At 61.6% G+C, this 459,354-nt stretch carries 415 protein-coding genes, 10 pseudogenes and 1 riboswitch (2 of these 426 only partly in view); of the genes and pseudogenes, 245 read left to right on the top strand and 180 right to left on the bottom strand.

Features of this window, described 5'->3' with window-relative positions:
* On the top strand, positions 1-1,192 hold the 3' portion of the coding sequence (locus tag ABIE49_RS09040; RefSeq protein ID WP_192738667.1) for a CaiB/BaiF CoA transferase family protein. Its footprint begins 71 nt before the window's first position; the window shows 1,192 of its 1,263 coding nt (coding positions 72-1,263); its start codon lies off the left edge, out of view; it ends in the stop codon at positions 1,190-1,192.
* A gap of 120 nt (positions 1,193-1,312) precedes the next feature.
* On the opposite strand, the gene ABIE49_RS09035 is transcribed toward ABIE49_RS09040, so the two are convergent.
* The gene (locus ABIE49_RS09035; protein ID WP_192738666.1) at positions 1,313-1,498 is read right to left on the bottom strand and encodes a hypothetical protein; all 186 of its coding nucleotides are present in this window, start codon (positions 1,496-1,498) and stop codon (positions 1,313-1,315) included.
* A gap of 25 nt (positions 1,499-1,523) precedes the next feature.
* Here ABIE49_RS09035 and ABIE49_RS09030 point away from each other — a divergent pair, with 25 nt between their 5' ends.
* A complete protein-coding gene (locus ABIE49_RS09030) occupies positions 1,524-1,709 on the top strand; it encodes a hypothetical protein (protein ID WP_192738665.1) in 186 nt (61 codons plus the stop codon).
* A 22-nt stretch (positions 1,710-1,731) separates the two neighbouring features.
* On the opposite strand, the gene ABIE49_RS09025 is transcribed toward ABIE49_RS09030, so the two are convergent.
* The 4 genes from ABIE49_RS09025 to ABIE49_RS09010 form a co-directional block, all read right to left on the bottom strand.
* Positions 1,732-2,052, bottom strand: coding sequence for a cupin domain-containing protein (locus ABIE49_RS09025; RefSeq protein WP_192738664.1), 321 nt, complete (start codon positions 2,050-2,052; stop codon positions 1,732-1,734).
* On the bottom strand, positions 2,049-2,735 hold the full coding sequence (locus ABIE49_RS09020; protein WP_354066690.1) for a YqcI/YcgG family protein: 687 nt from the start codon (positions 2,733-2,735) through the stop codon (positions 2,049-2,051). Before ABIE49_RS09020 ends, ABIE49_RS09025 begins: the two co-directional genes overlap by 4 nt.
* 94 nt (positions 2,736-2,829) lie before the next feature.
* Positions 2,830-4,125, bottom strand: coding sequence for an MFS transporter (locus ABIE49_RS09015; RefSeq protein WP_354066688.1), 1,296 nt, complete (start codon positions 4,123-4,125; stop codon positions 2,830-2,832).
* Positions 4,122-4,832 carry a hypothetical protein gene (locus ABIE49_RS09010; RefSeq protein WP_192738662.1) on the bottom strand — a complete coding sequence of 237 codons (711 nt, stop codon included), beginning with the start codon at positions 4,830-4,832 and terminating at the stop codon, positions 4,122-4,124. Before ABIE49_RS09010 ends, ABIE49_RS09015 begins: the two co-directional genes overlap by 4 nt.
* 62 nt (positions 4,833-4,894) lie before the next feature.
* On the opposite strand from ABIE49_RS09010, the gene ABIE49_RS09005 reads away from it, so the two are divergent.
* The 6 genes from ABIE49_RS09005 to ABIE49_RS08980 all read left to right on the top strand — a co-directional run bounded on the left by ABIE49_RS09005 (position 4,895) and on the right by ABIE49_RS08980 (position 8,660).
* Positions 4,895-5,914 (top strand): GlxA family transcriptional regulator, encoded by a 1,020-nt coding sequence (locus ABIE49_RS09005; RefSeq protein ID WP_192738661.1) that lies wholly within the window; start codon positions 4,895-4,897, stop codon positions 5,912-5,914.
* A 37-nt stretch (positions 5,915-5,951) separates the two neighbouring features.
* Positions 5,952-6,128 (top strand): hypothetical protein, encoded by a 177-nt coding sequence (locus ABIE49_RS09000; protein WP_192738815.1) that lies wholly within the window; start codon positions 5,952-5,954, stop codon positions 6,126-6,128.
* Between the two features lie 33 nt (positions 6,129-6,161).
* The gene (locus tag ABIE49_RS08995) at positions 6,162-6,290 is read left to right on the top strand and encodes a hypothetical protein (protein ID WP_354066686.1); all 129 of its coding nucleotides are present in this window, start codon (positions 6,162-6,164) and stop codon (positions 6,288-6,290) included.
* Positions 6,291-6,386: 96 nt separating this feature from the next.
* A complete protein-coding gene (locus tag ABIE49_RS08990) occupies positions 6,387-7,520 on the top strand; it encodes an alpha-hydroxy acid oxidase (RefSeq protein ID WP_192738660.1) in 1,134 nt (377 codons plus the stop codon).
* A gap of 145 nt (positions 7,521-7,665) precedes the next feature.
* The gene (locus tag ABIE49_RS08985) at positions 7,666-7,863 is read left to right on the top strand and encodes a hypothetical protein (RefSeq protein WP_192738659.1); all 198 of its coding nucleotides are present in this window, start codon (positions 7,666-7,668) and stop codon (positions 7,861-7,863) included.
* Positions 7,864-8,306: 443 nt separating this feature from the next.
* On the top strand, positions 8,307-8,660 hold the full coding sequence (locus ABIE49_RS08980) for a phasin (protein WP_192738658.1): 354 nt from the start codon (positions 8,307-8,309) through the stop codon (positions 8,658-8,660).
* 10 nt (positions 8,661-8,670) lie between these two features.
* On the opposite strand, the gene ABIE49_RS08975 is transcribed toward ABIE49_RS08980, so the two are convergent.
* On the bottom strand, positions 8,671-8,928 hold the full coding sequence (locus ABIE49_RS08975) for a hypothetical protein (protein ID WP_192738657.1): 258 nt from the start codon (positions 8,926-8,928) through the stop codon (positions 8,671-8,673).
* Positions 8,929-9,087: 159 nt separating this feature from the next.
* On the opposite strand from ABIE49_RS08975, the gene ABIE49_RS08970 reads away from it, so the two are divergent.
* A complete protein-coding gene (locus tag ABIE49_RS08970) occupies positions 9,088-9,384 on the top strand; it encodes a hypothetical protein (RefSeq protein WP_192738656.1) in 297 nt (98 codons plus the stop codon).
* Here ABIE49_RS08970 and ABIE49_RS08965 read toward each other — a convergent pair.
* A complete protein-coding gene (locus ABIE49_RS08965; RefSeq protein WP_192738655.1) occupies positions 9,381-9,578 on the bottom strand; it encodes a hypothetical protein in 198 nt (65 codons plus the stop codon). The genes ABIE49_RS08970 and ABIE49_RS08965 overlap by 4 nt on opposite strands.
* Positions 9,579-9,902: 324 nt before the next feature.
* A complete protein-coding gene (locus tag ABIE49_RS08960; protein WP_192738654.1) occupies positions 9,903-10,088 on the bottom strand; it encodes a hypothetical protein in 186 nt (61 codons plus the stop codon).
* Positions 10,089-10,772: 684 nt separating this feature from the next.
* Here ABIE49_RS08960 and ABIE49_RS08955 point away from each other — a divergent pair.
* The 9 genes from ABIE49_RS08955 (at position 10,773) to ABIE49_RS08915 (ending at position 17,562) form a co-directional block, all read left to right on the top strand.
* Positions 10,773-12,026, top strand: a complete 1,254-nt coding sequence (locus ABIE49_RS08955) for a hypothetical protein (protein ID WP_192738653.1) — start codon at positions 10,773-10,775, stop codon at positions 12,024-12,026.
* A gap of 387 nt (positions 12,027-12,413) precedes the next feature.
* Positions 12,414-13,013, top strand: coding sequence for a hypothetical protein (locus ABIE49_RS08950; protein WP_192738652.1), 600 nt, complete (start codon positions 12,414-12,416; stop codon positions 13,011-13,013).
* A 514-nt stretch (positions 13,014-13,527) separates the two neighbouring features.
* Positions 13,528-13,692 carry a hypothetical protein gene (locus tag ABIE49_RS08945; protein WP_192738651.1) on the top strand — a complete coding sequence of 55 codons (165 nt, stop codon included), beginning with the start codon at positions 13,528-13,530 and terminating at the stop codon, positions 13,690-13,692.
* Between the two features lie 8 nt (positions 13,693-13,700).
* Positions 13,701-13,946 carry a hypothetical protein gene (locus tag ABIE49_RS08940; protein WP_210337457.1) on the top strand — a complete coding sequence of 82 codons (246 nt, stop codon included), beginning with the start codon at positions 13,701-13,703 and terminating at the stop codon, positions 13,944-13,946.
* Positions 13,947-13,950: 4 nt separating this feature from the next.
* Positions 13,951-14,310, top strand: a complete 360-nt coding sequence (locus ABIE49_RS08935) for a phage terminase large subunit (RefSeq protein WP_354066684.1) — start codon at positions 13,951-13,953, stop codon at positions 14,308-14,310.
* 135 nt (positions 14,311-14,445) lie between these two features.
* Positions 14,446-14,874 carry a GNAT family N-acetyltransferase gene (locus ABIE49_RS08930; protein ID WP_192738648.1) on the top strand — a complete coding sequence of 143 codons (429 nt, stop codon included), beginning with the start codon at positions 14,446-14,448 and terminating at the stop codon, positions 14,872-14,874.
* A 213-nt stretch (positions 14,875-15,087) separates the two neighbouring features.
* Positions 15,088-16,314: an acyl-CoA dehydrogenase family protein gene (locus tag ABIE49_RS08925; RefSeq protein ID WP_192738647.1), complete on the top strand. Its 1,227-nt coding sequence runs from the start codon at positions 15,088-15,090 to the stop codon at positions 16,312-16,314.
* A gap of 10 nt (positions 16,315-16,324) precedes the next feature.
* Entirely contained in the window at positions 16,325-16,876 is a 552-nt protein-coding gene (locus ABIE49_RS08920) for a flavin reductase family protein (RefSeq protein WP_192738646.1), read from the top strand.
* Positions 16,876-17,562 (top strand): TetR/AcrR family transcriptional regulator, encoded by a 687-nt coding sequence (locus ABIE49_RS08915; protein ID WP_192738645.1) that lies wholly within the window; start codon positions 16,876-16,878, stop codon positions 17,560-17,562. Before ABIE49_RS08920 ends, ABIE49_RS08915 begins: the two co-directional genes overlap by 1 nt.
* Before the next feature lie 8 nt (positions 17,563-17,570).
* Here the strand turns inward: ABIE49_RS08915 and ABIE49_RS08910 are convergent, their stop codons facing one another.
* Together ABIE49_RS08910 and ABIE49_RS08905 are read right to left on the bottom strand one after the other, a co-directional pair.
* On the bottom strand, positions 17,571-18,446 hold the full coding sequence (locus ABIE49_RS08910; RefSeq protein ID WP_192738644.1) for a polysaccharide deacetylase family protein: 876 nt from the start codon (positions 18,444-18,446) through the stop codon (positions 17,571-17,573).
* A gap of 25 nt (positions 18,447-18,471) precedes the next feature.
* A complete protein-coding gene (locus tag ABIE49_RS08905; protein WP_192738643.1) occupies positions 18,472-19,572 on the bottom strand; it encodes an LLM class flavin-dependent oxidoreductase in 1,101 nt (366 codons plus the stop codon).
* A 186-nt stretch (positions 19,573-19,758) separates the two neighbouring features.
* Between ABIE49_RS08905 and ABIE49_RS08900 the strand changes: the two genes are divergently transcribed.
* From ABIE49_RS08900 to ABIE49_RS08890, 3 genes are read left to right on the top strand one after another with little or no spacing between them, the layout of a single operon-like run.
* Entirely contained in the window at positions 19,759-20,643 is an 885-nt protein-coding gene (locus ABIE49_RS08900) for an FAD binding domain-containing protein (RefSeq protein ID WP_192738642.1), read from the top strand.
* Positions 20,640-21,122 (top strand): (2Fe-2S)-binding protein, encoded by a 483-nt coding sequence (locus tag ABIE49_RS08895; protein WP_192738641.1) that lies wholly within the window; start codon positions 20,640-20,642, stop codon positions 21,120-21,122. Before ABIE49_RS08900 ends, ABIE49_RS08895 begins: the two co-directional genes overlap by 4 nt.
* Positions 21,119-23,512 carry a xanthine dehydrogenase family protein molybdopterin-binding subunit gene (locus ABIE49_RS08890; RefSeq protein ID WP_192738640.1) on the top strand — a complete coding sequence of 798 codons (2,394 nt, stop codon included), beginning with the start codon at positions 21,119-21,121 and terminating at the stop codon, positions 23,510-23,512. Before ABIE49_RS08895 ends, ABIE49_RS08890 begins: the two co-directional genes overlap by 4 nt.
* A 23-nt stretch (positions 23,513-23,535) precedes the next feature.
* Here ABIE49_RS08890 and ABIE49_RS08885 read toward each other — a convergent pair whose 3' ends face one another.
* A complete protein-coding gene (locus ABIE49_RS08885) occupies positions 23,536-24,507 on the bottom strand; it encodes a zinc-dependent alcohol dehydrogenase (protein WP_354067427.1) in 972 nt (323 codons plus the stop codon).
* Here ABIE49_RS08885 and ABIE49_RS08880 point away from each other — a divergent pair.
* The 8 genes from ABIE49_RS08880 to ABIE49_RS08845 all read left to right on the top strand — a co-directional run bounded on the left by ABIE49_RS08880 (position 24,502) and on the right by ABIE49_RS08845 (position 31,735).
* Positions 24,502-24,663 carry a hypothetical protein gene (locus tag ABIE49_RS08880; RefSeq protein ID WP_354067736.1) on the top strand — a complete coding sequence of 54 codons (162 nt, stop codon included), beginning with the start codon at positions 24,502-24,504 and terminating at the stop codon, positions 24,661-24,663. The two genes, ABIE49_RS08885 and ABIE49_RS08880, sit on opposite strands and share 6 nt — an antisense overlap.
* 217 nt (positions 24,664-24,880) lie before the next feature.
* On the top strand, positions 24,881-25,888 hold the full coding sequence (locus ABIE49_RS08875; RefSeq protein WP_192738638.1) for an ABC transporter substrate-binding protein: 1,008 nt from the start codon (positions 24,881-24,883) through the stop codon (positions 25,886-25,888).
* A 129-nt stretch (positions 25,889-26,017) separates the two neighbouring features.
* Positions 26,018-26,833: an ABC transporter permease gene (locus ABIE49_RS08870; RefSeq protein WP_192738637.1), complete on the top strand. Its 816-nt coding sequence runs from the start codon at positions 26,018-26,020 to the stop codon at positions 26,831-26,833.
* A 3-nt stretch (positions 26,834-26,836) separates the two neighbouring features.
* A complete protein-coding gene (locus ABIE49_RS08865; protein WP_192738636.1) occupies positions 26,837-27,622 on the top strand; it encodes an ABC transporter permease in 786 nt (261 codons plus the stop codon).
* Positions 27,619-28,680, top strand: coding sequence for an ABC transporter ATP-binding protein (locus ABIE49_RS08860; protein ID WP_192738635.1), 1,062 nt, complete (start codon positions 27,619-27,621; stop codon positions 28,678-28,680). The genes ABIE49_RS08865 and ABIE49_RS08860 overlap by 4 nt, the downstream gene beginning before the upstream one ends.
* A gap of 8 nt (positions 28,681-28,688) precedes the next feature.
* Entirely contained in the window at positions 28,689-29,528 is an 840-nt protein-coding gene (locus ABIE49_RS08855) for a phosphodiesterase (protein WP_192738634.1), read from the top strand.
* Between the two features lie 227 nt (positions 29,529-29,755).
* Complete coding sequence (locus tag ABIE49_RS08850) at positions 29,756-30,724, top strand: Bug family tripartite tricarboxylate transporter substrate binding protein (protein WP_192738633.1); 969 nt, start codon at positions 29,756-29,758, stop codon at positions 30,722-30,724.
* Positions 30,725-31,000: 276 nt separating this feature from the next.
* Positions 31,001-31,735, top strand: a complete 735-nt coding sequence (locus ABIE49_RS08845) for a Crp/Fnr family transcriptional regulator (protein WP_192738632.1) — start codon at positions 31,001-31,003, stop codon at positions 31,733-31,735.
* 46 nt (positions 31,736-31,781) lie between these two features.
* Here ABIE49_RS08845 and ABIE49_RS08840 read toward each other — a convergent pair whose 3' ends face one another.
* From ABIE49_RS08840 to ABIE49_RS08820, 5 genes are read right to left on the bottom strand one after another with little or no spacing between them, the layout of a single operon-like run.
* A complete protein-coding gene (locus ABIE49_RS08840; protein WP_192738631.1) occupies positions 31,782-32,468 on the bottom strand; it encodes a cyclase family protein in 687 nt (228 codons plus the stop codon).
* 24 nt (positions 32,469-32,492) lie between these two features.
* Positions 32,493-33,200: a molybdate ABC transporter substrate-binding protein gene (locus tag ABIE49_RS08835; RefSeq protein ID WP_192738630.1), complete on the bottom strand. Its 708-nt coding sequence runs from the start codon at positions 33,198-33,200 to the stop codon at positions 32,493-32,495.
* Positions 33,197-35,338: a xanthine dehydrogenase family protein molybdopterin-binding subunit gene (locus tag ABIE49_RS08830; protein WP_192738629.1), complete on the bottom strand. Its 2,142-nt coding sequence runs from the start codon at positions 35,336-35,338 to the stop codon at positions 33,197-33,199. Before ABIE49_RS08830 ends, ABIE49_RS08835 begins: the two co-directional genes overlap by 4 nt.
* The gene (locus ABIE49_RS08825; RefSeq protein ID WP_192738628.1) at positions 35,335-35,805 is read right to left on the bottom strand and encodes a (2Fe-2S)-binding protein; all 471 of its coding nucleotides are present in this window, start codon (positions 35,803-35,805) and stop codon (positions 35,335-35,337) included. The genes ABIE49_RS08830 and ABIE49_RS08825 overlap by 4 nt, the downstream gene beginning before the upstream one ends.
* A 26-nt stretch (positions 35,806-35,831) precedes the next feature.
* Positions 35,832-36,806: a tripartite tricarboxylate transporter substrate binding protein gene (locus ABIE49_RS08820; protein WP_502915989.1), complete on the bottom strand. Its 975-nt coding sequence runs from the start codon at positions 36,804-36,806 to the stop codon at positions 35,832-35,834.
* Between the two features lie 313 nt (positions 36,807-37,119).
* Between ABIE49_RS08820 and ABIE49_RS08815 the strand changes: the two genes are divergently transcribed.
* The 9 genes from ABIE49_RS08815 (at position 37,120) to ABIE49_RS08775 (ending at position 48,578) form a co-directional block, all read left to right on the top strand.
* Positions 37,120-38,211 carry a hypothetical protein gene (locus tag ABIE49_RS08815; RefSeq protein ID WP_192738626.1) on the top strand — a complete coding sequence of 364 codons (1,092 nt, stop codon included), beginning with the start codon at positions 37,120-37,122 and terminating at the stop codon, positions 38,209-38,211.
* Between the two features lie 30 nt (positions 38,212-38,241).
* Positions 38,242-41,016, top strand: coding sequence for a xanthine dehydrogenase family protein molybdopterin-binding subunit (locus tag ABIE49_RS08810; RefSeq protein WP_192738625.1), 2,775 nt, complete (start codon positions 38,242-38,244; stop codon positions 41,014-41,016).
* The gene (locus ABIE49_RS08805; protein WP_192738624.1) at positions 41,013-41,537 is read left to right on the top strand and encodes a (2Fe-2S)-binding protein; all 525 of its coding nucleotides are present in this window, start codon (positions 41,013-41,015) and stop codon (positions 41,535-41,537) included. The genes ABIE49_RS08810 and ABIE49_RS08805 overlap by 4 nt, the downstream gene beginning before the upstream one ends.
* 22 nt (positions 41,538-41,559) lie before the next feature.
* Positions 41,560-42,177, top strand: a complete 618-nt coding sequence (locus tag ABIE49_RS08800; RefSeq protein WP_192738623.1) for an Isoquinoline 1-oxidoreductase subunit — start codon at positions 41,560-41,562, stop codon at positions 42,175-42,177.
* A 153-nt stretch (positions 42,178-42,330) separates the two neighbouring features.
* Positions 42,331-44,133 carry an adenylate/guanylate cyclase domain-containing protein gene (locus ABIE49_RS08795; protein WP_192738622.1) on the top strand — a complete coding sequence of 601 codons (1,803 nt, stop codon included), beginning with the start codon at positions 42,331-42,333 and terminating at the stop codon, positions 44,131-44,133.
* 495 nt (positions 44,134-44,628) lie between these two features.
* Entirely contained in the window at positions 44,629-46,722 is a 2,094-nt protein-coding gene (locus tag ABIE49_RS08790) for a molybdopterin oxidoreductase family protein (RefSeq protein ID WP_192738621.1), read from the top strand.
* A gap of 71 nt (positions 46,723-46,793) precedes the next feature.
* A complete protein-coding gene (locus tag ABIE49_RS08785) occupies positions 46,794-47,576 on the top strand; it encodes an enoyl-CoA hydratase/isomerase family protein (RefSeq protein WP_192738620.1) in 783 nt (260 codons plus the stop codon).
* 93 nt (positions 47,577-47,669) lie between these two features.
* Positions 47,670-48,185, top strand: coding sequence for a hypothetical protein (locus ABIE49_RS08780; RefSeq protein ID WP_192738619.1), 516 nt, complete (start codon positions 47,670-47,672; stop codon positions 48,183-48,185).
* Between the two features lie 135 nt (positions 48,186-48,320).
* Positions 48,321-48,578, top strand: coding sequence for a hypothetical protein (locus ABIE49_RS08775; protein WP_192738618.1), 258 nt, complete (start codon positions 48,321-48,323; stop codon positions 48,576-48,578).
* Between the two features lie 85 nt (positions 48,579-48,663).
* On the opposite strand, the gene ABIE49_RS08770 is transcribed toward ABIE49_RS08775, so the two are convergent.
* Positions 48,664-49,047, bottom strand: a complete 384-nt coding sequence (locus tag ABIE49_RS08770) for a hypothetical protein (RefSeq protein WP_192738617.1) — start codon at positions 49,045-49,047, stop codon at positions 48,664-48,666.
* 992 nt (positions 49,048-50,039) lie between these two features.
* Between ABIE49_RS08770 and ABIE49_RS08765 the strand changes: the two genes are divergently transcribed.
* The 3 genes from ABIE49_RS08765 to ABIE49_RS08755 all read left to right on the top strand — a co-directional run bounded on the left by ABIE49_RS08765 (position 50,040) and on the right by ABIE49_RS08755 (position 58,489).
* Positions 50,040-56,813 (top strand): VCBS domain-containing protein, encoded by a 6,774-nt coding sequence (locus ABIE49_RS08765; RefSeq protein ID WP_354066680.1) that lies wholly within the window; start codon positions 50,040-50,042, stop codon positions 56,811-56,813.
* Between the two features lie 252 nt (positions 56,814-57,065).
* Positions 57,066-57,698, top strand: coding sequence for a hypothetical protein (locus ABIE49_RS08760; RefSeq protein ID WP_192737909.1), 633 nt, complete (start codon positions 57,066-57,068; stop codon positions 57,696-57,698).
* 257 nt (positions 57,699-57,955) lie between these two features.
* Positions 57,956-58,489, top strand: a complete 534-nt coding sequence (locus ABIE49_RS08755) for a DUF3617 domain-containing protein (protein WP_354066679.1) — start codon at positions 57,956-57,958, stop codon at positions 58,487-58,489.
* A gap of 494 nt (positions 58,490-58,983) precedes the next feature.
* On the opposite strand, the gene ABIE49_RS08750 is transcribed toward ABIE49_RS08755, so the two are convergent.
* Complete coding sequence (locus ABIE49_RS08750) at positions 58,984-59,409, bottom strand: hypothetical protein (protein ID WP_354066678.1); 426 nt, start codon at positions 59,407-59,409, stop codon at positions 58,984-58,986.
* 253 nt (positions 59,410-59,662) lie between these two features.
* Between ABIE49_RS08750 and ABIE49_RS08745 the strand changes: the two genes are divergently transcribed.
* Positions 59,663-68,281: a DUF5801 repeats-in-toxin domain-containing protein gene (locus ABIE49_RS08745; RefSeq protein WP_354066677.1), complete on the top strand. Its 8,619-nt coding sequence runs from the start codon at positions 59,663-59,665 to the stop codon at positions 68,279-68,281.
* Between the two features lie 98 nt (positions 68,282-68,379).
* On the opposite strand, the gene ABIE49_RS08740 is transcribed toward ABIE49_RS08745, so the two are convergent.
* The 5 genes from ABIE49_RS08740 to ABIE49_RS08720 all read right to left on the bottom strand — a co-directional run bounded on the left by ABIE49_RS08740 (position 68,380) and on the right by ABIE49_RS08720 (position 76,014).
* Positions 68,380-69,468, bottom strand: coding sequence for a transglutaminase-like cysteine peptidase (locus ABIE49_RS08740; RefSeq protein WP_354066676.1), 1,089 nt, complete (start codon positions 69,466-69,468; stop codon positions 68,380-68,382).
* A gap of 158 nt (positions 69,469-69,626) precedes the next feature.
* Positions 69,627-70,877: an HlyD family type I secretion periplasmic adaptor subunit gene (locus tag ABIE49_RS08735; RefSeq protein ID WP_192737907.1), complete on the bottom strand. Its 1,251-nt coding sequence runs from the start codon at positions 70,875-70,877 to the stop codon at positions 69,627-69,629.
* Between the two features lie 25 nt (positions 70,878-70,902).
* The gene (locus ABIE49_RS08730; protein WP_192737922.1) at positions 70,903-73,074 is read right to left on the bottom strand and encodes a type I secretion system permease/ATPase; all 2,172 of its coding nucleotides are present in this window, start codon (positions 73,072-73,074) and stop codon (positions 70,903-70,905) included.
* 272 nt (positions 73,075-73,346) lie between these two features.
* On the bottom strand, positions 73,347-75,092 hold the full coding sequence (locus tag ABIE49_RS08725; protein ID WP_192737906.1) for a TolC family outer membrane protein: 1,746 nt from the start codon (positions 75,090-75,092) through the stop codon (positions 73,347-73,349).
* A gap of 451 nt (positions 75,093-75,543) precedes the next feature.
* A complete protein-coding gene (locus ABIE49_RS08720) occupies positions 75,544-76,014 on the bottom strand; it encodes a hypothetical protein (RefSeq protein WP_192737905.1) in 471 nt (156 codons plus the stop codon).
* 208 nt (positions 76,015-76,222) lie between these two features.
* Here ABIE49_RS08720 and ABIE49_RS08715 point away from each other — a divergent pair.
* Positions 76,223-76,516, top strand: a pseudogene (locus ABIE49_RS08715) (transposase); the annotation flags it as partial.
* Between the two features lie 145 nt (positions 76,517-76,661).
* Here the strand turns inward: ABIE49_RS08715 and ABIE49_RS08710 are convergent.
* Complete coding sequence (locus ABIE49_RS08710; protein WP_354066674.1) at positions 76,662-76,994, bottom strand: hypothetical protein; 333 nt, start codon at positions 76,992-76,994, stop codon at positions 76,662-76,664.
* A gap of 380 nt (positions 76,995-77,374) precedes the next feature.
* Here ABIE49_RS08710 and ABIE49_RS08705 point away from each other — a divergent pair, with 380 nt between their 5' ends.
* Positions 77,375-77,584, top strand: coding sequence for a hypothetical protein (locus ABIE49_RS08705; RefSeq protein WP_192737904.1), 210 nt, complete (start codon positions 77,375-77,377; stop codon positions 77,582-77,584).
* Positions 77,585-78,767: 1,183 nt separating this feature from the next.
* Here ABIE49_RS08705 and ABIE49_RS40025 read toward each other — a convergent pair.
* Positions 78,768-79,025 carry a hypothetical protein gene (locus ABIE49_RS40025; protein ID WP_502915872.1) on the bottom strand — a complete coding sequence of 86 codons (258 nt, stop codon included), beginning with the start codon at positions 79,023-79,025 and terminating at the stop codon, positions 78,768-78,770.
* A gap of 115 nt (positions 79,026-79,140) precedes the next feature.
* On the opposite strand from ABIE49_RS40025, the pseudogene ABIE49_RS08695 reads away from it, so the two are divergent.
* Positions 79,141-79,902: pseudogene (locus ABIE49_RS08695) on the top strand (IS5 family transposase).
* Between the two features lie 50 nt (positions 79,903-79,952).
* On the opposite strand, the gene ABIE49_RS08690 reads toward ABIE49_RS08695, so the two are convergent.
* The 4 genes from ABIE49_RS08690 to ABIE49_RS08675 form a co-directional block, all read right to left on the bottom strand.
* Positions 79,953-80,099, bottom strand: a complete 147-nt coding sequence (locus ABIE49_RS08690) for a hypothetical protein (RefSeq protein ID WP_192737902.1) — start codon at positions 80,097-80,099, stop codon at positions 79,953-79,955.
* 274 nt (positions 80,100-80,373) lie between these two features.
* Complete coding sequence (locus tag ABIE49_RS08685; RefSeq protein WP_192737901.1) at positions 80,374-80,934, bottom strand: hypothetical protein; 561 nt, start codon at positions 80,932-80,934, stop codon at positions 80,374-80,376.
* Positions 80,935-80,990: 56 nt separating this feature from the next.
* Positions 80,991-82,286: an ERF family protein gene (locus ABIE49_RS08680; RefSeq protein WP_192737900.1), complete on the bottom strand. Its 1,296-nt coding sequence runs from the start codon at positions 82,284-82,286 to the stop codon at positions 80,991-80,993.
* A complete protein-coding gene (locus tag ABIE49_RS08675; protein ID WP_354066673.1) occupies positions 82,267-83,094 on the bottom strand; it encodes a YqaJ viral recombinase family nuclease in 828 nt (275 codons plus the stop codon). Before ABIE49_RS08675 ends, ABIE49_RS08680 begins: the two co-directional genes overlap by 20 nt.
* 121 nt (positions 83,095-83,215) lie before the next feature.
* On the opposite strand from ABIE49_RS08675, the gene ABIE49_RS08670 reads away from it, so the two are divergent.
* A complete protein-coding gene (locus ABIE49_RS08670) occupies positions 83,216-83,464 on the top strand; it encodes a helix-turn-helix domain-containing protein (RefSeq protein WP_192737898.1) in 249 nt (82 codons plus the stop codon).
* Between the two features lie 478 nt (positions 83,465-83,942).
* Positions 83,943-84,650, top strand: coding sequence for a hypothetical protein (locus tag ABIE49_RS08665; protein WP_192737897.1), 708 nt, complete (start codon positions 83,943-83,945; stop codon positions 84,648-84,650).
* A 53-nt stretch (positions 84,651-84,703) separates the two neighbouring features.
* Here the strand turns inward: ABIE49_RS08665 and ABIE49_RS08660 are convergent, their stop codons facing one another.
* Positions 84,704-85,078, bottom strand: coding sequence for a hypothetical protein (locus tag ABIE49_RS08660; RefSeq protein ID WP_192737896.1), 375 nt, complete (start codon positions 85,076-85,078; stop codon positions 84,704-84,706).
* A gap of 263 nt (positions 85,079-85,341) precedes the next feature.
* Between ABIE49_RS08660 and ABIE49_RS08655 the strand changes: the two genes are divergently transcribed.
* The 3 genes from ABIE49_RS08655 to ABIE49_RS08645 are packed head-to-tail and all read left to right on the top strand — an operon-like array spanning position 85,342 to position 86,776.
* Entirely contained in the window at positions 85,342-85,629 is a 288-nt protein-coding gene (locus tag ABIE49_RS08655) for a hypothetical protein (protein WP_192737895.1), read from the top strand.
* Positions 85,626-86,207: a hypothetical protein gene (locus ABIE49_RS08650; protein ID WP_192737894.1), complete on the top strand. Its 582-nt coding sequence runs from the start codon at positions 85,626-85,628 to the stop codon at positions 86,205-86,207. Before ABIE49_RS08655 ends, ABIE49_RS08650 begins: the two co-directional genes overlap by 4 nt.
* 2 nt (positions 86,208-86,209) lie before the next feature.
* On the top strand, positions 86,210-86,776 hold the full coding sequence (locus ABIE49_RS08645) for a hypothetical protein (RefSeq protein ID WP_192737893.1): 567 nt from the start codon (positions 86,210-86,212) through the stop codon (positions 86,774-86,776).
* Between the two features lie 474 nt (positions 86,777-87,250).
* Here ABIE49_RS08645 and ABIE49_RS08640 read toward each other — a convergent pair whose 3' ends face one another.
* From ABIE49_RS08640 to ABIE49_RS08630, 3 genes and pseudogenes are all read right to left on the bottom strand, one after another.
* Positions 87,251-88,051: a metal-dependent phosphohydrolase gene (locus tag ABIE49_RS08640; RefSeq protein WP_192737921.1), complete on the bottom strand. Its 801-nt coding sequence runs from the start codon at positions 88,049-88,051 to the stop codon at positions 87,251-87,253.
* A gap of 589 nt (positions 88,052-88,640) precedes the next feature.
* The gene (locus ABIE49_RS08635; RefSeq protein WP_192737892.1) at positions 88,641-89,069 is read right to left on the bottom strand and encodes a GlcG/HbpS family heme-binding protein; all 429 of its coding nucleotides are present in this window, start codon (positions 89,067-89,069) and stop codon (positions 88,641-88,643) included.
* A pseudogene (locus tag ABIE49_RS08630) lies at positions 89,062-92,074 on the bottom strand (FAD-binding and (Fe-S)-binding domain-containing protein). The gene ABIE49_RS08635 and the pseudogene ABIE49_RS08630 overlap by 8 nt, the downstream one beginning before the upstream one ends.
* Positions 92,075-92,261: 187 nt before the next feature.
* On the opposite strand from ABIE49_RS08630, the gene ABIE49_RS08625 reads away from it, so the two are divergent.
* The 3 genes from ABIE49_RS08625 to ABIE49_RS08615 all read left to right on the top strand — a co-directional run bounded on the left by ABIE49_RS08625 (position 92,262) and on the right by ABIE49_RS08615 (position 95,474).
* Entirely contained in the window at positions 92,262-93,461 is a 1,200-nt protein-coding gene (locus ABIE49_RS08625) for a pyridoxal-phosphate-dependent aminotransferase family protein (RefSeq protein WP_192737891.1), read from the top strand.
* A gap of 42 nt (positions 93,462-93,503) precedes the next feature.
* A complete protein-coding gene (locus tag ABIE49_RS08620) occupies positions 93,504-94,301 on the top strand; it encodes an enoyl-CoA hydratase/isomerase family protein (protein ID WP_192737890.1) in 798 nt (265 codons plus the stop codon).
* Between the two features lie 225 nt (positions 94,302-94,526).
* Complete coding sequence (locus ABIE49_RS08615) at positions 94,527-95,474, top strand: Bug family tripartite tricarboxylate transporter substrate binding protein (RefSeq protein ID WP_192737919.1); 948 nt, start codon at positions 94,527-94,529, stop codon at positions 95,472-95,474.
* 17 nt (positions 95,475-95,491) lie between these two features.
* Here the strand turns inward: ABIE49_RS08615 and ABIE49_RS08610 are convergent, their stop codons facing one another.
* A complete protein-coding gene (locus tag ABIE49_RS08610; RefSeq protein WP_192737889.1) occupies positions 95,492-96,142 on the bottom strand; it encodes a class II aldolase/adducin family protein in 651 nt (216 codons plus the stop codon).
* A 169-nt stretch (positions 96,143-96,311) separates the two neighbouring features.
* On the opposite strand from ABIE49_RS08610, the gene ABIE49_RS08605 reads away from it, so the two are divergent.
* The 5 genes from ABIE49_RS08605 (at position 96,312) to ABIE49_RS08585 (ending at position 101,458) form a co-directional block, all read left to right on the top strand.
* Positions 96,312-97,187 carry an S-methyl-5'-thioadenosine phosphorylase gene (locus tag ABIE49_RS08605; RefSeq protein WP_192737888.1) on the top strand — a complete coding sequence of 292 codons (876 nt, stop codon included), beginning with the start codon at positions 96,312-96,314 and terminating at the stop codon, positions 97,185-97,187.
* The gene (mtnA, locus tag ABIE49_RS08600; protein ID WP_192737887.1) at positions 97,184-98,278 is read left to right on the top strand and encodes an S-methyl-5-thioribose-1-phosphate isomerase; all 1,095 of its coding nucleotides are present in this window, start codon (positions 97,184-97,186) and stop codon (positions 98,276-98,278) included. The genes ABIE49_RS08605 and mtnA overlap by 4 nt, the downstream gene beginning before the upstream one ends.
* A gap of 122 nt (positions 98,279-98,400) precedes the next feature.
* Positions 98,401-98,943: a tripartite tricarboxylate transporter TctB family protein gene (locus ABIE49_RS08595; protein ID WP_192737886.1), complete on the top strand. Its 543-nt coding sequence runs from the start codon at positions 98,401-98,403 to the stop codon at positions 98,941-98,943.
* Positions 98,944-98,961: 18 nt separating this feature from the next.
* On the top strand, positions 98,962-100,479 hold the full coding sequence (locus tag ABIE49_RS08590; protein ID WP_192737885.1) for a tripartite tricarboxylate transporter permease: 1,518 nt from the start codon (positions 98,962-98,964) through the stop codon (positions 100,477-100,479).
* Between the two features lie 157 nt (positions 100,480-100,636).
* Entirely contained in the window at positions 100,637-101,458 is an 822-nt protein-coding gene (locus ABIE49_RS08585) for an outer membrane protein (protein WP_192737884.1), read from the top strand.
* An 80-nt stretch (positions 101,459-101,538) separates the two neighbouring features.
* Here ABIE49_RS08585 and ABIE49_RS08580 read toward each other — a convergent pair whose 3' ends face one another.
* From ABIE49_RS08580 to ABIE49_RS08540, 9 genes are all read right to left on the bottom strand, one after another.
* Positions 101,539-102,732, bottom strand: coding sequence for a CaiB/BaiF CoA transferase family protein (locus tag ABIE49_RS08580; protein ID WP_192737883.1), 1,194 nt, complete (start codon positions 102,730-102,732; stop codon positions 101,539-101,541).
* Between the two features lie 353 nt (positions 102,733-103,085).
* Positions 103,086-103,298, bottom strand: a complete 213-nt coding sequence (locus ABIE49_RS08575; RefSeq protein ID WP_192737882.1) for a hypothetical protein — start codon at positions 103,296-103,298, stop codon at positions 103,086-103,088.
* A 141-nt stretch (positions 103,299-103,439) separates the two neighbouring features.
* The gene (locus tag ABIE49_RS08570; protein WP_192737881.1) at positions 103,440-104,666 is read right to left on the bottom strand and encodes a phenylacetate--CoA ligase family protein; all 1,227 of its coding nucleotides are present in this window, start codon (positions 104,664-104,666) and stop codon (positions 103,440-103,442) included.
* A gap of 128 nt (positions 104,667-104,794) precedes the next feature.
* Positions 104,795-105,634 (bottom strand): ABC transporter ATP-binding protein, encoded by an 840-nt coding sequence (locus ABIE49_RS08565; RefSeq protein WP_192737880.1) that lies wholly within the window; start codon positions 105,632-105,634, stop codon positions 104,795-104,797.
* A 138-nt stretch (positions 105,635-105,772) separates the two neighbouring features.
* On the bottom strand, positions 105,773-107,053 hold the full coding sequence (locus ABIE49_RS08560) for an ABC transporter substrate-binding protein (RefSeq protein WP_192737879.1): 1,281 nt from the start codon (positions 107,051-107,053) through the stop codon (positions 105,773-105,775).
* A 54-nt stretch (positions 107,054-107,107) separates the two neighbouring features.
* Positions 107,108-108,181, bottom strand: coding sequence for a branched-chain amino acid ABC transporter permease (locus tag ABIE49_RS08555; protein ID WP_192737878.1), 1,074 nt, complete (start codon positions 108,179-108,181; stop codon positions 107,108-107,110).
* Between the two features lie 6 nt (positions 108,182-108,187).
* The gene (locus tag ABIE49_RS08550; protein ID WP_192737877.1) at positions 108,188-109,081 is read right to left on the bottom strand and encodes a branched-chain amino acid ABC transporter permease; all 894 of its coding nucleotides are present in this window, start codon (positions 109,079-109,081) and stop codon (positions 108,188-108,190) included.
* The gene (locus ABIE49_RS08545) at positions 109,078-111,009 is read right to left on the bottom strand and encodes a long-chain fatty acid--CoA ligase (protein ID WP_192737876.1); all 1,932 of its coding nucleotides are present in this window, start codon (positions 111,007-111,009) and stop codon (positions 109,078-109,080) included. Before ABIE49_RS08545 ends, ABIE49_RS08550 begins: the two co-directional genes overlap by 4 nt.
* The gene (locus ABIE49_RS08540) at positions 111,006-111,821 is read right to left on the bottom strand and encodes an ABC transporter ATP-binding protein (protein ID WP_192737875.1); all 816 of its coding nucleotides are present in this window, start codon (positions 111,819-111,821) and stop codon (positions 111,006-111,008) included. Before ABIE49_RS08540 ends, ABIE49_RS08545 begins: the two co-directional genes overlap by 4 nt.
* Positions 111,822-112,234: 413 nt before the next feature.
* Here ABIE49_RS08540 and ABIE49_RS08535 point away from each other — a divergent pair, with 413 nt between their 5' ends.
* The 3 genes from ABIE49_RS08535 to fcl all read left to right on the top strand — a co-directional run bounded on the left by ABIE49_RS08535 (position 112,235) and on the right by fcl (position 115,239).
* Positions 112,235-112,909: a Crp/Fnr family transcriptional regulator gene (locus ABIE49_RS08535; protein ID WP_192737874.1), complete on the top strand. Its 675-nt coding sequence runs from the start codon at positions 112,235-112,237 to the stop codon at positions 112,907-112,909.
* Positions 112,910-113,216: 307 nt separating this feature from the next.
* A complete protein-coding gene (gmd, locus tag ABIE49_RS08530; RefSeq protein ID WP_192737873.1) occupies positions 113,217-114,302 on the top strand; it encodes a GDP-mannose 4,6-dehydratase in 1,086 nt (361 codons plus the stop codon).
* Entirely contained in the window at positions 114,283-115,239 is a 957-nt protein-coding gene (fcl, locus tag ABIE49_RS08525) for a GDP-L-fucose synthase (protein WP_192737872.1), read from the top strand. The genes gmd and fcl overlap by 20 nt, the downstream gene beginning before the upstream one ends.
* Before the next feature lie 16 nt (positions 115,240-115,255).
* On the opposite strand, the gene ABIE49_RS08520 is transcribed toward fcl, so the two are convergent.
* On the bottom strand, positions 115,256-116,107 hold the full coding sequence (locus ABIE49_RS08520) for a uroporphyrinogen-III synthase (protein WP_192737871.1): 852 nt from the start codon (positions 116,105-116,107) through the stop codon (positions 115,256-115,258).
* 140 nt (positions 116,108-116,247) lie between these two features.
* Here ABIE49_RS08520 and purU point away from each other — a divergent pair, with 140 nt between their 5' ends.
* A complete protein-coding gene (purU, locus tag ABIE49_RS08515; RefSeq protein ID WP_192737870.1) occupies positions 116,248-117,111 on the top strand; it encodes a formyltetrahydrofolate deformylase in 864 nt (287 codons plus the stop codon).
* Between the two features lie 13 nt (positions 117,112-117,124).
* Here purU and ABIE49_RS08510 read toward each other — a convergent pair whose 3' ends face one another.
* Complete coding sequence (locus tag ABIE49_RS08510) at positions 117,125-117,997, bottom strand: SDR family oxidoreductase (RefSeq protein WP_192737869.1); 873 nt, start codon at positions 117,995-117,997, stop codon at positions 117,125-117,127.
* Between the two features lie 514 nt (positions 117,998-118,511).
* On the opposite strand from ABIE49_RS08510, the gene ABIE49_RS08505 reads away from it, so the two are divergent.
* The 6 genes from ABIE49_RS08505 (at position 118,512) to ABIE49_RS08480 (ending at position 126,100) form a co-directional block, all read left to right on the top strand.
* Positions 118,512-119,573 (top strand): Gfo/Idh/MocA family protein, encoded by a 1,062-nt coding sequence (locus tag ABIE49_RS08505; protein WP_192737868.1) that lies wholly within the window; start codon positions 118,512-118,514, stop codon positions 119,571-119,573.
* Complete coding sequence (locus ABIE49_RS08500) at positions 119,570-120,034, top strand: acyltransferase (RefSeq protein ID WP_192737867.1); 465 nt, start codon at positions 119,570-119,572, stop codon at positions 120,032-120,034. Before ABIE49_RS08505 ends, ABIE49_RS08500 begins: the two co-directional genes overlap by 4 nt.
* Positions 120,035-120,065: 31 nt before the next feature.
* Positions 120,066-121,166, top strand: a complete 1,101-nt coding sequence (locus ABIE49_RS08495) for a DegT/DnrJ/EryC1/StrS family aminotransferase (protein ID WP_192737866.1) — start codon at positions 120,066-120,068, stop codon at positions 121,164-121,166.
* A gap of 52 nt (positions 121,167-121,218) precedes the next feature.
* Entirely contained in the window at positions 121,219-122,763 is a 1,545-nt protein-coding gene (locus ABIE49_RS08490; RefSeq protein WP_192737865.1) for a lipopolysaccharide biosynthesis protein, read from the top strand.
* Between the two features lie 3 nt (positions 122,764-122,766).
* Positions 122,767-124,605, top strand: a complete 1,839-nt coding sequence (gene asnB / locus ABIE49_RS08485) for an asparagine synthase (glutamine-hydrolyzing) (protein ID WP_192737864.1) — start codon at positions 122,767-122,769, stop codon at positions 124,603-124,605.
* A gap of 97 nt (positions 124,606-124,702) precedes the next feature.
* Entirely contained in the window at positions 124,703-126,100 is a 1,398-nt protein-coding gene (locus ABIE49_RS08480; protein WP_192737863.1) for a hypothetical protein, read from the top strand.
* Positions 126,101-126,102: 2 nt separating this feature from the next.
* Here the strand turns inward: ABIE49_RS08480 and ABIE49_RS08475 are convergent, their stop codons facing one another.
* On the bottom strand, positions 126,103-126,828 hold the full coding sequence (locus ABIE49_RS08475) for a class I SAM-dependent methyltransferase (RefSeq protein WP_192737862.1): 726 nt from the start codon (positions 126,826-126,828) through the stop codon (positions 126,103-126,105).
* A 182-nt stretch (positions 126,829-127,010) separates the two neighbouring features.
* Here ABIE49_RS08475 and ABIE49_RS08470 point away from each other — a divergent pair, with 182 nt between their 5' ends.
* The 3 genes from ABIE49_RS08470 to ABIE49_RS08460 are packed head-to-tail and all read left to right on the top strand — an operon-like array spanning position 127,011 to position 129,553.
* Complete coding sequence (locus ABIE49_RS08470) at positions 127,011-128,099, top strand: glycosyltransferase family protein (protein ID WP_192737861.1); 1,089 nt, start codon at positions 127,011-127,013, stop codon at positions 128,097-128,099.
* A 40-nt stretch (positions 128,100-128,139) separates the two neighbouring features.
* Entirely contained in the window at positions 128,140-128,709 is a 570-nt protein-coding gene (locus ABIE49_RS08465; RefSeq protein WP_192737918.1) for an acyltransferase, read from the top strand.
* The gene (locus ABIE49_RS08460) at positions 128,699-129,553 is read left to right on the top strand and encodes a class I SAM-dependent methyltransferase (protein WP_192737860.1); all 855 of its coding nucleotides are present in this window, start codon (positions 128,699-128,701) and stop codon (positions 129,551-129,553) included. Before ABIE49_RS08465 ends, ABIE49_RS08460 begins: the two co-directional genes overlap by 11 nt.
* A gap of 29 nt (positions 129,554-129,582) precedes the next feature.
* Here the strand turns inward: ABIE49_RS08460 and ABIE49_RS08455 are convergent, their stop codons facing one another.
* The 4 genes from ABIE49_RS08455 to ABIE49_RS08435 form a co-directional block, all read right to left on the bottom strand.
* Positions 129,583-130,806: a glycosyltransferase family 4 protein gene (locus ABIE49_RS08455; RefSeq protein WP_192737859.1), complete on the bottom strand. Its 1,224-nt coding sequence runs from the start codon at positions 130,804-130,806 to the stop codon at positions 129,583-129,585.
* Complete coding sequence (locus ABIE49_RS08450; RefSeq protein WP_354066669.1) at positions 130,803-131,753, bottom strand: NAD-dependent epimerase/dehydratase family protein; 951 nt, start codon at positions 131,751-131,753, stop codon at positions 130,803-130,805. The genes ABIE49_RS08455 and ABIE49_RS08450 overlap by 4 nt, the downstream gene beginning before the upstream one ends.
* Positions 131,754-131,907: 154 nt before the next feature.
* On the bottom strand, positions 131,908-134,319 hold the full coding sequence (locus ABIE49_RS40020) for a glycosyltransferase (RefSeq protein WP_502915871.1): 2,412 nt from the start codon (positions 134,317-134,319) through the stop codon (positions 131,908-131,910).
* 244 nt (positions 134,320-134,563) lie between these two features.
* Positions 134,564-134,842 (bottom strand): hypothetical protein, encoded by a 279-nt coding sequence (locus ABIE49_RS08435; RefSeq protein ID WP_192737857.1) that lies wholly within the window; start codon positions 134,840-134,842, stop codon positions 134,564-134,566.
* Between the two features lie 368 nt (positions 134,843-135,210).
* Here ABIE49_RS08435 and ABIE49_RS08430 point away from each other — a divergent pair, with 368 nt between their 5' ends.
* The 6 genes from ABIE49_RS08430 to ABIE49_RS08405 all read left to right on the top strand — a co-directional run bounded on the left by ABIE49_RS08430 (position 135,211) and on the right by ABIE49_RS08405 (position 141,090).
* Positions 135,211-136,383, top strand: coding sequence for an ABC transporter substrate-binding protein (locus tag ABIE49_RS08430; protein WP_192737856.1), 1,173 nt, complete (start codon positions 135,211-135,213; stop codon positions 136,381-136,383).
* Between the two features lie 201 nt (positions 136,384-136,584).
* Positions 136,585-137,454 carry a branched-chain amino acid ABC transporter permease gene (locus ABIE49_RS08425; RefSeq protein ID WP_192737855.1) on the top strand — a complete coding sequence of 290 codons (870 nt, stop codon included), beginning with the start codon at positions 136,585-136,587 and terminating at the stop codon, positions 137,452-137,454.
* A gap of 6 nt (positions 137,455-137,460) precedes the next feature.
* Complete coding sequence (locus tag ABIE49_RS08420) at positions 137,461-138,492, top strand: branched-chain amino acid ABC transporter permease (RefSeq protein ID WP_192737854.1); 1,032 nt, start codon at positions 137,461-137,463, stop codon at positions 138,490-138,492.
* Positions 138,489-139,241 carry an ABC transporter ATP-binding protein gene (locus ABIE49_RS08415; protein WP_192737853.1) on the top strand — a complete coding sequence of 251 codons (753 nt, stop codon included), beginning with the start codon at positions 138,489-138,491 and terminating at the stop codon, positions 139,239-139,241. The genes ABIE49_RS08420 and ABIE49_RS08415 overlap by 4 nt, the downstream gene beginning before the upstream one ends.
* Positions 139,234-139,950, top strand: a complete 717-nt coding sequence (locus tag ABIE49_RS08410) for an ABC transporter ATP-binding protein (RefSeq protein WP_192737852.1) — start codon at positions 139,234-139,236, stop codon at positions 139,948-139,950. The genes ABIE49_RS08415 and ABIE49_RS08410 overlap by 8 nt, the downstream gene beginning before the upstream one ends.
* Positions 139,951-139,971: 21 nt before the next feature.
* Complete coding sequence (locus ABIE49_RS08405; protein WP_192737851.1) at positions 139,972-141,090, top strand: cobalamin-independent methionine synthase II family protein; 1,119 nt, start codon at positions 139,972-139,974, stop codon at positions 141,088-141,090.
* Between the two features lie 747 nt (positions 141,091-141,837).
* On the opposite strand, the gene ABIE49_RS08400 is transcribed toward ABIE49_RS08405, so the two are convergent.
* The 3 genes from ABIE49_RS08400 to ABIE49_RS08390 form a co-directional block, all read right to left on the bottom strand.
* Complete coding sequence (locus ABIE49_RS08400) at positions 141,838-142,710, bottom strand: DMT family transporter (protein WP_192737850.1); 873 nt, start codon at positions 142,708-142,710, stop codon at positions 141,838-141,840.
* A gap of 71 nt (positions 142,711-142,781) precedes the next feature.
* Positions 142,782-143,318, bottom strand: a complete 537-nt coding sequence (locus tag ABIE49_RS08395; RefSeq protein ID WP_502915870.1) for a TetR/AcrR family transcriptional regulator — start codon at positions 143,316-143,318, stop codon at positions 142,782-142,784.
* Positions 143,319-143,502: 184 nt separating this feature from the next.
* On the bottom strand, positions 143,503-144,009 hold the full coding sequence (locus ABIE49_RS08390) for a hypothetical protein (RefSeq protein WP_192737848.1): 507 nt from the start codon (positions 144,007-144,009) through the stop codon (positions 143,503-143,505).
* Between the two features lie 786 nt (positions 144,010-144,795).
* Between ABIE49_RS08390 and ABIE49_RS08385 the strand changes: the two genes are divergently transcribed.
* A complete protein-coding gene (locus ABIE49_RS08385) occupies positions 144,796-148,128 on the top strand; it encodes an adenylate/guanylate cyclase domain-containing protein (RefSeq protein WP_192737847.1) in 3,333 nt (1,110 codons plus the stop codon).
* A 184-nt stretch (positions 148,129-148,312) separates the two neighbouring features.
* Positions 148,313-150,061 (top strand): serine hydrolase, encoded by a 1,749-nt coding sequence (locus tag ABIE49_RS08380; protein ID WP_192737846.1) that lies wholly within the window; start codon positions 148,313-148,315, stop codon positions 150,059-150,061.
* Between the two features lie 139 nt (positions 150,062-150,200).
* Here the strand turns inward: ABIE49_RS08380 and ABIE49_RS08375 are convergent.
* A pseudogene (locus ABIE49_RS08375) lies at positions 150,201-151,924 on the bottom strand (caspase family protein).
* 170 nt (positions 151,925-152,094) lie between these two features.
* Between ABIE49_RS08375 and ABIE49_RS08370 the strand changes: the two are divergent.
* The 6 genes from ABIE49_RS08370 to ABIE49_RS08345 all read left to right on the top strand — a co-directional run bounded on the left by ABIE49_RS08370 (position 152,095) and on the right by ABIE49_RS08345 (position 158,727).
* Complete coding sequence (locus tag ABIE49_RS08370) at positions 152,095-153,450, top strand: hypothetical protein (RefSeq protein ID WP_192737916.1); 1,356 nt, start codon at positions 152,095-152,097, stop codon at positions 153,448-153,450.
* A 60-nt stretch (positions 153,451-153,510) separates the two neighbouring features.
* A complete protein-coding gene (gene metK, locus ABIE49_RS08365; RefSeq protein ID WP_192737845.1) occupies positions 153,511-154,773 on the top strand; it encodes a methionine adenosyltransferase in 1,263 nt (420 codons plus the stop codon).
* A 77-nt stretch (positions 154,774-154,850) separates the two neighbouring features.
* Entirely contained in the window at positions 154,851-156,296 is a 1,446-nt protein-coding gene (gene ahcY / locus ABIE49_RS08360; protein WP_192737844.1) for an adenosylhomocysteinase, read from the top strand.
* 173 nt (positions 156,297-156,469) lie between these two features.
* Positions 156,470-156,886 carry a nuclear transport factor 2 family protein gene (locus tag ABIE49_RS08355; RefSeq protein WP_192737843.1) on the top strand — a complete coding sequence of 139 codons (417 nt, stop codon included), beginning with the start codon at positions 156,470-156,472 and terminating at the stop codon, positions 156,884-156,886.
* A 53-nt stretch (positions 156,887-156,939) separates the two neighbouring features.
* Positions 156,940-158,406, top strand: coding sequence for a flavin-containing monooxygenase (locus tag ABIE49_RS08350; protein WP_192737842.1), 1,467 nt, complete (start codon positions 156,940-156,942; stop codon positions 158,404-158,406).
* Between the two features lie 168 nt (positions 158,407-158,574).
* Positions 158,575-158,727 (top strand): hypothetical protein, encoded by a 153-nt coding sequence (locus ABIE49_RS08345; RefSeq protein ID WP_192737841.1) that lies wholly within the window; start codon positions 158,575-158,577, stop codon positions 158,725-158,727.
* A gap of 79 nt (positions 158,728-158,806) precedes the next feature.
* Here the strand turns inward: ABIE49_RS08345 and ABIE49_RS08340 are convergent, their stop codons facing one another.
* The 3 genes from ABIE49_RS08340 to galE form a co-directional block, all read right to left on the bottom strand.
* The gene (locus ABIE49_RS08340) at positions 158,807-159,508 is read right to left on the bottom strand and encodes a fumarylacetoacetate hydrolase family protein (protein WP_192737840.1); all 702 of its coding nucleotides are present in this window, start codon (positions 159,506-159,508) and stop codon (positions 158,807-158,809) included.
* 47 nt (positions 159,509-159,555) lie between these two features.
* The gene (locus ABIE49_RS08335) at positions 159,556-161,376 is read right to left on the bottom strand and encodes an ABC transporter ATP-binding protein (protein WP_192737839.1); all 1,821 of its coding nucleotides are present in this window, start codon (positions 161,374-161,376) and stop codon (positions 159,556-159,558) included.
* Positions 161,377-161,484: 108 nt separating this feature from the next.
* A complete protein-coding gene (gene galE / locus ABIE49_RS08330) occupies positions 161,485-162,498 on the bottom strand; it encodes a UDP-glucose 4-epimerase GalE (protein WP_192737838.1) in 1,014 nt (337 codons plus the stop codon).
* Between the two features lie 130 nt (positions 162,499-162,628).
* On the opposite strand from galE, the gene ABIE49_RS08325 reads away from it, so the two are divergent.
* A complete protein-coding gene (locus ABIE49_RS08325; protein ID WP_192737837.1) occupies positions 162,629-163,693 on the top strand; it encodes a glycosyltransferase family 4 protein in 1,065 nt (354 codons plus the stop codon).
* Here the strand turns inward: ABIE49_RS08325 and ABIE49_RS08320 are convergent.
* The 4 genes from ABIE49_RS08320 to waaF form a co-directional block, all read right to left on the bottom strand.
* A complete protein-coding gene (locus ABIE49_RS08320; protein ID WP_192737836.1) occupies positions 163,671-164,051 on the bottom strand; it encodes a cupin domain-containing protein in 381 nt (126 codons plus the stop codon). The two genes, ABIE49_RS08325 and ABIE49_RS08320, sit on opposite strands and share 23 nt — an antisense overlap.
* Positions 164,052-164,124: 73 nt before the next feature.
* Positions 164,125-164,667 (bottom strand): D-glycero-alpha-D-manno-heptose-1,7-bisphosphate 7-phosphatase, encoded by a 543-nt coding sequence (locus tag ABIE49_RS08315; protein ID WP_192737835.1) that lies wholly within the window; start codon positions 164,665-164,667, stop codon positions 164,125-164,127.
* On the bottom strand, positions 164,664-165,266 hold the full coding sequence (locus ABIE49_RS08310) for a D-sedoheptulose 7-phosphate isomerase (RefSeq protein ID WP_192737834.1): 603 nt from the start codon (positions 165,264-165,266) through the stop codon (positions 164,664-164,666). Before ABIE49_RS08310 ends, ABIE49_RS08315 begins: the two co-directional genes overlap by 4 nt.
* A 77-nt stretch (positions 165,267-165,343) precedes the next feature.
* Complete coding sequence (gene waaF / locus ABIE49_RS08305) at positions 165,344-166,423, bottom strand: lipopolysaccharide heptosyltransferase II (protein ID WP_192737833.1); 1,080 nt, start codon at positions 166,421-166,423, stop codon at positions 165,344-165,346.
* A 162-nt stretch (positions 166,424-166,585) separates the two neighbouring features.
* On the opposite strand from waaF, the gene rfaD reads away from it, so the two are divergent.
* The 4 genes and pseudogenes from rfaD to ABIE49_RS08285 all read left to right on the top strand — a co-directional run bounded on the left by rfaD (position 166,586) and on the right by ABIE49_RS08285 (position 172,406).
* Positions 166,586-167,566 (top strand): ADP-glyceromanno-heptose 6-epimerase, encoded by a 981-nt coding sequence (rfaD, locus tag ABIE49_RS08300; RefSeq protein ID WP_192737832.1) that lies wholly within the window; start codon positions 166,586-166,588, stop codon positions 167,564-167,566.
* 20 nt (positions 167,567-167,586) lie between these two features.
* Positions 167,587-169,059, top strand: coding sequence for a D-glycero-beta-D-manno-heptose-7-phosphate kinase (gene rfaE1 / locus ABIE49_RS08295; protein WP_192737831.1), 1,473 nt, complete (start codon positions 167,587-167,589; stop codon positions 169,057-169,059).
* On the top strand, positions 169,056-170,324 hold the full coding sequence (locus tag ABIE49_RS08290) for an O-antigen ligase family protein (protein WP_192737830.1): 1,269 nt from the start codon (positions 169,056-169,058) through the stop codon (positions 170,322-170,324). Before rfaE1 ends, ABIE49_RS08290 begins: the two co-directional genes overlap by 4 nt.
* Positions 170,325-170,470: 146 nt before the next feature.
* A pseudogene (locus ABIE49_RS08285) lies at positions 170,471-172,406 on the top strand (SDR family NAD(P)-dependent oxidoreductase).
* Between the two features lie 34 nt (positions 172,407-172,440).
* Here ABIE49_RS08285 and ABIE49_RS08280 read toward each other — a convergent pair.
* The 3 genes from ABIE49_RS08280 to ABIE49_RS08270 all read right to left on the bottom strand — a co-directional run bounded on the left by ABIE49_RS08280 (position 172,441) and on the right by ABIE49_RS08270 (position 175,460).
* Positions 172,441-173,472 (bottom strand): MraY family glycosyltransferase, encoded by a 1,032-nt coding sequence (locus tag ABIE49_RS08280; protein WP_192737828.1) that lies wholly within the window; start codon positions 173,470-173,472, stop codon positions 172,441-172,443.
* A 231-nt stretch (positions 173,473-173,703) separates the two neighbouring features.
* On the bottom strand, positions 173,704-174,162 hold the full coding sequence (locus tag ABIE49_RS08275; RefSeq protein WP_192737827.1) for a hypothetical protein: 459 nt from the start codon (positions 174,160-174,162) through the stop codon (positions 173,704-173,706).
* The gene (locus ABIE49_RS08270) at positions 174,159-175,460 is read right to left on the bottom strand and encodes an O-antigen ligase family protein (RefSeq protein WP_192737826.1); all 1,302 of its coding nucleotides are present in this window, start codon (positions 175,458-175,460) and stop codon (positions 174,159-174,161) included. Before ABIE49_RS08270 ends, ABIE49_RS08275 begins: the two co-directional genes overlap by 4 nt.
* Positions 175,461-176,059: 599 nt before the next feature.
* Between ABIE49_RS08270 and ABIE49_RS08265 the strand changes: the two genes are divergently transcribed.
* The 32 genes from ABIE49_RS08265 to asnB (ABIE49_RS08110) all read left to right on the top strand — a co-directional run bounded on the left by ABIE49_RS08265 (position 176,060) and on the right by asnB (ABIE49_RS08110) (position 213,490).
* Positions 176,060-176,698: a winged helix-turn-helix transcriptional regulator gene (locus ABIE49_RS08265; RefSeq protein WP_192737825.1), complete on the top strand. Its 639-nt coding sequence runs from the start codon at positions 176,060-176,062 to the stop codon at positions 176,696-176,698.
* A complete protein-coding gene (gene nusG / locus ABIE49_RS08260; protein WP_192737824.1) occupies positions 176,695-177,210 on the top strand; it encodes a transcription termination/antitermination protein NusG in 516 nt (171 codons plus the stop codon). The genes ABIE49_RS08265 and nusG overlap by 4 nt, the downstream gene beginning before the upstream one ends.
* A 135-nt stretch (positions 177,211-177,345) precedes the next feature.
* Positions 177,346-178,287: a Gfo/Idh/MocA family oxidoreductase gene (locus ABIE49_RS08255; protein WP_192737823.1), complete on the top strand. Its 942-nt coding sequence runs from the start codon at positions 177,346-177,348 to the stop codon at positions 178,285-178,287.
* On the top strand, positions 178,284-178,874 hold the full coding sequence (locus ABIE49_RS08250) for an acyltransferase (RefSeq protein ID WP_210337394.1): 591 nt from the start codon (positions 178,284-178,286) through the stop codon (positions 178,872-178,874). Before ABIE49_RS08255 ends, ABIE49_RS08250 begins: the two co-directional genes overlap by 4 nt.
* Positions 178,875-178,899: 25 nt before the next feature.
* Positions 178,900-179,829: a class I SAM-dependent methyltransferase gene (locus ABIE49_RS08245; protein WP_192737822.1), complete on the top strand. Its 930-nt coding sequence runs from the start codon at positions 178,900-178,902 to the stop codon at positions 179,827-179,829.
* Positions 179,830-179,922: 93 nt separating this feature from the next.
* Positions 179,923-180,750 (top strand): ABC transporter permease, encoded by an 828-nt coding sequence (locus ABIE49_RS08240; RefSeq protein ID WP_192737821.1) that lies wholly within the window; start codon positions 179,923-179,925, stop codon positions 180,748-180,750.
* Between the two features lie 21 nt (positions 180,751-180,771).
* Entirely contained in the window at positions 180,772-182,088 is a 1,317-nt protein-coding gene (locus ABIE49_RS08235) for an ABC transporter ATP-binding protein (protein WP_192737820.1), read from the top strand.
* Positions 182,089-182,152: 64 nt separating this feature from the next.
* Positions 182,153-183,634, top strand: coding sequence for an ABC transporter ATP-binding protein (locus ABIE49_RS08230; RefSeq protein WP_192737819.1), 1,482 nt, complete (start codon positions 182,153-182,155; stop codon positions 183,632-183,634).
* A 27-nt stretch (positions 183,635-183,661) separates the two neighbouring features.
* The gene (gene asnB / locus ABIE49_RS08225) at positions 183,662-185,584 is read left to right on the top strand and encodes an asparagine synthase (glutamine-hydrolyzing) (RefSeq protein ID WP_192737818.1); all 1,923 of its coding nucleotides are present in this window, start codon (positions 183,662-183,664) and stop codon (positions 185,582-185,584) included.
* Positions 185,521-186,411: a class I SAM-dependent methyltransferase gene (locus ABIE49_RS08220; protein ID WP_192737817.1), complete on the top strand. Its 891-nt coding sequence runs from the start codon at positions 185,521-185,523 to the stop codon at positions 186,409-186,411. Before asnB (ABIE49_RS08225) ends, ABIE49_RS08220 begins: the two co-directional genes overlap by 64 nt.
* Positions 186,412-186,438: 27 nt before the next feature.
* Positions 186,439-187,551, top strand: coding sequence for a CDP-glycerol glycerophosphotransferase family protein (locus tag ABIE49_RS08215; protein ID WP_192737816.1), 1,113 nt, complete (start codon positions 186,439-186,441; stop codon positions 187,549-187,551).
* The gene (locus tag ABIE49_RS08210; RefSeq protein ID WP_192737815.1) at positions 187,548-188,336 is read left to right on the top strand and encodes a phosphocholine cytidylyltransferase family protein; all 789 of its coding nucleotides are present in this window, start codon (positions 187,548-187,550) and stop codon (positions 188,334-188,336) included. Before ABIE49_RS08215 ends, ABIE49_RS08210 begins: the two co-directional genes overlap by 4 nt.
* A 5-nt stretch (positions 188,337-188,341) precedes the next feature.
* Positions 188,342-188,743 carry a hypothetical protein gene (locus ABIE49_RS08205; RefSeq protein ID WP_192737814.1) on the top strand — a complete coding sequence of 134 codons (402 nt, stop codon included), beginning with the start codon at positions 188,342-188,344 and terminating at the stop codon, positions 188,741-188,743.
* Complete coding sequence (locus ABIE49_RS08200; RefSeq protein WP_192737813.1) at positions 188,736-189,608, top strand: formyl transferase; 873 nt, start codon at positions 188,736-188,738, stop codon at positions 189,606-189,608. The genes ABIE49_RS08205 and ABIE49_RS08200 overlap by 8 nt, the downstream gene beginning before the upstream one ends.
* 26 nt (positions 189,609-189,634) lie before the next feature.
* On the top strand, positions 189,635-192,646 hold the full coding sequence (locus ABIE49_RS08195; protein WP_192737812.1) for a PEP/pyruvate-binding domain-containing protein: 3,012 nt from the start codon (positions 189,635-189,637) through the stop codon (positions 192,644-192,646).
* Positions 192,643-193,287: a gamma-glutamyl-gamma-aminobutyrate hydrolase family protein gene (locus tag ABIE49_RS08190; RefSeq protein WP_192737811.1), complete on the top strand. Its 645-nt coding sequence runs from the start codon at positions 192,643-192,645 to the stop codon at positions 193,285-193,287. Before ABIE49_RS08195 ends, ABIE49_RS08190 begins: the two co-directional genes overlap by 4 nt.
* A 1-nt stretch (position 193,288) precedes the next feature.
* The gene (locus ABIE49_RS08185) at positions 193,289-194,698 is read left to right on the top strand and encodes a glycosyltransferase (RefSeq protein ID WP_192737810.1); all 1,410 of its coding nucleotides are present in this window, start codon (positions 193,289-193,291) and stop codon (positions 194,696-194,698) included.
* Positions 194,695-196,062 carry a hypothetical protein gene (locus tag ABIE49_RS08180; RefSeq protein ID WP_192737809.1) on the top strand — a complete coding sequence of 456 codons (1,368 nt, stop codon included), beginning with the start codon at positions 194,695-194,697 and terminating at the stop codon, positions 196,060-196,062. The genes ABIE49_RS08185 and ABIE49_RS08180 overlap by 4 nt, the downstream gene beginning before the upstream one ends.
* 3 nt (positions 196,063-196,065) lie before the next feature.
* Positions 196,066-196,710, top strand: a complete 645-nt coding sequence (hisH, locus tag ABIE49_RS08175; RefSeq protein ID WP_192737808.1) for an imidazole glycerol phosphate synthase subunit HisH — start codon at positions 196,066-196,068, stop codon at positions 196,708-196,710.
* Entirely contained in the window at positions 196,707-197,465 is a 759-nt protein-coding gene (locus tag ABIE49_RS08170; protein WP_192737807.1) for an AglZ/HisF2 family acetamidino modification protein, read from the top strand. Before hisH ends, ABIE49_RS08170 begins: the two co-directional genes overlap by 4 nt.
* Before the next feature lie 99 nt (positions 197,466-197,564).
* The gene (locus ABIE49_RS08165; protein WP_354066666.1) at positions 197,565-198,716 is read left to right on the top strand and encodes an N-acetyl sugar amidotransferase; all 1,152 of its coding nucleotides are present in this window, start codon (positions 197,565-197,567) and stop codon (positions 198,714-198,716) included.
* 169 nt (positions 198,717-198,885) lie between these two features.
* Positions 198,886-200,370 (top strand): hypothetical protein, encoded by a 1,485-nt coding sequence (locus ABIE49_RS08160; protein ID WP_192737806.1) that lies wholly within the window; start codon positions 198,886-198,888, stop codon positions 200,368-200,370.
* Positions 200,371-200,495: 125 nt separating this feature from the next.
* Entirely contained in the window at positions 200,496-201,920 is a 1,425-nt protein-coding gene (locus ABIE49_RS08155; protein ID WP_192737805.1) for a hypothetical protein, read from the top strand.
* A 312-nt stretch (positions 201,921-202,232) separates the two neighbouring features.
* Entirely contained in the window at positions 202,233-203,450 is a 1,218-nt protein-coding gene (locus ABIE49_RS08150) for a hypothetical protein (RefSeq protein ID WP_192737804.1), read from the top strand.
* Positions 203,451-203,490: 40 nt separating this feature from the next.
* Complete coding sequence (asnB, locus tag ABIE49_RS08145; protein ID WP_192737803.1) at positions 203,491-205,449, top strand: asparagine synthase (glutamine-hydrolyzing); 1,959 nt, start codon at positions 203,491-203,493, stop codon at positions 205,447-205,449.
* Positions 205,446-206,381 (top strand): NAD-dependent epimerase/dehydratase family protein, encoded by a 936-nt coding sequence (locus ABIE49_RS08140; protein WP_192737802.1) that lies wholly within the window; start codon positions 205,446-205,448, stop codon positions 206,379-206,381. Before asnB (ABIE49_RS08145) ends, ABIE49_RS08140 begins: the two co-directional genes overlap by 4 nt.
* A gap of 14 nt (positions 206,382-206,395) precedes the next feature.
* On the top strand, positions 206,396-207,325 hold the full coding sequence (locus tag ABIE49_RS08135) for an NAD-dependent epimerase/dehydratase family protein (protein WP_192737801.1): 930 nt from the start codon (positions 206,396-206,398) through the stop codon (positions 207,323-207,325).
* Between the two features lie 17 nt (positions 207,326-207,342).
* The gene (locus ABIE49_RS08130; protein WP_192737800.1) at positions 207,343-208,191 is read left to right on the top strand and encodes a class I SAM-dependent methyltransferase; all 849 of its coding nucleotides are present in this window, start codon (positions 207,343-207,345) and stop codon (positions 208,189-208,191) included.
* Entirely contained in the window at positions 208,191-209,255 is a 1,065-nt protein-coding gene (locus ABIE49_RS08125; RefSeq protein ID WP_192737799.1) for an NAD-dependent epimerase/dehydratase family protein, read from the top strand. Before ABIE49_RS08130 ends, ABIE49_RS08125 begins: the two co-directional genes overlap by 1 nt.
* Positions 209,252-210,289, top strand: coding sequence for a non-hydrolyzing UDP-N-acetylglucosamine 2-epimerase (gene wecB / locus ABIE49_RS08120; RefSeq protein WP_192737798.1), 1,038 nt, complete (start codon positions 209,252-209,254; stop codon positions 210,287-210,289). The genes ABIE49_RS08125 and wecB overlap by 4 nt, the downstream gene beginning before the upstream one ends.
* Before the next feature lie 26 nt (positions 210,290-210,315).
* Complete coding sequence (locus ABIE49_RS08115; protein WP_192737797.1) at positions 210,316-211,512, top strand: glycosyltransferase family protein; 1,197 nt, start codon at positions 210,316-210,318, stop codon at positions 211,510-211,512.
* Between the two features lie 13 nt (positions 211,513-211,525).
* A complete protein-coding gene (gene asnB, locus ABIE49_RS08110; RefSeq protein ID WP_192737796.1) occupies positions 211,526-213,490 on the top strand; it encodes an asparagine synthase (glutamine-hydrolyzing) in 1,965 nt (654 codons plus the stop codon).
* Between the two features lie 11 nt (positions 213,491-213,501).
* Here the strand turns inward: asnB (ABIE49_RS08110) and ABIE49_RS08105 are convergent, their stop codons facing one another.
* Positions 213,502-214,476, bottom strand: a complete 975-nt coding sequence (locus tag ABIE49_RS08105) for a lysylphosphatidylglycerol synthase transmembrane domain-containing protein (protein WP_192737795.1) — start codon at positions 214,474-214,476, stop codon at positions 213,502-213,504.
* A 159-nt stretch (positions 214,477-214,635) separates the two neighbouring features.
* On the opposite strand from ABIE49_RS08105, the gene ABIE49_RS08100 reads away from it, so the two are divergent.
* The 3 genes from ABIE49_RS08100 to ABIE49_RS08090 are packed head-to-tail and all read left to right on the top strand — an operon-like array spanning position 214,636 to position 217,267.
* Positions 214,636-215,919, top strand: a complete 1,284-nt coding sequence (locus ABIE49_RS08100) for a nucleotide sugar dehydrogenase (RefSeq protein ID WP_192737794.1) — start codon at positions 214,636-214,638, stop codon at positions 215,917-215,919.
* Between the two features lie 13 nt (positions 215,920-215,932).
* Entirely contained in the window at positions 215,933-216,949 is a 1,017-nt protein-coding gene (locus tag ABIE49_RS08095) for an NAD-dependent epimerase (protein ID WP_192737793.1), read from the top strand.
* A gap of 42 nt (positions 216,950-216,991) precedes the next feature.
* Positions 216,992-217,267 (top strand): sugar phosphate nucleotidyltransferase, encoded by a 276-nt coding sequence (locus ABIE49_RS08090; RefSeq protein ID WP_502915868.1) that lies wholly within the window; start codon positions 216,992-216,994, stop codon positions 217,265-217,267.
* Positions 217,268-217,369: 102 nt separating this feature from the next.
* Here ABIE49_RS08090 and ABIE49_RS08085 read toward each other — a convergent pair whose 3' ends face one another.
* Positions 217,370-218,467, bottom strand: a complete 1,098-nt coding sequence (locus ABIE49_RS08085) for a DegT/DnrJ/EryC1/StrS family aminotransferase (protein ID WP_192737792.1) — start codon at positions 218,465-218,467, stop codon at positions 217,370-217,372.
* Between the two features lie 142 nt (positions 218,468-218,609).
* A complete protein-coding gene (locus ABIE49_RS08080; RefSeq protein ID WP_192737791.1) occupies positions 218,610-219,671 on the bottom strand; it encodes a Gfo/Idh/MocA family protein in 1,062 nt (353 codons plus the stop codon).
* 832 nt (positions 219,672-220,503) lie between these two features.
* Here ABIE49_RS08080 and ABIE49_RS08075 point away from each other — a divergent pair.
* On the top strand, positions 220,504-221,964 hold the full coding sequence (locus ABIE49_RS08075) for a glycosyltransferase (protein ID WP_192737790.1): 1,461 nt from the start codon (positions 220,504-220,506) through the stop codon (positions 221,962-221,964).
* Between the two features lie 6 nt (positions 221,965-221,970).
* A complete protein-coding gene (locus ABIE49_RS08070) occupies positions 221,971-222,708 on the top strand; it encodes a class I SAM-dependent methyltransferase (RefSeq protein ID WP_192737789.1) in 738 nt (245 codons plus the stop codon).
* A 34-nt stretch (positions 222,709-222,742) separates the two neighbouring features.
* Here the strand turns inward: ABIE49_RS08070 and ABIE49_RS08065 are convergent, their stop codons facing one another.
* Together ABIE49_RS08065 and ABIE49_RS08060 are read right to left on the bottom strand one after the other, a co-directional pair.
* Positions 222,743-223,579, bottom strand: coding sequence for an FkbM family methyltransferase (locus ABIE49_RS08065; protein ID WP_192737788.1), 837 nt, complete (start codon positions 223,577-223,579; stop codon positions 222,743-222,745).
* Between the two features lie 128 nt (positions 223,580-223,707).
* Positions 223,708-225,324, bottom strand: coding sequence for a hypothetical protein (locus ABIE49_RS08060; protein WP_192737787.1), 1,617 nt, complete (start codon positions 225,322-225,324; stop codon positions 223,708-223,710).
* Between the two features lie 207 nt (positions 225,325-225,531).
* Between ABIE49_RS08060 and ABIE49_RS08055 the strand changes: the two genes are divergently transcribed.
* Positions 225,532-227,010, top strand: a complete 1,479-nt coding sequence (locus ABIE49_RS08055; RefSeq protein WP_192737786.1) for a hypothetical protein — start codon at positions 225,532-225,534, stop codon at positions 227,008-227,010.
* Between the two features lie 223 nt (positions 227,011-227,233).
* On the opposite strand, the gene ABIE49_RS08050 is transcribed toward ABIE49_RS08055, so the two are convergent.
* The 3 genes from ABIE49_RS08050 to ABIE49_RS08040 form a co-directional block, all read right to left on the bottom strand.
* A complete protein-coding gene (locus ABIE49_RS08050) occupies positions 227,234-228,046 on the bottom strand; it encodes a class I SAM-dependent methyltransferase (RefSeq protein ID WP_192737785.1) in 813 nt (270 codons plus the stop codon).
* A 162-nt stretch (positions 228,047-228,208) separates the two neighbouring features.
* Entirely contained in the window at positions 228,209-228,967 is a 759-nt protein-coding gene (locus ABIE49_RS08045; RefSeq protein ID WP_192737784.1) for a class I SAM-dependent methyltransferase, read from the bottom strand.
* Positions 228,968-229,245: 278 nt separating this feature from the next.
* The gene (locus ABIE49_RS08040; protein ID WP_192737783.1) at positions 229,246-231,369 is read right to left on the bottom strand and encodes a M10 family metallopeptidase C-terminal domain-containing protein; all 2,124 of its coding nucleotides are present in this window, start codon (positions 231,367-231,369) and stop codon (positions 229,246-229,248) included.
* A 607-nt stretch (positions 231,370-231,976) separates the two neighbouring features.
* On the opposite strand from ABIE49_RS08040, the pseudogene ABIE49_RS08035 reads away from it, so the two are divergent.
* The 3 genes and pseudogenes from ABIE49_RS08035 to ABIE49_RS08025 form a co-directional block, all read left to right on the top strand.
* Positions 231,977-232,121 (top strand): annotated as a pseudogene (locus ABIE49_RS08035) (sugar phosphate nucleotidyltransferase); the annotation flags it as partial.
* Between the two features lie 310 nt (positions 232,122-232,431).
* Entirely contained in the window at positions 232,432-232,713 is a 282-nt protein-coding gene (locus ABIE49_RS08030; protein ID WP_192737782.1) for a Rossmann-fold NAD(P)-binding domain-containing protein, read from the top strand.
* Between the two features lie 7 nt (positions 232,714-232,720).
* Entirely contained in the window at positions 232,721-234,133 is a 1,413-nt protein-coding gene (locus tag ABIE49_RS08025; RefSeq protein WP_192737781.1) for a mannose-1-phosphate guanylyltransferase/mannose-6-phosphate isomerase, read from the top strand.
* 203 nt (positions 234,134-234,336) lie between these two features.
* Here the strand turns inward: ABIE49_RS08025 and ABIE49_RS08020 are convergent, their stop codons facing one another.
* The 7 genes and pseudogenes from ABIE49_RS08020 to ABIE49_RS07990 form a co-directional block, all read right to left on the bottom strand.
* Entirely contained in the window at positions 234,337-235,764 is a 1,428-nt protein-coding gene (locus ABIE49_RS08020) for a gamma-aminobutyraldehyde dehydrogenase (RefSeq protein WP_192737780.1), read from the bottom strand.
* Between the two features lie 24 nt (positions 235,765-235,788).
* Positions 235,789-236,604 carry an ABC transporter permease gene (locus ABIE49_RS08015; RefSeq protein WP_192737779.1) on the bottom strand — a complete coding sequence of 272 codons (816 nt, stop codon included), beginning with the start codon at positions 236,602-236,604 and terminating at the stop codon, positions 235,789-235,791.
* The gene (locus tag ABIE49_RS08010; RefSeq protein ID WP_192737778.1) at positions 236,594-237,562 is read right to left on the bottom strand and encodes an ABC transporter permease; all 969 of its coding nucleotides are present in this window, start codon (positions 237,560-237,562) and stop codon (positions 236,594-236,596) included. Before ABIE49_RS08010 ends, ABIE49_RS08015 begins: the two co-directional genes overlap by 11 nt.
* A complete protein-coding gene (locus ABIE49_RS08005) occupies positions 237,559-238,557 on the bottom strand; it encodes an ABC transporter ATP-binding protein (protein WP_192737777.1) in 999 nt (332 codons plus the stop codon). Before ABIE49_RS08005 ends, ABIE49_RS08010 begins: the two co-directional genes overlap by 4 nt.
* A 154-nt stretch (positions 238,558-238,711) precedes the next feature.
* Positions 238,712-239,867 (bottom strand): annotated as a pseudogene (locus tag ABIE49_RS08000) (ABC transporter substrate-binding protein).
* A 131-nt stretch (positions 239,868-239,998) separates the two neighbouring features.
* The gene (locus ABIE49_RS07995; protein ID WP_192737913.1) at positions 239,999-240,910 is read right to left on the bottom strand and encodes a LysR family transcriptional regulator; all 912 of its coding nucleotides are present in this window, start codon (positions 240,908-240,910) and stop codon (positions 239,999-240,001) included.
* Positions 240,911-241,167: 257 nt separating this feature from the next.
* Positions 241,168-241,959 (bottom strand): formylglycine-generating enzyme family protein, encoded by a 792-nt coding sequence (locus ABIE49_RS07990; RefSeq protein ID WP_354066660.1) that lies wholly within the window; start codon positions 241,957-241,959, stop codon positions 241,168-241,170.
* Between the two features lie 294 nt (positions 241,960-242,253).
* On the opposite strand from ABIE49_RS07990, the gene ABIE49_RS07985 reads away from it, so the two are divergent.
* From ABIE49_RS07985 to ABIE49_RS07950, 8 genes and pseudogenes are all read left to right on the top strand, one after another.
* Positions 242,254-243,180 carry a DUF4399 domain-containing protein gene (locus ABIE49_RS07985; protein WP_354066659.1) on the top strand — a complete coding sequence of 309 codons (927 nt, stop codon included), beginning with the start codon at positions 242,254-242,256 and terminating at the stop codon, positions 243,178-243,180.
* Positions 243,181-243,204: 24 nt separating this feature from the next.
* The gene (locus ABIE49_RS07980) at positions 243,205-245,319 is read left to right on the top strand and encodes a caspase family protein (protein ID WP_192737775.1); all 2,115 of its coding nucleotides are present in this window, start codon (positions 243,205-243,207) and stop codon (positions 245,317-245,319) included.
* 223 nt (positions 245,320-245,542) lie between these two features.
* Positions 245,543-246,559 (top strand): Gfo/Idh/MocA family oxidoreductase, encoded by a 1,017-nt coding sequence (locus ABIE49_RS07975; protein ID WP_192737774.1) that lies wholly within the window; start codon positions 245,543-245,545, stop codon positions 246,557-246,559.
* Between the two features lie 42 nt (positions 246,560-246,601).
* Positions 246,602-247,750 carry a DegT/DnrJ/EryC1/StrS family aminotransferase gene (locus ABIE49_RS07970; protein WP_192737773.1) on the top strand — a complete coding sequence of 383 codons (1,149 nt, stop codon included), beginning with the start codon at positions 246,602-246,604 and terminating at the stop codon, positions 247,748-247,750.
* A 131-nt stretch (positions 247,751-247,881) separates the two neighbouring features.
* Entirely contained in the window at positions 247,882-249,408 is a 1,527-nt protein-coding gene (murJ, locus tag ABIE49_RS07965) for a murein biosynthesis integral membrane protein MurJ (RefSeq protein ID WP_192737772.1), read from the top strand.
* A 66-nt stretch (positions 249,409-249,474) separates the two neighbouring features.
* Positions 249,475-251,781: a xanthine dehydrogenase family protein molybdopterin-binding subunit gene (locus ABIE49_RS07960; RefSeq protein ID WP_192737771.1), complete on the top strand. Its 2,307-nt coding sequence runs from the start codon at positions 249,475-249,477 to the stop codon at positions 251,779-251,781.
* Positions 251,782-251,888: 107 nt separating this feature from the next.
* The gene (locus tag ABIE49_RS07955; protein WP_192737770.1) at positions 251,889-252,338 is read left to right on the top strand and encodes a c-type cytochrome; all 450 of its coding nucleotides are present in this window, start codon (positions 251,889-251,891) and stop codon (positions 252,336-252,338) included.
* Positions 252,339-252,594: 256 nt separating this feature from the next.
* Positions 252,595-253,522: pseudogene (locus ABIE49_RS07950) on the top strand (c-type cytochrome).
* Between the two features lie 186 nt (positions 253,523-253,708).
* Here the strand turns inward: ABIE49_RS07950 and ABIE49_RS07945 are convergent.
* From ABIE49_RS07945 to ABIE49_RS07925, 5 genes and pseudogenes are all read right to left on the bottom strand, one after another.
* Complete coding sequence (locus tag ABIE49_RS07945; RefSeq protein ID WP_192737768.1) at positions 253,709-254,869, bottom strand: TAXI family TRAP transporter solute-binding subunit; 1,161 nt, start codon at positions 254,867-254,869, stop codon at positions 253,709-253,711.
* A 307-nt stretch (positions 254,870-255,176) separates the two neighbouring features.
* Positions 255,177-256,285 (bottom strand): annotated as a pseudogene (locus ABIE49_RS07940) (ABC transporter ATP-binding protein).
* A 25-nt stretch (positions 256,286-256,310) separates the two neighbouring features.
* Positions 256,311-258,026 carry an ABC transporter permease gene (locus ABIE49_RS07935; RefSeq protein ID WP_192737767.1) on the bottom strand — a complete coding sequence of 572 codons (1,716 nt, stop codon included), beginning with the start codon at positions 258,024-258,026 and terminating at the stop codon, positions 256,311-256,313.
* Positions 258,027-258,222: 196 nt separating this feature from the next.
* Positions 258,223-259,545, bottom strand: coding sequence for an extracellular solute-binding protein (locus tag ABIE49_RS07930; protein ID WP_192737766.1), 1,323 nt, complete (start codon positions 259,543-259,545; stop codon positions 258,223-258,225).
* 54 nt (positions 259,546-259,599) lie between these two features.
* Positions 259,600-259,845 (bottom strand): Lrp/AsnC ligand binding domain-containing protein, encoded by a 246-nt coding sequence (locus tag ABIE49_RS07925; RefSeq protein ID WP_192737765.1) that lies wholly within the window; start codon positions 259,843-259,845, stop codon positions 259,600-259,602.
* A 188-nt stretch (positions 259,846-260,033) separates the two neighbouring features.
* Here ABIE49_RS07925 and thiD point away from each other — a divergent pair, with 188 nt between their 5' ends.
* Complete coding sequence (thiD, locus tag ABIE49_RS07920) at positions 260,034-260,831, top strand: bifunctional hydroxymethylpyrimidine kinase/phosphomethylpyrimidine kinase (RefSeq protein WP_192737764.1); 798 nt, start codon at positions 260,034-260,036, stop codon at positions 260,829-260,831.
* Positions 260,832-260,912: 81 nt separating this feature from the next.
* Here the strand turns inward: thiD and ABIE49_RS07915 are convergent, their stop codons facing one another.
* A complete protein-coding gene (locus ABIE49_RS07915) occupies positions 260,913-263,171 on the bottom strand; it encodes a fused MFS/spermidine synthase (protein ID WP_192737763.1) in 2,259 nt (752 codons plus the stop codon).
* A 343-nt stretch (positions 263,172-263,514) separates the two neighbouring features.
* On the opposite strand from ABIE49_RS07915, the gene ABIE49_RS07910 reads away from it, so the two are divergent.
* Positions 263,515-264,495: a Bug family tripartite tricarboxylate transporter substrate binding protein gene (locus ABIE49_RS07910; RefSeq protein WP_192737762.1), complete on the top strand. Its 981-nt coding sequence runs from the start codon at positions 263,515-263,517 to the stop codon at positions 264,493-264,495.
* 180 nt (positions 264,496-264,675) lie between these two features.
* Positions 264,676-265,764 carry a TRAP transporter substrate-binding protein gene (locus ABIE49_RS07905; RefSeq protein ID WP_192737761.1) on the top strand — a complete coding sequence of 363 codons (1,089 nt, stop codon included), beginning with the start codon at positions 264,676-264,678 and terminating at the stop codon, positions 265,762-265,764.
* Between the two features lie 29 nt (positions 265,765-265,793).
* Here the strand turns inward: ABIE49_RS07905 and ABIE49_RS07900 are convergent, their stop codons facing one another.
* The 5 genes from ABIE49_RS07900 to ABIE49_RS07880 are packed head-to-tail and all read right to left on the bottom strand — an operon-like array spanning position 265,794 to position 270,417.
* Entirely contained in the window at positions 265,794-266,456 is a 663-nt protein-coding gene (locus ABIE49_RS07900) for an ATP-binding cassette domain-containing protein (protein WP_192737760.1), read from the bottom strand.
* Positions 266,457-266,461: 5 nt separating this feature from the next.
* A complete protein-coding gene (locus tag ABIE49_RS07895; RefSeq protein ID WP_192737759.1) occupies positions 266,462-267,205 on the bottom strand; it encodes an ABC transporter ATP-binding protein in 744 nt (247 codons plus the stop codon).
* A complete protein-coding gene (locus ABIE49_RS07890) occupies positions 267,205-268,161 on the bottom strand; it encodes a branched-chain amino acid ABC transporter permease (RefSeq protein ID WP_192737758.1) in 957 nt (318 codons plus the stop codon). The genes ABIE49_RS07895 and ABIE49_RS07890 overlap by 1 nt, the downstream gene beginning before the upstream one ends.
* Positions 268,161-269,060 (bottom strand): branched-chain amino acid ABC transporter permease, encoded by a 900-nt coding sequence (locus tag ABIE49_RS07885; protein WP_192737757.1) that lies wholly within the window; start codon positions 269,058-269,060, stop codon positions 268,161-268,163. The genes ABIE49_RS07890 and ABIE49_RS07885 overlap by 1 nt, the downstream gene beginning before the upstream one ends.
* A 55-nt stretch (positions 269,061-269,115) precedes the next feature.
* Complete coding sequence (locus ABIE49_RS07880; RefSeq protein ID WP_192737756.1) at positions 269,116-270,417, bottom strand: ABC transporter substrate-binding protein; 1,302 nt, start codon at positions 270,415-270,417, stop codon at positions 269,116-269,118.
* A gap of 467 nt (positions 270,418-270,884) precedes the next feature.
* Between ABIE49_RS07880 and ABIE49_RS07875 the strand changes: the two genes are divergently transcribed.
* Positions 270,885-271,166 carry a hypothetical protein gene (locus tag ABIE49_RS07875; RefSeq protein ID WP_192737755.1) on the top strand — a complete coding sequence of 94 codons (282 nt, stop codon included), beginning with the start codon at positions 270,885-270,887 and terminating at the stop codon, positions 271,164-271,166.
* A gap of 63 nt (positions 271,167-271,229) precedes the next feature.
* Here ABIE49_RS07875 and ABIE49_RS07870 read toward each other — a convergent pair whose 3' ends face one another.
* Positions 271,230-271,568 (bottom strand): monooxygenase, encoded by a 339-nt coding sequence (locus ABIE49_RS07870; protein WP_192737754.1) that lies wholly within the window; start codon positions 271,566-271,568, stop codon positions 271,230-271,232.
* Positions 271,569-271,638: 70 nt separating this feature from the next.
* Complete coding sequence (locus tag ABIE49_RS07865; RefSeq protein ID WP_192737753.1) at positions 271,639-272,613, bottom strand: Bug family tripartite tricarboxylate transporter substrate binding protein; 975 nt, start codon at positions 272,611-272,613, stop codon at positions 271,639-271,641.
* A gap of 1,021 nt (positions 272,614-273,634) precedes the next feature.
* Between ABIE49_RS07865 and ABIE49_RS07860 the strand changes: the two genes are divergently transcribed.
* The 4 genes from ABIE49_RS07860 to ABIE49_RS07845 all read left to right on the top strand — a co-directional run bounded on the left by ABIE49_RS07860 (position 273,635) and on the right by ABIE49_RS07845 (position 278,285).
* Positions 273,635-274,447: a UDP-2,3-diacylglucosamine diphosphatase gene (locus ABIE49_RS07860; RefSeq protein WP_192737752.1), complete on the top strand. Its 813-nt coding sequence runs from the start codon at positions 273,635-273,637 to the stop codon at positions 274,445-274,447.
* A complete protein-coding gene (locus ABIE49_RS07855) occupies positions 274,444-275,499 on the top strand; it encodes a glycosyltransferase family 4 protein (RefSeq protein ID WP_192737751.1) in 1,056 nt (351 codons plus the stop codon). Before ABIE49_RS07860 ends, ABIE49_RS07855 begins: the two co-directional genes overlap by 4 nt.
* A gap of 53 nt (positions 275,500-275,552) precedes the next feature.
* The gene (locus ABIE49_RS07850) at positions 275,553-276,542 is read left to right on the top strand and encodes a threonine ammonia-lyase (RefSeq protein ID WP_192737750.1); all 990 of its coding nucleotides are present in this window, start codon (positions 275,553-275,555) and stop codon (positions 276,540-276,542) included.
* A 228-nt stretch (positions 276,543-276,770) separates the two neighbouring features.
* A complete protein-coding gene (locus ABIE49_RS07845) occupies positions 276,771-278,285 on the top strand; it encodes an outer membrane protein (protein ID WP_192737749.1) in 1,515 nt (504 codons plus the stop codon).
* Between the two features lie 67 nt (positions 278,286-278,352).
* Here ABIE49_RS07845 and ABIE49_RS07840 read toward each other — a convergent pair whose 3' ends face one another.
* Both ABIE49_RS07840 and ABIE49_RS07835 read right to left on the bottom strand, forming a co-directional pair.
* Positions 278,353-279,921, bottom strand: coding sequence for a caspase family protein (locus ABIE49_RS07840; protein WP_192737748.1), 1,569 nt, complete (start codon positions 279,919-279,921; stop codon positions 278,353-278,355).
* 115 nt (positions 279,922-280,036) lie between these two features.
* Positions 280,037-281,245 (bottom strand): hypothetical protein, encoded by a 1,209-nt coding sequence (locus ABIE49_RS07835; RefSeq protein ID WP_354066657.1) that lies wholly within the window; start codon positions 281,243-281,245, stop codon positions 280,037-280,039.
* 235 nt (positions 281,246-281,480) lie between these two features.
* Here ABIE49_RS07835 and ABIE49_RS07830 point away from each other — a divergent pair, with 235 nt between their 5' ends.
* Positions 281,481-282,683: an MFS transporter gene (locus ABIE49_RS07830; RefSeq protein ID WP_192737746.1), complete on the top strand. Its 1,203-nt coding sequence runs from the start codon at positions 281,481-281,483 to the stop codon at positions 282,681-282,683.
* Between the two features lie 29 nt (positions 282,684-282,712).
* Here ABIE49_RS07830 and dgcA read toward each other — a convergent pair whose 3' ends face one another.
* Positions 282,713-283,720 carry an N-acetyl-D-Glu racemase DgcA gene (gene dgcA, locus ABIE49_RS07825; protein WP_192737745.1) on the bottom strand — a complete coding sequence of 336 codons (1,008 nt, stop codon included), beginning with the start codon at positions 283,718-283,720 and terminating at the stop codon, positions 282,713-282,715.
* 141 nt (positions 283,721-283,861) lie between these two features.
* On the opposite strand from dgcA, the gene ABIE49_RS07820 reads away from it, so the two are divergent.
* From ABIE49_RS07820 to ABIE49_RS07810, 3 genes are all read left to right on the top strand, one after another.
* The gene (locus ABIE49_RS07820) at positions 283,862-284,995 is read left to right on the top strand and encodes an MlaE family ABC transporter permease (protein WP_192737744.1); all 1,134 of its coding nucleotides are present in this window, start codon (positions 283,862-283,864) and stop codon (positions 284,993-284,995) included.
* 2 nt (positions 284,996-284,997) lie between these two features.
* On the top strand, positions 284,998-285,768 hold the full coding sequence (locus ABIE49_RS07815) for an ABC transporter ATP-binding protein (RefSeq protein WP_192737743.1): 771 nt from the start codon (positions 284,998-285,000) through the stop codon (positions 285,766-285,768).
* A 113-nt stretch (positions 285,769-285,881) separates the two neighbouring features.
* Positions 285,882-286,793 carry an MlaD family protein gene (locus ABIE49_RS07810; RefSeq protein WP_192737742.1) on the top strand — a complete coding sequence of 304 codons (912 nt, stop codon included), beginning with the start codon at positions 285,882-285,884 and terminating at the stop codon, positions 286,791-286,793.
* 168 nt (positions 286,794-286,961) lie between these two features.
* Here the strand turns inward: ABIE49_RS07810 and ABIE49_RS07805 are convergent, their stop codons facing one another.
* Both ABIE49_RS07805 and ABIE49_RS07800 read right to left on the bottom strand, forming a co-directional pair.
* The gene (locus tag ABIE49_RS07805; RefSeq protein WP_192737741.1) at positions 286,962-287,408 is read right to left on the bottom strand and encodes an SMI1/KNR4 family protein; all 447 of its coding nucleotides are present in this window, start codon (positions 287,406-287,408) and stop codon (positions 286,962-286,964) included.
* A gap of 120 nt (positions 287,409-287,528) precedes the next feature.
* Positions 287,529-293,480, bottom strand: a complete 5,952-nt coding sequence (locus ABIE49_RS07800; RefSeq protein WP_192737740.1) for an apolipoprotein A-IV repeat region-like domain-containing protein — start codon at positions 293,478-293,480, stop codon at positions 287,529-287,531.
* A gap of 394 nt (positions 293,481-293,874) precedes the next feature.
* Here ABIE49_RS07800 and ABIE49_RS07795 point away from each other — a divergent pair, with 394 nt between their 5' ends.
* Positions 293,875-294,252: an Hpt domain-containing protein gene (locus ABIE49_RS07795; RefSeq protein WP_192737739.1), complete on the top strand. Its 378-nt coding sequence runs from the start codon at positions 293,875-293,877 to the stop codon at positions 294,250-294,252.
* Positions 294,253-294,394: 142 nt separating this feature from the next.
* Complete coding sequence (locus tag ABIE49_RS07790; protein ID WP_192737738.1) at positions 294,395-294,715, top strand: 2Fe-2S iron-sulfur cluster-binding protein; 321 nt, start codon at positions 294,395-294,397, stop codon at positions 294,713-294,715.
* Positions 294,716-294,741: 26 nt separating this feature from the next.
* Here ABIE49_RS07790 and ABIE49_RS07785 read toward each other — a convergent pair whose 3' ends face one another.
* The gene (locus ABIE49_RS07785) at positions 294,742-295,848 is read right to left on the bottom strand and encodes an alpha/beta hydrolase family protein (protein ID WP_192737737.1); all 1,107 of its coding nucleotides are present in this window, start codon (positions 295,846-295,848) and stop codon (positions 294,742-294,744) included.
* Entirely contained in the window at positions 295,848-296,303 is a 456-nt protein-coding gene (locus ABIE49_RS07780; protein WP_192737736.1) for an acyl-CoA thioesterase, read from the bottom strand. The genes ABIE49_RS07785 and ABIE49_RS07780 overlap by 1 nt, the downstream gene beginning before the upstream one ends.
* 179 nt (positions 296,304-296,482) lie before the next feature.
* Here ABIE49_RS07780 and ABIE49_RS07775 point away from each other — a divergent pair, with 179 nt between their 5' ends.
* The 3 genes from ABIE49_RS07775 to ABIE49_RS07765 all read left to right on the top strand — a co-directional run bounded on the left by ABIE49_RS07775 (position 296,483) and on the right by ABIE49_RS07765 (position 299,700).
* Positions 296,483-297,511, top strand: a complete 1,029-nt coding sequence (locus ABIE49_RS07775; RefSeq protein ID WP_192737735.1) for an NAD(P)/FAD-dependent oxidoreductase — start codon at positions 296,483-296,485, stop codon at positions 297,509-297,511.
* Positions 297,512-297,647: 136 nt separating this feature from the next.
* Positions 297,648-298,907, top strand: a complete 1,260-nt coding sequence (urtA, locus tag ABIE49_RS07770) for an urea ABC transporter substrate-binding protein (RefSeq protein ID WP_354066655.1) — start codon at positions 297,648-297,650, stop codon at positions 298,905-298,907.
* A 181-nt stretch (positions 298,908-299,088) separates the two neighbouring features.
* A complete protein-coding gene (locus tag ABIE49_RS07765) occupies positions 299,089-299,700 on the top strand; it encodes a DUF2147 domain-containing protein (RefSeq protein WP_192737734.1) in 612 nt (203 codons plus the stop codon).
* A gap of 124 nt (positions 299,701-299,824) precedes the next feature.
* Here ABIE49_RS07765 and ABIE49_RS07760 read toward each other — a convergent pair whose 3' ends face one another.
* Positions 299,825-300,442 (bottom strand): TetR/AcrR family transcriptional regulator, encoded by a 618-nt coding sequence (locus ABIE49_RS07760; protein ID WP_354066654.1) that lies wholly within the window; start codon positions 300,440-300,442, stop codon positions 299,825-299,827.
* A gap of 218 nt (positions 300,443-300,660) precedes the next feature.
* On the opposite strand from ABIE49_RS07760, the gene ABIE49_RS07755 reads away from it, so the two are divergent.
* Positions 300,661-301,683 (top strand): alpha/beta hydrolase family protein, encoded by a 1,023-nt coding sequence (locus ABIE49_RS07755; protein WP_192737733.1) that lies wholly within the window; start codon positions 300,661-300,663, stop codon positions 301,681-301,683.
* Positions 301,680-302,561: a DUF3313 domain-containing protein gene (locus tag ABIE49_RS07750; RefSeq protein WP_192737732.1), complete on the top strand. Its 882-nt coding sequence runs from the start codon at positions 301,680-301,682 to the stop codon at positions 302,559-302,561. Before ABIE49_RS07755 ends, ABIE49_RS07750 begins: the two co-directional genes overlap by 4 nt.
* Here ABIE49_RS07750 and ABIE49_RS07745 read toward each other — a convergent pair.
* Both ABIE49_RS07745 and ABIE49_RS07740 read right to left on the bottom strand, forming a co-directional pair.
* Positions 302,558-304,510, bottom strand: coding sequence for an SGNH/GDSL hydrolase family protein (locus ABIE49_RS07745; protein ID WP_192737731.1), 1,953 nt, complete (start codon positions 304,508-304,510; stop codon positions 302,558-302,560). The genes ABIE49_RS07750 and ABIE49_RS07745 overlap by 4 nt on opposite strands.
* An 87-nt stretch (positions 304,511-304,597) precedes the next feature.
* Positions 304,598-305,677 carry a lysylphosphatidylglycerol synthase transmembrane domain-containing protein gene (locus tag ABIE49_RS07740; protein ID WP_192737730.1) on the bottom strand — a complete coding sequence of 360 codons (1,080 nt, stop codon included), beginning with the start codon at positions 305,675-305,677 and terminating at the stop codon, positions 304,598-304,600.
* Positions 305,678-306,707: 1,030 nt separating this feature from the next.
* On the opposite strand from ABIE49_RS07740, the gene ABIE49_RS07735 reads away from it, so the two are divergent.
* Entirely contained in the window at positions 306,708-309,110 is a 2,403-nt protein-coding gene (locus ABIE49_RS07735; protein ID WP_192737729.1) for a bifunctional diguanylate cyclase/phosphodiesterase, read from the top strand.
* A gap of 76 nt (positions 309,111-309,186) precedes the next feature.
* Here ABIE49_RS07735 and ABIE49_RS07730 read toward each other — a convergent pair whose 3' ends face one another.
* Positions 309,187-309,621: a hypothetical protein gene (locus ABIE49_RS07730; protein WP_192737728.1), complete on the bottom strand. Its 435-nt coding sequence runs from the start codon at positions 309,619-309,621 to the stop codon at positions 309,187-309,189.
* A 69-nt stretch (positions 309,622-309,690) separates the two neighbouring features.
* Between ABIE49_RS07730 and ABIE49_RS07725 the strand changes: the two genes are divergently transcribed.
* Both ABIE49_RS07725 and ABIE49_RS07720 read left to right on the top strand, forming a co-directional pair.
* Positions 309,691-310,299, top strand: a complete 609-nt coding sequence (locus ABIE49_RS07725) for a hypothetical protein (protein WP_192737727.1) — start codon at positions 309,691-309,693, stop codon at positions 310,297-310,299.
* Between the two features lie 105 nt (positions 310,300-310,404).
* Entirely contained in the window at positions 310,405-310,992 is a 588-nt protein-coding gene (locus tag ABIE49_RS07720; RefSeq protein ID WP_192737726.1) for a YdcF family protein, read from the top strand.
* Between the two features lie 20 nt (positions 310,993-311,012).
* On the opposite strand, the gene ABIE49_RS07715 is transcribed toward ABIE49_RS07720, so the two are convergent.
* Complete coding sequence (locus ABIE49_RS07715) at positions 311,013-312,356, bottom strand: aminotransferase-like domain-containing protein (RefSeq protein ID WP_192737725.1); 1,344 nt, start codon at positions 312,354-312,356, stop codon at positions 311,013-311,015.
* A 182-nt stretch (positions 312,357-312,538) separates the two neighbouring features.
* Here ABIE49_RS07715 and ABIE49_RS07710 point away from each other — a divergent pair, with 182 nt between their 5' ends.
* Positions 312,539-312,775 (top strand): DUF1127 domain-containing protein, encoded by a 237-nt coding sequence (locus ABIE49_RS07710; RefSeq protein ID WP_192737724.1) that lies wholly within the window; start codon positions 312,539-312,541, stop codon positions 312,773-312,775.
* A gap of 85 nt (positions 312,776-312,860) precedes the next feature.
* Here the strand turns inward: ABIE49_RS07710 and ABIE49_RS07705 are convergent, their stop codons facing one another.
* The gene (locus ABIE49_RS07705) at positions 312,861-313,286 is read right to left on the bottom strand and encodes a universal stress protein (RefSeq protein WP_192737723.1); all 426 of its coding nucleotides are present in this window, start codon (positions 313,284-313,286) and stop codon (positions 312,861-312,863) included.
* Positions 313,287-313,382: 96 nt separating this feature from the next.
* Positions 313,383-313,934 (bottom strand): SixA phosphatase family protein, encoded by a 552-nt coding sequence (locus ABIE49_RS07700; RefSeq protein ID WP_192737722.1) that lies wholly within the window; start codon positions 313,932-313,934, stop codon positions 313,383-313,385.
* A gap of 95 nt (positions 313,935-314,029) precedes the next feature.
* Here ABIE49_RS07700 and ABIE49_RS07695 point away from each other — a divergent pair, with 95 nt between their 5' ends.
* The 5 genes from ABIE49_RS07695 (at position 314,030) to ABIE49_RS07675 (ending at position 321,891) form a co-directional block, all read left to right on the top strand.
* Entirely contained in the window at positions 314,030-315,523 is a 1,494-nt protein-coding gene (locus tag ABIE49_RS07695) for an NAD(P)/FAD-dependent oxidoreductase (RefSeq protein WP_192737721.1), read from the top strand.
* 64 nt (positions 315,524-315,587) lie between these two features.
* Positions 315,588-316,085: a peptide-methionine (R)-S-oxide reductase MsrB gene (gene msrB, locus ABIE49_RS07690; RefSeq protein ID WP_192737720.1), complete on the top strand. Its 498-nt coding sequence runs from the start codon at positions 315,588-315,590 to the stop codon at positions 316,083-316,085.
* A gap of 188 nt (positions 316,086-316,273) precedes the next feature.
* Positions 316,274-318,082 (top strand): flagellar hook-basal body complex protein, encoded by a 1,809-nt coding sequence (locus tag ABIE49_RS07685; RefSeq protein ID WP_192737719.1) that lies wholly within the window; start codon positions 316,274-316,276, stop codon positions 318,080-318,082.
* A 46-nt stretch (positions 318,083-318,128) separates the two neighbouring features.
* Positions 318,129-320,012, top strand: coding sequence for a flagellar hook-associated protein FlgK (gene flgK / locus ABIE49_RS07680; protein ID WP_192737718.1), 1,884 nt, complete (start codon positions 318,129-318,131; stop codon positions 320,010-320,012).
* Between the two features lie 7 nt (positions 320,013-320,019).
* Complete coding sequence (locus tag ABIE49_RS07675) at positions 320,020-321,891, top strand: flagellin family protein (protein ID WP_192737717.1); 1,872 nt, start codon at positions 320,020-320,022, stop codon at positions 321,889-321,891.
* 71 nt (positions 321,892-321,962) lie between these two features.
* Here ABIE49_RS07675 and flbT read toward each other — a convergent pair whose 3' ends face one another.
* A complete protein-coding gene (flbT, locus tag ABIE49_RS07670; protein ID WP_192737716.1) occupies positions 321,963-322,385 on the bottom strand; it encodes a flagellar biosynthesis repressor FlbT in 423 nt (140 codons plus the stop codon).
* 313 nt (positions 322,386-322,698) lie between these two features.
* Between flbT and ABIE49_RS07665 the strand changes: the two genes are divergently transcribed.
* From ABIE49_RS07665 to ABIE49_RS07655, 3 genes are all read left to right on the top strand, one after another.
* Positions 322,699-324,693, top strand: coding sequence for a flagellin N-terminal helical domain-containing protein (locus tag ABIE49_RS07665; RefSeq protein WP_354066653.1), 1,995 nt, complete (start codon positions 322,699-322,701; stop codon positions 324,691-324,693).
* A 297-nt stretch (positions 324,694-324,990) separates the two neighbouring features.
* A complete protein-coding gene (gene flaF, locus ABIE49_RS07660) occupies positions 324,991-325,356 on the top strand; it encodes a flagellar biosynthesis regulator FlaF (protein ID WP_192740230.1) in 366 nt (121 codons plus the stop codon).
* Between the two features lie 29 nt (positions 325,357-325,385).
* A complete protein-coding gene (locus ABIE49_RS07655; RefSeq protein WP_192740231.1) occupies positions 325,386-325,751 on the top strand; it encodes a hypothetical protein in 366 nt (121 codons plus the stop codon).
* 12 nt (positions 325,752-325,763) lie between these two features.
* Here the strand turns inward: ABIE49_RS07655 and ABIE49_RS07650 are convergent, their stop codons facing one another.
* The 4 genes from ABIE49_RS07650 to ABIE49_RS07635 form a co-directional block, all read right to left on the bottom strand.
* Positions 325,764-326,141 carry a hypothetical protein gene (locus ABIE49_RS07650; RefSeq protein ID WP_192740232.1) on the bottom strand — a complete coding sequence of 126 codons (378 nt, stop codon included), beginning with the start codon at positions 326,139-326,141 and terminating at the stop codon, positions 325,764-325,766.
* A gap of 142 nt (positions 326,142-326,283) precedes the next feature.
* Positions 326,284-326,775 carry a hypothetical protein gene (locus ABIE49_RS07645; RefSeq protein WP_192740233.1) on the bottom strand — a complete coding sequence of 164 codons (492 nt, stop codon included), beginning with the start codon at positions 326,773-326,775 and terminating at the stop codon, positions 326,284-326,286.
* 16 nt (positions 326,776-326,791) lie between these two features.
* Positions 326,792-327,142: a flagellar assembly peptidoglycan hydrolase FlgJ gene (gene flgJ, locus ABIE49_RS07640; protein ID WP_192740234.1), complete on the bottom strand. Its 351-nt coding sequence runs from the start codon at positions 327,140-327,142 to the stop codon at positions 326,792-326,794.
* Entirely contained in the window at positions 327,142-328,266 is a 1,125-nt protein-coding gene (locus ABIE49_RS07635) for a flagellar basal body P-ring protein FlgI (RefSeq protein ID WP_192740235.1), read from the bottom strand. Before ABIE49_RS07635 ends, flgJ begins: the two co-directional genes overlap by 1 nt.
* 264 nt (positions 328,267-328,530) lie before the next feature.
* On the opposite strand from ABIE49_RS07635, the gene ABIE49_RS07630 reads away from it, so the two are divergent.
* A complete protein-coding gene (locus ABIE49_RS07630; RefSeq protein ID WP_192740236.1) occupies positions 328,531-328,944 on the top strand; it encodes a flagellar assembly protein FliX in 414 nt (137 codons plus the stop codon).
* A 27-nt stretch (positions 328,945-328,971) separates the two neighbouring features.
* Here ABIE49_RS07630 and ABIE49_RS07625 read toward each other — a convergent pair whose 3' ends face one another.
* Positions 328,972-329,343: a winged helix-turn-helix transcriptional regulator gene (locus ABIE49_RS07625; RefSeq protein WP_192740311.1), complete on the bottom strand. Its 372-nt coding sequence runs from the start codon at positions 329,341-329,343 to the stop codon at positions 328,972-328,974.
* Positions 329,344-329,464: 121 nt separating this feature from the next.
* Here ABIE49_RS07625 and ABIE49_RS07620 point away from each other — a divergent pair, with 121 nt between their 5' ends.
* The 4 genes from ABIE49_RS07620 (at position 329,465) to ABIE49_RS07605 (ending at position 332,338) form a co-directional block, all read left to right on the top strand.
* Positions 329,465-330,076: an NAD(P)-dependent oxidoreductase gene (locus tag ABIE49_RS07620; protein ID WP_192740237.1), complete on the top strand. Its 612-nt coding sequence runs from the start codon at positions 329,465-329,467 to the stop codon at positions 330,074-330,076.
* 210 nt (positions 330,077-330,286) lie between these two features.
* On the top strand, positions 330,287-330,652 hold the full coding sequence (gene dksA / locus ABIE49_RS07615) for an RNA polymerase-binding protein DksA (RefSeq protein ID WP_092509290.1): 366 nt from the start codon (positions 330,287-330,289) through the stop codon (positions 330,650-330,652).
* 69 nt (positions 330,653-330,721) lie between these two features.
* Positions 330,722-331,510 carry a 2-keto-4-pentenoate hydratase gene (locus tag ABIE49_RS07610; protein ID WP_192740238.1) on the top strand — a complete coding sequence of 263 codons (789 nt, stop codon included), beginning with the start codon at positions 330,722-330,724 and terminating at the stop codon, positions 331,508-331,510.
* A 9-nt stretch (positions 331,511-331,519) separates the two neighbouring features.
* The gene (locus ABIE49_RS07605) at positions 331,520-332,338 is read left to right on the top strand and encodes a hypothetical protein (protein ID WP_192740239.1); all 819 of its coding nucleotides are present in this window, start codon (positions 331,520-331,522) and stop codon (positions 332,336-332,338) included.
* A gap of 2 nt (positions 332,339-332,340) precedes the next feature.
* On the opposite strand, the gene ABIE49_RS07600 is transcribed toward ABIE49_RS07605, so the two are convergent.
* Complete coding sequence (locus tag ABIE49_RS07600; protein WP_354066651.1) at positions 332,341-332,733, bottom strand: ClpXP protease specificity-enhancing factor SspB; 393 nt, start codon at positions 332,731-332,733, stop codon at positions 332,341-332,343.
* A gap of 883 nt (positions 332,734-333,616) precedes the next feature.
* Here ABIE49_RS07600 and ABIE49_RS07595 point away from each other — a divergent pair.
* The 3 genes from ABIE49_RS07595 (at position 333,617) to ABIE49_RS07585 (ending at position 336,813) form a co-directional block, all read left to right on the top strand.
* Positions 333,617-334,618 (top strand): Bug family tripartite tricarboxylate transporter substrate binding protein, encoded by a 1,002-nt coding sequence (locus tag ABIE49_RS07595; RefSeq protein ID WP_192740240.1) that lies wholly within the window; start codon positions 333,617-333,619, stop codon positions 334,616-334,618.
* 129 nt (positions 334,619-334,747) lie between these two features.
* Positions 334,748-335,782: a putative zinc-binding metallopeptidase gene (locus tag ABIE49_RS07590; RefSeq protein WP_354066649.1), complete on the top strand. Its 1,035-nt coding sequence runs from the start codon at positions 334,748-334,750 to the stop codon at positions 335,780-335,782.
* On the top strand, positions 335,779-336,813 hold the full coding sequence (locus tag ABIE49_RS07585; protein ID WP_192740241.1) for a D-alanine--D-alanine ligase family protein: 1,035 nt from the start codon (positions 335,779-335,781) through the stop codon (positions 336,811-336,813). Before ABIE49_RS07590 ends, ABIE49_RS07585 begins: the two co-directional genes overlap by 4 nt.
* Positions 336,814-337,789: 976 nt before the next feature.
* On the opposite strand, the gene ABIE49_RS07580 is transcribed toward ABIE49_RS07585, so the two are convergent.
* From ABIE49_RS07580 to ABIE49_RS07565, 4 genes are all read right to left on the bottom strand, one after another.
* A complete protein-coding gene (locus ABIE49_RS07580) occupies positions 337,790-338,560 on the bottom strand; it encodes a carbonic anhydrase (protein ID WP_192740242.1) in 771 nt (256 codons plus the stop codon).
* A gap of 139 nt (positions 338,561-338,699) precedes the next feature.
* Positions 338,700-339,005, bottom strand: a complete 306-nt coding sequence (locus ABIE49_RS07575) for a hypothetical protein (RefSeq protein ID WP_192740243.1) — start codon at positions 339,003-339,005, stop codon at positions 338,700-338,702.
* 159 nt (positions 339,006-339,164) lie between these two features.
* Complete coding sequence (locus tag ABIE49_RS07570) at positions 339,165-340,298, bottom strand: hypothetical protein (protein ID WP_192740244.1); 1,134 nt, start codon at positions 340,296-340,298, stop codon at positions 339,165-339,167.
* A gap of 101 nt (positions 340,299-340,399) precedes the next feature.
* A complete protein-coding gene (locus ABIE49_RS07565) occupies positions 340,400-341,086 on the bottom strand; it encodes a hypothetical protein (RefSeq protein WP_354066648.1) in 687 nt (228 codons plus the stop codon).
* Between the two features lie 244 nt (positions 341,087-341,330).
* On the opposite strand from ABIE49_RS07565, the gene ABIE49_RS07560 reads away from it, so the two are divergent.
* Positions 341,331-342,386 carry a sensor domain-containing diguanylate cyclase gene (locus ABIE49_RS07560; protein WP_354066647.1) on the top strand — a complete coding sequence of 352 codons (1,056 nt, stop codon included), beginning with the start codon at positions 341,331-341,333 and terminating at the stop codon, positions 342,384-342,386.
* A gap of 273 nt (positions 342,387-342,659) precedes the next feature.
* On the opposite strand, the gene flgH is transcribed toward ABIE49_RS07560, so the two are convergent.
* The 4 genes from flgH to flgF are packed head-to-tail and all read right to left on the bottom strand — an operon-like array spanning position 342,660 to position 346,074.
* On the bottom strand, positions 342,660-343,412 hold the full coding sequence (gene flgH, locus ABIE49_RS07555) for a flagellar basal body L-ring protein FlgH (RefSeq protein ID WP_192740246.1): 753 nt from the start codon (positions 343,410-343,412) through the stop codon (positions 342,660-342,662).
* A 5-nt stretch (positions 343,413-343,417) separates the two neighbouring features.
* Positions 343,418-344,494 (bottom strand): flagellar basal body P-ring formation chaperone FlgA, encoded by a 1,077-nt coding sequence (gene flgA / locus ABIE49_RS07550; RefSeq protein ID WP_192740247.1) that lies wholly within the window; start codon positions 344,492-344,494, stop codon positions 343,418-343,420.
* Positions 344,495-344,503: 9 nt separating this feature from the next.
* Positions 344,504-345,292, bottom strand: coding sequence for a flagellar basal-body rod protein FlgG (gene flgG / locus ABIE49_RS07545; RefSeq protein ID WP_192740248.1), 789 nt, complete (start codon positions 345,290-345,292; stop codon positions 344,504-344,506).
* A gap of 17 nt (positions 345,293-345,309) precedes the next feature.
* The gene (gene flgF / locus ABIE49_RS07540; RefSeq protein WP_192740249.1) at positions 345,310-346,074 is read right to left on the bottom strand and encodes a flagellar basal-body rod protein FlgF; all 765 of its coding nucleotides are present in this window, start codon (positions 346,072-346,074) and stop codon (positions 345,310-345,312) included.
* A gap of 378 nt (positions 346,075-346,452) precedes the next feature.
* On the opposite strand from flgF, the gene fliL reads away from it, so the two are divergent.
* From fliL to ABIE49_RS07505, 7 genes are all read left to right on the top strand, one after another.
* Positions 346,453-346,947 carry a flagellar basal body-associated protein FliL gene (gene fliL / locus ABIE49_RS07535; protein WP_192740250.1) on the top strand — a complete coding sequence of 165 codons (495 nt, stop codon included), beginning with the start codon at positions 346,453-346,455 and terminating at the stop codon, positions 346,945-346,947.
* A gap of 19 nt (positions 346,948-346,966) precedes the next feature.
* Entirely contained in the window at positions 346,967-348,166 is a 1,200-nt protein-coding gene (gene fliM, locus ABIE49_RS07530; protein ID WP_192740251.1) for a flagellar motor switch protein FliM, read from the top strand.
* Positions 348,163-348,603 (top strand): DUF6468 domain-containing protein, encoded by a 441-nt coding sequence (locus ABIE49_RS07525; RefSeq protein ID WP_192740252.1) that lies wholly within the window; start codon positions 348,163-348,165, stop codon positions 348,601-348,603. Before fliM ends, ABIE49_RS07525 begins: the two co-directional genes overlap by 4 nt.
* A complete protein-coding gene (locus ABIE49_RS07520) occupies positions 348,600-349,406 on the top strand; it encodes a MotE family protein (RefSeq protein WP_192740253.1) in 807 nt (268 codons plus the stop codon). Before ABIE49_RS07525 ends, ABIE49_RS07520 begins: the two co-directional genes overlap by 4 nt.
* Positions 349,407-349,507: 101 nt before the next feature.
* Complete coding sequence (locus ABIE49_RS07515) at positions 349,508-353,383, top strand: tetratricopeptide repeat protein (protein WP_192740254.1); 3,876 nt, start codon at positions 349,508-349,510, stop codon at positions 353,381-353,383.
* A 74-nt stretch (positions 353,384-353,457) separates the two neighbouring features.
* On the top strand, positions 353,458-353,751 hold the full coding sequence (locus ABIE49_RS07510) for a DUF1488 family protein (protein ID WP_312010928.1): 294 nt from the start codon (positions 353,458-353,460) through the stop codon (positions 353,749-353,751).
* A gap of 111 nt (positions 353,752-353,862) precedes the next feature.
* On the top strand, positions 353,863-354,099 hold the full coding sequence (locus tag ABIE49_RS07505; protein WP_192740256.1) for a hypothetical protein: 237 nt from the start codon (positions 353,863-353,865) through the stop codon (positions 354,097-354,099).
* A 28-nt stretch (positions 354,100-354,127) separates the two neighbouring features.
* Here the strand turns inward: ABIE49_RS07505 and ABIE49_RS07500 are convergent, their stop codons facing one another.
* Positions 354,128-354,574 carry a GNAT family N-acetyltransferase gene (locus ABIE49_RS07500; protein ID WP_192740257.1) on the bottom strand — a complete coding sequence of 149 codons (447 nt, stop codon included), beginning with the start codon at positions 354,572-354,574 and terminating at the stop codon, positions 354,128-354,130.
* 85 nt (positions 354,575-354,659) lie between these two features.
* Between ABIE49_RS07500 and ABIE49_RS07495 the strand changes: the two genes are divergently transcribed.
* A complete protein-coding gene (locus ABIE49_RS07495) occupies positions 354,660-354,881 on the top strand; it encodes a hypothetical protein (RefSeq protein WP_192740258.1) in 222 nt (73 codons plus the stop codon).
* Here ABIE49_RS07495 and fliP read toward each other — a convergent pair.
* Complete coding sequence (gene fliP / locus ABIE49_RS07490) at positions 354,869-355,621, bottom strand: flagellar type III secretion system pore protein FliP (protein WP_192740259.1); 753 nt, start codon at positions 355,619-355,621, stop codon at positions 354,869-354,871. The genes ABIE49_RS07495 and fliP overlap by 13 nt on opposite strands.
* Positions 355,618-356,538: a flagellar biosynthetic protein FliO gene (locus tag ABIE49_RS07485; protein ID WP_192740260.1), complete on the bottom strand. Its 921-nt coding sequence runs from the start codon at positions 356,536-356,538 to the stop codon at positions 355,618-355,620. Before ABIE49_RS07485 ends, fliP begins: the two co-directional genes overlap by 4 nt.
* A gap of 435 nt (positions 356,539-356,973) precedes the next feature.
* On the opposite strand from ABIE49_RS07485, the gene flgB reads away from it, so the two are divergent.
* From flgB to ABIE49_RS07425, 12 genes are all read left to right on the top strand, one after another.
* Positions 356,974-357,390 carry a flagellar basal body rod protein FlgB gene (gene flgB / locus ABIE49_RS07480; protein ID WP_192740261.1) on the top strand — a complete coding sequence of 139 codons (417 nt, stop codon included), beginning with the start codon at positions 356,974-356,976 and terminating at the stop codon, positions 357,388-357,390.
* A gap of 26 nt (positions 357,391-357,416) precedes the next feature.
* Complete coding sequence (gene flgC / locus ABIE49_RS07475; protein ID WP_192740262.1) at positions 357,417-357,845, top strand: flagellar basal body rod protein FlgC; 429 nt, start codon at positions 357,417-357,419, stop codon at positions 357,843-357,845.
* A 17-nt stretch (positions 357,846-357,862) separates the two neighbouring features.
* Entirely contained in the window at positions 357,863-358,174 is a 312-nt protein-coding gene (gene fliE / locus ABIE49_RS07470) for a flagellar hook-basal body complex protein FliE (RefSeq protein WP_192740263.1), read from the top strand.
* Between the two features lie 136 nt (positions 358,175-358,310).
* Positions 358,311-358,574 (top strand): flagellar biosynthesis protein FliQ, encoded by a 264-nt coding sequence (gene fliQ / locus ABIE49_RS07465; protein WP_192740264.1) that lies wholly within the window; start codon positions 358,311-358,313, stop codon positions 358,572-358,574.
* A gap of 17 nt (positions 358,575-358,591) precedes the next feature.
* On the top strand, positions 358,592-359,362 hold the full coding sequence (gene fliR / locus ABIE49_RS07460) for a flagellar biosynthetic protein FliR (RefSeq protein ID WP_192740265.1): 771 nt from the start codon (positions 358,592-358,594) through the stop codon (positions 359,360-359,362).
* 72 nt (positions 359,363-359,434) lie between these two features.
* Entirely contained in the window at positions 359,435-360,508 is a 1,074-nt protein-coding gene (gene flhB, locus ABIE49_RS07455; protein ID WP_192740266.1) for a flagellar biosynthesis protein FlhB, read from the top strand.
* Positions 360,509-360,725: 217 nt separating this feature from the next.
* Positions 360,726-363,290 carry a cell cycle histidine kinase CckA gene (cckA, locus tag ABIE49_RS07450; RefSeq protein ID WP_192740267.1) on the top strand — a complete coding sequence of 855 codons (2,565 nt, stop codon included), beginning with the start codon at positions 360,726-360,728 and terminating at the stop codon, positions 363,288-363,290.
* 298 nt (positions 363,291-363,588) lie between these two features.
* Entirely contained in the window at positions 363,589-364,617 is a 1,029-nt protein-coding gene (locus tag ABIE49_RS07445) for a hypothetical protein (protein WP_192740268.1), read from the top strand.
* A gap of 151 nt (positions 364,618-364,768) precedes the next feature.
* Positions 364,769-365,752, top strand: coding sequence for a Tim44 domain-containing protein (locus ABIE49_RS07440; protein ID WP_192740269.1), 984 nt, complete (start codon positions 364,769-364,771; stop codon positions 365,750-365,752).
* 198 nt (positions 365,753-365,950) lie between these two features.
* Positions 365,951-366,571 (top strand): lectin, encoded by a 621-nt coding sequence (locus ABIE49_RS07435; RefSeq protein WP_502915988.1) that lies wholly within the window; start codon positions 365,951-365,953, stop codon positions 366,569-366,571.
* A 62-nt stretch (positions 366,572-366,633) separates the two neighbouring features.
* Positions 366,634-367,467, top strand: coding sequence for an amidohydrolase family protein (locus ABIE49_RS07430; protein WP_192740271.1), 834 nt, complete (start codon positions 366,634-366,636; stop codon positions 367,465-367,467).
* A 159-nt stretch (positions 367,468-367,626) separates the two neighbouring features.
* Positions 367,627-368,004: a hypothetical protein gene (locus tag ABIE49_RS07425; RefSeq protein ID WP_192740272.1), complete on the top strand. Its 378-nt coding sequence runs from the start codon at positions 367,627-367,629 to the stop codon at positions 368,002-368,004.
* Between the two features lie 125 nt (positions 368,005-368,129).
* On the opposite strand, the gene ABIE49_RS07420 is transcribed toward ABIE49_RS07425, so the two are convergent.
* On the bottom strand, positions 368,130-368,567 hold the full coding sequence (locus ABIE49_RS07420; RefSeq protein ID WP_192740273.1) for a DUF3606 domain-containing protein: 438 nt from the start codon (positions 368,565-368,567) through the stop codon (positions 368,130-368,132).
* A 226-nt stretch (positions 368,568-368,793) separates the two neighbouring features.
* Here ABIE49_RS07420 and ABIE49_RS07415 point away from each other — a divergent pair, with 226 nt between their 5' ends.
* Positions 368,794-369,501: a glutathione S-transferase gene (locus tag ABIE49_RS07415; RefSeq protein WP_192740274.1), complete on the top strand. Its 708-nt coding sequence runs from the start codon at positions 368,794-368,796 to the stop codon at positions 369,499-369,501.
* A gap of 159 nt (positions 369,502-369,660) precedes the next feature.
* On the opposite strand, the gene ABIE49_RS07410 is transcribed toward ABIE49_RS07415, so the two are convergent.
* The 6 genes from ABIE49_RS07410 to ABIE49_RS07385 all read right to left on the bottom strand — a co-directional run bounded on the left by ABIE49_RS07410 (position 369,661) and on the right by ABIE49_RS07385 (position 372,776).
* Positions 369,661-370,020 carry a GFA family protein gene (locus tag ABIE49_RS07410; protein WP_192740275.1) on the bottom strand — a complete coding sequence of 120 codons (360 nt, stop codon included), beginning with the start codon at positions 370,018-370,020 and terminating at the stop codon, positions 369,661-369,663.
* Between the two features lie 7 nt (positions 370,021-370,027).
* Complete coding sequence (locus ABIE49_RS07405; RefSeq protein ID WP_192740276.1) at positions 370,028-370,702, bottom strand: methyltransferase family protein; 675 nt, start codon at positions 370,700-370,702, stop codon at positions 370,028-370,030.
* Between the two features lie 91 nt (positions 370,703-370,793).
* On the bottom strand, positions 370,794-370,979 hold the full coding sequence (locus ABIE49_RS07400; RefSeq protein ID WP_192740277.1) for a hypothetical protein: 186 nt from the start codon (positions 370,977-370,979) through the stop codon (positions 370,794-370,796).
* Between the two features lie 140 nt (positions 370,980-371,119).
* Entirely contained in the window at positions 371,120-371,599 is a 480-nt protein-coding gene (locus ABIE49_RS07395; RefSeq protein ID WP_192740278.1) for a hypothetical protein, read from the bottom strand.
* Between the two features lie 72 nt (positions 371,600-371,671).
* Positions 371,672-372,229, bottom strand: coding sequence for a hypothetical protein (locus tag ABIE49_RS07390; RefSeq protein ID WP_192740279.1), 558 nt, complete (start codon positions 372,227-372,229; stop codon positions 371,672-371,674).
* Positions 372,230-372,245: 16 nt separating this feature from the next.
* Entirely contained in the window at positions 372,246-372,776 is a 531-nt protein-coding gene (locus ABIE49_RS07385) for a hypothetical protein (protein ID WP_192740280.1), read from the bottom strand.
* Positions 372,777-372,900: 124 nt separating this feature from the next.
* Here ABIE49_RS07385 and ABIE49_RS07380 point away from each other — a divergent pair, with 124 nt between their 5' ends.
* Genes ABIE49_RS07380 through ABIE49_RS07370 form a run of 3 tightly spaced genes read left to right on the top strand, consistent with a single transcriptional unit; the run spans position 372,901 to position 375,710 of the window.
* On the top strand, positions 372,901-374,553 hold the full coding sequence (locus ABIE49_RS07380) for a fumarate hydratase (RefSeq protein WP_192740281.1): 1,653 nt from the start codon (positions 372,901-372,903) through the stop codon (positions 374,551-374,553).
* A gap of 30 nt (positions 374,554-374,583) precedes the next feature.
* Positions 374,584-375,027, top strand: a complete 444-nt coding sequence (locus tag ABIE49_RS07375) for a MaoC family dehydratase (protein ID WP_192740282.1) — start codon at positions 374,584-374,586, stop codon at positions 375,025-375,027.
* Positions 374,949-375,710 (top strand): DUF429 domain-containing protein, encoded by a 762-nt coding sequence (locus ABIE49_RS07370; protein WP_192740283.1) that lies wholly within the window; start codon positions 374,949-374,951, stop codon positions 375,708-375,710. The genes ABIE49_RS07375 and ABIE49_RS07370 overlap by 79 nt, the downstream gene beginning before the upstream one ends.
* A 28-nt stretch (positions 375,711-375,738) precedes the next feature.
* On the opposite strand, the gene ABIE49_RS07365 is transcribed toward ABIE49_RS07370, so the two are convergent.
* From ABIE49_RS07365 to ABIE49_RS07340, 6 genes are all read right to left on the bottom strand, one after another.
* The gene (locus tag ABIE49_RS07365; protein WP_192740284.1) at positions 375,739-376,692 is read right to left on the bottom strand and encodes an SH3 domain-containing protein; all 954 of its coding nucleotides are present in this window, start codon (positions 376,690-376,692) and stop codon (positions 375,739-375,741) included.
* A 43-nt stretch (positions 376,693-376,735) separates the two neighbouring features.
* Complete coding sequence (locus tag ABIE49_RS07360) at positions 376,736-377,032, bottom strand: hypothetical protein (RefSeq protein ID WP_192740285.1); 297 nt, start codon at positions 377,030-377,032, stop codon at positions 376,736-376,738.
* Between the two features lie 167 nt (positions 377,033-377,199).
* Entirely contained in the window at positions 377,200-377,754 is a 555-nt protein-coding gene (locus tag ABIE49_RS07355) for an inner membrane-spanning protein YciB (RefSeq protein WP_192740286.1), read from the bottom strand.
* A gap of 115 nt (positions 377,755-377,869) precedes the next feature.
* Complete coding sequence (locus ABIE49_RS07350; RefSeq protein WP_192740287.1) at positions 377,870-378,445, bottom strand: hypothetical protein; 576 nt, start codon at positions 378,443-378,445, stop codon at positions 377,870-377,872.
* 148 nt (positions 378,446-378,593) lie between these two features.
* Positions 378,594-378,998, bottom strand: a complete 405-nt coding sequence (locus tag ABIE49_RS07345; RefSeq protein WP_192740288.1) for an MAPEG family protein — start codon at positions 378,996-378,998, stop codon at positions 378,594-378,596.
* A 75-nt stretch (positions 378,999-379,073) separates the two neighbouring features.
* Positions 379,074-380,477: a carotenoid oxygenase family protein gene (locus ABIE49_RS07340; protein WP_192740289.1), complete on the bottom strand. Its 1,404-nt coding sequence runs from the start codon at positions 380,475-380,477 to the stop codon at positions 379,074-379,076.
* Between the two features lie 122 nt (positions 380,478-380,599).
* Between ABIE49_RS07340 and ABIE49_RS07335 the strand changes: the two genes are divergently transcribed.
* Positions 380,600-381,328: a TetR/AcrR family transcriptional regulator gene (locus tag ABIE49_RS07335; RefSeq protein ID WP_192740290.1), complete on the top strand. Its 729-nt coding sequence runs from the start codon at positions 380,600-380,602 to the stop codon at positions 381,326-381,328.
* 126 nt (positions 381,329-381,454) lie between these two features.
* On the top strand, positions 381,455-383,323 hold the full coding sequence (locus ABIE49_RS07330; RefSeq protein WP_192740291.1) for a dihydroxy-acid dehydratase domain-containing protein: 1,869 nt from the start codon (positions 381,455-381,457) through the stop codon (positions 383,321-383,323).
* 74 nt (positions 383,324-383,397) lie between these two features.
* On the opposite strand, the gene ABIE49_RS07325 is transcribed toward ABIE49_RS07330, so the two are convergent.
* The 7 genes from ABIE49_RS07325 to ABIE49_RS07295 all read right to left on the bottom strand — a co-directional run bounded on the left by ABIE49_RS07325 (position 383,398) and on the right by ABIE49_RS07295 (position 389,180).
* Complete coding sequence (locus ABIE49_RS07325) at positions 383,398-384,030, bottom strand: hypothetical protein (protein WP_192740292.1); 633 nt, start codon at positions 384,028-384,030, stop codon at positions 383,398-383,400.
* Positions 384,031-384,039: 9 nt separating this feature from the next.
* Positions 384,040-384,747 (bottom strand): molybdopterin cofactor-binding domain-containing protein, encoded by a 708-nt coding sequence (locus ABIE49_RS07320; protein ID WP_354066646.1) that lies wholly within the window; start codon positions 384,745-384,747, stop codon positions 384,040-384,042.
* Positions 384,686-386,296: a molybdopterin cofactor-binding domain-containing protein gene (locus ABIE49_RS07315; RefSeq protein ID WP_354066645.1), complete on the bottom strand. Its 1,611-nt coding sequence runs from the start codon at positions 386,294-386,296 to the stop codon at positions 384,686-384,688. The genes ABIE49_RS07320 and ABIE49_RS07315 overlap by 62 nt, the downstream gene beginning before the upstream one ends.
* Position 386,297: 1 nt before the next feature.
* Complete coding sequence (locus ABIE49_RS07310) at positions 386,298-386,759, bottom strand: (2Fe-2S)-binding protein (protein ID WP_192740294.1); 462 nt, start codon at positions 386,757-386,759, stop codon at positions 386,298-386,300.
* A gap of 183 nt (positions 386,760-386,942) precedes the next feature.
* Positions 386,943-387,293: a hypothetical protein gene (locus ABIE49_RS07305; RefSeq protein ID WP_354066644.1), complete on the bottom strand. Its 351-nt coding sequence runs from the start codon at positions 387,291-387,293 to the stop codon at positions 386,943-386,945.
* Between the two features lie 23 nt (positions 387,294-387,316).
* Positions 387,317-388,342, bottom strand: coding sequence for a hypothetical protein (locus tag ABIE49_RS07300; RefSeq protein ID WP_354066643.1), 1,026 nt, complete (start codon positions 388,340-388,342; stop codon positions 387,317-387,319).
* Between the two features lie 247 nt (positions 388,343-388,589).
* Positions 388,590-389,180 carry a hypothetical protein gene (locus tag ABIE49_RS07295; RefSeq protein WP_192740315.1) on the bottom strand — a complete coding sequence of 197 codons (591 nt, stop codon included), beginning with the start codon at positions 389,178-389,180 and terminating at the stop codon, positions 388,590-388,592.
* A 220-nt stretch (positions 389,181-389,400) separates the two neighbouring features.
* Here ABIE49_RS07295 and ABIE49_RS07290 point away from each other — a divergent pair, with 220 nt between their 5' ends.
* Entirely contained in the window at positions 389,401-390,135 is a 735-nt protein-coding gene (locus ABIE49_RS07290; RefSeq protein WP_192740295.1) for an SET domain-containing protein, read from the top strand.
* Here ABIE49_RS07290 and ABIE49_RS07285 read toward each other — a convergent pair.
* Both ABIE49_RS07285 and ABIE49_RS07280 read right to left on the bottom strand, forming a co-directional pair.
* On the bottom strand, positions 390,132-390,374 hold the full coding sequence (locus ABIE49_RS07285) for a DUF6522 family protein (RefSeq protein WP_354067423.1): 243 nt from the start codon (positions 390,372-390,374) through the stop codon (positions 390,132-390,134). The genes ABIE49_RS07290 and ABIE49_RS07285 overlap by 4 nt on opposite strands.
* Entirely contained in the window at positions 390,257-390,850 is a 594-nt protein-coding gene (locus tag ABIE49_RS07280; protein WP_354066642.1) for an RrF2 family transcriptional regulator, read from the bottom strand. The genes ABIE49_RS07285 and ABIE49_RS07280 overlap by 118 nt, the downstream gene beginning before the upstream one ends.
* A gap of 84 nt (positions 390,851-390,934) precedes the next feature.
* Between ABIE49_RS07280 and ABIE49_RS07275 the strand changes: the two genes are divergently transcribed.
* Positions 390,935-391,396, top strand: a complete 462-nt coding sequence (locus ABIE49_RS07275; RefSeq protein ID WP_354066641.1) for a group III truncated hemoglobin — start codon at positions 390,935-390,937, stop codon at positions 391,394-391,396.
* Entirely contained in the window at positions 391,393-391,527 is a 135-nt protein-coding gene (locus ABIE49_RS07270) for a hypothetical protein (protein WP_354066640.1), read from the top strand. The genes ABIE49_RS07275 and ABIE49_RS07270 overlap by 4 nt, the downstream gene beginning before the upstream one ends.
* 27 nt (positions 391,528-391,554) lie before the next feature.
* Here ABIE49_RS07270 and ABIE49_RS07265 read toward each other — a convergent pair whose 3' ends face one another.
* The 7 genes from ABIE49_RS07265 to ABIE49_RS07235 form a co-directional block, all read right to left on the bottom strand.
* Entirely contained in the window at positions 391,555-391,998 is a 444-nt protein-coding gene (locus tag ABIE49_RS07265) for a DUF1801 domain-containing protein (RefSeq protein WP_192740296.1), read from the bottom strand.
* Between the two features lie 73 nt (positions 391,999-392,071).
* Positions 392,072-392,548: a DUF1801 domain-containing protein gene (locus ABIE49_RS07260; protein ID WP_192740297.1), complete on the bottom strand. Its 477-nt coding sequence runs from the start codon at positions 392,546-392,548 to the stop codon at positions 392,072-392,074.
* 9 nt (positions 392,549-392,557) lie between these two features.
* A complete protein-coding gene (locus ABIE49_RS07255) occupies positions 392,558-392,776 on the bottom strand; it encodes a hypothetical protein (RefSeq protein WP_192740298.1) in 219 nt (72 codons plus the stop codon).
* A gap of 54 nt (positions 392,777-392,830) precedes the next feature.
* Positions 392,831-393,259: an SRPBCC family protein gene (locus ABIE49_RS07250; protein ID WP_192740299.1), complete on the bottom strand. Its 429-nt coding sequence runs from the start codon at positions 393,257-393,259 to the stop codon at positions 392,831-392,833.
* A complete protein-coding gene (locus ABIE49_RS07245; RefSeq protein ID WP_192740300.1) occupies positions 393,256-393,579 on the bottom strand; it encodes an ArsR/SmtB family transcription factor in 324 nt (107 codons plus the stop codon). The genes ABIE49_RS07250 and ABIE49_RS07245 overlap by 4 nt, the downstream gene beginning before the upstream one ends.
* 280 nt (positions 393,580-393,859) lie before the next feature.
* Positions 393,860-394,258 carry a hypothetical protein gene (locus ABIE49_RS07240; protein ID WP_192740301.1) on the bottom strand — a complete coding sequence of 133 codons (399 nt, stop codon included), beginning with the start codon at positions 394,256-394,258 and terminating at the stop codon, positions 393,860-393,862.
* A 39-nt stretch (positions 394,259-394,297) separates the two neighbouring features.
* Entirely contained in the window at positions 394,298-394,507 is a 210-nt protein-coding gene (locus tag ABIE49_RS07235) for a hypothetical protein (protein ID WP_354066639.1), read from the bottom strand.
* A 101-nt stretch (positions 394,508-394,608) separates the two neighbouring features.
* On the opposite strand from ABIE49_RS07235, the gene ABIE49_RS07230 reads away from it, so the two are divergent.
* Together ABIE49_RS07230 and ABIE49_RS07225 are read left to right on the top strand one after the other, a co-directional pair.
* A complete protein-coding gene (locus tag ABIE49_RS07230) occupies positions 394,609-395,430 on the top strand; it encodes a helix-turn-helix domain-containing protein (RefSeq protein WP_192740302.1) in 822 nt (273 codons plus the stop codon).
* A 131-nt stretch (positions 395,431-395,561) separates the two neighbouring features.
* Positions 395,562-396,374: a helix-turn-helix domain-containing protein gene (locus ABIE49_RS07225; protein WP_192740303.1), complete on the top strand. Its 813-nt coding sequence runs from the start codon at positions 395,562-395,564 to the stop codon at positions 396,372-396,374.
* Here ABIE49_RS07225 and ABIE49_RS07220 read toward each other — a convergent pair.
* Positions 396,371-396,808 carry a MarR family winged helix-turn-helix transcriptional regulator gene (locus ABIE49_RS07220; protein ID WP_192740304.1) on the bottom strand — a complete coding sequence of 146 codons (438 nt, stop codon included), beginning with the start codon at positions 396,806-396,808 and terminating at the stop codon, positions 396,371-396,373. The two genes, ABIE49_RS07225 and ABIE49_RS07220, sit on opposite strands and share 4 nt — an antisense overlap.
* A gap of 213 nt (positions 396,809-397,021) precedes the next feature.
* On the opposite strand from ABIE49_RS07220, the gene ABIE49_RS07215 reads away from it, so the two are divergent.
* The 8 genes from ABIE49_RS07215 to ABIE49_RS07180 all read left to right on the top strand — a co-directional run bounded on the left by ABIE49_RS07215 (position 397,022) and on the right by ABIE49_RS07180 (position 405,509).
* Positions 397,022-398,158 (top strand): substrate-binding domain-containing protein, encoded by a 1,137-nt coding sequence (locus ABIE49_RS07215; RefSeq protein WP_192740318.1) that lies wholly within the window; start codon positions 397,022-397,024, stop codon positions 398,156-398,158.
* Between the two features lie 142 nt (positions 398,159-398,300).
* On the top strand, positions 398,301-399,815 hold the full coding sequence (locus tag ABIE49_RS07210; protein WP_192740305.1) for an amidase: 1,515 nt from the start codon (positions 398,301-398,303) through the stop codon (positions 399,813-399,815).
* Positions 399,816-399,850: 35 nt separating this feature from the next.
* Positions 399,851-400,708: a branched-chain amino acid ABC transporter permease gene (locus ABIE49_RS07205; RefSeq protein WP_192740306.1), complete on the top strand. Its 858-nt coding sequence runs from the start codon at positions 399,851-399,853 to the stop codon at positions 400,706-400,708.
* A 3-nt stretch (positions 400,709-400,711) separates the two neighbouring features.
* Positions 400,712-401,932 (top strand): substrate-binding protein, encoded by a 1,221-nt coding sequence (locus ABIE49_RS07200; RefSeq protein WP_192740307.1) that lies wholly within the window; start codon positions 400,712-400,714, stop codon positions 401,930-401,932.
* Positions 401,933-401,937: 5 nt separating this feature from the next.
* The gene (locus ABIE49_RS07195; RefSeq protein ID WP_192740308.1) at positions 401,938-403,062 is read left to right on the top strand and encodes a branched-chain amino acid ABC transporter permease; all 1,125 of its coding nucleotides are present in this window, start codon (positions 401,938-401,940) and stop codon (positions 403,060-403,062) included.
* On the top strand, positions 403,049-403,783 hold the full coding sequence (locus tag ABIE49_RS07190; protein WP_192740309.1) for an ABC transporter ATP-binding protein: 735 nt from the start codon (positions 403,049-403,051) through the stop codon (positions 403,781-403,783). The genes ABIE49_RS07195 and ABIE49_RS07190 overlap by 14 nt, the downstream gene beginning before the upstream one ends.
* A gap of 73 nt (positions 403,784-403,856) precedes the next feature.
* Complete coding sequence (locus ABIE49_RS07185) at positions 403,857-404,480, top strand: ABC transporter ATP-binding protein (protein ID WP_249133370.1); 624 nt, start codon at positions 403,857-403,859, stop codon at positions 404,478-404,480.
* 89 nt (positions 404,481-404,569) lie between these two features.
* Positions 404,570-405,509, top strand: a protein-coding gene (locus tag ABIE49_RS07180) for an IS630 family transposase (protein ID WP_502915856.1) whose coding sequence is annotated in 2 segments (ribosomal slippage) — positions 404,570-404,905 and positions 404,907-405,509 — 939 coding nt in all. Because the reading frame shifts where the segments join, the coding sequence is not laid out codon by codon here.
* A gap of 239 nt (positions 405,510-405,748) precedes the next feature.
* Here ABIE49_RS07180 and ABIE49_RS07175 read toward each other — a convergent pair.
* Positions 405,749-406,549, bottom strand: coding sequence for a thioesterase family protein (locus tag ABIE49_RS07175; RefSeq protein WP_192734218.1), 801 nt, complete (start codon positions 406,547-406,549; stop codon positions 405,749-405,751).
* A 161-nt stretch (positions 406,550-406,710) separates the two neighbouring features.
* On the opposite strand from ABIE49_RS07175, the gene ABIE49_RS07170 reads away from it, so the two are divergent.
* Together ABIE49_RS07170 and ABIE49_RS07165 are read left to right on the top strand one after the other, a co-directional pair.
* The gene (locus ABIE49_RS07170) at positions 406,711-407,376 is read left to right on the top strand and encodes a DsbA family oxidoreductase (protein ID WP_192734217.1); all 666 of its coding nucleotides are present in this window, start codon (positions 406,711-406,713) and stop codon (positions 407,374-407,376) included.
* 185 nt (positions 407,377-407,561) lie between these two features.
* Entirely contained in the window at positions 407,562-408,200 is a 639-nt protein-coding gene (locus ABIE49_RS07165; RefSeq protein ID WP_354066637.1) for an NIPSNAP family protein, read from the top strand.
* A 149-nt stretch (positions 408,201-408,349) separates the two neighbouring features.
* Here ABIE49_RS07165 and ABIE49_RS07160 read toward each other — a convergent pair whose 3' ends face one another.
* From ABIE49_RS07160 to ABIE49_RS07130, 7 genes are all read right to left on the bottom strand, one after another.
* On the bottom strand, positions 408,350-409,294 hold the full coding sequence (locus ABIE49_RS07160; RefSeq protein WP_192734216.1) for a cupin-like domain-containing protein: 945 nt from the start codon (positions 409,292-409,294) through the stop codon (positions 408,350-408,352).
* Positions 409,291-410,496, bottom strand: coding sequence for a GNAT family N-acetyltransferase (locus ABIE49_RS07155; protein ID WP_192734215.1), 1,206 nt, complete (start codon positions 410,494-410,496; stop codon positions 409,291-409,293). Before ABIE49_RS07155 ends, ABIE49_RS07160 begins: the two co-directional genes overlap by 4 nt.
* Before the next feature lie 281 nt (positions 410,497-410,777).
* Positions 410,778-410,981, bottom strand: coding sequence for a cold-shock protein (locus ABIE49_RS07150; protein ID WP_192734282.1), 204 nt, complete (start codon positions 410,979-410,981; stop codon positions 410,778-410,780).
* Positions 410,982-411,468: 487 nt separating this feature from the next.
* Positions 411,469-412,392, bottom strand: coding sequence for an aminotransferase class IV (locus ABIE49_RS07145; RefSeq protein ID WP_192734214.1), 924 nt, complete (start codon positions 412,390-412,392; stop codon positions 411,469-411,471).
* A gap of 41 nt (positions 412,393-412,433) precedes the next feature.
* On the bottom strand, positions 412,434-412,964 hold the full coding sequence (locus ABIE49_RS07140) for a dihydrofolate reductase family protein (RefSeq protein WP_192734213.1): 531 nt from the start codon (positions 412,962-412,964) through the stop codon (positions 412,434-412,436).
* A 176-nt stretch (positions 412,965-413,140) separates the two neighbouring features.
* The gene (locus ABIE49_RS07135) at positions 413,141-413,770 is read right to left on the bottom strand and encodes a ferric reductase-like transmembrane domain-containing protein (RefSeq protein WP_192734212.1); all 630 of its coding nucleotides are present in this window, start codon (positions 413,768-413,770) and stop codon (positions 413,141-413,143) included.
* 19 nt (positions 413,771-413,789) lie between these two features.
* A complete protein-coding gene (locus ABIE49_RS07130; RefSeq protein WP_192734211.1) occupies positions 413,790-414,278 on the bottom strand; it encodes a peptidase associated/transthyretin-like domain-containing protein in 489 nt (162 codons plus the stop codon).
* A gap of 606 nt (positions 414,279-414,884) precedes the next feature.
* Here ABIE49_RS07130 and ABIE49_RS07125 point away from each other — a divergent pair.
* From ABIE49_RS07125 to ABIE49_RS07100, 6 genes are all read left to right on the top strand, one after another.
* Positions 414,885-415,130, top strand: a complete 246-nt coding sequence (locus tag ABIE49_RS07125; protein ID WP_192734210.1) for a hypothetical protein — start codon at positions 414,885-414,887, stop codon at positions 415,128-415,130.
* 151 nt (positions 415,131-415,281) lie between these two features.
* Positions 415,282-416,502 carry a vanadium-dependent haloperoxidase gene (locus tag ABIE49_RS07120; RefSeq protein WP_192734209.1) on the top strand — a complete coding sequence of 407 codons (1,221 nt, stop codon included), beginning with the start codon at positions 415,282-415,284 and terminating at the stop codon, positions 416,500-416,502.
* A gap of 282 nt (positions 416,503-416,784) precedes the next feature.
* Positions 416,785-417,066, top strand: a complete 282-nt coding sequence (locus ABIE49_RS07115) for a PilZ domain-containing protein (protein WP_192734208.1) — start codon at positions 416,785-416,787, stop codon at positions 417,064-417,066.
* Positions 417,067-417,434: 368 nt separating this feature from the next.
* Entirely contained in the window at positions 417,435-417,665 is a 231-nt protein-coding gene (locus ABIE49_RS07110; protein ID WP_192734207.1) for a hypothetical protein, read from the top strand.
* Between the two features lie 703 nt (positions 417,666-418,368).
* Positions 418,369-418,551, top strand: a complete 183-nt coding sequence (locus tag ABIE49_RS07105; protein WP_192734206.1) for a hypothetical protein — start codon at positions 418,369-418,371, stop codon at positions 418,549-418,551.
* A gap of 696 nt (positions 418,552-419,247) precedes the next feature.
* Positions 419,248-419,826, top strand: a complete 579-nt coding sequence (locus ABIE49_RS07100; RefSeq protein ID WP_192734205.1) for a hypothetical protein — start codon at positions 419,248-419,250, stop codon at positions 419,824-419,826.
* Positions 419,827-419,858: 32 nt separating this feature from the next.
* Here ABIE49_RS07100 and ABIE49_RS07095 read toward each other — a convergent pair whose 3' ends face one another.
* Positions 419,859-420,512, bottom strand: coding sequence for a winged helix-turn-helix transcriptional regulator (locus ABIE49_RS07095; protein WP_354067420.1), 654 nt, complete (start codon positions 420,510-420,512; stop codon positions 419,859-419,861).
* Positions 420,513-420,797: 285 nt separating this feature from the next.
* Here ABIE49_RS07095 and ABIE49_RS07090 point away from each other — a divergent pair, with 285 nt between their 5' ends.
* The 5 genes from ABIE49_RS07090 (at position 420,798) to ABIE49_RS07070 (ending at position 426,926) form a co-directional block, all read left to right on the top strand.
* The gene (locus tag ABIE49_RS07090; RefSeq protein WP_192734203.1) at positions 420,798-421,955 is read left to right on the top strand and encodes an acyl-CoA dehydrogenase family protein; all 1,158 of its coding nucleotides are present in this window, start codon (positions 420,798-420,800) and stop codon (positions 421,953-421,955) included.
* A gap of 370 nt (positions 421,956-422,325) precedes the next feature.
* On the top strand, positions 422,326-423,312 hold the full coding sequence (locus ABIE49_RS07085) for an ABC transporter substrate-binding protein (RefSeq protein WP_192734202.1): 987 nt from the start codon (positions 422,326-422,328) through the stop codon (positions 423,310-423,312).
* Positions 423,313-423,517: 205 nt separating this feature from the next.
* Positions 423,518-424,501, top strand: coding sequence for an ABC transporter substrate-binding protein (locus tag ABIE49_RS07080; RefSeq protein ID WP_192734201.1), 984 nt, complete (start codon positions 423,518-423,520; stop codon positions 424,499-424,501).
* A 125-nt stretch (positions 424,502-424,626) separates the two neighbouring features.
* Complete coding sequence (locus ABIE49_RS07075) at positions 424,627-426,378, top strand: adenylate/guanylate cyclase domain-containing protein (protein ID WP_354066635.1); 1,752 nt, start codon at positions 424,627-424,629, stop codon at positions 426,376-426,378.
* A 338-nt stretch (positions 426,379-426,716) separates the two neighbouring features.
* The gene (locus tag ABIE49_RS07070; RefSeq protein ID WP_354066634.1) at positions 426,717-426,926 is read left to right on the top strand and encodes a GDCCVxC domain-containing (seleno)protein; all 210 of its coding nucleotides are present in this window, start codon (positions 426,717-426,719) and stop codon (positions 426,924-426,926) included.
* Positions 426,927-427,072: 146 nt separating this feature from the next.
* Here the strand turns inward: ABIE49_RS07070 and ABIE49_RS07065 are convergent, their stop codons facing one another.
* Positions 427,073-427,291, bottom strand: a complete 219-nt coding sequence (locus ABIE49_RS07065; RefSeq protein ID WP_354066633.1) for a hypothetical protein — start codon at positions 427,289-427,291, stop codon at positions 427,073-427,075.
* Between the two features lie 97 nt (positions 427,292-427,388).
* Here ABIE49_RS07065 and ABIE49_RS07060 point away from each other — a divergent pair, with 97 nt between their 5' ends.
* Positions 427,389-427,652, top strand: coding sequence for a hypothetical protein (locus tag ABIE49_RS07060; protein ID WP_192734199.1), 264 nt, complete (start codon positions 427,389-427,391; stop codon positions 427,650-427,652).
* A gap of 808 nt (positions 427,653-428,460) precedes the next feature.
* On the opposite strand, the gene ABIE49_RS07055 is transcribed toward ABIE49_RS07060, so the two are convergent.
* On the bottom strand, positions 428,461-428,868 hold the full coding sequence (locus ABIE49_RS07055; RefSeq protein WP_192734198.1) for a hypothetical protein: 408 nt from the start codon (positions 428,866-428,868) through the stop codon (positions 428,461-428,463).
* Positions 428,869-429,060: 192 nt separating this feature from the next.
* Here ABIE49_RS07055 and ABIE49_RS07050 point away from each other — a divergent pair, with 192 nt between their 5' ends.
* From ABIE49_RS07050 to ABIE49_RS07040, 3 genes are all read left to right on the top strand, one after another.
* Complete coding sequence (locus ABIE49_RS07050) at positions 429,061-429,294, top strand: hypothetical protein (RefSeq protein ID WP_192734281.1); 234 nt, start codon at positions 429,061-429,063, stop codon at positions 429,292-429,294.
* A gap of 172 nt (positions 429,295-429,466) precedes the next feature.
* A complete protein-coding gene (locus ABIE49_RS07045; protein ID WP_192734197.1) occupies positions 429,467-430,897 on the top strand; it encodes a caspase family protein in 1,431 nt (476 codons plus the stop codon).
* Between the two features lie 341 nt (positions 430,898-431,238).
* The gene (locus tag ABIE49_RS07040; RefSeq protein ID WP_192734196.1) at positions 431,239-431,544 is read left to right on the top strand and encodes an HdeA/HdeB family chaperone; all 306 of its coding nucleotides are present in this window, start codon (positions 431,239-431,241) and stop codon (positions 431,542-431,544) included.
* Positions 431,545-431,549: 5 nt separating this feature from the next.
* Here the strand turns inward: ABIE49_RS07040 and ABIE49_RS07035 are convergent, their stop codons facing one another.
* Positions 431,550-432,011, bottom strand: a complete 462-nt coding sequence (locus tag ABIE49_RS07035; RefSeq protein WP_192734195.1) for a PaaI family thioesterase — start codon at positions 432,009-432,011, stop codon at positions 431,550-431,552.
* 378 nt (positions 432,012-432,389) lie between these two features.
* On the opposite strand from ABIE49_RS07035, the gene ABIE49_RS07030 reads away from it, so the two are divergent.
* Positions 432,390-432,668, top strand: a complete 279-nt coding sequence (locus tag ABIE49_RS07030; protein WP_192734194.1) for a hypothetical protein — start codon at positions 432,390-432,392, stop codon at positions 432,666-432,668.
* An 84-nt stretch (positions 432,669-432,752) separates the two neighbouring features.
* On the top strand, positions 432,753-432,983 hold the full coding sequence (locus ABIE49_RS07025; RefSeq protein WP_192734193.1) for a hypothetical protein: 231 nt from the start codon (positions 432,753-432,755) through the stop codon (positions 432,981-432,983).
* A 9-nt stretch (positions 432,984-432,992) separates the two neighbouring features.
* Here the strand turns inward: ABIE49_RS07025 and ABIE49_RS07020 are convergent, their stop codons facing one another.
* From ABIE49_RS07020 to ABIE49_RS07000, 5 genes are all read right to left on the bottom strand, one after another.
* Positions 432,993-433,172, bottom strand: coding sequence for a hypothetical protein (locus ABIE49_RS07020; RefSeq protein WP_192734192.1), 180 nt, complete (start codon positions 433,170-433,172; stop codon positions 432,993-432,995).
* 832 nt (positions 433,173-434,004) lie between these two features.
* Positions 434,005-434,244 carry a PilZ domain-containing protein gene (locus ABIE49_RS07015; RefSeq protein ID WP_192734191.1) on the bottom strand — a complete coding sequence of 80 codons (240 nt, stop codon included), beginning with the start codon at positions 434,242-434,244 and terminating at the stop codon, positions 434,005-434,007.
* A 197-nt stretch (positions 434,245-434,441) separates the two neighbouring features.
* Positions 434,442-434,615, bottom strand: a complete 174-nt coding sequence (locus ABIE49_RS07010) for a hypothetical protein (RefSeq protein WP_192734190.1) — start codon at positions 434,613-434,615, stop codon at positions 434,442-434,444.
* A 325-nt stretch (positions 434,616-434,940) separates the two neighbouring features.
* Entirely contained in the window at positions 434,941-435,120 is a 180-nt protein-coding gene (locus tag ABIE49_RS07005) for a hypothetical protein (RefSeq protein ID WP_192734189.1), read from the bottom strand.
* 696 nt (positions 435,121-435,816) lie between these two features.
* Positions 435,817-436,095: a hypothetical protein gene (locus tag ABIE49_RS07000; protein ID WP_192734188.1), complete on the bottom strand. Its 279-nt coding sequence runs from the start codon at positions 436,093-436,095 to the stop codon at positions 435,817-435,819.
* Positions 436,096-436,733: 638 nt separating this feature from the next.
* Here ABIE49_RS07000 and recA point away from each other — a divergent pair.
* A complete protein-coding gene (gene recA / locus ABIE49_RS06995; RefSeq protein ID WP_192734187.1) occupies positions 436,734-437,822 on the top strand; it encodes a recombinase RecA in 1,089 nt (362 codons plus the stop codon).
* 253 nt (positions 437,823-438,075) lie between these two features.
* Here the strand turns inward: recA and gcvP are convergent, their stop codons facing one another.
* From gcvP to gcvT, 3 genes are all read right to left on the bottom strand, one after another.
* Positions 438,076-440,949: an aminomethyl-transferring glycine dehydrogenase gene (gene gcvP / locus ABIE49_RS06990; protein WP_192734186.1), complete on the bottom strand. Its 2,874-nt coding sequence runs from the start codon at positions 440,947-440,949 to the stop codon at positions 438,076-438,078.
* A 172-nt stretch (positions 440,950-441,121) separates the two neighbouring features.
* A complete protein-coding gene (gene gcvH / locus ABIE49_RS06985; RefSeq protein WP_192734185.1) occupies positions 441,122-441,487 on the bottom strand; it encodes a glycine cleavage system protein GcvH in 366 nt (121 codons plus the stop codon).
* Between the two features lie 9 nt (positions 441,488-441,496).
* A complete protein-coding gene (gene gcvT, locus ABIE49_RS06980) occupies positions 441,497-442,642 on the bottom strand; it encodes a glycine cleavage system aminomethyltransferase GcvT (protein ID WP_192734184.1) in 1,146 nt (381 codons plus the stop codon).
* Between the two features lie 136 nt (positions 442,643-442,778).
* Positions 442,779-442,869, bottom strand: a riboswitch (glycine riboswitch).
* Positions 442,870-443,069: 200 nt separating this feature from the next.
* Between gcvT and alaS the strand changes: the two genes are divergently transcribed.
* Positions 443,070-445,745 carry an alanine--tRNA ligase gene (gene alaS / locus ABIE49_RS06975; protein WP_192734183.1) on the top strand — a complete coding sequence of 892 codons (2,676 nt, stop codon included), beginning with the start codon at positions 443,070-443,072 and terminating at the stop codon, positions 445,743-445,745.
* A gap of 50 nt (positions 445,746-445,795) precedes the next feature.
* Here the strand turns inward: alaS and ABIE49_RS06970 are convergent, their stop codons facing one another.
* The 4 genes from ABIE49_RS06970 to ABIE49_RS06955 all read right to left on the bottom strand — a co-directional run bounded on the left by ABIE49_RS06970 (position 445,796) and on the right by ABIE49_RS06955 (position 450,131).
* Positions 445,796-446,299 carry a DUF3455 domain-containing protein gene (locus ABIE49_RS06970; RefSeq protein WP_192734182.1) on the bottom strand — a complete coding sequence of 168 codons (504 nt, stop codon included), beginning with the start codon at positions 446,297-446,299 and terminating at the stop codon, positions 445,796-445,798.
* 86 nt (positions 446,300-446,385) lie between these two features.
* Positions 446,386-447,603 (bottom strand): NADP-dependent isocitrate dehydrogenase, encoded by a 1,218-nt coding sequence (locus ABIE49_RS06965; protein ID WP_192734181.1) that lies wholly within the window; start codon positions 447,601-447,603, stop codon positions 446,386-446,388.
* A 121-nt stretch (positions 447,604-447,724) separates the two neighbouring features.
* Positions 447,725-448,339 carry a hypothetical protein gene (locus ABIE49_RS06960; protein ID WP_192734180.1) on the bottom strand — a complete coding sequence of 205 codons (615 nt, stop codon included), beginning with the start codon at positions 448,337-448,339 and terminating at the stop codon, positions 447,725-447,727.
* Positions 448,340-448,403: 64 nt separating this feature from the next.
* A complete protein-coding gene (locus ABIE49_RS06955; protein ID WP_192734179.1) occupies positions 448,404-450,131 on the bottom strand; it encodes an alpha/beta hydrolase family protein in 1,728 nt (575 codons plus the stop codon).
* A gap of 311 nt (positions 450,132-450,442) precedes the next feature.
* On the opposite strand from ABIE49_RS06955, the pseudogene ABIE49_RS06950 reads away from it, so the two are divergent.
* Positions 450,443-451,655: pseudogene (locus ABIE49_RS06950) on the top strand (TrmJ/YjtD family RNA methyltransferase).
* A 127-nt stretch (positions 451,656-451,782) separates the two neighbouring features.
* On the opposite strand, the gene ABIE49_RS06945 reads toward ABIE49_RS06950, so the two are convergent.
* Complete coding sequence (locus tag ABIE49_RS06945) at positions 451,783-453,714, bottom strand: sigma 54-interacting transcriptional regulator (RefSeq protein WP_192734178.1); 1,932 nt, start codon at positions 453,712-453,714, stop codon at positions 451,783-451,785.
* A 167-nt stretch (positions 453,715-453,881) separates the two neighbouring features.
* Here ABIE49_RS06945 and ABIE49_RS06940 point away from each other — a divergent pair, with 167 nt between their 5' ends.
* The 4 genes from ABIE49_RS06940 to cynS all read left to right on the top strand — a co-directional run bounded on the left by ABIE49_RS06940 (position 453,882) and on the right by cynS (position 457,784).
* A complete protein-coding gene (locus tag ABIE49_RS06940) occupies positions 453,882-455,270 on the top strand; it encodes a CmpA/NrtA family ABC transporter substrate-binding protein (RefSeq protein WP_192734177.1) in 1,389 nt (462 codons plus the stop codon).
* A 181-nt stretch (positions 455,271-455,451) separates the two neighbouring features.
* Positions 455,452-456,291 carry a nitrate ABC transporter permease gene (gene ntrB / locus ABIE49_RS06935; protein ID WP_192734176.1) on the top strand — a complete coding sequence of 280 codons (840 nt, stop codon included), beginning with the start codon at positions 455,452-455,454 and terminating at the stop codon, positions 456,289-456,291.
* Positions 456,292-456,295: 4 nt separating this feature from the next.
* Complete coding sequence (locus tag ABIE49_RS06930) at positions 456,296-457,228, top strand: ABC transporter ATP-binding protein (RefSeq protein WP_192734175.1); 933 nt, start codon at positions 456,296-456,298, stop codon at positions 457,226-457,228.
* A 67-nt stretch (positions 457,229-457,295) separates the two neighbouring features.
* Positions 457,296-457,784, top strand: a complete 489-nt coding sequence (cynS, locus tag ABIE49_RS06925) for a cyanase (protein WP_192734174.1) — start codon at positions 457,296-457,298, stop codon at positions 457,782-457,784.
* Positions 457,785-457,922: 138 nt separating this feature from the next.
* On the opposite strand, the gene ABIE49_RS06920 is transcribed toward cynS, so the two are convergent.
* Positions 457,923-458,735 carry an isocitrate lyase/PEP mutase family protein gene (locus ABIE49_RS06920; protein ID WP_192734173.1) on the bottom strand — a complete coding sequence of 271 codons (813 nt, stop codon included), beginning with the start codon at positions 458,733-458,735 and terminating at the stop codon, positions 457,923-457,925.
* Between the two features lie 110 nt (positions 458,736-458,845).
* On the opposite strand from ABIE49_RS06920, the gene ABIE49_RS06915 reads away from it, so the two are divergent.
* A protein-coding gene (locus tag ABIE49_RS06915; protein ID WP_192734172.1) for a LysR family transcriptional regulator crosses the window boundary here: on the top strand, positions 458,846-459,354 show its 5' portion. Its footprint extends 397 nt past the window's final position; only the first 509 of its 906 coding nucleotides appear in the window; it begins with the start codon at positions 458,846-458,848; its stop codon lies beyond the right edge, outside the window.

The following is a 459,354-nucleotide window of genomic DNA, read 5'->3' as shown; positions in this document are numbered from 1 at the left end:
GCTGGTCGTCGATTTCACCCGTGTTGTCGCAGGGCCTGCCTGTACGCAAACTCTGGCCGACTTTGGCGCCGAGGTGATCAAGATCGAGAATCCGGATGGCGGCGACGATACGCGTCATTATGAACATGCGGAAATCGGCGGCGAGAGTGCGGCCTTTCTCAGTCTCAACCGCAACAAGCGCGGAATTGCGCTGGATTTCACCAACCCGGCGGCGCTGGAGGTCGCGCGCGAACTGATCGCGAAAGCGGACGTCGTGGTGGAAAATTTCTCCGGCGGCGTGATGAAGAAGTTCGGCCTCGACTATGCGTCGGTCGTTCCGACCAATCCGCGACTGGTCTATTGCTCGATCTCGGCCTATGGCCGCAAGGGAGAGCTCGCCTTGCGCCCCGGGTTCGATCCGATCACACAGGCCGAAAGCGGCTTCATGTCGCTGAACGGCTTTCCGGATGCTCAGCCGGTACGAACCGGCCCGCCGATCGTGGACATGGCGACGGGAATGTCGGCGTGCAACGCGATTTTGCTGGCTCTGATCGCGCGCGACCGGCTCGGCCGTGGCCAGCAGGTCGAGGTGGCGTTGATCGACACCGCGGTAGCGATGACCGGCTTTTATGGCATGGCCTACCTGATCAGCGGCGAGAACCCTGGTCGTTTCGGTAATTCACCGAACGGCTCACCGACGGTCGGCGTGTATCAGGCCGCCGACGGGCCGCTCTATATGGCCTGTGCCAACGACCGGCTATACCGCCGCCTTGTGACCGAAGTGCTGGAGCGGCCCGACCTCGTAACCGACCCTGAGTTCGCCCACCGGAAGAACCGAACGGCGAACAAGGAAAAGCTGCGCGCCATCATTGCCGGCGTCTTTGCCAGCGACCGGCTCGAGAACTGGATGGCAAAGATGAAAAAGGCGAACATACCGGTCGGCTATCTGCGCACCGTGGAGGAGGGCTTCAACGCGCCGGAAGTGCGCGACCGCGATCGCCTCAGTCACATCCCGCATCCGACCGCTGGTTCAGTGCCCAACATCGAAACGCCGCTCCATATGAGCCTCACGCCCACGATCGATCCGGTCGCTGCGCCGCTGCTCGGCGAGCACACCAAGGATGTGCTGCGCAAGACGCTCGGATACGATGACCGCCGTATCGCTGATTTGGCCGAGGCGGGGGCCTTCGGAAAGACTGGTAATACCGGCTGATCGGCCGTCTTTCGTTTCCAATCGTGTTTCCGGTGCGGGGGCTGATCCATTCGGACCGGTCCCGGCACCGCACATTTCCCGCCGACCCTTCGACGCGCCGAATCGGGCCGTTTCGGCCGTTCAGTTCGGCTTGCTACGCAGGTTGTTTTTCGGCATAGTTGCAACCTGTTCAAGCTCCGCGCGATCGATTTCCAGGCGAGCCATGCGAAGTATCAGGGTCGCCGTCGTCAGGCCGAGCCGTTCGGCTTCTTGCGCAGCAGTATCTACTTTCTGGGCCAAGCCCTCACGTTTACCTGGATATGCCATTCCTGTTCCTCTTCTAAGGTGCGAGATGAAAAATCCCACTCATGTTGCAGAGCTGCAGAAGAAACTCGGAGCTCCATCGAGCGAAACGATCGAAAGCCTGCGACTGTTGAAGGCTTTCGTGAAACTTCCGTCCGGTCAGCGTTCCGAAATCATCGAGCTGGTCGAACGGGTGGCGACGGACCCCTTGTCTAACGATCCCTCATTGTCTTGACCCCCATTGCACGCGCCTTGCTTCAATTGTTCGCTTGACGGGCGGGCGGACGGGTCGCGATCGCGTAGACAGCGCCGCCCTCCAGCGCTTCGGATTGGTGGAGTGTGCCGGCGGGCAGGTGGATGGTATCGCCGGCGCCGACGATGCGCTCGCCGCCATCCCACGTGAAATTCAGCCGGCCGCTAATGATCACGAGGATCTCATCTACCGGATGGGTGTGAAATCGATGCACCTTGCCCGCGGCGTCATGCTGCAATTCGATGCTGCCTTGCTCGGGGAGCAGGTCCAGGATGACGGGATCGATAGCGAATTCGGTTTTCTGACTTGCAATGATTTGGGTCATGCCGCTTGCTCCTTGTCTTCGATTTGAGACGGTTTGCTCTGCGCGAGCTTGGCGAAGGGACAGCCTCCTCCGGATTCGTTATCGTCATGCAGGAAGTATTGCTGGTACTCGCGCCCGTCGGCCGCACCGTAACGGCCGAGATGCGGTGAGGGGCTTGTATTGTCGTAGGGAATCAGCCGCTTGCGTACTTCGGCGAACGCGGCGTTGGTGGCCTTTTCGCTACCGAGGATCTTCTCGAACACCCATCGTGGCTGGAAGGTGAGCATGAAGGCGCTCGACCGGCGGCTTTGCCGCATCACGTGTGCCGGCGTCGTGCACACCACAAAAATTGGCTCTCCGGCGAATGAGAACTCCCACATCGGATGATCGATCTGTTCCGGGATCTCCGCCGGCCATGGACTCTTGTCGAGCCGCGCCAGCTGGTCGAGCGTCAGCCACATCTTGCGGTAATAGGCGTCAAGCGTCTGCACCGGGCGAGGCCGGGTGAACACGATCAACGAAGTGTTGGGACCGTAGGATCTGGACTCGGAGACGTATTGTGCGAGTTGGACCCCCAGAATCTCGACGTCGTAGGGATCGAGGAACAGATAGCGCAACTGGTCCTGCCGATGGCCGGTCACGCCGAAAACACAGGGAAAAGGCCTCGCTTCACTGCTCATCTGGGCTTCGAATTCGGAGAACATGACGCTTTGCCAACTGCTCACCGCATACTTCGAAGCGACTTCCTCTTTTCTCAAAAACAAACGCTCCATAACGCCCCCTCTACTTTCAATACGTCTAGCGAACTATCAATTTGGTCCTCATCAATAACGGCCCGGCGATACCCGGCAGCGACATGAGCAGCAGAATTCCGATGAGCATGCTGTAACCGGCGTCGCCGATCGCGGCAGCGCCTTGCATGCCGCCGCTGGCGGCAAGCGGACTGGCGGCAATCATCGCGAGCCCGATGACGGGCTGTGCCGCGCCGGCGAAAATTCCCGCGGCCGTCGTGTTCACGGACGCGCCGACGCCGATCAGGTCGGTGGTGTATAGTTTCTTGGTGCATTTCAGCACCAGGGGCACCGTCCCGCCGGCGACAAGGCCGAGCGCCGTAAACACGAAGGTCACGTAGATCAGGCCGAACGCCTGTGCGATCGGCGGCAGCAGCATTGCAATCAGCACCATCCGCAGCACGCAGATGCGGATCAGCGCGGTGTCGAGCGCGGCTGCTGCGCGGTCAGCCATGTGACCGAGAAAGATCGAGCCGACCGCGTTACCGATCATGAAGGCGAGCAGGGGAGTGGCAGCCGCCGTCGGCGAGATATTGAAGAAATGCGCCACCATCGGAATGCCCCAGACGCCCGACAGTGTCGTCACGACGGCGAAGTGGGAGGCAAAAGTCATGGCGCAGCCCCAGTTGGCGGGCCGGGTCAGGGATTGTCCGGCGGCCACAACGACGCCCTTCAAAGTCTTGTTGCTGCGCGACACCGGATCAGGCTTCAGCACGACCTTGGCGAAGGCAAGGTTGGCCAATCCGACGGCGGCGATGAACAGGAAACACGCGCGCCAGCCGAAGCCGGTTACCGCGGCCGCGAGCGGCGTCGTCGCGATGACACCGCCGACGTAGCCGGATACTTGCGAGATGCCTGACATCACGCCAAACCGCTCGTCGCTGAAGCTCTGCGCCACGAGCTTCAACAGCGCCGTGAATACCAGCGCGTCGCCGCACGCGATGACGAGGCGCGCCGCAAAAACGTCGAGCATATTCGGCGCCAGTGCAAACGCCGCGCTTCCCAGCGAGGATGCCACCATGCTGAACAGCACCACGCGCTTGACGCCGTAACGGTCGACCAGAAGGCCCGCCGGAATCTGCATCAAGGTGTAGCCCCAGAAGTAGCTGGAGGCGAGCATAGCGACGCCGGCGGCGTCGGTGCTGAAGTCGTGCATGAGGTTCAGGCTGACCGTTTGCGGCGACACGCGCTGCAGGAACGCGATGGCGTAGGCGATGGCCACCGCTGCCCAGGCCAGATAGGCGCGATCGGTGAACCGCGAGACCGGTGCGATGATGGCCTGTTGTCCGGGCATCGACATCATACCCTTGCGTATCCAACCGAGAACAGGGCGTCGGCCGTATCGGGAATCACACGGGACATCGCGGCGTCGACCAGCGACGCCGCGCCATGATAGTCCTGCCGGTGGTGCTTAATGTGGCCGTAGGCGCCCCGCATGATCATGCCGGGCAGTTCCAGCGGTTTGCCGGGGTACAGCGAGGAGCACATCTCGATGCAGGCCGCTTGCAATGCGGGATCCTGCGTGTCCCCAAGCAGCGAGGGGGTAACCTTTTCGCAGATCTTGGCATTGGCGGCCCATACGATGGGATTTCGAGTCCGCCATCCATAGAGCACGCTGTCACCCTTCTCGGCGGCACCTGAGCGCCTCAGAACTTCCGAGGTGAAAAACCCGTAGAGCCCGCGGCCCTGATGGGCGGGGAGCACTTCGGTTCCGCTGCGATAGATTGCAAGTCCATTGGCGATGTTCAGCACGCGATAGACTGAAAACGCGGCCAGTCCTGAGCTGCTAAAAACCAGAATGAGGCTGAACTTGCTGTCGAACGGGGAGGCGTCCGCCGTCCAATGCGGCTCGCTGGCTTTCCAGTTGACGGCGATGATGCCGTTCATCGCGTCCATCAGCGCTTGGCGGTCGGAGGCTGCAACGCTTGATGCATCCGGAAAGCTGTAGACTGCGTAGTCTGTCCAGGGCGATTTGATCGCCTGATACCGGTTGCCCAGATTTCGCGTCATCGCCGAACTCCAGTTACGCCCCTGAGCTATACAGGCGAGCCTCGAATGGCTTAAAGGACAATATGCCCTCGAAATCTGCCAAACCTCGACGCTCCGGACCGCGTGAAACGCCGTCGACGCGACGTATCGCGATCGTCGCCTTTCCGGGCGTGACCCTGCTGGATATCTCCGGTCCGGCGCAGGTGTTCGCAGAGTTGGCGGCGATCGAGTTGCCCGGTCCGGGTTATTCCTTGTCCTATCTGTCAGTCTCGGGCGGGTTGGTGCCGACAGACGTCGGGATGATGGTGGATACCGCCGCGATCGAAAGCGTCCGGCCGCATCAGGTCGATACGCTGGTGATCCCGGGCGGGCCCGGTATTTGGGATATCCGCGACGACGCCCGGCTGATGCACTGGATCTCGCAGACGCTGCCCAAGGCACGCCGGGTGGCATCGGTGTGTCTCGGGGCGTTCGCGCTGGCCTGGACCGGCGCGCTGGACGGAAAGCGCGCCGCGACCCATTGGCGCTATTGCCCGAGGCTGCAGGACAGCTTCCCCAACATCCGCGTCGAGCCGAACGCGATCTTCGTCAAGGACGGGCGGGTCTGGTCATCGGCTGGCGTCAGCGCCGGCATCGATCTGGCGCTCGCCATGATCGAGGAGGACTTCGGCCACACCACCGCGCTCGACGTTGCGCGAAGGCTGGTGGTGTTTCTCAAGCGGCCAGGCGGCCAGAGCCAATTCTCTACAGTGCTCGCGGCGCAAGCCTCCGACGTCGAAGGGCGGTTCAGCGCGTTGCACGCCTGGATCATCGAGAATATCGCAAGCGATCTCAGGGTCGAAACACTCGCCGCGAAGGCCGGGATGACGCCTCGGACTTTTGCTCGCACCTATGCCAGCCGCACCGGAATGACGCCGGCGAGCGGTGTCGAAGCGCTGCGGGTGGAAACCGCACGTCTGTTGCTGGAAAGCAGGCAGGTCGGCGGCGTGATCGAGGTCGCCAAACGCGCGGGGTTCGGCGATGACGAACGCATGCGCCGCGCGTTCCTGCGGCACCTCGGCGTATCGCCCACCGAGTACAGAAGCCGTTTTTCGGGCGGTTGAGCGGCGCCGCCGGGGCCAGCGGCCACGAAGTTCCCCTGTGTTAGTCCCCAAAATGCGCCAAGCTCTGACGTTTTTGGCCACAATCCAAATCGACCGTGACGACATGAAAACGCTGGCGATCATTTCGATTCTTGCGCTGCTCACGGTTTCCGGGGCGGCCCATACCGACCAGCTTTTCACGGGCGATCAGCAGACGACGCGAGGGGCGGATTGAACGCGCCTCACAAGCACCTTGGGGACGAAGAGCATGCTTTCAATTGATCAATTCTTGCGATTCATCAGCGTACCGGCCGTGATGGCGGCATTCCTGATTGCCTCCCAGGTCTCGGGCGGGGGAATTTTCCAATCCAAGCCGATGTACCTCGCCAGCGAATAGCAGCCTCCCGTTCCAGCACCGGATTAACCCGTTCAAAGCGCTAGCTTTTCCCATTTGTCTGCGGCTAATGTGCCGCCAAAACGGGAGAGAAACAGCATGAATGATGGGACCCCCATCCGGCCGGCGAGGAACGTCGAACTCGGCGCCAGCGGCGAAGAATTCCAGAATCTCCACGAATTCGTGCGCAAGGCGCGGGCCCGGCTGAACCAGAACGCCTGGGACTATATCGTCGGGGCCTCGGAGACCGAGACGACCATGCGCCGCAATCGCATGGCGCTCGACGAGATCGCATTCCGGCCGCGGGTCCTGCGCAATGTCGCCCGGGTCGACGCGTCGACCGAATTATTCGGGCGCAAGTTGCGCCTGCCGGTGATGATCGCGCCCGTCGGTGCGCTGGAGATTTTCGATCCCGATTCAGGTGCTGCGGTGGCGCGGGGAGTTGGGACGTTCGGCGCGGCCCATATGCTCAGTTCGGTCTCCGAGCCGGGGCTTGAGGCTACGGCAAAAGCAGCGCCCGATGCGCTGCGCATCTTTCAGCTTTACGTTCGCGGCGACGATGCTTTTGTCGAAGATACCGTCAGCCGCACGATCGAAAACGGCTATGCCGCGTTTTGCCTGACGGTCGACACCGCCCATTACAGCCGGCGCGAACGCGACATCGCCAAGCGCTATGTCCGCGAAAGCCGCATCCGCGCTACCGGTGGCGACTTCCAGAAGGGGCTGGAATGGCGGACCGTGAAGCTGATCAAGGACAAGTATAAAATCCCGCTGGTGCTCAAGGGCATCGCCACCGCGGAAGATGCGGCGATTGCGCTCGATCATGGGGTGGACTGGATCTATGTGTCGAACCACGGCGGACGCCAACTCGACCATGGCCGCGGCTCGATGCACGTGCTGCCCGAAATCGTGGACGCCGTTGCCGGCCGCGCCAAGATCATGGTCGACGGCTCGTTCTGCCGCGGCACCGACATTGTAAAGGCGATCGCCTCGGGTGCCGATCTCGTCGGCATCGGCCGCCTGCAATGCTGGGCGCTCGCTGCCGCGGGCGAGGCCGGCATCACCCGGATGCTGGAATTGCTGGAGGATGAAGTGATCCGGTGCCTCGGGTTGCTCGGCGTCACCAGTCTTGCGGAGCTCGACAAATCCTATCTACAGGCGGCGATGCCGACCAACCTGCCGAGCGTGTTCAGCGCATTCCCGCTGCTGGATATTGAACCTTACCGGTACTGAGCACACGGTGTTACCTCTAGTCAGGTCTTGAACGCCATTCTCAGCGAGGTCGACGCTGATTGTCGGCATGAGCTGAGTCGGTGCGCGCAAGAAGCTGCCGTGATGCAGACAAAATCTGATCGAAATCTACCAATAGTCGAAGGGAATGGTGGACAATCCTTTCGCTGAACTCAGCCTCGAAAAGGCTATTGGCCTTCGTTGGACGCTGCGGGACATTCAGGCCCGCCGGCTGAAAATGTCGCCTGTCAGCGACGAGGATCTGCACGTTCTGACCGAACTCGGCCTGATCGAGATACGAGACGAGGGGCCAGTGTTGACGGAGGCAGGGGCTGCCGTGTTGTGACCGATCTAGCGGGCCTTCAAAAAGCTCTCGCCTGAATCGCATGGGGTGCATCGATAGGTCAGCACATCGTAGCTTTGATCGCGCGGCTCGATCGTGGCCAGCCTCATCTGCGCGCCGCATTTGATGCAGGGCATTTCTATGCTGGTTTGAAAGCGCGTGCAGGTTGGCGTTGGCCGGAATGTTTGCAGCATTTGATCCCCATGTTCCCGAGAGCGACGCAACGCCACAAACCGTCGAACTCGAGCCCCCGAATCACTATGCCACACTGTTGACATGATTGGAATCGGGTACGCTAGCCCGTATCGCTACGGGTCGGGGTAGGAAGTAATTCCTTTGCGGAGGCGCCTAGATGACAACCCCGGGAAGTGCGGCGCCGGCCAATACGGCGCAGACGCCGCCCTGAACTATGCTAACCTCCCGGTGACGACATTGGAGAGGCGATCATGATTGAACCGAAACTCGAAGTTCCGGCCGAGCTGCGCGATCTGGCCGAAAAAACCATCGATCAGGCGGAAAAGGCGTTCGGCATGTTCTTCGATGCCGCCGGCAAGTCGATGACGTCGATGCCGGGGCCAGGGACGGAGATTTCGAAGCAGGCGCTATCGTTCACTGAGCAGAACATGAAGGCAGCATTCGAGCACGCCCGAAAGCTGGTTCATGCGACCGACCTCCAGGAAGCGATGCGGATTCAGTCCGAATTCCTGCGAAGCCAGTTCACCAACGCCGGCGAGCATATGAGACAGATCAGCGGTGGTGTCATGTCGGCCGCAAAGGACGCAACCAAAGGCAAGTTCTGAACGGCAGCCGCTAGCGCCGGCGCGCTATTGCTATTCCGAACAGGAACGCAACGAACAGACTTGCGAGGGGCGCTTCCCGGGTAATGGCGCTCACGGTGGCTAGCGGCTTACCCGGTTGCCGTGCCGTTGCGATCACCTCGGCCAGACGATCGACCGCGGCCTGAAGTGCGGCAGACACATCCGTGATCGTGCGCGATACATCAGTCGCGGTGTCGATCGCGCGTTCGGCCATGTTGGGCTGTAGCGGTGGAGGTGTCTCGATGCTCACTGGCGACACTCACTTTAAACTTTGAAATCCGTTCAGCAGGCTGGAAATGCGCGACCAGGCGATTTGTTCCGCCACGGTTCCGCGACGGGGCGCTCTGAAGGCGGAACAATCGTCGGCCCCGGGGTTTGATTCCAACAGCAATCAATCCGGGTTTCTAAAATGACCAACAATCATTCGAAGGAAAGCCATGCGACACGCCGTGGCGGAGCGCCTTTGGCGGTCGCGATTGCGGTCGCGTTCGTTGGCGGGTTCAGCATGTTGATCGCTGATTACGGCCCGAGGAATAAGCCCAAAGTGCAAACGGCCGCGGAGGCTCATTACAGCACCACAGGCGACGCCGCCCGGGCGGCCGGTGCGATGGTGATGCCGACCGAACCGAAACCGCAACTAGAACCCGATCCGCCGGGGCCGAAGCCCGTGCAGCCGGCAAACCCCGTGCGGTCCGGGGATAACTAGTCGGCAGGTTGATCCTCGCCGTGCGAAACCCTGAGGGCAGCGTCAATTCTCATGTGAACACGACGCTCGGCCATATGAATCAGCCGCGTCCTGGTCTTGCCGGCCACGGTCTGCCCGCCGATCTGAAATCGCCATTGCCAGACATCCGGTTCGCCGGTGGCCGTGACGCTGTATTCCACGCCCTTGTAAATCACGATCTGCCCCGTGCTGGGTCAATATCGTGAGGGACAATTCTTTGCCGCTGCGATCAATCCGGGAGATTACGGAAATTGGCCCGTGATCTGCATGCTTCCTATGCAGAATGGCGTGAAACACGAATGGCTCGATGCTGCCTTGCAGGGCCTGCGGCCGCTTCGCTCAAGAGGCACCGATAACCGATCCCGTTGACGAATAGTCCTTCGGGCGGCTTGTTAAGTAGCTGCGAGAGCTGATGCGAGGATCCTGATTTCGCGTTTGACACGTCGGGCAAATCAGGGGCAGAAAATCATCATCGCGAAATCAGGCTTGTGACCGGCGCGTCAGCGTACGCTGACGAACGCGCCCCATACAGCAGCAAGCCCCGCTCCCACTAGGACGAGAAGCGGGTTGGCACAAAACGAACTGCCGTATTGGCACATCGTGACGCCGAGCGAGCCGATCTCGTTATGGCTTGCCGCATAGAACAGGCCCGACAGGATCGCGAGCACGGTAGCGACGAAATACATCAACGGCCTCCTTGCGATCTGATTGAGCGTTGGCTGGTGCCCTGCGCCCAATATTTCCATTTGAATGTCGATGCACCGGACCAATTTTTTGCGCTTGACGCGTCGGGCAAATCAGCGGCACATCTTCATCATCGCCGACATCGTAAAGCTCGCGCCGGTAAATCGGCCGCGGGCTTTTTCATTTACTGCGATGCTATCCGCGGGAAAGTTTCAAATTATCCAACCTGTTGCATCGCATTTTCGGTAATTTGTTGACGGTCCGAAAAACATTTGACACGTCGGGCAAATCACCGGCTGATTATCACCATCGCGAAAATCGTGCAGAGCCCGGGCGGAGAAATCCGCCGCGGGCTTTTTCTATTGAAATTTTCGAATCGGACGGCGGCCGCTTGTCACGACGCCACAACTCCCAACGCCCGTCGCCTGAGGCGTCGCGGGCGCGCCGTCGTCCGAACCTTTGAGATCATCATTAGCCGCCACGCGCGAACGTGCCGGCGTGCGGCGTGGCCAAGGTCACGGCGCGCAAGCGGCCCTGTGTCAGGGATACGGTTCGCGCCCGAAATGATCGCACCCAGCGCCGCGCATTTATTTCCGGAGAGAAGCCGATGACCGCGATATCTGATATCGCTCGCGCTGGTCGGCCTGATTGCAGTCGCGGTATGGGAGTCTCCATCAGGAACTAGATTGGTCGTGTCGATCAATCAACTTGCCGACGAGGGTTCATCAGCGGCCCGGCCGAAGAAATTGAAGTTTCACCAGATAGAATCTATGCTGATCGGATTGCGCGCAGCATGGCGATCGACTCAGGGTGCACCCATGAGATGCCACCACAGGTTTCAAACAAGAGCGTTGGGGACGATTGTATCGTTTGTCGCACTTGCTTTCTCGATCGCGACTTCAGCTACGCAGCCGATCGATCTGCCTCCGCAGCCGCCCGGTAGAGTTGCTACGATCGCTGCCGGACGATCATCGCCGGCAAGTGAACAAAGCTGGCTGACCTATCACGTCGACATGCCCAAGGGAGTGTCGTTCCGCGAACAGCACGTGCATCAGGAAATCCTCGCCGTTCTGTTGAAGGATAACGCCAGCCAACTTCCCAATGTCAGTCCATGCGAACTGAGGGTTCGATTTCTCGATGGATTCGGGGACTTTGCGGTCGGGGCAGGGCATCCAAATCCGGCTCGCCGCCTCGCATGTCTCCGTGGCGCGATCGACTATCTGTTGCGCCAACCGATCGGCGAGTTCGATTTCGGCGCGGCTCCCAAGGGTAGAGCTTATGGGAGACGAATGGGGTATTCGTTGCAGACGTACGCAGAACCACTGGCCCTTCTGACTATCTACGAGAAGTACTCGCCGCTCCACGAAATCCATTCGGTCGGGAAGGAGGACTTGTCCAATGCTTCATTTGAGGAGTTCGATGCCTGGTTGCGTCGCAGTCGCGAGCAGAAGCTGATTAGCTTTGCCGGTGAACGCACGCTGCTTGATTCTCTCGATCTGCCCGTGCCCGACCCGATGCTCCTAGTGCCGGTCCCTTCCTTGAAATCTCCGCGCATGCCCGCCGGCGTACTGTTTTTCGAAAAGGAAAAGCCCGAGGTCCCCGCGCTCATCATGCTGAGCATTGATGCCAATGATCCGGATCCGGTCGATCGGGAGATAGCGGATCGTCTCGGCTGCACCGTCAACCGGCCGGTGCGCCCTGGCATTGCCAACCTCGGTCATGCGATCTCCTTTGTGAATTGTTACAAATCCAATTGGTTTGGAGACGGTTGGTTGAGTTTTGGCGTCGGCAAGTCTGATGGCGCTAACTACCTGGATTATTGCCGGCAGGTACGAGAACTGACCAGCGATCCGCTCTTCGCCGCCGCAGTACGCGGCAGCCCGGAAGGATCGAAGGGCTTGTATGTTCTCCTTCCGCCTAAGTGCGAAACGGGCGAGTAAGATTTATCCGCGGCAGCTTACGTCGGTCGCACCGAAAGGAATCCATCATGGCTAGCGAGCCGTTTGAGGTCACCGACGACAAGGGAAACACAGTAACGGGAACTGTCGATGTTTTTTCCAGACCGTTGTCGCCCGTGAAAACAGTTGGCCTGCAACTGACGTTGCTGCGCTCAAGAACTACGGTAGCGCCAACGCCCCCATCTTGTCATAACGCGCGATGGCGGCAACAGTATTGAAAACCGCGGCTCTTCTTCTGAAGGTGTCGCCCCTCAAAATCAGACGCAGCAAGCACCGCTCCCGCACGTCATTGGACTTACAGGAATCTCCGACAGCGCCAAGCCGATGCGATATCTGAGCCGGAGGGATGGCAGCACGCCGCCAGCATCCGTGTTTGACACCGACGCCCTGCCTGCGCAGTTCGTTCTTCCCGGTCAACTGAACTCTTTCGGCGGCCCCACAGACTGGGCCGCAGCTCTGGCGAGCCTTGGTCCGCTGAATCCGATGCAAGCGGTGCCGCTGCCGCAAGCGGGAGGAACGCCTGGAATCTCCAGCACCAGGCCGGTCCGATATTTGAGCCGGACGAATGCCGAGCAGCCGCAAACATCCGTATTTGACAGAAGCGCGCCGACAGTGCCGTTCGTTCCGTTCAAGGAGGTTTTTTCTCCCGCCCGCGGAAATGCCTTCGCCAGCGGAAGCGATGCCTCTTCGTCCGCAGGCAGTGCCGGCGGCTCGTCTATGCCAGGCCCCCAGGGATCGAGCGCTTCCACTCTCTTGGAATACATTCGACATCTGAACCAGCTGGACGCGACCAAACCACAACCTTCCACGGTCGGCTCGGACGCATCGCTCGCTCCCTCGGACAGTTCAATTCCGATGGGCGGTCTTACGGGCCGGATCGCGGCTCTTACGGGTTTCGATCCCGACAATCCGGATGCGCCGCCGCCCGGCGGGCTGCTCAAGCTCTTGCTCGCCGCGCAGCAGCGATAGTCTCGAAGACCAAAATTCCGTCGGCTCGCGCCTTGTCGCCAGGCGAGGCTTGTCGCATCGACGCTCCTGATTTTCTGCAATTGATTGACGGCCTGAAAAAGAATTTGACACGTCGGGCAAATCACCGGCTGATTATCATCATCGCGAAAGTCATGCAGAGCCCGGGCGGAGAAATCCGCCGCGGGCTTTTTTGTTGAAATTCTCCAATCGGACGACGGCCGCTTGTCACGACGCCACAACTCCCAACGCCCGTCGCCTGAGGCGTCGCAGGCGCGCCGTCGTCCGAACCTTTCAGATCATCATTAGCCGGCACGCGCGAACGTGCCGGTGTGCGGCGTGGCCAAGGTCACGGCCGCAAGCGGCCCCTGTAGCAGGGATACGGTTCGCGCCCGAAATGATCGCACGCCAGCGATCATGCCGCGCATTTATTTCCTTAAGAGAAGCCGATGACCGCATATCTGATATCGCTCGCGCTGATCGGCCTGATTGCAATCGCGCTATGGGAGGATCCCTCATGACTGCCGTAATCATCCAGTTCATCCCGCGCCCCAGGCATGATCAGGAACAGACCGATTTCCCGACGATCGCGTTCCGCTCCGCGGTGCACAAGTCTGCCGCCAACCCGGCCGATCCTACGCCGTGCGAATACGTCGCGGCGGATCATGACGAGACACGGTGAGGAAACCCTTGGCAGACATCCGCTCACTGGCACGGAGCCAGACCAAGACGGCCATCAACGTCCTCGTCAAAATCATGCAAAGCAAGGATGCAACGCCTGCGGCGCGCGTCTCGGCGGCCAACGCCGTCCTCGATCGCGGCTGGGGCAAAGCCGCGCAACCATCGGAGAGCGACAATGAAGTCCCGGGCGGGCCTCCCCAACGCATCGAACGGCATATCGTCAATCCTGAAAATCCCGACAGCGAAAGTATTTGAACCGTTGCTTCGGCCCAGCAGGTACCGCGGGGCTTTCGGCGGCCGGGGATCCGGAAAATCGCATTTCTTCGGCGAGCTGCTGGTTGAGACCTGCCAAGCCGAGCGCGGCACGCTTGCGGTTTGCATTCGCGAGGCGCAACGGACATTGGCGCAGTCGAGCAAGCGGTTGATCGAGAGCAAGATCGTCGCGCTCGGCGTCGGCAGCGGTTTCAAGCTGTACAGCGACAAGATCGAAACGCCCGGAGACGGAATCATCATCTTTCGGGGCATGCAGAGCTATACATTCAAAGCAGTGATCACCGTGATTGTCACCGGATTTGTCGGTGCGGTCTGGCTCGGCATCAAGGCTACGCTTGGCAAGTGATCGCGGAGCTGCGCCATGACCGGGGCGTATGTTGCGTAGCCACGCTCATCGATGTGGTGTCCAGATTCATTGCCGACGGTTTTCTGAATGCGATCCGGCGATAACTCAAATTTCAGCATCGGGTGGGTAGGGCCAATGTACCGGATTCGTGAGGTTGACGGGTACGACGAAGAGATAGCTGACACGCTCCTGGAACTTCATCGGCTGACATTCTTGGATTGTGCCCCTATACCAAAGTTCGATCATGGGCATTGGTGGCTCGCTCGTGACGAGGCGGAGCCAGTTGGCTTTGCGGGAGTTGTCCCTTCGACTCACGTGTCCAATGCCGGCTATTTCTGCCGGGTTGGAGTGCTGAAAAAGCACTGGGGACGCCGGTTGCAACTTCGTTTGATGGGCGCCGTGGAGGGGCGTGCGCGGCTCAACGGATGGTGCTCGGTCATTTCCGATACGACTGACAATCTGTCGTCTGCCAACAATTTCATTCGCGCCGGCTACCGGCTGTTTCAGCCGCCAGTCCCATGGGCTTGGCCAAATACGCTTTATTGGCGCAAGCTCATTGGATAGCCAGCGTCCAGCGTTCTTTGGAAGTACTCCTCGCCCGGTAGCCTGACGGCCGCCGGGCTCTTTTTCGTTTTTAGCGTGGGCGCAAAGGTTGCCGCAGCCCAATTTGGCGGAAGAGCCATGTTCCGCGCGCCTTGATCATTGGCGGTGAGGCGGTAGACTGACCAGGCTCAACCGCTTTAAGTTCGCAACGACGGATTGAGCAGGGAAGCGCTAATGGCAGGGGACGGCCGCAGGCCAGATGCAAGTTCGCTCGCGGGACCGGGTACGGACAGCTATGCCGCTGTAGTTGCCCGCGCCAGAGCACTGATCCCGAAACTGCGGGAGCGTGCCGCCCGGACTGAAGAACTGCGGCGTTTGCCACCGGAGACCGAGCGAGATTTGCACGATGCCGGCCTGTTCCGGATCGTACAGCCCAAACGCGTTGGCGGCGCCGAACTCGACTATGTTGCCCTGGTCGATTGCGCCGATGCGCTGGGGCAGGCGGATGCTTCCGTAGCGTGGAACTTTGCCAACCTTGCCAGCCATCACTGGATGCTGGGCATGTTTGACCGGCATGCGCAGGATGCCGTCTGGGACAGGGGTGCCGATGCGTTGATCGCCTCGTCATTCATCTTTCCAGCCGGCCGGGCCAGAAAAGTCGATGGCGGTTATGTGCTCAATGGCCACTGGCCGTTTTCCTCAGGCGTGGAATCCTGCGATTGGAACATGCTCGCCAGCGTGGTTTCGTCCGACGATGACGCCGATGGCATCGAATACCGGCTCTTCCTGCTCAACAAGAGCGACTACAAGATCAACGATACCTGGAACGCGACTGGCCTGTGCGGGACCGGATCGAACGATGTCAGGGTCACGGACGCCTTTATCGCGGAGCAGATGACGATCGCCGTCAGCGATCTTGGCGGCGGGCCAACCCCCGGGAGTGTCGTCAATCCAAACGCCCTTTACGCGCTGCCGGTATTCTCGTTGTTCCCTTATGTATTATCAGGCGTCGGTCTGGGTAATGCACAGGCCTGTTTGAATGATTATGTCGAATTCGCACGTCATCGTGCCTCGACTTATAATCGTGCCAAGCTCAGCGATATGCAGACGACCCAGATCAAGATCGCGGAAGCCTCCGCCAAGATCGATGCGGCGCGGCTGGTCATGCGCACGAATTGCATCGATGCCATGGCGGATGCTCGACGTGGCCACGTTCCGGACATAGCAGACAAGACGCGGTTGCGGCGTGACGGCGCGTTTTCTGTGAACCTCTGCACTGACGCCGTGTCGCTGCTGTTTGCTGCAAGCGGCGCACGCAGTCTGTTTACGTCAGGTGCGTTGCAGCGGCAATTTCGCGATGCCCACGCGGTGAATTCGCACCTCGCGTTCAATTTCGATGCGGCGGGAACCAATTATGGACGTGTAGCGCTTGGTCTGCCGTCCGAAAACCTGACGCTCTGAGGCGAGGTGGATGTCCGACGCACCCAAACATCCGGCCGATCCCGCTAACGAACTCGCCAGCGACAACTCGGCGATCGATCCCCGGGATTTTCGTAATGCGCTCGGTACGTTCGCTACCGGCGTCACGATTGTTACAGCGATGGCGGCGGACGGAAAGCCATATGGCGTGACCTGCAACTCCTTTGCCTCGGTCTCGCTGAATCCGCCGCTGGTCTTGTGGAGCCTCGGCATGTTCTCGCAGGGCTTGACCATCTTCCAGAACGCCAGCCATTTCGCGGTCAATGTTCTCGGTGCTTCTCAGCAGACGCTGGCCTCGCAATTCGCAAAATCCTCCGGCGACAAATTCGCCGGCGTGAGCTGGACGCCGGGGCTCGGCAACGCGCCGGTGCTTGCTGACAGCGTTGCAAATTTTCAGTGTCGTGCCGCCAATCGATACTACGGGGGTGACCACATCATCTTTCTGGGAGCCGTCGAGGCCTATACTTATAATGGGCAGGCGCCGCTGTTGTTTGCACGCGGCGGATTCGGCCGATTCCTTGCCGGCGACGACGGCAAATCCTGATGAGCAGGAAAGGTCAGCCTAAACGTGCTGGCACCAAGCAAAAGCGCCTCTCGCCCGACGATCGTCGCCGGGAAATTGTTGCGAAGGCGACCGAATTTTTCTCGGAAGAAGGATTTGGCGGTGGAACGCGGGCACTGGCGCGGCGGCTTGGCGTAACGCAGCCGCTGCTCTATCGTTACTTTCCAAGCAAGGACGACTTGATCAAGGAGGTCTATCGCACGGTCTATCTCGACCCGCTCGAAACCGGCTGGGAGAAACTGCTGACCGACCGCTCGCGGCCGCTTCGCGACCGGCTGCTGGAATTCTATAGCGCCTATACCGACGCGATCTTCACCCGGAAATGGCTTCGCATCTATCTCTATTCGGGCTTGAAAGGTCTCGACATCAATCGCTGGTATGTCGGCATGGTCAAGGACAAGATACTGACCCGGATCATCCGGGAGTGCCGTCATGAAGCGGGGCTTGTCGTGCAAAACAAGCCGAGTGCGACCGAACTCGAACTGGCCTGGGTCCTTCACGGCGGAATCTTCTACTACGGCGTCCGCAAATACATCTACGAATCGCCGGTGCTCGAAGACAAGGATCGAATCATCAGCGATGCGCTGGATGTCTTTCTGGCCGGCTTCGAGCGGGTCAATGAAACCTCGCCGGACGTCCGCCGCGCACCAATCAAGGTGGTGGGATAAGCCAGCCGTTATTTTCCGGCTGTTTCCGCGCGATACCAGTCGCCGATCTCGCTTGCGGTCATCAGTGCCACGCCGTCATGGCTGATGACGTAGTCCAGCAGCGCTTCCAGATATTTGATGCGATGTGGAACCCCCGTAATATAGGGATGGATCGAGATCGCCATGATCCGCGCGTTCGATTCGCCTTCGAGATAGAGCCGGTCGAACTGATCCATGCCACGCTTCAGGAATTGCTCGGAGGGCTGATGTTGCAGCGCATGGACCACGATGTCGTTGGTTTCGACTGAATAAGGGATCGTCGTGATGGTGCCGTGGGGCGTGGCGATATCCTGCGGCAGATCGTCGATGACCCAATCCGCCAGATATTCGATGCCGTTGAGGCGCAGGAGATCGAGCGTTTCGTCGGTCTCGGTCAGGCCCGGGCTCTCCCATGATCGCGGTGATTTGCCGGTAAATTTTGCGATTGTCTCGACGGAGCGCTTGATCGCATCGGCTTGATTGTCGAGCTTGTGCATCGGCCCCTGCAGGAATCCGTGGCCCATAAACTCGAAGCCGGCTTCGAGAGCGGCGGACGCAACGCGCGGATAGGAATTGCAGACATTGGCATTCAGGGCCAGCGTTACCGGCATCTTGCGGTCGGTCAGCGCCTTGAACTGTCGCCAGAAGCCGGCCCGCATGCCGTATTCATGCCAGGACCAGTTCGGCACGTCAGGCAGCAGCGGCTGTCCCATCGGCGGGCTCAGCACCGTCCGCGGCATCGCGTTCTCGATCCGCCATTCCTCTACATTGAGGATCACCCACACTGCGAGCTTCTTGCCGCCGGGAAGCGTCAGCTTCGGTCGGTCGATCTGGGCCTGATAGGGGATGCGATCACTGAGTGCCACGGCGGATTTCCCTGTATGAATTGATCTATCCGGACGGCTTCCCGGACATATCCGTATTGATGCGCGGCATGACTTTTTCGGCCATCAGGATCATCGACTGGCGTGCAAGCTCGCGATCCTTCCAGTCCTTGCCGGCATAGAGCAGCGTCCCGAACGGACCGGTTTCTTCCTGAAAGGCCAGCAGTTGGTCGGCCACGCTATCGGGCGTGCCGTGAATGATGAGTTTGTCGCAAATCGACTCGAGCGTCACTTCCTCGTCAGGCTGATCGCGGCGTGTTTTGAACAGTTCGATACGGCCGCCACGCTTCAACTTGGTGAATAGCGAACGGTAATAATAGACATACGGCCCGTTCGGATCCGTAGCATAGGCTTTTGCCGTGGCGGCGTCCTTGGCGACAAATATGCTTTTGGCGACCCGCCAGTTCGCCGTCTCTGCCGGGCGGCTAACACGTTCGCAGCCTTCAACGTATTTCGGCCAATGGCTTTTTACCCATGCCGGCATCAGGAAGTTCGCCGAAATCGGATCCCAGCCCCGTGCAGCGGCTTCGGTCACACCTTTGGAAAACGGCGCCACCGCCGTCACCACGATCGGTGGATGCGGCCGTTGTAGCGGGCGCGCGATGAAGCCCTGACCAATGTCCTCAATCACGGTCTTCTGTACCGATACATTCCAGTACTTGCCCTGGAGGTTATACGGTGGCTCGCTTGCCCAGATATCAAGGACCTGATTGATCGCCTCCAGGAACATCGCGTTGCGATCTGCGTCGAGATTGCCGAAGACTTCGGCGTCGGACAGTAGCCCACCGGGGCTAATTCCGAAGATCAGGCGGCCGTCGAGCATGTGATCGAGCATCGCGATCGAGGCTGCAAGCGCCGCCGGATGGGTGTTCGGCATGTTGATGGTGCCGGTTCCGAGCTTGATTTGCTTGGTCGCCGCGGCAAGCCAGGCGATGAATGCGATGCAGGATGTGATGTTCTCGGCTTTGTCGGTGACGTGCTCGCCGACATAAGCTTCGCTGTACCCGAGTTCGTCGGCCAACAGGAAGGCTTCGCGATCCTCGTTGAGAGACAGCCGCCAATCCTTGTCGACAGGATGGATGGGCATCGTGAAGAACCCGAGCTTCATGGTCTGCTCCTCCCCAAGGGCAGGCGTTTCGTTTGGTGGGAAACGTGCTTCGACCGCAACATGATAACAAGCCCCAAAGTGGCAGGCACCGAAATAATCACTCGATAAACAAACTTGACCTTTGAAAATTGTCGCCGTCTAATCCAAAGAAAATGCCGATATGCTGCCGGGGGAGGTTGCGTCGAAATGAAAGCCTCGGCTTTCGCTTACGCCCGCGCTACCAGCGTTGTGAATGCGCTGGAGTTGCTGGCTGTATATGGCGACAAGGCCAAGGTGTTATCCGGCGGCCAAAGCCTGATGCCGGCAATGAATCTGCGCCTGATCTCTCCCGAATTCATTGTCGATATCGGTGAATTGGCTGAGCTTCGCGGGATAGTTGTGAAAGGCGACGTCATAACCGTTCGTGCGCTGACGCGTCACGTGGACGTCCTGAGATCTCCCGAAATTGCGACCCATGCCCCTCTGTTGAGGGACGCTACCTCCCATGTCGCGCATCCGGCGATCCGCAACCGCGGCACGCTCGGCGGCAGCCTTGCGCACGCGGATCCGGCTTCCGAATTGCCGGCTTGCATGGTGGCACTGGGCGCAACCGTCATAGTTTGCGGGCCACAGGGCGAGCGACGAATCCCTGCTCAAAAATTCTTCACCGGCATTTACGAGACGGCACTTTCGCCACAGGAACTGCTGGTTGCCGTCGAATTGCCTGTCGCGCGGACAAATTCCGCGCACTTCTTCCATGAATTTGCCCGCCGTCACGGCGACTATGCCATGGTCGGCTTGGCGGCCCAGTCGACCATCGTAGACGGGCAGTTCACTGATCTCCGCCTCGGTTTCTTTGCCGTGGGCGACCGGCCTTTGCTTGCCCGGGCCGCCGGGAAACTTGTTAACGTCGCGGTCACGCCGGAAATCCTGGCCAAAGCCTCCGTGATACTGGGCGAAGAGCTGGATCCCCAGGAGGATCAGCAGGCTACTCCGGCCACGCGCCGGCATCTTGCGAAAGTATTACTTCAACGGTGCGTGTCCACGCTGCTTCGCCGTCCCGATTTGCAGTCGGGGTTACCCGCGCGATGACCCCTGTGCCCATTTTCCTCGAAGTCAATGGCGAGCGTATCGACACCCACGTGCTGCCGCGGCTGAACCTGGCCGACTTCCTGCGTGAGCATCTGAAATTGACCGGCACGCATGTCGGGTGTGAGCACGGGGTTTGCGGTGCCTGCACGGTGCGTTTCAATGGCGAGATCGTGCGCTCCTGCCTGATACTGGCGGTACAGGCCCACGAAGGCTCGGTCGAAACGATTGAGGGTTTATCCGACAGCGGTGAAATTGCGGATCTGCAGGTTGCGTTCCGCGATCGCAACGCTCTGCAATGCGGCTTCTGCACACCGGGAATGCTGATGGCGGCTCAGGATCTGCTGAGGCAGACGCCAGAGCCGGGTCGGGAAGAGATTCGTGAGCACCTTTCCGGCAACTATTGCCGTTGCACCGGCTATCAAGCGATTATCGATGCGATCGAGACGACGGCGCGGTTGCGCGCGGAACGCGCGCCATGACGCGTACACCTGAGAATCCCGACGCGTTTTCGGTGCTCGACCGGCCGAACTCCTATATCGGCAAGACCGTGCCGCGGCCGAACCTCGAACGGCTGATGCAAGGACGCGGGCAGTATGTCAGCGACATCGAACTGCCGCGCATGGCGCATGTTGTGTTCCAGCGGTCGCCGCACGCTCATGCAAAAATCACCGGTATCGACGCAGCAGCGGCAAAACGCATGCCGGGTGTAATTGCCGTCGTCACCGGTCAGGAAATTGCCCCGGTCATCACGCCGTGGGTTGGGGTGCTTTCGCACTTGAAGGGTCTCAAATCTGCGCCGCAAAGCGCGATCGCGGTTGACCGGGTGTGCTGGCAGGGCGAAGCCGTTGCGGCAATCGTCGCAACTAGCCGCGCCGCTGCCGAGGATGCGGCAGAACATATCTCCGTCGCGTATGAGGAGCTCGACGCTCTGACGGACATGCAAACAGCGCTCGATCCCACCACGTCTGTGATCCATCCCGCGCTCGGCGACAATCTGGCCTTCGAGCGTAATCATGAAGCAGGCACCGTCGACGCGGCCTTTGCTGCCTCCGACGAGGTGGTGGAAGCAGAATTCATTTTTGGGCGGCACACCGGCGTGACGCTGGAGCCGCGTTCGGTAGTTGCCGACTGGAACTCTGCCGAAGGGCGACTCACGATCTATCAGGGCACGCAGGCGCCGCATATGGTGCAGAATATTGCGGCGCTGCATCTCGGTCTGCAGGAGTCCCAGGTCCGCGTGGTCTGCAAGGACGTCGGCGGCTCCTTCGGTATCAAGGTCCACATCTACGCCGACGAAATGGCGACCTACGCACTGTCGAAACTGCTGCGGCGGCCGGTCAAATTCGTCGCCGACCGGGTCGAGAGTTTTAACACCGATATCCATGCGCGCGACCATCGCTGCAAGGGAAAGATTGGCGTCAAACGCGATGGTACCATCACCGCGTTCGAGATCGACGATCTCACGGGTATCGGGCCGTACTCAATGTACCCGCGAACCAGCGCCATCGAGGCCAATCAGGTCGTCAACCTGGTCGGTGGGCCCTATGCGACCAGGAACTACCGCGCCCGTGCCCGCGTCGTGTTCCAGAACAAGAACGTCATGTGTCAGTATCGCGCGGTCGGGCATCCGATCGCCTGTTCGGTAACTGAGGGTCTGGTCGATCTGGCGGCGATGAAGATCGGCATGGATCCCGTCGAAATTCGCCGCCGCAATCTGATTGCCGACGACGCTTACCCCTGTGCTTCGCCTTCGGGTTTGCGTTTCGAGCAATTGTCGCATCATGCCGCGTTGGCGAAACTCATCAAGATGATGGACTATGACGCGCTGCGCGTGGAACAAGCGACGTTGCGAGCCAGAAACATTCATCGCGGCATCGGCATCGCCAGCTTTATCGAAGTCACCAATCCCAGCGCGGCATTCTATGGCGTCGGCGGTGCCAAGATATCGTCGCAGGATGGCGTTGCGGTGCGGCTCGATGCCCAGGGAGCCGTGGTCTGCCAAACCAGCATCACGGAACAGGGGCAGGGATCGGAATCGCTCACCGCCCAGATCGTCGGCAGCGTGCTCGGTGTCTCGATGGACCGTGTGCGCGTCATCCTCGGCGATACCGACAATACACCCTATGGAGGTGGCACCTGGGCCTCGCGTGGAGCCGGCATCGGCGGTGAGGCAGCACTTCAGGCCACCAAGGTGCTGCGCAAAAACGTCCTCGAGGTCGCTGCCGCCATCCTGCAATCGTCATCCGGCGAACTCGACATCGTCAACAATAATGTCGTGAACGTCAGCGATAGCGCGCCGCGCATTGAATTGAGTGAGCTGGCCAGGATCGTTTATTTTCGCCCCGATACGCTGCCGCCCGGCATTCGGGCCGAACTGATGGCGACACGGCATTTTGTCCCGCGAGAGTATCCCTTCGCCTTTACTAACGGTGTACAGGCCTCGTGGCTGGAGGTCGATACCGACACCGGCTTCGTCAAATTGTTGAAGCACTGGGTGGTCGAGGACTGCGGCACGATTATCAATCCGCAGTTGGTCGACGAGCAGATCAGGGGTGGGGTGGTGCAGGGGCTTGGCGCCGCGCTGTTCGAAAAATGCATTTATGACGAGCGGGGCCAGCTCACCAACGCCAATTTGGCCGATTATCTGGTGCCGATGTCCGGCGAAATGCCGGATATTGATGTCGGCCACGTGGTCTCGCCGACGCTGGAGTCGGAACTAGGCGCGAAAGGCGCCGGCGAGGCCGGAACGGCGGGAGCGGCGGCCGCGGTAACCAATGCAGTCAATGACGCGCTCAGCCCTTTTGGGACGATCATTACGGAAATTCCACTGACCCCCCAAATTATCCTGACCGCACTGGGCCGAATCTGACGAACGACGAGCTAAGCCAGTGTTCACTCGGCTGCTGCGCTCGCGATCGAACTCGCTTTCGGATTGGTAACGACCACCTTGATCGCATCGTCAACACGCTCACGCGCGTATCTTAGCGCAGTCGGCAGGTCGGCCAGCGGAAATGTGTGCGTGTGGATTTTCGTTGCGTCGAAGCGTTTTTCTGCCATCAGCGCCATAGCGCGGCGGGTCGCGCTGCGACCTTCGCCGCGAATGCCGTAGGCATAGATGTTGTTCTTTACGAGATACGCGATATCCATCGTGACGGGATCATGCGGAAACGCCGCGAGGCAAATTTTTCCGCCACGATTGGTCATATGAATAGCTTGATTGATTGTGGCCTCATTCCCGGCGCATTCCACCACATAGTCGGCGCCAATACCGCCGGTGAGTTGTTTGACGACCTCGACTGCGTCTTCGTCGTTGATATTGATCACGCGGTCTGCGCCGAGCTCCTTTCCGATCGCGAGCCGCCTGTTGCGCGTTCCCGTCAGGATCACCGGGCTGGCGCCGAGTGCTTTGGCAACGGCCACCGCGAGCAACCCGATCGGTCCGGGGCCGATCACAACGACGCTCTCGCCGGCCACTAACCCTCCCAATTCAGTTAAGCCATACATCGAGGTGCCGGCGGTGACGACCAGCGTCGCCTCCGCATCGCTCATGGTGTCGGGCACGCGCGCGAGCGTGTTGATGTGATTGACAGCGTATTCGGCAAAACCGCCGTCAGTGGTAAATCCGTTGGCGCGGTGACCCTTCTCTGGCTTGCCGTAATTCAGGCATGACGTGTACATGCCTTGGCGGCAGCGCTTGCACTGGCTGCAACCGGCGTGGATCTCCACGCTGATTCTTTCTCCAATCGTGAATTCATCGACGTCAGGCCCGAGAGCTGCGACGGTGCCCATATATTCGTGGCCCGGCGTGAAATTCTTGTTGAAGGGCAGGCCGCCCTGAATGCTCGCGGGCGAACCTGTATGAATGATCTCAAGGTCGGTCGCGCAGATCGCGACTGCATCGATCCGGACCAGGACTTCAGCCCGTGCGGGAACGGGCACCGGCTTGTCCCGCAAGGCGAGTTGATCCGGGTCGCCGAGAACCCAGGCTTTCATGCGATCAGGGATGAGCAGTTTGGGTGAAGTTGTGACGCCGGTGGGCTGATACATGCAGCGGATCCTCTCACGCGCGAGCCTAGCGGAAATCGCAGTTGGGCGAAATTGCCGGATGCTTGAAGCGACGCGGCCACCATTTGCTGCATAGCAAAATGGTTTGTCGCAAATCCTTCATCTGCGGCCTGTACTTGGTCCCCGGTTGGTGCTGAAATCCTTTCACTGCCTTGCAAAATCGGAGTTTTCCATGAAGACCGTCCGCTTTGTTCTTGCCTTGCTGGCGCTATCGCTGGTCGCGCCCGGGCAATCCGCCAAAGCGGCCGACGTCATCTGCTACAATTGTCCCCCGGAATGGGCGGACTGGGCCTCGATGCTCAAGGCGATCAAGGCCGACCTCAACTATGATATTCCGCACGACAACAAGAACTCCGGTCAGGCGCTGGCGCAGATACTGGCCGAGAAGAGCAACCCCGTCGGCGATATCGGCTATTTTGGCGTTACCTTCGGCATGAAGGCCAAGGCGCAGGATGCCCTCGAGCCTTATAAGCCCGCCAACTGGGATCAGGTCCCCGCCGGCCTGAAGGATACCGATGGCTTCTGGACCACGATTCATTCGGGCACGCTTGGCCTGTTCGTGAACAAGGATGCGCTTGGTGGCAAGCCGGTGCCGGCCTGCTGGAAGGACCTCCTGAAGCCCGACTACAAGGGTATGGTCGGCTATCTCGATCCGTCTTCGGCCGCAGTCGGGTATGTCGGTGCAGTCGCGATCAACCTGGCGCTTGGCGGCTCGGCGGCCAATTTTGATCCCGCAATCAGCTTCTTCAAGGACCTGAAGAAGAATGACCCGATCGTGCCCAAGCAAACTTCCTATGCCCGTGTGGTTTCGGGCGAGATGCCGATTCTGCTGGATTACGATTTCAACGCCTATCGCGCGAAATACTCGGAGAAAGGCAGTTTCGAGTTTGTGATCCCTTGCGAAGGTTCTGTGGTGTTTCCTTACGTCGTTGGCCTCGTCAAGAACGCGGCGCACAAGGACAAGGCGAAAAAGGTTCTCGACTATCTTCTGTCCGACAAGGGGCAGGCGATCTGGACCAACGCCTATCTGCGTCCCGCGCGGCCGATCGAGCTGCCTGATGCCGTGAAGAAGAAGTTCCTGCCCGACAGCGACTACGCACGCGCGAAAAATGTCGACTGGGGTCAGATGGAAAACATGCAAAAAGGCTTCGTCGACCGCTATCTCGCCGAGGTTCGCTGAGGCAATATGGTGTCCGGTTAGAGCGTTTTCGAGCGAAGTGGGTACCGGTTCGCGTGAAGAGAACGCGTCGATAAAGTAGAGCTTCGGTTCTGATTCGTCAGAACTGAAGCTCCGGGGCGCCTTCTGCTGATGTCGCATAGATCCTTTGTCTGGTTGTGCTTGCTGCCGCTTGCGGTGGTGACGGCGGCGTTTTTCCTGCTTCCGATGGCGCGGCTGGTCGTGACCGGGGCGGAAGGTCCGCAAGGCGTCGCGGGCTATCTGGCAATCCTGACTGAGCCGCGTTACCGCGCGACCTTGATCAATACGGTGGCGCTGGCAGCCGCCACCACCGTTGTGACGCTGATCGTGGCGACGATTGCTGGAATGTTCCTGCAGAGGCATCGCTTCCCCGGCCGCGCCGTGCTGATTGCGATGCTGACCTTTCCGCTGGCGTTTCCCGGCGTGGTTATCGGCTTCCTGATCATCCTGCTCGCCGGGCGCCAGGGGCTGATCGGCGATCTTTCCAACCGCATGCTTGGCGAAAAGCTGGTCTTTGCCTATTCGATCTACGGGCTGTTCCTCGGCTATCTCTATTTCTCGATCCCGCGCGTCATCCTCACCATCATGGCTGCGGTGCAGAAGCTCGACGTCGGCCTCGAGGAGGCCGCCCGTTCGCTGGGCGCGAGTCCATGGGCGGTGCAGCGCGATGTCGTGTTGCCGGCGTTGGCGCCGGCCTTCGTCGCTTCCGGTGCGATTGCCTTTGCGACGGCGATGGGGGCGTTTGGCACGGCGTTTACGCTGGCGACCAACATCGATGTGTTGCCGATGCTGATCTATACCGAGTTCACGCTGGCTGCGAATTTTTCGACTTCGGCCGCGCTGTCGGTCGGGCTCGGCATCATTACCTGGTTCATCCTGGCGCTGGCCCGCTCCTTCAGCGGCAGCGCAGTTGCGGCGGCTGGATGAGCCATGCGTGATCGTCTGATCTTCACCGGCCAGCTAATTTTTACATTGATCGTGGCCGCATTCCTGGTGGTGCCCGCAATCCTGTCGATTTCCGCCGGCGTTACCGTGAATTATTTTCGCGGTATCCAGTCCGGCGTAACCCTGCAATGGGTTGTCCAGGTCTGGCAGCTCTATGCCGGCACTATCTTGCTGTCATTCGTGATCGCCTTTGCAACCCTCGCCGTGACGCTGGCCATAGGTGTTCCCGCAGCCTACGCCTTGCACGTGCGGGGAGGGAGGCTGTCGCGCCTCGTCGAGGAGATCATCACGCTGCCGCTGGCGATACCAGGTCTGGCAATTGCCCTGGCGTTGCTGCTCACCTACCAAGGCTTCAGCGATTTCCGCCGTTCTTGGCTCTTCATCCTGGTGGGGCACGTCATTTTCACCATGCCCTTTATGGTGCGGTCGGTGATGGCGGTATTTGCAACGGTCGATATCAAGACGCTCGACGAAGGTGCGGCGTCACTCGGCGCATCACCATGGCGGCGTTTCCGTGACGTGATCGTACCGAATGCCGTGCCGGGGATACTTGCCGGCAGCCTGATGGTGGTGACGCTTTCGCTTGGCGAATTCAACCTGACCTGGATGCTTCATACGCCCCTGACCAAGACGCTGCCCATCGGGCTTGCGGACAGCTACGCCTCGATGCGGCTCGAGGTGGCATCAGCCTATACGTTGATATTCTTCGTAATGATCATCCCGCTGCTGGTGGCCATGCAATTCTTTGCCGAGAAGGAACAGAAGAGATGAACGCGTCAGCCGGACATGGCGCCTCGGTGCGTATTGAGGCCTGCGGCAAGACGTTTATCGATGGAACGCGCGCGCTGGAGCCCGCGACGCTCGATATTGCGCGCGGTGAGACGCTGGTGTTGCTTGGTCCGTCCGGCTGCGGCAAGACCACGATGCTTCGCATCATCGCGGGCCTCGAATTGCCTGATCCCGGCGGCAAGGTACTGTTCGACGGCAAGGACATGACATCGGTACCAATTGAACGGCGCAACGTCGGTATGGTGTTCCAGTCCTATGCGTTGTTTCCCAACATGAGCGTATCTGACAACATCGGCTACGGCCTGAAGATCCGCGGTGTGCCGGCCAAGGAGCGTACGGCGCGCGTCGCCGAACTGGTCGCGCTGACCAACATTGCCGGGCTGGAGAATCGCCGCATCGACCAGCTTTCCGGAGGGCAGCGCCAACGCGTGGCACTGGCGCGTGCAGTTGCAATCCGGCCGGGTATCCTGCTGCTTGATGAACCGTTGACGGCGCTCGACGCGGCGCTGCGCGATCGGTTACGCGGCGAGCTCAACCGTCTGCTGCGCGCGCTTGGCATCACCACGATCTACGTGACGCATGACCAGGCCGAAGCGATGGAACTCGGCGATCGTGTCGTTGTCATGCAGAAGGGAACGATTGCCCAGATCGGTACGCCGCGCGAGATCTACTTCACGCCGCAAAGTCGCTTCGTGGCAGAGTTCATAGGCGCCGCTAATATTATCGAGTCCCCGATCGAGAACGGTTATCTCATCTTGCCAGGCGGGCGGCAGGCGATCGGGAGCGACGCAAATTTTCCGAACGTGGTCGCCATGATTCGTCCCGAAACGATCCGCGTAGTGGAGACGGGGCGCGCGCCACTTTCCGGCGTCATCGACAGCGTCAGCTTTATTGGCGACCGGCAACGACTGGTGATAAGTGGTGTATCCAATAGGCTATTTACTGTTGATGCGCCGAATACGGTACAAGCCAAGGCCGGCGAACGGGTCGGGCTGTTGATTTCGCCGGAAGCCGTTCGTTTGCTGCCGTCCGAAAGTTGAGAGCGTCAATGTCGCCAAAACCTGTTCGTATCGCCCAAATCTCCGATCTGCATATCAAGCCGCCGGGCTCGCTCGCCTATGGCAGGGTCGATACGGCCCGGGCCCTTGAACATTGCGTTGCGGCGTTGAACGAGTTTCAGCCGGCGCCTGATTTTGTGGTGATATCAGGTGATCTGGCGGATACGCCGACGGCTGAGGAATATCAGTACCTCAAGCGGCTACTGACGCCATTGAAACTCCCGTTCGCCGGCATTCCCGGCAATCACGATTCGCGTCAGCTGATGCGCGATGCGTTTCCGTCCGCTCCATATGCCTTGGCGTCCGGGGCGCTCAATCAGAAGATTGAGATCGGCGGGCTGGATCTGCTGCTGCTGGACTCAAGCGTACACCAGAAGCCGCATGGCGAACTCGAAGAGCCCACACTGCGCTGGCTTGACGCGACACTGGCTGCTTCCCCCGATCGGCCAGCGCTGCTGTTCCTGCATCATCCGCCGTTCAAGGCAGGAATCTGGCACATGGATCGCCAGAATCTCCTCAACGCCAGCGAACTCGCCCCCATCGTTCGGCGTCATCCGCGCATGCAACTTATCGCCACCGGTCATGTGCACCGCGCCGCTTTGACGATGTTTGCGGGTGTGCCGACCACAATCTGTCCGGCGCCGAACCACGCGGTCGATCTTGACCTTGCTGAACTCCGCGCGCCCTCGTTCAAGGTGGAGCCGCCGGCCTTCCACCTCCACACCTGGTTTCCGGGCGAGGATTTCGGCAGCATCGTCACCCATCAGGTGCCGATTGGGACGTTTGACGGTCCGCACCCGTTTTTCGGGCCAGATGGGAAATTGCTTTAGGAGGCTCCTAAGCCTACCCTTCTGCGGCGTTTTCGAAAGTTGTCGCTCCGCCATCGATAGCTTCCCTCGTGCAGGGGCATTCTCCTTGCCTCGCATGTCGATTGACGCGCTGGCTCATTCTTCATTTCGTTGCCGACCAGATTGCCAAGGCGGACGTGGAGGAGCAATCATTCTCCGGAATAAGTGGCCCATATCCCAAATGCTGACCGCCGGCGGAGAGTCATGAAATGCGCCTGCTCCATTCGTTGATTCCGGTGCTCGCGCTGCTCCTGAGCCCTAATGCGATCGCACAGACGTCCTATCCGGACCGGCCCATCAAGATGATTGTGCCGCTGGCTGCAGCGAGTGCCGTCGATGTTGCGGCGCGGATCGTGACGCAGAAAATGGCCGACAATATGGGCCAGCAATTCGTGATCCTGAATCAGCCTGGCGCCTCAGGCATGATCGGGGCGGAGCAGGTCGCGCGGGCTGAACCGGACGGCTACACGATCGGAGGCTTCAACGACAGCATCATGACCATGGTGCCCAACCTGCAGTCCAAGATGCGCTGGGACATATTGAAGGATTTCGAACCGGTATCGCTGGTTGCAACCGTGGAGTGGGGGCTGGTCGCCAGCAATCGGGCCAGCTTCAAGAGCGCGGCGGATCTGATCGCAGCCGCGAAAGCAGCACCTGGCAAGATCGATTATGGCTCGGGTGGCCCGGGCAGCCCGCAGCATTTGGCCATGGCGATGTTTGCTTCCGCGGCCGGCATATCGCTGACCCACGTGCCCTATAAGGGCGCAACGCAGGCTGCAACCGATGTCGCCGCAGGCCAGATTCCAGTCGGCTTCCAGGGGCTAGGTACGGTTGCTGCCCTGGTGCGCGGCGGCCAACTCAAACTGATCGGAGTGACTACCGAGAAAAGATTGGCGCAATTCCCCGACGTGCCGACCGTCTCTGAATCCGGCTTGCCAGGATTTTTCTTCAACTCATGGTTTGCGATACTTGCACCTGCCGGCACGCCGAGGGCGATCATCGCTCGGTTGAACGCCGAGGCGCTGAAGGCGGTCGGTGATCCCGAAGTACGCCGCAAGCTGGAGGAACTGGGATTTGCGGTGCGCGGCAGTTCGTCGGAAGAATTGCGTGTCATGACGCGTGATCAGCTTGCCAAATATGCGCGCGTGATCAAGGAAATGGGTATCGCGAACGAATGAGCCGGAGCGAAGCGGTCGGAGCTGCGTTGCGCCGCCGAAGTCTGTTAAAGGCCGAAATTGGTGCCTAAATGGCGTCCGGCTATTTCCGCGTGACGGGATAGCTCGATGTCCGTACCATCCGATGGCGGGTTCCAAGGTTATCGGAGCGTTAATGCCTGGGCTACCTTTGTGTTTTGGCCGCTAAATCGACGCAGTAGGATGCTTTCCGGTTGAAAAGCCAACCGGCGTTGATTACGGAAGAGCTACATCCCGAACAGTTTCTGGAGTTTGACTGGCGTGCCTCAGCAAAGGACGGGTGAAGCTCAGGGATTTTCGAGCAGCAAACTGTCGGTTTTGCGCAAGCATCCCTATTTTGTCGACCTCGAGTCCGATGCCTTCGATCAACTCTGCCGTTACGCCAAACACGTCACGCTGAAGCGGGGGGCGACGATCTTCGCCAAGGGAGATCCCGGCAACAGCCTGTTTGCCGTCATCTCCGGCACGGTGAAGATCAGTATTTCGTCGCCCGATGGCCGCAATGCAATCCTGAACCTGATCGGGGCGGGGGAGATTTTTGGCGAGATTGCGCTGCTTGACGGTTCTGCCCGCTCCGCAGACGCGACTGCGAACACCGCTTGCGAGCTCTTCACGATCGACCGGCGCGAGTTCATCCCCTTCGTACGCAGCCAGCCGGGCCTTGCGATGAAGTTCATCGAATTGTTGTGCACGCGGATTCGCTGGACCAGCGATCAGGTCGAACAGGTTATCCTTCAAAATTTGCCGGGTCGGCTGGCCAGCGCGTTGCTTCGCTTGACCGAGAAACACAAGCTTGAACCGCAGGGCCGGACTATTGCGATTACCCAGCAGGAAATCAGCGAGATGGTCGGTATGACGCGCGAAAGCATAAACAAGCAGTTGCGGGCCTGGGCGGCGCGCGACTGGGTGCGCCTCGAGCACGGCGCGATCGTTGTACTGAAGGCCGAGCCGCTGCAGGCTTTGGCCGAAGCCGGATCTGGCGACGAAAGCGAATAGCGGCGTGCTGCCGGCTATTTCTCCGGCGCGTTTCGCGATATCATTCTCACAGGTCGAACACGGCTACAGCCCGGATCGGGGAGGCGGTGCCCCCGCGCCACTTCATCGGCAGGCCGATGAACGTGAACTGGCCTTTCCCTAGCAGCGCTTCCAGATTGCACAAGCTCTCGATGTGGGTGATGTCGAGGTCGAGGCAGGCCTTGTGGACGAGCGCGTTCACGTCGCCTTCGGGACCAGGGCGCATCGAGTCGATACCGAAATGCACGACGCCCTGCTGTGCGAGCCATTCGGTCGCGGCGACATTCACACCGGAATTATCGGTCGCGTATTCCTTGCGCGGGAACGTGCGTTCGTGGTGGCCGGTGCAGAGCAGTACGGTGCCGCCTTTCGGGACCGGCAGGTCGGTCTTCTTCACCGCCACTTCGAGATCGGAGGGCGTAATCTCGGTGCGCGGTGGAATATGGCGCAGGTCGAGGCAGATACCCGGCACAATGCATTTCTCCAGCGGATACTGGTCGATCGGTATGCCGCTCTCGCCGAAATGCCGGGGCGCATCGATGTGGGTGCCGGCGTGATCGACCATTGAGATGAACATCGATGCAAGTCCGTGCACGTTACCGGACTCGGCAAGGGATTCTTCGTGGGTCTTCCAGACGCCGTGGATGACAGGTGGGTGGCCTGGATAGCTCGGGGTGCGATGATAGAGCTCTCGGCTCAGGTCGATGATTTTCACGATAGAATCCCTTGGAAAATGCGGCTATTTCGGAATGCCGATAAACCCTGAGCGCTCGCGTCGTTCTCGTTGCTCTGCGCCGATCAACAAGTCGATCAATTCCTGCGCCTGGGGGGCATGGGTAGCCCTGGTAGCGATGCCAGCTGTGTACATGGTCGCGAGTTCGCAGCCGGGTGGCAGCGTCCCGGACAGGCTGACGCCCTTGGTGCTGATGATCTCGGTCGATTGCGTGCAGCCGATCGGACGTCGCGCATCGGATGCCGCCATTTCGCGCATGGCGGTCGCGCCGTTCGGGAAAATCTTGAGCCGGCCAGCGACCTCGTCGGTGATGCCGAGTTGCGCCAGAACCTTTGCGACGTGAATGCCGGCGGTCGAGGCTACCGTGTCCGGCACGTAGATCGCATCCGATGCAAGCAAGCATTCGCGTAAGTCGACGGTATCCTTGACCGTAACCTGGGGATCGCCGGCGCGAACGGCGAGGGTGGTCTCTACCAGGCCGACATTTGCGATCGATGAGGTGGCCACCAGCTTCTCCTCGGCAAGCTTGGCCACGATCGCTGCGGTCAAAATGACGATGTCGGCGGGTATGCCCTTGCGCAATTTGTCGGCCATGGCGCCGACCGCGCCAAACTCTCCCGCGATATCGAAACCGGTCTGCGCCTTGAATTTCGAAGCCAGGCTGCCGACCAGTCCCTGTGCTGCGCCGCCGCTCAGGATGTTCAGGTTGCTCACGGGGCCTGCTCCACGGCAGCGATGATACTTTCGCGCGTGATTGGAAGATGGCGCACGCGCACGCCGAGTGCGTCGAACACGGCGTTGGCAATGGCCGCCGAAACCGGGCCATGGGCAGCTTCGCCGGCACCGACCGGGTCCATCTCCGGGCGCTGGATCAGTTCGACTTCTACCTCCGGCACCTCGCTGAAGCGAAGAATCGGATATTCCGTCCAATTGGTGCTGGTGATGCGTTGCCGGTCGAATCTGACGCGTTCCTTCAACACCCAGCTCGTGGCCTGGATCGCGCCGCCTTCGATCTGGTTGATGACGCCATCAGGATTGATGGCCTCACCGACATCGACCGCCAGGGTCAATTTTCGGACGCGGATATCGCCGGCCACCTCAATCTCGGCGACCACGGCACAATAGGCGCCGGTGTTCTTGTAGCGGGCAAAAGCGATGCCGTAGCCAATGCCAGGCTGCTTCTCCGGCTTCCACCGGGCGCGCTTCGCAGCCGCGCGGATCACGTCCTTTGCCCGCTCATCCGTCAAGTGACGCAGCCGGAATGCGACCGGGTCTTCGCCGCGCTCGGCGGCGATCTCATCAAGGAAGGATTCAATCGCAAATACGTTGCCCTGCGCGCCAAGTGTCCGCAGCGCGGAGGTGCGGATCGGCATCGTCGTCAGGCGATGGCTTTCGATCTGCCAGGATGGAAAGTCGTAGAGCGGTACGGCATTGCGATCGCCGCCACCGCCATTGGCCTGTGGTGGATTGGTGGAGATCATCCGGGGAAACGGGTTTTCCAGCTCGAATCCCGCCAGCAGCGCCGGCTGCGCCGCGCGCCCGGGCCGTGCCACATGGCCGTTGCCCCAGATGGAGTGGCGCCAGTCGATGATTTCACCCTCTGCGTCGAGATCGGCTTCAATCTCGATCGCCATGGCCGCGCCGAACGGCGCATCCGACATCTCGGCTTCGCGCGACCATTGCACCCGCACCGGCCGGCCGCCGGCGGCCTTGGCGAGCAACACAGCGTCGAGCGCAACGTCGTCGGCCGCATTGTGCCCGTAGCAGCCGGCGCCTTCCAGATGCTCCACTATGATATTCTCGGCCGGCAATTTGAGAACCAGCGCCAGATCGGTGCGCAGGAGATAGACGCCCTGGCTGTGGGTCCAGACGTGGACGCGGCCGCCATTCCACTGTGCCATGGCGCAGGAGGGCGCGATCGAGGCGTGAGCGATATAGGGGCGGGTATATTGCCGTTGAAGCGTCCGCTTCTTGGCACCGGGCGACGATGCTTTTCGCTTGTCGATGATCGTTGTTTCCGAGGGTTCGGCCTTCAGGAATGCACCTAAATCGTTTTCGTCGGGAAGTGGGGCGCCGTCGGCCCAGACCGCCCCCTTGCGAAGGGCTTGCAGCGCAGCTTCCGCGCCATGCTCGGTTTCGCAGACGACGCCCGCGAAACTGCCGTCGCGCACGACAGCGACGAAGCCTGCTATCGTCCGGACATTGCCGTCCTCCAGCCCGGCGAGTTTCGCGCGCGCGTTCTGCGGCCGCAACACGCGGCCGTGCAGCATTTCCGGCAACGCCCAATCGTGGATGAAGCGCACCCGCGCGAATACCTTGTCGGGGATGTCGATCCGCTGCACCGAGTTTCCGGCGAGCGCGCGGCGTGTGGCTGGTTTAGGCTTCACATCGGGCGTCGCGTCGCGATCGAGCGAGACTTCCTCCGCAAGCTCCCAATAGCTCGTCGTGACATTGCCCGGCCCTGAAATGGTGCCGTCCTCGACACCGAGCGAAGCGATGTCCACGCCCAGCCGTTCCGATGCCAGTTGAAGAAAGATCTGGCGTACCTCGGCGCAGGCATGCCGCATCGCGCGTCCTGATTGTTGCACGGAGAGGCTACCTGAAGTCACGCCCTCGTTGGGGCTGACAGCGGTCGACGCGCGGATCATCTGCACGCGGGAAATATCGATGTCGAGCTCGTCGGCGGCGATCTGGGCCAGGGCCGTTACAATGCCTTGCCCGATCTCCACCTTGCCCGGCGAGACCGTTACCTGTCCCTGCGACGAAAATTTCAACCAGGATGACAGTTTCGGGTTTGCCGCGAGATTCACCGGCAATTTGGGCGAGGACGGGCTGGGCGCTGGCTGGTTCATTCCGCCGCCATCTCGTCGGCTGCGCGCAGCACCGCCCGCACCATGCGGTTATGTGAGCCGCAACGGCAAAGGTTACCGTCGAGCGCTTCCTTCACCTCTCGGCTGGTGGGCGCGGGATTTCGTTTCAGCAGCGCGGCGGCGCTCATGAGAATGCCGGAGACGCAATAACCGCATTGCAGCGCCTGCTCGGTGATGAAGGCGCGTTGCAATGGATGCGGTCGCTCAGGGGTTCCCAAACCCTCGATGGTCGTGATGTCCTTGTCCGCCACCGACCACAGCGGCGTATCGCAGGCCGCCAGGGCGCGATCGTCGATCATAACGATGCAGGCGCCGCATTCACCCGCGCCGCAGCCGAAATGCGATCCGGTCATGTCGAGCTGCCCGCGCAAAATATCCAGCAGCGACCGATCGGGATCGGCGTCGACATCAGTCTCGACGCCATTGAGGCGAAATCGAACGCTTGGCATCGTGCGAAGACCCTGGCTGGCGGTTCTTATTGCGGCTTGTCGAATTTCTTGACGACCTCGGCCCATTTCACAATATCGCCGCGCAGGAATTTGTCGAACTCTTCCGGCGTCATCGCCATGGGAACCGCGCCCTGCTGGGTCCAGAGCTTGACGATATCCGGCCGCTTCACCGCGGCGTTCACGGCGGCATTGATCTTGTCGATGACCGCCTTTGGCGTTCCCGCCGGCGCCATCAAACCCAGCCAGATGGTCGCCTCATAGCCGGCAACGCCGGCTTCGATCGTCGTGGGCGCGTTGGGCAGCACGGTGGAGCGCGTCTTGCCGGTGGTCGCCAGCGCGCGCACTTGGTTCTCCGCGACATTGGGCGCCATCGTCGGAACCGCATCAATCATCATCTGCACCTGGCCGCCAATCACCCCGCTACGCGCCTCGCCGCTGTTGCGGTAGGGCACATGCACGAGATCAACGCCGGCCATGGTTTTGAACAGCTCGCCGGCCATGTGATACGGCGTACCCTGGCCGGAAGACGCATAATTCAGTTTGCCGGGCTGCGATTTGGCCAGCGCGATGAATTCCTGCAGCGTCTTTGCCTGAACGCTTGGGTGGATCACGATCACGAGGTCTGAATAGTTGACCGGAGCGATCGGCGCGAGATCACGCATCAGCTCATATTTGCGCTGCGGCACCAGGGATTCATTGGCGGTCTGGGTGTTCGACATCATCAGCAACGTGTAACCATCAGGCGGTGACTTGGCCGCCTCCAGCGTGCCGATGACGCCGCCGGCGCCGGTGCGGTTCTCGATCACGAAGGGCTGGCCGAAGCTTTCCTGCAGGATGCTGCCGATCTGACGGGCGGTGACGTCGGCAGGGCCTCCGGCGCCGAACGGGACGATCACCCGAACCGGCCTTGAGGGATAGTCCTGCGCCAGGCCTGTTGTCCCAAGAACGGCCTGTGCCGCGACAAGCGTTGCCGCCAGCGCAAGCGCCCATCTCAAGCGCATCATTTCAACCTCCCGAACCCAGCCTTGTTCTGCTTGGCCTGTTGCCGGCCCAATCTGGCTTCAGGGAAGTCTAGCGATCCGCGCGATGACCGCTAGTACCCTCAGGTGCGACATTCGTTGCGCTGTCGGCTTGTTGACCAGCCGATCCCCAGCCCCTTTCCGAAAATGCCATCGTCCCATTTGACGTATTGCATCAATCAAGCCGCAACCATCTGCATCATCGATGCAATGCCGGCCGTGGCCAACGCAAACAGAATCATTGAGAGTGGGAAACTGATTACTGATCTTGGACGCCCGTCGCGAGGAGTGTGACATGAAGTTCTTCCCCTGCATGGCGGTTGCTTCCCTTCTGCTCGCCGGCAGCAGCACCGTCAGCAACGCCCAGACCCTTCCGGCCTATATGGCGCCGATCTCGGGCAAATCAGCTGCAAACGTCTCGGATATCGCGACCAGGGATATGCTGGCGCTCAACACCGGCATGTTCGAGCTTTATGGCAATGCAGCAAAGGTCTTCCAGAAGAACATCCTGGACAAGCATCCGGTGATTCTCGCCCTGTTCTCGGGTGCGGGCGGTCGGATGATCCTGTACCGGCCCGGCATGGCGCCAATGGATGCGCCGCAGGTGCCGATCGTCTATCAACTCCTCAAGTCGGTCGGCCACAGCACGATGGCGCTGGCTCAGGTCGTCGGCCCCTATGTCGACAATCCCGATGACAAATCCTGGCGCGGGGCGATGCTGGCCTATCGCAGCCGCATGCAATCGGCGCTCGATGGCCTCGATGCCACACCGATGGAACCCGGTTGGCGCGACAACAATCGGACCATCCTGCAGAACAACCTCGCGTTCATGGACGAGTGCGTAGCCAAGGGCGTCGTGCCGTTCGCCACGCTCGAAGCCTTCGGCAAGAAGCAGGCGCCGTATCTGGCGAAGAACGTGGCTTGGGCGGCGCAGACACAAGTCGGGCACTGGATGACGGTGCTGGCGGACTGGAAGAAGCAACTCGGCGCCGACTGGGACAAGACCTATGCCGCGAGCAACACGATCTATGTGGCGCGCCAGAACAACGTGCTGTTCAGCGTCCTGGCGCAATTCTTCGGCCCAGACGCGATCAACAGCCGCTTGCTGCTGATCGAGACGGTTTCGTTCACGACGACACCGGCGGATATGCTGGAATCCTTGACCCGCATCATTGCGGATCGCTCGGTCGGCTCGCTGTTCTTTGGCAACTATCATCTGATGGACTACGAGCTGATGGGGGGCGACGCGCGTGCCGCGATCGTTGCGGAAACCGGCAAGCGCGGCATGACGCCGTTCCTGCCGCCTGTCGTTCCGTTCGGCTCGAAGCAATGGCCGACATTGGTGACAACAGGGCCGGGCCCCGCGACGATCGCTGATCTGAAGTAGTTCCGATAGTGTTGACCAACAGGTAGGAACATGCGGCCTTCGCGGCGCGAGTTTGTGAAGTGGGTGTCGGCAAGCGGCATCGCGCTCAGCCTGTCACGCCTGGGATCGGCGGAAGCGGCCGGGTTGCCCCCACGTGCCTCTCTCCCGGGACGCGAGGGCTGGAATCCAGCGGCCAATGGTGCTGGCCGCATTGACGGCGTCGCCAAAGTCACAGGAGCGAAACTCTACGCGTCTGATTTCCGTGCGTCCGACCTGCCGGGCTGGCCGCAAAGCACCTCGCACGCGATCCTGGTTCGCGCGCCCGATGCCACGCATGTCTATACCGGGATGGATCTGGCGCGGCTGAGCGGCGCGCTCAAGCCGTCGGTGATCGTGACCGCTGATGACCTCGACAAGATCGGCACGCGCGTTCCAGCATTCTACACCGGCGACCTGTTCTGTCCGGTCGGCAAGACGCCGATCTATATGGGGCAGCCGGTCGCGCTGCTGATCTTCGAGACGTTTGACGCCTTCGACCGGGCGCGGCTGGCGTTGCGAGACGGGACTTTCGTCAAGTTCGGCGAAGAGACCGGCCCGGTCACGATACCGAGCTACGGTGCCTATCGCTTCACGCGGGTGGCTGGCCCGACGCCCGATGCGCCCGATGTCTATTCCCCGGTCCAGGCGGGCTGGGTCAGCCCGGGACGCTCTCAGATCTCGCCACTCCCGGTGTGGTCGCCGCTCGCAAAGGACACGCCGGCGCCTTACTCCAAGGCCGCGGTCTACGGCGAACAAATTCGAAGCGAGCTCGCAGCGAAGAATTCCAATCTGCTGATGCTGGATCGCGAGTTCGAAACCCAATCCGTCGATCCGATGTTTCTCGAGCCGGAAGCCGGCATCGCCTGGTACAACAACAAAAGCGAAAGCCTGGAACTCGTCCTTGGTGTGCAGTCTCCCTACGAGGCGGCTGAATCGATTGAGCATATGCTCGGCAAGGCGAGCGCTCCATTCAAGCCGGCACGCATCAATGCCCAGTTCACCTATGTCGGCGGCGGGTTCGGCGGCCGCGACCACACCCCCTTCGTCCTCTACGTGGCGCTGGCGGCGATGTTCTTTCCCGGCCGTCCGGTCCGGCTGGCGCATGACCGCTATCAGCAGTTTCAGGCCGGCATCAAGCGCCATCCCTTCAAGATGCGATCCCGGATCGGGGTCGACCGGACCACCGGCAGGATCACCGCCTTTGCCGCCGACCATGTGCTCGATGGCGGTGGCCTTGCCAATTTTTCTGTCAACGTGGCAACCGTTGCCGCGACTGCGGCGATCGGCATCTACGACATTCCCAAAGTCGATGTGACCACGGTTGTGGTGCATTCCCGCGGCGTCACGGCCGGGTCGATGCGCGGTTACGGCACGCTGCAGAGTATGACCGCGCTGGAAGTGCTGATCGACGAGGTGGCAGCTGCCTTGCCACTCGATCCGATTGAATTCCGGCGCCGCAACGCGCTCAAGCCCGACGGCCGGACCATGAGCGGCAATCGCTACATCGTCTCGGTCCGCACCACGGAAATGCTCGACAAGCTCGAGAAGCACCCGATCTGGCAGCAGCGCGCGCAGCAGAAGTCAGCCGCGCGGCCTGGCACCCTCGTTGGCACCGGGCTCGCCTGTGTGACCAAGGACTACGGCGCCGGCGCCGATTGTTCGCTGGGGCGTGTCGAACTCTCGCCCGAAGGCCGGATTACGATCTATTGCGACCATGTCGAGATGGGCAATGGTATTGGCACCGCGCTGGCCAACCGGGTGGCGATCCACCTCGGCATCGTCGCCGACGAAGTTTCGGTGGCGCGCGTCGACAGCTATGATGTCCTCGGGCTAGTCACGTCGGGCGATCCCTACACGATCGATCAGAAGACGCAGGACCGGGCCGAGAAAGACCCGCGCTGGGTGCCCGCGATCAGTACGGCGACCAGCGCCTCGGTCGGTGCGCATGTGGGAACCCATTCGGCCGCCGAGGCGGCGCGTGTGATCTTCCGCTTCGGCCTGTGGCCGGCGGCGCTTGAATTGTGGAGCATCGCCCCGAACGACCCGCGCGCCAAGGATTGGGCGAAGGCGCAATGGAAAGATGGCCAATTGACCATGCAGGGTCTTGCGGCGCTGCCCTTGCCGGCACTGGCCGCGAAGGCGCATGCACGCAATCTGGTGACCGGCGCCATGGCGCACAGCTTCTCTCGCTGGGAGTGGTCGCGTGCGCGCTTTCCGCTTAACGGCGAACAATATCGTGCCGAGATCGATGCGCTGGCGGTACGGAAGGGTAACGGCAAGTTCGCCCGGATTGACCGGGTCAGCGTCAGATTCCCGCCAGCCGTCAACAACCAGAGCGGCAACACCTATACCTCGATGTGCGGAACGCTGGTCCGCGTCGAAATTGAGCGCGCGACCGGTGTGCTGCGTATCGCCAAGGCCTACAACGTATTTGAATGCGGCCGCGCATTGGTGCCCGAAGTGGTGCTGGGCCAGGCGCAAGGCGGCTTTGCGATGGGCGTTGGTTATGCGTTGCTGGAGAACCTGCCGCCCTACGAGGGTGGTCCCGGCAACGGTCAGTGGAATCTCGGGCAGTATCTTGTGGCCCGCGGATCGGATCTGCCGCTGCATGACCTCGAAACCGAGATATTGCCGCCGCTGACGCCGGACGAACCGCCGAAGGGCATGGCGGAAGTCGTGATGGTTCCGGTGGTGCCGGCGATCCTGAACGCCATCTTTGATGCCACCGGCCGCCGCTTCCAATCCTTGCCGGTAACCACCAGCCTGCTCAAGGGAGTGCTCGCGTGACCAAATTGAGCATCACGATCAACGGCCGCGCGCACGGACCGACGGATGTTCGCGACGATCTTTCGATGAACGATTTCCTGCGCGAGTATCTCGGGATGACCGGGACCAAGTTTGGCTGCGGCGCTGCGCAGTGCCTGAGCTGCGCCGTCATCGTCGACAATCCCGACGGGACGAGCTCTACCAGCCCGACCTGCGTCGTCTCCGCGGTGAGTTTCGACGGCAAGTTCATCCGGACCGTCGAGGGGCATGCGAAGAACGGCGAGCTTACGTCGCTGCAAAAGGCGTTCATCGAGCATTTCGCGTTCCAATGCGGCTATTGCACCGCCGGTTTCCTGAACGAGGGACAGGTGCTGCTGGAGCGCCTGGCGAAGGCGCCGGTCGCGCGCGCGGAACTCGAAAAAACCATCGCGGAAGCACTCGACGGACACATCTGCCGCTGCACCGGCTATGTCAAATATCATGAGGCTGTACGTGACGTGATCCTCGCGGATTCCAAGCGCTATCTCGTGGCGAAGCAATGACCGGGCGCGGGGACCACGCGACATGAAATCGGAACTGCGGTTAAAGCTTGTTGTCTCCATCGTCACCGTGGCGGCGAGCATGCTTGGGGGCTACGCGGTTTCCGAAACTGCGCCCCGGAATCTTGCCAGCCCTGAGAGCTTTGCATCAATCGCCGATACGGACGCACGATCGGCGGCTATGTTCACTGAACTTGGCAAGGTGCTCACTCATCCGCGTTGCACCAACTGCCATCCGGCGACTGACCGTCCGCGGCAAGGTGATGAGAGCCGGCTGCATCAGCCACCAGTCGCGCGCGGCATCGATGGCCACGGCCTTCCGGCGATGCGCTGCTCGATTTGCCATCAGAATGCGAACTTCGGGCCCGGCCGCATGCCGGGGCACCCGGAATGGCATCTCGCGCCGCGCGAAATGGCGTGGGAGGGCAAGACGGTTGCCGAAATTTGCATGCAGCTCAAGGATCCCGCGCGCAACGGCGGTCGCAAGCCCGAGGATCTGATCCATCACATCAGCGAAGACACGCTGGTCGGTTGGGCCTGGGCCCCGGGTGCCGGCCGCAGCCCCGCGCCCGGTACGCAAAAGCAGGCCGGCGCGCTGGTCGAGGCCTGGGTGAAGACCGGCGCGGCCTGTCCCGCGCAGTGATCGCGGCCGCTATGCCCTTGAAAGCGGACTCGTTTTGCTCACTTCGAGTTCTTCCTCCGTTGACCCACAGCGGACAGTTGGCCTTGTCGGACAGGGGCGTATTTTTCTGCTAAGTAGACTGGGCAATTCGATTTCCCAGAGCTGAGGTGCACCTTGAGCGACGAGCGCGTGGAACGGCGGCTCGCAGCGGTGTTGGCGGCGGATGTCGCGGGGTACAGCCGCCTGATGGGGGCTGACGAGGAAGGCACGCTGGCCCGGCTAAAAGCTGTGCGAAAGGGTTTTGTTGACTCCGCTGTAACCTCCCATCGAGGTCGCATCGTTAAAACGACCGGTGATGGCATGCTGGTCGAGTTTGCCAGTGCCGTCGATGCGGTACGCAGTGCGATCGAAATGCAGCGCAGAATGGCCGAACAGAATGCCGCCGTGCCGCAGGACAAAAGAATCGAATTCCGCGTCGGCATTCACGTCGGCGACATCATCATTGACGATAGCGATATCTTCGGCGATGGCGTCAATATCGCGGCACGCCTTGAAGGGATCGCCGAGCCGGGTGGCGTCTGCATTTCGGGTGCCGCATACGATCAAGTTCGCGACAAAGTGCCATTTTCCTTCGTCGATCTTGGCAATCAAACGCTAAAAAACATCGCACGCCCAGTAAGTGTCTACAGCATTGCGGCAAGGGAAATGACCAGGTCAGAGGAGACGATTGGACAACCGAACGCCGCCAGTCCGGAGGTCCATGATCGCTCTGACACTCCGGCTTCGGTTCATTCAGCCGGAGAACGCGGGACGCGACCAAGTCTCGCGGTGCTTCCGTTTGATAACCTGAGCCATGACACCGAAATGGAAGGTTTCTGCGATGGCTTGGTAGAGGACGCCATAACGGCCTTATCGAAGTTTCGGTGGCTGAATGTCGTCTCACGCAATTCCAGCTTTGCTCAGAAGGGACGTTCGGTTGATATCCGAAGGATCGCCCGTGACCTAGGCGTACGCTTTGTACTTGAGGGAAGCGTCCGGAAGGTTGGCACACGCATCCGCATCACTGCGCAGCTCATTGACGGAGTTTCTGGCAATCACATCTGGGCAGATCGTTACGACCGCGACTACTCAGCTGCCTTCGATCTGCAAGACGAAATTGTTCGCGATATCGTTGCATCGCTTGAATACACGCTGTGGATCACGCTCGTTCGCGGAGATGTTGGTGCGCCAAACTCTGCAAGCTCGCCGCTGCGTGCAGCAGGATGGCATATCGCAGAATGCACGCACACAGGCAATCGCATTGCTATCGCCTGCGCCACCCGCGCTTTGGAGGCCAATCCAAAGAGCGTCGCAGCTTATCAATACCTCGCAAATGCCTATATCGTCGAGTTGATGACTGGCTGGACCGAAGACCAGGCGGACGCCGGCCTCTTGTTGGAGGCGGCACGCAAGGCGACATCCCTCAGTCCCGGTGATCATCTCAGCCAAGGCCTTCACGCAGTCGGGCTCGCATTCGTGGGAAATCACGACGAGGCGTTGGCCTATGCGCGGCGTGCCTTGGCCCTCAATAGTAATTCGATCACCGTCTTAGGACCGTGCGGAAACGTTCTATCGTTTGTCGGAGAGACTCGGGAGGCGAACGAAATGCTCGAGCGGATGCTTCGACTTGCCCCCGCACATTATTTTCGAGCAGGCTTCTTGTCGCAAATGGCGCTCAATTGGCTTTGTCTGGGCGATCCCGAGCGCGGTTCGCCACTGGTGAGCGAGGCATTAAAGCTAAAGCCGGAGGCGATTTGCTGCCACATCACGCATGCTAAAATCTCGGCGTCGCTTGGCCGTCACGAAACCGCCCAAGCGGCAATTTCGGCCGTCTATCGATGTCGGCCAGATATAAACCGATCACTTATCAATGTCATGTTTCCGCATCGAGACAGGTCCATTCCTAGCCAACTAGCAGGGTTGCTTGGAATCACTTGACGATCCCCAAGGTCTGTTGTTGGCACTAAACGGCGGTTTTCCAATGTCCGCCTTTCTGCCGCTTCTGGGGGCTAAGCGGACATGGCGATTTATGAGAACACGGCCTGGCTAGTTGGCTGCTTTTGACGCAAAGCGCAATATTGCGCAGCGCCGCGGGTGCTTTTGCCGAATTTCGGGATGATGAAGAACTGCCACTGATTTGCCCGACGTGTCAAAATGTTTTTGCGGGTATGGCATCCATGCTAGCGACTCCTTTCTTTGCAGGGGGTTCCTTTCTTTGCATGGGGTTGTTTTCGCGATTTTGTGTCTCGCGCCCTGCGGGGCGCCGCCCATAGCGCGAAGGCGCGCGTGAAGGCGCTGGCGGAGGCGCTGCGCTCCACGCCAATGGAGGAGCCTATCTCGGCGCGCGATGCATGGCATGATTGTTGTTTTCGCCGGTGTGCCCGTCGATAAACCCACTCGGCGACGGCGTATTTTGATGTTACCTATCGAGGCATGAACCAGCATGCCAAGGTCGACATCCGCCACTCCACCTGTCCGCACGATTGCCCGTCGGCCTGCGCGCTCGATATCGAGGTGATCGACGGCCGCAGCATCGGCCGGGTGCGTGGCTCCAAGCAGCAGACCTACACTGCCGGCGTCGTCTGCGCCAAGGTCGCCCGCTATGCCGAGCGCATCCATCATCCCGACCGACTGTTGCACCCGATGCGCCGCACCGGACCCAAGGGCTCCGGTCAGTTCGCACGTATCTCGTGGGATGAGGCGCTCGACGAAATCGCCGCTCGGTTCGATCAGGCGGAGCAGGAGTTCGGTGCCCAATCGGTATGGCCGTATTATTACGCCGGCACGATGGGCCTGGTCATGCGGGACGGCATCAACCGTCTTGCCAATGTGAAGAAATATTCCCGGTTCTATTCGACGATCTGCGCGAACGTCGCGCGTATCGGATTTGCCATCGGCACCGGCAAGATCGCCGGCGTCGATCCGCGCGAGATGGGCGTGTCCGACCTTGTCGTGATCTGGGGCACCAACCCCGTGAACACCCAGGTCAACGTGATGACGCATGCGATGCGTGCCCGCAAGGAGCGCGGCGCCAAGATCGCGGCGATCGATGTCTACAACAACGACACCATGAAGCAGGCCGATATCAAGATCCTGCTTAAGCCTGGCACTGACGGTGCGTTCGCCTGCGGCGTCATGCACGTGTTGTTCCGGGAAGGTTACGCCGATCGCGAATATATGGATCGCTACACCGATTGCCCGAATGAACTGGAAGCACACCTAGCGAGCCGTACGCCGGAGTGGGCCTCGGCGATCTCGGGCGTGCCGGTCGAGGAGATTGAAGCGTTCGCGCGCCTCGTCGGTCAAACCCAGCGTTCGTTCTTTCGTCTCGGCTATGGCTTCACACGCAGCCGCAATGGTGCGGCGCAGATGCATGCGGCGCTGTGTATTCCGGCGGTAACCGGCGCTTGGCAACATGAGGGCGGCGGCGCGTTCTTCAACAATTTTGCGATTTGGAAGTTCGATGAATCCATCATCGAGGGCCACGATGCGCTCGATCGCAGCACCCGCTGGCTCGACCAGTCGCAGATCGGCCGCATCCTGACCGGCGACGCGGAAGCCTTGAAGGGCGGGCCGCCGGTCAAGGCGATGCTGATCCAGAACACCAACCCGATGACGGTGGCGCCGGAGCAGGCGCTGGTGCATCAGGGTTTTGCGCGCGAAGACTTGTTCATGGTGGTGCATGAGCAGTTCATGACCGAGACGGCTGTCATGGCCGACATCGTGCTGCCGGCGACCATGTTCATGGAGCACGACGATCTTTATTACGGTGGCGGCCATCAGCATATTTCGGTCGGCGCCAAGCTGATCGATCCGCCCGGCGAGTGCCGTTCGAACCACGAGGTATTGCAGGGCCTCGGCCGCCGGCTTAACGCTGTGCATCCCGGCTTTACGATGTCGCCGCGCGAATTGATCGACGCGACGCTGAAGAAGAGCGGTCATGGCGATATCGCAGCCCTGGAGGCGGATCTTTGGCGCGACCTCCAGCCGGATTTCCGTACCTCGCATTACCTCGACGGTTTTGCGCATGCGGACAAGAAGTTCCACTTCAAGGCCGACTGGGCGAACCCGCCCTTCGGCAACGCCTTGGGCCCCTGGGCGCAGATGCCGTCGCTGCCGGACCACTGGACCATTATCGAGGAAGCGGATGAGGCCCATCCGTTCCGTCTCGCCACCAGTCCCGCGCGCAGCTTCCTCAACACCAGCTTCAACGAAACGCCGTCGTCGATCGCGCGCGAGGGCAAGCCCTCGGTGATGATGCACCCCGATGATGCCGCTACGCTCGGGCTCGCCGATGGGGATGTCGTCACACTCGGCAACGTGAGAGGCGAGACGAATTTGACGGTAAAGCTGTTCGACGGGCTGCGACGCGGCGTGTTGATCGCGGAATCCATTCAGCCGAACAAGGCCCATATCGGCGGTCGCGGTATCAACATGCTGACCGGAGCCGAGGCGGTCGCCCCCGTGGGCGGTGCGGCGTTCCATGACAACAAGGTCTGGGTGAGGAAGGCCACGCCGTCGGCTTAAATCCTGCTTGCAGTCCGGCGTCATCCTGCCGCAAATGTTCGCCAACCCATGGCAAACAGGGCGAGCGGACAATGACCGACAACAGCAGCGTAATACGCGAGAAGCGCGGACAGGCGTTCTGGATTACCATCAACCGGCCGGACAAGCGCAACGCCATCAATGCCGACGTCGTCGCCGGTATCGCCAAGGGGTACCGCGACGCCCATGACGACAAGGAAGTGCGCGTCATTGTGCTGACGGGTGCGGGCGACAAGGCGTTTTGCGCCGGCGCCGACCTGCAAAACAGCGCTGCCGCCTTTGCGATGGATTTTTCCAGGCCGAATGTCGACTACGCCGATTTGTTGCGTTTGTCGCAGAACGCCACCAAGCCTGCGATCGCGCGGGTAGGGGGCGTTTGCATGGCCGGCGGCATGGGCTTGCTGTGCATGACGGATATGGCGGTGGCCGCCGATCACGTGATCTTCGGGCTGCCCGAAGTAAAGGTCGGCGTATTTCCGATGCAGGTGATGAGCCTGTTGCAATCGATGGCGCCGCCGCGCCTCGTCAACGAATGGGCGCTGACCGGCGAGCCGTTCGACGCCAAGGCAGCTCACGCCGCCGGGCTGCTGAACTACGTGGTGCCGTCGGTCGAACTCGACGCCAAGGTCGACTGGCTGATCAGCCGCATCGTGGACAAATCGCCGACTGCGATCCGGCGCGGCAAATATGCCATGCGCGCCATCGCCTCGATGTCGTTCGACGAAAGCATCGCCTACACCGAAAGCCAGATTGCCTTGCTAGCCATGACGGAAGACGCCAAGGAAGGGCTCAAGGCCTTCAGTGAAAAACGCAAGCCCTCGTGGACGGGCAAATAGTTCGGTGTGGCCTCCTGGCACGACTGCTCGAGTCGGCACCCTGTGGGTCGCGATTGCCGCGTTCGTGAAGCGCGGATTGCGAGATAGTTTCGGATGGTAGATCAGCGTCAGCTTCACAATTGCGAGGCGCTGTGTCTGCGGCGGCATCCGCGAATTCTGCTCCTTCAGCACCGGGTTCAACTTCCGCTTCGCAGCTCAAGGTCAAAAATCTTCAGTCCTCCTTCGGTGCCGATGAATTCATCGATCCTCTTCAGCGATCGCGAGGTGGACTCAGCGATCGCGAGGTGGACGTGTCGGGAGATCGATGGAGACCTTGTCGTTGATCGCCTGCAACACAGATCGGCCGGCGCTGGTGATCCGCAATCAGTCATCATCGGGTCTCACCAATCCGGATTGAAAGATGTCGATGTCGCCGAGGTCGGTGGAGGTATCTTCGTGTTGATCCGCATCGCCAGTAAGCGCCTCGACTTCGCCTTTGAGCTCGTCGAGCGTCGCGCGGCCGTCGGGTCGCGTAGCCAGTACTGTGAGGATAGCCAGCTTGACTTGCGCGCTGTCCTCCGCATTGGAGCAAGACTGTCTGATTCGGGCGTCCGGCGATTATTTGGATAACGCGATCACGGCATAATATATCGGCGGCCGCCCGAACTCGATGTATGGAAACACAGGTGTGGCGCCAAAACCCTTGATCTGTAAGCCGCCCTTTGGCACTCTTGAGCTGAACTGCGTCCGCCAATCGAGGTTACCATGCAAAAATCATTGCTTGCGATCGCCGCCGCCTTTTCCTTTTTCATTGCGACCAGCGGAAGCGCTATTAGTGGCCCGTATCCGTTCGGTGACGAGCCGCACACGCTCAATTGGGGATATTATCCTCAGATTGAAAAGGGCTGCTGGAAGTGGAATTGGCAGCAACATCAATATAACGATCAATGCCCGGTCTACGTGCACCCGAAGGCTTACATGTACCCGCGTTCTTCACGCGTGGTCCTTCGTACCAAGGGCTAGAGGCCTCTGCGGAGCCCCGTTGAGGGGCTCCGTTACGCCTGCGATCATTCTGGATCGATCGATCAATTGATTCGCGATCGAGCCATCAAGAGTGCTGGATCGTACACGCGATCTGGCTGTTCTTCCCGAAGTTCAGCAGTGCGTTCTCGCGGAAACCGTCGAGCCAGACGCCTCGGCCCGCATAGCGATAGCCGACCCCCATCGGGATCATTCTGACATGCGTTGCGCCGCGATGGCCCGTGTACAACGACGCGGTAACGACCTCACCAACGACGCTGACCGCGATCGGACAAAGCGGATAGGACCGCCCGTTCTCGCAGATAAACACGATCTCTGAGCAACGCCCGACGGCGCTCGGACCCGACGTCATAATGCCCAAGTCCGCAGCAGCGGCCGGAAGGGGATTACCGACAAACGCAAAGCCCACAAAAAGTGCCGTCACAATAGACTTGTAAAATTCGGCGCGCATGGCTGCCCCCAGTTATAACTGTTGTCAGGAGAGCAAAAAGCTTCAAGGAGGTCAATCAGATCTTGGGTCCTCGCCAAGTTTGAAACCGGGATGTGGCTATCTGGCCGCAAAACACCGCACGCTCTATCGGGTGCGGTTTGAGGTAGCTACCGTGCGATAGGTTCAATTCGGGTGAGCCGAGATTCCTTTCGACATCCAGCAACTCGGTTTTCGATTTTCAGTCGCTCGATCAACGATCAGGTTTTGGCGTGGGGTCGATGAATAAATCCAAGGTCGACCGGACCCAACGGCTTTGGGAAGGGCGTGCCCTTGGTGCCTGTCAAAATGATCGCGATGTCGCGCAATCGAGCTCGTCTGTTAGAGCCCATACGACAAAGCCCGCTGGCCGTGTTTTGTGGCCTCAATCAGGATAGGCGATATCGTCTTTGCTCAGAAAAGCGCGTTTTACTGCGAACGCTCCTCACGTTCCTGCAAAATTCGCGGCCATCGGGCGGCGTGGTATTGCGCCAATCCGGGCAACACTTGGTTGCAGCCGACGATTCCCGGCATTGACCCCCGATGGAGCATAGCGACCAGATGGAAGCGCGCCGAGAAGATGCCCACCCGCGGATGATCATCAGCTGGTAAGCGAAAGCTCAGACGTGCGCATGATGCCAAGACGCGCAGCGCGCCGCTGGGGCGACTTCTATTGTCCACACCAGCTCGCCGGCATCGTATTTTTGTTGATTAGGCGAACTTTGTTCGGGGCCGTGTACAACGCCAGAGCGTTACGGAGGGAGAACACCGCCTGTTGGCGCGCCGTCCAAGGCGAAAATGGACATGAAAATCAATGAATTGAGAAGCTCCCCCTCGGATGTTTAACCAATTTGAAGAGACACAGTGCGGAAATATTTCGAATGTTAGTGTTTTCGTTAGGCGTGGAACCCGTTTGCCCCCTATAAGGGAACTTATTGCGAGAAATTTACAGAACCTTAATCTTTTAGAGGTTGCCAGTGCTGCTGGGCTCTCCGGGCGAATTCGGCGTTGATGATCGGTTATGGCTACCTATCGGCAATACCGCAAATATTGAGGGGACGACCAAGGTCGGTGGGATTGTTATCCCCGACGCGCAGTTGTTGTTTTCCGGCGACTTCAAGCGCACCGGACTCGACCTGGTTCTTTCGCACGATGATCGTCAATTCCTAATTCGAGATTATTTCAAAGGCGAAAGCCGGGCGACACTCCTCGCTCCGGATGGGGCCAGTCTCTCTGGCCAGATCGTCAACTCGCTTACAGGTCATCTCGATGTTGCCCAGGCCGGCGCGAACGTCAGCGCCGCGATCATTATTGGGACGGTCGTCAAGCTAACAGGCAACGCGACGGCGGTACGCAATGGCGTCGTGGTTACGCTCAACATTGGCGATAAAGTCCATAAGGGCGATGTCGTTCAAGCCGGCAGCGATTCAGCGCTCGGCATATCCTTCATTGACGGCACGGCGTTCAGCCTCGGGGCCAACGCCCGTATGGTGCTGAACGATGTGGTCTACGACCCGAATGGGTCGTCGAACAGTTCGCTCCTCAGTTTGGTGCAGGGGACAATTTCGTTTGTGGCAGGGGAAACTGCCAAAAACGGAAATATGAAGATAGACACGCCAGTCGCCACAATGGGAATTCGTGGCACGGCTGTCGTGGTTGAGATGACGGCCAACAATGGGCCGGTGAAATTCTCAGTGGTGGCGGAGCCAGGTGGGCGCAGCGGCTCGTACGTTCTGCTCGACAAGTTGTCCGGCTTGCCAATTGCAACTGTCTCCCAGCCGGGCCTGATCACTTTTGTTTCGGCAACGGGCGTCAATCAGCCGCTCAGCATCGTCGAGATATCAAAAACGCCCACGGACCTTTTGAATGAACGTGACGTGGTCAAGCTGGCGTTTTCGATCGCTTTTCCACAGTTCAATTTTGATGATGCGAATCCGAAAACGAGATTCGCATTCGGCACAAGTGGCAACAATCTTGCCGACGGAAATCTTTTGCCGCATCCCTTCGGTGGGGAGTATGCGGCGTTCAAGTCGGCTACGGCTGGCAGGCTCCCAGGTTTGTTGGGCGGAAGTGATCAGCTAGATTGGACCCTGTTTATCAACCATGACGTGCCGACAAGTAGGGCGGGGACGCTTGTTGAGGATTCAGTGGCGCCCGATCAGATCCTGGTGACCTCGGGCACGATCGTCTTCTTGAATCTCAGTCCGTCCGCTATCAAGTCGACGACGTTTGCGCTGGCACAATCGACGATGAGCGCGAGTCTGCCCGGCTTTACGAATAACGTCGACCAGATCGGAACGTTTGTCGTACCCAACGGCGGCAGCGCGGTTATCACCGGTATCAATACCACGTCGACGGCGGTCAACTGGAGCTTTATGCTTAGCGGTGGCAACCCCGTCCTGCAATCGCTCGCCATGGGCCAGACATTGACGCAGGTCTACGCCGTCACCGTCACGATGAATGACGGTACGCAGCTGACCCAGGATGTCACGGTAACAATGATTGGTGTCAACGACACCCCAACGTTCCAAACCTCGACCAACGATACGCCGACGCTTATCGAGGACTCGGTGGAACAGGGTCAGAATCTCTCGACGTCAGGTACGATTGCATTCCTGGATGTCGACACGATCGACACGCATGCAGCGACGTATGTGCTGAAGTCGTCGACGTCCACCCCGCATCTTCCGGGCCATACCGATAACATCAGCCAGATTGGATCGTTTGTCCTGACCTCCGGGCCCACCGGGGTCAGCGAAATCACCACCGACACCGATAACACCGCAACGGTGGGATGGAGTTTTACCCTTTCCAACAACGACCCGGTGCTGCAGTCGCTGGCACACGGCGAGACGCTGACGCAGGTCTATAGCGTAATTATCACCGACAATAACGGCGCGCGGGTAACGCACGATATCTCGGTGACGCTGGTCGGTGCTAACGATACGCCGATAATCACCGCGCAGGATCTTATCGGTGCAGTTACCGAGCAAGTTGTGCCGGCCGCCCTCCGCGATAGCGGCGTCATCACCTTTAGCGACGTCGATCTCACTGATGTGCACCTCGTGTCTGCGACCGGCACCCCGATCGGATCAGTGCTGGGCACGCTCACCGCGGTCAAGAACACCGATACCACCGGTACAGGCATCGGCGGCCAGTTGACCTGGACTTACACGGTTGCGGATTCCGCCGTGGCGTATCTCGCCGCCGGCCAGACCAGGGTCGAGAGCTTCACCATCACGTTTAGCGATCAGAAGGGCAGCGTGATCACCAAGCAGATCGACATCACCATCAACGGCACCAACGACACGCCGGTGATCGGCGGGGTCTCCACCGGTGCGGTGACCGAGGATGTGTCGGTTGTCTCCAACAGCATCTCGACCAGCGGCGCGCTGACGCTTACGGACGTCGATCAGGGCCAGTCCAGCTTCGCTGCGCAAGCGGGTGTGGCGGGAACCTATGGCACCTTTACGCTGGCGGCCAATGGGGCCTGGACCTACACCGCCTCCAATACCCAGACGGCGGTCCAGCAGCTTCGCGCCGGCCAGTCGATCAGCGACTCGTTCACCGCGGTCTCAGCCGACGGCACCGCCAGCCAGCTCGTCACCGTCACCATCAACGGCACCAACGATAGCGCGGTGATCGGTGGGGTTTCCACCGGCGCGGTGACTGAGGATGTGTCGGTTGTCTCCAACAGCATCTCGACCAGCGGCGCGCTGACGCTTACCGACGTCGATCAGGGCCAGTCCAGCTTCGCTGCGCAAGCGGGTGTGGCGGGGACCTATGGCACCTTCACGCTGGCGGCCAATGGGGCCTGGACCTACACCGCCTCCAATACCCAGACGGCGGTCCAGCAGCTTCGCGCCGGCCAGTCGATCAGCGACTCGTTCACCGCTGTTTCTGCCGACGGCACCGCCAGCCAGCTCGTCACCATCATCATCAACGGCACCAACGATAGCGCGGTGATCGGTGGGGTTTCCACCCGCGCGGTGACTGAGGATGTGTCGGTTGTCTCCAACAGCATCTCGACCAGCGGCGCGCTGACGCTTACCGACGTCGATCAGGGCCAGTCCAGCTTCGTTGCGCAAGCGGGTGTGGCGGGGACCTATGGCACCTTCACGCTGGCGGCCAATGGGGCCTGGACCTACACCGCCTCCAATACCCAGACGGCGGTCCAGCAGCTTCGCGCCGGCCAGTCGATCACCGACTCGTTCACCGCGGTCTCAGCCGATGGCTCGGCCAGCCAGCTCGTCACCGTCACCATCAACGGCACCAACGACACGCCGGTGATCGGCGGGGTCTCCACCGGTGCGGTGGCCGAGGATGTGTCGGTTGTCTCCAACAGCATCTCGACCAGCGGCGCGCTGACGCTTACGGACGTCGATCAGGGCCAGTCCAGCTTCGCCGCGCAAGCGGGTGTGGCGGGGACCTATGGCACCTTCACGCTGGCGGCCAATGGGGCCTGGACCTACACCGCCTCCAATACCCAGACGGCGGTCCAGCAGCTTCGCGCCGGCCAGTCGATCAGCGACTCGTTCACCGCGGTTTCTGCCGACGGCACCGCCAGCCAGCTCGTCACCATCATCATCAACGGCACCAACGATAGCGCGGTGATCGGTGGGGTTTCCACCGGCGCGGTGACTGAGGATGTGTCGGTTGTCTCCAACAGCATCTCGACCAGCGGCGCGCTGACGCTTACCGACGTCGATCAGGGCCAGTCCAGCTTCGCTGCGCAAGCGGGTGTGGCGGGGACCTATGGCACCTTTACGCTGGCGGCCAATGGGGCCTGGACCTACACCGCCTCCAATACCCAGACGGCGGTCCAGCAGCTTCGCGCCGGCCAGTCGATCACCGACTCGTTCACCGCGGTCTCAGCCGATGGCTCGGCCAGCCAGCTCGTCACCGTCACCATCAACGGCACCAACGACACGCCGGTGATCGGCGGGGTCTCCACCGGTGCGGTGACCGAGGATGTGTCGGTTGTCTCCAACAGCATCTCGACCAGCGGCGCGCTGACGCTTACGGACGTCGATCAGGGCCAGTCCAGCTTCGCCGCGCAAGCGGGTGTGGCGGGGACCTATGGCACCTTCACGCTGGCGGCCAATGGGGCCTGGACCTACACCGCCTCCAATACCCAGACGGCGGTCCAGCAGCTTCGCGCCGGCCAGTCGATCAGCGACTCGTTCACCGCGGTTTCTGCCGACGGCACCGCCAGCCAGCTCGTCACCATCATCATCAACGGCACCAACGATAGCGCGGTGATCGGTGGGGTTTCCACCGGCGCGGTGACTGAGGATGTGTCGGTTGTCTCCAACAGCATCTCGACCAGCGGCGCGCTGACGCTTACCGACGTCGATCAGGGCCAGTCCAGCTTCGCTGCGCAAGCGGGTGTGGCGGGGACCTATGGCACCTTCACGCTGGCGGCCAATGGGGCCTGGACCTACACCGCCTCCAATACCCAGACGGCGGTCCAGCAGCTTCGCGCCGGCCAGTCGATCACCGACTCGTTCACCGCGGTCTCAGCCGATGGCTCGGCCAGCCAGCTCGTCACCGTCACCATCAACGGCACCAACGACACGCCGGTGATCGGCGGGGTCTCCACCGGTGCGGTGGCCGAAGACGCCACGCTGACGGCGGGTGGCGCTCTGACCATTGCCGATGCCGACAGCGGCCAGAGCCATTTTCAGGCGGTGGTTCCGGCCAGCCTGACCGGGACCTATGGCACGTTTACGTTCGATCCCAACACTGGGGTCTGGGGCTACACGCTTGACAACGTGGCGGCGGAGTCGCTTCCGACCGGCCAGGTCGCGCACGACACGCTTGCGGTGACGTCGGCGGATGGCACGGCGTCGCAACTGATCGATGTCACCATCACCAGCACCAACGACGCGCCGATCGTGCAAGGTGGGATATTCCGTGTCCCCAATATTACGCAGGACAACGGTCAGCTAGTCTTCGATGGTCAAACTTTCTTCGCCGATCCCGCATTGACGGTAACCGATCCGGACGGTCCCGTGGTTGGCATCGCGATCATTGGCCACGATGATGCCAGCGGCCAATGGCAATACCAGCTTGCGGGGACCAGCGAATGGATACCCATCACGCTGTCGAGTGGCGAAGCCTTGCTCTTATCAGCCGATGACAGAGTTCGTTATAAAGGAGATGCACACCAAGATGCTGAAGTTCTGAAATTCAAGGCGTGGGACGGGTCCGATGGGTTCGTTTCCGGCCAGGTTGTTACGATATCTGAAGTCGGGGGCTCAAGCGCGTTCAGCACCGGCACCTACACCGCCGAAGCGAAAAACGCGAACACTGCACCAGCTGGCATAGCCGGCGAGCCGATCAATCTGGGACTCGCCGATTCATCCCTGGGTCCGGATTACACCGCGACCGTGACAATCGGTGACATTCCGTCCGATTGGATCGTCAATGACGGAGTACATAATCTTGACGGTTCTTGGACGGTGCAAACCACCAACCTCGCATCCCTCAGCGTAATAACGCCGGTATCTTATTCGGGAGCCTATCTGCTCAGCGTCACCGCAACCGTTGCCTTGGCAGACGGTTCGATCAAAACGTTGATGCTGGGTGACAATGTCGAAGCCTATTCGCCCGGTTCGCCGATCTTTGCCTGGTCAGGCGACGACTACTTGACGGCATCAAGCGGAGACGATTTGATCGTGTTCGCCCAACCCATTGGTCACGATATCATCTACAGTTTCGATGTGGCCCATGATCAGATCGATTTGATTGGCTACGCCGGCTTTGCCACGTTCGCCGACGTGCAGGATCATTTGACCGAGGACGCAAACGGCAACGCAATGATCGCGCTGGCGGATGGACAGTCGATCGTTCTGGACGGTATTCACGCTGCGGCGATGGCAAAAACCAATTTTGTGTTCAATCAAACGCCGACGCTCCACAACGCCGGGACAATGACAATTTCCGATGGGGCATTCATGCCTCTCAGCGGTACCATCAGCAACACGGGCACCATTGCGCTCAGCTCGACCGGCGATGAAACGGACCTGCAGCTCATCCAGTATGGCGTGACGCTCGAGGGTGGCGGAACGGTTTTGTTGTCGGACAGCGACAACAACATTATTTCAGGCACCAGCTCGAGCGTCACCTTGAACAATGGGGATAATATAATCTCCGGGGCAGGCTCACTGGGTAACGGTGAACTAAGCCTGGCAAATGCCGGCACCATCAACGCCACCGGCACGCACGCCCTCGTTATCGATACCGGTTCAAATGTCGTGCTGAACTCTGGAACTCTCGAAGCATCCGGAAGTGGCAGCCTGACGGTTCTGAGCGCGGTCGAAAACTCGGGCCTTCTGTGGGCCAATGGGGCCAATCTGACCATTCAAGGCGCGGTCACCGGCACCGGCAACGCAACGATCGACGGCAGCGGCGTTCTTGATTTGGAGGCGTCCTCAACCGCCAGTGTCTTGTTCGGGTCGGGTACGGGCGGCACGCTGAAACTCGGCGACGCATTCCACTTCAATGGCACTATCACCGGATTCGACGGCGAAGACGTTATTGATCTTGAAGACATTGATTCCAATGCGGCCTCGATCAGCTATCAGGAAAACACTGCGGGCACGGGCGGAACGCTGACAATTTCGGATGGAGCACACGTTGTAGAACTGTCGTTGATGGGGGATTATTCTGCCGAAAGTTTCAGCCTTGTCCCACACCAATTGCAGCGGACGTCAATTACCTACGTGGCCCACGATTTGGTCGTGTAGTAAAGCAAGACCATCGGCAAATTTCTGGGTGCGTAGAATTACTGAAGCAGGACATCTAATCGACTGCAGCACGCTTAGCTGGCGCCAGGTGTTGCCTGTTTGTCGCACTGTCTCAAAAAGGAACGCCAGGGTTCAAGCTTCTAACCGGGGCTTACCTTTACTCGCCATAATTAACCTGCAAGTGGTCATCTTGTTGATTCTTTGAAGGATCGATCCGAATCCTGTTCGGATCAGAAGGCTACGGGGGCAGGGATGAACTTCCGCGTGTTTGCTTTGATTGTTGCGGTGCCGTTCCTTGCGGTCCCGGCGCATGCCCAGGATCATCAAGCCCCAATTTCTCTGGCCAAAATGTCTCCGGCCAATGTCTCTCCACCCAAAGTCTCTCCGCAAAAGGTCGCTCCCCCAAAGGTCGCTCCGGCCAAGGTCTTGCAGACTCAAGCCCCGGCGGTTCAACAAGCCGACGTCTCGCCAACCGAAGCGCCCAGTTTTCGCAAGGGACTTTGGCGTTTTATCCGGACGCTGGACGTCGTCAGAAGCGCCAACAAGAACATCAAATATCGAGTGGTCGATCGGGAAATGACGCGCTGTGTCGACCCGACGCACGCCATGAAGACGACTTTCTCTTCGGCGCCGGTTGGAAGTTGTGTTTCAGGCAAGCCTGAAAAAGTTGGCAACATATACACGTTCGGCCACAGATGCGATTACATGGGCGCGGTGAGCACGGTCATTACGGTGCACAGCGATGAGAGTTACACCGAAGTGAACGAAGTCAGCACCGGTGACAATCCGAAAACCGATCTTGTCACCGCAAAGAGAATTGGTGATTGCGACGACGAAAGAGCAGAAGGTCCGGCGAATTCTGCTGTCTCTTCCCTGCAGCACTAGGACAGGTCGTTTGCGCTGATAGAACAAACCGATCGTACCGGCCGGCGCTCACCGCTTACCCTTACCCCTTCCACTCGATGCTTTAGAGCGCTCGGCGCGTCGAGTTCAGTCGGGTTACGTTCCTGTTTACTAGGCCGGCAACGGAAGTGCGCCAGGCCTGATTTGTTAACCGGGCCTTAAGGCGACACAGCCTGGAATGACCGCGTACCGAGTTCAAAGCATTCATCGGTCAGGATCGACCGACCGGGCGCAGTCATATGGGGCATTACGCGATGATCGCAGGTAACGAACTGGCGCGGAAGAAATTGCTCACCCGCAGCCTTTCGCTGGCGGTTGCCTTGACCGTTTTGGCGCCCGTGCTGCCTTCGCATGCTTATGCGCAAGACGGATTTGGCGGGCCGACCTTTCGTAAGGGATTGTGGAAGTTTGTGCGGACGGTTGAAATCGGCACGCGGTCAAACGGCCGTCAAAAATTGCTTGAGCGTGAGACGACGCGCTGCGTCGATCCAACCCATGCCATGAAAGCCACGTTCTCGTCGGCCCCCGTCGGAGGCTGCCATTCCTCAAAGCCGGAAAAGGTCAACAACAGGTACATCTTCTCCAATCGATGCGACTATATGGGCCCCGTCAGCACCGTCATTACCGTTCAGAGCGCCGAAGCCTATACCGAGGTCAACGAAATGACCGTCGGTCTTCCAAGGAAGGATTTGGTTGTCGCGCGCCGGGTCGGTGATTGCCAAGAAGAACATGCCGCGCTCGGCGAGACGGCTGATTTGCCCAGCGAACAGTAAAGGCCAGGGGCTGGTCTTTCCGATCATCGGCCAGCCCGAAAGGCTGCCTGTGCCAGCGATCCTGGGTTCGCCGAGGGCGGCCACCCGGGGCACGCCACTGCAAGTGCTGCAACGTCAAAATCGTTTGCCTGACCTGGCGCCACAGCGCCGTCTCATAGCGGCCAAGCCGCTCGAAGATTCCGTTGCGCGCGAGCTCGTTTTCAGTCGAATCGCTTTCGGACTGGAAGATGTCGATAATTTCGCATAGTTCGCCGGGCAGCTTTGATGACGCCGGATCAGATGCGGTACCTGCCTCGCACTGTATCTGCAGCAGGCCCGGTCTTGACCGGGGTCGCCCGGCTCAACCGCCATAGCAGGCTTGCCAGGCGACGTACCAGTTCGCGCTCTACGGCGGTCTCCGCGTGATAGGCGCAGTGACCGCCAGTTCGAACCCGCGGTAGTTAGCCGGGTCCGTAGCGAATCGGAGGCGGCGCAGAATGACGGCGGCCGAGGCCTTAGATCTTTTGTTGGGCGCCTGGCCCGTTGACTTTGACCGTTATTTTCTGAATTTCAGTGCGGCCGCCCGCGAATTTGACCTCAATGGTCAGGACGTCGTCGCCCAGAAATTCGGGGGGCGATTTGTAAAACGCCACAAAAGCAGGCACTTCCAGCGCGAGGCAGGCCTTGTAGTTGGTGGCCTTCACTTTCGCGGATTTTACGACCACTTTTCCTGCCGCCGGCGGGCTGACCAACCGAATCGTCGGCATGGGCCCCGACGTGCAGTCCGGCAAAACATTCAGGAAGACGCCAATTTGCGTGTCCTTGTTCGGTAGCGCCTTGAACGAACGCTCGACGGTGGTTTCCGCCGGGACCTGGCCGCTCGCCGTATCAAATGAGCCCAAGAGCAGCGCGATCGCGCCCGCCAGATAGATGACCCGCACTCGACCTCTCCAAATTACCGGCAAAACTGAACAGAAACGGGCAGGGCAGCCACCTGTCGAAAGTTTAACATCGGCCAACCTTTTGTTCTGACAGGTCAGTCTGTCGCCTCTTTACCACATCCCCATCGAAAGTATTGATTAACCAAACACATTTCTTGACCGGGGTCGGGGTTAACAATAGCTTAAACGGAAATTTAGCGACAATTTTTCCGAAAATCTAATTCATGACCTCAGGGTCGGCGGAGTTATACTAATGAACGGTCCGTTTCAGGTTGCCCAAGCTACCGGCACCGGCACTTCCAACACCAGCAGCAGTGCAGCTCCCCGCATCTACAAACTGACGAAGCCTCTGACCGATCAGGCCGTCATCGTCAATGTCGGATACGACCAGAAAGTTCAGATCGATTTCACCGCCATTGCGAACGAAAAAATCACCCTGGTCCATGTCGGCGAAAAGCTGATCATTCTGTTCGACAACCAGTCGACGGTGACGGTCGAGCCGTTCTTCGATTCCCGCAACGATCCGCGGCAGAACATCACGATTGATATGGGGCCGGGCCGCGAGATTTCGGTCACCGAGTTCGCAAGTCTGTTTCCCATTTCCAACGACGCGTCGGTGTTGCCGGCCGCCGATAACGGCGGCACCGGGAATGGCAACGCGCAGGCGAGCGGCGCGAACTTCAGTTCGTCATTCGTCGATCCCTTGAGCATCGGCAATCCGCTGGATCTGCTTGGCAATGAAGATTTGGGTACTTTTACGCCCCAATTCCCGACCGGAACGACTATTGATCTTCCGGACAATCCGACCCCGCCGGCGGGCCCGACGATCTTCGCCGGCAATCTTGCAGGGCTACTGAACGATGAAAGCTTCCTCACCGTTGCGACCAATGGCATTCCCGGCTCGCTCGCCGGATTGGGGCCGACCGCAGCGTCTGAATTGGCACCGTTCACGGTTAATGCGCCGGCTGGTCAGAAATCGTTGACCTTTGCGCTGTCGATCAGCGGGCAGGGCGTTGATTCCACGCTAATTGATTCGCAGACCGGCAATCACGTGTTTCTGTTCCTGGAGAACGGTCAGGTCGTTGGCCGCGAGGGAACGAACGCTACCACGGCGGCGGGGGGACCCATTAATTTCACGCTAGCCGTCGACGCGACTGGTCAGGTCACTTTTACGGATCTGCGTTCGGTTCACCAAGGCACCCCCGGCGGTTCGGACAGCAACGAAGGAATATCCCTTCCCGCCGGTCTGATCACGCTGACGGCGACAGTTACGGACGTCAATGACGCGAGTGCGAGTGCGAGTGTCGATGTCGGTCCGCATTTGACGTTCCTAGATGACGGTCCGGCCATCCAGCTTATACTCCAGCGCGAGCAGGCATTTTTGACGGTTGACGAGACGGTATTGGCGGCCGACGCGTCGGCAAGCTTTGCCGCTGCGTTCACCTCGGCGTTCGGCGCCGACGGCGCCGGCACGGTCACCTACGCTCTGGGCGCCGTTGCGGGTCCGTCGGGCCTGGTGGACACGGCGACCGGTCAGAACGTTATTCTGTCGGTGGTGGCCGGGCATGTGGAAGGCCGCACGGCGATCAGCAACGACCTGGTGTTCACGGTTGTGGTGGACGCCGCCGGCAATGTGACGCTGGACCAGATCCGGGCGGTGGTGCATCCGACCAACGATCCGAACGAGCCGGTGAGCCTGTCGGCGGACACTCTGGTGACGCTGACGGCGACGATCACGGACAAGGACGGCGACAGTGCGTCGGCGGCTTTGAACATCGGCCAGAACCTGGTGTTCCTGGACGATGGCCCGAGCATCAATGCGCCGGGTGCGAGCGCGACGCTGACGGTTGACGAGACGGTATTGGTGGCCGACGCGACGGCAAGCTTTGCCGCTGCGTTCACCTCGGCGTTCGGCGCCGACGGCGCCGGCACGGTCACCTACGCTCTGGGCGCCGTTGCGGGTCCGTCGGGCCTGGTGGACACGGCGACCGGTCAGAACGTTATTCTGTCGGTGGTGGCCGGGCATGTGGAAGGCCGCACGGCGATCAGCAACGACCTGGTGTTCACGGTTGTGGTGGACGCCGCCGGCAATGTGACGCTGGACCAGATCCGGGCGGTGGTGCATCCGACCAACGATCCGAACGAGCCGGTGAGCCTGTCGGCGGACACTCTGGTGACGCTGACGGCGACGATCACGGACAAGGACGGCGACAGTGCGTCGGCGGCTTTGAACATCGGCCAGAACCTGGTGTTCCTGGACGATGGCCCGAGCATCAATGCGCCGGGTGCGAGCGCGACGCTGACGGTTGACGAGACGGTATTGGTGGCCGACGCGACGGCAAGCTTTGCCGCTGCGTTCACCTCGGCGTTCGGCGCCGACGGCGCCGGCACGGTCACCTACGCTCTGGGCGCCGTTGCGGGTCCGTCGGGCCTGGTGGACACGGCGACCGGTCAGAACGTTATTCTGTCGGTGGTGGCCGGGCATGTGGAAGGCCGCACGGCGATCAGCAACGACTTGGTGTTCACGGTTGTGGTGGACGCCGCCGGCAATGTGACGCTGGACCAGATCCGGGCGGTGGTGCATCCGACCAACGATCCGAACGAGCCGGTGAGCCTGTCGGCGGACACTCTGGTGACGCTGACGGCGACGATCACGGACAAGGACGGCGACAGCGCGACGGCGGATTTGAGCATCGGCCAGAACCTGGTGTTCCATGACGACGGCCCGAGCATCACGGTGACGACGACGGCGCCGGCGGATGCGCTGGTGGTGGACGAGACCAACCTTGCGCTCAATGCTTCGGCGAACTTTGCCGACAACTTCACGGTTAGCAGCAACTATGGTGCGGACGGCGCGGGCACGATCAGTTCGGCGTACACGCTCGGCATCAAGAGCGTGGGCGTTGCTTCCGGCCTGATCGACGTTGCGACCGGCCAGCCCATTTTATTGTACCTGAACGGCAATACCGTTGAGGGCCATGTCGGTTCGCTCGCAGGTGCGCTTGCCTTTACGGTCGCGGTGGATGCTGCCGGTGTTGTGACGCTGGACCAGGTGCGTGCGCTGACGCATCCGAATGCGGTCGATCCGGACGATGTGGTGACGCTGAATGCGGCTGATCTGATCTTGCTGACGCGGGCCGACACCATCACGGACAAGGACGGCGATACGAACACGAGTTCGGCCAGCATCAATATCGGCCAGGCGCTGTCGTTCCATGACGACGGCCCGAGCATCACGGTGACGACGACGGCGCCGGCGGATGCGCTAGTGGTGGACGAGACCAACCTTGCGCTCAATGCTTCGGCGAACTTTGCCGACAACTTCACGGTTAGCAGCAACTATGGTGCGGACGGCGCGGGCACGATCAGTTCGGCGTACACGCTCGGCATCAAGAGCGTGGGCGTTGCTTCCGGCCTGATCGACGTTGCGACCGGCCAGCCCATTTTATTGTACCTGAACGGCAATACCGTTGAGGGCCATGTCGGTTCGCTCGCAGGTGCGCTTGCCTTTACGGTCGCGGTGGATGCTGCCGGTGTTGTGACGCTGGACCAGGTGCGTGCGCTGACGCATCCGAATGCGGTCGATCCGGACGATGTGGTGACGCTGAATGCGGCTGATCTGATCTTGCTGACGCGGGCCGACACCATCACGGACAAGGACGGCGATACGAACACGAGCTCGGCCAGCATCAATATCGGCCAGGCGCTGTCGTTCCATGACGACGGCCCGAGCATCACGGTGACGACGACGGCGCCGGCGGATGCGCTGGTGGTGGACGAGACCAACCTTGCGCTCAATGCTTCGGCGAACTTTGCCGACAACTTCACGGTTAGCAGCAACTATGGTGCGGACGGCGCGGGCACGATCAGTTCGGCGTACACGCTCGGCATCAAGAGCGTGGGCGTTGCTTCCGGCCTGATCGACGTTGCGACCGGCCAGCCCATTTTATTGTACCTGAACGGCAATACCGTTGAGGGCCATGTCGGTTCGCTCGCAGGTGCGCTTGCCTTTACGGTCGCGGTGGATGCTGCCGGTGTTGTGACGCTGGACCAGGTGCGTGCGCTGACGCATCCGAATGCGGTCGATCCGGACGATGTGGTGACGCTGAATGCGACTGATCTGATCTTGCTGACGCGGGCCGACACCATCACGGACAAGGACGGCGATACGAACACGAGTTCGGCCAGCATCAATATCGGCCAGGCGCTGTCGTTCCATGACGACGGCCCGAGCATCACGGTGACGACGACGGCGCCGGCGGATGCGCTGGTGGTGGACGAGACCAACCTTGCGCTCAATGCTTCGGCGAACTTTGCCGACAACTTCACGGTTAGCAGCAACTATGGTGCGGACGGCGCGGGCACGATCAGTTCGGCGTACACGCTCGGCATCAAGAGCGTGGGCGTTGCTTCCGGCCTGATCGACGTTGCGACCGGCCAGCCCATTTTATTGTACCTGAACGGCAATACCGTTGAGGGCCATGTCGGTTCGCTCGCAGGTGCGCTTGCCTTTACGGTCGCGGTGGATGCTGCCGGTGTTGTGACGCTGGACCAGGTGCGTGCGCTGACGCATCCGAATGCGGTCGATCCGGACGATGTGGTGACGCTGAATGCGGCTGATCTGATCTTGCTGACGCGGGCCGACACCATCACGGACAAGGACGGCGATACGAACACGAGTTCGGCCAGCATCAATATCGGCCAGGCGCTGTCGTTCCATGACGACGGCCCGAGCATCACGGTGACGACGACGGCGCCGGCGGATGCGCTGGTGGTGGACGAGACCAACCTTGCGCTCAATGCTTCGGCGAACTTTGCCGACAACTTCACGGTTAGCAGCAACTATGGTGCGGACGGCGCGGGCACGATCAGTTCGGCGTACACGCTCGGCATCAAGAGCGTGGGCGTTGCTTCCGGCCTGATCGACGTTGCGACCGGCCAGCCCATTTTATTGTACCTGAACGGCAATACCGTTGAGGGCCATGTCGGTTCGCTCGCAGGTGCGCTTGCCTTTACGGTCGCGGTGGATGCTGCCGGTGTTGTGACGCTGGACCAGGTGCGTGCGCTGACGCATCCGAATGCGGTCGATCCGGACGATGTGGTGACGCTGAATGCGGCTGATCTGATCTTGCTGACGCGGGCCGACACCATCACGGACAAGGACGGCGATACGAACACGAGCTCGGCCAGCATCAATATCGGCCAGGCGCTGTCGTTCCATGACGACGGCCCGAGCATCACGGTGACGACGACGGCGCCGGCGGATGCGCTGGTGGTGGACGAGACCAACCTTGCGCTCAATGCTTCGGCGAACTTTGCCGACAACTTCACGGTTAGCAGCAACTATGGTGCGGACGGCGCGGGCACGATCAGTTCGGCGTACACGCTCGGCATCAAGAGCGTGGGCGTTGCTTCCGGCCTGATCGACGTTGCGACCGGCCAGCCCATTTTATTGTACCTGAACGGCAATACCGTTGAGGGCCATGTCGGTTCGCTCGCAGGTGCGCTTGCCTTTACGGTCGCGGTGGATGCTGCCGGTGTTGTGACGCTGGACCAGGTGCGTGCGCTGACGCATCCGAATGCGGTCGATCCGGACGATGTGGTGACGCTGAATGCGACTGATCTGATCTTGCTGACGCGGGCCGACACCATCACGGACAAGGACGGCGATACGAACACGAGTTCGGCCAGCATCAATATCGGCCAGGCGCTGTCGTTCCATGACGACGGCCCGAGCATCACGGTGACGACGACGGCGCCGGCGGATGCGCTGGTGGTGGACGAGACCAACCTTGCGCTCAATGCTTCGGCGAACTTTGCCGACAACTTCACGGTTAGCAGCAACTATGGTGCGGACGGCGCGGGCACGATCAGTTCGGCGTACACGCTCGGCATCAAGAGCGTGGGCGTTGCTTCCGGCCTGATCGACGTTGCGACCGGCCAGCCCATTTTATTGTACCTGAACGGCAATACCGTTGAGGGCCATGTCGGTTCGCTCGCAGGTGCGCTTGCCTTTACGGTCGCGGTGGATGCTGCCGGTGTTGTGACGCTGGACCAGGTGCGTGCGCTGACGCATCCGAATGCGGTCGATCCGGACGATGTGGTGACGCTGAATGCGGCTGATCTGATCTTGCTGACGCGGGCCGACACCATCACGGACAAGGACGGCGATACGAACACGAGTTCGGCCAGCATCAATATCGGCCAGGCGCTGTCGTTCCATGACGACGGCCCGAGCATCACGGTGACGACGACGGCGCCGGCGGATGCGCTAGTGGTGGACGAGACCAACCTTGCGCTCAATGCTTCGGCGAACTTTGCCGACAACTTCACGGTTAGCAGCAACTATGGTGCGGACGGCGCGGGCACGATCAGTTCGGCGTACACGCTCGGCATCAAGAGCGTGGGCGTTGCTTCCGGCCTGATCGACGTTGCGACCGGCCAGCCCATTTTATTGTACCTGAACGGCAATACCGTTGAGGGCCATGTCGGTTCGCTCGCAGGTGCGCTTGCCTTTACGGTCGCGGTGGATGCTGCCGGTGTTGTGACGCTGGACCAGGTGCGTGCGCTGACGCATCCGAATGCGGTCGATCCGGACGATGTGGTGACGCTGTCGGCAACTGATCTGATCTTGCTGACGCGGGCCGACACCATCACGGACAAGGACGGCGATACGAACACGAGCTCGGCCAGCATCAATATCGGCCAGGCGCTGTCATTCCATGACGACGGTCCGACGGCACCGACTGTGACGGTAGGTGCTGCCACAGTTGGTGTTGACGAGACGCCCGCCGTTCAGACAACGGCTGGCGCAAGCGATGTTGCGGGATCGAGCACGGTCACCTTCAACGGCGTTGCCGGTACCAGCGTTGCATCCTTGTTTGCAAGCGTTGCGAACAAGGGCGTCGACACCGATGTTGCGGCTAACGTACGTGACAATGGCGCCCTGAGTTTTGCGTCGAGCGGCGCGGCGGCTCTCGTAGCTGTAGGCGCGCTGAACTACGGCGCAGACGGCCCGGCAGCAATCGGAGCAGAGAAGTTCGCCCTGACGTTAAATAATGCAGCGTCTGGTCTGAAGTTGACGGACGGCACGGCGATCACGCTTTCGCTCGACGCAAACGGGCTCGTTATCGGAACGGTAGGCGTCGACACCATCAATCCAAGTTTGACCGGTAAGGTGGCATTTGCGATCGCGATTGATCCCCTCACAGGCCAGGTTTATGTGGCGGAATACCTTTCCCTGCAGCACAGCGTGACCAACAATCCAAATGACCTTCTGTCGTTGGCAGCGGGTACTGTTGGCGTAACGGTGACGCTCACTGACGGTGACGGCGACAAGGTGACGACGGCGTCAACCGACATCAGCACTCGTATCAACTTCCTCGACGATGGCCCGACCCTGGGCAGCTTCGTCAATGGCACCTTGCCGAACGAAGTCGGCACCGTTAACGGCACGTTCGCCATCAACGCAGGTGCCGACGGATTTGCCGGATTTACGCTCACCGGACCTGCAATTACCGGCATTGTCTACACGTCGACAGATATCGTCGTCGGCGGCCATGTTGTCGGTGAACATCTCGTCGCCAAGTCCGGCGCGATAACGGTGTTCACGTTGGACGTAAATATGGACGGCACCTATACGTTCGCGCTGAACAATCCCCAGGTGGCGACCACCGAAACCATTGACCTGACGACGCTTGCTCCCGGCAATCAGCCGAATTTTGCTGAAACAACTGACGGAAGAATCGAGTTTTCAACGACAGCCGGAACCATCAACTCGTCCAATCAAGGCTTTGGCGTCAACAACCAGTTCATCAGCAGCACTGAGCAGTTCACGATGGAATTGCATGCGACGGGGGTGATCGGAGATCAGGCGCCGAATAGCAGCCCGGAGTTTGCGACTTCCGTTTCCTTCTTCGTTGCTAACGTCAACGGAAATGGCAACCATGTGTACAAGTGGACCGCGACGAACACGGACCCCGCTCATGCCGGTACCGAGTCGGGATTCATTACACTTGCCGACAATTTCTCGGGCACGATTACCATCGATCCAGTGACGCTTGCCGAGTTCAACCAGATAAAGATTGAAGGCGTGAGCGGCGACGGGCAAGGAATTCGTCTGACGACGGCGTCATTCTCGCACACCCTGTTGCCGCAGGACCAGAGCTACAACTTTGGTATTACACTGACCGATGGCGACGGGGATACGACAGGAACGTCGACCCTTGGAATTCATGTTGTGGCCGGCGATGCGAGTGGAAACTTCACACTGACTGGCGGCTTGACGGCCGACGTAATAGCCACCAGCTCTCATATTGACACTGTAGTTGGCGGCACCGGGTTCGATATCGTCGACTATCGAGACGCTTCCGCCGGTGTGACCGTCAATCTGCTGACAGGAGCCGGTTCCGGTGGCACAGCCGCAGGTGATACCTACAGTTCCATTGAAGGAGTATTGGGCGGCACTGGCGTCGACACCCTCATCGGCGACAACAACGCTAACTTCCTCGATGGTGGAGCAGGCAATGATACGCTCACCGGCAATGGCGGAGCAGATACGTTCGTACTGAAGGTGAGTGGCGGCGGACACGACAATATTACGGACTTTAGCACGCTGGCTGACCAGATCTTCGTCAACACCGGTGATGGTCTGTCGATCGATACCGCATTCGCTGTCGATGCAGCAAACTTCCACACCGGAGACGAGAACGTCGCTGCAACCTGGAATGGCGGCACGGGCAAGGAGTTCGTCTTCAATTCAGGTACGGGCGAACTTTGGTACTCGGCCAACGGCACGGGCGGTGACAAGGTCGATCTCGCCCATGTCAGTACGGGCCTGCCCCTCACTGCTACCAATGTTCACGTCTTCTGATCGACGCGAATCATAAATGCAGATAACCCCGTTTAGCGGGGTTATTCGTTTAGGAACATTAGCGAGCTTCGCTTGTGATTTGAGGCGTCAGTTATGAGCTACATCAATAGGGGCAGCAGGCTCAATCCAGCGGCGCTGCCGTTGCTGGCGTCTTGACCAGACCATTCGCCAAATTCGGTTTCGTTCGCCGCGGCAGGTGCAGCTTCAATCTCGCGACCGAGCAAACCGCGCCTGGCATATGGTGCGGCAAAGAGCTGAACACCACGGCTGTCGATGGCGTAGAGTGGCGTAAAGCTCATGGCTTGGAAGTCGTTCATCAACTCTGAGCGCCGGCTGTCGAGAATGAGCCAATGGCCGTCCAGACGTGCGGCCAGAACGGCGTGGTCCTGGCGGACGGCGCGATCGCGAACCAGTACCAGCTGCAAATCGTCGCGCGAAAAACCGGCCTCGGTGAGGGCGACATATTTGGCGATCGCATAATCCTCGCAATCGCCTTTTCCAGTCGCAAAGGAGACAAGTGGTGCACTCCAGCGATCGGCTTCGCCGTGCTGGGCATAGTCGCTGACATAGCGGATGGCCATATTGACCGCGCGATTGGCTTCATCCAGCTGATCGCGGCCGGATTGGGCTTTCACCGCGTTGATCAACCGCAGGAACTGAGCGGCATATGACGGGCAGCTCTCGGCATTCGCGCGGCAATGATCCAGCACAGCCCGTTCTCTTGCGATGTCGGATTCAATGCCGCGCCACTTGCGCCACAATATTCCCTCTGGCGCGCGAAATGTAAAAAGCCCGAATGGCTCCTTGCCGAGGGCAGGCGTCTCCTTCACGGGAGGCTGCGCGTCTGTTGCGACATCGGAGGGTGTCAACGATGCCAGTCGCAGGGCACCGGGGCCACGTCCGCGCTGACGATCAAGCTTCGCGAGAACCGTGTTGATTGTGAAGAACGTTGCGGGAGGGCGCGGTAACGCGCGGTCGGAGCCCGGGATGAAATCGCCGCTCGGTTCTGTCGCCACCGTCTCGTCGGCAAAGGCGCCATGCGCTCCGGCGCAGAATCCGATTGAAAATGCGATTGCTGCAGCAAATACCGACGCGCCGAACCTCGGCGTCTTCCCACGCGGTGTCATTAAGACGTCCCCATTGTCAGGAACGTCAGTCAACGTCTTGTGCGTTGATCCGCGTCCCACACTGTTATCGGGACGTAGACTGGGGTCTCCACCACTTAAGCGTAGTTAAGTGGTGCTAGGCGGCGAAGCAATGTTGAAAGAGAGGGTCTACCGCCGGTTTGCGGGGTCGTTCAAAATTGAACGAACAGATTTGGTAAACCGTTAAGTAAGCTCGTTGCTCAACGCTCGCGCAGGGCGTCATCACGCAAGGTACGCGCGGGTTTCACCAAATAATCAAGGACCGACTTTTCGCCGGTAAGCACTTCTACCGTCGCAATCATGCCGGGAATGATCGGCAATGGCTTCTTTTCGGTGCCGAGATGATTTTTCTCGGTCCGTACCATGACGCGATAGAATGTCTCCTGGCGTTCGGATTTATCGGCTTTTTCGTCGACGATCGTATCGGCGCTGATACGCTCGACCTTGCCTTTTAAAGAGCCGTAGACCGACGAGTCATAGGCCGAGATCTTCACGACGGCGTCTTGATCGGGGCGAATGAAGGCGATGTCCTGAGGACGGATACGGCCCTCGACCAGTAGCGAATCGTCAAGCGGGACAATATCCATCACATTGGCCCCAGGCTGGACGACTGCGCCAACCGTACTGACATTCAGTTTGTTAATGATACCGTGGACGGGTGATCTCAAATCGGTACGTCGAACCCGGTCCTGCGCGGATTTGATGTTTTCATCAAGGACGGCGAGGTCCCCGCGGGCTTTCGCCAGGTCTTCATCGGCCTGGGAACGGAAGGAGGCGGTGATGTTCGCGATTTTGGATTGGGACTCGGCGAGCTGCCCTCTCATTTCGGTCGCCTGCCGTTCCAGCCGGAGCATTTCGATCTCGGGCACCACCTTCTGCTCGTAGAGTTTACGGGTTATCGAGAGTTCGCGCTCGAGCAATTTGAGCGATCCCAAGAGGCGAGTGACCTGTTGATTTAGAACGTCCACGTCCTGCGCGACCTTTTGGGACCGCATTTTGAAGACGCTTGTTTCGGTCGCGACCGCAGCGGGGACGACCTTGTCGAGTTGATCGGGAAAGCTAACTTCGCTGCGTCCTCTCGCTTCGGCCTCGAGCCTGGCCGCACGCGCTGCCAGGGCTGCGCGTCGCTCACGAATCTCACCGAATTCGGAAGCAAACTTGGTGTCGTCGATCCGCATCAGGGACTGACCCTGCTGAACGATGGCACCTTCCTGCACCAGGATTTCACCGACAATGCCGCCTTCAAGCGTTTGCACGACCTGCATCTGTCGCGACGGTACGACACGGCCGTTGCCGCGTTTGACCTCGTCCAGCACCGCAAAATGAGCCCATGTGAGAAACGCGACCAGAAGGGCGAGGAACGCGAACAGCAGCATGCGGGAGGTGCGGGGCGTGCGTAACGCCGCCGCTGCCCGGATATCATTGGCAAAGGCAAAGTCAGAGGAGGGCATTGAGCTTCCGCTTTATGGTTGCCGTCTATGCAGATCTGGGTTGTACAGTGTTCTCCTGCAAGGGAGCTGCGGCCGGTGCCACGGGTTTACCCTGCAGAATCGCCAGCACCTTGTCGCGAGGGCCATCTGCGACCAGACGGCCGTTGTCGAACAGGAGCAGCCGATCGACCATACTCAGGAGCGAGAGGCGGTGTGTCGAAATGATAATTGTCATCCGCTCACCGCGAATGGCTTTTAATCGCTCCAGAAATTCGGCCTCGCTACGGACGTCAAAATGCGCCGTCGGCTCATCAAGGAACAGTACCCGGGGCTTTCGAATAAGTACGCGAGCAAGGCCGATGGCCTGCTTCTGGCCTCCCGAAAGGCTGCGCCCACCCTCCGAAATCGGCATATCGTATCCCATCGGATGACCCGCGATGAAGCTTTCCACGCCGGAAAGCCTTGCAGCCTCAAGAATCTCTTCGTCGGTCGCCTCAGGCTTGCCCAAGGCGATATTGTCGCGCAATTTTCCGAAGAAGAGGTCGGTATCCTGCATTGCGAAGCCGATGCCGGTGCGCAAGTCCGAAGGATCGTATTGTCTTGAATCCACTCCATCGACGAGAATCCGGCCTTCCTTGGCGTCGTAAAACCCAAGCAGAAGTCTTCCGACCGTAGTTTTGCCCGACCCGACTCGGCCGATGATGCCTACCTTTTCGCCGCCTTCGATCTTGAACGAGACCTTTTCCAGTGCGTTGCCAGGTGCGTTCGGATAGGCAAAGCTTACGTTCTCGAAGGCGATCCGTCCTTCTTCGATCTTCCTGGTAACATACGCGCGCTCTGGCGACCGCTCGCGCTCCAGCGACATGATCCGATCGATCGATTTGAGCGACGCCAAGGTTTGAGTGCCCCGCGTGATCACGGAGGCAATGCCTGCAATAGGCGCAAGGATGCGGCCCGCCAGCATGTTGGCAGCAACGAGCGCTCCCACCGTCAGCTTGCCGTCGAGAATGAGAAAGACACCGACAATCAACAGCAAAAGGCTGGTCAGTTGCGACGCAGTGTTGGCGCTGGTCAATGATAGCGAAGACCAGAAATGCACATCCTCGCCGGATCGTGCCGTAGCAGCGACCGACCGCTCCCATGCCGTCTGCATGCGGGCTTCCGCGCCGGTTGCACGGACGGTCTCCAAGCCAGACAGGGTCTCAACGAGAACGCCGTGACGTGCCGCTGACTCGGCCTGCAGGCGCTTCATCGCGCGATCGAGCGGACGCTGTAGCGCAAAGCCGATCAGAAGCATCAAAGGCAACATGACGAGCGGTATCCACGCCAACGGCCCCGCAATTATGAAAAGAACTCCGACGAACAGCATGGCAAAGATCAAGTCTGTCGCCGAGACCACGCTGCCGGACGTGAAAAACTCCCGCACCGAATCGAAGTCGCGAAGTTGATTGGCAATGATGCCGACCGATGTCGGCCGTTGTGCCATCTTCACAGCCATTACGTGCTCAAAAATGTTGGCCGCCAGAACCACGTCCACCGTCTTGCCGGTGACGTCGATCATGCGGCTTCTCACCATGCGAAACAAAAAGTCGAACGCAATAGCCAGGCCCATCCCGATGGATAGAGCTATCAGGGAAGGGATGGCGCCGTTCGGCACAACGCGGTCATAGACGCTCATCGTGAACAGCGGGGTCGCCAGCGCCAGCATGTTGGTCAGGAACGCAGCAAGTGCGATGTGCCCATAGCTGCGCCAGTGCACCCTGACGACCGACCAAAACCAATGATTGCGCGGCAGGTCTCCTGCGGCGACGGCACGTGCATCAGCCTCCGCGGCAGCCCTGACAAGGAACGCATATCCGGTGTATTCGCTGGAAATCGCGTTGAGACCGAGTACGCGCGGCGTACTTGGATTCGGAATCGGATCCAGGACTTTCGCGCTTTGGTTGGCCTGATCAACTCCCAGGAGGATCACCGCCGTCCCGTTTTTCATGATCAGAACAGCCGGAAGAACCAGGGCAGGGATGTCTATGATGTCCCGCTTGATAGCCTCGGTCTCGAGCCCTGCGCGTCTGGCCGCACGGTCGTAGAGGGCGACAGACAGTCTCCCATCGAGGATTGGCAGGCCTCCCAGCAAAGCCTCCCGGCTTACTGCTCGGCCATGAAAGGCCGCCAGATAGGTAAGGGACGCGGCGAGGGTATCGTCACCTTGCGGGTAGATCCGCGCAGATCCATTTGTTTTTGAGTCCGGCTCGTTCTTTGTGGTGCCGGCGGGCTTGGAAGTCGCACTGGGCGTTCGAAATAACAACTTGTAAGCCTTTGGTCTGTAATGGCAATTGCGCAAAATTAGATTGGATTGACAGGCCCAAAATACCACAAATAGCTAACAGAATCATTTGGTTAATTGGAGACTTTCGTTTGACAGTTAAAAAAGGAAAAGGCCCCTTTTAGGGGCCTTTTCCGGGTCTTAGCGTAAGGTCGCAATCGAAGTTGCTATTTTTGGACCGTGGGGAACGCCGACAGCAGCCAATGCGGCTTTCGCGGATTCGTTGCCGCGAAAGAGGAAGCCTTCGCTGCGTCGGGGGCCCCGTAAATTACGGTCGGCGTATCGACGCTGCCGCCTTTTTGCTGCGCGATCCATTCCGAGGCCCCTGCGACGTTGCCTGACGCGGAGGAATTGGGCCAACGATCACCAAAGTCTTCCGTCGTCTGAGCCGCGGTCTTCTGAAGCGCAGCAGCCGGACCCCGCTGAGGTTCAATCGACGCATAGGCCGCCGCCGGGCCGGCGCCGCCCGGAGCATTGGCGACACGTAGCGGCTCAGAACCGGTCTGCGGTGCGTGGAAGCGCACCGTGGGAAGTGAATACGCTGGCAGGCCGAAGGAAAGAGTGTCAACGGGCGCCGCATCAACCGGGGGAGGCGCCTTCAGATATTCCACCAGTGAACCCATGGCCGCGAGCAATTGATAGTCGGCAAAGACCACCACGCCCCGTGCTGAAGTGAGCGAGACCGACGCATTGAAGAATTGGTTCTGCGCATTCAAAAGATCGATCAGAGAACGCTGGCCCAATTCATACTCTTTTTGGAAGGCCGCAATGGTCTTTCTGTCGGCCTGAAGCTGACGCGTTAGAGCGGCGATGCGGGTCGCCGTGACCGTACGAGCAGCCCAGGCTTTGTCGATCGACTCAAGGGCATCGCGCTGCAGACGGGCATGCCGCATTGTCGCCTCGGTAAAACGCTCGGCCTTTTCCGACCTGTTCCAGACGTCCTGCCCACCGCGGAAGATATCCCAGGACATGACGACCTTGCCCGAGTAGTCTTCGTGGGTAACCCCCGGCAAGCCAGGCGAAGTGACATAAGGGAACGCGTTATCGTAATGCGTTGCCCTTCCTTCGAGGTAAAGTTTCGGAACAAACGCCCCATCTGTCACCCGGAATGCGTGCTTTGCGGCATCGGCGTCGGATTGAGCCGCCTGGATCGTCGGGTTGAACCTGACGGCTATCGCCAACGCTTCATCGCGGCTACCCGGCATGCCAGCAAGAGGTCCCGGGAAGCGAACGTTGTAAGCCTCAAGACCAACAACCTTGCGGTACTTTGCCTTTGCATCCTCTAACGATTTGCGAAATTCCGCGAGCTGGGCCTTGGCATTTTCAACGCGTTCCCTCGACTGTTCCAGATCGCCTTCACCGGCCCGACCGCCTGAAAAGCGCGAATTCACATTTGCAAAAATCCGCTCATGGTTTGCGACGTTCTGCTCCGCAAGACCGACCAGGCGCATATAACGCGTGACATCGACGTAGGCTTCAGCGGCATCCAGCGCCAGCAATTCGGTTCGTTCCTTCACACGGGACGCGGCAGCATTGACGCGCGCCGTCTGTCGCCAAATGTCATGGATCGAAGCAAACCCATCGAAAAGGACCTGTCGGACGACAACAGAGGCCTGGCTTCCATTCCGCCAAGGGCCAGCACCGAGGGTTGGCACCTGTATATTGCCCACAACGCCCCGGCTTTGGTCGAATTTTTCAGGCCCCGTACTGGCCTCAATACGAACTTGAGGTAATAGCGTACTCTGGGTCTGTCGAAGCTCGCTTTCCGTGGCGCGCCGATTTGCCGATGCCTCGCCCACGCCCGGGTTCGTCTGGACTGTCTGACGAAGTGCGTCATTTATGGAAAAAACTTGGGCGGCAGCTGGATTCGCGGCCACACATAGGCTCGCGATTACTAAAAATGTCGATTTCATAATGCCCGCCCCACAAAAATACCATTACCTGGAATCTCAAACGGAACCTAACAAAACAGGCATTCTTCACCTATGACATTTCAGCCACACATCCGGGCCAAGTTGTAGCGGTGGGTTCGATCGTCAAAACGGCATGCATTTGAATATCTTTTATTCTCAAGTAGTTGCGTGAATTTTAGGTGTTGCAGTCAAGCGACGCCCAGGGATTGTCGCTGATCTCAAGCGATCATTGTTTGGGTTAACAACCGTCGATGGGTTCACGTTTAAAGGTTCGCGGGCGGGGGGCCAATATGCGCCGTTCTCCACTCTTGCCGTCGTCCTGACGCGGCCAGCCATCCGGAAAATACTGAGCTACCGTAACCGGCACAGTGAACGCTGCGATAAACAAGATGCCGACTTACGTAACTTTCGGCCGATAAAAGCATGATCGACGGAGACGCGCTTCGGGCTCCTACTGCTCTCGACAATTTGCAGTTTGGATCGCGGCTATCGCTGGCGCGGTAATGGCATTGGAGCTATCGCCGGAAATGCTCGCGAGGCGCAAAAGTGTCTTACTGCCAAAGTAAAACTGAAATATTTCTGCCCCCGCCCGATCTACTCGGGTTGCCAGAATGGACTGGTCGTTACGATAGGCAGATGCAAAGACATACGTCGTGGGTTTTGGAGTGGCTCCCTTGGTTTGATTTGAAACTGTGCTTCCCCAGGTAACCGTCAAGGTCTCGCCATCGATCGTCACGGCAGGACGAACGTTTTCGAGAACGTCGTCGGCCCATACGGGCTCTCCCGTGGTTTTTCCCATTCCCATGCCTGTCTGCTCGAGGCGTTTGCCTCGCGGAGGTTCGCACACAAATCTGAGAGGCTGGGCGCAGGCGTCCACGACCGGCAACAACAACAGCAAGGAGAACCCCAGAAGTCTCAGCATTGGCATCTCCAAAGATAGGTGCATGATAATAGAACCCAAACTTGCGTATCTAAACTCTCGTCCGCCATACGAAATCATGGTCCCATACGAAATCATGGTCGGACAAAGAGCGTAAGCTTGGTCAGTCAGGGATTATTTGGATAATGACCTTGCCCCTCGGGCCTAATCCAGTTTGAAGTTCGCTCTGGCCCACGACAAGGACCGGAGCATGAAGCGCAATCGATTTACGGAAGAACAGATCATCGGAATCTTGAAGGAGCATGAGGCCGGGGTTTCGGTGGCCGATCTGTGCCGCAAGCATGGCGTTAGCGACGCCAGCATCTACAAATGGAAGGCCAAATTCGGAGGGATGGACGTCTCTGAGGCCAAGCGGCTGCGGTCGCTGGAGGACGAGAATGCGAAACTGAAGCGGCTGCTGGCTGACGCCATGCTGGATAATGTGGCGCTGAAGGATCTCCTGGTGACGCCCGCGGGGAAGCGGAAAGCTGTCGCTCATCTGGTGGAAGCCGGGGATGAGCGAACGGCTTCAAACCCTGGAAAATTCCAGCGCCCGCTGGCCTAGTTTTGGGGAGCACTTCACCAAACGCCAAGAGCGAACTCGGGATTGGATAAAACTTGGGGGCAAGGTCACGAGCCCGCGCGAAACGTTAATTCACGAGCGAAAGTTGACGCTTACAGCGCGTGCCCAGCACCGACGAAACTAACTCGGTGTCAAGATCGACGATAACAGCCTCGGCAGCAGCAATCGTCTGCTGGATGCGTGCAATTTCCGCAATTTGCGAATTCTTGATCGGTCCCGTCCGTCTCAACAGCGCAACGATCATGTCTCGACGTCGCTCTTTCAGTTGGACAAGTGGCAATCCGTGATCTTCAAGATGGTCGCCGAACATCGAAGTCCCCACTTTGACTGTGGGCATCTTAGCGAAAACCTGTGCCGGTCCATTTACGTTCTTCGCTAAATTCTTATCGATTACGTTCATTGCCCAGATCCTCCCAATTGAACGGGGATCGGGCAGCCAATTAATCGGAGGATAGGTCCGCTGTCACGATTTGTAATACGTCGGCTACCACCACGCGAGGAGCGGGAGAACTCGGCGATGTTTCCATCCGAACGCCAACGCGAAAACCGCGGCGGACTATCGAGCCCGTAGAATTACGGAAGATGCGAGCAAACGCAATCGTACAGCGCCGATGCCCTTTTCGGACATCGGCCCAACCCTCAGCCTCCCGGCAAATTGCGAAGCTCCGGAAAAGGCAATTGACCCACAGTTCGAAATTTGAAATTGTTGCTAAATTAGCGCTGGTCACACCGGTGCCGCTAGATCGATTTCGAAGCTGAATTTTGCTTGAGGGCTCTTTGATGGCCAGAGATGCCGAATATTGGCACCGCGCGTTGGCCGCGTTCAAGTATGCGAAGTTGGCAACGAAGGAACAGGATAGGGCCGCCTGGCTGCGGATCGCTGAAGGCTTTTCGGCGCTCTTCCGCAAGAATCAGAACGATAACGAGGATCTCTACCACACCGGCGTTACGCATGATTTGGAGTTGCACGAAACCGTTTCGTTGAACTGATCATTACGTCGCCGGCCTCATTTTGATCCAACAATGCTGACCGCCGGGGATTTCAATTCCTCTTCAATGCAGATGGGAGGATGGAAGGTAAGACGCGTCATTGGAGGACCGACTTGCCTCACAGTCCGTATAGGTAAGGGGGCGGCCAGGCCGCTTGTCCTGAGTGTAACGCCGTTATCAGCGCGATGCACTTGCAGAGTACATGTTCTGTTGCAAGATTCATGAGTTGCCTGGCTGCTTCGGTGTTGGGCAGTTCAAGTGCAATTTCTGGGCGATGTTTGATGCGCCAGCCGCTCTTTCTTGATCTGATGAGACGACAACGACATTATCGTCTTCGCCGCCGGCCGCATTCCCCTGGATTTTCGGGCTCGCGTTTTCCATCGATCAATGGTGCGCACCCACGGCTGGAACCAGTTCGCGGCTTGGAATCCCGACGATGGGGGAGGGCCGCTAACATGGGCGCGAAAACCTCCGTTGTAGGGCGGGAAGGACAGCACCCTCCCGCCAATCAAGCTCGGCCGCGATCAAGTCACGTTCAACCTTTTCGTGCTCAGCACCCGCGGCAGATGGTCTTTAGCTTGGCGTCGAGTTTTGAGTTTTCGGCGGCAAGCATGTCGACCACCCTTGGCTTGATCGGTCGGGGCGGCAGTCGCAGCTCATCGCTATGGCTTGGCGCGCCCGTCGGCGGCGTACCTCTGTCATAACAAGCAAGGCGATCGCTGGCCTTCGGTGTCGACTGGCATGTTGTGATTTGCGCGATCGCTTGCCCGGACAATGCTAAAATCGAAACTAGCGCTGCAATAAGTCTCATTTTTTCTCCAAAAGAGTTTTCAAGATAGCACCTGCTGACCATGTGTCTAGCGGCGAACGGTCGGCCGCACGCATGCGCTCGTGATTATGGAGAATGTGGAGAGGCGCCGCTGCTTTCGCCTACGCAAATCGGTCGAGACGCCGGCCAAGCGGGGACCAGCAACGACGAGCGAATGCGCCAAGTGGCGGGTCGAATGCCTGAGATGCTCTGACGGAGTAATGGCGATGCACCGAAATATTGGGTGACGGCAGTCGGTCACGTTCCGGTTAACACGGCCTCGCTGAGCGAAAGCAACTTCGTATTCGACGTTACGCCCATCTTGGACCACGCCAGCACGATTACGATCAGCGAACGGCGAGCGGGACCGGCCATTTAAGCGAGCTGAGGGCCCATGAAGCGATGGGCGTGTTCGGCGCAGAGAACGTGGTGATGCAAGTTTGCGATCCTCTGACGAGCCGAAACCGTCAAATAGAGATACTTGATACCATCCTCGATATGCATTGAGACGCAATTCCACAAGAAGCTTGGATATTGGCCAATCAGATCCGCCGGCGAGGAATAGCCGAATTGTCTGTTCATCCCGATTTCTTCGAATTCGACGTAGAGCGTGTTGGCTTTTCGGGGATACATTGGATCGCCGAGCTGACCGATCAGATGGGCAGCCAGCTTTGGCTCTAGGTGGTGTGGACTCTAAGGATTCCCATAGGCGCAAATCAGATTCAAGGCTTCATTTTGGGAGGCAGTCTTGGGTGTGAAGGACCGTTTGATTTTGAGCGACGCTGCGTGGGAGCGGCTGGCGCCGCTGATCATAGGTCGGCCCGACCAGAAGGGCTCGACGGGACGCGACAACCGGATGTTCGTGGAAGGGGTGCTGTGGATTGTGCGCACGGGCTCCCCCTGGCGCGATCTTCCAGAGGCGTTTGGGGATTGGAACAGCGTGTTCCGACGCTTCAGTCGATGGAGCATCAAAGGTGTTTGGTGGCGGATATTCGAAGCAATGTCCGATGATCCGGACTTCGAATATCTGATCGTTGATTTCACCATCGTCCGGGCGCATCAGCACGCTGCCGGGGCGAAAAAAGGGGGTCTGAAAGATCAGGCGATCGGCCGCTCGCGCGGTGGCCTGAGCACCAAGATACACATGGCCGTTCGCGGCTTGGGATGTCCTGTGCGGTTCACCCTAACCGCAGGTCAGAAGGGCGATGCACCGCAAGCCGCCGCCTTGATCGAGGGATTGCCTGCCGATGTCGTCATGGCCGATACCGCCTACGACGCCGATCATTTGCGCCAAGCTATCGCCGCCAAGGGGGCGCTCGCAATCCCCAACAAACCCGTCACGCTCGCTTAACACCCGCTCGACAAGCACCTCTATGCCCAGCGCCATCTCGTTGAATGCTGCTTCTCAAAGCTCAAATAGATCCGACGTGTCGCAACCCGCTTCGAAAAAACGGCCCGGAATTACCGGGCCGTCGTCACTCTCGCAGCCATCGTTCTGTGGATGGGCTAGTGTCCACACCACCTAGAGCTCCTTGCGGGGAACCGAGTCAATTCGATTGCCTATGCGACGCGCGATGCGTCCACCAGCGGCGAGATGCCGAGCCGTTCCATAGCAAACATCTTGGATCGATCCACGTGATACGGCGTTAATGCTGCATCGGAGGCTCCGCGCGGCAAGCTGATCGTTGTGTTGTTGTCATCGATCACAAACTCGGTCTCCGTGTCTCCGCTAAGTTTCTGCGAACATAGCCGATGTCGTGCAACAGGTAGGCGCAGATCAAGTTACTGTAGTCACTCGGTTCGAGCCGATGCGATAGCGAAAAGCCCTGCACCGTTTGCGTGCGTCTGCGACAACCCGCGTCCGGCAATTGAGATTTTTCGGTTGCTAATACCTTTTAGCCAGATTGCGGGATCATCCGGTTATGCCGAAGGTCTCGGCAACGAACGAATGCCAAACCATCGCACGCGGGCGGGTCAAAGCTCAGCCGCCGCGCCATGGCATTCTGACGCGTGGCCTGGCGCGGTTCAGGAATTGCAGAGCAAACAGGGTCTGGCAGGCCTGACGCCATAGCGTGGCCTCGTAGCGGCTTAGGCGATCGAGCGGGAAACTTGGCAGATTGGCCAGCCGCAGGAACGATTGCGTGACACTGTTAAACTTGTCGGCGTTCGAAACCGGCTCGCCGTCACCCTCGGCAAACGACGCGGGCTCGGCCATGGCGACCGAGCCGTCATACAGGCTGTCGATTATTTTTTGCCCCTCGTGATGGGCTCGCCGGGTTCGTCGGAATTTCAGGAGATGAAGGGCTTGAATCCTGAACAGGCCGCTTTCGATTGCGGTAGCCCGACGCAGGCGCCACAGCAGGCTTGCCAGTCGCAGCACGAGTTCGCGTTCGACCGTTGACGTGGCGTCAAAGTCAGCGGTGACGGCCATTTCGAACGCGGCGTAGTCCTCGGCGTCTTCGAGCGCACCGATAACGGTCTCTGCGGTGAGCCCGTGGCGGACCGCATTGCGGCGCGAATGCTGTTTGCCTTCTTCGGTCACCGGTCCCGTGCTGAGTTTTGCGTTACGCCGATTGGCGTCAATTTGCCGAGACGACGTCATCGTGCCGCCGGTCGGAAAATTGGCTTCGTTTCGTTATTTTGAGGCCGCTCATTCAAATCAGGTTGGTCCGCGACGCTCTCGTTATTGCTGGCGTCATCAATCATTTCCTCAGGCACAGGCGTGTGGGTTTCCTCCCAGAGTGCCCTTGCAACCTGGAGGGGCTCAATGCCTTTGTGCTGCCACCAGAGGCGCTCGTTGCCCTGCCGATGAAGTTCATGGTGGTGCAGTCGGCATACTGGCACGGTGAAGCGGTCGCTGACCTTTCGCCCGACGGTCCAGTTTTCGGCAAACTTGATGTGATGCGGATCCGATGGCGTGCGGCCGCAGACCAGGCACGGTCGGCCTGCCACAAACTTCAGATGCCGGCGGTCGCGCTCTCTGGTAGGTTTGGCCAGCATCGTGACTTGCGCGGAAGTAAAGGCGACGGAGGGGGCAGGGATGGCGGCCTCACTGGCACCTGATCTTGCGCCATCGCCAGCCCTGTGGTCGGACGGCGACCTCCGTTTGGTGGCCGGGCGATCCGAGGCTCCGGTGTCTAGCTCGGCCAGCCTTGCCGCGAATGCGACCTCGACCGCTCCGGCATCTGCATTGCTAAGACCGCTCATTCGGGACAGCGCGGTGTAAGCCCAACTGGTCAAAGAGGTGACATCAACCAGTTCGCCAAGCTCGCAGATGAGAAGCTCCTTGAGGGCTGCCGAGGCATCAGCCGCCAGCGGGGTGGTCTTTGCATGATTTTTCTTGTTAGGCGCCGGCCGGCCTGAGGACCTGTCAACCGTTCTTGGAGGTGGCAGGCACGGCGGCGTACCCGAGGCTTTCGAGCGCATCGGCGGGCCTTCGGAAGGGGCTGGAGGTGCCTGCCCCGGTGCGAGGTCCGGTGCATCGAGATCGTCCTCGCCGGCGATGCCGACCAAGGTGAACAGGCCATAGCGCCGGGCATAGGTCAGCGCCGCCCCCATTCGGTGGGGAGCTGCCGTCTCAGAGGCCGGGCAAACCGGCCAGTCGGAGGACACCCATTCACCGGAGGCATGGACAAGGGTGGTTGTCAGCTTGATCAGGCCGCTGTCCCGATCGACGGCGGTCGCCTGAATCGTCGCGATCTCGTGCTGGCCAAGACATTTGCGGACGATGTCGAGGCCCTTCGACAAGGGGGCATAGTGAAAGGTCCGCTGACCCTCGCGGGGGAATGGCGACTCGATGGTTGCAGTGAGCAATTTTTCCGGGTTAGCGATTTCACGTTGCGCCTTGGCCAGCGCTGCCGCCAGCGCGCCGACTTTATCGCTGGATCGCTGCATGGCGCGGCTCCTCTGCTACGATGTCAAAACTGATGGCGCCGGATTTCGAGCGCCTGGCGCGGATGCCATGGCCCGAGGCTTCCCGGGCATCCTCCGGCACCAACGCCTTCAGTTCGGTCTTTGATCGCTCGTGGTCGAGCGCCGCCTGGCGGGTTGCCTGAAACAGGCCCGCAAGCTCTGCCCAGGCGTTTGATCCGCTCATGTCGACGGTCCGGACGGCCTCGATTTTCGGCCGTGGCGGACCGACCCCGAAGAGGTGAGGGCTTTCGCCGCTCTCGACGCAGCGCCAAAATCGCTTCTCCGCCGTGATCAGCAGATGCTGGTACAGCGGATCGGCTGGAATTGTCATCTCCACCCATTTGCCGCCACCGGTGATGATCGACAGCACCGCCGTCCTTGAGGCCGTGACCCACATATTGTGCTGCAGTTGCGCCATGTGTTTTTCGGCTGCGCCCTCCTCCGAGAACGACCACGGCAGCATGAACTTGGCCTCGAAGACGGCGCCCGTTCCCACGACCATCCCGTCCAGTGTGGCGGCCATCCACCGCTTTACCGGATGAAAAACCTGTCGCTGCACCTCGGTAACAATCTGGCCGGTATTCCGCTCGTACCAGTTTCGGTTGAGATGTTCGGTGATAGTGCCGAGCTGGACGATTAGGTTGTGGGATAGGTCTTCAGGCTCGACCTCGCCTCGTTTCTCGCGCCAAAGCTGCAGCAGGGCCGCCTCGTTGTCGCCCATGATAATCCGAGCGTCCGAGCCGCCGATGAAAGCTCCCCTATCGAGCGTCTTTCTAGAGCTAACACTCATGATAAAACCTCCCGCCATTATGTCGTTTTCAGATGCAAATGACTTTTATCATCGCTTTAACGATTGATCAATTTATTTTCGATAGAAGTGGCGGAAAAAATGCAATTACCCGAGGATTTCCATGATTTCCCCCGCCCAATGCCGAGCCGCCCGGGGCTTGCTCGACTGGAGTCAACAGGATCTCGCGAGAGAGGCCGGAGTTGGCGTTGTGACCATCCGGCAGGTGGAAGCGGGCGTGAATCAGCCCCGCCGGGCAACCCTGGTCGTGGTTCGTCACACTCTTGAACGGGCTGGAGTCGAGCTCATCGACGACAACGGAGGCGGCGTTGGTGTTCGATTTCGCGAGGTGAGACGAGAACGGCGCGCATGAGGACAGGGCGGCTCATCAAAACTGTCAGGCCGATCGTCGCGCCGCGTGATAACCGCTTCGCACGCGACGGCTCTCGGTAGTTGATTTTTATTAGAACCACGATGCCGATCCGCACCCGGATAGAATGGATATCCGCGCAAAACATCGCTCTTAAAGGGTGGATGAAGCTGTCACGTCGCGGCGGCGGCATTCCTCGTCAGGGCAACGTGAACTAACCGTGGGTCCAGATAGCACGCAAGATCCCGATATTTCCATGCGAGGGCATTGCGGTCAATTTGGTCGTAGCGTCCAAAAACTCGAATAGTTCGCCTCCCGGCGTGCTCCCAACAAAAGCAGCGATAGCGGTGCTTCTCCTGCTTAGCCAAATTGTTGCTGATAAGCCACAATTACCCATGCTTTACTCTTCGATGTTTGGCACCGGAGTCATTGTGATGTAGCTCGGGTTAGGAGCAGAGCTTTTCTATGTGAGGAGCAGGCAATGCAAACTCAAGATGCGCCATCGGCTATCGATCCGATCCCGCTTGACTATATGACGCTGCCGGAAGTGGTCGCGCTTCGGGCCGCCGCCATTTCGAACCGCCAGATTGAGATGGCGTTTCCGGAACCTTTACTCCAACAGATATTCGGCAAGTTGCACCGATTGCCAAACGCACGTGACGAAAATGAGTCGCGAAGGATGGGGTTGTCCTTCTGGCGGAAACGGGAGCTTGCAATTTTAGAAATAATAGAAGCGTTAGCGAGTGCCCGCCTCTCGGCGATCGTATGGGAACCAGCGATATTGGCCTTCGTTCGCTTATCGTCCGAGGATTGGCATCACGCGGCCTTCAACGACCAGATGATTCGGAGTGGGGTCATCCGCTCCTCAACGGGCGAACGCACCGAGCGTTACGAGGGGAGGCGTCTGCTCGTCGACAACGCTGAGGTTTTGCGATGGATGGAAAAACGAGAGCGGTCGAAACCAGCTCCGGCGGCAAAGGTTTGCGCCGACTGGTTGAAGCAGAAAATGCGCGCCAGTCCCGAAAACAAGCCTCAGCCGAAACCGGCGTTACGCCTGGAGGCTATGGAAAATTTTGGCGTTTCTGGCCGTCAATTTGACGCGATTTGGAAATCGGCTATCGCGAAAACCGGGGCTCGATGGGATCGACGAGGTCGACCTCTAATTCGCAGCACTCCATCAACGGCGTGATATAGCCTTTCGGTCCTATGCGCGTGGGCCCGACTTGGCATCAGGCCACCGCGTTAATGATGGCCCTCCTCACGAATGAGGGTTTGCCTCAATAACTGTATTGCTGCGGCCGGCATATTGCGGAGCTCTTTGTACGCCGCCTGCAGTTCCTTCAGGCTCATGTCGTCCCTGATCTCGGGTAAGGAGGGTGCGTCCCAAACCGCAACGTCCAGTGACTGCGGCGGTCTGCCATATCCCCGATCCAACAGCATGTTGATCGCCGATACCCGCAGGCTGTCGCTGTTGCTGGTTCGCATGATACGGACCAGTCCTGCGATCGCTACCGAAACGTGTTTCTGGGCTAGAAATTTTAAAGAGGCTCGGTCAGTGGCCGATTTTTTCTGACGTTTCGTTCGCGACCGGTGCGTCCGCTTCGAGAGTTGGGTCATCTGTTCGTTTCACGATTTCGATACGAGCAAAGAGAACCCCATACCGCCTTCCCAATTGGCCGAAAACCCTACACCCCCGAATGGACGCAGCGATTAGCGCGGGATTTTCGCAGGCGCCCGAGCGATGCGCTGTTGGACCGAGAATGCGGGATGAGATCCGCGAAATCGAGTCATTAATTAATGCGCGAAATTGGGTGTGCTGGATTTTAAACGAGGAGAAGCGGATTTATTAGCTAACCCATCACTCTGCGTCAGGAACCGTCATGAAGCGTCCGAAGAAACGAAAAATGGAAGTTCCCTCGCTGGCGGGACAGGCCCAGCGGTACACTGCGGAGGCGATCGTAGAACTTGTCGACATTATACACCGTACTGATAGTCACGCCGCTCGTCTGGCCGCGATCACGACGTTACTCGATCGAGGTTTTGGCAAGCCGCCCAAATCTCTTGCGATCGCAACCGCAGATCCGATCAGAAGGGTGGATTCTCTCAGCGAGGAAGATTCAGTTGCTTATTTTCGCAGGTTCCGTGCAGGTTTGGAGAGAACAAAATGACCCAAGGCGAAACCCTGGCGCTGATCTCGCGGCCGGCCTTGCTGATGACGGAGTCGGCGGACGAATTCGACCGGTTACAGGCGATGCTGGTGCAGGAGATTGCTCCCCGCGGCATCATCGAACAAATGCAGGTAGCCGAAACCGCTCAGGTCGTCTGGGAGATGGTCCGCATCAATCGCTGCAAAGCGGCCATGATCAATACCGCCTTTCGCGCGTCACTGGCGACCCTGCTGGCGCAGCTGTGGACGGAACCGGGGGAATCCGCGCCGTACGAAGAGTTGCAAGACCTGGCTTTTGCCTGGTTTACCGATCCGAAAGCCAAGGACAAAGTGGCGAAAATCCTGGGCCGATTTCATCTTGATGAAACCGCGATCGAAGCCGAAGCGATAAAAAAGCTGGCGTCCGAATTAGAAGTGCTCGACCGGATGATGATGGCGCTAGTAGTTCGTCGCAATCGGGCGATCCGAGGCATCGCGGAGAACCGCGAAAGCTTTGCCAAGCGCGTGCAGGAAAAGTCAGAGCGAATCATCGAAGCCGAGTCGTTCCATCGGTTAACCGATGATCAGGCCTCGGCCTGACCATGGCGACCGCGCGGCAGATCGCTGCCAACCGGCGCAATGCCAGCAAGAGCACTGGGCCGCGATCGCGTTCCGGCAGGAAGCGGGCAGGCGGTAACGCGACGGTCCACGGTCTGACTGCGAATTTGTTCTCCAACACCGCGCTCGCCGAGCAGGTCGAGAAATTCGCGCGTGAAATCGCCGGGAGCGCCGACGATGCCATCCTCTTGCAGTTCGCCCGGGTCGCTGCCTATGCCGAGATCGATCTAGCCCGGGTGCGGCGGGTCAAGGTCGCGCTCATCGAGCGGGCGTCAGCGGTCGGGACATTGGATGGCCCGCTATTCGACGATGTTCGTAGCGTAAGAAAAATCCTCGATTTGATCATGGGCGGCGAACTGCCGCGCCGGATTGATCCTTTGGCGACGATGCCCTCGGGAGGAATTGAACGCACCGCGGAAGCCGTTCGGCGTGCGCTGCCAGAACTCACCAAGCTCGCCCGCTACGAATCGCGCGCCGCTGCACGGCGAGATAAAGCTATTCGGCAAATCGTTATGAAAACCCATCGCAACTCGTCTCCATTCTGCGAATAACAAGGTTGTGTTCGACGAGTTGAGCGACCGAGCCATGTCAACAATTTATAGTTGCTTAGATAAACCATATCGCGCAATAAATGCGCTGCCGCTTTTTTGCCAAACGAACCCAATTTTCTTGAATGATTTCAGGGGACCGCCAGAGTGCATAGCTTCTTCCAAGGGTCCGGTCCGTGCTGCGAGGCACGTGTTTCCATGTTCGACCACGGCGTTGGCGATCGTGTACTACGCCCGCTGCCGGGACCACAGTGAGGACGGGTTCGCCACGGGGAGGGGTTGGCACAGCGGAGGCCTGCAGGATGAAGCGCGAGGTAGGTGAGGGCCTCTCGGCTTCGGTCATCTCGCTGACTGGAAGGTCGCCAGTCCCAGCCATCCACGCTTCAGACGAATGCGCCAGTATCCGACTGCGTTATTGTTGAGGCGTGGGCGGCGGCTCATGCGTATCGACAAAACTCGTGCCAATAGCCGTTTGTTTCAGCGCTGAGGGCCCATGAAGCGATGGGCGTGTTCGGCGCAGAGAACGTGGTGATGCAAGTTTGCGATCCACTGGCGACCCGAAACCGCCAAATTGAGATACTTGATACCATCCTCGATATGCATTGAGACGCAATTCCAGAAGAAGCTTGGATATTTGTCAATCAGATCCGCCGGCGAGGAATAGCCGAGTTGGCGGTTCATCCCGATTTCTTCGAATTCGACGTAGAGCGCGTTGGCTTTTCGGGGATACATTGGATCGCCGAGCTGGCCGATCAGATCGGCAGCCTGGACCAGCTTTGGCTCTAGCCCGACGGTCTCAGCCGTTTGATCAATCCTTGCAGGAAATCGGGTCAGTTCGATTGCCTGTGCCACGCGCGATGCGTCCACCAGCGGGGAGCTGCCGAGCCTTTCCATAGCAAACATCTTGGATCGATCCACGTGATACGGCGTAAGAGCGGCATCTGAGGCGCCGCGCGGCAGGCTGATCTTTGTGTTGTTGTCATCGATCACAAACTCGGTCGCCGTATCTCCGCTCAAGACACCGCGAACATAGCCGATGTCGTGCAACAGGCAGGCGCAGATCAAGTGACTGTAGTCACTCGGTTCGATTCGATGCGAAAGCGAAAAGCCCTGGAGGATGTCGCGACCAACCATGGTGACGAGGAAGGTATGTTCCATATTGTGGTAAAGCGCATCACTGCGTCCCAAACACTCGATCGTACTGCGTGCCAGCGATGATAGGCGCTCGGCCGTTTCGTCATGCGTAGACCCAAAGATTTGACGGAAATCTTTAGCCAGGAATCTACCGAGATTTTTTTGCCGCCGATGCTGTGATCGTTTTCATCGACATTCTCCGGGGTGACCGATGCGGCCAAACGATAGCACTTCGCTTTGAAACTTCTGAGCGGATTTATCCAACGGGGAGTTTCAGGCACTGGACGTCGGAAAGTGCGGTACGTGCCGGCTCGCCGGGCGCGGGATTCGGACGCTCGAATCTCAGCCGATCACCGTTTGCGTGCGCGACATCTCGCGTCCGGCAATTGAAATTTTTCGGTTGCTGATACCTTATAGCCAGATTGCGGAATGATCCGGCTATGCGAAGGTCTCGGCAATGAACGAATGCCAAACCATCGCGCGCGGGCGGGTCAAAGCTCAGCCACCGCGCCATGGCATTCTAGCCCGTGGCCTAGCGCGGTCCGGCCGGCCCAAAGGACCTCCCGGTCGTTCTTGGGGATGGGGGGTCGTAGACTGGCCCGGAGCTTTCGAGCGCCCTGAAGGGGCTGGAGGTACCTGCGCCGGCGCGAGGTATCTGGCGCGTCGACTCCAAGTTTGGGTTGTGTAGACCGCGTATTTGGCCCGGTTCACGGCACGAAACTCGCGCGTGTCGTTATCCCGCATTCGCCTTCAGCCCGGCTGCCTCGATGCCCGCGACGGCGCAGACTTCATCATTGTCAGAGGTGTCGCCGCTGACGCCGACCGCGCCAAGCAGAACGCCACCATCCTGGATCAACACCCCGCCGGGCACCGGGATGAGGCGACCTTGAGCCATCGTATTCACCGCGCTGACGAAATAAGCCTGCTCCTGCGCGCGCTGGAACAGCGCGCGTGAGCCCATGCCCAGCGCCAGCGCGCCATAGGCCTTGCCGTGTGCGATTTCGGCCCGCATCAGGCTGGTGCCGTCCTGCGCCGCCGTGACTTTGACGCAACCGCGGGCATCGAGAATGGTGATGACCAGCGGCTTCAGTTTTTTCTCGACGCCTTTGGCAAGGGCGGCATCAAGAATCTTGCGGGCGACGTCGAGGGTGAGTTCAGTCATGGGTCGGTTCCTTTGCATGGGAGGAGAGAGGTGAATTGGGCTTTGCACGGTCCAGGCTCATGGCCAGAACACGCGCGACGTGAAGGGCTGATCGCCCGCTGCCATCCTTGATCTGATGCCGGCACGAGGTGCCATCGGCGACGATTAGTGTGGTCTGGTCGGCGCCGCGGATGGCCGGCAGCAGTGAGAGCTCGGCCATTTCCATCGACGCGTGGGTAGGTGTCGGCACCATAGCCGAAGGCGCCGGCCATGCCGCAGCAACTGGACTCGATGATCTCGACGTTCAGGTCGGGCACGAGGCGAAGCGCTTTTTCGACCGGCTTGAACGCACCAAATGACTTCTGATGGCAGTGGCCGTGAACCAGCGCCTTGGCGGGCATCGAACCAAGCGGCAGCTGCAGACGGCCGGCCTCCGCCTCGCGAACCAGGAATTCCTCGAACAGCAGCGCATGCGCACCGATGCTCTTGGCGTCGTTATCGGAGCGCAAGGAAAGCAGCTCATCGCGCAGCGTCAGAAGACAACTCGGCTCCAGTCCGACGATCGGTACGCCGCGCGCGGCGAACGGCGCGTAGGTTGCGACCAGCCGGTCCAATTCGGCTCGCGCTTGATCGACCAGACCTGCAGAGAGGAACGTGCGCCCGCAGCACAGCGGCCGCGCGTGGTCTGCCGGTTTTGGAATGTGGACGCGGTATCCGCCTTCAACCAGCACGCGTAGCGCGGCGTCGAGGTTTTCCCGGTCATAGGCACGGTTGAAGGTATCGGCGAAGAGCACGACTTCGCGGCCATTCTCAGGCCCGAAGGCCTCGGCATCGGTTCGGAACACATCGCGTCGGAATGCAGGCAGGGCGCGCTGCGCGCTGATGCCGGCGAATTTTTCAAACAGCTTGCGCAGCAACGGACTGCCGTTGCGCAAGTTGGCGAGCGGGGCGACGCGGGACGCGAGGCTGGCATAGTGGGGCAGATATCCAACCAGTCGGTCGCGCAGCGATAGGCCGTGTGTTGCCGCGCGTGCCGCCATCACCTCGATCTTCATCTTGGCCATGTCCACGCCGGTCGGGCATTCGTGGCGGCAGGCCTTGCAGGAGACGCAGAGTTTCAACGTGTCCATCATCTCGTCGGAAGCCAGCGCGTTCGGTCCGAGTTGACCGGAGATCGCCAGTCGCAGCGTGTTGGCGCGGCCGCGGGTGACGTCCTTCTCGTTGCGGGTCGCACGGTAGGACGGACACATCACGCCGCCTTCGAGCTTCCGGCAGGCGCCGTTGTTGTTGCACATCTCGACGGCCCCCTGGAAGCCGCCGCCCGCGCCGGGATAGGCCGACCAATCAAGCGCCGTTTTGAGTTCGCCGATACGATAATCCGGCGGATAGCGAAACAGCGAGCGGTCGTCCATTTTGGGCGGATCGACGATCTTGCCGGGATTGAGGAGGTTGTCCGGGTCGAAGCGCTGCTTGACCTCCCGGAAATCAGCAACGATGCGCGAACCGAACATGGCTTCATGGAATTCGGAGCGGACCAGGCCGTCACCGTGCTCGCCGGAATGAGAGCCCTTGTATTCGCGCACCATCTCGAAGGTCTCTTCGGCGATGGCGCGCATCGCCTTGACGTCCTTCTCCAGCTTCAGATTGAGCACGGGGCGCACGTGCAGGCAGCCTTCGGAGGCATGCGCATACATAGTGCCGCGTGTGCCGTGCTTTTCAAAAATACCGTTGAGGCGTTCGGTATAGTCGGCAAGATGCGGCAGCGGCACCGCGCAGTCCTCGACAAAGGAGACCGGCTTGCCCTCCTGCTTCATCGACATCATGACGTTGAGGCCCGCGGCGCGGAAATCGGCGATGCCGGTCTGCAGCTCGGGTTCTGTGATTTCAACCACGCCGCCCCATTTGCGCTGCGGCTTGTCCCAACCGAAGCCGAGATCCGCCATCAGCTCGCCGAGCTGCTGCAGGCGGCGCTGGTTTTCAGCCTGATCTTCCTCGGCGAATTCCACGATCAGCACCGCATCGGGGTTGCCGCGCACGGCGGTGCTGATGATCGGCTGGAACATCGCGATCTCGCGGCCCAATGTGATCATGGTGCGATCGACCAGTTCCACCGCGATCGGGCGGAGCTTCACCAGGTGCTGGGCCGCGTCCATCGCCTCATAGAAGCTGCCGAAATGACAGACACCCAGCACCTTGTTGCGGATGATCGGCCATAGCTTGAGCTCGACCTGCGTGGTGAAGGCGAGGGTGCCTTCGGAGCCGATCAGAAGGTGCGCCATGTTATTCGCCGCGTTGCGCGGTACCAGCGCATCGAGATTGTAGCCGCCGACGCGGCGCTGCACTTGTGGAAATCGTTCGGCGATCTCGGCTGCCTCGCGCTTGCCGAGATCGAGCATGTCGCGAAACAGCGCAAGCCCGCTTGCTGGTGAATTCACGCGCGCGAGATCGCGCGGCACATCGCCAAAATGCAGCAGCGTGCCGTCAGCCAGGGCCGCATCCATCGACAACGTGTTATCGCGCATGGTGCCGTAGCGCAGCGAGCGGCCGCCGCACGAGTTGTTGCCGGCCATGCCGCCGATAGTGGCGCGCGAGGCCGTCGAAACGTCGACCGGAAACCAAAGCCCGTGCTTCTTGAGCTGGCGGTTGAGGTCGTCGAGCACAATGCCGGGTTCGACAACGCAGGTGCGGTTTTCGACATCGAGCGAGAGGACGCGATTCAGGTATTTGGAAAAATCGACGACGATCCCCTCATTGACGGTCTGGCCGCATTGCGAGGTGCCGCCGCCGCGCGGGGTGACGATTCGACCAGCGTCCCCTGCGATGGCCAGCGTCCGCAACGCCTCGTCCATGGTCCGGGGGACCACGACGCCAAGGGGCATCATCTGGTAGAACGAGGCGTCAGTCGCGTAGCGGCCACGATTGAACGCATCGAAGAAGACGTCGCCGGTAATCTCGCGAGCAAGACGCACGGCGAGGGCGCTGTTTTCAGCCGAATTTTGTGACTTTTCGGCCCCTGTTGCCGCCATTGCCTTGGTCTCGTGAGTGATCTTCAGTGTCTTGCCTGCCGGGGTCCGCCTTGGCAAGGCAAAGCCCTGCTTCTTGTGCATTGACGGGCCCCGCCGGGCGGGGGACAAGCCCGCCGAATAGTGATATTCGAGCGGCTCGTGAAGCCAAGACTTGTGAAGCCAAAGACAAGACCGGGAAGGACGCCCCATGACTGTGCACTCTGGACGGCATTTTCTGCAGATTCCGGGACCGACCAACGTCCCGGACCGGGTGCTGCGCGCCATGGACATGCCAACCATGGATCACCGGGGTCCCGAATTCGCCGAGATCGGCCACGCGGTGCTGGCGGCCATGCAGCGGGTGTTCCGCACCAAGCAGCCCGTGATCATCTACCCGTCGTCGGGCACCGGTGCCTGGGAGGCAGCCCTCGTCAATACGTTGCAGCCCGGCGACAAGGTGCTGATGGCGGAGACGGGGCAGTTTGCCGTGCTGTGGCGCGGCATCGCCGAGAAATTCAAGCTTGACGTGGATTTCATGCCCGGTGACTGGCGCCATGGCGCCGATCTTGAGCAAATCGAGGCGCGGTTGTCGGCCGACAAGGCGCACAAGATCAAGGCTGTGTGCGTCGTCCACAACGAGACATCGACCGCCTGCGTCACCTATCCGCTCGAAGTCCGCAAGATCCTCGATCGTGTCAAGCATCCGGCGCTGCTGATGGTCGACACCATCTCCGGTCTCGGCTCACTGGAATATGAGCACGACGCCTGGGGCATCGACGTGTCGGTCGCGGGATCGCAGAAGGGTCTGATGCTGCCGCCGGGTCTCGGCTTCAACGCGGTGTCGGAAAAGGCGCTCGCGGTCGCGAAGGCCAATCCGGCGATGCGTTCCTATTGGGACTGGCAGGAAGTCATCGCAATCAACAAGGCGGGCACCTGGCCCTATACGCCGGCAACCAATCTGCTGTTCGGGCTTCGCGAAGCGGTCAAGATGCTCGAAGAAGAGGGACTGGAAAACGTCTTCGCCCGCCACAAGCGCCACAGCGCCGCAACGCGCGCGGCCATCAAGACCTGGGGCCTGGAAACGCAGTGCCAGGAACAGGGTGCGCATTCGCCCGCACTGACTGGCGTGGTGATGCCGGAAGGTCATGACGCCGACAATTTCCGCAAAGTGGTGCTGGAAAACTTCGACATGTCGCTCGGCACCGGCCTCAACAAGATCAAGGGCAAGGTGTTCCGGATCGGCCATATCGGCCACTTCAACGATCTGATGCTGATGGGCACGCTGTCGGGCGTTGAAATGGGTCTCGATCTCGCCAAGGTACCGCATCGAGGCGGGGGCGTGCTGGCGGCGATGGAAGTGCTCAAGGGACGCGATGCGGTTTCCATTCCAAAGGTCGCCGTCGCCTGAACCGGTCTCGACCCAACAACGAAAAGAACAGAAAGAACTGCGATGAACGCACCGGTAGCTGCAACTGAAGACCTGCTCTATTCCGTCGAGGACGGTATCGCCCGGCTGACGTTCAACCGGCCGCAGGCGCGCAACGCCCTGACCTTTGCGATGTATGAGCAGATGGCGGCGATCTGCGAGAGCGTCAACCAGGACCGCTCGATCAAGGTCATGATCCTGACCGGCACGGGGGAAAAGGCGTTCGCATCGGGTACCGACATTTCGCAGTTCCGTGCCTTCAAGACCGCGGAGGACGCACTCGAATATGAGGAGCGGATCGATCGCGTGCTGGGCACATTGGAGAAGGTCCGGGTGCCGACGATTGCGGCCATTGCTGGTGCCTGCACCGGTGGCGGCGCCGGGATTGCCGCCTGCTGCGATATCCGGATCGGCACCGCAACGACGCGCATCGGCTTTCCCATCGCGCGCACGCTGGGCAACTGCCTGTCGATGTCCAACATCAGCCGGGTTGTTGCGTTGGTCGGGCCGGCGCGGACCAAGGACCTGATTTTTACAGCGCGCCTGATCGAGGCCCCGGAGGCGCTGTCGCTCGGTCTGCTCAACGAGGTGGTGCCTGACGTTCCGACGCTGCAGCGCCGCGCCGATGAAACCGCCAAGCTTGTTGCTGGTCATGCGCCGATCACGATGGAAACCGCCAAGGAAGCGGTGCTCCGTATTCGCCGCACGCTGTCGCGCGAGGAGGGCCGGGATCTGATCCTGCGCGCTTACATGAGCGAGGATTTTCGCGAAGGAATGGATGCCTTCCTCAACAAGAGGACGCCGAACTGGAAGGGCAAATAGGCTCGGCTCGGGTTTGATTGATCACGATCGGATTCCGCATAGCCGCGGGCGTGGTTCGCTTGGCTCATGCGAAAGTCATAGGCAGTGTGGGGCGGTTCGACTTGAACTGGCGCAGTTAAATCCGCACAATGGTACCGTGTGTGCTAGTGTTTCTAAAATTAAAACAAAGATATAGGGAAGAAAAACGTGGGACAGATTCTGAAAGCCACGGCTGCCTTGGCGGCCATGATCGTCAGCGCGCCGGCGTTCGCTGCCTGGGAGCCGACCAAACCGGTTGAAATCGTGGTCGCAGCAGGTGCCGGCGGCGCCTCCGACCAGATGGCTCGCATGATGCAGGCGGCGATCCAGAAGAATAATTTGATGAAGCAGCCGATGGTGGTGTCGCTCAAGGGCGGAGCGTCCGGTGCCGAGGCGCTGATGTACATGAAATCCAGCGACGGCGACCCCAACAAGGTGCTGATCGCCTATTCGCTGATCTACATGCTGCCATTGTCGGCGAAGATTCCCTTCAATTGGCGCGATCTCACGCCGGTGTCGGTGGTCGCGCTCGATCAGTTCGTGCTGTGGGACAATGCCGCCGGACCGAAAACCGTGAAGGAATTCGTCGCCGCCGCCAAGGCAGCGAGTTCGCCGTTCAAGATGGGCGGCACCGGCTCCAAGCGCGAGGATCACGTGCTCACCGTGTTCATGGAGCAGAGGACCGGCGCGAAGTTCTCCTATCTGCCCTACAAATCCGGTGGCGAAGCCGCGACGCAACTGGTCGGCAACCATACCGAGTCCAACGTCAACAACCCTTCCGAAAATCTCGAAGTCTGGCGCGCCGGCCAGGTCCGCGCGCTGTGCGTGTTCGACAAGGAGCGGATCGCCTACAAGACCAAGGTCACCGAGACGCAATCCTGGAACGACATCCCGACCTGCAAGGAAGAAGGGCTCGACGTTCAGTATCTGATGCTGCGTGCGATGTTCCTTCCGGGCAAGGTCACGCCGGATCAACAGGCGTTCTATGTCGACCTGTTCCAGAAGGTGACGCAGACCGCCGAGTACAAGGAATACATGGAAAAGCAGGCGCTGAAGCCGATCTTCCTGACCGGCAAGGACATGGTGAAGTTCCTCGAGGAGGATGACAAGCTTAACACCTCGCTGATGAACGAAGCCGGTTTTGTGGCGAAGTAAGCCTGCCGTAGTGCGCGTTATTTCCCGGCAGGACCGTATCCAGCGATCTTGCCGAGAACGTTCTTGATCTCTGCTTTGGGCAGCAACCTCGGTGTGCCGATTTGAAGGCAGCCGTGATATTGCCGCGCCAGCGCCTCGACCTCCACCGCAAGCCACATTGCCTTTGACAGCGAAGGTCCGACGGCGATCATGCCGTGATGCTCCAGCAGGCAGGCCAGGCGGTCCTCGAGCGCCCGCACGGCGTGTTCCGACAACTCCTGTGTGCCGAACGTCGCATAGGGCGCGCAGCGGATGGTGTCGCCGCCGGCGACTGCGATCATGTAATGGATCGGCGGGATTTCCAGACCCATGATCGCGAGGATCGTCGAATAGGGTGGATGCGCGTGCACCACCGCGTCGACCTCGGGTCGTGCCCTGAGAATGTCGAGATGAAACCGCCACTCGCTCGACGGTCGCTGCGCCGCGTCGAACGAACCGTCCAGACCCATGAACACGATCTGCTCCGGCTGCATCGATTCATAGGGCACGCTGGTCGGTGTGATCAGCAGGCCGGCGTCATGCCGCAGGCTGATATTCCCGGACGTGCCCTGATTAATGCCCAACGCATTCATGCTGCGGCAGGCGTCGATGATTGACTGGCGCTTCTTCCGCTCGCTGGTGGCCGACATCCACTTTCTCCTGATCGCTGCGGCGTGGCGCCGTCAAATCACAAGCCCTGTCAGAGGGCCTTTGCAGTAGGCGAACAATGGTTGATTATTGCGTCGCAGTATAGTCGAACATCCAAGCGTGCTGGGAACAAGCCGGAGTGGTCGCTCCGGAAAACATCTGGGAGCAATCATGACGAATGCCGTGCTTGGCATTATCGGCGGATCCGGCATTTACGATCTGCCGGGGTTGGAAAATGTCCGCGACGAGGCAATCGAAAGCCCCTGGGGTGAGGCATCTGCGCCCGTCAGGCATGGTGTCATCGCCGGGTTGCCGATCGTATTTCTGCCCCGGCATGGCAAAGGGCACGTTCTGTCGCCTTCGGACATCAACTACCGCGCCAATATCGACGTCCTGAAACGGGCAGGGGTTACCGACCTGATTTCGCTCTCGGCCTGTGGTTCGTTCCGGGAGGATCTGCCACCCGGCACATTCGTGCTCGTCGATCAGTTCGTGGACCGCACCCACAAGCGCGAAAGTTCATTCTTCGGTAGAGGCTGCGTTGCCCATGTCTCGATGGCTCATCCGGTGTCACCGCGCCTATTGGTGCATTTGGCGGAGGCCGCCAAGGCCGAGGACATCAAGGCCGTGCAAGGCGGCACCTATGTCTGTATGGAGGGCCCTCAGTTCTCCAGCCTTGCCGAGAGCCTGACCTACAAGACGCAGGGCTATTCGGTGATCGGGATGACCAACATGCCGGAAGCCAAGCTCGCCCGTGAGGCAGAGATCTGTTACGCCAGCGTGGCGATGGTTACCGATTTCGACTGCTGGCATCCCCAGCACGACGCCGTGACGGTTCAGGATATCATTCGCGTGCTGAACTCGAATGCCGAAAAGGCCAAGGGCCTGGTTGCGCGCCTTGCCAGGGATTTCCCGCGCGAGCACGAACCGTGTCCGATTGGTTCGGATCGGGCCCTCGATACCGCGCTGATCACGGCGCCGGAGGCGCGAGATCCCAAATTGCTCAGCAAGCTCGACGCGGTGGCCGGCAGGGTGCTGCGCTCATGAAGGTCGATGGCAGGCATTTTCGCAGCATCTGGCTCGAGCCCGACGGATGGTCGGTCGGGGCGATCGACCAGCGGCGGCTGCCGCATGAATTCGTCATCGCGCGGATGACGAGTGCGGCGGACGCCGGCGAAGCCATCCGTTCGATGCTGGTGCGCGGCGCGCCGCTGATCGGCGCAACCGCCGCTTATGGCATGGCGCTGGCTATGCGCGCCGATACCTCCGATGCCGCGCTTGACCTTGCCTACAAGATGCTGATCGCGACCCGGCCGACGGCCATCAACCTGAAATGGGCGCTCGATGAAATGCACGGGATGCTGCGGCCCTTGCCGCCGTCAGGACGTGTCGCGGCGGCCTACAAACGTGCCACTGAAATCGCGGAGGAGGACGTCGCGATCAATCAGGGCATAGGGCAGCATGGTCTCGCGCTGATCGAAGCGATTGCCGCGACCAAGCCGGGAGAAACGGTCAACATCCTGACTCACTGCAACGCTGGATGGCTGGCGACGGTCGATTTCGGTACCGCGACGGCGCCGATCTACCTCGCGCATGATCGTGGCCTGAAGGTCCATGTTTGGGTCGACGAAACCCGGCCCCGCAATCAAGGCGCTTCCCTCACCGCGTGGGAACTTGGGCACCATGGTGTCCCGCATACGGTGATTGCCGACAACACCGGTGGCCACCTGATGCAACACCGGATGGTCGATCTGGCCATCGTCGGAACCGACCGGGTGGCCGCCAATGGCGATGTCTGCAACAAGATCGGAACCTACTTGAAGGCGCTCGCCGCGCACGACAACGGCGTGCCGTTCTATGTTGCGCTGCCGTCGCCGACCATCGACTTTAGTATCGACGACGGAATAAAGCAGATTCCGATCGAACAGCGCGCTTCCGACGAGGTCGCGACCATGACCGGCCGCACCACCGATGGGCGTATCGAAACGGTGCGGGTGGTGCCTGCGGGATCGCCGGTCGCCAATTATGCCTTCGACGTCACGCCGGCGCGGCTGGTAACTGGATTGATCACCGAGCGTGGTGTGCTGAGAGCTGAACGTGCTGCACTTGCGAGCACGTTTCCTGATCGGTTCCGATAGCGTTGCCGGTTGGCGTTGAGGAAACGCGTCAAGCCAGAGCATTCGCTGAAGTTACATTGACGCGGGCAACGCCAGCACTGTATCCCGTATGCCACGTCAGCTAGCCGGGATAGATCTCATCCATGTCCAATACCGACATCGAAATCGTCGTTGACGATCCGACCGCGCCGGAGGTCAATTCACCCGTCGTGACGAGCGTCCGCATCGTCGACGTCGTGGTGTCATTGCTCCTTCTGGCGCTGGCGCTGACGCTCGGATGGGACAATTGGCGCACCGGCGCCGCCTGGGACTCCACCGGCCCGCAGGCCGGTTATTTTCCGTTCTATCTGTCGGTGATCCTCGGTGGCGCCAGCCTCTATGGTCTCGTCACCGCTTTCCTGTCGCGCAAGGAAGCCGCCGAGACTTTCGTCACGCGGGCCCAGCTTCGCCGTGTCATGGCCGTGTTCGTGCCGACGCTGCTGTTCTGTCTGGCCATGCAATTTCTCGGACTCTATGTCGCGAGCTTCCTGCTGATCTCGACCTTCATGCGCGTGGTCGGCAAGATCGCCTTGTGGAAATCGCTGCTGACCGCCTTCGTGTTCACCGCTGTGATGTTCGTGACCTTCGACATCGCGTTTGACGTCATCATGCCAAAGGGCCCGCTCGAAGCGGCCCTCGGCCGATAGTAGATCGCAGGTAGTTCGATGGAAGCCTTCGGTCTACTCATGCACGGCTTTGCCGTCCTGCTGACATGGAAGACGCTCGTCCTGATGATGGTCGGGCTGGTGCTCGGCATTTTCGTCGGCGTGCTGCCGGGACTTGGCGGGCCGAACGGCGTGGCGATCCTGCTGCCGTTGACCTTCACGATGGATCCGACCTCGGCCATCGTGATGCTGTCCTGCATCTATTGGGGTGCGCTGTTCGGCGGCGCCATCACGTCGATCCTGTTCAACATTCCCGGCGAGGCGTGGTCGGTCGCGACCACCTTCGATGGTTATCCAATGGCGCAGCAGGGCAGGGCTGCGGAAGCGCTCACTGCGGCGTTTACGTCCTCCTTCATCGGTTCGCTGGTGGCGGTGCTGTTGATCACGTTTCTGGCGCCGATGATCTCGTCCTTTGCGCTGAAGTTCGGCCCGCCTGAATTCTTTGCGGTCTATCTGCTCACCTTCTGTTCCTTCGTGGGGCTTGGCCGTGAGGCCAAGCACAAGACGGTCATTTCGATGTCGCTCGGTCTGCTGCTCGCCGGCGTCGGAATGGACACGGTGTCCGGCCAGCTGCGCATGACCTTTGGTTCGACCGACCTCTTGCGCGGCATTAATTTTCTGGTCGCGGTGATCGGCCTGTTCGGCATCAGCGAGATACTGCTGACGATGGAAGAGCGCCTCGCGCTGCGCGGACACGCCGCCGGGATCAGTTTACGCGTCGTGTTGTCGGTCTGGAGAGACCTGCCGAAATACTGGGTGACGCTGTTTCGTTCGTCGTTCATCGGCTGCTGGCTCGGCATTACGCCGGGTGGCGCGATTGCGGCTTCGTTCATGGGCTACAATCTCGCCAAGCGTTTTTCCAAGGACCCGGACGGTTTCGGCAAGGGCCGCATCGAAGGTGTGTTCGCGCCGGAAACGGCGGCGCATGCCTCGGGCACCGCAGCACTACTGCCAATGCTGGCGCTCGGAATTCCCGGTTCTGGCACTGCGGCAATCCTGCTCGGCGGCTTGATGGTGTGGGGCCTCAACCCCGGACCTTTGTTGTTCGTCGAACACAAGGACTTCGTCTGGGGCCTGATTGCCTCGATGTATCTCGGCAACGTGGTCGGTCTTGTGCTGGTGCTGACGACGGTGCCGATCTTTGCCTCGATCCTGCGGGTGCCGTTCGCAGCGGTCGCGCCCATGATCGTGGTGTCCTGCGCGATCGGTGCCTATGCCATCCAGAATGCGATGTTCGACATCTGGCTGATGCTTGGCTTCGGCGTCGTCGGCTACGTGTTCAAGAAGATCGGAATTCCGCTCGCACCGTTCACGTTGGCGCTGGTGCTCGGCAACCGCGCCGAGGATGCGTTCCGCCTGTCGATGATCGGATCCGGCGGCGACATGAAAGTGTTCTGGTCGAACGGCCTGGTTGGCTCGATTACAACACTGGCAATCGTTCTCCTGTTCTGGCCCATCCTCGACAAGGCATTTGGGAGCGTCACCCGGCTGATGAAAACGGCAAAAAGCCCCGCTTAGTCATACGTTTGGACCGGATTTAGCATTTGTTCACCGTGGCTGGGCCAACTCCTCAATGGAACTCGATTATGTCCCCTTGTTGCTGAAGGGTAACAGGCTACGGGCGCATCTCGCTGTATGATGGTTCCAAGTTCAATTTCAGATTTTGGGAATCCCGATGAATCGCATTCTGATTGCAGGCGCCGCGATTGTTTCGCTGCTCACGACAAGCGCATTCGCTGCCGACCTGGCCCCGCGGCCGTACACCAAGGCTCCCGTGATCGTCGATCCCGGTTACAACTGGACTGGCTTCTATCTCGGTCTCAACGGCGGCTACAGCTGGGGCCGGGCTCGTAACACTTTCGATCCGGGTGCACCGCTTGTGATCACCACGTTTGGGCAGAATGTCGATGGCGGTCTCGGCGGCGCGCAGATCGGTTATAATTGGCAGCTGGATCGCACCTGGGTGGTCGGGCTTGAAGCTGACATCCAGGGCACGGGGGAACGCGGAGGATCGCGTGATCAACTCGGAGCGATCAGAGTCGGCAACATAGGTGCGACCTTGTTCGCCGACACCACCACGAGCTTGCCCTGGTTTGCAACGTTCAGGGCCCGTGGCGGCGTCCTCGTTGACCCGAGTCTGTTGCTGTACGCGACAGGCGGTCTGGCGGTTGGTGAGGTCAAGGTGGCGACGACGCCTACCGGGATCTTCCAGCTGTTCGACGGTAACAGCAACGTCACCATCGGCGCACCGTTCACGGTCATTGGGACCACGGTGTCCGGAAGTGAGACGCGTGTGGGTTGGACAGTTGGAGCCGGCCTTGAGAAGAAATTCGCCAGGAACTGGTCGGCGAAGCTCGAATATCTCTATATGGACTTCGGCTCGAAGACCTACTTCGGCGGAACGGCCAATCAGACCACCGTCAGGTTCCATGACCATGTTGCCCGCGCCGGCATCAACTACCAGTTCACCGCGGGTCCGGTCGTCGCCAAGTACTGAGCGACAGAACGATAGGAATAAAAAAAGCCCCGGTTTTCCGGGGCTTTTTCATGTGGTGAGTTCAGGCGTTCTGATGCCGCTCAGACCACCTTGCGCTGCCTGAGATCGGCGATCTCTTCCTTGCCGAAACCGAATTCGGCAAGCACCTCTTCGGTCTGTTCACCGAACTCCGGCGGACGTGCCGCCATGCTGCTTGGCGTCCGCGACAAAGTTATCGGCTGGCCGACCAGTTGGATGTGCCTGTTTTCGTCGTTAGGCACGTGCTGCGCGATGCCGAGATGCTTGACCTGGTCGTCATCGAACATCTGATCAATCGAGTAGATTGGGCCACAGGGCACGCCGGCGGCGTTGAGCTCGCTGACCCAGGTCTCGGTGGATTTCTTCTCGGTGAGCTTCCCAATGGCGGCATTGAGCGCGTCGCGGTTCTTCGAGCGGGCGGGAGAGGTGGCGTAATCGGGATTGGTGAGGAGTTCAGGCGCGCCGATCGCCTGCGCGCAGCGCTCCCAGATCCGCCCGCCGGTGGTGGCAATATTGATATAGCCGTCGGACGTCTTGAAGACGCCGGTCGGAATGCTCGTCGGATGGTTGTTGCCAGCCTGTTTGGCCACGTCCTTTTCCATCAGCCAGCGTGCGGCCTGGAAATCCAGCATGAATATCTGGGCCTGCAGCAGCGAGGTCTGCACCCACTGGCCTTCGCCGGAAACATCGCGTTCGAGCAGCGCGGTGAGGATGCCAAGCGCACAGAATAGCCCGGCCGTGAGGTCGGCCACGGGAATGCCGACCCGCATCGGACCCTCGCCGGGGGCGCCGGTAACCGACATCAGCCCGCCCATGCCCTGGGCGATCTGATCGAAGCCTGGCCGCTTGTGATAGGGGCCATCCTGCCCGAACCCGGAGATGCTGCCATAGACGATCCGCGGGTTGATCTTGCGCAGGCTCTCGTAGTCGATGCCGAGCTTGGCCTTGACGTCGGGCCGGAAATTCTCGACCACGACGTCCGCCTTCTCGGCAAGGCGCTTGAACACCTCGAGGCCCTTCGGATCCTTCAGGTTGAGCGTCATCGCCCGCTTGTTGCGGTGCAAATTCTGGAAGTCCGAGCCCTGGCGCGGGCCACCCGGCTGTTCGCCGGCCGCGTCCTCCAGCAACGCGTCGATCTTGATGACATTGGCGCCCCAGTCGGCGAGCTGCCGCACGCAGGTTGGCCCCGAACGGACGCGGGTCAGGTCGAGGACGGTGAAACGGGAAAGGGCCTGCGAGGCGCGCGGGGAGGGCATCAAGGAGTCTCCAGCCTACAATTGGTCGAGGTCAAATTATCGGCGAAATGCATGGGCTTGTCATGCGATCATCTCGGATAGTGTCCGCGCCGGGATGCATAGCATTTGCTAGCACAGGCGGCCTCGAGCCTGGCGCAGCTTGTTCACGCGCGTCTTCGGCTCGCCATCAGCGCGTTCACGCGCGTCTTCGACGCGCTATGGGGGGCGGCGCACCGCGGGACTCGGATCTAAAATCGCAAAACAACCCCATGCAAAGTAGCAAGAGCCCCGGCCCGCAGCCCTCGTGATACATAGGGTCCGGGGCACGAGAACCCAAATGGTCCGTGGTCACGGCCCAACCCAATCATCCCACTCTAGCGCGACAGTCGTCGCAAATCGGCTCGCGCTTTCGCTGCCAGAGGATCGTCCGGATGCCTTGCGATGAAGAGCTCCAGTGACTGAACCGTGTTCAGTCGTCGCGCCAGTTGATATTCCTCCTCTACCGCCAGCTTGGGATCGCGTGCAGGGGGCGTGGTACTTTTGGTGGCAGAGCCAGGCTTTTCATCCGAAGCGACAGCTTTGGCCATGGAGAAATGCCCTTTCTGAAGCAAACGATCCGAATCCGGCGGAAGAATTGTTGCAGCCAGCAGAGAGATCGTAAACGCCCTTCGCATTGCCTTTTTGCGTAGCACTTTTCGCATTTTTCCGTTGTCGGTTGACGTATCGCGTTAGCTGCGTTCGTCGACAATTACCTTTCCGTCATTTGGCAATGACTTAGGCTCGACCCAATCCACGCTACCTCCGAGTTTTGTTACGTTCCGGAGTGTTGCGACAACCGCTTCCATGAGGCCGGCGTTCGGACTGGCTGTCTCTGCCTTGAGGGTCATTAGGTCGCTTTCGCCCGATCGCGTCACGACGAGGCGCAGCCGCCCGAGTTCGGGATGGCGCTTGCCGATCTCGGCGATCTGTTCCGGCCGCACGAACATGCCCTTGACCTTGGTGGTCTGGTCGGCCCGCCCCATCCAGCCCTTGATGCGCATGTTGGTGCGCCCGCAGGCGCTTGTCCCCGGCAGCACTGCCGTGAGATCGCCCAGCGCGAGCCGGATCCAGGGGTGGTGCGGATCGAGCGAGGTGACGACGATCTCGCCGACGTCACCGGGGGCGACGGGATCGCCAGTGCCGGGCCGCACGATTTCGAAGATCAGGTCCTCGTTCACGACCATGCCGTCATGGGCCGTGGTCTCGAAGGCGATCAGGCCGAGATCGGCGGTGCCGAACGCCTGGTAGGCATCGACGCCGCGCGCCTTGACCTCGTCCTGCAGCGATTTGGGAAAGGCCGCGCCGGACACCAGCGCGCGCTTGATCGAAGAGACGTCGCGCCCGGCGCTTGAGGCGGCATCAAGCAGGATTTTAAGGAAGTCAGGTGTGCCGCTGTAGCCGACCGGCCGATAGGCCTCGATCAGCTCGAACTGCGCTTCGGTGTTGCCGGGGCCGGCCGGGATGACGGCACAGCCGAGCGCCCGCGCCGAGGCGTCAAAAATGAAGCCGCCGGGCGTCAGATGGTAGCTGAAGGTGTTGAGCACGACATCGCCGGGCCGGAAGCCGGCCGCAAACAGCGCCCGCGCGCCGCGCCAGGGGTCGGCATGAACAGCCTCAGGCTCGAAGATCGGTCCCGGGGAGGTGAACAACCGTCCGAACGACCCCGGGAGGCCCGCCACGAGCCCGCCGAAGGGTGGTGCGGCCTTGTGCAGGGCAGGGAGCTCGGACTTGCGCAGCACCGGCAGGCGCGCCAGTGCGGCCCGGTCGGTCACGGAAGCCGGATCGATGCCCTTCAGGCGTTCGGCATAGGCAGGCGCCGCCATTGCCCTGCGCAGCACGTCCGGCAGCCGCGAGAACAACTCCGCCTCGCGCTGGATCGGCTCACGCGTTTCAAGGGCGTCGTAATGGTCGGTCATGAGTCAGTCTTTCTTTCGTCATTCCGAGGCGCGGGGAATCCATAACTACGATCGGGAGTATGGATTCCCCGATGCGCAAGTGCGCATCTGAGGCTTGCGCCAAGAGGCGCATCCCGGAATGACGGCTGTTACAGCCACCGCTTCCGTCTCTTGAAGCTCTTCAGGTTCTTGAAGCTCTTGCGCTGGTCGCCGGCGCCGCCGAGGTAAAACTCCTTCACATCCTCATTGTCGCGCAATTCGTCGGCGGAGCCGTCGAGCACCACCTTGCCCTGTTCCATGATGTAGCCATGGCTCGCGACCGAGAGCGCCGCGCGAGCGTTCTGCTCCACCAAGAGGATGGTGACGCCGAGATCGCGGTTGATTTCCTTGATGATCCCGAACACTTCCTTGACCAGCAGCGGCGACAGCCCCATCGACGGCTCGTCCATCAGGATCATCTTCGGGCGCGCCATCAGCGCGCGGCCGATCGCCAGCATCTGCTGTTCGCCGCCGGAGAGGTATCCGGCGAGCCCCGTGCGCTCCTTGAGGCGCGGGAAATAACGAAAGACCATGTCGATGTCGGCGCCGACCTCGTTGTCGGTGCGGGTAAAGGCGCCGAGCTTGAGGTTTTCCACCGACGTCATGTCTGAAATGATGCGGCGCCCCTCCATCACCTGGAAGATGCCGCGGCGGACGATCTTGTCGGGATCGATGCCGTTGATGCGCTCGCCGTCGAACACGATCTCGCCGCGGGTGACCTCGCCGTCCTCGGTCTTGAGCAGGCCGGAGATCGCTTTGAGCGTCGTCGACTTGCCGGCGCCATTGGCGCCGAGCAGCGCCACGATCGCGCCCTTCGGCACTTCGAGACTCAATCCGCGCAGCACCAGGATGACGTTGTCGTACACCACCTCGATGTTGCGCACGTCGAGCAGCGGCGCGGTTGCGGTGGCGCTGGGGATGCTGCGCGTTGTTTCGACGGTTTCAGTCATGTCCTGATCACCTTCCGCTGTCATCACCCGCGAAAGCGGGTGATCCAGTATTCCAGAGGCATCTGCGATCAATCGAGACGCTGCGGCGTACTGGATCCCCGCTTTCGCGGGGATGACAGCTGAGTGTTGCCTACGAGATTACCAGCCCAGCCATTCGGCCTTGCGCGGCAGGTCGATGACCTTCACCTTGTCGAGCTTGATCGCGCCGTTCTTGACGAGATCGTTCAGCGGCGCGTCGGTCGCACCGGCGACCTTCATCCGGTAGAGATCGACCTTGAGCGTGCCGCGGTGGTCCTTGTCGGTCCAGGTTGACGGATTGCAGACGCCGTCCATGCCGGCCGGCACCCAATCCTTCTTCTGGTAGAAGCCCTTCTTGACGTTCTCGCCGGTGGCGCCGCCGTTCTTGGCGGCCCATTCGACGGCTTCCTTCATGTAAAGCGCGGTGCAGACGCCGGCGATGTAATGGACCGGACGGTAGGCGGTTCCGCCCGCATCGGACATCTTGGAGATGTCCATCACGGTCTTCATGCCGGGAGCGTTGCCGCCCCATGCCACGGCGGTGCGCAGCGGAAACACCACGCCGTCGGCGGCGGCGCCGGCGGCCTTGGCGGCATTCTCGTCCATGCCCCAGACGTTGCCGAGAAACTGAACGTCGACGCCGGCAGCCTTGCAGGCGTTCAGGACCGAGATGTTCGAGCCTGCGGTGTTGCCGAGATAAGCGTAGTTGGCGCCGGAGCTCTTCAGGGTCAGGCACTGCGCGCTGTAGTCGCCCGGCGTCAGCGCGAACACGATCGGCGGCAGCAGCTCGAAGCCGAGTTCAGCCGCGATGGCTTCACCCGCGGCCTTGGGCGCGTTCGGATAGGGGTGGTTGGCGCCCATATGGACATATTTCGGCTTGCCCGGCTTGCCCTTGGCCTTCCAGTCCTCGGCAGCCCAGGTCAGCATGCCGCGAACGGCGTCCGAATAGCTCGGGCCATAGAAGAAATTGTAGGGGGCGGGCTTGGCCTTGCCGCCGGCGCCGGTCGGGTCCGAAAGCGCTGCGGCGTAGGACGCCGAGATGTCGGGGATCTTGTCTTCGGCGAGGAAGCCGGTGAGGGCTTCGGTGTCGGCGGTGCCCCATCCGAGAATGGCTGCAACCTTGTCGGCGCCCGACCATTTCTTGTACTGGGCGATCGCGCGCGGCACCTGATAGCCGTAGTCGACGGTATCGACCTTGACCTGGGTGCCGTTGATGCCGCCGTTCTTGTTGATCCAGGCATAGGTGTCGGCGACGCCCTGTCCAAACGGCGTTCCGACGTCGGACGTGGCGCCCGAATAATCGGCAAGGTGACCCAGCGAGATCGGGGCTTGCGCGCTGGCTGAAGTCGCGCCGAGCAGGAGCGCAAGCGAGGCAGTGCTCAATAAAATCTTCATCGTCATTATGTTTCCTCCGGTCTTTTGTTGAGGTCTTTTGTCGTCGGTCCCGTTCCTTCCTCAATGCGAGAACGGGTAGAGTTTCCAGTAAGCCTTGATGCGTCGCCAGCGGTGCGCGAGTCCGTCCGGTTCAAAGACCAGAAAGATGATGATGATGATGCCGATGGCCATCTCGCGCAGGAAAGCGATGTTGTTCTTCAGTCCGAGGAACTGGTCGATCGGGCTGTCGCGCAGCGCGACGCTGAGCCATTCCATCGATTCCGGCAGCAGCACCATGAAGGCCGTGCCCATCAGCGTGCCCATCACCGAACCGATGCCGCCGATGATGATCATAGCGAGAAAAATGATCGAGCGGTCGATGCCGAAACCTTCATTGGAAACGACCTGGTTGTAATGGGCGTAAAGCGCGCCGCCGACGCCGGCAAAGAAGGCGGCGAGGCCGAACGACAGCGTGCGGTACTTGGTAAGGTTGATGCCCATGATCTCGGCGGACAGATAGTGGTCGCGCACCGCGACCAGCGCGCGGCCGTCGCGCGAACGGATCAAATTGGTCACCAGCAGATAGCAGACGACGACGTAAGCGAGCACGACATAGAAGTATTTCTTATCGCCGCGCAGCGAGTAGCCGAAGATCGAGAACGGCTCCGCGCTCGCAGGCACGCTGCCACCGGTGAACCATTCGGCGCGTGCGAAGAAATCCAGCAGGATGTATTGCGCGGCCAGCGTTGCGATCGCGAGATAGAGTCCCTTCAAACGCGCCGCCGGCAGCCCGAAGATCAGGCCGACCGCCGCCGTAACCACGCCCGCGAGCGGGATGCAGAAGAACACGGGGATGCCGAACCGGTTCGAAAGGTAGGCGGAGGTGAAGGCGCCGAACCCGAAGAAGGCGGCGTGGCCGATCGAGATCTGGCCGGTGAACCCGACCACGATGTTGAGGCCGAGGGCGGCGATGCCGAAGATGCCGATCTGGATCAGCAGGCTGAGGGTGTATTCGTTGAGGACATGCGGCGCAAAGCAGATCAGGACGATGCCGACGATCATCGCGTTGCGGCTGGTCCTGGTCGGAAACACGGTGGTGTCAGCCGCATAGGTGGTGCGGAAATCGCCGGCGGGGATCAGGGTCTGGGTTGCCATGATGGATTACACCCGCTCGATGTCTTTGGTGCCGAACAGGCCATAGGGCTTGATCATCAGGATGATGATCAGTGCATAGAATGGCGCGATTTCGTACAGATTGCCCCAGTGCAGATACTCGCTGTCGAGGAAGTGCGCGAAGTTCTCCAATAGGCCGATGATGATGCCGCCGAGCACGGCGCCGCCGACGCTGTCGAGGCCGCCAAGGATCGCGGCCGGAAACACCTTGACGCCATAGGCCGAAAGTCCGGACGAGACGCCGTTGACGACCGCCACCACGACGCCGGCCACTGCTGACACCGTCGCCGAGATCGCCCAGGCCATCGCGAACACGCTCTTGACCGAGATACCCAGCGACTGCGCCACCTGCTGGTTGAATGCGGTGGCGCGCATCGCAAGGCCGTATTTGGACAGGCGGAAGAACCACGCCATGCCCACCATCATCGCCAGCGAAACCGCAAGGCTCATCAAATAGACGGTCTGCACCTGCAGTCCGAGGATGTTGACGTTCTGGGTGGTGAAGACGCGCGGAAACGGCTGCAGATTGACGCCGAACATCCATTTCATCAGCGCGGAGAACACGGTGGAGAGCGCAATCGTCACCATGATCACCGAGATGATGGGTTCACCGACCATCGGGCGCAGGATCACCACCTGGATGGCGATGCCGAACAGGAACATGAACACCAGCGTGATCGGCATGCCCAGATAGAACGGCACCTGGTACTTCGTCAGCAGCCACCAGCACACCCAGGCGCCGATCAGCAGCAGTTCGCCTTGCGCGAAATTCACCACCTGGGTGGCCTTGTAGATCAGCACGAACGACATCGCGACCACGCCATAGAGCGTGCCGACCACGAGGCCGTTGACCAGGAGCTGGATCAGTAGCTGGGTGTTCATTCCGCGGCCTCCGCGAGCGGCGCGTTGGCGCCTAAATCGACCACCCGCAGCGTGGTGCGGATGCGCTGGGTGGTGCCGTCCTGGAAGCGGATCACGGTGTCGACGGGAATGTCGCGCTTGCCGCCATAGATCGCGTCGATGATCCCGGCATATTTCTCGTTGATGACGCTACGGCGAACTTTTCGGGTGCGGGTGAGTTCGCCGTCGTCGGCGTCGAGTTCCTTGTAGAGCAGCAGGAAGCGCGAGATGCGCTGCGCCGGCGGCAGCGTGGCGTTGACGGATTCGACCTCCTTGCGCACCAGTTCATAGACTTCGGGGCGCGAGGAGAGGTCGGTGTAGGTCGTGAACGAGATGCGGTTCTTCTCCGCCCATTTCGAGATGATCGAGTAGCGGATGCAGATCATCGCGGCCAGCGCGTCGCGGCCGGCGCCGAGCACGACGGTCTCGGCGATGTAGGGCGAGAACTTCAGCTTGTTCTCCAGATATTGCGGCGAGAAGCGTTCGCCGCGCGAAGTTTCGGCGAGATCCTTGATGCGGTCGATCACCACGAGCTGCCGGTTGTCGTTGAAATAGCCGGCATCGCCGGAATGCATCCAGCCATCCTTCATGTCGGCGGCGGAGGCTTCCGGATTTTTGTAATAGCCGAGGTACATGTTGGGGTGACGCACCACGATTTCGCCGACGCCGTTGATGTCGGGGTTGTCGACGCGAATCTCGATGTCGGATGCCATCGGCACGCCCGTCGTATCAGGGTCGACCTTGCCGGCCGGATGCAGCGTGTAGGCCCCCAACAATTCGGTCTGGCCGTAGAGCGTGCGCAGCGGCACGCCCATGGCCTGGAAGAATTTGAACGTATCCGGCCCCAGCGCCGCGCCGCCGGTGGCGGCCGAGCGCAGCCGCGTGAAACCGAGGCGGTCGCGCAAGGCGCGGAACAGCAGCTGGTCGGCGAGCAGGGACTGCTTGCCTTCGGCTAGCGCCGCCAGGCCCGCCTTCATGCCGAGGTCATAGAGCTTTTGCTTGAGCGGCGAGGAGTCCATCACGCCGGCGCGGACGTCGGCGGCGATCGATTCCCAGACCCGCGGCGCGAACAGCACGAAGGTCGGCGCGATCTCGCGGAAATCGTGCATCATGGTTTCGGGTTCTTCGACGAAGTTGACCTTCATCCGGCAGAGCAGTCCTTTGCCGAGGGCGTAGACCTGTTCCATGATCCAGGGCAGCGGCAGCACCGAGACGTATTCGTCGTCCGGTCCCTTCGGGTCGAAGCTGAGATACGTCGCGCAATGCCGAAGCACCCGCCCGGCCGCCAGCATCGCGAGCTTGGGATTGGCCGTGGTGCCCGACGTGGTGCAGAGGATGGCGACATCCTCGCCCTTTGTTGCGTCGACCAGGCGGTCATAGAGGCCGCTGTCGCGCGCGGCGCGGTCGCGCCCCATCGCCACCAACTTGTCGGCTTCCATCAGGCGCGGGTCGTCGTATTTCCGCATCCCGCGCGGATCGGAGTAAATGATGTGCTTGAGGTGGGGCACGCGCTCAGCAAGCGCGAGCAGCTTGTCGACCTGCTCTTCGTCCTCGGCGAACACCAGTTTGGCTTCGCCATAGCTCAACAGGTAGGCGGCTTCCTCATCCAGCACGTCGCGATAGAGGCCAAGGCTCATGCCGCCGATGGCGTGCGTGGCGATCTCGGCCGCCATCCAGTCCGGCCGGTTGTCGCCGATGATACCGATGACGTCGCCGCGCCCGAGCCCGAGTTCGGCCATGCCCAGCGCGAAATCATGCACCCGGGTCTGGTAGTCGTTCCAGGTGAAGACGCGCCACAACCCGAGATCCTTTTCGCGCAGCGCGATTTCGTTGCCGTGCTCCTTCGCGTTGAGGCGGAGCAGCTTCGGATAGGTGTCGGCCTTTGCGGCGCGTCCGGCGTAATCCATCATGCCGCGCTCTCCGCCGGGGTGTCGTCCGGATCGACCAGGGCTTCGTCCTCTTCACCGAGATAAGCACGTTTGACATGGGGATCGGCCAGCACCGCGGCCGGGTCGCCTTCGGCGATCTTGCGGCCGAAATCCAGCACCATGACGCGGTGGGAGATATCCATCACCACGCCCATGTCATGTTCGATCATCATCACGGTCATGCCGAACTCTTCGTTGAGATCGACGATGTAGCGAGCCATGTCTTCCTTCTCTTCGAAGTTCATGCCGGCCATCGGCTCGTCGAGCAGGATCAGCTGCGGCTCCAGCGCCATGGCGCGCGCCAGCTCGACGCGCTTGCGCAAGCCGTAGGGCAGGGTGCCGGCGGTGGCCTTGCGCACCGACTGCAGGTCGAGGAAGTCGATGATCTCCTCGACTTTGCGGCGGTGCTCGAGTTCCTCGCGCCGCGCGCCGGTCAGCCAGTACAGCGATCCCGTGATGAAGTTGTTCTTCAGCAAATGGTGCCGCCCGACCATGATGTTGTCGAGCACGCTCATATGGTGGAACAGTGCCAGGTTCTGGAAGGTGCGGCCGATGCCGAGCCGGGGCCGCGCGTTGGGATTTAGACCCGTGATGTCCTGGCCGCGATAGAAAAGCTGGCCTTCGGTCGGCTTGTAGCGGCCCGAAATGCAATTGACGATCGAGGTTTTGCCGGCGCCGTTCGGGCCGATGATCGAAAACAATTCGCCATCGTTCACGCCGAAGCTGACTTCGGTCAGCGCACGGACGCCACCAAAGCGCAACGACACCCCGCGCACTTCCAACGTGTAAGCCACTCATTCCCTCCAGATACGGCGCTTAGGCAGCGCTCTTTATCTCGTCGTTCAATCGCTTTCGCGATCCTACATCGGCGGCTATTGCGAGACCATCCGACTAATGCCGAGCGCCCCGAGGCGTTCGACCCGCCGGTTGGCAGGAATACATGCGCGGTAACGCCGCACCCGCAATTCCCGACCGCTCCCGCGCGTCGTCCGATCGCCCGGTTGGGCCATCAGCCGGCTGATGCGAGGTGGCTCTCAATAGTGGAAAGCGTTGCGTTGAAATGTCATGTGCCTGACAATTGGTCAGCAATTTTCGATCGTGTCGTCATGCGGCAGGTTTCCGCTATGGAGCCTGGTAGGGACTTGGGGTTGTTGTTGCGGCGCAATATGATGAAGGCAAAGGTCGCAGGCGATGAGTCGATGAGATCATGATTGCCCCGGATTCCCTGAAACGCATCGCGTCCTGGTCACGCGAGCTGAACGAACGCGAGATCGACATCGCGCGCGCCGGCATCGTCGAAAAATCCTACCGCGCCAATGAATTCATCTTCATGCGCGGCGACCCCTTCGAATACTGGACCGGCGTGGTCACGGGTCTGGCCCGGATGGGGATCGTATCCCGCGGCGGCAAGGCCGCCAGCTTTGCCGGCCTGACGGCAGGCGCCTGGTTTGGCGAAGGCTCCGTGCTCAAGAACGAGCCACGGCGCTACGACGTGGTGGCGTTGCGCGACACGCGTCTGGCGATGATGAACCGCACGACCTTCATCTGGCTGTTCGAGAACAGCGTCGGATTCAATCGCTTCCTGGTCCGGCAACTCAACGAGCGTCTGGGCCAGTTCATCGGGCTGCTCGAATACGGCCGCACGCTGGACGCGACCGCGCGCCTGGCGCGTTCGATCGCCTCCTTGTTCAATCCGATTCTGTATCCCGACCTCACGCCGCATCTGGAGATCACGCAGGAGGAAATCGGGGCGCTGTCGGGCATCTCCCGTCAAAATGCCAACCAGTGCCTGAAGCGGCTCGAGAAGGAAGGTTTGCTCCGGCTGGAATATGGTGGCGTGACCATCATCGATCTCGATCGGTTGCGCCGCTATGGCGAGTGACGCCGGAAATCGGCGCGTAGCGAGTCGTGTTTTTAACTGGAATGGCTTTACCGGCGGGCTACCCCGCACTGGGCACCTAAAGGTCTGATTCCAAACGGTTTTAGGATTAGACTCCGCCGGGGCCGGATGCTATGGCCGGCGCCGCGTGGTTGAAGCCCCTTGCGCGTCCGGTTCGGCTGGGCGAATGGGGCTGCGAGGGGCTTTGCCGGCGCCGCGGACGTACCCGGAAGGGTTGGGGTGTCCGGTGGCCGGGGAACTTACTGGCGTTCGTGCTGCCTTGAGGCGGCGCCGGGGTGTTGGAGAGAATATGGCGGCTCAAGATTCGAAGCAGCGCGTCGCGCTGATTACGGGCGTCACCGGCCAGGACGGCGCCTATCTGGCCGAGTATCTACTTGGTCTCGGTTACACCGTGCACGGCATCAAGCGCCGCTCGTCCTCGTTCAATACGGCGCGGGTCGACCATCTCTATCAGGACCCGCATGCCGGCAACGTGCCGTTCCTGATGCATTACGGCGACATGACCGACTCCACCAACCTGATCCGGCTGATGCAGGAGGTCCGGCCGACCGAGATCTACAATCTCGCCGCCCAAAGCCACGTCGCCGTCAGCTTCGAGAGTCCGGAGTATACCGCCAATGCGGATGGCATCGGGGTGCTGCGGCTGCTGGAGGCGATCCGGATTCTAGGCATGGAAAAAGAGACGCGGTTCTACCAGGCCTCGACCTCGGAACTCTACGGCCTGGTTCAGGAAGTGCCGCAGAAGGAAACCACGCCGTTCTATCCGCGCTCGCCCTACGCCGTGGCCAAGCTCTATGGCTACTGGATCACGGTGAACTACCGCGAGGCCTATGGCATGTTCGCCTCCAACGGCATCCTGTTCAATCATGAAAGCCCGATCCGCGGCGAGACCTTCGTAACCCGCAAGATCACGCGCAGCGTGGCCCGGATCGAGACCGGCCTCGAGGAAACGATGTATCTCGGCAATCTCGAGGCCAAGCGCGACTGGGGTCATGCGCGCGATTACGTCGAAGGCATGCACCGGATCTTGCAGATCGATGAACCCGACGATTTCGTGCTTGCGACCGGAGAGACCCGCTCGGTGCGCGAATTCGTCGAACTGGCGTTCGCGGAAGTGGACCGCACCATTGAATGGCGCGGCGCGGGGGTCGATGAGCAAGGCATCGACAAGAAGTCCGGCAAGGTCGTCGTGCGCATCGATCCCATGTATTTCCGGCCGACCGAAGTCGATCTCCTGATCGGCGATGCCAGTAAGGCGCGGGAGAAGCTCGGCTGGAAGCCGAAGACGCCGTTCGCCCAGTTGGTCAAGGAAATGGTCGCAGGCGATCTTGCGGCCGCAAGACAAGAGGTCGCCAATGGCAAGGGTTCCGTTTGAGCTAAAGGGCAAGACGGTTTTCGTCGCCGGGCATCGCGGAATGGTCGGTGCGGCGCTGGTGCGCCGGCTCGCACAGGAGGACGTCGAACTGCTGACGATCGCGCGCGCCGAAGTCGATCTGCGCGACCAGGCCGCGGTCAACAAATGGTTTGCCGCCAAGCGCCCGCAAGCAGTGTTTCTGGCGGCGGCAAAGGTTGGCGGCATCGTCGCCAACAACACGCTGCGGGCCGAATTCCTCTACGACAATCTGGCGATCGCGACCAACGTCATTCACGCGGCCCATGTCAACGCGACCGAGAAACTGATGTTCCTCGGCTCCTCCTGCATCTATCCCAAGCTGGCGCCGCAGCCGTTGCACGAAGATTCCATGCTGACGGGACTGCTGGAGCCGACCAACGAACCCTACGCGATTGCCAAGATCGCGGGGATCAAGATGGTCGAAGCCTATCGCAGCCAGTATGGCTCCGACTTCATCAACGTGATGCCGACTAATTTGTACGGCCGCGGCGACAATTATCATCCCGAATACAGCCACGTCGTCGCTGCCTTGATCCGGCGCTTCCACGAGGCGAAGGTTTCGGGTGCCAGGAACATCGTGGTCTGGGGCACCGGCACGCCGCGGCGGGAATTCCTCTATGTCGATGATCTTGCCGACGCCTGCATCCATTTGATGAAAACCTATTCCAGCGGCGAGCTTGTCAACATCGGCCTCGGCGACGACATCACCATCGCCGAATTCGCCCGGCTCGTTGCCGCGACTGTCGGCTATACCGGCCAGATCAGCTACGATACTTCGCGGCCCGACGGCACGCCGCGCAAATTGCTCGACAGCGGCCGGCTCGCCAAGCTCGGCTGGCGCGCCAGCACCAAGCTCGAGGACGGCCTCAAGCTCGCCTATCAGGCTTACCTCAACGAATCCAAGCAGGCCGCCGAGTGATCTGCCGAGTGGTTGCTTAGGACGCCTTCGCAGCCCTCGCACGCGGCGGGTTTTTTCCCAGCGCCGCCGCCATCGCCGATATCAGCGGCCTCATGAAGTAGGCGTCCTCGGCCGGCGATATGTCGGCGCGCAGCCCGTGGGATTTCAGTTCGTCGGAAACCACGGGGCCCACCGAAGCAATCGGCGTCTGCGCCAATCCTTCTCGCAACCGTGCCTCGCATCCACGTGCTCGCGCGACTTCGACGAGGCGGCGAACCTGGCCCAGATTGGTCAGCGCGATCGCATCGATGCGACCCTGTGCCATCTCGTCGATGGCGGTGACAATGTTGGCGTCGGCGGCCTGCGCGTCATAGACATAGGGCAGTACGATATCGACCTCGGCGCCCTGCGCCTTGATAGCGTCGACCAGCACGTTGTGATCCTTGTCCGGGTAGAGCTGCAGCCCAAGACGGTGGCCGCGCAGGTCGATCCGCGACAGCATCTCGGCGATGCCTTCGGAGGTCGGCTTTTCCGTCGTCACCTGCGGCTCCAGCCCGATTTCGCGCAGCGCACGGCCCGGTTTGGGGCCGCGTGCGAATTTGCGGGACTTGCCAAGTGCGGCCACGAATTCCGGTTCGAGGCCGATGCGGCGCACGACCTTCATCAGGCGGCGGAGACCTTCGCCGGTCATCAGCACCAGATCGTCGCAAGGCGCGGCAACGAACCGCCTGATCCAGGCTTCGATCGGCGCCGGATCGGGCGCGTCGTGAATGGTGAACATCGGACATTGCACCACGTCCGCGCCTTGCTCGGTGAGCAGGCGGGAAAACTGCGCTTCCTCGCGCGTTTCCAGGATCAGGATACGGTAGCCGTTCAGTCTGTCAGCCATGGCCTCGCTCCAACGCCGATCGTTGTGCTTTGTTCATCATGACCCCGGTTTCCGGATTGGCGCAAGCCGATTGGTGGTGATAGAGCAGGGCGCTAACAAGCGTTCCCCGCCACTGCCTGAATTGTAATCAAGTCCGCGCCATGCCCGACCATCAATTCGTCCTGACCCTGTCCTGCCCCGACCGCCCCGGCATCGTCTCCGCGGTGTCGACCTTTCTCGCCCATAACGGGCAGAACATTCTGGACGCCCAGCAGTTCGACGATATCGAAACCAAAAAATTCTTCATGCGGGTGGTGTTCACCGCCGCGGACCTCGCGGTCGAACTGGCTGCGTTGCAAACCGGCTTCACCGCGATCGCCGACCGCTTTGGCATGGACTGGCAGATGCGCGATCGCGCAAGCCGCCGGCGGGTGATGTTGCTGGCTTCCAAATCGGATCATTGCCTGGTCGATATCCTCTATCGGTGGCGCACCGGCGAACTTGAGATGATCCCGACCGCGATCGTCTCCAATCATCCGCGTGAGACCTATGAAAATCTCGATTTCGGCAAGATCCCGTTCCACTATCTGCCGGTCACCAAGGAGACCAAGCGCGAGCAGGAACAGGCGGTCCTGAAGCTGGTGCAGGACAGCGGCACCGACCTCGTGGTGCTGGCGCGCTATATGCAGATCCTCTCGGATGAGATGTCAGAAGCGCTTTCGGGCCGCTGCATCAACATTCACCACTCGTTCCTGCCGGGCTTCAAAGGCGCTCGGCCCTATCATCAGGCGCATGAGCGCGGCGTCAAACTGATCGGCGCGACCGCACATTATGTGACGCGCGACCTCGATGAAGGCCCGATCATCGACCAGGATGTCGAGCGCATCAGCCACCGCGATACGCCGGAAGATCTCTCGCGCAAGGGCCGCGATATCGAGCGGCGCGTGCTGGCCCGCGCGATACGCCATCACCTCGAAGATCGCGTGATCCTCAACGGCCGGAAGACGGTGGTATTTGGCGACTGATGGAACGTCGACCCTAATCGAAGACCGGAAAGAAATTTCTCGGCTTCCATCCGAAGTCGCGTACCGCAGGCGTTGAATCGAAGGCCATATCCTTCGTCATCCGGATGCCCATTGCGGCGTTGGCGCCTGGGAACAAGGGCTTGGCGACGACAAATCCAGCCCGCCACAACAGCGGTGGTATCGAGAGTGTCCGTCGCGGCAACTTCATCCCGTCAAAAATTCGACCGATCATCTCGCGGTAGGTGAGGGTCTCGCCGCCGGGCAACGAATATATCTTGTTTGCAGCGGCTTGACTCAATGCCGCGGAGACCGCGCCGATGGCCAAGTCTTCCGCGTGCACGGGCTGCCGTAAACCCTGCGCGCCCCCGACGAGGGGCATAAAGCCAAATCTCCGGATGAGCCGCGACAACGGCGTAATATTGCGATCCCGTCCTTCGGCATAGATGAGTGTCGGCCGCAATATCGTCCATTCGATGCCGGCCTGCGAGCAGATACGTTCGATGCTGCGCTCCGCTTCAGCCAGCCTGGTCAAGGTTGCTCGTTCGGAAGCAATCTCGCTGTCAATCTTGGTAATGACGCTTGTCGAGGTGAAGACAACAATTCGCTTCAGGGAAGGATTCAACAGATAGGGAAGAGCGCTGGACAACATCGCAGCACTTGCCGTGCAGAACAGGGTCGTAAATTCCGGGAATTTGAGAGCTTCAGGTTTTTCAAGGTCACCCAAAAACCAATCGATTTCCGTCCCATCCCGCGGGGCCCTTGACAAGGCAAGGGGGCGTTGACCGCTGCGGACCAGGCGTTCAACGATGTAGCCGCCGACAAGGCCGGTAGCTCCTATAACCAGACTCTTCGTCGCAGTTTTGTTGTGTTCAGCTGATTCATCCAATCCTAGCAAATCGATACCGCTCCCAGAATTCAAGCACCCGCGACCGGTCGATGGTCGAGAGTTGTCTTCGTTGTCCCACTCTTCAGCCGGTATAGACCGGACACTTTTCGCGGCATAGGGCGGAAGAAGCGATCCAGGCTTGAAACCGCGTCAGCGATAGGATTTCGTCGGCTGTACAACTTAAGGGTGTTGGAAGGAGTCTTCGTACATCGGTGTGATGTGGTATAATGAGACCGTTTCCCATAGCGCGTCGGTAGATCGCCAAAGCTGCCTGCGTCGCAGTTCCTTCACTATTGATGTCGGTGCGGTCGCGCCTGGCTTGATCCCCCAATACTGGTAACCAGGAGCCTCAAAGCAATGCAAGCTGTTGAAAAACATAGCTGCTTCGGCTATCCGAAGAAAACGGTTCGGCGGGGTGGGCAAGTTGATTTTGCGATGCCGGTGTTGCACGGGACCGAATAGCCCCGAATTGACTTCGAGAGCTCTTGGTGGCGAACCGCAAATTGGGTGATCAGTGATCAAATTTGGCTTGCTGGGGTGCGGACGTATCGCAAAGCGTCACGCTGATCTTCTTGGCGGCGGCCATATCGCTGGAGCCAAATTGGTTGCAGTCTGCGACGTCGTGCGCGAGCGGGCCGACGCGATCGCCTCGCGGTTTGGCGTGCCGGCTTTCTACAGCATTGATGAATTTCTGAACCACAAGGATATGCAGGCGGTTTCGGTGCTGACGCCCAGCGGGATGCATCCCGCTCACGTCATTGCCGCTGCCAAGGCCGGTAAGCATGTCATCGTCGAAAAGCCGATGGCGCTCCGGCTCGAAGACGCCGATGTCATGATGAACGCCTGCGATGCTGCTGCCGTCAAGCTTTTCGTCGTGAAGCAAAACCGGTTCAATGTCCCCGTGAAAAAGGCACGCGAAGCGCTCGAGGCCGGTCGCTTCGGACGGTTGATCCTGGGAACCGTAAGGGTTCGCTGGTGTCGTGATCAGGCTTATTACGATCAGGATAAATGGCGTGGAACCTGGGCATATGATGGAGGCGTTCTGGCCAACCAGGCAAGTCATCATGTTGATATGCTCGAGTGGTTCTTCGGCGACGTGGTCAGCGTACACGCCCGGGCGGCAACCGCGCTGGTGAACATCGAAGCCGAAGACACGGCAGTGGCGACGCTCAAATTCAGGAACGGCGCGCTCGGAATCATCGAGGCGACAACGGCGGTCAGGCCAACGGATCTCGAAGGCTCGCTGTCGATACTCGGTGAAGGGGGAGCCGTTGAAATTGCAGGATTTGCCGTCAACAAGATCCGGCACTGGCAGTTCTCAAAGGAGCTTGATTCAGACAGAGAGGTTATTGAAAGGTTCTCGGTTAACCCGCCAAACGTCTATGGTTTTGGCCACCAAGCCTATTACGAACATGTCGTCAAATGCCTCAACGACCAGAGTCCCGCGCTTGTCGATGGCCTTCAGGGGCGAAAGAGCCTTGAACTGATATCTGCGTTGTATGAATCCATCGAGACCGGCAAAGAAGTCTCTTTGAAGTTTGCCCCGCAATTATGCCGTCTCGGCGAACTGCCATGAACGAGCCCGAAATCCGACAGGTGGGCGTCCGTGACGTGGTATTCGGTGCTCGCGTCATCATCGTCGAGCCGTGCAATCTTTACGGTTGCGAAATTGGCGACGATTGCTTTATCGGCCCCTTCACCGAAATCCAGAAATCAGCACGGATTGGATCGCGAACGCGCGTTCAGTCCCATGCGTTTGTTTGTGAGCTTGTCACGATCGGTGACGATTGCTTCATCGGTCATGGGGTGATGTTCATCAACGACACGTTTTCGACGGGTGGCCCGGCGCGCGGCCGCAAGGAGTTGTGGCGCCGCACGAAAATCGGAAATCGCGTATCGATCGGATCGGGGGCGTCAATTCTTCCCGTTGAAATCTGCGACGATGTCGTGATCGGGGCCGGTGCGGTCGTTACCAAGGGCATTACGTTGCCCGGATCCTACGCCGGAAATCCGGCGCGTCTAATTCGGCGCCATTGACGGCGACTGGTTCGAAATGAGGCTCCATCCCATGGCCGTGCCCTATGCCGACCTCCGTCTGCAATATGAGAGTATCAAGTCGGAAATCGATGCCGCGATCGCCGCCGTCATTCGTGACAGCTCCTTCATACGTGGTCCATACGTCGACAATTTCGAAACTGCGTTTGCGGCGGCCGTCGGCGCTCCCCATTGCGTGTCTTGCGCAAACGGCACGGACGCTCTTTACGTCGCGATGCGGGCTTTGGGAGTTTCGCCCGGCGACGAGGTGATTACGACCGCGTGGTCCTGGATCAGCACATCGGCCATGATTACGCATGCCGGCGCGAACGTCGTCTTTTGTGACACGGACGCCAGCACCTACACGATCGATCCGGCCGCGATCGAAAATGCCATTACGCCGCGGACGGTTGGAATCATTCCGGTCCATCTTTACGGTCAGCCGGCCGACATGGACGCGATCATGCAGATCGCGCGCCGACACAAGCTGTGGGTGATCGAAGACTGCGCTCAGGCTCATCTGGCCGAATACCGAGGCCGACAAGTCGGCACGTTCGGGGACGCTGCGACCTATTCGTTCTATCCCGGGAAAAATCTCGGGGCGATGGGAGACGCTGGCGCAATTGTTACCGGTCGCCCGGATCTTGCCGAACGAATGGCAGCGCTGGCGCGACACGGTGGCCTTGTCAAACATCAGCATCGTGTCGAGGGGATCAACAGTCGCCTCGACGGCATGCAGGCCGCTATCCTTTCGGCAAAGTTGCCGCATCTCACTCGTTGGACGCAGGCTCGGCAGGCGGCGGCAAAGGTTTATGATGCCGGCCTCAATCAGATCGAAGACGTTGTTGTTCCCCAGGTGGCTCCGGACCGCACCCATGTGTATCATCTTTATACCATCCAGCATCCGGAGCGCGACAAGCTCGCCGCCCACCTGAGCGCAAACAACGTGCAGACCGCCGTCAACTACCCGGTGGCCCTTCCGTTTCTGGAGGCCTATGGACGATTGGAGCATCGTCCAGAGCAGTTTCCGAATGCGCATCGGGCTCAAAGCCGGATTTTGTCATTGCCGATGTTTGCGGAAATCACGGCGCCGCAACAGAAGACCGTGGTCGATCTCATTCGCGCCTTTGGTTAGTCGTGCTGCGCAGTGCAGGCGATATCGATTATGAAATGGTTGCGAATTTCTCATGAAGAGCGGTTCCCGACTGCTGGCAAATTCGACCTGGAACGCCCTGGCTTTCCTCGTCAGCGTCGGGTTGAACTTGCTGATCTTGCCGTTTGTCGTCCGTAAATTGGGCGTTGCATCCTTCGGGATGGCGGGGCTTGTAATCGCCACCATTGCACCTGCGCTCATTTTCAGTGGCTCTCTCGCCATGATGTCGACGCGCGAATTTGCCCGGACGCTCGCAGCCGCAGCGCGCCATGAGACCCGACAGTTTTTTGCAACAGCACTGTTTCTCAGCCTGGCGGTAGGAATTCCACTTGCAGGCCTTTTTTGGCTCGTTGGGCCGGCCTTTGCTCAGCGCGTCTTTCATCTGGGCGGTGACCTGGCGGCCGATCTTTTCGCCGCGTTCGCTTTCGGTGCGCTGGGATGGCTGTTCCAGTGCATCGCCGGCGTGTGTCTGGCGCTGTTCACGGCCCATCAAGATTACGCACGGCTGGCTTTGGTGAACGTCGCAGGCAGCGTGGCGTCGACACTTTCGATGCTTCTATTGATCCCGCAGTGGCCGCAGCCGTCGACTTTCATGGCCTGTCAAATGATCGGTTTTGCAGTCAATCTGTTGCTGTCGATACTGCTGGCGCGGCTGCTATGTGCAGATGTGGTGGCGTTTCCAGCGCTGCATTCCAGATCGCTGGTAACTCTCCTGCACATCGGCAAATGGCAGGCGCTGGCGCAGGGCGGTGGATTGGTCGCCGGACAGGCGGAGCGCTATTTGCTCGGCATGTTTCTTCAGCCGCAGAACGTCGGATACTATTCGATCGCGCAGCGCCTGGAGGAGGCAATTTACATTGGCGTTCTCAAGATCGGCGAGATTCTGTTTCCTTTTTTCAGTGCAATGCAGGGCGAAAGCGACGAGCGCGTCGGCGACCTGTTTTTTCGCGCGTCATGGATTCTGAACGTACTGGCCGTAACCGTGCTCGGAGCTCTCATTCCTGTCGCTGGTAATGTGCTGTACCTATGGACCGGCCCGGAAGTTGCTGCCGAAGGCCAGCGCGTGCTGATCGTGCTGGCCTTGGCAGGCATCCTTGGCAGCGGTACCAACGTTTTCACGTTCTATCTCCTGGCGAAGGGCAGGACAGGCGCAAACGCCGCGATCGCGCTGATCACCGCGCTACTCACCCTCGGAACCAGTGCGATGGCGCTTCCCTATTTTGGATGGCCGGCGGCGGGATGGAGTTCATGTGCCGGTGCGCTGGCCCAAATGGTTGTCATGACGCTGCTGCTGCGGCGGAGTTTCGCCTTGCCTGACGTCGGGTTGCGGGTTTGGCATTTTGTCCTGATGCCCATTGTAGTAGGGGTCGTCGGTGCAATCCTGTTGCGCGTCTGGATTACGAACTATGGGATAGATCAAGGTGCCGCTTTGTGGGAGGTTGCCGGCTATTACGTTCTTTCGGCCGTGGCGATCCTGATGGCTGTCATTGCCGTTTCCAGCATCGGCCCCTACGGAGCAGTTTGCCGGCGGGATCTGTATCGCATCGTAACGCGGTTTCTTCCCGCGCGGAGCCTCTGATTCATGTGCGGTATTGCTGGCATCGTCGATCTGCGCGGCGAGGCTGTCGCTCCATCTGCTATCGAGAAAATTACCGGCCTGATCGCTCACCGCGGTCCCGATGGTGCTGGATTTTGGTTCAGCGATGACAAGCGGATCGCGTTCGGACATCGGCGTTTGGCGATTATCGACCCCGGCGCTCGTGGCGATCAGCCGATGCATTCGGGGGATGGCCGCTTTGTCATCGTCTATAATGGCGAGGTCTACAATTTCCTGGAATTGCGGGCAGAGTTGCAGGCCGCGGGCGTCCCGTTCCGCACCGAGTCCGATACGGAAGTTATCCTCGCCGCCTGGCAGGCGTGGGGACCGGACATGCTCCTGCGCTTCAACGGAATGTGGGCCCTGGCGATCGCGGACAAGGTCTCCGGCGACGTTTTCCTGGCCCGCGACCGGTTCGGCATCAAACCATTGCTTTATTCGATTTCGGATGGCCGCCTGGTGTTTGCGTCGGAAATGCGTGCCATTGTTCGATCCGGATTGGTGCCTACCGACATTGACGCAGATGCTGCGCGCCGGATCATGGTCGATGCCTTTGGCATTGAAGGAAGCGAACGGACCCTGCACCGGGAAATCAAGCGGTTGCAGGGAGGGCACCATCTTTGGATAAGGGGCGGCCGCACCAGCGTTACGCGTTGGTGGCGTACGCTGGATCATCTGCCTCAGTTACCCTCCACTGATGCCGAGCGGGTCGAACGTTTCGGCCAGATTTTTCGAGATGCCGTGGCTTTGCGGATGCGCAGTGACGTGCCGATTGGCACTTGTCTGTCCGGTGGATTCGATTCCTCTGCCATCATTTGTACGATGTCCGAGGCCGAGAAGAAGGGGATGGGGCCGCGTGGCAACCATGCCTGGCGGCACGCCTTTGTCGCGTCGTTTCCGGGATCTCCCAACGACGAGCGGCCGCAGGCCGAGGAAGCCGCGGCCTGGGCCGGTGTTGAGCCCACGATACTCCGGATCGGTGATGACGACGCCTTGCGGGATTTCGATCGCGTGCTCGAAGACATGGACGAGGTCTACATTGGCCTGCCAACGGCCGTCTGGTTGATCTATCGGGAATTGCGTCGCCAGAAGGTGCTTGTTTCGCTCGATGGCCATGGTGCTGATGAATTGATGGGGGGGTATCTGCAGGCGGGCGGGACGCGGGCGTTTTGGGTGCGTAACGTTCTTTCTGGCATCACGGAGCGCTGGCGGTTTTTGGCAAACGCGGTGGATTTCGCGCGCGCGGCACTACTCAAGCGGCGGGGCCATTTTTTTCTGCGGGGCGGGCTTTCCTCGCTGCCACGGGGCTTCGCTGTGGTTGGCGATGAGGACCGTTTGCCGACCGAGTGGGGTTCCTTCAATCGCAGGCTCTATCGTATGCTCCATGGAACCGTGCTGCCGACAATCCTGCGCAACTTCGATCGCCTGTCGATGGCGCACGGGATAGAGGTGCGGATGCCTTTTCTGGATTGGCGTCTGGTGACCTATGCGGTTGCTCTTCCGGAAGAGGCCAAGTACGCCGACGGATACTCGAAGTTGATTGCGCGTCGAGCCATGGCCGGCTGCATGCCGGAATCAATCCGGACCGCAAAGCGCAAAATCGGCTTCAATTCGCCGATGCCGGAATGGTTGAACGGTCCGCTTTCTTCCTGGACGGCATCCTTGCTGGCAAAGAAGGTTGAGGCCTTCACGGAACTGGTCGATGAGCCGGCGTTCGAGAAGGCAGTTCTGAAACTGAATGGTGATAGGTCGTGGGATTGGGAGTCGGCGGGACGGATTTGGCCCTATCTCCATATGAAGTGGGTACTGGCTCGCCTGCCGTGACGACGTCTTCCTTCACTCCCGCTCGTTTCTTCTTGGGTTGTGAGATTCTGTCGACTCCCCGGCGTCCGATACAGCGCCGACGGTGGCGGAGGTGATCATGCTCGTGGCAAGCTATGTGTTGACGGCCTTGTCGATCTGCTGCGCCGCAGTTTACCTGTGCGCCAGGCTGCGGCTCTTTCTGACTGCGACCACGATGTTGCTGGCCTCATTGCTCCTTATTTATGGACCGGCATATCTCAGCTTCGTGCTGTCATCGGGCGAGAAGGCGATGCTGATTGCTCGATTGTCCGGCTCGGAGGGGCGCAGATCGGTCATGTTCAGCATGATTGAGTCAGCCTCATCCGATTTCGGCGCAATCATTGTTTCGATGAATATCTCGATTGCGTTGATGTTCATTGGCGTCGTAGCCGGCGTCGAAATTGTTGACCGCTTGATCCCGGGGCGGGCCGCGTCTTTAAAAATCGCCTTAGCCGACTGGAACTCACAAGTCCTGAGAGACAGCGTCGGCGGGACTCGCGTGTTGCTGGTGATCGCGGCCTGTTTGACTTTGTTCCTGGCATGGATCTCTTTTAGCGAGGGTCACCTTGGAACCATTGGATCGTTTTTGTCCATTACCGGAGACGAGGCAGCAAGGGCTGCATTCCGCCTGAACAACGGGGGGAGCCCAAACTACCTTTATCGCATGGCGTTAGGTGCGGTGGCGCCGATGCTGGTCGTATGGGGACTGCTGTCGGGCTGGGTCAACCGCTCATGGGGCCTGCTATCGGTGGCGGGCTTGCTTCTTGTTGCGGTCTTGATCGGAAAATCCGAGACCCTGAGCAGGGCGCCTCCTGCATTTTTCCTTGTCCAGCTGATCGTGGCCGGCCTGGTTGTGTTTCGCAACAAGCTGACGTGGCGGAGCGCCCTTGTCGTCCTGTCTGCAGTCATTCTGATCCTGTACGTCGTCGTAAGGCTCACGATATCCGTCTACGACAGTTTCGGCGCTTTGGGATTTCTGTATTACCGGATATTTGAAGTGCCAAGCGAGTCGGCTCTCGAAACGTTTGGCGCTTTTCCGTCCAAGTATCCTCACACCTGGGGCGCGAATATCAGGCCGCTGGCAACAATGATGGGACTCGATTACGTCCCTGCGTTCACGATCATTTCGCAGCTTTGGCACAATACCAAGGACGCCACCAGCAACGCGCTCTTCATTGCCGACGCCTGGGTCGATTTTTCGTATGGCGGTGTGATCGTATTCAGTGGGCTGGCCGGCGCTGCCTGTCGGCTGATTGACTTGATCTTTCTGGTAAAGGGTAAAACCGCGATCGGCATTGCGATGATGGCTGCGGCCTTCGGCGGTGTTCTCACGCTGCTCGTGAGCGCACTCAACACCGCATTTCTATCGGGAGGATTGTTGCTTGCGCCGCTCGTCGCGGGGGCCATTGTCGGAATAATCAAAGTTATGGATAGGAACTCAGGGCTGCATGCAAAGCCGGCAGGAGTTGGCACTTAAATCTACTTGGCCAACACCATCAGCGACCAGCCTCCCAGAAAACGGGCGGCAAGATCCGGCGAGACTTTTGATAACAGCGCGCGCGGTAGCTTCATCAGGTTGGTGCGTAACCTGCTGCTGTCGAGTTCAACTGCTCGCGCGGTGAAATCGGTGTCGATTATTTCGTAGCCGCAGTACCTGATCGTCTCGATCGCAGTTTCCTTGGTGAAATAGTGCAGGTGCCCCACGCGTCGTCGCGCGTCCAGCAGCGTATCTCTCCGCGCTACCGCGAAGACCGATAGATCGAGCGGGATGTGAAAAATCTTGTAGTCAGCGTAGCTGCGGAGCGATTTGATGAACCCGATATAGTCGTCGACATGCTCGAATACATCAATGCACAGCAGGGCGTCGAAGTGGACGTTCTCGTCCAGCATGTTGGTGTTGACATAATGCAAGCCAGGACGTTCGCGCTTTCGCGCCAGCTCGAAGGCTTGCCCGGATATCTCATAGCCGACGAAAGTGCTTTCAGGCAGAAGAGTCTTGAGCTGCACCAGTATCTCGCCCGCGCCGCAGCCGATTTCTGCGATCCGGGAGGGATTGAGATCGTTTCTGCGCAGGGTGCTGCATATCTTGGCAGCCTTCCAGGCTGAATCCTCGGCATGCCAGGTAGGATTGTTCGCGAGATACTCCGCGTTGGAATAGATCGACTCTGTTTCGATCCGGTGGCCCACGGTATTCTTGCTGCTCATGCGCTATTCCGGTCTCGTACACCCGCCGCCTGAAGCGAAAACTGGCCTATTTCGCAGCAGCGCATGGGGGTGTCAACTGTGGGCGAACCAATGGTCGGTTGGCATGTCTGAGCTACAGGCGCGTTGAGTGTTGTTATTCGTGTGCAGTTTGCTATCTGATGGTATCCTTTGGCGGACCCTTGATGCGGTTATTTCAGAATAGCGCTCTTTACCCATCTTACCTGCAGCATTTTGATGGTCTTGCGGCCGGGGCCGTTAGCTTCGACGATCGATTGCGCGTGTTCCTGGACGACAGGTTCGGTGCGTTGCATTTCCTCGAGCCCGTCCTTGATCGCTCGCCCGATGCATTTTTCACCAATGCTAACGACACGACGCTGCAGACGTACTGGGCGCGCGAGCACGGAATGGCGTCGGCGAGCGCGCCGGAGGACATTCTTCTGGCGCAGATCGAACATCATCGCGCGGACGTGTTCTACAATCTGGATCCGATCCGCTACAGCAGCAGCTTCGTCCGCAAGCTGCCCGGGTGTGTGAGGAAAGCCGTATGCTGGCGTGCTGCGCCATCGGGTGGCGTCGATCTGTCGGGCTACGATGCTGTCGTCAGTAATTTCCCCTCTATCCTTGATGACTGGCGACGGAAAGGCTGCAATGTTGCGCCGTTCTTTCCGGCGATTGATCCGCTGATGGATCAGTATGGTCGCGGCGATCGGCCTATCGACGTGTTGTTCGTTGGCGGTTACTCGCGACACCATTCGCGTCGTGCGGGCATTTTGGAGCGGGTCGCTGCACTCGCCGTGAGGCGAAACGTGGTGTTCTGCCTTGACGCATCGCGTCTGACGCAGCTCGCCGAAACTGCTCTCGGGTTTTTGCCGCCCCTGAAGAAGCATCGCCGACCTCGTGCCATATCGAAAATTGCCAGACCGCCGGTCTTCGGACGGCAGCTCTATGATCTCATCGGGCGATCCAAGATTGTGCTCAACGGGGCGATCGATATGGCGGGAGAGGATCGCGGCAATATGAGATGCTTCGAGGCCATGGGGTGCGGTGCCTTGCTGGTGTCAGATGACGGCCGGTACCCAGAAGCGATGGAACCTGGCGTCACAATCGCGACCTATGGCTCGCCCGAGGAAGCGCTTACCCTCATCGAGGAGCGGCTGGCGGACGGGGACGAATCGTCGAGGATTGCCTCGCTCGGTCGCGAAAGGGTCACTGCCTCCTACAGTAAGCCGTTGCAATGGAAGAGCTTTGTTGATCTCGTCGGGCAGTTATGATCGTGCTAATTACTCCCGGCCAATAGCGCAGTTGAACTACATGAACCTTCACCGTCTAGCCCAGCAGATCCTGGGGCGTGCAACCTGCAGGGTCGGTGCCAGGTCGCGCCTCAGTCAGGCGGCGCGCATCAAGAATGCCGCCGGCGACTCCGATCGTATCCTGATTGGCTGCGATACGTTTGTGCGCGGCGAGCTGATGACGTTCGGGCACGGGGGGAGAATCGTGCTGGGCGACTGGTGCTATGTGGGAGACGGAACCCGCATTTGGTCGGCGGCCTCGATCGAAATAGGACATCGCGTCTTGATTTCCCATTCCGTCAATATATTCGATAACCTCACGCATCCGCTGCAAGCCTCGCAACGACACCAGCAGGCCAGGGAAATATTCGAGCGTGGTCATCCGCGTAAGCTGGAGTTGGGCGAGCAGCCTGTCACGATTCACGACGACGCCTGGATAGGCGCGGGCGCCTTTGTGCTGCGCGGCGTCACCGTCGGGCAGGGTGCGATCGTCGCGGCCGGGGCGGTCGTCACGAGGGATGTGCCGGCGTTCTCGATCGCCGCGGGAAATCCCGCGGTCGTTGTCAGGGAGCTGTCGCCCGATGAGCGCTGATCCCAAGCTGTCGTCCTGGGAAGAGGCGGTCGTCTGGTTTCGAAATCAACCCGAGCAGCAGCAAGTTGCGCGCGACGCATACTACGATGACCCATTGGTGGATGCCGCGGCGCGTTACCATGCATCGGAGGAGTGGCGCGCCGTTTCCAGAATATTGCATGGTCGTCGTGGCCGAGCGCTCGATATCGGAGCTGGCCGTGGTATCGCCAGCTACGCATTGGCCCGTGATGGTTTCGCAGTCACGGCCCTTGAACCGGATCCAAGCAAGATTGTTGGCGCAGCAGCGATACGCATGCTCGCGCACGATGCCGGAATTGCCATTGACATTGTCGAGGAAGTTTCCGAGCGGCTGCCGTTTGCTGATGCGAGCTTCGATGTCGTGTTTGCGCGAGCGGTGCTGCATCACACGACCAATCTGGAAGATGCATGCCGTGAAATCTATCGCGTACTGAAGCCGGGTGGCATTGCTGTTGCCGCCCGCGAACACGTTATCAGTCGTGATTCCGACCTTCAGAAGTTCCTGGACCAGCATCCGCTGCATCGGCTCTATGGCGGTGAGAACGCCTTTCGTCTTGATCGGTACGTCGGCGCGTTGCGCACTGCCGGCTTTGAGCCTCTCGAGATACTTCCGCCCCTTACAAGCCCGATCAACCTGTTTCCTTACACCATTGAGAGCCTGCGATCGGCTGTCGTCTCACGGCTTTCGGCCAAGCTTCCGGTCCCGTGCTGGCGGGCGCTCCTGAGTCATGACCGCATGTTCAGGTTCATGCTGTCGATCGCCGAACAATTCGACAACCGGCCCGGTCGACTCTATTCGTTTGTGGGATACAAGCCGCAGCAATGAAGCAAATGTCGGCCATCTCTCACTAAGAACTATTGCGGCGTCTTGTTGGAAACGACTTCCTCGTAGATGGCCACGGCCTGTTCTGCGGATCTCTCCCAGTTAAAGAGCTGAGTGACACGTGCGCGCCCGGCATCGCCCATCGCCTTGCGAAGCGGTGGGTCGGCACACAGCCGGTCCAGCGCCGAAGCGAGTGCTGTGGGATCGCCGGGCTTCATCAAGATTCCCGTGTCGGCGGAAACTTCGAATGGAATTCCGCCGATCAAGGTCGAAACCACCGGCAGGCCGCTGGCCATGGCTTCCAGAATGACAAGTGGCAGCGTATCGGCGCGTGAGGGAAAGACGAACAGGTCGACGCTCTGATAGAGGGCGCGCAATTCTTCGCGGGTGATGAAATCGGTGAATAGAATCTTTTCACTGCCAGCAGGCATGCCGTTGTCAGCAAGGAGCTGCGCATGCTCCTTCTGCGAGCGGATAGCACCGGCGACAACAGTCGCCGCCTTTTCGCGCATCAGGGGCAGGGCTCTGAGCAGCACGTCCAGGCCCTTGTTTGCCGTGTGGTTACCTACATACAGCATGAGAGGACGCTCGGTCGGAAGAGCGAAGCGTGCGACCAGTCGTTGCCGCTCGGCCTCTGAAACAGGAATCGTGAAGTAGGGGTCCACGCCATTGGATACGACGCGAAGATTGCGAGGATGGACCCCCATGCCGGATAGAACGGGTTCCTCCTGGGGAGAGAGCATCAGGACTCTCGCCGCGTTCTGCGCCACGTGTACGACCGGTCGACGCACCAGCAATTCCAGCAATGGCTTTTGCCAGGCAGGGGCGCCGAAGCCTTGTGAGAATTCATTGAATTCGATGAAGCCGTGCGTTGAAATCACGTAGGGGATTTTCAGCTCTTTGCAGGCCTGCGCCGCAGCCTTGAGCGCACCCGGTGGATGCGGATTGTGAAAATGAACGACATCGAACGTTCCCTCGCGAAGCCATGGCTTGATATTCGCCCGCCATGCGAGAGTGACGGCTTGCCGCGGCAGGAGACGCCTCAGGGGCAGAAGGGAATTTGCTGCCTTTTGACGAATGATGCGCAGACCGTTCTCGACGGTTTCGCCGTTGTCCTCCGCCATCAGCAGGAGCGCGCTGTCGATCTGCTTTGCGATTCTCTCGGTTAATTGGATCGCAGCCGATACCCCTCCGCTTGCCTTGAACGTCGGTGGCGTGATGACGACCGCGCCAACGCGCAGCTTGGTGGCCGTCACGTTAGTCCATCCTCCACCCGATTTGCCCATGCCCGATTCATGCTTTCGGCAAGTGAAACAGACGGGGCCCAGTCGGTAATTTGCTTCAGTTTCTGAGTTGACGCCTTCAGCATCGGACGATCAACAGCGCGCACACGAAGCGGGTCCTGCTGAATATCGACTGTCACGCCGGCCGCGGTCCCGATCGTCGCGACGACGTCACCCACGGAGTGCGTGTTGCCAGTGCCAAGATTCGAAATCAGCGGGCCGCCCTCGAAAGCATCGTGCTTGGCGAGCGCGCGGAATCCATAGGCAACGTCGCTGACGTCGATATAGTCCCGGTGTGGAAACAGGTTTCCCAGCGCGAGTTGGCGGTTACCGGAAGCAAGCTGGCTGATGATCGCGGGCACCAGATGCGGGTTGGTCTCGCCGGGCCCGACGACATTGAAAAGCCTGACGATGACGCCGCGGACCTTGCTTTGATTGTGGTAGTGCCTGACGAAGTGCTCGCCATGCAGTTTCGTGTAGCCGTAGACGTCGACCGGGCCCAGCTCCTCGTCGCGTTCCAGATGGGCGTCGGGCAATGGTCGGTAGACCGCAGCCGACGAGGCGAATACGAATTTTGTCCCGGCCGAGGCTCCGTTCAGCAGATTGATCGTTCCCGCCACGTTGATCGCTGCCGCATTTCCGGGTTCGGCCTCGCACGCTGGGATGAAGTGAACGGCAGCCAAATGATAAATGATCGACGGCCGTATCCTGTTGAGCAATTCGGAAACCGTATCCGCGTCGCGGATGTCCTTCCGGTGCAGTACAAAAGCTTGCCGGTCCATCTGCGCCAGGCGATGTTCACCGCTCGCCATATTGTCCAATACGTGGACTTCGCAATCTCTCTCGGCGATAAGCTGGCGCACCAACTCCCGGCCCACGTATCCGTTCCCGCCCGTTACCAAAACCGGATTTTTAGTCATAACGAGCGTGCCTTGGAGTGAAAAGTTTCGAATGGCTGATTGGAGCGCACTCTCTGGATAAGGAATAAACCTCTACGAGAGTCAACAGCTAAAAGTCATGCTTTCGGGGGCGTTGGCGTTCCCTTGTTTGTCCCGACAGTTGCGAGTGATCTCATCAGTCATCGGACACAGCAGCGTCCCTGTTCAGAAGCCGTCGCATCAGTTGCCGGTATGAATTCAACGCGGTTGGTCGTGCATAGCTACGGGCAATCTCGGTCGCCCGCCGACCCTTCTCTTGGGTATTGCCGGCAGCCGAAGCTGCAAACTCGACGGTGCGAGCAATTGCGGCTGGGTCTTCGGGTTGTACCACCCAGCCCAGGTCATGTTCCTGCACCAGAAGAGCAGCCTCCGCATCCGGCTCTGAGCAGATTATCACCGGTCGTCCCACTGCGAGCAGATTGTAGATCCGACTTGGTACAGACACGCCGGTATTGTTTTTACGATACGGGATTATCCAGATATCGGCGGCCGACAAGAATTCTTCCAGCTCCGCTTCGGGCACGCGCTCAATCAAAGTGACGTTGCGCAGGGGCGTCGCCGCCTGCCTTTTCTTCAATGTGGTCCAGCCGACGCCCTCGCCCGAAAACAGGAAGTGAATGTCCGTATTGTGTTCCAGTATTCGAGCAGCTTCGAATACGGAGTTGGGGTCGTGAGTGAATCCTGCGTTTCCAGACATGGCCACCAGAAATTTGCTTCCGCAGCGGACGCGAAAGGAATTCTCGGTGACGACTCGATGTTGAATAGGAAGCGTTGGCCAATTTGGGATAAAGACGATCTTGCTTGGCTGCATGCGTGGATAGGCCATCAACAGCACATTCATGTCGCGCCCGATGGTAACGACAGCGTCGAGCCATTTGAACAGGACAGAGTTCGCCCAACGCATGATTTTTGTCACGATGGAGCGGGGATGCAGAATGCCGGCCATGACAAGCGTGTCCGGATAGAAGTCATGAATAATAAGTGCCGCGGGGATTTTGCGGAGCCTCGCTGCTACGGTTACGGCGTACGGAACTGTGAAAGGCGTCGTAACGCAAAGGATGGCGTCCTCGCGGCGGGCGTGCTTGAGGATCGCAAAGAACACCTGTAATGCGAACAGGACTGCGGCAAGTGATCGCGAAACCAGCGCTGATTTTCCTGGCCACCAGCTCTTTATCTCAATAATTGTGGGGAAGGATGACTTCGGAGGCGCCTTCGAGTTGGAGCCGGGCGAGCCCGACAGAACGGTGACGTCGCAGTCGCGAGCCAACTCCTCGGCAATCTCGGTCATGTAGGCCGAGGTCGTACTCGGAAACGGGGCGTAGTGCTGGGAGACGAGCAGGATTTTCCCGGCGCTCTGCACCTGGGGAATCGGCAGTATCGAACTGTTTGGCGCCCGATGCTGGTGCCGATTTCGCGTCAGCCCGTCGTAGAGTTCGACGACGGAGTTCCCGATGATTTTGGCTGACAGCTTTTCGACGACGAGCTTTCTCGCAGCTTGTCCGTAACGGTCGCGAAGCTGGGACGAGTTCGCCAGGCCAAGGATCGCCGCAGCAAGTGCCAATGGATCCTCGATAGGCACGAGGACGCCGGTCTGATCATGGATGACAACTTCGCGGCAGCCCGGAGCGTCGGTGGCAATCATCGCTCTGCCGCATGCTGCTGCTTCAAGCAGACTCATGGGCAGGCCTTCTCGATGCGACGGCAACACGGCAAAATGGCAGCGCCGCCAAAGCGAGACGATATTTTCGATGTGCCCAAGCCAGGTGATTCCCGGCCGTTGGCTCCATTCCCACGCTTCTTCAATTTGGACGGAGGCAGGGTTGGCCGGATCGGGATTACCGGCAATGATCAGGTTTATGTCGTGACCTTGTTCTCGCAAAATGCCGTGGGCGGCTACCAGCGCCCGGATTCCTTTGTCGGTTAGCAAGCGCCCGGCGAAGCCCATCGTAATCGGGCCAGTCGGCTCCGGCAGTGGCTGCAACACATCAGTATCGACACCGGATCCGGGGATCAGGATAGTTCGACCGTGCTCTATCCCAAGGCTTTCGAGGGCAGACAGATCGTCGGGATTCTGGACGAGAACAACGCTTTGTTTCCTGTTGAAGAGCCAGGGAAGGAGTATAGCCATGCTTCGTTTTAGAAGCCGTGTTCGCCAGGTCACCGAAGTGAAGATGTAGCCCAGGCCGGTAATTGCGTTAACAAGCGGGATCTTTCTTCCCAAAGCTGCAATCGATCCATACACGCAGCATTGCAAGCCGGAGTGATGAACGATCTGCGGCCTGATTTTGCTTTCAAGCCGTCGTAGCGCAGCGATTGTTGGAATTGCAGCAAATGGAGATAATCCGCCTCGGCGAAATGGTATCCTATGAAGCGTGAAGCCCTCTGCTTCTATGGCGCTCGCGCCTTTATCGACGCGCGTAGCCACGTGCACTTCATATCCCGCGGCGCGCGCAGCTCGCGCCATCGGCAGCCGGTTGAGCAAAAACGCGAAGTCTTCGTTTACCACGTATAGCAAGCGCGGGCGCGCGGTAGTCGTTGCGAAAGCCATGCAACTCACATCGTTTGATCTGCTGTTAGAGCGGTCCCGCACCCGTTTGGGCTGATACCACAATGAAATGGACATCGATGCCGTGGGCGTCGAAATGCCGAGTCACCCTACGCCGTTCGGGCTTCGAACTGAAGGGATCACGTCATCATTGTTGCCAAGGTTCGCAGCGGGCATTTTGCGGTCGCCGGGGAACGGGTGGCCGATCCGGCCTGACGATGCGGACGGCCGCTCTGCTATCGTCTCGTTAGCGAACTGGGTCGTGCGACGATGAGGCAGGTTTTGCTTCCTCACCGCGTTCTGCGGCGGGCAGCAGCCGTTTCCGTTCGCGTTCCCTCATGAACTCGTCGTACTTCGCGGTGCCCGGCCGCGGTGGCGCGTCCGCCGGCACGCCGCCGGCCCAGGCCGGAATGGCGTCGCTGACCCCGGCCGAGATTTTTTCGTTGATGGTTCCGCAGCCGCTCAGCGAGCAGCCCGCGAACGCGACGGCAACGAGGACAAGGATTGGGCGGGTACGGATCGACATGTGCGGCAGGTTACAACTTAGACCTTTAAGGATGATGGATTTGAGGCCGCCTTGTGGCTGGGCACGACCTGCCGCTTATTTGTTGACAGCAACATTTTATTTGTACAAATGTACAAATGGAACGAAGGCCGGAGACGGCCGGGCCGGCCGCTGGGTCTCGTGGACGGTGTTATAATACAGCCCGCGACCTGCCGCAGGAACGCCCCGGGGAACGTGTCCGTCCAAGGAAACGCGCCCTTCGTCCGATTGACAACAAGCCGCGGTGAGACGCCATGTCGTGGCGCTACCCGGCCGAAAATTTGGGTTATGGTGAGGCAAGGGCCGGGGACTCGGCTCAAGGCACAAGATCGATCAGGGGGAGAAAATTCATGTCTATTCGTCGTCAATTGCTGCTGGCCGCAGGCGCGGTCGCCGGTGTGCTGGCGGTTATACCCGCGAAGGCGCAGGACGCCGTCAAGATCGGCCTGATCCTGCCGATGACCGGCGGGCAGGCCTCGACCGGCAAGCAGATCGACAACGCCGTCAAGCTCTACATGCAGCAGAAGGGCGACACCGTCGCCGGCAGGAAGATCGAGGTCATTCTGAAGGATGACGGCGCGGTCCCCGACAACACCAAGCGCCTCGCCCAGGAGTTGATCGTCAACGACAAGGTCAGTTTCATCGCCGGCTTCGGCGTGACGCCGGCAGCCCTTGCCGCGGCGCCGCTGGCGACCCAGGCCAAGGTCCCGGAAATCGTGATGGCGGCGGGCACCTCGATCATCACCGAGCGTTCGCCCTATATCGTCCGCACCAGTTTTACGCTGGCGCAGTCCTCCACCATCATTGGTGACTGGGCCGCCAAGAACGGCATCAAGAAGGTCGCCACCCTGACCTCCGACTACGCGCCCGGCAACGATGCGCTGAACTTCTTCAAGCAGAACTTCACCGCCGGCGGCGGCGAGATCGTCGAAGAGGTCAAGGTGCCCCTGCAGAATCCGGACTTCGCGCCGTTCCTGCAGCGCATGAAGGATGCCAAGCCGGATGCCGTGTTCGTGTTCGTGCCGGCAGGGCAGGGCGGCAACTTCATGAAGCAATATGCCGAGCGCGGCCTCGACAAGGCGGGCATCAAGGTGATCGGCCCCGGCGACGTGATGGATGACGATCTGCTCAACGGCATGGGCGACGCGGCGCTCGGCACCGTCACCGCGCATCTGTACTCCGCCGCGCACCCGTCCGCGATGAACAAGGATTTCGTCGCAGCCTACAAGAAGGCCTATAACCAGCGTCCGGGTTTCATGGCGGTGGGCGGCTATGACGGCATCCACCTGATCTACGAAGCGCTGAAGAAGACCGGCGGCAAGACCGACGGCGACGCGCTGATCGAGGCGATGAAGGGCATGAAGTGGGAGAGCCCGCGCGGCCCGATCTCGATCGATCCGGAAACCCGCGACATCGTGCAGAACATCTACATCCGCAAGGTCGAGAAGGTCGACGGTGAACTCTACAACGTCGAATTCGCGACCTTCGAGGCGGTCAAGGATTCCGGCAAGACGAAGAAGTGACGCCGGCTTCGGCGTCATCCTCCGATGCGCGATTGCGCATCGTGGGGCGCGCGTCCGCTCTCGCTCTGCGTCATGCCCGGCCTTGTGCCGGGCATCCACGTCCTTCTTCGGCGAGCGAAAGGAAGACGTGGATGGCCGGGACAAGCCCGGCCATGACGGTGTAATTACTTTCGTGTCGCTAATCTCGGCTAAGCCCATCTCATGACCACGCTCTTCACCATCCTGTTCGACGGCGTCGCCTACGGCATGCTGCTGTTCGTGCTGGCCTGCGGGCTGGCCGTGACGCTGGGGCTGATGAACTTCGTCAACCTCGCCCATGGCGCGTTCGCGATGACCGGCGGCTATGTCTGCGCCGTTCTGGTCAACAATTCCGGCTGGCCGTTCTTTGCGGCGCTGCCGCTCGCCTTTGTCGTCAGCGCCGTGATCGGCGTGGCGCTGGAGCGTACGCTCTACCGCCATCTCTACAACCGGAGCCATCTAGACCAGGTGCTGTTCACGATCGGCCTCACATTCATGTCGGTGGCGTCGGTCGATTACATCATGGGATCGTCGCGCATCTTCATCAAGCTGCCGGCGGCGCTCGAGGGCCAGTTCGATTTCTTCGGCGTCGGCATCGGCCGCTACCGGCTGATGATCATCGTGATCTGCGGCCTGCTCACGGTGGGGCTGCAACTGATCCTGGCGAAAACCCGGTTCGGCAGCCGCTTGCGCGCGGCGGTCGATGATCCCCGTGCCGCCAGCGGCCTCGGCATCAACGTGCCGCAGGTGTTTGCCTTTACCTTCGCCTTCGGTTGCGGGCTTGCCGGTCTGGGCGGCGCGCTGAGCGCAGAAATTCTCGGCCTCGATCCGTATTTTCCGCTCAAGTTCATGATCTACTTTTTGATCGTGGTCACCGTCGGCGGCTCCTCCAGCATCACCGGGCCGTTTCTGGCTTCGCTCTTGCTCGGCATCGGCGACGTCGCTGGCAAATATTACGTGCCGAAGATGGGGCCATTCGTCATCTACACCATCATGATCGTGATCCTGATCTGGCGCCCGAACGGTCTGTTCGGCCGCACCGCGGCGCGGTGAACCGATATGAGCGCGCTTCCCGAAGTCTCGTCTCATGCCATGGCTCGCTCCCGCTGGCGCGGAGGCGAAATCGCGTTCTGGGTTCTGGTGCTGGCCTGCGCATTCCTGTTTCCGTCGCGCTATCTGATCATGACGGACATCCTGCGGCTGGCACTGTTCGCGCTGTCGCTCGACCTGATCCTTGGCTATGCCGGTATCGTGTCGCTCGGCCATGCCGCCTTCTTCGGCGTCGGCGCCTACTGCGCCGGGCTGCTGGCGCTCCACGGCATCATCACCGAACCGGTGATTGCATTGGTCGCGGCGGGTCTCGTCGCCATGGTGCTCGGCTTTCTCACCAGTTTCCTGGTGATCCGCGGCGTCGACCTGACGCGGTTGATGGTGACGCTCGGGATCGCGTTGCTGCTGGAGGCGCTGGGTGAGCGGTTCTCCAACATCACCGGCGGCACCGACGGCCTGCAGGGCATCGAGATGGCGCCGATCCTCGGTACGTTCGCCTTCGACATGTTCGGCAAGACCGGCTTCTTCTACTCGTTGATCGTGCTGTTCCTGCTGTTCCTGCTCGCTCGCCGGGTGGTGAACTCGCCATTCGGCCTGTCGCTGCGCGCGATCAAGAACAATCCGCTGCGGGCGTCCGCCATCGGCGTGCCGGTCAACCGCCGCCTGATCGCGATCTATACGCTGGCCGCGTTCTACGCCGGCATTGCCGGCGCGCTGTTCACCCAGACCACGGCGCTGGCCTCGCTCGACGTGTTCGCGTTCGAAAAATCGGCCGATCTGATGCTGGTGCTGGTGCTCGGCGGCACCGGCTATCTCTATGGCGGCCTGATCGGCGCTGTTGTCTTCAAGATGCTGCAGGAATTCTTCTCCACCATCACGCCGCAGTACTGGCTGTTCTGGATCGGCCTCGTGCTGGTCGTGATCGTGCTGGTCGGCCGCGACCGCATGCATCGCTGGGCGCTGTGGCTGCCCAATCTCGTGATCCGGAAAATAGCCGGACGCAAAGCCGTCGTGGCCGTTCCCGAAAGTGACGCGCCATGACGATCGCGCTGGAAACCAAAGGACTGGAAAAATCATTCGGCGGCCTGCGCGTCACGCGTGACCTGTCGCTGCGGGTCGAGCAGGGCGCCCGCCATGCCCTGATCGGGCCGAACGGCGCCGGCAAGACCACGGTCATCAACCTGCTCACCGGCGTGCTTGCCCCCAATGCCGGGCGCATCCTGCTCGAGGGCAACGACATCACCGATCTGCCGGTTCACAAGCGGGTGCTGCGCGGGCTGTCGCGCACCTTCCAGATCAACCAGCTCTATGCCGATCTGACGCCGCTGGAGACCATCGGGCTTGCGGTGTCCGAACGGCTCGGCCGCGGCGGCGACTGGTGGCGGCGGATGGGAACGCGGGGCGACGTCAACCAGGAGGTCGCCGAGACGCTGTCGCGCTTTCACCTGCTCGACGTCATGAACGAGCTCACCGCGACGCTGCCCTACGGCAAGCAGCGCCTGCTCGAGATCGCGGTCGCGATCGCGACCAAGCCGCGCGTGCTGCTGCTCGACGAGCCCGCCGCCGGCGTGCCCGAGAGCGAGCGCCACGATATTCTGGCGGCCGTCGCAGCGCTGCCGCGCGACGTCACGGTGCTTCTGATAGAGCACGACATGGATCTGGTGTTTTCGTTCGCCGACCGGATTTCGGTGCTGGTCAACGGCGCCATGCTGGTCGAGGGTCCGCCGGACGAGGTGGCGCGCGATCCCCAGGTCAAGGCGGTCTATCTCGGCGAGGCTGCCGATGTCTGATTTACTCGCCATCAACGGCCTGCGCGCCGGTTATGGGCAAGCGGTGGTGCTGCCGGGGATGTCGCTGACGCTGGGCGAAGGGCAGGTGCTGGCGCTGCTCGGCCGCAACGGCACCGGCAAGACCACGCTGATCAATTCGATCGTCGGCATTACCCGGCGTTTTGGCGGCACGGTCACACTCGGTGGGCTGGATATCACGTCGATGCGGCCGGATCAGCGGGCGCGCGCCGGAATCGGCTGGGTGCCGCAGGAACGCAACATCTTCCGCTCGTTGACGGTGGAAGAGAACATGACCGCGGTGGCCCAGCCCGGCCCATGGACCATCGACAGGGTTTACGAAATGTTTCCGCGGCTGAAGGAGCGCCGCAGTAATTTCGGCAACCAGCTCTCCGGCGGCGAACAGCAGATGCTGGCGATCGGCCGGGCGCTGACGCTCAATCCGAAGGTGCTGCTGCTGGACGAGCCGACCGAGGGGCTGGCACCCATCATCGTCGAGGAGCTGCTGCGGGCGCTCGGCACCATCACCCGCGCCGGGGGGATCTGCTCGATTATTGTCGAGCAGAATGCCCAAAAGATTCTGGGGTTGGCCGACCGGGTTGTGATATTGGAACGCGGCGCGATCGTCCATGATGCGGCCTCCAGCGCCCTGAAGGCCGATCCTGCGGTACTCGAACGCTATCTTGGCGTCGCTGGCGCCGCAGCACACTAGATAATCCCTGGGAGTAAGACCATGCAGCGAACCAAAGCCCCGTTCCGTGCCGACGAGGTCGGCAGCCTGTTGCGGCCGCAGCGCATCAAGGAAGCGCGCGCCAAACTGGAGAAGGGTGAGATCACGGCCGAGGACCTGCGCAAGGCCGAGGACATGGAAATCGAAAAGGTCGTGCACAAGCAGGCCTCGCTCGGCCTCAAGCTCGCGACCGACGGCGAGTTCCGCCGCTCCTGGTGGCATTTCGATTTCCTCAAGGACCTGACCGGCTGCGAATTGTTTCATCCCGACCAGGGCATCCAGTTCGCCGGCGTCCAGACCCGGCATGACGCCATCCGCGTCATCGGCAAGCTCGACTTCCCCGACAATCATCCGATGCTCGATCACTTCAGGTTCCTGAAGAAGCATTGCGACACCGCGCATGTGACCGCGAAGATGACGATCCCGTCGCCCGCGGTGCTGCATTTCCGCGGCGGCCGCAAGGCGATCTCCAAGGACGTCTATCCTGATCTCGAAGCCTTCTTCGAGGATCTCGGCAAGACCTACCGCAAGGCGGTGAAGGCGTTTTATGACGCCGGCTGCCGCTATCTGCAGTTCGACGACACCGTGTGGGCCTATCTGTGCTCCCAGGACGAGTTGCAGAAGGCGCGCGAGCGCGGCGACAATCCCGACGGCCTGCAGGAGATTTATGCCCGCGTCATCAACTACGCGCTGGCCGAGCGGCCGGCCGACATGATTGTCACCACCCATGTCTGTCGCGGCAATTTCCGCTCGACCTGGATTTCCTCCGGCGGTTACGAGCCTGTCGCCGAGACCATGCTGGCCGGCACCAATTACGACGGCTACTTCCTGGAATATGATTCCGACCGCGCCGGCGGCTTCGAGCCGCTGCGTTATCTGCCGAAGGGCAACAAGGTGGTCGTGGTCGGCGTCATCACCTCGAAGTTCGGCGAGCTCGAGAACAAGGAAGACATCAAGCGCCGGCTGATGGAGGCGGCAAAATTCGCGCCGCTCGAGCAGCTCGCGGTATCGCCGCAATGCGGCTTCGCCTCGACCGAGGAAGGCAACATCCTGTCCGAGGAAGAGCAGTGGGCCAAGCTGAAGCTCGCGGTCGATGTCGCCAACGAGGTGTGGGGGAAGTAGCTTCATCTTTCCGCGTCGCGGCCCTCTTCACCCGTCGTCCCGGGCTTGACCTCAGATGCGCAATTGCGCATCGGGGGACCCATACGCCGCGGCGGTTATTGTTTGCAGAAGGTCTCTAACGCCGGCGCTCTGACCGATGGGCCGCGGCGTATGGGTCCCGGCTCAAGGCCGGGACGACGGCTGTGCGCTCACCATCGTCCAAACGCACTTTCGCGATCTCGCGACGCATTGCGCCCGAGCTTTGCCAGAAATTCCTTACCCTCTCCAATCAGAGGGCGCAGGGAATGCCGGATGCGCGCTGCACCCGCGGTCTCGTGTGCGATTGTGCATAAGAATGCTGCACACGAGCATACAGGGCAGCGGAGAACATCCGACATTCCCTGCGCAATGGCTTTACGGTTTATAACGCGCTCTCCCCGGTGAGACGGCCTCTATTGCCACCGTCGCCCCTCGGAAGCGTTAGCTCCCGCTGGACTTAACGCCGTTACGGGCGCCAGGACCACACGCTTTCGCCGTACGCTTCAGCCGCGACCGTCAATCGCAACTGTTACGTCCACCGCAACCCGCCCCTCGTCGTGACGACGGCCGACGCCCCTCTGAGTGGGACGGGATAACGCAAACTCGTAGAGATGATTTGCCCGACGGCGAAAGCGAAATATTTTTTATTTCGGGGCTTGACACGATTTCCGTAAATCAGAAGTGATTTGCCCGTCGGGTCGTTTTGCCGCACGCGTCGCATCCAGTTTGCTATTGCGCGGGGGAATCTGGTCGAGCGATCGGTCTCACTTGCGTAATGGCGACGCCCGAGATGGCGAGTAGTGCCCCGATAGCCAGCGTCGGGGTCACGCGGTCGCCAAGGAACAGCACGCTCGAAATCAAGGCGAAGACCGGAAGCAGCAGCGCGAATGGTGCCACGCGGGCCATGGTGCAACGGGCGATCAGCCAGAACCAAAGACCGAACCCGACAATTCCTCCGATGAAAATAGTGTAGGCGAGCGCCATCCAGCCACGTTCGTCCGCCGTGACGAGGGTCGTCAGTTGCCCGTGTTCGAGGAACAGCGACATCAGCATGACCTGCGGTACCGTGAAAAGTGACGACCACCCCGTCAACATCAGGGGATCGAACGGGCCGTGGCGCTTGGTCAAGACGTTGGCGACCGCGAACGCGAAGGCTGCCCCGACCACCAGCAGGATTGGTAACGCATTTGCGGACAGGCCTGGCCCGGCGGCCAGCACGAGCACGCCGCCGAAGGCAATCAACACACCGGCGGATGTCATCAGCGACGGCCGCTCCGCAAGCAGTGGCCAGGCCAACAGGACGGTGAAGGGCGTCGTGAGTTGATAGGCGACGGCAGACATGCTGCCGGAACCGAGCCCCAGGCCCACATAGAACAACCCGAAATTCAGTCCGCCAAGGAAGACCGAGATGACGGCGATTGAGCCGAACTCCTGACGTGTCGGCCTTGCAACGAAGGGGATGAGCAGCAGCGCTATGGCGAGGAAGCGCAGTCCAAGGAAGAAAAGTGGCGGAAACTGCAGCACGCCCACTTTGATGGCCACGAACTGATAGCCCCAGATGAGAGGCACCAGCACCGCGCAGGCGATCTGAATGGCAGACATGGCATCCTCATTTTAAGACCAATCGGTCCAGATATAGGCGCGTATAATGCGGCGTGCGTCCATGGATTGAGCTACTTGATGAAGCGGTCGAGAAGGGCGTCGGCAGTGGCTTGCGACGTGGTGCGCGTTGGTCCCGTTTTACCGACCACCCGAAGTCCCTCGACGAAGCAGACCAGTATCCGCGCGGCACTTGCAGGCTCAACACCAGCGGCCAGTTCGCCCGCTGCCTTTGCGCGCGAGAGTGCGCTGGCGACCCTGGCCTCCATGGCTTTGAAAAAACCGCCGATGCGAGCTTCGACATCCCCGTCGTGGCCGGCCAATTCCATGGCTGTGGCCACCAGCAGGCATCCGCGCCGACCGCTGGCGCCGCTGGTGCGCTCGACGTAACCAGCAAGGAAGGTCCGCAGGCCATCAACCGGCGCGTGGCGCGGACCGAGTTCGACGTCCATCCGCGCCAGGGCGTCGGCGATATAGCGATCGAGCGCACGCAGGAAGAGGGCGTGCTTGTCCCCGAAGGCGGCATAAAGGCTGCCGCGCGAAAGCTTCGTCGCTCGAAGCAGGTCTGGAAGCGCCGTGCCGTGATAGCCGCGTGACCAGAACACACCCATGGCGCGCTCGACGGCGGCTTCCGTGTCGAAACTACGGGGCCGGCCACGCGGCAACTGCATTGGGCTTTGGCGTGTCATAACCGTATATATAGACCGATCGGTCTTTAATTGCAAATGGCCGCCATGAGTCAAACGCGTGGGCCTGCGTCGCAGCCAGCCTGCGCATTCCAACGGCAATCGGAAATCACTTGCCGGCATTTTCGGCCGTGCCGTAGCTGCGGGCGATGATGCCGGCAGCGATTTGCAACGAAGAGCCGGTCATCCAGCTGCCTCCGATCAAGCCCAGTGATCCGTCAGACACGGTCTCATCGAGGATGATGATGCCGACAGAGGCAAACGTCGCAATCGCGGCAAGAAATATTCCGACCGCGCTCAGGATCTCAACCACAGTATCCGGGCTCCATCGTCGTTGGATCGAGGCTGATCGTCGGGCCGAACGGCGAGGCAGATCGATGCCGACATAGAAGCTGAAAGCCCCAAAGAGCATCATGAACAGGACGATCCCGACACTCAGGGGCAGTTCGTTTAGCCGGCGCAATAATGCTGCGGCGACGTACAAGCCGCAGGAGCCTCCAATCGCGGCGAGTCCTACTCGTTCAATGAGATGCGCCGATTTGATGAGAGCCGCAGGAGCGAACCCGGCCGTCTTGGTGCCGGATGACCTGTCGATGTTTGCATTGGCCATTTTCATGGGGCTGCCTTTCCTGAAAGTTGCCTGCCGGAACGACGCGATAAGTCGGCCGCGCCTCGTGCAGCAATCGTCCGGCGTGAGGTAATCTCGATCGGCCGCATCAACGCGTTTGACGACGTTATCCGCCCATATCCCCGAACACACCGTATGCCCTGCAGTTCTGTTGAATGGGTCTGGCCTGGGCTCGCGCAGGTTGCCGCCACATTGCCGGGCGCGTATTTGCGCCGCTTCCGCGCGGGCGCTATTGAGCGCCCTCGGGTCCCCGGAAAAATCTGATGTCGCTCATGACAGCAGCCGTTGGGACCAATCGAGCTTCTAGCACCGCGTAACGCGTGTCGGTGTGAACCCCTTCACATCGCCACGGCATGCTCCCGTCGTCATGTTTCGGGAAACAAGGTTCAAACAAACGTGTTCGGAGTAACGCAGTACCTGACTATCGTTGGCCGAAGGTTAATGCAGCGCAGGTTTCGGCGGGTCAGATATCGCCTATTCATCGATCGGCTCAATCTGGCGCAGAGTGCATAAGAGTTCGAATTGTTTCAACGTTGCGAGTGGGTTCGGTCTTGCCGTCGAGCGGGGCGTCCAGCAATCCTACCGTTCTGCATCCTGCCACTACTCTTTTGAGTAGCGGACATTTCGGCTGTGCGACCTATGGAGAAATCGAGAGCCGGGCGCCGCCGGGATGCCCGCAAACAGGACGTGCGAACCGGGAAAAATATGCAATAATTTTTTCGTTACCGTGGTCCGATAATGGGCTGGCCGCCAACCAGAGCGTGGGTGGTGCCAATGCAGCAGATTGCGGACTGGCTCGAGAAGCTGGGGCTTGGGCAATACGCGCTGCGTTTTGCCGAGAACGGCATTGATCTTGGTGTTCTTCCCGACCTGACGGATCAGGACTACGACAGACTGGGAGTCCTGCTCGGACATCGTCGCAAAATGCTGCGCGCGATTGCCGAACTCAATCAAGCCGAATTGGTCGCCGAGCCGGCGATCCGGCGCGATGCCGAACGACGCCACCTCACCGTCATGTTCTGCGACCTGGTCGGTTCGACGGCGCTTTCGGCGCGCCTCGATCCCGAGGACATGTGGGAGGTGATCCGCACCTATCGGGCCGCCTGCGCGAGGGTCATTGCCACTTACGACGGCGTTATCGCCAGGTTCGTGGGCGATGGAATACTTGCTTATTTCGGCTATCCCGTTGCACACGAGGATGACGCGGAGCGTGCCGTGCGGGCGGGGCTCGACATCACCGCCGCGATAGGGCCGCTCGAAACGCGTGCGATACAGCGGGTGGAGGTGCGGATCGCGATCGCGACCGGACTTGTTGTGGTAGGCGACCTCATCAGCGGAGGCACGTCAGAGCGGCAAGCGATGGTCGGCGATACACCGAACGTCGCTGCGCGGCTACAGAGCCTGGCGGAGCCGGGGGCGGTTGTCGTTGCGGCCTCGACGCGCCAACTGCTTGGCGATCTATTCACGCTGCGCAGCCTCGGCCGCCGCGAGGTCAAGGGCCTCGACGAGCCGATCGCGGTCTGGGCGGTCGAAGGCGGAGCCGCATCGGAGAGCCGCTTCGAGGCGGTGCGAACCGTGCGCTCGATCGGCTTTGTCGGCCGCAAGGCAGAGATCGAATTCGCGCGCTCGCGCCAGCAGCTGGCGTGGCAGGGTCAGGGCCAGGTGGTCCTGATTTCCGGCGAGGCCGGGATCGGCAAGTCGCGCATCGTCGCGACGCTGTTGGAGGACCCTGCCTTGGGGACCCACCGCCGGGTGCGCTATCAGTGCTCGCCCTACCATACCAACAGTGCGCTTCATCCCTTTGTCGCTCAACTCGAGCGCGCTGCCGGCATCAAGTCGCAGGACACGCCGGAGCAAAAGCTCGACAAGCTCGAGGCAATGCTTGCGCTTGGAACGCAGCAGGTGGCCAAGGCGACGCCGCTGATCGCCGCGCAGCTTTCGATCTCAACCGGCGAGCGCTATCCGCCGCTTGGCCTCAATCCGGTGCAGCAGCGGCGACAGACATTCGCAACCCTTCTCGACCAGGTCGAGGGTCTGGCACGGCAGCAGCCCGTGCTGGTCGTCTGCGAGGACATGCATTGGGCCGACGCCACGACGCTCGAGCTGTTCGATCTCACGGTCGACCGGATCAGGGGATTGCCGATACTCATGCTCCTGACCTTTCGCCCCGAGTTCGAGCCGCCCTGGGTGGGTCTTCCCAACGTCAGCCTGTTGCGGCTCGATCGGCTTGACCGGCGGGATACCCGCGCCCTGGTCGAGCAGGTGACCGTCGGTCGGCAGCTGCCAAACGAAATGATGTCGCAGATCATCGAGAGGACGGATGGTATCCCGCTGTTCGTCGAGGAACTGACCAAGATGGTGCTGGAGTCCGGACTGCTCGTGGCAGATGCCGGGCGCTATCGGCTCGATAGTCCGTTCCCGTCGCTTGCCATTCCCGCGACGCTGCAGGACTCGCTGATGGCGCGGCTCGACCGGCTGGCGCCGGTCAAGGAGGTCGCGCAGATCGGCGCTGCCATCGGCCGCGACTTCTCGTATACGCTGCTGCGATCTGTGGCGGGGCGCGATGATCTGACATTGAGCGCCGCGCTGGCGCAGCTCGAGCAGGCCGAGCTGCTGATGCGGCGCGGCACGCCGCCGGAAGCACGCTACAGCTTCAAGCATGCGCTGGTGCAGGAAGCGGCTTACGAGAGCCTGCTCAAGAGCCGGCGGCTGCAGCTCCACAAGCATATTGGCGATGTCCTGCGCGACAGCTTTCCGATCATCGCCGAAACCGAGCCGGAAGTGCTGGCCTACCACTTCACTGAAGCCGGGCTCGGCGAGGTGGCCCTCGGCTGGTGGCGCAAGGCCGGCCAGCAGGCGCTGAAACGCTCGGCCTATTCCGAGGCGGTCGCCCATCTCGGCAAGGCCGTCGCGATCGCCGATGGGGTGCCCGATGCGCCGGGCCGGATTATGAGCCGGCTCGATCTCCAGATTGCCTATAGCCGCGCGCTGCGCGGAAGCCTTGGGCACAGCGCGCCCGAAACGGTGGCCGCATGGACGCGCGCCCGGCAGTTCGCGGCTGACATCAATGATCCGGTCGAACTGGCGCCGATCCATTCGGGCCTGTTCAACGCCTGCCTCACTCACGGCGAGATCGCGCCGATGCGGGAATTGGTGGGTGCAATCGTCAGCGCCGCCGACCGGCGACCGGAATCGCCGGTGGCGGCAGTCCTCGCCCATTGCACCAGCGGGGTGACCTGTTGGTTCGGCGGCGATTACCTCGATGCGAAAGTGCATCTTGAGCAGGCCCTTGCGATCTACGGCGCCGAGCCTGACCCCGAGACCTTCAGGGCGTCGACGCTGGACCTGCCGTTCGTCATCATGAGGTTTCTCGCCCTGGTGCTCTGGCCGATCGGGAAGATCGATCGAGCGCGCCGGCTCGCCGCGGCAGCGGTGAGTGTGCCGGGAGAAAAGCGGGCGCTGTCGCAGGCCAATGCGCTGGTTCATAAGGCCGTCTTCGACGGACTATGCCGGGGCATGTTGCAGCAGACGGAGACCATCCTTGCCCTCGCTCTCGCCCGCGAACATACCATGCCGTTGTATGTGGCCGCCGGGACCTACCTGAACGGCCTTGCAAAGTGGCGCGCCGGCGAACAGGTGGAGGGCCTCGGCGAAATGCGCCGCGGCTGGACCTTGCTGCATGAAAACGATTGCTACCTGTGTGAGCCGTTCTGGGGGATGCATGTTGCCCTGGCGAATGCGGAAGCCGGGCAACTCGAGACCGGGCTGGAAATTGTGCGCGAGTTGATCGGGTGGACCGAACAATCCGGCCAGCATTGGCTCGATGCCGAACTGCATCGTGTCCAGGGAGAGCTGCTGCTGCGTTGCGACCCGCCGAACGCTTCCATGGTCGAAGATGCCTTCAACAAGGCCCTTGAAATCGCCCGCCGCCAGCAGACCAAGACTTTCGAGTTGCGCAGCGCACTTGGCCTGGCGCGCTTCCATGTCAGGAATGGTCGAACGGCGCCCGTATCCGAACTGCTCGGGCCATTCCTCGTCGATTTCGACACGGGGCAGGATCTCCCCGAAATCGAAGAGGCGCAGAAGCTGCTCCGGCGCAGCCGTTAGCCGGTGCAACTACATTCTTTCGAGGGCCGCGAGGGCGAACTGCGCCTGACGAAGCGTCTTCACTTCTCCGTCAGGCAGGCTTCGCGAGTGGCTCGCCACGAGCTATCATCCGCAACGCAACCTTGCCGCGTGGTGCAGCCTGATCCGGGATGTGCGCTAGCTGCTGTTCGAGCCGAGAAGCTGCATGTCCCACGCATCATCCGCCGAGGCGCCAACCGCGCCGGTTTCCTCTGTTGTCTCCGATCTCGATCGTCTCGCCGCCGAAGTGATGGCCGACTGGAAGGTGCCGGGGGTTGCCCTTGCCGTGGTGCAGGACGGCAAGGTGGCGCTGACGCGGGCCTATGGTCAGCGCGATGTCGAGGCAAGTCTGCCGGTGACACCGGCGACGCAGTTCGTCATTTGCTCGATCACCAAATCATTCACCGCGACCGCGATGGCGCTGTTGCACCATGAGGGGCGCCTCGACTGGACCAAGCCGGTGCGCGACTACATGCCCGAGTTTCGCCTGAGCGACCCGGTCGCGACCGAGCGCGTCACGGTGCGCGACCTGCTGAGCCATCAGTCGGGCTTGCCACGCCATGACTGGGTGCACATGCCTGGCGATCGGGCGCCCGCCGAAATGCTCGACCTGATGCGGCATCTCGAATTGAGCCGCGACATCCGCACCACCTGGCAATACAACAACCTCTGCTACCACGTCGCGGGTCTCTTGATCGAACGTCTCAGCGGACAGAGTTTCGAGGCATTCATCCGGACCCGGCTGACCGACCGGCTCGGCATGACCGTCAGCTTCAACCTCGACGACCTTGAAGCCGCAGGTGAGGCGGCGCGGCCGTACATGATGCACGAGGATACACGGCTGCCGGCGATGCGCCTGCCGATCCGCACCATTGCGGCCGGCGCGATCAACACGTCGGTTACGGGCCTTGCGAACTGGATGCGGCTGCATCTGGACAAAGGTGAACTCGACGGCGAGCGGCTGCTGCCGGCGGCGCTGATCAGTGAACTGCATGCGTCGCGTGCCTTCATCTCGGCGCCCAACCTCGCCGAGTTCGGTCAGGCGCTCTATGGCCTTGGCTTCCAGACCAACTACTATCGCGGCGACCGGATGGTGTTTCACGGCGGCGGCTGGGTCGGCTGGGGATCGCTGATGACGCTGATGCCGGATCTGGGCATCGGAATTGCCGTCCTGACCAACCGCAGCCCGAGCGAAGTGCCGTCAACGTTGACCTGGTACATCCTCGACCGGCTGCGTGGCCGCGAGCCGGTCGAATGGCGTGCACGCTTCCTCAAGCAGCGCGACGAATTCATCGCCCACATGCAGGTCGACAAGGACGCGCGGGAAAAGGCGCGTCACAAGGATACGCGACCGGCGCACGAATTGGCGGCGTATGCCGGCGGGTACGCGCATCCGGCCTATGGCGTGATGTCGATGACTGCAAAGGACGGCGCGCTGCATTGGGCGTGGCGCGGGATGTCCGCGCCCCTGACGCACCGTCATTACGAGACGTTCGAATTGTCCGAGGAGCCGCAACGCCTGCAGCCGGACCGGCTTGCCATCACCTTCCTGACCGACCGCGACGGCAACATTGTCAGCCTGTCGGCGCCGCTGGAGCCTGTGGTGAAGGATATCGTCTTTGCACGCCTTGCGGCCGGCGACTGCACCGAACCTGCGTTTCGCGCCCGATGCGTCGGCCAGTTCAAGGGCGGCTCGATCACCCATCGCGTGACGCTGGATAGCGAAAGCCGGCTGGTGTTGAAGCCCGACTACCAGCCGGCCTATCGCCTCGCGCCCGAGCAGGGCAGAAGGTTTCGTATCGTCGAGCTGGAAGGATTTGTCGTCGAATTCCGCGGCGAGGCTGTTATCGACGAGGTGGTCTTTCACCAGCCGAACGGCGTCTTCGTTGCGCAGCGGGTGGAGGAGGGGAAGTAGCTTTCCAATGTCATTGCCTGCGACAAACGCGAAGCGTTTGCGCAAGGGAGCGGAAGCGACGAAGCAATCCATCCATCCGCTATGCCGCGATATGGATTGCTTCGCTTCGCTCGCAATGACGTGGAGAGACGGCGCGCCGTCACTTCCCCGTCAAGTAAACCTCGCCGAGCAGCGACGAGTTTGACCACGGCACCTGTTTGGATTTGGTCGCGGCGACGACTTCGGCGCGCACCCGCGTCAGCATCTGCTGCACTTCGAGCCCGGGCGTGCCGATGTGGCGCGACAGGGCCGCCGAGAACGGGCTGTTGACGCCTTCGCCGTCGAGCGCCACCTTCCGGGCGCGGTCGCGTAGGCAATCAGCGTTCCCGCGCCCAGCGTCGAGCCGGCGCCAAGGCTGGCCGGTGCGGCGAGACCCGGTCCGGCCTGGATGCCGCGATTGGCGCCCGTGGAAGCCACTTGCGTCGTCGCCACCGGAGGAGTCATGGGGTTGTTGCGGCAGGCATCCATGATCAGAATGTTGGTGCGCACCTGATCGTCGAGGCCGGCCATGATCGTATCCATTTCCACCATCGCATCAGTCATGCGGCCGCCGGCCTGCAGCGCCACGTCGATCGGCACGAGATAATTGCGGCCCTCGACCTGCACGCCGTGACCGGCATAGTAAACTACCGCGACCTGCGCCCGTGCCGCATCGCGCAGGAAGTCGCGGATCGTCGATTGCATCGCCACGCGATCGAGATCGATGCCTTCGTTCACCACAAAGCCGATGTCGCGCAGGCTCCTGGCGATCGAGCGGGCGTCGTTGACCGGGTTGGGCAGCGGCGTGACGTGCGAATAGGCGCCGTTACCGATCACGAGCGCGACGCGGCGCGTGGTGCCCTGGACCGGGGCGGGAAGCGGGGCAGGGTTGGCCGCGCCGGCCGGCGCCGGCGTCGATGTCGTGTTTGATGTCGCATCTCTCGGCGCCGGCGCTGTTGCGTCCGACAACAGCGAGAGCCGAACCTTCGCGGTGGCCTGATTGGATTTGCTGCCGGCGTCCGACGCCTTGCCTTCGAGGGTTGCGGCGTAGTCCTGTTTCGCGCTGGTGAAATCGCCCTTTGCTTCATAGGCGAGGCCGCGCTGGCTGTAGGCCGAGATCAGCACGCTGCCGGGCGGCGTCATGATGTTGACCGGGGCCTTCACCTTGGCGAGGCGGATCGCCTCGGTGCCGTCGGCGATGGCGCGTTCGAAGTCGCCCTTGGCGCGCCAAAGCACAGCGCGGTGGATCAGCGGCTGCGGCAGCGCCGCGTCGAGCCGGATCGCTTCGTTGGTGTCGGCCATCGCGCCGTCGAGATCGCCGAGCGCCTGTTTCGAGATGCCGCGGTTCTGGAAGGAGAACGGAGACTTCCGTCCGGCGTTGATCGATGCGTCATAGTCGGCGATCGCCTTGGCGTAATCGCCCTTGCCGCGCCAGGCGTTGCCGCGGTTGTGAAACAGGATGCCGCTCGGTGGTCCCAGCCGCAGCGCGTCGTTGAAGTCCGATATCGCGATGTCGTATTCGCCTTTGTCGTAATAGGCCGAGCCGCGCAGATTGTAGATCGCGATGTCAGGCTTGAGCCTGAGCGCCTCGCTGGCGTCGGCGATGACCTTGACGTAGTCGCCCCTCTTGTTCCAGCCGACCGCGCGCCAGAAATAGATGCCCGCGAGCTTCTCGCCGGAAAACACCTTCAGCGCGATGATCTTGTTGCAGGCATCGATCATCTGATCGGCCGGCGTGGTGTCGGTGGTGCAGAGCGGCCCGAGTTGTTTGCGGGACTGGGCGAGGGAGGGCGCCGACCACAGGGCGGCGGCGAGCAAGGTCAGCATCAGGATCGCGCGGCGCATCAATTGGTCCTTACCATCAAGGGGTTGCGTCCTTGTCTTGGTGGCGAAATGCGGGATGGCGGTTCATGCCGGCCGGGCCGGGAAACAGGCCTTTCCCCCGGTGGGCAGATGGTGGTAGGACGTTCCGGTCACCCGCCGTTGCCCACCGCTGCGTCCCAAACCGCCACCCGATGAAAAACGACAAGATTCTCACCCAGATATCGGATTTCTGCCGCCAGGCCGATATGGCGGAGACGACGTTTGGCCGCCGGGCCGTCAATGACGGCAAGCTGGTGCATCGCCTGCGCGAGGGCAAGCGCATTACCATCGACACGCTGGACCGGATCCAGGCCTATATCGCCGCTTCCACGCCGGGCGGGCTGCCGCCGCCGCGCGGGATCGAAGTGCCGCCCGAGAAGCGTGACCCCAGGGGCAATTTCCGCTTCTTCGAGAACCGGCAGAAATACCTGTTGTTCGTCCATACCTGCAGCGAAAAGCGGGTGATCGCCGACCGGGTGGCGCTCGAGCTGTCGAGCCTGCATCCGCGGCCGCCGGCGCTGCGGGTGTTCGATGCCGGCGTCGGCGACGGCACGGTGCTGGCGCGGGTGATGCGCTCGATGCACGGCCGCTTCCCCCATATGCCGTTCTATATCGCCGGCAAGGAGCTCAGCCTGGAGGACGTCCGGCTGACGCTCGACAAGGTTCCGGACCGGCTGTTCGAGCATCCCGCGACCGTTTTTGTGCTCACCAACATGTACTACGCCGAGGCGCCCTGGCTGACGCCGGCTTCGCCCGCGGCGGCCGCTGGCATGATCTGGCACGAGGTGGCCTTGCAGGGGGCCTCGTCGGGCGAGTTCGAGACCCAGATCGCCGCACTGGGCCCATTTCTCGAGCAGAACTGGCGGGCCAATGTCAGCCCCACATCGGGCATGCCGATCTATGAACGGCCGGTGGCGCTGGTGGTTTACCGGGAGGACCACCGGTTCCTGCTTGATTCGATCATCCCCCGGGCGGGCCGAACCGAGGCCAATTTCGACCTCGTCATCGCATCCCAGCCATACCGGGCCAAATCCTCTGTGAATTTCCGCGCCAAGCGGATCATCGCGCCGCTGGCGCGGGCGCTGCGGGCCGGCGGCCGGTTGATTGGAATTCACTCCCACGGGCAGGATCCGGGGCTGGAAATCATCCAGGCGGTGTGGCCCGGAGAAAATCCTTTCGCGGTGAGCCGTCATGAGCTATTGCGCACGGTGAAATACGAGCTGGGGTCAGCCGGGCGCGACCTCAATTTTAATGCCTACGCCGATAACCGTTCCATCTTCCGTTATGATATGGAAGCGCTGCCCAACGAGGTCACCGGCTCGATCGGAACCTCGACGGCCTTTGCAGCGTGGAATGCGGCGGTGTATGTCGCCCAGATCGAAGACGAACGGTTGACGGAAATGACCGAAAACGGCCGAACCCTCGATGCCACCAGAGAGGTTCTGCGCAAGCATAATGGGCTTTGGTTTTACGACGAATCCTACGTCATTTCGCGCCGTCGCGACTGACATTCCGGGATAAATGACAAAGAGAGCCCGCCAACATCAGGCGGAAACAAGGGGTTGTTGATGCGCGCGTCTTATCTTTTCACCAGCGAGTCGGTTTCCGAAGGCCATCCGGACAAGGTTTCGGATCAAATCTCCGACGCCATTCTCGATGCCTTCCTCGAGAAGGACGTCAAGCTCGGTATTGCCGACGACAGTGCGGTCAATACCCGTCTCGGCTGCGAGACGCTCTGCACGACCAACAAGATCGTTATTGCGGGCGAGGGCCGTGGCCAGTTGTTCCGCGACATTCACGGCGTCTCGGTGGTCGATCGCGAACTGATCTCCGAGATCGCCCGCGGCGTGGTCAAGGACATCGGCTACGACCAGAACGGCTTCTCCTATCACGGCGCCGACATTGAGGTGCTGCTGCATGGCCAGTCGCCCGACATCGCGATGGGCGTCGATGCCAAGAAAAAGAAGAGCGGCGAAGAAGAAGGCGCCGGCGACCAGGGCATGATGTTCGGCTATGCCTGCAACGAGAGCGAAATCTACGAAAAGGGCAGCTTCATGCCCGCGCCGATTTTCTTCGCGCACCGCATCCTGAAAGTGCTGTCCGACAAGCGCCGCAGCGGCCAGCTGTTCGACCTGCAGCCCGACGCCAAGAGCCAGGTCACGGTGAAATATGTCGAAGGCAAAGCGGTCGGCTGCACCAAGGTCGTGGTCTCGACCCAGCACAACGAGAAGAGCCGCAACGGCAAGAAGTATTCGCCCGGCCTGATCAAGGACATGATCGCGCATGAAGTCGAGTCGGCACTGCCGAAGGGCTGGATGCCGCAGAAGTCCTCCGACTTCCTGGTCAACCCGACCGGCAATTTCGTGGTCGGCGGCCCCGACGGCGATTGCGGCCTGACCGGCCGCAAGATCATCGTCGACACCTATGGCGGCTACGCGCCGCATGGCGGCGGCGCCTTCTCCGGCAAGGATCCGACCAAGGTCGATCGTTCCGCCGCCTATGCCGCGCGCTACCTCGCCAAGAACGTTGTCGCGGCCGGCTTTGCCGATCGCTGCACCATCCAGGTCGCCTATGCGATCGGCGTCGCCGATCCGATGTCGCTGCTGGTGGATACCCACGGCACCGGCAAGGTCGACGAAAAGAAGCTCGAAAAGGTGCTGCCGCAACTGTTCCGGCTGACCCCGACCAACATCCGCCGCACGCTGAAGCTGAACCGGCCGATCTATCGCCGCACCGCGTCCTACGGCCATTTCGGCCGCGCGCCGGAAAAGGATGGCGGCTTCTCCTGGGAAAAAACCGATCTGGTGTCCGCGCTGAAGGGTGCGTTCTGATTTTCTCCGTAATCGTTCTGCTTATTCCGGAAAGCCTTTCGCGCTTTTCGGAATAAGCTTTTTCAAGGGATCAACACATGACCGCCGCCGCCAAGAAGCCTGCCTTTACCGACTACATCGTCAAGGACATCTCGCTCGCCGACTTCGGCCGCAAGGAACTCTCGCTGGCCGAGACCGAAATGCCCGGCCTGATGGCGACGCGCGAGGAATACGGCCCGAAGCAGCCACTGAAGGGCGCGCGCATCGCGGGCTCCCTGCACATGACGATCCAGACCGGCGTGCTGATCGAGACGCTGGCCGCACTCGGCGCTGACATCCGCTGGGTCTCCTGCAACATCTATTCGACGCAAGACCACGCGGCGGCGGCGATCGCAGCCGCCGGCATTCCGGTGTTTGCCGTCAAGGGCGAGAGCCTCACCGAATACTGGGATTACACCGCCAAGCTGTTCGACTGGCACGGTGCAAAGCCCGGTGAAGCCTTGCACCCGAACATGATTCTTGACGACGGCGGCGACGCCACCATGTACGTCCATCTCGGTCTGCGCGCCGAGAACGGCGACACCAAGTTCCTGGACAAGCCGGGTTCGGAAGAAGAGGAAGTCTTCTTCGCGCTGCTGAAGAAGCAGCTCAAGGAAAAGCCGAAGGGCTACTTCGCCGAGATCGCCAAGAGCATCAAGGGCGTTTCCGAAGAGACCACCACGGGCGTGCATCGTCTCTATGACATGCAGAAGGCCGGTACGCTGCTTTGGCCGGCGATCAACGTCAACGACAGCGTGACCAAATCGAAGTTCGACAACCTCTATGGCTGTCGTGAATCGCTGGTCGACGGCATCCGCCGCGGCACCGACGTCATGATGTCCGGCAAGATTGCGATGGTCGCGGGCTTCGGCGACGTCGGCAAGGGATCGGCCGCGTCATTGCGCCAGGCCGGCTGCCGCGTGATGGTGTCGGAAGTCGATCCGATCTGCGCGCTGCAGGCGGCGATGGAAGGCTACGAGGTCGTGACCATGGAAGACGCGGCACCCCGCGCCGACATCTTCGTCACCGCCACCGGCAACAAGGACATCATCACCATCGAGCACATGCGCGCGATGAAGGATCGCGCCATCGTCTGCAACATCGGCCACTTCGACAACGAGATCCAGATCGCGGGTCTGAAGAACCTGAAGTGGGACAACATCAAGCCGCAGGTCGACGAGATCACCTTCCCCGACAATCACCGCATCATCCTGCTGTCGGAAGGCCGCCTGGTGAACCTCGGCAACGCCATGGGCCATCCGAGCTTCGTGATGTCGGCCTCCTTCACCAACCAGACGCTGGCGCAGATCGAACTGTTCGCCAACAACAAGGACGGCAAGTACAAGAAGGAAGTCTACGTGCTGCCGAAGTCGCTGGACGAGAAGGTGGCCCGGCTGCATCTCGCCAAGATCGGCGTCAAGCTGACCGAACTGCGTCCCGACCAGGCCGAGTACATCGGCGTCAAGCCGGAAGGCCCGTTCAAGGCGGACCACTACCGGTATTGAGATCTATTGAGATCGCCGCATACGCGACAAAAAAGCCCCGGAGCGATCCGGGGCTTTTTTCATGGCGCGATCGCTGCTACGATCTGAGGTAGAAGCATGACAAGCTCGCCACTGAAGAAGCGAGCGGCACGATTCAGATTTCATTTTCAGAACAGCATTGCGGAGGGAGAGCCATGTCGAACGAAGCAGCCAATGTCGCGATCCTGAAGGATGCCTACCGCCAGTGGCACGAGAGCAAGGGCGGCAGCGTCGAACAATTGTTGAGCATTTGCGATCCCGGTGTCAGATGGGGTTCAGTGCCCCGCGGCGTGGCTCCGCTGGCCTTTGCAACCGAATACAGCAGCCGCGACGCCTTGCACGCCTATTTCGACGGGCTGCTGGCCGACTGGGCGATGGTGCACTACACGATCGACGAATATGTCGCGCAGGGCGACGCCGTTGTCGCGCGCGGCTCGTGTAAATGGACCTACAAGAAAACCGGGAAAACCGCCGAAACGCCGAAGGTGGATTTCTGGCGCTTCAAGGACGGCAAGGCGGTTGAATTCTACGAGTATTTCGACACGGCCTGTGCCGCTGCAGCGGCCACATAAAGCCGGTTGCTATTTCGGTTGCCCTGCTCATACCATCGGGCAGGGAGAGCGCCATGACCGAAGCTGCAGAACATTTCGACGTCCTCATCGTCGGCGCCGGGCTCTCCGGCATCGGCGCCGGCTTTCATCTGCAGCAGAAATGCCCCGGCAAGAGCTACGCCATCCTCGAGGGGCGCGACTGCATCGGCGGCACCTGGGACCTGTTTCGTTATCCCGGCGTCCGCTCCGACAGCGACATGTTCACGCTCGGCTATTCGTTCAAGCCTTGGACCGAGCCGAAGGCGATCGCCGACGGGCCGAACATTCTCAACTATGTGCGGCAGACCGCCGTCGAGAACGGCATCGACCAGAAGATACGCTTCAACCACAGCGTCAAACGCGCGTCGTGGTCGTCGCAGGATGCGCGCTGGACCGTGGAGGCCGAGCGCAAGGAGGGCGAGGGGGGCCCCGAGACCGTGCGCTTCACCTGCAATTTCCTGTTCATGTGCTCGGGCTATTACAAATACGAGGAAGGCTACACGCCGGAGTTTGCAGGATCAGCGGATTTCGCCGGCCGCATCGTGCACCCGCAGAAATGGCCAGAAGACATCGACTATGCCGGCAAGCGCGTGGTGGTGATCGGCTCGGGCGCGACAGCGGTAACGCTGGTGCCGGAGATGGCCAAGACCGCGTCCCACGTCACCATGCTGCAGCGCTCGCCGACCTATGTGGTGGCGCGGCCCGCGGAAGACGCGCTCGCCAACAAGCTGCGGCGCAATCTGTCCGCAAAGCTCGCCTATCACATGATCCGCTGGCGCAACGTGCTGTTCGGCATGTATTTCTTCCAGCTCTGCCGGCGCAAGCCCGAGCGCGTCAAGGAGTTGATCCTCGGCGGCGTCAAGATGGCGCTCGGGCCGGATTACGACGTCGCGACGCATTTCACGCCGCGTTACAATCCCTGGGACCAGCGGCTGTGCCTGGTGCCTGATGGCGACCTGTTCAAGGCGATCCGGGACAAGCGGGCCTCCGTCGTCACCAACCAGATCGACACCTTCACGAAGAACGGCATCCGGCTGAAGGACGGCGGCGAACTCGAAGCCGACATCATCGTGACCGCGACGGGGCTTGTCCTGCAGGTGCTGGGCGGCCTCGAAGTCAGCGTCGACGGCAGGAAAGTCGATTTCTCGAGAACGCTGAACTACAAGGGCATGATGTATTCGGACGTGCCGAACATGGCTTCCGCGTTCGGTTACACCAACGCGTCCTGGACGCTGAAATGCGATCTCACCTGCGAATATGTCTGCCGCCTGATCAACTACATGGACCGGCGCGGCTACAAGCAATGCGTGCCGCACAACCTCGATCCCTCGATATCGGAACTGCCTTCGCTGGATTTCTCGTCCGGCTATGTGCAGCGCGCGATCGCGCAGATGCCCAAGCAGGGCTCGAAGCGACCGTGGCGGCTCTACCAGAACTACGCCCTCGACATCGTCACGCTGCGCTACGGCAAGATCGACGACGGGGTGATGCAATATTCGTGACGGCCTCGCCGCGGGCTGTCAGTGGCGCCAGCCGGAAAGCGCCCTGCGTAATTTCGCGTATACGCGGGCCCGTGCAAATCGTTCAGTCTGCTCCAACGGTTAACACCGGATTAACCGGTGCCGCCTACGCTGTCTGGCCTGAGGCTAACTGACAGCACGAGGAAGCCCATGGACGCCCAGCGAATTGCCGTCGATGCCGTGGTTGCATTGACCGATTGCGACCGCGACGCGGTCGTTGCCTTTATCCGCAGGCTCTATCTGGCCGGCGTCACGGACCCCAAGCGGCTGACCTTCAAGGGCCTGCAGGCGATGCGGAGCTGATTGCTCCTACACCGCAGTAATGAAAAAGCCCCGGAGCTGGTCCCGGGGCTTTGCTCTTTGCATAGAAGATCGGAACCGCCTATTCCGGATTGCCGATCGCAACCTTGAGCGTGCCGACGCCATCGACGCCGCATTCGATCTTGTCGCCCGGCTTGAGCTGGGAGACGCCGGCCGGCGTTCCCGTCATGATGATGTCGCCGGCGGCGAGCGCGACCTGCTGCGAGAGCTGCCAGATGATTTCCGGCACGTTCCAGATCAGCTCGGTCAAATCGCCCTTTTGCGTTTCGGTGCCGTTGACCGTGAGCCAGATCTTGCCCTTGGCGGGATGGCCGATCTTTGATGCCGGCTGCAGCGCCGAGCAGGGCGCGGAATAGTCGAACGACTTGCCGACTTCCCACGGGCGCTCCTTCTTGCGCGAGGCGATCTGCAGGTCGCGGCGGGTCAGGTCGATGCCGACGGCATAGCCGTAGACATGGTCGAGCGCCTTGTCGGCGGGAATATTGAGGCCGCCGCTCTTCATCGCGACGATCAGCTCGACCTCGTGATGCAGGTCCTTGGTCAGCGGCGGATAGGGAATGGTGGCGCCGTCAGGCACCAGCATGTCGGCGTGCTTGGCGAAGAAGAACGGCGGCGCGCGCTCGTCATTGCCCATCTCGCGGATGTGCTCGAGATAGTTGCGCCCGACGCACCAGATGCGGCGCACGGGATAGGACTTTGTCTCTCCGACGACGGGAAGCGACGGCTGCGGGGGGACGGGAATGACGTAGGATGCGGCGTTCATGAAATGGGTCTCTGGACGGGTTTTGGGGTGGAACGGCGGCGATAGCTTTACGCGGTTGCGCTGATCGGCGCCAGACTGGGGTGACCGGCGTCGCGCTGTTGCAGGCGGAAGAACGAGGCGTAGCGCCCGCCGCGCCGCAACAGGTCGTCATGCTGGCCGCGCTCGACGATCTCGCCGCCTTCGACCACCAGGATGGCGTCGGCGTGCATGATGGTGTGCAGGCGGTGGGCGATCACGATCGTGGTCCGGTTCCGGCACAGATGCTCGATGGCTTCCTGTACGGCTTTCTCGGATTCCGAATCCAGCGCGGCGGTGGCCTCGTCCAAGAGGATGATCGGCGCGTTCTTGACCAGCGCCCGGGCCACCGCGATGCGCTGGCGCTGGCCGCCGGACAGCTGCGTGCCGTGCTCGCCGACCGGGGTGTCGTAGCCGAGCGGAAAACCCATGATGAAGTCGTGGGCACAGGCGGCCTTGGCGGCGGCCTCGATCTCGTCCCTGGTGGCGCCGACCTTGCCGAAGGCGATGTTGGCGCCGATCGTGTCGCGGAACAGATAAACGTCCTGGCCGACATAGCCGGTCTGCTGGCGCAGCGAATGCCGCGACACGCCCGAGATCGCCTGTCCATCGATCAGGATGGCGCCGTCGCCCACCTCGTAGAGCCGCAGCAGCAGCGCCAGCACGGTGGATTTGCCGCCGCCGGACGGGCCGACCAAAGCGGTGGTCTTGCCGGGTTCGGCGATGAAGCTCATGCGGCGCAGCACCGGCTCGCTTGGCCGGTAGGCGAAGGTCACGTCGCGAAACTCGACCCGCGCGTCCGAGAGCTTCAGGGCCGGCTTGTCGTCGTCGGCGGGCTCGGTGGGCGGGCTGTCGACGATCTCCAGCAGCTTGCGCGCGCCGATCAGATTGCTGTTCAACTCGATATTGAGCCGCGCCAGCCGCTTGGCCGGCTCATAGGCCAGCAGGAATGCGGTCAGGAACGAAAAGAACTGGCCGGGCGAGGCGCCCATCGCGACCACGCGATAACCGCCATACATCAGTCCCGCGGCGATCGCGAAACCGCCCAGCGTTTCCATCAGGGGGCTCGACCGGCTGGAGACCCGCGCCATCTTGTTGGCGTTGCGTTCGACGGCGGTGATGCTGGCGTCGATGCGCTCGCGCATTGCCTGCTCGAGCGTGAACGCTTTCACGGTGCGGATGCCCTGCAGCGATTCCTGCATGGTTTCCATGATGTCGGCGGTGCCGGAGAACTGGTTATGCGCAAGGCCCTTGATGCGCTTGACGAGCTTGCGCAGCACCAGCATCGCCGGCGGGGCGACGCCGAAACCCAGCAGCGCCATGTACGGGTCCGTCATCAGCATGACGACGACGAGCGCGATCAGCGACAGCAGATCGCGGCCGATGGCGTTGATCAGGAGATTGAGGACCTGTGTCACCGACGTGGCGCCGGCGGTCAGCCGCGCCAGAAATTCCGAGGAATGCCGCTCGGAAAAGAAGGCGATGTTTTCGCTCATCAGCTTGGCGAACAGCTGGCGCTGGTTGTTGGCCAGGATCGCGTTGCCGATCTGCGACAGGATCACGGTGTGGCCGTAGGTCGCCGCACCCTTGAGCGTGAAGATGACGATGGTGACCAGCGACAGGATCGCGATCCCGCGCACGTCCTTGTCGACATAGGCCTTGTTGATGACTTCGCCGAGCAAATAGGCGGAACCGGCCGTCGTCGCCGCCGCAACCCCCATCAGCGCGAACGCCAGCAGGTAGCGCCGCCAATAGGCGAGGCCCTGTTCGGCCACCAGGCGGCGAATCAGGATCGCTGCGCCATAGGGGTCGTCGGTGATTTTTCTCGGTGTTTCTTTGGGAAGTTCGGTCATCCGCGTTCCATTGACGGCGCTGGGCATGAATGACCCGCGTGTCAGGGCTGCTACGGTGACTGCTTGCCCGCTAAATGGCGGTTTTTCAAGCCAAATAACAGCTTGATTTTACGCTGATTCCGCGTGCCGGCCGAGGCCGCCGCGCTCGTGGAACAGCCGCTCTTCCCAGGCCAGCGCGTGGGTGGCGATGGTCTCGAGATCATCATATTGCGGCGTCCAGTCCAGCGTCGAGCGGATGCGGCTGGTGTCGGCGACCATGGTCATGATGTCGCCGGGCCGGCGCGGCGCGTACTGGACCGCGAAATTGCGCATGGCGACGCGGCGGACCGCTTCGATGGTCTCCAGTACCGAATAGCCGCGGCCATAGCCGCAGTTCAGCGTCACCGAATCTCCGCCGCTGCGCAGATACGACAACGCAGCGAGGTGCGCCTGCGCGAGATCGCTGACGTGAATGAAATCGCGGATGCAGCTGCCGTCCGGCGTCGGGTAATCGGTCCCGAACACGTCGATCTTGGCGCGCTGTCCGGTGGCGGCTTCGACGGCGATCTTCAAAAGATGCGTCGCGCCGACGGTGGCAAGGCCGACGCGTCCCTTCGGATCGGCGCCGGCGACGTTGAAGTAACGCAGCGCGACATATTTCAGATCATGCGCCGCGGCGACGTCGTGCAGCATCAGTTCGGTCATCAGCTTGGAAGAACCGTAGGGCGACAGCGGCCGCGTCGGCGCATGCTCGGGCACCGGCACCTGGTCCGGATTGCCATAGACGGCGGCGGTCGACGAAAAAATGAAGCGGTTGACGCCGCCCTTGACGGCTGCGTTCAGCAGGCTGCGCGTCGTCATGGTGTTGTTGCGGTAATAGGCCAGGGGATCGCGCATCGAATCCGGCACCACCACGGAGCCGGCGAAATGGATGATGCTCTCGACGCCGTGCTGGGACAGCACGCCCTCGACGAGGTTTTCGTCGCCGGCGTCGCCGATGAACAGCGGCACGCCCTCGGGCAGGAAGGCGGAGAATCCGGTGGAGAGATTGTCGATCACGACGACGCTTTCGCCGGCGTCCGCCAGCGCGTGAACCATATGACTTCCGATATAGCCGGCGCCACCGGTGACAAGCACGGTCATGGGCTTACCCTCTCTCCCAGTTGTTGCCGCCGATGCTAGCCGGGGCGCGGTGAAGAGTGGGTTTCGGCATGAGTGAACTGGCCACTATGCTTAATGTTGCGTATAGGAACCCATGTAAACGGAGCCGGACGTGCCGATCGAGAACAATTCAGCCGATGATCTGCAGCTGATCGTGCCGAATCTGCACAGGCGCTATTCCGGCGTCACGGCAACCAACCGGATGGTGGCGCCGAAGCTCGCCCAAATGTTTCGCGCGGCATGGCTCGGTTCCCACGCCCCTGACGGCATTGCGCGGATGGGGTTCGGCGATTTGCCAAAACTCTGGCGCCGCCGCACGCCGCTGATCTGGCACGCGCGGCGCAACGACGAAATGATTGCCGGCGTGTTGTTGCGCGCGCTCGGCTGGCCGCTGAAGCTCGTGTTCACGTCGGCGGCGCAGCGGCATCATAAATCGCTGACCCGCTGGCTGATCCGGCGCATGGACGCGATCATCGCCACCAGCGCGCTCTCGGCTTCCTTCCTGAAGCGCGAATCAACGGTCGTGATGCATGGCGTCGATACCATCAGTTATGCGCCGCCGGCCGATCGCGCAGCGGCGTTTGCGCAAAGCGGATTGCCGGGCCGCTATGCGATCGGCTGCTTCGGCCGCGTCCGTGCGCAAAAGGGCAGCGACGTCTTTGTGGAGGCGATGTGCCGGCTGCTGCCGCGCTATCCGGATTTCACGGCCGTCATTGTCGGTGCTGTCGTGCCCGAGCAGCAAGGCTTTGCGAACGGCCTGAAAAAGCAGATCGAGGCCGCCGGCCTGCAGTCACGAATTATCATCACCGGAGAGATCGAGATCGAGGAAGTGCAGCGCTGGTATCAGCGGCTGACGATCTACGCCTTCACCTCGCGCAACGAAGGCTTTGGACTGACGCTGATCGAGGCGATGTCATCCGGCGCGGCATTGGTGGCGTCACGGGCGGGGGCGGCCGAATTCGTGGTCGAGGACGGCGTCACCGGCGTGCTGACGCCGCCCGGCGACGCTGATGCGCTGGTCGCGGCGCTGGAGCCGCTGATGCGCGATCCTGCCTCGGCGGCGGCGATGGGAATTCGGGCGCGCGCGCGCGTGCTGGAGAAGTTCAGTCTCGATGCGGAGGCGAATGCGATCGCCAAGGTTTATCGCGGGCTTTCTATTTCGTCTCCAAACGCGTGATGTCCGATTCATCCAGATGAGCTGTTTTCTCATCAAGAAGCGGATTTGAGTGCCAATCGGCGCTATCGCCGGCCTCGCCGTGCTTGACGGTGTGAATGACCGAATTGCGATACATGTAAACGTTGTGCGAAACGTTCGGCTCGGTGGTGCATATCTCGTTCGGTCCGAATATGCGGATCTTCAAGGCCCCCTCGACCAGTTCGGCGAGAGCCATTTTGCCCCGTTGGACGATATAGGTTTCGCGAACGTTGCGGTGATAATGGCTCTTTTGCCAGCCGCCGCTGTCGATCGCCTCGGTCCGGATATAGGCAGTGCCATCGTCGTGCTTGAGGCGAAATCGAAATTCGCCGTTTGGCATTTCGTTGTGTTCGATCGAGACGCCCTTCGCCCGCGCTTCTTCCGGTCCAACGCCGCGCGGTTGATCAGCCATGTCAGGAGACGTGTGTTTGCTGCAGGATATTGGCGACAAATGCATCGAGGTCGCCGCCGGCGAACAGAAAGCCCGGCAGGCCGACGGCTTGCCCGGCCTCGATATCGGTCGGGCGGTCGCCGATGACGAAGCTGCCGGCGTGGCGCACCGGCCAGTGCTGCATCAGATCATGGATCATGCCGGGGCTTGGCTTGCGCCAATGATGATTTTCGAGATAGCCGGCGACGGTGCCTTCCGGATGGTGCGGGCAGTACCTGATGTCGTCGATGACGGCGCCTTGCGCCGCGAGCTCGGCGCGCATCCAGTCATGCAGCGTGTTGAGTTCGGCTTCGGTGAAGTAACCGCGCGCGATGCCGGCCTGATTGGTGAAGAAGAACACAAAGTAACCGGCATCGTTCAGCCGCCGGATCGCCTTTGCCACATTCGGCATCCAGCGAATCCGTTCCTGCGTTCCGACATAACCGTCGTCATGGTTGACGACGCCGTCGCGGTCGAGGAAGGCGGCGGGCTTCTGAATCGAGCGGGCGAGGTCGGCACCTCTCATTTCTTCGAGGCCTCGCGCATCATCGCCTGTTCGATCTCGTCGCAGATGCCGTGGCCGATGGCGAGATGGATTTGCTGCACTACCGGCGTGTCGTCGGTCGGCGCCACCAGCAGATGGTCGCAATCCGCGCCCATCGCCACGCCCTTGCCCCCGGTGAACCCGATCGTGACAAGACCGCGCTCGCGCGCCTTGCGCAATGCCGCCAGAATGTTTGGAGAGCGCCCCGAGGTGGTGAGTGCGAGCAGCACGTCGCCGCGCACGCCGAGGCCTTCGACCTGGCGCGCGAAAATCTGCTCGAAGCCGTAATCATTGCCGATCGAGGTCAACGCCGACGTGTCTGTCGTGAGCGCGATGGCGGCGTAGCCGGGCCGCTCCTGCTTGTAGCGGCCGACGATTTCGGCGGCGATGTGCTGGGCGTCGCCGGCGCTGCCGCCATTGCCGATGATCAGCAGCTTGTTGCCGGCGCGCAGCGCCGCAATGATCGCGCCCGCAATCGCATGCGCAACGGCCAGCAGCGCCGCATCGCTATTGGCGCGCTCCAGCGCGATGAGCGACTGTTTCAGATGGGCCGCGATCGGGTCTTTCGAATTCTGGTTCAAGATGCACCGTCAGGGTTGCAACGCGCGAATTCTGCCTTGGCAGGCCTTGGTACTGATCGCGCGGCTCACGCGCAAGCTCACGAGGGTTGATGTGCACGCGCGCGGGCTTCGCCAAGCACGCGCTGCACGATCTCGACCACGTCGGATGCCGGGATGTCCCGCATGCAGCGATGCTCGTTCATGGTGCAGACCGTGCGCTGGCAGGGCTGGCAGGCAAGCTGCGATCTGGTTTGCAGGACGGTTGCCGCCAGGCCGTTCAGCGGCGCCCAGAGATAGGGGCTGGTCGGCCCGAAAATGCCCATGGTCGGCGTGCCGATCGCGGCCGCAATGTGCATCAGGCCGGAATCATTTGAGATGGCGACGCTGGCCGCCGCCATCGCCAGGATTCCGTTGCGCAGATCCGACCCGGTGAGGTCGCGAATTCGGGGTCCCCCGGCGGCCACGATCTCCTGCGCCAGCGCCTTTTCGCCGGGACCGCCGACCACCCAGACCTCAAAGCCGCGTTCTGCCAGCAGCCGGGCGGCTTCCGGAAAATAGGTCCAGCGCTTGGACGCTCCGACGGAACCGGGGCCCAGCGCCACCGCAGGCCCCGTACCCAGCCCATTGGCCTGCCGCCAATGGTTGGCATCCTCCGGCGGCACGGCCAGTTGCGGCACCGGCCATTCCGGCGGCAATGCCGCGCCGTCGGGCAGCGCCAGAGCGGCATTCTTGTCGATAAAGCGGGGCAGGGCCTTTTCGCCCCAGCGCATCCGGTTGATCAGCCCGAACCGGGCTTCGCCGAAAAAGCCTACCCGTTCCGGGATACCGGCCAGCGTCGGCGCAATCGCCGCCTTCCAGGTCCGGGGCAGGACCAGGGCGGTCGCGTAGCCCCGCGACCGCAATTCCCTGGCCAGACCCTGCTGCCTGGCCACCGCCAGCCGGCTGCGCGGCAGGTCCCAGACGATCCCGGCGCGGACGCCCGGCATGTAATCGACCAGGGGCGCGCACAGGGAGGTCACCAGCAAATCGACCGGCCGATTCGGCCAACGGGCCTTCAGGACCCGCACCACCGTATGGCCGCGGACAAAGTCGCCGATCCACATATAGGGGATGATCAGGATCGGTCGGGTGTCGGCCGCATCCTGCATCGCGATCCCATCTATTGAATCTTTATTCATATCTTTGGTGTCTGACGACTGGTCTTTTCCGGCTCCGTCGGTAACTGCTCCGCACCGGCAGGTAAAGTCGTGCCCGCGGTCTTCACCACGGCCCACAACCCAAGTTGCCTGCCGGGCAGGACTGGGGCAAAGCTGGCGCCGCACAATCAGGCAGGGGACGGCATGTTACTGGTGACCGGTGGCGCCGGTTTTATCGGATCGAACGTCGTGGCCGCGTTGAACGACGCGGGCCGCACCGACGTGGCCGTGTGCGACATCCTCGGCCATGACGGCAAATGGCATAATCTGGCCAAGCGCCAGCTTGCCGACTTTGTCCCGCCGGCGGAACTGATGGACTGGCTGAAGGGCCGGCGGCTCGACGCCGTGATCCATCTCGGGGCCATTTCCGAGACGACGGCGACCGACGGCGATCTCGTCATTGAAACCAATTTCCGATTGTCGATGCGGCTGCTCGACTGGTGCACCGCGAACGCGACGCCGCTGATCTATGCGTCCTCTGCGGCCACCTATGGCGATGGCGAGCGAGGCTTTCGCGATGACCAGTCCGTGGAAAACCTGAAAAAACTTCGGCCGATGAATCTGTACGGCTGGAGCAAGCATCTGTTCGACATGGCGGTGGCCGAACGCGCCGCGCGCGGCGAGCGGTTGCCGCCGCAATGGGCCGGGCTGAAATTCTTCAACGTGTTCGGGCCCAATGAATATCACAAGGGCACGATGATGAGCGTGCTGGCGCGGCGCTTCGACGACGTCAAAGCCGGTCGCCCCGTGCAATTGTTCAAGTCGCACCGCGAAGGCATTGCGGATGGCGATCAGCGCCGCGATTTCATCTATGTCGACGACGTCGTTCGCGTGACGATGTGGCTCTTGGCGACGCCTCATGTCAGCGGTCTGTTCAACGTCGGAACCGGCACCGCGCGCAGCTTTCGCGACCTGATGCTCGCGGCCTACGCCGCGCTCGGCGCCAAACCGAACATTGAGTATGTCGACATGCCCGAACAGATCCGCGGCAGCTATCAATATTTCACCCAGAGCGAAGTCGATCGGCTGCAGCACGCCGGATATAACGGCGGCTTCACGGCGCTGGAAGACGCGGTCGACGCCTACGTGAAGGGTTTCCTTGACCGCGCCGACCGCTTCCGCTGACGGGCCACAGGTAAGACCATATGTTCGATTTTGACGCCCTGTCGCATGCCATTGCCAGCCGCACCGTGCTGTGCGTCGGCGATCTCATGCTGGACGAGTTCATCTATGGCGAGGTCTCACGGATTTCGCCGGAGGCGCCCGCGCCCGTCATCGCGGTCCAGCGCAGCGAGACCAATGTCGGCGGCGCCGGCAATGTGGCGCGCAATATCGCCTCGCTCGGTGCGCGCTGCATCTTTGCAGGATTGATCGGCGAGGACGAAGCGGGCGCGAAACTGCGGGCAGAGCTTTCGCGTGAAACCCGGATCGAGGCCGTGCTGGTGACCGATCCCAGCCGGCCGACGACGCGAAAAGTGCGTTTCGTCTCCGAGCATTTTTCCACCCATATGCTGCGCGCAGACTGGGAACTGGCGCAGCCGGCGGCGCCCGACATCGAGCAAAAGCTGATCGACGCCATCCTGCCGCAACTCGGCCGTGCCGACATCGTATTGCTGTCCGATTACGCCAAGGGCGTGCTGACGGCGCGTGTGATCCGCAATGTGATCGACGCCGCCAAGAAGCTCGGCAAGCGCGTGATCGTCGATCCCAAGAGCGCCAACCTAGCGATCTATCGCGGCGCGACATTGCTGACGCCCAACCGCAAGGAATTCGCCGAAGCGACCCGCAGCCGCGCCGACAGCGAACAGGGCATCGCCGATGCCGCTCAGGATGCGATGTATCTGGCCGATTGCGAAGCCATGCTGGTGACGCAAAGCGAGCACGGCATGACGCTGGTTGTTCGCGGCGGAGAGGCGATCCATGTGCCGGCGCTTCCGGTGAAGGTGCGCGACGTCTCGGGCGCCGGCGATACGGTCGCGGCCGCACTGGCCCTGACGCTCGCCGCCAACGCCGATTGGGAGACCGCGCTGCGGATGGCGAATGCTGCCGCCGCCGTTGCGGTCGGCAAGAAGGGCACCGCCACCGTCACGCCCGCCGAACTGCGGCGAAAAATCCTGCCGCATGCGTCGCTGGCGGCTGAGGAAAAAATCGTGGCCGCAGGCGGCGACCTCGACGTTCATCTGGCGGAATGGCGCAAACAGGGCCTGCGCGTTGGTTTCACCAATGGCTGTTTCGACATCCTGCATCCCGGCCACGTCAAGGTGCTGACCGCGGCGCGCGGCGCTTGCGACCGCCTGATCGTCGGATTGAACAGCGATGCCTCGGTCAAGCGGCTGAAGGGCGAGGGACGCCCGGTGCAGGACGAACGCGCGCGCGCCGAAGTGCTGGCGGCGCTGGAGGCGGTCGACCTCGTCGCGATCTTCGAAGAGGATACGCCGATCGACCTGATCACGCGCGTGAAGCCGAGCGTGCTGGTCAAGGGCGGCGACTATACCCGCGAGCAGGTCGTCGGCTACGAGGTGGTCGAGGCTTGCGGCGGCGAGGTGCTGTTGATCGATATTCTGGCCGGGCACTCTACGACCTCGCTGGTCGAACGCGCCCGCGGAGGCGCTGCGTGAACTCCACCGCGGACAGTTCACCGGCAACTCACACACTCTCGGCCTGGCGCGATCCCGCCCGCTGGGCGAAGGCCGCCGATATTTTCGCGGTGCTGATCGCGTTCTCGCTGCCTTGGTCGACCTCGCTGGTCGGCATCTTTGCTGTGATCTGGCTGCTGGCGGTCGCGCCGACGCTCGATTTGAGGCTTTTTCTGCAATCGCTGAAGCGGCCGATCTGCGCGTTGCCGATCGCGCTGTTTGTGTTGGCGCTGGTCGGGACGCTTTGGTCTGACGCGCCATGGGACGTGCGCAGGTACGCCCTCAGTCCCGCAACGAAGCTCCTTGTCCTGCCGCTGCTGTTCTATCACTTCGAGCGCTCAGCGCGCGGCATGTGGGTGTTGGTCGCCTTTTTGGTCTCCTGCGCGCTGCTGATGGTGATGTCCTGGCTGGTCTTGATGTATCCAAGCCTGACGCTCAAGCCGGAAGGTGCCGACCGCGGTATTTTCGTCAAGAACTACATCGACCAGAGCCAGGAATTTGCGTTGTGCGCGGTCATACTCGCTTATCCCGTCATCACACTGTTGCGGGACAAGAAGCTCTGGCAGGCGTTGCTGCTGATCGCGCTGGCGGCGAGCTTTATCGCCAACATGGCGTTCGTCATCGTATCGCGCACCGCGCTCGTCACCATGCCGGTCATGCTCGCGGTATTCGCGCTGATGCACCTGAAATGGCGGACCAACGTCATCCTGTTCCTGATCACGATCGTGCTGGGCGGGCTGGCGTGGACGGCGTCGCCCCAGTTGCAGGCGACGACCGACAGGTTCGTGCGAGAATACCGGTTGTACAAGGAACTCAACCAGCCGACGTCGCTCGGCTTGCGGCTGGTATTCTGGGAGAAGTCGCTGCGGTTTTTTGCCGAGGCGCCGATCATTGGACACGGGACCGGGTCTACGCGGAGGCTGTTCGAGGCCGCCGCCACCGGTCCCGCGGGACTTGTCCAGCGCGAGGTGATCGGAAATCCGCATAACCAGACGCTTAACGTCGCGGTCCAATGGGGTTCCATCGGGGTCGCCCTCTTGTATGCGATGTGGCTGGTGCATCTGCTGTTGTTTCGTGGCGAAGGCCTGGTGGCCTGGATCGGCCTCATGGTCGTCCTGCAGAACTTCTTCAGCTCATTGTTCAACTCGCACCTGTTCGATTTCCACGAGGGCTGGATGTACGTGCTGGGTGTCGGAGTGGCCGGCGGCATGATACTGAGAGCCAAGGATACTGAGGGCCGATACTAAGGGCGGAAGCGACATGCCGGCGTCCACAGGCTGATAGGTCAGCGATTCAGGGATCAGCGACACCGGCCGTAAACGCTGGTTTGGATGATCGAGATGAGCTATCAGCGGGGTTTGACGTTGCGGGACAGGTTTAGTTGATCAAGGGCATGACGCGTCTTTCCCAATTAACGGTGCGGAACCTGCTGATCGCATTGCATGATGCGCTTGCGACCGGCGCAGCGTTGCTTGCCAGCTTCTTTCTCCGGTTCGAAGGCGACATGTTCTACGATCGCCTGCCGTTGCTGCTGCGCATACTGCCGTTTTTCGTCATATTCAGCGTTGTCGTCTGCTACTTCTCCCATCTCACCACGACGAAATGGCGGTTCATTTCGCTGCCGGATGCGTTGAACATCCTGCGCGCGGCGACGATTCTGACGCTCGCGCTCGTGGTGCTCGACTACGTGTTCGTTGCGCCGAACGTGCTTGGCACGCCTGTCGCCCCGAACGTGCCGGGGGCGTTCTTTATCGGCAAGATCACCATCATCCTCTACTGGTTTCTCGAGGTGTTCTTCCTGAGCGGATCGCGGTTCGCCTATCGGTACTTTCGTTACACGCGCGCGCGACTTCATGCGAAGGCCGAGAACGCTTCGCCGGCGCTTCTGGTCGGCCGCGCTGCGGACGCCGAGATTCTGCTGCGCGCCATCGAGAGCGGCGCCGTCAAACGCATCTGGCCGGTCGGCGTGTTGTCGCCGTCGCCGGCCGATCGCGGGCAGTTGATTCGCAACATTCCCGTGCTGGGCGGAATCGACGACATCGAGGACGTGGTTCGCGATTTCGAGGCGCGCGGCAAGCCGATCGCGCGCCTCGTGATGGCGCCATCGGCGTTCGAGCCGGAAGCGAAGCCCGAGGCGGTCCTGATGCGCGCCCGCCGGCTCGGCATGATCGTCAGCCGGCTGCCGTCGCTGGAAAGCGGAGAAACGCGCGCGGCTGACCACAGTTGCCGTCGAGGACCTGCTGCTGCGTCCGAGCGAGGCCATCGACTACGCGCGGCTCGAAACCCTGGTGAAGGGCAAATCCGTCATCGTGACCGGCGGCGGCGGGTCGATCGGCTCGGAAATCTGCGAGCGCGTCACGACGTTCGGCGCCTCACGGCTGCTGGTGATCGAGAATTCGGAACCGGCGCTCTATGCGATCACCGAAACGCTGGTCGAGAGCGGAACCACGGCCGAGATCGACGGCCGAATCGCCGATATCCGCGATCGCGAGCGGATCGTGCGCCTGATGAGCGAGTTCAAGCCGGATATCGTGTTCCATGCCGCCGCGCTCAAGCATGTGCCGATCCTCGAGCGGGACTGGAGCGAGGGGGTCAAGACCAACATCTTCGGCTCGGTCAATGTTGCCGACGCGGCGCTGGCCGCCGGCGCCAAGGCGATGGTGATGATTTCGACCGACAAGGCGATCGAGCCGGTCTCGATGCTGGGCCTGACCAAACGCTTTGCCGAAATGTACTGCCAGGCGCTGGACCATGACCTGGCGACGCAGTCGGACGGCAAGCCGCGGATGCGCCTGATTTCCGTGCGGTTCGGCAACGTGCTGGCGTCGAACGGGTCTGTCGTGCCGAAGTTCAAGGCGCAGATCGAGGCGGGCGGTCCGGTCACGGTCACCCATCCGGACATGGTCAGGTATTTCATGACCATCCGCGAGGCCTGCGATCTGGTGCTCACGGCCGCGACGCATGCGATGACGCCGGCACGTCCCGATGTTTCGGTCTATGTGCTCAACATGGGACAACCGGTGAAGATCGTCGATCTCGCCGAGCGCATGATAAGGCTTTCGGGATTGCAGCCCGGTTACGACATCGAAATCGTCTTTAGCGGGATGCGGCCGGGAGAACGGCTGAACGAAATCCTGTTCGCCAGCGAGGAGCCGACCATCGAGATCGGTGTGGCGGGCATCATGGCCGCCAAGCCCAACGAGCCGCCGATGCAGGTGCTGCGCAAGTGGCTCGCAATATTGGAGGAGGCGATCGCGAGAGATGATCGTGCCACCATCAGGGCGGTGCTCAAGGACGCGGTGCCCGAATTCGGATCGACGGCGGCTTGATCGCGACCAGCGCCTTTTCCGTTTCGACAGGGCTCTAGCGCTGGTCCGTCTGCGCAACGCGCGCTTGCGAAAACTGAAACAAGACGGCGGTAACAACGCAAGCTCCAAGCGCCAGCATCGTCAGATCGATGCTCCTTGAGGAGGCGGCGATCGTCGTCATCGCCAGGCCAGCCAAAGCGAGATTGAGCAGGAACACGCGGGCGATGACCTGCGTGACGCTGAACCCGTTATCCGTCGCGCGCTGATAGAAGTGCGATCGATGAGCGTCCCAGAACCGTTCGCCTTTAACCAGCCGCCGAAACAAGGTGATCGTCGCATCGGACAGATAATAGAGCGGGAGCAAAATGGCCGCGGCGAGGTGTTGACGGGATGCCAGTTCAAGCAGGCACCAGCCGGTGAGCAGGCCGATCGGCAGGCTGCCGACGTCGCCGAGGAAGAGTTTGGCCACGGGCCGGTTGAACGGCGCGAATCCCAACAGGGCGCCGGCGAGCCCCAGCGCGATCGGCAGAATGTTCGCAGGAGCCTCACCCAGGAGCGCGATCGCACCGAGCGCGACAGTCATCGGAACCATCTCGGCAACCGTCATCCAGTCAAGACCGTCCATGAAATTTACGAGATTGATGAACCAGAGCATCCCCAGCACGATGAAGGCCCGCTCGATCGCAACGGGGATGGTCTCGAAGAATCGGATTTGTGGGGGAAGGGCCGTGAACAGCACCACGACCACGGCCAGTTGAAGCGTCAGACGGGGAATCACCGGGATCGGGCGAACATCGTCGACCATGCCTACGGCAGCGAGGCAGAAACCTGCAGCAAGCACGATCAGAACGGACGTTCCTGAAGCGGTCGAGCCAGACAAAACTGTCAATGCTGCACCGATGGCGGTAGCGGCAATGACGGCCAACCCCCCGCCCTGGGGCGTCGGCGTCACATGCGACGATCGCGCATTCGGCCTTGTGAGCGCGTAGCGTTGCAGCAGGGGACGCAGCGCCAGAATCAGAATCGTACATATCACCGCGGCCGTGGCCGCGATTGCCAGCGATGTGGTCGGTGCGAGGGCGGTCATAAGAGCATAATTGGCGATTGTCCGATTTTTGGTATCGATGACCTAGCAGGTGAACCGGGCCACAAGCTCGACAATTCGCATCCCGGATGGGAGCACTGTGAGCAGCACAACCGCGGCCAGCTGCAAGGCAAGCCGCGGGATAACCGGAATAGGTCTGAGATCGGTAGCGATCATGAAAGTCCGTCAGCGGCAATATCCAGCCGCAAGGCATATAGGGAGGCTGCGCGTAGATCAATCGACGAAGAGCGAAGGCATCGCAGAGGTGGCTACCGGTTCAATAACGTGTTCATGAGACGGCGATAAGAGCCGAGGGTAATTTCGCGGGTATGGTGCGAAGCAATCTCTACCGCCCCCGATAGGCTTTCCATGCCGTGCTCCCGAATTCGATGCGGCCTCGGTGATCGCAGCAGCAATTGCCACGGGACCTTCGGGAGGCACCACCCAGCCGACGTCTTCTGCGCGGATTATTTTCCGGCTCATGTCGCGGCCGATCACCACTATGGCGTCGAACCAACGGATGATGGTCTTATTTGCGGACCGGAACCCACGGGTCAGCATCGACGACACTCCCATAAATCCGGCCATCACCAGGGTGTCGGGATAAAGATCGTAGATGATCAGGGCGGAGCCGGCTTTCTTGAGCCGAGCAGCTAGCGCGACCGCATATGGCAAGGTGAATGGCGTCGTCACGCATTACGCGCGCGTCGATTAGGAATCGCGGGATTTTCAAGCCGTCTCATGGCTATGATTCCAACGGCAAGTCCGAAGAAGAATTGCAAACTGTATGAATAGGCAAATGCGCCGGAAAGCGCGGTGCCCGAAAGATTGAATACGTATAGCGCGATCGCGGATCTTTCTGCGGATGAAAACAGGCTCCAGCGGCTAATGGCGGCCACCACAGGAAACAGGGTAATGATGCAGAATAACAACAGGCCGACAATTCCGGTTTCATAAAGTAGTTCGAGGTGCAAATTATGGGGATAGTGTTTGGACCCTTCCGCGTTGCGAAGTAACCAATCGGGCGCACCAAAGCCGTCATTCACCGGGAACATGCCAACGCCGCGGCCGAATAGAAGCCGATCAGGTTCCGCCAAGATGCGCGCTGCCGTTCTGGCCCAAATCTGTATTCGGAAGCCCGGTCTAGGATCCTGAATTTCCCGAATAGTACGAGAAATTGCATCTCCCGCATTCGGATCGACGGCCTTGTCCCCGAGCGCCTGCTGATAGAACCAGTTCGATGTAACTCCGGCTACGATCACGACAGCGATAACGCCAAACGCGACTTGCTTCCTTGAACGCACCCAAAGAGGTGCGGCTACCAGGAAAAGTAGACTGCATACCAGTGCTACCAGCGCTCCCCTGGCTGCAATGTGAAACATGAACAGGAGAACCAATGGCAACGCGCAGAATGCGAGAACGCGCGCTGTTCGATTTGAGCTAAGCCCAAGCGCTGCAAGCGCGGCCAAGCAGAGCACAGTTCCAATGTTCTGGTGAAAGGTGAGATAAATTGCCGACTCACCAACACCAAACACATCATGGATGAAGCCATCCCGCATCAGGTCGCCAAATCTGACGACATGCTGCGCGATGAACATCAAATAGACAGCACCGGCGGCCGCGAGCGTCCATAATACCCCGACAACGGCGCGCGCAGCGGCAAAGCCGAAAGTCATGAACAGTGCGTGAAAAATCAGAATTCCCAGCAGATGGGTTACGGGAACCAAAGGCAGGGAGTGGGTTAGAAAACTGATGATGATCGCGGTGTAAAACAGGCCCAGAACGACAATGATTTCTGTTATGCCTCCCGCCGCTGCGAAGGCCCGCCGCCAGCTCATCGCGATCAGTCCGCAACCGATTGCGACAGAAGCCGAGAATATTAAAGTGGATCCGATCAGGTAGAAGGGCACGAACACCTTGGCGAAAGCTGCGACGGTGACGGCGATCGATGTCCACTTCGCGAGGTCTCGGCTCTGGGACTTACCCAGCATGGCATTCTCTCGGAATCGGTAGCTTACCCCTGCATGCAGGTGATTGTGGCGTTATGCCGGATCGATGCTCCGTTGAACAGCTAAAATGTCGTCGTGCACATCGACCGGTCGAGAGCAGTCATGTCGGCTCCGCGAGCCGTGGCACGTTCCGCGACGACGCCGAGAAAACCGGCCATCACCAGGGGACGGGATAGAGATCGTAGATCGATCAGGGCTGAGCCGGTTTTTCTTGAGCCAAGTAGCTAGCGCGACCGCTTATGGTAAGGATTGGCGTCGTCACGCAGAGAGCGGGACATCTAGGGCCCCACGTTCTTCAGTGCAGCGGAGAACATTCGGATGGACAACAACACGGACGCGATCGACCGCGAAACCAACGTGGATTTTCCTGGCCTCTAGCTCTTGATCGCCTAATTCTTCTTCGTACACAGCGGGCCACCTAGCGAGTGATGGTAGTCTGGAGTTGACGCGGTTCCATCTCATTGATTTCGCGACGAAATATCCCGATTATTTAATCGCTTGAAGTTTGTTCATCGCGTGAACAAATCGCTTGACGTTCACGGCGTGAACGCGCTAAAGCGCGCTCGATTGCGGGGGCCAAATTGCGTACGCTACCGAGCGAAAGCGGCGAAGACGAACGGATACTGTTGGGTTTGCTCAGTTCGGTGGGGGACGGGGCGAGTTCGCAGCGGCGAATCGCGTCGGATCTCGGCATCGCGCTCGGCCTCGTCAACGCCTACCTCAAGCGCTGCGTGCTCAAGGGCTATGTCAAGGTCAGCCAGGCGCCAGCTCGCCGTTATGCGTATTACCTGACTCCGCAAGGCTTTGCGGAAAAGTCCCGCCTGACGGTGGAGTATCTCACCTATTCCTTTTCGTTCTTCCGTGAGGCCAAGGCAGATTGTGCGCGGGCTTTTGCAACGGCGAAAGAGCGCAATCTCAAAAGTCTCGTGTTGTGTGGCAAATCCGACTTGGCGGAGATCGCAATTCTTTCCGCTGCCGATTCCGAGGTGTCCGTCGTAGCCATCGTTGATGCGAGCGCTGACGAGACACTGTTTGTCGGCATACCTGTTGTCGATGGGTTTGATCGCGTTTCCGTACCGTTTGACGCGGTTCTGATCACGGACCTTGTTGGCGCCCACCGCGCCTTTGACGAAGCGACCGAGCGCTATGGTGCCGATCGTGTGCTGGCTCCGCGGCTGCTCCGGCTGCACACCGCCCAACGCGTGGAGGGCAAGCAATGACGATGGCGCCCGACGCGCTCTGGTACGTGGTTCAAACGCAGGTCAATGCGGAAGCAAAGGCCGCGCGCAATCTCATACGTCAGGGATTTGAGATCTATCTGCCGCGCTATCTGAAGCGGCGCAGCCATGCACGCAAAATCGACAAGGTCGCAGCTCCGCTGTTTCCGCGTTACATGTTTGTGCAAATGGACATTGCCACGCAGCGGTGGCGGTCAGTTCAATCAACATACGGTGTCTCGAACCTCGTGCAGAACGGTTCCGATCCCGCGGCGGTTGCCGCTCAGGTGATCCATGCGCTAAAAGCGCGCGAAGACGCGAGCGGTTATGTAACGCTGGACCAGCGCGCGAAATTCGCGATCGGCGACAAAGTTCGCGTGCTGGCGGGTGTTTTTGCTGAGAATCTCGGGCTTTTCGACGGCATGGCCGATCGCGATCGCATCGCCATCCTGCTGGAACTCCTGGGACGTAAGGTTCGGGTTTCGCTGGAGGCGGACCTGGTCGCTGCGGCCTGACGGTCGCTACAGAACGAGCATGCGCGATATCGCGCGTGCTGGCGTGAGATTTGCCGGTGGTCTGGTGACAGTTCGAGTCACCCGGACTGCGGTAGCTTGAGAATATCCATCTCGAATGCTTGCAGTGAGGCCGTGATGTTATCCTTTGCATTGATTGGGGCCGCCGGGTACGTGGCGCCTCGGCACATGAAGGCGATCCATGCCGTGGGCGGCGATCTCAAGGTCGCTTATGACCCGAATGATTCCGTTGGCATCCTCGACAGCCATTTTCCGGATGCGAATTTCTTCACCGAGTTTGAGCGGTTCGACCGCCATATCGACAAGCTTCGCCGTCGCGGCGACAAGATCGATCACGTGTCGATCTGCTCGCCGAACCATCTTCACGATGCGCATTGCCGTTTCGCGTTGCGCTCGGGCGCCGATGCGATCTGCGAGAAGCCATTGGTGCTCAATCCCTGGAACATCGACGGCCTGGCCGAAATCGAGAGGGACACCGGCCGCAAGATATCGACCATACTGCAGCTTCGGCTGCACCCCGCGATCTTGGCGTTGCGCGAGAGATTTGCGACCAGCAACAAGCGGCACAAGGTTGAGCTCTCGTACGTCGCTTCGCGCGGGCGCTGGTATTACGCGTCGTGGAAGGGCGAAGATGCGAAGTCCGGCGGGGTCGCCACCAACATCGGCGTGCACTTCTTCGACATGCTAAGCTTCATATTCGGCAATGTGAAACGCAACGAGGCCTATCTCCGCGAGCCGGAGCGGGCGGCCGGATATCTGGAATGCGCGCGCGCCGATGTCAGCTGGTTCCTCTCGGTCGACCGCAACGATCTGCCGGCCGAGGTGCAGGGCAAGAAAACCACCTTCCGCTCGATCACGGTCGATGGCGAGGAGATCGAATTCTCTGAAGGGTTCACCGACCTGCACACGCGAAGCTACGAAGAAATCGTCGCCGGTCGGGGTTTCGGGCTCGACGAAGTGCGCTCCTCCATCGACATAGTCTCGACCTTCCGAAGCGCGCCGATCACTTCGGGCCGCGAATGGCGACATCCCGCGATGCGCAAAGCTGCCGCGAAATGAGCGAGATGCGCGAAGACCCGCGCTTTCCCGGCGCGCTGATCCATGCCTCGAGCTATGTCGACGAAGGCGCGATCATCGGCCGCGGCACCAAGGTCTGGCACTTCTGCCACGTGCTGGCCGGCACCGTGATCGGGGAGGGCTGTTCGATCGGGCAGAACGTCATGATCGGCCCGCGCGTGAAGGTCGGCAATGGCTGCAAGATCCAGAACAATGTCTCGCTCTATGACGGTGTCGAGCTTGCCGACGACGTGTTCTGCGGCCCGAGCTGCGTGTTCACCAACGTCAACAATCCGCGCGCCAATGTCTCGCGCAAGGATGAATTCCGCACCACGCCGATTGGTCGTGGCGCCTCGATCGGCGCCAACGCAACCATCGTCTGCGGACACGCGCTCGGTGAATACTGCTTCATCGGCGCGGGCTCGGTGGTGACAAAGGACGTGCCGGCATTTGCGCTGATGGTCGGCAATCCGGCGCGGCGGATGGGGTGGATGAGCCGTGCGGGCGAGCGGCTGGGCAGCGAACTCGTGTGCCCGAGAAGCGGGGAACGCTATCATCAGGCCGCTTCGGGCTTGCTGCAGTTAGTCTGAAACACGCATAGTAGGCAGGCTGAAGATGCACAGGATCCTATCGTCGATTTCTGCCCGGCTCGCGCGTCCCGAGCCTGCCCCGACGGCGGCGGCGTCGTCGGCGGCGATGTCGTCGGCGGAGTACTGGTCGCAGTACAAGGTCGATTCACCGTCTTCGATTTTCGACTCGGTCGACACCTCGCTTCGGCACTACGCGTGGCGTAACGCGCAGTATCCGGGCTACATCGAGCTGATGCCGGTCGACAAGGCGGATGGTCTCACGGTGCTTGATTTTGGCTGCGGCCCAGGCAACGACATTGTCGGGTTTGGGCATTTTAGCAAAACAAAGAAGCTCTTTGGTGCGGACGTGTCGCCCCTCGCGCTGGGGTTCGCCCGCCGACGCGCGGCGTTGCACAATATCGGCGCCGAATTTGTTCAACTGAATGAGGCTCGTATTGGTCTTCCGCTAGCGGATAGTTCGGTCGACCTCATTCATTCTTCCGGAGTTGTTCATCATACACCGGACCCGGTCGGCATTCTGCGGGAGCTCAAGCGGGTTTTGCGGCCCGATGGTCATATGCAGATCATGGTCTATCATCGCGACTCGATCTGGATGCATCTCTACGTCGCGTATGTGAGAATGATCGTGGATGGCGAGGGCGCGGCTTTTGACCGGGCGACGGCATTTCGGCGTTCGACTGACGGGCCGGACTGTCCGATTTCCAATTGCTACAGCGTGGCTGAATTCATCGCGCTCACCGCGCAGGCCGGGTTACGCTGCGAATTCGCCGGCGCTTCGATGTCATCGCTTGAAATGAAGCTGATAAGCCGTCGATTCGAGGCCATCGAAAGCAAGCTATTCGACCCCGAAAGTCGCGATTTCCTGTCCAACCTGACGTTCGACAATCGGCAATGGCCGTATCACAACAATGCTGTTGCCGGCATCAATGCATGCTTCCGCGTCTATCACGCCTGATCCGATAGATGATCGCTTTGCCGAACCTGTGGCGAAGCGACCGAGCCAATCACGACATCCCCGTACTGTGCGACAAACCGCGATAGCCATTCCATGATTTCCCAATCTGCCGACAGAGGCCTGACTGGCTTCCTGGTTGCCCCGCTTGTTCGATGCCTGCGATTTCGCGGGATTCTGGCTCGAACGACCCTGGTAGAGCTGCGAAATACATACGCCGGCTCAGTCCTTGGTTTGTCGTGGCTCGTCGTTGGCCAGGTCTTCATGTTGGGTATCTACGCGCTGACCTATACGGTCATCTTCAAAGTCAACCCGGACAAGATGACCGTTGCTGACTATGTGCTTTACGTGTTCTGCGGGCTGGTTCCATATATGACTTTCGCCGCGGCGATATCAGCCGGAGCAGGTGTACTGACCAAGGACAGGCAGTTGCTTCTCAACACGGTATTTCCATCCGAATTGCTCCCGGTCCGTGCGGCGCTCGTAGCCAGCGCGGGGCTTCCGATTGGTGTAACGATCCTCATCGTTATTGCCCTAGCGCTCGGCAAGTGGAACGCGACGCTGCTGCTGGTGCCTTTCGTGATGGTCCTTCAATTCATGTTCCAGTGCGGACTTATCTGGCTCCTGTCCCTGCTCACGCTGGTCGTTCGCGACGTGCAGTTCATGATTCAATATGTGATGATGATGCTGTTGATAGCTACCCCGATTGGCTACACGGTGGATATGATGCCGAAAGCTCTCAAGGTTATGGCGTATGCCAATCCCTTGTTCTATTTCGTGACCTGGTATCAGGACCTCATCGTAATGAACAAGCTGCCCAGTCTCCCAATCGTCGCCGTAACGATCGTCATGAGCGTAACGACATTTGCCGTGGGGTTTTGGATTTTTGAGCGCGCCAAAACGACGTTCTTCGACTACGCGTAGTTCCTCGCAATGACAAATCTCTTGAACGATAGCTCGGCCGTCGCGACGGAGGACTCCGAAGTCGTGCTGGCGTTGCGCGGCGTGAGCAAGTCTTACCCGCTTTACGCCAGCCGCACGGATATGATTCTGGACAGGCTCGGCGCACCCCGCTTCATGTTGCGCGAAATTCCCGACTTCTACGCGCTATCAGACGTCAATCTCACGGTGAGAAAGGGCGAGCGTATCGGTGTCGTCGGCAAGAACGGCGCGGGCAAATCTACGATGCTCAAGCTCATCACCGGCAATTTCAGGCCGACCACGGGGCAGGTGGAAGTACGTGGCACCGTGCAGGCGCTGATGCAGGCAGGACTTGGCTACAACAACGCGGCAAGCGGCTACGACAACATTCGCTCATCGTTGAGCTTCAATGGGCTCGAGGGTTCCGAATTCGAGGCTGCGGTTGATGACGTCTCCGAATTTGTTGAGCTCGGTGAATTCCTTCATCAGCCGATATCGACCTATTCGCAGGGTATGCTGGCGAGGCTGCAGTTCGCGACCGCGACAGCAATCAAGCCCGATATCATGATCGTCGATGAGGTAATGGGCGCTGGTGACGCCTATTTCTCCGCAAAATGCGCGCGCCGCATGTACGACTTAACAAGGTTCGGATGCAGCCTGCTTCTCGTGTCTCATTCACCGCAACAAATCATCCAATATTGCGACCGGGCTGTTTGGTTGCACGACGGGCGGATTCACTATCAAGACACCGCCAGAAAGGTCGTGGCAGCGTACGAGGTCTATATGGAGCGTCTGTCGCAAGCTGCCATGACTGGAGCGCGCGTCAGCGACATTTCCGCCGATGACGATGTACTTACGCCTCTCGATGACGGGAAGAAGGTCTATCGCTGGCCCGGGCGCCCAGGATTGCAGGTTTCGGGGTTCTCTGTGACCTCGGAACAGAAGGTGGTGACTGAAGTAAGGCCCGGAGCGCAGTTGCAGGTCGAACTGTTGCTGGATGTTCAGGAGGCCGGACGCTACGGCTGCATCTATTATGTCGGATTTTGGACGAGCGCGGGGCACCGGATCTGTCGCGCGGAAAGTCCGATCGATTTTTTCGATGCTGAAGCGCCGCTGCTGCGAAAAGTTCGCGTCGATCTTTCGCCTTTTCCCCTGGGCGAAGGAGAGTATCTGATGTCGTTGTCCATTTATGATCGTTTGAATTATTCGACCACAACCGCCGGGACGCTTTGTCGGTTTGACACGTTAATGCGCTGCTACGAGTTGAAGGTCGTGGATGATCGACAAGTACGTGCCCAGTCGTACCCGTTGGCGAACTGGAAGTTTGCGGAAGCCGTCTAGGCCGCCGGCAACATCGACAAATCGAAAAAAGTACGCTCCCTTCAGGTTTACTGCAGCTCCACAAGTGACAAACGCAATTCAATTTAACGGTGTTAAAAAGGCGTATCGTCTCTATTCGTCTTTTAACGAAGCCATAATTGACCGGATAGGCCTCTATAAGCTGAGGTTCTGGCGGCCGCTGCCTACATTTGTGGAGTTCGAGGCTCTCCGAGGCATCAGCTTCACCGTCTTGCAGGGCGAGAGGATCGGGATTATCGGCCGAAATGGTGCCGGAAAGACCACTTTGCTTAAGCTGGTAAGCCGTAATTTTGCGCCCAGCAACGGCACCGTGACTGTCACGGGCTCCGTTCAAGCGATAATGCAGGCAGGTCTCGGCTTCCACAACGAGTCTACAGGCCGCCAAAATGTTGAAGCGTCCCTGATCTACAACGGCCTTGATCGTGCGGCATCAAAAGCGGCGATGGCAGACGTGGAGGACTTTGCTGAACTGGGAGCTTTCTTCGATCGGCCGATATTGACCTACTCTCAAGGTATGGTTGCCCGGCTCCAGTTCGCGGCCGCGACGGCTGTGCGTCCGGACATCGTTATCATCGATGAAGTGCTGGGCGCAGGCGATGCGTATTTCTCGAATAAGAGCGCCGCCCGGATGCGTAAACTCGCCGCGTCGGGCGCGACACTGTTGATCGTTTCGCACGGGCTCGGGCAAATTCGCGAATTCTGCGATCGCGTTATCTGGATGGAGAGGGGCGAAATTGTCGCCGACGGTGCGCCAGGCGACGTTATCGAAGCATATGAGAATGCCATCCAGAAACGGGTCAAAAATCAGGGACTGGCCGTTGATCTGGTTAAAGATCAGGGACTGACCGTCGAGCCGGTTGAGGATCAGGGACCGTCGGTTGAAGCGGTTGGAGACCAGGGACAGCCTGTTGCATCGAACGACTGGGCGGCGCAACTTGTCTCACGCGTTCAATTGAGAAAGAACATTCTCGCGCAAGAGATCATCAGCTCCCATGATGAAAATGAGAGACCTGATGTTCTCTCCAATGGGGCGACTGTCTTTCGCTTTGCGTCGGACAAGGTTGTTCGCATCACTAACCTCGAGCACAAAGACGCTGACGGAAATCGAGCAGTTGTCGCAGTTGGAACAAATTTCGAGCTGAAGATATCGCTCGGTTGCGAGCGGGCCGGCACATACAGTCTCAAATACGTTGCGATGATTTACAGCGTTGACGGAAAGCGCGTGGCCTCCTTCGAAAGTCCGCTCGATCGTTTCACGTTCGATGGTGGCGCTGAACGAGAGGTAACGATGTCGATCTCGCCGCTCCCGTTGGGTTCGGGAGAGTATCTCCTCTCGATCGGAGTCTTCGATGTCAGTGTACACAGTCAATTTTCGGTCGAGAATCGTCTCGACTATGTTTCTAGGGCTTTTTGTCTGAAAGTTGCTGACACCAACGATAGTGACCCGCCAGCGCTTCTCTACGCTGGGGCCTGGCTCTTGGGTGACGCAACAACTGCGGTTTCTCCGCAAATCGACGGTAGAATTTGAGTTCCAGTATGAGGATAGGCTAACTTCATGTGCGGCCTTGTCGCACTGGTTTCTCCGAGACCAATCGAGTCTGCAATTCTCGATCGCATGCGCGATCGTATTGCCCATCGCGGACCAGATGGCTTCGGATCGTGGATTGGAACTGCCGGAACCGGCCACGTTGGTCTTGGGCATCGGCGGCTTGCCATTCTGGATTTGCGCGCGACGGCAAATCAGCCGATGTTTACGTCCGATAATTCGTGCGCGATTGTCTACAATGGTGAAATTTACAATTTTGCCGAGCTGCGCGAGGAAATGGCGCAGAATGGAGTTCAATTTCACACGACCTGCGACACGGAGGTTCTTCTGCAGGCGTACCAGACCTGGGGTACGGAGTGTGTTAGTCGGCTCAACGGGATGTTTGCCTTTGCAATCTGGGATCGGCGTTCGCGGCAGCTATTTGTCGTTCGCGATCGGTTCGGCGAAAAGCCGCTGTTCTATGCATCCCTAGACAGCGGCGGAATTGCTTTCGCTTCGGAGATGAAGGCCCTTTTTGCACATCCCGAAATCGAGGCCACGCTGGATCACGAGCAGGTCGAGCGATATGCTGGTGGCGCCTCCCTCGATCTGTCGGAAGGGACTCTGTTCCGGATGGTTCGACGGGTTCCTGCTGCAACCGCCATGATTGTCAATGCGAGTGGCAAGATCGAACGGCAATGGCGATACTGGACGCCCAAGTTTGAAGGTACCCGTCCCTATAACCGCACGCAGGCCGTGGAGCAGTTCAGATCGCTGCTGGAAAAAAGCGTGGAACTGCGCCTGCGAAGCGATGTCCCGCTCGGCGCTTGTTTATCGGGCGGTCTTGATTCGTCGGCGCTCGTCGGATTTACCGCGAAGAACAGCGAGAACGGGCGGTATCCGGGCAAAACATACTCCATCAGGTTCGACGGCGATCCGGACATATCGGAAGGCCATTTTATAGATCTCGTCAACCAGCACAGCGGCGGAGATCCTCGACCCCTCAGTGTTGATCCAATGCGGTTGATCGAGGAATGCCAGCTGCTTCATTGGCACCATGAAGAACCAAACGTTTCGGCCTCGACCTATCTGGAATGGTGTCTGATGCGGCTGGTGCGTCAGAGCGGCGACATCGTCGTGCTAAACGGACAGGGGGCCGACGAGCTTCTTGGCGGTTACCAGTACTACTTTCAAATGGCGCAATTTGATTGGCTGAAGCAGGGGCGATATGCACACGCTGCTAAAGAAACGCTGATGTGGGCATGGAAGCTGAAACGGGAAGCCGCCAAGTATGAAAATGGGTCACGACGGATTGGCTTTTCTGTTGCGGAATTGGCGAATTGGGGGGTTAGGCAGTGGCGCGAGGGTCTGGACCCGGATGAACCGGCCCGACCGGGAGTGCCGTCGTCGAAAGGTGGAAACACGTTCCGGCATCTGCTCGCGCATGGTTTACAGTACTCTGTCTTGCCCGAGCAGCTTAACTCGGCCGACCGCAATGCGATGGCATTCGGCGTAGAGGCACGCTTTCCGTTTCTCGATTACAATTTCGTCGATTGGTGCATCGGGCTTCCCGATGATGCGTTGCTGCATAACGGATGGCACAAACACATCTTGCGATCCGCGACGAAGGATTATTTGCCGAAGCAAATTCGGTGGCGAGTCGATAAGATCGGGTTTGCGGCTCCCTTTGACGTCTGGATGCGAGGTCCGCTCAAGAATTGGTGTCGTGAGCGGCTTTTTGAGGGGCCGATAACGAAACTGAAGGCATACGACCGAGCAAAGATGACCGGCATGTGGAACGACCTTCAGGATGGCCTTGCCCCGCGGCATTGGGATTTATGGCGCTGGATAGGATTGAATGAGTGGTTACTTCTTTCTGAAGGCGGGCTTTGGAAGACGTATTCGCCGAGTTTAAGAAGCGCATCAGGCAATCTTTCGGCCAAAGCGGTCTAGCAAGCAGCATGATTCCAAAGAATTACAGAGCCAAACTTAGCCTTCGACCGAAGGTGCATGGGAAGGTCGTCCGACTGGCCGCTGTTATGCACGGCCTTGCGATCAGGCTGACGTCGCACGCGCGTGATGGCGTGATGGCGTTGTACTTTTCCGACAAGGACGGTGATACACCCGATCCCATGCGGGATCAGCTCGCACTTCAGCGCAAGATTGACGACGTTTTGCGGCGCTATCGAGCTGACGCGGCCAGCTTCAAATACTTTCACGATCTTCCTTATCAGGGATTGGCCATCGCCGGCGTGCTCGGCGATAGAATGTCCGACTATCGATTTGACGATTACGAATTGCGGAGCTGGATAAAGCCGAATGAGTCCGTCCTGGATATCGGATGCAACTGCGGCTTCATCGCTGTGCTAGCCGCCTACCGCATTGGCGCCTCTGCACATGGCATTGATATCAATCCCTACATGATCGAAATCGGTCAGTTGGTAGCGAAGCATCTGCGAGTCGATGCCTCGGTCCACCTCTCGGCTGGAAATCTCGTCGAATATCGACCCCCAGCCCCGTTCGATACCGTTCTGTCATTCGCTACTCACTGGACCGACGACCACAATTATCGCGTAAGCATTGTCGATCATATGGAGCGAATGGCTTCGCTGCTTCGCCCCGGTGGGACGCTGGTGTTCGAAACCCATTGTAATGACGTCGGTAGCGCTGAGTTCTACGAAGGGATGGCCAACGTCAAAGACAGGCTCTTTCGATTTGACGGGGTCTACAAGAAGACGGACGCCGGTACGCGCGAACTCTACATCATGCAGCGTATTTGAAGTCGTCTCGGACGGGACCTGACGTCTTTGCTCAAATCGGTGCTACGCTGGTTCAAGCGACCGCCATCGACGGACATACTGTTCTATGCCGCCTCATGGGTTGATGAGGTATGGATTCGTTCCACCATTTGGGAAAGCCGCAGGCGAGGCTGGAATGTCGTGTTCGCCATCACCGGCCCGGCGCCTGCCACCGACATCGCGCGTTACCAAGCGATGGGGGTTACTGTCGTGTCTTCGATCGCGCCGCTTGCGTTGCGGACGATCAGCGCTCCGATCGCAGTGACGGCCTCCAGCGGGATACCGGCGGACTGGTTCGATGTCGCTACAAGCTACCGTATCCACATGCCGCACTCGCTGGTCAGCCTTCATATGGCGTATCCCGTCGACGCATTCGACGGCTACGACGTGCTGTTCGCCGCCGGGCCTCATCAAATTGCCGAATTCGAGGCTCTGGCGCGAAGCCGGAATCTCGACGGCCGTCAGAGCAGAGCGATCGGGTACGGCAAGGCGGACGTCTTGCCGGCTTCGGAGCTGCCCGGCCAGACCGGGACAAAGCCGCATGTGCTGTTGGCACCTTCCTGGGGGCCGGAGAGTCTGCTGCCGCGTCTGGGGCGGGAGCTAACGCGAGAGCTGTTGAAGCAATACCGAGTGACACTGCGCGCACACCCGATGCAGGTCGAAAACCAGGACCCGGCGTATCTCGAGATGATTGAGACGTTCAAAGGGCAGGATTTCAAAGTCGAATTGCCGACTGAATTGCCGGTCTCCATGAATGAAGCCGACGTTTTCATAACCGATTATTCCGGCACGGCGTTTGAATACGCACTGATGCGCAGGCGGCCGATACTGTTTGTGGATGTTCCACGAAAGGTGGTCAACTCCACCTGGCAGGATCTGGGCCTTGCGCCTATCGAGTTGCGCGCCCGCGAAGAGATCGGGGTTGTCGTACCGGCGCTTGCTCCGGCATGCGCGGCCGCAGCCGGCCGGCTGCTGCAGGATCTTGCGAGCTGGGAGAGCCGAATTGAAGCCGCGCTCCCGGGCATCGTCTTTCGTCGGCCGTCGGTCGCCAAAGCCGCATGCGACGCGATTGAAGGGCTCGGTCGGCGCGGCCTGCAACCTCGAGCCACGGTGTCGCCATGACGTCTGCCGTCATCCTTGCTGCGGGTTTTGGTGCCCGTCTGCGCCCGATAACGGACACGCGGCCCAAATGCATGGTCTCGCTTGCCGGCCGTTCGCTGCTCGACAGGCAACTTGAGGTCTTCAGGGACTGCGGCATTGACGATGTTTCGATCGTGCTTGGCCATGCGCCGGAAAGCGTTGACCCTGCGGTATATCCGTTGCGGCGTTTCATGAATGAGGAATACCGCTCGACCAATATGGTCGCCTCGCTCATGCGAGCGAGCACATTGTTCGATGGTACGCGGGATGTCCTCGTTAGCTATGGCGACATCGTCTATGAACGCCGCGTGCTCGAGAGTGTGTTGGCGAATCGTCATCAGATCTCGGTGGCGGTAGATCGTCGATGGCGTGACCTGTGGGAATTGCGCATGGACGATCCTCTGTCAGACGCAGAGACGATGCGCATCGCCGTCAACGGCCGCATCGAAGAGCTGGGCAAGAAGCCAAAGTCCTATGACGACGTCCAAGGACAATATATTGGGCTGTTTCGGGTGGCCGCCGAGGTCGCGCCGAAGGTTGTGGACTTTCATCACCGTCTGCCCCTGGAGGGGTCCTATGATGGGCGGGATCGCTCCAACATGTTCATGACGTCCTTCATTCAAGCGCTCATCGATGCTGGTTTCGATGTTGGTGCCGCCTTTATCGACGGGGGCTGGCTGGAGATCGACCAACTTGCCGACCTGGAACGTTACGAAAGTCTGGCCGGCAAGGGTAAGTTGAGCGGCTATTACGACGATCGACTGTGATGAGAGTGTCCCAATTCGTGTCGGATCTGCCAGCGCCGCGGGCAGCAGATGAATTCTTCTCCGTCGAGTGCTTCCTGGCGGAGCAGCGGGAATTGGAGGACATCGTCAAACACCGCGCAACCTTTGACCGCTTGCGCCGGAAGGTCGAATTGACGCGGCGGCTTCTTGCCTTTTACGACCGGGATTGGCGTCAGCCGGGAGACGGGATCGTCGCTGCGCCGCAGTATGCCACGCTTCTGTGCGCGCAGTTGTTAGCTCTTGCCGAAGCTGACCGCGAATGGACTTGTCTTAATGCAGCGTTCAAGATGCTGGACGGAATATTGCTGGCGCCAGAAATCGTATCAGCGCCTTCGTTGAAGCCATGGGCGGAGCGCCTCGCGGAAGGCATGACGCTGTCGCATGCGTAGTCTTTCACTGACTGTTGTGGCGGCGCGGCATTGCCCGACGAGCCGCACTTATCTCACTTATCTCAAGGAGGCGGGGTTCCGTCCGTCAAAAGTGTTGCTGGTCGACTTCGTTGGCAACGTTCCGCGCTATGCGAGCTTGCGGAAGAAGTTTGGCGAAAGGCTGGCGTGGTTTTGGTTGCAACGCCTCCGCTCGCCAGCGGTGACGGGTGATGAAGAGTTTTGGGCTCTTTGCCGTCGTGTCCAGGCGAACGTGCCGAGGCCTATCGATTACTCCGGCGAGTTTGATTATTCGGGTTACTGCGACAAACTCCAGCGCGTTACGGCGGTAGACTACAATGATGCCGGCTTGCATCGGACCTTGCGCCGCCAATCATGCAAGATATTTCTTTATACTGACGGGGGACGCGTACCTCCTGCATTGCTGAATGACCCATCGATTCGCTTTCTCCATATCCATCCGGGTGTTGTTCCCGAGGTGCGTGGTTCGGATGGGTTGTTCTGGTCGCTTCTGATACGGGGGCGTCCCGGCGCCAGTTGCTTCTTCATGAATCAAGGCATCGACACAGGTGACGTGATCATGACGCGCGAATTCGATCGACCGGCATTCGATGGAATTCGGTCCGCGGTGGAGCGGGATGCTCCCACTGCCTATCGTGCGGTTTTGCACGCGTTCGATCCTCATCTGCGGGCACAATTGTTCGTCGATGTCGTGAAGCACGTCGACGGTGATTTGCGTCGACTGACAGGGCAACGGCAGGAGCCGACAGAAGGCATGTCATATTACTGGATGCATCCGGCGATGTGGCGACGTGTTCTGACACAGCTCGACACAGCGCCCTCACAATCATGCACACAAGCATCTTGACAACGACAAAAGCGCGCGAGGCGCGCTTGATCATTCTTGGCGCCGGACGTCCGTCCGTCGGGCGCAAGCATAGCGCGCTTCGGGTCGTCGGCAGGGATCGCAAGACGCTGGATTGGATTCTGCATGCGTTCAAGAAATTGGTGGGAGGCACCGTATTTGTTGGCGGCTATGAAATGCAGAGCGTCTTGGAGGCCTTTCCCGGCGTCGACTTCGTTCTGAATTCGGCCTGGAACGAGACCGGCGCTGCGAGGTCGTTGCTCGCCGCGCCGATCGACGAGGACCGGGACTGCTACGTTTGTTACAGCGATATCGTCTTGCGGCCTGAGCTCGCGCGCAAGATGGCCGATGCTCCGGATTATGCGATCGTCGTTGCCATTGATAGTCAGCCGGAGCACGAGACCGGGATCCGTCGCACGGAGCGCGAGACGATACGGATCGACGAAGGTCGTGCGATTGGTGTCGGGATGGTCGGGCCGGGACGGCGGGCTGAATTCATCGGCGCAGTGAGGTTCCCGGCTCACATGATGCCAGCGCTGCGAACCATGAAGGTGTCGGCCGACCCGGCGTTGAGACAGGGGCACTTATCGGCGATTGTGGGCGCGCTGATCGCTGATGGCCACAACGTCCACCTTGTGGACGGGCATGGATGCTGGTCGGATCTCGACGACGATCGTGACCTCACGCGGTTCCTGTTCGGTACCAAAGCGGAGACGCTCGAACGCCTGCGCGAACGTATCAGCCGCTCGATAATCCTGGAGCAGGTACGAATCGATGTTGGCCGCTGGAACGATGATGCCCAGGCGTGTCTGCGGGAAATAAGTTCGCTCGGGACAGGACCCTTCGCGGTCCGTTCGAGCGCCTTGGCTGAGGACAGTTTCGCGAGCAGCAATGCCGGCAGGTTCAAAAGCAAGCTCGATGTTCAGGGCAATGAGGAAGCCTTGCGTGAGGCCATCGCCCAGGTAATTGGGTCGTACGACGGTCACGATGCGGCCAATCAGGTGCTGGTCCAACGGATGGTGGGCAATGTTCGCGCGAGCGGGGTCGTGCTGACGCGTACCGGTCGGATTGGCGGCCCGTATATTACGGTGGCTTGGACTGAAGGTGACCGCACCGACGATGTAACGAGCGGCCGGGCGCAAGACCAGCGGACTCTCGTATCGTATCGTGGCGCGTCGACAGTGGTTTCCAGCGTTCCGCGGTTCATTGCGGATGTGATTGAGGCGACGCGTGAGATCGAAGATATTTCCGACAATGACACGCTTGACCTGGAGTTTGCGGTAGACCATGCCGGCCGTGTCTTTGTCCTCCAGGTCAGGCCCCTGGTTATCGCTCATGAACGCACCAGCGAGACGGACGGGCAGGTGATGAAGGCACTGAGCTTCGTCGAAAGCCAGATGAAGGAACTGGCGACTTTGCCGCCCTCGCAGGTCGGCGACAGGACGATCTGGGGCGTGATGCCGGACTGGAACCCAGCGGAGATCATCGGAATCCGTCCCGGCCGCCTGGCATTCGATCTCTACCGACGTTTGATCACTGACGAGGTGTGGGCCAGGCAGCGCGCCGAATATGGCTATCGAAATGTCGGACGTTGGCCGCTGGTCCGACGATTTGCCGGTCACGCCTATGTAGACGTACGAGCGAGCTTCAATTCCTTCGTCCCCGCGGTCATCGACGAGGGCACGACGAAGGACCTTGTCAACGCCTGTTTGGATCGCCTTGAGCGTAACCCGGAGTTACATGACAAGGTCGAATTCGAGGTCGTGCCGACGGCTTGGTCCTTTGACCTTGACGCGAAGCTCACCCGACTGGCTGATGAGGCCGGTCATAGTCGAGAGCGATTTGCCGCGATGGCGCCGGCCCTGGCAGATATCACTGCTTCCGGCATTCGTCGCGCACATGGTGACCTCCAAGGCTCTTTGACATTCTCATCGTTGCTCGACAAGCGTCTGGATGCGGGGGCGCAGAAGAACGATTTATCATGCGCTCTCGCGCTGATCGATTTATGCGGCGAGCACGGCACGTTGCCGTTCGCGCATCTCGCGCGCGGCGCGTTTGTCGCGATGACATTGCTGCGCAGCGCGGTTCGAGAGCAGGTGCTGTCGCATGAACGTGTCGAAAATTTCCTACAGTCGATCAGCACCGTGAGCCAGGATTTCGTGTCAGATGCCGTCGCCGTGAGATCCGGGAACCTCACTTTTGCGGAGTTCGCCGGCCGCTACGGTCATTTGCGTCCTGGCACCTACGACATTGCTTCTGCGTGTTATGCCGAGATGCCAGATCGATTTTTGAAGCCGATTGTCGATGTCGCTAACGTCAAGTCGCATGTCGAACATATCTGGACACTTGCAGAAGCGAACGCGCTTACCAGCCGGCTGTGCGCTGCGGGAATTGACGTCGAGATGGACACGTTAGACGCGTTCTTCCGCGAATCCATCCAGGGCCGCGAACTTTCGAAGTTTGTCTTTACGCGCGCTTTGTCGGAAGCACTGAATATCATTTCGAATTGGGGTGTCTCGATCGGAATGTCGCGCGAGCAACTCGCCAATCTCGAATTGTCGGATCTCGTGGCTTTCTCGCGCGGTATTGGGGCGGACGCGGAGCAACTGCGCACGCGAGCAGACGCGGGAGCTGAAGAATCCCAACTGGCTTGCTTCGTCGAGTTGCCGACGCTGATCTGTCGCGCGGGCGATCTTTACAGCTTCGAGCATCAACAAACCCAACCTAATTTCGTGACCGGCAAGAGCGTAACGGCGCCCGGTATCGCGCTGCGCGACGACGATGCGGCAGGCGATCTTGCCGGCAAGATCGTCATTGTGCCACGCGCCGATCCGGGATTTGACTGGATATTCGGCCATCGTATTGCCGGCCTTGTTACAATGTACGGCGGCGCCAATTCGCATATGGCAATTCGTTCGGCCGAGTTCGGTTTGCCGGCAGCCATCGGCATCGGAGAATCCCGCTACAAGGAGCTGGTCGATGCGCCACTGGTGGAACTCAACTGTCGCGAGCGGCGGTTGAGCGCGGTGGCCCGCCCATGACAAAACGTCTCTTGGTCGCTTTGACGCAACGCGTGGATGTTTCGCAAACGGGTGAGCGGCGTGATGCACTGGATCAGGCGTGGGCTGCAATGATGGAGCAACTCGGCCACATTCCGGTTGCGTTGTCGAACAATGTAAGGTCAGCGGACGAGTACCTTGCTGCGCTGGCTCCTGACGCAGTGATACTCACCGGCGGCAATGACGTTGCGACCTTGCCTGGCGCGGTAAATCCCGCGCCCGAACGAGACCGATTGGAAGAGGCAGCGATTGCGTACTGCCAGCATCGAAGTAAACCGCTGCTCGCTGTTTGTCGGGGTCTTCAGATGCTCAATCTTCACTTGGGAGGCACGCTCGTGCCGGCCCATGATCATGTTGCCACATCGCACCCAATTCGCGGCGAATACCTGCAGGGTGTCGGCTCGGTCAACAGCTTCCATAATTGGGCAATTCAGAGCGGCGGACTGGCTAAGGACCTCGTCGCGCTGGGGACTGCGCCCGACGGCACGGTCGAGGCTGCGCATCACGGCCGGCTGCCCTGGTTCGGCGTGATGTGGCATCCTGAGCGGCCGATTTCGGATCCCGCCTTTCACCGCAACCTCGTCGGCGCCGCGATCGAGGGCCGGCTCAAGGGGATTGCCTAGCATGAGTGCGACCGCTGTTGCTCCACCGGCTTTTGGCGATGGCAGGGCAGACTGCATATATTTCCTGATGTATGACAGCTGGCCATGGGAGATGCGCAGTAATCGATGGCATTATGCCTCGCGTTGGGCGCGACACTTGCCGGTTGTGCTGGTGCAGCCGGTCCTGATGAAGGACGACGAGCCATCGGTTTCCCTGCCCGAGCCTCGCATTCCAAATGCACGCATTCTGAAAGTCCGTGCGGCATACCCGCCGATCTGCTCGCTGACGACAGGCATGCTGCAAGCAAAGCAGCTCCACGAAGATATGGCCGCCCACGGTTACTCGCGGCCGATTCTGTGGACCTATAATCCGGATTATCTGTTTGCTTCGGAAATCTTGCCGGCGTCCATGCGTGTTTTTCACGCGACCGAGAACTATTTCTATTTCGAGCGTTTGACCAAAGGCTTCATTGAACGGCTCAAGCGCCTGTTGGCGATCTCGGATCTGGTCATCGGTGTCAGCGAAGGCGTCGTTGCGTCGCATCGTCCTTTCGCGAAGGATGTAGCGACAGCCGTAACCAATGGCTGCGACTTCGCTTTCTACAATACGCGTGAGCGCGATGCGACCGTGGTGCGGCTTGGCGAAGGTTGGGAGAAAACCGCAGTCTATGCCGGAAACATCAACAACAGGCTCGACTTTGAATTGCTCGATGCCGCAGCCGCAGCCAACCCCACTACGAACTTTGTCTTCTTCGGACCGATTTCGGGAATTGCTGACACCCCCGACGCCGAGGGTTGGAAACTGCTCGTCTCTCGCAAGAATGTTAGCTATCAGGGAGCCGTTGACGTCGAACAGCTACCCGGGATCTTTGCGGCCGCCCACGTTGGGCTAATACCCTACAAGAGTGATCCCATTCTGGTAGATAACACCTTTCCCCTGAAAGCATTCGAGATGCAGTCGGCTGGCCTTCCAGTCGTGTCGACTGATCTCAGTGCACTCAGAACCGAAGCGGGGCCGGGGCTTCTCATAGCATCGGGAAGGGATGCGTTCATTGACGGGGTCAGACGGCTTGACCGGCGGGTTCTTGGTGACAACGACCAGCTGATCATGCGGCAGCAGTGCCTGGCACATGATTACGATCGCAAGTTCGACGCTGTGTTTGAACTGGTCACGTCGCACCTGAAGCGGGACCTTGGCATCAGCGCTCCCGGACTGGAACTGCGCGGATTGGCCTCCGCCATGCAGAGCTCGGAAGAGCTGGCGCGTCTATACGCGCCAATCGCGCCCAATGCGCCTCGGCAAGTGAGCATCCACAGCCCGCTAGCCAAGTGGGTGTCCCGGATCGAGGAAGGAATTATTAATGGGGTTCGGTCGAAAGTGCCGCGACCTGTCAAAAGCATCCTGAAAAAGATTTTGAAGGTAAGTCCATGAACTGGTCTGCGATGCAAGACCGAAAGCTGAATATTCTAGTCGTTTATTGGCACAATGCGCCGACGATGCGCATCGCAACGTACGATCATTTGTACTGTTTCGAGCGGCATTTGCCCCAGCATCGCGTCTTTTACCTAAATCTGGAGCACAAAGATCTCCCGGACTATGCGAAGAATATTTCCTTCGACATTATCGTCTTTCATGACCTTTTCTTTTGCGGCAGATGGGGAGGGCCTGCGCTCTTTAACCGGCTTCGTAGCCAGATTGAATTCTTGCGTGATTCGCCGGCAATCAAGATTGCTGTTCCCCAGGACGAATTTATCTCCGCCGATTTGTTGTGCGACTTCATCAATTCCTACGACATCAGAGCGGTTTTCTCAGTTGCTCCCGCAAGCGAATGGCCGAAGATATATCCGCTGGTCGATAGGCAGAGAGTGCAGTTTTATACGGTCCTCACTGGATACCTTGAGCAACAAACCCTGCGGAAGATCGACGCGCTGCAAGCCGGGCGTCATGATGCTCGAGATATCGACATCGGCTATCGGGCGGGCGGAAGAAACTGGCGGCAAGCCTCTTGGCTCGGACGACATGGCGTCCTCAAGATCGAGATAGGAGATCGTGTCGAGGCGCATGCACGAAAGACAGATATTCGAACGGATATTTCGTCCCGGCCGGAAGACGTATTTATGGGCGACGCGTGGTACGAGTTTCTGTTGCGATGCAAGTACACAATTGGCCTTGAGGGCGGCGCAAGCATCCTGGATTGGGATGGCACCATTCGAACTCGCACGCTTGACTACGTGGAGAAACATCCAGCCTCCAGCTTGGAGGAGATTGAATCTCAGTGTTTTCCAGGGATGGATGGGACGTTTGCCCTATTTGCATTGTCGCCTCGACATCTCGAAGCGTGTGCGACGGGCACATGTCAGGTGTTGATTGAGGGAGATTATAATGGCGTATTGGAGCCATGGGTCCATTACCTGCCATTGAAGCGCGACTTCAGCAACCTCGCGGAGATTATGTCACTCGTGAAGCAGGACACTCATAGATCTGAGATCGTTGGGCGTGCCTACCGGGACATCGTGCAATCCGGAAAGTACTCCTACAGTGCGTTTGCGGAGCAGGTATTGTCGGAGACTCTCCAACTGTCTCCTAGGTTTGCTCAAAACGCAGAAATCTTCGGAATAGATGAGATGTATGAGCGTGCGCGGGAGGAGCACAAAGCCGCCAACGCGCGTCTTGGCCAGCCCGTCGGCACGAGTACGGCTCAATGGCTGCGCAGCCTGAATGTGGGCGTTAAGCAGCGCGCTCGACGGCTGATCTCGCGCGCGGCTCCCTGGCTGAACAACGAAATTCGCGGCTAATAGATGATCGCGATCATCAACTACGGCATCGGAAACCTCGGTTCAATCCGGAACATGATTGAACACGTCGGCGGCAATGCCGTGATAACCGACAGCGCGGAGACGTTGCTGGAAGCGACGGCGCTTATTTTGCCGGGCGTCGGAGCCTTTGACGCGTGCGTCGGTGCCTTGCGCGGTTCAGGGTTGCTGAGCGTTGTTGAAAGACGGGTGCATACGGACCGAATCCCGCTTCTGGGAATTTGTGTTGGCTTGCAACTCTTGGCGGATCGCAGTGAAGAGGGGCGTGAGCCTGGTCTCGGTTGGATCAAAGGAGACGTGGAGAGGCTCCGGCCCGATCCTGAAGCGAAGCTCAAAGTCCCTCATCTGGGCTGGCGTTCTATCGATGCCGGTTCGGCTGGTATCTGGACGGAAGTCGGCCATAAGCCACGATTTTACTTCGCGCATTCCTACCATTTTGTGCCGTCGGACAAGGAAGTGATCGTAGGTACTCTCGACTATGGTGGATCGGTTGTTGCGGCGGTTTCTCAAGAAAACATCCTCGCGGTTCAGTTTCATCCCGAGAAGAGTCATAAATTCGGCTTTCAGTTCTTCAGGCAGTACTTGAAAGAGCTGGGAGCTTGGTCGAACGAGGGGTGGGGAAAAGGTTGAAGGAAATCCCGCGCATCATTCCGTGCCTGCTTATTGAGCATGGCCGTCTTGTCAAGACCACCAAATTTACCGATCCCAAGTACGTTGGCGATCCGCTCAACGCGGTCCGGATTTTTAACGAGAAAGAGGTCGACGAACTTATCTTTCTGGATATTTGCGCCTCAAGAGAGCGAAGCGAGATCGACTACGATTTGATCAGTTCGATCGCATCTGAATGCTTCATGCCTTTTGCCTATGGAGGAGGCCTGCATAACCTGGATCAAGTGCGTCGCGTCCTCCGGAACGGCGCTGAGAAAGTCATCTTGAGCACTGCGGCGCTTGAGAATCCCGGGTTGATTTCCTCTGTTGCCGACGAGTTTGGAAGCCAAAGTGTGGTGGTATCGGTCAACATCAAGAGAAAGCTATTCGGAGCTTATTGCGTGTTCGACCCCCGAAACAAAAAAAACTTGAGCCTTGACCCGCTACATTTCGTCAAGCAATGCGTGGAGTACGGCGCGGGCGAGCTATTTTTGAACGACGTCGACCGAGATGGGACACGAGCGGGCTACGATGATGCTTTGATACGCTCGGTCTCGCAGCATGTCGACGTTCCAGTCGTTGCTTGCGGAGGCGCGTCTTCAGTCGAAGACTTAAAGCGCGCCATAGACGTAGGCGCCTCTGCCGTGGCAGCCGGCAGCTTGTTTGTGTTGCACGGAAAGCATCGTGCCGTATTGATTACCTATCCGGAACGCGAGAAGTTGGAGCGGATGTTCTGACGGATTCTGAAGTTCGGTGCCTATCCAGGATACATCCAGGTTGGTGCGAGCTCTGTAGCGGCTGCCGGTGAGTAGAATCGACCTCTATCAAGTTGGACGATGATGAATAGCGACGTGCGGTATCAGGTATGTGTCCGATGCGTAATGGACACCACGGATGAGAATATCGTTTTTGACGAATCCGGGATTTGCAACCATTGCAAATTGATCATGGATCGCAGGGACAACTATTGGCTTCCCGATGAACGCGGAGAGAAAAAGTTAAATGCTCTTATCGCTGAAATGAAGCAGCGAGGACAGGGAAAGGCGTACGACTGCGTTCTGGGCGTCAGCGGCGGGGTCGACAGCTCCTACCTCCTGATGAAGGCTCATGAAGAATGGGGCCTGAGGGTCCTTGCTATCCACGTCGATGCGGGATGGAATAGCGAACTCGCCGTGAGAAACATCGAGTTGATGATCACAAAACTCGGGATTGATCTGCACACGGTTGTGGTCGATTGGGAAGAGATGAAAGATTTGCAGCTCGCGTTCCTGCGGGCAGGCGTGCCCAACCAAGATATACCACAAGATCACGCCTTCCTGGCGGCCCTGTACAAAGAGACCGCGCGCCAGCGGATTCCCTTTGCTTTGACGGGGAGCAATTACGCCACGGAGTCCATTCTGCCGAGCGCCTGGGGCTATAGCGCAGGCGACCTGACCCACATTCGGGCAATTCACCGGCAGTTCGGAAAGCGACCGTTGAGAAAATTCCCCATGATGGGCTTTTGGTACTTCAACTTCTATCTTCCAAAGTTTCTTGGCCTGAAGATCGTGGCGCCGCTTGATCTTATGCCTTTCAGCAAACGGTCTGCGATTGAGTATCTCGAGAAGCGATTTGGCTGGCGTTATTACGGGGGCAAGCACTACGAATCGCGGTTCACAAAATTCTTCCAAGGGTACTATTTGCCGACGCGTTTCGGGTTCGACAAACGGCGCGCTCACCTGGCTAGCCTGGTGGCATCGGGAGAGATGACGAGAGACCAGGCCCTCGCCGAACTTCAGCAGCCATCCTACTTTGCCGAAGATATCGCGAAGGATCGGGCGTTCGTCTTGAAGAAGCTCGAACTATCGGAAACCGAGTTTGGCGAATTGCTGGCGGCGCCGCTCAAAGCGCATCGCGAATACCCGACCAATGAGTGGATGCATAAAATACGCTGGGCCACGAGCTTCAGAGAGCGTTTCAGAATTCTTCGGGATCACCTTGGCTTCTAATGAGTGTTTACCAAGCCAATGCATCCTTCGGGACTCGTTCAGCGCTCGCGGCGGGTCGTCGTCCAGCAGCGCTGGCCCGAGCGTTGCGTTTGCTGAACTCTGCGGCAGTTGCCAAGATTAAGAGTGGCCGAAACGAAGCCTGATCAAGAAACCAGAGATCGGAGGGCGGTTGGCCGCTCAATCACAAGATCATCATAGCAAGTTTGTTACTTTGCAGGAAAAACGTCTTACAGAATCCAAGTCAGAGACCGGCGGACGGCGGTTGTCGATACTCGTCTTGTATTCGCCCCATGCACTCTTTACCTCGACCGTAATGGAGCACATCAGTTCTTTCGGAACGTATTCTCAAAATGATGTGTACTACGCGACCGCTGTCGATGCCGTCGACTGCCTGTACGATATCGAGAGGTTCGATGTCGTTGTGATTCACTACTCGGTACGGCTTTCCTTGGAGCAGCACATTTCGCCGCAGGTGGCTGCTGCGGTTTCCAGCGCTCGTGCACATCGAGTGCTGTTTATCCAGGACGAATACGAGTACACTGAGCGCGCCCGTCGATGGATAGAGACGCTCAACATCGACACGGTGTTTACCTGCATCCCCGATGGTCAATCGGAAAAAATATACCCCTCAAGCCGTTTCAAACGGGTGAGATTTTTGACCAATCTGACCGGATATGTACCCGAACGGCTCGAGAAGATGGGAGGCTACAAGCCGCTTAGCGAGCGTCCGATCCATATTGGGTATCGAGGCCGGCCGTTGCCGTTCAGATTCGGAGATCTGGCCAAAGACAAGTACATGATTGGCTACCGGATGCGTCAGGAGTGCCAAACGAGGGGCATACCGCACGACATCGAAGTCGAGGAAGACAAGCGCATCTATGGCGATGCCTGGTACGATTTTCTTTCGAACTGCAGGGCGGTTCTAGGCAGCGAAAGCGGATCGAACGTATTCGACGATGACGGAAGTATCGGGCGTCAAGTCCAGGCCGCACTTGCAGAAAATCCGTGGCTCACATACGAGCAGATACGAGAACGCTATTTGGCTTCGCATGAAAGCGAGGTTCGGATGAACCAGATATCGCCTCGTGTCTTCGAGGCGGCCGCGACGAAATCGGCGCTGATATTGTTCGAAGGAGAGTACAGTGGATTGCTTCAACCCGACGTCCACTATTTGCCTCTGAAGAAGGATTTTTCGAATCTGGAATCCGTCATCGAGCGGCTTTCAAGGCTCGATCAATTGGAAGGAATGGTTGATCGTACCTACCGCGATATTATTTCGTCTGGTCGCTGGTCCTATAAAGCCTTTGTTGCAGGTTTTGACGAGCATCTGGATTCCGTCTTGCCCGTAGCGGGAAGAAGACAGACCGAGATGTCTTCTAGCCCGGATTATGATGGTTGCTACTTTGGGGGGCTGACGAACCGGCCTATTTCGAGCGATGGCCTGCGTGATGCCCCGCAACGCGTGCGATCTCGATTTGTTAAGGATCTTGCTACGACAAAGTCACCTTGGGGTGTTTCGCTGCCGATGTTCAGGAGCGGCTCGCTTGCGCGCAGAGTCTACCGTCGATTGCCAGGTTGGGCGCGTCCTGCCGCAGATATGGCTCTACGAAGGCTGCGTGACTTTGCCAGCCGCCCGCCGCGCTCCCGAGGCTAGCGGTTTGAATAGCCAGGTGCCTCCGGCAGTTCGTCAGCCGGCCTGATTGCACATCCGTTTTGCTGCAATGTGACGAGTGAATACCTGGCTCGCTCCTTCCTCTCTCTTTTTTGCATGACATCGTAATGGTCAACACAACTCCCAAGCGAATCCTCGTGGCTTATTCAAGCTCGTCGACCTACGTGTCGACCACGATGGAGTATCTGCTGTCTTTGAAGAAGTTTACGAAGTTCGACGTCGATTATGTTCACGTGACGGGTGGCGCACAGGTGAACTTCGACCTGAACGAATATGACGTCATCTTCCACAGCTATTGTTGTCGGCTGATCTTGGACGACTATGTGAGTGATAGCTACAAACAGGCGCTGCTGAATTTCCGAGGTCTGAAGATCATATCGGTGCAGGACGACTATGACCGTACGGCCCGGCTCCATCAGGAATTGAGGCGGCTCGGCTTTCATGTCCTGGTTACGCCTGTGCCTTGCGATTTCTGGCATCTCGCTTATCCAGCATCTGAGCTTCCTGGGCTCAGAATTGTGAATGCTCTGACCGGCTATCTGCCGGAAGGTTTCCTGGACCGCCGCCCCTCGATTGTGCCGCTCGATGAGCGCCGGGTCTCCGTTGCTTATCGCGGCCGCAACCTCGGGCCGAAGTACGGACGGCTCGGTTTCGATAAATACGAGATCGGCCGTCGTATGGCGGAGCTTTGCAGCGCGCGCAATATTCCGCACGATATTGCGATGGATGATGCAAGCCGGATCTATGGAACGGCGTGGTTTGAATTCCTCGGGGTCAGCCGCACGATGCTGGGATGTGAGAGCGGATCGAATTTGTTCGATTTCGACGGGGAGTTCGAGAAAACGATTGAGCAATTTGAGGCAGCGCAGCGCCGCAAGGCGACATATCAGGAGTTCGAGGACGTGACACGTCCCATCGAGGCATCGTTTGACATGGGCCAGATATCTCCCCGCGCTTTCGAGACTGCCATGATGATGACTCCAATGATTCTGTTCCGAGGAAATTATTCCGGCGCGATGGAGGCTGATGCCCACTATTTGCCACTCGAAAAGGATTTTTCGAACGTCGACGAGGTGCTCGCAAAAGTTGGCGATACTGAATACCTGGCCGCCATGGCCGATCGCGCCTATAGGCACTTGATAAGGCCGGAGAAATACGGTTATCAGGCATTCGGCCGTATGATTGAAGAAACCATCGAGGAAGAGTTTCCGAAGCGCGTTGATCCGCGGTGGATTGAATTCCGGGCCAAGACGCATCGACTTAATTCGAGCGCGAAAGCCGTGCAAGGAACATTGGTGCAGGAGACGGCGACCGAACTGCCGTTGGATGCCGTAACGCTGTTCAGGAACTCAACCCAAGGGACGACAGAGTTTCAGCATAATATGCCGGCCCAAGGGGGAGCAGACCTTCAGCACAAGACCGCTGTGCCGAGACCGGAAAGGCTTGCCAAGCACTATCCTTTTGCCTTTTGGGCTTACAAGCGGCTCCCTATGCCTCTTCGAAAGCGAGTGCGGCGCCATCTGGGCATCTAGTATGGGCCGGAAGGGTCGCCGGAAGCGACGCTTTGCTCTACTTGTGAAGTTGCAGAAAGTGCCTGAGAGATTGTTTCATCGATATGATAGATCGGGAAATATTCGTGGCGAATTCCTGCTGATGTTGCTGGTTGGCGGATTCAAGTCGCGGGCGATGATTTTGTCGGCGGCCCCGAATATCTCCGTGCGCGCAAGGCGCATCGCCTCGTGAGGCGAGAGATACTGCTTCTCTGCGACTATCGCGAGGACGGTGCTGCGACCGTGCGTCAACACATCGACTCTCTGATTGAGTGCTCCCGCCACAGGATCAGAATGATCTCGATCTTTGGCGATCTGCCGCCGCGGCTCGATCTAGATCATTTCGACGCAGTGATCGTTCACTACTCTCTGATCGCCTGCAACGACAGTTACGTGAGCTCGCGCACGCGCAAAGCCCTCGCGAACTTTCGCGGATTAAAGGCAATCTTTATCCAGGACGAGTATCGTTTCGTTGACGCGACGATTGCGGCAATGCGGGAAATTGGGATCGACGTCCTCTTTACGTGCGTTCCCGAACAGGAGATCGAGAAAGTCTACCCGGCCGGCCGGCTTCCTGCGGTGACCAAGGTAAACGTGCTCACGGGCTACGTCCCGGAGCACCTGCTTGAGCTTGACGTCGAGCCCTATGAAAAGCGCCGGATCGATGTCGGATACCGAGCCAGAAAGGTACCGGCATGGCTCGGCGAACTCGGCCAAGAAAAGTATGAGATTGGTCGAGCATTCCGCGAGCAGGCAGCGAACGATGGGCTCACACTCGACATCTCGTTCCGGGAAGAGGACCGCCTCTACGGTGAGAATTGGACGGAGTTTGTGCGATCCTGCAAGGCAATGTTGGGCGTGGAGAGCGGGGCTTCCGTCTTTGACTTCACCGGCGAAATCCAGCAGGCGGTCGACGCGTACGAGCGTCGGAATCCGGGTGCGCAATTTAGGACCCTGAAGGAACTTTATTTTGCGGATGTAGACGGCAATATCTCCCTCAACCAGATATCGCCTCGATGCTTTGAGGCTGCGGCCTTGAGGACACTGCTCGTGATGTACGAAGGTGAGTATTCCGGCCGAATGCAGGCTTGGCGGCACTACGTGCCTTTGATGAAGGACCACTCGAATCACGCTGAGGTGGTCGCTGTTCTCAAGGATCCAGCGCGCGCCCGCGAAATTATCGAGCGAGCTTATCGAGAAGTGGCTTGCAATCCTGATAACACATTTCGTGCTTTTGTTGCAAAGTTTGATGAGGTCATTTCAGCCCGTTTCCGAGCGGACCAGAGCGCAAGCTTGCCGTACTTCTGCGATCGCGATTTCGAGATTGCGGCTGCCCCGGGGTGGGGCGCACGCCGCCGCTGGATCAAGCGAAGCATCATAGAGCGCTGCTATCGCTTGCTATTCTCAACCGTGTTGGGCCGTGCTAGACCGGAGACGCGCGAACTGGTCCACGCGTGGCTGAAGACCCTGTTGCACCCATTGCGGTCGGTGCTGGCCCACCTGAAATCCTGAAGCCTGAACTGATCAACAATTACATAGGCAAGACGTTAGTATGTGCGGCATAGCCGGTTTCGTATCGCTGCAAAATGCTCCCTTCGCCGAGGGCGCGTCCGCGCTTGGCGCGATGTCGACGTTGATATCGCATCGTGGCCCGGACGGCGATGGCGAATGGATGTCCTCGGATAGACGCGTCGGCCTCGTGCATCGTCGTCTGGCGATCATTGATCTGACGGCTAGCGGTGCGCAGCCGATGCGGGCGCCGAATGGCACGATCATCACCTACAATGGCGAAATCTATAACTATATCGAACTGCGCAATGAGCTCGCCGCTCACTGGACTTTCCGTTCGACCTCCGACACGGAGGTCATCCTTGCGGCTTATGATCGATGGGGGGAGGATTGTGTTTCCCGCCTGCGTGGAATGTTCGCCTTTGCGATTTGGGACGAGCGCAACCAAAAGTTGTTTGCCGCGCGTGATCGATTCGGAATCAAGCCGTTCTATTACACCGAACAGGGCAATCGAATCTTCTTTGCTTCGGAAGCCAAGGCATTGCTGCCCTTTCTGAGCGATATCAAAACCGATTCGTCTGCGCTCGCGGAATACCTCACCTTCCAATACACGATTGGCGCCCGAACTCTGTTCGAAGGCGTTAGCGCTCTCTTGCCGGGGCACACCTTCGTCGTTTCCGCCGGTGCTATTACTATCCGGCGATACTGGGACGTTCAGTACGACGTCGATTTCAACCATAGCCCGCGCTACTTTGAGAGCCGTTTTGAAGAGCTGGTCGCGGATTCGCTCAACATCCATCTCCGCTCGGACGTGCCGATTGGAGGCTATGTGTCGGGCGGTCTCGATTCCAGTCTGGTGGCCTTGCTGGCCTCCAAGCACGACCATCGCAACCGGCTGGCCTTCCATGGTCGCTTCACGGAGTATCCGGGCTATGACGAGAGCCGCTACGCGCGCGAGGTCGCCGAGCGCGCGGACATGGCGCTCCACATCAGCGACATCACGGCAGAGGATTTCCGTCGTTCGCTGAACGACGTCATTTATCATCTCGATTTCCCGGTTGCCGGTCCCGGCTCATTCCCGCAATATATGGTCTCGGCGCTCGCCGCTAAGCACGTCAAGGTTGTATTGGGCGGGCAGGGCGGCGACGAGCTGCTCGGCGGTTACGCGCGGTACCTCGTTGCCTATTTCGAACAGTGCATCAAGGCGGCGATGGACGGCACCTATCAAAAGGGCAATTACGTCGTCACCATCGAATCCATCGTCCCCAATCTCGGCTTGCTGCGCGAGTACAAGCCGATGATCAAGGAGTTCTGGCGCGACGGGTTGTTTGACGACATCGACAAGCGTTACTTCAGGCTGGTCGATCGCTCCACCGACATGGTCGGCGAAGTTGACTGGTCGTCGCTCGATAAATCTCGCGTCTTCGAGGCATTCCGCGACATCTTCAACAACCAGGACAATGTGAAGAAGGAAGCCTACTTCGACAAGATGACGCATTTCGACTTCAAGTGCCTGTTGCCGGCGCTGCTGCAGGTCGAGGACCGGATGAGCATGGCGCATGGTCTTGAGAGCCGGGTGCCACTGCTCGACCATCCGCTTGTCGAGTTCCTGGCGACGGTGCCGGCGGACGTCAAATTCAAGGGCGGTCAGATGAAGCAGCTGATGAAGACCGCCTATCGCGACGTGCTGCCGACGAGCATCGTCGAGCGCCGCGACAAGATGGGCTTTCCGGTTCCACTGAAGGAATGGTTCAAAGGGCCGCTCGAGGGCTTTGTCGCCGATGTTTTCGATCAGCAGCGCGCTCGCAAGCGGGCCTACTTCAACACCGATGTCGTGCTGGCGAACTTCCAGGGTGCCTCGCAGTTCTCACGAAAGACATGGGGGCTCCTGTCGCTCGAATTGTGGCATCAGCGCTTCCATGATCGGGCGAATGAGTTTAAGGCAATGCTCAAACCCGGGCAGCAGGCTGCCCGCGCTACGTTGAGGGATACAGTTCAATGAAGGTCTTTGTTACCGGCGGAGCCGGCCAGGTCGGATCGACCGTGATTGATATGCTGCTTGCGCGCGGCGACCAGGTGCTCGCCATCGACAATTTTTCGACGGGGCGGCGCGACAACCTCACAGAGCACGCGAATCTGCGACTGATCGAGGATACGATTGTCGATGGATCGGTCGTTGACAAACTGTTTGCCGAGTTCAAGCCGCAAGTGGTGATCCATACGGCGGCATCCTACAAGGACCCCGACGATTGGGGCACCGATGCGCTGGTTAACGCCGCCGGTACGGCCAATATCGCGAAGGCGAGCAAAGCCCATGGCGTCTCGCGACTGGTCTACTTCCAGACCGCACTTTGTTACGGCACCAAGCCGACGCAGTCGCCGATCACGCTTGACCATCCGATCAACCCGGTGAACTCGAGCTACGCGATTTCGAAGACCGCTGGCGAGCATTATGTCCAGTTCTCGGGCGTCGATTGGGTGACGTTCCGCCTGGCGAACGTCATCGGTGAGCGCAACGTGTCGGGGCCGCTGCCGATCTTTTTCGAGCGCCTGTCTGGCGGCAAGAAATGCTTTGTCACACCGGCGCGCCGCGACTTCTGTTATGCGCCGGATCTCGCCCGCGTTGTGGTGCGTGCGGCCGACGGCACCGGCCACGGCACCTACCACTTTTCGTCGGGCAAGGACGTCGCGATCCGCGAGCTCTATGATGCCGTCGTCGCTGCGATGAAGCTCAACGACTATCCGGAACCGGAAGTGAAGCCGCTCGGCCCGGATGACGCCGCCTCCATCCTGCTCGATCCGTCGCGGACCTTCGCCGACTTCGGCGAGGTCGAATTCACGCCGCTGTTGAAGATCGCCGAAGCCGCGGTGGAGCGCTGGAAGCGCGAGGGCGTGCAGGGCGGCTACACCCATCTCAAGGTTGCTCGCTCCTGAACTCAGGTACACCCATGCGTATCCTCATCACAGGCGGTGCCGGTTGCCTGGGCTCGAACCTGATCGAGCATTGGCTGCCGCAAGGGCACGACATCCTCGTGCTCGACAATTTCGCAACCGGCAAGCGCGAGGTCGTGCCTGCGCTGCCACGCCTGTCGCTGGTCGAAGGCTCGGTTGCAGATCGTGTGACGGTGGACCGGGCGTTCGATTCGTTCAAGCCGAGCCATGTCGTCCATTCGGCGGCCGCCTATAAGGACCCGATGGACTGGGGGGAAGATGCCGCGACCAATGTCGCAGGCACGATCAACGTTGCCCATGCGGCCCGCAGGCACGGCGTCTCGCGGTTGCTGAACTTCCAGACCGTGCTCTGCTACGGCCGCCCGGAGGCTGTGCCGATCCCGGTCGACCATCCGCTGCGGCCGTTCACGAGTTACGGCATCTCGAAGGTTGCCGGCGAGCAGTATCTTGCAATGAGCGGGCTGCCGTTTGCCTCGCTCCGGCTTGCCAACGTCACCGGCCCACGGCTGGCGATCGGCCCGATCCCGACATTCTACAAGCGCCTGAAGGCGGGGCAGGGCTGTTTCTGTACCGATGCGCAGCGCGACTTCCTCGATATGTCGGACTTTCTCGCCGCGGTCGATCTCGTCATGAAGACCGATGCGCCAACTGGAATCTTCAACGTGTCGAGCGGCGAGGGGCATTCGATCCGCGACGTCTATGACGCCGTCCGCAGTCACCTCAAGCTGCCACCCGATCCAAACGTCAAGGTCGTGCCGGTCGGCGACGACGATGTGCCCGCCGTCGTTCCGGATCCGTCGCGGACCAAGGCGGTGTTGGGCTGGAGCGCGCAGATGGCGTTCCCGGAGACCATGCGTCGCATGCTGTCATGGTACGATGCCCATGGCGTGACCGACATCTACAGTCACCTGGCCGCGGCGCGCTGACGGTTCGAGCAATCGGGATGCCTGAAGGAAGTACCGTCGAGATCGAACGCGTCAAGGCGTTCTGGGAGCAAAATCCCGTCGCGGCGTCGGCGATACCCGCCGAGCTCGGCACCGCCGCGTATTTCCGTGGCTTCGACGCGTTGCGAGAGGCCGACAATTGCGAGCCCTATGCGCTGTCGGAGGCCATTCACGGCTACTCATCCGCGGGCGGCCTGCGGGTTCTCGATATCGGATGCGGCAACGGATACGTGCTCTATCAGTATGCGCGCCACGGCGCCTCCGTCGCCGGTGTCGACCTGACAAAGACGGCGGTCGAACTCAGTCGCAAGCGATTTGAGCTCGGCGGCTTGAAGGGCGAATTCCTGCAAGTCGATGGCAACAAGCTTCCATTCCCGGACGGTCAGTTCGATATCGTCTGCTCCATGGGTGTACTGCACCACGTTTCGGATCCACGTCCGATGGTCGAGGAGATTTTCCGGGTCCTGCGGCCGGGTGGCCGACTGATCGTGATGCTTTATTACCGCTACAGCTGGAAGAACCTGGTGTTGCTGCGATTGCGGCGCCTGTTTGACCCGCACTATCGCGGCAAGACCCAGCAGGAAGCGCTGAATATGAATGACGGCGATGCGTGCCCGCTTGCACTCGTCTACAGCCGCCGCGAGGCGGCCGCGCTGTTCTCGCGATTTTCGCAGCTCGAGTTCATGCTTACGCAGTTGAGCTGGCGCCAACTTTTCATTCTGCCTCCGCTCGTCAAGCTCGTCGAACGCGTTCTGCCGCCTTCAAGTACATGCTGGCCGTCGCGGGTCTTGGGCTGGAATTTGAACATCAAGGCGGTCAAACCGCCGACGACACAAGGAGTGCTTTGATGAGCAGTCAGACGTTCTCTGGCGCAAATGTTCTGGTCGTCGGAGGAGCCGGATTTGTCGGCTCGAACCTTGTGCGCCTGATCCGTGAGCAGAAGCCCGCACGGATCACCATCGTCGACAACCTGTTATCGGCCGACATCTCGAATGTACCGGAAGGCGATGACATCGACTTTCGCCTCGGATCGGTTGCTGATGATGCGATCCTGCAGAAACTCCCGGGCGATCTCGATTTCGTCTTTCATCTCGCGTGTTATCACGGCAATCAGTCCTCGATCGCCGATCCGCTGGCTGATCACGCCAACAACACGCTGACGACGCTGAAGCTGTTCGAGCGGTTGAAGGACATGTCCTCATTGCGCAAGGTGGTTTACGCCGCGGCGGGTTGCGCGGTTGCCGAGAAAACCTTCGATGGCGCGACGGCGACGACCGAGGACGCGCCAGTGTCCCTGTTCCACGACAGTCCGTACTCGATCTCGAAGCTGGTCGGCGAGATGTACGGCAACTACTATTTCACGCGTCACAAGCTGCCGTTCGTGAAGGCGCGGTTCCAGAATGTCTATGGACCCGGCGAAATTCTGGGCGCAGGTCGTTGGCGCGGCACAGTACATACCGTATGGCGCAACGTGACGCCGACTTTCATCTGGAAGGCCCTGCATGGCGAGGCGCTGCCGGTCGAAAACGGCGGCATTGCGTCGCGTGACTTCATCTTTGTTGAAGACATGGCGCGAGGGCTGATGGCCTGCGCGCTCAGGGGGGAGCCCGGCGAGATCTACAATCTGGCATCCGGGGCGGAGACGACGATCCGGGAGCTGGCCGAGCGCATCAACGCCCTGACCGGAAATCCGACGCCCATTGCTCTTGCGCCGGCGCGCGACTGGGATCGCTCCGGGCAGCGGTTCGGCGATCCGTCCAAGGCGGCAAAGCAACTCGGCTTCAAAGCCGATGTCGCCCACGAGGAGGGGCTTGCGACAACGATCGCGTGGACCAAGGCGCGCAAGGAAAAGATCCTCCGCTGCATGAAGCAGCACGAGCGTTTCATTCCACAAGTGAAGGCCTACACTTGACAATCAAAGCACTCACGATCGTCGGCGCCCGTCCGCAGTTCATCAAGGCGGCTGCCGTCAGCCGCGCCATCCGGGGGACCGACGGCATCGACGAGGTGATGGTCCACACTGGCCAGCACTTCGATACGGACATGTCGGATGTCTTCTTTGAGGAACTCGACATTCCCGCACCACGGCACCGCTTGAACATCAATGGCGGCGGGCATGGTGAGATGACCGGCCGCATGCTGGCGGCGATCGAGCCTGTGCTGATCGAGGAGAAGCCGGATTGGGTCGTGGTTTACGGCGACACCAACTCGACGCTCGCCGGTGCACTCGCGGCGGCCAAGCTTCATATCCCGATCGCACATGTCGAGGCGGGCCTGCGATCCTTCAATCGGCGGATGCCCGAGGAGGTCAATCGGGTGCTGACCGATCACCTCGCCGCGCTGCAACTTTGTCCGACCAGCGCCGCGGTAGAGAACCTCGCCAACGAAGGAATCCGGCAAGGCGTGCACCGGATCGGCGACGTGATGTTTGACGCGACTTTGTTCGCGACCGCGCGCGCAGAAGCCGGTTCGAAAATCCTGTCTGAGCTCGACCTGACGCCGAAGAATTACAGCGTCGCGACAGTGCATCGTGCCGAAAACACCAACGAGCCCGCCAATCTTCGCGAGGTCGTTGGTTTCCTGCAGCAACAGGCAAAGCGTTATCCGGTCGTCCTGCCGATCCATCCGCGAACGCGCCAGACCGCGCTGCGCATGGGTATCGATTTCGACGGTCTCAAGGTGATTGGTCCCGTCGGCTATCTCGACATGGCAAAGCTGCTGCATGGCGCCTGCGAAGTCTTCACCGACTCCGGCGGTCTGCAGAAGGAGGCCTATTTTCATCGAGTTCCCTGCACGACGTTGCGGGACGAGACCGAGTGGATCGAGACCATCGCGCACGGCTGGAACCGCCTCTGGAAAGGCGCGGATTTTGGCGAGCGCAGTGCGATCGACGAGTATGGCGACGGACGCGCCGCGTTCCGCATTGCTGAACTGCTTAAGAGCTAGGCGTCGTGGTCCTTCGGGATAGCCGCATGCGCGTGCTGGTCGGGTACGCGCAATACACTGACAGGCTGTCTTACTATGATGATTGGCTTGACGCATTCATCCAGGCGCCGCAGTTCGATGTCCTGGGTGTCAACGTCGCGGATCCCGCAGCAGGGGATAAACTGCAACGGCAGTTGCGGGAGGTCGACGCAGTGGTCCTGCTGCATTCGACCAATGGCGATACCACCGGCTATATCGAGCCGCACATCGAGGCGTTGGCGGGCCGCGCCGTCCCGCTGCTGACATTCGTTGGCAATGAGGTCAGCCTCCCGGGCTCGCGGATCGCTGACAAAAGGCAGCTGTTCGCCGCGCTCAAGCCGGAATTCGTTGCCACTCAGCTTCTGATTGAGTCCGGGCGGTTCCTGTTTAGCGATGTCGCGACCCGGGACGTGGTGGCAATCCCGCATGCGCTCAATCCATCCGTGTTCCGGCCGGGCAGGGCGGCCGGTGCGAGACGGCTTGATATCGGAGCGCGGGCGGTGCGTTACCTTCCTCACCTCGGCGACGACGATCGCAACCGGTTGATGCAGTGGTTTGCGACAAACGGAGCGGCGCGCGGCCTGCAGGTGGACATCTCGGACCAACGGCTCAACCGCGAGGGGTGGGCCGGCCATCTGAATGATTGCAGGGGAACCGTCTCAACCGAAGCCGGAACCTGGTTCCTCGAACGGGACGACGCGACCGTCAATGCGATCCGCGACTATGTGCTCTCGACGCGAAAGGGATTTGTGCTTCGCAATGATTCGGCGCTACGGAATCTGGGCCACAAGATGCCGTGGTGGCTCAAATCGATCGCGCGCCGTGTGATGCGACGAGGTCCTGTGCGCCATGAAGCTCTTGTCAATGAGCAACTGGACTACACCGATATCTTCGAACGCTTCTTCGCCGACCGGGCGCGGCCGCTCCATCATGGCAAATGCATCAGCTCGCGGCATTTCGACGCCGCCGGCACCAAGACCTGCCAGATCATGTTTCGCGGCCGTTTCAATGACATCCTCAAGGAGGACGAGCACTATCTCGCGCTCGATCCGGATTTTTCAAACATCGATGCCGTGCTCGCTGCCTTCAACGACCCATCCAGGCGGCAGGGCATCGCCGACGCAGCGTTCGAGCTGGTGAGCACGCAACACACCTATCGGCAGCGGGTGCAGCAGGTCTATGACCTGCTTGCAGAGGCGGCCTAGGCGCATCATCGGCATGTGCGGGATTTCCGGCATTCTCAGGCGCAACGGCGCCAGCCAGGGCGGCCTCGGCGATTGCATCGCGCGGATGACGGCTGCGCTCGCGCACCGCGGGCCCGATGCGGGTAGCCGGTGGATCGACGATGCGGCCGGTATTGGTTTCGGTCATCGCCGGCTCTCGGTGCTGGACCTGAGCGCCGCCGGCGCCCAGCCAATGCAGAGCGATTGCGGTCGCCTGACCGTCACGTTCAACGGGGAAATCTACAATCATCTCGGTATCCGGGCCGAGCTGGAGAAGAGCGGAGCCGCGCCGAACTGGCGTGGGCATTCGGACACCGAAACGGTGCTGTACGCCATCCTCCATTGGGGCATCGCCGACGCGCTGCGCCGCTTCAACGGCATGTTTGCCTTTGCGCTGTGGGATGCCCGCGATCGGACGCTGACGCTCTGCCGTGACCGGTTTGGCGAAAAGCCTCTCTTCTACGGCTGGATCGGTTCCGATCTGGTGTTTGCGTCCGAATTGAAGGCCTTTGCTGCGCATCCAGGCTGGAGGCCGTCGGTCGACAAGGCCGCCTTGACCGCCTTCATGCGCTATTCCTACGTGCCGGCGCCATGGACGATCTGGGAGGGCTTTCGAAAGCTCAATCCTGGTTCGTGCATCACCTTCACGCCTGTGGCTGCGGCCGGCGATCTGCCGCGGCCGGAGCCATATTGGTCAATGCGGGCCTGCATGGCCGCAGGACGACAGGCGCGCTACGCCGACGCGGGAGAGGCCGTAGCCGAACTGGAGCGCCTGCTGTCGCAAGCGGTCATGCGGCAATTGCTGTCGGATGTTCCGGTCGGAGCATTTCTTTCCGGCGGAATCGATTCCTCGACGGTGGTGGCGCTGTTGCAGAAGCAATCGACTCGTCCGGTCAAGACTTTCTCGATTGGGTTCGCCGAGGCCTCATTCAATGAGGCGGCACATGCGAGCCGCATCGCCCGTCATCTCGGGACCGATCATACGGAGCTGACCGTCAGCCCTGCCGACGCGATCGGCATAGTCCCGAAACTGGCCGCCATGTATGATGAGCCCTTTGCGGATTCGTCGCAGATCCCAACGCATTTGGTGGCCGCGCTCGCTAGGAGAAGCGTGACGGTTGCACTGTCCGGCGATGGTGGCGACGAGCTGTTCGGCGGGTATAACCGCCATGTTTGGGCCGCCCGATTGCATGCCGGCTTTTCCTCGCTGCCTTCGGCGGCCAGGAGAGCAATGAAGGGTGCTATCGGTCTTGTCGCACCGGAGCCGGCCAACACGATCGGAAATCTCGTGGGCAAGATCGCGCCCGACCGCTACCGCACGCTTCGCGTGGGCGATCTCATGGCCAAGGTCGGAAGCATTGCGGGAGCGGCGACCCCGGATGACATGTATCGCTTGCTGTGTTCCGTGGAAGACCGTCCCGACAGCGTAGTTGTCGACGGGACGGAGCGCGCAAGCTGGTTTGCCGAGGAGATGAATGAAGTCTCCGAGCCAATCGACGCACTCGACCGGATGACGCTGGCGGACGCGCTCAGCTATCTGAGTGACGATGTCTTGCAGAAGGTTGACCGGGCGGCCATGGCGGTCAGCCTCGAAACCCGCGTGCCGTTTCTTGATAGAGACGTCGCGGAATTCAGTTGCCGGGTGCCACCGTCAATGAAGGTCCGTGACGGTCAGGGCAAATGGCTCGTTCGCCAGCTGCTGGATCGCCATGTGCCCCGAGAGCTGATCGATCGGCCAAAGACGGGCTTTTCCATCCCGCTCGATCAGTGGCTTCGTGGTCCGCTGAGGGAGTGGGCATCCGATCTGCTGGCAACCGAGAACCTCGGCCAGCGGGGCTGGTTCAATGCCAGGCGCGTCGGCGACGTCTGGGCTGACCATCTAAAAGGCCGGCGCAATCACGGGTCTTGGCTGTGGAATGTGCTAATGGCACAGTCATGGGCTGGCGCATGGTGCCGCTAACGCGCGAAGCCTTATTCGATGGCCGCAGGGATGGGATCCTTGCTGCGATCCGCCTTCTCCGGACCTGCGATCCAGATCAACCCACCGATCGCGCCCGCGACAAACGCTGTCACGCCGGTCAACAGGGACACCATCGTTCCGTCCGATTGCACCAAGCCGGCATATCCGAAAGCAACCATCATGGTTGCCTCGCGCAGGCCCCAGCCGGCAATGGAGATCGGAAGCATGGTAATCAACACTATCGGAGGAACCAGCAGGAAGACCTGCTCGAAATCGGCACTGGCAAGGATGGCGCGCGCCGCGCACCAGGCCACGACCGTCGTCGCCACGTGGACGGCAAGCGAGAGCACGACGATTTTCGGGCCGGTGCTGCGGCTGAACAGAACCTGATTGGCGATGACCGCGCATGCATGCACGTGCTTTGTCGGCCACCATGTCTTCAACCATCGCCACTGCAGGCGGCCTAGAATGAGAAACCCGAGACCGGCCGTGATGGCAAGGGCATCAACCACGACGAGCGCTAAGCGGCCCTGATGGTTTGCGATCAGTTGGTAGCTCCAAGGCAGGCTCAGCACGACTACCAAGGCAAGGGCGATCAGGCCTACCGCGCGGTCCACCAGGATGGAATAGGTAGCAAAGCGCCAGCCGGCGCCGGTGCGGTGAACCAGCCACAGGCGCACCGCGTCGCCACCGATCGTCGACGGCAGCGTCTGATTGAAGAATGTACCAATCATGTTGTAGCGGAATGCCTGGACGAGGCCAAGCGGCGCGTTGCAAAAGCGGGAGATTTCCTGCCATCGCAGCGAGCCCAGCAAAATCTGGAAGATGAGCACAGCAACGGCAAGCGCCATCCAGGCGAAGAACCAGCCGGCGCCGCTTTGCAGGAAGCGCACGCGGACCTCGCCGAAATCGATGCTGCGGAGCGCGAAATAGAGCAGCAGCCCCGAAATCAGGATTCGTGCAGAAAAGGACAGAAAACCGCGCATTCTGGGCCAGGCTGGGGCTTTTGGGAGAGGCAGGGCGACGCTCAAAGTTAGACGTGTATTAGGGCCTGGGACGCGGACTAGCAATACCGTCTCCTTTGCTATTGCGATCGTTGCGCCCCAGAGGCTAAGAAGCCTCGACCGTTCAGGAGGAAGATTTCGGTGAAGCATGGGCGCAAGATCGCCGTCGTCGGGCTGGGTTATGTCGGATTACCGGTTGCGGTATCATTTGCGCGATCCGGCACCCCGGTGGTCGGCTTTGACATCGACAAGGAGCGCGTTGTCGAATTGAAGCAGGGCAATGACAGGACGCGCGAAGTGGAAGCTGATGAACTGAGTCACAGCTCACTCCTGTTCACGAGCGATCCCGCAGCACTCAAGCAATCTGACTTCTACGTCGTGACCGTACCGACGCCGATCGATGAAGCCCGCCGACCGGATCTGCGCGCGATGATTTCGGCATCGCGTTCGGTGGGTAGCGTACTGAAGAAGGGTGACATCGTCGTGTACGAATCCACCGTATACCCGGGCGCCGTGGAGGAGGACTGCGTTCCCGTCCTCGAACAGGTTTCGAGCCTGAAGGCGGGTACAGATTTTGCGGTCGGCTATTCCCCGGAGCGGATCAATCCTGGCGACAAGCAGCACCGTTTCGAGACGATCATCAAGGTCGTGTCCGCGCAGGACGCCGAAACGCTGGACATCGTCGCGGCTGTCTACGGGTCGGTCGTGACCGCCGGCGTTCACCGGGCGCCGTCCATCAAAGTGGCTGAAGCCGCCAAGGTGATCGAGAATACCCAACGCGATCTGAACATCGCCTTCATGAACGAACTGTCGTTGATCTTCCAGGCGCTCAACATCGACACGGCGGACGTGCTCGCAGCGGCGCGCACCAAGTGGAACTTCATGCCGTTCCAGCCCGGGCTCGTCGGCGGCCACTGCATCGGCGTCGATCCGTACTACCTGACGTTCCGCGCCGAGAAGGCCGGTTATCATCCCGAGGTCATCCTGGCCGGCCGGCGGATCAACGACGGCATGGGGCAGCGCGTGGCGCGCGAATGTGTCCGCCGCCTGTTGCTGCGGAAAACCCATGGCGGCGTGGTCACGGTGCTCGGCCTGACGTTCAAGGAGAACGTGCCCGATACACGCAATTCGAAGGTAATCGATATCGTCCGCGAGCTTCAGTCGTTCGGCCTGACTGTCCAGCTCCACGATCCGATGGCTGACGCCGCCGATGCAAAGCAGGAATATGACGTCGCACTGACCGAGTTCGATGCCCTGCAACCCGCCGATGCTATCGTGCTCGCCGTTGCACATGACCTCTATATCGACGGGGGCTGGTCGCTGATCCAGCGGCTGCTCCGCGGCGGCGGCGGCATTGTGCTGGACGTGAAGACCAGGCTCGATCGCGCGTCGAAGCCCGCCGATATCGAGCTGTGGCGACTGTGAGATCGGGGAACTGATGCCGACAGATGCGGTACTGGTGACTGGCGCGGCCGGCTTCATCGGATTTCACGTGGCCGAGCGACTGCTGTCCGAGGGACGCAATGTCGTCGGTTTAGACAGCATCAACGACTATTACGATCCGAAGCTGAAAGAGGCGCGGCTCGATCTTCTCAAGCAACATGCCAATTTCACGTTCGTGAAGCTTGATCTCACTGATCGGGGCGGCGTCAAGGCGCTGTTCGAACAGCACCGCTTTGCGTACGTGGTGCACCTCGCCGCCCAGGCCGGCGTGCGCTACTCGATCGATCACCCGCACGCCTATGTCGACTCCAATATCGAGGGGTTCATCAACGTGCTTGAGGGCTGCCGGCATCATGGCGGCCGGCACCTGGTGTTTGCGTCCTCATCGTCGGTCTACGGCGCGAACAGCAAGCTGCCGTTTTCCGTGCACGACAATGTCGATCATCCAATCAGCCTCTATGCGGCCTCAAAGAAGGCCAACGAGCTGATGGCGCATACCTACAGCCATCTCTACCGATTGCCGACCACGGGCCTGCGCTTTTTCACGGTCTATGGCCCATGGGGCAGGCCCGACATGGCGATATTCCTTTTCGCAAAGGCGATCATTGAAGGGCAGCCGATCAAGCTTTTTAACCATGGCCAGATGCGGCGGGACTTCACCTATGTTGATGACGTCGCGCATGCCGTTGTTCGCGTTCTTGGCCGCCCGCCCAAAGGCAACTCGGCTTGGAACTCCGAATCACCCGATCCAAGTTCGAGCGCGGCGCCGTGGAAAATTTACAATATCGGTAACAATCGGCCCGAAGATCTGATGCACGTCGTATCGGTGCTCGAGAAGGCACTGGGAAAATCGGCAAAGCGAGAGCTGCTGCCGATGCAGCCGGGCGATGTTCCTGCAACCTATGCCGATATCGAGGACCTCGCTAGCGACATCGGCTTCAGGCCATCCACGACGATCGAGGAGGGCGTCGGCCGCTTCGTCAAATGGTATCGTGACTATCACGGGATCTGAGCCCGGCAGGCGCCCATGACCCGATGAATCATTCCTCTGATTATGTGCGGCGGTGCCGGAACGCGGTTGTGGCCGGCCTCGCGCGAGGTTCGGCCGAAGCAATTTCTGCCCCTTTTCGGTAAGCGCTCGACTTTCCGGGCACGCGCGTTTCGGACGCGCGCTATCTACGCGCCCGATCATCATCAGCAATGCGCCTATCGCTTCCTGTGCCAAAACAAGTCGCCGAGATCGGCGCAGAGGCCGACGTGCCGCTGGGGTCGGCGCGGCGAAATTCCGGTTCCGCCATTGTGGTGCGCGACTGCGCGCGCGTCACCGTGAACGGCGGTCTGGCCAGGTCGGAGACCTGCTCGCCGGCAGTCTGCTGTGGTGGTCTGCCGCTAACCGTTCGTCTTCCGCTTGAGCCGAGAAGTGGAGGTCGCCTCAGAACTCGCGGACGCGGTCGATCACCTCGTCCATCTGCGCGCGGGTGATCTCGGCAAACATCGGCAGTGACAGGATCTGCCCTTGGTCGTTCGACGCATGCGGAAACTGTTCCGCGCGATAATTGAAGCGGCTATAGGCTTCGAGCAGCGGCAAGGCGGTCGGGTAATGGATCGCGGTCTGTATGCCATGCGCGTTCAGATGCGCGGCGAGCGCGTCGCGCCGCGGATGCTTGACCGTGTAGAGATGATAGACGTGGCTGCGGTCGGGCGCGGTCTGCGGCACCGTCACGTCCTCGATCTGGTTGAGGTCCTCCTCGTAGACCTTCGCGGCATCCTGCCGCGCCTTGGTCCAGGCCGGAAGATGCGGCAGCTTGGCCGAAAGGATCGCCGCCTGCATGCCGTCGAGGCGGCTGTTGATACCCTCGATCGGATGCTGATGTTTTACGAGCCCGCCGTGTCGCGCCAGCTTGGTCATGTGCTCGGCCAGTCGCGCATCGTTGGTCACGACGGCGCCGGCATCGCCCATCGCGCCGAGATTCTTGCCGGGATAGAACGAGTAGGTCGCGATCGCACCAAAAGTGCCGACCTGCTGGCCTTTGTAACGCGCCAGATGCGCCTGCGCGCAATCCTCGATAATCCAGAGCTTGTGCTTGCGCGCGATAGCCATGATCGCGTCCATGTCGGCGGGCTGGCCGTAGAGATGCACCGGGATGATGCCGACCGTGCGCGGCGTGATCGCGGCCTCGATTGCTGCTGGATCGATCGTGAAGGTCACCCCGTCAGTGTCGCAGAACACGACGGTGGCACCTGCCTGGGTGATCATCGCCGAGGTCGATATCCACGAATGCGCCGTGGTGATGACCTCGTCGCCCGGCCGCACGTCGAGCGCCTTCATGGCGAGATAGAGCGCATCAGTTCCATTGGCGCAGGACACGCAGTGCTTGACGTTGACGGCGTCTGCAAAGGCCCTCTCGAAGGCGTCGACATAGGCGCCGCGAATGAACGAACTATCGCGGATCACGCCGGCGATGGCAGCATCGATCTCGCCCTTGATCGTCTGATACTGCATGTTGAGGTCAGCAAATGGTACCGGCATCGTCGTTCCTATCGCTTCGGCTTCAGAAGAGGGCAGGGTTTCCCGCATAAACTCCGCTAGCTTCCGTGATGTCGTTTGTCACCCTTCACACGTGCGCCGCAGGCCACGTCGCGGATTCCGACCTTGAGCCGTTCCCGTTCGCTCACGCGACGACACCGAGACGGCTGCGGCGCGGCGTGAAGCGCAGAGGTACTTCCTGCCCCGTTTCAATGGATTCGTAGAGCGCGGAAATCAGTTCCAGGCTCTTGCGGCCCTCAAGTCCATCAACCAGCGCCGCGCGCTGGTTGGTCAGGCAATCAATGACGTGCTGATAATATGCCTGGTGGCCGAAGCCGTAGACATTCGGCGGGTTGACCGAAAACTTCTCGATCACGTCCTTGTCGGAGGCAAGCTCTTCGACAAAGCGCCAATGCCGGATCTGGTTGACCGCGAAGCCTGCGATCTCGACCGTTCCTTTTTCGCCGAGGATCGAAAGCGAACCCTCGAGATCGGTCGGGCGTATCGCAGTTGTGGCTTCGATGATACCGAGTGCGCCGTTCTTGAACTTTAGCGTGGCGACGGCAGTGTCCTCCGTCTCGATCTTGACGAGCGCTGTCGTCGAACGTGCGTGCACACTCACCACGTCGCCGAAAAACCATTCCAGCATGTCGATGTGATGGCTCGCCTGGTTTGTCAGCACGCCGCCGTCATAGGCCCAGGTGCCGCGCCATCCGTCCTGATCGTAATAGTGCTGGTCGCGGCACCAGCGAACGCGCACGGTGCCGAGTACGAGCTTGCCGAACCGGCCGGCCTCCAGCGCCTCGCGCGCCTTGACCACGGGAACGTTGAAGCGGTTCTGCTTGACGATGAACAGCTTGACGCCAGCCTCGTCGCAGGCGCGGATCATGTCGTCGGCGTCCTGCAGCCGCAACGCCATCGGCTTCTCAACCACGACATGCTTGCCGGCTTTCGCACAGGCGATGACGTGCTGCGGATGCATACCGCTCGGGGTCAGCACTGCGACCGCATCGATGTCCTTCCGCACCAGGAACTCGTCGATATCAGTGTGCGCCGGCACGCCGAACTTACCGGCGATAGCCTCGGCGCGCGCGGGAACGGAATCGCAGACGGCTACGAGTGAGGCGCCGTGGATCTGGCCGCCACCCAGGAGATCGGAGTGACGCTTGGCAATGCGCCCGCAGCCCAGTAAGCCGAACCTGATCATCAACGCTTCCTTTGGCCGCCGTCGTTCGGCGGGTAGAAATGGCGGGAACCGCTGGCGGTATAGACCAATGTTGCCCTCAAGCAAACCCCGCAAATACTCCTTGATCAACCGCTTTTTGACGAGGCGCTAGGAGCTCTATTCTCATTCTTGCGACCTGCGCGCGACGGCTATTTCTGCTACCAGTTCGTTTTGGAGTCGGTCACTCCGTGATGCCGGCGGAAATCGTTGCTAGCCGGCCGCAAGGCCGCCGGAGTCGGTCATATGGGGGGCGGCACCTTGATTGAAGCGGATCGATGCTTTCGCGTCAGCCTCGATCGCTTGAACGAAATAGACATTGAAATCCTTGGGAAGGCCGTTAGCATTCGACTGGGCGGCCTTTTTCGTCCCGTAGCACACTGCCCCTAGAAACGACTGCCAAATGGGTACTCCGCTTCACATGGCACGGTGATAGGCCTTGGGAGTGCTAATGACGTCCCCCTGGCGGATGCTCGCGAAAAAGCGGCTGGTGCACGGCGGTCCTGGCAAAAGGTCTAAACCCCATTGATGAGCGCAAGAGGGATGACGGTATCCCGACCTTTGGCGAAATGGCCGTCGAGGTTTGCGACAACGTTTCCGCAGGCTTCCGGAACAAGAAGCACAAGGCGCAATGGCGTATGACGCTAACCAGCTATGCCTCGATTTTGGCCTCTTGAGCAACCTTGGGCCGCCTCCAGGCAGATTTGGCTTACCAAACTTGCCTAATGCACGTGCCCGAGTCTTCGTTGCCGGACAGCCCGGTATGCTCTAACACACCGGGTAGGTACCACGCCGATCGATTTTTGCGAGTTGATATATGCCCGCCGTCGCTACCCCACCATCGAACTCGTCCACATCGCCGCACAAAGAAGCCATCCGCAAACTGCACGACGAGCTTGCGCCGGAACGCAATCGCTGGCTTCGCAAGGCGGCATTCTTCCACAGCGAGGACCTTCTCTATCTCAAGTTTCTCATTCCAGCTGGCAGCCGGATTCTCGAACTTGGCTGCGGTACCGGACATCTCTTAGCTGCCCTGAAGCCTTCCCACGGCGTCGGTGTCGACATAAGTTCCGGAATGATTGAGCAGGCTCGCCAAGCCTACCCCGATTTGACGTTCCTTCAGGGCGACATCGAAGACCGTACATTCATCAACTCGCTGTCGGGGCCATTCGACGTCATTTTGATAATGGATACGCTTGGCGTGCTTGGCGACTGCCAGCAAACATTCGCCAACCTTCATCAGCTATGCGGCCGCGAGACACGATTGATCGTGGTGTATTTCTCGCATCTCTGGAAGCCAATCCTCAAGCTTGCGGAACTCGTTCGGTTACGTAAACCTCAACCGCCACAGAATGTGTTTTCGCCGCAGGCCGTCCATGATCTCGTGGCGTTGGCTGACTTTGAAGCAGTCAAAGCCGAGTTAAGGATGTTGTCACCGCTATGGCTGCTGGGTATCGGACGTTTTCTGAACAGATTTGTCGCGCCGGTTCCTGGACTTCGCTCTTTGTGCTTGCGGCATTACACGGTCTGCCGCTCACTTGTTAACAAGGATGACGGAATCCGTTCGGCGACGGTCGTCGTCCCGGCGCGCAATGAGCGCGGCAATATCGAGCAAGCGGTGCTCCGCATTCCGCAATTTTGCGACGATATCGAAATCATTTTCGTTGAGGGGCACTCTCGGGACGGCACGTGGGAAGAGATTCAGCGCGTCATGTCCGCCTATCCCCAACACAACATCAAGGCAATGCGCCAGCCCGGGAAAGGCAAGGCCGACGCTGTTTTCGCGGCCTTCGATGTCGCACAGGGCGATGTGTTGATGATCCTCGACGCCGATCTCACCATGCCCCCGGAACAACTCCCCAAATTCTGGGAAGCAATCCGATCGGGAAAGGGCGAGTACATTAACGGCTCACGCCTCATCTATCAGATGGAGGACGAGGCGATGCAGTTCCTCAACCTTATCGCCAACAAGCTTTTCTCTATTATCTTTACGTGGCTGCTATCCCAACGATTCACTGATACTTTGTGCGGCACCAAGGTGCTGCGCCGCAGTGACTACGAGAAGCTCAAGGCGGGTCGCGCCTACTTTGGTGATTTCGACCCATTTGGAGACTTCGATATTATTTTCGGCGCATCGAAACTTGGCTTAAAGGTGGTAGAGATCCCAATTCGCTACGCCAACCGGACCTATGGCGAAACTCAGATTTCGCGGTTCCGGCATGGTGTTTTGCTGCTCCGGATGGTGGCTTTCGCGTTCTTTCGAATCAAAGCATTGTAGTCCCAAATGTCTGACGCTTTAGACAGCTATCGTTCGGCCTGGAACACAAAGCCGGTTCTCCGCTTGGTGTATGATGATTTCTACAACCGGATCGCGGGCATTTGCCGACCGGGAACTACGATTGAGATCGGCAGTGGAATCGGCAATCTGAAGGAAAAAATTGGAAATGTAATTTCCACCGACATTCAGTTTGCGCCTTGGCTTGATTGCGTCATGGATGCTCAAACCCTGCCGTTCGCGGCAAAGACTGCCGACAATATCGTCATGGTGGATGTTCTGCATCATGTTGAGTATCCCACCGCTTTCTTTGCCGAGGCGGACCGCGTATTGCGCCCGGGCGGACGGATCATCATGGTCGAACCCGCAATCACATGGGGGAGTAGTGCCTTTTACCGGCTCTTGCATCACGAACCGGTAGTGATGTCTGCCGATCCGCTCATTGTCGGCGCGCCGGATCCCAAACGGGATCCCTATGCGGCCAACCAGGCCATCCCGACACTTCTTGCGACGCGGGACCGCGAGCGCTTCCATCGCCAATTTCCGAGGCTGCGGATCGACCGCGTTGACTGGTTTTCCCTGCTCGCATACCCGCTGACCGGCGGCTTCAAGCCTTGGAGCCTTGTATCCGAAGCGGCCGCTAGACGGCTGCTCCGAGCCGAACGGACCATTGAGCCGCTGATCGGACGGGCGTTGGCTTTCCGAATGATGCTGGTGGTTGAAAAAAGTGCCACCACCGATGACTAGAGGTCGGAGCCACACTTGCTGCAATCAGATTTTTCTAGGCCTTGGCAATGACATTGATGCTGGCTCCATCGCGTGTGGAGTTCGTAATCTCGTCGATACCCAACTCGCGCCAGGCAGTATCCCGCTCATCATAAAAACGATATCCAAGCGGGATGAAATAGCTAAACAGTTCGCGCAATGATTTTCCGTGCTCTTCCAGGACGTATGGCGCAATTTCCATCACGAACACCGGCCGATCACGGCTCAGCATTTTCTCGGCTCCAGCAAGCACTTCGCATTCATATCCATCTACGTCGAGCTTGACGAGCGAAATCCGCACGTCGCCATTCTCAGCAAGCAATCCATCCAGACTGCGCGTCGGCAAGCCGTCGGTTGGCATCGGTTGGCCAAGGTGCTTTTGATGGAAATCCTTACCGCCCGTTAGCGGCCAGCTCGAATAGATTTTTGCCGGCGCTGAATCGGCATTGGCCGATCCGACAAAGCACTGGACCGCGGTCACCCGCTCGGGCAGACCCGGATTGAGCGAGAGATTGCGCTGTAGCTTATGAAACGCGAAAGTTGTCGGTTCGAACGCAAAAACCCGACCTTCGGGTCCGATCAAGCGCGCCATATGTAAAGTATGCGCGCCCACATTCGCGCCAATATCAAGTACGGTTGTCCCAGGCCTGACCAGTCGCGTGAGCGCTTTCGAAGTGGACGGCTCGTACCTTCCAAGGTAGATCGCGAAGTCGATGCCTTCGGCCAGATCCAGCTCGAAACAATTGCCGTTCCGAGTGACGATGCAGCGGTCAGATTGTCCAACGACAGCACGCGCCCCGCGCACGAAGCGGTAAGCAATTTTTGCAAGCGCGATTTTTTGCTTGGTTTTCATGAGTTACGACGCCCGGTCGAAAGAAACATTGTACCTTGCGCTTCTAGAGCCGGCTTGGATTCGCGAGGCGGCCATAAGTGCTCGGTTGGTGCGAAAGCTCGATCGTGAATATTCCATACACTGCCCCCTCATTTGCATAGCGGTTCAAAAGCAGATGCGATGTCTTTGGCGAGATAGCCATTGGCTTGAATGCAAATTTCTTGCTTCGGTGTTGTCCGATCCACCATTCCTGCAACAACGTTCTGCCTGGTCGTTCCCACCGCGACGACCACCGCCATCGCGATCACCGCTGTCTGCGCGGCACGCGAAACGGCGACGCTTCGAAGTTGCGCCAGCGCCACTCCGAACGCCAGCAGAATCCACGGATCAACAAAAATCGAATAGACAGATGCAAAGGCGCCGTAACGAATATTGTCAATCCCGACCAGCAAAGATGTGAATGAAAGCAACAGGAGAAGTTGCCACGTCACCTGCCAGCGACGGTAGATGGCAAGGATGAGCGCACTGCCCGCGGTTATCCAGAACAGCAATCGATACGGTGATCCGAGCGGATTGCCGCCGAACCACTCCACCACGATATGCTTGCCGATCGCCGACACTATTGCCGTCGCGGCAGAGCCGAGCTGGTTCGGATCAGGTGTTCGGACATCCTTCTGGACCAAAAAAGCCGCCATGTGCTCGATGGGATTGGCATCGATTGGGAATAGCGCGGGATGTGGCCGGATAAACAGCAGCGACAATCCCACTCCGAATCCAAAGCAAATGAAGGTAGCCCCGATATTGGTTTGGCGAGAATCGACAGAAAACCACCGGCCATAGACGATCATACAGAGCATGCAGTAGGCGATGATTGCTGGGATGTATGCATAACTAAGCGGCCCCAATTTTCCTACCGCCAACAGGAACGCTATCCAGGCCGGCGCCACGAGCACAAGAAGGGCCGCTTGTAAGCGATAAAGTTTGGCCGTGCTCCATTCGCGGGCTACTCCCACGCCGGGCAGGTATGACCTGCCGAACAGGACCGCGAGCGCCGGAATCGCAAATAGCGTGAAAATGGCATGCACTTTGGTATTATAGGAGAGACTAGCCAACAGCCCCGCCAGTCCGAGCAACAGGTGCGTGTTCCAGCCTGACGACCGGCCAGCGAGGTGGAGGGCAACAAACGTCAGCCATAGGAAAAACGTCGCCAACAATTCCGTGCGAAGAAGGGTGGTTTGAGCAGACAGGCCTTGGCCAAAAGCAAACATAAGCCCAACAAGCAATGCCGCAAACCAGTCATGGGTAACGCGCCAAACTGTCAGGAAGAACGCCGTCGAGAAAGCCAGACCCGTAACAAGACTGAGCAAGCGTCCAACGTTCACCAAATCTGCGAAGGCAGCGAGTTGATCCGGCGATGTACGCAAGGCGGATAGATTATAGATCGGTACCGCGTTTACGAGGTAAGCGACTCGATAGACGACCGACAACAACGAGTAATAGATATAGCCATGGTGCGCTGTGTCGCCCTGTGCGAGACCATCAGCTAACAACAGCGCCTGATAGCTGAATACGATGTCGGCATCCGGGTGAGAGAACGGGGCTCCGCCCCAGCGTTGATAATATGGGACAACCAGGGTGGCGATCGTGACTGCAAGCACTCCGGCCGCAGCTTTCGCCATCTTGGCCGCGGTCGGAGCGAGCATTAACGTGGCCTCCAGCTCATCTAAAAGGGGTGCGTCGGCTGAATAACAATGATTGGCATTCAACACCACCCCTGACGCATCTCGGGTAAAAAAACCTGCGGTTCGAACGGATTCGTTGATTGGGCGTCATTCTTCGGTGGCAAGTCTATCCGGGACAAATTCGCCCGCAAGGTAGCGCTCGCCGCAGCCTTTGGTGGCAGTCGCCAGACTTGACTATTCGGATCACAACTGTCTCTGCTAATTCATTGATAGGCTAGGACAGGTATTCAAATGGGAATGCTCCGTGATGTGGCCCGCCGACTGCCGGAGCCCGTCAAGCAGCTCATCCGCTCTGCATTGCCGGTTCCGCCCGCAACACCCGCGGAGCCCGTCAAGCAGCTCATCCGCTCTGCGTTGTCGGTTCCGCCCGCGGAGCCGGCTCAGCCGGCGAAGGAGGACAAGACCCGTACTTACGTTGCTGCCGGGGCAGCCCCAACCCACAGTATCCACGACCTTGGGCCTCTCTCCGCCTTGTGGTTGCGAGAGACCATCGCGGCCTATAACAACGGCTCTGAGGCCCAGCAGAACGCCACCAGCGTGGCCGTCTTCAATGAGGTCTCAAAGTACCCCGGCGGCGCCGGCGATATCCTGACGCCCTACGTTAAAGCCAGGTACGGCAAGCACCCGTTGTACAGGCAAATAGCCGCCGCCCATATGCTTGGAACCGGCGACTATCGCGCGGCATTCGATGCGCTGCAGGCCTTGGCCATCGAACGCCAGACACCATTTGATACAGCGATGGCGGCGTGGCCGTTGATGAGACCGGCGGGCCGTGAGCGAGAAGCGCTCGACTACCTTGACCGGCAATGCGAGATTTTCCCCGATGATCTCGTCTTGCGCGTCCATCTGGCGACCGCGCTTTATTGCACCCGGGAGACCGCACGCGCGACGGATGAAATCACCCGCATCAAGGACGGGCTGGATGCGATCCTGTCCGACGGCTACGGGCAGCACCTGGTCGAACTGCGCGCCGAACTCGACAAGGCGCTGCGCGACAAGACCATCTATCGCCGCTTCAACTTCGATGAAACTTCGTACCGCGAGGATCTGATCGACAACCACTGGGAGCCCTACTTCCATTGGATGACGACCCAGAGCGAACACGTCATGTTCGGCTGGCTCAACCGGTTCTTCGCGAACAAGCTTGCCGACCTCGGTAGCGGGATCGATGAGGTTTACAATTTTGGCGTGATGTGTGCCCAGCCGGATTCCGAGGCCGCCACGAAATTGCCGGGCACCAAATTCATCGGCGTAGACCGGCAGCGAACCACGGCCGCGCTCAACAAACTTGCTTATCCACTCCCAAACATGACGTTCTTCGGCGACGAGATCGAGATCGTCTTGGCGAGGCTGGCAATCGGCCCGACGCGCTCGTTGTTTCACGCGCGCACCACAACCCTTTGCTACCCGGAGAAGGTGCGCCAGCTCTATCGGACGTGCGCTGCAAAGGGCTTCAGGCGAATCGGGCTGTTCGAAAACATCGCGCTCAGTCACGACAGCTATCGCTTCTATGACATGGGCGGCGACATCGAGAACGCCTCGACGATCTACAAGAGCGACCAGTTCATCCACGACTATCGGGTGCTGTTGGAAGAGGCTGGCTACCGGATCACGAAGGAAGAGCGGATGTTCTCACCGCTCATCACGCCATTCAGTGAGATAGATTTGGGCTCCGTTCATGTGTATCTGGAAGCAGAGTTGAACTCGTGAGCGTATCGTTTGCGTTCAATTACGGCGCTAATCCCCTCTTTCTGGGAGGCGGCAGCCCATGCTGCCTTGGCGGTGAGGCACTTGGCCAAGGCGGCAAAGGCGCAGACGGCGTTCTGATCATCCAGTACGCGCGTTGATCTTGCAGCGCTTGAACCGTTACTGCGGGGTTGGTGCACGCTGTTAATCGTCGATAGGACTGGTAGGCAATTTCGAAAGTCAGGACCTACTTCGTCACGAGCGCGTACAGATCGAGCCCGACCCAAGGACCTAGCATTTCCACCCTCAGGCGGCGAGGAATGCGGTCGAAATACCGATGTTCACCCATGTTTGTTCGAAAGATGTCGCATCGGGAAAATTCGGCAAGCATCTTGGTCAGGACTGCCTTTGAGACCATGACGGTCTCCGGTGCGGACTGGCCGGCGATGTTCGTGTCGTACTCTGAGGCTCCCCGCCTGCTCAGATGCAGCGGCGCATTGCCAGCAAGTGCGTACCGGAACGTGGTGATCGGGAACTTGATCCAACGAATATAGTTCGTCGCGTCATAGACCATGATCGTCGCGCGACCGCCGGGCTTGAGAACGCGCCGGACTTCATTGATGCCACGCTGCAGATTACCCGTGTGATGAAGGCAACCGATCGTCACAACATGATCGAAGGTGTCGTCCGGGAAGGGAATGTCAAGCGCTGAGCCTTCGATAGCCCGCCCTGGCAAGTGCGCAATATCGAGCCGATGATTGACCCAATGAACGGGCCCGCTCGCTATGTCGAGCCCGGAATAGTCGGTACCGGATGCAGCGAGCCGCTGCGAGACGGACCCGTAACCGAGTCCGATTTCAAGCACCTTCTTGCCAGCGAGCTCGCTGAAAGGAATGAAGCGGTCGAGGTAATGGTAAAAGCCGAAAAACCAGTCATCGTATTTCTGGAGAGTCTCTGAGTCATGGCCGCGGAGCCCGAGACGGGTTGCGGCAATCGTCCCGCATAACTCGTCCCAGAATTTCCGGTTGCTGACATCGATGGTTGCCTGGTTGCCCGTCATGAGATCCAAACTACGGCCGCTGCCAAAAGATGGTCAAGATAGAAAGATTCGCAAATCCGGGCGCTGGCCTGTTTCCGAGCCTCGCAGCAAAGTAGGGCGCCAATCTTAGGCGCGCGCTTTGTTGGTACTGACCAGGACCAGCACCATAGGACACGGACCGCGCTACTTGACCGCGGTCATGTAGATGTCGAGGCCGCCGATGCGCGGCCAGCAGGTGAGCAGGAGGTCATTGCGCGTGCGACGCCGGAACGGCCAGTCCGTCGTTATGTTCTGGCGGATCGCCTTGAAGCTTCCGAAGCGGCGGCACATGTGCCGCAGCGAGGTAACCGAGACGACATCGAGATGCGGGGCGACCTCGCCGGCCAAATTGGCGTCATAGATGCCGCGGTCCTTCGGTCGCGTGTCGAACGCGCCGCGGTGCCCGAATCGTTCACTCAACCACAGCCCAGCCGTCGCGCGCGGAGCGTCGTGCCAACGTCGGAACGAATAGGCGTTGTACACCATGACGATCAGCCGTCCGCCGGGGCGCAGCATCCGGTAACACTCGTCGATTCCTTTCGCCAGATCTCCGGTGTGATGGAGGCATCCAATCGTCACTATCATATCAAAACGATCGTCTGGAAATGGAGCGGAGAGAACAGATCCCTGTTGCGCCGTCTGGTCTCGCCCAATCTGCCGCAGCCGATCGTTTGCCATCGCGACCGGGCCGAGCGCGATGTCGAGGCCGGTGTAAGTCCCGCTCCGTTCCGCGAGGCGCTGTGCCACCGTCCCGTAGCCGAGGCCAATCTCAAGTACGTCCTTGCCGCCCACTTCATGGAACGGGATCAGCAGGGGCAGATACGGATAGTGGCCGAAGAACCAGTCGTCGAACCGCTTGAGTGAGGCTTGCGAGCTATCCGTGACGCCGAGATGCTTCGCCATCTCCGACCCGCACAGCTCGTCCCAAAAGCGGGCGTTTTTCTCGTCCAAGGCGGCTACCGACATACTTCTAAGATGCCATATTGGTTGCAGTCGCGTCAATTGACGGTGTGCGTTAAATGCGTTCACTCGCGCTCACCTTCGATTACCGGAACTTGCGATTCCGATCCGGCGGGTCCGGGTCGAGGGTCTGGACCTTGCGCGGCAAGACGAGGAATTCCACACCGCTCCGGCTGGCGCGAGTCCAGTGCACCGGTTTTCCACCTCGCTGGCGAGGACGGCTATACGAGGTGGAATTCAGACGGGACGAACTTGAATTCGTCGACGTGCACGCCTGCCAGACCTGCGGCCAGCACGTCGAACGCCTCGTGAACCGCCGGGCCCGCATGAGGGTTGACGAGAAGATCAAATTGCTCGATCAGCGCTGCATTTCCATCCATCGCTGCGGGCATGGCAAGATTGGAGAAGTGGAAGCTGTCAGACGCGACCGCGGCGACCGGGGCCGAGTAGTTTACCTGAGAAGTCGTCACGTTTCCGGCCGCGTTCTTGTAGGTCACGGTTGTGGTCCACGAGAAGTGATCATGCGGGTCGTAGTTATAAATGATCTGGCTGCCGTCGCGCTGGACGTAAGTCACGCTGGTTCGGCTGCCGGTGTCGTCGAAATTCCAAACGATGCTGCTGTAGCTCTGTTGTCCCAGAACGTCGTACTCGTACAGCACCGATGAGTTGTCGGCATAATTGTATATCACCGAGGTGCGGCGATTCTGCGCATCCAGTTCCCAGATATCGACCAACGTCGATGTTTGGCTTCCAACCGAATAGTCATAGAGCTTGTGGGTTCCATCGTCGAAATCATAGGTGATGGAGATCGGCCGATAGGGATTGTTGTAATAGTGAACCTGGATGTCGGCATAGCGCTCTTGATTAGCTACGTCAAAGTCGATCGCTCGATGCGTGCCGTCGTCATTATTATAAGTTACCGACGTGGTGCGACCTTGCGTATCGACGATCGTCACGAGATCAGTCCAGGCGTAGCGATTGAGTGGATCGTATTGATGTAAATTCTTCGCTCCGCTGTCGTAGACGGTGTCGATTTCGTAGATTCTGTTCTGATCGTCCAGAATGGTTGTGATTGATGACCAGGGATTGTTGCCGGAGTCGGTCTGGACGACGGCATGGGTTGTCGGCGGGATGAGCTGGGCGCCGGTATACGTGCCGTCGGAAAACTGAAAATACTCGATGCTGATGGCCGTGTCCGTACCATCGGGCGATCCGGCCCGCGCGTCGGTCAGCGTGATGGTGCCATTCTGATTGAACGTGACCAGATATTGGAAGCTTGTTCCGGACAAGATGAGCGTATCGGTCCCAGCGCCGCCATCGATGACGTTGTTGGCGCCGTTCTCATAGATGGTGTCGCTACCGCCGCCGCCGATGGCGTTTTCGATGACGGTGCCAAGTGCGATCGAAACATTCTTCGTCAGCGCGCCGACGTTGGAGAAGGTCCCGGGACGAAGGTCGATGAGCTGGTTGGAGGAATAGCCGGACAAGTCCAGCGTGTCACCGCCGCCGCCATCCCAGATCGAGAACACAACCTGCTGGGTCGAAGAGGTGAGCTGGAAGGCCGCATCGGCATTACTATGGAACCCGTAGGTCGTGCTGCCGGTGGCAAAACTGGTGTTGGCGCCGTAAAGCCTCTGGATGGCAGCGATGTCGTCGAGCAGCGGAGTCGAGGCATAGACCGTTTGACCGTTGTAGACGTGGTTCGCTCCCGTGTAGGAGGCATTGAAATAGCTCATCACGCTGTACTGCCGGGTATCCTCCACATATTGCGCGCTGTTGCCATAGGTGATGGTCTGGCCGGGCCCGGCGTTGTAATCTCCGGGGTGCTCGAGCCCCAGCGCATGGCCAACCTCATGGATTATCGTAATGAGATCGTATGAGCCGGGGCGCAGGTTGCTTGTGCTTTGATAGGCCGTGTTAAGCCAGACATCGCCTTGGAAGCTGGTGGCGCTCTGATTGTTCGACGATGGGTAATAGGCGAACGCCTGCGCACCGTCGGTCGTCGAACGATAGTTGCCGAACAGGATCGTCGCGCTGTTGGTGTAACCCCCGGCGTTGACCTCCGTGAACGAGATATTCGCGACGTTCGACCACATTCGCATGGTGGATTCGACGGCGGCCATTTCCTGGGCGGTGAAAAGGCTGAAGGTGCCTGCTTCGTTACTGGACGAGTTATAGGTTGGGGCGCTGGCGCGGAAGCCGAAGGTGACTGGTCCGACGGCGGTCCCCAACGATCCGCTGCCCCAGTGGAGATTGTCACGGGTGATCCGCGCCCCAGCCTGTGTCGGATCGAGATTTGCAGTCGGAGCAAAGCTACTGACGCCGCCGTCAGTTGCGGCGGCCACATGGAGGGGGTTGCCGCATTGTTCGCACATCTAGGTTGCTATCGTAGCCCAACGAGGCCGAAAACCGCAGTGCCACATTACCACACCGAACTTTTTGTTTGCGTCGATATTCGCTCGCTTGGCTCGGACCGGAAGTGGGCAAGGTCACTGGAGCAAGTGTGCGAACAGTTATTTTCTCAGGGCGCGGTATCGAAACCATTAACGCGAGCTGGTCGATTCAATCGAATATTCGAGGTGGAACGGCGGGGCGGCGTGACTTCACCTACGTCAATGACGTCGCGCGAACCATCGTTCGCCTTCCTGAGTGGTTCCGCCCCCTGGGGGCCCGGTCTGGAACTCCGAAGCGCCCGATTCTAGCTTGAGCGCGACGCCGTGGGAAATCTATAATATCGGCAACAATCGGCCGAAGGCCTCTTGCACGTGGTAACGAGCGGCGCTGGGAAATCGGCAAAGCTGGAACTGCTGCCGATGCATCCGGCCAAAGATCCGGCTCGCGACGTTGGGTTCAGGCCATTCACGACGATCGAGGAGGGCGTCGCCCGCTTCGATATCGTGCCAGAATCTGAGCCCGGTAGGCGCCCATGACCCGACGGATCACCCTCTGATCATGTGCGGCGGTGCCGGAATACGGTTGTGGCCGGCCTCGCGCGAGGTTCGGCCGAAGCAGTTTCGGCCGCTGCACGGCAAGCGCTCGACCTGGTCAGGGCACTCTGACGCGCGTTTCGGATGCCGCGCCGTTTGCGCGCCCGATCTATGCGCCTACATCTTCCGTTTACGACGTCAACACCAAATTGCCATTTTCGGTCGATGACAAAACGGATCATCCGGTGAGTCTCCATGCAGCGACGAAAAAGGCCAATGAATTGATGCCGAATTCCTGGAGCCATCTGTGGTGGGTCCGGTGAAGGGAATTACGGTTTTTTTACCGTGTATGGGGCCGGGGAGCCGGCTGGATATGGCGATTCTTCCTGTTTACAAAGGCGATTATGGCAGGCACGCCGATCAAACTCTTTAACCATGGCAAGATGCAGCGCGACTTGACCTATGTCGACGATCTGACGCATGGCATATTGCGGCAATGCCGAGGTCGGCGGCGCGCCTGTGCGAATCTACAATATCGGCAACAACCGGCCGGAAGGCCACTTGCTCGTCGTGGCGGTTCTGGAGAAGGCGATGCGCCGCGCGGCGACAAAAGAGATGTTACCGACGCAGCCCGGAGATGTGCTGGCGACCTATGCCGATATCGACGATCTCATGCGCGACGTCGATTTTCGGCCGCAGACATCGATCGAAGACGGCATAGCCAAATTTGTCGCCTGGTATCGCGATCACTACGAAGCTTGAGGCACCGATGAACCGACGAATCATTCCCCTGATCATGTGCGGCGGCGCTGGAACCCGGCTGTGGCCGGCCTCGCGCGAGGTCCATCCGAAGCAGTTCCTGCCCTTGTTCGGGGCGCGTTCGACGTTTCAGGATACGCTGATCCGGGTATCGGACGCGGCGCTGTTCGAGCGTCCCGTTATCATCACCAACAATGCCTATCGCTTCATGGTGCTCGAGCAATTGGCGGAGATCGGCCTGGAGGCCGATGTGCTGCTGGAGCCGATGCGGCGCGATTCCGGGCCCGCGATCGCGGCCGGCGCCGCCTTTGCGCAAACGCGCGACAAGGATGCGATCATTCTGGCGCTGGCGGCCGATCACGTGGTGCGCGACACCGCAGCCTTCGTCGCCGCCTGCCGCGAGGGGCTTAACGCTGCGCAAGCCGGCCACATCGTGACCTTTGGCGTGCAGCCCGAGCGTCCGGCCACCGAATATGGCTACATCAGCCCGGGCGATGTCATCTCGGGGCAAGTTCGGGCGGTCGCAAAATTCGTCGAGAAGCCTGACGCGGAAACCGCGGCGGGCTATGTCAAATCGGGCTATCTCTGGAACAGCGGCAACTTCATGTTCCGCGCCGCGGTGCTGCTCGATGAATACCGCAAGGTCGATACCGCCAGCGTTCAGGCCGTCGCCGATTCCGTCGCCAACGCCGGCAGCGACCTCGGCTTCATCAAGCTCGACACCGATACGTTCGCTTCCGCCAAGTCGATCTCGATCGACTATGCAGTGATGGAGAAGACCTCGCGTACCGCCGTGGTGCCGGTCGCCTGCGGCTGGTCCGATGTCGGCTCCTGGCATGCGGTGTGGGAATTGTCCGACAAGGACGGGCAGGGCAACGCCGCACGCGGCGCCGCCGTGTTCGAGGATTCACGCAATTGCAACGTGACGACCGATCGCGCGCTGGTCGCGCTCGAAGGCGTCGATGACCTCGTGGTGGTCGCAACGCAGGACGCGGTGTTGGTGTCCAGGCAAAAGGACGCCAACGGATTGAAGCGTCTGGTCGCGACATTGAAGAATGTGGCGCCGCAGGTGACCGAAGATCATATCAAGGTGCACCGGCCCTGGGGCTCCTATCAGTCGGTCGACAATGGCGAGCGTCACCAGGTCAAGCGCATCATCGTCAAGCCGGGCGGCCGGCTCTCGCTGCAGAAGCACCATCACCGTTCCGAGCACTGGATCGTGGTGCGGGGCGCCGCGCGCGTCACAGTCAACGAACTGGTGAAGACCGTGCACGAGAACGAATCGATCTACATCCCGATCGGTGCGGTGCACCGGCTGGAGAATCCCGGCAAGATCCAGTTGGAGCTGATCGAGGTGCAGACCGGCAGCTATTTCGGCGAGGACGACATCATCCGCATCGAGGATGATTATCAGCGCACGTAGTCTAGGCGGGAGGACGAGCAAGGCGTCAGGTCGGCGTAGATCTGCGTAGTCATGCCGACAGCTCGCGAGATCGCATGCCCCTTGCGCGCGGAGACCGCCGCATTGGTCATCGACGCCGACATCACAGCCCAGGCCAGTCTGCCATCAGGAACACGGCCACCACTAGGCGGTGGTGCGGATCCAAGGCAAAACAACCCGTGCCACTACCCGTGCGCGACCATTACATGGCGCACGGCCGTGTAGTCTTCCAATGCGTAGAGCGACATGTCTTTGCCGTAACCCGACTGTTTGACCCCGCCATGCGGCATCTCGTTGGTCAGCATGAAATGTGTGTTGATCCAGGTGCAGCCATATTGCAGCCGAGCCGCCGTCGCCATTGCGCGTCCCACGTCCTTCGTCCATACCGACGAGGCTAGGCCATAGTCGCTGTCATTGGCCCAAGCGACCGCATCATCGACTTCTGTGAACCGGGTGACCGACACCACCGGCCCGAAAACTTCACGCCGCACGATCTCGTCGTTTTGCACTGCGCCCGCGACGACGGTCGGCTGGTAGTAGAAGCCCTGGCCCCCACCGACCTTGCCGCCGGTCGTGATGGCGACATGTTTGAGTTCCGACGCACGCTCGACAAAGCTTGCGACACGATAGAGCTGACGCTGCGAGATCAAGGGGCCAATCTCGTTTTCGGTGTCGTCCGCGCGATCGTACTTGATCGTTGAAACGGCAGACGAGAGATCCGCAACCAGCTTGTCGTAAATCCCCTTGCCGGCATAGATGCGGCAGGCGGCCGTGCAATCCTGGCCGGCATTGTAGTAGCCGAAGGCGCGCAATCCGGTCACCACCGCCGCGAGATCGGCATCGTCGAAAACGATGACGGGGGCTTTGCCGCCAAGCTCCAGATGTGTGCGCTTCACCGACTTTGCCGCCGCCTGCAACACCTTCTTGCCGGTTGCGACGTCGCCCGTGATCGAGATCATGTTGACCTTGGGGTGGTTGATCAGCGCGTTGCCAACCGTCTCGCCGCGCCCCAGCACGACGTTGACCACACCCTCGGGCAAGATGTCTGCCAGGACTTTGGCCAGTTTGAGCGCCGTCAGCGGCGTCTGCTCGGATGGTTTGAACACTACCGTGTTGCCACCGGCGATGGCTGGCGCGAGCTTCCAAGCCATCATCATCAGCGGATAGTTCCACGGCGCGATGGATGCGACGATGCCGATCGGGTCGCGGCGGATCATCGACGTGAAGCCTGGGAGATATTCTCCGGCGATTGCCCCGGGCATGGTACGGACTGCGCCGGCGAAGAACCGGTAGCAGTCGACGATCGCGGGCAGTTCGTCGTTGAGCACGGCGTTGATGGGCTTGCCGCAGTTGAGCGCCTCGAGCTTTGCAAACTCGTTAGCCTCCGCCTCGATACGGTCGGCGATGCGCAAGAGATAGGCCGAGCGCTGTGCAGGTGTCGTGCGCGACCAGGTCGCAAACGCTTTCTCGGCGGAAAGGATTGCGGCCTCGATCTGCTGCAGCGAGGCCTCGGGCATCTGCAGCACAGTCTCTCCAGTGCGCGGATTGAAGATCGGTTCCTCGGTCTCGGTTCCCTTTTCGAGCTTCGAGCCGATTAGCATCGCCATATCCATAGCCCAGTCTCCTTCCTGCATATTCTATTTGCCTGCGCCCGAGACTTGATCGCCCTCGCGCGTCAGGTAGTAGGCGGCGACGATCGGGATCAGCGTCACGAGCACCACAACCATCGCCACCACGTTCGTGACCGGCCGCTGACGCGGCCGCACGAGTTCTTCCAGCATCCAAATCGGCAATGTCTGTTGCTGCCCAGCCGTGAAGGTGGTGACAATCACCTCGTCGAACGACAGCGCGAAGGCCAGCATCCCGCCCGCGAGCAGCGCCGTACCGATATTCGGCAGAACGACATGGCGGAACGTCTGAAAGCCGTCGGCGCCGAGATCGTACGATGCCTCGATCAGCGAGCCGGACGTGCGGCGGAAGCGCGCGACCGCGTTGTTGTAGACGACGACCACGCAGAACGTGGCGTGGCCGAGCACGATGGTCCACGTTGAGAACGGAATATCCATCAGCGAGAAGGCCGACCGCAACGAGATGCCGGTGATGATGCCGGGCAACGCGATCGGCAGGATGATGAGGAGTGATATGACCTCGCGGCCGAAAAAGCGCGAGCCGCTCACCGCAGCAGCGCACAATGTTCCGAGCACGATCGCGATCAGGGTTGCGATCGCCGCGACTTTCACGGACGCCGTCAGCGCCTCCCAAACGTCGGGCCGATTCCAGGTTACCCCGAGCCACTGTGTCGTAAAGCCGGGCGGCGGCCATTGGTAGGTTTTGTCTTCAGTGGTGAATGCGTACACAAAGATCAGGAGAATCGGCGCGTGCAAGAACAGAAGGCCGCAGGCGGTCGCCACCTTCAGCCCGAACGGCGCGGATGCTTTGCGATCAGATCGCATCGAACGCCCCCATGCGCTTGGCCATCCACAGATAGAGGCCCATGACCACGATCGGCACGACAGTGAATGCGGCGGCGAGCGGGATGTTTCCGGCTGTTCCCTGATGGGCGTAGACGGCCTGTCCGATGAACAGGTGCGAGGTGCCTATGATTTTCGGAATGATGTAGTCGCCAAGCGTCAGAGAGAACGTAAAGATCGATCCTGCGGCGACGCCCGGCAACGCCAGCGGGAAGATCACGTTCCAGAAACTACGCCCTGGCGAGGCTCCCAGATCGGCCGACGCCTCAATGAGGCTCACGGGAATGCGCTCAAGTGACGCCTGGATTGGCAAGATCATGAAAGGCAGCCAGACATAGACGAAAACGATGAACGTGCCCGTGGACGACACCGACAACGAGTTGCCGCCGACGATCGGCAGCGCCAGCCAGGCCTCGAGCAGGCCCGTCAGGTGCAGCTTTGCAAGAGCCCAGTTGAGAATGCCTTCCTTGGCGAGGATGAGTTTCCAGGCATAGATCTTGACCAGATAGCTCGACCACAGCGGCAGCATGATTCCGAGATAGAACAATGCCTTCCACTTGCCGCGGGCGTACCGGGCCGCATAGTAGGCGATTGGAAACGCGACGACGGCGGACGCGATCGTCACCAGCGTGGCCATCACAACGGTACGAATCATGATGTCCAGGTTGGAGGGCTGCAGCAGTTCGCCGTAGGTTTTCAGCGTGAACTCACGCTTGATCATCCCCGAATATTCATCGATCGCGAAGAAGCTCTGCAGCAGAAGCGCAAACAGCGAGCCGAGGTAGACAATGCCGAGCCACAGAACCGGCGGCAGAAGCATGAGAAACAGCAGCAGCTTCGGCTTGCGCCAGAACAGATCGGACAGGGCGCCCAGCACGCCGTTGCGCGCGGTGAGAACCGCCGGCGGGCTCCGATCGCTCAGCGCAACCGAATCGCTCATGCGTCGGCCTCCATCACATGCAGTGCGTTGGCGCCAAAGGAAAGGACGACGTCCGCTCCCTGCTCTGGCACGGTCACGCCGGCCGGTACCGTCGCATGCAGCCGCAATCCTTCCGCGTCCAATCCGAGGCGCGTCGCCGCGCCGATATAGCTCACCGACACCACGCGCGCCGGGATGCCTGTGCCGTTGGTCTGGGTGCTGACGCGGATCGCCTCCGGCCTTAGGCTTCCCCAGCCGTCACGCTGGCAATGCCGTTTGACGAAGTCCGGAGGCACAACATTGGAGGAGCCGACGAAATCGGCCACGAACCGGGAAGCCGGGCGAGTGTAGATGTCCTGCGGCGTGCCCACTTGCATGATGCGGCCATCGTTGAAGACTGCGACGCGATCCGCCATCGACAGAGCTTCGCCCTGGTCATGCGTCACGAAGATGAAAGTGATCCCGAGCGATTTCTGCAGTGCCTTCAGCTCTTCCTGCATGTTCTCGCGCAGTTTCAGGTCGAGCGCGCCAAGCGGTTCGTCCAGCAGCAGCACCTTGGGTCGGTTGATGAGCGCACGCGCGAGCGCAACGCGCTGGCGTTGCCCTCCGGAAAGCTGCCCAGGCTTACGTGCGCCGTAGCCCGGCAGGCGGACGAGCGCCAGCGCGTCCTCCGCAATCCGTATCCGCTCTGTCTTGGAGACACCTTTCACCTTCAGTCCGTAGGCCACATTGTCCAGCACATTCATATGCGGGAACAGTGCGTAGTCCTGGAACACGGTGTTGACGTTGCGCCGATACGGCGGAACGCCCTCGGCGCGTTCGCCGAAGATCGAAATGGCGCCCGCCGTTGGCTGTTCGAAGCCAGCGATGAGGCGAAGACAGGTGGTTTTACCCGACCCGGATGGCCCGAGCATGGCGAAGAACTCACCGGGCTGTACCTCCAGGTCGACCGAGTCGACCGCTTTAACGCTGCCGAAATGGCGCGATACGTTCTCGAATGAAACGGCGGCGATCATGCTTTGCCCGCGTTGCTTGTATGATCCGGCGCTCGGCCTACGGCGCCCGTCGGTGGCCAGCACGCGCTTGAGATCTCGCGGCCAGTCGCGGCAACCCTGAGGGTTCGTCGCGCCTGGCCACCTTTGCCGCGGAATTGCACCGCGGCATCAGGCTTCAACGCCCTCCGATGACGCCGATGTAGTCCGAGACCCAGCGGTAGTAGGGCACGCACTTGTCGCCCTGCGTCGCGCATTTCGTTGTTGGCGTCGTCCAGAAGCGAACCTTCGAGAAGTTGTCGAAGCCATTTGTCGAGCAGCCCTCTTTGGTCTGCATTCCGCGTCCGTCCGTGCACGCCGCCGGAACCGCCGGATTGGCTCCGAACCAGGCCGAGAGGTCGCTCTGCAGGTTGGATGCAAGCGAATGCTCAATCCACATGTATGAGCAGTTCGGATTACGTGAGTCGACGTGCATCATGGTCGTGTCGGCCCACCCGGTGACACCCTCGTCCGGGATCGACGATGCGATCGGTTGATTCTGGCTCTTGAGCAGGTTGACCTGGAATGGCCACGAGCCCGACGCGACAACGCCTTCGTTCTTGAAATCGTCGATTTGGATGAAGGCATCGTGCCAATATCGGCCGACCAGCTTGCGCTGTGCGCGCAAGAGTTCGAGCGAGGCCTTGTACTGCGCTTCGTTCAGCTCATAAGGGCTCTTGATGCCAAGATCGGGCTTGTGCGTCATGAGAGAGCGCCGCGTCTGCAATGTGGATGGGGCCGTCATAGGCCTGAACGCGCCCCTTGTTCGGTTTGCCATCCGGCAACGCCATCTCCTCGAATACCACCTTCCAGCTCTTCGGCGGGTCCTTGAAGACTTTGGTGTTGTACATCAGAACGTTCGGCCCCCACATGTAGGGAACGCCGTAGTGAACGCCGTCGACCGTATGCCAAGGCGCCTTCTGGAGGCGCTCGTCGATTGTTCCCCAGCTCTTGATGAGGCTGATGTTGATCGGTTGCACCCGCTTGCCGGCAACGAGCCGCAATGAGGCGTCGCCAGATGCGGTCACGAGGTCGAAGCCGCCTTCATTCATCAACGCCACCATCTCGTCGGAGGTGTTGGCGGTCTTTACATTGACTTTGCAACCGGAAGCTTGTTCGAATTTTGTAACCCAGTCGAACTTCTTGTCAGTCTCGCCGCGCTCGATATAGCCCGGCCAGGCGACGATGGTGAGTTGCCCTTCGGCCTTCCCGATTTCCTTGATTTGCGCCGCGGACGGATTTGCAAACGCCAGCGCCAACGTAACGCCACTCAGCAATGCGAGTTTCGACTTCATCAACACCTCCCAGGTCCAGGCGGCTGCATTATCTAGGCAGCACGGTCCTCGCACGGAGCGTGTCGGCAAATGGAAGCTTTCGCAAATTCATTTATCAGGGGGGCGGTTTCGCTTTTTCCGATAGCGGGCCGTTATGGTCGCTGCCGTGCGCTGCGCTGGCCCTGCGCTATGCCTATGAAGTCGCGCGCGTTTTGCGTGAGACCTGACCCGCGCCGCCACGTCATGCCGATTTGAACGACCGGCAGGGAGCCGGAGACGTCGCGCGACTCGATGCGATCGCCTTCCAGAGACCAGGGCCGGTAGACAAGATCGGGCAGCAGTGCGAGTCCGGCGCCCGTGGCGACCAGGCTGCGCACCGCCTCGACGGATCGCGTGCGGAAAGCAATCTTGGGGCGGGTTCCGAATGCGGCGAGCAGTTTGCCGGTATTCTCCTCGACCTCATCGATTGTCAGCATGATAAGGGGCTCAGAGAGAATGTCTGCAAGCGCGATGCTGTCGGCGCTTGCAAGTGAATGTCCGAGCGGCAGCCACAAACGATAGGGCGAGACTTCGACGATCTCGGCGTCGATTGCGAGGCGGTCGCGCAGGTTCGACACCACCATGACGGCAACATCCAGTTCGCCGCCGATCAAGAGGTGCTCGAGGTAGTCGCCGTTGTCTTCGATGGCGTGGACCTCAACCGACGGAAACGCACGGCGATAGCGCGCCAGAAGATCCGAGAGCACGTAGCCGGCGACGAGCGAGGTAACGCCGAGCTGTAGGCGGCCACCGCGGTTCGAAGCTTGCTCGGAGAAGCTCCTGCGTGCATCGGAGATATCCGTCAGGATGCGCGTCGCGTGGCGCAGGAGCTGATGGCCTTTGTGGGTAATAGACAGGCCGCGCGGGTGACGCTCAAACAGCTTGACGTTCAGATCGGCCTCGAGCTCCTTGATCGCCTCGGTGACGGACGATTGCGAGATCGACAGCGCTTGCGCGGCATGGGAAACCGTGCCGGCCTCGGCCACCGCGACAAAGAACTGGAGCTGTCTGATCGTGAACGCCATGACGGGACTAAGCACCAATTTTGCCGCGGATGAAAGCTCCAGCCGCGAGCGGCGGATCGACGACCACAGTATCAATGCGAGGAATCGCGCCATGCTCTGGCAAACCAAAGCTGTCTGACCACAGGGAAGCGCGCTGACCACGAAGTCCATCGTGGCGCCTGAGAAAACCGTCAAAGAGTAAAATAAGACGTGATCGAGAGAGCGGGTTTTATTGTCCCTGGTGCAAACTCGGTTTTGATCGAAGCAGAACCGAAGGACTACTGAACGTCCCGCACGACGCGAAAACCGTTGGCGAAATAGCGCACGTCGAGATCGTAGCGGTAGCGCGCCGCCGAGGTGACCGTATTCGCCTTGTTGGCGAACGATCCGCCGCGCAGCACGCGCTGGCGGCATTGTCCTTGCGTCCAGGCGGAGCCGTCCTTGGGCGCATTCTTGTAATTGTCGTTCCAGCAATCCTCGACCCATTCGTAGACGTTGCCGGATGTGTCGTAGAGCCCGAAGCCGTTCGGCCGGTAGGATCCGGTCCGCATCGTCCGGCGCAGCGAGTCGCCGCAATTGTCGCAATTGGCGTTCGACTTGCCGACCTCTTTGCCCCACCAGTAGGTGGTCGTGGTGCCGGCGCGCGCCGCATATTCCCACTCGGCTTCGCTCGGCAGGCGGTAGTTGCGGCCGGTCTTCTGCGTCAGCCACAGAACAAACGCCTTGGCGTCCTCCCAGCTCACGTCGATGACCGGCTGATCGCCGCGACCCCAGCCGCGGTCGTCCGGCCGGTGCCTGCATTTGCCGTCCGAGACGCACGCATCCCACTCGGCGAAACTGGTTTCGCGCCGTTCGATCGCGAAGTTCTTGGCGATGGTGACCCGGTGCGGCGGTCCCTCGTACGGGCTGTCCTTGCCGCCCATGTCAAATTCGCCTGACGGCACCACCACCATTTCCGGGCAATCCGGACAGTCGCGGAACAGCTCGCCGGGTTCAGGCGGCGCGGTCGACTGGGCGGCGGCCGGTCCGGCAGCTAGCAGAAATATCAAAAAAGCAAAAAATCTGAACATCGTACCCTCGGCCTCAATTGCGCCGGTCGTCCCGCGCCGCCTGTGCCCATCGTGCCCGCAACCCTCCATAAAATCAAAAGTCGCAGTGTCGCTATCGTCAGTTAGTTTGGAGGTATTATAATACTCGTCCCACAATCGAATCGACGAGAGCCTGGGCGCGGGGTGTGGGTCCGCCGGCGGCAGGGGACGATATTCAATAGGGTAAATCCAGTGTACTATTTCACAGACGCATTACAGTTCTTGAGTTATTTGAGATTTTGGCAGCCGGCCTGTCTGATTTTAGGAGGTGTGCGCGTGTTCTCGAAAGTATCGACCGGAATTGCTGTTTCGCTTTTGATGCTGGCAGGAACGATCGGAACGAGCCACGGACAGCAAAAGCCGGTTGGCGGTCCCAATCCATCGCCCCCCGGTGCGGCCGTTTACTTTGTTGGCCTCAAGGATGGTCAGACGGTACCGACCACCTTTACTGTGAATTTCGGCCTCAAGGGCATGGGCGTCGCGCCCGCCGGCTCCGACAAGGCGAACGCCGGACACCACCATTTGCTGATCGACACCGAGCTGCCGCCGCTCGATCAGCCGATACCGAGCGACTTCAATCATCTGCATTTTGGCGCGGGGCAGACCGAGGCCGAAGTGACCTTGCCGGAAGGCGAACACACGCTGCAGCTGGTGCTGGGCGACAAGGACCACATTCCGAATACGATTCCGCTGATCTCCGAGCGGATCAAGATTCGCGTGGTTGCGGCCGCCCAGATGCCCGCGGCGTCGGCTGCTGCGGCGGCGCCTGCCACGACCAGCCCCGCCAGCGCGGGCCGCAAAAAATCTCCGGAAGGCGCCAAGGTATATTTCGTCTTCCCGAAGAATCGCGGCTATGTCACGCCGACGCCGGTCATCCGCTTCGGTCTGATCGGCATGGGCGTTGCACCCGCCGGCTTCGAGAAGGTCAACACCGGTCACCACCATCTGTTGATCGATACCGACGTGCCGAACCTCGATCTGCCGATTCCAGCCGACTTCAATCATCTGCATTTCGGCGCCGGCCAGACCGAAGCCAAGATCACGCTGCCGCTCGGCAAGCATACCCTGCGATTGCTGCTGGCCGACGAGCTCCACATCCCGCACGATCCGCCGTTGCTGTCGGAGCCGATCACGGTCACGGTCACCGCCAGCGGCCGTCCGCCTGCGAAGAAGAAGTATCGCAAATATCGTCGCTATTACTAAAGGGGGGCAGTTCCGGAGCCTGATATGAGCACACGTCGTCCGATCTGGATTGCAGCTCTGTATAGTCTCGCGCTGCTGACCTGTTCGATCAGCGTTGCGAAGGCTGACCGACGTGTTGCGCTGGTTGTAGGCAACTCGAACTACAGCAATGCGAGCCTGTTCCTGGCCAATCCGAAGAACGATGCTACGGACGTTGCCGCGGCACTCCGCGGCGTGGGTTTCGAAGTGTTGCAGGCGATCGACGCCAACAAGCGCGATCTCGACCTGAACATGGCCAAATTCGCGAGGCTGGCGACCGACGCCGACGCCGCGCTGTTCTATTACGCCGGTCATGCCGTCCAGTATCAGGGCCGCAACTTCCTGATGCCGACCGACGCCGAAGTCGAGGACGAGATCAGCTTCCGCTACCAGATGACGCCGCTCGACGACGTGCGCGCCGCGCTCGACCGCGGCGACGGCGTCAAGATCGTGATCCTCGATGCGTGCCGCAACAATCCGATCGTCAACGCGCTTCGCCGCAAGAAGAAGTCCGGCGACAGCCGCGCCATCGACGCCGTGCGCGGCGGGCTCGCCAAGATCGACAAGGCCCAGGGCATGGTGGTGGCCTATTCCACCGCGGCGGATGAAGTCGCCGCCGACGGCGACGGACGCAACAGCCCGTTCACCAGCGCCTTCCTGAAGCGGCTCAAGGAGCCCGGCCTCGAAATCGAACAACTGTTCCGCCGCGTCGCCGCCGACGTCAACGCCCAGACCGGCGGCCGCCAGCGCCCGGAAACCTACGTGTCGCTGCTGAGCAATTACTACCTCAACCAGACCGACCGGATCGCGTTCGACAAGATCAAGGACTCGCCCGATCCCGCCGTGCTGCAGGACTTCATCGCCAAGTTCTCGACGTCGAGCTACGTGCCGGAGGCGCAAAACCGCATCCAGCGCATCGAGGCCGCCATTCGCGAACGCCAGAACCAGGAGGCCCGGCAGCGGGAAGCCGCAAGGCTTGCGGAAGAACAGCGCAAGGCCGAACGCGAAGCGGCGCTGCGCAAACTGGCCGAGCAGGAAGAGGCGCTGCGCAAGCAGGAGACCCTTCGCGCGCAGGCGGCAGCTGAAAAAGTCCGCAAGGAGCGCGAGGCCGCCCAGGCGCAGGAAGAGCAGCGCCTGCGGCTCGTGGCCGAGAAGGAGCGCAAGGAGCGGGAAGCCGCAAAGGCCCAGGAAGAGCAACGCGTGAAGCTTGCGGCCGAGCGCGAGCGCAAGCTGCGTGAAGAGGCTGCGCAATTGCTGGCCGAGCAGGCGCGGACCAAGATCGCAGCGATAGATCGGAAGGAGCCGACCAGTCCGTCGCTCGCCGGCATATCGACCGACATCCGGACGCTGCCGCCGCCGACCGAGGCCGCGCCGGCGCCTGGCGATCCCTGTGATCGCGACGGGGCCCTGCTGGCGCAGTTGCGCAGCAACCCGTCGATCGAGGCGGTCACCGAATTGGAGCGGAGCCTGAGCTGCGAGAAATTGCGCGCCCAGATCCTGCGGTTGCGGGAAAGCCTCTCGGCGGTCGCCAATGCGGCGCCGGCCGCTGCGCAGATCAAGCCTGTCGTTGAAAAAATTGCGCCGCCGCCGGCCGTGACCCTCGCGCCACCGCCGCCCCCGGCCGGCCCGAAACAGGAAGCCGCCCCGAAGCCGCCGGAACCGCCGAAGGTTGCTGTTGCGACTGTCGCACCGGCACCCGAATGCAAAAAGGACGAAGCCAGGCTTGCCAAGATCCGCGCCAATCCCGCGCACGCCGATCTCGCCGCGCTGGAGCGTGACCTCGGCTGCGAACGGTTGCGCCCGCAAATCGTGCGCTTGCGCGAGAGCCTGCCCAAGGAAATCGCGAAGGAAACTGCGAAGGACGCGCCGCAACCGGATCAGCCGTCGGCTGCGGCCAATCCGCCAACCCTTCAATCCGCTCAGTCCGCGCCATCAGGGGCGAAGCCGGCGCAGCCCGCGCCGATTGTCCAGGTCCGAAGCTGTGACGAGGAGAGGGCCACCTTGGCCAAGCTGCGCGCCAGCCAGTCACGCGAGGATGTGGTTCGATTCGAGCGCGAGCTGGCCTGCGAGCAGCTGCGGCCTCAGGTCATACGGCTGCGGGAAAGCCTGTCCGGCGGCTAGTCAGGACGGGCTCCCACAGCCCTCGGCCAAGCACTTAATTCCTCCATATTGCGGTGGCCTAAGCCCCCCATGAGCCCTGCCAGATCGCTTCTCCAAGTGCCTCCTGGGCTGTAACTCTTTGAATCAAAACGTGTCCGGATAGCGGGGATGGCGTTCGCCACATTTGTGGCGGCGTGCTAGAGAACCGCCGGGGACTGGCGAAAAGTCTGTTGGGGTCGACAACATGGGTTTTAAAGGGTCCGGATCGGACGCGAAGAGCGGCGCCGCGCGTGAACTGCGCGTTGGCGTGATCGGTGCTGGGGTAATGGGCAGCAACCATGCCCGCGTGCTGGCGGGGCTGCCCGGCGTCAGGCTGGTCGGCATCGTCGATCCGCTGCCGGAACACCGCGCCCGCGCCACCGAATTCGCAGGCTGCCGTGCTTTCGAAAGCCTCGAAGAATTGCTGGCCGAGGGCGTCGATGCGGTCACGATCGCAGCGCCGACCCATCTGCACCATGAGGTCGCCCTCGCCTGCATCGCGCGCAAGATCCATATCCTGGTCGAGAAGCCGATTGCGCCCACGGTCGAGGAGGGGCGGGACATCGTCGATGCCGCGCAGCGCGCCGGGGTCACGCTGATGGTCGGCCATGTCGAGCGCTTCAATCCGGCAGTCGCGGCGATCAAGCAGGCGATCTCGGGCGAGGACATCCTTTCGATCGGCATCACGAGGGTCGGGCCGTTTCCGCCGCGGATGTCGAATGTCGGCGTCGTCATCGATCTGGCCGTGCACGATATCGACCTGATCCGCTGGTTCACCGAATCCGACATCGTTGAAGTGCAGCCGCAGCTCTCCAGCGCGATCGCCGAGCGCGAGGACATCGCGCTGCTGCAGTTCCGCACCGCCTCGGGCGTGCTCGCCCACATCAACACCAACTGGCTGACGCCGTTCAAGGCGCGCAACGTCACGGTCGCGACCCGCGGCAAATATGTGATGGGCGATCTGCTGACGCGTCAGGTGACGGAGTGCTTCGGCTTCAAGCCCGACGGCAGCTATTCGATGCGTCATCTGCCGGTCGGCCATGACGAGCCGCTGCGCGCCGAACTGATTGCGTTCCTCGATGCCGTCCGGTCTGGCAATGTGCCGGCGGTTACCGGCGACGAGGGCGTGGCCAGCCTCGAAATCGCGATCCGCTGCCTCGAAGCGCCGGCCCGGCCCGCGGCTTCCTCCGCACGCAAGGGTCCGCGCCGCGTCGCCGGCTGATCTTGACCGGCGGCCAGCCAAATCTACCAATAAGAGGGTTACATGAACCAACACACGCCAGCTCAACCGATCGCGTTCACTGACATTGTCGCGCAACGCCGCGGTCTTGGAAGCCGCATCGACGATGCCGTTGCGCGCGTATTGGAGCATTGCCAGTTCATCAATGGGCCGGAAGTCGCCCGTCTGGAGGCAGATCTCGCGGCTTACTGTGGCGCAAAGCACGTGGTGGCGTGCGCGAGTGGAACGGACGCATTGCTCATGGTGTTGCTCGCCAGGAAAGTTGGACCTGGCGACGCCGTCTTTTGCCCGTCGTTTACCTTCTGTGCGACGGGCGAAGTCGTTGCACTTCTCGGCGCGACCCCGGTTTTCGTCGACGTCAACGAAGAGACGTTCAACATCGACATCGCTTCGTTGAAGGACGGGATTTCTGTCGCGAAGAAAAAAGGACTCAAGCCAAGGGCGATTATTCCGGTCGATCTGTTTGGGCAGCCGGCCGACCATGACGCGCTTGCCGAGGTCGCCGAAGCAGAGAAATTGTTCGTGCTCGACGATGCTGCCCAGAGCTTTGGCGCATCGTACAAGGGGCAACCGCTGGGGACGTTCGGTCTTGCAACCGCGACGAGCTTCTTTCCCGCCAAGCCGTTGGGCTGCTATGGCGATGGAGGCGCGATCTTTACCGATGATGCCGAGCTGGCGGAGACATTGCGAAGCGTACGCGTGCACGGCCAGGGGTCCGACAAATACGACAACGTCAGACTCGGGCTGACGGCGCGAATCGATACGATTCAGGCGGCGATCCTGATTGAAAAGCTGAAGATATTTCCCGGCGAGATCGCGGCTCGGGACGCTGTTGCGAAGCGCTACAATGCGGGGCTCGGCAATATGGTGATCGTGCCTCGCGTGCAGCAGAACTGCACCTCGGTATGGGCGCAATACACGGTTCGCCTTCCAGGCGGCGGTCGCGATGAGGTAGCCAACGCGCTCAAAGCTCAGGGAATTCCGACGGCAATCTATTATCCGAAGTCGTTGCACCAGCAGACTGCCTACCGGAACTTCCCGGTGGCCGAAGGCGGCCTGCCGATTAGTGAGAGGCTTTCCGGAGAGGTTCTCAGCCTGCCGATGCACGCCTATCTCGATGAGGCGACGCAGGATCGCGTCATCCAGGCGGTGCGCGGCGCGCTTTCCGCCTGATCTCGGCCAAAGCGTTTTCGAAGAAAACGCGTCAAACAACCGATAGCGTTTACGTGAAGAAGGCGCGTCCATACAAATATAGTTCTCGGTTCTGATGCAATCAGAACCGAATATGCGCTAGAAGCGGGCTCATGCTTGGGCGCATTTTCACCGTCGGCGGCTATACGCTTCTTTCGCGCGTGACCGGTTTTGCGCGCGACATCATGCTCGCGGCGATCCTCGGTGCCGGGCCGGTCGCGGACGCGTTCTTTGTGGCGCTGCGCCTGCCCAATCATTTTCGCGCCATCTTCGCCGAAGGCGCCTTCAACGCCGCGTTCGTGCCGGCCTATGCCCATCTTCACGGGCAGAACGTAACCTCGGCAAGACTGTTCGCCGATCGCATCTTCACGCTGTTGTTCGGCGCCCAGATCGTGCTGCTCGTGGTGGCGTGGCTGTTCATGCCGCAGGTGATCGGCCTCCTGGCGCCGGGATTCTCCGACGATCCGGCGCGCGGCGAATTGGCGATTGCGCTGACGCGGATCACCTTTCCCTATCTGCTGCTGATCACGCTGGTGACGCTTTACGGCGGCATGCTCAACGTCATGCATCGCTTTGCGAGCGCTGCGGCGGCGCCGATCTTTCTCAACCTGTCGATGATGGCGACGTTGGCGCTGGCCGCGTTCTTTCCGGGCGCCGGCTATGCCGCCGCATGGGGCGTCCTGATCGCCGGCATCCTCGAATTTCTGCTGCTGGCGGGCGATGCGGCCAAGAACGGCATCCTGCCGAAGTTCAGCATTCCCCGGCTCGATAACGATGTCCGCGCCTTCTTTCGTGCGCTGGGGCCGGCGACCATCGGCTCGATGGGAACGCAGGTGGCGCTGTTCGCCGACACCATCATCGCGACGTTTCTCGCCGCCGGCGCGCTGTCGGCGCTGTATTACGCAGAGCGACTTTATCAATTGCCGATCGGCGTGATCGGCATTGCCATCGGCACGGTGTTGCTGCCCGAAATGTCGCGACGGATCACGGCGGGTGATGACGCGGGAGCGGCATCGGCACAGCGCCGCGCCTTTGAATTCTCGCTGCTGGCGTCGGTGCCGTTCGTCGCGGCGTTCCTCACCGTGCCCGATGTCATCATGCGCGCGATGTTTGCGCGTGGCGCCTTTACCAAGGCCGATGCTGCGGCCGCTGCCGCCACGCTCGCGGCCTATGCTATCGGCCTCATTCCATTCGTGACAATCCGCAGCGCAGTTTCGGCGTTCTATGCCCGCAAGGATACCGCAACCCCGGTGAAGGCATCGCTTACGGGGCTAGCCGTCAACGTCGCCCTGAAAGTCGTATTGATGGGGACACTGGCCCAGATCGGTCTCGCGCTCGCGACCGCCATCGGCGCCTGGATCAATCTGCTGCTGGTACTCGGTTTTGCAGTGCGAAGAGGGTATCTCGTTATCGATCACGCCTGGGTGAAGTCGCTTGTCAAGTTTGCCGTGTGCGGCGTCGTGCTCGCAGCGGCGCTTTGGCTGACTGCGCGGTTCGCCGGCGTCTATTTCGCGCAAATGACGGCTTTTCGCGACGAACTCGCACTGCTTCTGCTGATGGTGACGGCGCTCTTTGTCTACGGTTTTTCCATCCTGTTGCTGTTCGGCAGAGGTTGGATTTTCAGGCTGATCCGCGGCTAAACCCGTTTGCGCTTCCCGGCGAACCACGCCAATATGGCGCGAAACAATCAGGCTATTGGAGATACGATGGCAGCTCCCATCAAGTTCGGCGTCGGTCATAGCGTCCGCCGCAAGGAAGACGATGCGCTCATTCGCGGCAAGGGCCGCTACACTGACGACGTCTCGCCGTCTTCCGCGATGCATGCGCTGATGCTGCGCTCGCCGCATGCTCATGCGAAGTTCACCATCAACGTCACCAAGGCCCGCGGCATGCCCGGGGTCGGCGCGGTGCTGATCGCCGACGACGTCAAGGATCTCGGCGATCTGCCCTGCCTGTTCAATTTCGAGGTCGATCCGTTCACCGGGCCTCCGTACCCGATCCTCGCCAGGGATGAAGTGCGCCACGTCGGCGATTCCATCGCCTTCGTCGTCGCCGACACCATCGATCATGCCCGCGATGCGATCGAGGCGATCGAGGTCAACTGGACGCCGCTGCCCGCGGTGGTCGGCCTTGTCAACGCCGTCAGGAAAGGCGCGCCGCAGGTCTGGCCCAATCATGCCGGCAATGTGCTGTTCGACGTGCCGATCGGCGACAAGGCGGCAACTGACGCCGCGTTTGCAAAAGCGCATGCGGTCGCCGAAGTGTCGATCGTCAACCCGCGCGTCATCACCAACTTCATGGAAACGCGCGCGGCGGTCGCCGAATACGACGCCAAGAAGGATCATCTGACGCTGACGATCGGCAGCCAGGGCAGCCATCGCCTGCGCGAGATCATCGCCGGCATGGTGCTCAAGATGCCGCTGGAAAAGATGCGCGTGATTTGCCCCGACGTCGGCGGCGGCTTCGGCACCAAGCTGTTTCCGTACCGCGAATATGCGCTGATCTCGGTCGCGGCGAAACGGCTGAAGAAGACCATCAAATGGACCGCCGACCGCTCCGATCACTTCGTGGGTGACGCGCAGGGGCGCGACAACGTCACGGTGGCGAAGATGGCGCTCGCCGAGGACGGCAAGTTCCTGGCGATGGACGTCGACCTGATGGGCGACATGGGCGCGTATCTGTCGACCTTCGGTCCCTACATTCCGCATGGCGGCGCCGGCATGCTGCCCGGCCTCTACGATATCCAGACCTTCCACTGCCGTGTCCGCACCGTGTTCACCAACACCGTGCCGGTCGATGCCTATCGCGGCGCGGGCCGCCCCGAGGCGGCTTACGTGATCGAACGGCTGGTGGACGCCTGCGCGCGCAAACTCGGCATGACGCCCGATGCGATCAGGCGTAAGAATTTCATCCCGCCCAAGGCGCTGCCGTACAAGACCGTGACCGGCAAGGTTTATGACTCCGGCGATTTCACCGCGCATATGAAACGCGCGATGGACGTCGCCAACTGGAAGGAATTTTCCAAGCGCGCCAAGGCCGCCAAGAAGGCGGGGCTGGTGCGCGGCATTGGGCTTGCCAGCTATGTCGAGATCTGCGGCACCATGGGCGACGAGACCGCCAATGTGGCGCTCGATCCCAATGGCGACGTCACCATCCTGATCGGCACCCAGTCGAGCGGGCAGGGCCATCAGACCGCCTACGCGCAGTTGATCGCCGAACAGTTCGGTCTGCCGCCCGAGCGCGTGCACATCGTGCAGGGCGACACCGATCGTGTTGCCACCGGCCTTGGCACCGGCGGTTCGGCCTCGATCCCGACCGGGGGCGTCAGCGTGCAGCGTGCGGCCCACGACCTCGGCGGCAAGCTGAAGGAGATCGCGGCCGAAGCACTGGAAACCAGCGCTGCCGACCTCGAGATCAGCGACGGCCGAATCCGGATCGCCGGCACCGACCGTTCGGTGAGTTTCGCCGATCTGGCCAAACGTCCGGATGTCGATCCGTCAAAGCTGAATGCGAGCGCGACCTTCAACCAGGCCGACGGCACCTATCCGAACGGCACCCATCTGGCCGAAGTCGAGATCGATCCGGCCACCGGCATCATCAAGATCGTTAATTACGTGATCGTCGACGATTTCGGCGTGACGCTCAATCCGCTGCTGCTCGCCGGCCAGGTCCATGGCGGCGCGATGCAGGGGATCGGCCAGGCCCTGATGGAGCAGGCGGTATTCGGCAGCGACGGCCAGCTCGTCACCGGCACCTTCATGGATTACGCGATGCCGCGCGCGGCCGACGGCCCGTCCTTCCACTTCGAAACCCACAACGTTCCCTGCACCACCAATCCGCTCGGCGTGAAGGGGGCGGGTGAGGCCGGGGCGATCGGCTCCTGCCCGGCGGTGGTCAATGCGATCGTCGAGGGGCTGTGGCGCGAATACAAGATCGACCACATCGACATGCCGGCGACCGCCGAACGGGTCTGGATCGCCATCCGGGAGGCGCAGCGCCGGCATAACCTCTGATATTTTGTCGCAGCTGGAATGATTCTAAGTTTATGGTGTTATCAGGCCTGGGCGCGGTCCGCGGAGACCGCGCGCGGGTCTGTGTCATAAACAAAGGGATATGGCGAATGAAACGGGTTTTGGTGGTTGCAGGAGCGCTTTTGCTCAGTGTCGGCGCCGTTATGGCACAGCAGGACATCGTCAAGAAGGACCAGGATGTCATGAAGGCCACCGGCCGGGCCTTGGGCGGCGTGCTGTCGCCGATGTTCAAGGGCGAGAAGCCCTACGATCAGGCTGCCGTCGATGGGGCGATCAAGACGCTCGAAGATACCGCAAAGAACCTGCCGACCATGTTTCCGGCGAGCACCAAGGGCCTGAAAGCCGACGGCGACTACAGCGCCTCGCCCAAGATCTGGGACGACAAGGCCGGCTTCGATGCCAAGATCGCAGACTTTGCCAAGGCGGTGAGCGATGCCAAGGCCAAGATCAAGGATGCCGATACGCTGAAGGCGAACTTCCCCGGGATCGGCAAGGCATGCGGCGGTTGCCACGAGACCTACCGCGTCAAGAACAGCTAGGCTTCGGTTGGACCGGACAGGAAGAGGCGGGACGCGTGACGCGTCCGGCCTCTTTCTTTATTTGCGGGCGCGAAGGTTGCCTCGCTCGTCAATTCGGGGTGAAGCCCGTTACATCGCCTCGGTGTGAAGCTTGCTTCATCACCTCGGTGTGAAGCTTGCTTCATCACCGTGACTTGTCGAAATTTCATGGAAGCTTCCGGCCAAAATTGCGTACATACTGGCCGCCATACTGCAACGACCGATGACGGATTGGTGAATGCTGAAACGACTGTTCCTTCTGGCCGTTTTGGCCGCCGTCGCCGGGCTTGGCATTTTCTGGTGGCTGACCATACCGGCGGTGGTCGCTGCGAGTTCATTGCCAGCCTACACGCCTAACCTCGCCAACGGTCTCACAGCGTTCAATGCCGGCGGATGTTCGTCCTGCCACGCCGTGCCGAACCAGCCCCGATCGGCTCAAGCTCGGCGGTGGATTGCCGATTCCGTCGCCGTTCGGCACCTTCAACGTTCCCAATATCTCGCCCGATCCGAACGACGGCATCGGGCGATGGAGCGAGGCCGATTTCGTCACCGCCGTGCTCAAGGGCACGTCGCCGTCGGGCTTCCATTATTTTCCGGCGTTTCCCTACGCGTCTTACGAACATGCCAAGGTCGAAGACATCCGGGATCTCTTTGCGTATCTGAAGACGCTTGCGCCGGTGGCCGGCAAGACGCGCGACCATGACGTGCCGTTTCCGTTCAACATCCGCCGCAATGTCGGGGTGTGGAAATTCCTGTTCACGGACGGCAAGCCGTTCGTGCCGGACGCCAGCAAATCGGCGCAATGGAATCGCGGCGCCTATCTCGTCAACAGCCTCGGTCATTGCGCGGAGTGCCACAGCCCGCGCAATTTCCTCGGCGGCATCATCGACGCGCAACGCTTTGCGGGCGGGCCTAATCCGGAAGGCGAGGGCTGGGTGCCCAACATCACCCAGAAGCGGATGTCGGATTGGAGCGCGAAGGATTTCGCCTATTTCCTCGAGAGCGGGATGACGCCCGAGGGCGACACCGCAGGCGGTTCGATGGCGCGCGTGATCCGCAACACGTCGCAATTGTCACCGGAGGACCGCACCGCGATGGCGGAATATCTGAAATCGCTGCCGCCGGTGGAGGGACCGCCGCGGCCGAAGAAGCCGGAGAAATCCTGACGCGTTTTGATGCGAGGTCGCAACCGCGATGGGACTGCGCTCCCTCTCCCGCTTGCGGGGGAGGGCTGGGGTGGGGGTCTATCCGCGAGTCATCGTGTGGAGAGAGCCCCCACCCGGCGCTATGCGCCGACCTCCCCCGCAAGCGGGAGAGGTGACTGAGCCAACCGCGATACCGGTGACGTTACATCACTCAAACGTATTGACCATGCCGGCCTTGGCGAGCGCGGCTTTGCGTACGCCCATCCACTCCTCGGCGAGTTTTGCCGGATCGGAAGCCGGGCTGCCCTTCATGTAGTCGGTCCACGCCGCGATCAGGACTTCCTGCCGCTTGAGCAGTGCGTTGTTGTGCTTCTCCTGGTCGTCGCTCCAGGCGCCCACCTCTTTGAGCGCCTTGACCGCGCCCTTGTGCGTCGGCACCGCCCAGTTCTTGGCCTGCGCCTTCACCGCAAGCCCGCTGGCGCCGGGTGCGTTGTCCTTGTAGCCGTCATAGCCGTCGATCATCGCCTTGGTCAGCATGTAGACCTCGTCTTCGGACTGGCTGCCATAGACGCTGTAGATCGGATACGGATAGGTGCCGACCTCGACCGGCTTTTCCTTGGAAAATTCGCCTGCGCCGCAGGTTGCCTTGTGCTCGGTGAAATACGGGCCGACCTTGCGCATGCGCTCCCATCCCGCCTTGTCGGTGAATGGCATCGCGGGCCAGGTGATGCCGCGCGGCGATGTCTGCAGTTCCTTGGCGGGCCCGGAGATCGTCGAACCGAATACCGCATCGGTGTCGTTGTTGATGATGCCTTTCCACATCGCGTTGTTGCCCGCGAACTCGACGATCTTGACGTCCTTTGCCGTCAGATTGGCGAACGCCAGCACGGCAAGTGCATTCTGGTTGAGCGCGGGAGAACCGACCACGAAGCCGATCCGCTTGCCTTTCAGGTCGGCATAGGTCTTGACGCCGATGTCGGCGGCGACCGCCAGCGAAAGGCCGTTGCAGTCGATCGAGCTCAGCGTGATCTGGATGGGCTGCGGTCCCCATTCCCGGGTCGCGAATTCGAACACGCCTTCCTGCGCGAAAAAGACCCCGACGCCCATCGCCGAGATGCTGGCGCGGTTGAGGCGCAGCGGTTGCAGGCGCGCGACGTCGTTGCCGGCGGGCAGCACGCGCGCATCGCTGCCATACTTGTCCTTGAACATCTTGCCGACGGCAACCGTGATGTTGAAGCCGGAGGTCCCCGTGTCATACGCGGTCATCGTCACGTTGGGTGGCAATTTCACCTGTGCGGCCGCCGTCGATGCCGCGACCACGGTTCCGGTCAGCGCGATGGCCGCAAGCATCATCTTCGGATTGATCATTCATCCCTCCCGTTGCGGCTGACGTTGCAGCCTTGAGACGCTTGTCGCCGATGTTTCCTTGCCCGCGAGCGGGATGTCAGCTGGAAGCAGGCTTTGCGTATTGGCGCGAATGCTCGCGGATTTCCGCGCCTACTGCAAGGCAGAAGCAGGGGGTACCGATCCGCGTCAGCTTGACGCGTTGCGTTGTCCGAAATGGCTGCGGAGGGCGGCAAGTCCTGATTTGAGCCAGCGCGCCGTGCCAGTCATTCGCGACCGGATCGAGCCCGCGCGCTTGCGCTGATATCGCGAACCATATCGTGGCAACGTCCTAGTCGGAAAGAAAGCGCACCGATCGGGTGGCGATCGCGACGGCCACGGCGGTGCCCACCTCGTGCAGCGCGTCGCCGGCATGGAAGGGACAATCGACCGCGATATCGGCCGAGCCGGCGCGCACGCCATAGCGCACGCTGGCGCCGAGGAATTCGCGGTAGGTTACCGTGCCGTCGGCGATCGTCCTGTCCGGTCCGGCGCTCTGGCTCGCACCGACGATCGCGCAATCCTGCGGCCGGAACACCATGCGTGCACCCGGGGCCACTTTCCGGTCCGCAGCAATCGGTATCCTCGGGCCGCCGGCCACCTCAAAGGCGCGCGAGGCGCCGTCGCCGATCACGCGGCCTTCGACAATGTTGGCCGTGCCGAGAAAATTCGCCACGAACAAATTGGCCGGCTGTTCGTAAAGGTCTTTCGGCGTGCCGACCTGCTGAATGACGCCCTGGTTCATCACCGCGATCCGGTCGCAAACCGTGTTGGCCTCTTCCTGGTCGTGGGTGACGAAGATGGTGGTGAGTCCAAGCCGTTGCTGCAGTTCGCGCAGCTCGCGGCGGACCTGTACGCGCAGCTTGGCATCGAGATTGGACAGGGGTTCATCGAGCAGCAGGAGCTTCGGTTCGACCGCGATGGTGCGCGCCAGCGCCACGCGCTGTTGCTGCCCGCCGGAGAGCTGCGCCGGGCGGCGTTGATCGAGGCCGGTGAGCCCGACGAGTTCAAGCGCGGCCGCGACCCGCGGGCCGATCTCGGCGCGCGGCACGCGCTTTTCCTCGAGGCCGAACGCGACATTGCGCGCCACCGTCATGTGCGGCCACAGCGCATAGGACTGGAACACCATGCCGATGTCGCGTTTCCATGGTGGCAGAGCGGAAATATCCTTCTCGCCGACCAGCACGCGTCCGCTGTCGGCGTGGTTGAAACCGGCGATCAGCCGCAGCAGCGTGGTCTTGCCGCAGCCGGAGGGACCGAGAAACGCAAAGAACTCGCCGGGCGGATGTCGAGATCGATCGACTTCAAGACGTGATTGTCGCCATAGGACAGATTGACCTGTTCGATCCGGACACCGACGGCCGGTACGGCGATCGCTCGATTGCCTGCTGAGGCCGTCATGGTGCTGATAATCCCGGCATGAGCATCAATGTCCTGCTTGCGGCATGGCGCGGCCACGCTCGATCACGAAATGCGACAGGACCGTGCAGACCGCGACCAGCAGCACGGCGATGACACCGAGCGCCGCGCCAGGGCCGCGGCCCGCCGCGGATTGCATCAGCACGTAAAGGCCGTAGGCCAGCGGCGCGTCGGAGTTGGATTGCACCAGCATCAGTGTCGCCGACAATTCGACGGCGGCGGTAGCAAAGCTGGTGACGAAGCCGGCCAGCATGCCGCCCATCATCAGCGGCGTCACGATCCGGCGCACGGTGCGCAGCTTGGTGGCGCCGAGATTTTCGGCGGCTTCTTCCAGCGATACCGATATCTGCTGCAGCGCTGCGTAGCAGGCGCGCAGCGCATAGGGCAGGCGGCGGATTGCCAGCGCCAGCACGATCACGATCCACAGCGAGGCCAGCGGCGTGCCATCCCACAGTTTCACGCCGTAGAACGCGCGCAAATAACCGATGCCGAGCACGATGCCGGGGACGGCGAGCGCGGCCGAGGCCGCCCAGTCCAGCGCGTCGCGCCCGATCAGTCTGGTGCGCAACACCAGGTAGGCGATTGCCGTGCCGAGCACGACGTCGATCAGTCCAGCCAACGAGGCATAGATCAGCGTGTTCTTGATATAGAGCGAGCTTTCGCCGAAAATTCGCGCGTAATGCGCCATTGTATAGCCGTCCGGCAGCGGCGAGAACGACCACACGGTCGAGAACGACAGCAGCAGCAGGCCGGCATGCGGCGCCAGCACCAGCAGCAGGATCAGCATCACCGTCAGATAGGCGAGCACGCTTTCATACGGCCGCAATTTGCGCCGGGCGAGCCCGCCACCGCCGCGCTGCACGGTTGAATAGTCGATGCCGCGGGTCGCCAGCGCCGAAAGTGCCATCGCCGCGACGGAGGCCACGATCAGCACCACCGCGATCACATAGCCCATGGGATCGGCGATCCCGATCGAGGTGACGCGCAGATAGGCCTGCGGCGCCAGCATGTCCTTGACGTTCAAAAGCAGCGGCGTGGCGAGATCGTCGAACACCTTGACGAACACCAGCGAGGCGCCCGCGATATAGCCGGGCATCGCAAGCGGAAACACGATGCGGCGGAACAGGCGAAATCCGGACGAGCCGAGATTTTGCGCGGCTTCCTCCATCGAGGCGTCGATGTTGCGCAGCGCCGCCGAGAGGTTGATCAGGATGAACGGAAAATAGTGGATGGACTGCACGAAGATGACGCCGTTGAGCCCCTCCATGAACGGGATCTTGAAGCCGAGCCAATCATCCAGCAGCAGGTTGACGCTGCCGTTGCGGCCGAAAAACAACTGCATCGCCACCGCGCCGACGAATGGCGGCATGATCAGCGGCAGAAATCCCAGCGTCTGGATCAGCGCCGTGCCGCGAAAGGCAAAGCGCGAGGTGATGTAGGCGAGCGGCAGCGCCAGGATCGACGCTCCAACCACCGCCATCGCCGAGACGTAGAACGAATTCCAGAACGAACGCAGGAACAAGTCAGTGCGGAAGAAATCGGCGAAATTGACCAGGGTGAAAGCACCGCCGCCCTTTTCGGTGAACGCCACATAGATCACCGTCGCGGACGGCCACACCAGAAACAGCGCGAGGAAAACCGCAATGCCGAGCGCCAGCGCGATCTGCCCCGGCGTTGCGGAAAGTCTTGCGCGGGCGCGTGGGGCGGGGAGGGTGAGGCTCATGGGCGGTGCGCCCACAACGTCGTCCCGGCCGAGTGCGCGATTGCGCACGGGGCCGGGACCCATACGCCGCGGCCTCGCGGTGAAACATCGGTGAGAGATACCGTTTTCAACAAGAACAGCCAGTGGCTATGGGTCCCGGCCCCGTGCGCAATCGCGCACTCGGCCGGGACGACATCGAGAGATGGGCGCCCTCGTATCACTTCGCCAGCTTCGCTGCTTCCTCGGCCTTGGCCTGCGCCTGCGCGTAGCGTTCCTTGGCGAAAACAGCCCATTGTTGTTCCAGTTCGGCCTGCCGTGCGCCCTTCTGTTTGCCGCCGGTGAATGCGCTTGCCGTTTCCTTGGCGGAGGCTGCGGCTTCATCGACCGGCATTGCAGCGATCAGCTCGCGCGCCTGCGTGATGAGCGCGCGGGCTTGCGCATTGTCCTTCCTGGCGATCGCGGCTTCGGCCTCGTGGATCGCCTTGGTCGCGGCCTTCAGCGAATCGAGCTGGAACGAAATCAGTTGGTCGAACAGCACGTCGACCACATCGTTGCGCGCTTCGGACTTGGCGACGTCGAATTTTATCATCGAGTTCAGCCGCGGATCCTTGAAGGGGTTCGGGTAGTCCGCGGGCGCCTTGGCATAGACGTCGGGATTGACGGGGAGGCGGCGGATGCCCGGCTCGAACAGCACTTGCTGTCCGGCAGGCGAGAGCAGGAATTCCACGAAGGCTTCGGCCGCGGCCTTGTTCGGCGCATTGGCGACGATGCCGACATTGGCCGGCACGATCGTCGTCACCGTCGGATAGATGAATTTGACGGGGAAGCCGGAGGCCTGCGCCGAGAACGCGAAGAAGTCGATCACGATGCCGTAGCCGACCTGCCCGGAATTGACCGCTTCCGGCACCCCGAACGAGCGCTCGGTGATGTTGCGGAAATTGCCGGCCATCGCCTTGATGGTGCCCCAGCCCTTGGCCCAGCCTTCACCCTGCAGCACGGCTTCGACGGTCAGGTGCGTGGTGCCGGAGCGCGAGGGGGCGGCGATCGAGACGTGGTCGTAATAAACCGGCTTGGCGAGATCCTGCCATTCCCTGGGATCAGGCAGCTTGTTGGCCTTCACGTAGCGCTCGTTCCACATGATGCCGTAGCCGGACGCGGCAAAGCCGAAATAGAAGCCGGCGGGGTCGTTGATCGGAAACTGCCCGATCTTCTCGGGAATGCCTGATGCCTTGGGCGCGTATTTCTGCAGCAGCCCCTTGCCCTTGAGCACCTCGAACGCATCGGGCGCAGAAGCCCAGAACAGATCGACCTGGTTGCTGGACTTGGTTTCCTCGAGATACTTCACGCCGGCATTGGTGTTGCGGTTCTGCACTTCCAGCGTCACGCCCGGCGTCGCCGTCTCAAACGCCTTCTTGACGGGGTCGGTGACGTCCTTGGCGAAGGAGGTGACAACCGTGACCTTGCCGGCGGGCGCCTGCGCGAACGCCGCGGTCGAGACCAGCGCTGCGCAAAGCGACAGCGTCAACAGCCGATGCATCATGTTTCCCCGTTTGCTTGTTCTTGTCGTTGCCGGTGGCCGCGGAAGCGGCGGGGACTAGCTCCCGCCGAACGCCTTGAAGGTGATGATGGTGTGGGTGTCCTGGATGCCGGGAATGACCTGCACCTTCTCGTTGACGAAATGGCCGATGTCGGTGGCGTTGTCGACGTAGAACTTGACCAGCAGGTCGTAATCGCCGGCGGTGGAATAGATCTCCGAGGCGATCTCGGCTTCCGCGAGCGCATTGGCCACCGCATAGGACTGGCCGAGCTTGCATTTGAACTGGACGAAGAAGGGAACCATGATGTGTCTCCGAAAATGTTGCTCTCAATATAGCGTTTTCGAGCGAAGTGGATACCGGTTCGCGCCTGAAAACGCGTCAGAATCAGAAGGCCAAAAATGGGCCGCCGTGGCAAGCCAACTTGCTGGCAATGGCCGGTCGCGCTAGGACAGTTTATGGCTCCGAACTCTCCCATTCCACGAGGTAGGCGATGACGCCGATCGCGCTGACCATTGCCGGCTCCGATTCGTCCGGTGGCGCCGGAATCCAGGCCGACCTGAAGACCTTTGCCGCGCTCGGCGTCTATGGCGCCTCCGTCATCACGGCGCTGACGGCGCAGAACACGACCGGCGTCAGCGGCATCCATCAGGTGCCGGCGGAGTTCATCACCGCCCAGATCGATGCGGTATTTTCCGATCTCGCCGTTGGCGCGGTCAAGATCGGCATGGTGGCGCAGCCCGCCAGCATCGATGCCATCGTCGCCGGGCTGACGCGCTGGTCGCCGCAGCATGTCGTGCTCGATCCCGTGATGGTCGCGACCTCAGGCGACCGCCTGCTGGCTGCGGAAGCCGTCGATGCGCTGCGCACCAGGCTCATTCCGCTCGCCTCGGTCATCACGCCCAATCTGCCGGAAGCCGCCGCCTTGCTCGATGAGCCGATTGCGACGGACGAAGCCGCGGTCGAAAATCAGGGCAAGCGGTTGCTGGCGATGGGCTGCCGCGCGGTGCTGATCAAGGGCGGTCACGGGCAGGGCGCCGACAGTACCGACTATTTTATCGACGCCGGGAAGACCATCACGCTGGCAGCACCGCGCGTCGCCACCAAAAACACCCACGGCACCGGCTGCTCGCTGTCGTCGGCGATTGCGGCAGGCCTTGCGAAGGGCGAGGACATGGAGACCGCCGTCCACAACGCCAAGGCCTGGATCAGCGCGGCGATATCCGCCGCGGACCGCTTCAGCGTCGGCCGCGGGCATGGCCCGGTGCATCATTTTCACAAGTATTACTGAAGCTGTTTGAGTGAGTAGCCCGCATCAGCGCAGCGACATGCGGGTATCTGTGACGTCGCTGCTCTCATCCGGGCTGCATCCTCAGTCGTTGCCTTTCTTCATCTTGGCAATCAGCGGACCGAGCAAGTTCGAAAAATCATCGCTCCACGGGGCTTGACCAGGCGCAGGCCTCTCGACGTCCCAATCCTGCAGCAATCCAAGATCGATATCATTCCGCGCCAGCACCATGACCGTCGAGAACTTTATCATCGGGTCAAGGCTCGGCACCTCATCCTCATCATACAGCCGAGCGATCAATCCTTCGCTCGCCGCGGTCGCGGCAACGACGCCGGATAGATCGAGATGATTGTTGGATATGTGTGTCACGATAATGCCGTCTGGAGTGAGGCGGGACAGGTAGATCCGCAGCGCTTCCCGGGTCAATAGATGCACCGGAATGGAATCGGACGAGAAGGCATCGACGATAATGAGATCGTAACGGGCATCGGTGGCATTGGCGAGCGTGAGGCGGGCATCGCCCAGGATGATATTTGTCTCGGGTTTGCAATCGCGCAGGAAAGTGAAGCGGGCCGGGTCTTTGGCGATGCGGATGATATCCGCGTCAATTTCATAATAGTCGAGACGATCCTGTGGCCTCGCGAGGCAGGCGATCGAACCTGCTCCCAGCCCGATCACGGCGATCCGGGCAGGGCCGTTTTTCTTGTCCTGCACGGCATCGACCGCTTCGGCGATCGGCGAGTCCGGATGATAGTACGTCGAAAGCACCGGCCTGCCGGTCACGGGCTTGCCGTCGTCCGTCGTGAGCCGCTGGGCGCCGTGCAATTCCATGCCATGACGCAGCGCGCGGAAGCGGCCATCCTCGGTCACCTCGATCTTGTGAACCCCGAAAAAGCTGCGCACGGTCTCGAGATGCCGCACGTTCGGCGGATAGGCCCGCGTCACGATGAAAGCGGCGGCAAACAGCGCGGCGAGCCGGAGCGACGAGGAACTCGAGAACAGGGCGCCCGCCACCAGAAGCAATACGGCCGTCCACACCATCCAGTTGGCTACTGGCTGAACCGCAAAGCCGTCGCGGAAGCCCGGCAGGCTTGCCAGCAGCACAAGCACGACAAAGCCAGCGACCAGGCCGGCTTCCCTTGCCGTCGGCCACGAAGGTGCCGGGCGCGCCAGCGCAGCTGCGACAATCAGAATCGGGTATTCCGCGATCCACGAAAACAGCTTCGGCGCGATCAGCCCTGAGAAGATTCCGCCGAGCACGCCGCCCAGCGACATGCAGAAATAGAACCGCGTGAGATAGGCCGGCTGCGGCCGCGTCGCCGCCACCAGGCCGTGGCAGATCATCGCCGTGACGAAGAACGTCAGCAGATGCAGCCCGACATCGACGACGAGCCATGTGCGGATATCGAGCGCCAGCGTCAGCACGATCAAGGCCAGCAGCGCCGGCTGCGCCTTCATCCAGGTCGCCTGCGCAATATGGTTTCGCTCGCTGAACACCAGGATGAAACTGATCAGATAGAGCGACAGCGGCAGCACCCACAAGAACGGCGCCGCGGCAATATCGGTGGTGATGTGCGTCGTCACGGCAATCATCAGCGCCGACGGCACGAAGGCCAGCGCCACCCAGTAAACCATTCGTCCCAGCGCGGGCGCCGCCTCGGTTGCCTGCGCCTGCAAAACGGGATTGTCGTGGTCCCGATTGAGAAACACCAGGCTTCCGCACAACGCTATCAGGCCAACCAGCAGGTAATAGCCGTAGCGCCATGCGCCATTCTGAAAGCTCAGCGTCGAGAGCGGCTCTGCCAGCAACGGGTAGGCGAACAGCGCAAGCAGGCTGCCGATATTGCTCGCCGAGTAGAGAAAATAAGGATTGCTGGCTTGAGCAAGGCCGGAACGGGCAAACCATGCCTGCAGCAGCGGACCGTTGGCGGACAGCGCGAAGAACGGAAAGCCAAGCGAGACCGCAAACATACCGAGCAGGAAAAGCTCCTCGTGATCGGCGGGCGGCAGGTCCCAGCCATTCGCGACTGAGAGCGGAACGAATACGGCCCCTCCCAGCATCACGCAAAGATGGATCGCGAGCGCCCATCGGCCCCGCACGAGCCGTGTCAGCACATCGGCATAGGCGTAGCCCACCAGCAGCACGCCCTGGAAAAACACCATCGCCACCGACCACACCGATGGCGAACCGCCAAATCGCGGCAGCACCATTTTCGTAAACAGGGGCTGCACGGCAAACAGCAGCGTGGCGCTGAGAAAAATAGCGGCGGTGTAGAGCGCAATGACCAGGGTCGAACGGCTGGCCGAGGCGGTCACAAGAGCCGGTTTGACGTGATCGGTCATGCAAATGCTTGGTTATCGAGCGCCGTTTTGCCGGGGCAATCTCGAAGGAATGGATCAAGTATGAAATAGAAACCGTGGAGATCAAAGGGTTAATCAGCGGCCAAAGCGTGCCTCCGCGCTGCCCCAACGACGGCAGAAAGGCACCGGCCAATCGACCGTTTTGCGCCTCATTGCTGGCGCACCGTCGATGCCGTGCAGAGCGGCCAGGCGCCCCGGCTTTCCTTGTCCGAATGGCCCATTGGCGGGACCATGCCCGGCACCTATAATTCGCCGCCTGTAATTCAAGTGAATCGCGACGCCGCCAACGCGCGGACCAGCCGCAAATATCCGGGAGAGAAATGCCGTGAGACAAAAAACCCTGCGCTACGCCATATTGACCGTACTGGCGGGCCTTTCCATTGCCGCAAATCCGGCCCAGGCCCAGACATGGCCGGATAAGCCGATCACATTCGTGGTGCCGTTCGCGGCCGGTGGCGGCACCGACGCTTTCGCGCGCCCGCTCGCAGCCCAGCTCGACACCCAACTCGGCAAACGCGTGCTGATCGAAAACCGCGCCGGCGCCGGCGGCACGGTAGGCGCCTCCGCGGCGTCCAAGGCCGCCCCCGATGGCTACACCTTCTTCATGGGCGCGGCGCATCACGCTATTGCACCGTCGCTCTATCCCAACCTCGACTACGACATCGAGAAGGATTTTGTCGCGGTTGCGCTGATCGCGCGTCCGCCGCAGGTGATCGTGGTCAATCCCGACAAGGTCGCCGCCAAGACGCTTGCCGAATTCATCGCGTTCAACAAGGCGAACCCGGGCCAGTTGAACTACGGCTCCGCCGGCGCCGGCACCACGCATCATCTCGCGGGCGAGTTGTTCAAGATCCTGACCAAGACCAACCTCCAGCACGTGCCCTATCGCGGGGCGGGACCTGCGATGCAGGATCTGATCGCCGGCCATGTGCCTGTCGTGTTCGACGGCATGGGCTCGTCGGCCGCGCCGATCAGGGCCGGGCAGCTCCGCGCGCTCGCGGTCGCCGCGCCGAAGCGGGTGGCGGCTTTCCCCGACCTTCCCACCGCCAAGGAAGCCGGTCTGCCCGATTTTGAAGTGGCGACCTGGTACGGCCTGTTCGCGCCGAAGAACACGCCGCCGGCGATCGTCGAACGCATGATCAAGGAGCTGCGGCAGGCGATGCAGGTCGCTGCGATCAAGGAGGCCTGGGAGCGCAACGGCTCTGATGTCCCTGATGTCACGGGCCCTGCATTCGCGAGGATGGTGTCAGACGAAGTCGTGCGCTGGCGCAAGGTCGTGAAAGAGGCCAATGTGAAGCTGGACTAGAGGAGCGTTTTCCTTGCTCCAATGCGGGCGCCGCGCGTCGGTGCCCGCCCGCCGCCGATAGCGCGGTGCGCTGAAGTAGCACTTCCACGCATCCCCCAAAGTTCGCTAAGATGAGGACTGAAGGCTGCGGAGGCCTCGCTGCCCCGCGCCAATCCATCTGCAATTCCAGGGAGTGATCACATGAAGCGCCGTACGTTCCTCAAAGGCGGTGCCGTGGCCGGCGCGACGACGCTGGTTGCGGCACCCGCGATCGCGCAAGCCGCGCCCGAGATCAAGTGGCGTTTGACCTCGAGCTTTCCAAAGTCGCTCGAGACCATCTACGGCACGGCGCAGACCTTTGCGAAATACGTCGCTGACGCCACCGACAACAAATTCCAGATCCAGACCTTTGCGGCCGGCGAGATCGTGCCCGGCCTGCAGGCGCTCGATGCCGTGAGCACCGCGACCGTCGAGATGGCGCAGACCCCGCTTTATTTCTACATCGGCAAGGAGCCGGCGCTCACCTATGCCACCGGCGCGCCCTTCGGCATGAACCATCGCCATCAGCATTCCTGGTGGACGTTCGGCGGCGGCGCTGACCTCTGCAACGAGGCGCTGAAGCCTTTCAAGGCGCACGCGATCCTGTGCGGCAATTCCGGCACGCAAATGGGCGGCTGGTTCCGCAAGGAGATCAAGACCGTCGATGATCTCAAGGGCCTCAAGTTCCGCATCGCAGGCATGGGCGGCCATGTGCTCGCAAAGCTCGGCATCGTGCCGCAGCAGATCGCGGGCGGCGACGTCTATTCGGCGCTCGAGAAAGGCTCGATCGATGCCGCCGAGTTCGTCGGCCCTTATGATGACGAGAAGCTCGGCTTCTACAAAGTAGCAAAATACTATTATTACCCCGGCTGGTGGGAAGGCGGGGCCATGCTCCACATGATCGTCAACGACGAGAAGCGGAATGCGCTCCCCAAGCAATACCAGGCAGTTCTCAGCCAGGCCGGTGCAGCGGCCGGCGCGTGGATGATCGAAAAATACGACAGCGTCAATCCAGCCGCCCTGAAGCGGCTGATCGCCGGCGGCGCCGAACTGCGTGCGTTCCCGCAACCGGTCATGGAGGCCTGCTACACCGCCACGCAGGACCATCTGAACGAAATCGCCGAGAAGAGCCCGCTCTTCAAGAAGACCAAGGAGAGCCACGACGCCTACATGAAGGAAATGCTGTTCTACACGCAGATCGCGGAAAACTATTACGACAACTATCTGCTCAGCAAGATGCGCAGGGGCTGAGTGCGCGGCGGCCGGGGGCGCGGCGCAGCCTAGTTGCTGGGCCGGCCCTCGATCTCGCCTCGTTCGATGGTGAGTGTCACGTCCGCAAATGTCTCGAGCAGCTTCGGGTTCGACTCGGTGATCAGCAGCGTAATATCCTTGTCCTGCGAACGAAGCCGTCGGAGCGCTTCCGCGTATCGCTGCGCCAACACCGGCGCGAGGCCCTGAAATGGTTCATCCAGGATAAGGAGCCGAGTGCCGAGCATGAGCGCCCGCCCAAGCGCGACCATCTTGCCTTGTCCGCCCGAGACCGATCCCGCCGGACGTTTGGCGAGTTCCGTGAGTTCCGGCAACACCGTATAGGCCCGCTCCAGCCGGCGTCGCATCTCTTCCGGGTTCAGCTTCGCGACACGACCGGGCAGCAGGATGTTTTCTTCCACGGTGAAGGCTGAAAACAGGCGGCGATCCTCCGGGGCGTAACCAAGGCCCAGCGACGGCCGGCGATGCGGTGGGATCGGTCCAAGATCCTCGCCACCCAGTCGAACGGTGCCGCTCGCATTCGTGAAGCCCATGACGGTACGAACGGTTGTCGTCTTGCCGGCGCCGTTTCGTCCGATCAGAGCGGCGCTCACGCCCGGAAGCAGCGAGAAGCTGACATTGCGCAACACAGGCGCGTCTGCAATCGCGACGTTGACGTTCTCGAAACTCAGCATCGGTGTCATATCCCGATCACCTGTTCCCGGACCTTTGGATCCGCCAGAACCTCCGCCGGTGTGCCGACCTTCTGGATCTTGCCTACATTCCATACCGCGACGCGGTTGGCGTAGCGCTCCACCATGTCCATGTCGTGCTCGACGAAGACGGAGGTGACTTTCTCCTTTGCGAGCGCTGCAGTGAGGATGTCCATGATGGCTAGTTTCTCGGACGACGCAACGCCTGAGGTCGGCTCGTCCATCAACAGCAGCTTTGGCTTCAGCGCGAGCGCGAGCGCGATATCGACGAGCTTGCGTTGTCCCTCGGGCAGCTCCCGCGCTGTACGTTCTGCATACGATCTGACACCGACGAGATCCAGCAGCCGCTCCATTTCCGGCACCTCCGGCATCCGCGAAAGCGCCTGGAAGCCGGACGGGCGCCCTCGCAGGGAGGCGGCTGCGATCAGCATATTCTCCATCACGGTCTGATCGAGGAACAGCTGTGGAATCTGGAAGGCGCGGGCAATGCCGAGCTTGGTGATCTTGCGCGGCAGCTGCGCGGTGATGTCGTGGCCGAGAAAGGTTACGGAGCCGGCTTGCGGCCGCAGATAACCGGTCGATATGTTGAGGAACGTCGTCTTGCCGGCCCCGTTCGGCCCGATGATGGCGAGGTTTTCGCCCTCGAGGACATCGAGGTCGATCCCGTCGGCGGCGATGACGCCGCCGAACCGGATCTTGATGTTCTTTGCGGAAAGCAGGACGTTGGCCATCAATGCCCTCCCTGCCTGGATTGACCGTAGCGCTGGCGGAGGCCGATCAGGCCGTTCGGCGCGTAAAGGATGATAACGATCAGCACAACGCCGAGGATGAGCTGCCAGGAGTCTGCCAGATGCGCGGCGGCATAGAACCGCACGCATTCGAACATCGCAGCACCCGCGAAAGCACCGAAGGCATGGGCGCCGCCGCCGAGGATCGCGATGAACACGAACTCGCCGGACTTGGTCCAGAAGCCGAACTCGGGCGTCGCGATCTGCTGAATGATCGATACCAGCGTACCGCCAATGCCACCTAGAAATGCGGAGATCACGTAACCGATGAGCAGCACGCGCCGCGCCGACATTCCCAGATATTCGAGCCGGGTTTCATTTGATTTCATTGCCCGCAACATGTGACCGAGCGGGCTGTCGAGATAGCGTTGCACGCCGTAGAACGCGGCAATCGCGATCAAGAGGCTGACATAGAGAATGACGTACTGGAACGTCTCCGGCGTGAACGAAAATCCGAGCAACCCGGGACGGGCGACCCGGATGCCGTCAGCCCCGTTGGTGTAGTGGAACATTTTCTCGAGCAGCGACCACAACACCATCGAGAAAGCCAGATTCAGCATTCCGAAGAAGATTTCCCGGTAGCGAACCACGAACAGACCGACGATCAGGCCGACAAGAGTGGACGTTAAGCCACCGAGCACGAGATAGAGCAGGATATCGCCACCACCGATGTATTTGCCCCAGAACGCCGCGGTGTAGGCGCCGGTGGCAAAGAACATCGCGTGTCCGAACGACACTTGTCCCGCCTGTAGCAACAGGACGATGCCGAGCACCACCACGCCCTTGGCCAGAATGAGCGCGAACAGCGTCGCCCAGCTCGCCATGAAGAGCGGCGCTATTGCGCTGACCAGAAAAAAGAAGATTGCGACTGCCGTGATCGGCTTGATGCGGCCCGCCATCAGATTTTTCTCACCTGCACGGCGCCGAACAGTCCGAACGGACGCACCAGAAGTACCACCACCATCAGCAGGTATGGTACGAGCACTTCGAACTCCGGCTGAAGGTAGATGACAAAGGCCCGCGTCAAACCGATCATGAGCGCCGTGAGGGCGGTGCCCTCGATCTGCCCCAAACCCGCAGTGGCCGCCACCGCGAAAGAGAGCACGATCATGTCGGCGCCCATGCCGGGGACCAACGATGTGGTCGGCGAAGCAAGCGCACCGCCTAGCGCGGCCAGGCTCGCCCCGATGATGAACGTAATGGAGTAGACGCGCTGCGCGTCGATCCCGATGGCGGTCGACGCTTCGCGATCCTCGGTGACCGCCAAAATTACGGCTCCAGCAAGGGTTTTCCGCAGGAAGTAGCGCAGTCCAAGCAGTGTCGCGACCGCCACGCCCGGCAGCAGGATGACCTGGTAGGACGTATAGTTTACGCCGAATACGCTGATGTTCGGCAACAGCCTCAAGGGCTCGGCAGCGAAGATCGGCTGAACGCCCCAGATCAGACGCTGCAGGTTGTCCATGATCATGAAGGCTGCGAAGGTGATCAGGAGCTGCAGCACGTCGTCGCGTCCGTAGAGCGGTCGCAACAGGAAGCGCTCGATGAAACCACCGCACACGATGCCGATTACGATGGAGGCGGCCAGCAGCGCCGGATAGGTGAGCCACGGCGACACGTGTGCGATCGCGAGGCTGAATGTCGCGGCGAGATAAGCGCCGAAGGCATAGAGCGAGCCGTGCGCCACGTTTACCACGCGTAGCACGCCGAAAATCAGGCTGAGCCCGACGGAAACCAAGAACACCAAGGCGGCGTAACTGATCCCGTCCAGGACGGCCAGGGTGGCGAGAGTCGAGTTCATGGGGACCTTCAGGAAAGCCCGTCCTCCGGTTGAAACCGGAGGACGGTGATCAAGGCTACTGCTTGAAGGTCGGCACGTCCATCTTGACGAATTCCGGCTTGAGCATCTTCAGCCAATCGACCGAGCGCACGCCCGCCGGATTGGTGATCACCTTTGGATCGAAGATCATCATGTTGTCGAGCAGTTTGAAGTCATAGCCCGGGAAGGACTTGGTGACGCCGACGAGTTGCGCTTCCAGACCCTGGTTGTCCTCAGGCCTTAGCGTGATTGGCCTGCCGAAACCGGTCGCGAATTCGGTACCGGCAGTCGCGTCCACGACCTGCTCTCGCGTCGGCCAGTTGCCGCCATTGGCCTTGATCGCCTTGTCATAGGCCGTCTGCAACGCCGTGAAGGCCTGCGCCATATGGTAGACCGGGTAGATCGGCCAAGCGCCGGTCTTTGCCTTGAATGCCTCGGCAAAGGCCTTGAAGGCCGGGTCGTTCTTCTTTTCGGGATGCAGGAACCAGTGGTCCCCGCGCGCGCCAACGATCAGGCCTTCCGGCAGATCCTTGCCCAGTCGCTGGATCGAGGATTCGCCGATACCCAGCACAAATGTCGATTGCTGCAACAAGCCGCGTTGGCCCGCCTGTCGCACCAGTGTGTCGAGGTCGCCGCCCCAGGAGGTGGTGAAGACGACATCTGGCCGCAGTGCCAGCAAGCGGGATACCTCGGTGGAATAGTCAGGCGCGCCGAACTTCGGAAAAAGCTCCGCCACCACCTGAACGTCGGGCTTCATCGCTTTCAAAGCGGTCGAGAATATCTCCCAGCTTTCGCGGCCCCACGCGTAGTCCTGATTGACAACCGCGATGGTCTTGAAGTCGGGCTTTGTCTTGAGGAGATAGACGAGCACCGCGAGCATCTCTGGCGTGCCGTTCGCCTGCGTGCGGAAATTGTAGCGGTACTTTTTCGTCTCGAGGATTGAGGCCGCGCCGCAATCCCACATGAAGTTCATGACCTTGAGGTCTTCGGCAACCGGAACAAGCTGGTTGCAGCTGCCGGAGGAGATCGAGGCGAATGTCGCGTCGACCTTTTCGTCCTGCACCATGCGCCGGTAGTTGGAGACCAGCGCTTCGCCGCCGGCGCCCTCATCGATAAAGGAAAGCTTCACGGGGACACCGCCGATGCCTCCCTTCTTGTTCAGGTCTTCCGCAATCATCTCAGCCGCGGCCTTTGCCGGCACGCCGAAGACAGAAGCCGGCCCCGACAAGAATGTCGTGATACCGATCTTGATTTCCTGGGGTTTGGTTTGCGCGAGCGCTGCGCCGGTAAGAGTGGCGATGGCAATACCGGCTGCAACTGCAGCCTTCAGGCAATGCATTGAAATCTCCCTTTTTTAAACTTGCGCTGGCCGGGCGGCCATCGCGTTTTTTCTTGCCGCGACGCTACTTATTATTTTGGCATATTGCCAGCACTTACTACCTCCCCCGTCGCGGCGCATGGAAGGGTCCCGGCGCAATGCGGTTGTTGCCGGATCTCCCGTCAGCCGTGCTCATGAAATTTGCCGGTCCTTGACTAGCCCTCACGTAGAGCGGTTCACTAGTACACAGGCACAAGTTGCGTGTCCGGATGATCGGCTGTCCGCAATAGTTCAACCGCGGTCTGGGCGGCCCCCGCTGGTTTGTCCGCAATGCCGCAAAAGCCAGCCCGCACACGCACTCGGACGATTGCTAAAATTTTACGCAAATTGATAAGTGGCGAACAACCGCTCCGGCAAAAACCGGGCGGCGTTAAACCGGGTCTTTATCGGGCGCGTGCATTCTCCTGCAAAAGGAGGCGCGAAAAGCGATGCCCATTTTTCAATATTTTTACGTCGTAGGATCGGCACTGTTTGTATTGTTGTTTGTTTCCGATGCTTGCCTGCGCGATAGCGAGAGCGATTCACGCTTCGACGGGTCGCTCTATCAAAGCGCCATCTACGCACCCCGACAGGTGGAAACACTGACGGAGCTTCGCTTCACGCGCGATGCGACGCCGGCCGACCGCGTCAGGGAAGTGTTTGCCCAGTTCGTGCCCAATGAAGGCAAGCGCAGCAAACGCTACTCTTCGGTGGCGACGCGCGGGACCTAAATCTTCCGCACGCGTAACGCAGTGCGCGCGATTCAATCACGCGCAGTGGCGCAACAGCTATCGTCAGGCCACGGCCTCGATCGCCTTGCCGTTGACGCGCGTCTCGTCCTTCAAATTATCGACCGTGACATGGGTGTCGTACCAGGTGAGGCGAGGGCGCGCCCCGAAGCGCTTTGTCAATTCCGCCACGCGTTCCTCCGTGAACCAGGCTTCCGCCGCTTGGCGGCTGTCCCAGAGATAGACGCCGCCGGTACCGGTTTCGCCGTTCAGGTAGTCCTTGCGGATCAAACCTTTTGTGGCGAGGCCGCGGTAGGTCGGCGCGCTCGACGTGCCGCCCGTGATTGCCTGTTCCTCGGTTCGCTTCGGCAAGTCGAACTGAACGACAACGATGCAATTGGCCATGGCGGTTTCCTCAGGTGGGGTTAAGCGGATGGGGTAGTGGCAGGCGCAGTCCGCGCGCTTGCAGTTTAACCTAGTTGCCGAGCTTGATGCCGGCCTCCTTGATCACTTTTGCCCATTCGGGCGTCTCCTTCCTGATGACGGCCGCAAACTCCGCCGGCGTATTGCCGACCATCTCAAGCCCGAGTTCGTCGAACTTCTTGCGCACCTCCGGCAGCGCTAGCGCCTTGACGGTTTCGCCGTGCAGCTTGTCGATAATGTCCTGTGGCGTGCCTGATGGCGCGAGCAGGCCGAACCACGGCACCGCCTCGAAGCCGGGAAATCCGGACTCCGCCATCGTCGGCAGGTCGGGCGCCAGGGCCGAGCGCTTGACCGAGGTGATGGCCAGCGCGCGCAGTTTGCCTTCCTTCGCCAGCGGCACCACGTTCACGATATTGGCGAACGACATCGCGATGCGGTTGGCGAGCAGGTCGGGCATCAGCGCCGTGGTGCCGCGATAGGGCACCGATGCGATGTCGACACGCGCCATGTATTTGAACAGTTCGGCGCCGAGATGCTGCGACGTGCCGACGCCGGCATGGCCATAGGAGAGTTTGCCGGGCTGCGCCTTGGCGAGCGCCACCAACTCCGCCACCGTCTTGACAGGTTGCTCTGGCGGAACGGCGAGCACGTTCGCCGCGATGAATACCTGCGAGATCGGCGCAAAATCCTTGACCGGATCGAACGGCAGTTTGTCATACAGGCTCGGATTGATGACGAGCGCCGAGTTGCCGCCCATCAGCAACGTGGTGCCGTCGGCGGCCGACTTGGCGACGCGTTCGGTGGCGATGTTGCTGCCGGCGCCTTGCAGGTTTTCGACCACGAACGGCGTGCCCCAGACCTCGGCAAACCGTTCGGCCAGGATGCGCGCCGCAAGGTCCGGCGCGGTGCCGGGCGTGAAGCCGACCAGGATCTTCACCGGCTTGTTCGGATAGCTGGACTGCGCCGATGCCGCCTGCGCCGACAGCAGCACCAGCAGCGCGGCGGACAGGCTCGCTACGAACTTCATCGTTTCCTCTCTCGTCCTGCATGCCGGTTTGCGCGGTCATTGCCGCAGGATTTGGAGGAAGTGTGACAGCAGCAACCGCTGCCGGCAAGTAGCCCGCATGAGCGCATGCGATATGCGGGGTCGATGCGACATAAGACCCGGATATCGCGTTGCTCATCCGGGCTACGGACTACGGATGGCCAATTCCGCAAGTGCGACAAATCAACCCGTCGGGCAAATCAGTTCCGGTTTCCAGAATTCGTGTCAAGCCCCAGAATAAAAAATATTTCTGTTTACCAGAAGGCAAATCAGGCATACAGATTTGGCCATCCCGTCCTACTCAGAAGGGCGTCGGCCGTCGTCACGGACGTTGGGCGGGTTGCGGTGGACGCTGGTTTGCGCTGAGACGACGGCGCGGACGAGCGTACGGCAAAACCGTGTGGTCCTGGCGCCCGTTGCAGGCGTCAAGCTGTCGGAGAAGCGCAAGCGGGAACGGCAGCGACGGAGTCAACCAAGAACTCGTCTCCGGGGAGATCACGGCATAAGCCGTAAAGCCATTGCGCAGGGAAGGCCGGGTGTTCTCCGCTGCCCTGTATGCTCGTGTGCACTTTGTTTTGTGCAAACCGCACGCGAGACCGCGGGTGCAGCGCGCACCCGGTCTTCCCTGCGCCCTCTTATTTCGGGCGGGAAGTTACTTGCAAACCTCGGGCGCAATGCGTCGCGAGAATAATTTTGGTCGTCCCGGACAAGTGAGCGCAGCGAACGCGATCCGGGACCCATACGCCGCGGCCCATCGGTTAGAACGCCAGCGTTGGAGACCTTCTGCACAATGAGGGCCGCGGCGTATGGGTCCCGGCGTTCGCCGGGACGACGAACCAAATAACGATCCGGACGATGACCGTAAATCCACGTGACTTGCCGTCGTTTCCCTGTCGCATCGCGCTGCTATCCGCTTTTGCAGGGGCGCGTCATCGATTCGCGTGGGGCTATCAGTCGCGTCGGTTGTCATCGCCCTGTCACAGGGATCTGTTAGGTGCACGGCATGGGTAGTGACTCCTCGAGTGAAGAGAGCCCGGAGCGGCGCTTTCGCACTTTGTTTATCTCCGACGTCCATCTCGGAGCCCGCGGCTCGCAAGCCGACCGGTTGCTGGACTTCCTCAAAAGCCACGACGCCGACACCATCTATCTCGTCGGCGATATCGTCGATGGCTGGGCGCTGAAGTCCAACTGGTACTGGCCGCAATCGCATAACGACTTCGTGCAGAAAATGCTGCGCAAGGCGCGCAAGGGCGCCAAGGTCGTCTACGTGCCGGGCAATCACGACGAGTTCCTGCGCAATTATTACGGCACCCATTTCGGCGGCATCGATGTGGTGGAAAACACCATTCATGAGGGTGCCGACGGCAAGCGCTATCTCGTCATCCACGGCGACATCTTCGATCTCGTCGTGCAGAACGCGCGCTGGCTCGCCCATCTCGGCGACAAGGCCTATGATTTCGCCATTCAGATGAATCGCCTGGTCAACTTCTTCCGGCGCATGTTCGGCGTTCCCTATTGGTCGCTGTCGCAATGGGCGAAGCTGAAGGTCAAGAACGCGGTGAATTATATCGGCGCGTTCGAAAAGACCCTGGCCGGCGAAGCGCGGCGTCACGGCGCCGATGGCGTGATCTGCGGCCATATCCACTACGCCACCATCCGCGACGAGCACGGCATCCGCTACATGAACTGCGGCGACTGGGTCGAAAGCTGCACCGCGCTGGTCGAGCACGAGGACGGCCGGTTCGAGATCATCACCTGGGCTGATCCGCAGCGCCGGCTGGCGCCGGTTCCCCGCGTCGCGGCGCGCGCGGCATGACGCATATTCTGGTCGCGACCGATGCGTGGCATCCCCAGGTCAACGGGGTGGTGCGGACGCTGACCATGATGGCGGAAGCCGCCAAAGGCTTCGGCGTCGACGTCAGCTTCCTGACGCCGCAATCGTTTCGCACCTTTGCGATGCCGAGCTATCCGGATTTGCAGCTCGCGCTGCCTTACCCGGCGAAGATCGCGGCGCTGATCGAAGCGGCCAAGCCCGACAGCATTCACATCGCGACCGAAGGTCCGATCGGCTTGCTGGTTCGTCGCTATTGCCGCAAGCACGGGCTGCCGTTCACCACGAGCTTCCACACGCGCTTTCCGGAATACGTCTCGGCGCGCTCGCCAATTCCGGAAAAATGGGTCTGGCGCGCGCTGCGCTGGTTTCACCGGCCGAGCCAGGCGGTGATGGCGGCAACACCGGCGCTGGCAGCTGAATTGCGCCAGCGCGGATTTCGCAATGTGGTGCTGTGGTCGCGCGGCGTCGACACCTCGCTGTTTCATCCACGCACCACCGACCTCTGTCTGCCGCAGCCGGTGTTCCTCAGTGTCGGCCGCGTCGCGGTCGAAAAGAACCTCGAGGCGTTCCTCGACCTCGATCTGCCCGGCACCAAGCTAATTGTCGGCGATGGCCCGGCCCGTGCGGCGCTGGAGCGGAAGTATCCGGATGCCGTGTTCCTGGGCGCCCGGCACGGCGAGGAACTGGCGGAGATTTATGCGGCCGCCGACATCTTCGTGTTCCCCAGCAAGACCGATACCTTCGGCCTGGTGCTGCTGGAAGCGCTCGCCAGCGGCGTGCCGGTTGCCGCTTTTCCGGTCACCGGTCCCCGCGACGTGATCGGTGCGGCGCCGGTCGGCGTGCTGAGCGACGATTTGCGCGCCGCCTGCCTCGACGCGCTGCAGATCCCGCGGCAGGCCTGCGTGGAGTTCGCCGCCGCCCACACCTGGCAGGCCTCGGCGCGGGTTTTTATCGACCATGCCCTCAATGTCCGGGCCCCAGGCTCCGAAGGCGAGGTGGTCGAGTTTGTGGAAGACCCGCATTTCGCCGCCTGACTTCACCGGATTGCGTCTTGCCCGCCCGTCCACGGACGCGATACAAAGTGGTCATGACGGATCAAGCCTCGATGGTACCGATTGGTGCCGCAGATATCGATGCGGCGGCGCGGGTGGTTGCGCCCTTTGCGGTGCGAACGCCGCTGCTGTCGTTCCCGGTTCTCAACGAACGCGTCGGAACCAAGGTCTTTCTCAAGCCGGAAATGCTGCAGCGGACCGGTTCTTTCAAGTTCCGCGGCGCCTTCAACAAGCTCGCCTCGATCCCGCAGGCCGAACGCGGCGGCGGTGTGGTCGCGTTCTCGTCCGGCAACCACGCCCAGGGCGTGGCGGCGGCGGCGCAGATCCTCAACATGCAGGCGACCATCGTGATGCCCAAGGACTCGCCGCTGACCAAGCGCGAGCGCACCAAGGGCTATGGCGCCGAAGTCGTGCTCTATGACCGCGACAAGGAAGATCGCGAGGCGATCTCCAGGGACATCGCGAGCAAGCGCGGCGCGACCCTGGTGCGCCCCTATGACGATCCCTTCGTGATCGCGGGACAGGGCACGGCGGGCCGCGAGATCGCGGAGGATATGACCGCGCTTGGCCTGACGCCCGATATCGTGGTGGCGCCGGCCTCCGGCGGTGGGCTGATCGCGGGCGTTGCGACGGCCATCAAGGCGCGCTTTCCGCAATCGACGCTGATCGTCGCCGAACCCGAGGGCTACGACGATCACGGCCTCTCGCTGCGCGCCGGCCACCGCGAAGCCCATCATGCGGCCGATCGCACCATCTGCGATGCGCTGATGGCCGCGATCCCCGGCGTGATGACGTTCTCGATCAACAGCAAGCTGCTCGCCCAAGGCGTGGTCGCTTCCGACGCGGAGGTCGGGGCGGCGGTGGCGTATGCCTATCGGGAACTGAAGCTGGTGGTCGAACCCGGCGGCGCCGTCGGCCTCGCCGCCTTGCTGGCCGGCCGGATCGATGTGCGCGGCAAGAACGTCGTCATCGTCCTCTCCGGCGGCAATGTTGACGCCGACCTGTTCGCCAAGCTGGTCGCCTGAATGGGTGCGGCAGGACGCCGCAGGTCACGACGGCTCAGCCCGGCCCGATAGCGAGAACCGCCAAATCCCGTGATTCCCGAGCGCTTGCGCATTAGTCCAACCGGCGGCCGGGCCGGAGTCCAACCCATTGCTGTGGTAGTGTTGCACCGCAGGTACACGCGAGTTCCCCAAACGTAGGTACGTTGTTCCCGCTGAGGAACAGCTGAACGAAACCTTGTGGGGCTTGGAATGAATATCCGGAAGAGCGGACTGTGGATCACGGCGACGGCGCTCGGCGCGATGATCCCGTTTGCAACCGCCCTGGCGGCCGACATGCCGGTGAAGGCCGCGCCGATCGTGGCTGCGGCTTACGACTGGTCCGGCGTCTATCTCGGTGTGCACGCCGGCTATGGCGGCGGCATGAAGGATTGGGACGCGCGCAACGCTGATTTCGTCGCGCGCGGATTCCTCGCCGGTGGTCAGGTCGGCATCAACAAGCAGATTTCCAGCTTCGTGTTCGGCCTCGAACTCGACGGTTCATGGGCCGATATCAGTGGCTCGCAGTTTGTCAGCGTCGGCAGCGCCGCGCTTGGCATCACCAGTTCCCAAACCGCCAGATCGAAGATCGACGGTCTCGTCACCATTGCAGGCCGCGCCGGCATTGCGGCCGATCGCTGGTTCGTTTTTGCCAAGGGTGGCATCACCGTGGCGCACGAGCGTCATTCGATGGATGCTTCCGCGACCGGATTTGGCCAGGCCGGAACGGCTACCGCCAGCGGCAACGAGATTCGCTATGCGCCGATGGTCGGCTTCGGCGCCGAGTACGCGCTGGGCGGCAACTGGTCGGTCAAGGGCGAGTACAACTACATCCATCTGGACACCACGACGACCACGTTGAGGGGCACCGCGACGCAGGCCGGGCTCACTGCTCCGTTCAGGGCCGATGCGCAGATCGAAGAAGCGATCCATGTCGTCAAGGTCGGCGTCAATTATCGCTTCGGCGGCGTTGCAAAGGACCCGTCCTATGCGCCGGTGCCCGCCGCGCCGGGCACCAACTGGTCGGGCGCCTATATTGGTGCGCAGGCGGGCTATGGTTTCGGCCGCAAGCAATGGCCGGACCTCGGACAGGCCGTCGCTCCTGTGACCAACCTGCCGCAGTATGACATGACGGGGTGGCTGGCTGGCGGCACCGTCGGCGTTAATGCGCAAGCCGGGCGCTTCGTGTTCGGTGTCGAAGGCGAGTTGCTGGGCACGGATATCAAGGGAAGCCAGACGATTGCGCTTGCCGCTCCCGGTGTCACCCAGACCCTCAACTATGACAGCAAGATCGACTGGCTCGCGCTCGCAACCGCCCGTGCCGGCTTCGTCGTCGGCGATCGCCTGATGTTCTACGGCAAGGGCGGCCTTGCGATCGCGCAGGAGAAGCACAATTTCAGCTTCGCCACGGTTGCCGTCCCGGGTCCGGGCGGTATCGGGGCTAATGTATCCGCGAAGGCCGTGCATACCGGCGTGGTGGTGGGCGCCGGCGGTGAATACGCGCTGGGCAACAACTGGTCGATCAAGGCGGAATACGACTACATCAAGATGTTCGCACAACAGGTCACGGCCACCGGCACCGTGAATTTCAACATCCCGGGCGTGCTTGTCGGTACTGGCGGCGGAGCCTTTCAGGGCAGCAAGCTGACCCAGGATCTGCACCTCGTCAAAATCGGCGTGAACTATCATTTCAGCCCGCTGCCGACCGTGGTCACCGCGCGCTACTGATCGGCGCTCTGAACTCTTCAGCGAAAGGCCCCGGCATCGACCGGGGCCTTGTCGCTTCATCGTGCGATCAGCGCCTGAACCCGCCGCCACCAAACGAGCGGCCACCGCCAAACGAACCGCCGCCGCTGAATGAGCGGCCACCACCGAACGAATGCCGCGGGTGAGCATACGAGCGCCCGCCGTACGAATGGTGCGAGTTAGAAGAGTGGCGATGGCTGGCGTAGTGATGCCTGGAGTAATGGTGCCGATTGTCGCTCATCCGATGGGATCCGCCGCGGTCGTGGAATCGGCTCTTGCCATGCATGTGATTGGCATGCGCGTGGCCGTTCATCCTTGAGGAAGTGTTTGTGAACCTGCCCGGCCTGTGGCCGTGCATCGAGGCGGACGCATTCATTCCCTTTGTCGATGAGGCCAGCGATGGCGCACGATGGCCGTGCGAAAAGCCATGTCCATGGTAGCCCGCGTGCTTCGTCATGCGGTTGAACTGCATCAGCGGAACGTGTCTCGGCTGCGATTGCAGCCTCAATGCGGTGCGCGCATACGGACTATCGGGGAAGCGGTCGCGGAACGACCTGTAGCCGCCGGATGTGTTCGTGAGCACCGCCTTGTGCCATGCATATGACTGCCGGTAGTTGCCAAGCAGCACGCGAACGCGATCGGACAGCGGGTCGGATGGATACAGCTGAATGAATTCTTCATAATGTTCGGGCGAACCTTCCGACAGGACGTAATCATAGGCCTGACGCACCGAACGCGAAGGCAGGTTCGACGCCATCTGGATCACTGGGCCGCGATCGGGCGCGCGGGTTGCCGCAACAGCCGTATCGCCGAAGAAATAGAAGTCGTTGGTCAGCGACGAGCTTTCCCACGGCGTCTGCCGGCCGCCGGTGGCGTTGTTCACTTCGAGACGAACGCGCTTGAACAATTGCTCGATCGGCAGATTGGGCTGACGCGCGATGTTCAGGAACGCCGACGTATAGGGGCTGTGATTGCCATCGCCATCATGGGCTACCATGCCCGGCGCCGTCGAATATCCGACGATCGAGCCGGCCGGCGCATCGACCATCGCAAGGCCGCGCCCGGAATCGTCGACGTCGGGAAAGGGATTGTTGCGGCAGGCGTCGAGCACGACGATCCGCATCCGGCTCGAGATGGTTTCCAGCGTTCCCATCAGGTCGACCAGACGCAGCGAATTGCTGTCGAGATCCGACAGCTTGGAAATTCGCGCATCGATCGGCAGCAGGTAGTTCTCGCCCTCGAGCTGCACGCCGTGCCCGGCATAATAGATCATGGCGACGGCATTGGGTCCGCGATTGGAAACCCGGTCAATAAAATCCTCCACCGCCTTGAGCATGTCGCTGCGCGTCAGATCGGTCGCCGTCGTGACGTCAAAGCCCGCTGTGTTGAGGAGTTGCGCTACCGATCGCGCATCGTTGCTCGGATTGGCGAGCCGCGGCGCGATCTGGTAGTTCGCGTTGCCGATCACGAGGGCGACCCGCTGCTCGGCCGGCAGCGATCGAACGCCTTCGCTGATGGCAGCGTTCACCGCCTCGGCGAAAGCGGTGCCGGTGTGCGCCAAGCTCAGCAGGCTTCCCAACAGACCGGCGCACAGCGCCAATGATTTGAACCCTGGCATGGGTGTCCTCCATCCAATCTCAAGGCGAGATGTCCGGCGGACAGGCTAGTTTGGGGTGTGGGTGCTGTACGTGACCTTGGTCACTGTTCGATTTCGTGAGCCGTGGAGGTCGGCTTCATGAGAAGAACGCGATCTTCTCGGCCTGGCTCATGCGCCGGATCGGGGCCAGCGGATCATTGGCCGCGACAGGTCTGCGCACGATGCCGCTGGCGATGATCGACGAGCCGAGCGAGACTTCCAGCGCCGGTTCCAGCATGGCTGCGGCAACGGGCTCAGGCGGTGGTTGAACCGGCGGCGCGACCGGTGCGGACATCGTCGGCTCGGGCAATGCAGCGACGATTTCGGGCGGGGCCGGAAGCGGCTCGACAATCTGAGCTTTCTCAACAATCGGTTCCGCAAGCCGGGTTTCCTCAACCATCGGCACTGCGATGTGGGCTTGCTCGATCTCCGGTTCGACGAACTCATCGTCGTCGATGGGATCGGGCGCGCCCATCTCCATCGCGATCATGTCGAGGACCGCCTCGTCATGAGCGTCGGCAGCTTCAGCGGTGAGTTCAATCCCGGCCGTCTCTGCGGTTTCGACTTCCTCCAGCGCGGTGTCGGCCTGGGAGACCACAGCTTCGACGACCATAGCTTCAGCGACCATGGTTTCAGCGACCATGTCTTCGGCGGCCGGAGCTACAGCGTCGGTCGAAAAGGAACTGGTTGCTGCCTGAGCTTCCGAGGCTGGCGCTTCCTCGATAATCGCGGCGACAGCCGGAGATTCATCATGCGCCATCGGCGTGAGCGCGGCAATATACGCCTCAGCAATTGGTGTCTCGGCAATCGCCGCCTCGGCAACCGGCGCGGCTGTCTCTTCATCACTGAATTCTGCGATCCGTCCGGCAAGCGAGGCGAACGCGGCCTCCAGCGCCGCCTTGGCTTCGTCGGAGGAGATTTGCTCGGCGCCCTTCTCGATGACCTGAACCTGCGAATCGATCAGGTCGCAGATTCGGCTGTCATTGCCGATTTCGCGCAAGCGCCAGGCGATCTCCCGAATCACCCGCGCGCCCTTGCGCACCGGCGCCAGCTTCTCGTTCAGCGCAAGCCCGTCGATCGCCCCCATCGCCGAGGTCTGCGCCGCCTCCAGCGCCCCGCGAATCGCAATCAAGGCCTCAACTAATTTGGCCTCGGCGAGGCTATTGTCTGCGACGGCGTCCGCCGCCGCTCGCTGTGCATTGGCAGCTTCGCGCTGTGCGTTCGCAGCCTCGCGCTGGATGGCAAGGCTCTCTTCCTTCTGCGCGGCAAGGCTTTGCTCGATCCGCGCCACCGCATCGAGCACCATGCTGGTGTCGGCGTTGCGGTTGCGCTTGGCGTATTCGCCGAGAAACCAGCGGCCCCGCGAGGTCTCCATGAAGGCTTCGCTGATCGCAGCATAGTCTTCCTCGCCCGGCAGCGCGGCGCGTGCTGAGATCGGCGAAAGGGCGAATGCTTCGTCGGCCATGCTAAACTCTTCGCGCAAATCACCGCGCGTTGCGATAACGAAACAACACGATATCGGGCGAATCGCAATTGAATTGATGCCAAGCGAATCACAAATCCCCATCGCATCTCAAGGCGCATCGAAGCGATTCGCGGCGCGGCTGGCGCTGTTCTACGGCGCGACGTTCGGGACGATGGGCACCCATCTGCCGTTTTTCACGCTGTGGCTGAAGTCGGTCGGCATCGACGCCTCCTGGATCGGAATCATTTCCGCGGTTCCTGCGGTGACGCGATTTACCGTGCTGCCGTTCGTGACCGGTGCCGCCGGGCGGCGCTATTCGCTGCGCGCGGTCCTGATCGTCACCGCGACCGCCACCGCGCTCGGCTTTGCGGTGATCGGCACGCAATATCTGCCGCTCGCGGTGCTGCTCGCTTATGCCGTGACCTGCTGCCTGTGGACCCCGATGGTGCCGCTGACGGACGCCTACGCGCTCGGCGGGGTGGCGCGCTATGGCCTGAATTACGGACCGCTGAGGCTGTGGGGTTCGGCGGCCTTCGTCGTGGGCGCATTGATCTGCGGCCTGCTGGTCGATTTCATTGCGGCTAGCCAGCTGATCTGGGTCATTGCGGCGGTGGCGGCGCTCGGTGCGGTCGCGAGCCTCGGGCTGCAGCCGCTGGACCGGCCAAAACCGCCAGCGACCGCGGTGCTTGGCGCGAGCGCCTTGCTGCGAGATCCCGGTTTCCTCGCCATCATCGTCGCGGCCGCCCTTATCCAGGGCAGCCACGCCGCCTATTACGCCTTTGCTTCCATCACTTGGCAGGCGTCCGGCCTGGACGGGCTGACCATCGCCGGCCTGTGGGTGCTGGGCGTGCTCGCCGAGATCGTGGTGTTCGCGCTCTCGCCGCGTTTCACGCTGGCGCCGGCGTTGCTGGTGGTGATCGGCGCGCTCAGCGCGGTGGCGCGCTGGCTGATCACCGCGCAGGAGCCTTCGGTCGTGGTGTTGTCGTTGGTGCAGCTCGCGCATGGCCTGACCTATGGACTGACGCAGGTCGGCGTCATGGGACTGCTGGTCCGTCACGTGCCCGGCCATGTGATGGCGCGCGGGCAGGGTTACCTTGCGGCCTGCGGCGGCATCGTCAGCGGTACGGCGTCCGTCGTGTCGGGATTGGTCTATGCGGGCCATGGGCAGCGGGTCTATTACGTGATGGCGGCGATGGCACTGCTGGCTGCGATCGTGATGTGGCTGGCACGGCACCGGCTAACAGCGTTTTCAAGCGAAGTGGGCACCGGTTCGCGCTAGAAAACGCGTCAAAAATAGAATCTACCGCGTCAGCCCCAGAGCGCGGCTTCCGGCGGATAGACCAGACTGCCTTCGTAGCGCAGCCCGTCCTCGCGGTCGTGCGCCAGCAACAGCGGGCCGTCGAGGTCGACGAAGCGTGCGTGTTGCGCCAGCAGCATTGCAGGGGCCATCGCGAGCGAGGTGGCGACCATGCAGCCGATCATGATTTCGAAGCCGAGTGCGTGCGCGGCATCCGCCATATCAAGCGCTTCTGTCAGCCCGCCGGTTTTGTCGAGCTTGATGTTGACGGCGTCATAGCGTTCGCGAAGGCCGCTGAGCGAGGCGCGGTCATGCACGCTTTCGTCGGCGCACACCACGATCGGCCGCTTGATGCGCGCCAGCGCGGCATCATTGGCGGCCGCAAGCGGTTGCTCGACCAGCGTCACGCCGAGTTCGGCGCAGGCGTGCAAGTTCCGCTCGAGATTGTCCGAGGTCCAGGCCTCGTTGGCGTCCACGATCAACTCGGATTCGGGGGCGGCCTTGCGGACGGCAGCGATCCGCCTCTCGTCGCCGTCGCCGCCGAGCTTGATCTTGAGCAGCGGGCGGCGTGCGGCCTTGGCGGTGGCCGCCGCCATCGCCTGCGGCGTTCCCAGCGAAATCGTGAAGGCGGTGGTGCAGGCTCGCGGCGCCGGTCGGCCGAGCAGGGTCCAGACGCGCTGGCTCCTGCTTTTGGCCTCGAGGTCCAATAGCGCGCAATCCAGCGCGTTACGGGCGGCGCCCGCTGGCATGGCGGCCTGCAGGGCCGTTCGGTCCAATCCCCGGGACAGCGGTTCCTGCATCGCCTGAAGGGCAGCCAGGGTCGTTTCCGCCGTCTCGCCATAGCGGGGATAGGGAACGCACTCGCCGCGCCCGGTATGGCCGCCATGGCTGACTTCTGCCACGACGGTAACCGCTTCCGTCTTGGCCCCCCGGCTGATGGTGAACGAGCCGGCGATCGGCCAGCGTTCGATGCGGGCGACAAGCTGCCGGGCAAATTCGTGGGATTGGCTGGAAGTCATTTTAAAATCTGGCAATTTCTGAACCGCGCGCTTGCTCGCCGCAACCAACTATGGCTGGTTAGGGACAGATTCTACAAGGCAATGCGGCGTGCCGGACCATACCTTTTGCATCATTAGCGGGCGGGCCAGAGGGCGGGCATCGTGAGCGCAGACCCGACACTGGAGCGGATAGCCCAGGGTAACGGGCTGGCGCTGTGCGCTGCCGGTTCGTGGACGGCCCGCTTCGCCCCGGTGCTCGAGAAAATGGTGGCCGATGCCGAGAAGCTTCGTGGCAGCCGCCCCAACATCTTCATCGACGTCTCGCAGGTGTCGAAACTCGATACGTTCGGCGCCTGGCTGATCGAACGGCTGCGCCGCAGCCTGACCGATGGCGGAATCGAGGCCAAGATCGCCGGCCTGTCGGCGAACTATTCCAGCCTCGTCGACGAGGTGCGCCGGGTCAAAGCCGAACCGGTCGTCCAGGCCCGTTCGGTGACGATCACCGGCATGCTGGAGCAGATCGGCCGCAGCGTCGCCGGCATCGGCGGCACCCTGGTCGGATTGATCGAGATGCTCGGCGCGGTGCTGGCAGCGGCCGGCCATGTCCTGATTCGCCCCCGCGGTTTCCGCCTGACCTCCACCGTGCATCATCTGGAGCAGGTGTGCTGGCGCGCGGTGCCGATCGTGGTGCTGATCACGTTTTTGATCGGTTGCATCATCGCACAGCAGGGCATTTTCCATTTCCGTCAGTTCGGGGCCGATATTTTCGTGGTCGACATGCTCGGCGTGCTGGTGCTGCGCGAGATCGGCGTGCTGCTGGTGGCGATCATGGTGGCGGGGCGTTCGGGCTCAGCCTACACCGCCGAACTCGGCTCGATGAAAATGCGCGAGGAGATCGACGCGCTGCGCACCATGGGTTTCGATCCGATCGAGGTCCTGATCCTGCCGCGCATGCTGGCGCTGGTAATGGCGTTGCCGATTTTGGCTTTCCTAGGCGCGATGGCAGCCCTCTATGGCGGCGGCCTCGTGGCGTATCTCTATGGCGGCGTCGAACCAGAAGCCTTCCTGCTGCGGCTGCGCGACGCCATCTCGATCAATCATTTCATCGTCGGGCTCATCAAGGCGCCGGTCATGGCCGCGGTGATCGGCATCGTGGCCTGTGTCGAGGGGCTTGCGGTGCAGGGCAGCGCTGAATCGCTCGGACAACACACGACATCGTCGGTGGTGAAGGGAATCTTCTTGGTCATCGTCATGGATGGCGTGTTCGCCATCTTCTTCGCATCGATCGGAATGTGACCATGGTGGGTGAGATTTCCGACGCCATCATCCGGGTCCGCGACATCACCGTGCAGTTCGGCAAGACGCGGATTCTCGACGGGCTCAATCTCGACGTGAAGCGCGGCGAGATCCTGGGCTTTGTCGGCCCGTCGGGTGCGGGCAAATCCGTGCTGACGCGCACCATCATCGGCCTCGTGCCCAAGGTCGCCGGCAGCATCGAAGTGTTCGGCGTCGATCTCGACAAGGCCTCTACGACCGAGCGGCGCGGCGTCGAACGGCGTTGGGGCGTGCTGTTCCAGCAAGGCGCGCTGTTCTCCTCGCTCACCGTGCGGCAGAACATCCAGTTTCCGGTGCGCGAATATCTCAAGCTGTCGCAACGCCTGCTCGACGAGGTCATGGTGGCCAAGCTCGGCATGGTGGGCCTGAAGCCCGAAGTCGCGGACAGGTTTCCGTCCGAGCTTTCCGGCGGCATGATCAAGCGCGTGGCGCTGGCGCGCGCGCTCGCGCTCGATCCGGAACTGGTGTTCCTGGACGAGCCGACCTCGGGCCTCGACCCGATCGGCGCCGGCGATTTCGACGAGCTGGTCCGCACCCTGCAGCGTACTTTGGGGCTGACCGTTTTCATGGTAACCCACGACCTCGACAGCCTTTACACGGCTTGCGACCGTATCGCCGTTTTAGGGAACGGTAAGATCATTGCAGCAGGATCAATTGCCGACATGCAGGCCTCGCAGCATCCATGGCTGCAGCAATATTTTCACGGCAAACGCGCCCGCGCTGTGATGGGCTAGAGCGTTTTCGAGCGAAGCGGGTACCGGTTCGCGTGAAGAAAACGCGTCAAAAGGATAAAGTCGGGCGCCTGGTTCCGATCAGAACCGAGCCCTGGTACGGAGTAATTTGAGTTATGGAAACGCGGGCGAACTACGTCCTGATCGGTGCCTTCACCCTGGCGGTGATCGCGGCGGCGTTCGGATTCGTACTCTGGTTCCAGAGTCTGCACACCACCAAGGCGCGCAGCCCGCTGCGGGTGATTTTCGAAGGCCCGGCGACCGGCTTGCGCAATGGCGGCAGCGTCAATTTTAACGGTATCCGGGTAGGTGAGGTTGTCCGCGTGAAGCTGGACAACCCGCGTCGCGTCGTCGCACTGGCGATGGTCGAGAACAACGCCCCGATCCGCAAAGACACCCTGGTCGGCCTCGAATTCCAGGGACTGACCGGCGTGGCTGCGATCTCGCTCAAGGGCGGCGAGGAGGGGGCGCCTCCGGTGCCGCTGGACGAGGACGGTGTTCCGGTTTTGACCGCCGATCCGGCCGCGCTGCAGGACGTCACCGAGTCGATCCGCGCCACGTTGCAAAACGTCAACCGGATCGTCGCCGACAACCAGGAATCAGTGAAGAACTCGCTGCGTAACCTCGAGACCTTTACCGGAGCGCTCGCGCGCAACTCCGAGAAGATCGACAACGTCATGCTCAAGGTCGACGGCGTGATGCTCAAGGCCGACAATCTCATGCTCGGCCTCAACACCATCGCGGGCGGTGCCAACGGCGGCGAGTTGAACCTGATGGTGAAGTCGATCCGCGAACTGGCTGACGATCTCGACAAGCGCACGGGCGCGCTGATTTCCGATGGTCGCCGGACGCTCGCCGACATCAGCCGCGCCGTGAACAATTTCGATCGCAATCCGAGCCGGGTGATCTTCGGCGGCGGCAACAACGCCGCGCCGGCAGAGCCCGCGGCAGCACCGCCGCCGGCCAGACCGGCCGCGCCAAGGCCGCCCGCCGCGGCCGCAGCGCCGAGCGGGCAGAAGCGGCAGTAATAGGCGAATGGGAAATGGCGAGTAGCGAGTAGATCGCTACGAGAGCCGTCATTGCGAGCGAAGCGAAGCAATCCATGTCGCCCAGCGCGCACAGTTGGATTGCTTCGTCGTAGGCGCCGTGTGTCAATTGGTGCCCTGGACTGTAAGCCCATGGCGGCGACCGGCGGATTACGCGTCGCCCCACGTCCGGATTTTTTCCAGGAAGGCTTCGAAGGTCGGCGCCACTTCGTAAGGTATTACAGGTTCTGCTCCCGTCAGGTCACAGTAAACAATGCCCCCCGAAAACTGTCCGGGGATACCCAAGCAAAAAATGTTGCCTCCGGAATCGCGAGCGATAGGCAAGAGGCGATGGTCCGGAAGGCGTTCGCGCGCAAATTTGATGTTCCAGGACAGCTTGCTCGTTTCAACACCTCGCCCGATTCCAAAAAATATCTGAATGTCCGTCGGGCTACCCGGTAGACGGTCGATATCTATCGTGTCCGGCACGGGTCGACCGCCGTTATTTTTCAACAAGAAGTCTTTGTAAGAAGCAGGCAGCTTGCCACCGATTGCAGCCTCTACTTCGGCGATACGGCTGGTGTCGATTTGAGGGCCCGGATTGTCAATCGTGATCATAGCTCATGGCCCAGTTTTGAAACCGCCAGCGTGCCTCTTGCCAACCGAAAGATAAACTACGAACCAAAAAAACGGAGGCATCGCTGCCTCCGTTTTCATTCACTACTCGCTATTCGCCCGTTATCCCAGCCGTCCCGCCGCATGCGCGAGCAGGGTGTAGACGAGGCCGGTCTCCGAGGTCAGGTGGCCGCGCAGCGCCTGTGGCCCGCGATCCTCCCGGGCAACCTCGTCGAGCAAGCGTTCGAACTCGGCGATGTAGCGGTCGACCGTCTGCTTGAAGGCACGGTCGGCGCGGTATTTGCGGGCGACCTCATCGAAAGCCTTCTGGCCGGCGGGCGTGTAGAGCCGCTTGGTGAAGGCCTTGCTCTCGCCGCGCTGATAGCGGTCCCACATCTCGGCCGCGAGATTGCGATCCATCAGCCGGCCGATGTCGAGCGACAGCGATTCCAGCGGATTGGCAGGGGCTTGAGGCGCGCGCGGGCGGGGAGCCTCGCGTCCGCTCGGACCACCGGCGTCGGTGCGGCTGAGCAGGTCGGACAGCCATCCGTCGCGGCCGCCATCCTGGTTGCTCGCCGGGCTGACCGGCGGGGCTTCGGTGCGGCGCGGCGCCGGCATGCCGAGATCCGGCGGCGGCAGGTTCGACGCGCTGCCGGTGTCGCGCACGCGCACGTCATTACGGCCGCCGCCAGCGGCTGCTGCCATCACGGGTTCTTCCTGGCGTTGCACGCTGGCGCGGCTCGTCGTCATGACGTCGAGGCCGCGGCCGTGATGGGCGACGATCCGGTTGAGTTCGGCCAGCGCCTCGATCTGGTCGACGATCACCTTGCGCATCTGCGCGGTGTTGTCGGCGGCCTCTTGCGGCATTTCGAGCACGCCGCGGCGCAGTTCGTTGCGGGTCGCCTCGAGTTCGTGATGCATCTCGGAGGCCATCTGCTTCATGGCCACCACCATGGCGCCGAACTTCTCGGTCGACTGCTTGAACATCGCGTCCGTCTCGGCGTTGCTCTGCTGGTACAGTTCGTTCATGGCGTCGATGGTCTGGTGCCGCTCGTTTTCGGCCGCGACACGAACCGCTTCGAACTGACGGCTGATCGCGGCAGAGCCGGCGCCGGCGGTTTCCGCCACCACGCGGGCGATGTCGCGGGCACGTTCCTCGGCGGCGGCAAGCGATTCATCCAGCAAGCCGGTGAAGCGCGACAGCCGCTGATCGAGGTCGGTGGTGCGCAGATCGATGGTGGTCACCAGCGATTCAAGTTGCGATTTGCGTTCGGCGACGGACGTCGTGGTGGTGCGGTTGGCCTGTTCGACCGCCGTGGCGGCATCGACCAGCGCCTTGCCGTGGATTTCGAACTCGCTCGACAGCGAGCCGAGATCCTCCAGCGCCTTCGAGGTCTTGGCGTTGAAGGTGGTGAGCTGGTCTTCCAGGGTCTGGGTCGCAACGCCGTTGCGCGAGGTGACGTCGTTCATGGCGGACACGAAGTCGGCCACGCGGGTCACCAAGGCGCGCTCCAGCGAGTTGAGGTTGTCGTGAGCGCCGGTCAGAACTTCCTGCAGCAGGATGTTGCCTTCACGCAGCCGCTCGAACAGCGCGACGGTGTCGGTGCGCAGGATCTTGCTGGTCTCCTGCATTTCGGTGACGGCCGCGATCGAAACCTGACGCGACTGGTCGATGGCCGAACGCGACGACTGTTCGAGATCCTTCAGCGACTTGGCCACCGCGCCGGTTGCCATATCGCCCGCGGTGGTGATCGTGCGGGCGACTTCCGAGCCATGGGTCGCCATTGATTGCGAGAACGCCTGGCCCCTGGTCTCGATCGACTTCAGCGAATCGGAGGTGACGCGGTCGAGCTCGGTCGTGAGCTGGGTGGTCTTGGCGCTGAGCGCCTCGACCAGCGAACCACGGCGGCTGTCCACGATCTGCGCCAGACGATCGGTCTGTTGCTGAACGTAGGTGACGATTTCGTCGGTCTTGCCGGTCATCGTCGAGCCGAAATTGCTGCTGGCCGACAGCACCGAGCGCTCGATGTCGGCCGAGGTCGTCTTGACCTTGGAGCTGACTTCGTTCGACGCGGCGACGAGCGCGCTCTGTGCGTTCTGCGCGCTGGCCTGGATCGCGTTCTGCGCGGTCTGCGCCGTGGTCTGGATGTTGTCGGTGGTGGTGGCGGTGACCGCAGCGAGCGAACGCTCGATGTCGCTGGCGATCGCCTTGATCTGGCTTGCGGCGTCGGCCGAGGTCGCGGCGAACGAACTCTGCGCTTCGCGCGCGGTGCCGAGGATCGCGGCGGCGGTGCCGGCGCCGACCGCGCTCAGCGTGCGTTCGACATCGATGGCCAGCGACTTGACGTGGTCGGCGGCTTCCGTCGACGCGGTGGTGAGCGCGCTCTGCGCTTCACGGGCGCCTGATGTGATCGACTCGGCGGTGGCATTGCCTGCCATCGAGAGCGAACGTTGCATGTCGGCTGCCAGCGACGCGACCTTGGTCGCGACGTCCGTTGATGCGGTGAGGAGGGCGTTCTGGGCTTCGCGTGCACCCGATGTGATGGCCTCGGCCGTGGCGGTGCCGGCGGCAGACAGCGAACGCTCGACGTCGGCCGTGAGCGACTTGACCTGGCTGGTTGCATCCGCGGAAACGGTGACGAGGGTGTTCTGGGCTTCGCGTGCACCTGACGTGATGGCCTCAGCTGTGGCGGTACCGGCGGCCGACAGCGAGCGTTCGACGTCGGCAGCGAGCGACTTGACATGGCTGGCCGCATCCGCGGACGCGTTGATGAGGGTGTTCTGGGCGTCGCGGGCACCGGCGGTAATCGATTCGGCGGTGGCGGTGCCGGCGATCGACAGCGAGCGCTGGACGTCGGCGGCGAGGGACTTGACCTGGTTCGCTGCATCCGTGGACGCGTTGACCAGCGTGCTCTGCGCCTCGCGGGCGCCGGCGGTAATCGATTCGGCGGTGGCGGTGCCGGCGATCGACAGCGCGCGCTCCACGTCGGCGGCCAGCGACTTGACCTGGTTGGTGGCCTCCGTGGAGGCGGCGATCAAGGTGCTCTGGGCTTCGCGGGCGCCGGTCGTGACGGCTTCGGCAGTGGCGCTTCCGGCGGCCGACAGGGCACGTTCGACGTCGGCGGCGAGCGACTTGACCTGGCTTGCCGCGTCCGCAGACGCCGTAACCAGCGTGGTCTGGGCTTCGCGGGCGCCGGAAAGCACCGACGCAGCGGTGGCGTTGCCGGCGGCCGAGAGCGTGCGCTCGACGTCGTCAGCCAGCATTTTGATCTGGGACGCAGCTTCGCTGGACGCCGAGACCAGCGAGGTCTGGGCCTCGCGGGCGCTGGAGAGGATCGAGTTAGCAGCCCCGGTGCCGACGGCGGTGAGGGAGCTTTCGACCTCCGCCGATGTCAGCCTCAGCTGGGCGCCGACATCGGACGAAACCGTGAGCAGCGCCTGCTGCGCGGTTCGGGCGCCGGTCTGGATGGTCTCCGAGGTGTTGACCACGAGGTTGGTGAGCGAGCGCTCGGCGTCCTCGACATGCGACCTGATGCCCGAGGACAACAGTTCGGCGCGCGCCATGAGATCGTCGCTGGCCTGACGGCCGCTGCTTTCGATACGGCCTGCCACGGCTTCGACGCGCGAGCCGAGCAAATCCTCGAACTGGGCGACGCGCATGTCGATGTCGGTGGCGATGGCGCCGACCCGGGTTTCGACGCCCTGGTGGATGTCCTGGAACCGCGCCGCGATGGTGTCGGTCAGGTGCGCGCTGCGGCCATCGATGGTCTGGGTCACATTGGTGAGGCGTTGGTCGACGGCTTCGACCGCCTGCGCGGTGCCGACGGCCAGCGACGTGGTCACGGCGGCGAGGCGCAGGTCGATGGCTTCGACGGCCTGTGCGGCGCCCGTCGTCAGCGACGTGGTCACGGTGGAGAGGCGCTGATCGATGGCTTCGACGGCTTGCGCGGCGCCTGTTGTCAGCGACGTGGTCACGTTGGAAAGGCGCAGGTCGATGGCTTCGACGGCTTGCGCAGCGCCCGTTGTCAGCGACGTCGTCAGGTTGGTGAGGCGCGAGTCGATCGACTGAATGGCCTGCGTGGTGCCTCCGGTCAGCGACGAGGTGAGTTCGGTGAGACGCGAGTCGATCGAGTGGATCGCCTGCGCGGCACCGTCGGTCAGCGAACTCGCCAGTGTGCCGAGGCGATCATCGATCGTCTCCGTGACGGACCTGGCGCGGGTGTCGAAGGTCTGCTCAAGCGCCTTCAGGCGGCCGTCGACGGTCTCGTCGAATGACCTGATCTTGGTGTCGAGCGAGTTGTCGAGATGGTTGACGCGCGTGCTCAGCGTGGTTTCGAACTGCAGCAGGCGCTGATCGAGCGAGGCGGTGATCTCGCCGCTGTTGGAGACCAGGCGGGTGTCGAAGGTGTCGACATAGCTCTTCAGGCTGTCGGCGATGTCCTGCGTCCGCTGGCCCATGCGTTCGACGATCTCGCCGCCGAACGTTTTGACGGTGCGGTCGAATTCGGAGATGTGACGGGTGATCAGGGCGCCGAGCGTGCCTGAGTCGCGGGCGAATTTCTCGACCAGTTCGCTGCCCTGGTTCTTCACCAGTTCGTCGAACGCGCTCATCTGCAGCGAGAGGCTGTCATGCGCGGTCTCGGTCTGGCTGACGACCTTGGCGACCAACGAGTTGACGGTCACGTCGAGCGCGTCGCTGGCCTTGTCGCCGGAGGTCATGATGCGGGTTGCCAGGCGGTTGCCGGCCTCGTCGATCTTGCTGACGAGATCGCCGCTGCGCAGCTCGAGTTCGAGCAGCAGCGAGTCGCTGGAATTCTTCAGGGAGTCGTGGACCTGTTCGGTGCGGTCGGAAATGCCGTCGACGATGGTCGAGGAACGCTGCTCGAACTCGCCGGTGATGCGGTCGATGCGCTCGTTCAGCATCTCGTGGACGCGATCGGCCAGATCGACGAACTCGTCATGGACGTGGCCGGTCTTGAAGTTGAGGCTGGTGGTCAGCCGTTCCGAGGCGTCGAGCACGGCGCGCGTGGTCTCGGCACTGGCTTCCTCAAGGCGGTCGAGCAGGTCGCCGCCGCGCTCGCCGAGCGCGAGGATCATGTTGTCGCCGGCATGGCTCAATGCGGTGGTGATGTGGGCGCCGCGCTCTTCCAGCGCGCCGGTGATGCTTTTGGCGACTTCGTCGACGCGCGAGGCGATCGCGTCCGAGATCAGCGCGATGTCGTGGCGCAGGTCGATCTGCACGCCGGAAATGGCGCTGCGAACCTGCTCGGCCTGGCCGACCAGGTTGTCGCGCTGATGGGCGATGTCCTGCAGCAGCGCGCGGATGCGCACTTCGTTGTCGGAATAGGCACGCTCCAGCGCCGCGACCTCGTTGGCCACCAGCGTTTCCAGTTCGCCGGCGCGCGCGATCGCGCGTTCGACGCCGTCGCCCATGGCAGCTACTTCGCGGCGGATCGCCTGGCCGACCGTCACCATCGAGTCGGACGCGGCACCTTCGGGCTCGGAGAAGCGGATCGCGACCTGCGCCATCGATTGCGCGATCATCCGCATTTCCTGGCCGCGCCAGGCAAGGCTCGCGAGGAAATAGAACAGCAGCACCGGCGCAAAGAACAGCGCGGCAAGGCCACCCAGCACCAGCACGCCGCCGCTCTGTCCCATTGCGGCCTGCAGCGAAGGCAGGAACGCGGCGGTAAGCAGCGCGCAGCCGACGATCCAGACGCCAGCGAACACGGTGGCGAGCGTATAAACGCCGCGGGCAGGGCGGCCCTTCTGGATTGCCTGGAGAATTTGTCCGATGGTTTCGCGGTCATCATTGGCGGCGCGACGCGGGGCGCGCGGCTCTTCGATCGGATCGAAGACCTGGCGGTCGCCGCCAGAACGCGCATCAACACGCGTATCGAACGGGGTTTCGGAATAGGCCGGGGGCGTGGACGAAATGCTTGATGGCGAAAGGTCGCTGTTGCCGATCGAATTGCGATTGGGATCGACAGTGGTGTCACTGATGTTCAGCGCTTCCTGAATGGCGGAAAGCGCGACTTCGGTGGGATCTTTGACCTTCTTGGGATTGTTCGCCATGTTCAGTCGAGCCCTCTTACTTTTTTACGCGTCCAGCTGGTCTTGCAAACGCCCCCCGCAAGCCCAAACCGGATCTTTGCCCCCACGCGGACGCAACCGCGCCCCGTCGGCGGCTTGTCCGCTACATCCGCAAACATCCTATTGGTTGAGTGATGCGAATGAAATGGTCGCGATTAAGACATTCTTAATCATCGTTAACAGCTTTGTGGCTTAAGCCCTTACGGATACTCGAAATTCCCGTGGGAGGCTGTCCTTTGCGGCAACTCCTCGGCGAAAAGTAGGCGAAGTTGCGGCAATTCCGGTGAACGTTCCATTAACCAGTTTCGTGATTGGGTGGCCAAAACGGCCCTGGCTGGATCGGTCCGGCAGGGAGATGTGGGTCAGGGGTCAGGCCATGCCGCTTCACCTTGAACGGATACAATGGATGCCATCGCCGCCGCTCGCTCCCGATGACGGTCCGATCGATTTCGAACACCTTAAGCGCATGACGCTTGACGACACCGGCCTCGAACAGGAGGTGCTGGCGATGTTCGCGGCCCAGTCGGCCAAGCTGATGGCCATGCTTGCCACCGTGCCGGCCGACGCCGATGCGCTGGCCCATACGCTGAAGGGCTCGGCCCGCGCGATCGGCGCCTTCGGTGTGGCGGAAGCCGCCGCCCGGCTGGAGGCGGTTCTTGCTGATGGCGACGATCCGTCCCGGCTTGTTGCCGAACTCGGCGAGGCCATTGCGCGGGCGCGGGCGGCTATCGAGGCGATCCTGCGCCGGTCCTGACGCGGGCCCGTGATCTGACGCCGGCCGAAACCCCGCCAAATTAGCCCCTTAGGTTTTCGTCCCGACCGCTGGCGCTGTGCGGATCGACCCGTTATAGGACTGCCGGGGACCCTCCTACCGTATACCGGCAGCACGAGCGATCATGGCCAAAATCCACTTTGTCGACCATTCCGGCGAAAAACGAACCATTGAAGTCGAAAACGGCGCGACCGTGATGGAAGCCGCGATCCGCAACGCCATTCCGGGCATCGAAGCCGAATGCGGCGGGGCCTGCGCCTGCGCGACCTGCCATGTCTATGTCGAGGAAGAATGGCGCGAGAAGGTCGGCTCGCCCACGCCGATGGAAGAGGACATGCTGGATTTCGGTTTCGACGTACGGCCGAATTCGCGCCTGTCGTGCCAGATCAAGGTCTCCGACGAACTCGACGGCCTCGTGGTCTCGACGCCGGAGCGGCAGGCGTAGCGCCTGCTCCAGCTCCGCCGGATGGTTCAGCGCGCTCCGGCGCGCTCCGTTTCGACCAGTTCCTCATCGACCGCATAAACCGCGCAGTCAGCGGCAGCTTTTGCGCATGCGGCAAGGGCCGCGTCGCGCGCCGCGACGGCGGACCGCTGCCCGGCGCGGTAGCCAAAGCTGCCGGTTGGGGACACCGCAAATGCCTTGTGAGGGCTCGCGGACAAATAATCTGCAAAGGCTGAGCGGCCTTTTTCACCCAACCGGGGCGGCGGCGAAAGCGCTGCCGGAAGCGGTGCTGCGGCCAGTTCCCGCGTTCCCAGATTCTGCTCGTGCAGGAAGCGATCGACCATCGGGGTCCATAGCGCAATGCCCCTTGAGAAGAGCGTGTGGCCGTCGTCCCGGAACGCAGGGGCGTCGATCAATTCAGCGCGGCCGCCGGCGCCGGTGAACGCCGCGTGCATCCGGTGCGCGAGGTCGGGGCGAAAGAACTTGTCGTTCTCCGCATAGATCCACAGCATCGGAATTCGCGACGTCCGGCCCAGAGCCGCAAATGCCCGGACCAATGCCGCCTCGTCGCAGACATCGTCATCGGCACGTGAACCGCGCCCTCCGGCAAAGCTGATCGCGGCGGCGAGGCCGGGCGGCGCAGTGGCGGCGAGCGCGATGCTGGCAAAGCCGCCCGCCGAGGAGCCGACCGCGATCATGCCGCTCGTGGAAACGTCGGTGCGGCCCTGCATGGCCCGGACCGCGGCGCCCAAATCTTCGGCAGACGCCCCGGCCGATCGCAAATAATCACGGTTGGCGCAGCGACCGTTGCTCTCGGCATACCGGCCGCCGGAGCCGCCATAGCCTCGCCGCATCACGACCAGCGCCGCGAATCCGCGCCGCGCGAATTCGATCGCCTGCCGGTACGTTCCATATGGCGACATGCTGGCTCGCGCGGTGGGATCGCGCGGTGCGCCGTGGCTGATCAGCGCCAGCGGAAAGCGTCCGCTGCCCGAGGGCCGCACCAGCATTGCCTCAAGGCCCGCCGTTTCCGCAGCCGCCATCGGAATGCGCAAATCCTCGCGATAAAATCCATCGGCCGCGGCGGGCTGCATCGTCGCGGAGACGATCAACACCGCCAACAGCGCGGCGCGCATTATCGTCCGTCCATTCCGCGCCGCAGCCAGCGCTGGAAGTTTCCGATGATCTCCTCGGTCAGCGGTGTCGGCTTTCGCGTCGCCTCATCGAGCAGCACCGATACCGATTGCGCCGAGGCGACGCATACACCTTCGGAGAACACCACCTGATCGAAGGTCACGGAGGTGCGGCCGAATTTCACCACCCCGAGCCCCATCTCGATGGTGCCCGGCCAGCGCAGCTCGGCGCGAAAATGGATGTCGAGCCGGACCATGATCCAGCTGACGCCGTCCGGCATCAGCCCATAGCTGCGGTCCTTCATCAGCGTGACGCGGCCGGTTTCGAAATAGGTCGCATAAACAGCGTTGTTGACGTGCTGGTTGGGGTCAAGGTCGGCGAAACGCACATTGTCGGTCAGCCGGTAGGGGAAATCCTCCAGGCGCGGCGTTGAATCGAGGCGGGCAGGGGCGTTCACGGGGCGGTCTCCGAACGTTTCACGTTGTTACAGCCCAGTTATCCTGCTCCGGCAAGGGGTTGAGGCGAAGGCCACCTGCCATATTATGGCTTTCCTGTTCCACCGGCGTTGGCTAGACAGACGCTGCCCCAGAAGCGCCGCCCAGGCCATCGGCTTGGTCCAACCGAAAAGAAGCTGAGATGAGCGAAGCGATCAAAACCGATGTGCTGATTATTGGTGCAGGTCCTTGCGGACTATTCGCCGTGTTCGAACTGGGCCTCCTCGATATGAAGACGCATCTGGTCGACATCCTCGACAAGATCGGCGGCCAGTGCGCCGAGCTCTATCCGGAAAAGCCGATCTACGACATTCCCGGTATTCCCTTTGTCACCGGCCAGGGCCTCACCGACGCGCTGCTGGAGCAGATCAAGCCGTTCAATCCGACCTTTCACCTCAACGAGATGGTGGAGACGATCGAGAAGATCGGCGATCCTCTCTTTCGCGTCACCACCGACGCCGGCCAGGTGTTCGAATGCAAGGTAGTCGTGATCTCCGCGGGCGGCGGCTCGTTCCAGCCCAAGCGTCCGCCGGTGCCGGGCATCGAGGCCTATGAGGGCACCTCGGTGTTCTACGCGGTGCGCAAGATGGAGCAGTTCCGCGACAAGAATATCCTGATTGTCGGCGGCGGCGATTCCGCACTCGACTGGACGCTCAATCTGCACCCCATCGCCAAGCGCGTGACGCTGCTGCACCGACGCGATGATTTCCGCGCCGCTCCGCACAGCGTCGAACAGATGCGCGCACTGGTGGCTTCCGGAAAAATGGACCTGAAGATCGGTCAGGTCACCTCGCTTGAAGGCGAGGGCGGCAAGCTCTCGGGCGCCATGATGAAAGGCAACGACAACGCGGTCTCGAAAGTCGAGTGCGATACGATGCTGCCGTTCTTCGGGCTGACCATGAAGCTCGGACCGGTTGCGAACTGGGGCGTTGCGCTCGAGAACAACCTGGTGCCGGTCGAAACCGCCGCCTTCGAGACCAACGTATCCGGCATTTTTGCGATCGGCGACATCAACACCTATCCGGGCAAGCTGAAGCTGATCCTGAGCGGATTCCACGAGGGCGCACTGATGGCGCAGAAGGCGCACCGCTACGTCTACCCGGACAAGCGCCTCGTCTTCCAGTACACGACCTCGTCATCGAGCCTGCAGAAGAAGCTCGGCGTCAACTGACAGAGGGCGCCTTTGACGAAAGTGTTTGACTAAGAGTTCGACTGACGTTCATTTTACAGCAAGCGCCCCTGAGCTGTCCCATTCGGAGAGCACCGTGAAACGTTGGTCGAACCGAGTGAGGCGGTGCGCGGTCATCTTGTTTTTGTGCTCCCTGCTGCCGGCGGGTAGCGCCGTCGGTGGCGAGAGTTCGGATGCCACCATCAAGGTCGGCGTCCTGCATTCGCTCTCCGGCACCATGGCCATCAGCGAAATCACGCTGAAGGATACCGTCCTCTTCCTGATCGACGAGCAGAACAAGAAGGGCGGCGTGCTCGGCAAGAAGCTCGAGGCCGTCGTGGTCGACCCGGCGTCGAACTGGCCGCTGTTTGCGGAAAAGGCCCGCGAGCTGATCACCAAGAACAAGGTCGCCGTCGTATTCGGCTGCTGGACCTCGGTGTCGCGCAAATCCGTGCTCCCGGTGTTCAAGGAGCTGAACTCGATCCTGTTCTACCCCGTGCAGTACGAGGGTGAGGAGAGCGAGCGCAACGTATTCTACACCGGTGCGGCGCCGAACCAGCAGGCGATCCCGGCGGTCGATTACCTGATGAAGCACGAGAAGGTGAAGCGCTGGGTGCTGGCCGGCACCGACTACGTCTATCCGCGCACCACCAACAGGATCCTCGAAGCCTACTTGAAGTCGAAAGGCGTCGCGCAGGAAGACATCATGATCAACTACACGCCGTTCGGTCATGCGAACTGGCGGACGATCGTGGCCGACATCAAGAAGTTCGGCTCGGCCGGCAAGAAGACCGCTGTCGTTTCCACCATCAACGGCGACGCCAACGTTCCCTTCTACAAGGAGCTCGGCAACCAGGGCATCAAGGCGAGCGACATTCCGGTTGTCGCGTTCTCGGTCGGCGAAGAAGAACTCGCCGGCATCGACACCAGGCCGCTGCTCGGCCATCTGGCCGCCTGGAATTATTTCCAGTCGATCAAGGATCCGGCCAACGAGACGTTCATCAAGGCCTGGCAGGCCTACACCAGGAATCCGAAGCGCGACACCAACGATCCGATGGAAGCCACCTATATCGGCTTCAACATGTGGGTGAAGGCGGTCGAGAAGGTGAAGTCGACCGACGCCGACAAGGTGATCGACGCGCTGCCCGGCATCGAAACTCCAAATCTGACCGGCGGCATCGCGAAGATGCTTCCGAACCATCACATCACCAAGCCGGTGTTTATTGGTGAAGTCAAAATCAATGGTCAGTTCGACGTGGTGTGGAGGGCCCCGGGCCTGGTGGCCGGCGATGCATGGTCGAACGAACTCGAGGGCTCCAGGGACCTGATCGGCGACTGGGTTGGCAAGAAGTGCGGCAACTACAACACCAAGACCAACCAATGCGGAGGCAGCCATTGAAGCCGGTTGGCGTATCGAGCCGGTTCCTGGCTCTTGCCGGAGATGATTCCAACGAAAATATGACCGAATGGCCGCGGCTCGCTCGCCGCCGTCTCGCGTTCGTCCGTCCAGGCACTGGAACCGTCCGCGAAATGGCCTTAGTCTGCGGCCATTCATTTTGTGAATTAGTCAGGTGATGACGATGCGAAGTGCGCTTTCTGTGGTTCGACTGATATTGCCGATCGTGATGGGGCTTGCGTTCGTTTGCGAACTTGCTGCGCAAACGGCGGAGCCGTCAGCCGCCGGGCTGTGGCAAAAGGTCGAGAAGGGAAAGCCGGTCGGATGGTTTCTGGTGGTCGATCGCGACGGCATCTATGAAGGCGCGTTTGCCAAGCTTTTTCCTGAGCCGGGCGATGCTCCCAATCCGGTCTGCTCAAAATGCACCGACGATCGAAAAGATCAGCCGTGGCTCGGGCTCTCCTTCATCCGCGACATGAAGCGAGACGGACTGAAATACGAGAACGGCAATGTGCTCGATCCGCGCGATGGCAAGATCTACAAAGCCAAGATGACGGTCAGTCCAGACGGACAGACTTTGACCATGCGCGGCTATCTCGGCTTCTCGCTATTGGGCAAGGACGAGATCTGGACCCGGCTGCCGGACGCCTCGATTGCTTCGCTCGATCCGGCCATCATCGCGAAATATCTGCCGGCCCAGGCGGCGGCGATGAAGCAGCCCGCTCCGAAAGCGCCTGTCACAAAGAAGACGACGACGCCCGCGCCTGCACCGGGAGCGCCGGCCCCCGCGCGTTAGAGCGTTTTCCAGCGAAGTGGACACCAGTTCGCGTGAAGAAAACGCGTCAAAACAAGAATCTAGAGCTCCGTTCCGATTCCATCGGAACGGAAAAGGCTCTAGCGGCGGCGGCTCCAAAAGCGCTTCAAATCGCCGATTTCAGGTCGGCGAAAGCCTCCTTGAGGTAAACGGCGATAGGTCGCTTTCCCTGGTCGCGGTTCCAGTTATCGATCGCGAGACGTAGTGCTCCGATCGACATCATCGCGACGATGCGGAGCGCAGGCTGCCGCTTGGGCTGCGGCCACATCTGGCAGAGCGCGTCGAATACCGCTTGTTCTTTCTCTACATATTTCGCCTGGTGTCGTATGCGAAGCGCCTCGTTCGCGCACATCAGGCGTTCGATCACCCTGGTTTGCTTGTAGTCGGCCTGAAAGCGCAGCGTCAACTCCAGCAAGGCGCTCTTCACGGCGTTGAGGGGTGACTGTTTGGTCGATTGCTCCAGCAGGGCGGCTCGCAGGGTCTCGTTGAAACCGCCGTCCTGCCACGCCAGCAGAATCTCTTCCTTGGACTTGAAGTAGTAGAAGAACGTTCGCCGCGAGATCCCCGCGGCCTCCGCGATCGCATCGAGCGTGGTGGCCTCGTAGCCGTGGGTCAGAAACAGTTTCAGGCCTTGCTCGGCGATGCGATGCAGCGTCTCGCGCCGCTTCCGCTCTCGCAGGCCTTTCTCCTTGGTGGACGAATTCTCCATGGCCTCTTGTGGCACGAATATATTTCCTTGCAAAATTACACTAAGTGCAATTACATTATTACACCCAGTGCGAATTATGTTCAAGGTGAGGCAGCATGGAAAGCAGGATTGGCGGCGGTGCTTCGTTGCGGCGTGTTCAGTCCGCTGCGGTCGGTCAGGACGGTGCAACCTCGCGGTCCCGAAGGTCCGGCGAAGACGTACCAGCCACCATCACGCGGCGGGGCCTCAGCGCCATGCTGATCGCCGTCGCAATCTCGGCCGCCGTTCCGGTCAATCCCGCGGCAGCGGAGGCCGTTGCGCCCGCTTTTCGCGTCGTTGATTTCGAGTGGGTCGACCCGACGCGTTCGCGGACCATTCCCGCGCGCCTGCACTGGCCCGCGAATATCGCGCCGGGAGCGCGCGTGCCGCTCATTGTGTTCTCCCATGGGATGGGTGGCTCCCGCCGGGGATACAGCTATCTCGGCAAATATTGGGCCGCGCGCGGCGTTGCCAGCCTGCATGTTCAGCACGCGGGCAGCGACTCGTCGCTCTGGGTCGGCAATCCCCTTACCGTCGTCGACCGTTTGCAGCGAGCGGCTCACGAGAGCGAGGCGCTTGCCCGGGTCTGGGATTTGCGCTTCGCGCTGGACCGCGTGCTGCTCGGCGGCGTCGGCCCCTACGGCGCCCAGATCGACCGTCGGCGTATCGTGGCGGCTGGTCATTCCTATGGCGCGAACACGGCGCTTCTTGCCGTCGGCGCGCGCGTGATGCGCGAAGGGCAGTGGGTCGAGGCCCGCGACCCGCGCTTTGCCGCGGCGATCGTGATCTCTGCGCCGCCGTTCTACGGTGAAACCGATCTGGCTTCGGTGCTGGGCAAAATCACGGTTCCGACCCTGCACGTGACCGCCACCAATGATGTCATCCAGATTCCCGGGTACTACTCGCCCGCGGCCGACCGGCTCGCTGTCTTCGACGCAATGCCCGCACCGCGCAAGCTGCTCGCCGTATTCGAAGGCGGGTCGCACAGCATATTTACAGATCGCTCGTTCACCGGTGGTCCAGCTCTCAACCCGAAAGTGAAGGCCGCCACGACGGAGCTCACGCTGGCTTTTCTCGATATGGCCTTCGACGGCAACGGTACGGCGCTGACGCGTTGGAATGCGGCGTGGCAGCCTATTCTGGCGTCCGCACCCGGGTCAGCGCTTTCGCCTGTTCCGATCGCCCGTTCCCGGCGACTGGTGCAGGGATCAACGATCGGCTTGCCGGCCACACCATGAAATGGATCGTCGTGGCGGCGTTAGGCTGGATGGCCGGGGGCTGCACGGCCGTACAACTCGAACGGTCCGGTTCGCTGGCTTCCTACGACAATCTGACCCCGTCCGATGGGCTTCTGACCAAGTCGCAGGTTCGGGTCAGCAAAGCCGATGTTCTCGCGGCGAAGACCCTGCGGATCGAGCCGACCGCCTTCACGGCAGCCGCCGCGCGCGTGCCGTTCTCGGGCGAGCAGCGCAGCCTGATCAAGAATGCGATCAGCAGAGCCATGTGCCTTGCTCTGAGCGAGCGCTTCCAGGTCGTAGCACCGACGGAGACGGCGGATCTGAGCGTCCGTGCGGTGATCATCCACGTGGCGCCGACCGATGCGACGGCCGCCGGCGTCTCCAAGGTCGCGAGCGTCGTGCCGTCGATCGTTGCCCCTGGTGTACCGATTCCTGTCCCACGGCTTCCGATCGGACTCGGGAGCCTCGCCGTGGAGGCCGAGGCCCGTGATCGCAGCGGTAGCCAAAAGGCTGCCATGATCTGGGCGCGTGGCGCGAATTCCTTTACCAGCTCACCGCGCGTGTCGAGCGACGGGGACGCCTATGATCTCGCTTCCGCGTTCGGAGACGATTTCGGGAAATTGCTGGTCACGGCCGAGAGTCCGTTCGGAAAAATTTCGTCACCGCCATCGATCGCCAGATTGCAGGCCTCCCTCGGCGGAGCGCCGAAGGAGGCGGCTTGTGAAGCATTCGGGCGAGCGCCGGGACTGGTCGGCATGATCGGCGAGAGGATTGGACTGCCGCCGGATTGGACCGACCGAGGTACGCCAGCGAACGAGATCCACCCTGAACCTGCTCCACGTGTCGACACGAGGGCAGTTTCTGCGCTCGAACGCTAGCGCGTCCCCGGCAATACCGGGATCGGCGATACCGGCTGCGAAATCACTTCAGGCACGGCGGCATCCAGTTGCAGCGCGGCGGCCGCGGCCGGCAGTGCCGCGTCCGCCATCGCAGCGTGGCCTTCGGCGGTGGGATGAACGGCGCCGCCATACACCGCCGACAGAACCCCCCAGGTCGCGTCGTGGATGTCGGCAGGCTGCTGCGACGACGGCAAGCCCTGCGGATAGGTCATTGCCGCGAAGTAGCTGTCATTGGCGTCGCGGATCCAGCGCGCGCGCGGCAAATAGGCGCGATATTCGCCGGCGCTGCGGCCGCACAGCATCGGCTGGCTGGCGGCGGTGACGATATCGGGGTCGAAGCTCTCGCCGCGGGCCGAGAAACATTGGCGATCGAATTCGGGATCGCTCTCCGCACGCGCGCAGAAACCGTGGTTCGCAAACGTCGCCTGATGCGCATCGACAAAGGTCATGCGGTCGGCGCGCGGGTTGCGGCACAGGATGCCGGATTGGCACAGCGCGAGCGCCTTCAGCTGCGGCAGGAATTCGCCCTCGACAAAGTTCGAGACCGCGGCCAGTCGCTGCGGCTCGGCGTTGAACGAGGGGTGGATGTCGAAGCCCGCCCGTCCGCCGGGGCAGGGCGCGCCGTTATTGGCCAGCGTCGGGTTGGCGTAGGAGGTGTAGACCACGCGCGACATGTCGCCGACCAGCGGCTTTAACGCCTCGCGCAGTTTTGCAAATCCTTGTGGGAGGTCGCGCATCAACGCGCCGCGTGCCTCCTCGACCGATGCCAGCACGCCGCTGCGCCGGAACAGGGCGCGCTCCGTCGCCGTGTCGACGATCACGTCGGCGACGAGCCCCGAAAAATAGATGTCGTTGGCGCCGACCGACAGCAGCACCAGATCGAGCTTGCGGTCGGGCTGGCGGCTTTTGGCCGCCGTAACGGCCTCGCGCAATTCAGTGAGCTGCGCGTTGACCGTGCCGCGGCAGCTGCCCGATTTCGACGGCGGGCAGTCACGGGCGCGCTGCGAGCCGAACAGGCCGTCGGCGATGGTGGCGCCGGTGCAGGCCAGCGGCAGATAGGTCACCGCGATATGCGGATATTGGACGGCGAGCGCCAATGCGGTCCGCGTCTGGTAGCTGTAGAGCGAGCGGTGGCAGGCTGCATTGAGCCAGAGCGCGCTCTGGCGCTGCCAAACGGCCATCGTATCCGGCGCTTCACAGGCTCGTCCGCCCTTATAGCCGGCGCGGCTTGGACGGTAATATTGTGAGGCGGCTGACCCCAGATAGGAGCGGAAGCAGAAGCCTTCATCTGACAGCGCGATAGGCCGGTCCGGATTTCCCTCGCCGGAAGCGATGCTGTCGCCGAGGCCGGCGATGAAGATGTCGCGCACCGAGATCTCGGTGGCGACGCGCTGGCCGCCGTCCGAGCCGGCGGAGACGTCGACGCTGGCAACGGTGGCACGGCCGTAGCGGACCCTGAAATTGACCGGCTCGGCGCAGTCGAAAGTGGAGCCTTGCGGCCCGTCGCCGTCGTCGAACGACCAGGCGCAGGTGGCGCCGACCGGAACCTGTCCCGTCAGGCGGACGGTGATGGGATGATCTATTGGCGTCAGATAGCTTTCCTTGACGTTGTCGCGGGTGCAGGGCTCGCTGACGCGGCCGGCAAGATCGATGCAGAGCCGGTTCACGGTGTTGCGTGCCCAGCCGCGGCCGTCGCTTTGCAATCCCAGCGCCTGTTCTGCGGCCAGAATGCTGCGACCGCGGCCGCTTTCGGTGTGCAGCTGAAAATCCCGTTCCTCGCGGAACAGGCGGAAACGGTTGCGGACCTCCCACGAAATCTGCATGGCACCCTGGGCGATCTGCGCTTCCGCAGGGGGAGGCGATAGCCCCGCCAGCGCGCCGGCAAGCAGCGCGATTGATGCTATCGATCGAGGTAAAATTCCGGCCATGGCGCGTTTGACGTTAGCGATAAGGCAGAAATAAGAGAACCCGACCCTCGTAGCCTAAAAGACTGAAGCAGGCAGATAACGTCGCTGTTACCGTTTCGCTCGCTTGAGCGGCTGCCTGACCGGGACCTCCGCCGTGCGGGGCTGTTCGTTCATCTGGCGGCTGGCCTGCGCGAGCCTGCGGCGTTCCTGCCAGGGCTGCACCACGCTGAGCCAGAGTTCGCGCGCGCCCATGATCCAGATCGAGATGCCGAACGGAATCAGGAAATACAGGATCCGGAACACCACCAGGGTTGCCAGCAATTGCTCCTTGCCGAACTGCGGCAGCGCCACCAGCATCGCGGCGTCGAACACGCCGATGCTGCCCGGCGCATGGCTGGCGAAGCCGAGGAGCGTTGCGAGGATGAAGACCACCGCCAGCGAAACGAAATCGATATGGGGCTGCGTCGGCATCAACAGATACATCGCCAGCGCGCAGAACCCGAGATCGACGACGCCGATCATGACCTGCAGCAGCGTCAGCCGCGCCGAGGGCAGCACCACCTTCCAGCCGTTCTGGCCGAGTTCGCGGCGGTTCTCGCCCATCACCAGCCAGAGGAAATAGGCCCCGATGCCGGCGAGGCAGCCGAGCGCGATCAGCCGGTTCACCGAGGGCGGCAGCAGGTCCATGGCCGTCGCCGCTTCGGGATGCCAGGCCATGCCCATGCCGAGCACGAACAGATTGCCGAGCCAGAAGGTCAGGCCCGACAGGAAGCAGATCTTGGCGACGTCGATCGCGGTCAGGCCGTAGTCGGAATAGATCCTGAAACGGATCGCACCGCCGGTAAAAACGGTCGCGCCGATGTTGTGGCCGATGGTGTAGCTGGTGAAACTCGACAGCGCAGCGATGCGATAGGGGACATGCGTCTTGCCGATGGTTCGCAGCGCAAAGAAATCATAGAAGGTCAGCGTGCAAAACGCGCCTACCACGCACAGCGCAGCCAGCGCGATCCGATGCGGCGCGATTTCCGTCAGTGCGGTCAGAATAATCGCGGTGTCGACGCCCTTCAGGGTGTGAACCAGATGGGTGACCGCAAGGATGATGATGACGAGACTCGCAGCGATCCCTAGCCGTTTCCAGCCGATCTTCTCCTTGAAGCCACGCCCAAGCGTGGTCAGCAGCCGATGCATTCATCCTCCCGGCGGGATGGCAAAAGAAAACCTGTCAAAAGCGGCGACAGGGACGGTCAGACGCACCGTGCGCGAAGACACATAAGCCAAAATCGAACGGTTGTGCAGCCCTTGACAAGCCTAGCTTCTGCGTTCGTTCGGCAACCCTGTCATACGTCCTACATATGCGGCCGCGTTAACGATTGTGAGTCGAGGCCAGGCGTGTTCCCAACGCTCTCTTGTAAGCGCCGTTCCGCTGTTACCGGGGCCGCCCTGCGTAGATCGGCTAAAGGTGGGGCCGCCGTTTTGCATTCCCAAGCCGAGGGACGGTTATTGGGAGGCATCACGACCATGAACGGCTTGTTCATCCCGAATTGCGGACATCTAATATTACGCTGAGAGACAACTCGTGACAGCGCCGTCGCCGAAGAGGCCCGGGAACGCGGCCGAAAAGCAGCTTAAACGAGGCTTTTTGTGTCATGTCGACAAAACAGACGCATGCCCGGAAAGGTGCTTCCGCTGCGGGGGACCGGTGGGCAAGGCGGTCAATGGCCCGTCGATCGACGGCATCATCCAGAAGCCTGACGAAGTCGTGGGCGAGGTCGTGGCCGTGCTGGATGCAACGCTGAGCCATGTCGCCTACGCCGCTGCGCTTGACGAGATCTCGCTATGGCCGTCCGGGTGTGGAAGCTGCCGCGCGACCACGCGCTGGCGGAGCCCACGGTTGGTCTGCGGGCCGAGAGCAGATTTGTCCGCTCCATTGAGGCAAAACGCCGCGCGTGAAAATCGCGCGCGTTCTTGCGCCAGGGGCTGCGGATCTGGCCGGCGTGCCACTGCCGGTGCGGGTACTCACTGCTTGGGAATCACTTCACCGGTGGCCGTTTGAGGCCGCGCTCGGTCGATACCGGGAATCACCGGGTAACGGCGGGAACCCGCAACCGGCACGCGAGGACGCCAAGCATTCATTCACCATCGAACCAGACGACACCGCGTCGGTTACCCCAAATGCACCATTAGCGTCGTCATTACAGGCCTGTAGCAGGGGTCTGTGATGTATCAAGTTCTGAATTGCCTGGTCACCGAGCATGATTTGCGGCTGGTCGTTCTCGCCGGCATCATTTGCTGGCTGGCCAGCGCAGTAGCGATCAGCCTGTTTCATCGCGCCAGGGCGTCGCAGGGACGAACCCGCGCGATCTGGGTCGGCCTTGATGCTGCGGTCGGCGGCTGCGGAATCTGGGCCACCCATTTCGTGGCGATGCTCGCCTACGATCCCGGGGCGGGGGCCGGATACAATATTCCGGTCACCCTGCTGTCGCTGATCTTTGCGGTCTCGATCGCCGCGGTCGGCCTCAGCGTTGCCTTGCTCAACGACCGCCGGTCGACGCTCGCGATGGGCGGCGCGATTGTTGGCGCTGGCGTCGCAGCGATGCACTACACCGGCATGATGGCGCTGGAGCTACCGGCGCGTATCATCTGGTCGCCCGGCATCGTGCTGGCATCCGTCGTGTTCGGTGGCATGTTCGCCGGCCTGGCGCTCGTTATCGCCGCGCGCCGGGAGGACCGCAATCATACCTTGGCCGCCACGGGCCTGCTGACGATCGCGATCGTTTCCCACCATTTCACGGCGATGGGCGCCGTGACGCTCGTTGCCGATCCGACCCTCGTCACCGACGAGTTGACGATCTCGCCGGGCGCGCTTTCCTTTCTGACCGCGGTGGCCGCGTTCGCCATCCTCGGCATATCGTTCGTGGCGGCGCTGCTCGATCGCCGTTCAAGCAGCGAGCTGCACCAGCAGAAGGTCCTGCTCGACTCGGCCATCACAAACATGTCGCAGGGACTTTGCATGTTCGATGCGGACGGCCGCATCATGCTGTTCAACCAGCGCTACAGCGAGATGATGGATCGGACCAACATGCCGCTGCAGGGCCGTTTGCTGGTCGACGTTCTGCGGGATCAGAAATCGATCGGAAAATGGGACGGCGATCCCGAAGAATTCTTCAACATTGTGGTGACCGCGGCGAAAGCCGGCGAGAGCCTGAACCGCGTCGTCAGCCGCAACGGACGTTCAATCCGCGTCGTCGATCAGCCCAAAGAGGGCGGTGGTTGGGTTGCGACCTTCGAGGACATCACCGAATGGCAGGCGGCCCAGGAGCAGATCACCCATATGGCGCGCCATGACGCGCTCACCAATCTGCCGAACCGGACGCTGTTCCGCGAGCAGCTTGAGAAGGCGCTGCGCCTCGCCAAGCGCAGCGATCAGCTCGCGGTGTTCTGCCTCGACCTCGATCATTTCAAGGAAATCAACGACTCGCTCGGCCATCCGGTCGGCGACGCCCTGCTGAAGGAAGTTGCCCGCCGGCTCGGCGAATGCGTCACCGAGCACGACACGGTGGCTAGACTTGGCGGCGACGAATTCGCGGTCGTGCAGTTCTGCAGCGACTGCGATCCGTCGGCGGTGGCCTTGCTTGCCAGCCACATCGTCGAGAAGATCGGGGAGCCCTACGATATCGGGGGCCACCAGCTCGTCGTCGGCGTCAGCATCGGCATCTCGCTGGCGCCCGAGGACGGCAAGAACCCCGATGAACTGCTGAAGAAGGCCGATCTCGCGCTCTATCGCGCCAAGGCGGACGGCCGCGGCACCTATCGCTTCTTCGAGAGCGGAATGGATGCCCGCGCCCAGGCGCGGCGCATTCTGGAACTGGATCTGCGCGCGGCGCTGCAACGCGACGAGTTCGAGGTCTATTATCAACCGATCCGCGACGTCGCCACCGACAGCGTCGTCGCGTTCGAGGCCCTTGTACGCTGGAATCATTCGCTCCGCGGGATGATCGCGCCGGCGAATTTCATTCCGCTGGCGGAGGAAACCGGTCTGATCATTCCGCTCGGTGATTGGGTGCTTCGGCAGGCCTGCGTTGACGCCGCAGGCTGGTCCGAGGATATCACCGTCGCCGTCAATCTTTCGCCGGTGCAGTTCAAGAATCCGAACCTGATCTTGTCCGTCAAGTCGGCGTTGCAGGCCGCCGGTCTTCCGGCGCATCGCCTCGAACTGGAGATCACGGAATCGGTGCTGTTGCAGAACAGCGAGACGACGCTGGCGGTTCTGCACGAGCTTCGCGGCTTTGGCGTCAGGATCTCGCTCGACGACTTCGGAACGGGCTATTCGTCGCTGAGCTATCTGCGCAGTTTCCCGTTCGACAAGATCAAGATCGACCGTTCTTTCGTCACTGAACTGGCCACGCGCGACGATTCCATGGCCATCGTCCGCGCCGTGACCGGATTAGGCAAGAGTCTCGGGATCGTCACCACAGCGGAGGGCGTCGAGACGGAGGCCCAGTTCGATCTGCTGCGCCGCGAAGGGTGCACGCAGGCCCAGGGCTATCTCTTCAGCAAGCCGCGTCCCGCCGCCGAGGTGGCCGCGATGCTGTCGAAGCCGCGCGCGCGCATCGTCGCGTAATCGCAGAGCGTTTTCGAGCGAAGTGGATACCGGTTCGCGTAAAGAAAACGCGTCAAAAAAGGAATCGGGTTTGAGGTTACGCTTTACGCAGCGCGAAATGCGCGCCGCAGAACGCCATCACGGCGCCGAGGCATAACGCCGCAAGACCCGAAAGCACGCCCGAAATCGTCGGGATCGGGCTCGGCGCGGAAGCTGCCTGGCCGGCGCCGGCCAGGATCAGCACGCCGACCGCGATCAGGAACTGGCGCATCCGCTGCGGGATCTGGCCGGACACCGCACTGTGCATCAGATTGGCGGTGAAATAGCCCCCGCAAAAACCGACGCTCGCAATCAGCCACCACGCAATGGCCGCACCCGCGGGCATGAATTCACGGGTATCGGATCGCCACAGGCCGCCGAGGTCGAGGCCGTAGCGCGCGCCCAGCATGTGAACGGCAAGCGCCAGCAGCACCCCGGATATCATCGCGCCGGCCAGAATCAGGCGTCGCGGAAAATAGGTCGTCTCGGCCATGGCCTGCTTGTAAGGTAAAGCCGGCTGGCCGCGCAAGCTGCGCGCTCGGCCGCTACCGGGATTTTTCAATTGCCAACCTCGTTACCCAACAGGACGGAGACATCGGGCGAGAGCGCGCCCGAGACCCGCTACGTCTACAAGGCGTCGCTGATCGGATCGGCGCATGAATTCAAGCTGACCGATGCCGGCTTGTCCTGGCATATCTCGGGCAAGTCCGGTGTCTGGGGTTACGCCGACATCGCGGCGATCCGCCTCAGTTACAAGCCGTCGTCGATGCAGTCCCGCCGTTTCCGCGCCGACCTCCAGGGCAGGGATGGTGGACGCATCACCATTCTCTCGACCACCTGGCAAACCGTCTCGCTGATGGTGCCGCAGGATCGCGACTATCGTGCCTTCATCACCGAGTTGCATCGGCGCATGGCGAAGGCGGGCAGCAAGGCCGCGTTGATCGCCGGTATCGGACGGATCACCTACGCCGCGGCCCTTGCGATGGTGACGTTGCTCGGCATCGCGATGGCCGGACTTCTGGTGCGCGCGTTTGCGACCGGTGAATGGTACGGCGCGTTGTTTCTGGTTGGCTTCGTCGCGCTGTTCAGCTGGCAGATCGGCGGCTTCATCAAGCGCAACCGGCCGCGCAGTTACGACTTCGATCATTTGCCGCGAGCGTTGCTGCCGTAGCTTGCGCAATCAAGCGCAATCAAATGTGACTTCGCCAAGCGCACCGCATGCGGCATCGTGCCAATGCGTTCCCCGCGGTTGGATGAGCATTGCTGCGAGCATGAAGTGACGGATCGAAGCACGCGATTGCCGAGCGAGGCCGAGATTGCCGCCATCAATGCGCAGCATTTGATCAGCACGCCGCTGAAGCCGGCCGATCTGCTGTTTGTGTTCGGTACCCGCCTCGATGTCAGGGAGCGCGTCGATGAAGCCTTCAGGCTGTGGCGCAACGGGTACTTTCGCTGCTCGATCGTCAGTGGCGGGATAACGCCAGGATCGGAACGCTCGGAATGCGAAATCATTGCTGATGCGATGATCGCGCGCGGCATCCCGCCCGGACGGATCCTGCGGGAAGATCGCGCGAAAAACACCGGCGAGAACGTGATCTTCTCGCTCCCGGTGATCGACGCCGCGCTGGGGCTTGCGCATGTTCGCAGCGTGATTTGCCTCGGCAATACCTGGACCGCGCGCCGCTATCCGATGACGCTGCACCGGCACTGGCCGGAAGTGGAGAAAATGCTGGTCACGGTCGACAGTTTTGCGACGCCGCGGGCGCTCTGGTACACCGATCCCGAATTCAGGCGGCGCATGCTCTCTGAATGGGACAAGATCGAGCCGTACAAGGCGAAGGGCTTTATCGCCGAGTGGCCGTGAGGTGAGGGAGCTGGACCGACCTATTCGGTCGATTCGAAATCTTCTTCGCTCGCGCGCAGCATTCCCGCCAGCGTGCGCAGCGCCGCATCGAGCTGGTCGACGGGCGGCGCGGCCAGCGCCAGCCTTATTGCGTTCGGCGCATGTCCGGGGCTCACCGCAAAGGTCGACGAGGGCGTCAACGCGATGTCCCGGCGGGCCGCGGCGGCGACGAAAGTCTGCGACCGCCAGTGGTGCGGCAGCGTCAGCCACAGATGGTAGGATTTCGGGTTGGCCTGCAGCTCGAAGCCGGCCAGCCGTTCGGCGGCAATGTGCTGACGCCGCTGCGCGTCGATGCGTTTGAGCCTGACGAGTTCGGACGCGGTGCCGTCGGCCATCATGCGTTGCGCGGCCGCGAACGCGTATCCCGAGGCCGTCCATCCGCCGGAACGAACCGATGCCATGATGCTCTCGCGCAAACGTGGCGGGGGAACGATGAAGCCGAGCGCCAGACCCGGCGCGACCTTCTTGGAAAGACTGTCGAGCACGACGCAGCGATCGGGCGCCAGCGCCGCCAGCGGAGCCTCGTTGTCGAGGAATCCATAGACCGCATCTTCGATGATGGTGAGATCGAGTTTCTCGACGACGCGCAGCAACTCGGTGCGGCGCGAGGCCGGCATGGTCATGCCCAATGGATTCTGAACCGTCGGCTGGATGTACAGCGCCGTCAGATGCGCTTCACGGTGGGCCTTTTGCACGGCGTCGGGACGCACGCCGTGCTCGTCCATTGTCAGCGGCACCAGTGTCACGCCGATCCGGGCGGCGATGCCCTTGATGAAAGGATAGGTCAGGGCCTCCACGCCGCAACGGCCGCCGGCCGGTACGATCGCGGCCAATGCGGCGGCGATGCATTGCCGGCCGTTGGCGGTGAAGACGATCTGCTCCGCGCGCGCCGACCAGCCGTTTTGGGAGAGGAAATCCGCTGCGATATTTCTTGCCGCTTGCGTGCCGGCGCTGGTGCCTTGCCGCAACGCGATTTCGAGGGCCTCCGGCCGCTCCAGTCCCTCGAGGCTTTTCGCAATCAGGGCCGCTTGCGTCGGCAGCAGCGGATAATTGACTTCCAGATCGATGCGGGCGCCGCGTGGCTCGGTCAGCGTGGTGATCGCACGGGGCGCCTGTCCGGAAATGAACGTGCCGCGTCCGACTTCGCCGACCACGAGGCCGCGGCGTAACAATTCCGTGTAGACGCGGCTCGCGGTGGAGACCGCGATCTTGCGCTCATAGGCGAAACTGCGCTGCGGCGGCAGGCGATCGCCCGGTTTGAGCCCGCCATTGGCGATCTCGGAGGCAACGGCATCGGCAAGCCTGAGATATTCGAACTTTGACATAATTGCACCGAGAGCAATGTTTTACTTGCACCGAGGAATGTACCGGATCATTTTGAACCTATCAAGCCTGAGATTGCACTGAGGAGAGTGCAAACAATCAGACCTTAAGGCGCTGCCGCTGATTCCCAGCGATTGCGTCGGCGGCATCGCCTTGCCGCGTGAAAGCCAACCGGAGAAGACCAATGACCACGATGTCCCAAGCCGCAGCCCAGCCTGCAATTTCCCTTAGCTCGGGCGGATTTTTCCGCCGGCTCGGGATTTGGGCGCATGCAATCGTCGCGTATCTGGATCGCCGGGCGGCGGTCAAAGCGCTACGGCAGCTGGACGATCGTGAGCTCCGCGATATCGGATTAACCCGCAGCCACATCGAGCAGGCGGTTTGGGGTCATGTCGATCCGGAACTCGGGCGGCTTCGGTAACGGCCCGGGCGCCCCGACCTGCACGATAAAAACATGCGGCCCGGTTGATCGACCGGGTCGCAGCGTGACCGGGAATCGCGGTCCGTCAGTGCCGGACCACCAGCACCGAGCATTTGGCGTAGCGCACCACATGGCCGGCGTTGGAGCCGAGAAAATAGGTCCGCATCGCCGGCCGGTGCGACGTCATCACGATCAAATCGGCCTTGATTGCCGCGGCCTCTTCCAGGATCTCGTGATAGATACCGCCTTGCCGCACCACGGCGGAAATGCGCGACGCCTCGATGCCGGATTCCTGCGCCACGATCGCGAGCGCTTCTTCCGAGGTCTGGCGCTGCTGGGCGTCGAAGTCGGCCGGCACATATTCTGCCAGCATCACCGGCGTCATCGGCATCACGTTGAGCAGCCGCACCGTGCCGTTCCAGGTCTGCGACAGCGTCGCCGCGGTCGCGATCGCAGGCTTCGCCAAATCAGTATCGGCGAGATCGAGCGGCACCAGAATGGACTTGAACATCCGCGCCTCCTGTCAGCCACGAGCCTAGCATGACGGCGCCGGGATGTCCGCCCGGCCTACTTTGCATGGGGTTGTTTTCGCGATTTTATGTTTGGGCTAGTCGTCCGACGTCTGCTTCAGCAATTTCGGGCTGGTGAAGCGCACGAGGTTGCCGCCGCGAAACGCCACCTCGTTCCAATCCTTGTTCGCGAAGTCGAGGATCGCAAGGCCGCTGGTCGGTAGATTGTGCTCGAGTGCTTTCTTCGCGGCCGCATCGCCGCCGCCGGAAAGCGCCAGCGCCAGTTCATGCATGCCGGGATTGTGGCCGATCACCATCAACCGCTTCGGATCGGTGGCTTCGGCCATGCGGATGGTCCGCAGGAGATGCGTCGGGTCGGCGCCGTAGAGTTCGGCCAGGAACTCGACCTGCGGCGGGGCGAAATCCTTGGCCGCATCCTGCATCGCCTGCCGGACGATTTCCCAGGTCTGCAGCGTCCGCACCGCGGTTGAGACCAGAACCATGTCGGGAACGGGCAGGTGCCGGCCGATCCAGCCACCGACGGCGGCGGCGTCCAGCCGGCCGCGGTCGTCGAGACGGCGGTCCTGGTCGTGCCCCGAGGGCGCGTCGTGTTCGGTCTTGGCGTGACGCAGCAGCATCAAACGGCGCATGGGCAGCAATCTCGATTCGTTTCGGCCTGAATTAATCTACAGGCTCATGCTCAGGACAAGGTGACAAGCGCCGCAGCGGTCCGTAAGAAAACGCCATGGCAGAGACTTTCACAAGTGCGACCAACGGTCCGGACGACGACGCGCCGTTTCGCTCGCGCCTGTCGTTCGACCTCGATGTCGACATCTGCGTGGTCGGAGCAGGCCTCGCCGGCCTGACCGTGGCACTGGAGGCCGCGCGTCTTGGCGCCAGCGTTGCCGTGCTCGAGGGCCGGCACGTCGGCTGGAACGCGTCCGGCAACCAGCTTGGCACCGTCATGCCGGGCTACAGCCTTCCGATCGGCGAGTTGATTGAGCGCGTCGGCCTAGAGGATGCCCGCGAACTCTGGGCGCTGTCGAAGCAGGGCGCTGATTACATTCGCACCGTAGCGACCGAAGAGGCGATGCCGGGCATTGCACTGACCGAGGGAGCGCTGGAAGTCTCCAACGTCGATGCCGGTGAAACCTTGATCAGCCGGCTGCAGACGCTTAGCGAGGATTTCGAGACCGAAGTCGAGGGCTGGCAGGTCGATCGGGTGCGCGATCAGCTCAAGACCGGGCACTATTTCCACGGCATCTATTACCCCAAGGCGTTTCAGGTCGACGGCCGCAAATATGTCCATGGCCTGGCTGCGCTCGCAAGGCGGGCAGGGGCGCGGATCTTCGAGGACACGCCGGTCGTCAGCATCGATCCTTCGGGCATTCGCAAGCGCATCGTGACGCCGTCGGCGCGGCTTCGCGCATCCCACATCGTGCTGGCTGGCAACATCCATCTCGGGGCGCCGTTGCGGCGGCTGTCGGAAACGCTGCTGCCGGTCTGGCGCTATGCCGCCGTGACCGAACCGCTCGGCGCGCGGCTAACTGACGCCATCACCTTTCAGGGATCTGTTAGCGACAGCGACGGCATCGATCATTTCCGGATCGTGGAGGGCGACCGCCTGATGTGGGCCAGTCCGGAAACGACCTGGGACGCGCGGCCGCGGCGCTTCGGCGCGACCATCCAGCACCGAATCTCCACCATTTTTCCAAAGCTCGGCAAGGTCGGAATATCCGATGTCTTCGGCGGTGCCGTCGGTGTGACCGTGCACGGCATGCCGCAGATCGGCCAGTTGCGGAAAGGATTGTGGGTCGCCTCCGGCTTCGGCCGCCAGGGGATGAACACCGCGGCGATGGCTGGGCAATTGGTAGCGCGCAGCATTCTGTGGGGCGACGAGCGCTGGCGGCTGTTTTCGCCGTTCGAACTGGTCTGGGCAGGCGGCACGACCGGGCGGGTCGCCGGTCACCTGATCGGCATGTGGGGGCGGGGAAGTTCAGCCGCCGCGGGCGCGCTGGCCCGGTACCGGGAAGGCATGCGCGCCAAGGAGCGGATTCGCGAGGCGCGGGTGGCCGAGGCCAGCCGGCAGGCCGGAACCAGGCCGCCGCTCCGTCGCCGTCCGCCGCCGGGTCCGTCGCGGCCGGTCCGCCCGCAGCCGCCGTCGGAAGCCCCGGACGTCGCAATACCGCCGGTCGTGGTCTCGCAGGAAAGTGAGCGAATTCGGGACGGATCCGTGTAACTTCCGCACGCGCGCGCCGTATTTGATGGCGAACCACCTTGTTCCGCCTCGCACGGAGACCCCGATGATGGACCGCCGTATCCTGCTCGCATCTGTGGCCGGCCTGTTCGGCCTTGTGGCCTTCCGCTGGTTGCGTACGCCCGCGCAGGCCGCCGAGAAGTTCGAGATCGAAAAGACCGACGCCGAGTGGCGCGCGCAGCTGACGCCGCAGCAATATGAAATCCTGCGCAAGCACGGCACCGAGCGTCCGGGCTCGAGCCCGCTTCTGAAAGAGCACCGCAAGGGCATCTTTGCCTGTGCCGGTTGCGACCTGCCGCTGTTCGCCTCGGAGACGAAATTCGAGAGCGGCACCGGCTGGCCGAGTTTCTACCAGCCGCTCGACAACGCGCTCGGCAAGACCGAGGACCGCACCTACGGCATGCTGCGCACCGAGGTGCATTGCAGGCGCTGCGGCGGCCATCTCGGTCACGTCTTCAACGATGGCCCGAAACCGACGGGGTTGCGCTATTGCATCGACGGATTTGGGATGGTGTTCCACCCGGCGTCGTCGTCGCCTTCGTGACGCTTGCGCCCGGCAAATGTTGCCCGCCCGGCAATTGTGCCCCGGTCTTCGGACCGGGGTTTTTTGTTTAAGCCATTGGCATATATGGATTTTTGTATTTGGCACGACGCTTGCGACATCTTCTCCCGACGCGGCCTGCAATGACGTGAGACCGGCGAGCCGCCCGGATCGAATTTGGAGAATATGTCATGGGTATCTTCGGCGCTCTTACGACAGCCGTCGGCGGCCTCCGCTCGCAGTCGTACGCACTGGAAAACGTCTCGGGTAATATTGCGAACTCGCAGACCACGGCGTTCAAGCGCGTCGACACCAGTTTCCTCGATCTCATTCCGCAGACCGCGTCGACCCAGCAGTTGGCGGGCGGCGTCACCACGCAATCGCGCAGCACCAACTCGGTGCAAGGTGACGTGCAGACGGCCTCGGTCGCGACCTTCATGGCCATCAACGGCGCCGGCTTCTTCGCCGTGCAAAAGCCCGGCACCTTCACCGACGGCACGCCGGTGTTCGACGGCGTCGACCGTTACACAAGGCGCGGCGACTTCCAGATCGACAAGAGCGGTTATCTCGTCAACGGCGCCGGCTATTATCTCCAGGGTGTTCCGATCGACCCGACCACCGGCAACCCGTCGGGCAGTTCGCCGCAGGTTCTCAAATTCCAGAACGACTTCCTGCCGGCGCAGGAAACCACCAAGATCGATTACCGCGCCAACCTCGCCTCTTATCCGTTCACGACGCGACACGATACGTCGGTGCAGGGATCGGAACTGATCGCGCCGGGATCGTTCAGCACAGGACACAATCCGCTGGTGGTAGGGACACCTCCGGCGCCGTATACCGACTCCTATACCAACGGCACCGTGCAGAGCAACAAAGCGACGCCATCGGTTTTCAATACCGGCGCGACACAGCTTTCGGGCGCGGCGGGCACCAACTCGATCGCCGCTAACTTTGCCGTGAACGACACCATCACGATCAACGGCACCGTGGTCACCTTCGTGGCGGCGGGTGCCGTCGGCAATCAGCTCAACATTACCGACGACATCGATGACTTGCTCGCCAAGATCGACTCGATCACGGGAACCGCGATCCCGTCCACCATCACGGCCGGCTCGATCAGGTTACACACCGGAACGACGTCCGACCTCACGGTCACCAGTTCGAACTCCACGGCATTCGCAGCCCTCGGCTTCACCGGCGGCACCGCGACCGCGACTCGCGGCGGCGGCGGTACGATCGGCACCGGACAGGTGGTCGGCAACGACAACTCGACATTCCTCGATCAAAGCGTCGCCGGTGGTGCGGTTACCACCTATGACGTGTCAGGCGCACCGGTGAACCTGCAGTTCCGCTGGGCCAAGACCGACAGTTCCTCCCTCGGTGCGGGCCACACCGATACCTGGAACATGTTCTATCAGGTCAACGCCAATGCGACTGGCACGCAGGTCGCATGGCAGAACGTCAACACCAATTTCACTTTCTCCGCCTCCGGCCAGATGTCGCCCGCGATTCCTTCCATCACGCTCTCGAACGCCGTTGTGAACGGTATCTCGCTGGGCAGCCCCGTCATCAACTTCGGTACCGGTGGTGTGACCCAGTTCGCCGATGCCAACGGCAACGTCCAGGTCAACCAGATCCAGCAGGACGGTTTCCCCGCCGGCCAGTTGCAGTCGGTCGGCGTCAGCACCAACGGCCGCATCGTCGGCAACTATTCCAACGGCCGTAACCTCGATCTCGCCGAAATATCGATCGCGACCTTCAACGGCACCAACTTCCTCAAACGCGTCAACGGCGGCGCCTTCGAGGTGACCGACGAATCCGGCGGTGCACTGTTCGGCAAGGCCGGGACCATCGTCGGTTCGTCGCTCGAAGGATCCAACACCGACATCGCCGACGAGTTCACCAAGCTGATCGTGACCCAGCAGGCCTATTCGGCCAACACCAAGGTCATCACCACTTCCAACACGATGGTGCAGGATCTGCTGAACGTGCTGCGATAATTCCGACGCGGCCGTCCTCGATACGATTTGAGATGGGCATTTAGTCATGGGTTTGAGTCAAGCTCTCTCTACCGCGATGTCCGGCCTGCGCGCGACGCAGGCCTCGCTCGCGCTGGTCTCGTCGAACGTCGCCAACGCGGAGACGCCGGGTTACGTCAAGAAGACGCTCAACCAGGTCGCGGGGACGACCGGAGAGTTCGGATCGAGCGTCCTCATCAACGGCGTCAACCGGCAGCTCGATCAGTATCTGCAGACCCAATTGCGGACCGAGAACTCCGGCGCGTCTTACTCCGCCGTCCGCTCGACCTATCTCGCCAATCTGCAGAACGTCTATGGCAATCCGGACGAAAGCGGCACCATCGAGAACGCGTTCAACACCCTGTTGACGGCGATGCAGAACTTGTCGACCAGCCCGGACTCGCAGTCGGCGCGTATCGGCGCGGTCGCCGCGGCGCAGGCGATGGCGCAGCAGCTCAACTCGACGACGCAAGGCATTCAGAACCTGCGTGCCAACGCCGAGAGCGGCATCAACGACTCCGTGATCAGCGCGAACAACGCCATGGCCCGGATCGCGGCGATCAACGTCCAGCTGCAGAACAACGGCCAGACCGACGCTTCGACGGCCTCGCTGCTCGATCAGCGTGATCAGTATATCGATCAGCTGTCGCAGCTGATCGATATCAGGACGGTCACCAACAATCTCAATCAGGTGACGATATTCACCAATTCCGGCGTGCAGCTGGTCGGCACCGAGGCGTCGCAGCTGAGCTTCAATGCGCAGGGCACGATGACGCCCAACACGCTGTACAGTAACGATCCAACGAAAAACAACGTCGGCACCATCACCATCAACTTTCCGCATGGCGGCAGTTACGACATGGTGTCGACCAATTCGATCCGATCCGGCAAGATCGCCGCCTATCTCGAACTGCGCGACAAGACGCTGGTGCAAGCACAGGCGCAGATCGATCAGTTCGCGGCGTCGATGTCGAGCGCGCTGTCGGACAAGACCACGGCCGGCACCGCCGCTCCCGGATCGGTCGCGCCGCAGGCCGGTTTCGATCTCGATCTCGCCGGGCTCCAGTCCGGCAACGTCATTCACGTCACCTACAAGAACAACATCACCGGCGCCACGCATAATCTCTCGATCATGCGCGTCGATGATCCGGGCGTGCTGCCGCTGACCAACGCCGCAACGCTCGATCCGAACGATGAGGTTCTTGGCGTCGATTTCTCCGCCGGCATGGGCTCGGTCATTTCGCAGCTCAACGCCGCGCTTGGAGCGACCGCCGACCTTCAGTTCTCAAACCCATCGGGCTCGGTGTTGCGGGTGCTGGACGACGGCGCTCCGAACCGTTCGGACGTCACCGCTGCCTCGGTCACCACGACCATGACATCGCTTACCAGCGGTAACGTGCAACTGCCGTTGTTCACCGACAACGGCGCGCCTTACGGCGGGGCGATCACCGCTAACGGCTCGCAGCAGATCGGGTTGGCCGCCCGCATCAGCGTCAATACGGCGTTGCTCGGCGATCCCTCGCGCACCATCATATATTCCACCAATCCGCTGACCGCCGCCGGCGATACCGCGCGTTCAGACTTCATTCTCACGCAATTGTCGACGGGGTCCTATCGCTACTCGCCGACGACCGGCATCGGCACCACGGGGGCGCCGTTCACCGGCACGCTCACCAACTTCGCCAGGCAGTTCATCAGCCAGCAGGGCGAGGCGGCGAATGCCGCCAAGCAACTGGCGGACGGACAGAACGTCGTGCTGAACACCCTGCAGAACAAGGTGAGCGCGACTTCCGGCGTCAATATCGACGACGAAATGGCGCATCTGCTGGCGCTGCAGAATGCTTATTCGGCCAACGCGCGCGTGATGTCTTCCATCAAGCAGATGTACGACACGCTGATCCAGTCCATGTGAGGATTTCATGTCTATCGATGGCGTTAGTGGCAGGACATCCTATATCGGGACCTCGATCATCGGGCTCCGCAATCAGCTCAATGAGCTGACGCAACAGCTTGCGAGCGGGAAGGTCTCGACGACCTATGCGGGGCAGGGCGCCGATCGAGGGTTTGCGCTCAGCCTGCGGGCGCAGGTCAGCAGCATCAACGCGTTCGCCAACACCGCGACCAACGTCAATACGAGAATCGGCGTTCTCAACCTGGCGCTGCAGGGCATGACCAACATCGGTACGTCGGTCAAAAGCGCCGCGAGTTCGTCCACCATCGTGCTCAACAATAACGGCCAGACCTCCGGGCAGATCACGGCGCAGGCGGCGTTCTCCAACGCTGTCTCGCTGCTCAACAGTCAGTCGGGGGACCGCTATCTTTTTTCGGGACGCACCACCGACAAGGCTGCGACGGTGTCGGCCGACGTGATGCTCGCCGGCTCGGGAACGCAGGCCGGGTTGACGCAATTGATCAACGAGCGCCGGCAGGCGGATCAGGGCGTCGGCAACATGGCGCATCTCACCGTCTCGTCGCCGCCCGCGACCACGACCGTCACCAGCCTTGGCGAGGACGGCTCGTCGTTCGGGCTGAAGCTCGGCGCGATCACCTCGTCGCTGACCGGTGCGACCGTGACGCAGCCGGCGGGCGCGCCGCCGTCTGCAACGATCGATCTCGGCGCCGTCAATCCGAACGAGGGCGACAAGATTTCGTTCAACTTCAATCTGCCAGACGGCACCAGCGAGACGATCTCGCTGACCGCGACCACGACGAGCCCGGCGCCATCAGGTTCGTTCCTGATCGGCGTCGACACCGACGCGACGACCGCGAACCTGCAGGCTGCGCTGACGTCGTCGATCCAGGCGCTCGGGGATACCGCGCTGGTTGCGGCATCGGCGATCGCCGCATCGGACAATTTCTTCAACCCGTCGGCAACGATCACGGGAGGCGCCGTCACCAGCCAGGTCCCGGCGCCGATCACGGGCGCCACGCTGTTATCCGGCGCCGCGGCAACGGATTCGGTGGCTCCGAGCTTCGCGGCGGGCGACACCATCACCGTCAACGGGACGCCGATCACGTTCGTGGCCTCCGGCGCAACCGGCAACCAGCTCAACGTCACCGACAGCGTTCAGGCGCTGCTGGCGAAGATCGATTCGATTTCCGGTGCCACGACGCCTTCGACCGTCAACGGCGGAGCGATTACGTTGCATGGCGCTGACAACGAGAATCTCTCGATCAGCAGCTCGAACACGGCGGCATTTGCGGCGCTTGGTTTCAAGGCCCCGGCAACCGCTGCGCCTGCGCCGTTGCGTGTCAACGGCCCACCGTTCGCCACCGCTACGAACTTGATCGGCGGCACTCCAGCCAACACGGTGTCCTGGTACACCGGTGAAGTCGGCGCCGATTCCGCGCGCGGCACCGCGATCGCGCGGGTCGATCAGGCCGTCACGGTGCAATACGGCGCGCGTGCCAACGAGGAAGCGCTGCGCTATCAGCTGCAGAACATCGCAGTGTATGCCGCGGTCACGACCAACGCCAACAACCCGAATTCAAAAGCGCAGATCAACGCGCTGCAACAGCGCATCTCGGCAAACCTGGCGCCGCAGAACGGGCAGCAGTCGATCCAGGATATGCAGGCGGAAATCGCCGGCGCGCAGACCGCGATCAAGGGGGCGACCGATCGTCAAACCCAGCTCAAGGGAATGGCGCAGACGATGCTCGACTCGATCGAGGGGATCAATGCGGACGAGGTGGCGACCAAGATTCTGGCGCTGCAAACCAACCTGCAGGCGTCGTATCAAACCACCTCGATGCTCTACCAGACCACGTTGACCAAGTTCCTGCCGATCTGATCGGAAGGCTTGCAACTCAAGCAAAAAGGCCTCCTTGCGGAGGCCTTTTTCGTCTGGCGCAACTGCGATGCTCAGGCGGACTGGCGGCCGGGATCGTTCTGGAGCTTTCGTGCGCTTTCGAGAATCTGCTCCTCATGGGCGATCAGCTTTTTCGATTCCTTCAGCGCGTGATAGAGGTCACCGTTCAGGATGTAGTTGTTGATCCCTTCGATGAAGGGCCATGCACTCGGCATCGTGGTCAGGATGTCGCGCACCAGGCTGAAATAAGTCGGGTGATGGGCCATCGGGTCAGGCGACAGGTACATCAGCTGCACCGCGAGATAGATCAGCTTGGCCGGGGTGTCGGAGGTCTCGGGGGTCAGGATATCTTTTTCGCGCAGGATCGGAATCCTGTCGCCGTCGATCAGGAGCCTCGCGCGCTGGTCGGTATTGGTGACCACGCAGGCGCCGATGATGATTCGTTCGTGCGGCTTGAGCTCGACTTTCAAGGCCATGCCTGTTCTCCATTGACGCTTGTTGCGCGAGTTCTGGGTGCCCGCCGGCAGATTCGGCATCCTTCCTGATGATGGTTAACCAATCGTAAATCGGCCGATGGTGCCTGCGTTACCGGGCGTTGCGGAGCGCGCCCCGTAAGAACCCGGGATCGAAGCCCGCGGCGGCCATTAATTCGAAATTCACCCTCTATTATGCGGGGCTTATCGATTGGATTCATTTTTTCTTAGAGACTTGGTTTCAGAGTGAGGCGTCGCCCGATCGAGAGGTCGGGATAGTGGCTCGTCTTAATTTCACACCAGAAAGGTATGAAACATGTCCGGTATTGTTCTTTCGGCCTCGGTTCGCCAGAACCTTCTCTCGCTGCAGTCGACTGCTGATCTTCTCGCGACCACGCAGTCCCGCCTCTCGACCGGTAAGAAGGTCAACACGGCGCTCGACAATCCGACCAACTATTTCACCGCCGCCTCGCTCGATAGCCGCGCCGGCGACATCAACAACCTTCTCGACAGCATCGGCAACGGCGTGCAGGTCCTGCAGGCTGCCAACACCGGCATCACCTCGCTGCAGAAGCTCGTCGACTCCGCCAAGTCCGTCGCCAATCAGGCGCTGCAGACCACGGTCGGCTTCTCGACCAAGTCGTCCTTCACGTCCGCCGTGATCGACGGCGCAACGGCCGACAATCTCGTCGCCGCTCAGGATCCGGTCAGCGCCGCGTTCGTCGGTACTTCGGCTCCGCAGCGCGCTGCGTATACCAGCACGACGCTGACCGCGGGCACCCAGCTCACGACGGCCGCCCCGGTGGGCAACGCGACCGGTTCTTCGCTTCTGTCGAACCTCGCCCTCACCACTGCGGTCGCTGCTGCCGACACGCTGATTGTCAATGGCAAGACGATCACCTTCCAAGCCGGCGCGAATGGCCTCGTCGGGACCGGCAACGCCTATACGATGGGCGTCGATACCACGCTCGACTCTTTGGTTGCGGCGATCGACACCCTGTCGGGCAATACGTCCAGTGCCTCGACGGCAACGGGCGGCGTCATCACCCTGCACACCGGTACGGCTTCCAACCTCGCCGTGAGCGGCACAGCGCTCGCCAAGCTCGGCATCAGCAATGCGAACCAGAGCGTTGGCGCTCGTGGCGGTGGCGCCGTGACGGCTGGTACCTTGGCCGGCACCACCAAGCTGAACGTCGGCGACGGCTCGGCAGCTTCGTTGTCGAACGGCTTTGCGGTCGGTGACACCCTCACTGTCAACGGCAAGACGCTGACCTTCGTGGCGGCGAACACGGTCGGCAGCGATCCGAACCAGATCAAGGTCGACAGCGACGTCACCGGCCTGTTGGCGAAGATCGACGGCCTGACCGGTTCGTCGACGCCCTCGACCATCACCGGCGGCGTGATCACGCTGAACACCGGCACGCTGAGCGACTTGACGATCACCGGCAGCAATGCCGCAGCTCTCAGCGCGCTCGGCCTGGCCGGCGGCGTGACGCAGGCCCGTACGCAAAGCCCGGGCGTTCTGGACGGCGCGACCCTGCAGATCGGCGCGACGGGCGGCGGCACTGCCACCGACATCGTGTTCGGTGCGGGTGCTGGCCGCATCAGCTCGCTCAATCAGCTGAACGATGCCCTCGCCGCCAACAATTTGCAGGCCACGTTCGTGTCCGGCAAGCTGTCGATCACCACGACGAACGACGCGGCTTCGGCCACGATCGGTGCGATCACCGGTACCGCGGTCGGCGCGGGCCAGGCGTTCGCTGCCGGCACCACCGCGCCGGCTCCGGTCGTCGACGCATCGGCCAAGCTGACCCGCGACAATTTGGTCACCCAGTACAACAACATCATCAATCAGATCACCACCACCTCGCAGGACGCGTCCTTCAACGGCGTCAACCTGCTCGGCGGCGACACTCTGAAGCTGACGTTCAACGAAACCGGCAAGTCGACGCTGAGCATCCAGGGCGTCAACTTCAACCCGGCCGGCCTCGGTCTCGATGTCCTGAGCTCGGGCGCCTTCAAGGACAACTCGGCGGTCAACGACATCGTGACCTCGCTGAGCACCGCGTCGTCCACGCTGCGCTCGCAGGCTTCGGCCTTCGGTTCGAACCTGTCGATCGTGCAGATCCGTCAGGACTTCAACAAGAACCTGATCAACGTGCTGCAGACCGGCTCGTCGAACCTGACGCTGGCCGACACCAACGAGGAAGCGGCGAACAGCCAGGCGCTGTCGACCCGCCAGTCGATCGCGGTGTCCGCGCTGGCGCTGGCCAACCAAAGCCAGCAGAGCGTGCTCCAGCTGCTCCGCTAAGTTCAGCCACATCAACGTTCAAGACGGCGGGGGAAACCCCGCCGTTTTTCTTTTTGGGTGAGAGAAAAAATGTCGGGTCGTTGCCGACAAAACGCATCAAAGCGAAAAATTTTGGCTTCGATCTTAATCTCATCAGAACGCACCGCGGGCATGGTGCTGAAAATATGGATTTCCGCCGGACCGCCGACACAAATGGTAACGGTTGCTAACCATATTTAAAGGCCGGACTTGTATGAAAGTTGGGCAGTTCTTGCAGTCCCGCGGTCACTGCCAACCGCTCCCACCGAGGTTTCCTGAATGTCCAATGCAGCCCAGGCCTACGCTCGTACGTCGCACGCGACGTCGTCCCCCCGTGAAATCGAAGCGCAGGCGCTGCTGAAGGCCGCACGACAGCTCCAGGAAGTCCAGACCAACTGGGCCGGTCCCGGCCAGGCGCTGGAGAACGCGCTGCTGTTCAATCGCCGGCTCTGGTCGATTTTCATGAGCGCGGCGACGGCCGACGAGAATCCGCAGCCGATCGAGGTTCGTCAGAAGATCGCCAATATCGGTGTGTTCGTGATGAAGCAGACGGTCGACATGCAGATGAGCCCGGATCCGGCCAAGCTGAAAGCGCTGATCGACATCAACTGCAACCTGGCCGCCGGCCTGGCCGGCCGCGGCTGACACGGCCTTAAGGGTAGGGGAGCCGTAGCATGGCCGACGTCCTGAGCATCCTGTCGGCCAACTACAAGACGGTCGGGCAGACCGTACCCTCCAATACGCCGTACTTCGCGGTCAATCCCGACAATTATCAGGGCGATTGGACCGGCAAATATGCCGACAACAAGTCGTTCAAGATCTCGGTCTCGAACGTCACCGGCTTTCGCGCCAAGGTGCACTACCAGAGCGGCGCTACCAGCAAATATCAGGACGTGCTGATCCGGAATAATTCGTTCCGGGTCGGCGACACCAAGTTCACGCTGGCGAGCAACGGCAAGGCCGAGATCAACACCGTCGTCACCGATCCCGTCAGCGGACAGACCTATCTGGACAAGGCTTACGCGACCCACGAAACCTGAATTAGCGGGCCTTCAGGCCCGCTGGTCGGTAACGCGAAGACGCTGCGGCGCGTCCCTGGTCAGGTCGAGGGCGTGGAAATAGGCGCGGCGGCGCAGCACCGCTTCTTCCGGAAACTGCTTCACCACCTGGCTGGTCCGGTTGTCGACCACCTGATAGACGACCGCTCGCGCGTCGCGATCGATCACCACCTGGTTCGAGACGGATGGATTCGAAATCGATACATGGACCGCGCGGGAATCGCTGCTGCGTGCGCCGGCGTCCGACGCCGTCACGCTCTGAGGCGCCGGCAATTCGGTCGCGACCGCATTATGCGCCGCTTCGCTGATCGGTTGAACAATCGGCGCGGCAACCGGTGCCCCCACCGGTTTGATGTTGAAATCTGTACTCATGGCAGCCTCCAGGCTTGCTTCGAGTCAAATCCCAACCCCTCTCAAACCGCAATATAACTTCCCACCCCTCAACACGGTGTTAGGGAACGCGCTGAATCCCGTGCCTATACGGGGGCGCGAATTTGTCGAAAATTTTAGATGTTTAGAGCGAGCGGCTCACTGCGAGCGGCGTCATGTTGCGCGGCCCTGGCGTCGCGCGCTGGCCGCTCGCCGTATAGGTGTTGGGGATGTTGCGGCGCTGAATCTCGACGTTGACGCCGCGCACGATGCCTTCGGACACCGCATGCGCGGTCGCAAGCACCGTGAGATTGATCTGCAGCATGGCGCGGAACGTGTCGTGATGGCGCCGCAACGTTGTCAGCAGTTCGGGCGATACCTGCGCCAGGTATTTTTGCGAGTTCTTCAGATGCTCGACCGCGACCATGTAGCGGCGCGACAGCTCGCCCTTCTGGCCTTCAAGCTCCATCGCCTCGCGGATCTTGCCGGCGCGAACCAGTTCGGTTTCGCGCTCGATGATGCCGAGCAGGCCGCTCATCACGTCCATCAGGTCTTCCGCGAGTTTGCGGGCCTCGACCGGCGAGGAAATCGCGCGTGCCGTAACTGCGGCGGGCTGTGCTTGCGGGCGCTGATTCATGTCGGGGTTCCCTATCTCAGCCGGCGCGGTTGGCTTGCTGCAGGATCAAGGTACGGAAGACGTCGTTGGAGATTCCGATGCCGCCGGATTTGGCGAACGACTTCGAATATTCATCCGTCAGCATCGAGCGCCAGGCGCCGGTGCCCGTCGTATCGCCGAACGGGCCTTCGCCTTTGACGCCGGTGGTCATCTGCGAGAACATCGAGTTCAGGAACATCGCCTCGAAGTCCTGTGCCTTGGCGCGGGTCTTCTTCTGCGCCTCGGGCGAAATCTTGGTCAGGGCCTCGGCCAGCTGCGGATCGTTGCGGCCGTTGATCAGCGTGGATTTCGGGTACGAATTGCTGATGCCGTTCGAGCTGCTTTGCATCACATCACCTCGATGTCGGCCTGGATCGCGCCGGCGGCCTTGATCGCCTGCAGGATGCCGATCAGGTCGCGCGGACCGATGCCAAGACCGTTGAGCCCGTCGACGAGTTGCTGCAGCGAGACGCCGTCTTTGACGACCGCGAATTTCTTGCCGTCTTCGGAAACGGACACGCTCGAGCGCGGCGTCACCACGGTTCGGCCGCGTGACAGCGGATTGGGTTGGCTCACTTGCGGACTCTCGGAAATCGAGACCGTAAGGTTGCCCTGCGCCACCGCCACGGTGGCGACGCGCACATCGCGGCCCATCACGATGATGCCGGAGCGTTCGTCGATCACGATCTTGGCGGTGAGGTCGGGTTCGACCTGCAATTGCTCGATCTCGGTCAGGAAGGCGACGACGTTGCCCTTGAATTCGGCTGGGATCGCCAGCTGCACCGTGGAGGGATCGATCGGCTCGGCGGTCTTGACGCCGAGGAAATCATTGACGGCCGCGGCGATGCGCTTGGCGGTGGTGAAATCGGCGTTGCGCAGCGCCAGCCGCACATTGGGCAGGCGATTGAGTGCGAATTCGATCTCGCGCTCGATGATGGCGCCGTTGGGGATGCGGCCGTTGGTCGGTACGCCGCGGGTGATGCTGGCGGCGGCGCCTTCCGCCGCGAAGCCCGAGATCGCGAGCGAGCCTTGCGCGACCGCATAGACATTGCCGTCGGCGCCGAGCAGGGGGGTGACGAGCAGGGTGCCGCCGGTCAGGTTCTTGGCGTCGCCGAGCGCGGAAACGGTGACGTCCATCCGCGTGCCCTGGGTGCCGAACGCCGGCAGGTTGCCGGTGACCATCACGGCGGCGACGTTGCCGGTGCGGATGGTGGCGCCGCGGATGTTGACGCCCATGCGTTCCAGCATCGCCTGCAGCGACTGCTTGGTGAAGGGGATGTTGTTCAGCGTGTCGCCGGTGCCGTTGAGGCCGACGACGAGGCCGTAGCCGATCAACTGGTTCTGACGCACGCCTTCGATATTGGCGAGGTCCTTGATCCGCGAGGTCGCGCCTGCGGACATGGCCGACAACGCCAGCGCCAGCAGCGCTGCGCAGCCTACCCGCAACATTCTCGCCGTATGGATGCCGGGCATCCCAATGCTCCCCTAGAAGTCGTTCCCGGACGACGCGCCACTCCCATGACGGTAGCCCGCGATTAACTATGCGAGATCGGTGCCACGCGGTTTCGGTGGTCTAGTCCGTTGAAAGTGCTATGCTTTGTTCGGTGGTGCGCGATCCGGCCGATCTCGCGGCACCGGCGAAACTGCCGCGCGGCGGCAGATTTTGCCGGGTCGTTTACGCGGCATTAACCATAAAGCGGCGAAGCTGCCTGCAATCGACCGGCGAGATTCACGACGATGCGCATCTACGGACCGAACGGCACCACGCTTGGATCGCCCGCGAGCAGCACGCGGCGAACCAGCTCGACCGGCTTCTCGCTGCCGGATGCGCCGGCGACGCCGGACGAGACCCGCTCCGCGGCACCGCCGAAAGCCGCCGGCAGCATCGACGCACTGCTGGCGATGCAGGGCGTCGAGGATCCGACCGAGCGCCGCAAGAGGTCGGTGGCGCGCGGGCGCGGCGCGCTCGACGTGCTCGACGAACTCAAGCTCGGGCTGCTGTCCGGCAATCTCGACACCGCCACCATGAACCGGCTGCGCGATGCCGCGGCCAACCTGAAATCCTCCTCCGGCGATCCCGGCCTCGATGCCGTCCTGGCGGAGATCGAGCTTCGGGTCGAAGTCGAACTGGCCAAGGCTGGTAAGTTCTAGGCTTCGCGCTTCCTCACATCCCGTCTGTTACGCCGCCATCGCATTGCGCTGCGCATCGTAGCGGCGCTGCGCGTTCAGCACTTCCTTCAGATTGCTTTCCGCCCAATCGCGCAAGGCATCGACGGCTGTCGACAGCGTCGCTCCCAGCGGCGTGATCGAATACTCCACCGTCACCGGCACGGTTGCGATGACGCGGCGCTTGATCAGCCCGTCGCGCTCCAGGCTCTTCAGCACCTGCGATAGCATCTTCTGCGAGATGCCTTCGATGGCGCGGCGCAGCGCGTTGAAGCGCATCGGCTCGTCGCGCACCAGGAGCAGAATCAGCACCGCCCATTTGTCGCCGACGCGATCGAGAATCTGGCGCGTCGGACAATTGGCGGCATAGGCGTCGGGTTTCATTTTCATGGCGGTTACTCCGGCGTAATCAGGTGAGTTCAAAGTGCTCTCTTAACACCTACGCTCTTTGCGTTATCTAGTCACCATTGGATACCACATCCATCTCATCGCAAGGAGACCTAAGATGAAGATCGCCGTCGTCGGCGCGTCCGGAAATGCCGGATCGCGTATCGTCACCGAACTGGCCAGCCGCGGCCACACCATCACCGCCATTGCCCGCCACCCGGAGAAGATCGCGAGCCAGCCCAGCGTCACGGCCAAGCAGGGCGACGTGCAGGACCAGGCCGGTCTGGCCGCGCTGTTCGCCGGCCACGATGCCGCGATCAGCTCGGTGCATTTCCTCGACAGCGACCCGGTCCGGCTGATTGCCGCCGCCCGTGATTCGAAGGTTGGCCGCTACCTCGTGGTCGGCGGCGCCGGCAGCCTCGAGGTGGCGCCGGGCGTCCGGCTGGTTACGACGCCGAATTTTCCCGTGGTATACAAGGCCGAGGCCGAGAAGGGCGGCGCCTTTCTCGACCTGCTGCGGCAGGAAAAGGAGCTGAACTGGACCTTCCTGTCGCCCTCGGCCCTGTTCACGGCCGGCGAGCGGACGGGCAAGTTCCGGCTCGGGACCGACCAGCTTTTGACCGCGTCCGACGGCAAAAGCTGGATTTCCTTCGAGGACTTCGCAGTTGCACTCGCCGACGAAATCGAGCGTCCGGCCCACCTCCGGCAGCGTTTTACCGTCGGTTACTGACCAAGCGGGCTGCCCCGCTGCGGTGCACAGTTTTGTCTGTGTATGCGCTCCGGGGCGGCCTTCCTTGCCGCAGGGCCGATATTGTCTGTCACAACTCGCCGCTATATAAGGCGCGCGCGGACGGACGATTTTCTGTTCCGCCTTGCACTTGTAGATAGGCTGACATTGGAAAAGTTGAAGAATTATCGACCCTCCGAAAAAGAGCCTTTCATGAACGACCGCCAGCGCGATTATTTTCGCGCCAAGCTGCTGGCGTGGAAGGACGAGATCCTGCGGGAATCGAAAATCACCCTGCAGACCCTCCAGGAAGAGAACGTCAATCATCCAGATCTGGCTGATCGCGCCTCTTCCGAAACCGATCGCGCGATCGAACTGCGCGCCCGGGACCGCCAGCGCAAGCTGATCTCCAAGATCGACGCGGCGCTGCAGCGTATCGAAGACAACACCTACGGCTATTGCGAGGAGACCGGCGAGCCGATCTCGTTGAAGCGGCTGGAAGCCCGCCCGATCGCAACGCTGTCGGTGGAAGCGCAGGAGCGTCACGAGAAGCGTGAAAAGGTTTATCGGGACGAGTAGAGTAACCTCCGGCATCTGACCGCAGCGCGCGGTCGGCATTGCCGGATTGCAACGAGAGAGCTGCCGCCGATGGACAAAATTCTCGCGGCCGCCAAGCGCATCGCAAGCGCCCGCCGCAGCCGTTCGCCGCTGGCCGCGCTTTCGAGCGAACTCGTGCCGCGGGACGAGGCCGAGGGCTACCAGGTTCAGCGCGCGGTCCACGATCTGCTGTTGCCGCAGACAGGCAGCCTCGTCGGCTACAAGATCGGCTGCACCAGCGCGGTGATGCAGCAATATCTCGACATCCCCCATCCCTGCGGCGGCGGCGTGTTCGCCAAGGGCGTGCATGAGTCCGGCGCCAAGCTGCGCTTCGGCGATTACGTCCGCGTCGGCGTCGAGTGCGAGATCGCGGTCCGGCTCGCGCGCAATCTGTCGCCGTCGGAAGCGCCGTTCACGGCCGAGTGGGTGATGGAGGCGATTGAGGCCTATCACCCCGCGATCGAGATCGTCGACGACCGCTACGCCAAATGGGAAACCATGGGCGCGCCGACGCTGGTGGCCGATGATTTCTTCGCCGCCGGCTGCGTGCTCGGTCAGGCGATCCCGCGCACCGCGGCGCCCAATCTGCTCGAGGTGGTCGGCCGCGCCATCGTCAACGACACCGAAGTCGGGCGCGGCACGGGCGCCGACGTGCTCGGGCATCCGCATAACGCGCTGGCCTGGCTCGCCAATCATCTGGCCGAGGAGGGCGTGGGATTGCACGCCGGGCAGATCGTGCTCACCGGCAGCCTGGTGAAGACGGTGTGGCTCAATGCCGGCGACAGCATGGTGATGGAGCTCGACGGGCTCGGCACGGTGGCGGCGAGCTTTCGGGACTGAGCGGCAATCATGCAAGGGCAGGAGAGCGTTCCCTCGATTCTCGAAGCCGACGCGCGCGGTGAAATCGCAGAGATATTCGCCGACATCCGAAAGGTGCTCGGCACCAGCGTCGTCAATCTGATCTGGCGCAACCTTGCGACCATGCCGGGCGCGCTGCCCTGGACCTGGGCTTTGGTGCGGCCGCTTTATCTCGGCGACGCACCGCTGCATGCCGAATCGATCAGGCGCACGATCGCCTTGCCCGACCTGCCCGGATTTTCCGCCGACACGTTGCTCGCCGCCGGCATCGATCAATCCGACCAGGCCATCATTCGCAATGTGCTGGACAGCTATCAACACACCAATGCGCTGGCGCTGACCGTGCTGTCGGCGTTGCTCGCGCATTTCGAACCGCACCCGGCCGGTACGGTCACGGCCGCCAGCTCCGCAGCCCCGCCCTCCGGCGTCAAGATTCCTGAACTGCCGCCGATGGACGCGCTCGATCCCGAGGTGGCGCGGCTGGTTGGCGAATTGAACGGTTTCGGCGAGGACACCGAACCGCAACTGATTGCGAGCATGTACCGGCATCTGGCGTACTGGCCGGCGTATCTGGCGCTGGTGCGAACCATGCTCGCGCCGCTGCAAGCCGACGGCCGGCTCGATGCGCTGACGCGTGCGACACGCGCGCTCGGGCATGCGCATGGTCAGATGCTGGCGTCGCATTTGAAGCCTGCGACGCCGCCGGACGCGCTTGCGGGCGTGCTGAAATCGTGCCGGTTGTTCGTCGAGCATCCGATTGCCCGCATGACCGGGCTCTGCGCATTGATCCGCCGCGCCACGCCTGAGTGAGCTTAGCTACCCGAGCACTTCAACTCGGTGCGGTCATAGAACGCCTTGATGGCGTTGAAGGGGACGACGAACCGTTCCGGATACCCCTTGAACCACACCAGCACTTCGAAGCGGTCGTCCTTCACGGTCAGCTTGCCGAATTCATATTGCAGGACGACGGTCATCTCGCTCGGATATTTTTCCAGGAGATACCCCGGCATTTTCACGCCCTCGGTCCGGGTCGTGAAGGTGATATGGACCGGATGTTCTTCGGCCGCGTGCCACAGCGTCTCGGCAATGTTGAAACGCGCCGGCGTCGTGCTGCAAGGTTCAGCCGCCACCGCGTGGGATGCGGCGAACATGGTCGCCAGCACGGCGAACAGGATTCCTGCTTTTCTCGTTGTGGTCGCCTGCATTGGTTCGTCTCGTGTTGTTACACTGTTTCATGCGTCAGTGACCTCTGAATGCACATGGGTTCAATCCGGTAGGCCAGCGCGGCTTCGAATGTGCGCGTGGTCACAGGATGGTGCGGCTCCATACATCGCTGTCGTCCTCCGCGAAAGCGGGGGACCCAGTACGCCGCGGCTTCTCGACTCTATCATCAGCGTCTCTGGAATACTGGGTCGCCCGGTCAAGCCGGGCGATGAGCGGAATATGACTTCGCGATCTCGCGACGCATTGCGCCCGAGCTTTGCCAGAAACTTCCCGCCCTCTCATGAGAGGGCGCAGGGAAGACCGGGTGCGCGCTGCACCCGCGGTCTCGTGTGCGGTTTGCACAAAACAAAGTGCACACGAGCATACAGGGCAGCGGAGAACACCCGGCCTTCCCTGCGCAATGGCTTTACGGCTTATGCCGTGATCTCCCCGGAGACGAGTTCTTGGTTGACTCCGTCGCTGCCGTTCCCGCTTGCGCTTCTCCGACAGCTTGACGCCTGCAACGGGCGCCAGGACCACACGGTTTTGCCGTACGCCTCTGTCGCGTTACGTCTTCGCGACACCAGCGTCCACCGCAACCCGTCCAACGTCCGTGACGACGGCCGACGCCCTCTGTGTGGGACGGGATGGCCAAACATATGCACCTGATTTTCATTCTGGTAAACAGAAATATTTTTTGTTTCGGGGCTTGACATGAATTCCGGAAAACAGAACTGATTTGCCCGTCGGGCCAATAAGCCGCATGTATTTGACTTGACGGAGCGCTGTTCGGCTCTTTCACGCCGGAGAACGACGCACTACGCTGTCCCAGCGCAGCAAGCCTTGCCCGACCAATCAAGCAGGCACCTGCGCCAGGGAGGGAAAATGATGCCGCAGATCACGCCTGTGAACCGCCGCAAATTGCTGGCCATGCTCGGCGGCTCGATTGCCGCGCCGTATCTCGTCGGGCGTGACGCGTTCGCGCAGGAAGCCTGGCCGACGCGGCAGGTGAAATACGTCAACGGTTTTCCGGCCGGCGGCGCCACCGATACGCTGTCGCGGATCATCTGCCAGAAGATGAGCGACCTGTCCGGACAGTCCTTCGTCGTCGAGAACAAGGCTGGCGCGGGCGGCGTGCTGGGGGCAGATGCGGTGGCAAAGTCGCCGCCGGACGGATACACGCTCGGTCTCGGCGGCATCGCCAGCAACGTGCTGGCGATCGGAAGCTACGCAAAGCTTCCCTATGATCCGCGCGCCGATTTCACCTTCATCGGCGGCATGTGGCAGTTGCCCAATATCCTGGTGGCGAGGAAGGATCTGTTCTCCTCGGACATCAGGGAATTGCTGGCCGCGTTCAGGAAGGAGCCGAAGAAATACACTTACGCCTCGGCGGGGTTCGGCACCACGCTGCATCTGTCGGGCGAGATGATGAACAGTATGGCCGGCGTGGAGGTCAATCACATTCCCTATCGCGGCGCCGCGCCGGCGTTGACGGACCTGCTCGGCGGCCGCGTCGATCTGCTGTTCGACAATCTGCCCGGCTCGTTGCCGAGCGTGCGCGCAGGCCAGGTCAGGCCGGTCGCCGTCACTTCGCTGAAGCGCATTCCCGAACTTCCTGATGTGCCCACGATGGCCGAGGTGCTGCCGGGATATGCGATGACGTCGTGGACCGCGCTGATCGGGCCGGCGAACATGAGGGCCGATCTTGTCGCGCAGGTAAGCGCGCTCACCGTCAAGGCGCTCGCCGATCGCGTCTTGCAGGAGCGCTACGCCGAGCTTGGCGCCACGCCCTGGCCGGCGTCGTCAGCCGAGATCAGCAAATTCCGCGACGACGAGGAAAAGCGGCTTTTGCCGATCATGCAGGCGGCGGGGATCAAGCCGGGGTGAGGGGCTGGTGGTCGGGGAGGCCGCGTTGCCGCGCGGCTCGTCCGCGAACGGCACGCCGCGAGGACCAGGCGGTTGTTGCCAGCAGCATCCTATGACACCATCCAGATACCGTGTTTTCATGATTTCTGGATGCCTATGCCGCCTCGGAAGTATACTTGGGAGAATCTGCCGGATGAGCAGTTGCTCAAGCAGCGTCTCAGCAGCCTGCGGGTCAAGGTCAAGGGCACCTGGCTCGAGGATTGTGTCGGCGCTCTGAACGAGGAACTGCAGGCGCGGGGCATCCGGCTGCGGCCGCACACATGGATATCGAGCGAATGGTTCAGTCCGGCAGATGTGCCCGGCATCGCCATCCCGTTCTATCTTGCCCATCCCCGCCTGATGAAACTCGAGAAAAAAATGATGCTCGAGGTAGAGGGAAGTACCTGGTCGGAGTGCATGGCCATCCTCCGTCACGAGGCAGGCCATGCCATGCAGCACGCTTACCAGTTGCAACGCCGCCGACGCTGGCAACAGTTGTTCGGCCCGTCCTCGAAACACTATCCGCTCTACTACCGGCCCAATCCCGCCAGCCGGCGTTACGTCCAGCATCTTCGGCGCTGGTACGCGCAGAGCCATCCGGACGAGGATTTCGCCGAAACCTTTGCGGTGTGGCTGCGACCGCGGTCGAAATGGCGGGCACGCTATGCCGGTTGGCCGGCGCTGAAGAAGCTCGAATATGTCGACGAGCTGATGGGCGAGATTGCAGGCGAGCGGCCGCCGATTGCATCACGGGAGCGTGTCGATCCGCTGTCCGGGCTCAGCCAAACGCTTGGCGAGCATTACCAGAAGAAGCAGGCATTCTACGCTTTCGAGCCGCCGAAGACGTATGACCGTGACCTGTCCCGTCTGTTCTCTACCGATCAGCGGCATCGACGGGCGCAGCCGGCGGCGTCCTTTATCAGGCGGCACCGCGCCCAAATCAGGCAGCTGGTCGCGCGATGGACGGGCGAGAACCAGCTTACGCTCGATGCCGTTCTCGATGACATGATCTCCCGCTGCCGCGAACTCGATCTCCGGGCGCCGGGCTCGGAGCGGAAGCTTGTGATCAACTTCACCATTCTGTTGACCGCCAAGACCATGCACGCGCTGTTCGGCCCGTCACGCCGCAAATGGATCGCGCTATGAGACGCCTGCGCGTCCTGGTCCTGATGCATCCGGACTTCTTGCCGCCGGACTCGACCGATGGATACACCGCGCAGGAAATCAACCGATGGAAAACCGAATTCGACGTCGTGAGCACCTTGCGCGCGGCAGGCCACGATGTGCGCCCGCTCGGCGTGCAGGAGGAGATCAAGCCGGTCCGGGACGCGATCGAAAGCTTCAAGCCGCATGTGGTATACACATTGCTGGAGGAGTTCCACTATACGTCAGGGTATGACCAGCACATCGCGAGCTTTCTCGAACTGATGAAAGTGCCGTATACCGGCTGCAACCCGCGCGGCCTGATCCTGGCGCGCGGCAAGGACCTGTCCAAGACACTGGTGCACCATCGCCGGATCGCGGTGCCGGCCTTCGCCGTGTTTCCGATGCGCCGCAAAGTCAAACGGCCAACGCGTCTTGCGCTGCCGCTGATCGTCAAGAGCCTGAACGAAGATGGTTCGTTCGGCATCTCGCAAGCATCCATCGTCGATACGGACGAGAAGCTCGCAGAGAGAGTAGCATTCGTCCACGAGCGGCTCGGAACTGCCGCCATCGCCGAGCAGTACATCGAGGGACGTGAGCTCTATGTCGCCGTGCTCGGCAACAATCGGCTGCGAGTTCTGCCGGTTTGGGAATTGAAGTTCGGCAGCATGGGTGGCCAGGGAGCACGGCAGATTGCCACCGAAAAGGTCAAGCACGATCCCAGTTACCAGGAACGCGTCGGAATTGTAGACGGGCCGGCCAAGGACCTTGCACCGGAAGTATCCGCCCGCATCCAGCGAACTGCGAAACGCATCTACCGTACACTGAAGCTCGATGGATACGCGCGCATCGACTTTCGGCTCGCTGCCGACGGCACTCCGTATTTCATCGAAGCGAATCCCAATCCCGAAATTGCGAAGAGTCAGGAGTTCGCTACAGCTGCCCGGCATGACGGGCTTGACTACCCCGACCTGCTGAATCGCATTCTGGCCCTCGGAATCAGCCGGGCAAAGGCAGGCGCATCCGTAGGCTGAAAGGCACCGCGAAGCGGTCATGCAGTGCGCACTCGGAAGTTGATTTCTTGTTGTCTTCAACCGTAGACGGGAGATACAATGTCCCTGTGCAGGCAAGCTGGTCGTTGGGCGCCATCGAACAGCAGGTTATGCCAGTGCCCGGTCAGCCAGCTCTGGGCACCGAGCGACTCCAAGTTTACCCATCTTGAAACCGGTGCCGACAAAAATTCTGCCCGGTTTTCTGCTCGATCGTTATGGCTATTCGATAAGTCGAAAAAAATCGGCTTCAATAAAGCGAAGCGTCAAATCGCAGGGATCCCACTAGATCGGATCAATCCTCTAAACAATTTCCGGAACAATACCGACTCCGCAAACGCAAATAAGCTGGGTATCGCAGCGCAACATTGATCGTTACTCACGAGCACGCGGCCAGGTGCGGGAAGCCAAGTAAAGCCAGCCACACGACGACACAGCTTTCGGCATCCGGCGGTCAACTCGCTGGAATTTGCCGCTCGGTTGAAACGCCACGTAGGCGATGCAGAAGGGCAACGCCCCGGTGGAATGTCATCGGGCCGTCAAAATCTCCTTAGTATTTCCCGGACCAAGCGTGTATTTCCGGAACCCAGTCGGAACGGAGTGGGCCATGGAATTATTTCGGGCTGAGATGGTGGCCGTTGTGGAGAGTGAGACGGACAAGGATTGCCCGTCCTGTGGTGACAGGTTGAAGCTGGTTCGAACCATGGTGAGCCCGAGCACCGGCTGCATCGTCCACATGTTCGAATGCAAGTGCGGACAGCGCACTTGGGCCGATTAGACGACCAAGGGTACAGCCCGTATCGACTGGACTATAGCGGTTCGGCCGGCTTGAAGACGAAGATGGTGGAGTTCGGTCCCGCCTTCGCTCTTCGAGTTGCGGCGGGATAGGTCGCTCTTTGAGCTACGGCTGACCGGTCGCGAACCCACCCTGTATGGCTGCATCATCTGTCGGCCCCGACGTTCAGGCGACCAATTCGACCTTGCCGCTGTCCAGACGATAAATCCCACCGACAACCTTGATCTTGCCCTCGGCTGCGGCGGCGCTGAGGATTGGCGTCGCCGATTTGAGCCGGGCGACAACGTCGATGACATTCTGGCGGATGGCGTTCGCGAGCTTGTCGCCGGGTTTGTCCGCGCTGGCCTTGACGGCAGGCGCAAGCGCATTGACCAGCGACGGCAGGTGGCCGGGCAGGGTGGTGTTGTCCTTGAGCGACTTGATCGTGGCATCGACGGCGCCGCAGCTGTCGTGGCCGAGCACCAGGATCAGCGGCGAGTTGAGCACGGCCACGCCATATTCCAGGCTCGCGACCGTGTCGTCATTGGCAAAATTGCCCGCAACGCGGCAGACGAACAGATCGCCCCGGCTGCTGTCGAAGGCGTATTCCGGCGCGATGCGGGAATCCGCGCAGCTCAGGATGCTTGCAAAGGGATTTTGACCGCCGACAAGAGCTTCCCGCTCGCTTTTGAAATCGTGCCGGCGCGAGACGCCTTCGACGTAACGCGTATTGCCTTTCATCAACCGATCGAGGGCCGCGGCCGGCGACATCTGGTTCTGCGGCTTCGGCGGCGGCTTTGCATCCTTGGCTTTTGCATCCTTGGCAAAGGCCGCGGGGGCAAAGGCAAGCGGTGCCAGCGCAAGACTTGCGGCGATCCCGCCCGTGACTTGAAGGAAGCGGCGGCGTGAGGTTTCACGAACTTCAATGGCACGGCTGGCATCGCAGATACGGCACATGGCGGTTCTCCTTGGGGAGACGATAGCGATGCCGACGTTTATGTCACTGCGAGTGACGCGATGCAATCGGGCTCGCCGATTGCAACCCCAGCGGGTTCGCGCAAGGTGCGCTCAAATGACAGTATCGTAAGATACGTCCTTACGCCCGCGACGACGCCTGCCGCGATACGCTGTAGGCGTCCCAGCTGCCCCAGCTCACCTGCGCGAGGCTGCGCAGATCAGTCGCCAGCGGCCGCTTGGTTTGTCTTTCGTGCGCGGCGATGCATCGCTGGGATTCAGCGATCTTGCGCTTGAGCTGGGCCAGGGCTTTTTGTTGCGCATGGCCGGCCGCGCCGGTCATTTCGCCAACCCGGAAGCGGGCGATTTCCAATGCCTTGACTGCCTCGCGGTTCTTCTTGAGCTGAACCCGGTGCCAGGCGATGTTGCTATTGCTTTCAGCGATCATGTTTGCAGCCGTGATCAATACGAGTGGGCAGGAGAGGGAGCGCCTGCGCGCGCCGGCCAGGTGACCGACCTGGTCAATCCCTTGGATCCTCTCCTGGACTTTCGAGGATGAGACGGCTTGGTTAACGAAGGGTTAACGGCGCGACGTACATTCTCATCGCTAATCGGGAATGCCCCAGGCGGCACGCGCAAACAGAGCGGGAGGCGGAAGTACGGTGTCGAGATCGACCGGGCTGCGGTCGAGCGTGACGGCGACCAGATCATGATCCGGCCAGCCGCGCTCGGAATCCATGAGCGCAAGGCCATCGGCCGTGCGACATTGGCTGGAACGTCCATGCCGAGATTGTCGCTCGGTGACTTGGCACTGTTCGCCAAGGATTGTTTCCGTACGGCCGGAGTCGGGCGGCTTTTGCCTGACGTAATCTCGAAGCGCTTTCTGGATGCTCAACCGGATCGGCTCACCCGCGGCATTATGTTCGAAGGCGATGTCGAGCCGCTCCACCTCGTTGACAAACCGCAATCGGCGTCCGCCCTTTCCGTCCACATCTTCGGTGTAGGTCCACGGGTAATGTCGTCGCACCGTGCGCGTCTGGATGTGCCGATCGGTCGATGGCGCGAGCACGCTCCGCATGACAACGGTGACGTCGCCCGGCGCGTTGGACGGCCGCGCGGTTTCGCGGGGCTCCGTAAGCCAGGATTTCAGATCGAGTTGATCGCGGTGCGGTCTCACGTCGTCGGGTTTCACCGGTAGCCGGTTGATCGCGGTGGTTTCGAGCGATGTTGTCGGGGAGATATGGTTTTCAACCCGTGACCACAGCTCGATGCCGTCTGGAGTCACACAGCTCAGACGCTTGGCGTCGCGACCGATCAAGCGCTTCGACGGCAGGTTCCAGACGTCGCAGCTTTCCCCGAGCCACGTCTGGGCTTCTCCGGTTTTGAACGGATGATCGCTCCACCGTATCAGATGAGCCATCGCCGGGCCGCGCAAGATGTGCAGCTGGTCGTGGCCTCCGACCCGGGGTGGTGATTCGCGCGCGAAGGTGACGAACAGCGGACCGGGACCGAAATAGGTCGTCGAATGGTAAGCATTCTGGTCGAAACGGTGATCGACACGCGTCCAGCCGCCGTGATGGGTGTGCATCTCCTGGAGCGGTGGACCGCGATACGGCTTTACGAAAACAGTCGCGACATAGTCGGGGACATCAGGCACAGGTGTGAAGGGCGCGTCGGGCGGTCTTGCCATGGCCATATGTGGCGAGAACAATGCGGCGCAGAGCAGCCAGAATTTTCTCATCCACATGTCCCAATCGCTTCGCACGGACCATGCTGGCGGATCGTGCCAAAGTTGTGGCGTTCCGCGATGCAGCCATCAGATGAAAGCCGCGGTGCTAACGTTCACCGCTGCTCCGCCGTCGCCGGCTTCTGATCGTCATCGGCCAGGCAACGGATGACAAAAGCGGTCCAGTCGCGCGGCAGCACCTTGGCGAGATGGGCCTTGCGCCGGCATTCCAGTTGCTCGGCTTTCTTGGCGTTCGCCTTCTCCTCGGTGAGGGAGGATTGCCTGATCCGGCGCAGCGTCACCGGCTCGCCGTCGGACTCGAATTGCAGCTCGTACTTCCGGCCGTCCCTGGCGGTCGCCGCACAGGAGATGCTGGAGACCTGCCTCGTCGCGATGATCCCCACCTGACGGCAGGTGCCGGTCGATGATTCAACCAGCGGCACCGGCAGGCCGTCGACCTTCGGCCTTTCCTTGGAGTTCAGCAGCATCCGGTCGACCTGCAGTTCATAGATGTTGTCCTGCTCGCGGCGGCCGGTTTCACCTGAAAATGAAACGATGTGGCTGTCGTCGCGGGGATCGTCGAGCACGATCGTGAAATGCGCGCGGCCTTGCTGGCCGTGGAAATAGGCCACCGCCTTGCAGCCGAAATCGCGGCCGGCGATTTTCAGCTTCGTGCACTTGCCCGAGATGTGTGCGTACATGTCGATGTCGGGCTCGGCGCGTTCCACCGCGCCCGCGGTCAACGATGCCGTTGCCGCACAGAGAACGCCAACAAGGAACGGCCAGCACAAGCGCATCGTCATGTCCGGTTCAGGAAAGTTGGCCCGGTCAGGCACAGAAGGAATATCAGTTCGAATCGCACTCTGGTGGGACTCTTTGTCGTTTCGATGGAACTTTTTGCCGGAAAAACACGGCAATCTGCCGCACTGCACCGGGAAATCATGGCCCTTTTAACCCGACACTAACTGGGATTCCTAACCGGGCTTCCATTCATCGCTGGCCTAATACCCATAGCCTCCAGCGTTGTCGATGCGAAGGGTTGAGGACTTGAAGACCGGAGCCAAAGCAAGTGCTGACGTCGCACAGGGCTATGCCGTGCGGCTGATGCAGCATCTGGTGGTCCCGACCTTCGTGCTCAATCCAAAACGGCGCGTCGTGATCTGGAACCGGGCCTGTGAGCGTTTGACCGGCGTCGTCGCGGCTGACGTCATCGGCACATCAGGCCATTGGCGCGCGTTCTATCAGCAGCAGCGTTATTGCCTGGCCGACCTGGTCGCGCTCGGACGGCCCGACAAACTGAGCCAGCTCTATCCCGAGCACACCATCCCCGATGACGGCGTCGGCTTCTCCGCCGAAAACTGGTGCGTGATGCCCAAGCTCGGCAATCAATTGTATCTCGCCATCGACGCCGGCCCGATCCACGACGAGGACGGCAAGTTGATCGCCGTCGTCGAGACCCTGCGCGACATGACCGATCAGAAGCGTGCGGAATTGGCGTTGCAGACGCTGGCGGCGAGCGACGGCCTGACCGGCCTTGCCAACCGCCGCTCGTTCGACCAGACGCTGGCGATGGAGTGGGCGAGCGCGCAACGAACCAAAAAGCCGCTGTCGCTGCTGTTGTGCGACGTCGATCATTTCAAGCTCTACAATGATCTGCACGGCCATCAAAAAGGCGACGAGTGTCTGCGCGCGGTGGCGGACGCGATCGGCAAGAACGCGTTTCGCCCGGCCGATCTTTCGGCGCGCTATGGCGGAGAAGAGTTCGCCATCATCATGCCCGAAACCGATTCCGCCGGCGCGCGAAAACTCGCCGAGCGTCTGCGCGACGCGCTGGCGCGGGTCCGGCTGCCGCACGGCGCGCCGGGCGTGCCGCCGTTCGTGACGCTGAGCATCGGCATCGCGACGCTGGTGCCGAGCGAGGATACGCGCGCGGATTGGCTGCTTGGGCAGGCCGACCAGGCGCTCTACGCCGCAAAATATTCCGGCCGTAACCGCGTCGTGTCGGCCGATAAGGTGCTCGCCGCATTCGCCGGCGCGCAGGACCTGCGCGAGAGCGAGACGCCGCTGCCGGTCCGCAAGCGCCGTGTGCGCAAGTCGGCCTGATACATTTCCAGTTCGGTGGCTCTATCCTTTGAGACGCATCGCTTCGCGATGCTCCTCAGGATGAGGTCGAATAGCTCAACAAGTCCCTGGCTTAACCCTCATGGTGAGGAGCGCGGCAAGGCCGCGCGTCCCCGGACGATGCAACGCATCGCCGGTCGAACCACGAGGCCTCAAAACGACCGCGGCCCTCGTCAGGGGAGCTGACAAGGGCCGCGTTAGAACACATCGTCGCGCCTAGGTTCGCAACGAGGTGTGGGAGCTCGGGATTACGAATTAGAACGGCAGCAGCACGTCCATTACCTGCTGGCCATAGCGGGGTTGCTGCACGTCGGTGATCTGGCCGCGGCCGCCATAGGCGATGCGGGCCTGCGCGATCTTCGAGGAATCGATGGTGTTGTCGCTCTGAATGTCTTCCGGGCGCACGATGCCGGCGACGATCAGTTCGCGGATTTCGAAGTTGACGCGGATCTCCTGCTTGCCTTCGACCACGAGGTTGCCGTTCGGCAGCACCTGCGTCACCACGGCGGCGACGTTGGTCTGCAACGCTTCCTGGCGGTTGACCGATCCCCTGCCGTCGGTGGAGGCGGTCGAGTCCGCGGTCAGGATCTTGCCCGGCAGGATCTTGTTGGCTTGCGTGATCGTCTGCGATCCGAGGAAGTCGGTAACGCCGGAGTCTTCCTTGCTGGAGCGGCTGCGCTGGGTCTGGTTGGCGATGTTGGCCTTGTCGGTGATGTTGACGGTCACCGTCATGATGTCGCCGACGCGCGCGGCGCGCTGGTCGCGGAAGAAGGCGCGTGAGCCGTTCCGCCACAGCGAGTTGGCGTTGTAGGAGGCCTGCTCGGGCTTGGGCATCGGCATCTGCACCGGCTTGTAGCCGGGCTGCGTGGTCGGATTCTCGATCTCGGTCAGCTTCGGCTTTTCGCCGATCTGGGAGAGACGGTCGATCGAGGAACAACCGCTTGCGAACGCCGCCACGGTCAGCAGGGCGCCGGTGAGAATGAAGCGGTTGATACGGGAGACTGACATTTACATTACTCGGCTTTTGGAGCGACTGACGAACTGAGTTTGGCGACGGCGACGGGGGCGGCTTGTCCGGTGCTGCCGAGCGAAGATGTGGTATCGGCGGCGGCCGGCGCAGGGCGGGGTGCGGCGACCGTGATCGAGACCTGGCCGCGGCCGGTCACGATGCCGGACACCGTGCGCTTGGATTGCAAATTCATGACGTTGACGACGTCGCCTTCGGTGCCGTTCTCGAGCGCCTTGCCGCGCACGGTGAGGTAAAGGCCGGGGGAATCGTAGATCAGCGTGACGTTCTGGTCGCGCTGCACCAGGTCCGGCTTGGCGAGATCGGCAACCCGGACGGCCTGGCCGGCGCGCAGCTGCCGACGCGCCTGCATGCCGACCGCGCGGTCGCGCGTCGCGGCATCTGCGCCGACTTCGGCCTTGGGGCGGCGCTCGATCACGACGTCGGAGGATTTCAGGACTTCGTTGCGCTCGATTGCGCGCGCCAGCACCGCGGCCTCGATGGTCTCGATCGCGGTGCCGGTGAAGCGCAGCTTGATCGGCGCCGTGCCGCTGTCGTTGGAAATTTCGAAGGTGACGTCGAAGCGGCCGTTGCGCGGATCGAAGCGCACGATGGCGGCCTGCATGCCGCCGCTGTTGGAAGCATCGAGCCTGACGTCGCCGGGATCGCGGTCGAAGGTCAAAGAGAGATTGGCGGCTTCGCCGAGGCCGTTCTTGCGCTCCAGCGCGCGCGCAACCTGCTGCTCGATGTCCTTGCCCTCGAGCATGCGGGCCAGCCGCGTCACCGAAATTTCCTTCAGGTCCCGCGTGTCGACGCCGATCACGTGATGCGAGCGCAGTGCATTGAGCACTTGCGCGACGGGGAGCGAACCGGTGGTGCCCAGATCCGGCGCGCGGTAGATCGCGATCTGCGCAGCACTGCCGGCATTGTCGATGACGTCGCCTATCCGCACCAGGTCGCCGGTGACAACAACGCTGGCGCGCAGCGCGGGCGCGGCGATGATGTCGCCGCGGGTCTGCGCGAGCGCTGTCGCCGCGGAGGCGGCGATGAGCGCAGTAGCAAGGAGGAGCGCGCGGGCGATCATGACAATTCCTCAGCGGAACATGTTGGAGGTGGACTGCAGCATCTGGTCGGCCGCGCTGATCACCTTGGCGTTCATCTCGTAGGCGCGCTGCGCGGCGATCAGGTCGGAGATTTCGGTGACGACCTCGACATTGGCCTGTTCGAGGTTGGACTGCTGCATGTCGCCGAAACCGTCGGTGTTGGCGATGCCGTCCTGCGGCGGGCCGGAGGCCGGCGTGTCCGTGAACAGATTGTCGCCGATCGGGTTGAGGCCGGCCTTGTTGATGAAGCGGGTCAGGCCGATCTGGCCGACGGTCGACGGCGTGGTCGATCCCGGCAGCAATACCGACACCTGGCCCTGGGCGTTGATGGTGAGGCCGGATGCGCTCTGCGGGATCGTGATGGTCGGCTGCACCGGATTGCCCTGCGAGGTCACGACGCGGCCCTGCGCGTCCATCTGGAACGAGCCGTCGCGGGTATAGGTGTAGGTGCCGTCGGGCATCTGGATCTTGAAGAAGCCTTCGCCGCGGACCGCGATGTCGAGCTCGTTGCCGGTCGGCAGCAGCGTGCCCTGGCTCATCAGGCGCGGCGTGCCGACGGTCTTGACGCCACCGCCGATGTCGACGCCGACGGGCAGGATGGTGCCCTGATCGGAGGCCTGCGCGCCGACCCGGCGCACGTGGTCGTAGATCAGGTCCTGGAACGCGGCGCGCTGCTTCTTGTAGCCGGTGGTGCGCATGTTCGCGATGTTGTTGGAGATCACCTGAACGTTGAGTTCCTGTGCCGCCATGCCGGTCGAGGCTGTGTAGAGTGCGCGCATCGATCAAAACTTTCAGGTTATGCCGGAACTTCGGCGAGTTTCTCGATTGCGGATTTGTGCAGATCGCTCTGCTGCTGCAGCAGGGCCGAAATCTGCGTGTAGGCGCGCGTGATCTCGATCATGCGGCTCATCTCGGTCACCGAATTGACGTTCGATTTCTCGACGTAACCCTGGTTGACCCGCGAGGTGGTGTCTGGCTGGGGAGCGACGCCCTGGTCGGCGGAGTACAAATTGCCGCCGTCCTTGACGAGCTTCTGCGCGTCCGCGAATGAAACGATGCGCAGCTTGCCGCGAACGGAATCGATGCGGTTGGAGCCTTCGAGGACGGTAACATTGCCGTCGGGGGCGATGGTGATCTGCTTGTCGGTCTGCTGGAACCCGATCGGGCCGGAGCCTCCCATCACGGGATAGCCGCTCTGGGTGACTAGTTGGCCCTGATTATTGATCTGCAGATTGCCGTCGCGGGTGTAGCGCTCGCCGGCAGGGGTCTGCACGACCAGGAAACCCTTGCCGTCGATCGCGACGTCGAGCGGGTTCTTGGTCATCTCGCTGGCACCGGCCGCGAAATCCTTGAAGGTGCCGCGGTCCTGCACGAACGCGACCTGGCGGTCGGGGCGCTGGAAATTGTCTTCATGCGCGGGCGAGCGCAGAAATTGCTCGAACAACGACCGGTCAGCCTTGAAGCCGTTGGTGTTGACGTTGGCGACGTTGTTGGCGACGACATCCATCTGCCGTTCCAGCACCATCTGCCGCGATAGTCCGACGAGAAGCGTATTCTCCATCGGTGGTTCTCCCCTTCATCGACCCGCGTGCTGCTCTCCCAAGCCGCCCGCCGATCTCTCGAACCGCCCAGGCTCTCCCAAGCCCGTGGTCCGCCGACTACTCAGCGAAAGCCGTGCCAGTTTGGAAAATGACGGTTTTTAAAGGGGTTAGGCGTTTTGCCGGGGCGATTTCGGACGGCAGAAAGGTCTTGTTGACCATGTTTGCCCGGCAACTTTTTCCTAGTTGAGGGCCAGTGGAAAGGTTCCGTTAACCATTATTACCCTACCGTTGCATTCAAGAGAGCGCGTGTGCGCTGGCGGCTTTTGTATCGCGTCTGGGGTCTCATCCGGCCCGGCTGGTGGCAACCGTGTTCGTTCCCAATTGGATCGGGCGGGGCAATGGCGGACAACGAGGCAGAGGGCGGCGCAGCCGAAAGCGCGGAAGCCGCCCCGGCAAAAAAGGGCAAGCTCAAGCTGATCATTGCCGCTGTCGGGTTCGTCGCCATCCTTGGCGCCGGCGCGGGCTGGTTCTTCCTGATGCGCGGCCACGGCGAGGAGAAGCACGCCGAGGCGCCGCCGCCGAAGCCGCCGTCCTTTGTCGAAGTGCCGGACATGATGGTCAATCTGGTCGGCGCCCCCGGCGAGCGCGTGCAGTATCTCAAGGTCAAGGTCGTGCTCGAGGTCAAGGAAGAGAAGCAGCTCGAGGCGATCAAGCCGACGCTGCCGCGCGTCACCGATCTGTTCCAGACCTATTTGCGCGAGCTGCGCCCCAGCGACATCAACGGCTCGGCCGGATTGTTTCGCCTCAAGGAGGAGCTGACCAAGCGCGTCAATATCGCGCTGGCGCCGCAACAGGTGAGCGCGGTGCTGTTCAAGGAAATCCTGGTCCAGTGACTCAGCAGGTCTCATAATCATGGCCAACGGTAAAGACCTCGACCAGGACGCGATTGCCGCCCAATGGGAGGCCTCGCTCGATTCCGAGGATCCGGCGGCAGCGGCGGAAGAAGCTGCGGCCAATGAACTCTCGGAGAGCATGGCCCTGCAATGGGCCGCGATGGTCGAGGACGGCAGCCGCGATTTCGGCAACAAGGCCGGCGGCGAGCGGGTTCTGTCGCAGGAAGAAATCGACAATCTGCTCGGTTTCACCGTCGGCGATGTCAATCTCGACGACAATTCCGGCATCCGCGCCATCATCGATTCGGCGATGGTGTCTTACGAGCGTCTGCCGATGCTCGAAATCGTGTTCGACCGCCTGGTGCGGCTGATGACCACGAGCCTGCGCAACTTCACCTCCGACAACGTCGAAGTCTCGCTCGACCGCATCACCTCGGTGCGGTTCGGCGATTACATGAATTCGATTCCGCTCCCCGCCGTGCTCAGCGTGTTCAAGGCCGAGGAGTGGGAAAACTTCGGCCTCGCGACCGTCGATTCAAGCCTGATCTATTCGATCATCGACGTGCTGCTCGGCGGCCGCCGCGGCCAGACTTCGCTGCGCATCGAAGGCCGTCCCTACACCACGATCGAAACCAATCTGGTCAAGCGGCTGGTCGAGGTCGTGCTGGCCGATGCCGAGCAGGCGTTCCGGCCGCTGTCGCCGGTGACCTTCTCGATCGACCGGCTGGAAACCAATCCGCGCTTTGCCGCGATCTCGCGGCCTGCCAACGCCGCGATCCTGGTGCGGCTGCGCATCGACATGGAAGACCGCGGCGGCAATATCGAACTGCTGCTGCCTTATGCGACCATCGAGCCGATCCGGCCGGTGCTGTTGCAGATGTTCATGGGCGAAAAGTTCGGCCGCGACCCGATCTGGGAAGGCCATTTCGCAACGGAAGTGGCGCAAGCCGAGATCGCCGTCGACGCCGTGCTGTATGAAGCCAACGTGCCGCTCAAGCAGCTGATGAAGCTGAAGGTCGGCGACACGCTGCCGCTGGAAATGAAAAAGGACGCACTGGTGTCGGTCCGCTGCGGCAACGTCGTGCTGACCGAAGGCCGCATGGGCCGGGTCGGCGACCGCGTCGCCATCCGCGTCACCAAGCAGCTGCGCAAACCCAATACCACCTTCGCGATGTTCGAGAAGGCCGACGAGCAAACCAAGTTGATGGAGGCACAATGAGTCATTCCCTCGGAATCGTAATCGAGAGTCTGGTGGCGGTGCTGCTGCTGGTGACGATCGGCTACTGCGTACTGCTCAACTCTCGCCTGAAGCGGCTGAAGGCGGACGAGCATTCGCTCAAGGCCACGATCGGCGAACTGATCACCGCCACCGAAATCGCCGAGCGCGCGATCGGTGGCCTCAAGCATACCGTTCGCGACGTCAACGAGCACCTCGGCAGCCAGCTGAACGCGGCCTCCCAGATGTCGACGCAGCTGAAGGGCATGCTGGCCGAGGGCGACGGCATCATCCGCCGCCTCTCCAAGATCGCCGTTGCAGCGCGGCCGCTGACGTCGGAGCCCGAACCCGCCGCTCCCAAGGTCTCGACCGCGAGAGCAGTCGCCGCCGCTGCGGAAGCATTCTCGGAACGCCGAAGGGCTAGTGGCCTCGCTGCATGAAATCGTTTCGCGACATACGTGTCATTCCGGTGGTGCTGGTCGCCGTCTTCGGCCTTGCGGTGCTGAAGGTGGCCGGCCTCGTCATCGACGGGGGATACGTATTCGACTATCAGCCGCAGCCGACCAAAAAGTCGTGGGCGCAGGATACGTTCAACTTTCCGGGCGGCGGCTCCAAGGTCGCCTCCAAAATCGCCTCCAAGCCTGAACCCGACGACATCACGGGGTCGGTGCCCAAGCCCAAGGAGGAGGCGCCGAAGCCGGCAGCCCCCGCTGCCGCCGATCCACCGCCGCAGCAAAGCGGCACGGTAATCTTTCCCGAACCCAACCAACAGTCGGTATCGCCGTCGGAGCGCGCAATTCTCGAGCGGCTGCAGGCGCGGCGGCAGGAACTGGAGCAGCGCGCGCGCGAGATCGAGATCCGCGAGAGCCTGCTGAAATCGGCCGAGAAGCGCATCGAGGGACGGGTCGAGGAGGCGAAGGCCACCGAGGCGCGGATCACGACCGCGACCGGGCAAAAGGCCGAAACCGATGCCGCACGCTTCAAGGGCATCATCACGATGTATGAGGGCATGAAGCCAAAGGACGCCGCCAAGGTGTTCGACCGGCTCGAAATGTCCGTTCTCTACGAAATCGCCTCCCAGATCGCGCCGCGCAAGATGTCCGACATTCTCGGCCTGATGCAGCCGGAGGCGGCCGAGCGGCTGACCGTGGAACTGGCGCGTCGCGCCGGACCCGACAAATCCGCGTCGACGGCCGAATTGCCGAAAATTGAAGGCAAGATGCTGTCGCAAAAGCCCAATTGACGGGGATATTTAACAATACCTTAAGCCGGCCAATTCAAGATTCAGCCACGAAGGCGAGGGCGCCTCGTTGCTGCAATCGTTGAGGCCAAGAGACATCCTGGATGGGGCAAAGGGCTGCCGCTGGAATTGGGTCGCAGGGCCGCGCATTGGCGCGGATGGCCCGGCGCTGCCTTGATGTCACCCTTAACCGATCTCTTGGTCTCCGCTCGCCACTTGCCATCCTGCTGTTGCTGGCCGGCCTGACGGCGGCCTCGCCTTGCCGGACGCAGGACCTCGTCAAGGGCGAGGCGACGTTCACGGCGTCCGGCGGCTACGCGCGGCTGGTGCTGAAGCTTGCCGAGGACGTCGAGTCCGACGTCATCACCGCCGGCTCCATCATCGTGATCCGCTTCAAGCGTCCGGTGGACATTCCCGTCGACAAGCTGAGCGACGCCGTGCCCGATTATGTCGGCTCAGCCCGGCGCGATCCTGATGGTTCGGCGATCCGGCTGTCGCTGGCGCGGCGGGCGACGATCAACACCATGACGGCCGGCGAGCGCATCTTCGTCGACTTCCTTCCCGACAGCTGGACCGGCCCACCGCCCACGCTGCCGGCCGACGTCATTCGCGAACTGGCCGCGCGGGCCCGCGCCGCCGAACGCGCACTGCGGGCCCAGCTTGCAGTTGCCGCGGCCAAGAAGAAGCCGCCGGTGCGCGTCCGCGCCTCGGTGCAGCCGACCTTTGTCCGCTTCGTCTTTGAAATGCCCAACGGGGTCAACGTTTCGTCGGTGCTGAACGAGCAGAAGCTGACGCTGCAGTTCAACGGCGTGCTGGCGTTCGATCTGGCCGACGCCAAGGTGGCGGCGCCGCCGAATATCGCCTCGATCACGCAGCGGACCGATGGCGATTCCTCCGCGGTCGATATCGTGTTGATCGGCGAAGTCGACGTGCATTCCTTCCGCGAAGAGAAGAACTACGTCATCGACGTCGCCTTCCAGCAGGTCGACAAGCCGGCGGCGGAACAGGCGCAAGCCCCGGTCGCCGCGCCCCCGGCTGTCGCGCATGGCCCGACGGCGAGGTCGGGGATAGCGGCGCAGATCGCCGCTGCCCAAGCGGGCGCTCACAGCAAGCCGCTCAGCGACTCGATCCCGCCGCAGCATCCTCCGCAGCTGCCGCCGGTGACGTCGGAGGCGATCGCCGAGCAGGCGAAAATCGAGATCAAGCCCGGCGAGCCGCAGCAGGCGCCGCCTGCAACTGAAAGGACACCGGTCACCGAGACAGCGCCGCGCGCGATGCCGGTTGTCGAGCAGACTGCGCCTGTCGCGGAGAAGCCGGCGCCGCAGGCTGCCGTGCCCGCACCGGCGGTGGAAAAGTTGCCTTCTGTGCCGCAGAAGCCGGAGCTTGCGGCTGAAAAGATGACGCCGGTGGAGACGCCGAAAGCAGTCGTGCCTTCGGAAGCAAAGCCGGCCGCTGCGATCGAGACGCCAAAACCCCAAGCGCCGAAAAAGGCCGCTGCTGCCGTTGAGGCGCCGAAGAAAGCCGAAGCACCGGCGGCGTCCGTCGAGGCGAGGCGCGACAGCGACGGCCTGCGTGTGACGTTTTCCTTTGCCGCGCCGACGCCGGCGGCGATGTTCCGCCGCGCCGACACGGTGTGGCTGGTGTTCGACCAGACCGGGCCGATCGATGTCGAGCAGATCCGCGCCAAGGGCGGCGCGATCATCGGCGACGTCAGCCGGCTGCCGCTGGAAAAAGGCCAGGCCATCCGCATTCGTCTCAACCGGCCGCAGATGCCGTCGCTCGAAAGCGATGGCCGCGCCAACGGCATGGTCTGGACGCTGACATTTGCCGATCGTGTGCAGGCGCCACCATTGCCGTTGCAGGTGTTGCGCAACATCACCGATCCCGCGCTGGCTAACGTCACCGTGCCGCTGGCCAACCCCGGCCTCATGCATCGGCTGGTCGACCCCGACGCCGGCGACACGCTGCTGGTGGTCACCGCGCCGCCGCCGACCCGCGGCTTCATCAAGCGGCAGGACTTCGTGGAGCTGTCGCTGCTGGAATCCGTCCACGGCGTCGTCGTTCATCCCAATTCAGACGACATCACTGCCGAGGTCGGATCCGACAAGGTGATGCTCGGCCGGCCGGGCGGGCTGACGCTGTCGTCGGCCGACGTCTCTGCCGAACGCGCCACCGCGGCGGTGCGGCCGTTGTTTGACGCCAAGGAATGGCGCAAGAACCGCGAGGAGAATTTTCTGGGCCGGCTGGATGCGCTGATCAAGGCGGTGGCCGCGGCCGGCGATGACGGGCTGGCGCAAGCCAGGCTCGACCTTGCCAATTTCTACATGGCGCGGGGGATGTTTCAGGAAGCGAGGGGAGTGACCAACCTCATCCTCTCTGAATCCAAGGCTGGAAGCGAAGACGCTGCCGTCGTCATGGTCAATGCGGTCGCCAGCATCCTGATCGGCCATCCCGAGCGGGGGCTGAAGGGACTGGCCAGTCCGGTGATCGGAAACGGCTATGATTCCCAATTGTGGAAGGCACTCGCCTTTTCACGCCAGGGCAAATGGGCTGACGCGCGCGAGAAGTTCAAGAACGCCGAATTCTCGATCGCGGCCCTGCCGCTGGAAATGCAGCGCATCGTGACCGCGGATGCGATGCGGGCGTCGCTCGAGGTGAAGGACTATGCCGGAGCCTCGCGCCGCCGCAGCGAGCTCGAGGTGGTCGGGGTGCCCAAGGAAATGAAGCCGGAGATCGCGGTGTTGCGCGGACGGCTGGCCGAGGCGCTCGGCCACGACAAGGACGCACTCGACGCCTACCGGTTCGCCGCCAATTCGTCCGATCGGCCTGCGGCTGCCGAAGCCAAGCTGCTGGAGGTCCTGCTCCGCCAGCGGCGCGGCCAACTCGGGCAAGCAGAGGTGCTGCGCGAACTGGAAACGCTGTCGGCGATCTGGCGTGGCGACGCGATCGAGTTGAAGACCCTTGCCGTATTGTCGCAGCTTTATGCCGATGCGGGCCGCTACGAGGAATCGCTCGCGGCGGCCAAGACCGCGACCCGGCTGCAGCCGAATTCCGAACTGGCGCGGCAGGGCCAGGACGCTGCGTCCGCGCTGTTTGCGCAGCTCTTTCTCAGCCCCAAGGGCGAGGACATGAAGCCGATCGATGCGCTCGGCATGTTCTACGAATATCGCGAACTGACGCCGATCGGACGCCGCGGCGACGAGATGATCCGCCGCCTGGCGGATCGCCTGGTGGCGGTCGACCTGCTCGATCAGGCCGCCGAGCTGCTGCAGTATCAGATCGATAAGCGGCTGGAGGGCGCCGCGCGCGCGCAGGTGGCGGCGCGGCTTGCGATGGTTTATCTGACCAACCGCAAGCCGGATCGCGCGGTCGCGGCGCTGCGCACCACGCGCATCGCCGATCTCTCGGGTGAGTTGCGCCAGCAGCGCCTGTTGCTGGAGGGGCGCGCGCAAAGCGACGTCGGACGCCATGATCTCGCGCTCGACATCATCTCCAACATCACCGGACGCGAGGCGATCCGCCTGCGCTCCGATATCTACTGGGCGTCACGGCAGTGGCGCGAAGCCTCCGAGCAGATCGAACTGTACTATGCCGATCGCTGGCGCGACTTCAAACCGTTGAACGCGGTGGAGAAGGGCGACGTGATCCGTGCCGTCGTCGGATATGCGCTCTCCGAGGACGCCATCGGACTGTCGCGCTTCCGCGAGAAATATGCGCCGCTGATGTCTGATAATACCGACCGGATGGCGTTTGATCTCGCCAGCAAGCCGGCCGCTGCCTCAAGCACCGAATTTGCCGCGATCGCCAAGATGGCGGCTGGCGTCGACACGCTCGATGGCTTTATCCGGGAAATGAAGGTCCGCTTTCCCGACGCCACCGCGCGCGCGCCGATTTCGCCCGAAATGGCCAGGGGCGAGCCGGTCCACACCGGGTCCTTGCGCGCGATATCAGGACATAAAACCGCCGGGGCAGCAAAATAACAGTTCAGGCAACCCCCGGCGGGGTTTGCGCGCCAGCGTTTCGTCGGTTAAGCGAAATCCACACATCAAGCCGTATGGAAGTTTGTCGTTCGATGCCGCTGACCCGGGGCCGAATTGTAGGACACGACAACGAACGATTGGCGTTCAAGTTCACCATGCAGAATGGGGACGAGCCGATCGAATGCCAGATCAGTGACGCTGCCATGGACGAGCTTGCTGGCGTCAAGGGAACCGAGAGCCTGGCAAGACAGGCGCAGTTTTTGGCGTTGCGAGATGCCGTCGAGCGCATCGCCTCCGACATGTTCGACGCGGCGCCGGCCGTGAAGGGCTATGTCGTCAGAATATTCACCAAGCACATCCCGAAATAGCGCCCCGGCGCGGCAAGGTATCGCGCCGCGGTCTCGTCCTCTCGACAGACGGCTTCCGAACCGGCAACCTGCGCGCACAAAATCAAAGACGCCATCGGGGGAACTATCGCCATGAGCAAGCCAGCCAAGACCGAAGCCGAACTCATTGCGATGGCAAGGGCCGAGTTGAAGGTCCATGCCGATTGTCCCGATGGAATGGTGATCTCGGTGCTCCGCGACGGCGACTCCTGGGAGTTTCGCGTAAGTGCCGAACAGGCGACGATAGACAGACCGGGCTATCCCGAATGCGTCGCGATGGTGGTGCAGATCGGCGATCACCTCTGTAAGCAGTACGACGTCAAGGAGTGAGTAGACCGTGAGGCGTTGCGCGCCTTTCCTATTTCGCAGGATTGCGTGCGGCGTAGGCGGTGCGAAGTCCCGGCACGAAGCCGCACGCCTCGTAGAAGCGATGCACGCGCGGATCGGCCCGGCCGCTTTGCATCAGGACCTGATAGCAATCCTGCTTCCACGCCTCCGCCAGGGCTGCCGCGACCACTGCGCGGCCGTGGCCGCGTCCCTGGAAGTCGGGATGGGTGGCGACGTTTTCGAGAACGCCGTGCTGACGACCGCCGCGCAACAAGTTGGGCGTGGTGATGAGCGTGCAGGTTGAAACGATTCTACTGCTTTCGTCCGCTACAAAGATCATTATTCCTTCGCGGGCGAGGATCTGCGCCCAAATTATTCTAGCTCGTTCCGGTTCGGCACTCCGGCTGACGTCGGACTCGGCAAACAGCGCCAGCAGCGCGCCGAGATCGCCGACATTTACCAGTCGCGCATTTGTCATCCGTGAGCTCCTTGATTGAAACCGTTTCCATCCCAAATCGTAGCTTCCCAAACGGCCAAATAGCGCGAGAGACGGACTAATTTTTATGCATCCCAGGAATACACACCGAGCGCTGGTTCCGGTCGCGATCGCTGTCGTGGTCGCGGTCATCGGCACCGCGCTTTTCGCGGTGGAATTGCGGACCAAAGACGTGGTCGCGGACAACGGCATCAGCATGATCACGACGGCTGTCGTCCAGAAGGCCGGCGCGACGGCTTATCCGACCGCCCGTGACATCGGCTCGGATCAGATCAGCTACGTCCCGTAACTCTGCACCAGGCTTCCCGCCACCAGCGACCAGCCATCGACCAGCACGAAGAAGATCAGTTTGAACGGGAGTGACACCACGACCGGCGGCAGCATCATCATGCCCATCGACATCAGAACCGACGCCACCACCAGATCGATGATCAGGAAGGGCAGGAACAAGAGGAAGCCGATCTCGAAGGCGCGCTTCAGCTCGGAGATCATGAAGGCCGGCACCAGAATCCGCAGCGACATCTCTTCCGGCGTCGCCGGCGGCGGCTCGCGCGACATGTCCAGGAACAGCTTGAGGTCCTTCTCGCGGACGTTCTTCAGCATGAAGCCGCGCAGCGGCACGGACGCCCTTTGCAGCGCGTCCTCGACGCCGATCTGGTTGGCGACCAAAGGCTTGATGCCGTCGTCATAGGATTTTTGCAGCACCGGCCCCATTACGAACGCGGTCAGGAACATTGCGAGCGCAATGATCACGGAGTTCGGCGGTGCGGTCGCGGTGCCCAATGCGGTGCGCAGCAGCGACAGCACCACCACGATCCGGGTGAACGACGTCATCATGATCAGGATCGACGGCGCGATCGAGAGGATCGTCAGCAGCGCGATCAGCTGGATCGCGCGTTCGGTGACGCCGCCACCGCCCTGGCCGAGATTGATGCTGATGTCCTGCGCCAGCACCGGATCGACGAGCGATCCGGCGGCTATCAGTGCGACAAAAAATAAAACTCTACGCGGGGCTTTCGCCGATCTCACGAAGGAGACTTCGGGCGGCCCAGCAATGAGGCCATCTCGTCTTCGAGGTTCTCAAACCCGGTCTTCTGCGGCGCGGGCGCGGGGGGCGGGGCGGGCGTCTCGCTGCGCGCGGGGCGGGCAGGCGGCGGCTCGGGCGCGACCGGCGGTGCGATCGGGGCATCGGCCGGCCGGCGCAAGGCAGCTTCGAGCCGCTGCGCCATCTCGGCGAGATTCTGGTCGGCGGATTGCGGCGGAGGCGCAGGCGGCGGGGGTGGCGGCGGCGGTGCTGCGGCACGCTCGGGCGCGCGGACCGGCGGCGGCGACTTCGGCGGCTCCATCTGGCGCTGCGGCCGCGGCATCATGGGTTCGGTGCGGGCCGGGCGCTGCGGGACCGGATCTGGACGCGGTTCCGGCCGGCCGCCCATCGGCTCCGGCGAAAAGCTTGCCAGCGGATCGGTGCGGCGCTCCGCCATCGGCGGCGGCGCCGGGCGGCGGAGTTCGTCGGCGAAAGCGGGACGTGCCGGGCGCGGCGGCGGCTCGGGCATTTGCGGTTCGGCATGATCGAACGGGTCGCGGGCGCTCTCGTCGTTCCAGCCGGCATCCGGCAGCGGGGCGATGCGCGGCGGCTGCTCGCCGGTGACCGCAGGCCGCGGCGCCATCTGGTCACGGCCCGGCATGGCACGGACGATATTGGGTTCCACCACGATGTCGCTGGGGCCGCCGATCATCAGGAGATGTTCGACATTGTCGCGCCGGACCAGCACCAGACGCCGGCGGCCGTCCACGGCGGCGGCGTCGATCACGGCCAGCCGCGGCATCCGCCCGCGATTGGTGTTGGCGCCGAGGCGGTTGGTGGCGAAGCGGCGCACCAGCCATGCGGCGACGCCGATCAGCGCCAGCACGGCGATGAATGCGAAGATGAAATATGCTGTCTGCATTCTCTAGTCCCCGGCCTCAGGCCGTTCTCACATGCTTGCTTCGACGTGCGTGGATCTGATCTTCCAACTTGAACATGATTCTTCCGGATTCATGTTCCGAAACGATCTTCATGTTCCGAAGCGATCCGTCGACCGGCGAATCACGCCCGAGATCAGCCCTATTCCTTAATTCCCCACGGCAAACGCTGCCGCCCATTAATTAATAGACCAAGAATCGCTTGATCCAAAACGACTTCTGAGCGCCCCCGGCCGCGTCGGCCGTTGCTGGTTAACGCAGGTTTCGTGGCGAAAATGCGCTCTTTTGGGCGCCGGCGCCGGCGCAAACGCGTTGTCCACGGCCTGTTTCTGCGGATTTTAACCAGCCGTTAACCATACACCGGGCAAATTCTGCCTACCTCCCGGCGACTGCCAGAGGTTAACGAGGACCCGCTCGCGATGGCCATCAACGACCTTCCGATCCTGTCGGCGCTGCGCACCAAGATGCAGTGGCATCAGGAACGCCAGCGGGTGCTCGCCGAAAACATTTCCAACGCCAATACCCCGAACTTCAAGCCGCGCGACCTGGTGGAACCGAAATTCGACAAAAAAGGCTCCGCCGCCACCGTCGGCGGAACTTTCGGATCGATGGCGATGATGCGCACCAGCGCGAGCCATATCGCCGTGTCCGGCGGCGGGCAGACCTTCGACGGCGATGGCGGCAAGAGCGGTTTCCTGACCCGGCCGGCCGGCAACGCCGTCAATCTGGAAGATCAGATGATGCGGGTCTCCGCCAACCAGATGGACTATGCGGCGGCCACCTCGCTCTACACCCGCAGCCTCGGACTTCTCAAGACCGCGATCGGAAAGCGCTGACGCGCCGCATTTAGGGGAACCGGATCATGGCAGATGATGGTGGAAGCGACTTCGCCCGCTCGATGAGCATCGCGACCTCGGGCTTGCGCGCGCAGGCCGGGCGGATGCGGGTGATCTCGGAAAACATCGCGAACGTGGATTCCACCGCGCCGACTTCCGCCGGTGATCCCTACCGCCGCAAGGTGCCGACCTTCTCCTCGGCGCTGGACCGCACCATCGATGCGAAAGTGGTGACCCTCGGCAAGGTGCGCACCGACCAGTCGGCGTTCCGCGTCAAGTACGAGCCGAGCAACCCGGCGGCGGACGCCGCCGGCAACGTCAAATATCCCAACGTCAACCCGCTGGTCGAAATGACCGACATGCGCGAAGCCCAGCGGTCCTATGAGGCCAACCTCAACATCATCAGCGCCACGCGCCGGATGATTCAACGCACGCTCGACATCCTCAAGGCCTGAAACAGGAATCATAGACCATGGCTTCACCGACAGTTGCAGCAAACGCCTACGCCGCGCTCTCGCGCATCATGGAGACCGGCGGCGCCGAGAAGGGCGGGAAGACTTCGGGCGGCCCGTCCTTCGGCGCGCTGCTCAAGGATGCCGTCGGCAGCGTGATGGAGGCCGGCAAGAAGTCCGACGCCCAGACCATCGCGATGACTTCGGGCAAGGCCAACGTCATGGACGTGGTGACCGCGGTGGCCGAGACCGACGTCGCGGTCTCGACGCTGGTATCGGTACGCGACCGGGTGATCCAGTCCTACGAAGACATCATGAAGATGCCGATTTGACCGCGAAAGCGATCATCCCGGGGCGCGCGTAAGCGCGAACCTAAGATGTGCAATTGCACATCGGCGGATCTCGAGATTCCGGGTTCGATGCTTCGCATCGCCCCGGAATGACACCGTGGAAAGAGCGAGACAAAAAATGACCGGTGCTGAAACCCTCGACGTGGCGCGCGATGCGATCTGGACCATTGTGGTGGTGTCGTCGCCCCTGATGGTGGTCGGCCTCGTGGTCGGCGTCGTGGTGTCGCTGTTCCAGGCGCTGACGCAGATCCAGGAGCAGACGCTGATCTTCGTGCCGAAGATCCTGGCGATCTTCGTGACGTTGTTGCTGGCGTTGCCGTTCATGGCGGATTCGCTGCAGGGCTACATGATGCGGATATCGTCGCGAATCATAGGCGGATGATGCACTGTGCGTAGACCATGCGCATCGATGTCTCCATGCTGCCGGCCCTTGCCGCGACTTTCATGCTGGTGTTCGCCCGCGTGGGGGCGATGGTGATGCTGTTGCCGGGATTTGGCGAGAGCAACATCCCGGTCCGGATCAAGCTCGCGATTGCGCTGTTGCTGACGCTGATCATCCTGCCGCTGCACCGCGCCGCCTATCAGGTCGATTTGACCTCGATGAGCGCGATGGGCGTTCTGATGGTGCACGAGATCGTCATCGGCGTGGTGCTCGGCGCCACCGCGCGGGTGACGCTGTCGGCGCTGGCGGTCGCAGGCTCGGTCATCGCCCAGCAGCTCGGCCTCGGCTTCGTCACCGCGGTCGATCCGACCCAGGGCCAGCAGGGCCTTCTGATCGGCAACTTCCTCACCATCCTCGGCATGACGCTGTTGTTCGCCACCGACACCCATCACCTGGTGATTGCGGCGCTCAACGAGAGCTACCGGATCTTCTCGCCGGGCGAGACGATGCCGACCGGCGATGTCGCGGCGCTTGCGACCCGGGCTTTCACCGCCGCCTTCAAGATCGGCCTGCAATTGTCGGCGCCGTTTCTGGTGTTCGGCATCGTCTTCAACATGGGGCTCGGCATTCTGGCGCGGCTGATGCCGGCGATGCAGGTCTATTTCGTCGGCGTGCCGCTCTCGATCATGATCGGCTTCCTGATCTTCGCCGCCGTCCTCACGGCGATGATGGGCACCTATCTGAACTACTTCACCGGCGTCATGCACGAGCTCACACCTCTTAGATAGAGCATGATCCGGAAAAGTGGGTACCGGTTTTCCGAAGAGATCATGCTCAAATAAAGCACCCAAGGCGCCGCGATGGCCGACGACAGCGACGATAAGACAGAAGACCCTACGCAAAAGCGTCTCGACGACGCGCATGCGAAGGGCGACGTTGCCAAGAGCCAGGAGGTCAACACCTGGTTCGTGATCGCGGGCGCGACGCTGGTGTTGTCGACCTTCTCGGGCTCGATCGGCGGCGGCATCCTGATGCCGATGCGCAATTTGATCGCCAATGCCGGCACGCTGCGCGCGGACGGCTCGGCGCTGCTGCAACTCGGCAATACGCTCGGCATTGCCGTGCTGGCGGCGATCGGCGTGCCGCTGCTGATGCTGATGATAGCGGCCATCGCCGGCAACATGATCCAGCACCGGCTGGTGTGGTCGTCGGAATCGCTCACGCCCAAATTCAGCAAGGTGTCGCCCGGCGCCGGCTTCAAGCGTATCTTCGGCAAGCAGGCGCTGGCGAATTTCCTCAAGGGCGTGTTCAAGCTGGTCGCACTCGGCGCCGTCATGATGGCGGTGCTGTGGCCGGAGCGGCACCGGCTGGAGTCGTTCCTGGCCTTCGACCCGACGGCGATCATGGGCGTCACCACCAGTTTGACGCTGCATCTGATGGGCGCGGTGGTGGCGATGCTGGCTGCCGTGGCGATCGCGGATTACTTCTTCCAGTACCGGCAGTGGTTCGAGCGGCAGAAGATGTCGTTGCAGGAGATCAAGGACGAGTTCAAACAGTCCGAAGGCGACCCTCACATCAAGGCCAAGATCCGGCAGTTGCGCCAGGCCAACATGAAGAAGCGCATGATGACCGACGTGCCCAAGGCCAGCGTGATCATCACCAACCCGACCCACTATTCGGTGGCGCTATCCTACGACCGCGGCATGTCGGCGCCGGTCTGCGTCGCCAAGGGCGTCGACAATATCGCGTTCAAGATCAGGGAGATCGCCAAGAAACACGACATTCCGATCGTCGAGAACGTGCCGCTGGCGCGCGCGCTCTATGCCACCGTCGATGTCGACGAGGAAATCCCGGTCGAGCACTATCATGCGGTTGCCGAAATCATCGGCTTCGTCATGGGGTTGAAGCGCGACGCTGCCGGCCGTCGCAACTGAGGGATGGGTCGGAAATTACCTTGAAATGCGTTGGATAAGGCCTTGGACGATAATTTTTTACGTGTTTTCTTCACTCGAACCGGTGCCCATTTCGCTTGAAACCGCTATTGATGCCAATTAGCCGCCTGATGGACTTGCGCTTGCCGGTCCGATTCAGGCACTCAAGGGCGCGCAGATCAGCGCGCCATCCCATGCCGACGGGCTTGCGTCCCCTGATATGACCGCCGAAACCGACAGCCATCCGTCCCCCGAGCCCTTCGCGGCCCATGAGCCGGCGCGGCGTAGCGGCAGCATCGTGCTGGTGCTGCTGGTGGCCGCCGGCATCGTCGCGATCGCGGTCGTGCTGATGACCATCGGCCGTGCCCAGGCCCAGCCCTATATCCTCGGCGTGCTGGCGCTGCTGGCCATGGTCGGCCTGTTCAATCTGTTCGCCTTTGCCGCGGGGATCATCCGGTTCACCGACCGCTCTACCGACGATCCGGTGATGGGGCGGATCGCCGACCACGCCCATGACGGGCTCGCGGTCACCGATTCGCGCGGCCACGTCGTCTATTCCAACGCCGCCTATCTGGCGCTGACGGGGGCCGCGACCGCCCAGGAGGTGCGCCCAATCGAGCGCGTCTTCATCGGCAATCCCGATGTGTCGGAGGCGGTGTTCCGCCTGCTCAAGGCGGCGCGCGAGGGCAAGCGGCAGCAGGAGGAAGTCCGGATCGCAGGAACCGACGGCGCCCATGGCCGCTGGCTGCGGATGCGGGTCCGTCCGCTCGGCGCCAGCAAGCGCGAGGCGAAATATTCGGTGTGGTCGATCGCCGACATCACGCGGGATCGCGAACGCCAGGAGGACGTCTTCAAGGAATTGCAGCACGCGATCGAATATCTCGATCACGCGCCTTGCGGCTTCTTCTCGGTCAGTCCTTCAGGCGAGGTCGTCTATGTCAACGCGACGCTGGCGGGCTGGCTCGATCACGACCTTGCCGAGATCGGATCGGGCGGCTTGAAGCTGACCGATATCGTATCGGGCGACGGCGCCTCGCTGCTGACCTCGATCGTGGCGGTGCCGGGCGAAGTCAAAACCGAAGTGCTCGACATCGATCTGCGCATGCGCAGCGGCAGGACCATGCCGGTGCGGCTCTATCACAAGCTGGCGTTCGGCGCCGACGGCGTGCCCGGCGCGTCGCGGACGCTGGTGATCAGCCGCGCGCGCGACGAGCATTCCGACCCGGAACGCGCCGCCGAAGTGCGCTTCATGCGGTTCTTCGACCATACCCCGATGGCGATCGCGACCGTGGACCGCGCCGGCGCGGTGGTGCGCGCCAATGCCCGCTTCGCCAAGCTGGCGCAAAGCCTGAGTGCGGATGGTGCCGCGAACAAGTCGATCTTCCGCAGCGTGAACGCCCGCGACCGCAGCCTGCTGATCGCGGCGATCAACCAGGCCGCCGAAGGGCAGGGCGACATCGCGCCGGTCGAAGCCATGCTCGACGGTGCCAAGGAGCGCTGGGCGCAATATTTCGTCACCGCGGTCGAGGAGGACGAGCGCGAAACCGAAGCCGCCATCGTCTACATGCTGGAAACCACCGAGCGGCGCACGCTCGAGAACCAGATCAACCAGTCGCAGAAGATGGACATGGTCGGCCAGCTCGCCGGCGGCATCGCGCATGATTTCAACAACGTGCTCTCGGCCATCATGATGGCCAACGACTTCCTGCTGAACGCGCACAAGCCGACCGACCCGTCGTTCCAGGACATCATGCAGATCAAGCAGAACGCCACCCGCGCCGCGACGCTGGTGCGGCAACTGCTCGCGTTCTCGCGCCGCCAGACCCTGCGGCCGCAGGTGCTGGATCTCGGCGACGCGCTATCCGATCTCACCATGCTGCTGCGCCGCCTGATCGGCGAGAAGGTCAAGCTCGACCTCGTGCACGGCCGCGATCTCTGGCCGGTGAAGGTCGACGTCTCGCAATTCGAACAGGTGATCGTCAATCTCGCCGTCAACGCTCGCGACGCGATGGCCGATGGTGGCAAGCTGACGGTCAAGACCAGTAACGTCACGACGGATGAAGCCGCGCTGTTGTCCTACAAGGGCATGCCGGCGGCGGACTACGTCCGGATCGACGTCGCCGATACCGGCACCGGCATCCCCGCCGAGATCGTCGACAAGATTTTCGAGCCGTTCTTCTCCACCAAAGAGGTCGGCAAGGGCACCGGCCTCGGGCTGTCGACCGTCTATGGCATCGTCAAGCAGACCGGCGGCTTTGTTTACGTGGATTCGACGGCGGGGGAGGGCACCACGTTCCGCATCTTCCTGCCGCGGCACCGTCCCGAACTGGAAGCCGCCCCCGAACCGCAGGTCACCAACGGCGCCGCCAAGGAAGCCGTGGCCGAGCCGCCGAAGCCGCAGGCCGATCTCACCGGGCAGGGCACCATCCTGCTGGTGGAAGACGAGGACGGCCTGCGCTCTCTCAACGCGCGCGGTCTTCGCTCGCGCGGCTACAGCGTGATCGAGGCCGCCAACGGCATCGAGGCGATGGAAGCGCTGGAAGAGAAGAACGGCGCCGTCGATCTTGTCGTCTCCGACGTGGTGATGCCGGAAATGGACGGCCCGACGCTGCTCAAGGAAATGCGGCAGCGCAATCCGAACCTCAAGATCATCTTCGTCTCCGGCTATGCCGAAGAGGCCTTCGACAAGAGCCTGCCGGAAAACGAGCAGTTCGCCTTCCTCGCCAAACCCTTCGCGCTCAGTGCACTGGTCGCCAAGGTGAAGGAAACCATGACGGCGCCGTAACCGCTTTCGGTCTTCGGTCCGGATTTCAGGATTTGCGAGGCGGGAGCGGCCCTTGTTGTCACCTTTGGGCCGGAAAACCCACGCCACCATACATTTGCCGTTCTGAACGGGGTTAAGGTGTCCGCTTACGGCACCGACGCTGCTCACGAAGGCAAGTTGCATGACCGATCCTGCCACGGTTCCTGAGGCGGCTGACGCCGCGGAAACAGCGTATTTTCTGCGCCGTTTCGCCGACATGATGTCCAACGGGCAGAACGCCGAAAATCTGCTGCGTGCGGCCGACCTGATCGACGGCCTGATGGCGCGCGTTTCCGGCGCCTTCGATGAGGAACAGCTGTGGCGCTACAAGTACGAAACCGTGAGCCACCAGAATGAGGAGCTGGAAACCGAATGCGAAAGCCTTCGGCATGACATCGAGCGGCACGTAAAGCTTTCCAGTTTCATCATCACCGAGCGCGATACGCTCAAGACGACGCTGCAGGGGCGGGAGGCGGAGCTGCTCGAACTCGGCGATACGCTGAAGCGAGCGCAGGAAACCTTGAAGGGAGCACAGGAGGAGGCCGCGACGAAATCGCAGGCCCATGAATCCGCCCTGGCCGAGCTTGGTACAGGCTTCGATCAGGAGCGTGTCGCGCTGAAGGCAAGCCTGCAAGCGAGCATCAAGCAAATCGAGCAGCAGCGCAGCGAGTTTCTGCGCGAGCGCGACGAGCTCTCGGCAAAGCTGTCGCAGAGCGAGGCCGTCATGGCCGAGTTCAGGCTTGCCTTTGATCGTGAGCGTGACGATTGGCAATCCAGACTGCGGGCACGCGAGGACGAACTTGCGACCATGCGCGTCGCGACCGCGAACGAACACGAGGAGCTGCAGCAGAGGATCGAGACGCTCGAGGCCAAGCGGGAGGAACTTCGGTCGGCCTTTGACCGGATCAGCCAGCTCGGCGTTGCAGCCACCGACCCGCGCGCGGAAGCCCAAGGCGGCTCACCTCCGGTTCAACCGCAAGAGCGGGATTCAGCGCCCCGGGATTCGGCGCCCGGAGAAAACAGCGCGGTCGTGTCGAAAGAGACCCTGCGCCAGGCGCGGGCGCAATTCGAATTTCTGGCCAAGGAATGCGTTCGCCGCGGCGATGTCGCGACCCAGGCCATGTGCGAGCTCGGGGCCCACACCATGGATCAGGCCCTCGTGGCCGAGGAAACATCGCATCCATCGCCGGTCGGTGAGGTGGCGTTAAGCATCCTCGGGCCGATCCGTGCATCGGTCCCTGGGCCGGCCCTTGGACCGGTCGCCGCCGATCCCCATCCGACTCGCCAGGTCAGCGCGGAAAACTTCTGAATTCCAACGGGTTCAAACCCACAACCGGCCTAATCGTCACATCCCCGCGACTGAGGGCCGCAGCGCTTGTTCCCGTTTACGGCTTCACTTTTAAGCGGCTCTGCCCATCTTAGGGGCTGCTTCCCCATGCCGGGGAATTGAGGAAACAGATATGAATTTCTCGCAACGAACGCGCGGAATTGTTCGGGCCTTCGCCATCGTCCTGTCGCTGGCGGTTCCCGCCGCGATGGCCATTACGGCGGCTGACGCCCGGGTGGGCGGCGGCAACAGCTCCGGTTCGCGGGGGTCGAAGACCTATTCGGCTCCGCCCAGCACCACCACGGCGCCCAATGCGGCGCAGCCCATGAACCGTACCTTCAGCCAGCCGGGCGCACCGGCGGCCGCTGGAGCCGCCGCAGGGGCAGCCAAGGGTGGCTTCTTCAGCCGGCCCGGTATGGGCATGATGATGGGCGGTCTCGCCGCAGGCTTCCTCGGCGCCGGCTTGTTCGGCATGCTGTCCGGTGGCGGGTTGGCCGGCGGCCTCGGCGGAATAATGTCGATCATCGGCCTGGTGCTGCAGATCGGCTTGATCCTGATCGTGGTCAAGTTGGCGATGTCGTGGTGGCAGCGCCGCCACACGCCGGCGAACGCTTATGCCAATTCCGGTGCCGGACCTGCCGCGGGTTCAGCCCCGCCGCAAACCGGCTTCGGCTCCGGAATGGGTTTTGGTCTGGGATCAAGCACCCCCGCGCCGCTCGAGATCGGACCTTCCGACTACGAGGCGTTCGAACGGCTGCTCGGCGAAGTCCAGGCCGCATGGTCGAACGAGGACGTCGCGAAACTGCATACGCTCGCCACGCCCGAGATGGTGTCGTACTTCACCAAGGACCTCGAGCAGAACAAGGCCAACAACGACGTCAACAAGGTGTCCGACGTCAAGCTGCTGCAGGGCGACCTCGCAGAAGCCTGGCGCGAAGGTCAAACCGACTATGCGAGCGTCGCGATGCGCTTCTCGCTGGTCGACAAGACCCTGGAGCGCGGCACCAACCGTCTGGTCTCGGGCAGCGAGACCCCGATCGAGGCGACCGAGGTGTGGACCTTCGCCCGGCAATCCGGCGGACACTGGGAACTCTCGGCGATCCAGCAGACCAACTGATCTTCTGCTGAACGCTCAAGATGCAAGGCGCCGCGGTTCATTCCGCGGCGCCTTTTGCTTTGCCGCTATGCCTCCGGAATAACGATGGCCGCGGCGTGTTGATGACGGCGTACCAACAAGAAAAAATGGGAGGCTTCGATGAACCTTGGTTCCAGACTGATCTCACCGGCCGGTTTCGCCTTCGCGGCGATCTCGGTTATGGCCGCAGCGCCGGCACAGGCGCAATCGGCCGACACCAGCTTCTTCGTGACCAGCAACGGCATCGGCAATGGCGGCAATCTCGGCGGCCTCGCCGGGGCCGATAATCAATGCCAGACGCTGGCGCAGGCGGCCGGCGCGGGCGCCAAAACCTGGCGCGCCTATCTCTCGACCCAGGCCGCCGACGGCAAGCCCGCCGTCAATGCGCGCGACCGCATCGGCAACGGACCGTGGAAGAATTCCAAGGGCACGGTGGTCGCCAAGGATGTCGCCGAGCTGCACGGCAGCAACGGTCTTACCAAACAAACCGCGCTCAGCGAGAAGGGCGATGTCATCAACGGGCGCGGCGATACGCCGAACCGCCATGACGTGCTGACGGGCTCGCAGCCGGACGGAACGGCCTTTGCAGCCGGCGAGGACCGCACCTGCAAGAACTGGACGAGCAGCACGCAGGGAGCGGCGATGGTCGGGCACATCGACCGTGTCGGCCTGCGCGACGACGACGCCTCGAAGTCCTGGAATTCGTCGCATCCGTCGCGCGGACCGGACGGCGGCTGTTCGCAGAACGATCTGAAGAGCACCGGCGGCGACGGCCTGATGTATTGCTTCGCGGCGAACTGACGAAGTCATTCCCCGATGCGCAATTGCGCATCTGAGGGTGACGGAATGACGGAGGTGAGACGATGAAGATCATCGATGCGCAGGTTCACATCTGGTCGCAAACCGTGACGCCGACGTCGGGGCTGCATCGCAAGGTCGCGAAGTTCACGGCCGAGGAAGTTTTGCGGGAGATGGATGAGGCAGGGGTGGATGCCGCGCTGATCCATCCGCCAGCCGGCTGGGATCCCGATTCCAACGCGCTGGCGATCGAGGCGGCCCGGAAATATCCGGACCGCTTTGCCATCATGGGCAATTTTCCGCTCGAAAACCCTGACAACCGCAAGCTGATCCACGGCTGGCGCAAGCAGCCCGGCATGATGGGGCTGCGCTGGCCGCTGCTGCTGGAAGCGCACCAGAAATGGCTCTACGACGGCTCGCTCGACTGGCTGTGGCCCGCGGCCGAGCAGGAGGGGCTGCCGCTGGCGATGATGGGCGGACTGTTCCTGCCGAAATTTCGCGAGATCGCCGAACGGCATCCCGGCCTGAGGATGATCCTGGATCATTGCGGCCTGAACCGGCACGGACGGGACGCCGAGGCGTTCGTCCATCTCGACGAACTGGTGGCGCTGGCGCAGCTGCCGAACGTCGCGGTCAAGGCGACCGGCGCGCCGCATTATTCGACAAAACCCTATCCGTTCCGCAACATCCATGACGGGCTGCACCGTATCTTCGATGCCTATGGGCCGAAGCGGATGTTCTGGGGCACCGACATCACGCGAATGCCGTGCAGCTACCGGCAATGCGTCACGTTCTTCACCGAGGAGCTGCCATGGCTGAAGGGGGCCGATCTGGAGCACGTGATGGGCCGCGCGCTCTGCGACTGGATCGACTGGGACTATGCGAGCGTGCGCGGGTAGGGTCACAAGCGAAGCGCGCGCCGTTTAGAAGTCGTTAGCGATGTTCGTCAAGGTAAATATTCTTTTCAAGTTGACGCTTGGTGTTGCTCGGCTAGATCATTCAAACGGACGAAGTTGCGTGCAACTTCACGAATTTTCTTCAAGCCAGCAGGTATAATCATGTCTCGCGTTATTGCCGCCGCCTTCGCCACCGCGCTCGCCGCAGCCGTCATCCCGACCGCCGCTTCCGCCGGCTGCTATTCGTGCTACCAGCCGCAGCCCTGCTGCGGTCAGCAATATGTGCAGCAGGTGATCCCGGCGGAGTACCGCGCCGTGCGGGAGACCGTGATGGTTTCGCCCGGCCGCGTCACCGCGTATCGCACCCCGGCGCGCTATCGCACGGTGATGGTGCCGAAGACCGTGATGGTCTCGCCCGGCCGCGTCCACTATGAACGGACAGCCCCGCGATACGCCGTCCAGCAGCGCGTTGAAATGGTTGCGCCGGCCCGTGCCTATTATGCGCCGGTCGCGCCGCGCTGCGCCACCTGCGGTTATTGAGCCTCACGCAAGCCGCCATCGCCTGAAGCCGTCGCCCTGTCCGGCGACGGGCCCACGATCGCGGCGCTGTTGCTCGAAGAAGCCATGCCCGGGTTTGAGGCCGCCTTTCAGGCGGCCTTTTTCTTTTACTTTCTCTTTGACGCCTTCCTGGCGCTCTTCTTTTTGGCGGTTTTCTTTTTCGCTGCTTTTTTGACGTTCTTCTTGGCGGCTTTTTTCTTGGTCGTTTTCTTCCTGGCCAGATAGGCACCGACGTTTTTCGACGAATGCCCGACGGCGGCCACCGCAGTCGTCAGCTTCGCCGGGGTGACCTTGAACTTCTTCGACCAGTAGCGGACTTCGTGGGGCTGGCTGATGGCGATCAGGGCGCGGTCGGCGGCCTTGTGTTTCTGCTCCCCGATATAGGCTTCCACTTTCCTGGCGGAGTGGCCGACCTTCTTGACGGCGGCTTTCAGCTGGGCCGGCGTAATCTTCAATTTCTTCGACCAGTAGGCGACTTCGTAAGCTTCGCCCATTGCGATCAGCGCGGCATCGGCACCGCCGCGCTTCTTCTTGTTATCCGCCATCCCATTGCTCCTGTCGTGGTGAGGAATCCGGCACTCAAGGGAACCTAACACGGCCTCCCGCCTTCGGACAGATTCGCGCCTGACAGGCCGTGCGAAACGCATGGCGTGGCGATGGACGTCAGGACCGGGCGGCATTGTGACGAACGAAATACGGACTGATGTGTTATGGCTGCGAGCAGGGCTCTTGGTGCAGGGTTCTTGCTACAGGTCTTTGGAGATGCCGTCGATGCGCTATCAACTGTATTACTGGCCACATATTCAGGGCCGCGGCGAATATGTCCGGCTTGCGCTGGAAGAAGCCGGCGCGGCCTATACCGACGTGGCGCGAAGCGGCAACGGCACCAGCGCGATGATGAAGATGATGGAGACTGCGAAGGGCACGCCGCCGTTTGCGCCGCCGTTCCTGAAAGCGGGAAACCTCGTGATCGGCCAGACCGCCAACATCCTGCTCTATCTCGGCGCGCGCCATGGGCTGGCGCCGAAGGCGGAAGCGGCAAGGCTGTGGGTGCACCAGCTGCAGCTCACCATTACGGATTTCGTGCTGGAAGTTCACGACACCCATCATCCGCTCGGCCCGTCGCTCTATTACGAGGAGCAGAAGGCGCCGGCCAAAAAGCGCACGGAAGAATTCTGGAAATCACGGGTGCCGAAATATCTGGATTATTTCGAGGAACTGCTGGCCGCGGGTGGCGGCGGCTACGTCACCGGCCGGCGCCTGACCTATGTCGACCTGTCGCTGTTCCAGATCGTGGAGGGGCTGCGCTACGCCTTTCCCAAGCGCATGAAGGCGTTTGAAAGGAACATCCCCGCCCTGGTCGAGCTGCATGACCGCGTCGCCGCACGGCCGAACATCAAGGCCTATCTCGCCAGCGGGCGGCGGATCGCGTTCAACGAGGACGGAATCTTCCGGCGCTACAAGGCGCTGGATGTTTGAGAGGCGCAGGTCCATCCACTCGTCATGCCCGGGCTTGACCCGGGCATCCACGTCCTTCCTTCGGGTCTGAGCGAAAGACATGGATGCCCGGTGATAGGCGAGCGGAAGCGACGCCGTCCTTCAGACCGCTATGCCCGGGCATGACGGTGAATTAAGCCGTCACCTGCTCCTTCCATCGAACGGCGTCATCGTCAGCTTCGATAGCTCGATGCCGTCGATGCAGCTCACATTGAGCGCCACCACCTGGCTGCCGTCGGGCTTGGCGCCGCGCGCAAAAACCTCGACGCCGCAATCGATGCAGAGCTGGTGGCGGATCGCGTGCTTGTTGAAGAGATATTCGCGCAAATTGTCCTCGCCGGCGCGGAGCTGAAAGCTCTTCGGCTCCAGGAACGTGATATGCAGGCCCTTCTTGGTGCAGATCGAACAATTGCAGGCGGTCACCATTGCGAGGTCGGTGGTGCATTCGAACCGAACCTGGCCGCAATGGCAGCCGCCCGTGTAGGTCTTGCTTTCAGGCATGTGTCCCTCACCAGATTCCCGGAATCAGACGATAGCGCACGCGCGCGGCATAGTCAGCATAGCCCGGCAGGCCCGCGATCAGCGTGCGCTCCTCAATACGGGCGCGTACCGCGAACAGGATGGCGAACAGCGGCGCCAGCGCCACGCCCCACCAGGATCCCAGCAGCAGCGGCACGCCGATGAAAAACAGCATGATGCCGCTGTACATGGGATGACGGACAAAGGCGTACGGACCCGTCGAGATCACATGATGGTCGCGCGCGGTCTGTACCTTGATCACGGGGGCCGCGAACGAGTTTTCGCGAAACACCCACATGATGATGGCTGTCGAGAGCAGGTACATGGCAAGGCCCAGCACCTGCAGGGCCAGGGGGACGTGGGAGGCCTGCATGCGCCGGTCCAGCCCCATCACGACGAACCAGATCAACCCCGTGGCGGCGAACACCAGCATGAACTTCTTGTCGGCGGCCGGCTGTTCCTCGCGTGCCGTCAGCCGCATCCGTTCGGCGAGCAGCGCGGGATCGGTTTTCGCAAGCCACAGCCCGCAGGCAGGGCCGAGCACCGCGGAGGTCGCAAGGCACGCCCACGCACCGGGCCAATGCAGTGTGCCGGCGGAGGCAAACAGCAGCGCACCCATCCCGACGACGAAGAAAGTGTTCTGCAGCAACAGCTTCGCGATCATGCGGTATCCCCATTGCCTGGGGGCATCATGATCGCGCGATTTTTCGGCAAACTTGCGGCGTTTGGCCCGGCAAGGCCAGGGCGAGCAGCCTCTATGCGAGCTGGTCGACCCGCGTTCCCTGTCCGGGCGGCAGGGCGGCAAGCAGCGTCGGCTTCGGCAGGCGCGTGCCGTCGGCGGCGGCGCCGTTTTGTACGTCGGCGGGCCTTACATCCGGCTTGAGCGCGCTGGCTTCAGGCGGCGTGATCTGCACCGGCGCGGACACAGCAGAGATATCCATCGGCATCATCCTTTTCGTTGCCTCCGACACTGGAGGCATTGAAGCGAACGATGTGTGAATCCCGGCCTGCGATCCCGCTCGATGGTGAACGGGGCGCTCGAAAATTCGTTAGAATGCGGCGGATTCCGGAAGGAGCGCCGCTACTCGTCCTTGCCGCGGGTGACCGCAATCGAGGCCTCGGTCTTGGTCCGCGTGCATTCCATGTTGAGCCGGCGGAAGCGCATCGAGACCTTGTCGCCACGCAGGATGCCCATCCGCTTCATGCAGCGCGTCGAGCCCGTCACGACGTCGGGCTTCGGAATGGTGAAGACGAGCGCACCGGCTCTCGCGACCATGTCGAGAAATTCCGGTTTGAATTTCCGGTCGGTCTTCGCATAGAGCTCGAGCGAGTAGCTCTTGCCGCGGCAGCCGATCGAGAGCTCCTTCGCGGAGGGATGCGTCAGATAGACGATGTTGGCGGCCTTGAAGTTGACCTTGATCCCGTCGACCTGGCTGGCGAGTTGCTTGGCGACGTCGTCGCAGCGGTCGGCGCGGGCCGGCGAGGCCGAGAAGGCCGCCAGCGCCAGCGCCAGCGCGGCCGCGACCAGGACCGATCGGTGAAACTGTCGTCGTGATGTCATTTGTAAATGCCCCTCTGGGCCCCATTGAAGCTTGCGCGGCAGCTTCCTGCAAGAGGCCTATTCGAATGTCAATCAGAAGCCGCGGGTCGTCATTGCGATAAAGAACGCCATCGTGGTGAACAGGTTGAGCAGGGTCGGCGTGCTGACCAGCGCCGTGGCGGCCCCAAGCCGCTGGTCGCGCGCCGCACAGGCGATGGCAAAGGCGGCCATCAGCGGGAACAGGATGATTTGCACTGATGTTTCCAGCGCCGCGTAAGGGCCGTTGAAAGCGAGCCCGTGCCTGATCACCGAGGGCATGTAGCTCAGCCAGGTCATGAGCATGACCGCGCCGAGCGCCATGACCGCGTGGCGCACGTAACCGATGGCCGCGAACAGCAGCGCCGACAGCGCCAGCACCGGATGGACGGCCAGGTGCAGCTTGACGATGGCCGCGCCGACGCCGTGACTCGGGATTTTCGACATATCGTCCAGCAACGTCGGCGCGCTCGACATGCCCCAGTAGAGCTCCATCAGCGCGATCACAGACAGCGCGACGCGCAGGCCGATCCGGCGCGGCGCTGACGTGGCAGGCGCGATGTCGATCACCGGGGCAGGCGCGCGCGTCTCGGCCGTGGTGATCGGTGTGCTCATCATCTGGCCGGCTGCGTCAGGTCCCGCGCATGGCGAGGCCGATGGCAATCGCAATGATGGCGGCGATGTTGAACAAAGTGGGAAGGCCGGCCAGCGCGGTGGCAACGAGCAGCCGACGATTGCGCGCGGAAAGGAAGATCGCGCAGACCGCCAATAGCGGGAACGCGATAATCTGCGCAGGAGACCAGATCGCGCCGAAGCCGACCGCGTCGATTCCTGACGACACCACGGTCGGCATGTATTTCAGCCAGGTCACGATGATGACAGCGCCGAGCATGACAATCGCAGGCCGCACGCGCCCGAAGGCGGCGAATACCAGGGCCGCCAGCGCCAGCAACGGGTGCATGAGGCTGGCAGCGCCGCTGACGGCTGGCACCTCGATTTCAGGATCACCGAAGATCCCCCATGCCACCGACAGGCCGTCGAGGAGTTCGAGCACCGCGATGATGGTCAGGGCGACGCCGAGACCGGACAGGCTGGCTGCGGGCGGGACCGGGGGAGGGGCGGCCACTGTCTCGCTCGTCACTGTGGTGGGAACAGTCGTCATTCTCGATTTCGATTGCTGATGGCCATTCGGGAACCTTCCTTTTGTGTCAAAAGTGCTTAGAACGGTTCAAATACCGGGTGTCCCCTGGACGCTTCCGGCCCCCAAAACCCTGCGAGCCCAGCCCATGAACGCCCCGACCGCCTTTCCCGACCAGAAGCCCGTTCCGCCCTACAAGCACACGCCGCTGTTTCCGCTGGGCGCGGACACAACGCCCTACAAGAAGATCACGACGGATGGCGTGCGGGTCGAGAAGGTGCTCGGCAAGGACATGCTGGTGGTGTCGCGCGAGGCGCTGCGGGCGCTGTCCGAGGCCGCCTTCGGCGACATCAATCACTATCTGCGGCCCGGCCATCTGAAGCAGCTGGCCAACATCCTCGAGGACAAGGAAGCCAGCGACAACGACAAGTTCGTGGCGTTTGATTTCCTCAAGAACGCCAACATCGCCGCCGGCGGCGTGCTGCCGATGTGCCAGGACACCGGCACCGCCATCATCATGGGCAAGAAGGGCGCCCGCGTCATCACCGACGGCGACGACGAGGCCGCGCTCTCGGAAGGTGCGCGCGACGCCTATTTGCGCCGTAACCTGCGCTACTCGCAGGTGGCGCCGATCTCGATGTATGAGGAAAAGAACACCGCCAACAACATGCCGGCGCAGTGCGAGATCTACGCCGAGGGCGATGACGCCTACAAGTTCATGTTCATGGCCAAGGGCGGCGGTTCCGCCAACAAGAGTTTTCTGTTCCAGGCGACGCCGTCGGTGCTGACCAAGGATCGCCTGCTGGCGTTTCTGAAGGAGAAGGTGCTGACCCTCGGCACCGCCGCGTGCCCGCCCTATCATCTCGCGATCGTGATCGGCGGCACCTCGGCCGAGCTTTGCATGAAGACGGTGAAGCTGGCGTCCGCGCGCTATCTCGATGCGCTGCCCACCCATGGATCGGCCGATGGCAACGCCTTCCGCGATCTGGAGATGGAGCAGGAGATCCTGAAGATGACGCAGTCGCTCGGCGTCGGCGCGCAGTTCGGCGGCAAGTATTTCTGCCACGACGTGCGCGTGATCCGGATGCCGCGTCACGGCGCGTCGCTGCCGATCGGGCTCGGTGTGTCCTGTTCGGCCGACCGCCAGGTGCTCGGCAAGATTACGAAAGACGGCGTCTATCTCGAGGAGCTTGAGCACAACCCAGCTCAGTATTTGCCGGCGGTCGAGCAGGCGCTCGGTGGCGAGGTGGTAAAAATCGATCTCAACCAGCCGATGAAGGATATTCTGGCGACGCTTTCAAAGCACCCGATCAAGACGCGGGTCTCGATGACCGGCACCATGATCGTCGCGCGCGATTCCGCCCACGCCAAATTGCGCGAGCGGCTGGAGAAGGGCGAGCCGCTGCCGGACTATTTCAAGAACCATCCGGTCTATTACGCCGGCCCCGCCAAGACGCCCGACGGCTACGCGTCAGGCGCGTTCGGTCCGACCACCGCGGGACGCATGGATTCTTTCGTCGACCAGTTCCAGGCCGCCGGCGGCTCGATGGTGATGGTCGCCAAGGGCAACCGCGCGGTCGCGGTGCGCGAGGCCTGCAAGAAGCACGGCGGCTTCTATCTCGGCTCGATCGGCGGCGCCGCGGCCAACCTCGCCGAGCACTGCATCAAGAAGGTCGAGGTGGTGGAATATCCCGAACTCGGCATGGAAGCGATCTGGCGCATCGAAGTGGTGGATTTTCCGGCCTTCATCATCATCGACGACAAGGGCAATGACTTCTTCAAGGAATTGAATTTGGGGTGAGGCGGCGTCCAGATTGTGAGCGAGGGTGCGATGGTCGAATGGTTCGAGGACCTGAAGCTCGGGATGCGCTTCAAGAGCGACGGAGTGACGGTGTCGAAGGACGACATCATCCGCTTCGCGGCCGAGTATGATCCGCAGCCATTCCACCTCGACGAGGAAGCGGCGAAGAATACCATACTTGGCGGCCTCGCCGCTTCCGGGTGGCACACGGCTGCCATTGCGATGCGGCTTGCGTCGAGCTGTCGTCCGTTCGGACCACACCCGCTGTTCGGCGCCGGTGTCGATGATCTTCGCTGGCTGAAACCCGTGCGGCCCGGCGATACGATTCATCTTGAAGGGGAATTGGTCGAACTGGTGCCTTCACGCTCGAAGCCGCATGGCGTCGCTCGCATCAAATGGACGGCCTACAATCAGCGCGGCGAGGCGGTCTACGCATTCAATCCGATTGCGATCGTGCCAAGCCGGCCGAAGTGAGCGGGGGCGGGAGCTGCAGAGCTGTCGGCCTCGATGGATTCGGCAACGGCTGGGTCGCAGTGCGTCTTGAAGGCGGCGCGCACGAAATTTCCTTCCATCGCGATGTCTCGGAAGCGTTGTCGCGCCCATTCGATCGGGCAGGGATCGATATCCCCATCGGCATGGCCGATGACGGCGAGCGCGCGTGTGATCTGCTCGCCCGCGACAAATTGCGCCCGCACACCTCGCGTGTTTTCACGGGCGCGCGGCGCTGGATTTGGCAAGACTTCGACAATCCCGACGAAGCGAACAGGGAATGCCTGCGTCGCGGCCAAAAGCGAATATCGCGCCAGCTCTGGCATCTCGGACCGAAGATCATGGAGGTAGACGCTTTCCTGCGTGCGCATCGCGCGCTTGATGTCCGCGAGGTCCATCCCGAACTGGTGTTTCTGCGGTTGAACGCAAACAATCCCTTGCCGTCGAAGAAATCCGAGGAAGGAGATTGCCTTCGCCGGATGTTGCTCAAGCGAAGCGGGCTTCGCGATATCGATTTATGGCTGGATAAGACGCGGATCGGCACCGGCGCGAAGCGTGACGATGTCCTGGACGCCTGCGCCGTGGCGATTGCCGCGCGCGAACCTGCGGGCAGCGTCGGATCGCCGTCACCGGACGCTCACGGCCTGCCGATGCAAATCTGGTTCTAGCGGCGCCAGCCCCGAGCAGCCCCACTCTTCAACTGCAATTCGTGACCTGGCTGGAGCACAGGCTGCGCCACCAGCCGCGTACGCCGTCCTGGCTTTCGACGAGGCCCCAATAGCCGCTGCAGGCGAAGAGGCGCTTCGGGCCGCCATCGGTGTCGAGCGGGCCGCCGAGCTTGCGCATCGCTTGTGTCCATTTCGCATCGGCGAATGGGGCCTGAAACAGCCCGCCCATGCGCGTGCCGCCATTGGCGTAGTTCGCGCCGACCTTGTTGGCCGCGACCCAGCCGCGCCCCGCATAGGGCTTTGGCGCGTTGCGCGGATATTTCTTCTCGTCCTCATATTCCTTGCCGGGCGGCGTCGCGCCCTCGATCAGGAACCAGCCGTCCTTGAAGCCGATGATGCGGAATTCGGTCAGCCAGCCGTCTTCGGGTGTGTTCTCACTACCACCCATCTTCAGGCGATAGGGCGGCGGCAGCGTGCCGAGCACGCGCGATTTCACCGACGGCTCGGCGCGGACGTTGAGTCCCCCGGGATCGCGATCTTCCGACCAGGCGCCGAGACTGCAGGGCTCGGTACCCTCGGGGAGTGTCGCGCGTTTGGCCGCGAGTTCGGCGTGCGATTTTGCGAACCCGCTTTCCTGACCGTCGGGATCGGTCATCGTGGTGTCGCGGTTGCCGCGCGTGGCGTCGCTGCGCGGCTTCAATTCCGCCGACAATGCGCGCTTCTCGTCCTTGTCGAGCCTCACGACAAGCTCCTGGCGGGCTGCGAACACGCTGGCGGGGGATTTAGGGTCGTTCGCGCTCGCCGGATAGACCGCGAGGTATCCGGTCATATCCGTGGTGCGGTAGGCTTCGCCGGCGACAAAGCCCGCCGGCACCAGCGCCAGCGCGCTGGCGCGCCATGCCGGCTCGGGTTCGGATTGTGCGATCGCCGCCGTCACCAGGAAGGCGACGACGGCGATTGAAAGCAGTGCAGTCTTTTGCATGGATCGAATGGTGAGGGAGCCAACGCACTCCCTCATTTCGCGATCAGGCCCGAGTGCCCGTGAACGGGAAGCTGCCCATCGGGCCGATGCCCATTTCGCCGGACATGCTGTCGCCGGACACCTTTCCAATAAACTCGAGGGTCAACGGCATCGGGTTGGTGATCGAGACCTTCCAGTTGACGGCGTCGCCGCTGATGGTGCCGTCGAAGATTTCGGCGGAATTCCCATCGGCGCCCTGCGTGCCGGTCAGCGTACCGCCAGAGGCCAACAACGTCAGCGTCGCCTTGCGCTCGCCCATCGGCGTGGTCATGACGATATCCCAGTTTCCGTCAACGGCCATCTTGGTCTCCCCAATACATTTCCCAGGAACCGGAATGGTTCTGAGTTCTCCCGGCGGCGGTATAACCCATCTTGCCGCGCAAGCCCAACCCTGTAGCCTTCCTTTTGACGCGTTTTCTTGACGCGAACCGGTATCCACTTCGCTTGAAAACGCTTTGCCTACGGTACTTACGCGCGGGCGGCCGCGCGCAGGCGGCTGCCGACCAGGACGCGGAACGCGACATATTGCACGGCGAACAGAGCAATCTTGGCCCCAATCAGCACGACGGTCACATAGAACGTCCACAGCTTCATGTCTCCGGTCATGGCGACGCCGATGGTGCCGGCGGCGAGCAGGAAGCACAGCCCGGCCCAGACGTAGCCTGCGGCAGTGACATATTCCGGAATGGTCTGGGTCACGATTGGCGGCATATAGCGCAGCATCCAGCCGCGCTTGAGCATGATGAGGCCGATCGCAAAATGCCCGATCGCGGGTTTCGCCAGCACGAAGCGCGGATCGTGGGTCAAGAGCGTGGCGCCGCCGAGCACGATCACGAGCCCGAGGCTGGCCCAGGTCATGTAGCCGAGTTCCTTGCCTTTGATGCGGGAATAGATCACCTGGCCGATGGCGCCTGCGATCGCGACGCCGGTCGACAGCAACACGTTATCAGTCGCGAGATAGATCGCGATGAACACGATGGTGGAGAAAAAGTCGGCGCCTAATCTTGCGAATACGTCCTTCACTGTCGCGATCCTCCTTGGTGAATGGCGTCATTGCGAGGAGTGAAGCGACGAAGCAATCCAACTTTCTTGTTATAGCTATGGATTGCTTCGCTGCGCTTGCAATGACGGTTGATGGTTAGACTTCGGGCAAGGCGTTGGCGGGCGGGGTGCCGTACTTCGCCTTGCGGTATTCCGGATACCATTTGGTGAAATAGGCCGCGCTGTTGCGTGCGGCAAATGCGACCAGCAATCCCGACCACAGCGGCAGGCCCGGCACATAGATCAGCGCAGCATTGCCGGCCATCATCAACAGCATCGCGCCGGTCCACGCCCAGGTGATAATGTAGTTCGCCCTGATGAAGCCTGACAGCTTCGTGGTTTCGGCATCGACCACCTCAAGCGCATATTGCAGCGTGAAGGGTTTGCCGGCCACGATCGAGCCCAGGGTGACGAGGAATATTCCGGCATCGACGGCGAACTTGACGCCGGAGACGCTCAACTGCGGATCGATCAGGGTGACGTAGCTGCCGACCGCGGTGAACACCACCACGGAGCCCGCTCCGAGGATCTTCAGGCAACGGCCGCGCAGCATGTCGTAGGCAATCACCGCAAGACAGATCCCGGCGCCGGCAAACAGGCTGACCGCGGTCGAGGTCACCAGCATCAGCAGCGCGAAGGCACCGTAGGGGGCGAGGATCAGGAAGATCGTCATGGCAGCCTCTCAGGCTTCATCTTTACATCGTAAAGATACCGTAGGGGCAAGGGCAGCAGTCGTCAAGAAAAATCTTTACAGTGTCAAAATAAACGTGAGTTGATGGAAATAATCAAGTGGTACAATGGGTTAGGAGGCAATGAATCGGCTAGAACGGCCAGAAGCGCGCCAGTGCAAGAAGCGCGGCTGCAAGCAGCACCAGCAGGGTAAGCAGTATGCCGCCGACGCGGCAGATCTGAAACTGCATAGTGCGTGGGCCGACATACATGCCGAGCGGATGCAGCAGCCGCGCCACCAGCAGCATTCCCATCAGCAGGTGCACCCGCGCGGTCGGCATCCCCGACATTTCCAGCAGCGCGACCAGCAGCACGATAACAGGGACATATTCGGCAAAGTTGCCGTGCGCGCGAATGGCGCTGCGCAGCTTGATGTTGTCACCGTCGCCGAACACGACGCGATGTCCCCGCCGCAGGCGCGAGACCTGCAGGCCGAGCACCAGATACAGCAGCGCGAGAAGGGCGAGATAGAAGCCGGTGATCGTGGGTATGTGCATGTGTGGGTCCCCCGAGACGACTCATAGCGTCATTCCCCGATGCGCAATAGCGCATTGGGGATGACTAGGCGTCGGCTACTCCGCACTCACCCAATTGCCATGGAAACCATCGGGCACGCGATGCCCGAGATGCACCAGCGCCACCGGTCCGGCTTCGACGTCTTTGGCGTTGAACACCGCCAGGTCGCTGCGGTTTTCCCGCGCGCGCCAGACCGCGGCGAGCAGCCAGCCATCGCCCTCGGTGGCGTCTTCGCCGCGCTCGACGAACACGGCTTCGGAAATGGTGTCGCCGGCAGGCAGGTGATACTTGCCAAGCCGCTTGCCCTTGCCGTCGACATGCACGATGCCGGACAGCGCGCCGAACATCGGCAGGTCGGGATTGGCGCAGGCGTACCAGCCGTGGTTGCTGGCAAGGCCCGCGCGGCGATCGTCGATGCGCGGGAATTCGCCGGTCAAATCGTCGAGATACTCTTGCGTGAAGCGGTCGGTATTGCCGGAGAGGTCGAAGGTCCAGCGGCAATAGCGTGCGCGCGATTTTTCGGGATCCGTCGGCGAGCCGTCGGGGTGGGTGAACAGCGGCGCTTCCTCGAACTGCATCACGTCGGCGACGATGCGGCCGCCTTCCTCCCACGCGTTCATGACGTGGAACACGTAGCAGCTCTCGGCGCGGAACCAGACGATGTCCTTGGCCGAACCGGTGCGCTTCATGACGCCGACATAGGCGCCTTTCTCCGGCTCCCAGGCGTAAGGCGGCTTGCCGCGCATCGCCCGTTCCATGCTGCCGGTGATGGGCAGGATCGGAAACAGCATGTGATTTTCGGTGACGATGAAGTCGTGCACCATGCTGGCGTAGGGCGACTCAAAACGATCGAACCGCGTCACCACGCCTGACGCGTTGACCGATCCGAACGACAGGGCAGGGGTCAGCGGTCCCGCGGCATTGTAGCCGAAGAACACCATTTCGCCGGTGACGGGGTCGATCTTGGGATGCGCCGTAAAGGGGCCTGCGATCGCGCCCTTGTAGTCGCAATAGCCCAGACGCTCCAGGGTACCGGGTTCGATCTCGGTCGGCATATGGCCTTCTTCAAGCGCCAGCAGGCGGCCACCGTGGAAGATGATGTTGGTGTTGGCAACGCCGCCGTCATTGGTGATTTCGGCGGGCGCACCCGGCAGCTTGCGGCCGAAGCCGCCGAACAGCGCGCGGCCGGCATCATGCTCGGCCTGCCATTTCGGGGTACGGACCCAGCGGTTGCGATAGCTGGCGCGGCCGTTCTCGAGATGGAAGGCGTGCAGCATGCCGTCGCCGACGAACCAGTGCGCGCCGGGCGCTTCGAATTGCGGGTTGGGGCCGTTGCGATAAAGCGTGCCGTTGAGCTCGCGCGGCAATTCGCCGGTGACCTTCAGGAACGGCGCGTCGCATTCCATCGGAATCGGCGCCAGATTGGTACGCGCCGCGTTGGCCGCCACTTGATCGAGCATCGTCGCTTCCTCCGGTTTTATCTTTACAACGTAAAGATATGACTACAGGGCATGCCAGCCATCGTCAAGCAAAATCTTTACAGTGTAAAAATTGCGGCTATAAGGATTCGCAAGGGGTGCAAATGGCAAAAACATCAAGAGAAAACAAAGTGGTACGCACCGTCGCGCGGAGCCGTAAACCGGCGAGGGCGGCTGCCGAACGGCCCGCCGTGCGGCGGCGCAAATCGTCAGGCGATACCCCCTATCATCATGGCGACCTGCGCGAGGCCCTGCTGCAGGCGGCCGAGCGGGTGCTGGAGCGCGACGGATTGGCCGGGCTGACGCTGCGCGCGGTGGCGCGCGAGGCCGGCGTCTCGCATGCCGCACCGACCCATCATTTTGGCGATCTCACCGGCCTCGTCAGCGAACTCGCGGCGATCGGCTTTCGGATGTTCAACGAGGCCATGGTCGCCGCCGGCAACAGCGAAACGCTGCCGATCATGAAGGGGCTGGCGAGCGCCAAAGCCTACGTCGCCTATGCGCAGGCGCATCCCGGCATGTACGGCGTGATGTTCCGCAGCGCACGGCTGGATTATTCGCGCCCCTCGCTGCATGAGGCCTCCGATGCCGCGTTCGCAGGGCTGACCCGCGGTGTCGGCGCCAGCCGGCACGAGCAGATTCCAGAGGATGGATTGTCGCTGGATCAGGCCGCCGCCATTGCGCGCGCCTGGTCGTTGGTGCACGGTTTTACCACGCTGCTGCTGGATGGCCGCCTCACCGGCATTCTGGAGCGGTTGCCCGAGGGCACGTCGGCCGACCAGCTGCTCGACGCGATGCTGCGCGGGTCCGTGCCCCGTCCGCCGGGGGCCTAGGTGGCAGCATACCAGCTATCGGGCATGTGACTTCCGCGTGACTTCCCGCAGGTCGGCGCTCTATAAGGTGCGCCTTAAAGCGTTTCTAATATCGACCGAACGACCCCTGCCGGGAAGGAACTAGCTGTGACAGACTCCAAAGCCGTCCTCATCGACCGCCATCCCGGCCGCACGGCCCAAACCATCGGGATTGCGCGCGAACTGGGCGTCGATCCGGACCTGATCCACGAGCCCTCGGTCGGCGTGGTCGGCACCAAGGGCGACAGCCAGTGCTACATGGGCGTGATGGCGAAGGTCGATGCGATCCACGCCAGCCTCAAGAGCCATGTCGGCAAGGGCGCCGGCCAGATGAAGCTGCGCCTGGTCCAGCCGGAATACACCATCGCCACCTCGGACGGCATCCGCAACGGCACGCGCGAAATGCGCTACTCGCTGATCGGGCGTGAAGTGACGCACGACGCGCTGTGCGAACATCTGGAGGCCACCGGGCTGCTCGGCACCATCGCCGTCGTCGCCTGCGACAAGCCGCCGGTCGGCACGCTGGCCGCGCTGCTCGAGCACAATCAGCCCGCGATCATCATGTCCGACGGCGCGATCCATCCCGGCACCGATCCGAACACCGGCGAGAAGCTCGACATCGTCAGCGCCTACCAGGTCGCCGGCAACCCCGATGCGGAATACCGCCACCACATCGCCTGCCATGCTTGTCCCGGCTACGGCAGCTGCGGCGGCATGTTCACCTACAACACCATGCAGACCTTCATCGGCGTCGTCGGGATGCAGCCGCTGCACATGGTGGCGCCGCCGTCCGACGATCCCCGCCGCCTCAAGGAGTTTCCGGACCAGCTGGTCGGCTACCTCGCGCAGATGATCGCGAAGGGGCTCAAGCCGCGCGACATCGTGGTGCGCGACTCGATCCGCAACGCCGTCATCGTCGCGATGGCGATCGGTGGCTCCACCAACGTCACGCTGCACGCGCCCGAGATCGCGCGCGCCGCAGGCTTTGCCGACTTCTGGAAAGAAGTCATGACTCCGTCCGAGTTCAACCATCTGTCGCAATACGTCGTGCCTGTCCTCACCGATGCCCGGCCGTACGGCAAATATTCGATGGTCGATATCGACGCCGTCGGCGGCGTGCAGGTGATCGTCCGTGAATTGCTGGAGGCCGGACTGCTCAACGGTGACGTGATGACCTGCACCGGCGAAACGCTGGCCGAACAGGTCAAGCGCCTCGAAACCAAACCCGCCGACGGCACTGTCATCTACACCGTGGCAAAACCCTACAAGCCGACCGGTGGCCTGCGCGTTCTCGGCGGCAATCTGTCGCCGGAATTTTCCGCCATTCTGAAACTGGCGGGCGTCGAAGGTGGGCTGGAAAACAATCTGTTCCGCGGCAGAGCGCGCGTGTTCGAAGGCGAGCGGGGGCTACTTGAGGCGCTCGACAAAACGCCCGACCTTTTCCAGAACAACGACATGATCATCGTGCGCTACGAGGGTCCGAGCGGCGCGCCCGGCATGCCGGAAATGCTCGATCCCACCTCGCGCATCACCACGCTGTGCCGCGAGCGCGGCATCGTGGTGGCGCTGATGACGGATGCGCGGTTCTCCGGCGGATCGGTCGGCCTCGTCATCGGCCATGTCGGCCCCGAAGCCGGCCTTGGCGGCCCGATCGCCTTCGTCGAGGACGGCGATGAGATCATCGCAGATCTCAACAACAACGAACTCAACTGCACGGCGCTGGCGGATCCGGCCGTGCTGAAGGCGCGCAAGGCGGCCTGGGACAAGGTGGTGGCGGCCAATGGCGGCCTGCACCCGAACTGCGGCGTCGCCGACACCCGCCTGTTGCACCGCGCGCGGCTCTCTGCCGTGCCGGCCACCCGCGGCGGCGGCCTGCATCCGAACCGCGAGGTGTGGGTGCGCGAGCAGCGCGAGGCAACCAGGTCGGGCTTCGTGCCGAAGAACAAGCACCGGCCCGACGCCGCTAAGGCGTTTTAGGAAGCGGGCGGCAGGACTTGGCATCGACGGAACGGTTGCAGCAAGTACTGCATCGCTTCGCGGCGACAACGACGTCAATTCGGGCAGGGTTGTCCCGCGGCTCCCCACAGAGCCATGTCTTTAACATGGTCCTCGAAGGTGCCTGGTGGCGTGGAACGGCCGGCCCCGGGGTGCCACCCCCGAGGGATGAAGCCGCTTAACGATGCATCGTGCCGCAAGTGTTCAAGGAGACCAACGGCGTCTCGACCGCCATTGCGTTTGGGATCCTTCAGTTGCGCACAAATCTCGGCGCCACTCTTGCCGAACCAGATGAACGCGACCGGGGCAAGCTGCCACTCAATGCCGGCGCGCATCGGCGCGGGTGCGGGATCATTCGGCAAGGTGGAGGTCATGTGACACGTCGAGCAGGGGATTGTTTCAGCCCCGATGCGGCTCTCTCCGCCATGAATATTCATGCCGTGCACCCGGGTCCTGTTTTCGCCTGCCGGCGTCCACATCGGTATGGCCTTGGCGTCGACATGGCAGTTGGCACAACGTGGATGTGTGACAACGGCTTCAATCCTCTTCCAGGCTTCCAGCCCCTCGGCACGGCTGACGCTGCCCGCCGGCAGCACGTCCTTGGCGGCCTCGTCTTTGGCCACGACAATTCCCGTGAGGGCCAGGATTGAAGAAGCAGCGAACGCGACCGCGATCAGAGATGTCTTCATGGCTCGCCCTCAAACAAAATCGATGAACTTGTTGAAGGGCATTTCGCGGATGCGCTTTCCCGTCGCCGCGAATATCGCGTTTGCAAGCGCGGGAGCGGCGGGAGGAACGGGAGGCTCCCCGACACCTCTCACTTTGGGATCGTTCTCAAGCCCACGAACTTCGATAACCGGGCATTGGTAGATCCGCATGGCTTCGTGGTGGTGGTAGTTGGTCTGCTGCACCGCGCCCTTTGCGTAAGTGAGTTCGCAATTGATCGCGTGACCGAGCCCCCAGACGACCCCTCCCTGCACCTGGTTTTCGAAGTTGACGGGATCGACGACCTTGCCGACATCGACCGCGACCCAGACCTTGTCGATCCTGATGCCCCGGTCAGTCGCGGTCACTTCGACGACTTCAGCCGTCGGCGTCCCAAAGGACTCGACGAACGCGACGCCCCGTCCTCGGCCGTTGCCGAGCGGTCCCTTCCAATCCGACATCTGCGCGACCGTTTCCAGCACCTTGCGGTAGGTCGGAACGGTGCACATCTCGATGCGCGCCTTCATTGGATCAAGGCCTGCCGCATGGATCAGTTCGTCGATGAAGCTTTCGGTGAAGAAACCGGCGGTCGAGGCGCCGACCGACCGCCACGTGGTGCATGGCGACAGCCCCTGCGCTTCATAGCTGGTGGCCCGGAAATTCGGGATGTCGTAATAGACATTCCACAGCCCGGCGGCCAATTGCGCATCGGGATCCTTTGACGGGGTGCCCGTATCGCTCGAGCAGCCCCTTTAGCGGCGCTGTCGATGCCGATTGCAGGTCGGCCGCGACGATCTTGCCGTTCTTGACGCTGCCTTTGTGCCGGGCGACTGAAATCTGTCGCGGAATATCCTGGAGAAAATCCTCCTCGCGCGAAAACACCAGCTTGATCGGCGTGCCGCGCATCTGGTTTGCGATCTCGGCCAGCACACGGATGTTCTCGTATTCGAGACGGTGGCCAAAACTTCCACCGGCCCATTGATTGTGAAAGGTCACCTGCTCCGGCTTGAGGCCGATCGCCGTCGCTGCGATCGACTGCACGGCCTGCGGGCTCTGGTGGCCGACCCAGATTTCCATCCCCTTGTCGGAGACGATGGCGATCCCGTTGAGCGGCTCCAGCGGCTGATGCGCCAGATAGGGCGCGCGATACTCCGCCTGGACCGGCGTGCCATCCTTCAGCCCGGCTTCGATATCGCCAATTTTCCGCCACTCCTTGCCGAGGAATTCCGGCTTGAACGACGCTTCCAGAACCTTCCAATGATCAGCCTGCTCGGCGGGATAGGCCGAGGGCGCCCACTGGCAGTCGATCGCGTCGACCGCCTGCATCGCGTACCAGCTGTTGGTCGCGATGACAGCAACGCCATTCTTGATTTCGAGGATCTTTTTGACCCCCGGCATCGATTGCGCCTTGCTTGCATTGTACGACTTCATAGGCTGACCCTTGTTGGGGTTCAGCTTGACGGAGGCGAACAGCATGCCGTCCATTTTCAGATCGATGCCGAACTTCAGCTCGCCCATCACCTTGGGTCGCACATCAAGCCGCATCATCGGCTTGCCCACCATTCGCCATGTCGACGGGTCGCGCGGCTTGACGTCGAGCACCGGCGCAATCTTCGCGGCTTCCGCCGCGAGGTCGACATAGGCAATCTTGCTGCCGTTAGGCAGGATCACGTGGCCGGACTGGGTGCGAATGTCGGCGATAGGAATGCCCGAACGCTTGGCGGCCGCGGCCTTCAGCGTCTCGCGCGCGACCGCGCCGGCGACGCGCAGCTTTTCGTAAGTGTCAGGAATCGTGCTCGACCCGCCCGTCATCTGCAAGCCGGTCTTCCTGAGATATTCCAGCGTGGCGGCGCGGGCTGCTTCGGCGGCCGGGCTTTGGTCCGCCGCCACGAACGGCGCAAACTCATCCGCGAAGCCGGAGTTGAAGTAGGCGGGACTGGGGCCTGCGAACCGGATCTCGAACTGACCGGGATCGAGGTCCATCTCTTCGGCGATCAGGATCGGCTGCACGGAGCCGACGCCCTGACCGATGTCGGCGTGCTGTGCGATGAGCGTTATTTTCTGCGGGCTTATCTCGACCCACGGGTTGAAGGTCACGGCGTTGGGCCCGAGGCCGGCGGCCAACGGATTGCCATGGGCGGTCGCAACGGCCTGTTCGGCATGACTGTAGGAACCGAAAGCGATGCCGCCGGCTACAGCGGCGGAGCCCACGATGAAAGCGCGACGAGAGAGGTTCTGCATGACGCCCATGTTACTTCGCTCCCATCTTTGCGGCAGCCGCATGGATCGCGGCGCGAATGCGCGGATAGGTGCCGCACCGGCATAGATTGCCGGACATCACCACATTGATTTCCTCGTCCGTTGGCTTGGGGATCAGTTCAAGAAGCGAAATGGCCTGCATGATCTGGCCGGTCTGGCAGTAGCCGCACTGCGGGACCTGATGTTCGATCCAGGCCTGCAGGACCGGGTGCTGGTCTCTATCTCGCAACCCTTCGATCGTGGTGACCGACTTGCCGGCGACGTCGCCGATACGCGACTGACAGGAACGGACCGCCGCACCGTCTATCTGGACGGTACAGGCGCCACATTGCGCTACGCCGCATCCGTATTTGGGACTTGTGACACCGAGTTCGTCGCGCAACACCCAAAGCAACGGCATCTCGGGAACGACGTCAACCTGGTGCTTGGTTCCATTGACCGTGAGCTCGATCATGTCGATATGTCCCTTTGTGGATCTTGTTGTCCTCACTTCCGGGCAGCTTCACGCCCGTCAACGTAACTTAGGTTTCCTTGGCTGCCAAGTGTTGCACGGACGTGACGATAGAGCGCACGCGTTGGCTTGCGTCGCGTGCCTTTTTGCTAGGCAGTTCGGACATCGTCGTAGCAATCCAGCAGGTCACCCTATTCGATTGAGGGTGCCTCTGATGCTCGTGAACATCTCGCCGATGTTCTTTCGCATTGAATCGAGCTTCTGAAAATCTTCGAAGATCCTGGAAATTCTCGCGTCGAGCTCGGTCTTGTTGGTGGCGATCGCCTCCACGCGCGAGGCGAGCCCTTCATCGCCCTTCAGTTCGATCTCGCTGAGCGTCTTGCTCAGTATCGCGTGACCGATATTCACTTCGGCGATCAATGCCTCGATGCCGTAGACTGGCCCCTGCAACGGCGCCAGTCCGGCCTGCGACGTGGCCAGTTCCTCCTTGAACTGGCCCAGCGTCGCCGAAAAATCCTGCAGGTTCCGGAGACGCAATCGGCAGTCGACGATGAATTCGTTCAGCGCGTTCTGGCGGTCGAGCAGGCTGGCGCCGCTGGAATCCGTCTCAATCGCCGCGAGCGCTCCAGATGCGTCCGACGTTCCCTGAGCTCTTCCAGGTCCAGGCGAATGGCGTCCAGAATATGGAAGCAATCATCAATGTGCGCGACCCGCTGCTCGATCTCGACTTTGTTCTTCGAAAGGCTCTCGACCCGCAGACTGAGCTTTTCATCCCCGCTGGATTCGAGTTCATCCAGCATCCTGGTCAACTGGTCGCCGGATGAGCGCAGTTCGGTGATGAGGGCGTTGATCCCGGTTTCCGGCGTGCGCACGGGAACCAGCTCTGCGTGGGTCTTGGCCAGCTCTTCCTTGAAGCGGTTGAGCGTCGCCAGCGACTGCTGCAGCACGCCATGACGGTTGTGAATCGCGGATACGCTTTGGTCCAGTTCGCCCACGCGATCGCCGAGATTTTTCTTGTTGTCGTCGGTCTCGAGCTCGGTGAGCCACCGGTCGAGCTGACGCAGCCGGTCCTTCAATTCGCTGAATACCGGCTCGGCAACCCGACGCTTCTCCGACACGACGCCGACCGTCTCGCGAAGGGCCTGCTGGCGGCGCCGGATCTCTTCAAGCCGCGCATGGAGATCGACGGAATCGTACCGGCTCTGCTGTTCGGCTACCCGCTTTTCAGTGTCCGCGAGCGTCGTCTGAAGCGATACGATGGCTTCTTCGGGGTCGCTCTTGGCGAGAGACTGGACCGACGAGTCGAATCCGGCTTGCGCGTCATGCGCGGCCACAACCCCTTGTCGCAGGCCCCTGAGGCGGTCCCGCAATAACTTGTTCTGGCGCGCCAGAACGTAAGCCTGCCAGACGGATGAGCCGATCAGCGCTAGCGTGGTCAGCATGATGGCGCCGAGCGCGAACCGCTGGGGACCAGGCAACGCTGAAAGCTGAACCGATATCTGGGCTGGATCGAGTCCCAATGTCGCGCCTGCAAAAAACGCGCAAGCGCTGAACAGCACTATCCAGGCGATGATCGGAAACCACATACCGTGATCTAATCAGACTGTGTCGTAATCGATTGAAGGGGTGTTTTTTGAGGGCAAACCGGGTTGGATGCCCGTTTCCGCAAATCCACGTCCCCCTTTTGGTCGGGAACCATAACGGCTTTTGAGGTCCTGCGGTAGTCTTACAGCGCCGGCACACGCGACTTGGCGCCGCAACCCGGGCGCGTCCATGGAGAGAAGGCCGGGAGGGTCGTGTGTCAGAACGGCGCCAGGCGCCCGACGTCATCCGCTAACGCTTCGCCATGCTTACGGCGCGACCGGTCTCGCCGATCACCTTCACTTCGTCCTTGCCGCAGGTGAAGCTGCGCGCGAGCTCGTCGGCGGCCTTGCGGGCAAGCTCGTTGGGATTTGGGTTGGCCTTGGCGTCGATATAGGCGACGTGGCAGACGGCGCCTGGCGGCAGCCTGGTCACCGCCAGCATCGGCTTGGCGGTGGGGCGGCCTTCCTTGTCCGGATCACTGTTGTCGGCGATGTGCCAGCGCTGGATGATCGCGAACGGCTTGCCGTCCACCGCCCGCCATTCGACGGTGTTCGTGGTCGAGTTGAATGGGCCGAACCAGCCTTGCGCGGCCGGCTCCTTGGCCGCCGCGGCGCGGTTGCGGCCGACCGAGACGGTTTCGCGCAAGTCGCCTTCGCTGATCAGCACCACCAGGCCCGCCGTGCCGGGGCAAACCCGCGTCGTGCTGCCGTCGAGTTCGCTGGGCTTGCCGATCATGCGGCAATCCTTCGGCGCCGTGGACGTATAGAGGCTGCTGAATGTCTGGGCATTTGCCGGTGAAAACAGGCCAGGCACGGCGCATGGTGCACCGGCCAAAACCATCAAATGCAAATAGCGGAGGCGTTTCATCCCTTGGCGTCCCCTGGCGTCCCCTTGAGGTCCCCTGGGCCCGGGCCTTTGGGGAACCATGACAGTCTGACGTGTGCAATCTGGGGAAGGTTCAAGGAAGCCAACCGAAATACCTGACATCGGCGCGGAATCGTCCTAGAAGGGCAGCTTCGCCGTTCCTTTCACTCACCAGCGTGTCAGTAATTCAATCGTCATGGCTACCGTATCTCCGAACAAACCCTTTCGCGTCGGCCGCTCCCGTACCGGGCTTGGCCTCTTCGCCACCAAACCGATCAAGAAGGGCGCCAAGATCGTCCGCTATTTTGGGCCACTGCTGGATTCGAAGAAGAAAAAAGACGACGCGATCGAGAACAAATATCTGTTCGAGCTGACCAACCGCTGGACCATCGACGGTTCGGTGCGCGCCAACGTCGCCCGCTATATCAACCATGCCTGCAAGCCGAACGCGGAATCCGACGTCAAGCCGCGCAAGCGCAAGGTCATCATCCGCGCCATCAAGAACATCGAGCCGGGCGACGAGATTAATTACGATTACGGCACCGACTATTTCAAAGCCTATCTGAAGCCGATCGGCTGCAAATGCGTGGCGTGCGAAAAGAAGCGCAAGAAGAAGCGCGCCGAGGCGAGGGCGGAGAAGCTTCGCCTCAAGGCCAAGGCGGAACGGAAGGCCTTGAAGGAAGCCGAGAAGCAAAAGGCGAAAGCCGCCCGGGCGCGCAAGGCCAAAGCAAAGGCCAAGGAAAAAGACAGGCAGAAGCTGGTCGCCAAGAACGGCACCAAGGCGAATGGGGCCAAGGCGAATGGGACCAAGCTGAATGGCAAGTCCTTGAACGGCAAGTCGCTCAACGGCCATGCCCGCAAGGTTCCGACCGCACGGTCCGGTATTCTTGCAAAGCCCCGGCAGGCTGCGGAAAGCCGCGCGACGGCCTAGCCACGCGGCTTCCGCACCGATCTCGGCAACGTCGAATCCCCGAAATCTACCGCCGAGCGCTGAACGATCACGCCTGATGCATCGACCACGACGCGAAAGCGCCGGTGCTCGGAGAAGAACGTCAGCCGATGCCGCCCCTGATCCGCATCGACGCCACGCTCGGAAACGCTGGTGATGGTGCCCGCGCGCATGCCTTCCCTGAGCCGCGGCAGCGCGATGCCGAGGCCTTCGGCGACGATCGACGCGTCGATCTCCACTTCACCATCGGCAAATTCGATCGGCTTGCGGCACCTCGCGCAGGGCTCGCTTTGGATCGCGCGGGATAGGCGCATTCCGCCAGCGTCGTGCCGTCGAGTTCGCGCATGAAGGCTTCGCGCGCGGCAGCGAGTTTTCCCTTCAGGCGGCAGCGCGGCAGCAGGGAGCAACAACCGCCATCCTCGCGAAAACACTCGACCAAGGCTTCGCCTTCCAGCGCGCGCACGACTTCGCCGAGCGTAATCGATTGCGGCGGCCGCGCCAGGCTGAACCCGCCGCCGACGCCGCGCTGGGTCGAAATGAAGCCGCCATCGGCGAGATCCCGCACCACCTTGGCGAGGTGATTGCGGGAGATGCCGAATTCGGCCGCGATCTCGCTGGTGGCGAACGAGCGCGCCGGCTCGCCCGCCAGCCGCATCAGGGCGCGCAGGGCAAAATCGGTGAACGATGTCAGGCGCATGGGAGGCCCTCAGAAATGTGACTTGGCAGATCATCTATAGCAATCTAAATAGGTATTTGAAATACCTATTTAAGGAGACCTGGTGTGACAGGGGCAGAACGGCGTCAGGCGATCACCGCCGAGATCATGGAAAGAACCGGCATCACCGAAGCCATGATCGAACGGCTGGTGCACGGCTTCTATGCAAAAGTCCGCAGCGATCCGGTGCTGGCGCCGGTATTCGGGGCGCGCATCACCGATTGGGAGCCGCATCTGCAGCAGATGTGCGCGTTCTGGTCATCGGTGGCGCTGATGTCGGGCCGCTATCACGGCACGCCCATGGTCAAGCATATGCCGCTGCCGGTCGACGCCGGTCATTTCGACCGCTGGCTCGAACTGTTCGAGGCTGCGGCGAGCGAACTCTGTCCGCCGGTGGCTGCGGCCCATTTCGTCGAACGGGCGCAGCGCATCGCGGCAAGCCTCGAACTTGGAATCGCCAGCGGGCAGGGCGTCATGCTCGCACCCGGCGAGCGATTTAGGCGCAGTGAAACAGGAGCCGTTCGATGACCAACCAGACGCGTGCGATACAAGGCAAGGATCAGGTCGATCCGTACTCCGGCAGCAGCCTCGTACCGATGCTCGTGATCGGGCTTGTGCTGACATTGGCCGGAATGTTCGCGGCGCTGGCTTTGAGCTAGGCGTCGGCGCAGCGACGCCTGGTTCGGCTAACGCGCCTTTTTCTTTGAGCTGTTCAGCGCCGCCGCGGCGCGGATCAGCGTCTTGAAGGCATCCGCATTGATTTCAACGCCCTCATGGATATCGATGGCGCGCCTTGTGTTGCCTTCGAGGCTGGAGTTGAACAGCTTTGACGGGTCCTTGAGCGAAGCGCCCTTGGCGAAAGTCAGCTTCACGGCGCTCTTGTAGGTCTCGCCGGTGCAGATGATGCCGTCGTGCGACCAGACCGGAACGCCGCGCCACTTCAACTCCTCGACCACGTCAGGCACGGCCTGTTTGATCAGCGCGCGGACACCGGCGAGCGTCTTGGCCCTCCAGTCGCCCAGTTCCTTGATCTTGATGTCGATCAGCCGGGAAGGGGACTCGCCTTCATTTCCTTCCTTCGATGGGCTCTTGCTGATCTTCCTGGTTGATGTCGCTTTCTTCGCGGTCATTTTCCCTCGTTCCGTTTCGTTAGTCACCACGCGCGGGTTGCTCAATTGGCGTCTGCTCATGGCTCGTCCCCGCTCACATTCGCTCGCCGGGCAATTTGCTGGCCTGCTTCACCCAGGCCTTAAGCTGAGCTTCGTCGAGTTCGTCGTCCTCGTGGATGTCGAGATAGCGCACTTCCTTGTGCTTGGATGCTCCAGGTGGAATGGGGCGCAGCGACGTGCCGCGGAAGAACGCCACCTTGACGTATCTCGTGAAGACATGGATGCCGAGGAACCAGCCTTCTCCCTCGATACCGTACAGCGGCGAGTTCCATTTGACGGCTTTGTACACGCCGGGGAAGGTGCGCGTGACGAGCGCGTCGAGGCGGCGCCCGACATCGCTTTTCCAACCCGGCATGGCCGCGATGTACGCTTGTACCGGCGCATCGCCGTAGGCCTTGGCGATCTGCGGATTGCCCCCCGACAGCAGCTTCGGCTTCGCGGGGCTCCCTTTGGCGGCGATTTTCTTTGCGACCTTCTTCGCCGGCTTCCGCTGCGTCTTGCTCGCCTTCATGCACACTCCTTATCCCGGTGCGTCACCGCTACGCCATTTGGTGGCATAGGGCAGCGCGAACAAGTACAGGCCGCTGAACAGGAGCAGGAAAAGCGGCAGCAGCGCCAGGAAGCCGATCCAGTCGGCATGCGTCCCCATTGCCACGGCGATGAAGTTGATGATGACGGTCACCGTAAAGGCAAGGGACAGCCAGCGGTGGATCTGTCGAATCCAGATGTTCCAGTTCAATGGAATCTCCTCTTGTTACGTGCCTTGAATAATCCTCAGGCGGAGCCTGCAGGCTCACTCGCCCCGTTCCAGCATCTGCTCCAGCTTTGCGAAGAACTCCTGCCAGCCCGCCTTGGCGCCGCCATAGGCCTGCGGCTGATCCGGCCGGAAGCCCGACTGCTCCATGCGCAGCAGGGTTCCCGTGCGTGTCGGCGTCAGCGTCCAGGCGACGACGCTCGACAGGTTGTAGGCCGCTTGTTCGTGCTTGAAATTCCAGGTGTAGGTCAGCTTTTTATTCGGCTCGACGGCGAGAACCTCGCAGTCCAGCACGCCGCCCCACTCGCCGCGCAGATTGAAGTTGTGACCCACGACAGGCTTGAAGTCGTTCTTCATCAGCCACTCCTCGATCAAATGCGGTTGCGTCAGCGCGCGCCAGATTTTTTCCGGCGGATGAGGTATCTCGCGTTCGACGACGACGGAGCGTGTTTCGGTCGTAGTGTTCATTGGTCCATCCTTTTGAGGAGATCTTCGAGGTCGTCGAACCGGTTCTGCCAGAAGCCGGCCATCTGGCTGGTCCAGTCGATCAGCGGCGAAAGCGCGCCGAGCTGCGCGCTGTAGTGCGTCTGTCGTCCTTCATGGCGGTCGCGCACCAGCCCGGCCTGCTTCAGGACGCCGAGATGCTTTGAGACCGCCGGCTGCGAGACGCCGGCGCGCGCCGTCAGGGCCCCGACCGTCTGCTCTCCGTCGCGGCACAGCCGCTCGAAGATCGCCCGCCGCGTTGGATCGGCGAGGGTTCTGAACAGCACGTCATGAACGTTTGGCATCTGGTATCGATAACCCGTTGGCTATGGATCGACGTATAACCATCGGGATATATGTTAGTCAAGCGGGGAATGGAGCGGCCGAACGGTTGCGTCAGGAACCAAGTTCCGCGGCCAATGTGAGCCGCTGAAGGCGGTTGGCGTACCTCGGACAGGATTTGGGTCGGCCCAGAATTACCATACCCCGCTGGTTATGCATCCAGCGGGAGGGCGCCAACCGCCCACGCGAACGCGCCCGACGACAAGAGCCTGTCATCGGGCGCGCCTTCAATTCACAGCAAGCTCAGGCGGTCACCACGCCGCCGCTCTTGCGCAGTCCGATATATTGCAGCTCGGCAAACACGCCGGTTGCAATCGCTTGTGCGACCACGAAAAGGATGCCGAGCAGGTTCGGGCTGACTGCGCCCGAGAACAGCAGGGCGATGCTGCCCAGCGTCCACGCGGCGTTGCCCACGATCACCAGCAGCACCATCGCCTTCAGCACCGATTGCCGCGTGCCGAGCCAGCCGACCAGCGCGGTGTAGGCGATCAGAAACAGTCCGCTCTCGCGCAGCAGGGCTTCCGGCAGATTGAGGAACGGCGCGAGGACGCCGGCGCCAAGCGTCAGGGCCACCGCCGCTACGCCGCTGAAGACGGCGTCGGCAAGCAGAGCGCGGCTCAGGAATGAAGACGGGTTGATCATAGTTCTCTCCTTTGGTTTTACGGGGTGGGTGGTTGGGGGTTAACGGAACCAGGACCGGAACTGGCGCCAGCGCCGCATCGGGGACAGAACCTCGCCGATCCGGTTCTCGATCGTCTGCACCTGCGCGACCACGAAGACGCCGGTGTCGTGAACCAGGGGTTCCGGCATGTTGAGGGAACGGGCCAGCGCCCAGATCGCCAGTCTGTGCAGGGCGCGAACGATGAGCAGAAACAGAGGAAGCATCAGCATGGGTCATCTCCTGTGGTTGCGAAGATGACCCCGTCCGCGACCCAATTCGATTACGTTGGAGGTAATGGAAGCTGAGAAATTCGCATGGTAGGTTTTCCACCATGAACGCACATGCTTCCACGGCGCGAGCCGAACGTACCCAGCCCGTCCATATCGGCGATCACCTGCGCGAATGGCGGCAGCGCCGCCATCTCAGCCAGCTTGATCTGGCCGGTGATGCCGAGATTTCGGCGCGTCATTTGAGTTTCGTCGAAACCGGCCGCGCCGCGCCGTCACGCGAGATGGTGCTCAAGCTGGCTGAACGCCTGGAGGTGCCTTTGCGCGAACGCAACGTGTTGCTGGTGGCGGCCGGCTTTGCGCCCGCCTTTCCGCAGCGCTCGCTGGACGATCCCGCGCTGAAAGCGGCGCGGACGGCGATCGACCTCGTCCTGAAGGCGCACGAACCCAATCCGGCGCTGGCCTATGACCGGCACTGGAATCTCGTCACCGCCAACCGCATGGTGGCGCCGCTGCTCGAGGGCATTCCGGCGCGGCTGTTGGGCCAACCCCTTAACATCATGCGCCTGGCCTTCCATCCCGAAGCGCTGGCGCCGCGCACCGTCAATCTCGCCGAATGGAGCAGTCATCTCCTGGAACGGCTGCACCGCCAGTGCGAGGCGACCGCCGATCCCGAACTGCTGAAACTCTACGCGGAGCTGAAGGCCTATCCGATGCCGGCGCGCTCCGGCCCGCTCTCGCCGGACAATGTCGCGATTCCCTTCAAGTTTCGGCTGGGTGGCGAGGTGCTGAGCTTCATCTCGACCACGATGATCTTTGGAACGCCGGTCGACGTTACGCTCTCCGAACTGGCGCTGGAGACGTTTTTCCCCGCCGACGACCTGACCACGCAGCGGATGCTGGAGATCGCGGCGGCGCTCACGTAGGATGGGTGGAGCGAAGCGATACCCATCAGCAAGTTCAGCCTGAGCTACCAAAGTTGATGGGTATCGCTACGCTCCACCCATCCTACAAGGTTGCGATTTACAGCGCCGCCCGTCCTTCGCATAATCGGCGAATGGACTCCCGCCAACATGCACCGCTGCCCGCCAATCCCGTCGGCGATCTCCTGCGCGGATGGCGCAATCGCCGCGCCCTGAGCCAGGCCGATCTGGCGTTCGAGGCCGGCATCTCGATCAAGCATTTGAGTTACGTCGAAACCGGCAAGGCGGTGGCGAGCCGCGACATCCTGCTGCAACTGGCATCCGCGCTTGGCCTGTCGCTGCGTGACCGCAATGCGCTGCTGGAGTCCGGCGGCTTTGCGCGGCAATATGGCGAGCGCGATTTGTCCGCGCCCGAAGTCGCCGACGCCAAGCGCGCCATCGATCTGTTGCTGCGCCGGCACGAACCGTTTCCCGCCATCGTCACCGACCGGCGCTGGAACGTGCTGCAGGCCAACGGCGCGGCGACGCGGCTGATGACGATGCTGCTCGGGCCGGAGCGCATGACGCGTCCGCTCAATCACATGCGGATGTTTCTCTCGCCCGACGAGTTGCGGCCCTACGTCGAGAACTGGCCGAAGGTCGCGTCCGCACTGCTGGTGCGTGCGCGCCACGAGGCGATGGCCGCGCCGCTCGATCTGGCGCTGCAATCGACCTGGCGCGAACTGTTGAAATTACCCGACCTGCCGGTCGCGCAGTTCGACGAGCACGAAACGCCGGGACCGCTATGCGAGGTGCGGCTGCGCAAGGGTGATGTCTCGGTCGGCCTGATCGGCGCGGTGTTGACATTGGGCACGCCGCAGGACGTCACGCTGCAGGAATTGCGCGTGGAAATGTTCATGCCGGCGGATGCCGCCTCGGAAGCAACGCTCACCGCGCTGGCGAATTAATTCGCCTTCTCGATCAGGCTTTCCAGCAGGCGCTTCAGATCCGCCGTGGCCTTGTTGCCGTAACTCTCGGCGATGAAGGCCTCCTGGCTCAGCGCCAGCGAGTTCAGGCGTTGGGTCAGCGCCTTGCCGCGATCGGAGGAGAACATCAAGACCTTGCGCCGGTCGTCGGCATCCTGGACGCGGTAGACGAGGGCATCCGACACCATCCGGTCGACCATCTTGGTCAGCGTCGGATGATTGAGCAGCACCGCTTCGGCAAGTTCACCCATCGAGTGGCCCTTGCCGTCAGACAACACCTTCAGGATGCGCCACTGCTCGACCGGCACGCCTTCCTTGCGGAAGCGCGCGTCGAGCTGGCGATTGATCTCCCGATTGGCCTGCGCAAGCAGGTAGGCGAGATGCTCGGTGATGGGTTTACTGGGCGATTTGGCCAAGGCTTTGAACTGCGTAATGGAGTTTTGGATGAATATTTAGCGCTCTTGCTTGAACTCTATGCACGGGAATCGTTGAATATTCAATATTTTCCACTAGGATTTTTGTTGCCGATCACCTTGCCGATGGTAGTCTGATGGCGCCGGACTAAAAGAAGCTGAAAGGAGAGCGAATTGCTCTCGCTGCCGCAATTAGAAAAGTTCGGTGGGCCGCCGATGCCGCCGGAACTGCTGCTCAAGGGGTTGCCGGGGATGGGGACGGGCACCTCGGAGCCGGCGCTTGGCCCGTTCCGGTCGCCCCGCGACCGCAAGAAATTGCGGATTGCCAATTTTGTCGGGCTGTCCGGTCCGTCGGGAATCTGGGGCCCGGCCTCCATCAACAGTACGCTGCTCGGCATTTCCGAGATCAACCGCCGTGGCGGAATTCTCGGCCGCGAGATCGAAGTCGCATTCCATGACACCGGCGGCGATATCGACGACGTGACGCGCACCGCTTCCGACATTGTCGCGGCCGAAGACGCCGATCTCATCATGGGTTCGCATATCAGCGCGGTCAGGGTGGCGCTGCGCAAGGTCGTCGCCGGACAGATTCCATACCTGTACACGCCGGTCTATGAGGGCGGCGAGCGGACGCCCGGCGTGATGGCCATCGGCGAGACGCCGGGGGCGCAATGGCGCCCGTCCATCGAGTGGCTCGCCAACACCAAACAGGCGACCAACTGGTACCTGATCGGCAGCGACTATGTCTGGCCATGGCTGTCGCACAGAGCGATCAAGAAATACATCGCGGACGCCGGCGGGCGTGTTGTCGGCGAAGAGTTCGTGCCGATCGGCGAGCACAATCACGGCAACCAGCTGGCGCGGATCCGGGCCGCGAAGCCCGACGTGGTTCTGATCACGTTGATCGGCGCCGACAGCGTCGTCTTCAACCGTACCTTTGGCGAGCAGGGGCTCGGCACACGCATGCTGCGTCTGGCCGGTGCGATGGACGAGACCGTGCTGCTTGGGATCGGCGCCGACAATACCGAAAACCTGTTCTGCGCATCCGGCTATTTCATCGACAAGGCCTCGCGCGAGAACGACGCTTTCCGCTGCCAATACCAAGCCTGGTTCGGTCGCCACGCGCCGCCGATCGGCTCGATCGCGCAGTCGAACTACGAAGGGTTGCGGTTTCTCGAAACGGTCGCCGCGCGCGCAGGATCGCTGGCGAGAAAGCCGCTGCTCTCGGCGGCTGCGAATGTGGACTATCAGGGCGCGCGAGGCACCGTCGGCATTCGCCGCGGCAGCGCCAGGATGCCGATCTATCTTGCAGCCGCCAACGGGTTGGACTTCAGGCTGATCAAGCAGTTCTGACTCCAACGCGTAACGCTTCGCAAAAGGAGGTGTTGAAAATAATACTTGAAAAGGAAAACATTTCCGTTTCTAGTGATGGGCGTGGGGTTGGGGCCCTTCGCAATTTCCTTCGCGAGCCGTCAAAGAAACAGGAGAATCCATCGTGACAGTAGCGCTTCCTACTCCCGATCAACTGCGCGCAGTTGCCGACCAATGCGGTCTGGCCTTGACCGATGAGGACGTCGCTTCCTTCCGTGGGTTGATGCAGGGCTCGGTCGATGCCTACAACGCCGTGGGCGCGATGGCCGACGAAGTCCCGATCGTGAAGTACCCGCGGACCCCTGGCTATCGCCCGTCGCCGGAAGAAAATACGCGCAACGCCTGGTACCGCAAATCGACCGTCAAGGGCGCCGCCAGCGGCAAGCTGAAGGGCAAGGTCGTAGCGCTGAAGGACAACATCATGTTGGCCGGCGTGCCCATGATGAACGGCTCCGCGACGCTCGAAGGCTATGTGCCGGATTTCGACGCCACCATCGTCACGCGCATGCTCGATGCCGGCGCCGAGATTGCCGGCAAGGTGCATTGCGAAAACTTTTGCATCTCCGGCGGCAGCCACACCAATGCGACCGGTCCGGTGCATAACCCGCACAAGATGGGCTATTCCGCCGGCGGATCGTCTTCCGGCAGCGCGGTCGTGGTCGCGCTCGGCGAAGTCGACATGGCGATCGGTGGCGACCAGGGTGGATCGATCCGGATGCCGTCGTCCTTCAGCGGCACCTACGGCATGAAGCCGACCTGGGGCCTGGTGCCTTATACGGGCATCATGCCGATCGAGATCTTCGTCGATCACACCGGGCCGATGACCGCCAATGTTGCCGACAACGCGCTGCTGCTCGAAGTGATTGCAGGTGACGACGGCTACGACCCCCGGATCAAGTCGCCCGAGGTGCAGAACTACACCAAGGCGCTGGGCGCCGGCATCAAGGGCATGAAGATCGCAATCATCAAGGAAGGTTTCGAGCAGGCCGGTGCCGAAGCCGACGTCAACAGGAGCGTGATGGAAGCGGCGAAGCGGCTGGCGAGCCTCGGCGCGACAGTCGAACAGGTTTCAATCCCGCTCCACATGGTGGCGCCGGCGGTCTGGACGCCGATCGGCGCCGAGGGCATCGCCCAGACCATGATGTTCGGCGACGGCTATGGTCTCAGCCGCTCGGATCTCTACTCGACGTCGCTGATGGATTTCCACCGCGGCTGGCGCGGGCAGGCGGACTCGCTGTCGGAAACGACAAAGCTGTTTCTGATGCTTGGCGTCTACGTCAACAATAATTTCGGGCCGCGCTACTACGGCAAGTCCGTCAACATCTCGCGGCGTATCACCGCCGCCTATGACAAGGTGCTGGCGAATTACGATCTGCTGCTGATGCCGACTACGCCGATGAAGGCGACGCCGTTGCCGGCGCCCGGTGCCTCCCGGGAGGAGGTGTGCCAGCGCGCCTTCGAGATGATCACCAACACCGCGCCGTTCGACATCACGCACCACCCGGCGATGTCGATTCCCTGCGGCATGGTCGACGGACTTCCGGTCGGGATGATGCTGGTCGGCCGGCATTTCGATGAAATGACCATCTATCGCGCGGCGCACGCCTTCGAGCAGGCCGGGGACTGGAAGAAAATGTAAGCAGCCGAACGCCGCAACGCTGCTGGTGATGGCATATGGATAATCTGTTCGTCGCACTGTTCGAGATCCTGAGTTTCGGCGCGATCGTCGTTCTGGTCGTGCTGGGGCTCGGGATCATCGCCAGCATGATGGGCATTTTCAACTTCGCGCAGGGCGAGTTCGTCCTGCTCGGCGCCTACGTCACCTACATCGTGCACAGCTCGGGGTTACCGGTCTGGATCGGCATGGCGGCCGCGCCCTTCGTCGTCGGCGGATTGGGATTCGTGCTGGAGCGGAGCATCGTCCGGCGATTTTACGCCGCACCGATCGTGGCGATGCTGGGCACCTACGCGCTCGGGCTGATCATCCGCGAAATCGTCCGCGGCCTGATCGGCGGGCTCTATCTGTCGGTGCCGGAGCCGCTCGGCGGTTCGGTCAATATCGGGACCATGCACTTTTCGAGTTGGCGGCTGGTCATCATCCTGATCACGGCGCTGGTGATGATCGGCAGCTATCTGCTGCTGGCGCGCACCGCCTTCGGGTTGCGCATCCGGGCGTCGCTGGAAAACCCTGCGCTCGCCCGCGCCTCCGGCATTTCGACCAATGCGATCTATGGCGCCACGTTTGCGTTCGGCGCCGCGCTCGCAGGCCTTGCGGGGGCGCTGATCGTGCCGGTGTTCTCGCTGTTTGCCGATCTCGGCCTGCGCTTCCTGATCCAGGGCTTCGTCGCCGTCATGGTCGGCGGAGTCGGCTCGTTCGCGGGACCCGTCGCGGGCGCCGGCGTGATCGGCACGCTCGCCGCGGCACTGCCCTGGATCATCCCGCCCGTGATCGCCGACGTCCTCGTGTTCGTACTCGCCATCATCTTCATCAAGTTTCGGCCGCAAGGCCTGATTTCAGGAAAAGGGGTTTAGTCCATGTCCAGCGAACGCAGCCATCTCAACCGCAGGCGGTTTCTCTCCAACTTCGCCTTTGCCAGTACCGCCATCGCCACCGGCGTCGGCAGCTGGGTCGTCCGTCCCGATTGGGCCAACGCGGCGGGGCCCCCGATCAAGGTCGGCATCGCCACCGACCTGACCGGCCCGATCGGCTACGCCGGCAACGCGGATGCCAACGTCGCAAAAATGGTGGTCAAGGAAATCAACGATTCCGGCGGCTTGCTCGGCCGGCCGCTGGAATTGTTCATCGAGGACACCGCGTCGAATGAATCGGTCGCGGTCGGCAACGTCCGCAAACTGATCCAGCGCGACAAGGTCGATCTGGTGCTGGGCGGCATCACCAGCTCGATGCGCAACGCCATCAAGGACGTCATCGTCGCGCGCGGCAAGACGCTCTACATCTACCCGCAGCTCTATGAAGGCAAGGAATGCACGCCCTATCTGTTCTGCACCGGCCCGACGCCGGCGCAGCAGTGCGACGAATTCATTCCCTGGCTGATCAAGAACGGCGGCAAGCGGTTTGCGCTGCCGAGCGCCAACTATGTCTGGCCGCACACCCTGAACGTCTATGCCCGCAAGGTGATCGAGGCCAATGGCGGCGAGGTGGTCTTCGAAGAGTATTACCCGCTCGACCAGATCGACTTCAGCGCCACGGTGAACCGGGTCATCTCGAACAAGGTCGACGTGGTGTTCAACACCGTGATCCCGCCGGGGGTAGGGCCGTTCTTCAAGCAGCTGTATGAGGCGGGGTTCCTCAAGAACGGCGGCCGGCTATCTTGCGTCTATTACGACGAGAACACGCTCAACATCAACCAGGCGGCGGAGATCGAGGGCCTTGCGAGCTGCCTCGACTATTTCAAGGCGCTCACGCCTGAAGACCCCTTCAGCGCCAAGCTGCATGCGGCTTACGAAAAGCAGTTCCCCGGTACGTTCCTGTTCGCCGCGGGCAGTGCCGCGACCGGGACTTATCGTGGCCTCAAACTGTGGGAGGCGGCGGTCAAGGAGGCCGGCAAGATCGATCGCGACGGAGTCGCGGCGGCACTGGATCATGCCAAGATCGCCGAAGGTCCCGGCGGGCCCGCGGAAATGGTTCCCGGCAAGCGGCATTGCAAGATGAAGATGTACACGGCGGTTGCCAAGGGCGGCAATTATGAGATCGTCGCGCGCAGCGCCGGCCTCGTCGATCCCAAGGAATGCTAAAGGGAATGCCAACAGGGAATGCTGATGCAGAGCGAAGGGCAGCGGCGGATGACCGCCGTTGCCAAGTCGGGAGCGGATCTGCTGGTTTGACGACACCGCCGACGCCGCTGCGGCTTCCGCTTCGCGTCGGCCGCCAGCGCCGATGGCAAGTGCTGCCGATCATTGAAATCGTGGTGCTGGCGATCGCCGTACTGCTGCCATTCGTCCTCAAGGACTATCTGACGATCTACGCCACGCGGGTCCTGATCCTGTGCCTGTTTGCGCTCTCGTTCGACCTGGTGTGGGGCTACGCCGGCATCATGAGTTTCGGGCAGGCCGTGTTCTTCGGCACGGCCGGTTATGGCGTGGCGCTGATCGCGCGTGACCTCGGCGTGACGTCGATCCTGCTCGTGCTGCCGGCCGGGCTCTTGATCGGTTTTACCTTTGCGCTGCTGCTCGGCGGGTTTTTGCTGCTCGGACGTCATCCATCCAGCGTGATCTTTGTTTCGCTGGGCACGCTGACCGGCTCCTACGCGGCCGACCGGGTGGCGCGGGGCTGGTATTATCTCGGCGGCCAAAACGGCATTCCCTCGATTCCGCCGATGTCGCTCGGCAGCTACGACATCACGGAAGGGCCGGTCTATTATTACCTGACGCTCGGCATTCTGCTGGCGGTCTATTTGCTGTGCCGTTTTCTGGTGCGATCGCAATTCGGACTGGCGCTGGCCGGTCTGCGCGAGAACGAGCAGCGGATCGCCTTCTTCGGCTACCAGGTGCAGCGCCTCAAGGCGATCATCTTCTCCTTTGCCGGCGCCGTCGCGGGGCTCGCGGGCAGTCTTTATGCGTTTCACGAAGGGTTTGTCTGGCCCAACATGCTGGGCGTGGTGATCTCGACGCAGGTGGTGCTCTACGTTTTGTTCGGCGGCTCCGGCACGCTGATCGGCGCCGTGATCGGCACGGTCGCGATCGAGGCGGTCAGCTTCTGGCTGTCGAACTCCTATCAGGACATCTGGCCGATCATCCTCGGCGTATTGCTGCTGCTGGTCATCCTGTTTCGCCCCGCAGGCCTCGTCAGCCTGATCCTGAGCGAGCGCGAGCGTGTCGGCAATTTCGGCCGGCTGCCGGAGGAGGGCGATCGTGGCTCTTCTTGAAGCGCGTGGACTGATCAAGATTTTCGGCAAGCTGACGGCCCTGAACGGCGCCGATCTCACCGTTTACGAAAACGAATTCCACGGCCTGATCGGACCCAACGGTTCGGGCAAGAGCACGCTGATGAAGTGCGTCGCCGGCGCGGAAATCCCGACCTCGGGCACGGTGACGTTCGGCGGCCGCGATATCTCGCAGGCCTCGCCGGCGGAGCGGGCGCGCGCCGGCATGAGTCTGAAGTTCCAGATCACCAGCGTGCTGCCGGCATTGACGCTCTACGACAACATACTGCTGGCGCTGCAAGCGCAGTGCTCGCTGCCCAGCCTGGTGTTTTCGCGTACCCGCGGCGTTCTGCACGATCGCGCGATGGCCATGCTCGAACAGTTCCGTCTGGTGGACCGCGCGGCGGAGCCCGCGTCCGCGCTGTCGCACGGCCAGCAGCAATGGCTTGAGATCGCGATGGCGCTGGCGCCCGAGCCGAAGCTGCTGCTGCTCGACGAGCCGACCGGCGGCATGAGCCTCGAGGAACGCCGCGTGACCGGCGAACTGCTGCAGCCGATCAAGAAGAAATGCTCCCTCGTCATCGTCGAGCACGACCTCGATTTTATCAGGGACATCTGCGACCGGCTGACCGTGCTCGATCAGGGCAGCGTGCTTGATTGCGGGTCGGTGTCGCATATCCAGTCGAGCGCCCGGGTTCAGGAGGTCTATCTCCGCCGTGCCTGACCAGGACAGATACCTCAATATCCAGAGCGTCGACGCCGGCTATGGCCGCAGCCAGGTGCTGTTCGGCGTCAGCATGGCCGTGCCGTGGCGCGGCGGCGTCGCCATTCTCGGCCGCAATGGCGCCGGCAAGACCACGCTGATGAAGGCGATCGTCGGCGAATTGCCGCTGCTCGGCGGCGCCGTCAGTCTCGATGGCCGCAGCGTCGGCGCGCTGCCGACCGAGCAGCGCATTCGCCTCGGCGTCGGCTACGTCCCGCAGGAGCACTCGGTGTTCGGCAGGCTGTCGGTGCGCGACAATCTCGCCGTCGGCGCATTAACCAACCGCGACAGCCAGGCCGTCAACCGCGTGCTGGAGATTTTTCCAAAGCTCGGCCAGCGCATGGACCAGGTTGCCGGCACATTGTCCGGCGGCGAACGCAAGATGCTCGCGATCGGCCGCGCGCTGTTGTCGAACCCGCGGGTGCTTTTGCTTGACGAGCCGACCGAAGGCGTCTGGATCGGTGTGATCGAGGAAATCACCGAGCGCCTGATCCTGCTCGCCAAAGATATCGCCATCGTGATCGTCGAGCAGCATCTCGATCTCGCGCTGCGCGTCGCGGACCGCGCCTTCGTGCTCGACCGCGGCCGGGTCGCGCTATCAGGATCGGCGCAGGAAGTCCGCGACGATCCGAGGCTGCTGCAGTATCTGGCGCCTTAAAGCGGGATGGGGTTAGGTTGAATCGATTTGGGATTCCCAAATCAGTGGGTTTCTGATTCACCATGATGGCTGGACGGAGGCCAGCATGGATGGGCAAGCCTTATTCTCTGGATCTTCGCAAGCGTGTCGTGTCCGCGATCGAGGGCGGGATGTCCCGCAATCAGGCAGCCAAGCAGTTTGGGGTCGCGATCAGCACAGCGATCGGTTGGATGCAGCGGGTCGAGGATACTGGCAGCGTTGCTCCGGGCCAGATGGGTGGTCATAAGCCGAAGGCAGTTTCGGGAGACCATGCGGTTTGGCTGTCGCAACGGATCAAAGACGGCGATTTCACCATACGAGGGCTCGTTGCCGAGCTTGCCGGACGCGGCCTGAAGGTCGACTACCACTCGGTGTGGGACTTCGTGCATGCCGAGAAGCTCAGCTTCAAAAAAAAGCGTGGCGGCTGACGAACGCGATCGACCCGACGTGGCGCGGCGGCGCCTCCAATGGACAAAGTATCAAGGTCGCGTCGAAGCTGAGCGACTGGTCTTCATCGACGAGACCTGGACGCGGACCGATATGGCTCCCTTGCGGGGATGGGCGCCGCGCGGGCGCAGGCTTCACGCCAAGGTTCCCCACGGCCGCTGGAAGACCATGACCTTCCTGGCGGCCCTGCGCCATGACCGGATCGATGCGCCATGGTTTATCGAGGGGCCGATCGATGGCGTGAGCTTTCGCACCTATGTCGAGAAGGTTCTTCTGCCCATCCTTCGACCCGGCGATATCGTCGTTTTGGATAACCTCGGCAGCCACAAGAGCAAAGCAGTTCGCCAGCTCATCCGTTCGGTCGGCGCCAAACTCTTCTTCCTGCCAAAATACTCGCCTGACCTGAACCCGATCGAGCAGGTCTTTGCCAAGCTCAAGCATCTGGTCCGCAAAGCTGCCGCGCGAACCGTCGACGCGGTCTGCGCCGCAATCGGCTACGCACTCGATGCCTTCACCTCAGAGGAATGTGCCAACTACCTCAAAAATTCAGGCTATCGAACTTAATGCCATCACGCTTTAGGGGATGAGATTCCGCGAGGGCGGTGCGCTCCCTCTCCCGCGCTTGCGGGGGAGGGCTGGGGTGGGGGTGCTGCCGCGAGTCAGACTGTTCGTGTGGAGAGAGCCCCCACCCGCCGCACTTCGTGCGTCGACCTAAGAGCGAGCTTCGCTCGTCTCGACCCCGCAAGCGGGAGAGGTGAACCGGGCCTGCGGACGCGCCGATCATCCCGGTATAGCACCAACCCTCACGACGCCTGAGCCTGTTTTGCTTCCCGCCGCTCGAAGGTCATCGCCTGCAGCACTTCGGCGAAGGCGCCCTTGCGGTCGCTGAGCGTTGCCATGGTCAGCCCCGCGCCATTGGCACCGGTGCGGGTGCGCGAGCGGATCAGCATCCATTCGCCTTCGGGCGGTCGGAAGAAGTACAGGCTGATCTCGGGATTGATGAACGTCCATTCGCGCATGTCGACGATCTGGCCGACGCCTGAGGCAAAGTCCGCGGCCTGCACCGCCTGCAGCAGCGGGGTGTTGGTCTCGCCCTCGACCATGGGCACGTCGAGCCGCATCCATGCCGCGGCCGGTCCCGGTTTTTCCAGCGCGCCTTCGATGAGGCGCACCGAAACGTTCTGGAAATAGCGGCTCCATTTCTGCGCAAAGGAAGGCGGAGGGGTGCCGGATTCCGGCGGCGCGTCGCTGGCCGAATTTTTGGAGAACGGATCGGCCGGCGACTCGCTCCCCTGCGCAGTCAACAACGCCGTACAGCGGCCGATCTCGGTTTCGCCGTCCGTCAGCCGCACCTGGATGGTCTTGGCCTTGCGGCCGTCGCGCAGCATCTCGGTCTCCAGGCCGAAGGCGCGCAAGCCCGCCGGCCGCCACAAATCGAAGGTGAGGCGGCGCACCGCAAATCCGCTATTCTCGGCGAGCCGTTCGACCTCGCGCGTCATCAGCGCGGTGGTCGCGCTGCCCTGCAGCATATCCGGCGACCAGGGCCCGCCGGCATGCTCGGTGGCGCGAAAGAGAGGGCCTTCCGGCTTGAAAATGGCGGTCATGTCGGGCTCCGCGGTTGAATCGCTGCCCGATTTCTACGAAGACCGGTCCGCGGCCACAATAACCGCGGAGGTTATGTAATGGCGGCATGCGGCCCGGGGCCTTGTCCCGGGCCTCAATCGGCTTACTTTCCCGCCATCATTTGAAGCCCGAGGACGCGCCCATGAGCACCATAAAGCCGCTGAAGATCGACATCGTCTCCGACGTGGTCTGCCCGTGGTGCTATATCGGCAAGCGCCGGATCGAGAACGCGCTGGCGCTGGTGCCGGATGTGCCGGTCGAAGTGCGCTGGCGGCCGTTCTTCCTCAATTCCTGGGTGCCGCGCGAGGGCATCAGCCGCGACGAATATCTCACCGCCAAGTTCGGCTCGGTCGAGGCCTATAAGGGCATTGCCGGCCGCGTCGTCACGGCCGCGGGCGAAGAGGGCCTGACCTACCGGCCTGAGCTCGTAAAGCGCCAGCCCAACACCACCGATTGCCATCGCCTGATCCACTGGGCCGAAGCGCAAGGCAAATCCGGCGAGATGAAGCAGCGCCTGATGGAATTGTACTTTCGCGATGGCGGCGATCTTACCGACGTCGACGTGCTGGTGCAGGCCGCCGCCGATATCGGCCTCGATGCCGAGGACGTGCGCAAGCGCCTCGCGACCGACGAGGATGTCGCGCTGATCTCCGGCCAGGCTCAGGAAGCGTCCGAGAAGGGCATCTCCGGCGTGCCGACCTTCGTGCTGGCGCAAAAATACGCGATCTCGGGCGCGCAGCCCGCCGACCAGCTCGCCCGAGCCATCCGCCAGGTGTCCGGCGAGATCAACGCGCAGGCGGCGGAATAGCTGAGTGCGTCATGCCCGGGCTTGTCCCGGGCATCCACGTCTTCCTTACAGACTCAAAGCAAGACGTGGATGGCCGGGTCAAGCCCGGCCATGACAACTGAGAGAGCTACGGCCCCCGCAGTTGTCACTGCGCGCCTTTCATGCCCTGATACTTCCACAGAACCAAGAAACCACAGGAAAACGCCATGATCTATGAGTTGAGGACCTACACCGTAAAGCCCGGCACGCTCGGGGACATGGTGAAAGCGGCGAGCACCGTGTCGGCGGACATTCGCAAGAACGACTACGGCAAGCTCGAAGGCTACTGGATGACCGAGATCGGGCCGCTCAACCAGGTCCTGCATATGTGGAGCTACAACAGTTTCGAGGAGCGCGGACGCCTTCGCGCCGAACTGGCCAAGAACCCGCGCTGGACAGCCGAGTACATTCCGCTGATCCGTCCGCTGCTGCTGCGCCAGAATGTCCGGCTGATGAATGCGATCAAGCCGCCGGTGGCTCCGGCATCCTCAGGCAACGTCTATGAACTGCGCAACTATCGCGGCAAGCCGGCTGGTGGCCTCAAGCAATGGCTCGATGCGTTCACCGCCGTGCTGCCGGAGCGCGAGAAATATTCAAAGATCGTCGGCCTCTGGCAGACCGAGTCGGGCGAGCCCAATGAGGCCTGCCACATCTGGGCCTATCCCGATCTCAACACACGCGCCCAGGTCCGCGCCAACACCATGAAGGATCCGGCCTGGCAGGAATTCCTCGGCAAGGGCCCGGGCTTCCTCGAGGAGATGCACTCGACGATCATGCTGCCGGCACCGCACTCGCCGTTGAAGTGAGGCGAGGGCCTTCGCGCAACAAATTCCGCCGTCATCCTGAGGTGCTCGCCGTCTTCGGCGAGCCTCGAAGGATGGCTACGGGCTCGAACTGTCATCCTTCGAGGCTCGCAAGCGCTCGCACCTCAGGATGACGGTATCGTTTGCCGCTCCTACGTCCCCTTCAAATAATAATTCGCGCGCTTCCCCAGCGCGATGCGCCGCAGCGCGCGGCGCATCGCCATCGAGGCGCGGAGTGGTTTGATCGCCGTGGTCACCGTGCGATAGAAGGCGAGCTTGAGCGCGTCGCGCACCGGCTGCTTGCCGGGCGGCTGCTGCGGCATACCAACGCCGCGCAGCATCGAGTTGAAGAAGTGCAAATCGTTGAGGCGGCGCACTTCGCGCGTCTTCCAGGTGATCGCCATCGAAATCGAGAACGAGTCCGCGGTCCGCACCCAATGCGGCCACTGATACGGCACGTAGCAGCCGTCGCCCGCGAACAGATGAAACTCCTTGCCGCGGGCGGCAAAGCTCTCGTCATATTTCAGATTGCGGTGCTTGGTCATCGAACGCTCGATCTCGTCGCCGGAGACGATGGCGCGGTCGTTGTTGTCGAAGATGGTGAAGAATTTTTCGCCGTGGATGTGCACGAAGAAATTGTCTTCGCTGTCGAGATGGAACGGCGTGGTCGAATTCGGCGAGGATACGAACAGAAAGCCTTCGAGCTGTTCGAAGCCGGCATCCGCCAGGCTATTGAAGCCGCGGGCGCGCGCCACCGAGAGCAGGGTGTCTTCCAGCAGCTGGCGATATTCCGGCGAATTCTCCACGCGCTTGAGCACCATCCAGGCGCCGGCGGTCTCGATGCTCTTCACCACTTCCACGGGATCGAGATCGACCGAGGGTATGGCGTCGGGATCCTGGCTGATCGCGACCTTGCCGGAATTGTATTCGATCAAATCGCGCGGCAACTCAGCAGCCAATTGTGCGATACGCGGCAGCATCAACAGCGGATGGCCGGCCAGCTTGTGGCGGATCGCGAACGGCTTTAGCGGAAAGTCGCGGCGCAGCGCGTCGTTGTCGGCCGTAATCACCGGCGCTACGGCGGTCTGGGTATTCATGAGGATTTCTCCTGGCGTTCCCTGATGAAGCGGATGGCGCGGCGCGCCGGCTCGCGGGCCAGCTTGCGCAGCGTCAAGGCGGTTTGCGCCAGCGTTGCGACCACGTCGCCGCGCCGCAGCGGAAACAGCACGTCGCCGATCGCAAGCCGACCGCGCCAGATCGGATTGATCATGGGGTGGTCGGCATTGGCGGTGGAATCGACGAGGCGGATCGCAGGATCGGCGCAGAGATGCCGGGTCAGATCGAGCGTCAGCTGCACGCCCGGCGAAAATTTCGAAAAGCGTTCGTCGACGCCGAGCTTGAAATAAAACGCGCGATCCTGATGCCGCAGCACGACGGCTGATGCCACCGGCGTCTCGCCGGCGCGCAACGTCACGATCTCGCATTGGCCGGTGGCGGCGAGCGCGCAAGTGGCACGGCGGATAAAGGCGGCATCGCCGGCGTGCTGCACCAGCGCGGTGCCGCGCTTGGCTTTCCAGCCGCTGGCTTCCAGCGCCAGGAACGTCTCGAGCGCGGCGGTAACCTCTGCGGGCGTGCGCGCAATGTCGAAATGCACCTCGCCATGGTCGCCGAGCCGGTTGCGCTGCCGGCGCAATTCCTTGAGTTTCTTCGGTCCCAGCCCCTCGCGCAGCAACTCATCGGGGTCGAGGGTGGCGTCGAGCGCGGCGCGGACATGCGACTGCAGCACGCGCGGCGTCAGGCCGTTGCGGGCCAACACTTCGGTGAAGGCCTTCATCGCCGCGCCGTCCAGCGACATGTCGCGCAGCATCAGCGCGTGGGCGCCGGCCTTGCGCGCGCCGTCCAGCAGGCGCTCTGCCGCCTGTTCGGCATGATCGCGGCACAGCAGCGGCGTGGACAGCGAGCCATAGGGATCGGCGCTGACCCAAACGGGCAGGGGAATCTTGTAGGCGCGCCACATCGAAATAACCGGCATCAGGCCGGTCAGCTCGCCAGCATCGCTCCAGGCGCTCAATGCAGAAGCACCGACGCGTCCGCGCGCGGAAGCGTTGACCGCCAATTCCCATTCCGGGAGGTAATAGCCGTTGGGCTCGGCGACGCGCTCCGACAGCGCGCGCCATTGGGCGGCGGGGATGTCGGCCAGCGGCGTCAGCGCACCGGCAGGCGCCACCGGCGCGCGCGCGCGTGCGGCATCCCCTAAAGATGCACGACGGACTACCGATGTCTCTGCAATCTCGGCCACTTCCCCGTTTCCCCGGTCGCGATGTCGAGAGCGGCACCAACAGGGTGCCGCCTGCTTCCACGACGTTCTGGGGCAACGCTAGCGTAGAGAAATGGAAAATGCCGGTGGGCCGACGCCCGGATTTGAGCGGTTATGTTAACGGCTGATTCAGCATGCCGCTGCAGGCCGATGCTGCGAGGATATGCGTTCAACCATCTCCGGCCGGGCAAGCGGCTGTTTTGACGGCCCGGATCGCAGGATACGTAGCCCCCGCCGGCGTGAACCGGCGGGAAATATCTTCGTTAGCCAACTCTCAGATTTTCCGCGGAGGTCTTGCCGCGGTTTTCTTTTTCTTCGTAGCTGACCTTGGCGCCCTCATTCAGGGAACTCAGTCCGGCCTTTTCCACCGCCGAGATATGCACGAACACATCCTTGCCGCCGCTGTCGGGCTGGATAAACCCGAATCCCTTGGTTGCGTTGAACCACTTCACAGTACCTGTCGCCACGTCCGAACTCCCTGTTTTGATCGAGGCCGACAACCTAGGTCTCTCTGGGGGTCCTCCGCAAGGAAAGAAAACCTGCTGAAGCGGGCCAGCGGGCGGCAAGGCACGCGAAAGCCGACCGGCTGGACCAGGCTGCGCGGGTCTGCCGCGCACCAGTCTGTGACTGGTGCCACCGATCATCGTTCGGGTTCCATGCCAGGTTAGCGGTCTTCGAATCCATGGGGCGAGGCCATCAACAAAATCGACGCCGCTGCGCTGAATCGTCCCATCTGCGAAATAAGCGACCTGGCTGACAGGGAACTGGACGGCATCGCAGGCGGCCGCTCTCGTTTGATCATGCGCGCGGGACAGGGCGTTATGACAGGTGCGGATGGGTCCGCCATGCCCTGGAGACGCGGCTTCGGCTTTCCTCCGCCGTCCTACCCGCCTTGTAAGCATCCGCGGCCGAGGGTCGCAGAACGTTGGGAGGCATCCGGGCTAGGCGTGCTGTTCATTCGCCCGCTTCGGCCAGCTGGTACCGGACCGGCGTGTGGTGCCAGCCCTCGTCGTGCTTCTTCCAATAAATATCCTTGAGCCGCGTCGAGATCGGCCCGGGCCGGTCGTTGCCGAGGATGCGCGCGCCGATGCGCGACGCCGGCATGACGCCGCCGGCAGTGGTCGCGAGAAATACCTCGTCCGCGTGGTCGAGCACTGATCGCGGGATCGGCTCGACCGCCGCCTCGATGCCGAGTTCGGCGCACAGGTCCAGCACTGACTGCCGCGTGATTCCGCGCAGGCTGCCGCGGTCGGGCGTCGTTACCCTTCCGTCCCTGACGACGAAGACGTTGAAGCCCGGTCCCTCCGTGAGAAAACCCTGCGCGTCGCACAGCACGGCGGTGTCGAAACCGGCATCGTGCGCCTCCATCAGCCCGGAGGTCAGGTCGTTCCACTGATAGTTCTTCACCGTGGGATCGACCGAGGCATCGGGCACCCGCGGCGTCGAAGCGACAAAGACATGCGCGCCGCGCGCCTGCACGTCCTTCGGCACGACGTCGATCCAGGGCAGCGCATAAGCGATCAAATGGTTTTCGCAATCCGCCGGCCGGCGCGATCCCATCACCCGCGGCCGTCCGCGCGAGGCCACCATCGCGACATAGGCATCCGCAAGACCGGAGAGCGCGACACAGCGATGCAGGATCGCCTCGATCGCGGCGCGGTCTTCCGGCGGATGGATTCTGCGCTTTTCCATCGAGCGTTCGAACCGGTCGAGGTGATCTCGGAGCCGGAAGAAGCCGCCCTTGAACACGTGCACGACGTCATAGACGACGTCGGAGCGCGTAAAACCCCAATCGGTCACCGGCAGCGTCGCCTCGGCGATCGGAACATAGCGTCCGCGGACGTAACCGGCGCCGTCGGGGTAGGGGGCAGTGGTCATGGGTGATCTCCAGTTGCTGGTCCGCCGGGCAAGTCGTGCGATCAAGCGGGAACGTACGTCAACCTGATCACATCCTCGCCAATCAGGTCGCTGGTCACAAGGCGGAGCGGGGGCCGGGGGCCTGCGAAGAATGGCTTGCCGCGACCAAGTACGAATGGATGGAAGTAGAGCCGGTACTCATCGATCAGACCAAGGTCAGTCAGGCTGCGCGCCAGGTCTGGTCCGGAAACGGCAATCTCCCCAGCGAGCTCGGCCTTCAGCCTCCGTATCACCGCCTCGAAGTCATCCCCGACAAGCGTGGCGTTGGGGCCGACCGACTTCAGGGAGCGCGACACGACCCACTTCGGCTGGCGCCGCCACGCCGCCGCGAACTCGCGGTGCTCCGCACTCCACTCAGGACGGTCTTCGTCCCAATAACGCATGACCTCGTACATGCCGCGGCCGTACACACTCCCGGTCAGGTCGCGCACGTGCTCTATCCAGTGACGAAAGAGCGCGGGGCCTGTCGGCATCCCATCGTGGTCGACGTAGCCGTCCAGAGACTGGTTCATTCCAAAGACTAGCTTCGCCATGCTGCAAAATCTCCGCCCTGCGCTTTCCAGGATAGCTTGAGCCGACGTCGTGCAGAAGTGAGATTGGGCAAAATTGCGCGCCGCTTTACCGGTGCGACGACCAATGACCGGACGTCAGCTTTGGCCCAGCCCTGGACACGTCCCGAAGGTCCTTATCGCTATCAATTCGGGCTGGTTTACTGTCGCGCAATGCTCTCTTTGCGCGATGCCCCTCGCTTTCTCCACACCCGCAGGTCAGCCATGACTTTTATGGTCGCCGCAAGGACCAGCGCGCAAAGCGCCGCCTTCGACATCGTCTCCATCGTCCCCTCGATCAGTATGCCGTGGACCACGCTCCCGACGACGATGACAATCGCGAGGGGCATATGGACGACACGCCACGTTCGCGCCCGCAGTCCCAATCGCCGGCGAAGCGCAGCTATGATTGCGACGGCGAAGATGGCCCACATGGCGATCACACCCCAGGGGGAGAACGGCGTTGGCGATGAGAACAGGAGGGCGTCAATCATATCAGGAGGGCTGGTGATCCAGAGGCCGGCGACGTGGACCACGACAGCCACGACCAGCGCGCCTCCGATCCAGTGATGTGCACGCCGTCCACGATAAGCCGACAGTCCCGGCAAGTATCCGCCAATCAGCAAAGGCTGAACGAGCACAAGACCCATTGCGACAATCCCTGCGAACCCGGCCAGTATGTAGACCGGATCGCGCCACGCGAGCAGCGGACTCGCTGCTGCAGCGGCGATCGGCACGCAAATGGCTGCTGCAAGGGCGGCCCAGATCAGGGTCACCTTCGCCAATCTCATCCCCGCGTTCCCAACTCGATCAGGCCGGCTGAAGGACGAAGTGCGCCTCGAGGCCGGTATCTTTGGCGCTGCGCATCACGGGACGTAGAAAGACGGTTTTGAATTCACCACTGTCATAGGCGAGGTGACCATGCGGCTGGCCAAAGATCGGAATGATCTGCGGCATCTCGAGGCGGAACGCCCCGTTCTTGTCGGTGAGCGTGGCCCCATGACTACGCTCATCTCCCTCCCGCCCTTCGGTGGTGTGCGCCCAGATCTGGATGCGCTGCCCGGCAAGCGGGGCCCCGTCGCCTGCGCGGCGTACGGTGCCGGTCATCCAGAAGCCACCCTTGCCGATCCGATCCACGGTCGGCGCGCCCTTGAGGTAGTTGTTGGCCCCGCCTGGCATCGAAGGGGTCGGTGCGAGGCCTTCCGCGCGGGCGGGCAACAGCAGCCCGGAAACCCCGGTTACCAGGACGCACCCACCGGCGACGAGGAGGTTGCGGCGGTTGAGTACGAAGGTGTTCATGCAAATTCCTCCTCGCGACCGTGCAGTTGCGCCGCAAAGAGTACAACAACAAGCGCGAGAGGCCCAGTTGTGGGAGGCGAAGCGCGCGACAGGGCGCAATAACAGTGTTGTGAACGGGTGTGCCGGCCGCTCAACCAGCGTGGTTGACGAGGCATACTCAGCAGCGTCGGGGGTGTTGGTCTTTCGCTCCTGATCGCCGATGGATGCCAGGCGATCGATGGCTTGTCTGCTTCCGGGACCCTAAACGGACATTTCTGCCGATCCGAGCTTTGGTCCTTTCCTGCAGCAATTGCTTAGTCGCAGAATTCGTTCGCTGTGAGACCGGTAAGAGGAGGAGATAATGCGCGCGTTTCTGCCAGCTGTCTTCTTGCTCATTTCGCTTTCGTCTGCGGCGAGTCGATTTTGCTGACGATGGCCGCTCACGGGGATAAAGCAGACGATCGCAGCCACGGCCGCCGACGTCTGCCAGGGGCAATTTGAATTTGGGACACCTTCGTTGTCCGATCTGTACATTCTCGCAATCCATACCGCTTCGCATTGCTGTTGAACCTTCGCGAAGTTCCTGTGACCCACCACTAAGGGGCTTTGGGACCATCGGAGGTTCTGATGACGAAGCATCGAACGATTACTGGGTTCGTCGCTGTCGCTCTGCTCGCTGTTGCCGCAACCGCTGCCACCATGAGGTCGTCCTCGGTTTGGACCAACGGCTTTGTCGACCCTACCGGCACAACCATGTTGAAGGGCCTCGCGGTTGACGCGAACAAGCTTCCGGCCGCGAGTTTTGACGATCGCTGGTCCGCGATGACAACTTCGACAACTGGCACGCCTGAGCGCACGCTCGCGGATCGCTAGGTGCCCGCCGCAATCGGGGTCTGCTGGACGAAATTTGTATTGACCTTGGCGGTTGGGTATCCAGCTGCGTGCACGACGGGATGATCAGGTAGGTACATTCACACCGCATTGGCAGTCGTTCGAAATTCCAAACTTTTTGAGGGAGGCAATGATGAACGTACTGAAATCTGCAATCGTCGGCATGGTCCTGATTTCGGCCAATACGCCGGTCCGCGCGGACGTCATCGGCGACTGGAACAACACGGCAGTTGACGTAATGAAGGCGGTCAACGTCAGCGGTAATCCGTGGACGCGCAGCATGGCGCTGGTGAATGTATCCATGTCTGACGCGGTCAACTCGGTGCAGAACCGATATTCCCGCTACATACCAGAGCTTCCAACTGACCCGAACGCCTCGGCCGAGGCCGCGGCCGCCGCGGCTGCCCGCGAAATTCTCATGCGTCAGTACCCTGGCCAGAAGGAGCGGATTGAAGCGGCCTTCGCAGAAGCGATGAAAACCATTCCGGACAATCCCGCACGGGCTGCGGGTATTGATTTAGGTGTAAAAGTTGCGGACGCTGTTTTCACGGAACGGCAGAGCGACGCGACAAACACACCCGACACATATCGTCCGCTCACGACGCCTGGCGTGTGGGTACCGACCACGCCGCCGCTCTTTCCTCAGTATGCCACGGCCAAGCCTTGGGGCATGGAAAGCGCGAGTCAGTTCCGCCCGGGTCCGCCCCCGGCACTCAACAGTGCGCTTTATGCGCGCGATTACAACGAAACCAGGGAAATGGGCGGAGTGAAAAGCACGAAGCGCACCGACGCGCAGTCCGACGTCGTGCGCTTCTGGACACAGGCCAACCTTGGGCCCGCATGGTTCCAGGCTGCCAGGCAGGCTTCAGCTCGTCATAACCTCTCCCTGCCGGAAAGTGCGCGAGTGTTCGCACTGATGTCGATGGCTCTCGCCAACTGCTTCATCCTCGATTGGGACGCCAAATTCCAATACAATTTTTGGCGGCCGATCACCGCGATCCGTAACGGCGACCAGGACAGTAACGATGCGACTGAACGCGACGCCGGTTGGCTGCCTCTGAACACCACGCCGATGCATCCGGAATACCCGTCGCAGGCGGGCATCAACGCGGGTGCGGCGCGAACCGTTCTGGAAACTGTTTTCGGCAACGGGACGGAAGAATTCGTCGCGACCGACATTTCCGACGCCCGCCTTTCACGCAAGTTCACCAGCTTTGCGCAACTGGCACAGGAGCACAAAGAGGTGCGCATCTGGGGCGGTATTCATTTCCGCAACTCGCTGGACGTCGGAGATGCGATGGGTCGCAAGGTCGCTGATCATCTCGCGGCAAACTACATGAGGCCGACGAGGTAGGCCCCCTGCTCGGGGCCATCTCAAGGCGCCCGCTTACTGGCGGCGCGTTGTTGCTTTCCGTGTTCACGACCGCATCCGGTTCCAGAATTAACCCGGAGCGAGCGTATCAAGCTTAATACGCGAGTTCCGTTGCCGCCTGCGAACGTAGGCCTATCATTCCGGGTAGTCGTTCGGATTCAAGATGTGCCGGATCACCAAATCAGCGTAGCGCTCGACCAGAGGTGCCGCTGTAGGGCGGCGTCCCGCTCGAAATGATCCTGCTGCACGCTGCACGGGATTGCCATGTCGACTGTCGAGCAAGTACTGAAATCCGCAGGTCGAGAGCGTCGCGCGATCGGTCGGACGCGCATCAATCGGAGCGCACTGTTATCCTTTCATGGCGGTGCTGGTGCCTTTCCTTGCTGCGTTCGCGACGTGACGAACTCTGGAGCCGGCGTTCGTCTGGAGCGGCTGAACATGTTGCCGGTGGAATTCGATCTGTCGTTCGATAAGTTTCGAACGGTTCGGGAGTGTCGCTTGGTCTGGCGAGACGCTGACTTCGTCGGCGTCGCGTTCGGGACCTGACCGTTGGGACCCAAAGCATGACGAAACGCGAACGCGGCGATCTGATCTATGGGGTCGTCGCGAGTGCGCTCGTATTTGTATTCATGATCATCATGATTTTCTCGCTTTGATCGATTCGCTTATCGGAGGTTACGCAGCGGCGCGCCGGCACCTCTCAGAGTATCACGGGCCAAATCGCCCTTGGGCGCGGCGAGAGACCTGCAGATTGATCTTGACCAGTTCAAAGGCGGCAAATGAGGCCGCCGAACAGGGGCAGGCTTTCTAGGACGTGGACTCATCGGGCCTGATGATCCCATGATTCACCCTCGCGGCCTGGTCGCAAAATGCTAATGTCCAGGTGTTGCCAAGCGTCTTGTCGGGGAGCCCACATGCACCGGCGCGCATTCATGTCGCTTGTCGGAGGCGCGGCGGCAATGTGGCCGCTGACAGCACGAGCACAGCGACCGTCATTGGCGCCATTGGCAAAAATGCAGAAAGTGATTTCGATCCATGACCCTCGCGTGCTGAACGTATCGGTGATTGACCTCATCGATGACCGTTTTATTCGCAAGTTCGACGAAGATGTTGAGCTGGATGCACTCTATGCGGCCTACAGGTAGCCTTGGCACGGCTTAATCACTTCTGTTCGGGACTGAGGACCCTGACCAACGGCGAAGTCAGTGTCGTCGCCGACGTGGTTTGGGCTTTGGAGGGTCTGCTCCAGTGATTGCGCGATACCACGCGGATTGCGCGTGCGCTCTGGCAGCGGCAAGATTGGATTGTCCACGATAGAACTGACTTAGGCCCAGGTAGCAATCGGTGCGCTCGGGTCCGTGAGGTATTGCTTCGCAGTTCACCTGCGCGCTCGCAACGACGGGAAGGACCGCCAACAAGATTGCGACGATACCTGCGGACCAATATGTCATGCCGCCTCCAGGCGATTTGCTCACGCTGGCTTGTCAGGCTTTCATCAAGTCGCTTCTTGGCAGCCGCGCGAGCGGACTCGTTCGGAGGGTTAGAACCGCGCTGACCCTCGAGCGAGTCCGCAATCGCCGCGCCGCCGCTTGTGGAAGCTAATGATCCCTTCGATGGCGTCTGCACTGAAAGTAACACAAGTAAGCGAAACTCATTCCGTGTGGCAGAACAGCTACGGTCGTCAGGTGGCGCGGCATTTTGTTTCGGCGAGTGTATGCGGTTCGATCCTACCTCTCGTTTCACAATCCCTTTTGAAATACGTGAAAGCTCTTGGCTAACGGCCGGGTTGGTGTCTAATCTTCTTTTTTTGGTCTGCGTTTTTTGAGGCCACATATGAATTATTCCCAAATGAAGGACGAGCGCCTGTTGGCGTTCTACGAGAATGTCCGTCATCAAGTCGCATTGGATGCAGGAAGCCGCTATCGCTTCGCAGGCGAGGGCGTCCGCGCATACGCGGACAAGCTTCGCGAGGAAATGGACCGGCGGCGGCTCAGGTTCACGCCCATCAATTGGCCGGAGGATGGTCGCTGATTTTGGGAAACCAAAATCGAGGTGCCAATTCAGGTTCGCGAACTGGTCGCGCTCGGCATTGAAAATGCTGAAGAGGCGCGCTGGTCTCCCTTCTTCGTGTGGCTAGATCGATTTCACCCGGCGCTGCGGAATAGTGCGGGGTGTGCCCGGCCGTCCAAACGGCTGCCCGGGCTTTGCGATGCCAGCGCGTGCTGTGCTGCCCGTTAAGGGATTGGTTACCTGTCATTGTCAAGCTTCCGCCATTGCAGATAGGTCGCGACGAGCGATAGCGAATTTCCGAAACATTTTAATCCGACCAGCCCGGTTGGCGGTCTCCATAGGAGGCCCACTATGTTCAAGGGCTTCGCGATTGCAGTCTTGCTTATGCTTGGTGCATCGCAGCTGGATCAGTACTTCTGTAATGGCAGGTACACCGACAGTACCATGTCGATGCTGCGACAAATCAGGCACTCCTTTCGCAGTTGAAGGCCGCTTCGGTGGAAGCCGCTGCACGCAGGGTCCCGCGTCTGCCTCGGGGGTTAGCCGTGGTCCGGTCAAACCGACGCGAATGACCCAAAGCGCCCGTCAGCCGTACGCCTTGCAGCGATGACGTGAACCGTTAGTATCCTCGGATATCACGCGGAATGATCGCAATGTCCGCCCTGGGGCGTAAGACGTGCAACGACGTACATGAGAAGTTGAGGGGAGACCAGTTAGATGAGCATCGCCGATCCCAACAAGACGATCCTAACGGGCGAGAACCCGTTTATCCGCTTGAGCCTGAAGGACGGCGAGCCGAACTCGACAGAGGCGAGCTATTGGCGGATCATCTTTTCGCCGGCTGGTCCCGGACACGTTCTCTACTTGAAGAGCGAGCTGACGGAAGGCCGCTGGCGCATCTACTCCGACAACATCGCGATGGCGCGGTGGCTGCAGTCTACCGTGCAGGGCATGCTCAATGCCGAACTTTCCGACACGGCCATCCCTTGTGCGGATGCGCAATTCTCCAAAGCGGGAGATCCGCGCTACTTCTGGACTGAGCACATCAAGTCGCACGGCGAAGACATCTCGCTTACCTGGTTCGATATCGGCGAGCCGCTGCTCATCCACTCGCAGCCGAACCAGATTCCCGACCGGCGCTACGGCGTGTGCACCGTGCTGATCCCGGCGCTCGGAACGCGTCTCGTCCGCAACGGCGTCGAGGCGAAGGGGCGATCCTGGCTGCGGGAACGTGAGGGGCGGCCATTCTCGACGTCGGCGTTGGCATTTTCGGAGAGCTGGACGGAAGCGGTCTGAGGCGGAGCTGCCGATCAACGGCCTGTTTGCAGCTACACCACCGCCCTTTGCCCCTGCGCGAAGGGGCTGAGGCCCAGCCATTGCTGCATCGATTTGGCGATCGAGCTGTCGCCGGTGACCTTGATGCGGCCGGCCTCGACTTCGTTGTTCAGCTTGGCGACGCCCATCCACACCGCGGTCATGGAGCGCAGGGGGCAGCTGACATAGAGGTCGACGTCGTAGCCGGGATCGGTGAGGCAGAGGTCGACCTTTTCTTGCTCCACCACCAGCCACCATGATTTCCGGTCCGGCCGCATCTCCGGATAGATGAAGTTGATGGTGGTGCGGCGCGGCGGCAATGGCGTCGGCTGCAGGTTGCGCCGCATGTCCCACATCAACAGCCCGGGATCGAGATTCTTCAGCGACAGCGTCGACTCGACCCAGCGCTGCCCCCAGAAGCCGAGCGACATGACGATGCCGCGCAGATCTTCGCCCGCCTCGGTCAGCTTGTAGTCCATCACGCCGTGCTGACCGGTTGGCACCGGGACGATCACGCCGGCCTCTTCCAATTCCTTCAGCCGTTTCGACAACAGCGTCGGCGACATCCGCGGCACGCCGCGGCGCAGTTCGTTGAAGCGCGTGGTGCCGCAGAGCAATTCGCGCAGCACCAGCGCGGTCCAGCGGTTGCAGAAGATCTCTGACGCCATCGCCACCGGGCAGAACTGCCCATAGCTTCCGCGTTCGCTTTTGTCGGGCAACGGGGTTCTCCTCATGCACGCGCGGGGGCAGTACAGATACTATACTGGTCGGGCCTGCCGGCGGCCATAGCGAAGCGAATAATCCAGTGTTTACAGTGGCCTGTTTTCCATGCGGCGCATCGCCGCCGCGGCAGTACAGTTCCTGAACTGGAGGGATCTTGCGCCCGGGCCTAGTTTCCGGGGCATTAGACATCTCGCTTACTCGCGAATGTCCCAATGAATGGAGGGATCACCATGAGCAGCAACGCAGCACGCGCCATCGATGCGACAACGCACCGCAACCCTGTCGAGATCGCCCGCGAGCTCGGCCCCATCTTCGCCGAGCGCGCCGCCACCGCCACCGACGAGGACCAGTTCGTCGCCGAGAATTTTGCCGCGCTCAAGGAAGCGGGCCTGGTCGAGGCCGGCGTGCCCACTGAACTTGGCGGCGGCGGCGCCAGTATCGATGAGCTCGCCGAAATGCTGCGCATCCTCGGCCAGCATTGCGGCTCCACCGCGCTGGCGTTTTCCATGCACACCCATCAGGTCGCGATTCCCGCCTGGCGCTGGAAGGTGCAGAAGGCGGCGCCCGTCGAGCCCTTGCTCAAGCGCATCGCTGCCGAGCGCATCTTCTTGCTGTCGAGCGGCGGCAGCGACTGGATCGGCGGCTCCGGCAAGGCCGAGAAGGTCGACGGCGGCTATCGCATCACCGCGCGCAAGGTGTTTGCCTCCGGCTCGCCGGCCGCGAACCTGTTCATGACCACCGCCGTGCTGGAGAGCGAAGGCGAACCGGCCCAGGTGTTGCACTTCGGCCTGCCGATGAACTCGCCGCAGGTGAAGGTGATGGACAACTGGCGCACGCTCGGCATGCGCGGCACCGGCTCCAACGACGTCTTGATCGACGGCCATGTGGTGCCGGAGGCAGCCGTTGCGGTGAAGCGCAAGGCCGGCGAATGGCATCCGCTGTTCCAGATCATCGCAACCATCGCGTTCCCGCTGATCTATTCGGTCTATCTCGGCGTCGCCGAGAGCGCCCGCGACATCGCGGTTGGTGTCGCGAAAAAGAAGAAGGTCGACAACCACATGATCCAGCTCGCCGGCCGCATGGATACCGAACTGGCCGGTGCGCGCCTTGCCCGCGAGCACATGCTGGCGGCGGTGCGGCTCGATGCGCCTTCGGCCGAGACCATCAACCAGGTGATGACGGGCCGCACGCTCGTCGCGCGCCACGCCATTGCCACCGTAGAGCTTGCGATGGAGCTCGCCGGCGGCGCCGGCTTCTACCGCGCCACTGGGCTGGAGCGTCGCTTCCGCGACATCCAGGCCGCGCGCTACCACCCGCTGCAGGCCGGCCCGCAGGCGCAATACGCCGGCTCGATGGCGCTCGGCCTGCCGGTGGACAAGGTGTTCTAGGATACGCACGGCTCTCCTCCCGAGAGAAGCGGTTGAGGGGTCTGTCTCCGAGGGAGACAGGCCCATCACCCGCTCGCGATTCTTACTCTTCCGCGCGCAGACAGAGAGGCATTGGAGCAGCCCGAGTGGTGATTGATGGGATGCACCTTCTCGGGTGATGGCGGACAGCGCGTTTGGTGTCAGCTGTTGGCACTCTTGAGACTTGCCGTTCGGTTCTGACACGTCCGTTTCCAGAAGGCAGACCGGAAGTCACCGGTGGAGGGCCAAACCGGCGCTGATGGCCCAACGCAGACATCGAACGAGGCGCGCTTAGGTTCTTCCCGAGGGTGGATTTCCGGTTAGAGTGGGGCCCCTAATCCCTGGGGCAGTGATGCGGCGACGCGAGTTCATAGGTCTCGTCGGTGGTGCGGCAGCGTGGCCGGTGGCGGCGAGGGCGCAGCAGCCCGAGCGGATGCGCCGCATCGGGATCCTCCTGCCCGCAACCGCGGACGATGCGGGAATGCAGGCCCGGATCGCGGCATTTCATCAGGGCCTGGAGCGATCGGGCTGGACCATCGGCCGCAACGTGCGCATCGACACCCGCTGGGCCACGACCGATGCTGGCGAGATTCGCAGGCACGCGGCGGAATTGGCGGCGCTCGCGCCCGACGTCATCCTGGCCCATGCGGCCACGACCGTGGGGCCGTTGCTGCAGGCGACCCGCACCGTACCGGTCGTGTTCCCGGCCGTCGTCGATCCGGTCGGCGCCGGCTTCGTCGACAGCCTGGCGCGGCCGGGCGGCAACGCCACCGGTTTCATGAACTACGAATACAGCCTGGCGGGCAAATGGCTGGAACTGCTCAAACAGATCGCGCCCGGCCTGACACGAGTAGCGGTCCTTCGGAATGCCGCCTCAGCCTCCGGCCCAGGCCAGTTCGCCGCCATCCAGGCCGTGGCGCCGACGCTCAGCGTGGAGGTGAACCCGGTCAACGTGCGCGACGCCGGCGAGGTCGAGCGCGCAGTCGCCGCCTTCGCGCGTGCTCCGAACGGCGGGCTGATCGTGACGGCGAGCCCGTTGGCGCAGCGTCATCGCGATCTGATCGTCGTGCTGGCGGCCCGCCACAAGCTACCTGCGGTCTACTTCGAACGCCTCTTCGTCGCCGCCGGTGGGTTGCTCTCCTATGGGCCTGATCAGATCGACATGTATCGCCGGGCAGCCGGCTATGTCGACCGCATCCTCAAAGGCGAGAAGCCCGCCGAGCTCCCGGTACAGGCACCGACCAAGTACGAGCTGGCGATCAATCTCAAGACCGCCAAGACGCTCGGCCTCGCTGTGCCGCAGACACTGCTCGCCGGCGCCGACGAGGTGATCGAATAAAGAGCCGGTGTCAGTATCTTTCGGAGCCGACGTCCCGTGATCGCTTGAACGCATGCCTTCACGGTGCAATCTACCTGTGCCTTGAGAACTCCGTCGGCTCGTGCACAAGAGCAATCCGTGCGCGACGGATGCGACAGATCAACCCGACGGGCGTGCTGCTCATGGGATGGTGTGGTAGGGTGTGATCCTCGCTGGGGGACAACCCATGAGGCGACGGGATTTTGTCACTCTGTTCGGCGGCTCCGCCATAGCGTGGCCACTCGCGGTCCAGGCGCAGCAGCGGGCGATGCCGGTGATCGGATATTTGGGCATTACGTCGGCAGAATCCGATGCCTTCCGGCTGTCCGGCCTTCGGCGCGGGTTGAACGAAACCGGCTATGTTGAGGGCCGGAATTTAACGATCGAGTACCGCTGGGGCGGATACCAACCTGATCGACTACCCGCATTGGTGGCTGAGCTGATCCAAATGCGGGTGGCTGTGATCGTCACACCCGGCCTTCTCTCGACACTCGCGGCAAAGGCTGCGACCACCACCATCCCGGTTGTTTTTGGCGTCGGCGCCGACCCGGTGCAGAATGGTCTTGTCGCAGGTCTCAATCGACCGGGCGGCAACCTCACGGGCGTTAATGTGCTCAGCAACGAGTTTGGCGCCAAGGGGCTCGCGCTATTTCACGAGCTGGTGCCCGGCACCACGACCATTGGCCTTCTTGGGAACCCGAACAATCCGATGATTGACGAGCAGGTTACGAGAGAAGTGTCGGCGGCCGCCTCTGCCATGGGGATACGGATTCAAATTTTGAAAGCCACCACCGACCGGGAAATCGACGCCGCCTTCGTGAGCCTGGTTCAAGCGCGCACCGGAGCGCTGCTCGTCAGCAACGACGCTTTCTTCAATAGCCGGGTCAAGCAAATAGTTGCGCTCGCGGCACACCATGCGATTCCGGTGATGTACGGATCGCCTGAGTTCATCGTGGGTGGCGGACTCATGGGTTATGGAGCCAGCCTGACGGAAGCATATCGACAGGTAGGACTTTACGTGGGCCGCATTCTCAAGGGCGAGAAGCCAGCCGACTTACCGGTCGTTCAAGCTTCCAGGTTCGAGCTGGTCATCAACCTCAAGACCGCGAGGGCGCTCGGGCTCGCAATTCCAGCGAGGCTGCTCGCACTTGTTGATCAGGTGATCGAATGAGAGACTTTTGCTGCGGCGCATGAGTCCGAAGCGGACGAGCCGGTCGCAAGAACGGTCCGGCAGGCTGGTACGGCCGGTCTCCCTATGCTTTGATGCCGAATGGCTTTGGGCAGAGGACGACCCTCGTGGCCGGTGAGCGCGTCGAGCGGCGATTGGCGGCGGTCCTGGCGGCCGATGTGGTCGGCTACTCTGCGTTGATGCAACACGCCGAAGAAGCCACCTTCGCTGAGTTCGAACGGCTCAAGCGCGAAGTAATCGAGCCAGGACTCTCCCGCCACGACGGGCGATTGATCAAGACCACCGGTGACGGAGTGTTGGGCGAGTTTGCAAGTCCGTCGGCTGCGGTACGATGCGCGGTGGAGATACAGGAAAGCATCGCATCGGGCCGAAGTCCCCTTGAGCTACGTATCGGGATCAACCTCGGGGAGGTTATTGTTGGGGCCGACGGCGATCTTTTTGGCGACGGGATCAACATTGCGTTCCGGCTGGAGGGAGCCGCTGACCCAGGCGGTATCCTGCTGTCCGAGAAGGTGTACATCGAAGTCGAAGGCAAGTTGGACGTCGGTTTCGAGGACAAGGGCCAGCAGCAACTCAAGAACATCTCCAGGCCCGTCCGTGCCTACGCCATCTGCGCCGCGGCAAATCGCGCGCCGACCGAGCGGCTAACGGCAGTCCCGCCACTCCCGGACAAGCCCTCCATCGCCGTGCTGCCGTTTGAAAACATGAGCGGTGATCCCGAGCAGGAGTATTTTGCTGACGGGATGGTGGAAGAGATCACGACAGCGCTTTCGCGTTTCAAATGGCTGTTCGTGATCGCTCGCAATTCGAGCTTTACGTTCAAAGGCCGCGCCGTCGATATCAAGGAAGTCGGACGCAGGCTTGGCGTACGCTACGTCCTTGAGGGGTCGGTCCGCAAGGCATCGGAGAGGGTCCGTATCACAACGCAACTGATTGATGCAGTCACCGGGATTCATCTGTGGAGCGACCGGTTCGAGGGGAGCCTTGGGAACATATTTGACCTCCAGGATCAGGTGGCGAGCAGTGTTGTCGGAGCTATCGATCCGAAGCTGCAGGAAGCCGAAATTGCGCGCGTGAAACGAAAATCTCCGGCAAATCATGATGCCTATGACTGCTTCCTGCGCGCGTCAGCCTTGCTCCATCATTGGACAGCTGAGGGCCGTGAAGAGGCACTCCGCTTATTCTACAAGGCCATCGAGTTGGATCCCGAGTACGGGCAAGCTTACGCCTTCGCAACCTTTTGCTACTGTTCGCGCAAGGTAGACGGACTAGCCGCCGACCCCGACAACGAGCGTTGCGAAACCGAACGACTGGCCCGTGAGGCGATACGGCTGGGCAGGGACGACGCCTTCTCGCTAAGCCACGCAGGGTTCGCCCTGGCGCAGGTCGTCGGTGAGTTAAACGAGGGGGCGGCGTTAATCGAGCGGGCGCTTGCGCATAATCCAAACCTTGCGGGATCGTGGCAAATGGGTGGCTGGGTTAAGCTTTGGCTCAATCAGCCAGACGCTGCGATCGATCATTTTGCTCGAGCGATGCGATTAAGCCCACTTGATTTTGGATTCCATGGGGCTGAGACGGGCACCGCGTTTGCGCATCTCCGCGCGGGACGTTACGAGGAGGCTTCGATTTGGGCTGACAAGGCGTTGCGTGACCAACCCAGATCCGCTGATGCAGCGCAGGCCGTAGCATTAAGCAGCGCGTTTGTCGGGGATCTGGAGAAAGCAAAGGAGGCGATTAAACGCTTGCGTGAGGTTGCGCCCAATCGGCGCATATCTACTGCCATCATTTCGAAAAATTTATCGCCGAAAGTCAGAGCTCGTGTCGTTGATATTCTCAGAGATGCGGGAATGCCCGAGTGAGTCCCAGTGCGGATCGTGCTGCTGAACTCACAGGGTCTTGGGGCATGTCGAAGCGTGAGTGCCGGAGAGGGCGCACTGATCGGCTCTCCAGAAGCCGGAATGACCGCGTTTGGCACGATACGGACCTGCCGGGCTTACCGACGATGTCTGCTTCCGGAGATAGAATCGACCTTCCGCGCCGACGGAGCGAGGTCTCAGTTTGACCCAAAGCGGACATCAAGGCTGGACTGATCGCAGCCTACAGCGCCGTCCAACCTTTCCACGAACTGTTCTATATTTCGATCTGTTATATGGCCGTCAGGGGGGCTCAGGGGCTTCTTCTTGGTCTATAAGAGGCGATGCAACTTCAATCGACTTTGACGTGTCCCGGCTGCGGACATCGATCGGCTGAAACCATGCCGACCGATGCCTGCCAATTCTTCTATGACTGCACCGGCTGCGGCACCAGGTTGAAGCCCAAGGCTGGCGACTGCTGCGTGTTCTGCTCCTACGGCACCGTGCCGTGCCCGCCGATCCAGCAGAATGGCAAGGATGCGTGCTGTAGCTAAGGCCGTCTCAGTTAGCCCCGCTTCCTGTCGGGAGCTTGACCGCTACGCCGCCCCGGATAGCAAGCCCCATCACGCCAATTAGACCTAATTTCACTTGTTGAGCGGCTCACATGGCCCCCAACGAGACCGCCTTGGTTGGCGGCCGATTATCTGGTCGATCTCATTTGCCAGCGCCTGAATGCGACAACCGCCCAAATGGCCTCAACTACGCCGAACGGCCACGCCCCTTGAAGGAAGCCATACGCCGAACCGAGTGCGCACGATCCCGCGAACCCAAGTATCAACCAGGAGCTCCAATCTTCCAGTGCGTAACAGATGAGCATGGCGGTGACGGCAAACAGGCCGAAGGCGGTAAGTGCGTCCACGATTATCTTTATGCCAAACTTATACCGGTTCACGCTGACTCATATCGATTTCCTATAAGCAGAGTGGATACGATCCCGCGGCCCAGAGGCCGCAAAAATGCTGGAGTTCGATGACAAGACCCGAGCGAACATGATGACAGCGCTCGATTTGGGCTGCAAACATTTGTCGGGTAATTTCGATACAGCCGAAAATCGAACGCGTATCGGTGATACGATTGTTGATGCCGCAAGGTCAGGCAAGCGTACCCTGGCACAGTTTATCGACGTGGCGCTACACGAGGTCGTGGCGATAAGAGGTCCGAAGCCGTCGCCTGTTCAAGCGGTGATAGGCTGGTTAGGACACCGCATCAAAAGGGCGTAGTTCGCGCTTTGAGTGCACATCCTAACGGCCATTCATCGCGAACCTGGACTGTCGCGTTGTCGAGGTCGGCTATTGTCCCGTGATCGCTTGAACGCATGGGTTCACGCCGCGCTCTACCTGTGCCTTGAGAACTGTGTCGCCTCCTGCGCAAGAGCAATCGGCGCGCGAAGCATGCGACAAATCAACCCGACGGGCAAATCACTTCTGGTTTACAGAAGTCTTGTCAAGTCCAAAAATTCCGAAAATCAAAAAGATTTCTCTTCCCTTCCACCCCAAATCACCTGCACATCTATGCCCATCCCGTCCCACTCAGAGGGGCGTCGGCCGTCGTCATGACGAGGGGCGGGGATGCGGTGGACGCTGATGTTGCGATTGACGGTCGCGGCAAAGGCGTACGGCGAAAGCGTGTGGTCCTGGCGCCCGTAACGGCGTCAAGCCTTAAGGGAGCTAACGCTTCCGAGGGGCGACGGTGGCAATAGAGACCGTCTCACCGGGGAGAGCGCGTCATAAGCCGTAAAGCCATTGCGCAGGGAATGTCGGATGCTCTCCGCTGCCCTGTATGCTCGTGTGCAGCTTTGTTTGCACTATTCGCACACGAGACCGCGGGTGCAGCGCGCATCCGGCATTCCCTGCGCCCTCTGATTTCTGAGAGGGACGAAGAACTTGAAAACCTCGGGCGCAATGCGGTCGCGAGAACGCGAAACTATAACCTCGTCGTCCCGGCCTTGAGCTCAGATGCGCAATTGCGCATCGGGGAACCCATACGCCGCGGCTCCTGTTGTCGAAAAATCAGCCCACACCAACCCCGCTAAACCGGCTCGTAGCTCTCGCTCGCGCAGGTGTCTTCCGCCTCGACGTGGCGGCGATCGAAAATCGCGCCGTTGGAAATCGTGATGCGATAGGTTTGCGTGCCGAGCGGCTTGCCGTTCACCGAGGTCAGATCGGCCTTGACGCAGGCGGTCCAGCCCGTTCCGCGCAGCTCGGGGCGCGGCGCGGAGAACTGTACTCCCCTCGGATTGGATGCCGCCAGGAACACCGAATCCAGTTTTTCGCTGAGCAGACGCTTGAGGTCCGGCGGCGCCTCGAGCGGCGGCGGTTCGGGCGCTTTGGCGCGCATGAATTCCGGCGCCGGCGAGCGGACGTCGGCAAAGCCGCAGCCTGCCAGCACAAGCGCACCCCCCGCGATCAACGCAATGTGAACAATGACCCGCCCCATCACCGGTTTTCTACCCCGGGACGGCGAAAATTGCGCCCCCCTGCGGCGATCAAATTGTGCGGCCGAGCGGGCCGCGCCGATCAACATTTGCTGAACCGCGCATCCGGACAGGCTATCATGCCCCGGATACCGATCCCGGGATTGCCATCATCCCGACGGAACGTCGCCGAGATGGCGAAGAAAGCAGGGGCGATGAAGACCATTACCATTGCGGCATTCATTCTGGCGTTGCTTGCGATGCCGGCGCACGCCCAGGGCCGGCGACAGCAAGGGGGAGGTGAGGAAACGAGGGCGAAGCAGGACACCAAGCCGAAGGTGGACGAGAAAGCCTACAAGGCTGCGCTCGAGCGAATTCCCGAACCGAAGGAAAAATACGATCCCTGGGGCGTCGCGCGTCCGGCGGAACCCGCCAAGAAATCCAGGTAATCCAGCAAATCCAGGTAAACCAAATTGATTACATCTAATCGCGCGGGCTTTATGCCTGCGACATATTCGTCGTTGAACTGAGTCTGTGTCCCACCTCACACTGCCTGACTTGCGTGAACCTTTACCACCAAGACCTTGACCAATTTGCAGCCTGCATTGCCGGAGGTGGCCCATGTTTCGTCACGCGCTTTTCCACTTGGTATTTCCGGCGGCGCTGCTGCTGGGCGCGCATTCCGCCTCCGCCGAAAGCCGCCTCGCGCTGGTGATCGGCCAATCGGCCTATAAATCCGTTCCGGCGCTGCCCAATCCGATCAACGACGCCAAGGCGGTCAGCCGGATGCTGATCGATTCCGGCTTCGAGGTTTCGACCGTTTCCGATCTGTCGCAAAGCCAGATTCGCGATCAGCTCTCGGCGTTCGCCGGCAAGGTCGCGTCCAAGGGCGGCGATTCGATCGCGCTGGTATATTACGCCGGACATGGCGTGCAGATCGACGGCGAGAATTTTCTGGTGCCGGTCGACATCGATCCGAAACGGGAATCCGATATTCCGATCCAGGCGGTGCGGCTGAACGACGTCCTGAACACGCTGACCTCGGCGCCGAGCAAGATGCGCATCCTGCTGCTCGATGCCTGCCGCAACAATCCGTTCCCTGGCATATCCAAGAGCGCGGGCGGTGGGCTCGCGATCATCGACGCCAAGATCGGCGCGCCGAACACGTTCCTGTCGTTCTCGACCTCGCCCGGTGCGGTGGCCGAGGACGGCACGGGCAGCAACAGTCCCTACACCACCGCGTTGATCGCCGCGGCCAAGGAAACCAACATTCCGATCGAGGAAACCTTCAAGCGCACGCGCGTGTCGGTCAACAAGGCGACCGATGGGCGGCAGACGCCGTGGGACAGTTCCTCGCTGACGGAGGATTTCAGATTTTCCGGCGCCCCGGTGGCCGGCCCGAAGCTGGCCGCGACCAAGAAAACCGTCGAGGAGTGGACGCGCGAACTGAAGGGCAAGCCGGTCGAGGCCGCGAATGAAATCATCGTCGCCGACGGCACCGATGAATCCTACGAGGCGTTTGCCAATCTGTACGCGCAGACTCCACTCGGTGCACTGGCCCGCGACTGGCTCAACAGGCACAAGCGCATGGTGGCGTGGAACAATGCTGTCATCGCCAACACCGCGGCGGGCTATCGCGCCTTCCTGACGAGCTTCCCGGACAGTGATTTGACGCCGACCGCGCGCACGATGGAAGAACGCCTGCGCAACCGTCCCGAGATCATCCCGGCGGTGGCGGTGAGCGGTGGCGCTACGCCGCAGAACGTCGCGCTGACCTGTCCCTGCACCCCGCCGGCGTCAGCGCCGCAGCTGAAGAAGAACATTGCGCCGATCAAGCGCGTCGATCCGGATCCGCCCAGGCGCGTCGAGCGCGCGCCGCCGAAGCGGGTGCGCGGGCCCGACTACTATGATGATGAAGTGGTCTATCGCCGCCCACCGCCGCGCGAGGTGTATGAGCCCGTCGGGCCGCCTGTCGGCGTCGGCATCGGGATTGGCATCGGTGGCGGCGGCTATGGTGGCGGCGGTCATCAGGGCGGCCGGGGTAGATACTGAGGCGGCAATCACGTTATCGATCTTGCAAGAGAGCGCCGCCCGTGCGGCGCTTCTCGTTGCGGAGATAGCATGCGAAGCCTGATCGGCCTGTTCGCCGCGGCCTCGTTGCCGCGCTGCTGCTCGCGGCGTGGTCGCTGGCGTCGCCGCCGTGGTGCGAAAACGTAATCGTGCTCTGTTTGAGAATCTCATATAGCGCAGCGCAATTGCGGACGATCGATTGAGCGCAAGCGGTGCTTGCGCATGCATTCGGATTTCGATTACGACATTGCCCGTGAAACGTGCTGGCGCGGTTTTCCGGCATTGGTGCCGGCTTTCGCCGTCATGCGCCAAGGGAGAGCATCATGAAGACGACTGTTTCGATCCTGTTTGCGGCGGCGCTTACGCTTCCGCTTGGACTTGCATCCGTTCCGGCGCACGCCGTCGTGCTCGATCTGTCGACCATGACCTGCAAGCAGTTCGTCGATGGTGGTGATGACACCATCAAGATGGTGTTGACCTGGATGGACGGCTGGTACAAGGGCGACTCCGACGAGGCGATCATCGACACCGACGTGTTCGTCGAGAACGCCAAGAAGTTCGGCACCTATTGCGGAAAGAATCCGACGATGAGCATCGTCAATGCCGCTGAATCGGTCCTCGGCAAGTAAATAAACTACAGCATCGCGAACGCGCTCGAGACCATCGCCACCGGCTTGTTGTCGGTGGCGCTGGAGAGCGTGACGCGGCCGAAGCTCATGGTGCGCCCGAGGCGAACCACGCGCGCATCGGCCAGCACGTCGGAGGCGGTGACCGCGCGCATGAAATGCGTGGTCTGGTCGACCGTCGTCATCGGGCGATAGCCGCGATTGGCGGCGACGTTGGCAATTACCATCGCGGTGTCGGCAAACGCCATCAGCGCCTGGCCGGAGACAACGCCGCCATTGCGGCACAGCCGTTCCGAGAACGGCATGCGCAGGATCGCACCGGGCTGCCAGTCGGCCGATCCACCCGGCGGCGGGGTGAAGTCGAAACCCTCGATCGACAGATTGAGGTCAAGCACCCACGGTGCAAACACCTCGTCCAGCACCCGCTTTGCTTCCGCGATGCCGAATTCCGCGGTCTGTTGCTGTTGCATGAATGGTTGTTCCTCGGACGGATATTTATCCGCCCATTGTAAGGGGCATTCGGCCGAAATGACCATGGCAGACCCGGTCGGCATTCCCAATCGTCCGGCCTGCATTGGCTTGAAAATGCCAGACTTGATGGGCATGATCGCCGCTTGGGGGAGTGGGGCGCGTTCATGTTTCGCCGGATAGTATTGATTTCGAGCCTGATGGCCGTGGGCCTTGCGCTTAGCGGCTGCACCAAATGCGGTCCGATCTGGGACGACTGGATGCAATCCCCCAAATCCTGCAAGTCGGACCGGCTTTGATCCGCGCGCTTGGCGGTGCGGCTGCGGCGGTGATATACCGCCCGAAAACGCCGGGGAGAGTGTCCCAAAGGAGAGCCTGTTATGAGAATTCTGAGCGCGGCCGTGATGATGGTGTTGCTGACGGCGCCCGCTTACGCGCAGATGCCCAACCTGAACCTGATGCCGGAAGTCGTCACCCGGACTCCGGAGGAGAAGGAACAGGATGCGATCAAGGATAAGGCTTACAAGGAATCGCTGAAGAAGATTCCCGACTCCAAGGCCGCTTCCGATCCGTGGGGAACCGTGCGCAGCAACGACACGCCCAAGGCGGCTGCGCCAGCCAAGCCGAAGACCGGCAGTGCGGCCAATACCCCTCGCTAGCCGAAAGCCCCCATAGCGCGGACTCGGAATCGTTCTCCGCCGCCCCTATATTGAACGTGTCGTCATGTGTTTCGGAGTTGCGACATGGTCATGCGTCCGCGCGATCTGGCCAGCCGGATGGCCGCCCGGCGCAAGCCGGATGATGGCTATCTGCGCGAGACCTTCACATTGCCACGCGAGGTAGCGCGGGCGAGGGCGCGCGATTTCCTCAGCCGCTATCCCAAAGCGGCCTATTTGAGCGCGGTCGAAAGCTGGCGCGAACTGCCGGGCGGCGACATCGAATTCACGATGCGGCGGCTCCCCAGCGCGGACTAGAACGGCGAACTAGCCAGATGCGCGTTTTTTCCGCTCGCGGTTGATCCGCAGCTGTACCCGTCTCACCGCGAGCAGATAGAGTTTGGCTTCGGTTTTGCCGGCGATGACCCTGTCGTCAATCCGGAATTGCCATTTCCAGATACCCGGAGCAACCGCAGTCACGGTGTATTCAACGCCCTTGTAGATCATGAAGCAGCCCTGTCCGACACAAGCCGCATTCAATCCGAGATGGTAACTTTAGATTGTAAATATTATTTGATACCCGTAGAGGGAATAGGTGGGCGCGGGGCGCCGAACTGGGAGGTTGCTCCGTGCCCGGTGTGCCTGAGCTCGCGGTCGATCTTCAGCTGAACGCGGCGCATGGCGAGCAGGAGCAGTCTTGCTTCCGTTCTGCCCGACCTGGCGAGGTCACCGATCCGGAATTGCCAGTTCCAGATCCCCGGGGTTTCCGATCTTGTCAGCGTATACTCTATGCCTTTGTGATTCATAGGGAATCTCCCCATACGCCAACTGAACTAACTGAGTTGGGCGGGTAAAGTTTCCGTTTGTCCGATAGGCGTACTGTGCGGTCGTCTAACGATAAAGCGCCCCTGTGACACGCGGTGATCGCGATGCGAGGGGCAATCCCGCGTTCGGCAGTTGGGCTGGCCATGCCCCTTGCCGGCGCTCCCACGCGCCGCGGCTTGTTACTTGCCGACAGAGCCTGGAATGCCGCAGGGGCAGTCCTTCCTGAACTGTCCAAAACGCACCGCGCCGCGCAAGCGGAATATGGTCGCTTGGCGGCGCAGGCTTATACCCCGAGTGATGCAATGTCCCAGGCAGCTATATGTCTTGGCGGCCCCGCAAAAGGTTCAACGTCTCCTGTTAAAAAAATCCAATCCTGAAACGAAGCGATCGCTCCCGCCGTATCTGTCTGACGGTGGGGTGGTCCTCCAGATTATTCCCCGCTGTCGGCGACCCCGACCGTATGGCCCCATGCGGCGGGGTCGTTTTGCTGTGGCGACGCGCCGGGCGCTTCGGCTTAATCGAACGTGACGCCGATGCGCTTATCCTTGCGCCAGACGATATGGCACGGCCGCTTCAATTGTTCTGATGGCACGAACAGCGTGAAGCGGTCCGGGATGAACAGCGGGGTCACGACCTCGAGCGCTGCGCCGGAGGCCGAGAGATTCCGAACGGTGCAATCGATTCCGCCGCCGCCGAACTCGATGGTTCCGGCCTTCAACGTGCGACGCCGCGGTGCGATCCGGGTCTCGTCCATAGCCCCCATTATAGCACTGATTCACGCGCAAATGGATGGTGAGCAGGGGTTCGCGCGGGGGTAAGGCGCGAACACAAGGCGAAAAACTGGCGACCATCCGGTTGGGAACTTTGTTCTTGTCCGGAGAACTACGGGGGAAGGGCCGCCTTGCAAATGAAAGAGGCCGCCGATGAAAGGCGGCCTCTTCAAACCGTCGGTTACGGCAGGGTTGTGGCGATGTTCCTGATGGTGCCGGTATGGAAGCGAATGACGGCTACGACATGGTGGTAAAGATCGCTCAAACGGCCGCCGCCGTTCACGGCGTCCAGTTCGTCGATGGTCAGTTCGCCGACGTTCAGTTCATCGATAGGCTTCTGGCCAATCTCAATCATGCGTCTCTCCTTTGTTGAGGATTACGACAATCGCGTTGCAAGGGTGCGCTCGGATGTTCCCGTTGGCTGTGATGGCTGGCACACTCAAACTGAGCCGCTGCATGTTTCAAATCTGGCCGGTGACGTTTTGAAATCGCGTCGAGGGAAGGCATCGATCAATTCGCCGATCGTCGCCGCACAATTTGCGTTGAGCGGATACGCGGTCCGCAGAGCTTCTCGCACCTGGCCGAAATCGAACGTCAGGTATGGCCCTGGCGGCGTCCTCAAACACAAAAGAGGCCGCCAAGCGCGGCGGCCCCTCAATTCCGGTTTGCCCGGACCGGCCTTATCGCATGTGCAGGGTCATCTTCTGCGGCGATACCAGCGGCTGATGCACGGCGTCCAGCAAGCGGGCGCCCAAAGCCTTGAGGTACGCGTCGACGATCCGGTCGAGGATGGCGCCGCCGCTGACCTGTTCGAGTTGTTCAAACGACATTTCGCAGATTTCGTTGTTGCGTTCGGTCATGTCCGTCTCCTGTTTGCGTGGGCAGGACCATTCCCGCCACCCTTGATGACAGGGATAGGCTGTCTCGCGACGCACTGCTGTGATGACCGTCACACGACGGCCCAGACGCAAAATCGCGAAAACAGCTCCATGCAAAGTAGAATGGGGCCGCCGAGGTCGCAGAGTCGGATACTGGCCAACATTGAACACCCAAGAAGGCAAAGCAGGGCACTCAAAAGCACAGCGCCACCAAGCTGAATAATGCTTGGCGGCGCTGCACCCGAGCTGGAAATTGCAATGCCCCAGCCTGGAGTAGACGTTCGGGACAGGACAAGGTTGCTGAAAAAGGAAACAGAATTTCGGGAACAAGTGGCAGTGGGCGGAGTTGTGAAGGTGCTGCCAGTTCCCAGTTGCCCCGGCAGCACAAGCGGCCCCAGTGCCTCTTCCCCGAGGCTGGGGTCGTTTCTTTGGGCGCGCTAGGACCGCTTCGAGGGTACGGCAGGCGCCAGTGCTTCGATAGCAGCGCGCCCTGTTTTGCTGTGCTGCTGAGAGAGGCAACGATCAGGATAGCAATGCGCTGGCAGCGGGTTGGATGCGCAACAAAGTCGGTCGCGAGATCAATGCGTGGTTATTGGTCGAGGCGAAGATGGACCGATAGAAATCGGCGAACTGATCAAAGATTGACGAAGAAGGGGCCGCCAACTGAGGCGGCCTCGTTTACGCGACGGGCGGGTAGCTGGGCTTCGGAAGGCTGATTGCACTCGAATTGATGACGCCCTTCGAAATGCCTTTACCCCCTGAGACCGATTCAAGCGCATCGTCGGTCAGTTGCTCCGCATCGGTCAGTTTGCGAATTTCATTCCGGTTGTTCATGGTCCCGCTCGCGCTGTGGCGCCCTTGTGCGTCGTTGATCTGGCGCGAGTATGCCGGGCGGCTATCGGGGCGACTGTGACAGTCGTCACGAAAGCGTTCCTGCAAAGGAAAGAGGGCCGCCAACTGAGGCGGCCTCGCTTTTTCTAGGCTGGTTCTGGTGGTTGAAGTCCGGGAGAGGAGAGCCACTCGTTGATGTGAGAGGCCGTCTCCAGGTGCCTGATCTTCCTGAGCAGCACTTCCTTCTGAGGACCAGGTTTGAGCTTGGCTACCTGTGCTTCCAACCGGGCCTTCTCAGCTGCAATTCGATCTTCAAATGTGTGGGGAACGGATCGGCGACGCTGCATGATACAACCTCGTTGCTTACGGGTCCTAACCGTAGGGTTTGCTTTTCCGATCCTATAAAATTCCGATCCGGGGCGTCGGTTCCGAAGTGAACAATCCAAAAAAAGGTCACTGCGCATTTCAACTTAGGCCCGCCAAGGGGTCGAAACAGGCCAGTACCGGCCGGCTCGGACTACCCACTTTGGGGGATGAACAGAGCACGGCAACATCGCGGCGCTGGTGAGGGCCAAAAAGGGCCACCTCAAAATCAAAAGGGATCATTAACTTAGAGTGGGATGGAAGGGGGCCAGCACCCCGATCTCTGAAAGAACATATTGCGAACGGAGAACAAAGGTGGTACAAGTTCTCACTGTTCGAATCCCTGAGATCCCTCGTCGTCCGTTTGTCCCGCTAGCGAATCCCCGCCATAAGGAGCACCCATGTCCGCCACTGCCCTGCGTATCGTCGAAGGATCCTCCATGGATAAGACCAAGGCCCTGTCCGCCGCGCTCTCCCAGATCGAGCGCCAGTTCGGCAAGGGTTCAGTGATGAAGCTGGGCAAGAACGATCGCTCGATGGATATCGAGACGATTTCGTCGGGCTCGCTCGGGCTGGACATCGCGCTCGGCGTCGGCGGCCTGCCGAAAGGCCGCGTGGTCGAAATCTACGGGCCGGAATCATCAGGCAAGACCACGCTGGCGCTGCACACGGTGGCCGAAGCCCAGAAGAAGGGCGGCATTTGCGCCTTCATCGACGCAGAACATGCGCTCGACCCGGTCTATGCCCGCAAGCTCGGCGTCAACATCGACGAACTCCTGATCTCGCAGCCCGACACCGGCGAGCAGGCGCTGGAAATCTGCGACACGCTGGTGCGCTCGGGTGCGGTCGACGTGCTGGTGGTGGACTCCGTCGCTGCCCTGGTGCCGAAGGCCGAACTCGAAGGCGAGATGGGCGATGCGCTGCCCGGCCTGCAGGCGCGGTTGATGAGCCAGGCGCTGCGCAAGCTCACCGCCTCGATCAACAAATCCAATACCATGGTGATCTTCATCAACCAGATCCGCATGAAGATCGGCGTGATGTACGGTTCGCCGGAAACCACCACCGGCGGCAACGCGCTGAAGTTTTACGCCTCCGTCCGCCTCGACATCCGACGCATCGGCGCGATCAAGGAACGCGACGAGGTCGTCGGCAACCAGACCCGCGTCAAGGTCGTAAAGAACAAGCTGGCGCCGCCGTTCAAGCAGGTTGAATTCGACATCATGTATGGCGAGGGCGTCTCCAAGATGGGCGAAATCCTCGACCTCGGCGTCAAGGCCGGCATCGTCGAAAAGTCCGGCGCCTGGTTCTCCTATGACAGCCAAAGGCTCGGGCAGGGGCGTGAGAACTCGAAAGCGTTCCTCAAGGCCAACCCCGACATGACCGCAAAGATCGAGGCCGCGATCCGCCAGAACTCCGGCCTGATCGCCGAACAGATTCTCGCCGGTCCCCCCGAGCGCGACGCCGACGGCGAAGAGCCGGCAGACGAGTAGGATTTTCCGAACCTCGGGTCGCCTGACCCGGGTTTCGACATAGCGGGTGCTGAGGACGTTGAGTTGCCGACGTCTTCAGTGCCCGTTTTGTTATGACGGTCATTCCAGGATGGTCCGAAGGACCAGACCTCAGGTGCAATTGCGCACCGGGGAATCTCGAGATTCTCAGATGTGCAATTGCACATCATAGTTCGCGCTAATGCGCGCCCTCAGATGCGCAATTGCGCATCGCGGAGTGACGGCCTTTCGGCCGTCACTCCGCTGCCTGCGCGTAATCCTCGACCGGCGGGCACGAGCACACCAGATTGCGGTCGCCGTAGACGTTGTCGACGCGGCCGACCGGGCACCAGTATTTGTCCGTCCGCGACGTGCCGGCCGGGAAGCAGCCCTCGGCGCGGCTGTAGGCGCGGGCCCAGGCGTCGTCGGCGATGTCGTGCACGGTGTGCGGGGCGTGGCGCAGCGGCGATGCTTCGATCTTCCAGCGGCCCTTCTCGACCTCGGCGATCTCGTTGCGGATCGCGATCATGGCATCGCAGAAGCGATCCAGCTCCGCCTTCGACTCGGATTCGGTCGGCTCGATCATCAGCGTGCCCGGCACCGGAAAGCTCATGGTCGGCGCGTGGAATCCGTAGTCGATCAGCCTTTTCGCGATGTCGTCGACGGTGACGCCGCTGGTCGCTTTGAGCGGGCGGGGATCGACGATGCACTCATGTGCCACGCGGCCCTTTGCATTCTTGTAGAGCACCGGGAAATGCGGATCGAGTTTGCTCGCGATGTAGTTGGCGTTGAGAATCGCGATCTCGGTCGCCCGCGTCAGGCCTTCGCCGCCCATCATCAGGATGTAGATGTAGGAGATCGTGAGGATCGATGCCGAGCCGAACGGGGCGGCCGACACCGGCCCGATCGGATGCGGCACCGTGCCGTCGGTCGCGGGATGACCGGGCAGGAAGGGCGCCAGATGCGCCTTGACGCCGATCGGTCCCATGCCGGGTCCGCCGCCGCCATGCGGAATGCAGAACGTCTTGTGCAAATTCAGATGGCTGACATCGGCGCCGTAATCGCCGGGCCGCGACAGGCCGACCTGCGCATTCATGTTGGCGCCGTCGAGATAGACCTGCCCACCATGGCCATGCACGATGTCGCAGATGTCGCGGATATGCTCCTCGAACACGCCATGGGTCGACGGATAGGTGATCATGATCGCGGCGAGATTCTTCGAATGCTTTTCAGCCTTCGCCCGCAGGTCGTCCACATCGACGTCGCCTCTGATGTCGCAGGCGACCACCACGACGTCCATGCCGACCATCGCGGCGGAGGCCGGGTTGGTGCCGTGCGCGGAGGACGGGATCAGGCAGATTTTGCGATGCGGCTCGCCGCGTGCGACGTGATAGCCGCGGATCGCCAACAGCCCGGCATATTCGCCCTGCGCGCCGGAGTTCGGCTGCAGCGAAATCGCGTCATAGCCGGTGATGTCGCACAGCCATTTTTCCAGCCGCTTGAACAGCGCGTGATAACCCTTGGCCTGTTCGTTCGGAGCAAACGGATGCAGGCTGCCGAACTCGGCCCAGGTCAGCGGGATCATCTCCGCCGTTGCGTTGAGCTTCATGGTGCAGGAACCGAGCGGAATCATCGCGCGGTCGAGCGCGAGATCGCGATCACTGAGCTTGCGCATGTAGCGCAGCAGTTCGGTCTCGGAGCGGTGCGCGTGAAATACCGGATGGGTCAAGTACGCGGTGGCGCGCTTCAACTCGGCCGGAAGTGCCTCGCGTGCGCCAATCTCGATTTCCGCGTAGGACAATTTGCCGCCGAATGCGCGCCACACCGCCTCGATCACGGCCGGCGTCGTGGTCTCGTCCACCGAAATTCCAAGCGTGCCGTCACTGATGCGCAGATTGATCTTCTCCGCGCGGGCGCGGGCGACGGTCTCGTCCTGCTTGGCGCCTGATGCCACGGTGACGGTGTCGAAGAAATTCTGCGACGCCGGCGCAAAGCCGAGTTTTGTCAGTCCCGCCGCCAGCACGGCGGCGCGCCGGTGCACCTGGCGCGCGATGTGTGTCAGTCCTTCGGGGCCATGATAGACCGCGTACATCGAGGCGATCACTGCCAGCAGCACCTGCGCGGTGCAGATGTTGGAGGTGGCCTTTTCACGGCGGATATGCTGCTCGCGGGTTTGCAGCGCGAGGCGATAGGCCGGCTCGCCGCGCGAATCCACCGACAGCCCGACGATGCGGCCGGGCAGCGAGCGCTTCAGCCCGTCGCGCACCGCCATATAGGCGGCATGCGGCCCGCCATAACCCATCGGCACGCCAAAGCGCTGCGCCGATCCGATTGCAATGTCCGCGCCGAGTTCGCCGGGCGAGGCCAGCAGCGTCAGCGCGAGCAGATCGGCGGCGACGACGGGAAGCGCCCCCTTGGCGCGCAGCGACGCAATCGCGGGGCGCAGATCACGCACCGCGCCGGAGCTCCCAGGGTATTGCAGCAGCGCACCCAAAACGTCCGCCTTGTCGAGATCGGCGAGGGGATCGCCGACGATCAGTTTCCAGCCCAGCGGCTCGGCGCGGGTGCGCAGCAGCGCCAGCGTCTGGGGATGGACGTCTTTGTCAACGAAGAAGGCCTGTGCCTTGACTTGGGAATGCCGCTCCGCCAGCGCCATCGCTTCGGCCGCAGCCGTCGCTTCATCGAGCAACGAGGCGTTGGCGACGTCGAGGCCGGTGAGATCGCAGATCATGGTCTGGAAGTTGAACAGCGCTTCCAGCCGGCCCTGGCTGATCTCGGGCTGGTACGGCGTATACGCCGTGTACCAGGCCGGGTTCTCCAGGATATTGCGCTGGATCACCGCGGGCAGAACGGTGCCGGAATAGCCTTGGCCGATCAGCGAGGTGAACACCTGGTTCTGCGCGGCGAGATCCCCCATATGCGCCAGCGCTTCGGTCTCGCTCAACGCGCACCCGAGGTCGAGCGGCGTCTTCTGCCGGATCGAGGACGGCAGCGTCTGGCTCATGAGTTCGCCAAGGCTTTTGGCGCCGACGCTTTCCAGCATCGCCTGGATGTCGCGGGGCGAGGGGCCGATATGGCGGCGCACGAAATCGGTGGCGGGTTCGTTCAGGGGCTTGAAGGGCGCGTTCATGGGTGAGTCCTTGTCACGTCGAATTCGATAAATCCGTCATGGCCGGGCTTGTCCCGGCCATCCACGTCTTGGACGCAAAGAAAGTCGTGGATGCCCGGGACAAGCCCGGGCATGACGGAAAGAGAATGTTGGGTCAGATTGATTCAAACGAACCTCCAACACGCTTCATTCGTCACGCGGTGTGCTTGGCGTAGGCGGCTTCGTCCATCAGGCCGTCGAGTTCGCTTTTGTCCGCAATCTTCAGCTTGAAGAACCAGGCCTTGCCGGCGGCGTCGGAGTTCACCAGCGCGGGTTCGGCGGCGAGTTCCTCGTTGACTTCGAGCACGTCGCCGGAGATCGGCGCATAGACGTCGGAGGCGGCCTTGACGGATTCGACCACGGCGGCGGCCTCCGCCTTCTTCAGGCTGCGGCCGACCTTGGGCAGTTCGACGAATACGACGTCGCCGAGCTGCGACTGCGCATAGTCGGTGACGCCGATGGTGGCGACATCGCCCTCGATGCGGAGCCATTCATGGTCGGTTGTGAACAAGATCGTCATGGAACTTCCTCAGCGTTTATAGGTGTTGGGAACGAATGGCATGGCGGCGACCTGCAGCGGCAGGCGCTGGCCGCGGACTTCGGCGAACACCTGCGTGCCGGCTGCTGCGAGCTGCAACGGCAGATAGCCCATCGCGACGGGTGCATTGAGGCTCGGGCCGAAACCGCCTGAGGTGACCTTGCCAATCGGCTCGGCGGAGGTTGCGTCGGCAAACAGCACCGCGCCTTCGCGCACCGGCGCGCGGCCTTCGGGCCGCAGGCCAACGCGGCGGCGCGCTGCGCCCTTTTCAAAATGGGCCAGAATAATTTCGGCACCGGGAAAACCGCCGGCGCGCGCGCCGCCCGCGCGGCGGCTTTTCTGCACCGACCATTCCAGCGCGCCCTCGACCGGGCTGGTCGTGGTGTCGATGTCGTGGCCGTACAAACAAAGCCCGGCCTCGAGCCGCAGGCTGTCGCGGGCGCCCAGTCCGATCGGCAGCACGTCGCTGTTTTCCAAGAGCGCGGTCACCAGCGCTTCGGTGTGTTCAGCCGGAACCGAAATTTCAAAACCGTCTTCACCGGTATAACCGGAGCGCGAGACGAAGCAGTCGAAGCCCGCGACCTTGCGCGGACCGGTGTCCATGAATTTCATGCCGCCGACGTCTGCACAAAACTTCGCCAGCGCGGATTCGGCCTTCGGCCCCTGCAGCGCGATCAGCGCGCGGTCGGCCAGCGAATCGATGACACAGGCTTCCGAAAGGTGCGCGCGCAGATGGGCCTCGTCCTCGGCCTTGCAGGCGGCGTTGACCACCAGAAACAGGTGGTCGCCGAAATTCGCCACCATCAGATCGTCGAGAATGCCGCCGTCGGGATTGGTGAACTGCGCGTAGCGTTGCCGCCCGGGCGCCACCGCGACGATGTCCTGCGGCACCAGCCGCTCCAGCGCCAATGCGGCGTCCTCGACCTTGCCGGACTTCGGCCGCAGCGCGAGCTGGCCCATATGCGAGACGTCGAACAGGCCGGCGGCACTTCGTGTGTGCTGGTGTTCCCGGAGCACGCCGGCGGCGTACTGCACCGGCATCTCATAACCGGCAAACGGAACCATCTTGCCGCCGCGCGCCACATGGAGCGCGTGCAAGGGTGTGTGATGTAAAGGAGATTCGTCGCGTGCCAGCATTCAGGGACCCTCCAGGGTTGGGGGACCAGTCCCCAAAAACCCAAAGAAAGCCCCATCTGTCGCTGTGCCTGAGAGTATTATCCCGTCGGCGGACACCCCTGGGCCAAAGCCCTTCGGCGTCTCTTTCCAGATGTTAGTCCGTCACGGGGTCCGTTTGCCTGAGAGTTTCCGGGGCGGTTGCTCCTTCGGCGCCGGCGCTTAAGCCGATCTCTCCCGACGTGACGTCTTGAACATAGGCAGGAAAACACGGCGCCACCATGGCTGTCAACGCACGGCGGCAGCTATCAACCAGTCTTGTGTGCTGCGGCAAGCCTATGATCCGCCTGCACAGTTTCTGGACACCGCCTTTGGCCTTGTCTAAAAGCGTTCGGCCGGCAGAAAAGGCTATTTGCGGCCTGACCCGGTCCTATTTTCCGATTGGATGAACATGAGCGGCGTCAACGAGATCAGGTCGACATTTCTGAATTACTTCAAGGCGAATGGCCACGAGATCGTGGCCTCGTCGCCGCTCGTGCCGCGCAATGACCCGACCCTGATGTTCACCAATGCCGGCATGGTGCAGTTCAAGAACGTCTTTACCGGCGTCGAGAAGCGCCCGTATCAGCGCGCCACCACCTCGCAGAAATGCGTCCGCGCCGGCGGCAAGCATAATGACCTCGACAATGTCGGCTACACCGCGCGCCATCTCACTTTCTTCGAGATGCTCGGCAATTTCTCGTTCGGCGACTACTTCAAGGAGCGTGCGATCGAGCTTGCCTGGAACCTGATCACCAGGGATTTCGGGCTGAAGAAGGACAAGCTGCTCGTCACCGTCTATCACACCGACGACGAGGCGGCCGCCCTTTGGAAAAAGATCGCGGGCTTTTCCGACGATCGCATCATCCGCATCCCGACCTCGGACAATTTCTGGGCCATGGGTGATACCGGGCCCTGCGGTCCCTGCTCGGAGATCTTCATCGACCGCGGCGAGCATATCTGGGGCGGCCCGCCTGGCACCCCGGAGGAGGATGGCGACCGCTTCCTCGAATTCTGGAACCTCGTCTTCATGCAGTTCGAGCAGGTGACGAAGGAGGAGCGCCAGCCGCTGCCGCGTCCCTCGATCGACACCGGCCTCGGGCTGGAGCGCATGGCCTGCATCCTGCAGGGCGTTGAGAGCGTCTTCGAAACCGATCTGTTCCGTCACCTGGTCGATGCCACCGCATCCGCGCTCGGGGACGGACCGCAGGAGCAGAACGTGGCGTCGTTCCGCGTCATCGCGGACCATCTGCGCTCGTCCGCCTTCCTGATCACCGACGGCGTGCTGCCGTCGAACGAGGGCCGCGGCTATGTGCTGCGCCGGATCATGCGCCGCGCGATGCGCCACGCGCAGTTGCTGGGCGCGCGCGATCCCTTGATGCATCGCCTGGTCTCGGCGCTGGTGCGCGAGATGGGGCAGGCCTATCCGGATCTGGTGCGGGCGGAAAAGCTGATCGAGGAAACGCTGCGGCTGGAGGAAACCCGTTTCCGCAAGACGCTGGCCCGAGGCCTTTCCATTCTCGACGAGAAGAGCAGTTCGCTGAAGAAGGGCGACATGTTCGACGGCGATACCGCGTTCACGCTGTACGACACCTACGGCTTCCCGCTCGATCTCACGCAGGACGCGCTGAAATCGCGCGGCATCAGCGTCGATCTCGCCTCGTTCACCGATGCGATGGAAAAGCAGAAGGAAAAGGCGCGCGCGTCGTGGTCGGGAAGCGGGGATACCGCGAGCGAGAACATCTGGTTCCCGCTGCGCGAAAAACTCGGCGCCACAGAGTTCTTGGGCTATGAGACCGAGAGCGCCGAGGGCGTGGTTTCCGCGCTGGTGAAGGACGGCAAGGACGCCGACAGCCTCAAGGCCGGCGAGACCGGCTCGATCGTTCTGAACCAGACGCCGTTCTATGCGGAGTCCGGTGGCCAGGTCGGCGACACCGGCGTGATGATCGGCGAGGGCGTCAGGTTCCGTGTCACCGATACGCAGAAGCGGGCCGGCGATCTCTTCGTGCACCAGGGTACGGTGGAGCAGGGCACGCTGAAGGTCGGAACAGCGTTGCAGCTCGAGGTCGACCATATCAGGCGCTCCTCGATCCGGGCGCATCACTCGGCGACGCATCTGTTGCATGAGGCGCTGCGCCAGGTGCTCGGCGATCACATCGCGCAGCGCGGCTCGCTGGTGGCGCCCGATCGCTTGCGCTTCGATTTCGTGCACCAGAAGCCGATCACGGCGGAAGAACTCGCGCGCATCGAGGACATTGCCAACGAGGTGGTGCTGGAGAATGACGAAGTCACCACGCGCCTTATGGCGGTCGACGATGCCCGCGAGGCCGGCGCGCGCGCGCTGTTCGGCGAAAAATATGGCGATGAGGTGCGGGTGGTGTCGATGGGCAGGCAGGCCCGCGAGCAGGGTCAGAACGCGCTCGGCTGGTCGGTGGAATTGTGCGGCGGCACCCATGTGCGCCGTACCGGCGATATCGGCCTGATTTCAGTGACCGGCGAAAGCGCGGTTGCCTCCGGCGTCCGCCGTATCGAGGCGCTGACCGGACGTCATGCGCGCAAGCATGCCAACGACACCATGCAGCTTGCCAGGAATGCAGCCGGCGAGCTGCGCACCTCGGTCGAGGAAATGCCGGCGCGCATTGCCGCGCTGGTGGAAGAGCGCAAGAAGCTCGAGCGCGACCTGTCGGATGCGCGCAAGAAGCTCGCGATGGGCGGCGGCGGAGGCAATGGCGCTGTGGCTACCAGCGGCGTGCGCGAAGCGGGCGGCGTCAAGCTCCTGGCGCGTGCGGTCGAAGGCGTCGAGACCAAGGACCTCAAGAGCCTGGTCGACGACGGCAAGAAGCAGATCGGATCCGGCGTGGTCGCGATCGTCGGCGTCACCGAGGATGGCAAGGCCGGCGTGGTGGTCGGCGTCACCGCCGACCTGACCTCGCGCTTCAGCGCGGTCGATCTGGTCAAGATCGCCTCGGCGACGCTCGGCGGCAAGGGCGGCGGCGGGCGACCCGACATGGCGCAAGCCGGCGGCCCCGACGGCGCCAAGGCGGATGCGGCGTTGACGGCGATCGAACAGGCGATGGCCGGGGCGTAGCGCCGCGCCGCGTGATAGCCCGAGACGCGCCCGACGCCTAGGCGCGTCGTTCAGGGCTTGCGCAGGAACACGTAGTCCGCCGAGTACGGCACATTCAGAAAATTGCCGACGGTCTCGCAGGCGCCGTCGCGCTTGCCGCCTTTGGTGTTGATCCGCTGCACCGTAGTGGCATCGGCGAGGACGCCGCTGCCGCGCCGGGAGGTCACTTCGAGCTTCAGCCACGGGATGTCGTTCGCGGTCGCGCCGGGGGCGTTGCCGGCGACCTTGGCGGCCACGGCGCTGCCGTCGCTGTGTTCCCAATTCGGTCCGGCATAGTGGCGGCCGACGGTCTTGCCGTCGGCGAGCAGCGTCGCGATCGGTTCCCGGAATGACCAGATCGCCTTGCCGTCGGCGCCGGCCTTGCATTCGTAGACCTGCGCGCCTTCGGCATGCAGGGTCACGACGACGGTCTGGCCGGGTGCCGCGATGGCGTCGGGCAGGGGGTCGGCCGCGCGCGTGGTCGCCGAACTTGCGAGCAGCAGGAGGGAAATCGCGGCAATCCGGTGTGGAAGCATGGCGATACTCCGAACTCGTCATGGCGAGGAGCGGAAGCTTCGCTCGCCATGACGTTGATGGGCTTTTAGCTCCGTGGCGCGGCGGCTTACTTCGCCGCCATCGCCTTGGTGAGGTTTTCCGCGACCTTGTCGAGGAAGCCTGTCGTGGAGAGCCAGCGCTGGTCGGCGCCGACCAGGAGCGCGAGGTCCTTGGTCATGTAGCCGGCCTCGACGGTGTCGACGCAAACCTTCTCCAGCGTGTTGGCAAACTTCGCCAGTTCCTCGTTGTTGTCGAGCTTGGCGCGGTGTGACAGGCCGCGGGTCCAGGCGAAGATCGAGGCGATCGAGTTGGTCGAGGTTTCCTTGCCCTTCTGGTGCTCGCGGTAGTGCCGGGTCACCGTGCCATGCGCGGCCTCGGCTTCCACGGTGTCGCCGTCCGGCGTCATCAGCACCGAGGTCATCAGGCCGAGCGAGCCATAGCCCTGCGCCACCGTGTCGGACTGCACGTCGCCGTCGTAGTTCTTGCAGGCCCAGACATAGCCGCCGGACCACTTCATCGCCGCCGCCACCATGTCGTCGATCAGGCGGTGTTCATAGGTGATCTTCTTCGCCTCGAACTTGGCCTTGAATTCCTTGTCGTAGATGTCCTGGAAGATGTCCTTGAACCGGCCGTCATAGGTTTTCAGGATGGTGTTCTTGGTCGACAGATAGACCGAGTAGCTCTTGGCGAGGCCCTGGTTGAACGAGGCGCGGGCGAAATCGGCGATCGAGTCGTCGAGATTGTACATCGCAAGCGCAATGCCGGCGCCCGGCGACTTGTAGACTTCGCGCTCGATCACCTGGCCGTCCTCGCCGACGAATTTCATCGTCAGCGTGCCTTTGCCGGGGAACTTGAAATCGGTGGCGCGGTACTGGTCGCCGAAGGCGTGACGGCCGATGATGATCGGCTTGGTCCATCCGGGCACCAGACGCGGCACGTTCTTGCAGATGATGGGTTCGCGGAACACCACGCCGCCGAGGATGTTGCGGATGGTGCCGTTCGGCGACTTCCACATTTCCTTGAGGCCGAATTCCTTCACCCGGGCCTCGTCCGGGGTGATGGTGGCGCATTTGACGCCGACGCCGACCTTCTTGATCGCGTTGGCGGCGTCGATGGTGACCTGGTCATTGGTCTTGTCGCGGTATTCCATCCCGAGGTCGAAATACATCAGGTTCACGTCAAGGAACGGGTTGATCAGCTTGTCCTTGATGTACTGCCAGATGATCCGGGTCATCTCGTCGCCATCGAGTTCGACGACGGGGTTGGTCACCTTGATTTTTGCCATGACGGAGGGGGCCTTTTTTGGAAAACCGCGCGTTTAGCGGCGGATGGGATGGTGGTGCCGTCGCTATAGCACCCGAAAACGCAGGCTGGAAGGCGATTGGCGGGGCAGATATGGCTGGTTTTCAGGCGAGCCCGAAACGCCGTTCCAGCCAGCTTCGCGCCTTGCCGGGTGGCATGGCGCGGATCACCGCGGCGGCGTTGCGGTTCTGCCGGTGCTGGTTCTCGGCGATGTGCAGGTATAGCCGGGCGGCACGCCAGCTGCGGTCCGGATGGCACAGCTCCAGAATTCTGCGCCACACCGCATTGGCATGGCTGGGATGCTCCGCGAAGCAGGCGCGCCAGAGAATCTCAAGCGCATAGGCCTTCGATGCGTGGGGCTCAATTCGAGGGGCCAGATCAAGGCACTTTTTGAGCTCGCGCTCGGCGAAGACAAGCCGTCCTTGCTTGAGTGCCACGCGGATCGGCCATGCCATCACGGCCACCGTGCCATAGGCGTCATGGCATGACTGCGCTTCACGCGCCGCTTCTTCCAGGATCGGCAAGGCCGCGGCCGGGTCCGCGTATTCCGCAACTGAAGTCAGCGCCTGGACGCGATACCACGCATCGGGGCAGCCGCGCGCCGCCTGCAGCGCCTTGGCGGTATCGGTCGGCGCCAGCTGACCCGCCCGCTGACGGCCGATCAGGGACGCATGCGAAGGCCTGGGGGTATGTGGAAAGGGCTGGTGCTGCGAAGACATGAGGCTTGGTCGCGGCGCGAGCCGGCGGGGTTCGCCTCGAGGCCTGCCTCAGGCTCGATCAGGGTCAGAACGCCGCCTGGGTCGCCGTTCCCGCCACCACATACCAGGTCACGAACAGGCCGCAGATCAGGGCGCCCGGCAGGCTCGAGCCGGTGCGCCGCCAGGTGAAGGTCGAGACCACGGCGCAGATCGCGAGTAGCGGCACGAACTGGATGGCGACGATGGTCGAGAGCGGCACGAAGCCGGGGTCGGGCAGCGGGTTGAACAGTTTTCCGGTCAGCCAGAGCGTGCCGTATTGCACCACCAGCAGCACGATGAAGCCCAGCGTCAGCGCCAGGATGTTGGTGAGATAGAGGGTGGCGCGCCCCGCCGCCATGGTCGAGAAATTCCGGTGCAGCACGTGCAACGCCACCACGAAAAACGCCGTGAACGGCACCAGGTAGATCAGGAAAATCAGGGCCTGCTTGGCGCTCATCAGCTTCAGCGCCACGATCCAGAACCGGAAATCGATCTTGAAGGCGAGGTCGGCCAGCCACAGTGCCGCATAGCCGATCGCGACCGTGGCGACCGCGATCACGACCGACTGCCCGATAATCCCAGCCCGGCTGGCCCGCTTGGGCGCGAACGGCATCAGGGCCAGCGTGATCAGGGCGTTGAGGACGGCCCAGACCATGATCTGGTTGGTGATCCCCTGCGGCAGCCAGGCCGACGGTTTTACAAAAGTGCCGGCCAGCGCGAAGGCCGGATAGTAGGTCAGCGCCGGGATGAACGCGGTCAGGATGAAGGCGGTGGTCCAGCGCCGGCCGTCTGCCGCCGAATGCGCTGGCATGGTGCCGTCGGCGATCTCGGGGAGCCGCAGGCGGGAATACATTTTGGCTTCCAGCAGGGCATCAAAGGCCCCGATCAGGAGGGCGACAAAGCCGAGCAGAGCGATCAGCGTGCCAAGCTCCTTGCGGAACCAGATCTGGTCGTCGACCGGCAGCGGCGTGCCGCCCTTCAACGTCTTGGCGAACCAATCGAGGCTGTAGCCGATCGCTTCATGGGAGATGTGCTCGGCCGGGTGGGTGATGGCGGGGGTGTAGAGCACCCGCGCGGTTCCCTGGGCGATGTCGCCATAGACCTTGCCCGGCTCGACCGGACCCTGGGTGCCGAACATCGCCCACAGCTTTGGGCTCTGGGTGACGTCGCGGGCCCGATCGACGCCCCACATCAGGGTGGAAAATTCCTCGTATTGGGCGAACACGAGCGCCGTGTTTCGCGGCCAGGTCGGGGTGCCGTCGGCGGCGAACGGCTTGCCGGTAGACGACCCCTCCAGCACCATCGACTGATAGTCGTTGGGCATGGCGGTTGCCGCCGCCAACACAGTCCAGCCACCCATCGAATGACCCTCGAGGCCGATATTGGTCTTGTCGACGAAGTCGAGGCTGCGCAGGTAAGCCAGCCCGTCCGGACCACCAAAACCGTTGGCGAAGGCGGGCGGGTCGCTATAGCCGTGACCGGTCTGGTCGAGGGCGAGGACGACATAGCCGCGGCGGGCGAACTCGATCGCAAAGCCGTCCTGGGTCTCGCGCGAATTGATGTAGCCATGGACCGCGAGAATCCCCGGCGCCGGAATCTGCGGCGTGGCATTCGCGGGGATGTAGAGCAGGGCACTCATGGTGTTGCCCTTGGCGCCCTTGAACCTGACGTCCTGGATCCGGATGCCTCCGGAGGTCTGGGTCAGATGGGCCAGCAATCCGCCGGCCAGGATGAGGAGGATACCGACAATCGCCAACGACCATCTGCCGCGCATGGACGTCTCCTCTTGAGGCCTCAGCCGTTGAACCGGCCGCCTGTTTGTTTGCAGCTTCGCTTTGAGTGTGATTGTTAGCCTATCCGAAAGCTGTGCGCGTACAAGCCGCGAGCGATCAAGCCCAATTCAGGCTTTGACCGAACTTTCGGAAACGCTACTAAGCCCGTTGTGTGGCTTGGGAATTCTGGCCGCTGTTGTGGCCGATCATCGAAACATGGAATGAGGTTTTGAATCAGGTGCTTCGCATCCTGATTCAAAACCTTCAGAAGTTGAATCAGCTTCCGAACTAGAATCAGAAAGTGACGCAGGATATGTCCGGGTCTGGGACCGATAAAACCAAGTCTGGTTTGGACTTAGCTGGACCTGTTGTGATCCTTGTCGAACCACAGCTCGGCGAGAATATCGGCATGGCCGCGCGAGCGATGGGTAACTTCGCTCTTTCCCGTTTAAGAATCGTGAATCCCCGCGACGGCTGGCCGAACATCGCGGCGCAACGCGCGGCGGCTGGCGCCGACCAGATTCTGGAGAGCGCCGAATTGTTCGACACCGTCGAGCAGGCGGTCGCGGATCTGACGCTGCTGTTTGCGACCACCGCCCGTGCCCACGACCAGGCCAAGCCGGTGGTCGCGCCATCAGATGCCGCGGTCGAGATCGCAGCCCATGTCGCCAACCGGGTCGCTGGCGGAGTCGGCATCATGTTTGGCCGCGAGCGGTACGGCCTGCAGAACGAGGAGGTCGCGCTCGCCAACCGGATCATCACCTTCCCGGTCAACCCCGGTTTCGCCTCCCTCAATCTGGCGCAGGCGGTGCTCTTGATCGGCTACGAGTGGTTCAAGCTGTCGACCGGCGGGGCGCTGCCGTTCGCGATGCCCGAACGGTCCGAGCCGGCGTCCCAGCACCAGATGCAGGCATTCTTCGACAACCTCGTCCGGGAGCTCGACCGGGTCGAGTTCCTGCGCCCGCCGGAGAAGCGGGAGACCATGCTGGTCAACATGCGCAACATCTTCACCCGGATGGATCCGACCAAGCAGGACATGCACACCCTCCATGGGGTTGTCATGGCGATCGCCGAGGGCCGCAAGGGGCCGGCCAAGGGCGGCGTGCTCGACGGTGAACAGGCGACGCGGTTGCGTGCCCTGCTGGCTGAGCATCGGCCAGGCGGCTTCGCCGTCGGACAGCGGCGGAACCGTCCGTGGGCTGGCCCGGTTGCTGCGCCGGAACCCGACCGACGCCGAGCGGATGCTGTGGCAGTCCCTGACCCGGGACCGCCGCTTCGCCGGGCAGTTCAAGCGCCAGACCCCGGTCGGCCGCCACATCCCGGACTTCGTCTCCTTCGTGCACCGGATCGCGATCGAGCTGGTCAACCCGACCGAGTCGGAGGCGATCGTCGCCGACCGCGCCGCGCGGCGAACCTGGCTCGAGGCCCGCGACTACCGGGTGGTCGAGATGCGGGTGGCGGATGTGGAGCGGGACCTGGAGGCCGAGTTGGGGCGGCTGGAGGCGAGCCTTCGGCAACCGCAGTAGGGTGGGCAAAGGCGCGAAGCGCCGTGCCCACCATCTAACCGCGATCGCTATGCCGAATGGTGGGCACGCTTCGCTTTGCCCACCCTACGCAACCGCCTGCCGGTTAAACCGCGACCAGCCGCGCGACCTAGATTCCCGCCTGGCGCGAATGGGCGGCCGAAATCCCGAGTGCCTTCATGCGCGACGCCAGCGTGGTCGGCTTGAGGTCCAGCATCGCGGCCGCGCCGCCGGCGCCGAACACTTTGCCCTTGCTGGCGGCGAGGGCGGCCAGGATGTTTTCGCGCTCGTGATCGCGCATTTCGGCTGACGTCATGACGGCCGGCCGCACGTCGCTCTTCTGGCGGCTGGCGCTGGCCGGTGAATGCGCGCCGACCGTATCCGGCAGATCGATCCGCAACCGTCCATTTTGGGAAAGGATCGCCGCGCGCTCGATCACGTTCTGCAGTTCGCGGACATTGCCGGGCCAGTCGTAACGCTGCAGCCGCCGGGCATCGCCTTCCGACAGCCGCAGATCGGACTTCAGCTCGTTGCTCTCGCTCATCAGAAAATGCTGGGCCAGCAGCGGAATGTCCTCGCGGCGGTCGCGCAATGGCACCGATTCCACCGGAAACACGTTGAGCCGGAAATACAAATCCTCGCGAAAGCGGCCGCGCTGCACTTCCTGCTTCAGGTTCCGGTTGGTGGCGGCGATCACGCGCACATCGACGGTGCGGGTGCGCTCCTCGCCGACGCGCTCGAAATTTCCCTCCTGCAGCACGCGTAGCAGCTTGCCCTGTAGTTCCGGCGGGATTTCGCCGACCTCGTCGAGAAACAGCGTGCCGCCATCGGCAAGCTCGAACCTTCCGATGCGGTCGCGCACCGCACCGGTGAAGGCGCCTTTGACGTGCCCGAAGAATTCGCTCTCGAACAGTTCGCGCGGGATCGCCGCGCAATTGACGCGGATCAGCGGCCGGTCGCGGCGGTTGCTGGCTTCATGAATGGCGCGCGCGATCAATTCCTTGCCGGTGCCGGACTCGCCGGTGATCATGACGGCGGCGGTGGTCGGTGCGACCAGCTTGACCTGCCGCAACGTTTTCTGGATCGCTTCGCTTTGGCCGATGATGCCGCGCGGGTTGGTCTCGATCCGGATTTCTTCCTGCAGATAGGCGTTTTCCAGCTCCAGCCGCTCGCGCAGCCGGTCGACTTCGGCCAGCGCGGCGTGCAGTTTTTCGTCCGCCTCGCGGCGGTGGCTGACGTCGCGAAACACGATCACGGCGCCCACCACCGTGCCGCGGTCGCGGATCGGCGTCGATGTGTACTCCACCCAGACCGGCGAGCCGTTCTTGCGCCAGAACACCTCGCCATCGACGTTGTGGATCGCGCCGTCGCGGAACGCCGCATAGATCGGACAATCCTCATCGGGGTAATGACTGCCGTCATGGTGGCTGTGGTGAACGATCGGATGAATGGCCTTGCCGACCAGTTCCTCGGCGGTCCACCCCAGCATCCTTTCTGCGGCCGGATTGACGAAGGTGGTCTTGCCCTCGGCATTGACGCCGTAGATGCCTTCGCCGGCGGCGCGCAGGATCAGCTGGTTCTCGCGCTCGATGTCCTGGAACACGCGTTCGACGCGCTGCCAGGCGGCGAGCCCGCCGCGCATGTGGTCCTCGGCGGTGGCATCGACATAGCGGCGGCGGCGCTGTTCGAGGTCGCTCATCGTGAGCAGGATAAGCGCGCGCCCATCATGCGGCACCATCGATCCCGTATATTCCAGCCGCAGCTTCTGGCTGGTGGCGTGGCGCGGCGTCAGCGCGTTGGTCCAGTAGGCGCCCTTGTCGAGCACGGCCTGGCTGAACACGATCAGCGCAGGCACTTGCCCGGCATGCAGCGCGCTGAATTTGGTTTCCCGCAGCAGCGTGCGGTCGTAGCCGAGCAGGGTGCAGGCGGCGGGATTGGCATCGATGATCTCGTCGCTGTCGGGATCGAGCAGCAGTGTCGGCTCGACCAGATAGTCGAAGGTGAGGATACGCAGATCAGAATCGCGCGGCGTCGCGGCATGCAAATGCGGCATCGTTTCCATGCTCACCAACTCCGAGAATTCGTAATTTGACTACGATTTTTCGTGTATCACGAAATCTCGTAATCGCCAACAATCCAGCTAAATAGCTGCATTATTTCGGCAAACGCGGCCGGACCGGGCTGGCACACTCCTTGCGTAATTGACTTCAGCGTCATGCAGGAGGTTTCATGTCCACGTTCGACAATCCGTTCGATCCCGCCCGCAGACTCCATGCCCAGGGTTGCAGCTGCGGCAGGCACGTTAGCGATGCCGAACATGATGCCGACGCGCAGCTTGCGCTGCAGCCGACGGTGGCGGCTTCCGAAGAGGCCCGCTTTGAGAACGTGGTCGCATCCGCCGTGATGCGCGCGATGTTTCCGCAGGATGTGGCGCGCCGCGCCTTTCTGAAGTCGGTGGGTGCGGCGACCGCCGCTGCCGCGCTGTCGCAATTCTTCCCGCTGAAGACCGCGACCGAGGCCTTTGCCCAGGGCGGGCCGCTGGAAAAGAAAGACCTCAAGGTCGGCTTCATTCCGATCACCTGCGCGACGCCGATCATCATGGCCGCGCCGATGGGCTTCTATTCCAAGAACGGCCTCAACGTCGAAGTCATCAAGACCGCCGGCTGGGCCGTCATCCGCGACAAAACCATCAACAAGGAATACGACGCAGCCCACATGCTGTCGCCGATGCCGCTCGCGATCACCATGGGCGTCGGCTCCAACCCGCTGCCCTACACCATGCCGGCGGTCGAGAACATCAACGGCCAGGCCATCACGCTCGCGGTCAAGCACAAGGACAAGCGCGATCCGAAGACCTGGAAGGGTTTCAAGTTCGCCGTCCCGTTCGACTACTCCATGCACAATTACCTGCTGCGCTATTATCTCGCCGAGCACGGCATCGACCCGGATGCCGACGTGCAGATCCGCGCCGTGCCGCCGCCGGAAATGGTCGCCAACCTGCGCGCCGACAATATCGACGGCTTCCTCGGCCCCGATCCGATGAACCAGCGGGCGGTCTATGACGGCGTCGGCTTCATCCACATCCTGACCAAGGATATCTGGGAGGGGCATCCCTGCTGCGCCTTTGCAGCATCGAAGGAATTCATCACCTCGATGCCGAACACCTATAGCGCGCTGCTCAAATCGATCATCCAGGCCACCGCGTTTGCGCACAAGGCCGAGAACCGCAAGCAGATTGCGGAGGCCATCGCGCCCGCGAATTATTTGAACCAGCCGCAGATCGTGCTCGAGCAGATTCTCACCGGCACGTTTGCCGATGGCCTCGGCAATGTCGTGAACCAGCCGAACCGCGTCGATTTCGATCCGTTCCCGTGGCAGTCCTTTGCAATCTGGATCATGACGCAGATGAAGCGTTGGGGTCAGCTCAAGGGCGACGTCGACTATGCCGGCATCGCGGCGCAGGTCTATCTCGCGACCGACGCCACAAGGCTGATGAAAGAGGCGGGGCTGACGCCGCCGACCACCACCACCAAGAGTTTTTCGGTGATGGGCAAGACCTTCGATCCGGCCAAGCCCGAGGATTACCTCGCCAGCTTCAAGATCAGGAAGGCGAGCTGATCATGCGGGCGCGAATGCAAGCGCAACCGTCGTCCCTGCGGACGTCGTCCCTGCGAACGCAGGGACCCATACGCCGTGCTGTCTGTATGGGGCACAACGTCAACGACTTTTCTTCATCACCACTGCCGCGGAGTATAGGTCCCTGCGTTCGCAGGGACGACGTGTTGAGAGATATCGCCCGATGACCTCCTCTTTACGTTTCCGCGCGGCGATCGTGTCGATCGCGCTGCTCGCCGCCTTCCTCGGCATCTGGCACATTTCGACGCGCGGCACCGGCACCGTCGCCAACATGACGCCCGAATACGCCAAGCTGATGGGCCTGACCGCGACCGCCGGCAAGTCGGCGATGCCGGGACCGCTCGATGTCGGCGCCAAGCTGTGGGAGCATCTGAAGAGCCCGTTCTACGATAACGGGCCGAACGACAAGGGCCTCGGAATCCAGCTCGGCTACTCCATCGCCCGCGTCGCCCTTGGATATTTCCTGGCTGTGATCGTCGCGATACCGCTCGGCTTCCTGATCGGGATGTCGCCGCTTTTCAGCAAGGCGCTCGATCCGTTCATCCAGGTGCTGAAGCCGATCTCGCCGCTGGCCTGGATGCCGCTCGCGCTCTACACCATCAAGGATTCCAGCATTTCCGCGATCTTCGTGATCTTCATTTGCTCGGTGTGGCCGATGCTGCTCAACACCAGTTTTGGCGTCGCTGCCGTGCGCAAGGAATGGATCAACGTCGCCCGCACGCTCGAAGTCGGGACTGTGCGCCGCGCCTTCACGGTGATCCTGCCGGCGGCGGCGCCGACCATTCTCACGGGCATGCGGATCTCGATCGGTATCGCCTGGCTCGTGATCGTCGCGGCCGAGATGCTGGTTGGCGGCACCGGCATCGGCTACTTCGTCTGGAACGAGTGGAACAACCTTTCGATCACCAATGTCATCATCGCGATCCTGCTGATCGGCATCGTCGGCATGCTGCTCGACCAGATCCTTGCGCGGTTCACGCGCATGGTCACGTTCCCGGAGTAGAGCGATGACCGACAAATTCATCTCGATCGAAGGTATCGCGCGGCGTTATCCCGGCGCCGATGGCGGCCAGATCAGCGTGTTCGAGGATCTCTGGCTGTCGATGTCGCGCGGCGAATTCGGCTGCGTGATCGGACATTCCGGCTGCGGCAAGACCACGGTGCTCAACATCCTCGCCGGCCTCGACGAGCCCAGCGAAGGCGCCGTCATCGTCGACGGGCAGGCGATCGAAGGCACCAGCCTCGACCGCGCCGTGATCTTCCAGAGCCACGCGCTGCTGCCGTGGCGCACGGTGCTCGGCAATGTCTCCTATGCCGTCACCTCGAAATGGCGCGACTGGGACCGCGCCAAAGTGAAGGCGCATGCGCAGAAATTCATCGACCTGGTCGGGTTGACCAGCTCCGAGCACAAGCGCCCGTCGGAATTGTCTGGCGGCATGAAGCAGCGTGTCGGCATCGCGCGGGCGCTTTCGATCACGCCAAAAATCATGCTGATGGACGAGCCGTTCTCGGCGCTCGACGCGCTAACGCGCGGCACGTTGCAGGACGAGGTGCGCCGCATCTGCCTGGAGACCGGGCAGACCGCGTTCATGATCACCCATGACGTGGATGAAGCGATCTATCTCGCCGACAGGATTTTTCTGATGACCAACGGCCCCGGCGCGGTGCTGGCCGAGATCGTGGAAAATCCGCTGCCGAAGGACCGCGGCCGCATCGATCTGCACCGCCATCCCTATTACTACGCGCTGCGCAACCACATCGTCGATTTCCTGGTCAGCCGCAGCAAGACCTTTGCGGCCACTGTAACCAATCACGATCCGCGCAACGTGCCGATCGTGCGGCCGGGTAAGCCGGAACTGATGATCGCATCGAACACCGACGAGCAACACGATCAGTCGACGTCATGGCCGGGCTTGTCCCGGCCATCCACGTCTTCCTGAAGTGAACGAAGCAATACGTGGATGCCCGGGACAAGCCCGGGCATGACGGAAGTCAAGGAGACGAAGCATGAAACGCGAAGACCTCACCGAAAAGCTGCTCGACATCAAGCGCGAGAAGGGCTGGAGCTGGAAGCACATCTGCGAACAGATCGGCGGCTATTCCGAAGTGCTGATCGTCGGCGCGATCCTCGGCCAGATGAAACTGACCAAGCCGCAGGCCGCGAACGCGGCTGAATTGTTCGGCCTTTCGAAATCCGAGACCGCGATGCTGAACGAGGTGCCGATGCGCGGCACCGGCACGCCAATGCCGCCGACCGATCCTTTGATCTATCGCTTCTACGAAATGGTGCTGGTCAACGGCCCCGCCTGGAAGGCGCTGATCGAGGAAGAATTCGGCGACGGCATTATGTCGGCGATCGACTTCGACATGGCGATGGAGCGCGTCGCCAATCCCAAAGGCGACCGGGTCAAGATCACGATGTCCGGCAAATTCCTGCCGTACAAATATTACGGTGCCAGCGGCAACGTGCCGGAATATGGGTTCAAGGAGGGGTGAGGCGTCTCTCCGTCGTCATTGCCTGCGACAAACGCAAAGCGTTTGCGCAAAGGGAGCAACGCGACGAAGCAATCCATCTCTCTCATTGCCGAGGAATGGATTGCTTCGCTTCGCTCGCAATGACGGGGGAGGGACCGGCTATTTAAACGCCTCCCGAACTTCCTTCATCTGCACCATCTCGCGCACATAGGTGAATGCGCCCTGGTCCTTCATTTCGCGGGCGCATTTGAGGAAAGCAGCGAGCGCCACGCGCGCCATCGCGCCGCCGACGCTGATGCGCTTGACGCCGGCGGCGGCTATCTGCGGCACCGTCAATGTCGGATCGGCAAATCCCATCACCAGGTTGAAGGGTTTTCCGATCGACGACACCACGGTGCGGATGGTGTCGATGTCGTGCACGCCAGGCGAATACAATACGTCGGCGCCCGCGGCCTCGAACGCCTGCAAGCGTTTGATGGTGTCGTCGAGATCGTTCCGGCCATACAGCAGGTTTTCCGCGCGCGCCGTCAGCGTGAACGGGAACGGCAGCGCGCGGGCCGCTTCGACCGCCGCATGCACCCGCTCGACCGCGAGCGTGAAATCATAGATCGGGTTGCGCGGATCGCCGGTTGAATCCTCGATCGAGCCGCCGACCACGCCGGCTTCGGCCGCGCGTGCGATGGCTTTGGCGGCGGTCTTCGGTTCATCCGCGCCGCAATTCTCCAGATCCGCATTGACCGGCAGGTCGGTCGCGTCGGCGATGGCGCGGCAATTCTCGATGATGGCGTCGAGGCTGACGGTGGCGCTGCCGAGCGTGTTGGCAAGCCCGAGGCTGGTGGTCGCGAGCGCCTCGAAACCCATCGCCGCGAGCAGCTTGGCGGTGCCGGCGTCCCATGGATTGGGGATGATGAAGGTGCCGGGTCGCGCGTGCAGGGCGCGGAACAGTTCGGCTTTTTCCATCTGGCTGCGCATCGCTTCGTTTCCTCAATTGGTTGCTTCGCGGCCAAACATAGGAGGCTTCCGTCCATCAGCCTAATTTGTTATTTCTCTTCACATCATCAGCTTTTTGCATGGACCGGTAAATGGACAGCGACGCGCTCAGTACCTTCCTGACGGTTCACCGCCGCGGTGGAATTTCGAGCGCCGCCAAGGCGCTGCACCGTTCACAGCCGGCGATATCCCGGCGCATCGCGCTCCTGGAACAGGAACTCGGCGTGCCCTTGTTCGAGCGGATCGCGGGACGGACGATGCTGAGCGATGCGGGGCGGGTGATGGTGCCGTATGCCGAGCGCGCGGTCGCTGCCGCGCAGGATGCGGAGAATGCGGTGCGCGCACTGGCGCGGCCGGATTCGGGGCCGGTCGCACTCGCCGTGGTAGGCACGCTGGCGGGCGGTAGGCTGTCCGAAATCCTCAAGCGGTTTGCCGCCGAATATCCCGGTGTCGAATTGACCTTGCGCACGGCGACCAGCGCGGAGGTCAGCGACCTGATCCGGCGCGGCGAGGCGACCATCGGGCTGCGCTACGACCGCGACGGCTCGCGCGATCTCGATTGCGAATTGCTGCGAGCGGAACGGCTTCAGGTCGTGTGCGC

This window comes from Bradyrhizobium sp. OAE829, assembly GCF_040546575.1.
GTDB lineage: Bacteria > Pseudomonadota > Alphaproteobacteria > Rhizobiales > Xanthobacteraceae > Bradyrhizobium.
Note: the sequence above shows the minus strand (reverse complement) of the source record. Positions and strands in the feature narration are given on the sequence as shown.

Bases quoted from the DNA above. Each gene is read 5' to 3' on its own strand.
- ABIE49_RS09035 (WP_192738666.1), bottom strand. From the start codon at position 1,498: ATGGCATATCCAGGTAAACGTGAGGGCTTGGCCCAGAAAGTAGATACT.
- ABIE49_RS09030 (WP_192738665.1), top strand. From the start codon at position 1,524: ATGAAAAATCCCACTCATGTTGCAGAGCTGCAGAAGAAACTCGGAGCT.
- ABIE49_RS09025 (WP_192738664.1), bottom strand. From the start codon at position 2,052: ATGACCCAAATCATTGCAAGTCAGAAAACCGAATTCGCTATCGATCCC.
- ABIE49_RS09020 (WP_354066690.1), bottom strand. From the start codon at position 2,735: ATGTTCTCCGAATTCGAAGCCCAGATGAGCAGTGAAGCGAGGCCTTTT.
- ABIE49_RS09015 (WP_354066688.1), bottom strand. From the start codon at position 4,125: ATGATGTCGATGCCCGGACAACAGGCCATCATCGCACCGGTCTCGCGG.
- ABIE49_RS09010 (WP_192738662.1), bottom strand. From the start codon at position 4,832: ATGACGCGAAATCTGGGCAACCGGTATCAGGCGATCAAATCGCCCTGG.
- ABIE49_RS09005 (WP_192738661.1), top strand. From the start codon at position 4,895: ATGCCCTCGAAATCTGCCAAACCTCGACGCTCCGGACCGCGTGAAACG.
- ABIE49_RS08995 (WP_354066686.1), top strand. From the start codon at position 6,162: ATGCTTTCAATTGATCAATTCTTGCGATTCATCAGCGTACCGGCCGTG.
- ABIE49_RS08990 (WP_192738660.1), top strand. From the start codon at position 6,387: ATGAATGATGGGACCCCCATCCGGCCGGCGAGGAACGTCGAACTCGGC.
- ABIE49_RS08985 (WP_192738659.1), top strand. From the start codon at position 7,666: ATGGTGGACAATCCTTTCGCTGAACTCAGCCTCGAAAAGGCTATTGGC.
- ABIE49_RS08980 (WP_192738658.1), top strand. From the start codon at position 8,307: ATGATTGAACCGAAACTCGAAGTTCCGGCCGAGCTGCGCGATCTGGCC.
- ABIE49_RS08970 (WP_192738656.1), top strand. From the start codon at position 9,088: ATGACCAACAATCATTCGAAGGAAAGCCATGCGACACGCCGTGGCGGA.
- ABIE49_RS08960 (WP_192738654.1), bottom strand. From the start codon at position 10,088: ATGTATTTCGTCGCTACCGTGCTCGCGATCCTGTCGGGCCTGTTCTAT.
- ABIE49_RS08945 (WP_192738651.1), top strand. From the start codon at position 13,528: ATGACTGCCGTAATCATCCAGTTCATCCCGCGCCCCAGGCATGATCAG.
- ABIE49_RS08930 (WP_192738648.1), top strand. From the start codon at position 14,446: ATGTACCGGATTCGTGAGGTTGACGGGTACGACGAAGAGATAGCTGAC.
- ABIE49_RS08925 (WP_192738647.1), top strand. From the start codon at position 15,088: ATGGCAGGGGACGGCCGCAGGCCAGATGCAAGTTCGCTCGCGGGACCG.
- ABIE49_RS08920 (WP_192738646.1), top strand. From the start codon at position 16,325: ATGTCCGACGCACCCAAACATCCGGCCGATCCCGCTAACGAACTCGCC.
- ABIE49_RS08915 (WP_192738645.1), top strand. From the start codon at position 16,876: ATGAGCAGGAAAGGTCAGCCTAAACGTGCTGGCACCAAGCAAAAGCGC.
- ABIE49_RS08905 (WP_192738643.1), bottom strand. From the start codon at position 19,572: ATGAAGCTCGGGTTCTTCACGATGCCCATCCATCCTGTCGACAAGGAT.
- ABIE49_RS08900 (WP_192738642.1), top strand. From the start codon at position 19,759: ATGAAAGCCTCGGCTTTCGCTTACGCCCGCGCTACCAGCGTTGTGAAT.
- ABIE49_RS08895 (WP_192738641.1), top strand. From the start codon at position 20,640: ATGACCCCTGTGCCCATTTTCCTCGAAGTCAATGGCGAGCGTATCGAC.
- ABIE49_RS08890 (WP_192738640.1), top strand. From the start codon at position 21,119: ATGACGCGTACACCTGAGAATCCCGACGCGTTTTCGGTGCTCGACCGG.
- ABIE49_RS08880 (WP_354067736.1), top strand. From the start codon at position 24,502: ATGAATGATCTCAAGGTCGGTCGCGCAGATCGCGACTGCATCGATCCG.
- ABIE49_RS08875 (WP_192738638.1), top strand. From the start codon at position 24,881: ATGAAGACCGTCCGCTTTGTTCTTGCCTTGCTGGCGCTATCGCTGGTC.
- ABIE49_RS08870 (WP_192738637.1), top strand. From the start codon at position 26,018: ATGTCGCATAGATCCTTTGTCTGGTTGTGCTTGCTGCCGCTTGCGGTG.
- ABIE49_RS08865 (WP_192738636.1), top strand. From the start codon at position 26,837: ATGCGTGATCGTCTGATCTTCACCGGCCAGCTAATTTTTACATTGATC.
- ABIE49_RS08860 (WP_192738635.1), top strand. From the start codon at position 27,619: ATGAACGCGTCAGCCGGACATGGCGCCTCGGTGCGTATTGAGGCCTGC.
- ABIE49_RS08855 (WP_192738634.1), top strand. From the start codon at position 28,689: ATGTCGCCAAAACCTGTTCGTATCGCCCAAATCTCCGATCTGCATATC.
- ABIE49_RS08850 (WP_192738633.1), top strand. From the start codon at position 29,756: ATGCGCCTGCTCCATTCGTTGATTCCGGTGCTCGCGCTGCTCCTGAGC.
- ABIE49_RS08830 (WP_192738629.1), bottom strand. From the start codon at position 35,338: ATGAACCAGCCAGCGCCCAGCCCGTCCTCGCCCAAATTGCCGGTGAAT.
- ABIE49_RS08825 (WP_192738628.1), bottom strand. From the start codon at position 35,805: ATGCCAAGCGTTCGATTTCGCCTCAATGGCGTCGAGACTGATGTCGAC.
- ABIE49_RS08820 (WP_502915989.1), bottom strand. From the start codon at position 36,806: ATGCGCTTGAGATGGGCGCTTGCGCTGGCGGCAACGCTTGTCGCGGCA.
- ABIE49_RS08815 (WP_192738626.1), top strand. From the start codon at position 37,120: ATGAAGTTCTTCCCCTGCATGGCGGTTGCTTCCCTTCTGCTCGCCGGC.
- ABIE49_RS08810 (WP_192738625.1), top strand. From the start codon at position 38,242: ATGCGGCCTTCGCGGCGCGAGTTTGTGAAGTGGGTGTCGGCAAGCGGC.
- ABIE49_RS08800 (WP_192738623.1), top strand. From the start codon at position 41,560: ATGAAATCGGAACTGCGGTTAAAGCTTGTTGTCTCCATCGTCACCGTG.
- ABIE49_RS08790 (WP_192738621.1), top strand. From the start codon at position 44,629: ATGAACCAGCATGCCAAGGTCGACATCCGCCACTCCACCTGTCCGCAC.
- ABIE49_RS08785 (WP_192738620.1), top strand. From the start codon at position 46,794: ATGACCGACAACAGCAGCGTAATACGCGAGAAGCGCGGACAGGCGTTC.
- ABIE49_RS08780 (WP_192738619.1), top strand. From the start codon at position 47,670: ATGGTAGATCAGCGTCAGCTTCACAATTGCGAGGCGCTGTGTCTGCGG.
- ABIE49_RS08775 (WP_192738618.1), top strand. From the start codon at position 48,321: ATGCAAAAATCATTGCTTGCGATCGCCGCCGCCTTTTCCTTTTTCATT.
- ABIE49_RS08770 (WP_192738617.1), bottom strand. From the start codon at position 49,047: ATGCGCGCCGAATTTTACAAGTCTATTGTGACGGCACTTTTTGTGGGC.
- ABIE49_RS08760 (WP_192737909.1), top strand. From the start codon at position 57,066: ATGAACTTCCGCGTGTTTGCTTTGATTGTTGCGGTGCCGTTCCTTGCG.
- ABIE49_RS08755 (WP_354066679.1), top strand. From the start codon at position 57,956: ATGGGGCATTACGCGATGATCGCAGGTAACGAACTGGCGCGGAAGAAA.
- ABIE49_RS08745 (WP_354066677.1), top strand. From the start codon at position 59,663: ATGAACGGTCCGTTTCAGGTTGCCCAAGCTACCGGCACCGGCACTTCC.
- ABIE49_RS08735 (WP_192737907.1), bottom strand. From the start codon at position 70,877: ATGCCCTCCTCTGACTTTGCCTTTGCCAATGATATCCGGGCAGCGGCG.
- ABIE49_RS08725 (WP_192737906.1), bottom strand. From the start codon at position 75,092: ATGAAATCGACATTTTTAGTAATCGCGAGCCTATGTGTGGCCGCGAAT.
- ABIE49_RS08720 (WP_192737905.1), bottom strand. From the start codon at position 76,014: ATGCTGAGACTTCTGGGGTTCTCCTTGCTGTTGTTGTTGCCGGTCGTG.
- ABIE49_RS08710 (WP_354066674.1), bottom strand. From the start codon at position 76,994: ATGAACGTAATCGATAAGAATTTAGCGAAGAACGTAAATGGACCGGCA.
- ABIE49_RS08705 (WP_192737904.1), top strand. From the start codon at position 77,375: ATGGCCAGAGATGCCGAATATTGGCACCGCGCGTTGGCCGCGTTCAAG.
- ABIE49_RS40025 (WP_502915872.1), bottom strand. From the start codon at position 79,025: ATGTATCCCCGAAAAGCCAACACGCTCTACGTCGAATTCGAAGAAATC.
- ABIE49_RS08680 (WP_192737900.1), bottom strand. From the start codon at position 82,286: ATGCAGCGATCCAGCGATAAAGTCGGCGCGCTGGCGGCAGCGCTGGCC.
- ABIE49_RS08675 (WP_354066673.1), bottom strand. From the start codon at position 83,094: ATGAGTGTTAGCTCTAGAAAGACGCTCGATAGGGGAGCTTTCATCGGC.
- ABIE49_RS08670 (WP_192737898.1), top strand. From the start codon at position 83,216: ATGATTTCCCCCGCCCAATGCCGAGCCGCCCGGGGCTTGCTCGACTGG.
- ABIE49_RS08665 (WP_192737897.1), top strand. From the start codon at position 83,943: ATGCAAACTCAAGATGCGCCATCGGCTATCGATCCGATCCCGCTTGAC.
- ABIE49_RS08660 (WP_192737896.1), bottom strand. From the start codon at position 85,078: ATGACCCAACTCTCGAAGCGGACGCACCGGTCGCGAACGAAACGTCAG.
- ABIE49_RS08655 (WP_192737895.1), top strand. From the start codon at position 85,342: ATGAAGCGTCCGAAGAAACGAAAAATGGAAGTTCCCTCGCTGGCGGGA.
- ABIE49_RS08650 (WP_192737894.1), top strand. From the start codon at position 85,626: ATGACCCAAGGCGAAACCCTGGCGCTGATCTCGCGGCCGGCCTTGCTG.
- ABIE49_RS08645 (WP_192737893.1), top strand. From the start codon at position 86,210: ATGGCGACCGCGCGGCAGATCGCTGCCAACCGGCGCAATGCCAGCAAG.
- ABIE49_RS08635 (WP_192737892.1), bottom strand. From the start codon at position 89,069: ATGACTGAACTCACCCTCGACGTCGCCCGCAAGATTCTTGATGCCGCC.
- ABIE49_RS08625 (WP_192737891.1), top strand. From the start codon at position 92,262: ATGACTGTGCACTCTGGACGGCATTTTCTGCAGATTCCGGGACCGACC.
- ABIE49_RS08620 (WP_192737890.1), top strand. From the start codon at position 93,504: ATGAACGCACCGGTAGCTGCAACTGAAGACCTGCTCTATTCCGTCGAG.
- ABIE49_RS08615 (WP_192737919.1), top strand. From the start codon at position 94,527: ATGATCGTCAGCGCGCCGGCGTTCGCTGCCTGGGAGCCGACCAAACCG.
- ABIE49_RS08610 (WP_192737889.1), bottom strand. From the start codon at position 96,142: ATGTCGGCCACCAGCGAGCGGAAGAAGCGCCAGTCAATCATCGACGCC.
- ABIE49_RS08605 (WP_192737888.1), top strand. From the start codon at position 96,312: ATGACGAATGCCGTGCTTGGCATTATCGGCGGATCCGGCATTTACGAT.
- mtnA (WP_192737887.1), top strand. From the start codon at position 97,184: ATGAAGGTCGATGGCAGGCATTTTCGCAGCATCTGGCTCGAGCCCGAC.
- ABIE49_RS08595 (WP_192737886.1), top strand. From the start codon at position 98,401: ATGTCCAATACCGACATCGAAATCGTCGTTGACGATCCGACCGCGCCG.
- ABIE49_RS08590 (WP_192737885.1), top strand. From the start codon at position 98,962: ATGGAAGCCTTCGGTCTACTCATGCACGGCTTTGCCGTCCTGCTGACA.
- ABIE49_RS08585 (WP_192737884.1), top strand. From the start codon at position 100,637: ATGAATCGCATTCTGATTGCAGGCGCCGCGATTGTTTCGCTGCTCACG.
- ABIE49_RS08580 (WP_192737883.1), bottom strand. From the start codon at position 102,732: ATGCCCTCCCCGCGCGCCTCGCAGGCCCTTTCCCGTTTCACCGTCCTC.
- ABIE49_RS08575 (WP_192737882.1), bottom strand. From the start codon at position 103,298: ATGGCCAAAGCTGTCGCTTCGGATGAAAAGCCTGGCTCTGCCACCAAA.
- ABIE49_RS08570 (WP_192737881.1), bottom strand. From the start codon at position 104,666: ATGACCGACCATTACGACGCCCTTGAAACGCGTGAGCCGATCCAGCGC.
- ABIE49_RS08565 (WP_192737880.1), bottom strand. From the start codon at position 105,634: ATGACTGAAACCGTCGAAACAACGCGCAGCATCCCCAGCGCCACCGCA.
- ABIE49_RS08560 (WP_192737879.1), bottom strand. From the start codon at position 107,053: ATGACGATGAAGATTTTATTGAGCACTGCCTCGCTTGCGCTCCTGCTC.
- ABIE49_RS08555 (WP_192737878.1), bottom strand. From the start codon at position 108,181: ATGGCAACCCAGACCCTGATCCCCGCCGGCGATTTCCGCACCACCTAT.
- ABIE49_RS08550 (WP_192737877.1), bottom strand. From the start codon at position 109,081: ATGAACACCCAGCTACTGATCCAGCTCCTGGTCAACGGCCTCGTGGTC.
- ABIE49_RS08545 (WP_192737876.1), bottom strand. From the start codon at position 111,009: ATGATGGATTACGCCGGACGCGCCGCAAAGGCCGACACCTATCCGAAG.
- ABIE49_RS08535 (WP_192737874.1), top strand. From the start codon at position 112,235: ATGATTGCCCCGGATTCCCTGAAACGCATCGCGTCCTGGTCACGCGAG.
- gmd (WP_192737873.1), top strand. From the start codon at position 113,217: ATGGCGGCTCAAGATTCGAAGCAGCGCGTCGCGCTGATTACGGGCGTC.
- fcl (WP_192737872.1), top strand. From the start codon at position 114,283: ATGGCAAGGGTTCCGTTTGAGCTAAAGGGCAAGACGGTTTTCGTCGCC.
- ABIE49_RS08520 (WP_192737871.1), bottom strand. From the start codon at position 116,107: ATGGCTGACAGACTGAACGGCTACCGTATCCTGATCCTGGAAACGCGC.
- purU (WP_192737870.1), top strand. From the start codon at position 116,248: ATGCCCGACCATCAATTCGTCCTGACCCTGTCCTGCCCCGACCGCCCC.
- ABIE49_RS08500 (WP_192737867.1), top strand. From the start codon at position 119,570: ATGAACGAGCCCGAAATCCGACAGGTGGGCGTCCGTGACGTGGTATTC.
- ABIE49_RS08495 (WP_192737866.1), top strand. From the start codon at position 120,066: ATGGCCGTGCCCTATGCCGACCTCCGTCTGCAATATGAGAGTATCAAG.
- ABIE49_RS08490 (WP_192737865.1), top strand. From the start codon at position 121,219: ATGAAGAGCGGTTCCCGACTGCTGGCAAATTCGACCTGGAACGCCCTG.
- asnB (WP_192737864.1), top strand. From the start codon at position 122,767: ATGTGCGGTATTGCTGGCATCGTCGATCTGCGCGGCGAGGCTGTCGCT.
- ABIE49_RS08480 (WP_192737863.1), top strand. From the start codon at position 124,703: ATGCTCGTGGCAAGCTATGTGTTGACGGCCTTGTCGATCTGCTGCGCC.
- ABIE49_RS08475 (WP_192737862.1), bottom strand. From the start codon at position 126,828: ATGAGCAGCAAGAATACCGTGGGCCACCGGATCGAAACAGAGTCGATC.
- ABIE49_RS08470 (WP_192737861.1), top strand. From the start codon at position 127,011: ATGCGGTTATTTCAGAATAGCGCTCTTTACCCATCTTACCTGCAGCAT.
- ABIE49_RS08465 (WP_192737918.1), top strand. From the start codon at position 128,140: ATGAACCTTCACCGTCTAGCCCAGCAGATCCTGGGGCGTGCAACCTGC.
- ABIE49_RS08460 (WP_192737860.1), top strand. From the start codon at position 128,699: ATGAGCGCTGATCCCAAGCTGTCGTCCTGGGAAGAGGCGGTCGTCTGG.
- ABIE49_RS08450 (WP_354066669.1), bottom strand. From the start codon at position 131,753: ATGACTAAAAATCCGGTTTTGGTAACGGGCGGGAACGGATACGTGGGC.
- ABIE49_RS40020 (WP_502915871.1), bottom strand. From the start codon at position 134,319: ATGGCTTTCGCAACGACTACCGCGCGCCCGCGCTTGCTATACGTGGTA.
- ABIE49_RS08435 (WP_192737857.1), bottom strand. From the start codon at position 134,842: ATGTCGATCCGTACCCGCCCAATCCTTGTCCTCGTTGCCGTCGCGTTC.
- ABIE49_RS08430 (WP_192737856.1), top strand. From the start codon at position 135,211: ATGTCTATTCGTCGTCAATTGCTGCTGGCCGCAGGCGCGGTCGCCGGT.
- ABIE49_RS08425 (WP_192737855.1), top strand. From the start codon at position 136,585: ATGACCACGCTCTTCACCATCCTGTTCGACGGCGTCGCCTACGGCATG.
- ABIE49_RS08420 (WP_192737854.1), top strand. From the start codon at position 137,461: ATGAGCGCGCTTCCCGAAGTCTCGTCTCATGCCATGGCTCGCTCCCGC.
- ABIE49_RS08415 (WP_192737853.1), top strand. From the start codon at position 138,489: ATGACGATCGCGCTGGAAACCAAAGGACTGGAAAAATCATTCGGCGGC.
- ABIE49_RS08410 (WP_192737852.1), top strand. From the start codon at position 139,234: ATGTCTGATTTACTCGCCATCAACGGCCTGCGCGCCGGTTATGGGCAA.
- ABIE49_RS08405 (WP_192737851.1), top strand. From the start codon at position 139,972: ATGCAGCGAACCAAAGCCCCGTTCCGTGCCGACGAGGTCGGCAGCCTG.
- ABIE49_RS08400 (WP_192737850.1), bottom strand. From the start codon at position 142,710: ATGTCTGCCATTCAGATCGCCTGCGCGGTGCTGGTGCCTCTCATCTGG.
- ABIE49_RS08395 (WP_502915870.1), bottom strand. From the start codon at position 143,318: ATGGGTGTGTTCTGGTCACGCGGCTATCACGGCACGGCGCTTCCAGAC.
- ABIE49_RS08390 (WP_192737848.1), bottom strand. From the start codon at position 144,009: ATGAAAATGGCCAATGCAAACATCGACAGGTCATCCGGCACCAAGACG.
- ABIE49_RS08385 (WP_192737847.1), top strand. From the start codon at position 144,796: ATGCAGCAGATTGCGGACTGGCTCGAGAAGCTGGGGCTTGGGCAATAC.
- ABIE49_RS08380 (WP_192737846.1), top strand. From the start codon at position 148,313: ATGTCCCACGCATCATCCGCCGAGGCGCCAACCGCGCCGGTTTCCTCT.
- ABIE49_RS08370 (WP_192737916.1), top strand. From the start codon at position 152,095: ATGAAAAACGACAAGATTCTCACCCAGATATCGGATTTCTGCCGCCAG.
- metK (WP_192737845.1), top strand. From the start codon at position 153,511: ATGCGCGCGTCTTATCTTTTCACCAGCGAGTCGGTTTCCGAAGGCCAT.
- ahcY (WP_192737844.1), top strand. From the start codon at position 154,851: ATGACCGCCGCCGCCAAGAAGCCTGCCTTTACCGACTACATCGTCAAG.
- ABIE49_RS08355 (WP_192737843.1), top strand. From the start codon at position 156,470: ATGTCGAACGAAGCAGCCAATGTCGCGATCCTGAAGGATGCCTACCGC.
- ABIE49_RS08350 (WP_192737842.1), top strand. From the start codon at position 156,940: ATGACCGAAGCTGCAGAACATTTCGACGTCCTCATCGTCGGCGCCGGG.
- ABIE49_RS08345 (WP_192737841.1), top strand. From the start codon at position 158,575: ATGGACGCCCAGCGAATTGCCGTCGATGCCGTGGTTGCATTGACCGAT.
- ABIE49_RS08340 (WP_192737840.1), bottom strand. From the start codon at position 159,508: ATGAACGCCGCATCCTACGTCATTCCCGTCCCCCCGCAGCCGTCGCTT.
- ABIE49_RS08335 (WP_192737839.1), bottom strand. From the start codon at position 161,376: ATGACCGAACTTCCCAAAGAAACACCGAGAAAAATCACCGACGACCCC.
- galE (WP_192737838.1), bottom strand. From the start codon at position 162,498: ATGACCGTGCTTGTCACCGGTGGCGCCGGCTATATCGGAAGTCATATG.
- ABIE49_RS08320 (WP_192737836.1), bottom strand. From the start codon at position 164,051: ATGCCAAACGGCGAATTTCGATTTCGCCTCAAGCACGACGATGGCACT.
- ABIE49_RS08315 (WP_192737835.1), bottom strand. From the start codon at position 164,667: ATGAGAGGTGCCGACCTCGCCCGCTCGATTCAGAAGCCCGCCGCCTTC.
- waaF (WP_192737833.1), bottom strand. From the start codon at position 166,423: ATGAATAAAGATTCAATAGATGGGATCGCGATGCAGGATGCGGCCGAC.
- rfaD (WP_192737832.1), top strand. From the start codon at position 166,586: ATGTTACTGGTGACCGGTGGCGCCGGTTTTATCGGATCGAACGTCGTG.
- rfaE1 (WP_192737831.1), top strand. From the start codon at position 167,587: ATGTTCGATTTTGACGCCCTGTCGCATGCCATTGCCAGCCGCACCGTG.
- ABIE49_RS08280 (WP_192737828.1), bottom strand. From the start codon at position 173,472: ATGACCGCCCTCGCACCGACCACATCGCTGGCAATCGCGGCCACGGCC.
- ABIE49_RS08270 (WP_192737826.1), bottom strand. From the start codon at position 175,460: ATGCTGGGTAAGTCCCAGAGCCGAGACCTCGCGAAGTGGACATCGATC.
- nusG (WP_192737824.1), top strand. From the start codon at position 176,695: ATGACGATGGCGCCCGACGCGCTCTGGTACGTGGTTCAAACGCAGGTC.
- ABIE49_RS08255 (WP_192737823.1), top strand. From the start codon at position 177,346: ATGTTATCCTTTGCATTGATTGGGGCCGCCGGGTACGTGGCGCCTCGG.
- ABIE49_RS08250 (WP_210337394.1), top strand. From the start codon at position 178,284: ATGAGCGAGATGCGCGAAGACCCGCGCTTTCCCGGCGCGCTGATCCAT.
- ABIE49_RS08245 (WP_192737822.1), top strand. From the start codon at position 178,900: ATGCACAGGATCCTATCGTCGATTTCTGCCCGGCTCGCGCGTCCCGAG.
- ABIE49_RS08240 (WP_192737821.1), top strand. From the start codon at position 179,923: ATGATTTCCCAATCTGCCGACAGAGGCCTGACTGGCTTCCTGGTTGCC.
- asnB (WP_192737818.1), top strand. From the start codon at position 183,662: ATGTGCGGCCTTGTCGCACTGGTTTCTCCGAGACCAATCGAGTCTGCA.
- ABIE49_RS08210 (WP_192737815.1), top strand. From the start codon at position 187,548: ATGACGTCTGCCGTCATCCTTGCTGCGGGTTTTGGTGCCCGTCTGCGC.
- ABIE49_RS08200 (WP_192737813.1), top strand. From the start codon at position 188,736: ATGCGTAGTCTTTCACTGACTGTTGTGGCGGCGCGGCATTGCCCGACG.
- ABIE49_RS08190 (WP_192737811.1), top strand. From the start codon at position 192,643: ATGACAAAACGTCTCTTGGTCGCTTTGACGCAACGCGTGGATGTTTCG.
- ABIE49_RS08185 (WP_192737810.1), top strand. From the start codon at position 193,289: ATGAGTGCGACCGCTGTTGCTCCACCGGCTTTTGGCGATGGCAGGGCA.
- ABIE49_RS08180 (WP_192737809.1), top strand. From the start codon at position 194,695: ATGAACTGGTCTGCGATGCAAGACCGAAAGCTGAATATTCTAGTCGTT.
- hisH (WP_192737808.1), top strand. From the start codon at position 196,066: ATGATCGCGATCATCAACTACGGCATCGGAAACCTCGGTTCAATCCGG.
- ABIE49_RS08165 (WP_354066666.1), top strand. From the start codon at position 197,565: ATGATGAATAGCGACGTGCGGTATCAGGTATGTGTCCGATGCGTAATG.
- ABIE49_RS08155 (WP_192737805.1), top strand. From the start codon at position 200,496: ATGGTCAACACAACTCCCAAGCGAATCCTCGTGGCTTATTCAAGCTCG.
- ABIE49_RS08150 (WP_192737804.1), top strand. From the start codon at position 202,233: ATGATCTCGATCTTTGGCGATCTGCCGCCGCGGCTCGATCTAGATCAT.
- asnB (WP_192737803.1), top strand. From the start codon at position 203,491: ATGTGCGGCATAGCCGGTTTCGTATCGCTGCAAAATGCTCCCTTCGCC.
- ABIE49_RS08140 (WP_192737802.1), top strand. From the start codon at position 205,446: ATGAAGGTCTTTGTTACCGGCGGAGCCGGCCAGGTCGGATCGACCGTG.
- ABIE49_RS08135 (WP_192737801.1), top strand. From the start codon at position 206,396: ATGCGTATCCTCATCACAGGCGGTGCCGGTTGCCTGGGCTCGAACCTG.
- ABIE49_RS08130 (WP_192737800.1), top strand. From the start codon at position 207,343: ATGCCTGAAGGAAGTACCGTCGAGATCGAACGCGTCAAGGCGTTCTGG.
- ABIE49_RS08125 (WP_192737799.1), top strand. From the start codon at position 208,191: ATGAGCAGTCAGACGTTCTCTGGCGCAAATGTTCTGGTCGTCGGAGGA.
- ABIE49_RS08115 (WP_192737797.1), top strand. From the start codon at position 210,316: ATGCGCGTGCTGGTCGGGTACGCGCAATACACTGACAGGCTGTCTTAC.
- asnB (WP_192737796.1), top strand. From the start codon at position 211,526: ATGTGCGGGATTTCCGGCATTCTCAGGCGCAACGGCGCCAGCCAGGGC.
- ABIE49_RS08105 (WP_192737795.1), bottom strand. From the start codon at position 214,476: ATGCGCGGTTTTCTGTCCTTTTCTGCACGAATCCTGATTTCGGGGCTG.
- ABIE49_RS08095 (WP_192737793.1), top strand. From the start codon at position 215,933: ATGCCGACAGATGCGGTACTGGTGACTGGCGCGGCCGGCTTCATCGGA.
- ABIE49_RS08090 (WP_502915868.1), top strand. From the start codon at position 216,992: ATGTGCGGCGGTGCCGGAACGCGGTTGTGGCCGGCCTCGCGCGAGGTT.
- ABIE49_RS08085 (WP_192737792.1), bottom strand. From the start codon at position 218,467: ATGCCGGTACCATTTGCTGACCTCAACATGCAGTATCAGACGATCAAG.
- ABIE49_RS08080 (WP_192737791.1), bottom strand. From the start codon at position 219,671: ATGATCAGGTTCGGCTTACTGGGCTGCGGGCGCATTGCCAAGCGTCAC.
- ABIE49_RS08075 (WP_192737790.1), top strand. From the start codon at position 220,504: ATGCCCGCCGTCGCTACCCCACCATCGAACTCGTCCACATCGCCGCAC.
- ABIE49_RS08070 (WP_192737789.1), top strand. From the start codon at position 221,971: ATGTCTGACGCTTTAGACAGCTATCGTTCGGCCTGGAACACAAAGCCG.
- ABIE49_RS08065 (WP_192737788.1), bottom strand. From the start codon at position 223,579: ATGAAAACCAAGCAAAAAATCGCGCTTGCAAAAATTGCTTACCGCTTC.
- ABIE49_RS08055 (WP_192737786.1), top strand. From the start codon at position 225,532: ATGGGAATGCTCCGTGATGTGGCCCGCCGACTGCCGGAGCCCGTCAAG.
- ABIE49_RS08050 (WP_192737785.1), bottom strand. From the start codon at position 228,046: ATGACGGGCAACCAGGCAACCATCGATGTCAGCAACCGGAAATTCTGG.
- ABIE49_RS08045 (WP_192737784.1), bottom strand. From the start codon at position 228,967: ATGGCGAAGCATCTCGGCGTCACGGATAGCTCGCAAGCCTCACTCAAG.
- ABIE49_RS08030 (WP_192737782.1), top strand. From the start codon at position 232,432: ATGGCATATTGCGGCAATGCCGAGGTCGGCGGCGCGCCTGTGCGAATC.
- ABIE49_RS08025 (WP_192737781.1), top strand. From the start codon at position 232,721: ATGAACCGACGAATCATTCCCCTGATCATGTGCGGCGGCGCTGGAACC.
- ABIE49_RS08020 (WP_192737780.1), bottom strand. From the start codon at position 235,764: ATGGATATGGCGATGCTAATCGGCTCGAAGCTCGAAAAGGGAACCGAG.
- ABIE49_RS08015 (WP_192737779.1), bottom strand. From the start codon at position 236,604: ATGCGATCTGATCGCAAAGCATCCGCGCCGTTCGGGCTGAAGGTGGCG.
- ABIE49_RS08010 (WP_192737778.1), bottom strand. From the start codon at position 237,562: ATGAGCGATTCGGTTGCGCTGAGCGATCGGAGCCCGCCGGCGGTTCTC.
- ABIE49_RS08005 (WP_192737777.1), bottom strand. From the start codon at position 238,557: ATGATCGCCGCCGTTTCATTCGAGAACGTATCGCGCCATTTCGGCAGC.
- ABIE49_RS07995 (WP_192737913.1), bottom strand. From the start codon at position 240,910: ATGGCGTTCACGATCAGACAGCTCCAGTTCTTTGTCGCGGTGGCCGAG.
- ABIE49_RS07990 (WP_354066660.1), bottom strand. From the start codon at position 241,959: ATGTTCAGATTTTTTGCTTTTTTGATATTTCTGCTAGCTGCCGGACCG.
- ABIE49_RS07980 (WP_192737775.1), top strand. From the start codon at position 243,205: ATGAGCACACGTCGTCCGATCTGGATTGCAGCTCTGTATAGTCTCGCG.
- ABIE49_RS07975 (WP_192737774.1), top strand. From the start codon at position 245,543: ATGGGTTTTAAAGGGTCCGGATCGGACGCGAAGAGCGGCGCCGCGCGT.
- ABIE49_RS07970 (WP_192737773.1), top strand. From the start codon at position 246,602: ATGAACCAACACACGCCAGCTCAACCGATCGCGTTCACTGACATTGTC.
- murJ (WP_192737772.1), top strand. From the start codon at position 247,882: ATGCTTGGGCGCATTTTCACCGTCGGCGGCTATACGCTTCTTTCGCGC.
- ABIE49_RS07960 (WP_192737771.1), top strand. From the start codon at position 249,475: ATGGCAGCTCCCATCAAGTTCGGCGTCGGTCATAGCGTCCGCCGCAAG.
- ABIE49_RS07955 (WP_192737770.1), top strand. From the start codon at position 251,889: ATGAAACGGGTTTTGGTGGTTGCAGGAGCGCTTTTGCTCAGTGTCGGC.
- ABIE49_RS07945 (WP_192737768.1), bottom strand. From the start codon at position 254,869: ATGATCAATCCGAAGATGATGCTTGCGGCCATCGCGCTGACCGGAACC.
- ABIE49_RS07935 (WP_192737767.1), bottom strand. From the start codon at position 258,026: ATGAGCCTCACCCTCCCCGCCCCACGCGCCCGCGCAAGACTTTCCGCA.
- ABIE49_RS07930 (WP_192737766.1), bottom strand. From the start codon at position 259,545: ATGATGCATCGGCTGTTGACGCTGTCGCTTTGCGCAGCGCTGGTCTCG.
- ABIE49_RS07925 (WP_192737765.1), bottom strand. From the start codon at position 259,845: ATGGTTCCCTTCTTCGTCCAGTTCAAATGCAAGCTCGGCCAGTCCTAT.
- thiD (WP_192737764.1), top strand. From the start codon at position 260,034: ATGACGCCGATCGCGCTGACCATTGCCGGCTCCGATTCGTCCGGTGGC.
- ABIE49_RS07915 (WP_192737763.1), bottom strand. From the start codon at position 263,171: ATGACCGATCACGTCAAACCGGCTCTTGTGACCGCCTCGGCCAGCCGT.
- ABIE49_RS07905 (WP_192737761.1), top strand. From the start codon at position 264,676: ATGAAGCGCCGTACGTTCCTCAAAGGCGGTGCCGTGGCCGGCGCGACG.
- ABIE49_RS07900 (WP_192737760.1), bottom strand. From the start codon at position 266,456: ATGCTGAGTTTCGAGAACGTCAACGTCGCGATTGCAGACGCGCCTGTG.
- ABIE49_RS07895 (WP_192737759.1), bottom strand. From the start codon at position 267,205: ATGGCCAACGTCCTGCTTTCCGCAAAGAACATCAAGATCCGGTTCGGC.
- ABIE49_RS07890 (WP_192737758.1), bottom strand. From the start codon at position 268,161: ATGGCGGGCCGCATCAAGCCGATCACGGCAGTCGCAATCTTCTTTTTT.
- ABIE49_RS07885 (WP_192737757.1), bottom strand. From the start codon at position 269,060: ATGAACTCGACTCTCGCCACCCTGGCCGTCCTGGACGGGATCAGTTAC.
- ABIE49_RS07880 (WP_192737756.1), bottom strand. From the start codon at position 270,417: ATGCATTGCCTGAAGGCTGCAGTTGCAGCCGGTATTGCCATCGCCACT.
- ABIE49_RS07875 (WP_192737755.1), top strand. From the start codon at position 270,885: ATGCCCATTTTTCAATATTTTTACGTCGTAGGATCGGCACTGTTTGTA.
- ABIE49_RS07870 (WP_192737754.1), bottom strand. From the start codon at position 271,568: ATGGCCAATTGCATCGTTGTCGTTCAGTTCGACTTGCCGAAGCGAACC.
- ABIE49_RS07865 (WP_192737753.1), bottom strand. From the start codon at position 272,613: ATGAAGTTCGTAGCGAGCCTGTCCGCCGCGCTGCTGGTGCTGCTGTCG.
- ABIE49_RS07860 (WP_192737752.1), top strand. From the start codon at position 273,635: ATGGGTAGTGACTCCTCGAGTGAAGAGAGCCCGGAGCGGCGCTTTCGC.
- ABIE49_RS07855 (WP_192737751.1), top strand. From the start codon at position 274,444: ATGACGCATATTCTGGTCGCGACCGATGCGTGGCATCCCCAGGTCAAC.
- ABIE49_RS07850 (WP_192737750.1), top strand. From the start codon at position 275,553: ATGACGGATCAAGCCTCGATGGTACCGATTGGTGCCGCAGATATCGAT.
- ABIE49_RS07845 (WP_192737749.1), top strand. From the start codon at position 276,771: ATGAATATCCGGAAGAGCGGACTGTGGATCACGGCGACGGCGCTCGGC.
- ABIE49_RS07840 (WP_192737748.1), bottom strand. From the start codon at position 279,921: ATGCCAGGGTTCAAATCATTGGCGCTGTGCGCCGGTCTGTTGGGAAGC.
- ABIE49_RS07835 (WP_354066657.1), bottom strand. From the start codon at position 281,245: ATGGTGCTCGATGCGGTGGCGCGGATCGAGCAAAGCCTTGCCGCGCAG.
- ABIE49_RS07830 (WP_192737746.1), top strand. From the start codon at position 281,481: ATGCCAAGCGAATCACAAATCCCCATCGCATCTCAAGGCGCATCGAAG.
- dgcA (WP_192737745.1), bottom strand. From the start codon at position 283,720: ATGACTTCCAGCCAATCCCACGAATTTGCCCGGCAGCTTGTCGCCCGC.
- ABIE49_RS07815 (WP_192737743.1), top strand. From the start codon at position 284,998: ATGGTGGGTGAGATTTCCGACGCCATCATCCGGGTCCGCGACATCACC.
- ABIE49_RS07810 (WP_192737742.1), top strand. From the start codon at position 285,882: ATGGAAACGCGGGCGAACTACGTCCTGATCGGTGCCTTCACCCTGGCG.
- ABIE49_RS07805 (WP_192737741.1), bottom strand. From the start codon at position 287,408: ATGATCACGATTGACAATCCGGGCCCTCAAATCGACACCAGCCGTATC.
- ABIE49_RS07800 (WP_192737740.1), bottom strand. From the start codon at position 293,480: ATGGCGAACAATCCCAAGAAGGTCAAAGATCCCACCGAAGTCGCGCTT.
- ABIE49_RS07795 (WP_192737739.1), top strand. From the start codon at position 293,875: ATGCCGCTTCACCTTGAACGGATACAATGGATGCCATCGCCGCCGCTC.
- ABIE49_RS07790 (WP_192737738.1), top strand. From the start codon at position 294,395: ATGGCCAAAATCCACTTTGTCGACCATTCCGGCGAAAAACGAACCATT.
- ABIE49_RS07785 (WP_192737737.1), bottom strand. From the start codon at position 295,848: ATGCGCGCCGCGCTGTTGGCGGTGTTGATCGTCTCCGCGACGATGCAG.
- ABIE49_RS07775 (WP_192737735.1), top strand. From the start codon at position 296,483: ATGAGCGAAGCGATCAAAACCGATGTGCTGATTATTGGTGCAGGTCCT.
- ABIE49_RS07765 (WP_192737734.1), top strand. From the start codon at position 299,089: ATGCGAAGTGCGCTTTCTGTGGTTCGACTGATATTGCCGATCGTGATG.
- ABIE49_RS07755 (WP_192737733.1), top strand. From the start codon at position 300,661: ATGCTGATCGCCGTCGCAATCTCGGCCGCCGTTCCGGTCAATCCCGCG.
- ABIE49_RS07750 (WP_192737732.1), top strand. From the start codon at position 301,680: ATGAAATGGATCGTCGTGGCGGCGTTAGGCTGGATGGCCGGGGGCTGC.
- ABIE49_RS07745 (WP_192737731.1), bottom strand. From the start codon at position 304,510: ATGGCCGGAATTTTACCTCGATCGATAGCATCAATCGCGCTGCTTGCC.
- ABIE49_RS07740 (WP_192737730.1), bottom strand. From the start codon at position 305,677: ATGCATCGGCTGCTGACCACGCTTGGGCGTGGCTTCAAGGAGAAGATC.
- ABIE49_RS07735 (WP_192737729.1), top strand. From the start codon at position 306,708: ATGTATCAAGTTCTGAATTGCCTGGTCACCGAGCATGATTTGCGGCTG.
- ABIE49_RS07730 (WP_192737728.1), bottom strand. From the start codon at position 309,621: ATGGCCGAGACGACCTATTTTCCGCGACGCCTGATTCTGGCCGGCGCG.
- ABIE49_RS07715 (WP_192737725.1), bottom strand. From the start codon at position 312,356: ATGTCAAAGTTCGAATATCTCAGGCTTGCCGATGCCGTTGCCTCCGAG.
- ABIE49_RS07710 (WP_192737724.1), top strand. From the start codon at position 312,539: ATGACCACGATGTCCCAAGCCGCAGCCCAGCCTGCAATTTCCCTTAGC.
- ABIE49_RS07705 (WP_192737723.1), bottom strand. From the start codon at position 313,286: ATGTTCAAGTCCATTCTGGTGCCGCTCGATCTCGCCGATACTGATTTG.
- ABIE49_RS07700 (WP_192737722.1), bottom strand. From the start codon at position 313,934: ATGCGCCGTTTGATGCTGCTGCGTCACGCCAAGACCGAACACGACGCG.
- ABIE49_RS07695 (WP_192737721.1), top strand. From the start codon at position 314,030: ATGGCAGAGACTTTCACAAGTGCGACCAACGGTCCGGACGACGACGCG.
- msrB (WP_192737720.1), top strand. From the start codon at position 315,588: ATGATGGACCGCCGTATCCTGCTCGCATCTGTGGCCGGCCTGTTCGGC.
- ABIE49_RS07685 (WP_192737719.1), top strand. From the start codon at position 316,274: ATGGGTATCTTCGGCGCTCTTACGACAGCCGTCGGCGGCCTCCGCTCG.
- flgK (WP_192737718.1), top strand. From the start codon at position 318,129: ATGGGTTTGAGTCAAGCTCTCTCTACCGCGATGTCCGGCCTGCGCGCG.
- ABIE49_RS07675 (WP_192737717.1), top strand. From the start codon at position 320,020: ATGTCTATCGATGGCGTTAGTGGCAGGACATCCTATATCGGGACCTCG.
- flbT (WP_192737716.1), bottom strand. From the start codon at position 322,385: ATGGCCTTGAAAGTCGAGCTCAAGCCGCACGAACGAATCATCATCGGC.
- ABIE49_RS07665 (WP_354066653.1), top strand. From the start codon at position 322,699: ATGTCCGGTATTGTTCTTTCGGCCTCGGTTCGCCAGAACCTTCTCTCG.
- flaF (WP_192740230.1), top strand. From the start codon at position 324,991: ATGTCCAATGCAGCCCAGGCCTACGCTCGTACGTCGCACGCGACGTCG.
- ABIE49_RS07655 (WP_192740231.1), top strand. From the start codon at position 325,386: ATGGCCGACGTCCTGAGCATCCTGTCGGCCAACTACAAGACGGTCGGG.
- ABIE49_RS07650 (WP_192740232.1), bottom strand. From the start codon at position 326,141: ATGAGTACAGATTTCAACATCAAACCGGTGGGGGCACCGGTTGCCGCG.
- ABIE49_RS07645 (WP_192740233.1), bottom strand. From the start codon at position 326,775: ATGAATCAGCGCCCGCAAGCACAGCCCGCCGCAGTTACGGCACGCGCG.
- flgJ (WP_192740234.1), bottom strand. From the start codon at position 327,142: ATGCAAAGCAGCTCGAACGGCATCAGCAATTCGTACCCGAAATCCACG.
- ABIE49_RS07635 (WP_192740235.1), bottom strand. From the start codon at position 328,266: ATGCCCGGCATCCATACGGCGAGAATGTTGCGGGTAGGCTGCGCAGCG.
- ABIE49_RS07630 (WP_192740236.1), top strand. From the start codon at position 328,531: ATGCGCATCTACGGACCGAACGGCACCACGCTTGGATCGCCCGCGAGC.
- ABIE49_RS07625 (WP_192740311.1), bottom strand. From the start codon at position 329,343: ATGAAACCCGACGCCTATGCCGCCAATTGTCCGACGCGCCAGATTCTC.
- ABIE49_RS07620 (WP_192740237.1), top strand. From the start codon at position 329,465: ATGAAGATCGCCGTCGTCGGCGCGTCCGGAAATGCCGGATCGCGTATC.
- dksA (WP_092509290.1), top strand. From the start codon at position 330,287: ATGAACGACCGCCAGCGCGATTATTTTCGCGCCAAGCTGCTGGCGTGG.
- ABIE49_RS07610 (WP_192740238.1), top strand. From the start codon at position 330,722: ATGGACAAAATTCTCGCGGCCGCCAAGCGCATCGCAAGCGCCCGCCGC.
- ABIE49_RS07605 (WP_192740239.1), top strand. From the start codon at position 331,520: ATGCAAGGGCAGGAGAGCGTTCCCTCGATTCTCGAAGCCGACGCGCGC.
- ABIE49_RS07600 (WP_354066651.1), bottom strand. From the start codon at position 332,733: ATGCAGGCGACCACAACGAGAAAAGCAGGAATCCTGTTCGCCGTGCTG.
- ABIE49_RS07595 (WP_192740240.1), top strand. From the start codon at position 333,617: ATGATGCCGCAGATCACGCCTGTGAACCGCCGCAAATTGCTGGCCATG.
- ABIE49_RS07590 (WP_354066649.1), top strand. From the start codon at position 334,748: ATGCCTATGCCGCCTCGGAAGTATACTTGGGAGAATCTGCCGGATGAG.
- ABIE49_RS07585 (WP_192740241.1), top strand. From the start codon at position 335,779: ATGAGACGCCTGCGCGTCCTGGTCCTGATGCATCCGGACTTCTTGCCG.
- ABIE49_RS07580 (WP_192740242.1), bottom strand. From the start codon at position 338,560: ATGTGCCGTATCTGCGATGCCAGCCGTGCCATTGAAGTTCGTGAAACC.
- ABIE49_RS07575 (WP_192740243.1), bottom strand. From the start codon at position 339,005: ATGATCGCTGAAAGCAATAGCAACATCGCCTGGCACCGGGTTCAGCTC.
- ABIE49_RS07570 (WP_192740244.1), bottom strand. From the start codon at position 340,298: ATGAGAAAATTCTGGCTGCTCTGCGCCGCATTGTTCTCGCCACATATG.
- ABIE49_RS07565 (WP_354066648.1), bottom strand. From the start codon at position 341,086: ATGACGATGCGCTTGTGCTGGCCGTTCCTTGTTGGCGTTCTCTGTGCG.
- flgH (WP_192740246.1), bottom strand. From the start codon at position 343,412: ATGTCAGTCTCCCGTATCAACCGCTTCATTCTCACCGGCGCCCTGCTG.
- flgA (WP_192740247.1), bottom strand. From the start codon at position 344,494: ATGATCGCCCGCGCGCTCCTCCTTGCTACTGCGCTCATCGCCGCCTCC.
- flgG (WP_192740248.1), bottom strand. From the start codon at position 345,292: ATGCGCGCACTCTACACAGCCTCGACCGGCATGGCGGCACAGGAACTC.
- flgF (WP_192740249.1), bottom strand. From the start codon at position 346,074: ATGGAGAATACGCTTCTCGTCGGACTATCGCGGCAGATGGTGCTGGAA.
- fliL (WP_192740250.1), top strand. From the start codon at position 346,453: ATGGCGGACAACGAGGCAGAGGGCGGCGCAGCCGAAAGCGCGGAAGCC.
- fliM (WP_192740251.1), top strand. From the start codon at position 346,967: ATGGCCAACGGTAAAGACCTCGACCAGGACGCGATTGCCGCCCAATGG.
- ABIE49_RS07525 (WP_192740252.1), top strand. From the start codon at position 348,163: ATGAGTCATTCCCTCGGAATCGTAATCGAGAGTCTGGTGGCGGTGCTG.
- ABIE49_RS07520 (WP_192740253.1), top strand. From the start codon at position 348,600: ATGAAATCGTTTCGCGACATACGTGTCATTCCGGTGGTGCTGGTCGCC.
- ABIE49_RS07515 (WP_192740254.1), top strand. From the start codon at position 349,508: ATGGGGCAAAGGGCTGCCGCTGGAATTGGGTCGCAGGGCCGCGCATTG.
- ABIE49_RS07510 (WP_312010928.1), top strand. From the start codon at position 353,458: ATGGAAGTTTGTCGTTCGATGCCGCTGACCCGGGGCCGAATTGTAGGA.
- ABIE49_RS07505 (WP_192740256.1), top strand. From the start codon at position 353,863: ATGAGCAAGCCAGCCAAGACCGAAGCCGAACTCATTGCGATGGCAAGG.
- ABIE49_RS07500 (WP_192740257.1), bottom strand. From the start codon at position 354,574: ATGACAAATGCGCGACTGGTAAATGTCGGCGATCTCGGCGCGCTGCTG.
- ABIE49_RS07495 (WP_192740258.1), top strand. From the start codon at position 354,660: ATGCATCCCAGGAATACACACCGAGCGCTGGTTCCGGTCGCGATCGCT.
- ABIE49_RS07485 (WP_192740260.1), bottom strand. From the start codon at position 356,538: ATGCAGACAGCATATTTCATCTTCGCATTCATCGCCGTGCTGGCGCTG.
- flgB (WP_192740261.1), top strand. From the start codon at position 356,974: ATGGCCATCAACGACCTTCCGATCCTGTCGGCGCTGCGCACCAAGATG.
- flgC (WP_192740262.1), top strand. From the start codon at position 357,417: ATGGCAGATGATGGTGGAAGCGACTTCGCCCGCTCGATGAGCATCGCG.
- fliE (WP_192740263.1), top strand. From the start codon at position 357,863: ATGGCTTCACCGACAGTTGCAGCAAACGCCTACGCCGCGCTCTCGCGC.
- fliQ (WP_192740264.1), top strand. From the start codon at position 358,311: ATGACCGGTGCTGAAACCCTCGACGTGGCGCGCGATGCGATCTGGACC.
- fliR (WP_192740265.1), top strand. From the start codon at position 358,592: ATGCGCATCGATGTCTCCATGCTGCCGGCCCTTGCCGCGACTTTCATG.
- flhB (WP_192740266.1), top strand. From the start codon at position 359,435: ATGGCCGACGACAGCGACGATAAGACAGAAGACCCTACGCAAAAGCGT.
- cckA (WP_192740267.1), top strand. From the start codon at position 360,726: ATGACCGCCGAAACCGACAGCCATCCGTCCCCCGAGCCCTTCGCGGCC.
- ABIE49_RS07445 (WP_192740268.1), top strand. From the start codon at position 363,589: ATGGCGCGCGTTTCCGGCGCCTTCGATGAGGAACAGCTGTGGCGCTAC.
- ABIE49_RS07440 (WP_192740269.1), top strand. From the start codon at position 364,769: ATGAATTTCTCGCAACGAACGCGCGGAATTGTTCGGGCCTTCGCCATC.
- ABIE49_RS07435 (WP_502915988.1), top strand. From the start codon at position 365,951: ATGGCCGCAGCGCCGGCACAGGCGCAATCGGCCGACACCAGCTTCTTC.
- ABIE49_RS07430 (WP_192740271.1), top strand. From the start codon at position 366,634: ATGAAGATCATCGATGCGCAGGTTCACATCTGGTCGCAAACCGTGACG.
- ABIE49_RS07425 (WP_192740272.1), top strand. From the start codon at position 367,627: ATGTCTCGCGTTATTGCCGCCGCCTTCGCCACCGCGCTCGCCGCAGCC.
- ABIE49_RS07420 (WP_192740273.1), bottom strand. From the start codon at position 368,567: ATGGCGGATAACAAGAAGAAGCGCGGCGGTGCCGATGCCGCGCTGATC.
- ABIE49_RS07415 (WP_192740274.1), top strand. From the start codon at position 368,794: ATGCGCTATCAACTGTATTACTGGCCACATATTCAGGGCCGCGGCGAA.
- ABIE49_RS07410 (WP_192740275.1), bottom strand. From the start codon at position 370,020: ATGCCTGAAAGCAAGACCTACACGGGCGGCTGCCATTGCGGCCAGGTT.
- ABIE49_RS07405 (WP_192740276.1), bottom strand. From the start codon at position 370,702: ATGATCGCGAAGCTGTTGCTGCAGAACACTTTCTTCGTCGTCGGGATG.
- ABIE49_RS07400 (WP_192740277.1), bottom strand. From the start codon at position 370,979: ATGGATATCTCTGCTGTGTCCGCGCCGGTGCAGATCACGCCGCCTGAA.
- ABIE49_RS07395 (WP_192740278.1), bottom strand. From the start codon at position 371,599: ATGACATCACGACGACAGTTTCACCGATCGGTCCTGGTCGCGGCCGCG.
- ABIE49_RS07390 (WP_192740279.1), bottom strand. From the start codon at position 372,229: ATGAGCACACCGATCACCACGGCCGAGACGCGCGCGCCTGCCCCGGTG.
- ABIE49_RS07385 (WP_192740280.1), bottom strand. From the start codon at position 372,776: ATGACGACTGTTCCCACCACAGTGACGAGCGAGACAGTGGCCGCCCCT.
- ABIE49_RS07380 (WP_192740281.1), top strand. From the start codon at position 372,901: ATGAACGCCCCGACCGCCTTTCCCGACCAGAAGCCCGTTCCGCCCTAC.
- ABIE49_RS07375 (WP_192740282.1), top strand. From the start codon at position 374,584: ATGGTCGAATGGTTCGAGGACCTGAAGCTCGGGATGCGCTTCAAGAGC.
- ABIE49_RS07370 (WP_192740283.1), top strand. From the start codon at position 374,949: ATGGACGGCCTACAATCAGCGCGGCGAGGCGGTCTACGCATTCAATCC.
- ABIE49_RS07365 (WP_192740284.1), bottom strand. From the start codon at position 376,692: ATGCAAAAGACTGCACTGCTTTCAATCGCCGTCGTCGCCTTCCTGGTG.
- ABIE49_RS07360 (WP_192740285.1), bottom strand. From the start codon at position 377,032: ATGGCCGTTGACGGAAACTGGGATATCGTCATGACCACGCCGATGGGC.
- ABIE49_RS07350 (WP_192740287.1), bottom strand. From the start codon at position 378,445: ATGACGATCTTCCTGATCCTCGCCCCCTACGGTGCCTTCGCGCTGCTG.
- ABIE49_RS07345 (WP_192740288.1), bottom strand. From the start codon at position 378,998: ATGCACATACCCACGATCACCGGCTTCTATCTCGCCCTTCTCGCGCTG.
- ABIE49_RS07340 (WP_192740289.1), bottom strand. From the start codon at position 380,477: ATGCTCGATCAAGTGGCGGCCAACGCGGCGCGTACCAATCTGGCGCCG.
- ABIE49_RS07335 (WP_192740290.1), top strand. From the start codon at position 380,600: ATGGCAAAAACATCAAGAGAAAACAAAGTGGTACGCACCGTCGCGCGG.
- ABIE49_RS07325 (WP_192740292.1), bottom strand. From the start codon at position 384,030: ATGAAGACATCTCTGATCGCGGTCGCGTTCGCTGCTTCTTCAATCCTG.
- ABIE49_RS07315 (WP_354066645.1), bottom strand. From the start codon at position 386,296: ATGGGCGTCATGCAGAACCTCTCTCGTCGCGCTTTCATCGTGGGCTCC.
- ABIE49_RS07310 (WP_192740294.1), bottom strand. From the start codon at position 386,759: ATGATCGAGCTCACGGTCAATGGAACCAAGCACCAGGTTGACGTCGTT.
- ABIE49_RS07300 (WP_354066643.1), bottom strand. From the start codon at position 388,342: ATGTGGTTTCCGATCATCGCCTGGATAGTGCTGTTCAGCGCTTGCGCG.
- ABIE49_RS07295 (WP_192740315.1), bottom strand. From the start codon at position 389,180: ATGGTTTTGGCCGGTGCACCATGCGCCGTGCCTGGCCTGTTTTCACCG.
- ABIE49_RS07290 (WP_192740295.1), top strand. From the start codon at position 389,401: ATGGCTACCGTATCTCCGAACAAACCCTTTCGCGTCGGCCGCTCCCGT.
- ABIE49_RS07280 (WP_354066642.1), bottom strand. From the start codon at position 390,850: ATGCGCCTGACATCGTTCACCGATTTTGCCCTGCGCGCCCTGATGCGG.
- ABIE49_RS07270 (WP_354066640.1), top strand. From the start codon at position 391,393: ATGACCAACCAGACGCGTGCGATACAAGGCAAGGATCAGGTCGATCCG.
- ABIE49_RS07265 (WP_192740296.1), bottom strand. From the start codon at position 391,998: ATGACCGCGAAGAAAGCGACATCAACCAGGAAGATCAGCAAGAGCCCA.
- ABIE49_RS07260 (WP_192740297.1), bottom strand. From the start codon at position 392,548: ATGAAGGCGAGCAAGACGCAGCGGAAGCCGGCGAAGAAGGTCGCAAAG.
- ABIE49_RS07250 (WP_192740299.1), bottom strand. From the start codon at position 393,259: ATGAACACTACGACCGAAACACGCTCCGTCGTCGTCGAACGCGAGATA.
- ABIE49_RS07245 (WP_192740300.1), bottom strand. From the start codon at position 393,579: ATGCCAAACGTTCATGACGTGCTGTTCAGAACCCTCGCCGATCCAACG.
- ABIE49_RS07240 (WP_192740301.1), bottom strand. From the start codon at position 394,258: ATGATCAACCCGTCTTCATTCCTGAGCCGCGCTCTGCTTGCCGACGCC.
- ABIE49_RS07235 (WP_354066639.1), bottom strand. From the start codon at position 394,507: ATGCTGATGCTTCCTCTGTTTCTGCTCATCGTTCGCGCCCTGCACAGA.
- ABIE49_RS07230 (WP_192740302.1), top strand. From the start codon at position 394,609: ATGAACGCACATGCTTCCACGGCGCGAGCCGAACGTACCCAGCCCGTC.
- ABIE49_RS07225 (WP_192740303.1), top strand. From the start codon at position 395,562: ATGGACTCCCGCCAACATGCACCGCTGCCCGCCAATCCCGTCGGCGAT.
- ABIE49_RS07215 (WP_192740318.1), top strand. From the start codon at position 397,022: ATGCCGCCGGAACTGCTGCTCAAGGGGTTGCCGGGGATGGGGACGGGC.
- ABIE49_RS07205 (WP_192740306.1), top strand. From the start codon at position 399,851: ATGGATAATCTGTTCGTCGCACTGTTCGAGATCCTGAGTTTCGGCGCG.
- ABIE49_RS07200 (WP_192740307.1), top strand. From the start codon at position 400,712: ATGTCCAGCGAACGCAGCCATCTCAACCGCAGGCGGTTTCTCTCCAAC.
- ABIE49_RS07195 (WP_192740308.1), top strand. From the start codon at position 401,938: ATGCCAACAGGGAATGCTGATGCAGAGCGAAGGGCAGCGGCGGATGAC.
- ABIE49_RS07185 (WP_249133370.1), top strand. From the start codon at position 403,857: ATGGCCGTGCCGTGGCGCGGCGGCGTCGCCATTCTCGGCCGCAATGGC.
- ABIE49_RS07175 (WP_192734218.1), bottom strand. From the start codon at position 406,549: ATGACCGCCATTTTCAAGCCGGAAGGCCCTCTCTTTCGCGCCACCGAG.
- ABIE49_RS07170 (WP_192734217.1), top strand. From the start codon at position 406,711: ATGAGCACCATAAAGCCGCTGAAGATCGACATCGTCTCCGACGTGGTC.
- ABIE49_RS07165 (WP_354066637.1), top strand. From the start codon at position 407,562: ATGATCTATGAGTTGAGGACCTACACCGTAAAGCCCGGCACGCTCGGG.
- ABIE49_RS07160 (WP_192734216.1), bottom strand. From the start codon at position 409,294: ATGAATACCCAGACCGCCGTAGCGCCGGTGATTACGGCCGACAACGAC.
- ABIE49_RS07145 (WP_192734214.1), bottom strand. From the start codon at position 412,392: ATGACCACTGCCCCCTACCCCGACGGCGCCGGTTACGTCCGCGGACGC.
- ABIE49_RS07140 (WP_192734213.1), bottom strand. From the start codon at position 412,964: ATGGCGAAGCTAGTCTTTGGAATGAACCAGTCTCTGGACGGCTACGTC.
- ABIE49_RS07135 (WP_192734212.1), bottom strand. From the start codon at position 413,770: ATGAGATTGGCGAAGGTGACCCTGATCTGGGCCGCCCTTGCAGCAGCC.
- ABIE49_RS07130 (WP_192734211.1), bottom strand. From the start codon at position 414,278: ATGAACACCTTCGTACTCAACCGCCGCAACCTCCTCGTCGCCGGTGGG.
- ABIE49_RS07125 (WP_192734210.1), top strand. From the start codon at position 414,885: ATGACGAAGCATCGAACGATTACTGGGTTCGTCGCTGTCGCTCTGCTC.
- ABIE49_RS07120 (WP_192734209.1), top strand. From the start codon at position 415,282: ATGAACGTACTGAAATCTGCAATCGTCGGCATGGTCCTGATTTCGGCC.
- ABIE49_RS07115 (WP_192734208.1), top strand. From the start codon at position 416,785: ATGTCGACTGTCGAGCAAGTACTGAAATCCGCAGGTCGAGAGCGTCGC.
- ABIE49_RS07110 (WP_192734207.1), top strand. From the start codon at position 417,435: ATGCACCGGCGCGCATTCATGTCGCTTGTCGGAGGCGCGGCGGCAATG.
- ABIE49_RS07105 (WP_192734206.1), top strand. From the start codon at position 418,369: ATGAAGGACGAGCGCCTGTTGGCGTTCTACGAGAATGTCCGTCATCAA.
- ABIE49_RS07100 (WP_192734205.1), top strand. From the start codon at position 419,248: ATGAGCATCGCCGATCCCAACAAGACGATCCTAACGGGCGAGAACCCG.
- ABIE49_RS07095 (WP_354067420.1), bottom strand. From the start codon at position 420,512: ATGGCGTCAGAGATCTTCTGCAACCGCTGGACCGCGCTGGTGCTGCGC.
- ABIE49_RS07090 (WP_192734203.1), top strand. From the start codon at position 420,798: ATGAGCAGCAACGCAGCACGCGCCATCGATGCGACAACGCACCGCAAC.
- ABIE49_RS07085 (WP_192734202.1), top strand. From the start codon at position 422,326: ATGCGGCGACGCGAGTTCATAGGTCTCGTCGGTGGTGCGGCAGCGTGG.
- ABIE49_RS07080 (WP_192734201.1), top strand. From the start codon at position 423,518: ATGAGGCGACGGGATTTTGTCACTCTGTTCGGCGGCTCCGCCATAGCG.
- ABIE49_RS07070 (WP_354066634.1), top strand. From the start codon at position 426,717: ATGCAACTTCAATCGACTTTGACGTGTCCCGGCTGCGGACATCGATCG.
- ABIE49_RS07060 (WP_192734199.1), top strand. From the start codon at position 427,389: ATGCTGGAGTTCGATGACAAGACCCGAGCGAACATGATGACAGCGCTC.
- ABIE49_RS07055 (WP_192734198.1), bottom strand. From the start codon at position 428,868: ATGGGGCGGGTCATTGTTCACATTGCGTTGATCGCGGGGGGTGCGCTT.
- ABIE49_RS07050 (WP_192734281.1), top strand. From the start codon at position 429,061: ATGAAGACCATTACCATTGCGGCATTCATTCTGGCGTTGCTTGCGATG.
- ABIE49_RS07045 (WP_192734197.1), top strand. From the start codon at position 429,467: ATGTTTCGTCACGCGCTTTTCCACTTGGTATTTCCGGCGGCGCTGCTG.
- ABIE49_RS07040 (WP_192734196.1), top strand. From the start codon at position 431,239: ATGAAGACGACTGTTTCGATCCTGTTTGCGGCGGCGCTTACGCTTCCG.
- ABIE49_RS07035 (WP_192734195.1), bottom strand. From the start codon at position 432,011: ATGCAACAGCAACAGACCGCGGAATTCGGCATCGCGGAAGCAAAGCGG.
- ABIE49_RS07030 (WP_192734194.1), top strand. From the start codon at position 432,390: ATGAGAATTCTGAGCGCGGCCGTGATGATGGTGTTGCTGACGGCGCCC.
- ABIE49_RS07025 (WP_192734193.1), top strand. From the start codon at position 432,753: ATGGTCATGCGTCCGCGCGATCTGGCCAGCCGGATGGCCGCCCGGCGC.
- ABIE49_RS07020 (WP_192734192.1), bottom strand. From the start codon at position 433,172: ATGATCTACAAGGGCGTTGAATACACCGTGACTGCGGTTGCTCCGGGT.
- ABIE49_RS07015 (WP_192734191.1), bottom strand. From the start codon at position 434,244: ATGGACGAGACCCGGATCGCACCGCGGCGTCGCACGTTGAAGGCCGGA.
- ABIE49_RS07010 (WP_192734190.1), bottom strand. From the start codon at position 434,615: ATGATTGAGATTGGCCAGAAGCCTATCGATGAACTGAACGTCGGCGAA.
- ABIE49_RS07005 (WP_192734189.1), bottom strand. From the start codon at position 435,120: ATGACCGAACGCAACAACGAAATCTGCGAAATGTCGTTTGAACAACTC.
- recA (WP_192734187.1), top strand. From the start codon at position 436,734: ATGTCCGCCACTGCCCTGCGTATCGTCGAAGGATCCTCCATGGATAAG.
- gcvP (WP_192734186.1), bottom strand. From the start codon at position 440,949: ATGAACGCGCCCTTCAAGCCCCTGAACGAACCCGCCACCGATTTCGTG.
- gcvH (WP_192734185.1), bottom strand. From the start codon at position 441,487: ATGACGATCTTGTTCACAACCGACCATGAATGGCTCCGCATCGAGGGC.
- gcvT (WP_192734184.1), bottom strand. From the start codon at position 442,642: ATGCTGGCACGCGACGAATCTCCTTTACATCACACACCCTTGCACGCG.
- alaS (WP_192734183.1), top strand. From the start codon at position 443,070: ATGAGCGGCGTCAACGAGATCAGGTCGACATTTCTGAATTACTTCAAG.
- ABIE49_RS06970 (WP_192734182.1), bottom strand. From the start codon at position 446,299: ATGCTTCCACACCGGATTGCCGCGATTTCCCTCCTGCTGCTCGCAAGT.
- ABIE49_RS06965 (WP_192734181.1), bottom strand. From the start codon at position 447,603: ATGGCAAAAATCAAGGTGACCAACCCCGTCGTCGAACTCGATGGCGAC.
- ABIE49_RS06960 (WP_192734180.1), bottom strand. From the start codon at position 448,339: ATGTCTTCGCAGCACCAGCCCTTTCCACATACCCCCAGGCCTTCGCAT.
- ABIE49_RS06955 (WP_192734179.1), bottom strand. From the start codon at position 450,131: ATGCGCGGCAGATGGTCGTTGGCGATTGTCGGTATCCTCCTCATCCTG.
- ABIE49_RS06945 (WP_192734178.1), bottom strand. From the start codon at position 453,714: ATGGAAACGATGCCGCATTTGCATGCCGCGACGCCGCGCGATTCTGAT.
- ABIE49_RS06940 (WP_192734177.1), top strand. From the start codon at position 453,882: ATGTCCACGTTCGACAATCCGTTCGATCCCGCCCGCAGACTCCATGCC.
- ntrB (WP_192734176.1), top strand. From the start codon at position 455,452: ATGACCTCCTCTTTACGTTTCCGCGCGGCGATCGTGTCGATCGCGCTG.
- ABIE49_RS06930 (WP_192734175.1), top strand. From the start codon at position 456,296: ATGACCGACAAATTCATCTCGATCGAAGGTATCGCGCGGCGTTATCCC.
- cynS (WP_192734174.1), top strand. From the start codon at position 457,296: ATGAAACGCGAAGACCTCACCGAAAAGCTGCTCGACATCAAGCGCGAG.
- ABIE49_RS06920 (WP_192734173.1), bottom strand. From the start codon at position 458,735: ATGCGCAGCCAGATGGAAAAAGCCGAACTGTTCCGCGCCCTGCACGCG.